The sequence below is a fragment of the Paenibacillus sp. JNUCC32 genome (genome assembly GCF_014863545.1).
In the GTDB taxonomy this organism is placed as follows: domain Bacteria; phylum Bacillota; class Bacilli; order Paenibacillales; family Paenibacillaceae; genus Paenibacillus_AQ; species Paenibacillus_AQ lautus_A.
In genome coordinates this window covers 115,343-576,715 of sequence record NZ_CP062260.1, presented here as the reverse complement: position 1 = coordinate 576,715, position 461,373 = coordinate 115,343, and the positions used below count along the sequence as shown (strand labels likewise).

The 461,373-nt window shown below is 51.6% G+C and carries 402 protein-coding genes, 1 tRNA gene, 7 pseudogenes and 2 other annotated features (2 of these 412 only partly in view); of the genes and pseudogenes, 132 read left to right on the top strand and 278 right to left on the bottom strand.

The window, feature by feature from the left end; all coding sequences use genetic code 11:
• The 21 genes from JNUCC32_RS02565 to JNUCC32_RS02465 form a co-directional block, all read right to left on the bottom strand.
• Positions 1-734, bottom strand: partial view of an alpha-L-fucosidase gene (locus tag JNUCC32_RS02565; protein ID WP_192571007.1) — the 5' portion only. Its footprint begins 691 nt before the window's first position; the window shows 734 of its 1,425 coding nt (coding positions 1-734); its start codon is at positions 732-734; its stop codon lies off the left edge, out of view.
• Positions 735-753: 19 nt separating this feature from the next.
• Positions 754-2,382, bottom strand: a complete 1,629-nt coding sequence (locus tag JNUCC32_RS02560) for an ABC transporter substrate-binding protein (RefSeq protein WP_192571006.1) — start codon at positions 2,380-2,382, stop codon at positions 754-756.
• Between the two features lie 138 nt (positions 2,383-2,520).
• Complete coding sequence (locus JNUCC32_RS02555) at positions 2,521-3,417, bottom strand: carbohydrate ABC transporter permease (RefSeq protein WP_096776089.1); 897 nt, start codon at positions 3,415-3,417, stop codon at positions 2,521-2,523.
• A 10-nt stretch (positions 3,418-3,427) separates the two neighbouring features.
• Positions 3,428-4,399 carry an ABC transporter permease gene (locus JNUCC32_RS02550; protein WP_015736745.1) on the bottom strand — a complete coding sequence of 324 codons (972 nt, stop codon included), beginning with the start codon at positions 4,397-4,399 and terminating at the stop codon, positions 3,428-3,430.
• Between the two features lie 267 nt (positions 4,400-4,666).
• On the bottom strand, positions 4,667-6,913 hold the full coding sequence (locus JNUCC32_RS02545) for a helix-turn-helix domain-containing protein (RefSeq protein WP_192571005.1): 2,247 nt from the start codon (positions 6,911-6,913) through the stop codon (positions 4,667-4,669).
• Positions 6,914-7,139: 226 nt separating this feature from the next.
• Entirely contained in the window at positions 7,140-7,649 is a 510-nt protein-coding gene (locus JNUCC32_RS02540; RefSeq protein ID WP_192571004.1) for a DUF4188 domain-containing protein, read from the bottom strand.
• Between the two features lie 6 nt (positions 7,650-7,655).
• The gene (locus JNUCC32_RS02535; protein WP_192571003.1) at positions 7,656-8,300 is read right to left on the bottom strand and encodes a TetR/AcrR family transcriptional regulator; all 645 of its coding nucleotides are present in this window, start codon (positions 8,298-8,300) and stop codon (positions 7,656-7,658) included.
• Between the two features lie 907 nt (positions 8,301-9,207).
• A complete protein-coding gene (locus JNUCC32_RS02530) occupies positions 9,208-9,462 on the bottom strand; it encodes a hypothetical protein (protein ID WP_192571002.1) in 255 nt (84 codons plus the stop codon).
• Positions 9,463-9,587: 125 nt separating this feature from the next.
• Complete coding sequence (locus JNUCC32_RS02525) at positions 9,588-10,157, bottom strand: helix-turn-helix domain-containing protein (RefSeq protein ID WP_090909377.1); 570 nt, start codon at positions 10,155-10,157, stop codon at positions 9,588-9,590.
• A 33-nt stretch (positions 10,158-10,190) separates the two neighbouring features.
• Positions 10,191-11,159 carry an NAD-dependent epimerase/dehydratase family protein gene (locus JNUCC32_RS02520; RefSeq protein WP_192571001.1) on the bottom strand — a complete coding sequence of 323 codons (969 nt, stop codon included), beginning with the start codon at positions 11,157-11,159 and terminating at the stop codon, positions 10,191-10,193.
• Between the two features lie 17 nt (positions 11,160-11,176).
• Positions 11,177-12,367 carry a glycine C-acetyltransferase gene (locus JNUCC32_RS02515; protein ID WP_192571000.1) on the bottom strand — a complete coding sequence of 397 codons (1,191 nt, stop codon included), beginning with the start codon at positions 12,365-12,367 and terminating at the stop codon, positions 11,177-11,179.
• Between the two features lie 495 nt (positions 12,368-12,862).
• Positions 12,863-15,301 carry a glycoside hydrolase family 38 N-terminal domain-containing protein gene (locus JNUCC32_RS02510; RefSeq protein ID WP_192570999.1) on the bottom strand — a complete coding sequence of 813 codons (2,439 nt, stop codon included), beginning with the start codon at positions 15,299-15,301 and terminating at the stop codon, positions 12,863-12,865.
• Between the two features lie 20 nt (positions 15,302-15,321).
• The gene (locus JNUCC32_RS02505) at positions 15,322-16,206 is read right to left on the bottom strand and encodes a carbohydrate ABC transporter permease (protein WP_096776097.1); all 885 of its coding nucleotides are present in this window, start codon (positions 16,204-16,206) and stop codon (positions 15,322-15,324) included.
• A 20-nt stretch (positions 16,207-16,226) separates the two neighbouring features.
• Positions 16,227-17,126, bottom strand: coding sequence for an ABC transporter permease (locus JNUCC32_RS02500; protein WP_096776098.1), 900 nt, complete (start codon positions 17,124-17,126; stop codon positions 16,227-16,229).
• A gap of 85 nt (positions 17,127-17,211) precedes the next feature.
• Positions 17,212-18,927, bottom strand: a complete 1,716-nt coding sequence (locus JNUCC32_RS02495; RefSeq protein WP_192570998.1) for an extracellular solute-binding protein — start codon at positions 18,925-18,927, stop codon at positions 17,212-17,214.
• A gap of 109 nt (positions 18,928-19,036) precedes the next feature.
• A complete protein-coding gene (locus JNUCC32_RS02490; RefSeq protein WP_192570997.1) occupies positions 19,037-20,671 on the bottom strand; it encodes a response regulator transcription factor in 1,635 nt (544 codons plus the stop codon).
• Positions 20,649-22,283 (bottom strand): sensor histidine kinase, encoded by a 1,635-nt coding sequence (locus tag JNUCC32_RS02485; protein ID WP_192570996.1) that lies wholly within the window; start codon positions 22,281-22,283, stop codon positions 20,649-20,651. The genes JNUCC32_RS02490 and JNUCC32_RS02485 overlap by 23 nt, the downstream gene beginning before the upstream one ends.
• A 274-nt stretch (positions 22,284-22,557) precedes the next feature.
• Positions 22,558-23,319: a basic secretory protein-like protein gene (locus JNUCC32_RS02480; RefSeq protein ID WP_192570995.1), complete on the bottom strand. Its 762-nt coding sequence runs from the start codon at positions 23,317-23,319 to the stop codon at positions 22,558-22,560.
• A gap of 417 nt (positions 23,320-23,736) precedes the next feature.
• Entirely contained in the window at positions 23,737-24,639 is a 903-nt protein-coding gene (locus JNUCC32_RS02475; RefSeq protein ID WP_009593611.1) for a LysR family transcriptional regulator, read from the bottom strand.
• 44 nt (positions 24,640-24,683) lie between these two features.
• On the bottom strand, positions 24,684-25,790 hold the full coding sequence (locus JNUCC32_RS02470) for a HAMP domain-containing sensor histidine kinase (RefSeq protein WP_192570994.1): 1,107 nt from the start codon (positions 25,788-25,790) through the stop codon (positions 24,684-24,686).
• Positions 25,787-26,473, bottom strand: a complete 687-nt coding sequence (locus JNUCC32_RS02465; RefSeq protein WP_096776104.1) for a response regulator — start codon at positions 26,471-26,473, stop codon at positions 25,787-25,789. The genes JNUCC32_RS02470 and JNUCC32_RS02465 overlap by 4 nt, the downstream gene beginning before the upstream one ends.
• Before the next feature lie 146 nt (positions 26,474-26,619).
• On the opposite strand from JNUCC32_RS02465, the gene JNUCC32_RS02460 reads away from it, so the two are divergent.
• The gene (locus JNUCC32_RS02460; protein WP_228468863.1) at positions 26,620-28,734 is read left to right on the top strand and encodes a multicopper oxidase family protein; all 2,115 of its coding nucleotides are present in this window, start codon (positions 26,620-26,622) and stop codon (positions 28,732-28,734) included.
• Between the two features lie 85 nt (positions 28,735-28,819).
• Here the strand turns inward: JNUCC32_RS02460 and JNUCC32_RS02455 are convergent, their stop codons facing one another.
• From JNUCC32_RS02455 to uvrA, 3 genes are all read right to left on the bottom strand, one after another.
• The gene (locus JNUCC32_RS02455) at positions 28,820-29,209 is read right to left on the bottom strand and encodes a tautomerase family protein (protein WP_096776105.1); all 390 of its coding nucleotides are present in this window, start codon (positions 29,207-29,209) and stop codon (positions 28,820-28,822) included.
• A gap of 97 nt (positions 29,210-29,306) precedes the next feature.
• On the bottom strand, positions 29,307-31,070 hold the full coding sequence (locus JNUCC32_RS02450) for an ABC transporter ATP-binding protein (RefSeq protein WP_192570993.1): 1,764 nt from the start codon (positions 31,068-31,070) through the stop codon (positions 29,307-29,309).
• 29 nt (positions 31,071-31,099) lie between these two features.
• Complete coding sequence (gene uvrA / locus JNUCC32_RS02445; RefSeq protein WP_192570992.1) at positions 31,100-33,601, bottom strand: excinuclease ABC subunit UvrA; 2,502 nt, start codon at positions 33,599-33,601, stop codon at positions 31,100-31,102.
• Between the two features lie 232 nt (positions 33,602-33,833).
• On the opposite strand from uvrA, the gene JNUCC32_RS02440 reads away from it, so the two are divergent.
• From JNUCC32_RS02440 to JNUCC32_RS02430, 3 genes are all read left to right on the top strand, one after another.
• Entirely contained in the window at positions 33,834-34,457 is a 624-nt protein-coding gene (locus JNUCC32_RS02440; protein ID WP_192570991.1) for a CGNR zinc finger domain-containing protein, read from the top strand.
• Positions 34,458-34,662: 205 nt separating this feature from the next.
• Positions 34,663-35,529 carry an alpha/beta fold hydrolase gene (locus tag JNUCC32_RS02435; RefSeq protein ID WP_192570990.1) on the top strand — a complete coding sequence of 289 codons (867 nt, stop codon included), beginning with the start codon at positions 34,663-34,665 and terminating at the stop codon, positions 35,527-35,529.
• Between the two features lie 130 nt (positions 35,530-35,659).
• Positions 35,660-36,361, top strand: coding sequence for a MerR family transcriptional regulator (locus JNUCC32_RS02430; RefSeq protein ID WP_192570989.1), 702 nt, complete (start codon positions 35,660-35,662; stop codon positions 36,359-36,361).
• A gap of 87 nt (positions 36,362-36,448) precedes the next feature.
• Here JNUCC32_RS02430 and JNUCC32_RS02425 read toward each other — a convergent pair whose 3' ends face one another.
• Both JNUCC32_RS02425 and JNUCC32_RS02420 read right to left on the bottom strand, forming a co-directional pair.
• The gene (locus JNUCC32_RS02425) at positions 36,449-37,354 is read right to left on the bottom strand and encodes a DUF4097 family beta strand repeat-containing protein (RefSeq protein ID WP_228468862.1); all 906 of its coding nucleotides are present in this window, start codon (positions 37,352-37,354) and stop codon (positions 36,449-36,451) included.
• 278 nt (positions 37,355-37,632) lie between these two features.
• Positions 37,633-38,553, bottom strand: coding sequence for an NADP-dependent oxidoreductase (locus JNUCC32_RS02420; protein WP_192572577.1), 921 nt, complete (start codon positions 38,551-38,553; stop codon positions 37,633-37,635).
• Positions 38,554-38,685: 132 nt separating this feature from the next.
• On the opposite strand from JNUCC32_RS02420, the gene JNUCC32_RS02415 reads away from it, so the two are divergent.
• The 6 genes from JNUCC32_RS02415 (at position 38,686) to JNUCC32_RS02390 (ending at position 46,386) form a co-directional block, all read left to right on the top strand.
• Complete coding sequence (locus JNUCC32_RS02415; RefSeq protein ID WP_192570987.1) at positions 38,686-39,582, top strand: LysR family transcriptional regulator; 897 nt, start codon at positions 38,686-38,688, stop codon at positions 39,580-39,582.
• A 292-nt stretch (positions 39,583-39,874) separates the two neighbouring features.
• Positions 39,875-40,483, top strand: a complete 609-nt coding sequence (locus JNUCC32_RS02410) for a TetR/AcrR family transcriptional regulator (protein WP_192570986.1) — start codon at positions 39,875-39,877, stop codon at positions 40,481-40,483.
• A gap of 155 nt (positions 40,484-40,638) precedes the next feature.
• Positions 40,639-41,193: an HXXEE domain-containing protein gene (locus JNUCC32_RS02405; protein ID WP_096776114.1), complete on the top strand. Its 555-nt coding sequence runs from the start codon at positions 40,639-40,641 to the stop codon at positions 41,191-41,193.
• Positions 41,194-41,383: 190 nt separating this feature from the next.
• On the top strand, positions 41,384-42,580 hold the full coding sequence (locus tag JNUCC32_RS02400; protein WP_192570985.1) for an oxalate decarboxylase family bicupin: 1,197 nt from the start codon (positions 41,384-41,386) through the stop codon (positions 42,578-42,580).
• 189 nt (positions 42,581-42,769) lie between these two features.
• A complete protein-coding gene (locus JNUCC32_RS02395) occupies positions 42,770-43,222 on the top strand; it encodes a MarR family winged helix-turn-helix transcriptional regulator (protein ID WP_090909359.1) in 453 nt (150 codons plus the stop codon).
• Positions 43,219-46,386, top strand: coding sequence for an MMPL family transporter (locus tag JNUCC32_RS02390; protein ID WP_192570984.1), 3,168 nt, complete (start codon positions 43,219-43,221; stop codon positions 46,384-46,386). The genes JNUCC32_RS02395 and JNUCC32_RS02390 overlap by 4 nt, the downstream gene beginning before the upstream one ends.
• A gap of 158 nt (positions 46,387-46,544) precedes the next feature.
• Here JNUCC32_RS02390 and JNUCC32_RS02385 read toward each other — a convergent pair whose 3' ends face one another.
• Positions 46,545-47,225, bottom strand: a complete 681-nt coding sequence (locus JNUCC32_RS02385) for an O-methyltransferase (RefSeq protein ID WP_192570983.1) — start codon at positions 47,223-47,225, stop codon at positions 46,545-46,547.
• A gap of 133 nt (positions 47,226-47,358) precedes the next feature.
• On the opposite strand from JNUCC32_RS02385, the gene JNUCC32_RS02380 reads away from it, so the two are divergent.
• Positions 47,359-48,246 carry a LysR family transcriptional regulator gene (locus JNUCC32_RS02380; protein ID WP_192570982.1) on the top strand — a complete coding sequence of 296 codons (888 nt, stop codon included), beginning with the start codon at positions 47,359-47,361 and terminating at the stop codon, positions 48,244-48,246.
• A gap of 336 nt (positions 48,247-48,582) precedes the next feature.
• Here JNUCC32_RS02380 and JNUCC32_RS02375 read toward each other — a convergent pair whose 3' ends face one another.
• Entirely contained in the window at positions 48,583-49,098 is a 516-nt protein-coding gene (locus tag JNUCC32_RS02375) for a TetR/AcrR family transcriptional regulator (protein ID WP_192570981.1), read from the bottom strand.
• A gap of 196 nt (positions 49,099-49,294) precedes the next feature.
• On the opposite strand from JNUCC32_RS02375, the gene JNUCC32_RS02370 reads away from it, so the two are divergent.
• Positions 49,295-49,651: a VOC family protein gene (locus JNUCC32_RS02370; RefSeq protein WP_192570980.1), complete on the top strand. Its 357-nt coding sequence runs from the start codon at positions 49,295-49,297 to the stop codon at positions 49,649-49,651.
• A 151-nt stretch (positions 49,652-49,802) separates the two neighbouring features.
• Here the strand turns inward: JNUCC32_RS02370 and JNUCC32_RS02365 are convergent, their stop codons facing one another.
• The 5 genes from JNUCC32_RS02365 to JNUCC32_RS02345 all read right to left on the bottom strand — a co-directional run bounded on the left by JNUCC32_RS02365 (position 49,803) and on the right by JNUCC32_RS02345 (position 56,375).
• A complete protein-coding gene (locus JNUCC32_RS02365; protein WP_192570979.1) occupies positions 49,803-50,732 on the bottom strand; it encodes a carbohydrate ABC transporter permease in 930 nt (309 codons plus the stop codon).
• On the bottom strand, positions 50,732-51,643 hold the full coding sequence (locus JNUCC32_RS02360; RefSeq protein WP_009595317.1) for an ABC transporter permease: 912 nt from the start codon (positions 51,641-51,643) through the stop codon (positions 50,732-50,734). Before JNUCC32_RS02360 ends, JNUCC32_RS02365 begins: the two co-directional genes overlap by 1 nt.
• Before the next feature lie 10 nt (positions 51,644-51,653).
• On the bottom strand, positions 51,654-53,270 hold the full coding sequence (locus tag JNUCC32_RS02355; protein WP_096776120.1) for an ABC transporter substrate-binding protein: 1,617 nt from the start codon (positions 53,268-53,270) through the stop codon (positions 51,654-51,656).
• 334 nt (positions 53,271-53,604) lie between these two features.
• The gene (locus tag JNUCC32_RS02350) at positions 53,605-55,878 is read right to left on the bottom strand and encodes a helix-turn-helix domain-containing protein (protein WP_096776121.1); all 2,274 of its coding nucleotides are present in this window, start codon (positions 55,876-55,878) and stop codon (positions 53,605-53,607) included.
• Between the two features lie 152 nt (positions 55,879-56,030).
• Complete coding sequence (locus JNUCC32_RS02345) at positions 56,031-56,375, bottom strand: winged helix-turn-helix transcriptional regulator (protein ID WP_192570978.1); 345 nt, start codon at positions 56,373-56,375, stop codon at positions 56,031-56,033.
• A 199-nt stretch (positions 56,376-56,574) separates the two neighbouring features.
• Here JNUCC32_RS02345 and JNUCC32_RS02340 point away from each other — a divergent pair, with 199 nt between their 5' ends.
• From JNUCC32_RS02340 to JNUCC32_RS02325, 4 genes and pseudogenes are all read left to right on the top strand, one after another.
• Positions 56,575-57,750, top strand: a complete 1,176-nt coding sequence (locus tag JNUCC32_RS02340) for an MFS transporter (RefSeq protein ID WP_192570977.1) — start codon at positions 56,575-56,577, stop codon at positions 57,748-57,750.
• 160 nt (positions 57,751-57,910) lie between these two features.
• Positions 57,911-58,798 (top strand): cupin domain-containing protein, encoded by an 888-nt coding sequence (locus tag JNUCC32_RS02335; RefSeq protein WP_096776124.1) that lies wholly within the window; start codon positions 57,911-57,913, stop codon positions 58,796-58,798.
• A gap of 452 nt (positions 58,799-59,250) precedes the next feature.
• Entirely contained in the window at positions 59,251-60,612 is a 1,362-nt protein-coding gene (locus tag JNUCC32_RS02330; RefSeq protein WP_036660112.1) for a dipeptidase, read from the top strand.
• A gap of 702 nt (positions 60,613-61,314) precedes the next feature.
• Positions 61,315-61,761 (top strand): annotated as a pseudogene (locus tag JNUCC32_RS02325) (glutathione-dependent formaldehyde dehydrogenase); the annotation flags it as partial.
• Between the two features lie 207 nt (positions 61,762-61,968).
• Here the strand turns inward: JNUCC32_RS02325 and JNUCC32_RS02320 are convergent.
• Positions 61,969-62,340, bottom strand: coding sequence for a VOC family protein (locus JNUCC32_RS02320; protein WP_192570976.1), 372 nt, complete (start codon positions 62,338-62,340; stop codon positions 61,969-61,971).
• Positions 62,341-62,413: 73 nt separating this feature from the next.
• Positions 62,414-63,349, bottom strand: a complete 936-nt coding sequence (locus JNUCC32_RS02315; RefSeq protein ID WP_192570975.1) for an aminoglycoside phosphotransferase family protein — start codon at positions 63,347-63,349, stop codon at positions 62,414-62,416.
• Positions 63,350-63,538: 189 nt separating this feature from the next.
• Here JNUCC32_RS02315 and JNUCC32_RS02310 point away from each other — a divergent pair, with 189 nt between their 5' ends.
• The 3 genes from JNUCC32_RS02310 (at position 63,539) to JNUCC32_RS02300 (ending at position 65,385) form a co-directional block, all read left to right on the top strand.
• A complete protein-coding gene (locus JNUCC32_RS02310) occupies positions 63,539-64,036 on the top strand; it encodes a DinB family protein (protein ID WP_192570974.1) in 498 nt (165 codons plus the stop codon).
• Between the two features lie 63 nt (positions 64,037-64,099).
• Positions 64,100-65,092 carry a helix-turn-helix transcriptional regulator gene (locus tag JNUCC32_RS02305; RefSeq protein WP_015736791.1) on the top strand — a complete coding sequence of 331 codons (993 nt, stop codon included), beginning with the start codon at positions 64,100-64,102 and terminating at the stop codon, positions 65,090-65,092.
• Positions 65,093-65,097: 5 nt separating this feature from the next.
• Complete coding sequence (locus tag JNUCC32_RS02300; protein ID WP_192570973.1) at positions 65,098-65,385, top strand: putative quinol monooxygenase; 288 nt, start codon at positions 65,098-65,100, stop codon at positions 65,383-65,385.
• A gap of 70 nt (positions 65,386-65,455) precedes the next feature.
• On the opposite strand, the gene JNUCC32_RS02295 is transcribed toward JNUCC32_RS02300, so the two are convergent.
• Positions 65,456-66,283, bottom strand: coding sequence for an AraC family transcriptional regulator (locus JNUCC32_RS02295; protein ID WP_015736793.1), 828 nt, complete (start codon positions 66,281-66,283; stop codon positions 65,456-65,458).
• A gap of 119 nt (positions 66,284-66,402) precedes the next feature.
• Here JNUCC32_RS02295 and JNUCC32_RS02290 point away from each other — a divergent pair, with 119 nt between their 5' ends.
• The 3 genes from JNUCC32_RS02290 to JNUCC32_RS02280 all read left to right on the top strand — a co-directional run bounded on the left by JNUCC32_RS02290 (position 66,403) and on the right by JNUCC32_RS02280 (position 69,657).
• Positions 66,403-67,752, top strand: coding sequence for an alpha-L-fucosidase (locus JNUCC32_RS02290; protein WP_192570972.1), 1,350 nt, complete (start codon positions 66,403-66,405; stop codon positions 67,750-67,752).
• A 226-nt stretch (positions 67,753-67,978) separates the two neighbouring features.
• Positions 67,979-68,863, top strand: coding sequence for an ATP-binding cassette domain-containing protein (locus JNUCC32_RS02285; RefSeq protein WP_096776129.1), 885 nt, complete (start codon positions 67,979-67,981; stop codon positions 68,861-68,863).
• Positions 68,860-69,657: an ABC transporter permease gene (locus JNUCC32_RS02280; RefSeq protein WP_096776130.1), complete on the top strand. Its 798-nt coding sequence runs from the start codon at positions 68,860-68,862 to the stop codon at positions 69,655-69,657. Before JNUCC32_RS02285 ends, JNUCC32_RS02280 begins: the two co-directional genes overlap by 4 nt.
• Before the next feature lie 281 nt (positions 69,658-69,938).
• Here the strand turns inward: JNUCC32_RS02280 and JNUCC32_RS02275 are convergent, their stop codons facing one another.
• From JNUCC32_RS02275 to JNUCC32_RS02265, 3 genes are all read right to left on the bottom strand, one after another.
• On the bottom strand, positions 69,939-70,739 hold the full coding sequence (locus JNUCC32_RS02275) for a TetR/AcrR family transcriptional regulator (RefSeq protein WP_096776681.1): 801 nt from the start codon (positions 70,737-70,739) through the stop codon (positions 69,939-69,941).
• A gap of 296 nt (positions 70,740-71,035) precedes the next feature.
• Positions 71,036-71,776: an SDR family oxidoreductase gene (locus tag JNUCC32_RS02270; protein ID WP_192570971.1), complete on the bottom strand. Its 741-nt coding sequence runs from the start codon at positions 71,774-71,776 to the stop codon at positions 71,036-71,038.
• A 69-nt stretch (positions 71,777-71,845) separates the two neighbouring features.
• Entirely contained in the window at positions 71,846-72,109 is a 264-nt protein-coding gene (locus tag JNUCC32_RS02265; protein WP_192570970.1) for an Atu4866 domain-containing protein, read from the bottom strand.
• Positions 72,110-72,306: 197 nt separating this feature from the next.
• Here JNUCC32_RS02265 and JNUCC32_RS02260 point away from each other — a divergent pair, with 197 nt between their 5' ends.
• Positions 72,307-73,230 (top strand): AraC family transcriptional regulator, encoded by a 924-nt coding sequence (locus tag JNUCC32_RS02260; protein ID WP_192570969.1) that lies wholly within the window; start codon positions 72,307-72,309, stop codon positions 73,228-73,230.
• A gap of 115 nt (positions 73,231-73,345) precedes the next feature.
• On the opposite strand, the gene JNUCC32_RS02255 is transcribed toward JNUCC32_RS02260, so the two are convergent.
• From JNUCC32_RS02255 to JNUCC32_RS02245, 3 genes are all read right to left on the bottom strand, one after another.
• Positions 73,346-74,179: a carbohydrate ABC transporter permease gene (locus tag JNUCC32_RS02255; RefSeq protein ID WP_009591022.1), complete on the bottom strand. Its 834-nt coding sequence runs from the start codon at positions 74,177-74,179 to the stop codon at positions 73,346-73,348.
• Between the two features lie 16 nt (positions 74,180-74,195).
• Positions 74,196-75,086 carry a carbohydrate ABC transporter permease gene (locus JNUCC32_RS02250; protein WP_009591023.1) on the bottom strand — a complete coding sequence of 297 codons (891 nt, stop codon included), beginning with the start codon at positions 75,084-75,086 and terminating at the stop codon, positions 74,196-74,198.
• A 98-nt stretch (positions 75,087-75,184) separates the two neighbouring features.
• The gene (locus JNUCC32_RS02245) at positions 75,185-76,585 is read right to left on the bottom strand and encodes an ABC transporter substrate-binding protein (RefSeq protein ID WP_192570968.1); all 1,401 of its coding nucleotides are present in this window, start codon (positions 76,583-76,585) and stop codon (positions 75,185-75,187) included.
• A gap of 282 nt (positions 76,586-76,867) precedes the next feature.
• Here JNUCC32_RS02245 and JNUCC32_RS02240 point away from each other — a divergent pair, with 282 nt between their 5' ends.
• A complete protein-coding gene (locus JNUCC32_RS02240; RefSeq protein ID WP_192570967.1) occupies positions 76,868-77,353 on the top strand; it encodes an anthrone oxygenase family protein in 486 nt (161 codons plus the stop codon).
• A gap of 124 nt (positions 77,354-77,477) precedes the next feature.
• On the top strand, positions 77,478-78,164 hold the full coding sequence (locus tag JNUCC32_RS02235; RefSeq protein ID WP_192570966.1) for a G1 family glutamic endopeptidase: 687 nt from the start codon (positions 77,478-77,480) through the stop codon (positions 78,162-78,164).
• An 82-nt stretch (positions 78,165-78,246) separates the two neighbouring features.
• On the opposite strand, the gene JNUCC32_RS02230 is transcribed toward JNUCC32_RS02235, so the two are convergent.
• Positions 78,247-79,473, bottom strand: a complete 1,227-nt coding sequence (locus JNUCC32_RS02230) for an amidohydrolase (RefSeq protein ID WP_192570965.1) — start codon at positions 79,471-79,473, stop codon at positions 78,247-78,249.
• 49 nt (positions 79,474-79,522) lie between these two features.
• Complete coding sequence (locus JNUCC32_RS02225; protein ID WP_192572576.1) at positions 79,523-80,179, bottom strand: ankyrin repeat domain-containing protein; 657 nt, start codon at positions 80,177-80,179, stop codon at positions 79,523-79,525.
• A 142-nt stretch (positions 80,180-80,321) separates the two neighbouring features.
• On the opposite strand from JNUCC32_RS02225, the gene JNUCC32_RS02220 reads away from it, so the two are divergent.
• Positions 80,322-81,191 (top strand): LysR family transcriptional regulator, encoded by an 870-nt coding sequence (locus tag JNUCC32_RS02220; protein ID WP_090909331.1) that lies wholly within the window; start codon positions 80,322-80,324, stop codon positions 81,189-81,191.
• Between the two features lie 78 nt (positions 81,192-81,269).
• Here the strand turns inward: JNUCC32_RS02220 and JNUCC32_RS02215 are convergent, their stop codons facing one another.
• From JNUCC32_RS02215 to JNUCC32_RS02180, 8 genes are all read right to left on the bottom strand, one after another.
• Positions 81,270-83,123 (bottom strand): ABC transporter ATP-binding protein, encoded by a 1,854-nt coding sequence (locus JNUCC32_RS02215; protein ID WP_192570964.1) that lies wholly within the window; start codon positions 83,121-83,123, stop codon positions 81,270-81,272.
• Complete coding sequence (locus JNUCC32_RS02210) at positions 83,107-84,882, bottom strand: ABC transporter ATP-binding protein (protein ID WP_192570963.1); 1,776 nt, start codon at positions 84,880-84,882, stop codon at positions 83,107-83,109. The genes JNUCC32_RS02215 and JNUCC32_RS02210 overlap by 17 nt, the downstream gene beginning before the upstream one ends.
• 264 nt (positions 84,883-85,146) lie before the next feature.
• Positions 85,147-87,213, bottom strand: coding sequence for a HelD family protein (locus JNUCC32_RS02205; RefSeq protein WP_192570962.1), 2,067 nt, complete (start codon positions 87,211-87,213; stop codon positions 85,147-85,149).
• A 201-nt stretch (positions 87,214-87,414) separates the two neighbouring features.
• Positions 87,415-88,254: an ABC transporter permease gene (locus tag JNUCC32_RS02200; protein WP_192570961.1), complete on the bottom strand. Its 840-nt coding sequence runs from the start codon at positions 88,252-88,254 to the stop codon at positions 87,415-87,417.
• Positions 88,251-89,201 (bottom strand): ATP-binding cassette domain-containing protein, encoded by a 951-nt coding sequence (locus JNUCC32_RS02195; RefSeq protein ID WP_192570960.1) that lies wholly within the window; start codon positions 89,199-89,201, stop codon positions 88,251-88,253. Before JNUCC32_RS02195 ends, JNUCC32_RS02200 begins: the two co-directional genes overlap by 4 nt.
• Before the next feature lie 62 nt (positions 89,202-89,263).
• A complete protein-coding gene (locus JNUCC32_RS02190; protein WP_192570959.1) occupies positions 89,264-90,082 on the bottom strand; it encodes an NAD(P)H-binding protein in 819 nt (272 codons plus the stop codon).
• A gap of 50 nt (positions 90,083-90,132) precedes the next feature.
• Positions 90,133-91,026 (bottom strand): helix-turn-helix transcriptional regulator, encoded by an 894-nt coding sequence (locus JNUCC32_RS02185; protein ID WP_192570958.1) that lies wholly within the window; start codon positions 91,024-91,026, stop codon positions 90,133-90,135.
• 278 nt (positions 91,027-91,304) lie between these two features.
• Complete coding sequence (locus tag JNUCC32_RS02180) at positions 91,305-92,063, bottom strand: MBL fold metallo-hydrolase (protein WP_192570957.1); 759 nt, start codon at positions 92,061-92,063, stop codon at positions 91,305-91,307.
• 126 nt (positions 92,064-92,189) lie between these two features.
• Between JNUCC32_RS02180 and JNUCC32_RS02175 the strand changes: the two genes are divergently transcribed.
• A complete protein-coding gene (locus tag JNUCC32_RS02175) occupies positions 92,190-92,621 on the top strand; it encodes an Lrp/AsnC family transcriptional regulator (RefSeq protein ID WP_192570956.1) in 432 nt (143 codons plus the stop codon).
• Between the two features lie 93 nt (positions 92,622-92,714).
• On the opposite strand, the gene JNUCC32_RS02170 is transcribed toward JNUCC32_RS02175, so the two are convergent.
• From JNUCC32_RS02170 to JNUCC32_RS02115, 12 genes are all read right to left on the bottom strand, one after another.
• Complete coding sequence (locus JNUCC32_RS02170) at positions 92,715-93,986, bottom strand: Gfo/Idh/MocA family protein (RefSeq protein ID WP_192570955.1); 1,272 nt, start codon at positions 93,984-93,986, stop codon at positions 92,715-92,717.
• 34 nt (positions 93,987-94,020) lie between these two features.
• The gene (locus JNUCC32_RS02165; RefSeq protein WP_090909321.1) at positions 94,021-95,634 is read right to left on the bottom strand and encodes an extracellular solute-binding protein; all 1,614 of its coding nucleotides are present in this window, start codon (positions 95,632-95,634) and stop codon (positions 94,021-94,023) included.
• 50 nt (positions 95,635-95,684) lie between these two features.
• Positions 95,685-96,569 (bottom strand): carbohydrate ABC transporter permease, encoded by an 885-nt coding sequence (locus JNUCC32_RS02160; protein ID WP_036660074.1) that lies wholly within the window; start codon positions 96,567-96,569, stop codon positions 95,685-95,687.
• 18 nt (positions 96,570-96,587) lie between these two features.
• The gene (locus tag JNUCC32_RS02155) at positions 96,588-97,547 is read right to left on the bottom strand and encodes an ABC transporter permease (RefSeq protein ID WP_192570954.1); all 960 of its coding nucleotides are present in this window, start codon (positions 97,545-97,547) and stop codon (positions 96,588-96,590) included.
• Between the two features lie 731 nt (positions 97,548-98,278).
• Positions 98,279-99,319: a LacI family DNA-binding transcriptional regulator gene (locus tag JNUCC32_RS02150; RefSeq protein WP_192570953.1), complete on the bottom strand. Its 1,041-nt coding sequence runs from the start codon at positions 99,317-99,319 to the stop codon at positions 98,279-98,281.
• A gap of 241 nt (positions 99,320-99,560) precedes the next feature.
• Entirely contained in the window at positions 99,561-100,745 is a 1,185-nt protein-coding gene (locus JNUCC32_RS02145) for an MFS transporter (RefSeq protein WP_192570952.1), read from the bottom strand.
• Between the two features lie 142 nt (positions 100,746-100,887).
• Positions 100,888-101,190: an ArsR/SmtB family transcription factor gene (locus JNUCC32_RS02140; RefSeq protein ID WP_009591021.1), complete on the bottom strand. Its 303-nt coding sequence runs from the start codon at positions 101,188-101,190 to the stop codon at positions 100,888-100,890.
• A gap of 118 nt (positions 101,191-101,308) precedes the next feature.
• On the bottom strand, positions 101,309-102,520 hold the full coding sequence (locus JNUCC32_RS02135) for a glucuronate isomerase (protein WP_192570951.1): 1,212 nt from the start codon (positions 102,518-102,520) through the stop codon (positions 101,309-101,311).
• Positions 102,521-102,549: 29 nt separating this feature from the next.
• On the bottom strand, positions 102,550-104,121 hold the full coding sequence (locus JNUCC32_RS02130; RefSeq protein WP_096776154.1) for an extracellular solute-binding protein: 1,572 nt from the start codon (positions 104,119-104,121) through the stop codon (positions 102,550-102,552).
• Between the two features lie 427 nt (positions 104,122-104,548).
• A complete protein-coding gene (locus JNUCC32_RS02125) occupies positions 104,549-106,117 on the bottom strand; it encodes a 2-isopropylmalate synthase (protein WP_192570950.1) in 1,569 nt (522 codons plus the stop codon).
• Positions 106,118-106,212: 95 nt separating this feature from the next.
• Positions 106,213-106,442: a binding site (T-box leader), on the bottom strand.
• An 81-nt stretch (positions 106,443-106,523) separates the two neighbouring features.
• Entirely contained in the window at positions 106,524-107,594 is a 1,071-nt protein-coding gene (locus tag JNUCC32_RS02120; RefSeq protein ID WP_096776156.1) for a bifunctional 3-deoxy-7-phosphoheptulonate synthase/chorismate mutase, read from the bottom strand.
• A gap of 429 nt (positions 107,595-108,023) precedes the next feature.
• Entirely contained in the window at positions 108,024-109,229 is a 1,206-nt protein-coding gene (locus tag JNUCC32_RS02115; protein WP_192570949.1) for a DUF418 domain-containing protein, read from the bottom strand.
• A gap of 347 nt (positions 109,230-109,576) precedes the next feature.
• Between JNUCC32_RS02115 and JNUCC32_RS02110 the strand changes: the two genes are divergently transcribed.
• Both JNUCC32_RS02110 and JNUCC32_RS02105 read left to right on the top strand, forming a co-directional pair.
• A complete protein-coding gene (locus tag JNUCC32_RS02110) occupies positions 109,577-110,272 on the top strand; it encodes a response regulator transcription factor (protein ID WP_192570948.1) in 696 nt (231 codons plus the stop codon).
• A complete protein-coding gene (locus JNUCC32_RS02105) occupies positions 110,269-111,726 on the top strand; it encodes a sensor histidine kinase (RefSeq protein WP_192570947.1) in 1,458 nt (485 codons plus the stop codon). The genes JNUCC32_RS02110 and JNUCC32_RS02105 overlap by 4 nt, the downstream gene beginning before the upstream one ends.
• Positions 111,727-111,800: 74 nt before the next feature.
• Here JNUCC32_RS02105 and JNUCC32_RS02100 read toward each other — a convergent pair whose 3' ends face one another.
• Positions 111,801-112,757, bottom strand: a complete 957-nt coding sequence (locus JNUCC32_RS02100; protein WP_192570946.1) for a 3'-5' exoribonuclease YhaM family protein — start codon at positions 112,755-112,757, stop codon at positions 111,801-111,803.
• Positions 112,758-112,968: 211 nt separating this feature from the next.
• Positions 112,969-113,889 (bottom strand): aldo/keto reductase, encoded by a 921-nt coding sequence (locus JNUCC32_RS02095; protein ID WP_192570945.1) that lies wholly within the window; start codon positions 113,887-113,889, stop codon positions 112,969-112,971.
• A 211-nt stretch (positions 113,890-114,100) separates the two neighbouring features.
• On the opposite strand from JNUCC32_RS02095, the gene mgtE reads away from it, so the two are divergent.
• The 3 genes from mgtE to JNUCC32_RS02080 all read left to right on the top strand — a co-directional run bounded on the left by mgtE (position 114,101) and on the right by JNUCC32_RS02080 (position 117,590).
• Complete coding sequence (mgtE, locus tag JNUCC32_RS02090; RefSeq protein WP_192570944.1) at positions 114,101-115,456, top strand: magnesium transporter; 1,356 nt, start codon at positions 114,101-114,103, stop codon at positions 115,454-115,456.
• A gap of 189 nt (positions 115,457-115,645) precedes the next feature.
• Complete coding sequence (locus JNUCC32_RS02085; RefSeq protein ID WP_192570943.1) at positions 115,646-116,242, top strand: DUF1349 domain-containing protein; 597 nt, start codon at positions 115,646-115,648, stop codon at positions 116,240-116,242.
• Between the two features lie 271 nt (positions 116,243-116,513).
• The gene (locus JNUCC32_RS02080; RefSeq protein ID WP_192570942.1) at positions 116,514-117,590 is read left to right on the top strand and encodes an SDR family oxidoreductase; all 1,077 of its coding nucleotides are present in this window, start codon (positions 116,514-116,516) and stop codon (positions 117,588-117,590) included.
• 66 nt (positions 117,591-117,656) lie between these two features.
• On the opposite strand, the gene JNUCC32_RS02075 is transcribed toward JNUCC32_RS02080, so the two are convergent.
• The gene (locus JNUCC32_RS02075) at positions 117,657-118,031 is read right to left on the bottom strand and encodes a winged helix-turn-helix transcriptional regulator (protein WP_192570941.1); all 375 of its coding nucleotides are present in this window, start codon (positions 118,029-118,031) and stop codon (positions 117,657-117,659) included.
• A 32-nt stretch (positions 118,032-118,063) separates the two neighbouring features.
• Positions 118,064-119,413, bottom strand: coding sequence for an aminotransferase-like domain-containing protein (locus JNUCC32_RS02070; RefSeq protein WP_192570940.1), 1,350 nt, complete (start codon positions 119,411-119,413; stop codon positions 118,064-118,066).
• A gap of 167 nt (positions 119,414-119,580) precedes the next feature.
• Here JNUCC32_RS02070 and JNUCC32_RS02065 point away from each other — a divergent pair, with 167 nt between their 5' ends.
• Entirely contained in the window at positions 119,581-120,564 is a 984-nt protein-coding gene (locus JNUCC32_RS02065; RefSeq protein WP_192570939.1) for a glycoside hydrolase family 43 protein, read from the top strand.
• Positions 120,565-120,663: 99 nt separating this feature from the next.
• On the opposite strand, the gene JNUCC32_RS02060 is transcribed toward JNUCC32_RS02065, so the two are convergent.
• From JNUCC32_RS02060 to JNUCC32_RS02045, 4 genes are all read right to left on the bottom strand, one after another.
• Positions 120,664-121,302, bottom strand: coding sequence for an SdpI family protein (locus tag JNUCC32_RS02060; RefSeq protein WP_096776169.1), 639 nt, complete (start codon positions 121,300-121,302; stop codon positions 120,664-120,666).
• Positions 121,286-121,570, bottom strand: a complete 285-nt coding sequence (locus JNUCC32_RS02055) for an autorepressor SdpR family transcription factor (protein ID WP_015736836.1) — start codon at positions 121,568-121,570, stop codon at positions 121,286-121,288. Before JNUCC32_RS02055 ends, JNUCC32_RS02060 begins: the two co-directional genes overlap by 17 nt.
• A gap of 227 nt (positions 121,571-121,797) precedes the next feature.
• The gene (locus JNUCC32_RS02050; RefSeq protein ID WP_192570938.1) at positions 121,798-122,307 is read right to left on the bottom strand and encodes a GNAT family N-acetyltransferase; all 510 of its coding nucleotides are present in this window, start codon (positions 122,305-122,307) and stop codon (positions 121,798-121,800) included.
• A gap of 86 nt (positions 122,308-122,393) precedes the next feature.
• Positions 122,394-122,975 (bottom strand): TetR/AcrR family transcriptional regulator, encoded by a 582-nt coding sequence (locus tag JNUCC32_RS02045; RefSeq protein ID WP_036660054.1) that lies wholly within the window; start codon positions 122,973-122,975, stop codon positions 122,394-122,396.
• A gap of 381 nt (positions 122,976-123,356) precedes the next feature.
• Between JNUCC32_RS02045 and JNUCC32_RS02040 the strand changes: the two genes are divergently transcribed.
• Positions 123,357-124,520: an MFS transporter gene (locus JNUCC32_RS02040; RefSeq protein WP_228468969.1), complete on the top strand. Its 1,164-nt coding sequence runs from the start codon at positions 123,357-123,359 to the stop codon at positions 124,518-124,520.
• 202 nt (positions 124,521-124,722) lie between these two features.
• On the opposite strand, the gene JNUCC32_RS02035 is transcribed toward JNUCC32_RS02040, so the two are convergent.
• The 4 genes from JNUCC32_RS02035 to JNUCC32_RS02020 all read right to left on the bottom strand — a co-directional run bounded on the left by JNUCC32_RS02035 (position 124,723) and on the right by JNUCC32_RS02020 (position 129,513).
• Positions 124,723-126,204 (bottom strand): stalk domain-containing protein, encoded by a 1,482-nt coding sequence (locus tag JNUCC32_RS02035; protein WP_192570936.1) that lies wholly within the window; start codon positions 126,202-126,204, stop codon positions 124,723-124,725.
• Positions 126,205-126,328: 124 nt separating this feature from the next.
• Complete coding sequence (locus JNUCC32_RS02030; RefSeq protein ID WP_192570935.1) at positions 126,329-127,630, bottom strand: DUF1963 domain-containing protein; 1,302 nt, start codon at positions 127,628-127,630, stop codon at positions 126,329-126,331.
• A gap of 502 nt (positions 127,631-128,132) precedes the next feature.
• Positions 128,133-128,987 carry an NAD-dependent epimerase/dehydratase family protein gene (locus tag JNUCC32_RS02025; RefSeq protein ID WP_192570934.1) on the bottom strand — a complete coding sequence of 285 codons (855 nt, stop codon included), beginning with the start codon at positions 128,985-128,987 and terminating at the stop codon, positions 128,133-128,135.
• A 343-nt stretch (positions 128,988-129,330) separates the two neighbouring features.
• A complete protein-coding gene (locus JNUCC32_RS02020) occupies positions 129,331-129,513 on the bottom strand; it encodes a GapA-binding peptide SR1P (RefSeq protein ID WP_192570933.1) in 183 nt (60 codons plus the stop codon).
• A gap of 841 nt (positions 129,514-130,354) precedes the next feature.
• Here JNUCC32_RS02020 and JNUCC32_RS02015 point away from each other — a divergent pair.
• The gene (locus tag JNUCC32_RS02015; RefSeq protein ID WP_192570932.1) at positions 130,355-131,002 is read left to right on the top strand and encodes a transcriptional regulator; all 648 of its coding nucleotides are present in this window, start codon (positions 130,355-130,357) and stop codon (positions 131,000-131,002) included.
• Between the two features lie 334 nt (positions 131,003-131,336).
• Here the strand turns inward: JNUCC32_RS02015 and JNUCC32_RS02010 are convergent, their stop codons facing one another.
• The 20 genes from JNUCC32_RS02010 to JNUCC32_RS01915 form a co-directional block, all read right to left on the bottom strand.
• The gene (locus tag JNUCC32_RS02010) at positions 131,337-131,957 is read right to left on the bottom strand and encodes an SRPBCC family protein (protein ID WP_192570931.1); all 621 of its coding nucleotides are present in this window, start codon (positions 131,955-131,957) and stop codon (positions 131,337-131,339) included.
• A 79-nt stretch (positions 131,958-132,036) separates the two neighbouring features.
• Positions 132,037-133,005 carry a helix-turn-helix transcriptional regulator gene (locus JNUCC32_RS02005; RefSeq protein WP_192570930.1) on the bottom strand — a complete coding sequence of 323 codons (969 nt, stop codon included), beginning with the start codon at positions 133,003-133,005 and terminating at the stop codon, positions 132,037-132,039.
• A 546-nt stretch (positions 133,006-133,551) separates the two neighbouring features.
• Positions 133,552-134,472, bottom strand: coding sequence for an NAD(P)-dependent alcohol dehydrogenase (locus JNUCC32_RS02000; protein WP_192570929.1), 921 nt, complete (start codon positions 134,470-134,472; stop codon positions 133,552-133,554).
• A gap of 117 nt (positions 134,473-134,589) precedes the next feature.
• A complete protein-coding gene (locus JNUCC32_RS01995; protein ID WP_192570928.1) occupies positions 134,590-137,298 on the bottom strand; it encodes a winged helix-turn-helix domain-containing protein in 2,709 nt (902 codons plus the stop codon).
• Between the two features lie 421 nt (positions 137,299-137,719).
• Positions 137,720-138,820, bottom strand: coding sequence for an NAD(P)H-dependent flavin oxidoreductase (locus JNUCC32_RS01990; protein ID WP_192570927.1), 1,101 nt, complete (start codon positions 138,818-138,820; stop codon positions 137,720-137,722).
• A 297-nt stretch (positions 138,821-139,117) separates the two neighbouring features.
• A complete protein-coding gene (gene tyrS, locus JNUCC32_RS01985) occupies positions 139,118-140,377 on the bottom strand; it encodes a tyrosine--tRNA ligase (RefSeq protein ID WP_009591882.1) in 1,260 nt (419 codons plus the stop codon).
• A gap of 90 nt (positions 140,378-140,467) precedes the next feature.
• Positions 140,468-140,700: a binding site (T-box leader), on the bottom strand.
• A gap of 117 nt (positions 140,701-140,817) precedes the next feature.
• Positions 140,818-141,633, bottom strand: coding sequence for a tetracycline efflux ABC transporter Tet(58) subunit B (gene tetB(58), locus JNUCC32_RS01980; RefSeq protein ID WP_192570926.1), 816 nt, complete (start codon positions 141,631-141,633; stop codon positions 140,818-140,820).
• A complete protein-coding gene (gene tetA(58), locus JNUCC32_RS01975; protein ID WP_192570925.1) occupies positions 141,630-142,661 on the bottom strand; it encodes a tetracycline efflux ABC transporter Tet(58) subunit A in 1,032 nt (343 codons plus the stop codon). The genes tetB(58) and tetA(58) overlap by 4 nt, the downstream gene beginning before the upstream one ends.
• A gap of 307 nt (positions 142,662-142,968) precedes the next feature.
• Positions 142,969-143,916 carry an ArsR/SmtB family transcription factor gene (locus tag JNUCC32_RS01970; RefSeq protein WP_096776185.1) on the bottom strand — a complete coding sequence of 316 codons (948 nt, stop codon included), beginning with the start codon at positions 143,914-143,916 and terminating at the stop codon, positions 142,969-142,971.
• Between the two features lie 247 nt (positions 143,917-144,163).
• Positions 144,164-145,561 (bottom strand): family 43 glycosylhydrolase, encoded by a 1,398-nt coding sequence (locus tag JNUCC32_RS01965; protein ID WP_192570924.1) that lies wholly within the window; start codon positions 145,559-145,561, stop codon positions 144,164-144,166.
• Positions 145,562-145,648: 87 nt separating this feature from the next.
• Positions 145,649-147,391 (bottom strand): glycoside hydrolase family 2 protein, encoded by a 1,743-nt coding sequence (locus JNUCC32_RS01960; protein ID WP_192570923.1) that lies wholly within the window; start codon positions 147,389-147,391, stop codon positions 145,649-145,651.
• Between the two features lie 33 nt (positions 147,392-147,424).
• Positions 147,425-148,429, bottom strand: a complete 1,005-nt coding sequence (locus tag JNUCC32_RS01955; protein ID WP_192570922.1) for an aldose 1-epimerase — start codon at positions 148,427-148,429, stop codon at positions 147,425-147,427.
• A gap of 12 nt (positions 148,430-148,441) precedes the next feature.
• Entirely contained in the window at positions 148,442-150,220 is a 1,779-nt protein-coding gene (locus JNUCC32_RS01950; protein WP_192570921.1) for a glycoside hydrolase family 2 protein, read from the bottom strand.
• 51 nt (positions 150,221-150,271) lie between these two features.
• On the bottom strand, positions 150,272-151,207 hold the full coding sequence (locus JNUCC32_RS01945) for a carbohydrate ABC transporter permease (RefSeq protein WP_192570920.1): 936 nt from the start codon (positions 151,205-151,207) through the stop codon (positions 150,272-150,274).
• 15 nt (positions 151,208-151,222) lie between these two features.
• The gene (locus tag JNUCC32_RS01940) at positions 151,223-152,194 is read right to left on the bottom strand and encodes an ABC transporter permease (RefSeq protein ID WP_090909282.1); all 972 of its coding nucleotides are present in this window, start codon (positions 152,192-152,194) and stop codon (positions 151,223-151,225) included.
• Between the two features lie 29 nt (positions 152,195-152,223).
• Positions 152,224-153,957: a type 2 periplasmic-binding domain-containing protein gene (locus JNUCC32_RS01935; protein ID WP_192570919.1), complete on the bottom strand. Its 1,734-nt coding sequence runs from the start codon at positions 153,955-153,957 to the stop codon at positions 152,224-152,226.
• A gap of 779 nt (positions 153,958-154,736) precedes the next feature.
• The gene (locus JNUCC32_RS01930; protein WP_192570918.1) at positions 154,737-155,690 is read right to left on the bottom strand and encodes a glycoside hydrolase family 43 protein; all 954 of its coding nucleotides are present in this window, start codon (positions 155,688-155,690) and stop codon (positions 154,737-154,739) included.
• A 318-nt stretch (positions 155,691-156,008) separates the two neighbouring features.
• Positions 156,009-156,665, bottom strand: coding sequence for a formylglycine-generating enzyme family protein (locus tag JNUCC32_RS01925; RefSeq protein WP_192572575.1), 657 nt, complete (start codon positions 156,663-156,665; stop codon positions 156,009-156,011).
• A 60-nt stretch (positions 156,666-156,725) separates the two neighbouring features.
• Complete coding sequence (locus JNUCC32_RS01920) at positions 156,726-157,097, bottom strand: DUF4180 domain-containing protein (RefSeq protein WP_192570917.1); 372 nt, start codon at positions 157,095-157,097, stop codon at positions 156,726-156,728.
• Positions 157,097-157,759, bottom strand: a complete 663-nt coding sequence (locus JNUCC32_RS01915; RefSeq protein WP_192570916.1) for a TetR/AcrR family transcriptional regulator — start codon at positions 157,757-157,759, stop codon at positions 157,097-157,099. The genes JNUCC32_RS01920 and JNUCC32_RS01915 overlap by 1 nt, the downstream gene beginning before the upstream one ends.
• 417 nt (positions 157,760-158,176) lie before the next feature.
• On the opposite strand from JNUCC32_RS01915, the gene JNUCC32_RS01910 reads away from it, so the two are divergent.
• The 5 genes from JNUCC32_RS01910 to JNUCC32_RS01890 all read left to right on the top strand — a co-directional run bounded on the left by JNUCC32_RS01910 (position 158,177) and on the right by JNUCC32_RS01890 (position 168,282).
• A complete protein-coding gene (locus JNUCC32_RS01910) occupies positions 158,177-162,655 on the top strand; it encodes an S-layer homology domain-containing protein (RefSeq protein WP_192570915.1) in 4,479 nt (1,492 codons plus the stop codon).
• 238 nt (positions 162,656-162,893) lie between these two features.
• Entirely contained in the window at positions 162,894-163,601 is a 708-nt protein-coding gene (locus JNUCC32_RS01905) for a response regulator transcription factor (RefSeq protein ID WP_192570914.1), read from the top strand.
• Between the two features lie 7 nt (positions 163,602-163,608).
• Positions 163,609-165,048 carry a HAMP domain-containing sensor histidine kinase gene (locus JNUCC32_RS01900; RefSeq protein ID WP_192570913.1) on the top strand — a complete coding sequence of 480 codons (1,440 nt, stop codon included), beginning with the start codon at positions 163,609-163,611 and terminating at the stop codon, positions 165,046-165,048.
• A 90-nt stretch (positions 165,049-165,138) separates the two neighbouring features.
• Positions 165,139-165,903: an ABC transporter ATP-binding protein gene (locus JNUCC32_RS01895; protein ID WP_192570912.1), complete on the top strand. Its 765-nt coding sequence runs from the start codon at positions 165,139-165,141 to the stop codon at positions 165,901-165,903.
• A 6-nt stretch (positions 165,904-165,909) separates the two neighbouring features.
• Positions 165,910-168,282 (top strand): ABC transporter permease, encoded by a 2,373-nt coding sequence (locus tag JNUCC32_RS01890; RefSeq protein ID WP_192570911.1) that lies wholly within the window; start codon positions 165,910-165,912, stop codon positions 168,280-168,282.
• A gap of 148 nt (positions 168,283-168,430) precedes the next feature.
• Here JNUCC32_RS01890 and JNUCC32_RS01885 read toward each other — a convergent pair whose 3' ends face one another.
• From JNUCC32_RS01885 to JNUCC32_RS01870, 4 genes are all read right to left on the bottom strand, one after another.
• On the bottom strand, positions 168,431-168,913 hold the full coding sequence (locus tag JNUCC32_RS01885) for a hypothetical protein (RefSeq protein ID WP_009593297.1): 483 nt from the start codon (positions 168,911-168,913) through the stop codon (positions 168,431-168,433).
• Positions 168,910-169,707, bottom strand: coding sequence for a DUF3100 domain-containing protein (locus tag JNUCC32_RS01880; RefSeq protein WP_096776199.1), 798 nt, complete (start codon positions 169,705-169,707; stop codon positions 168,910-168,912). The genes JNUCC32_RS01885 and JNUCC32_RS01880 overlap by 4 nt, the downstream gene beginning before the upstream one ends.
• Positions 169,708-169,740: 33 nt before the next feature.
• Positions 169,741-171,003 carry a M20 family metallopeptidase gene (locus tag JNUCC32_RS01875; RefSeq protein WP_192570910.1) on the bottom strand — a complete coding sequence of 421 codons (1,263 nt, stop codon included), beginning with the start codon at positions 171,001-171,003 and terminating at the stop codon, positions 169,741-169,743.
• A 214-nt stretch (positions 171,004-171,217) separates the two neighbouring features.
• Positions 171,218-171,817, bottom strand: coding sequence for a short chain dehydrogenase (locus JNUCC32_RS01870; RefSeq protein WP_096776200.1), 600 nt, complete (start codon positions 171,815-171,817; stop codon positions 171,218-171,220).
• 266 nt (positions 171,818-172,083) lie between these two features.
• On the opposite strand from JNUCC32_RS01870, the gene JNUCC32_RS01865 reads away from it, so the two are divergent.
• From JNUCC32_RS01865 to JNUCC32_RS01840, 6 genes are all read left to right on the top strand, one after another.
• Positions 172,084-173,037, top strand: a complete 954-nt coding sequence (locus JNUCC32_RS01865) for an ABC transporter permease (protein ID WP_096776201.1) — start codon at positions 172,084-172,086, stop codon at positions 173,035-173,037.
• Positions 173,038-173,049: 12 nt separating this feature from the next.
• Positions 173,050-173,979 (top strand): carbohydrate ABC transporter permease, encoded by a 930-nt coding sequence (locus JNUCC32_RS01860; protein ID WP_009593207.1) that lies wholly within the window; start codon positions 173,050-173,052, stop codon positions 173,977-173,979.
• A gap of 88 nt (positions 173,980-174,067) precedes the next feature.
• Positions 174,068-175,564 (top strand): ABC transporter substrate-binding protein, encoded by a 1,497-nt coding sequence (locus tag JNUCC32_RS01855; protein ID WP_015736878.1) that lies wholly within the window; start codon positions 174,068-174,070, stop codon positions 175,562-175,564.
• Between the two features lie 133 nt (positions 175,565-175,697).
• A complete protein-coding gene (locus tag JNUCC32_RS01850) occupies positions 175,698-177,461 on the top strand; it encodes a sensor histidine kinase (protein ID WP_192570909.1) in 1,764 nt (587 codons plus the stop codon).
• On the top strand, positions 177,436-178,197 hold the full coding sequence (locus tag JNUCC32_RS01845; protein WP_192570908.1) for a response regulator transcription factor: 762 nt from the start codon (positions 177,436-177,438) through the stop codon (positions 178,195-178,197). Before JNUCC32_RS01850 ends, JNUCC32_RS01845 begins: the two co-directional genes overlap by 26 nt.
• 28 nt (positions 178,198-178,225) lie before the next feature.
• The gene (locus JNUCC32_RS01840) at positions 178,226-179,746 is read left to right on the top strand and encodes an ABC transporter substrate-binding protein (RefSeq protein WP_192570907.1); all 1,521 of its coding nucleotides are present in this window, start codon (positions 178,226-178,228) and stop codon (positions 179,744-179,746) included.
• 139 nt (positions 179,747-179,885) lie between these two features.
• Here the strand turns inward: JNUCC32_RS01840 and JNUCC32_RS01835 are convergent, their stop codons facing one another.
• The 4 genes from JNUCC32_RS01835 to JNUCC32_RS01820 form a co-directional block, all read right to left on the bottom strand.
• On the bottom strand, positions 179,886-180,317 hold the full coding sequence (locus JNUCC32_RS01835; RefSeq protein ID WP_192570906.1) for a DnaJ family domain-containing protein: 432 nt from the start codon (positions 180,315-180,317) through the stop codon (positions 179,886-179,888).
• A gap of 357 nt (positions 180,318-180,674) precedes the next feature.
• Positions 180,675-181,688 carry a zinc-binding alcohol dehydrogenase family protein gene (locus JNUCC32_RS01830; RefSeq protein ID WP_192570905.1) on the bottom strand — a complete coding sequence of 338 codons (1,014 nt, stop codon included), beginning with the start codon at positions 181,686-181,688 and terminating at the stop codon, positions 180,675-180,677.
• 19 nt (positions 181,689-181,707) lie between these two features.
• Positions 181,708-182,649, bottom strand: a complete 942-nt coding sequence (locus tag JNUCC32_RS01825) for an aldo/keto reductase (RefSeq protein ID WP_192570904.1) — start codon at positions 182,647-182,649, stop codon at positions 181,708-181,710.
• Complete coding sequence (locus JNUCC32_RS01820; protein ID WP_192570903.1) at positions 182,636-183,496, bottom strand: amidohydrolase family protein; 861 nt, start codon at positions 183,494-183,496, stop codon at positions 182,636-182,638. Before JNUCC32_RS01820 ends, JNUCC32_RS01825 begins: the two co-directional genes overlap by 14 nt.
• 140 nt (positions 183,497-183,636) lie before the next feature.
• On the opposite strand from JNUCC32_RS01820, the gene JNUCC32_RS01815 reads away from it, so the two are divergent.
• From JNUCC32_RS01815 to JNUCC32_RS01795, 5 genes are all read left to right on the top strand, one after another.
• Positions 183,637-184,512 carry an AraC family transcriptional regulator gene (locus JNUCC32_RS01815; RefSeq protein ID WP_192570902.1) on the top strand — a complete coding sequence of 292 codons (876 nt, stop codon included), beginning with the start codon at positions 183,637-183,639 and terminating at the stop codon, positions 184,510-184,512.
• Between the two features lie 141 nt (positions 184,513-184,653).
• Positions 184,654-185,109 (top strand): MarR family winged helix-turn-helix transcriptional regulator, encoded by a 456-nt coding sequence (locus tag JNUCC32_RS01810; protein ID WP_192570901.1) that lies wholly within the window; start codon positions 184,654-184,656, stop codon positions 185,107-185,109.
• 59 nt (positions 185,110-185,168) lie between these two features.
• Entirely contained in the window at positions 185,169-185,993 is an 825-nt protein-coding gene (locus JNUCC32_RS01805) for an NmrA family NAD(P)-binding protein (RefSeq protein WP_192570900.1), read from the top strand.
• A gap of 113 nt (positions 185,994-186,106) precedes the next feature.
• Positions 186,107-187,030: a S66 peptidase family protein gene (locus JNUCC32_RS01800; protein WP_192570899.1), complete on the top strand. Its 924-nt coding sequence runs from the start codon at positions 186,107-186,109 to the stop codon at positions 187,028-187,030.
• 79 nt (positions 187,031-187,109) lie between these two features.
• Positions 187,110-188,024: a nucleoside hydrolase gene (locus tag JNUCC32_RS01795; protein WP_192570898.1), complete on the top strand. Its 915-nt coding sequence runs from the start codon at positions 187,110-187,112 to the stop codon at positions 188,022-188,024.
• A gap of 154 nt (positions 188,025-188,178) precedes the next feature.
• On the opposite strand, the gene dgoD is transcribed toward JNUCC32_RS01795, so the two are convergent.
• From dgoD to JNUCC32_RS01710, 17 genes are all read right to left on the bottom strand, one after another.
• A complete protein-coding gene (gene dgoD, locus JNUCC32_RS01790; RefSeq protein WP_009593299.1) occupies positions 188,179-189,327 on the bottom strand; it encodes a galactonate dehydratase in 1,149 nt (382 codons plus the stop codon).
• 14 nt (positions 189,328-189,341) lie between these two features.
• Positions 189,342-189,977 carry a bifunctional 4-hydroxy-2-oxoglutarate aldolase/2-dehydro-3-deoxy-phosphogluconate aldolase gene (locus JNUCC32_RS01785; protein WP_192570897.1) on the bottom strand — a complete coding sequence of 212 codons (636 nt, stop codon included), beginning with the start codon at positions 189,975-189,977 and terminating at the stop codon, positions 189,342-189,344.
• Between the two features lie 161 nt (positions 189,978-190,138).
• Positions 190,139-192,142, bottom strand: coding sequence for an AbfB domain-containing protein (locus JNUCC32_RS01780; protein WP_192570896.1), 2,004 nt, complete (start codon positions 192,140-192,142; stop codon positions 190,139-190,141).
• Between the two features lie 65 nt (positions 192,143-192,207).
• Complete coding sequence (locus JNUCC32_RS01775) at positions 192,208-193,164, bottom strand: glycoside hydrolase family 43 protein (RefSeq protein WP_192570895.1); 957 nt, start codon at positions 193,162-193,164, stop codon at positions 192,208-192,210.
• A gap of 223 nt (positions 193,165-193,387) precedes the next feature.
• Positions 193,388-194,221: a helix-turn-helix domain-containing protein gene (locus JNUCC32_RS01770; RefSeq protein ID WP_192570894.1), complete on the bottom strand. Its 834-nt coding sequence runs from the start codon at positions 194,219-194,221 to the stop codon at positions 193,388-193,390.
• 227 nt (positions 194,222-194,448) lie between these two features.
• On the bottom strand, positions 194,449-196,209 hold the full coding sequence (gene ptsP / locus JNUCC32_RS01765; protein ID WP_192570893.1) for a phosphoenolpyruvate--protein phosphotransferase: 1,761 nt from the start codon (positions 196,207-196,209) through the stop codon (positions 194,449-194,451).
• Positions 196,209-196,478, bottom strand: a complete 270-nt coding sequence (locus JNUCC32_RS01760; protein WP_192570892.1) for an HPr family phosphocarrier protein — start codon at positions 196,476-196,478, stop codon at positions 196,209-196,211. Before JNUCC32_RS01760 ends, ptsP begins: the two co-directional genes overlap by 1 nt.
• Before the next feature lie 105 nt (positions 196,479-196,583).
• Complete coding sequence (locus JNUCC32_RS01755; protein ID WP_036659682.1) at positions 196,584-197,318, bottom strand: SIS domain-containing protein; 735 nt, start codon at positions 197,316-197,318, stop codon at positions 196,584-196,586.
• A gap of 67 nt (positions 197,319-197,385) precedes the next feature.
• Positions 197,386-198,114: a creatininase family protein gene (locus tag JNUCC32_RS01750; RefSeq protein WP_096776225.1), complete on the bottom strand. Its 729-nt coding sequence runs from the start codon at positions 198,112-198,114 to the stop codon at positions 197,386-197,388.
• A 14-nt stretch (positions 198,115-198,128) separates the two neighbouring features.
• Entirely contained in the window at positions 198,129-199,121 is a 993-nt protein-coding gene (locus JNUCC32_RS01745; protein ID WP_015736906.1) for a phosphotriesterase family protein, read from the bottom strand.
• A gap of 141 nt (positions 199,122-199,262) precedes the next feature.
• The gene (locus tag JNUCC32_RS01740; protein ID WP_015736907.1) at positions 199,263-200,558 is read right to left on the bottom strand and encodes a PTS ascorbate transporter subunit IIC; all 1,296 of its coding nucleotides are present in this window, start codon (positions 200,556-200,558) and stop codon (positions 199,263-199,265) included.
• Between the two features lie 23 nt (positions 200,559-200,581).
• A complete protein-coding gene (locus tag JNUCC32_RS01735) occupies positions 200,582-200,845 on the bottom strand; it encodes a PTS sugar transporter subunit IIB (RefSeq protein WP_009593269.1) in 264 nt (87 codons plus the stop codon).
• Positions 200,842-201,285, bottom strand: coding sequence for a PTS sugar transporter subunit IIA (locus JNUCC32_RS01730; protein WP_036659685.1), 444 nt, complete (start codon positions 201,283-201,285; stop codon positions 200,842-200,844). The genes JNUCC32_RS01735 and JNUCC32_RS01730 overlap by 4 nt, the downstream gene beginning before the upstream one ends.
• A gap of 35 nt (positions 201,286-201,320) precedes the next feature.
• The gene (locus JNUCC32_RS01725) at positions 201,321-203,411 is read right to left on the bottom strand and encodes a BglG family transcription antiterminator (protein ID WP_228468861.1); all 2,091 of its coding nucleotides are present in this window, start codon (positions 203,409-203,411) and stop codon (positions 201,321-201,323) included.
• Positions 203,412-203,722: 311 nt separating this feature from the next.
• A complete protein-coding gene (locus JNUCC32_RS01720; protein ID WP_192570891.1) occupies positions 203,723-205,090 on the bottom strand; it encodes a sensor histidine kinase in 1,368 nt (455 codons plus the stop codon).
• Entirely contained in the window at positions 205,087-205,761 is a 675-nt protein-coding gene (locus JNUCC32_RS01715; RefSeq protein WP_192570890.1) for a response regulator transcription factor, read from the bottom strand. The genes JNUCC32_RS01720 and JNUCC32_RS01715 overlap by 4 nt, the downstream gene beginning before the upstream one ends.
• A gap of 427 nt (positions 205,762-206,188) precedes the next feature.
• Positions 206,189-207,214 carry an SGNH/GDSL hydrolase family protein gene (locus tag JNUCC32_RS01710; protein ID WP_192570889.1) on the bottom strand — a complete coding sequence of 342 codons (1,026 nt, stop codon included), beginning with the start codon at positions 207,212-207,214 and terminating at the stop codon, positions 206,189-206,191.
• A gap of 263 nt (positions 207,215-207,477) precedes the next feature.
• Between JNUCC32_RS01710 and JNUCC32_RS01705 the strand changes: the two genes are divergently transcribed.
• Together JNUCC32_RS01705 and JNUCC32_RS01700 are read left to right on the top strand one after the other, a co-directional pair.
• Positions 207,478-208,539, top strand: coding sequence for a GntR family transcriptional regulator (locus JNUCC32_RS01705; RefSeq protein ID WP_192570888.1), 1,062 nt, complete (start codon positions 207,478-207,480; stop codon positions 208,537-208,539).
• A gap of 42 nt (positions 208,540-208,581) precedes the next feature.
• Positions 208,582-209,595, top strand: a complete 1,014-nt coding sequence (locus JNUCC32_RS01700; RefSeq protein ID WP_192570887.1) for an SGNH/GDSL hydrolase family protein — start codon at positions 208,582-208,584, stop codon at positions 209,593-209,595.
• A 72-nt stretch (positions 209,596-209,667) separates the two neighbouring features.
• On the opposite strand, the gene JNUCC32_RS01695 is transcribed toward JNUCC32_RS01700, so the two are convergent.
• From JNUCC32_RS01695 to JNUCC32_RS01685, 3 genes are all read right to left on the bottom strand, one after another.
• Entirely contained in the window at positions 209,668-211,206 is a 1,539-nt protein-coding gene (locus tag JNUCC32_RS01695; RefSeq protein WP_036659689.1) for an extracellular solute-binding protein, read from the bottom strand.
• A gap of 88 nt (positions 211,207-211,294) precedes the next feature.
• Positions 211,295-212,206, bottom strand: a complete 912-nt coding sequence (locus tag JNUCC32_RS01690; protein WP_192570886.1) for a carbohydrate ABC transporter permease — start codon at positions 212,204-212,206, stop codon at positions 211,295-211,297.
• Positions 212,207-212,332: 126 nt separating this feature from the next.
• A complete protein-coding gene (locus JNUCC32_RS01685; RefSeq protein ID WP_228468860.1) occupies positions 212,333-213,244 on the bottom strand; it encodes an ABC transporter permease in 912 nt (303 codons plus the stop codon).
• A gap of 299 nt (positions 213,245-213,543) precedes the next feature.
• Here JNUCC32_RS01685 and JNUCC32_RS01680 point away from each other — a divergent pair, with 299 nt between their 5' ends.
• On the top strand, positions 213,544-215,835 hold the full coding sequence (locus tag JNUCC32_RS01680; protein ID WP_192570885.1) for an AraC family transcriptional regulator: 2,292 nt from the start codon (positions 213,544-213,546) through the stop codon (positions 215,833-215,835).
• A gap of 107 nt (positions 215,836-215,942) precedes the next feature.
• Here the strand turns inward: JNUCC32_RS01680 and JNUCC32_RS01675 are convergent, their stop codons facing one another.
• From JNUCC32_RS01675 to JNUCC32_RS01650, 6 genes are all read right to left on the bottom strand, one after another.
• Positions 215,943-217,568 carry a hypothetical protein gene (locus tag JNUCC32_RS01675; RefSeq protein WP_192570884.1) on the bottom strand — a complete coding sequence of 542 codons (1,626 nt, stop codon included), beginning with the start codon at positions 217,566-217,568 and terminating at the stop codon, positions 215,943-215,945.
• 753 nt (positions 217,569-218,321) lie between these two features.
• Positions 218,322-221,354, bottom strand: a complete 3,033-nt coding sequence (locus JNUCC32_RS01670; protein WP_192570883.1) for an alpha-mannosidase — start codon at positions 221,352-221,354, stop codon at positions 218,322-218,324.
• A gap of 97 nt (positions 221,355-221,451) precedes the next feature.
• Positions 221,452-223,077, bottom strand: coding sequence for an ABC transporter substrate-binding protein (locus JNUCC32_RS01665; protein WP_192570882.1), 1,626 nt, complete (start codon positions 223,075-223,077; stop codon positions 221,452-221,454).
• A 111-nt stretch (positions 223,078-223,188) separates the two neighbouring features.
• Positions 223,189-224,085 carry a carbohydrate ABC transporter permease gene (locus tag JNUCC32_RS01660; protein WP_192572572.1) on the bottom strand — a complete coding sequence of 299 codons (897 nt, stop codon included), beginning with the start codon at positions 224,083-224,085 and terminating at the stop codon, positions 223,189-223,191.
• 11 nt (positions 224,086-224,096) lie between these two features.
• Positions 224,097-225,011, bottom strand: coding sequence for an ABC transporter permease (locus JNUCC32_RS01655; RefSeq protein WP_009593214.1), 915 nt, complete (start codon positions 225,009-225,011; stop codon positions 224,097-224,099).
• 287 nt (positions 225,012-225,298) lie between these two features.
• A complete protein-coding gene (locus JNUCC32_RS01650; RefSeq protein WP_192570881.1) occupies positions 225,299-226,147 on the bottom strand; it encodes a helix-turn-helix domain-containing protein in 849 nt (282 codons plus the stop codon).
• A gap of 146 nt (positions 226,148-226,293) precedes the next feature.
• Here JNUCC32_RS01650 and JNUCC32_RS01645 point away from each other — a divergent pair, with 146 nt between their 5' ends.
• Together JNUCC32_RS01645 and JNUCC32_RS01640 are read left to right on the top strand one after the other, a co-directional pair.
• Positions 226,294-227,235: an MTP-1 family protein gene (locus JNUCC32_RS01645; RefSeq protein WP_096776236.1), complete on the top strand. Its 942-nt coding sequence runs from the start codon at positions 226,294-226,296 to the stop codon at positions 227,233-227,235.
• A 515-nt stretch (positions 227,236-227,750) separates the two neighbouring features.
• A complete protein-coding gene (locus JNUCC32_RS01640) occupies positions 227,751-228,836 on the top strand; it encodes a substrate-binding domain-containing protein (protein WP_192570880.1) in 1,086 nt (361 codons plus the stop codon).
• Positions 228,837-228,995: 159 nt separating this feature from the next.
• Here the strand turns inward: JNUCC32_RS01640 and JNUCC32_RS01635 are convergent, their stop codons facing one another.
• From JNUCC32_RS01635 to JNUCC32_RS01595, 9 genes are all read right to left on the bottom strand, one after another.
• Positions 228,996-230,438: a right-handed parallel beta-helix repeat-containing protein gene (locus tag JNUCC32_RS01635; protein ID WP_192570879.1), complete on the bottom strand. Its 1,443-nt coding sequence runs from the start codon at positions 230,436-230,438 to the stop codon at positions 228,996-228,998.
• Between the two features lie 406 nt (positions 230,439-230,844).
• Positions 230,845-231,972, bottom strand: coding sequence for a Ger(x)C family spore germination protein (locus JNUCC32_RS01630; RefSeq protein ID WP_192570878.1), 1,128 nt, complete (start codon positions 231,970-231,972; stop codon positions 230,845-230,847).
• Positions 231,969-233,063 (bottom strand): GerAB/ArcD/ProY family transporter, encoded by a 1,095-nt coding sequence (locus JNUCC32_RS01625; RefSeq protein WP_192570877.1) that lies wholly within the window; start codon positions 233,061-233,063, stop codon positions 231,969-231,971. The genes JNUCC32_RS01630 and JNUCC32_RS01625 overlap by 4 nt, the downstream gene beginning before the upstream one ends.
• 3 nt (positions 233,064-233,066) lie before the next feature.
• Positions 233,067-234,563, bottom strand: coding sequence for a spore germination protein (locus JNUCC32_RS01620; RefSeq protein ID WP_192570876.1), 1,497 nt, complete (start codon positions 234,561-234,563; stop codon positions 233,067-233,069).
• A 248-nt stretch (positions 234,564-234,811) separates the two neighbouring features.
• Positions 234,812-236,521, bottom strand: a complete 1,710-nt coding sequence (locus JNUCC32_RS01615; RefSeq protein WP_192570875.1) for an ABC transporter permease — start codon at positions 236,519-236,521, stop codon at positions 234,812-234,814.
• Positions 236,518-237,546 (bottom strand): ABC transporter ATP-binding protein, encoded by a 1,029-nt coding sequence (locus tag JNUCC32_RS01610; protein ID WP_009593289.1) that lies wholly within the window; start codon positions 237,544-237,546, stop codon positions 236,518-236,520. The genes JNUCC32_RS01615 and JNUCC32_RS01610 overlap by 4 nt, the downstream gene beginning before the upstream one ends.
• 87 nt (positions 237,547-237,633) lie before the next feature.
• Entirely contained in the window at positions 237,634-238,737 is a 1,104-nt protein-coding gene (locus tag JNUCC32_RS01605) for an extracellular solute-binding protein (RefSeq protein WP_192570874.1), read from the bottom strand.
• A gap of 41 nt (positions 238,738-238,778) precedes the next feature.
• Positions 238,779-239,597 (bottom strand): MBL fold metallo-hydrolase, encoded by an 819-nt coding sequence (locus tag JNUCC32_RS01600; protein WP_192570873.1) that lies wholly within the window; start codon positions 239,595-239,597, stop codon positions 238,779-238,781.
• Positions 239,598-239,636: 39 nt separating this feature from the next.
• Positions 239,637-240,788: a GntR family transcriptional regulator gene (locus JNUCC32_RS01595; RefSeq protein WP_192570872.1), complete on the bottom strand. Its 1,152-nt coding sequence runs from the start codon at positions 240,786-240,788 to the stop codon at positions 239,637-239,639.
• A 711-nt stretch (positions 240,789-241,499) separates the two neighbouring features.
• Between JNUCC32_RS01595 and JNUCC32_RS01590 the strand changes: the two genes are divergently transcribed.
• Positions 241,500-242,924 (top strand): hypothetical protein, encoded by a 1,425-nt coding sequence (locus JNUCC32_RS01590; RefSeq protein WP_192570871.1) that lies wholly within the window; start codon positions 241,500-241,502, stop codon positions 242,922-242,924.
• Positions 242,925-242,974: 50 nt separating this feature from the next.
• On the top strand, positions 242,975-244,195 hold the full coding sequence (locus tag JNUCC32_RS01585) for an MFS transporter (RefSeq protein ID WP_192570870.1): 1,221 nt from the start codon (positions 242,975-242,977) through the stop codon (positions 244,193-244,195).
• 112 nt (positions 244,196-244,307) lie between these two features.
• Here JNUCC32_RS01585 and JNUCC32_RS01580 read toward each other — a convergent pair whose 3' ends face one another.
• Positions 244,308-244,670 carry a winged helix-turn-helix transcriptional regulator gene (locus JNUCC32_RS01580; protein ID WP_192570869.1) on the bottom strand — a complete coding sequence of 121 codons (363 nt, stop codon included), beginning with the start codon at positions 244,668-244,670 and terminating at the stop codon, positions 244,308-244,310.
• A gap of 163 nt (positions 244,671-244,833) precedes the next feature.
• On the opposite strand from JNUCC32_RS01580, the gene JNUCC32_RS01575 reads away from it, so the two are divergent.
• Positions 244,834-245,460: a TetR/AcrR family transcriptional regulator gene (locus JNUCC32_RS01575; protein WP_192570868.1), complete on the top strand. Its 627-nt coding sequence runs from the start codon at positions 244,834-244,836 to the stop codon at positions 245,458-245,460.
• 209 nt (positions 245,461-245,669) lie between these two features.
• On the opposite strand, the pseudogene JNUCC32_RS31505 reads toward JNUCC32_RS01575, so the two are convergent.
• The 4 genes and pseudogenes from JNUCC32_RS31505 to JNUCC32_RS01560 all read right to left on the bottom strand — a co-directional run.
• Positions 245,670-245,798: pseudogene (locus JNUCC32_RS31505) on the bottom strand (SDR family NAD(P)-dependent oxidoreductase); the annotation flags it as partial.
• On the bottom strand, positions 245,789-246,664 hold the full coding sequence (locus JNUCC32_RS01570; RefSeq protein ID WP_192570867.1) for an SDR family NAD(P)-dependent oxidoreductase: 876 nt from the start codon (positions 246,662-246,664) through the stop codon (positions 245,789-245,791). The gene JNUCC32_RS01570 and the pseudogene JNUCC32_RS31505, both read right to left, overlap by 10 nt.
• 45 nt (positions 246,665-246,709) lie before the next feature.
• Entirely contained in the window at positions 246,710-247,660 is a 951-nt protein-coding gene (locus JNUCC32_RS01565; protein WP_192570866.1) for an NADP-dependent oxidoreductase, read from the bottom strand.
• Positions 247,661-247,819: 159 nt separating this feature from the next.
• On the bottom strand, positions 247,820-248,578 hold the full coding sequence (locus JNUCC32_RS01560) for an SDR family oxidoreductase (RefSeq protein ID WP_015736951.1): 759 nt from the start codon (positions 248,576-248,578) through the stop codon (positions 247,820-247,822).
• A 180-nt stretch (positions 248,579-248,758) separates the two neighbouring features.
• Here JNUCC32_RS01560 and JNUCC32_RS01555 point away from each other — a divergent pair, with 180 nt between their 5' ends.
• Positions 248,759-249,397, top strand: a complete 639-nt coding sequence (locus JNUCC32_RS01555; RefSeq protein WP_036659741.1) for a TetR/AcrR family transcriptional regulator — start codon at positions 248,759-248,761, stop codon at positions 249,395-249,397.
• Positions 249,398-249,835: 438 nt separating this feature from the next.
• On the opposite strand, the pseudogene JNUCC32_RS31500 reads toward JNUCC32_RS01555, so the two are convergent.
• A pseudogene (locus JNUCC32_RS31500) lies at positions 249,836-250,039 on the bottom strand (hypothetical protein).
• Between the two features lie 47 nt (positions 250,040-250,086).
• Positions 250,087-251,799 (bottom strand): biosynthetic-type acetolactate synthase large subunit, encoded by a 1,713-nt coding sequence (ilvB, locus tag JNUCC32_RS01550; protein ID WP_192572571.1) that lies wholly within the window; start codon positions 251,797-251,799, stop codon positions 250,087-250,089.
• A 1,249-nt stretch (positions 251,800-253,048) separates the two neighbouring features.
• Here ilvB and JNUCC32_RS01545 point away from each other — a divergent pair.
• On the top strand, positions 253,049-253,897 hold the full coding sequence (locus tag JNUCC32_RS01545) for a helix-turn-helix domain-containing protein (RefSeq protein WP_228468968.1): 849 nt from the start codon (positions 253,049-253,051) through the stop codon (positions 253,895-253,897).
• Between the two features lie 96 nt (positions 253,898-253,993).
• The gene (locus JNUCC32_RS01540; protein WP_015736955.1) at positions 253,994-254,866 is read left to right on the top strand and encodes an SDR family oxidoreductase; all 873 of its coding nucleotides are present in this window, start codon (positions 253,994-253,996) and stop codon (positions 254,864-254,866) included.
• A 212-nt stretch (positions 254,867-255,078) separates the two neighbouring features.
• Here JNUCC32_RS01540 and JNUCC32_RS01535 read toward each other — a convergent pair whose 3' ends face one another.
• Positions 255,079-255,957: a helix-turn-helix transcriptional regulator gene (locus JNUCC32_RS01535; protein ID WP_192570863.1), complete on the bottom strand. Its 879-nt coding sequence runs from the start codon at positions 255,955-255,957 to the stop codon at positions 255,079-255,081.
• A 192-nt stretch (positions 255,958-256,149) separates the two neighbouring features.
• On the opposite strand from JNUCC32_RS01535, the gene JNUCC32_RS01530 reads away from it, so the two are divergent.
• Together JNUCC32_RS01530 and JNUCC32_RS01525 are read left to right on the top strand one after the other, a co-directional pair.
• Complete coding sequence (locus JNUCC32_RS01530; RefSeq protein WP_192572570.1) at positions 256,150-256,719, top strand: NADPH-dependent FMN reductase; 570 nt, start codon at positions 256,150-256,152, stop codon at positions 256,717-256,719.
• Between the two features lie 23 nt (positions 256,720-256,742).
• Entirely contained in the window at positions 256,743-257,045 is a 303-nt protein-coding gene (locus JNUCC32_RS01525; protein WP_192570862.1) for a Dabb family protein, read from the top strand.
• A gap of 219 nt (positions 257,046-257,264) precedes the next feature.
• On the opposite strand, the pseudogene JNUCC32_RS01520 reads toward JNUCC32_RS01525, so the two are convergent.
• A pseudogene (locus JNUCC32_RS01520) lies at positions 257,265-257,624 on the bottom strand (MerR family transcriptional regulator); the annotation flags it as partial.
• A 200-nt stretch (positions 257,625-257,824) separates the two neighbouring features.
• On the opposite strand from JNUCC32_RS01520, the gene JNUCC32_RS01515 reads away from it, so the two are divergent.
• A complete protein-coding gene (locus JNUCC32_RS01515; protein ID WP_192570860.1) occupies positions 257,825-258,757 on the top strand; it encodes an alpha/beta hydrolase family protein in 933 nt (310 codons plus the stop codon).
• A gap of 85 nt (positions 258,758-258,842) precedes the next feature.
• Here the strand turns inward: JNUCC32_RS01515 and JNUCC32_RS31825 are convergent.
• Both JNUCC32_RS31825 and JNUCC32_RS01510 read right to left on the bottom strand, forming a co-directional pair.
• Positions 258,843-258,965 (bottom strand): annotated as a pseudogene (locus tag JNUCC32_RS31825) (SDR family NAD(P)-dependent oxidoreductase); the annotation flags it as partial.
• Positions 258,966-258,986: 21 nt separating this feature from the next.
• The gene (locus JNUCC32_RS01510; RefSeq protein WP_192570859.1) at positions 258,987-259,463 is read right to left on the bottom strand and encodes a MarR family transcriptional regulator; all 477 of its coding nucleotides are present in this window, start codon (positions 259,461-259,463) and stop codon (positions 258,987-258,989) included.
• 130 nt (positions 259,464-259,593) lie between these two features.
• On the opposite strand from JNUCC32_RS01510, the gene JNUCC32_RS01505 reads away from it, so the two are divergent.
• Together JNUCC32_RS01505 and JNUCC32_RS01500 are read left to right on the top strand one after the other, a co-directional pair.
• Positions 259,594-260,148, top strand: a complete 555-nt coding sequence (locus tag JNUCC32_RS01505) for a RidA family protein (RefSeq protein WP_228468859.1) — start codon at positions 259,594-259,596, stop codon at positions 260,146-260,148.
• 24 nt (positions 260,149-260,172) lie between these two features.
• Positions 260,173-261,669 (top strand): monooxygenase, encoded by a 1,497-nt coding sequence (locus JNUCC32_RS01500; RefSeq protein ID WP_192570858.1) that lies wholly within the window; start codon positions 260,173-260,175, stop codon positions 261,667-261,669.
• A 392-nt stretch (positions 261,670-262,061) separates the two neighbouring features.
• On the opposite strand, the gene JNUCC32_RS01495 is transcribed toward JNUCC32_RS01500, so the two are convergent.
• Positions 262,062-262,607 (bottom strand): helix-turn-helix domain-containing protein, encoded by a 546-nt coding sequence (locus JNUCC32_RS01495; protein WP_096776293.1) that lies wholly within the window; start codon positions 262,605-262,607, stop codon positions 262,062-262,064.
• Between the two features lie 321 nt (positions 262,608-262,928).
• Between JNUCC32_RS01495 and JNUCC32_RS01490 the strand changes: the two genes are divergently transcribed.
• The 4 genes from JNUCC32_RS01490 (at position 262,929) to JNUCC32_RS01475 (ending at position 266,324) form a co-directional block, all read left to right on the top strand.
• Positions 262,929-263,825 carry an MBL fold metallo-hydrolase gene (locus JNUCC32_RS01490; protein WP_096776294.1) on the top strand — a complete coding sequence of 299 codons (897 nt, stop codon included), beginning with the start codon at positions 262,929-262,931 and terminating at the stop codon, positions 263,823-263,825.
• 42 nt (positions 263,826-263,867) lie between these two features.
• Positions 263,868-264,866 carry an alpha/beta hydrolase gene (locus tag JNUCC32_RS01485; RefSeq protein ID WP_192570857.1) on the top strand — a complete coding sequence of 333 codons (999 nt, stop codon included), beginning with the start codon at positions 263,868-263,870 and terminating at the stop codon, positions 264,864-264,866.
• Positions 264,867-264,986: 120 nt separating this feature from the next.
• The gene (locus tag JNUCC32_RS01480) at positions 264,987-265,367 is read left to right on the top strand and encodes a RidA family protein (protein ID WP_192570856.1); all 381 of its coding nucleotides are present in this window, start codon (positions 264,987-264,989) and stop codon (positions 265,365-265,367) included.
• A gap of 45 nt (positions 265,368-265,412) precedes the next feature.
• Positions 265,413-266,324, top strand: a complete 912-nt coding sequence (locus tag JNUCC32_RS01475; protein WP_192570855.1) for a DMT family transporter — start codon at positions 265,413-265,415, stop codon at positions 266,322-266,324.
• Between the two features lie 330 nt (positions 266,325-266,654).
• On the opposite strand, the gene JNUCC32_RS01470 is transcribed toward JNUCC32_RS01475, so the two are convergent.
• The 4 genes from JNUCC32_RS01470 to JNUCC32_RS01455 form a co-directional block, all read right to left on the bottom strand.
• Positions 266,655-267,830: an MFS transporter gene (locus JNUCC32_RS01470; RefSeq protein WP_192572568.1), complete on the bottom strand. Its 1,176-nt coding sequence runs from the start codon at positions 267,828-267,830 to the stop codon at positions 266,655-266,657.
• 88 nt (positions 267,831-267,918) lie between these two features.
• Positions 267,919-269,025 (bottom strand): LLM class flavin-dependent oxidoreductase, encoded by a 1,107-nt coding sequence (locus JNUCC32_RS01465; RefSeq protein ID WP_192570854.1) that lies wholly within the window; start codon positions 269,023-269,025, stop codon positions 267,919-267,921.
• A gap of 96 nt (positions 269,026-269,121) precedes the next feature.
• Positions 269,122-269,403, bottom strand: a complete 282-nt coding sequence (locus JNUCC32_RS01460) for an ArsR/SmtB family transcription factor (RefSeq protein ID WP_192570853.1) — start codon at positions 269,401-269,403, stop codon at positions 269,122-269,124.
• Between the two features lie 111 nt (positions 269,404-269,514).
• A complete protein-coding gene (locus tag JNUCC32_RS01455) occupies positions 269,515-270,126 on the bottom strand; it encodes a TetR/AcrR family transcriptional regulator (protein WP_192570852.1) in 612 nt (203 codons plus the stop codon).
• Between the two features lie 194 nt (positions 270,127-270,320).
• Here JNUCC32_RS01455 and JNUCC32_RS01450 point away from each other — a divergent pair, with 194 nt between their 5' ends.
• Together JNUCC32_RS01450 and JNUCC32_RS01445 are read left to right on the top strand one after the other, a co-directional pair.
• Positions 270,321-271,100, top strand: a complete 780-nt coding sequence (locus tag JNUCC32_RS01450; protein ID WP_096776301.1) for a nuclear transport factor 2 family protein — start codon at positions 270,321-270,323, stop codon at positions 271,098-271,100.
• Between the two features lie 252 nt (positions 271,101-271,352).
• A complete protein-coding gene (locus JNUCC32_RS01445; RefSeq protein WP_192570851.1) occupies positions 271,353-272,543 on the top strand; it encodes a YhgE/Pip domain-containing protein in 1,191 nt (396 codons plus the stop codon).
• 122 nt (positions 272,544-272,665) lie between these two features.
• Here the strand turns inward: JNUCC32_RS01445 and JNUCC32_RS01440 are convergent.
• Both JNUCC32_RS01440 and nrdR read right to left on the bottom strand, forming a co-directional pair.
• Positions 272,666-272,738: transfer RNA gene (locus tag JNUCC32_RS01440), tRNA-Ala, on the bottom strand.
• Positions 272,739-272,917: 179 nt separating this feature from the next.
• On the bottom strand, positions 272,918-273,391 hold the full coding sequence (gene nrdR / locus JNUCC32_RS01435; RefSeq protein ID WP_006212015.1) for a transcriptional regulator NrdR: 474 nt from the start codon (positions 273,389-273,391) through the stop codon (positions 272,918-272,920).
• 147 nt (positions 273,392-273,538) lie between these two features.
• Between nrdR and JNUCC32_RS01430 the strand changes: the two genes are divergently transcribed.
• Complete coding sequence (locus tag JNUCC32_RS01430; RefSeq protein ID WP_006212016.1) at positions 273,539-273,766, top strand: alpha/beta-type small acid-soluble spore protein; 228 nt, start codon at positions 273,539-273,541, stop codon at positions 273,764-273,766.
• A gap of 68 nt (positions 273,767-273,834) precedes the next feature.
• Here JNUCC32_RS01430 and JNUCC32_RS01425 read toward each other — a convergent pair whose 3' ends face one another.
• From JNUCC32_RS01425 to JNUCC32_RS01355, 15 genes are all read right to left on the bottom strand, one after another.
• A complete protein-coding gene (locus JNUCC32_RS01425) occupies positions 273,835-274,401 on the bottom strand; it encodes a lytic transglycosylase domain-containing protein (protein ID WP_015736970.1) in 567 nt (188 codons plus the stop codon).
• Entirely contained in the window at positions 274,398-274,997 is a 600-nt protein-coding gene (gene coaE / locus JNUCC32_RS01420; RefSeq protein ID WP_192570850.1) for a dephospho-CoA kinase, read from the bottom strand. The genes JNUCC32_RS01425 and coaE overlap by 4 nt, the downstream gene beginning before the upstream one ends.
• Before the next feature lie 9 nt (positions 274,998-275,006).
• Positions 275,007-275,747, bottom strand: coding sequence for an MntP/YtaF family protein (locus tag JNUCC32_RS01415; RefSeq protein WP_192570849.1), 741 nt, complete (start codon positions 275,745-275,747; stop codon positions 275,007-275,009).
• Between the two features lie 121 nt (positions 275,748-275,868).
• Entirely contained in the window at positions 275,869-276,702 is an 834-nt protein-coding gene (gene mutM / locus JNUCC32_RS01410; protein WP_192570848.1) for a DNA-formamidopyrimidine glycosylase, read from the bottom strand.
• A gap of 146 nt (positions 276,703-276,848) precedes the next feature.
• Entirely contained in the window at positions 276,849-279,509 is a 2,661-nt protein-coding gene (gene polA, locus JNUCC32_RS01405) for a DNA polymerase I (protein WP_192570847.1), read from the bottom strand.
• A 270-nt stretch (positions 279,510-279,779) separates the two neighbouring features.
• Positions 279,780-280,439, bottom strand: a complete 660-nt coding sequence (gene phoU, locus JNUCC32_RS01400; RefSeq protein ID WP_015736975.1) for a phosphate signaling complex protein PhoU — start codon at positions 280,437-280,439, stop codon at positions 279,780-279,782.
• A gap of 54 nt (positions 280,440-280,493) precedes the next feature.
• Positions 280,494-281,249 carry a phosphate ABC transporter ATP-binding protein PstB gene (gene pstB / locus JNUCC32_RS01395; protein ID WP_009594645.1) on the bottom strand — a complete coding sequence of 252 codons (756 nt, stop codon included), beginning with the start codon at positions 281,247-281,249 and terminating at the stop codon, positions 280,494-280,496.
• 47 nt (positions 281,250-281,296) lie between these two features.
• Positions 281,297-282,172 (bottom strand): phosphate ABC transporter permease PstA, encoded by an 876-nt coding sequence (pstA, locus tag JNUCC32_RS01390; protein WP_096776306.1) that lies wholly within the window; start codon positions 282,170-282,172, stop codon positions 281,297-281,299.
• Positions 282,173-283,066, bottom strand: coding sequence for a phosphate ABC transporter permease subunit PstC (gene pstC, locus JNUCC32_RS01385; RefSeq protein ID WP_009594642.1), 894 nt, complete (start codon positions 283,064-283,066; stop codon positions 282,173-282,175). It lies immediately after the preceding gene.
• Between the two features lie 97 nt (positions 283,067-283,163).
• Positions 283,164-284,168: a PstS family phosphate ABC transporter substrate-binding protein gene (locus tag JNUCC32_RS01380; protein ID WP_009594622.1), complete on the bottom strand. Its 1,005-nt coding sequence runs from the start codon at positions 284,166-284,168 to the stop codon at positions 283,164-283,166.
• 129 nt (positions 284,169-284,297) lie between these two features.
• Positions 284,298-285,476, bottom strand: a complete 1,179-nt coding sequence (locus JNUCC32_RS01375; protein ID WP_192570846.1) for a methyl-accepting chemotaxis protein — start codon at positions 285,474-285,476, stop codon at positions 284,298-284,300.
• Positions 285,477-285,653: 177 nt separating this feature from the next.
• Entirely contained in the window at positions 285,654-286,385 is a 732-nt protein-coding gene (locus JNUCC32_RS01370) for a response regulator transcription factor (RefSeq protein WP_015736978.1), read from the bottom strand.
• Between the two features lie 70 nt (positions 286,386-286,455).
• Positions 286,456-288,273, bottom strand: coding sequence for a two-component system histidine kinase PnpS (pnpS, locus tag JNUCC32_RS01365; RefSeq protein ID WP_192570845.1), 1,818 nt, complete (start codon positions 288,271-288,273; stop codon positions 286,456-286,458).
• A gap of 25 nt (positions 288,274-288,298) precedes the next feature.
• Positions 288,299-289,270: a bile acid:sodium symporter family protein gene (locus JNUCC32_RS01360; protein ID WP_192570844.1), complete on the bottom strand. Its 972-nt coding sequence runs from the start codon at positions 289,268-289,270 to the stop codon at positions 288,299-288,301.
• A gap of 162 nt (positions 289,271-289,432) precedes the next feature.
• Entirely contained in the window at positions 289,433-290,986 is a 1,554-nt protein-coding gene (locus tag JNUCC32_RS01355; protein WP_192570843.1) for a fumarate hydratase, read from the bottom strand.
• A gap of 217 nt (positions 290,987-291,203) precedes the next feature.
• On the opposite strand from JNUCC32_RS01355, the gene JNUCC32_RS01350 reads away from it, so the two are divergent.
• A complete protein-coding gene (locus JNUCC32_RS01350) occupies positions 291,204-291,578 on the top strand; it encodes a hypothetical protein (protein ID WP_036673584.1) in 375 nt (124 codons plus the stop codon).
• Between the two features lie 130 nt (positions 291,579-291,708).
• Here the strand turns inward: JNUCC32_RS01350 and JNUCC32_RS01345 are convergent, their stop codons facing one another.
• The 5 genes from JNUCC32_RS01345 to citZ all read right to left on the bottom strand — a co-directional run bounded on the left by JNUCC32_RS01345 (position 291,709) and on the right by citZ (position 296,948).
• On the bottom strand, positions 291,709-292,575 hold the full coding sequence (locus JNUCC32_RS01345; protein ID WP_096776311.1) for an SDR family oxidoreductase: 867 nt from the start codon (positions 292,573-292,575) through the stop codon (positions 291,709-291,711).
• A gap of 286 nt (positions 292,576-292,861) precedes the next feature.
• A complete protein-coding gene (locus JNUCC32_RS01340) occupies positions 292,862-293,287 on the bottom strand; it encodes a hypothetical protein (RefSeq protein WP_009595065.1) in 426 nt (141 codons plus the stop codon).
• 153 nt (positions 293,288-293,440) lie between these two features.
• A complete protein-coding gene (gene mdh / locus JNUCC32_RS01335) occupies positions 293,441-294,382 on the bottom strand; it encodes a malate dehydrogenase (RefSeq protein ID WP_015736984.1) in 942 nt (313 codons plus the stop codon).
• Positions 294,383-294,396: 14 nt separating this feature from the next.
• A complete protein-coding gene (gene icd, locus JNUCC32_RS01330; protein ID WP_009595069.1) occupies positions 294,397-295,689 on the bottom strand; it encodes an NADP-dependent isocitrate dehydrogenase in 1,293 nt (430 codons plus the stop codon).
• 146 nt (positions 295,690-295,835) lie between these two features.
• Positions 295,836-296,948, bottom strand: coding sequence for a citrate synthase (gene citZ / locus JNUCC32_RS01325; protein ID WP_009595070.1), 1,113 nt, complete (start codon positions 296,946-296,948; stop codon positions 295,836-295,838).
• Positions 296,949-297,327: 379 nt separating this feature from the next.
• Here citZ and ytvI (JNUCC32_RS01320) point away from each other — a divergent pair, with 379 nt between their 5' ends.
• The gene (gene ytvI / locus JNUCC32_RS01320; protein ID WP_015736985.1) at positions 297,328-298,446 is read left to right on the top strand and encodes a sporulation integral membrane protein YtvI; all 1,119 of its coding nucleotides are present in this window, start codon (positions 297,328-297,330) and stop codon (positions 298,444-298,446) included.
• Between the two features lie 141 nt (positions 298,447-298,587).
• Here the strand turns inward: ytvI (JNUCC32_RS01320) and JNUCC32_RS01315 are convergent, their stop codons facing one another.
• The 8 genes from JNUCC32_RS01315 to JNUCC32_RS01280 form a co-directional block, all read right to left on the bottom strand.
• Entirely contained in the window at positions 298,588-298,980 is a 393-nt protein-coding gene (locus JNUCC32_RS01315; protein WP_096776312.1) for an FxsA family protein, read from the bottom strand.
• A 4-nt stretch (positions 298,981-298,984) separates the two neighbouring features.
• Entirely contained in the window at positions 298,985-299,494 is a 510-nt protein-coding gene (locus tag JNUCC32_RS01310) for an acyl-CoA thioesterase (RefSeq protein ID WP_036659790.1), read from the bottom strand.
• Positions 299,495-299,600: 106 nt separating this feature from the next.
• On the bottom strand, positions 299,601-301,028 hold the full coding sequence (gene pyk / locus JNUCC32_RS01305; protein WP_009595064.1) for a pyruvate kinase: 1,428 nt from the start codon (positions 301,026-301,028) through the stop codon (positions 299,601-299,603).
• Positions 301,029-301,147: 119 nt separating this feature from the next.
• A complete protein-coding gene (locus JNUCC32_RS01300) occupies positions 301,148-302,131 on the bottom strand; it encodes an acetyl-CoA carboxylase carboxyltransferase subunit alpha (RefSeq protein ID WP_096776314.1) in 984 nt (327 codons plus the stop codon).
• The gene (gene accD, locus JNUCC32_RS01295) at positions 302,131-303,024 is read right to left on the bottom strand and encodes an acetyl-CoA carboxylase, carboxyltransferase subunit beta (protein ID WP_009595062.1); all 894 of its coding nucleotides are present in this window, start codon (positions 303,022-303,024) and stop codon (positions 302,131-302,133) included. The genes JNUCC32_RS01300 and accD overlap by 1 nt, the downstream gene beginning before the upstream one ends.
• Before the next feature lie 92 nt (positions 303,025-303,116).
• The gene (locus tag JNUCC32_RS01290) at positions 303,117-303,305 is read right to left on the bottom strand and encodes a hypothetical protein (RefSeq protein WP_006212044.1); all 189 of its coding nucleotides are present in this window, start codon (positions 303,303-303,305) and stop codon (positions 303,117-303,119) included.
• Between the two features lie 156 nt (positions 303,306-303,461).
• A complete protein-coding gene (locus JNUCC32_RS01285; protein WP_036659792.1) occupies positions 303,462-303,956 on the bottom strand; it encodes a phosphatidylglycerophosphatase A family protein in 495 nt (164 codons plus the stop codon).
• 146 nt (positions 303,957-304,102) lie between these two features.
• The gene (locus JNUCC32_RS01280) at positions 304,103-307,828 is read right to left on the bottom strand and encodes a DNA polymerase III subunit alpha (protein WP_192570842.1); all 3,726 of its coding nucleotides are present in this window, start codon (positions 307,826-307,828) and stop codon (positions 304,103-304,105) included.
• A 178-nt stretch (positions 307,829-308,006) separates the two neighbouring features.
• Between JNUCC32_RS01280 and JNUCC32_RS01275 the strand changes: the two genes are divergently transcribed.
• The 3 genes from JNUCC32_RS01275 (at position 308,007) to JNUCC32_RS01265 (ending at position 309,300) form a co-directional block, all read left to right on the top strand.
• Positions 308,007-308,333, top strand: coding sequence for a YtrH family sporulation protein (locus JNUCC32_RS01275; protein WP_009595060.1), 327 nt, complete (start codon positions 308,007-308,009; stop codon positions 308,331-308,333).
• A gap of 3 nt (positions 308,334-308,336) precedes the next feature.
• The gene (locus JNUCC32_RS01270) at positions 308,337-308,840 is read left to right on the top strand and encodes a sporulation membrane protein YtrI (RefSeq protein WP_009595061.1); all 504 of its coding nucleotides are present in this window, start codon (positions 308,337-308,339) and stop codon (positions 308,838-308,840) included.
• 148 nt (positions 308,841-308,988) lie between these two features.
• Positions 308,989-309,300 (top strand): YtpI family protein, encoded by a 312-nt coding sequence (locus tag JNUCC32_RS01265; RefSeq protein ID WP_009595071.1) that lies wholly within the window; start codon positions 308,989-308,991, stop codon positions 309,298-309,300.
• 84 nt (positions 309,301-309,384) lie between these two features.
• Here the strand turns inward: JNUCC32_RS01265 and JNUCC32_RS01260 are convergent, their stop codons facing one another.
• From JNUCC32_RS01260 to JNUCC32_RS01245, 4 genes are all read right to left on the bottom strand, one after another.
• Complete coding sequence (locus JNUCC32_RS01260) at positions 309,385-310,719, bottom strand: DRTGG domain-containing protein (protein ID WP_036659800.1); 1,335 nt, start codon at positions 310,717-310,719, stop codon at positions 309,385-309,387.
• Between the two features lie 179 nt (positions 310,720-310,898).
• Positions 310,899-311,186, bottom strand: a complete 288-nt coding sequence (locus JNUCC32_RS01255; protein WP_096776316.1) for a hypothetical protein — start codon at positions 311,184-311,186, stop codon at positions 310,899-310,901.
• A 141-nt stretch (positions 311,187-311,327) separates the two neighbouring features.
• Positions 311,328-311,675 (bottom strand): YlbF/YmcA family competence regulator, encoded by a 348-nt coding sequence (locus JNUCC32_RS01250; RefSeq protein ID WP_009595776.1) that lies wholly within the window; start codon positions 311,673-311,675, stop codon positions 311,328-311,330.
• 75 nt (positions 311,676-311,750) lie between these two features.
• Positions 311,751-312,917, bottom strand: a complete 1,167-nt coding sequence (locus tag JNUCC32_RS01245; protein WP_096776317.1) for a DUF445 domain-containing protein — start codon at positions 312,915-312,917, stop codon at positions 311,751-311,753.
• 136 nt (positions 312,918-313,053) lie between these two features.
• Here JNUCC32_RS01245 and JNUCC32_RS01240 point away from each other — a divergent pair, with 136 nt between their 5' ends.
• From JNUCC32_RS01240 to JNUCC32_RS01215, 6 genes are read left to right on the top strand one after another with little or no spacing between them, the layout of a single operon-like run.
• Entirely contained in the window at positions 313,054-314,448 is a 1,395-nt protein-coding gene (locus JNUCC32_RS01240; RefSeq protein ID WP_015736994.1) for a YheC/YheD family endospore coat-associated protein, read from the top strand.
• A gap of 14 nt (positions 314,449-314,462) precedes the next feature.
• Positions 314,463-315,599: a YheC/YheD family endospore coat-associated protein gene (locus JNUCC32_RS01235; protein ID WP_192570841.1), complete on the top strand. Its 1,137-nt coding sequence runs from the start codon at positions 314,463-314,465 to the stop codon at positions 315,597-315,599.
• On the top strand, positions 315,596-316,963 hold the full coding sequence (locus JNUCC32_RS01230; protein WP_192570840.1) for a YheC/YheD family endospore coat-associated protein: 1,368 nt from the start codon (positions 315,596-315,598) through the stop codon (positions 316,961-316,963). The genes JNUCC32_RS01235 and JNUCC32_RS01230 overlap by 4 nt, the downstream gene beginning before the upstream one ends.
• 3 nt (positions 316,964-316,966) lie before the next feature.
• On the top strand, positions 316,967-318,073 hold the full coding sequence (locus tag JNUCC32_RS01225) for a YheC/YheD family endospore coat-associated protein (protein WP_192570839.1): 1,107 nt from the start codon (positions 316,967-316,969) through the stop codon (positions 318,071-318,073).
• A 53-nt stretch (positions 318,074-318,126) separates the two neighbouring features.
• Positions 318,127-318,651: a GNAT family N-acetyltransferase gene (locus JNUCC32_RS01220; protein WP_192570838.1), complete on the top strand. Its 525-nt coding sequence runs from the start codon at positions 318,127-318,129 to the stop codon at positions 318,649-318,651.
• Positions 318,633-319,748 carry a YheC/YheD family endospore coat-associated protein gene (locus JNUCC32_RS01215; RefSeq protein WP_096776321.1) on the top strand — a complete coding sequence of 372 codons (1,116 nt, stop codon included), beginning with the start codon at positions 318,633-318,635 and terminating at the stop codon, positions 319,746-319,748. Before JNUCC32_RS01220 ends, JNUCC32_RS01215 begins: the two co-directional genes overlap by 19 nt.
• A gap of 108 nt (positions 319,749-319,856) precedes the next feature.
• Here the strand turns inward: JNUCC32_RS01215 and JNUCC32_RS01210 are convergent, their stop codons facing one another.
• Positions 319,857-320,543: an HAD family hydrolase gene (locus tag JNUCC32_RS01210; RefSeq protein ID WP_009595725.1), complete on the bottom strand. Its 687-nt coding sequence runs from the start codon at positions 320,541-320,543 to the stop codon at positions 319,857-319,859.
• Positions 320,544-320,726: 183 nt separating this feature from the next.
• On the opposite strand from JNUCC32_RS01210, the gene JNUCC32_RS01205 reads away from it, so the two are divergent.
• Positions 320,727-321,011, top strand: a complete 285-nt coding sequence (locus JNUCC32_RS01205) for a hypothetical protein (RefSeq protein ID WP_228468858.1) — start codon at positions 320,727-320,729, stop codon at positions 321,009-321,011.
• A 15-nt stretch (positions 321,012-321,026) separates the two neighbouring features.
• Here the strand turns inward: JNUCC32_RS01205 and JNUCC32_RS01200 are convergent, their stop codons facing one another.
• Together JNUCC32_RS01200 and JNUCC32_RS01195 are read right to left on the bottom strand one after the other, a co-directional pair.
• Positions 321,027-321,236: a DUF5957 family protein gene (locus JNUCC32_RS01200; RefSeq protein ID WP_192570836.1), complete on the bottom strand. Its 210-nt coding sequence runs from the start codon at positions 321,234-321,236 to the stop codon at positions 321,027-321,029.
• A gap of 7 nt (positions 321,237-321,243) precedes the next feature.
• Complete coding sequence (locus JNUCC32_RS01195) at positions 321,244-321,636, bottom strand: DUF6220 domain-containing protein (RefSeq protein WP_192570835.1); 393 nt, start codon at positions 321,634-321,636, stop codon at positions 321,244-321,246.
• Positions 321,637-321,817: 181 nt separating this feature from the next.
• Here JNUCC32_RS01195 and JNUCC32_RS01190 point away from each other — a divergent pair, with 181 nt between their 5' ends.
• Together JNUCC32_RS01190 and JNUCC32_RS01185 are read left to right on the top strand one after the other, a co-directional pair.
• Complete coding sequence (locus tag JNUCC32_RS01190; RefSeq protein ID WP_096776325.1) at positions 321,818-322,504, top strand: response regulator; 687 nt, start codon at positions 321,818-321,820, stop codon at positions 322,502-322,504.
• On the top strand, positions 322,501-323,871 hold the full coding sequence (locus JNUCC32_RS01185; protein ID WP_192570834.1) for a sensor histidine kinase: 1,371 nt from the start codon (positions 322,501-322,503) through the stop codon (positions 323,869-323,871). The genes JNUCC32_RS01190 and JNUCC32_RS01185 overlap by 4 nt, the downstream gene beginning before the upstream one ends.
• A gap of 101 nt (positions 323,872-323,972) precedes the next feature.
• Here the strand turns inward: JNUCC32_RS01185 and JNUCC32_RS01180 are convergent, their stop codons facing one another.
• The 10 genes from JNUCC32_RS01180 to JNUCC32_RS01135 all read right to left on the bottom strand — a co-directional run bounded on the left by JNUCC32_RS01180 (position 323,973) and on the right by JNUCC32_RS01135 (position 334,794).
• Positions 323,973-324,542, bottom strand: a complete 570-nt coding sequence (locus tag JNUCC32_RS01180; RefSeq protein ID WP_096776327.1) for a manganese catalase family protein — start codon at positions 324,540-324,542, stop codon at positions 323,973-323,975.
• Positions 324,543-324,632: 90 nt separating this feature from the next.
• Positions 324,633-324,908: a spore coat protein CotJB gene (locus JNUCC32_RS01175; protein ID WP_036659829.1), complete on the bottom strand. Its 276-nt coding sequence runs from the start codon at positions 324,906-324,908 to the stop codon at positions 324,633-324,635.
• Between the two features lie 6 nt (positions 324,909-324,914).
• Positions 324,915-325,136 (bottom strand): spore coat associated protein CotJA, encoded by a 222-nt coding sequence (locus JNUCC32_RS01170; protein WP_015737007.1) that lies wholly within the window; start codon positions 325,134-325,136, stop codon positions 324,915-324,917.
• A gap of 149 nt (positions 325,137-325,285) precedes the next feature.
• On the bottom strand, positions 325,286-326,317 hold the full coding sequence (ytvI, locus tag JNUCC32_RS01165) for a sporulation integral membrane protein YtvI (protein WP_009595724.1): 1,032 nt from the start codon (positions 326,315-326,317) through the stop codon (positions 325,286-325,288).
• Between the two features lie 28 nt (positions 326,318-326,345).
• A complete protein-coding gene (locus JNUCC32_RS01160) occupies positions 326,346-327,677 on the bottom strand; it encodes a hemolysin family protein (protein WP_192570833.1) in 1,332 nt (443 codons plus the stop codon).
• 25 nt (positions 327,678-327,702) lie between these two features.
• Positions 327,703-328,842 (bottom strand): radical SAM/CxCxxxxC motif protein YfkAB, encoded by a 1,140-nt coding sequence (gene yfkAB, locus JNUCC32_RS01155; RefSeq protein ID WP_192570832.1) that lies wholly within the window; start codon positions 328,840-328,842, stop codon positions 327,703-327,705.
• Positions 328,843-328,979: 137 nt separating this feature from the next.
• On the bottom strand, positions 328,980-331,241 hold the full coding sequence (locus JNUCC32_RS01150; RefSeq protein ID WP_192570831.1) for an MMPL family transporter: 2,262 nt from the start codon (positions 331,239-331,241) through the stop codon (positions 328,980-328,982).
• A 12-nt stretch (positions 331,242-331,253) separates the two neighbouring features.
• Positions 331,254-332,357, bottom strand: a complete 1,104-nt coding sequence (locus tag JNUCC32_RS01145) for an HD-GYP domain-containing protein (protein ID WP_192570830.1) — start codon at positions 332,355-332,357, stop codon at positions 331,254-331,256.
• 108 nt (positions 332,358-332,465) lie between these two features.
• Positions 332,466-333,290 (bottom strand): undecaprenyl-diphosphate phosphatase, encoded by an 825-nt coding sequence (locus tag JNUCC32_RS01140; protein WP_192570829.1) that lies wholly within the window; start codon positions 333,288-333,290, stop codon positions 332,466-332,468.
• A gap of 70 nt (positions 333,291-333,360) precedes the next feature.
• Positions 333,361-334,794 (bottom strand): bifunctional metallophosphatase/5'-nucleotidase, encoded by a 1,434-nt coding sequence (locus JNUCC32_RS01135; RefSeq protein ID WP_192570828.1) that lies wholly within the window; start codon positions 334,792-334,794, stop codon positions 333,361-333,363.
• Between the two features lie 111 nt (positions 334,795-334,905).
• Here JNUCC32_RS01135 and moaD point away from each other — a divergent pair, with 111 nt between their 5' ends.
• Complete coding sequence (gene moaD / locus JNUCC32_RS01130; protein ID WP_096776335.1) at positions 334,906-335,643, top strand: molybdopterin converting factor subunit 1; 738 nt, start codon at positions 334,906-334,908, stop codon at positions 335,641-335,643.
• An 88-nt stretch (positions 335,644-335,731) separates the two neighbouring features.
• Positions 335,732-336,778, top strand: coding sequence for an HD-GYP domain-containing protein (locus tag JNUCC32_RS01125; protein ID WP_096776336.1), 1,047 nt, complete (start codon positions 335,732-335,734; stop codon positions 336,776-336,778).
• Positions 336,779-337,067: 289 nt separating this feature from the next.
• Here the strand turns inward: JNUCC32_RS01125 and sufB are convergent, their stop codons facing one another.
• The 6 genes from sufB to JNUCC32_RS01095 all read right to left on the bottom strand — a co-directional run bounded on the left by sufB (position 337,068) and on the right by JNUCC32_RS01095 (position 343,152).
• Positions 337,068-338,465 (bottom strand): Fe-S cluster assembly protein SufB, encoded by a 1,398-nt coding sequence (sufB, locus tag JNUCC32_RS01120; RefSeq protein WP_015737014.1) that lies wholly within the window; start codon positions 338,463-338,465, stop codon positions 337,068-337,070.
• Positions 338,466-338,498: 33 nt separating this feature from the next.
• Positions 338,499-338,918 carry a Fe-S cluster assembly sulfur transfer protein SufU gene (sufU, locus tag JNUCC32_RS01115; protein WP_015737015.1) on the bottom strand — a complete coding sequence of 140 codons (420 nt, stop codon included), beginning with the start codon at positions 338,916-338,918 and terminating at the stop codon, positions 338,499-338,501.
• Positions 338,908-340,128, bottom strand: coding sequence for a cysteine desulfurase (locus tag JNUCC32_RS01110; protein WP_009595771.1), 1,221 nt, complete (start codon positions 340,126-340,128; stop codon positions 338,908-338,910). Before JNUCC32_RS01110 ends, sufU begins: the two co-directional genes overlap by 11 nt.
• Complete coding sequence (sufD, locus tag JNUCC32_RS01105) at positions 340,125-341,429, bottom strand: Fe-S cluster assembly protein SufD (RefSeq protein ID WP_192570827.1); 1,305 nt, start codon at positions 341,427-341,429, stop codon at positions 340,125-340,127. The genes JNUCC32_RS01110 and sufD overlap by 4 nt, the downstream gene beginning before the upstream one ends.
• A gap of 22 nt (positions 341,430-341,451) precedes the next feature.
• Entirely contained in the window at positions 341,452-342,234 is a 783-nt protein-coding gene (sufC, locus tag JNUCC32_RS01100; RefSeq protein ID WP_015737018.1) for a Fe-S cluster assembly ATPase SufC, read from the bottom strand.
• 441 nt (positions 342,235-342,675) lie between these two features.
• Positions 342,676-343,152 (bottom strand): Dps family protein, encoded by a 477-nt coding sequence (locus tag JNUCC32_RS01095; RefSeq protein ID WP_009595811.1) that lies wholly within the window; start codon positions 343,150-343,152, stop codon positions 342,676-342,678.
• 310 nt (positions 343,153-343,462) lie between these two features.
• On the opposite strand from JNUCC32_RS01095, the gene mtnK reads away from it, so the two are divergent.
• Positions 343,463-344,686, top strand: a complete 1,224-nt coding sequence (gene mtnK, locus JNUCC32_RS01090) for an S-methyl-5-thioribose kinase (protein WP_192570826.1) — start codon at positions 343,463-343,465, stop codon at positions 344,684-344,686.
• Positions 344,683-345,759, top strand: a complete 1,077-nt coding sequence (mtnA, locus tag JNUCC32_RS01085; RefSeq protein WP_192570825.1) for an S-methyl-5-thioribose-1-phosphate isomerase — start codon at positions 344,683-344,685, stop codon at positions 345,757-345,759. Before mtnK ends, mtnA begins: the two co-directional genes overlap by 4 nt.
• A gap of 192 nt (positions 345,760-345,951) precedes the next feature.
• On the opposite strand, the gene JNUCC32_RS01080 is transcribed toward mtnA, so the two are convergent.
• Positions 345,952-346,254 (bottom strand): YunC family protein, encoded by a 303-nt coding sequence (locus JNUCC32_RS01080; RefSeq protein WP_192570824.1) that lies wholly within the window; start codon positions 346,252-346,254, stop codon positions 345,952-345,954.
• 232 nt (positions 346,255-346,486) lie between these two features.
• Between JNUCC32_RS01080 and JNUCC32_RS01075 the strand changes: the two genes are divergently transcribed.
• On the top strand, positions 346,487-347,026 hold the full coding sequence (locus JNUCC32_RS01075) for a hypothetical protein (protein ID WP_228468857.1): 540 nt from the start codon (positions 346,487-346,489) through the stop codon (positions 347,024-347,026).
• Between the two features lie 82 nt (positions 347,027-347,108).
• Here JNUCC32_RS01075 and JNUCC32_RS01070 read toward each other — a convergent pair whose 3' ends face one another.
• Positions 347,109-347,486 (bottom strand): DUF423 domain-containing protein, encoded by a 378-nt coding sequence (locus tag JNUCC32_RS01070; protein WP_009595784.1) that lies wholly within the window; start codon positions 347,484-347,486, stop codon positions 347,109-347,111.
• A 211-nt stretch (positions 347,487-347,697) separates the two neighbouring features.
• On the opposite strand from JNUCC32_RS01070, the gene JNUCC32_RS01065 reads away from it, so the two are divergent.
• The 4 genes from JNUCC32_RS01065 to JNUCC32_RS01050 all read left to right on the top strand — a co-directional run bounded on the left by JNUCC32_RS01065 (position 347,698) and on the right by JNUCC32_RS01050 (position 353,124).
• On the top strand, positions 347,698-348,120 hold the full coding sequence (locus tag JNUCC32_RS01065; RefSeq protein WP_228468856.1) for a hypothetical protein: 423 nt from the start codon (positions 347,698-347,700) through the stop codon (positions 348,118-348,120).
• Positions 348,121-348,285: 165 nt separating this feature from the next.
• On the top strand, positions 348,286-349,446 hold the full coding sequence (gene yhbH / locus JNUCC32_RS01060) for a sporulation protein YhbH (protein ID WP_096776342.1): 1,161 nt from the start codon (positions 348,286-348,288) through the stop codon (positions 349,444-349,446).
• Positions 349,447-349,901: 455 nt separating this feature from the next.
• A complete protein-coding gene (locus tag JNUCC32_RS01055) occupies positions 349,902-352,109 on the top strand; it encodes an acyltransferase family protein (protein ID WP_192570823.1) in 2,208 nt (735 codons plus the stop codon).
• Positions 352,110-352,278: 169 nt separating this feature from the next.
• Positions 352,279-353,124 (top strand): sulfurtransferase, encoded by an 846-nt coding sequence (locus tag JNUCC32_RS01050; RefSeq protein ID WP_192570822.1) that lies wholly within the window; start codon positions 352,279-352,281, stop codon positions 353,122-353,124.
• Between the two features lie 60 nt (positions 353,125-353,184).
• Here JNUCC32_RS01050 and JNUCC32_RS01045 read toward each other — a convergent pair whose 3' ends face one another.
• Positions 353,185-354,210: a hypothetical protein gene (locus JNUCC32_RS01045; protein WP_192570821.1), complete on the bottom strand. Its 1,026-nt coding sequence runs from the start codon at positions 354,208-354,210 to the stop codon at positions 353,185-353,187.
• 375 nt (positions 354,211-354,585) lie between these two features.
• Between JNUCC32_RS01045 and JNUCC32_RS31495 the strand changes: the two are divergent.
• From JNUCC32_RS31495 to JNUCC32_RS01020, 6 genes and pseudogenes are all read left to right on the top strand, one after another.
• A pseudogene (locus JNUCC32_RS31495) lies at positions 354,586-354,699 on the top strand (IS5/IS1182 family transposase); the annotation flags it as partial.
• Between the two features lie 159 nt (positions 354,700-354,858).
• Positions 354,859-355,046 (top strand): annotated as a pseudogene (locus JNUCC32_RS31820) (response regulator transcription factor); the annotation flags it as partial.
• A 139-nt stretch (positions 355,047-355,185) separates the two neighbouring features.
• Positions 355,186-355,350 (top strand): SDR family NAD(P)-dependent oxidoreductase, encoded by a 165-nt coding sequence (locus JNUCC32_RS31815; RefSeq protein WP_192572566.1) that lies wholly within the window; start codon positions 355,186-355,188, stop codon positions 355,348-355,350.
• Positions 355,351-355,402: 52 nt separating this feature from the next.
• Positions 355,403-355,864, top strand: a complete 462-nt coding sequence (locus JNUCC32_RS01030) for a hypothetical protein (RefSeq protein ID WP_192570820.1) — start codon at positions 355,403-355,405, stop codon at positions 355,862-355,864.
• 75 nt (positions 355,865-355,939) lie between these two features.
• Entirely contained in the window at positions 355,940-356,371 is a 432-nt protein-coding gene (locus JNUCC32_RS31810; protein ID WP_192572565.1) for an IS5 family transposase, read from the top strand.
• Positions 356,372-356,499: 128 nt separating this feature from the next.
• A complete protein-coding gene (locus tag JNUCC32_RS01020; RefSeq protein ID WP_192570819.1) occupies positions 356,500-356,997 on the top strand; it encodes a DinB family protein in 498 nt (165 codons plus the stop codon).
• 90 nt (positions 356,998-357,087) lie between these two features.
• Here JNUCC32_RS01020 and JNUCC32_RS01015 read toward each other — a convergent pair whose 3' ends face one another.
• The 3 genes from JNUCC32_RS01015 to JNUCC32_RS01005 all read right to left on the bottom strand — a co-directional run bounded on the left by JNUCC32_RS01015 (position 357,088) and on the right by JNUCC32_RS01005 (position 360,147).
• Complete coding sequence (locus tag JNUCC32_RS01015) at positions 357,088-358,281, bottom strand: multidrug effflux MFS transporter (protein ID WP_192570818.1); 1,194 nt, start codon at positions 358,279-358,281, stop codon at positions 357,088-357,090.
• A 430-nt stretch (positions 358,282-358,711) separates the two neighbouring features.
• Positions 358,712-359,248 (bottom strand): SMI1/KNR4 family protein, encoded by a 537-nt coding sequence (locus JNUCC32_RS01010; protein ID WP_192570817.1) that lies wholly within the window; start codon positions 359,246-359,248, stop codon positions 358,712-358,714.
• A 134-nt stretch (positions 359,249-359,382) separates the two neighbouring features.
• Entirely contained in the window at positions 359,383-360,147 is a 765-nt protein-coding gene (locus tag JNUCC32_RS01005; protein WP_192570816.1) for an SDR family oxidoreductase, read from the bottom strand.
• A 322-nt stretch (positions 360,148-360,469) separates the two neighbouring features.
• On the opposite strand from JNUCC32_RS01005, the gene JNUCC32_RS01000 reads away from it, so the two are divergent.
• On the top strand, positions 360,470-361,306 hold the full coding sequence (locus JNUCC32_RS01000; RefSeq protein WP_009595825.1) for a YitT family protein: 837 nt from the start codon (positions 360,470-360,472) through the stop codon (positions 361,304-361,306).
• A gap of 91 nt (positions 361,307-361,397) precedes the next feature.
• Here JNUCC32_RS01000 and JNUCC32_RS00995 read toward each other — a convergent pair whose 3' ends face one another.
• On the bottom strand, positions 361,398-362,285 hold the full coding sequence (locus JNUCC32_RS00995) for a hypothetical protein (protein WP_192570815.1): 888 nt from the start codon (positions 362,283-362,285) through the stop codon (positions 361,398-361,400).
• Between the two features lie 388 nt (positions 362,286-362,673).
• Between JNUCC32_RS00995 and gdhA the strand changes: the two genes are divergently transcribed.
• Entirely contained in the window at positions 362,674-364,053 is a 1,380-nt protein-coding gene (gene gdhA / locus JNUCC32_RS00990; protein ID WP_036659860.1) for an NADP-specific glutamate dehydrogenase, read from the top strand.
• A 48-nt stretch (positions 364,054-364,101) separates the two neighbouring features.
• Here the strand turns inward: gdhA and JNUCC32_RS00985 are convergent, their stop codons facing one another.
• Complete coding sequence (locus JNUCC32_RS00985; RefSeq protein ID WP_015737036.1) at positions 364,102-365,085, bottom strand: diaminopimelate dehydrogenase; 984 nt, start codon at positions 365,083-365,085, stop codon at positions 364,102-364,104.
• A 147-nt stretch (positions 365,086-365,232) separates the two neighbouring features.
• Positions 365,233-366,294, bottom strand: coding sequence for a suppressor of fused domain protein (locus JNUCC32_RS00980; RefSeq protein ID WP_192570814.1), 1,062 nt, complete (start codon positions 366,292-366,294; stop codon positions 365,233-365,235).
• A gap of 456 nt (positions 366,295-366,750) precedes the next feature.
• On the opposite strand from JNUCC32_RS00980, the gene JNUCC32_RS00975 reads away from it, so the two are divergent.
• Positions 366,751-367,263: a hypothetical protein gene (locus JNUCC32_RS00975; protein WP_228468854.1), complete on the top strand. Its 513-nt coding sequence runs from the start codon at positions 366,751-366,753 to the stop codon at positions 367,261-367,263.
• Positions 367,264-367,516: 253 nt separating this feature from the next.
• On the opposite strand, the gene JNUCC32_RS00970 is transcribed toward JNUCC32_RS00975, so the two are convergent.
• Positions 367,517-368,278: an SDR family NAD(P)-dependent oxidoreductase gene (locus JNUCC32_RS00970; RefSeq protein ID WP_192570813.1), complete on the bottom strand. Its 762-nt coding sequence runs from the start codon at positions 368,276-368,278 to the stop codon at positions 367,517-367,519.
• 212 nt (positions 368,279-368,490) lie between these two features.
• On the opposite strand from JNUCC32_RS00970, the gene JNUCC32_RS00965 reads away from it, so the two are divergent.
• Together JNUCC32_RS00965 and JNUCC32_RS00960 are read left to right on the top strand one after the other, a co-directional pair.
• Positions 368,491-369,603 (top strand): DUF3626 domain-containing protein, encoded by a 1,113-nt coding sequence (locus JNUCC32_RS00965; protein ID WP_192570812.1) that lies wholly within the window; start codon positions 368,491-368,493, stop codon positions 369,601-369,603.
• A 148-nt stretch (positions 369,604-369,751) separates the two neighbouring features.
• Positions 369,752-370,609, top strand: a complete 858-nt coding sequence (locus tag JNUCC32_RS00960; protein ID WP_192570811.1) for an AraC family transcriptional regulator — start codon at positions 369,752-369,754, stop codon at positions 370,607-370,609.
• Between the two features lie 367 nt (positions 370,610-370,976).
• Here the strand turns inward: JNUCC32_RS00960 and JNUCC32_RS00955 are convergent, their stop codons facing one another.
• Positions 370,977-371,471 (bottom strand): GyrI-like domain-containing protein, encoded by a 495-nt coding sequence (locus JNUCC32_RS00955; RefSeq protein ID WP_096776358.1) that lies wholly within the window; start codon positions 371,469-371,471, stop codon positions 370,977-370,979.
• Positions 371,472-371,566: 95 nt separating this feature from the next.
• On the opposite strand from JNUCC32_RS00955, the gene JNUCC32_RS00950 reads away from it, so the two are divergent.
• A complete protein-coding gene (locus JNUCC32_RS00950; protein ID WP_192570810.1) occupies positions 371,567-372,259 on the top strand; it encodes a GyrI-like domain-containing protein in 693 nt (230 codons plus the stop codon).
• A gap of 115 nt (positions 372,260-372,374) precedes the next feature.
• On the opposite strand, the gene fabV is transcribed toward JNUCC32_RS00950, so the two are convergent.
• Both fabV and JNUCC32_RS00940 read right to left on the bottom strand, forming a co-directional pair.
• The gene (fabV, locus tag JNUCC32_RS00945; RefSeq protein WP_192570809.1) at positions 372,375-373,565 is read right to left on the bottom strand and encodes an enoyl-ACP reductase FabV; all 1,191 of its coding nucleotides are present in this window, start codon (positions 373,563-373,565) and stop codon (positions 372,375-372,377) included.
• Between the two features lie 222 nt (positions 373,566-373,787).
• On the bottom strand, positions 373,788-374,537 hold the full coding sequence (locus tag JNUCC32_RS00940) for an SDR family NAD(P)-dependent oxidoreductase (RefSeq protein WP_015737046.1): 750 nt from the start codon (positions 374,535-374,537) through the stop codon (positions 373,788-373,790).
• Positions 374,538-374,682: 145 nt separating this feature from the next.
• On the opposite strand from JNUCC32_RS00940, the gene JNUCC32_RS00935 reads away from it, so the two are divergent.
• A complete protein-coding gene (locus JNUCC32_RS00935; RefSeq protein WP_145036905.1) occupies positions 374,683-375,582 on the top strand; it encodes a LysR family transcriptional regulator in 900 nt (299 codons plus the stop codon).
• A gap of 114 nt (positions 375,583-375,696) precedes the next feature.
• Here JNUCC32_RS00935 and JNUCC32_RS00930 read toward each other — a convergent pair whose 3' ends face one another.
• Positions 375,697-376,449: an exodeoxyribonuclease III gene (locus JNUCC32_RS00930; RefSeq protein WP_192570808.1), complete on the bottom strand. Its 753-nt coding sequence runs from the start codon at positions 376,447-376,449 to the stop codon at positions 375,697-375,699.
• 251 nt (positions 376,450-376,700) lie between these two features.
• Between JNUCC32_RS00930 and JNUCC32_RS00925 the strand changes: the two genes are divergently transcribed.
• Entirely contained in the window at positions 376,701-376,844 is a 144-nt protein-coding gene (locus JNUCC32_RS00925; RefSeq protein ID WP_009595787.1) for a hypothetical protein, read from the top strand.
• A 150-nt stretch (positions 376,845-376,994) separates the two neighbouring features.
• Here JNUCC32_RS00925 and JNUCC32_RS00920 read toward each other — a convergent pair whose 3' ends face one another.
• The 3 genes from JNUCC32_RS00920 to JNUCC32_RS00910 form a co-directional block, all read right to left on the bottom strand.
• Positions 376,995-377,369 carry a VOC family protein gene (locus JNUCC32_RS00920; RefSeq protein ID WP_192570807.1) on the bottom strand — a complete coding sequence of 125 codons (375 nt, stop codon included), beginning with the start codon at positions 377,367-377,369 and terminating at the stop codon, positions 376,995-376,997.
• An 87-nt stretch (positions 377,370-377,456) separates the two neighbouring features.
• Positions 377,457-378,161, bottom strand: a complete 705-nt coding sequence (locus JNUCC32_RS00915; protein ID WP_192570806.1) for an RNA polymerase sigma factor — start codon at positions 378,159-378,161, stop codon at positions 377,457-377,459.
• A 147-nt stretch (positions 378,162-378,308) separates the two neighbouring features.
• On the bottom strand, positions 378,309-379,325 hold the full coding sequence (locus JNUCC32_RS00910; protein ID WP_096776364.1) for an iron-hydroxamate ABC transporter substrate-binding protein: 1,017 nt from the start codon (positions 379,323-379,325) through the stop codon (positions 378,309-378,311).
• A gap of 151 nt (positions 379,326-379,476) precedes the next feature.
• Between JNUCC32_RS00910 and JNUCC32_RS00905 the strand changes: the two genes are divergently transcribed.
• Both JNUCC32_RS00905 and JNUCC32_RS00900 read left to right on the top strand, forming a co-directional pair.
• Positions 379,477-380,517, top strand: coding sequence for a FecCD family ABC transporter permease (locus JNUCC32_RS00905; RefSeq protein WP_015737052.1), 1,041 nt, complete (start codon positions 379,477-379,479; stop codon positions 380,515-380,517).
• 2 nt (positions 380,518-380,519) lie between these two features.
• Positions 380,520-381,524, top strand: a complete 1,005-nt coding sequence (locus JNUCC32_RS00900) for a FecCD family ABC transporter permease (RefSeq protein ID WP_192570805.1) — start codon at positions 380,520-380,522, stop codon at positions 381,522-381,524.
• A gap of 143 nt (positions 381,525-381,667) precedes the next feature.
• On the opposite strand, the gene JNUCC32_RS00895 is transcribed toward JNUCC32_RS00900, so the two are convergent.
• The 3 genes from JNUCC32_RS00895 to JNUCC32_RS00885 all read right to left on the bottom strand — a co-directional run bounded on the left by JNUCC32_RS00895 (position 381,668) and on the right by JNUCC32_RS00885 (position 386,153).
• Entirely contained in the window at positions 381,668-384,157 is a 2,490-nt protein-coding gene (locus JNUCC32_RS00895; protein WP_192570804.1) for an FtsX-like permease family protein, read from the bottom strand.
• Positions 384,154-384,912 carry an ABC transporter ATP-binding protein gene (locus tag JNUCC32_RS00890; protein WP_096776368.1) on the bottom strand — a complete coding sequence of 253 codons (759 nt, stop codon included), beginning with the start codon at positions 384,910-384,912 and terminating at the stop codon, positions 384,154-384,156. Before JNUCC32_RS00890 ends, JNUCC32_RS00895 begins: the two co-directional genes overlap by 4 nt.
• A 191-nt stretch (positions 384,913-385,103) precedes the next feature.
• Positions 385,104-386,153, bottom strand: a complete 1,050-nt coding sequence (locus JNUCC32_RS00885) for a 2,3-butanediol dehydrogenase (RefSeq protein WP_036659887.1) — start codon at positions 386,151-386,153, stop codon at positions 385,104-385,106.
• A 328-nt stretch (positions 386,154-386,481) separates the two neighbouring features.
• On the opposite strand from JNUCC32_RS00885, the gene JNUCC32_RS00880 reads away from it, so the two are divergent.
• A complete protein-coding gene (locus JNUCC32_RS00880; RefSeq protein WP_192570803.1) occupies positions 386,482-387,510 on the top strand; it encodes a LacI family DNA-binding transcriptional regulator in 1,029 nt (342 codons plus the stop codon).
• A gap of 74 nt (positions 387,511-387,584) precedes the next feature.
• On the opposite strand, the gene JNUCC32_RS00875 is transcribed toward JNUCC32_RS00880, so the two are convergent.
• The 21 genes from JNUCC32_RS00875 to JNUCC32_RS00775 form a co-directional block, all read right to left on the bottom strand.
• The gene (locus tag JNUCC32_RS00875; RefSeq protein ID WP_192570802.1) at positions 387,585-388,103 is read right to left on the bottom strand and encodes a DinB family protein; all 519 of its coding nucleotides are present in this window, start codon (positions 388,101-388,103) and stop codon (positions 387,585-387,587) included.
• Positions 388,104-388,341: 238 nt separating this feature from the next.
• Positions 388,342-389,655 carry a 6-phospho-beta-glucosidase gene (locus tag JNUCC32_RS00870; RefSeq protein ID WP_192570801.1) on the bottom strand — a complete coding sequence of 438 codons (1,314 nt, stop codon included), beginning with the start codon at positions 389,653-389,655 and terminating at the stop codon, positions 388,342-388,344.
• Positions 389,640-390,632, bottom strand: a complete 993-nt coding sequence (locus tag JNUCC32_RS00865) for an N-acetylglucosamine kinase (RefSeq protein ID WP_192570800.1) — start codon at positions 390,630-390,632, stop codon at positions 389,640-389,642. Before JNUCC32_RS00865 ends, JNUCC32_RS00870 begins: the two co-directional genes overlap by 16 nt.
• A 105-nt stretch (positions 390,633-390,737) precedes the next feature.
• Positions 390,738-392,405, bottom strand: a complete 1,668-nt coding sequence (locus tag JNUCC32_RS00860) for an ABC transporter substrate-binding protein (RefSeq protein ID WP_192570799.1) — start codon at positions 392,403-392,405, stop codon at positions 390,738-390,740.
• Positions 392,406-392,478: 73 nt separating this feature from the next.
• The gene (locus JNUCC32_RS00855; RefSeq protein WP_145036887.1) at positions 392,479-393,372 is read right to left on the bottom strand and encodes a carbohydrate ABC transporter permease; all 894 of its coding nucleotides are present in this window, start codon (positions 393,370-393,372) and stop codon (positions 392,479-392,481) included.
• A 25-nt stretch (positions 393,373-393,397) separates the two neighbouring features.
• Complete coding sequence (locus tag JNUCC32_RS00850) at positions 393,398-394,351, bottom strand: ABC transporter permease (RefSeq protein WP_145036885.1); 954 nt, start codon at positions 394,349-394,351, stop codon at positions 393,398-393,400.
• A 133-nt stretch (positions 394,352-394,484) separates the two neighbouring features.
• A complete protein-coding gene (locus JNUCC32_RS00845) occupies positions 394,485-395,363 on the bottom strand; it encodes an AraC family transcriptional regulator (RefSeq protein ID WP_192570798.1) in 879 nt (292 codons plus the stop codon).
• Between the two features lie 225 nt (positions 395,364-395,588).
• Positions 395,589-396,359: a beta-glucanase gene (bglS, locus tag JNUCC32_RS00840; protein WP_192570797.1), complete on the bottom strand. Its 771-nt coding sequence runs from the start codon at positions 396,357-396,359 to the stop codon at positions 395,589-395,591.
• Between the two features lie 286 nt (positions 396,360-396,645).
• Positions 396,646-397,494: an AraC family transcriptional regulator gene (locus JNUCC32_RS00835; protein ID WP_228468966.1), complete on the bottom strand. Its 849-nt coding sequence runs from the start codon at positions 397,492-397,494 to the stop codon at positions 396,646-396,648.
• A gap of 207 nt (positions 397,495-397,701) precedes the next feature.
• Complete coding sequence (locus JNUCC32_RS00830; protein ID WP_192570795.1) at positions 397,702-398,598, bottom strand: phytanoyl-CoA dioxygenase family protein; 897 nt, start codon at positions 398,596-398,598, stop codon at positions 397,702-397,704.
• A 159-nt stretch (positions 398,599-398,757) separates the two neighbouring features.
• Positions 398,758-399,537, bottom strand: a complete 780-nt coding sequence (locus JNUCC32_RS00825; protein ID WP_192572564.1) for a helix-turn-helix domain-containing protein — start codon at positions 399,535-399,537, stop codon at positions 398,758-398,760.
• Positions 399,538-399,675: 138 nt separating this feature from the next.
• Positions 399,676-400,518, bottom strand: coding sequence for a sulfurtransferase (locus tag JNUCC32_RS00820; protein ID WP_192570794.1), 843 nt, complete (start codon positions 400,516-400,518; stop codon positions 399,676-399,678).
• 34 nt (positions 400,519-400,552) lie between these two features.
• Positions 400,553-401,326: an ABC transporter ATP-binding protein gene (locus JNUCC32_RS00815; protein ID WP_192570793.1), complete on the bottom strand. Its 774-nt coding sequence runs from the start codon at positions 401,324-401,326 to the stop codon at positions 400,553-400,555.
• Positions 401,327-401,348: 22 nt separating this feature from the next.
• Complete coding sequence (locus tag JNUCC32_RS00810) at positions 401,349-402,365, bottom strand: ABC transporter substrate-binding protein (protein WP_192570792.1); 1,017 nt, start codon at positions 402,363-402,365, stop codon at positions 401,349-401,351.
• 41 nt (positions 402,366-402,406) lie between these two features.
• Positions 402,407-403,183, bottom strand: a complete 777-nt coding sequence (locus JNUCC32_RS00805) for an ABC transporter permease (RefSeq protein ID WP_192570791.1) — start codon at positions 403,181-403,183, stop codon at positions 402,407-402,409.
• A gap of 5 nt (positions 403,184-403,188) precedes the next feature.
• Positions 403,189-404,529, bottom strand: a complete 1,341-nt coding sequence (locus JNUCC32_RS00800) for an LLM class flavin-dependent oxidoreductase (RefSeq protein WP_015737074.1) — start codon at positions 404,527-404,529, stop codon at positions 403,189-403,191.
• Between the two features lie 77 nt (positions 404,530-404,606).
• Positions 404,607-405,587, bottom strand: coding sequence for an aldo/keto reductase (locus tag JNUCC32_RS00795; RefSeq protein ID WP_192570790.1), 981 nt, complete (start codon positions 405,585-405,587; stop codon positions 404,607-404,609).
• A gap of 256 nt (positions 405,588-405,843) precedes the next feature.
• Complete coding sequence (locus JNUCC32_RS00790) at positions 405,844-407,166, bottom strand: LLM class flavin-dependent oxidoreductase (protein WP_192570789.1); 1,323 nt, start codon at positions 407,164-407,166, stop codon at positions 405,844-405,846.
• A 26-nt stretch (positions 407,167-407,192) separates the two neighbouring features.
• Entirely contained in the window at positions 407,193-407,765 is a 573-nt protein-coding gene (locus tag JNUCC32_RS00785; protein WP_192570788.1) for a DUF4825 domain-containing protein, read from the bottom strand.
• Positions 407,762-408,442, bottom strand: a complete 681-nt coding sequence (locus tag JNUCC32_RS00780) for a permease prefix domain 1-containing protein (protein WP_192570787.1) — start codon at positions 408,440-408,442, stop codon at positions 407,762-407,764. Before JNUCC32_RS00780 ends, JNUCC32_RS00785 begins: the two co-directional genes overlap by 4 nt.
• Positions 408,443-408,444: 2 nt before the next feature.
• Positions 408,445-408,795, bottom strand: coding sequence for a PadR family transcriptional regulator (locus JNUCC32_RS00775; protein WP_090909122.1), 351 nt, complete (start codon positions 408,793-408,795; stop codon positions 408,445-408,447).
• A gap of 234 nt (positions 408,796-409,029) precedes the next feature.
• On the opposite strand from JNUCC32_RS00775, the gene JNUCC32_RS00770 reads away from it, so the two are divergent.
• The 6 genes from JNUCC32_RS00770 (at position 409,030) to JNUCC32_RS31805 (ending at position 414,125) form a co-directional block, all read left to right on the top strand.
• On the top strand, positions 409,030-409,557 hold the full coding sequence (locus tag JNUCC32_RS00770; protein WP_192570786.1) for a DUF2062 domain-containing protein: 528 nt from the start codon (positions 409,030-409,032) through the stop codon (positions 409,555-409,557).
• Positions 409,558-409,762: 205 nt separating this feature from the next.
• Positions 409,763-411,223, top strand: coding sequence for a spore germination protein (locus JNUCC32_RS00765; RefSeq protein ID WP_192570785.1), 1,461 nt, complete (start codon positions 409,763-409,765; stop codon positions 411,221-411,223).
• Entirely contained in the window at positions 411,223-412,386 is a 1,164-nt protein-coding gene (locus JNUCC32_RS00760; protein ID WP_192570784.1) for a Ger(x)C family spore germination protein, read from the top strand. The genes JNUCC32_RS00765 and JNUCC32_RS00760 overlap by 1 nt, the downstream gene beginning before the upstream one ends.
• Positions 412,387-412,398: 12 nt before the next feature.
• Positions 412,399-412,602: a hypothetical protein gene (locus JNUCC32_RS00755; protein ID WP_192570783.1), complete on the top strand. Its 204-nt coding sequence runs from the start codon at positions 412,399-412,401 to the stop codon at positions 412,600-412,602.
• Between the two features lie 34 nt (positions 412,603-412,636).
• Positions 412,637-413,752: a GerAB/ArcD/ProY family transporter gene (locus JNUCC32_RS00750; protein ID WP_192570782.1), complete on the top strand. Its 1,116-nt coding sequence runs from the start codon at positions 412,637-412,639 to the stop codon at positions 413,750-413,752.
• A gap of 289 nt (positions 413,753-414,041) precedes the next feature.
• Positions 414,042-414,125: a putative holin-like toxin gene (locus JNUCC32_RS31805; protein WP_223260591.1), complete on the top strand. Its 84-nt coding sequence runs from the start codon at positions 414,042-414,044 to the stop codon at positions 414,123-414,125.
• A gap of 167 nt (positions 414,126-414,292) precedes the next feature.
• On the opposite strand, the gene JNUCC32_RS00745 is transcribed toward JNUCC32_RS31805, so the two are convergent.
• Positions 414,293-415,153: a DUF421 domain-containing protein gene (locus JNUCC32_RS00745; RefSeq protein ID WP_192570781.1), complete on the bottom strand. Its 861-nt coding sequence runs from the start codon at positions 415,151-415,153 to the stop codon at positions 414,293-414,295.
• Positions 415,154-415,314: 161 nt separating this feature from the next.
• On the opposite strand from JNUCC32_RS00745, the gene JNUCC32_RS00740 reads away from it, so the two are divergent.
• From JNUCC32_RS00740 to JNUCC32_RS00730, 3 genes are all read left to right on the top strand, one after another.
• Positions 415,315-415,521, top strand: a complete 207-nt coding sequence (locus JNUCC32_RS00740) for a DUF1657 domain-containing protein (protein ID WP_009595791.1) — start codon at positions 415,315-415,317, stop codon at positions 415,519-415,521.
• Positions 415,522-415,678: 157 nt separating this feature from the next.
• Entirely contained in the window at positions 415,679-416,641 is a 963-nt protein-coding gene (locus JNUCC32_RS00735; RefSeq protein ID WP_192570780.1) for a sugar kinase, read from the top strand.
• A 65-nt stretch (positions 416,642-416,706) separates the two neighbouring features.
• Entirely contained in the window at positions 416,707-417,378 is a 672-nt protein-coding gene (locus JNUCC32_RS00730) for a bifunctional 2-keto-4-hydroxyglutarate aldolase/2-keto-3-deoxy-6-phosphogluconate aldolase (protein WP_096776389.1), read from the top strand.
• A 107-nt stretch (positions 417,379-417,485) separates the two neighbouring features.
• Here JNUCC32_RS00730 and JNUCC32_RS00725 read toward each other — a convergent pair whose 3' ends face one another.
• From JNUCC32_RS00725 to JNUCC32_RS00705, 5 genes are all read right to left on the bottom strand, one after another.
• Positions 417,486-418,088: a YitT family protein gene (locus JNUCC32_RS00725; RefSeq protein WP_036659917.1), complete on the bottom strand. Its 603-nt coding sequence runs from the start codon at positions 418,086-418,088 to the stop codon at positions 417,486-417,488.
• Positions 418,089-418,200: 112 nt separating this feature from the next.
• On the bottom strand, positions 418,201-419,055 hold the full coding sequence (locus tag JNUCC32_RS00720; RefSeq protein WP_192570779.1) for an MBL fold metallo-hydrolase: 855 nt from the start codon (positions 419,053-419,055) through the stop codon (positions 418,201-418,203).
• A gap of 229 nt (positions 419,056-419,284) precedes the next feature.
• The gene (locus JNUCC32_RS00715) at positions 419,285-421,255 is read right to left on the bottom strand and encodes a PTS fructose transporter subunit IIABC (protein ID WP_192570778.1); all 1,971 of its coding nucleotides are present in this window, start codon (positions 421,253-421,255) and stop codon (positions 419,285-419,287) included.
• 80 nt (positions 421,256-421,335) lie between these two features.
• Positions 421,336-422,247, bottom strand: a complete 912-nt coding sequence (pfkB, locus tag JNUCC32_RS00710) for a 1-phosphofructokinase (RefSeq protein WP_192572563.1) — start codon at positions 422,245-422,247, stop codon at positions 421,336-421,338.
• The gene (locus JNUCC32_RS00705; RefSeq protein WP_192570777.1) at positions 422,247-422,996 is read right to left on the bottom strand and encodes a DeoR/GlpR family DNA-binding transcription regulator; all 750 of its coding nucleotides are present in this window, start codon (positions 422,994-422,996) and stop codon (positions 422,247-422,249) included. The genes pfkB and JNUCC32_RS00705 overlap by 1 nt, the downstream gene beginning before the upstream one ends.
• Before the next feature lie 269 nt (positions 422,997-423,265).
• Between JNUCC32_RS00705 and JNUCC32_RS00700 the strand changes: the two genes are divergently transcribed.
• The gene (locus JNUCC32_RS00700) at positions 423,266-424,177 is read left to right on the top strand and encodes a J domain-containing protein (protein ID WP_192570776.1); all 912 of its coding nucleotides are present in this window, start codon (positions 423,266-423,268) and stop codon (positions 424,175-424,177) included.
• Positions 424,178-424,255: 78 nt separating this feature from the next.
• Here the strand turns inward: JNUCC32_RS00700 and JNUCC32_RS00695 are convergent, their stop codons facing one another.
• Positions 424,256-425,113 carry a hypothetical protein gene (locus tag JNUCC32_RS00695; RefSeq protein ID WP_192570775.1) on the bottom strand — a complete coding sequence of 286 codons (858 nt, stop codon included), beginning with the start codon at positions 425,111-425,113 and terminating at the stop codon, positions 424,256-424,258.
• Between the two features lie 174 nt (positions 425,114-425,287).
• Between JNUCC32_RS00695 and JNUCC32_RS00690 the strand changes: the two genes are divergently transcribed.
• Both JNUCC32_RS00690 and JNUCC32_RS00685 read left to right on the top strand, forming a co-directional pair.
• Complete coding sequence (locus JNUCC32_RS00690) at positions 425,288-426,145, top strand: DegV family protein (RefSeq protein ID WP_192570774.1); 858 nt, start codon at positions 425,288-425,290, stop codon at positions 426,143-426,145.
• Between the two features lie 237 nt (positions 426,146-426,382).
• On the top strand, positions 426,383-426,886 hold the full coding sequence (locus JNUCC32_RS00685; protein WP_009595848.1) for a hypothetical protein: 504 nt from the start codon (positions 426,383-426,385) through the stop codon (positions 426,884-426,886).
• A gap of 97 nt (positions 426,887-426,983) precedes the next feature.
• On the opposite strand, the gene glpX is transcribed toward JNUCC32_RS00685, so the two are convergent.
• From glpX to JNUCC32_RS00665, 4 genes are all read right to left on the bottom strand, one after another.
• Positions 426,984-427,961, bottom strand: coding sequence for a class II fructose-bisphosphatase (glpX, locus tag JNUCC32_RS00680; RefSeq protein WP_009595806.1), 978 nt, complete (start codon positions 427,959-427,961; stop codon positions 426,984-426,986).
• 41 nt (positions 427,962-428,002) lie between these two features.
• Positions 428,003-428,809, bottom strand: a complete 807-nt coding sequence (locus tag JNUCC32_RS00675; protein WP_192570773.1) for a pyruvate, water dikinase regulatory protein — start codon at positions 428,807-428,809, stop codon at positions 428,003-428,005.
• Between the two features lie 13 nt (positions 428,810-428,822).
• The gene (locus JNUCC32_RS00670) at positions 428,823-429,485 is read right to left on the bottom strand and encodes a helix-turn-helix transcriptional regulator (RefSeq protein WP_009595798.1); all 663 of its coding nucleotides are present in this window, start codon (positions 429,483-429,485) and stop codon (positions 428,823-428,825) included.
• A 194-nt stretch (positions 429,486-429,679) separates the two neighbouring features.
• Positions 429,680-429,853 (bottom strand): GapA-binding peptide SR1P, encoded by a 174-nt coding sequence (locus JNUCC32_RS00665; RefSeq protein WP_192570772.1) that lies wholly within the window; start codon positions 429,851-429,853, stop codon positions 429,680-429,682.
• A gap of 329 nt (positions 429,854-430,182) precedes the next feature.
• On the opposite strand from JNUCC32_RS00665, the gene JNUCC32_RS00660 reads away from it, so the two are divergent.
• A complete protein-coding gene (locus JNUCC32_RS00660; protein ID WP_192570771.1) occupies positions 430,183-431,166 on the top strand; it encodes a cation diffusion facilitator family transporter in 984 nt (327 codons plus the stop codon).
• Positions 431,167-431,226: 60 nt separating this feature from the next.
• On the opposite strand, the gene JNUCC32_RS00655 is transcribed toward JNUCC32_RS00660, so the two are convergent.
• Complete coding sequence (locus JNUCC32_RS00655) at positions 431,227-433,023, bottom strand: S9 family peptidase (RefSeq protein ID WP_192570770.1); 1,797 nt, start codon at positions 433,021-433,023, stop codon at positions 431,227-431,229.
• Positions 433,024-433,296: 273 nt separating this feature from the next.
• Here JNUCC32_RS00655 and JNUCC32_RS00650 point away from each other — a divergent pair, with 273 nt between their 5' ends.
• Positions 433,297-434,688 (top strand): SpoVR family protein, encoded by a 1,392-nt coding sequence (locus tag JNUCC32_RS00650; RefSeq protein WP_096776397.1) that lies wholly within the window; start codon positions 433,297-433,299, stop codon positions 434,686-434,688.
• Positions 434,689-434,814: 126 nt separating this feature from the next.
• On the opposite strand, the gene JNUCC32_RS00645 is transcribed toward JNUCC32_RS00650, so the two are convergent.
• Together JNUCC32_RS00645 and JNUCC32_RS00640 are read right to left on the bottom strand one after the other, a co-directional pair.
• Positions 434,815-435,876, bottom strand: a complete 1,062-nt coding sequence (locus JNUCC32_RS00645) for a globin-coupled sensor protein (protein ID WP_192570769.1) — start codon at positions 435,874-435,876, stop codon at positions 434,815-434,817.
• Between the two features lie 218 nt (positions 435,877-436,094).
• Positions 436,095-437,990, bottom strand: coding sequence for a PrkA family serine protein kinase (locus JNUCC32_RS00640; RefSeq protein WP_096776399.1), 1,896 nt, complete (start codon positions 437,988-437,990; stop codon positions 436,095-436,097).
• Between the two features lie 264 nt (positions 437,991-438,254).
• Between JNUCC32_RS00640 and JNUCC32_RS00635 the strand changes: the two genes are divergently transcribed.
• Positions 438,255-439,034: a DUF2161 family putative PD-(D/E)XK-type phosphodiesterase gene (locus tag JNUCC32_RS00635; RefSeq protein ID WP_036659932.1), complete on the top strand. Its 780-nt coding sequence runs from the start codon at positions 438,255-438,257 to the stop codon at positions 439,032-439,034.
• Between the two features lie 135 nt (positions 439,035-439,169).
• Here the strand turns inward: JNUCC32_RS00635 and JNUCC32_RS00630 are convergent, their stop codons facing one another.
• Positions 439,170-440,384, bottom strand: coding sequence for an aminotransferase-like domain-containing protein (locus JNUCC32_RS00630; protein WP_096776401.1), 1,215 nt, complete (start codon positions 440,382-440,384; stop codon positions 439,170-439,172).
• A 111-nt stretch (positions 440,385-440,495) separates the two neighbouring features.
• Positions 440,496-441,152, bottom strand: a complete 657-nt coding sequence (locus JNUCC32_RS00625; protein ID WP_009595829.1) for a DNA-binding response regulator — start codon at positions 441,150-441,152, stop codon at positions 440,496-440,498.
• Between the two features lie 380 nt (positions 441,153-441,532).
• Between JNUCC32_RS00625 and JNUCC32_RS00620 the strand changes: the two genes are divergently transcribed.
• Both JNUCC32_RS00620 and JNUCC32_RS00615 read left to right on the top strand, forming a co-directional pair.
• Positions 441,533-441,940, top strand: coding sequence for a hypothetical protein (locus JNUCC32_RS00620; protein WP_009595774.1), 408 nt, complete (start codon positions 441,533-441,535; stop codon positions 441,938-441,940).
• A complete protein-coding gene (locus JNUCC32_RS00615) occupies positions 441,937-443,022 on the top strand; it encodes a phosphodiester glycosidase family protein (protein ID WP_192570768.1) in 1,086 nt (361 codons plus the stop codon). Before JNUCC32_RS00620 ends, JNUCC32_RS00615 begins: the two co-directional genes overlap by 4 nt.
• Positions 443,023-443,311: 289 nt before the next feature.
• On the opposite strand, the gene JNUCC32_RS00610 is transcribed toward JNUCC32_RS00615, so the two are convergent.
• From JNUCC32_RS00610 to JNUCC32_RS00575, 8 genes are all read right to left on the bottom strand, one after another.
• Positions 443,312-443,566 (bottom strand): AbrB/MazE/SpoVT family DNA-binding domain-containing protein, encoded by a 255-nt coding sequence (locus JNUCC32_RS00610; protein ID WP_009595823.1) that lies wholly within the window; start codon positions 443,564-443,566, stop codon positions 443,312-443,314.
• Between the two features lie 198 nt (positions 443,567-443,764).
• Complete coding sequence (gene trmL / locus JNUCC32_RS00605; protein ID WP_036659940.1) at positions 443,765-444,229, bottom strand: tRNA (uridine(34)/cytosine(34)/5-carboxymethylaminomethyluridine(34)-2'-O)-methyltransferase TrmL; 465 nt, start codon at positions 444,227-444,229, stop codon at positions 443,765-443,767.
• Between the two features lie 131 nt (positions 444,230-444,360).
• Positions 444,361-445,449, bottom strand: a complete 1,089-nt coding sequence (serC, locus tag JNUCC32_RS00600) for a 3-phosphoserine/phosphohydroxythreonine transaminase (RefSeq protein ID WP_192570767.1) — start codon at positions 445,447-445,449, stop codon at positions 444,361-444,363.
• Positions 445,450-445,551: 102 nt separating this feature from the next.
• Positions 445,552-446,436: a hypothetical protein gene (locus JNUCC32_RS00595; RefSeq protein ID WP_192570766.1), complete on the bottom strand. Its 885-nt coding sequence runs from the start codon at positions 446,434-446,436 to the stop codon at positions 445,552-445,554.
• Between the two features lie 78 nt (positions 446,437-446,514).
• Positions 446,515-449,241: a GH36-type glycosyl hydrolase domain-containing protein gene (locus tag JNUCC32_RS00590; RefSeq protein WP_192570765.1), complete on the bottom strand. Its 2,727-nt coding sequence runs from the start codon at positions 449,239-449,241 to the stop codon at positions 446,515-446,517.
• 25 nt (positions 449,242-449,266) lie between these two features.
• Complete coding sequence (locus JNUCC32_RS00585; RefSeq protein ID WP_009595751.1) at positions 449,267-450,103, bottom strand: carbohydrate ABC transporter permease; 837 nt, start codon at positions 450,101-450,103, stop codon at positions 449,267-449,269.
• A complete protein-coding gene (locus JNUCC32_RS00580; RefSeq protein WP_192570764.1) occupies positions 450,103-450,936 on the bottom strand; it encodes a carbohydrate ABC transporter permease in 834 nt (277 codons plus the stop codon). Before JNUCC32_RS00580 ends, JNUCC32_RS00585 begins: the two co-directional genes overlap by 1 nt.
• A gap of 165 nt (positions 450,937-451,101) precedes the next feature.
• Positions 451,102-452,442 carry an ABC transporter substrate-binding protein gene (locus JNUCC32_RS00575; protein WP_009595768.1) on the bottom strand — a complete coding sequence of 447 codons (1,341 nt, stop codon included), beginning with the start codon at positions 452,440-452,442 and terminating at the stop codon, positions 451,102-451,104.
• Between the two features lie 579 nt (positions 452,443-453,021).
• On the opposite strand from JNUCC32_RS00575, the gene JNUCC32_RS00570 reads away from it, so the two are divergent.
• Complete coding sequence (locus JNUCC32_RS00570; protein ID WP_009595772.1) at positions 453,022-454,062, top strand: LacI family DNA-binding transcriptional regulator; 1,041 nt, start codon at positions 453,022-453,024, stop codon at positions 454,060-454,062.
• A gap of 149 nt (positions 454,063-454,211) precedes the next feature.
• On the opposite strand, the gene glnA is transcribed toward JNUCC32_RS00570, so the two are convergent.
• The 5 genes from glnA to JNUCC32_RS00545 form a co-directional block, all read right to left on the bottom strand.
• On the bottom strand, positions 454,212-455,636 hold the full coding sequence (glnA, locus tag JNUCC32_RS00565; RefSeq protein WP_192570763.1) for a type I glutamate--ammonia ligase: 1,425 nt from the start codon (positions 455,634-455,636) through the stop codon (positions 454,212-454,214).
• A 313-nt stretch (positions 455,637-455,949) separates the two neighbouring features.
• On the bottom strand, positions 455,950-457,014 hold the full coding sequence (aroF, locus tag JNUCC32_RS00560) for a 3-deoxy-7-phosphoheptulonate synthase (RefSeq protein ID WP_192570762.1): 1,065 nt from the start codon (positions 457,012-457,014) through the stop codon (positions 455,950-455,952).
• Between the two features lie 185 nt (positions 457,015-457,199).
• Complete coding sequence (locus JNUCC32_RS00555; RefSeq protein ID WP_192570761.1) at positions 457,200-458,990, bottom strand: sensor histidine kinase; 1,791 nt, start codon at positions 458,988-458,990, stop codon at positions 457,200-457,202.
• Between the two features lie 38 nt (positions 458,991-459,028).
• Positions 459,029-460,603 (bottom strand): response regulator, encoded by a 1,575-nt coding sequence (locus JNUCC32_RS00550; RefSeq protein WP_192570760.1) that lies wholly within the window; start codon positions 460,601-460,603, stop codon positions 459,029-459,031.
• A 79-nt stretch (positions 460,604-460,682) separates the two neighbouring features.
• A protein-coding gene (locus tag JNUCC32_RS00545) for an extracellular solute-binding protein (protein WP_015737115.1) crosses the window boundary here: on the bottom strand, positions 460,683-461,373 show its end. 980 nt of this gene lie beyond the right edge of the window; the window shows 691 of its 1,671 coding nt (coding positions 981-1,671); its start codon lies off the right edge, out of view — the gene reads right to left on this strand; its stop codon occupies positions 460,683-460,685.

Here is a 461,373-nt window from a genome sequence, read left to right as displayed (position 1 = left end):
AACTCCCGGTCATCCGTTTGCTGCGACTTTTCCTGGATCGCTTCATTTTGGCGCAGCGACGCCGGAACGACGCTCCACTCCGACTCCCTGCAATGCCCCGCTTCATTCCCGCACCAGCGAATATCCGGCCCGCATACCGAGATGGCGGCATTCGGCTGCAGTTCCCGAATCAGGGCGTAATACGCATCCCAATCGTATTCCTGGCGCTTGCCGTTCGGCCCTTCGCCGCAGGCTCCGTCAAACCAGACGCTGAAAATCTCGCCGTAGCCGGTCAGGAGCTCTCTTAGCTGATTCAGGAAAAATTGATTGTACCGCGGCGAATCCCCATACGACGGTTCATGCCGGTCCCATGGGGACAAGTAGATGCCGAATTTGATCCCCTTTCTCCTACAGGCATCGGCAACCTCCTTCACCACATCCCCATGTCCGTTTCGCCAAGGGCTGCTCTTCACGGAATGCTCCGTATACTGACTCGGCCATAAACAGAAGCCGTCATGATGCTTGCAGGTCAGGATCAGGCCGCGCATCCCGGCGCTGACACAAGCGCTGACCCATTGATCCGCATCCAGCTGCGCCGGATTGAACAGCGCCGGGTCTTCCTTTCCCGTGCCCCATTCCATATCCGTGAACGTATTGATGGTAAAATGAAAGAAGGCGTAAAACTCCATCTCTTGTACGGCTAATTGACGTTCCGAGGGCTCGATGTTGGCAGCGTATTCAATGAAATTGTGCAAACGATAAACCTCCCATACCTCATCCTTGATTGTCTAATGCTTTCTGATGAATCTCCAGATACTTATCCAGCTGAAGCCCCTTAAATCCGCTGACATAGGCATCCCAATCCTTCTCGATGTCTTTGCTGCCGGTTACGAACTGGGCCAGGTTCGATTTCACGTAATCCTGAATCGTCTTCTGAATCTGCGCGATAAAGGTTGCGTCTTTCGGATCGATGAACACATCGGTCGGGTACACTAACTCCGGTTTGGCAAAAGGCTCATATTTCTTGGCAGCCAGCCATAAACGATACTCGTAGGCTCCGTTGCCGAGCGGATCTTCAGGAGCAACAAAGGATTCGCGGAGGGAATTCACCATCAGCATCGTGCCGAGCTGCCACCAGGTTACGTCAAGGGATCCCTCGGGCACATCCCGCTTCAACGCTTCGTATGCGGCCGGCTCGCCGTTATAATCAAGCGCACCGGACTCCGCCTTTCGCCATCCGTCTCCCTCGAACCCCCAGGAAGTCATCACGGTGCCTTCTTCGGAGAACAAGTAATCCGCCAGCTTGATCGCTGCGATCCGCTGCTCCTCCGTCGCTTTGTTCGTAATGACAAACGATCCGTCCCCTGCTCCGACGCTATAACCTGCTAGCTGCACGCCATTCGGTCCTTTCAGCGGGGGAACGACATCGTATTCCTTATGGCGGGGCTTGGCGTCGGTCGGCTCCAGCACGCTGCTGATCAGCGCATAACCGACGGTGCCGACCACATTCTCCGCTTTGTTGCCAAGCTGCTTGACGGCATCGCCGTTCTGCGTAAAGGCTCCTTTATCGATCAGTCCTTCGCTGTAAAGCTTACGCAGATATTTCAGCCCTTCCCTCCATTCGGGCTCAGCCGCCGACAAAATCACCTTGCCATCCTTCACGCTTAGATAAGTCGTGCCATTGTTGTATATAAAAGCATTCATCAAAAAGGCGTCAACTCCTCCTCCCCATACATCGAGCGAAGTGGTCATCGGAATTTCGTCAGCCTTTCCGTTGCCGTTCGGGTCCTGCTCCTTAAAGGCTTTCAGCACTTCATAGAACTCGTCGGTGGTCGTTGGCATTTCAAGCCCTAACTTCTCGAGCCAGGTCGTATTGATCCACATCCGCTGGCCATACGTGCAGTGCAGGCACTCGTTCACCTTCGGAAGCGCGTATATATTGCCGTCCGGGGCCGTCATGGCGGATTTCAAATAGGAAACTTCCTCCAATGCCTTCTTGATGTTCGGCGCATGCTGGTCGATTAAATCATTCAAAGGGATAAAGGCCCCCTGCATTCCGTACTTGATCTGATCCGCCTTGGATATGCCGGCATTCATAATAAGCGCCGGATAATCCCCGCTGGCCAGCATCAGCAGTTTCTTGTCGTTGAATACCGCGTCGGGCGTCGTATTCCATTTGAACGTAATCCCCAGCTTCTCTTCGATATGCTTGGAGAATGGATTGACCTCGAGGCTCTCGATGCCGGCGGACTGAGGAGCGAATACCGATAGTTCAACGGGTGCCCCCGACTCCGGAGGGCTTGCCGGATTTCCAGTTCCTGTTTCGCTCGATTTGCCGCAAGCGGATAAAACCAGCACTGCCGCGAGAATCAGACTTAAACCTAATCCAGTGAACCTTTTCAAATCAATTCCTCCCTAATATGAAATGCTTGCCCGTACTTCATAAACGAAACCTAATTTTGCATATACCCCCTATGTGTCCGATCATCGGAATTACCCATTCTATACTGCCGGCCTCACCTCCTTCACAATAAGCAGGAATCACCCTTTCAAGGACCCGATCATCACGCCTTTGACAAAATACTTCTGCACGAACGGGTAAATGACCAGTACCGGGGCGCTTGCCACCACGATCAGCGAATACTTCAGCAGATCCTTCAGCCCTTCGCGGACCAGCAGCTCATTCACGTTGGTCACCATCTCGGCGCTGACGGAATTCAGGATCAGAATATCCCTCAGGAAGATTTGCAGCGGAAACAGGCTGCTGTCCTTTAAATAAATCAGGGCGTTGAAATAGGAGTTCCAATGGCCGACGGCGTACATCAGCGCGAGCACGGCCAGGATCGGCTTGGATAACGGAAGGACGATTTTCAGAAAAAAGGTAATGTCGCTGCTGCCGTCCATTTCGGCCGCTTCGGCGAGCTCCTCCGGGATCGTGGTTTGAAAAAAGGTTCTGGCGATGATGACCTGAAACACGGCTAACGCACCCGGTATGATCATGGCCCAGCGCGTGTCGAGCATGCCGAGCGACTTCACGAGCAGATAGTTCGGAATGAGCCCGCCGTCAAAAAACATCGTGAACACCAGCAGCATCATGATGAGGTTGCGAACGTAAAACGTCTTTCGGGCTAACGGATATGCAAGCATCACCGTGAATGCGACGTTGACAAGCGTGCCGACAACGGCATAGAACAGCGAGTTGCCAAACCCGATCAGAATATTGGAATTCTGGAATACCGCTTTGTAGCCGATCAGGGTCACGTCCACCGGCCACAGCCACACCTTGCCCGACGACACTGCGCCCGGGGAGCTGAAGGATGCGCTTACAATATGCAGCAGCGGAAACAGGATGACAATCAGGACGACGGATAGAAACAAATACACGATACCAAGGAAAATCCGGTCTGCAGCGGACTCCCGTACGGTTGATCTGCTCATGCGATTCCTCCTACCATAGACTTGTGGATGAGACTTTTCTGGATACGTAATTGACGATGACCAAGAGAATGAAATTGATAACGGAATTGAACAGGCCGATGGCGGCGGAGAAGCTGAAGTTGGCTCCGAGCAGGCCGACCTTGTACACATAGGTGGAGATGACCTCGGACGTGTTCTGATTCAGCGGGTTTTGCATGAGATAGATTTTCTCGAAGCCCAGGCTCATCAGATTGCCCAGATTCAATATGAGCAAAATGACGATGACCGGAAACAAGCTGGGAATATCGATATTGATGATTTTTTGAAACCGGGTCGCCCCGTCCACTCGGGCCGCCTCGTACAAATCGGGATTGACTCCCGCCAAGGCCGCAATATAGATGATGGCGCCGTAACCGGTGAACTGCCATACATCGGACCAGACATAGATCGATTTGAACAGCTCCGGCACGCCGAGAAAATCAACGGTTTCCAGTCCCAGCGCCCGGAACAGGTTGCTCATCAGCCCGGTGTTGGGCGAGAGGTTCACGATCAGAATCGAGACGATGACAACCGTTGAAATAAAGTACGGCGCGTAGGTCACCATCTGGACGGTTTTCTTGAATCGGCCGTTCCTGATCTCATTCAGGGCCAGCGCCAACAGAATGGGTGCAGGGAATCCGACCAGCAGGCCGTACAGGGAAATCTCGAGCGTGTTGCGGACATACTGCCAGAAGAACGGTGCGTCGAATAATTGCCGGAAATAATCGAACCCTACCCAGGGACTGCCGAAGATCCCCTGTACGACGTTGTATTCCTTGAATGCAATCAGTACGCCAAACATCGGAACGTATTTGAAGAGGATGATGTAGACTAACGGGAAGAACACGAGCAGGTAGAACTGCCAGTGCTTCATCAGCTTCTTCCTCGTTCGGTTCATGGGCTTGTTCGATGGTAGATTCGTTGGTGCCTGTGCATCTGCAGGTACTGGGATTGCGCTGCTCATACGAGCCAATGGGGTCACCCTCCTTCGCTTTGTGTTGGTCCCAAGTTTAGAGCGGACGGTTCCATCCGATCAATATACAAGATTCTCCGAATCAACGTATTTCCGCGAGCAGGGGAAAATTTCAGAGCCGGCAGGCCGTAAGAGCGATAAACCTTTTTCCGCCGCTAAACCTCTCTCCGTTGACGGCAAAAAAGCCCGCCGGACAGCATCGTCCGCAGGGCTCTATACTTGGTTCGAGTATGCATGGAAGGGACTCCGAAGGACTCGTTAATTCCCGAATTTCTGCTGCTTGATAGCAGCTTGCTCACGATAATCCCCCGGCGACATTCCCATCAGCTTTTTAAACATCCGGCCAAACGAGATGGCGTTGGAATACCCGACTTCGGTGGCGATATCCTGTACGGGCAGCAGGGTTTCTTCCAGCAGTCTTCGGGCATGGGTCATCCGCAGCTCGATCAAATAATCCACGAATTTCTGGCCGGTCTCCTCCCGGAACAGCTTGCTCAGCGTTTTCCAGTTCATTCCGAAGCGTTCGCTTAAATAATTGAGGGACAGGTCCGGGTTGCTCGAGTTCTGCTCCATAAACAAGCGTACCTTCTGAATCGTGTCCGCATGATTTCGGCCCTCCATGAGAGCGAGGATGCTGTCGTACAGAGCGGATAAAGCCTCCCCGAGTTCCTGTTCCAGCTCCTCCAGCGTATCGGACGACTGAAGCGCGTTCCGTAAGGCAGGCTGCCCCTCCGTAAGCCATAATTCCTGAAATTCCTTCGCCATGCAGGACATTTCGCGTCCCAGCGAGTACATCATGTAATCCGCCAGGTTCACCACGCCGTCCCGGTCCAGCATGTTCTGCTCGATGTTATGGATAAGGGTGCTGTATTTCTCCTGCCAATCCTTGTTGACGAGCCGGAAGGACTGCGCCATCGAGCGGATCAGGTTCAGAAAATCGAATGCATTCCCCCGGTCCTCACCGGATACTTCGGCGTAATGAATGATTCGGTTGTCGCCGAGGATCATTTTGTATTTCAATGCGGCGCGTGCCTGCTCATAGGATTCCGGGATATCCGTATACCGCTGCGCTTTCTCCCCGATGCCAACGGTTATGGTCAGCTTCAGGTGCTCCTCCACCCACTGGCGGGCTTGCTCCAGCAGCGTGGCCACATGCCGATTCGGAACCTGATCTTCCGCTGCCGCGAGAACTCCCAGCTTCGAGGCTGAAATCCATTCCGTCCAAAGCATCGTTTCCTGCCCGGCCGCAATTTCTTGAACGACGCTTTTTAAGGCAAACTTGATCAGATACTGGTCCTGCTGGGGATACTGTTCGCAAAACAGCGGGTATTTATCGATTTCGATGACATTGACGATCTGTGGTTGGGACAGGTCCGGCAGCCCCATGGCTTCGCGCTGCTCGTTCCACTGCTCCAGATGAGAAGGATACTGTCCCTCCATCAGCTGCTGAAACAGGTACGCTTTGCGCAGGAGCAAATCTTCACGGTGCTGCTGCTGAAAGCTGCTCGCCTGTTCCAGCAGGCTCTCCAGCGCCGATTCGATAAAAGCAAACTCATCCTGTTTGCCGCCATGGAGCAGAACGCTCGTTTTGGTCTGCGAATATTTCGAAATCCGGGACACGATGGCTTCGATCGGCTTATAGTTCCGGCGCGTGACGAATACGATCCAGACCACGCCGGCCATGCACATCAGAAGGCCGACGATAAACCAGACATTGTACAATTGGCTGACGATACCCACCACCCTGCCTTGGGTAAGCCCCCCTTCGTAAACCCATCCGGTGTAAGGGGATACCGCTTGGGACACAAGTTCCCCGTGCTCGGCGCCTGAGGTGCCGGCGATCAAGGAACGGCCCCCCGTGTCCATCACATGAATGAAACTAACTTCGGGATTAACCATGCCCTGAATCATGTTATGTATGGCGTCCACCTTGATATTGACGGCAATCACGCCTTTGCCATGGGTAACGAAGGGGGCATCCCGTACCAGGGTGACCACCTGCTGCGTGCTGTTAAAGCTGAATTCCCGGAAACTCCGCAGGGCACTCCATTTTGCTTCGCTATTGACCTGGCTCAGATAAGGCTGGAGAAAGTCATAATCCGCATACTCCTGCAAACGGAAAGTGGACGAAGAGCTTAGGACGAATTCATCCTGGGTTCGAACGAGGACCATGGAATCCACAAGCGGGTTGGAAACCTTGAACTGCTTCATGGCCTTCACGGCCTGCATGTTCAAATAGACGTTGTCCTGATCCTCTTGATTGAAAAATCCCGACATATCAGGGTTGAACAGCAATTCCTGCACCAGCATCTGATCGATGGCCTTCAGCGAATTGTCGACCGAACGCATCGCCTGCTGAATCATCGTCTCATTAGCCTGGATCGCGCCCTGCCGCGACTGTTCCCCGAGCATTTGGAAAAAGACAAAAAACACAAAGGAAATCACGATAAAGAAGACCGGCATATACGATAAAAGCTGACGGTAAAACCACGCTTTCCTTCCCATAGGCATCCCCCTGAGCGATTAATTCCTTATCTCGTCATCGATTGAAAGTAATTTCATCATAGAAGAACGGACGGGGTTTACCAACACTTTTTTGAACCTCGGAAGAAAAACGCGTCTAAAGCATCATTACTTCCATAGCATTGACTTGGTCTTGATCCTATGGTAATCATACTTATCTTTAGCTGAGGGAAACGTAGAGGAACCGTCGCCGAAAATCTATAAGGGTCTAGGGATTGGGAGGAGTCGGCACAGCGGGTTCACCCTCGCGGCCAAGCCGACGGCTTGCCGTTTCCCTGCGGCCTGCCGCGGATACATGGGCTCCGGCTTTGGCCAAACCGAAGCGCGGCATGTTGTTGTACAGGCATTCATACTGGCCTTCCTGGACCAGATAGGTTTCGTGAAAAATCCCCACGTCCCCTCCCGTTCCGACCTTGCGGTTGAAATCCTGCCATGCCGTCAGGTGGTTGGCTCCGTGGCGGGCATAGTGCTCGAGGTGTTCGAAGCTTCTCCAATATTGGATGAGGGTAAGCCCGCGCCCCGAAAAATGATAGGTACCGTCCATGAAGCCGAGCTCCTCCTTGTTCCGGTATAGCTCCTGCAGCATCGGGGACATGGCGCTCATGACCGGCAGCCACTTATGTACCGCCCACCATTTGTTAATTCGAAACCCGATGACGAATACAACGAAAGAACCGTCCATGTGGGCGGTATATCGACCTGGAATTACTTTGCTCATGCTTACTCACTCCCCTTCCTTGATTTCGAGCAGACCTAGGTGCGTTTCGTAAAAGCAGCCGATTTCCGTGGAATTGTACAACTGGGCCGTCAGAAACGCCCCGTAAAAAACGGTGAAACAAATCTGTACGGCTTGCTCCAAGGTTAAGGCTTTATTTAGCCTGCCGGCTTGAGCTTCCTCCTTCATGAACCGCTCGAATAGAGCATGCATGTTGGGCGATTCGCTTCCCGCTTCCTCGTGATCGGGAAAGAGCAGCGATACTTCCGCCCGGCTCAGCTCCGGCATGCAGGGCTGCATGTTCTGCTCCGCGAGAAAAGAGATCAAACTCGGCATCATGCCCGGCCTTACTTGATGCTCCTTAGCGACCTCGGACAGCAGATGGCGGAATGCCTGAAACCCTTTTTTCCCTTCCTGGTCGATCTCGATCATCCGATCGGTCAGCCAAACCCGCATAAAATAAATCAGCAAATCCTCTTTGCGTTGATAGAACTTGAAAAAAGTGACCTTGGATATTTCGGCGCTCCTGCAGATGTCCTCCAGCATGACCTGGCTGAACATCCGATCCTTCATCAAAGATAATCCCGCTTCGTACAGCGCGATTTTGTTCTTGGCTTTTTTTAGCTCCCTTAATGGGATATCCGGATGTTGCAAGGGAATACACCACCTTTTATTAACTCTTGTAAATAAATTAACACAGGTTAATTTATTTTGTCAAAGTAAAGCGCATCGCGCCCACGGTGCGTAGTCCGGGCTTGCTTGGTTGGCTGTCGATCATAGTGTGTTTATTGAGATTGGATACACGGGGGAATGACTTGGAAGGGAAAGAAAGCTCAGAAATGCCCCTCTTTTTTATGAATAGAGACATGGGGGAAAATGCGAAAATGCGGTAACTGGTAACGGTACTTTGAGAAATGTGCGAAATAAGGTACAGAGAGAATAGCTGGGAACAGGAGCGAGGATGACCCACACTGCCGGGAGTTTGCTTTTTCAGGAGGGTAAAACAAAAAGGCAAGTTTCAGGTTACATTCCTGATCTCGCCTCTGTTCATAATGGGTATGCAAAAAACGGTGATGCACTGTCAGACAAATCGATAACTAACTACTTAAAGGAGCATAGGCGGCAAAGGAAACTAGCGTTTGTCGGTCCACACTCGGCTTTGGTGATTCTGCCTAGATTGAAGCTGCGGCGACGGGGGACAAGAAGAACACCCGCCGAACGCCCACGCCGTAGTTAACGGACATCAGATACGTTATTTACTCCGAAAACAGCCATAATACCGCTCTTTTCAGAGAATAACGGATTCCCTGTCCGATAATTTCGCTCAAACCTCTATTTTCTACGAAATAAGGTCTCCTGTGTCCGCTAAACACCGCGTGTACACTGGGCAGAATACCAAGGCATGGCAGGACGGCAATTACCATTGTTCCGCAAGGCCAGGCTTAGCCGCACTACAAGACCAGCTGCATTGCCAGGCTTTGGACGCTCCACACGCCAAAGCCGCATTGACGGACTTTAGCCGCTCCACACGACCGAGCGGCTTTGCCAGGCTTTCGCCGCACTACACGCCAAGCGGCTTTGTCAAGCTTTCGCTGCACCACAAGACCGAGCCGCATTCCCGGACTTTAGCCGCCACACGGCCAAGCGGCTTTGCCAGGCTTTGGCCGCACCACACGGCCGAGCCGCATTCCCGGTCTTTGACCGCGCCACACGGCCAAGCGGCTTTGCCAGGCTTTGACCGCGCCACACGCCCAAGCCGCATTGCCAGGGCTTTGACCGCTCCACGCTGGCAAGCACCCTGAAGGTATCGCTCCATCGCAATGCCTGATACACCTGTATAAGCATCCCCGTCACACCGCCATACAACTCAACTCACAGCACGTTTAACTCGTAAACGGTCGCTAGAGTACCACGATCACTGGCCCGCCAACACGAAGGTTTTCATCCCCTGGCTGCGGCATCCGCGTAGAAAATAATCGTGTAAAATTTCGTCGTTTCGTTACCAGGGTTGACGTACCGATGAGGCCGGTTAGCCGAGAAATGGACGGAGCTTCCGGCAGGCACGGTATAGCTTTCATCTTCGCGCCAAAGCTCAAGCTCTCCCTGATGCACAAAAATATACTCCTCCACGCCGTCATTATGAGCTTCGGACCCATGATCGCAACCCGGATCCATGATGACCATATAAGACTCGAATTTAGTACGCAGGTTGTAGGAGAACAAAGGGTGCACCCGGTACGCGCCTTCCGCCTCGTGAAAAGGCTCCACGTCATCCGGAGAGACCACGGTCACTTCGGTTTCCGCCTCCTCGATGAGTGTGGTGAATGAAATGCCGAGGCCGCTGACGATGCGCCACAATACCGAGATCGTCGGGTTGGAATCCCCACGCTCGATCTGTCCCAGCATGGCTTTGCTGACACCGGTCAACTCGGCTACGTTATCGAGGCTGAGGCCACGTGATTTACGGATGGCTTGCAGATTTCTCCCTACCTTTTTATGAATGGGTTCCAAGTGTAACCATATCCTCCTTCTGAAACTAAGCCGTTAACTGATCTTGCTCTGATCAGCCCGCCGCTTCTCCATAAGCTTTGACACCATATCATCGGTCATATGGTTCAAATCATATTGTACATCAAATCCCCATTCTTCGCGTGCCGCAGTTGCGTCAATCGAGTCCGGCCATTCGCTTGCAATCGCTTGACGGACCGGATCCACGTCATAGTCGAGGCTGAAATCCGGAATATGCCGGCGAATGCTGGCCGCAATTCCTTCAGGATCGACGCTCATTGCCGTAACATTGAAAGCATTGCGATGCTTCAGCTTAGCCGGATCCGCCTCCATCAATGCAATGATGGCGGAGATCGCATCCGGCATGTACATCATATCAAGGTAGGTCCCTTTATCAATAAAAGAAGTATAGCTTCCGCTGCGGATCGCGGCCACATACATCTCAACCGCATAATCCGTCGTTCCCCCGCCCGGAGGCGCGGAATGGGAGATCAGTCCCGGAAAGCGTAATCCGCGGGTATCCACTCCGTATTTATGGTAATAGTAGTCGCACAACAGCTCCCCGGAGACCTTGCTGACTCCATACATGGTTAGCGGACGCTGCAGCGTGTCTTGCGGCGTTGCGTTTTTGGGGGTGTCCGCCCCGAATGCCGCGATGGAGCTCGGCGTAAAGAACTGGCAGGACAAGGCACGCGCCGTCTCCAGCGCACTTAACAGACCGCCCATGTTCAGGTTCCAGGCCAGTGCCGGATTGGATTCTGCCTTGGCCGACAACAGAGCCGCTAGATGAATGATCGTATCTGCCCGAAACTCTTTAGCCGCTTCGTGAAATGCATGGTGATCGGTTACGTCCAGTGTTTTGAACGGTCCCGATAGGACCGTTTCATGATGGATTTGGCGAATGTCCGTTGCAAGAACGGCTTCTTCGCCGTAAATCTGGCGCAATTTCGCCACCAGGTCTGAGCCGATCTGACCGAGTGCACCGGTTACCATAATTCGTTTCATAAACTCGTGCCCCCTTATTAGATCAGACCCAGCTCGCGTCCGATGGTTTCATATGCGGAAAGTGCGCGATCCAGCATCTCCTTCGTATGCATGGCGGTTGGCATATTCCGAACTCTTCCCGTACCTTTTGGTACCGTCGGGAATACGATCGATTTGGCATACACGCCTTCTTCGTACAGTCTCGTGCTGAATGTCTGGGTCGTTGCTTCATCTCCGATGATGCAAGGCGTAATCGGAGTTTCCGTGCGGCCGACGGAATAACCGAGGCGCTTAAGTCCTTCCTGCAGATAACGGGTGTTCTCCCACAGCTTCGTTTGCAGGTCTTTGCTGTTTTGCAGGATGTCGATAGCGGTAATGCAAGCGGCTACGGTACCTGGAGGCAGCGCAGTCGAGAACAGGAACGGACGGCTGCGAACCTTGAGCCAATCCACCAGGTCGCGCGATCCGGCAACATAACCGCCGACAACGCCAACCGCCTTGGACAGGGTTCCGATCTGGATATCCACCCGATCCGACAACCCGAAATGCTTCACGGTGCCTGCACCGCCGCCAAGCACGCCCGATCCATGCGCGTCATCCACGTAAGTGATCAGATCATAGATCTCGGCGATCTCCACGATTTCGGGGAGTTTCGCAATATCGCCATCCATCGAGAATACGCCATCGGTAATCACCATGATCTTGCCGTATAATCCGGACTCTCTCGCTTCTTTCGCTTTCAAACGCAAATCATCCATGTCCGAATGGTTAAACCGAATAACCTTCGCCTTGGTCAACCGGCAGCCGTCAATAATGGACGCATGGTTCAGCTCATCCGACAAAATGGCATCCCCGGCACCCATCACCGCCGAAATCGCCGCCATATTGCAATTGAAACCGGACTGATACGTCAGCACCGCTTCAGTTCCCTTGAACTGCGCAAGCTTCTCCTCAAGCTCTACATGCAGCATAAGCGTTCCGTTAATGGAGCGAACGGCGCCGCTTCCTGTTCCGAAATCGGTCGTAGCCCGGATGGCTGCTTCTTTCAGTCGCTCATCATTTGCCAGTCCGAGATAGTTGTTGGAAGATAAATTCACGAATTCACGACCCTGAATGGCAATGAGCGGACCGTTCGGACTTTCAAGAGGCTGGATGGTATTATAGAGCCCTTGCTGCTTGAGTTCCGTTAGATTATCCTGTAAGAAAGCGCTTAACGATTGACTGGACATATGAAATTCCTCCCGTGGATCCGAAGTATCTTAACGTACATATCATTTACCATTCCATTGTATGCAAAAAGTCACCTGTATGCAATATCATGTACAAAAATATGTTATATTGCATACATAGATATAAAGAAACCCTGCTTCCTCAACTGGGACAGACCCTAACCTTATCCAATAATATTAAAAAGCCATGATTTTCGCGGCGATTAGTGAATTAATGTTCTTGTCACCCGACCGAAGCTGATGTATACAATACATGGCCGATTTCCTTCCTTTTCATTCCCTTCTTTAATCATGATTCTTCAATTCTAAAATCCCATCATAGGATGATGGGATTTTAGAGTTTGAATTTTGATGCGTAATTATAATTTAACGAACGTTCTCCGCGTTTTGGTGGCGGGATCCCTAATTCAGTCAGTGAACTGCTGAACAGCTCGAATATTTTGTTCTGTTCGTTTGCAAATTTCCCGAGCTGTGATGATAAAATCACAGTGAACGCTACCAGGCCCGATAGTTAATTACTCGTTGATTAGATAACCTGCATTGAGCGATGGCCTTCTCTGCGTTGTTTAGGTCATTTCCCCAATAAACCGAATATCGAAACTCATAAAAACCTCCCAACGTCGCTTTGAAATTCGTCTCCCAGAAATTGTTCAATACCCATGAGTATATCGCTCTGACTTCGTTACAGTCCTGCTGACCTTGTAGCAACCGATCCCCAAAAGCAAGCGAGCCGAGCTGGACTAAAGGGGTATCCGGCATGGCGATAGCCAAGCCTTGCTCTTGGCCGATCCATCCCAATCCGTTTTGAATGCAATAGAAGTCGAGTCCTGTACCGGGAATTTGGTCAATCCCCGGCCGCATGAGCGCACCCGCTTTCTCTAGCCAAAGCTGGGCGTTTGGAAGGGAGAACGGCAGCGGAATATACACATTCTCCGGTTCCCAAACACTGTCTTTATGCAAGCGTATCGCCACATCCACTCTTGGCTCATGGGCATACACCGTCAGTCTCACCACGTAATGGCTCATCCCGACCGATTCGTACTCCTGCTCTATTGTGATCCACAGCGGACCGCGTTCCACTTCAAGTGCATGGACAAGCCGGCCTACGTGCCTCTGCACGTTCATGCCTTTCCGATTCCGTCCCATTCTCGTACGTGTCTTGCGGATCAGACCATGGTCTTTCACCGGCGTCACTTCGTAGACAGGAGCAAAAGCGGAGTGCGGAGCCGTGATATCGATTAGATTGATCCCTGACCGTTTATCGATCCATGAGACGATGCCTTTCCCCGCTTCCCAGGAGATCAAGACACGTGCGCTCTCAACGAAGTTTTGGGTCACGCAGAAAGGTTGATCTTCCGAGCGAAAATCGCGAATATCCTTCACTCGATCCGAGCCGGTTAAGGCAAAGCTCGAGGTCGTCTTCCCATTCTCTGCGGAATGGGGAACCAATCGGAACGTTCTTTCTTCCGCTGCCTTCAGCGTGATCAGAATGGACACCTCTGTTCCCCGGCTGACCTGGCTTACTTGATGGACTATCACGGCATCAGTCCGCCCTTCCTCCCTAACCTCAAAGCCGTCCCGAATCAAGGGAAGCTCCCAATAATCCAAGTACATCTTGGCGATGACCCGGATATCGTGCTGGAACGGATTGATTACCTTGTAGCGCATTGACCGCCCGGGTGCGAGCATGGCTTCGCCCTTGGCTTCCAATACGGCGTCAATAGCAGTATGGACAAGCCGGCTGGCATTGGCCGCATAGGCCTCCTTGCGGGCACCGAGCGATTGCACCATAGGATTCCAAGGCTCGGTAATAGAATGAGAATATCCCCAAGTATGCTCTGCGTACAGAGTAAGCTGTTCCTCCATCTCCCTAACAGCTGCTTCGGGAATGATGCTGTTCTCCGGATCAAGTTGAACGAGAAGTTGGAAATTGCGCTGTGCATCCCGGAATAGTTGAGTGTGTGCGGCAGTCGACGCAACACCGTCCGACCACCAATCCGGCCAGTCGCCGCGGTAGACGGGAATTTCTATTTCCGTCTTCTGCCTAAGCTTTGCAAACAGGTCCGACAAAGTCGTCATTTGAATCGTAACCACATCACCGTGGACCTCATTCCACTGATGGAACAAATCCATAATGGAACCGTTAGGGGGAGCGTTGTCTACAATGATTCCGGAAAGGGCAACCGGAGCGAAATCGTAAGGATACCCTTCTACCTCCAGCTGGCTTAAATAGCGCATGATTCGAGTCTCCATCACCTCCCAGTGATTGTTCACGATAGGCGGAGTATGAAACTCGTCACGAATGATATAGGAATGAAGCGCATTCAGGGCTAACCCCAGGTCATTGCCAAGGTTATAATGGTCGCCGTTCCACACAAGCAGCCGCTGGCCAGAAGGGGATTCCCACCAAAACGGCGTCTGCTTTTGTCCAAGCGGAAACATGCCATGATGCGTATGGATGCAGGACAGCAGGTTATGTATGCCTGCATCTAATAAGCATTGCGCGAACCCCCAACTGTATCCATTAATATCGGCCGTCATAGCTGAGTCCAGCGTAACGCCGATAAAATTGGCGTATTTCGTGGAGCGCTTGATCATTCTCGCAAGCAGGTCGGCATCAATAAGTTCGGTCATATTCAAGTAAGTCCCGGACAATGAAATGTCCCCGGCCCGGACGTAAGCTTGAAACGCCTTCGCCTCATCGTCGGTTGCCTGCGCCAAAAACCGTTCCACGGGCCAAAACGTTTCACAAGTCCATTTAAAGCCTTCCCAATTGCTCTTCTCGCCTGACTTGATGCTGCTTAGGATTTGTAGGGCTTGCTTAATAAAATGAACGTGAAACCGTTCGATCTTCTCTTGACGTTCGGTGTAACCGATATCCGTATGGGAGTGATGGATAATGTCTAATGTCCACTTTCGGGTTGGCTTCTTCATATGCGGTTTCGGCTCCCTCCCTATTCCTTCACGCTTCCCATTACCAGGCCGGTCATGAAATATTTTTGCAAAAACGGATAGACAGCCATGATCGGCAATGCGCCTATAAAAATTTGCGCAGCACGTGTGGTCCGATCCGAAATCTCCGACAAGGTTTTCACATCCTCTGCGCGCATGTTAGCGAAATCCTGTTGAATGATAGCAGTCTGCAAATACGTGGCGAGTGGGTAATCGCTTGGCGAATTCACGAGCATGAGACCATCGAACCAGGAATTCCAGTGCCCGACGATTGTAAACAGCGAGACCGTCGCAATAGCAGGCATGGACAGCGGGAGATATATTTTCCACAGCGTTATCCAATGACTTCCTCCATCCATGAAGCTCGATTCCTCTAGCTCCTTGGGCAGTCCCCGAAAAAAATTGAGCAGCAGAATGACGTTAAACACGGTTACCGCCCCCGGAATGACTAGCGCCCAAATTGTATCCATTAAATGGGTGTATTTAATCGTCAAGTACCATGGAATTAAACCGCCGCTGAATAAGATCGTAATTACAAAATACCAGGCATAAAAGGTTCTCATCCGGAAATCCTTCGCTTCTTTGGAAAGCGCGTAACCCAGCGTTACGGTTAAAAACATACTGATACCAGTACCCAATATTACCCGCTGAATGGAAATCAGGAATGACCCCAGAAAATCTTTCTTCTTCAAAATAAATTCATATGATTTCAGTGAGAATTCGACCGGCCATAGCTTGACTAGCCCTGCCGCTGCAGCGCTGCTGGAGCTGAATGAGACGGCAATGACCTGGATGACTGGAAGGATGCAGAGCAGTGAGAGCGCGATCAAAAATATAAGATTGCAAATATTGAATAGGCTCCGGGTTACGGAGGCGTGTTGAATCATTGTGTTCCCCCCTATTCCAGTTAAAAAATTCGGTAATTCGCAAACCGGTACGCCAGCCAATAAGACACCGAGATCAGCAAAAAGGAAACGAACGATTTCAGTAATCCAATAGCGGTTGCCGGACCATATTGGGCATCTGAGACACCGATGCGGTAAATCAATGTATCCAGAATATCTCCACTTTCGTAGACTTGAGGACTGTATAAGTTAAACACTTGGTCGAAGCCCGCATTCAACACGTTGCCTAGGCTTAGCGTGGCCATTAGCACAACAATCGGGATCATCCCCGGCAGCGTAATATTGAGGGTTTGCTTCCAGCGGTTTGCGCCGTCTATGGTGGCCGCTTCATAAAGAGATGGATTAATGCTTGTCAGCGCCGCCAGGTATACGATTGTGTTGAAACCGAATTCTTTCCACGTATCCGTCAGCACGAGCGTGATGGGAAACCATCGGTTATCACCGAGGAAGTATATAGGTTGGATGCCGAACCATCCGAGAACTTGATTGACGATGCCGTGCTGTAGAGAGAGGACATCGATGAGGATGCCGGCAAGAATGACCCACGATAGGAAATAAGGAAAATAGATTAAAGTTTGAATGCTGCGCTTCACAATCGTCTTACGGATTTCATTCAACAGCAGAGCGATGATGATCGGTACGATATTGCCCATTATAATTTTCATCGTAGCAATGTAGACGGTATTCCAGATGATCCGGTATGTGTTCGGCATTTCCAGGACGTATTCCAGATTGGAAAGCCCTGTCCACTCCGAGCCCATAAAACCTTTGATCGGTTTGAAATCCTGAAATGCAATAATGTTCCCAAACATAGGAATATAGCAATAGATCAATACAATAACTAAGCTGGGAAATACCAGTATATGCAAAGGTAACTCGCGGCGCCATTTGCCCGTTTTCATCTGTCATCCCACCGTCCGGTTGTATAATAAAGATAAGGGAAGAGAAGTCGAGGATCATCTTTTCCCTTTCTTTTTTGGTCGTTTATTATTTGGAGGTTGAAGCCCACTCGTTTACTTCTTTCGTAATTTGGTCGCCGCCGGATTTTTTCCAGTTTTCCACGAATTTATCGAATTCGTCCAACGGTGCGCCAACGATAATCTTGGTGATCATTTCTTTCTCCAGATTTAAGAGCGTCAACCATTTCAGCGTCATCGTCTGCGTCTGTAGGCTAGAGCGATATTCATTGGTATACAACAGATCTTTCTCCTTGTAATAATTCAGAACGGCGAACGAGGAGTCTGTCGGACCTGCTTGCCGAACCGTCGACCACTTCGTCTGATCTCCGTTCTTGAACGCTTGATAAGCTTCGTAGTCCGCTTTTTGCTCACCGTTTAATGCTGACGGATCATTGGATGCTACAGCTTTTTTTAATGCCTCGTAACGTCCGGGAACATCCTTATCGGGTGGGAAGCCATAGACGAACGGCCACTTGAACGCTTCCAGCCGTTCGTTCGTGACCGGGTCCTTCGTCACGCTCCATTTGTCCCAATCGCCCGTTTTTCCGTAAAACTTCTCAAAGTTCGCGTTAAACATCTTGACTATAACTTCAGGATGCTTGAAATTTTTATTCACAACATAGTAGGTACCGATAGGGAAGCCTACGGTTGGCCGAGCCGGTTTATTATCGATAGAAGGGATCGGATAAGCTTTCCAATCCATATTCGGATTCAGCTTGCGCGCATCATCGAATGGATAGAAAGGATTGGAGTTCGCCCCGAATGTAATGCCTAATTTATTCTGTCCGAGCAGTTCCGCCTCCTTGGCCGCGTCCTTCGCTCCGAATTCCTTATCGATCAATCCGGATTTGTACAGCTCCTGCAGCTTCGCAAGGGCCGGCTTCATCTCCTTCTGGATGCCCCCGTATGTCAGTTGGCCGGCATCGTCCTTGATCCACATGCCGTTCGGATAAGCGTGATACCCGTTAAAGAAGCTCAGCAGATCGGCGAAGCTGTCATAGATGTTTTTGTTCGCGGCCAATCCGACTACGCCTTCGCCGCCATCGCCATTCGGATCCTTGGTAGCAAAGGCTTCCATGATGGCGAACAGATCCTGCATCGTTTTGGGCTCAGGCAGATTGAGCTTCTTCATCCAGTCCGAACGAATCCATAGTACATTGGCGTTGGTAATGTTTCCGTTAAACCCGGGAATCGCCAGAAGCTTTCCATTGATCGTAGCGGAATTCATCGCCATACCGCCATCCTGCTTGGCCACTTCCTTCAAGTAGGGGGATGCGTAATTCTCGAACACTTCTGTTAGATCGGCTAACTGTCCGTCCTCCGCCAGCTGCTTGAACTGCTTGGAGTTCACGGCCACAATATCCGGCAGCTCTCCGGAAGCGATCATGAGGTTCAACTTCTTATTGTATGCGCTTTCATTACCGCCAGAGCTGTCTGCAACCCAATCATAGATCAGGTTGATGCCGAACTCGTCCTTGTAAGTCCTTGTCCAGAGGTTATTGCCGATATCCTCTCCCTGCGGGAACTTATAGCTTCCGTTTATCCCGCGTACCGCATGGACATCAATAGGAGTCTCGTATTTCCCCAATGGACCACCAGCATCTACCGTCGTCTGTGTGTTCTTGCCGCCGGCAGGGGACGAACTGTTTGCTCCTTGATTGCCTGAATTGCTGCATCCCGTAGTTAGCAGGGCCGCACTCATGAAGCAAGCCATAGCCGTAGATACAACCTTTCGTCTGTTCAAACCAACTTCCCCCTCATCGTATAGTGTTGTATTACTCCCTTCCTCTGTATTATAGGAGGATGGTTTGTGCGCTATCTACTGACGCATCTCTACTTGTTGTGACCAATATTTACTTCTGCAGTTCGCGATATTCCTGCGGAGTCAGGCTAGTGATCGATTTAAAGAAACGGTAAAAGGATCGTTCGGACAAGAACCCGACACGTTCCGAAATATCGCTCATCCGAATGCCGGGATTTCTTAGTAGCTCCTTGGACTTCTGCAGCCTGACTTGTTTGATCGTCTCTGTAAGCGACTCCCCTGTATGATGCTTGTATAATCTCGATAAGTACGATGGGTTGAGCGATACAATATCGCTTAAACGAGTTAAGGAAAGGTCTTCGTTCAAACACTCGTGTATATATTTCTTAATCTTCGTGATGACGTCGTTCTCGGAGTTCGTATGTCCCTCAGATCGATGATTCATAATCAATTCCGCTAATTCTCGCAAATAATCAAACGCCGAGCGCCATGTCTTATGGGCTTGCATCTTCGTCAGCTTATCCAGGTCCATCTGTTCGGCTGCCAGTCGGAGGACAGAGCTGTAATTCAAAATGGACATGTAAATGACGACTAACGTATAGTACCACTCCGTTCTGGCTTTCTCGGTCTGCTCATCCTCTGCAGCAAGCAGCGCGGTTATCCCATCAAATGCAGCCAAGTAGGCTTCACGCCGTCCGGCTTCCAAATCATTTTTTAAATCGATCCACAAATGGGTCTGTAAGGGACTTTTTACAGATTCGAGTCGGCCGTGATCCGTACCATAGGCTTGGTCGGTCAATAATAGCTCTTGACCCAAGCCAAGCCCATATCCGAATAAGCGTTTAATCGCTATAAAGCGGAGAGGCAGTTCCTCCCACTCGCAAGGCTTGCTGGCTACTATAATGGAGAGTTTGATCTTGAGTAATTCCCTGCTCGTATGCTGGACTTGCTCCAATGTACCTTGGACTAACCTAAGGACTTGATCCCACGAATCTTCAGCATCCGATTTCGGTTGAATGAACCAAACCATGCGGAAGCGTTCGTAATCTGTGAAAGCGACACGCGTCGAAACACCTAGCAATTCTTCTGAAATATTTTGCACCGCATAAAGGATCAAGGCCCTGTCGAATGTGCTTAGACCCTCCTGCCATTCATCTACGCGGCCTACAACTAGAAGAACGGGTTTAGAAGAGTGGAGAGAAATGGACAGCTGAGTAAACTGATTGTGAAGGTTGCCGAGCGCATAAGATTCTCCTTGAAGGATATCGCGGAGGTATTCTTTCTGAATATAAGGCAGAGCCCGCTGCAGCAAAATCGTTGTTTTCTGAAGCGTGCTGTGCATGTCCATCTCTTCGTCCAGCTTCGCGATTGCTCTCTTGATGGATTTGATAATGGTTTCGTCGGTCTCCGTTTTAAGCACGTAATCGAACGATCCGTTTCGCATCGCTTCGTGGATATAGGTAAATTCGTTATAGCCTGTCAGGAAAATGATCTTGCAACGTGGCCAAAGCTCTATAATTTGCTGCTGCAGTTGGAGTCCGGTTAATCCAGGCATCTGAATATCAGACAGTACAATGTCAATCTTCCTTCGCTCGAGCCAGTCGATCGCCTCTAACACGTTGTAGGCACAATACACCTCCAGCTCCATGTCTGTTTGCTCTTGAAACAGATCGGCCATCCCGTCCACAATCACATCTTCGTCGTCAATGATCAACAATCGATACATTCGGCACCTCCCTGATCGGAATGCATATCTCGGTTCGCAACCCGCCAAGGGAGCTGCGCTTAACAAGGACGCCGGCATCGGTCCCAAACTTCAATTGCAGACGCCGATGCACATTGATTAATCCCGTCGTTTCCATATGTTCATTATGAGAATTCAGTTTGGCTTCAAGCATACTCAATTGCTCGTCAGTCAATTCTTCTCCGTTGTCCTCAACAGCAATACAAATCAGTTCCATCTTTACTTCAAAAGAAACGCGGATGATTCCGTCCGTAATCTTGTTCTGCAGTCCGTACTGGTAGGCGTTCTCCAGAAGAGGCTGTATGATAAGCCTTGGTACATTCAAAGAAGCATACGTGCACGGCTTACCGAAAAAATCGGTCCGCAGTCTCTTGCGGAAACGGACCATCTGGATTTCCGCATAGTTACGGGCGTGCAGCCACTCCGCTTCCAACGTTACCTCATCATCCGCATTTCTCGTAATATATTGAAAATAATTTCCCAGGTGTTCAACAAAGTTAATTGCGCTTTTATTGTCACCCGCAGCTATCATGCGCTTCAGGACAAAAAAGCTGTTGTATAAGAAGTGCGGGTTGATTTGGGACTGCAACTGCTTCAGCTCCGCGCGCTGGCTATGAATCTTTTGTTCGTACACTTCCTGAATCAACGTATTCAGTCGGCTGATCATAGCATTGAACTGCCGATACAGGTAACCGAATTCAAAGGCCGTCTTGTAGGGGATCGAAATGTCCATATTACCGCTCTCCACACGGCGAAAAGCGGATACGAGGGAACGCAGAGGCTTATGGATCATCCGATAAATCCAATAAGAGAAGAAGATGATTACTGCTATTGATAATACGGACAGCACTAACAGCATCACGAAATAATGACTAAGGGGATCGAGAATTTGTTTCTCGGGCACATACACGAGCAGGGTTGCATCCAGCATCTCGGATGGTTCGTACGTGACAAGGTAGAACCGATTGTCAATCTTGAGACGTTCGCTTCCCGCTTTATGATCGCCCGATTTATTCTCCCATTGTTTCTTCAAGGTTTGAATAAGCGCAGCCTCTCGGGCTTCTTGGGAGGAAGCGATATGCCAATCTTGCTCTCTCGCAAATAATACGGCCCCCCCTTCCGCTGTATTGGGGATTTGCTTAAGTACGTCTCTCAGGCTTTTTAAAGAAATCTCAACCTTAATGACCGATGTCGGCGCTTGCGCAGCGGCAAGTCCTAAGGGGAATAAGCTGCCCATGAAGAGACGGTCGTCCACCATGGTAAAAGGCGACAGTGTTTTATATTGCACAGAGCGAATTTCGCTTATTTCTTTAGCCGTCATGCCCGCCTCGTCATAGCCGCTCCCATGAATCGTAATTCCCATCGAGGGGATGTACAACTTCGAACTTGAAATATACTGGCTAGAATTATTCAAGAGAAAAAGCTTGCTCTCCAACCTATTCAACATATTAAACCGTTCAAAGGTGGGGATGTTCGGGTACAAATTGCTTAAAGTGGATAAGTCGCCGTCATTAATGAAATCCCGCATGGATTTGGTCACCCGGCTTAATTCGGCTTCATACGAGGATAGGTAGAAATGAACCCGGGATTGCATCGAATTCGTAATTTCCTGGCGGACGCTTGCCGCACCTGACATGTTGATGTATAGACTTAAGGTATACATTGGAATAATCGACAATAAAAAGGTTAATACCAAGTTGAGATAAATAGATGATTTCCGCAGCCGCACTTGTTTCCCTACCCCCATATCCCATGAAAGAAATAAAGCAACCGACGGAATACCGTAAGCTGCTTTATTAACCCATTATAAGTCTAACTGACACATCTCCCGCTTATTTCCCATTTTTGATTACTGACAGGTTCTTTCTTTACTCTGTTTTAATTTTATATTTGGTTTTCACATAAGGATTGAGAATGTATTCCGCCCACAAATCTTCAACCGATTGCCCTGTTATTTCTTCAAAATCATGAATATGGAAAGTATTCTGTTGCATTTGTTTGTTCAATATATCTACTACTTTATTATTCTTGTTTTGTTCGATCCATAACAAAAAGCGTGCAGTCTCTCCATAACCGCTATTATAATTATCCGTTTCTTTGGGTTCCCTAAATTTCCAACCTTCATGATGAGGACCGTATTCATATCGAATATAATCTGCTATTCCTTCTGTAATCCACCATGTCTGATCGTCATACCTTGGATACGATTGTACAATGTGAGTTAACTCATGTGTAAATAGCCCTAAATCCCATGGACGATCAAGGATCCATTTAGAGCTTACAACAATCATTCCAGCACCTGCATCAGCATATGCTACCCCATCGTACGTAGGATCAAATTTTAATATCACTTTTTGGGTTGCAGTTTTGGGGTCAGCAGCATACTTTGTTACTAATTTTGGATAGACATCAAAATATAGTTCAACAAATTCACGAATAATAGGATCGATTGCTGGATCATCCACCTCATTAATCACTTCTAGGATATATCCACGTTTTTCATATTGTCCCCCAGAATCAACAACATGAGATTTAATAACGCTTTCATTTTCATTTGCTAAAACATTTTGGGTGCTTAAAGGACTTAAAAGTATACCCACACAGATTACACTGCTCAACAGCCTTTTCATGAAATATCGCTCCTCCTACATCTATTATACAGATTTGATAGATAGAATATATGATTCTAGAAGACTCTATCTTTAAGCAGTATGACCTTTATTCAGCATGGAATCATGTTGATTTGCACAAAAAACGATTTCCCTCCTTTCCTTGTATGTTCATTTCTCATGACTCATCGATCACTTCGTTTCGACAATCCTATCATCCTGTAATAAAGCAACCAACGGATCCTGTAAGCTGCTTTATTACACAGATTATAAGTCTCACCGATACAATCCTCCACTGACTATTCTTGATTTTGTTATGACCAATTTTTACATGAACCGGCTGCCGATTCATGCAGCCGGCAGCCGGTTTTTACAAGCCTTTATCCCGATGATTCCTTTAACTATAGCCAGCTATAGTATGAAGCTATCCCATCAAAATCAGGTGGCAATCGCTTCATGCAGCGCCTCGACATAAGCCGCGGCAAGCTTGGACAGGGTCGCGTTTTTATGGCTGATCCATCCGACGTTGATCGTCTCATCGCAGGCGAGCGGAACCGGAATAATCTCGTTCCCGTTCAGGTCGGCGCTCAGCACCCCGGTCGAAATGGTATACCCGTTCAGACCGATCAGCAGATTGAACAGGGTTGCACGGTCATTGACCCGGATGCTTTTTTTGTGAGACAGCGTGCTGAGGATTTCCTCCGAGAAGTGGAACGAATTGTATTCCCCCTGCTCGAAGGATAAATACGGATAATTCTGAAGCTCGTCAATGGTCACGATCGACTGCTTGGCCAGCGGATTTTTGATGCTGATAAAAATATGCGGCCTCGCCGTAAACAAGCTGGTAAACTGAAGCCCTGCATCCTTCAGCAGCTTGTTGATCACCTTGGCATTGAATTCGTTCAGGTAGAGAATGCCGATCTCGCTGCGCAGGGTTTTGACGTCCTGGATGATTTCGTAGGTCTTCGTTTCTCTCAGCGCCAATTCGTACTCATCCTGCCCGTATTCCTGGACCAGCTTCACGAAGGCATTGACCGCAAAGGCGTAGTGCTGCGTGGATACCGAAAAATGCTGCGGGGAAGGCTTTGCGTTCAGATAACGCCCTTCCAGAAGCTCTGCCTGCTCCACCACCTGCCGCGCATAGCCGAGGAACTCCGCGCCTTCTTTGGACAAGGATATTCCTTTGTTCGTCCGCTCGAATATCGTAATGCGAAGCTCTTCCTCCAGATCCTTGATCGCGTTGGAAAGGCTGGGCTGGGAAATAAATAATCGTTTGGCCGCCTCGTTCATGGAACCACGGTTGGCAACTTCGATGGCGTACTTTAATTGTTGTAAGGTCAATGTGATTCCCCCTTTTTTATACTTTCAAGGATAACATTCGCACGTTAATTTTTACTGCTATCATGGCTCCAGGGAAGGATTACCGTAAATTCCGTCCCCTTGCCAAGCTCGCTTTGTACTTGGATGTATCCACCGTGAGCCGCTGCAATCTGTTTAGCAATCGAAAGCCCCAGACCAGAGCCTCCTGTCGACCTGCCTCTTCCGCTATCCACCCGGTAGAATCGGTCGAACACATGAGGAAGCGCATCAGCAGGTATGCCCGTGCCCGTGTCCGTTATGCTTATCGCAATCTGCCCGGACAGGTCCCTCGCATCGATTCGAACCGAAATGTTTCCACCTTCCGGCGTATGCCGCAGCGCATTGGTCAACAAGTTAAGTAATACCTGCTTCAGCCGTTTCGGATCGACCAGAACCCATGCCGAATCCCGATATTCAGGCCCCTTTAACGTAACCCCGCAAGCAACCGCCTCCGGCTGTAGGAGCTCCATGAGATTGCCCAATAGCAAGTTCAGATCGGTCTTCTCTTTATATAAGACTAACTCCCCCGCTTCCGCCGTATTCAGAAGATGAAGCTCATCCACCAAATGCACCAGACGCAGCACTTCGTCGTGAAGGGGAAGCAAAACTTCCGGCTTCACATCGGTTGGGGACTGCTGAATCAACTCCAGCTTGGATTGAACGATGGATAGCGGCGTCCTTAATTCATGCGCTATATCTTCGACAAGTCTTTTTCGAAGGTCCATGGCCTCTCGTAATTGGTGCGTCATGGAATTGAACGCCTCCCCAACCTGACCATACTCGTCCTTTCGCTTGATCGGCACTTCCGTTGTCAAGTCTCCATCGGCCACTTTTCGCATGACCGCGATCAGTTTATGGAGCGGATGAATGATTAGACCTGAAAGCCAGTAACCCAAAACGACCACAGCGCATGCAACAAACAACGTCACCATTAGAGCTTTCATCTTCATTTCGCCAAGCACATATTTACTTAATCCCTCGAGATGCTCCCCTCCGAGGCCACCCCCGCTTCCCTCGGGAGCATACCGGGCAAACAGGCTTCCCAAGTAGCCTTGCGTTGTGCCGATATACGCGGCCGTTACAAGCATAACCAGGACGCCCATCGCCATGAATATTTTGCCGCGCACCGTCATCTCGGCTCACCGAATCGATATCCAAACCCATACACCGTTTGAATGTATTTCATATGGTCAGGATCAGGCTCAAGCTTCTTGCGCAGTTTACTGACATGAGAGTCCAAGGTGCGTTCATAATTCATGAAATCATCATCCATAGCTGCCTTCATAAGCTGCAATCGACTGAACACAACCCCCGGCCTGTTGGCCAGCGTCAGCAAGATCTTGAACTCGGTCGGAGTCAGCGGGATGAGCTCCCCGTTTCGCGTAACCTGGCATTTGGTTTCCGATATCAACAGATCTCCGCGCTGCAAGGGCGACGCCTCAACCTGGATTGGAGCCGTTCGTCTGAGAACCGAGCGAATGCGGGAGGTCAGCTCCCGCAAACTGAAGGGTTTGGTTATGTAGTCATCCGCACCAAGCTCCAGGCCAATAATTTTGTCCGTTTCCTCTGATTTCGCCGTTACCATGATGATTCCACAAGCACTGGATTGCCTCAGCTCCTTGCACACTTCGATTCCGCTCTTTCCAGGCAGCATCCAATCCAGCACCACAAGCGCGGGTTGCTCTCTTCGGGCGCACTCAAGCGCATCTTGACCATTGGTTACGGCAAGAATCCGGAACCCTTCGCCCTCTAAATAAAGCTTCATCGTTTCCAGCATCGCCACTTCGTCTTCCACAAGCAACAGCGTCGTTTCCATTGCGATAACCTCTCACTTTTTAGAACCATTATAACCCGTTTCCAGCATAAGAAGTGATCCTACACAGAATGAAAAGATCATCTCCAACAGTTCTACACATTTGATCAGTACACTGAATGCAAAACAAATGTAAAGGGGCGTACACAATGGTGAGAAGCTGGCTAATGTTTGACTACGTATTAACGTTTCTAATTTTTTTTATATGGTGGATTGTCTATTACAGAGCAAAAAAGACATGCCTGCCGCAACCGAAGGAAGACCTGCTTAAGCATCTAAACAAACTTCGCTTCTGGTTGTGGCCCGCCAAAATCATGACAGGGCTTAAATTCGCTGCGGGTGCGGTGCTGTGGAATGCCGATTGGGCGTTTGTCGAAGACAAGGTGTTCATCCAGTGGCCGCTCTATGCGCTCTCGATTTCCGCCGTCTTTTTCTTCTCGCTGCCCGTATTAACGAGTCGCAAATTATCGGAGCTTCATGCAAAGTTAAACGACGGTTCAAGCGGATACCTGAACAACCGCATCCTTGCGGCGCCTTTTTCGGCAGCGTTCTACGCAGCAGCATGCTCCTGCTTATACATGTTGTTTCTCTCGCAATCTCCACTCCGATTCAGCAGTTTTATAACCGTCTGGATTGCATTCGGTATCCTGATGGGCATGGCGTGGGTTTCCTGCAGAAGACAATTCAAGGAATTGCAGCATTCATTGAACATGGATCACCGTGTAACCTACAAGCAGAGACTTATCCGATTCTCATGGAAGTGCCTGCTCGTCATTGCCATCACCTCCATAATGGTTTCCGCCGGCTTGATCTCGTCCCGGCTGCCGGACCGAATGAGCATGATGGACCATGGTCGTCATGACAGCAGCGGAAGCCCCGAGAACCATAGCCATCATGGAAGTCACGCGGAAGCATCGAGCATATCTGCAGAGAATATAGAATCGATCAGTGTAGCCAGCTTGCGCGGACCGCAGACCTCAAAGCCTGACCGCACATTCGAATTAAGCGCACAGAAAAAGCTGCTCACCTTGCCCTCAGGCGAAACCGAAGAGGTATGGGCTTTTAACGGCCTCGTACCCGGTCCGGAACTCCGTATTCAGGAAGGCGAGCTGGTCGAGGTTACCCTGGTCAATATCGATGTGGAGGATGGCGTTACGATCCATTGGCATGGACTAAATGTTCCGAACGGGGAAGATGGCGTGGCAGGATTAACGCAGAATGCCGTCATGCCAGGAGAACGGTTTATCTACCGGTTCATCGCGGAACAGACGGGCACATACTGGTATCATTCCCATCAGCAATCCTCGGTGCAGGTTGCCAAAGGGCTGTATGGCACGCTTGTCATCGAACCGGATGACGCTACCGTTTTGGAAGACGTCGATTTAACCGTGATGGCTCATCCGAAAGGAACGAGCAATGGAACAACGATCACCTTAGGAGCCACGGGAAAGCTCCAGCGGCAGACCGTAATGCCGGGCAAAACCGTGAGGTTAAGATTAATCAATGCACATAACATGCCTAAAATGTTTTATTTATCGGGAGCATCCTTTAAAGTAACCTCCATTGACGGCGTGGATCTCAACGGTCCCGAGTGGATACAAAATCAAAAGCTGCTGCTGGCTGCCGGCGGACGCTACGATATTTCCTTTGCCATGCCGGATCATGCGGTATCGTTGACGCATGCTGCCGATGCGATCAACGAACGGAGCGAAGCGATTGTTATGGCCGGCAATGATCGGGACCTGCCGCTTCCTGGCCGGGAGGGCCCGGTATTCAATCCGGCCAAGTACGGCACGCCGTCCTCGGTTCCTTTTGACGCCGATACCGTCTATGACCGTAACTTTACGCTTGTGCTCGACAACCGCGTGGGCTTCTATAACGGCACGATGACCAATGTGCAGACCATCAACGGTTATGTCTTTCCGAATACGCCGTCTCTCATGGTACGTGAAGGGGATATCGTAAAAATGAAGTTTGTGAATCGGGGTTTCATGGATCATCCGATGCATCTGCATGGTCACCATATTCTCGTCTTGAAGCGTAATGGAGAACCCATCGTAGGAAGTCCCTGGTGGACGGATACGCTGAATGTAGCGCCAGGCGAGACGTATGAAGCTGCGTTTGAAGCCGACAACCCGGGACTTTGGATGGATCACTGCCACAATTTGGACCATGCCGCGGCCGGGATGTCGATGCATCTCATGTATGAGGGGGTTTTCACGCCTTACGAAATCGGGAGTGCCACCGTAAATAAACACGAATGAACAAAAAACAAGCGCCGATCACCAGGCTTCCGGAGCCAGCGGTAATCGAGCGCTTGTTTGCAATTGTTATACTAGCTAAGCCTCTCTAAATATTCACCTTATACCCTAAAGCCAGTTCATCCCCGGGAAGCCCACGGATTCCCCAGTTGTGCTGCGGCGTTTCGAAAATCGTAATCTCCACGTCCTGGGAAGAAACATGCAGCGTATGCTGAATCCGCTCGAACAACAATCGAATCAGCTGTTTCTTAGCCTCCACCGTCCGGCCTTCAAATATGCTGATCTCGATCACCGTGTAACGATCCGTTCTCCCGTCAGGGAAGTAGAAATCCTCCCGACTCATGGGAAAAAAACGATGAAATTTCTTATCCGCCGGAAGTTCAAATGCGTCTACCACGCACGAATGTATCACTTCCGACAGCTGCTCCTTCACCGGGTTCAGCCGCTCCCGGACGCCGTAAATTTTGATCTGTGCCATGCTCTGCTCATCTCCTCTAATCTCATCTAAACTAAAGGCTATGTCACCTTGTCGTTATATTCGTTTCAGGCAGTAAATAATCCTTCCTGCCCCGTCCCTATTCCCCCGTCTGGAACTGCTTCTTTGCCCACTCGACATAGGACGGATGGCTTCGGATCAATTCTTCATGCGTGCCGCTTCCCGTAATATGACCCTTCTCAAGCACAATAATCTGGTCCGCCTCGACGACGGTCGATAACCGATGGGCAATGACCACGGTCGTTCGTTCCACCATCAGATTGTTCAGCGCCTTCTGCACTTCGTGCTCGGAGTCGCTGTCCAGGCTTGCCGTCGCTTCATCCAGCAGCAGGATGTCCGGCTTCCGCAGCAAAGCCCTTGCAATCGCCACCCGTTGGCGCTGACCTCCGGATAACTGGATGCCCCGCTCGCCAACCTCCGTGTCGTACCCTCTCGGCAAGGCCTCGATAAACCCTTCCGCGTACGCGAGCCGCGCTGCTTCCGCAACCTCCTCGTCGGAGACCGTCTCCTCTCGCCCATAGACGATATTGTCCCGAATCGTTCCGGTCATGAGCGGGCTGTCCTGGGACACATATCCGAGCTTTCGCCGCCAGGACTCCAGCGTATAATCGCGGATTGCTTCCGAACCGAAGCAAATCTCCCCGCCGGATGGCCCATAGAAACGCTCGATCAAGGAAAAAACCGTGGTTTTGCCGCTGCCGCTGGGCCCGACCAGGGCAGTGACCTTCTTGGCTGGAATGGAAAAGGTTACGTCGGACAGAATGGTTTCACCTTCATGGTAAGCAAACGTAACCTTTTTGAATTCAACGTCCCGATGACCTTCCGGTGCCGGCCGCACCGCACGATGATCGCTCTCCTGTTCGAATTCAAGGATAAGCCGCAATCTCTCGGTTGCCGCCATCACCTTCTGGAGCTGGGAGTAAAACGTGGCGAACTGGCTGAAAGGAAACATGATTTGGAAGAGCAGCAGGATAAACGATACCAGCTCGCCGGCGCTGAGCGCACCGGAAGAAACGCGAACGCCGCCGTATCCGATGATGACCACCAGCAGAACGACCATGACCATCGACATCAACGGAATCAGAACCGAGTTAATCTTGGCTTCCTTCATGCCGAAACGGTACAGGCTGTCCATATCCTCATACCCGCTTTTCTCCTCCCTCCGCTCTGCATTGGAGGCTTTCACCAGCCTGATCTCGCCGATCACCTGGGTCAGCATGGCGGACAGCTGGGCCAGCTGTCCATACATGCTGATGGAGATTTTGTACATTTTTCCGCCGATGGGCATCAAAATGCCGAACCCGACCGGAACGGCAATCAGGATGATGAGGGTCATCCGCCAATCCAGGTAAAACAGGATCGCAACAGCCCCCAAAACGGTCAGCAGATTCGAGCAAAAAGCGATCAGATGATCCGTGATCAGCGTCTTTACTTCATTCGTATCGTTGGTTACACGGCTCATCGTCTCGGCCGAGCGATGCTTGTCGAAGAACGGAACCGGCAGGGCCAGCACCTTCGTCCAGAGCCGTTTCCGAATTTTGTTCACCGTCTGGTTCCCGACATAGGCAAGCATATAATACGAAAGACCGCTGGCCACGGCTTCCAGCAGGAAGAGGACGGCCAGAAAGCCGACCATGCGAATATTAAACGCATCTGCGGCGAAATTATCGATGAGCTGGCCGGTGATGAGCGGGACGATAAGTCCCGTCACCGCCCCGACCAAACTTAATACGATCGCCAGAAAGAGCACCAGCTTCGGAATGCCCGAAGAACGCAGAAGCTTGATAAAATATCGAACCGTGGTTTTTGTTACCTTGCCTTTCTCATCTACGGTTTGCTCCATTCCAACTTCCTCCCTTCTCGTTCAACCCGTCACATATAGATTTCTTTGATAAAGCGGCCGGTAAACGAGGCTTCCACTGCAGCCACTTCTTCGGGTGTTCCTGTCGCCACCAGCGATCCGCCGGCTGCTCCCCCGCCAGGCCCGATATCGATGATCCAATCGGAATTCCAGATCAGGTCCAGATTGTGCTCAACCAAAATCACGGTGTTCCCCGCATCCACCAAACGGTTTAACAGGACGAGAAGCTGCCGGACATCGCCCGGGTGAAGTCCGGTCGAGGGTTCGTCCAGCAAATAGAGCGTGTGGTTTTTCGTTTTTTTACTCAGTTCCTTTGCTAATTTGATCCGCTGTCCCTCGCCGCCCGACAGGGTGCTCACCGATTGTCCCCACTTCAAATATCCAAGTCCGACATCGCAGAGCAGCCGGGTCAATTCCATGATCTTTGGCTTCACTTCCAGCAGGGCAAGACTTTCCTCAATCGTCATATCCAGAATATCGGAAATGGTGTAACCGTTAAAAGTCACCCGGAGAACCTCTTCCTTGAAGCGCTTGCCCTTGCAGTCCGGGCAGCGTACTTCCAGCTCCGGCAGAAAGTGCATATGCACGGACACGACGCCAAGGCCTTGGCATGTCTCACAGCGCCCGCCTTGCGTATTAAAAGAGAAGTGCTTGGCCGTCAGTTGATTCTGTTTAGCTTCCGGCAAGCTGGCGTACCAGTTTCTGATATGAGTGTAAACATCCGTATAGGTAGCAATGTTAGAGCGCTGCATTCGGGATACCGGCGATTGGTTAACCTTGATCGGCTGTCCCACCGATTCCCAGCCCGTGATGGCTTTGCAGCCGATTGGAGTTGATTGATCGCTTCCGGATTCCGCCAGAAGATCAAATAAAAGCGTGGATTTACCAGAACCCGATACGCCTGTCACCGATATGAGACAGCCTAGCGGGAAAGAGGTCGTAATATGTTTCAGATTTCTCAGATGTGCATCCTCGATCGTCAGCAGGCTGCCGTTTCCGGTCCTCCGCCGACTCGGAGCCGCCAGCATCGTGGGATCCCGGAAATACGATCCGGTCACGGACTCGGGATTCCCTATCAATTCCTCCAGCGTTCCTTGACCGACGACCGTGCCGCCCATCGTTCCCGCACCCGGTCCGATATCAATGATATGATCGGCGGCCCGCATCACTTCTTCGTCATGCTCGATGACAAGCACCGTGTTGCCGAGATCCCTCAGTTGCTTCAGAACCTGGATAAGTCCCCTGGTATCTTTGGGATGCAGACCCGTCGTCGGTTCGTCCAAAATGTACAGCACGCCCGTGAGGCCGGAGCCCAGAATCGATGCGAGCCGAAGCCTCTGAGCTTCCCCGCCCGACATCGTGACGACCTGCCTCTCCATCGACATGTAACCTAGCCCGACATCCATGATGCGCTTTAGTCTCACGACGGAATCATAAATGAGCGGTTCCACGATCGTTAATTGGTCCGCCGTCAGCTTCTTCAGCAGCGCCTCCATCCAATTCAGCGCTTCCCCGATCGACCATGCGTTAACTTCGTTAATGGAGACGCCGTCAATCCGGACGCGGCGGCTGTCCTCCTTCAGCTTCGTTCCGCGGCAATCCGGGCAGACATGCTCATGAAACAGGGACGCTTCCCCGGACTCGCTCCCCTTCTCCCGGTACCTTCTCCATATTCCGGTGACTACGCCCTCGTACTTGCCTTGTCCTACGGACTTCGGCGGCTTCACGTCAGGAAAGTGCCGGCTGAACGGCTCACTCTCCACGCCATAATACAGGAGATCGCGCTGAACGTCGCCATAATCCCGAAGCGGCATAAACTCATCGAACACAAACCCGTAATACTTGGCTGCTGCTTTCAGAATGCTGATGTTATAATCGGTAAGAGCGCTGTACCATATTGCCACCCCGCCGTCTCTTAGGCTCAAATCAAGCTGGAACACGGCTTCCATGTTCAGGCTGACCGTTTGGCCGAGTCCGCTGCACGTTTCGCATGCGCCTTCCGGCTTGTTAAAGGAAAAATGCGACATCGTCAATTTGTCGAGACCATGACCGCATCGCCTACAATGAACCGTCTCGTGGGAATCGCTGATTTCTTCCTCGTCAGAAGGACCGTGATAGGCTTCTCCGTCCACACTTGGTATCACCTTGTCGCCGCAGGAAGGACAGCTTCGTTCCCCCAGCTTGGCAAACAGAATCCGGAGCAGCGTATAGATATCCGTCACCGTTCCGATGGTGGATCTCGGGTTCCGGTTCGTAATGTGCTGACCCACGCTGATCGACGGGGAGAGCCCTTCAATCGAATCCACCTTCGGCTTGCTGACCGTGTCCGACACCATGCCCATGGATTCCATGTACTGCCGCTGACATTCCCGCTGCAGCGTATCCATGGCCAGCGTGGACTTGCCCGAGCCGGACGGACCTGTCATGACGACCAGTTTGTATTTGGGAATCTCAAGCGAAACATTTTTCAGATTGTTCTCCCTGGCACCGCGAATCTTAATCGTTCCTTCCATCTTCCCTACCTCCTTCATTTTACAAACCCATCTTACAACATTGATGCAAGTACAAAATTTCAAACCTGCGAAGGTTGCTCCACCACTGTTTTCAACGGCGAAAGCCGTCACGGAGCTTTAAGGTTTATGTACAATGTTTGAAGCCCTGTTGGTTGTCTGTGCACCGCAATTGACTTTATAATAGGCTATGAATATCTACGCTACGTATCGTGTTTTCTGAGGAGAGGTACCCATGCCGAAAAAAATCGCACCCGAATTTTATTTTATTGGCAACCATCCCGTGCTGGATTTCGTGAATACCAAGATCGCTGTCAACGCTCAGCCGCTGGATTTGCTGGATACTTTCGATTCTTTAATGGATTGGATGGTGAAGGCGAACCTGCTGTCGGAGGCGGAACGCAACCTGCGCAAGGCGGTATATAACGGCAACGAGGAGGAAGCCCGGATCGTGGAGTCCGCCAGATTGCTCCGCGACCACATCTTTCACCTGATTCAGCCGGGCAGTGCGAACGAGAGTTCAACCGAAGCAAGCCTGCAGTTCATCAACGGGCTGCTGAAGGAGCAAATCATGCGCACCGTGCTCGTGGCCGAAGGCAGCGCGTACAGCCGCAAAAGCCGGATGCTTTTTCGGAAGCCGCTGGACCTGCTGAGCCCGATCGCCGCATCTGCCGTTGATTTTTTAACTACCCATGACTTGAAGCTGGTGAAAAAATGCGAAAATCCGGCGTGCGTGCTTCGCTTTTACGACAATAGCAAAAACGGCACAAGGCGCTGGTGCAGCCCCAAAACATGCGGAAACCGCATGAAGGTCGCTGCTTATCTGGAGCGTCAGAAACAACAAACGAAGGAATCTTAGATAAACCGTCTAAGATTCCTTTTTTAATACCCAAAATAAAACTTTACAGGTTAATATTCGGGATATATAATACCCTTAAATTAGTTATGATGGTTAATAAGAAGGGAGGGGAAGTGTTCTACAAATAAATGACGACCAGTCAAAAGGATCTACATAGCAATCGCTTCATAAAAAAATCGCAGGTATTCAAGGAGGCGTTTATCCAATGGAACATAAAATCCAGTATCATACGGCTAAAATCAACGGTTTGGACATTTTTTACCGTGAAGCAGGAGCTCCCGGCTCGCCTGTCGTATTACTGCTGCATGGTTTCCCGACTTCCAGCCATATGTATCGTCAATTGATTCCGTCCCTTGCCGATCGGTATCATGTGATCGCACCTGATTATCCGGGATTTGGTTACAGCAGCGCGCCAGACCATGATCAGTTCCGGTACAGCTTTGACCATTTCAGTCAGCTCATCGAAGAATTGCTGGCACAATTAAATATCCAGACCTTCTATATGTACTTGATGGACTATGGTGCACCCGTCGGGTTCCGGATCGCGTCGCGACATCCCGAGCGGATCCGAGGCCTGATCATTCAGAACGGGAACGCCTACGATGAGGGACTCGAAGAATTCTGGAATCCCATTAAAGCTTACTGGGAAGATCCGGCAAACCCGGATAAACGCGAGGCTCTGCGCTGGCTTACCAGCATCGAGGCAACGAAGTGGCAGTATACGCATGGTCTCGATGACGCCTCCCTCATCAGCCCGGACACCTATACCTTGGATCAAGCGCTGCTCGACCGTCCCGGCAATCAGGAAATTCAACTGGATTTGTTCCTGGATTACGGATCGAATCCTCCCTTGTATCCGGCTTGGCAGCAATATTTCCGCAATGCTCAGCCGCCAACCCTGATTGTGTGGGGGCAAGGCGACCACATCTTCCCTGAGAACGGAGCCCATCCGTATCAGCGTGATTTGCCTCATGCCGAGCTGCATCTTCTAAAGGGTGCCGGTCATTTTGCATTGGAATCCCATGGACCGGAAATCGTTCAATACATTCGGGCATTTTTGGAACGGCAATGATTCTGAGCATGATTCACACCCAAGGTGACAGGTTATTTTTTCATCCGTCTTTTCTCGGAAACGCACTTCATGATACAATCCCCCAATAAGTAAGGATTCAGGCAGATCCGGATGAAGTAGGGGGGACATCATGGGCATCCGACCGATTGATATCGCCAAGAAACTCGGGATTACCACAAGTGCGCTCAAGCACTATGAGAAATGGGGAATTGTCCCTCCTGCCGAGCGTGCGCCGAACGGCTACCGGTTATATACCGAGGAGCATGCCGCTTATTTCGAGTGCATCCGCGCCATGTTTCCCGGTTTCGGCGTAGACGTGACGAAGCAAGTCATGAAGAAGCTGCAGGAAAGGGAGCTGGATGATGCGCTCTGGATCGTAAGCGAGGTGCAAGCCCGCCTCCAGCAGGATAAAATCCTTGCGGAGCGGACCATCCGCATTCTGGAAACGGAGCAGCTTGACGCAGTCGATGCCCGAGGCCGCAAGAAAGAGCTGACCATCGGGGAGGTTGCGGCCGAGATCGGCGTTCCCTCCTCGGCCATCCGCCATTGGGAGAAGGAAGGCGTCCTTATTCTGCCGCGGGATCAGGTTAACGGCTACCGGAAATTCGATGGTGCCCAAATCCGGCAGATTATGATCATTCGGATTCTCCGCTCAGCCAATTACCCGCTTGAAGTCATCAAGGACGTCCTGCATGAGCTCGAGCATCATCAGGTTCATAACGCCAGACGGGTGCTCAAGGACACGCTGGTGTACCTCAATCACCTCAATCATAACCAGATACGCGGCGTGCACTACTTATATCAATTGTGCCAAGTATTGAAGTTAATGTAATCCGCTATCCATTCGCACATTGGTTATTGCTGTAACAAAAAAACAAACCCGGAGCCTCATCCGGGTTTGTTTGTGTGTATGTGCCGCTTATGGATTAACCTTGATGGAACCGACCGAGGTCGTCAGGGATATTTTCGCTCCGCCGCCGTTGACGTCGCTCTGTCCCCGGCTTGCTCCTGTAATCTGTCCAAGCTCGGTTTCGGTATTCAGCGTATATTTCATGGACGGCGCGAACGCAGCGGTGATGCTGCCTGCCGATGTGTTGGCCGTCAGCGAGCCGTCCGGGTCGATCTGCCCAATATCCAGCTTGATGCTGCCCGCTTCGGATACGATCCTGGAGCTGCCCGTGATTTCCGTTTGGTTGAGTTGAACTTCCCCGGCTCCCAGCTGCAGCTCGAAAGCCCCCTTCAGCTCGTTCACCCTTACCTTCCCGACATCATTCTTGATACGGATATTCTGCAGGGCTTCCGGTACCTCGATCACATAATCGATCATGAATCCGGAATCGCCGAACTGCTTCTGCGACCAGTCCCACAGGCTAATGCCGGAGTCGTCTCTAGGATGCGTCCTTAATTCCAGCATGCCATCCTGGAGCGCCAAGGAGGTAGCGGCCTGCTCCGTCACCCGGGTGCGAATGTTATCGTTCTTGAAAAAACTTTCGTTGAACCACACGGTTGTTTTCACGTTGACCTCGCTACCGGGTACCGCGATAAGCTCGATATTGCCTACGGCATGGTCGATGACCAGTCCCTCGGCCGTGCCGGCTTCCTGAGCCGTCGTCCATTCGAACTCCTTCCCTTCCCGTTTTACTTGATCGCTGATGGCTATCGCCGATTCGCCGGCTAGGTTCCCGATTTGCGCTAATTTATCAAGCTCCCGGTTTACGGCTTCATCGGCATTTTGGGCAGCATCGCATCCGACCAGCACGGCAAATATCAACAGCGACGAAATTTTCACGGCCAGCATGCTCTGTTTTCTCTTCAAATCCTCCACGTCCATTCCTGTTTATGTATATGTCCATTATATCGCGGAGGAAAAAGTTCACACGCTGCCGCGGACCAGTTTCTTCCTGGACCTTAGTCTGGGACGCCCCCTCCGTCTTTTGTATGACGCTGCACGTACGGATCATTCTTCCAATCGCTGTTGCCCATTCAATCATGGTTTTGTAACGGTAGAAATTCGGGGACAAAGCTAAAAAAAAGAAAAGGGAGTTCCGGCAGTAAAAGATCTACTCTTGGAACAACCCTTTTCTCTGAAATCATGCGCGGATCTCATGGCTGGTCTATCCGCAGCACGACCTTTCCCCGGACATGACCGGATTCCACGGCACGATGCGCCTCAGCAGCTTCGCTCAGCGAGAACGTCTGCGACACATGGATTTTCACCTTCCCTTGTTCATACATTTGGACCAGTTCCGCTAATCGATCCTTGGATCGCTGGCTGCGGATCGGACGCACCCCCAATTCTTCTACCAGATCGAAAGCCACGATCGTTCCGATGCGGCTCCGGTCGCCGACAAGCGCCACCGAGGCCCGCAGCGCTTCTTCGCCGGCGGCATCCAGCGCGGCTGTCACTCCCTCGGGGGCGCAAGCCTTGACCCGGTCTACAAGGCCTGGTCCATAAACAACGGGAACGGCGCCCAGCGAACGAAGATAATCATGATTTCGCTCGCTTGCGGTACCGATGACCCGCGCTCCCCGGGCTCGTGCGATCTGGACGGCAAAAGAGCCGACTCCCCCCGCTGCCGCATGAATCAAAACCGTATCCTTATGGCCAACCCCTAGCATCCCAAGTGCCGTATGGGCGGTTTGCCCCGATGCGGTCAAGGCACCCGCTTCCTCCCATGGCATCGAATCGGGTTTCCGTACAACTTGGTCTGCGCTGACCACGACATATTCAGCGTAGCAGGCAAGTAGTGACCAGCCAATGACGCCATCCCCGACTTCAAAGTCCGTCACTCCCTCTCCTACCTGATCAACCGTTCCGGCGAATTCGTTGCCGAGGATTTGCGGCATCCGCAATGTCACCCCGGGCGGCGCCCAGCCGCTTCCCCTGATTCCGCAGTCGGCCGGCTGCACGCCTGCCGCCTTGACGTTAACCCTGATCTGGCCGTTGCCGGCATGAGGATCTTCGAAGTCCAAAATGCGCAAAACTTCCGGCGGTCCAATCGTACTGAACGCAGCGGCTCTCATATCGATCATCCTTTCATGCATCCCTTGATCTTGTTTCTGAGACCATTCTATAATCATCGATAGATAATAAAAAATACAAAATAATCTATGTATATATATACTGGAGTATATAAGCAGGGACGGTGAACCGTAATGGAAATGTTGCAGCTGAAGTATTTTGTTACCGTAGCAAGGCTTGAACATATGACCAAAGCCGCAGAGGAGCTCCATATTGCTCAGCCGGCGCTCAGCAAGACGATCTCCAGACTCGAAGAGAATCTCGGGGTTCCGTTATTTGAACGCCAAGGCAGGCAAATCCGCCTCAATCCGTACGGCAGAGCATTTTTGGCGAAAGCCACCGCTGCCCTGCAGCTGCTGGAAGAGGGACGGCGGGAAGTGGAAGATCTTGCGGGGCTGGAGCATGGGCGCATTCATTTGGCCTTGTCCAACATGGAGCAGCTCCGCGAGCCTTTACGCTTGTTTCTGCGCGAACATCCGAAGGTCAACTTTCATATTATCCAGTCCTCGATGGAGGATATGGTTCAGACGATTGAGCATAACGAAGTGGACTTCTTTCTGACCTCCATGCCCGTTCGGCATCCGGATATACGCAGCTTGCCATTGCACGTGGAAGAGGTGTTCTTGGCAGTCCCCCCCACCCACCGCTTAGCCGGAAACAATCGCATCCGCTTAAGCGAGGCTGCCGGAGAATCCTTTGTGGGTTATAAAGAGGGCCATCCGTATCAGAAGATGAATAACGAGTTTTGCAAACAAGCCGGTTTTCACCCGAAGGTCGTCTGCGAGGTGGAAGACCCCGGGACCATCGCCGATCTGGTCCGTTCGGGGTTTGGCGTGGCTTTAATCGGGGAATGCAGAAGCAGCGAGGAATTAAAGCTGACGAAGCTCAGCATTCAAGAACCTCTCGCACGCCGGGTATTCCAAATCGCATGGCTGGAATCCAGATACTTGTCCAAGGCCGCGATTTCCTTCCGCGATTACCTCGTCGAATATTACGCGGATCACGGTAAGAGAGACATAACCACGTCGTAAACGACGTGGTTTTTTATGATATCGAAATTTCAAACCCTGCAGCGCCTTTTCACTCTCTGGCTATTCCATTTGGGCACGTTGTCTGTCCGTGCACCTTGGTAGAACATGACCACAATGAACAGTCCCTGCGGTGATACTTCGAGGGTTGACAATATTCGGGGAGTGATTATACTTTTGAGTAAACACTCAGTATTTTGAATTCATCACTCATGACTATTTAGCATCCATGGAAACCGGAAGCTCCACAAGGAAGTTTTGCCTATTTCATTCCAAAGGAGAAAGACATCTGCCTATGCCTACAACAACCCGTCGAAATGCCAAGAAGGAACGGATATTGAACGCCGCTCTGAAGCTGTTCTCCCAGCAGGGATTCCATGCAACGACAACCAAAGAGATTGCGGCCGAAAGCGGCGTGGCCGAAGGGCTGATCTTCTACCACTTTGGAGATAAACGGAAGCTGCTGCTCTTTCTTGTGAACAATTTTTCCTTTGCTGCGCAGCTTCAAGAGGATGCAGGTGAATTGTCGAAGCTTCCTGCGGACGAGGCCCTGTTTCAATACGGCATCGCATATCTCCAGTTCCTCAGGACGAACATGGATTATCTGATGCTCATCTGGTCACCTGAACTCATGAAGGATGCCGAGGTATCAAAAGAGGTTTTGCGGCTGATCGGTGGTCTTGGGACAGCAGGCAGCAGCATGCTCGAACAGGCGGCGGGATCGAGTCGTCAACCGGAACACACGGTTCAGGTTGCCATGATGATGATGACCTCGTCCATCCTGGTCTATGGTATGCTCCATTCCCGTTTCGGAGAGGAAGCGCTCCCGCTCGGGGACGAATCCTATATTCGCGAGCTCGTCCGGCTGCTGCTGCATGGGATGAACGAAGAACCCGGATCATGACGTTTTTTCTCCGTGAAGAACGATGTATAAAAATAGCTGATGGCCGTATAGAACATGCTGCATCGGCTTCTTTTATCCTCTGAATTTGAGTGTTTACTCAGTTTTTTTCTTTAGGCATCGCTAATATGGTTAGATTGAAGGGAGAAATGAGGATTATGCTGTCATTCATGCCGGATTGGAATTTCGTCATGTTGTTGTGGCTGCTGCCGGTTGTATTTTTCATTCACGACGGAGAAGAGATTGCCACGATGGAATGGTGGCTCAGGAAGAACAAGAACAGCCCCTGGATCACGAAATTTTCGCCAGTATCCATTCCGTGGGATAAGAACATCACCCTGCAATTCTCCTTTGCCGTACTGCTGATTGGCTTCGTTCTCACCTGCGTAACGTTTCTAACGGCGTATACCTTCCATATCGGCAGCCCGTTTAACGCCCTGTTCGCGGGCTTCGTTACGGTGTTCCTGCTGGACGGCGTGAAACATGTGGGGGCCTCAATCGCGCTGAAGGCATACACCCCTGGCGTCATTACAGCTGCGGTCCTTGAAATTCCATACGGAATTTATGCGCTCAACCGCCTGCTGTCCACTGGAATCGTGGATGCCACGGCATTCGCGATGGGAACCCTGATCTCCCTGCCTCTCATTCTGTTTCTGGTCTGGTTTGGTTTAACGCTTGGGAAACGAATCGCGCCGCACCGCATAAATACGTAGGCTCCGATAACTGTGCCCTGCAGCGCTTTTCAAATGTCAACACTCTTTTCGATTGAACCTGAGATATGTCATTGCGAATCTCTCCCTGGACGACTTCGTTTTCCTCAACATATTAGCCAAGCGCCGGCTCATAAGCTTAATGGATGGCAGTTAAACCGGATACGTAAACACCATATGGAGGGAGATACCGATGATGGAGGATCAGAACCAGAAACGAGAACATGCTGGCCGTATACCCCAGCCGATTCGCAGCGACGGTGCAGGCGGGCCGGACTATGGTCCGCGGGATGTGATGAGGGATATCGAGAATCCCGACATGCTTGTACCTCCGGTCACGGATGCAGGCTTGATGCCGAATCTGAAAATGTCGTTCTCCGACACGCATATGCAGCTGAATCATGGCGGCTGGTCGCGGGAAATTACGGTACGGGACCTGCCGATTGCGACCACGCTGGCCGGCGTGAACATGAGCCTGACGCCCGGCGGGGTTCGGGAGCTGCATTGGCATCAGCAGGCGGAGTGGTCCTATATGATATGGGGCAGCGCCAGGATTACGGCCATGGATGCAAGCGGCAGGAATTTTATCGCGGATGTGGGACCTGGCGATCTTTGGTATTTTCCGGCCGGCCTCCCCCACTCGATCCAAGGACTCGAGGAAGGCTGTGAATTTCTGCTGGTCTTTGACGACGGCCACTTCTCGGACCTGAACACCTTATCGATCTCCGACTGGTTTGCCCACACGCCTAAGGACGTGTTGTCCGCCAACTTCGGCGTCCCGGAGGATGCGTTTGCCCATATTCCGAAGGAGCAGGTTTATATATTTCAAGACCAGGTACCGGGTTCGCTTGCCAACCAGGAGGTGCAGTCTCCCTACGGAACGGTGCCGCTCAGCTTCAAGCACCGGCTGTTGGCGCAAGAACCGATCATAACCCCTGGCGGAAGCGTAAGAATCGTGGATTCCCGCAATTTTCCGATCTCCAAAACCGTTGCTGCCGCGTTAGTCGAGATCAAACCTGGCGCCATGAGAGAGCTCCATTGGCATCCGAATCAGGACGAATGGCAGTATTACTTGACCGGGCAGGGACGAATGACCGTATTTGCCGGCAATGGAGCGGCTCGGACCTTCGATTACAGAGCCGGCGACGTCGGTTACGTGCCTTTTGCCTTCGGTCACTACATACAGAACACGGGGACGGAATCCTTATGGTTTCTGGAAATGTTCAGAAGCGACCGGTTCGAGGATATATCCTTGAATCAATGGATGGCCTTGACCCCACGGGACCTGGTCCGGGATAACCTGAACGTCGGAAACGAAGTCACCGACGCTTTGCGCAAGGAGAAGTGGCCCGTCGTAAAGTATCCGGGATTTTCGTATTATCCGCGATAACGCTCCTCTACCCTTCTTTGTCTCGTACATTGCCCGTTTTATCAAAAGGCCTTGCGGACCTGCCAAAGGGCTTGATTCCGAGGCGGCCTGCATGTGTTCTCATGCTGAGATTGACTTTTCCTTCCTTCTGCCATATAGTTCATTAATGAAACTATTTCATACGTGAACTATTTGAGAGGAGAACTATCATTGAACGACAAAGCAAGGCAGTGGATCGACCGGTATGTCGATGTCTACCTGCTGGTATCGCGGCGGATCAATGCCCAGATTCGAGAGCAGCTCGGCGAAGACCTGACCAGCGACCAGTTTCAGGTGGTACGCTTGATCAACGGCATGGATCGCTGTACCTCATCCTATCTGGCGGAAGCGCTCGCGGTCGGCAAAAGCTCGGTCACGGCCATCGTAAACCGTCTCGTGGATGCCGGCATTATCGACAGAACCCGGGACGAAGCGGATCGCAGGCTGGTGTATCTGACTTTAACGGAGTACGGACATACGATTTTTGAATCGGCCCAGGAGCAGATGAGGGAGATCATCTCCCCTTACCTGCAGCATTTTGAAGAAAAAGATATCGAAATGTTTATCTCCATGTTCGAGAAACTGGGGCAATTGATGTTTGAATCAGGGGGGAGAAAGAATTGAGAGCTATACTGAAAGCAAGATGGGCCATCATCGTGCTGTGGCTGGTGGCCGCCGTCGCGCTGTTTATGTTTGCGCCTTCCATGGCGGACCTGGTGCGGGAGAAGGGCCAGCTATCCGTGCCGGATGGATATACTTCTTCGCGCGCGGCTGAAATCCTGAAGGAAGCCTCCGGGGGCGAGGGCGGGGAAACCCTGAACCAGGTTGCGCTTGTCTTCAACAAACCCGACGGGTTAAGCGAAGCGGATAAGGAAAGCATCCGGCAGGGCGTTCAAGCTTTAAACGACAATAAAGACAGCCTTCACATCGATTCCATAAATGAACCGTTCACGCAGACGGAGCTGGAAGACACGCTCATCGCCAAAGACGGCAAGACCATCATGGTCGCGCTTCAGGTCAGCGGAGGCGAGGAAGCCGTGAAAGAGCTGCCCGGGAAGGTCGATCAGGTGCTCGAAGGCGTTCAAGCCGATCATTATCTGACCAGCGAAGGTCTCATCAACGAAGATACCATCGTCAGCTCCGAGGAAGGCCTGAAGAAAACGGAATATATTACGGTCATCTTTATTCTGTTGATCCTGTTCGTTGTATTCCGTTCCTTCGTGGCACCGTTCGTGCCGTTGTTGACCGTGGGGCTCAGTTATCTCGTGTCCCAGTCGGTCGTATCCTTTCTCGTGGACCAGTTCAACTTCCCGATATCCACTTTCACCCAGATCTTTATGGTGGCCGTCATGTTCGGGATCGGAACCGACTACTGCATCCTGCTGATCAGCCGGTTTAAGGAAGAACTCACCACGTCCGAAGATACCCAATCGGCCATTATCGAAACTTATCGGAAAGCCGGCGGCACCGTGCTTTATTCCGGTCTTGCCGTATTCGTCGGCTTTGCAGCCATCGGTTTATCCAAGTTCATTCTGTATAAATCCGCGGTTGCGGTCGCGATCGGCATCGCGGTTATGCTTCTTGCGTTAGTCACGGTCGTGCCGTTCTTCATGGCGGTCCTCGGGAAGAAACTCTTCTGGCCGTCACGCGGCAAGCTGGAACACAGCGAAAATAAACTATGGGGAGCGGCCGGTTCCTTCTCCCTCAAGCGTCCTTGGGCCGCCATGCTCGTCGTGGCCGTCATCGTCGGGCCCTTCCTCGCTACGTACAGCGGCAAGCTGTCGTTTAACAGCCTGGAGGAAATCGGTCCGAGTTATGATTCGGTCAAGGGCTTTAATATCATTTCGGACAGCTTCGGTCCCGGGCAGTCGCTGCCTTCCACCATCGTGATCAAGAACGATGACCGGATGGATACGGCGGAGTACATGGGACTCGCGGAAAAAATCAGCCGGGAAGTGGAAAAGGTTGAAGGCGTTTCGAGCGTTCGCGGACTTTCGCGTCCAACCGGCGAGCAAATCAACGATTTCCTCATTCCGACTCAAGTCAAAACGTTAAATGAAGGATTGGGAGAGTCCAAAGACGGGCTGACCCAAATTCAGAACGGACTTTCCGAAGCAGGCAAGCAGCTCAGCGAGAATGCACCGAAGCTGAATGAGGCTGCTGCGGGAGCGCAAGAGCTGACGAAGGGAACGGCCGACCTGAAGGACGGCATCACCGAGCTTGGTCAGGGTCTCAGCGCCATTCAAAAAGGGATTCAAAGCGGAAGCGCCGGTGCCGGCGAGCTGAAAGCCGGACTTGCCAAGGCAGCGCAAAGCGCGAAAGAGTTGGCTGCTGCCCACGACCAGCTGCTTCAAGGCTACAAGCAGCTCGACACCGGATTAGCGGCCCTAAACGGCGGCGTTGCCGGAATCCAGGAACAGCTGGGCGGCGTTGCCGCTGCTCTGAAAGGACTTGAAGGCTCCTTCACGGGATTGGAGAGCAGCCATCCGGAACTCGTTCAGGATACCGATTATCAAACGATTAAAGGCACCGTTACCCAAACGGCAGCAGGCACGGCAGAGCTGGCCGCGGGGTTGGGACAGATCTCCGAGCAGCTTAAGGGCGCATCGGCAGGCTTATCGGAAGCCAACGCCGGCTACGCCAAGGCAGCCGCAGGTCAAACGGCGCTTGCCGACGGTCTTCAGCAGCTTGTGTCCGGAATCGCAGAGCTTCAATCCGGCCTCTCGCAAGCCGCTAACGGGCAGGGCCAAATCGTAAGCCAGATCCCTTCCATTACGGGCGGACTGGACCAGCTGCAAGGCGGCCAGAAGCAGCTTGCAGACGGGTTCGGCGATCTTACCGGACAGATCGGAGAGCTGACGGAAGGACTGAATTCCAGCGCCGACGGGCTGAAACAAATTTCGGACGGACTGCATTCCGCTCAGGATTACCTGCAGCAAATTCAGGACGTTCAGGATGAGGACCTCAGCGGATTCTTCATCCCGCAGGAAGCCCTGGAGAACGAAGAATTCCAGACGGTATTCGATACCTACTTGTCCGATGACCGCAAAGTGATGACGCTGGATGTGGTGCTGTCAACCAATCCGTACAGCGAAGAAGCGCTGGGCAGCGTCGAACAGATTCAGGCAGCCGTCGACCGTGCAGTTAAAGACACGAAGCTGGAGAACGCCGAGGTTGCCATCAGCGGCATTACCAGCACCAACAACGATTTGCAGAGCATCTCGAATGAAGATTACACGCGTACCGTGATTCTCATGCTGAGCGGAATCTTCATTATCCTGGTCGTGCTGCTGCGATCCATCGTGATGCCGATCTACCTGATTATTTCGCTTGTCATCACGTACTTTACCGCCGTCGGCGTTACGGAGATGATCTTCGTCCACGGCTTCGGGTATTCCGGCATTACTTGGGCCACGCCGTTCTTCAGCTTTGTCATGCTGATCGCGCTAGGGGTGGATTACAGTATCTTCCTGATGGCACGCTTCAACGAGAACAAAGCCTGGAACGTTCAGGATGCCATTCTCCATGCCATGCGCAACATGGGCACGGTCATTCTGTCCGCGGTGGTCATTCTTGGCGGCACTTTTGCGGCCATGTATCCATCCGGCGTATTGTCCATGATGCAGATCGCCACGGTCGTCTTGGTTGGACTTGTGCTTTATGCTCTCCTGTTCCTGCCATTCTTCGTGCCCGTGATGGTTCGCATCTTCGGCCGGGCCAACTGGTGGCCGTTCAGCCCTAAGGAACAGGGCGACGCTTCCAGAACGGGTCATGACCTGAAGATGTAATTAGCATGTTGAATACGATAAAAAGGGCTGCACCCTCGTTAGGCATACGGGGGATGCAGCCCTTTTGTCGTTCCCTCCCAAATATCGGAATCTTCATACCATTCTTCCGTAAGGGCAGGGCTATCGCATTCAGAGCATGGTACGGGCCGTTATGTCCTCTACTGCACAATTCCGATATAAAACCCGTCATATCCCTTGCTTCCAACCGTTTGAATGGCCGTGCCGGCAATCGAGGCATCTGCCGACAGCATATCCATGAATTTTCGGATGCCATGCACCCGAGGGTCTGTGCTGTGATAATCGATGACTTCTCCGTTCCGGATGACATTATCGCTAATGATGACGGTTCCGGCCTTGGAGAACTGCAGCGCCCACTTCAAATAATTCGGATTGTTCGGTTTATCGGCATCGATGAAGATCAGATCGAACGGCTCCGCCTTTTCCTTAGCCAGCTGCTCCAGCTGCGCCAATGCATCGCCTACGCGGATGCTGACCCTATCCTCCAGTCCAGCCAACGCTACGTTGGATTTGGCAACCTTCGCATGATGCGGATCGAGCTCCAATGAAATCAGCCGCCCTCCTGCCCCGATCCCCCTAGCCATCCAGATCGTGCTGTAACCGCCAAGCGTACCGATCTCCAAGATTCGTTTCGCTCCCTTGATCTGAACGATCACGTTCAGCAGCTTGCCCTGAGCGGGAGATACATCGATCTCAGGCAAGCCTGCCTCCCGGTTTGCGGCCAACACCTTCTCCAGCACCTCGTCATAAGGAATCAAATGTTCCGTCACATAATCGTCCACTTTACCCCAAGTCGCAGCATCATTCGCATTCGCTTTCATGCCTGTTTCCTCCCTTAAACTTCAAATTGGATTTTACACATTCATTGTATGTGATTTAGTATTATAAAAATAATATATAATTAAATGGGTTATATAAATATAATATATAAATTGGACAGGAGTGCGGCTCCATATGAATTTACATGCCTTACGGCTGTTTCACGTCATTGCCACAACCGGCAGCGTCACCCGGGCTGCCGAATTATTAAATATAAGCCAGCCGGCCATAACGGCACAGGTTAAGAAATTCGAGAAGGAGCTTTCCCTTACCCTGTTCAAGCCGCAGGGCAGAGGCATCGGATTGACGCAGGCTGGCGCCGAGCTGCTCCCGCTTGCCAAAAGGCTCTTCTCGGTTGAGCAGCAGATCGAACAATTCTGCCGGGATTACCGCAGCGGTTCGAGGGGGCATATCCGACTGGCCGCAACCTACCTCCCTTCCCATTTTCTTCTGCCGGCCTGGCTCGCAAAATACAAGCAGCGGTACGAAGACGTGGAAATGAGCATTACCACCACGAATTCCAGCGATGCGCTTAAGCAGCTGCTGAACATGGACGTGGATCTTGCGATATACGGCGGCCTCCCTGAGGAATCGCCGGATACGATACAGACCGAGGAGCTGTTCCGGGATGAGCTGTGGTTTGTCGTCTCCCCCGACCACCGTTATGCCAATCAGCATATCTCCCTGGACGAGATGATGAGAGAGCCCTTTGTCATGCGGGAGGAAGGAAGCTCGACGCGGGAACGGTTATTTGCCTTATGCCGCACCCACAGCGCGCCTTCGCCCCGCATCACGCTGCAATTCAACGGCCTGCACGAAGCGATCACGGCCGTCGTTGCCGGATACGGAGCCAACTTCGTGTCTTCGCTCGTGGTTCGGGAATACGTGGAGCGCGGTGAGCTCAGCCAGGTATACGTCGATGGCATCGAGCTGCAAAATATCATTGCGGTTTGCACCCGCAAGCATGAAGCATTATCCGCTGCCGCCATGAATTTCGTGGAGATGATCCGAGAACGGCCATAAGTTAATCGTATGTCGTTTGGGAAGATGGAGCTGCGCATTTTGGAGCTTGCCTGCATTAGTTCCTTTGGGCCTTATCTGTGAAAACAACCCGTATGCTGCTCCGGCATACGGGTTGTTTTTTGCGTTATTTTCACTTGTATCTACCCTATCGTTTTCATACGATCATTGAACCGTTACATTTCCCTAATACATATTATTGCCTGCCTGGCTTCTCTTTTCTGGCGTGCCGAAACTGGCATAACCCCGATGTCTCCCCTGTTAACGTCAGCACCAAAGCTGCCATCAAGCAATAAGCATCATTACTCTATTCATGTGAAGGATGACCATAACATTCATTTATGACGATAATAATCTGTTTAATACCGACCTCATCGCAGCCTCATCGCCTCCGTGTTCCACGACTTGCGCAAATGCGGCACGCAATGCCTCCGCCAGAATGATGCCCAATTCTTCGCCAGCCTCTTCTCCTGATGCTGCGGCCAGTTCACCGAGATAACGCGCAACGGGATTGTCTCCTTTGCGGGGATCGGGCTCAGACAACAGTCGGCCCACTTTAAGGCGAATCATGCTGTCGTAGGCGGTCAATAGAACCAATTTCAGGCGCAACTCGGGAGGAGCCGCATCGGCAACAGCTTCCATGCGGTCCAATATTCGAAGCGTTATGTCATCCCGAAGCAAGCCGTAAAATTTCTTCTTGGATTTGTAATGATGATAAAGAGCTCCCACGGTCACTCCGGCATCGGCAGCAATGTCGTCAACTTCCGCTTGGTTGTAGCCCATCTCGGCAAAACGCTTTAATCCTGCCTGTATGAGTTTGTGCTGCGTGGTACCCGGTATTGGTATATGACTCATGTAACTCCCTCCGAAAACGTTCATGCATAGATATTTAAATTCTAACATAGCTGCTCTTGAAGAGATATAAATCTTTGATAGCTGCAAATGAGCCATTTTCCAAAAAATAGCTTGAACAAACAACATAACTGAGTTATGTTTAATATAACCTAATTATCTTGCATCACGAAACCATATTTTATTTCGAGGTGAGAACATGGAAGGAAACGTTATTTTTTATTTTGTTCCGGTCAAAGATATCAAGGCAGCCAAATCCCTGTATCGCGACACGCTCGGTTTGGAAGAATCATGGCGCGAAGGAGATTACACGGTTGCTTTTAAGCTCCCGGGAACCAACGTGGAATTGATGGTGGAACAAGTCTCGGAAGGAAGCCAGGATGCTGCCGGACCTGTTTTTCTCGTGCCCTCTGTCCGGGATATATACGAGAACAACCCCGGCAAGCTGCAATTGATCGGCGAACCGGGCGAAACTCCCGACGGCCTCTGGTTGAGTGCCAAGGTTGATTCCGGCAACGGAATCTACTTTACGGATGAAAGCAAGCACGAATCCTGATTTTCATTTATGCATGAGGCACCTCCGGTTTTAAATGCCGGAGGTGCCTTTTCCCGCTATTTGACATAACATAAGGGCTTCCCGCCAGATCCAGGATCAAGCGGGACAGCCCCCTTTTATTGTCTATCATCCAAATGTAAATCGCGGCGCGTCACCCTTTAATGGAGCCGATCATGACGCCTTTCTCGAAATATTTTTGCATAAACGGATAAATGAGCAGAATCGGAAGCGTCGAGACGATAATGACGCCGTACTTGATCTGGTCGGCATATCGCTGCGCGTACCCCCCGGCATCCCCGCCCGTTCCCGCACCGCTCGAGAATACCTGGTTCGACAGCAGGATATCCCGCAATACGATTTGCAGCGGCTGGAGCTTCGTATCCCGAATATAGACCAGCGCCGTAAAGAAATCGTTCCAATGCCCCACCAAATAATAGAGCCCGATGACGGAGACCAGCGCTTTGGACAGCGGCAAAGCCACTTTGAAGAAGAAGGTAAAGTGAGAACAGCCGTCCATGACGGCGGCTTCATGCAGCTCCTGCGGCAGCGAGTTTTCAAAGAACGTCCTCGCAATGATCAAATAAAACACATTCACGGAGAACGGGAGAATAAACACCCAGACCGTGTTGGTCAAGCCAAGACCCTTCATCAATAAATAGGTCGGAATCAGCCCGCCGTTGAAGAACATCGTGATCACGAAAATAAACATGATGATGCGTCTGGCGCGAAATTCCTTTCTGGACAGCACATAAGCTGCCGGGAGCGTGAACAGCATGTTCACCAGGGTGCCGAACACCGTGTAAAACAACGTATTTCGGTACCCGGTCCAAATCCGCATATCCTTGAAAATTTCCTGGTAACCGAAAAAACTAACATTTTTGGGGATAAACATGACCTTCCCCGTAGAGACGAGCGTTGAGTCGCTGAACGAAGCAATGATGATAAAATACAGCGGATACGCAATCAGCAGAAAAATCAAAACGCACAGAAAACCCAAGATGATCTTAAATCCCAGCTCCTTGCCGTTGATGCGCATTCTGGCAGTTTCATGTTCCACAACCGTTTCTCCTTCCCCGATCATTAGAATAAGCTCGTTTCCGACATTCTCTTCGATATCGTGTTCATCGCATACAGAAATACGAAATTGATGAGCGTGTTAAACAAACCGATGGCCGAAGCCAAGCTGAACTGGTTGGAGATGATCCCGATTTTGTAAACATAGGTGGCTATGACCTCCGAGACGGGAAGGTTCAGCGAATTCTGCATCAGGAATATTTTCTCGAAGCCGGTCCCGAGGATATTCCCCATGCTAAGAATGAACAGGATGATAATGGTTGGAACGAGAGCGGGAATGTCGACGTACCGGATCGTCTGCCAGCGGCTGGCCCCATCGATCTTGGCGGCATCGTACAGCTGGGGATCCACGGTGGACAAGGCCGCAAGATAGATAATGCTGTTCCAGCCGCAGTGCTGCCATATGTCGGAGAGCACGTACACCGGAATAAAGGTCGAGGTGGAGGCTAGCAAATTGATATGCCCCAGCCCCACCGCCTTCATGAAGTGACCGACAACCCCGGTTTCGGAGGACAGCAGCACGTTCAGCATCCCGACCAGCACGATGATGGATATGAAATGGGGCAGGTATACGGTGGTCTGCATCACCTGCTTCATTCTTTTTCGGCGAATCTGGTTTAGAATGAGCGCTAAGATGATCGGGGCCGGAAAGCCGAGCACGATCGTGGCCAGACTGATCAGAAACGTGTTTCGCATCAAATCGGTGAACAGGTAACTGTCGATGAATTGCTGAAAGTAGGCGAGCCCGCGCCACTCTCCGCCGGTCAAGCCTTGGCTGAAATCGTAATCCCTAAACGCAAGCTGGATGCCGTACATCGGCACGTAGTTAAACAACAGAATGACGGCAATCGCCGGAAAAATCATAATCCACAGCTGGTAATCACGTCTGAAGGTGTCCAATCTTTTGCGAGGCCCCATATCCTCCCTCCTAGTTTTGATTCATGTAATCGTCGTAATATTTTTGCATAATCTCAAGATTCTGCTTCAGGCCTGCCTTCTCGCTTTCCTTGATATATGCGTCCCATTCGGCTTCCACGCCGCCCTTGGTGACCCATTTCGCAAAGCTGGATTCCGCCAGATTCATTACGTTCGTATTGTTCAGGCTCATGGCGTTATTGTCCATGGTGGAATACTTGATGAACATGCCGGGGAACACGTCTTTATCGGGATCCACGTCCAAGGCCGCCTCCAGCGGCTCCGATTGACCCAGCACCTCCTGCATATCGGTGCCAAGCGTCAGCTTTAAGGTATCGGGAATATAAAATGCGCCGTTGTCCGCCATCGTCGAGGTCCATTTCCACGTGCCCGGATCCATCTTGGCATCGGCCGGAGGCAGAACGGCATATGTACCGTCTCCGTTATCTTTAATGTTCGGTCCGAGGGATCCGAACAGCACCTGCATGCCCACCTCGGGCGCATAAAGCTCGTTGATGAATTTCATGGCCGCTTCTTTGTTCTTGGTCTTGGCGGACATGACGATATGGTTGGTGCCATAATTCAGGGAGTAATGATCATAGCTCCAGGACAGCTTTCCTGCATAATCTGCCGATACCTTCATCGGCGGCATGGAAGCATACTGCGGTGCCAGCTGCTCGCCGAAGCGGTCGGACGCCACCCATCCCCAGGTAAAGCCGACCTTGGCCGTATCCCCTTCCCCGCGCGCGATGGATTGAAATTTCGTATAATCATGCGTGAACACTTCCGGGTTGACCAGACCCGCCTTGTACAATTTATTCAGAAATGCGACCATCGTTTTGTACCGTTCATCCGTCAGGAAGTTCTTCACCTGACCGTCTTCCACGAAATAACCTTGTCCGCTGCCGTCCGTCAGTGTAATCCCCATGCTGCCCAGGAGCACCGCGGGGTTAAAATATCCGCCGATGCCTCCCGGCCAATCCATCGGAATCTCGTCATTCGGATCGCCGTTGCCGTTGGCATCCTTCTCTTTGAAAGCCACCAGGACTTCATACAGCTCATCCCATGTGGTCGGCATGCTCAGACCGAGGTGATCCAGCCACTGCTGGTTAATGAACTGCCTGCTGGCGGTAGCGGGCCAGAACCGCTGATATTTCGGGAGACCGTAGATTTTGCCGTCCGACTGCGTGGCGATTATTTTCGTATCCGGTTTTTCATTAAACATGTTCTGTACGTTGGGCGCCTGCTCCAGCATGCCGGATAGATCCTGGAACAAACCCTGGAATTGCGCAAAGTCTGCATCCGTAATGACGTTCGGCCCGATGAACAGATCCGGAATATCGCCGCTGGCCAGCATCGTCCCTTTCTTCTGTCCCCAATCCGCGGTAATCTCCTGCCATTCGATGTCCACGCCCGCCGTCTCCTCAACCTTTTGCAGCCACTCCATTTCGGCCAGCGGCTTCGTGAGCGGGTGCTTGGTAATGATGGCGGTAAGCTTTACTTTGCTGCCGGTTTGGTCTCCGGGAGTCTCCGCCGAGTCGTTCTGGCCGCCTCCGGCCCCGCTGCAGCCTGTTAACAACATGGCCGTCATGGCGACAAGCGAGATGAAAACGTTTACCCTTTTCTTCATTCCATTACCTCCTGGTTTCGTTTGTTGGTCTGGTCCATGGGGGTATACGGCCTTGAGTCGGCCTTGCCTTGGGACAGTTTTCACTCTAAATGAAGGCGGCGGGCACCGTAAACGGACAGTTTTTCAGGCATCCTCATTTTTTGAAGGCGCCTATCATCCCATAAATGTAAACGCATCCATTACAAACCGGCGCTTGGAATTCAAATTTTGTATATGTTCAAAAATTGAAACATCTTAGCCTGTGAAACAGCTGCCTAGGAATAGCTTCTAAGCAAGCAGGTTTATAAAAGACCGCTGTAATCGGCCTTGTCATCGGCATCAGCGGTCTTTCGTTTTAAGCTTTATGCGTATTTCGATATTGCCCCGGCGTCGTGCCCACCATTTTTTTGAAGGATCGGATAAAACTCGAGGTATTGGTGTACCCGACCTGTTGGGAGATGGCTTCGAGCGTCTCCTCGCTGTCCCGCAGAAGCTGAATGGATTTCTGGATCCGAAGCTGATCGATATGCTCTTTGAAATTTTGCCCCATCGTTTTTTTGAAGTGATGGCTGAAGTTGGAGACCGACATATCAAAATAATCGGCCATCATCTGCAGCGAACAGTTCGGATCCATCCCTTTCTCCGCAATCAGGGACAGGATCTCATCCTGGGTTGCCGCCCGGGAAACGGGGAGGGTTTCCTTGATCATATCGCACAGCTTGGCATAGCTTTCCCTTATGATCCCGATCATCTGTTCCAGCGTATAACGATGGTTAAATGCCGCATCCGTAAGCCGCAGCAGGCTCTGATCGTCATGACGGAACCGCTGGAGGCCGTTGAAGATGACGGTAACGGTATTGAGATACACGCTCTGAATCATATGTGGCGGCAGGCTGTCATTGCTTAGGTAACCGATCATTCTCTCTGCTAGAGAGGCCAGCATGGCTGCATCATTCTTGAGGATCGCAAGCTCGAGGGATTGCAGGATTTCGGCATAATAGGAGACGGCTCCGGTCTGGGGAATCCCGATGTTATCAAAGACCAGCACGGCGTCGGTCTTTCGGATGCGCAGAAACTCCGCCGTTCGGAGTGCCTGCAGATATGAGAGATGGAGATCCTGCGGAGACGGGGCTTCGCCAGGCTTGCCGATGCCGATCACCGTTCGCCGGCCCGTGTGCTCCAATATTTCATCCTGCATCCGTTCCAGGCAGGATGTGAGCGGGACATTCTCCGCATGGGAGCACACCAGAATCAATTCCTGCGGATAGATGCTTTTAAAGAAGTAACCTTGGATATCCTCCGGCAGCCGTCCTTCATAGCGCCGGCAGTAATCCAATATCTTCTCCATCTCTGCTCCATCCGCTTCGCAGCATAGTACGGCAACCGAGAAGCAATCATGCTGAAACCGGAGGCCGACCTTTCTTGCTTCCCGTTCGAAATCATCCCAGCCTGCAAGATGTCCGCTCACCAGTTCAAACAGCAGGTTATCCCGCATAATCGGCAGCGATCCCTTCACATGCTCGTCAAGCTTGCTGTTGGCCATCGAAAGCTCCTCCAGCGTATATTTGATCGTATCGATCTCGTTCATGGGCTTGCGGTCCCGCGGTTCGAAGACTTGAACGGCAAGATCAACCAGACGGCGAATCGGCTGATAGTTGTTCCGGATCGATATATAGATGATAAACACTTCAAGCAGCAGGATCAGGCCGACCAGGATGGCCGTATTCAATTGAATCGTCCGAATGCCCTGAAGGGATGAGGATACCGGCAGCAGGCTCACGTATTTCCATCCATTTTTGTCCGAAACCGAGGATGATACCAGATAATCCGATCCGCTGATCGCATAAATGCCCGAAGAGGAAGATGTCTCATCCCCTATGCCCTGCACAAGCTTCCGGAAGTCATCGGAGGATTGGTATGACGTATCATGGGAAGATACCAATCGCCTTCCCTGGCCGTCAAACACAAAAAAATCGCCGCTATAGGTTTCCGAGACGGACTTCATCATCCGGACGATCGTATCTTCCCGTACCATGATCATGACGGCTCCGGGGGAATTCGTGCCTCCTACCGGCAGCGGCTGCACGAAGGTCAGCATTCGAACCCGGTTATTGCCGGGCACAATCACGTTCTCAACAGGCCTGACGATGGGAGACTCGAGATCATTCAAGGTCTGGATCATATCTTCGCCGGCCCAGTTTTCATAGTAGTAACCGACGCCCGGAATGGACAGGTCGTCCAAACTGTATGCGCTTCCAGTTTTGGAAAACAAATAACCGATGTTCTTTACATACAGCAAGGTGTTGTAAATAAATGCATCGGTTGCATTGTATTTTTTCATCTCATTGGCAATGAGGACACGCTGGTAATCGCTTTCCTCGGCCTTGTACATCTTGAATTCCCGATTCTGCACCAGCTCGAACGGCAAATTGTATACATACCGGGTAAACGTATCCATCGATGTCATGAACTGCTCCGTAATATGCGCATTCCAGTCCATTTCCTTCTCTTTCACAACGTCCGCCGAATAGGGATAGTAATAACACAGGATGACGATCACGGGAAACATCAGCACGAGCAAATAGGAAATCAACAACTTGGTCAGCAGGTTAATCTTATGGATTCGCAAACGGCAACCACCTCCCTATCACTTCATTCCCATTTTGGAAAATGTTATCTATAAGAATACGAAATTTTCAAAAAAAAGAAAACTCATTTCCGCTGTATACGCGTCGGAAATGAGTTTTCTGATATCATACCATTTTGGCGGCAGCGGCAACGTCAGGAGGATTGTTCCACCCCCCATTTTTCGGCCCACTTCTCCATCTCCTTCAAAGAAGCCAGGAAGTCCATCCCCTTCTCGGTCAATGAATATTCCACGGAGACCGGAACGGTAGGGAATACCTCGCGTCTCACGATGCCGCTGCTTTCCAAATGGCGCAGGACATCCGTCAAGGATTGCGTCTTGATGATGGCTGCATCCCGGTGAAGCTGATTAAACCGTTTCGGTCCTTGGGCTAATTGCGCGATGACAAGGAACGCCCATTTGGCTCCAAGAATTTGCAGCACTGAGCAGATATGATTGAACCCTGGCTTTTCCTGAATGTCTTCTTTAACCGGCTCCATTGCCTCACCCCATCACTAACTAATCGTAAGTTAGTCAAAATGACTGGATAATATCCAAATACTTTGCCTTCTTACATCATATATGCGCACTGCTTATAATACAAACACAAAGAGATTTCATGCTTTACTATCCGAAACGGCATGTGCTAGCCATGATCCGATTGAGGGTATCAATCTCCCAACGGAAAGGATAATGGATATGAATCGATATACGATATATTTATTGGCGCTCGGGGTTTTTCTTACCGCTACCTCAGAGCTGGTCGTCTCGGGTATTCTGTACGCGATTGCTGACGATCTTCATATTTCCTTGGCTTTTGCCGGCCAGCTGATTACCGCCTATTCGCTTGCTTTTGCGATCGGAACACCGTTTCTGGTCTCGCTTACCGCTCGAATCAATCGAAAAAAGGTGCTGCTCGGCTCGCTTCTGCTATTCATTGCCGGCAGTCTTGTTTCTTTTTTTAGCACCGGGGTATGGACGCTCATGGCTTCCCGTGTCATTCTGGGCGTAAGCTCAGGCGTCTATCTCGTTGCCGCAATGGGTACCGCAGCCAAAATGGTGCCCCCGGCAACGTTAGGCCGTGCGATCGGCACCATCGTGCTGGGTTTCAGCAGCGCCATGGTGCTGGGCGTTCCGATCGGCATATGGATCACGAATCTGCTGAACTGGCAGTCCATTTTTCTGCTGCTGGCTCTGCTCAGTCTGTTGGTCGCCTTTGTCCTTATCAGGCTCCTGCCGGATGTTCAAGGGGATGCCCCCGTTCCCTTCCGCCAGCAGTTCAAAGTGCTGGGGAGTCTCGTGATCGTCAGCGCCCTGCTGCTTACGTTCTTCCGGGAATCCGGCAATTCGGTTCTGTTCACGTATGTGACGGCGTTTATCCAGGATATCTTTCGCATCGCACCGTCCGGCATCAGCATCATTATGCTCGGCTTTGGCCTATTGGGAGCCATCGGCTCCAGGCTCGGCGGTTATGGCGTCGACCGTTTTGGGGCAGGGAAGGTGATTGTCCTCAGCACGCTCGTTCATATTGCGGTATTTGCGCTGCTTCCGCTGCTCGTCGGTCAATCGGTCATTGGACTTTCGCTGATGGGAGTCATGATGATGTCCATGTTTGCGGCGGGCCCGGCGGTCCAGAGCTATTTTATCCAGCAGGCACCGGGTTCTTCCAATCTGGTTCTCAGCATAAACACCTCCATTGTCCATCTGGGGTTAGCCGCAGGAGCGGGTGCAGGAGGCTTCATGGTCAATACGTCATCCACGCTTCAATACCATCCATGGCTCGGGGGATTCGTGCTCGCGCTTGGCTTGGCGGCAGGATTGGTCAGCTTCTCGGCCGGACGGAAGTCGCCGGTTTCCATCCCGAAATCGGCCTGACCTCTCCTGCTCCACCCTATGAGTGTTTAACGCAAGCCGCCCTGTCAATGGGCGGCTTGCATCCTGCTGATTCTTAAAAATGGGCTCACGGATGTTTGCCCATAGGCATAACGTATGTTATGGGTCAACGCCTACTACATGATGAAGGGCAGGAGTCACAGTGGCAGTCTCTTATATGGATTTCACCTCACCGTCCGTTCGATTTACTTACGATATGAGCAATAACCCTTTTTTCAAAAAAGATAGTCAGAATTACATCAATTCTCTCTCCGTAAAAGAATTGAACACGCTCGGCAACGCTTCCCTGCTGGATATATATCTCAGTACCGGAAACGTAGTGGAGCCGCATATCCATCAAAATGCATCGGAGCTGGTATATGTCGTTTCCGGCTCAGCCATCGTTTCCCTTGTCAATCCGTTTACGAAAGAGCTGCTGAACTTCACGGTAACGCCCGGTCAAGTTGCGCTCGTGCCCCAAGGCTGGTGGCATTATGAAATGGCAACGGTCGACAATACGCATCTGATCGCGGTCTTTGACGCACCGGTGCCTGAATTCATTGGAGGTTCGGATCTCTTGAGATTGACGCCGGCCAGCGTGTTCGCTCACACCTACTGCCTGGATGAAGCCAAAGTCAAAGAGACCTTGGCGCCGATCACCGACACGGTTGTCATCGGGCCGCCAAAAAACTGCCCGCAGCAAGGGCAAGTGCAAGGACAGATGAAACATCAGCCTCACGCATCTCATCTTAATCAGCACTATTATCATCAAGGAGCGCCTGGCCATCGAGATTATGAGCTTCTTCAGCAGCAGCAGCAACAGCAGTTCCAGCAACAGCAGCAGTTGTTCCAGCAGCATTTCAATGCGCAGGATCAAACGCAGCATGGAACGTATGCTGCTGAACCGCAGCGAACCCCAACTCAAGCACAAGAGCAGTTCCGTTCGCAACAGCAATTACATGAACAACAGCGTCAGCAGTTCATCCAACAACAGCAGCAGTTGCCATTCCTGCAGCGCCAGCTAATTGGAAACGGCTGGGATAAATTCTGATTAGCCCTTCGGTGATGGAGGGTCAACCATTGAAATACGCAGCATCATGATTCGTCATGATGCTGCGTATTTCTTTTTAATATGGAATTAAAATATTTTAGGAAGACCGGATGCTCCGGTTATTCTCAGCTTCCGGCTGGGATACGGCATGATTGCGGAAGCCGCGATACAAGAGGAGTGTTGCAGAGGGGAAGCTGCATACACGACCAATTCCGTCCTGGATGCCTGAACGCCGGATTTATGCGGTTCGACACCGCAAAAGCTGATCAGTCCGGCACTGCGCATGTTCTGGAGAACCTTTTGGACAATTTTGCATGACAGCTGCCCGATTAGATTCAAGACAGGTTTCCGATTTGATCCGGCTGTATTTCGTATTCTCCGAAAAACGGTTAGAATAGTAAGATACGGCATCTTTTCGAATGCCAATGTAAATCGAAGGAGGATCCATATTCATGAGCGTTGATTATAAAGCGTATTTCGCTGAACACCGCGAAACCCATCTGAATGAATTGAAGGAATGGTTGTCCATTCCGAGCATTTCCGCCTTGTCCGAGCACAAAGGCGATGTCGCCAAGGCTGCCGAGTGGCTCGCAGGAAAGCTGACCGAAGCCGGACTTGAGCATGTGGAGGTTCACCAGACGGCCGGGCACCCGATTATTACGGCAGACTACCTGCATGCCGAAGGCAAGCCGACCGTGCTCGTTTACGGCCACTATGACGTTCAGCCTGTAGATCCGCTTCATCTGTGGGAGACGCCGCCGTTCGAGCCGGCTGTCCGCAACGGCAAATTGTACGCGCGCGGAGCAACGGACGACAAAGGCCAGCTCTTCCTGCATGTCAAAGCCGTCGAAGCCATTTTGAAACAAGAGAAGGAGCTTCCGGTCAACATCAAATTCTGCATTGAAGGCGAAGAAGAGGTATCCAGCCCCAACCTGCCGCTCTACCTTGACAACAACAAGGACAAGCTGGCGGCCGATGCCATCGTGATCTCGGATACATCCCTGCTCGCGCCTGGCAAACCGGCCATTTCCACGGGCCTTCGCGGGCTGTGCTCGCTGGAATTGTCCCTGGAAACAGCCAACACCGATCTTCATTCCGGTACATACGGCGGCGGCGTGCCGAACGCCCTGCACGCAATGGTGTCCTTGCTCTCCTCGCTCCATGACGAGCAGGGCCGCGTCGCGGTTGAAGGCTTTTATGACGGCGTACTCGAACTGTCGCCCGAAATGCGCGAGGAATTTGCCAAGCAGGAGTTCGACGAGGATAAACTGAAGCGGGACCTCGGCCTTGATTCCTTGTACGGCGAAGAGGGCTTCTCCTTCGTTGAACGCGTGGGAGCGCGGCCGACCCTTGAGCTGAACGGCGTATACGGCGGGTTCCAGGGAGAAGGCAGCAAAACGGTCATTCCGAAGGAAGCCCATGCGAAAATCACCTGCCGCTTGGTCGCCGATCAGGATCCGCAGGCTGTTCTTGACGCGATCGAGAAGCATCTGCATGCGCACACCCCGGTCGGAGCCAAGATCACCTTCCAGCCGAAGGAAAAGGCATTCGCCTTCAATATCGATCCGTCCCATCCGATGCTGCAAAAAGCCGCAGACGCCTTCGAGAACGTGTACGGCACGCGTGCACTGTTCACGAAAGACGGAGGATCGATTCCGATCGTGGAGAAGCTGTCCAGCACGCTGAACGCCCCTGCCGTCATGATGGGCTTCGGCTTGCCGGACGAGAATCTGCATGCGCCGAACGAGCATTTTAATTTGGAGAATTTCGATAAGGGCTTGCTGACGATCGTAGAATATTTGAAGCTGGTATAACGGTGACGCCGACAGTCCGAAAGTAACATAGTAACATCCTAAATAAGAACGCGTATGGCGGGAGAATTGAATCCCTTCCAATACGCGTTCTTTTGTTTTAGTGAGAGTTCCTTGCCATTCTTAAGCCGGCCATTGGCGTGAGAGCCACTTGCCATTCTTAAGCCGCGCGGGAGCCTCGATTTACCGACGAAAAGCGGCCATGGACGTGTCTACACGACTAAACACCTGCAGATCCCCAAATCAGACGGTGCCATATTAAATGGTTGCCGGTCCTATGTATGCGGTGGTTTCCCTACCAACAGACAGCTCTTCACCACACACGTGGTTTCCACACCAACAGGCAGTTTCTTCAACACACTTGTGGCTTCCATTCTAAACAGGTAGCTTCTTCCCATCACATGCGGTTCCCACGCCAAACAAGCGCCGTTATCCCCATACCCATCGGACTACAGATCCGTTATTCACCACAAATCAGGCCATTCTATAAGTGTAACGGACACCAATTCCGTTATTTAACCCTTTCGCCGCCAAAAAACGGACTTTTTATGCAATTAACGGACCTCATGTCCGCAAGTATCAAAGTTTAGCTCTTATCAGAGCAAATAACGTATCCTGTGTCCGCTAAAGCCGAAGTATACAATATGGTGGACAGCCGTTACATGTCTCGGACCACGTACCGTGCGAACAGGGTGCAGGGCGCCTGAAGACTATGACGATATGGGCGAATACATTCGAGAGATTACCAAAGGCGGCACGGATATCGTGATCGACTGCGTCGGCATGGACGGGAAGAAGTCGATGATGGAAGCCATCGGCCAAAAGCTGAAGCTCCAAGGCGGAACGTTGAGCGCGATTGATATCGCCATCCAGGCCGTGCGCAAATTCGGCACCGTCCAGCTGACCGGCGTATACGGTTCGCTGTATAATATGTTCCCGCTCGGCCATATTTTTGAACGGAACATTACCCTTACCATGGGGCAGGCTCCCGTTATTCATTACATGCCGGAGCTGTTCAAGAAGATCACCGCCGGCGTATTTGATCCGACGGAGATTGTCTCCCACCGGCTTCCCCTGGAACAGGCAAGCGATGCCTATCGGATATTCAATGATCACGAGGACGAATGCACCAAGGTCGTTCTAAAGCCGTAGCGTAATTCCACAGAAAAAAGATAAACCAAGCATTCCCTGTCACATCCTTTATCTTGGATAGGAGATGCTTGGTTTTTTGTGTCCCGGTTCATGGAATTTAGGGAGTGAGCCTAAAATTTCGCCGGGTGCGAGTTAGGCGCTTCGACATAACTTCGCACGTCTAAGGGGTGCGTAGTCAACGGCAACCACATTTACCGGGTGGTCTGTCTATTCACTCGCTTTTCTGGGATTCACCCGGATGATCGTCCCGCACGGATCCGATATCCAGTAGCCCCGCGAGTTCTCGTAAACCTCCACCTCATCCCTGCGGTCCACCCGGTGCTCTCTCAAATATCGGGCAGTCTCCTCCGGATCCTCCGTGTTGACCTCGAGCCAAACATCCTGCTGCGAATAGTTGAGCATGCAATCCAGCCATAGTGTATTCGGGCCGTGCTGAAAAGCATGCGACCCGTCCCTGAAGCCCAAATATGGCAGCCTTAAAACCTCTTTGTAAAAATGCACGGTCTCCTCATACTTGTGCTTCGGAATTTTAATGGCAATATTATTTCCGCCGATAAACTGAATATCCGCTGATGTCATGAGTGCAAACCTCCATTGTGGTTTTTTGCCATTGTATCATGCAGCAGCTTGGTTAGATTCTTCCGGATTGCTGTTATTCGCGGCGATTTGCCATAACCTCAGCATTCGTTATATACCAATTGGGCACATGCGTCCGGAATCCATCATACCAATTCAGCACGGTTTGGGCCTGGTTCATCATAACCTCCACTTCCTGCTCTCCGAACGGGATGGCCCAATGAATGGAGGATATCTGATTGCTTGCGATATAAAGCGCCATTAATCTGAAAAATGAATCCGGCACCTCTCGTCCTTGAAAATAACCGTGAATACGTCCCGAAGCGAACCACGGGCTAATCGCGGCATCCCACGTAATCCGGTTAAACTCCTCCCAAGGATCACCGTAGTCCGCCCGGTTGAAATCAATGATGCCGAGTTCCCCTTCAGGCGTAACCACCATGTTGCCGACATGATAATCCCCATGTTGAAAAGCAACGGGACGCTCTTCTAGCAAATACCGGTGCGCCTCCATAAATCGGACGATGTTCTCAGCGCCGGCAAGCCGGATGCCGCAGCTCTCATAATTTTTTATGTACCGATCCATTTTTGAATTATAATATGACGCCCACGTATCCAATCCGCTGTCGGCCGGAACGCCATGCATCCTGTTCAAATATGCGCCGGCCTGAACGCCAAGCCGGTACTGCTCCTCTGAATCCAGCAAAGGAATCGCCTCCCTTGCATCTTCTCCCGGAACCCAGGTGAACAGGGAATACACTTGCCGGCCACCATGACAGACGCCAAAATCTATCGGGCGAGACGTTCGCATTTCGATGGGATCCAGCTTTTTAACCGTTTCAAATTCCCATTTCTTCCTCTCGAACTGAGAGATATCGGATAGCCGGAGGAGCCGCTCCTCGCCTTGCATATCCTGAATATAATATTTACGATCTGCCGACCAGCCCTTGTCAACCGCTTGAATGACAATCCATCCATCAGCCCCCGGGATATCACGAATCGCTTCCTGCATGCCATGCACCTCCTGTATCCAAAATCCTTAACGATCCTTGAGCCTTATTCATTATAAATGAAGATGGATACTTAGAGCATACAATCCCATTTTTTTAATTTGGCCTATAATCACTGACCGTAACTGTCAGGAATGATGTAATATACTCGTTTTGCAGCACACATCCTAAACCAAAGCGAGGGTTAACACATGAACATGAGCAAAGCGCATTTTACGACAGAATGGTTAAAAGAGGCGCATATAACGGAACAAGTCATGAACGCTTTAACCGACGATTCGCTTAAAACCGCCATGACGGAGCAGCATCGCACGCTCGGTCAGCTGGCGTGGCATTTGGTCATGTCGATTCAATACATGACCATGCTCGGTTTGCAATTTGAGGGCCCGTCCCGCGAGCAGAAAATTCCCGATTCGGCTGCCGAAATTACCGACAGCTACCGCCGGATCCGGCATGCCCTTCTGGATGCGGTTCAGTCGCAGTGGAGCGAGGAGGATCTTCGCGCTACCCGTGAATTCGACGGAGAGCCTTGGACCAATGCGGCATTCCTGCATTTTACCCTGGTTCATCAAGCGCATCACCGCGGACAAATGACGGTGCTGATGAGACAAGCCGGCCTGCGGATTCCCGAGCTCTACGGTCCGACCTACGATTCCTGGATCGACAAGGGCATGGACCCGCTCGTATAAAAAAGATACAATCTACTTAAAAGTAAACGGTCGGGATCGTCCCTAAGGAAGGAGCGCGTTTTGATGTCCAAAGCGGATAATATGCTGTCGATCCTGTGGATGCTTCGCTCGGGCAAAAAGATGACCGCGCAGCAAATCGCCGATGAGCTGGAAATCCATGTTCGAACGGTGTACCGCTGCATCGATTCGTTATGCGCCAGCGGCGCGCCCATCATCGCCGATTCCGGGCCGAACGGCGGCTTTCGGATTCTCGGACCGTTCGCCGAGTCCCCGCTGATGTTTGATGCGGAAGAGCAGAAGGCTTTGGTGCATGCCTCGATTTTTGCCAAAGAAACCGGCTATCCGTTCACGGACGCGCTGGAGCGGGCGATCGGCAAGCTGAAGCTTTATACGAACGAGGAGCAGCTTCATCAGATCGAACGGCACAGCAGCGGCATCGCGGTTTTGCAGCCTCCGGTCCATGACGGGCTTCGCCCGCTGCTGCAGACGCTGGAGAATGCCGCGGCACAGGGACAAACCCTGAAGATGACGTATTCGAAGGGCCGGGAAGGCGCCGGAACCGTCCGAGACTTCGATCCCTACGGCATTATCCATTGGAAAGGCCAATGGTATGCTGCGGGCTACTGCCGTCTGCGCCAAGAGATTCGCAATTTTCGCGTGGACCGGATCCTCGGTCTGGAGACGACAGACCTGGTCTTTGAGCGGCCCGTTGATTTTTCTGCCAAGGATGTCTTGCTTGGCAGTCTTCTCCCGGATCCACGCAGCACGGAACCCCTGGTCGATGTTGTCATCCAAGCCCACGAGCATGTTCTGAATGAATTGAGCCAGCATTGGTTGTTTGGGCATACCCTCGTATCGCGTCATGATGGCGAGGCTCGTTTCGGGCTGGACACGTCTTCGCTGACGTCCTATGTGCCCTACTTCCTTCTCCCCTACGGCAAAGCTTTAACCATTCTGGAGCCAGCTTCGCTCGTCCTGAAACTGTCCGAGATCACGACAAGCTTGGCACTCCATTACGAACGCATGTTAATCGGCATGACCAAAAAGGAAGGATGATACCCATGGAGAAATTTGCAATGTACGGGAAACTGATCGCCCATCCGGGCAAACGGGATGAACTTGCGGAGATCCTGCTTGAAGCAGCCGCGATGCTTCGCGATAACGAAGACTGTGAGCTTTATATCGTCAACGTCTCGGACAGCGATCCGAATGCCGTATGGGTCACGGAATTGTGGAGCAGCCAAGACGCGCATGCCTCTTCCTTGCAGGGAGCGGATACGTCCGGGCGGGCGCTGATTGCCGGCGCAGAGCCGCTCAGGCTTAAGCCGCTTGGAGGCAAAGGGTTTTAGGCAATTCAATTCCGGTTAGGAATAAAAGAGGCCGTTCCCGAATCGAAATTCAGGAGCAGCCTCTTTTTTGCTATATATTGTTACGATATTCCGAAGGGCTGTAGCCTACCTCTTTCCGAAAGGTTTTCGAGAAATAGTTCGCCGATTCAAAGCCGGTGGCATCCGCAATTTCCTTGATGCTTAGAGACGTCGTCCTCAGCATGAGTTTGGCCTGCTCCATCCGTTTGAGGCTTAAATATTTTTGCGGCGTGATTCCGAAATGCCGTTTGAAATACTTAATAAAATAATTCGGGTGCAAATGCAGCGTTCCCGCCATCTGCTCCAGCGTAATTTCCTCATGCAGATGATTTTTGATGTACTGCTGCACTTTGTGGAGCCTGCCCATATCCTCCATTTTGTCCGCATGAATCTGCGGCTGCTGGTGTTCGAACACGCGGGAGAGAATGTCCAGCATCACGGACTTTTCCCTCAATCGCGCGGCGAGGGTATCGGAACGATGCGCATCGACGAGCTGCTGGAATAATGCCGGCATCTCCGCGTTCCCCGACAAATCGTAGCAATGGGGCACGTTCAGCCAGGAAAACACATCGGAATCGCCCACGGTCGCCGAGAAGTGAGACCAGTATTTAAGATAGGGACGGCCGCTGATGACAGAGTAGGATTGCCGCGTCCGTGCCGGCATCAGAACCAATTGACCCGGTACGGGATACAGCTCCTCATCGCCGATCTTCACCCACCCTTCCCCATCCAGGATAAAATAGAGCTTGTTGTACGACACGGTGTAGTCGAATTCCTTCCATTCCGGCCAGCACTGCGTTCTTTCGGCCTCCCAGATCTGAACCTGCATGTTCAGGAGCATCTGCTGAATGGCTTCATGTTCATTTCGTTCATTCTTCATCTTCAATTATCCTCTAAAGTTATTATAATACCCGTCGGAGTTAAGTAATTATCTATTCATACTAACACATTCTTGTTAAAATCAAACTCGACAATTCCAAGAATCGGAGGTTTGAATCCATGACAACGACTACCACTCCAACCAATCAAGTCATCCATGATCGAAACCAGCGCGTGCAATGGTTCCAGAACGACCGTTTCGGCATGTTCATTCACTGGGGGCTTTACTCTATCCCGGCCCGAGGCGAATGGCTCCGAAGCACGGAACAAATGAGCATCGAGGACTATCAGGCCTATTTCGATGAATTTGATCCCGTTGACTATAATCCTCGGGAGTGGGCCAAAGCGGCCAAGAAAGCAGGCATGAAATATGCGGTGCTGACGGCCAAGCATCATGACGGATTCTGTTTGTTCGACAGCAAGCTGACGGAATATAAGTCAACGAATACCAAAGCCGGCCGGGATCTCGTGCAGGAATTTCTGGAAGCTTTCCGTGAAGAAGGCCTTAAAGTCGGCCTCTATTTCTCGCTGATCGACTGGTATCATGAGGACTACCCGGCTTATGGAGACCGGATTCACCCGATGCGGGCGAACGAAGCCTTCAAGCGCGATCCGAAAAACTTCGACCGATACCTGGATTACATGCATGGACAAGTGCGTGAGCTGCTCACAGGCTACGGCAAACTCGATATCATGTGGTTTGACTTCTCTTATGATAACATGCGCGGCGAGGTGTGGCGGGCCACCGAGCTGATGAAAATGATCCGCCAGCTTCAGCCGCACATTCTTATCGACAATCGGCTGGAGGGAAGCGGCGAGAGCGGGGGCAGCATCTATACCACCGATCCGTCCGTATACAGCGGCGACTTCGCGTCGCCGGAACAGATCATTCCGCCGCACGGGGTTGTGGACCAGACAGGTGCCCCGATTCCATGGGAAGCCTGTATTACGCTGAACAACAACTGGGGCTATGCCGCAGCTGACCGCAATTACAAATCGGCAACCACCATCATCCGCAAGCTGGTGGAATGCGTCAGCAAGAACGGCAACATGCTGTTGAACGTCGGTCCTGACGCGAAAGGCTCCATCCCGAAGGAAAGCCTCGACGTGCTGGAGGAGATCGGCGACTGGATGAGCAAGAACGGAGACAGCATCTATGGCTGCGCGGCTGCCGATTATCCGAAACCGGAGTGGGGTCGTTATACCCAAAAAGGCAATACACTCTATGCCCACGTCTTTGAGGAGTCCATCGGACCGATCAATCTCATCGGCATGGCCGACAAGGTGAAGAAGGCCCGGCTGCTCGCGGACGGATACGAATTGTTCCTCAGCCGCCCATGGAGCGCCGCCGAATTCGTCGAGGACGCATTCGTGAACTTCGCGCGTCCCGAACACTTTACCTATCCGCTCCCCGACAAACGCAATACCGTCATTGAACTGGAGCTTTATGACGAATCGGATCGTTCGTAACGATAAGATCGCTTATACATGAACTAATCCCTATAAGAGCCTGACTCGATGTTTTGTTACATCGCGTCAGGCTTTTTTATGTACGGACGCCTCGTCCTCCCAAGATCATCATGCCGTTTTCAAAACGCAAAAAAATCGTATTGCACAATAACTGTTTATGCAATATACTAATTATCAATTAAACTGTTTATATAATACACAATTATTTAAAGGAGATGTTCGGTTCATGATTACCTATGCTGTTGAAATTCGTCAGCTTCGCAAAAGCTTTGGGCACCAGACCGTTCTGGACGGGATCGATCTGAGCGTGCCGCAAGGAAACGTATTTGCTCTTCTCGGTCCTAATGGGGCCGGCAAAACAACCTTGATTCACATCCTGTCCACGTTGGTGACGCCCGATGTCGGGAGCGTGAGGATCAACGGGTTCGATCTCCGCGATCACAAGCAGGAGGTTCAGCAGTCCATCAGTCTGACCGGCCAGTTCGCGGCCGTTGACGAAGTGCTGACCGCCGAAGAAAACCTCTGGATGATATGCAGGCTGTCGGGTCTATCCGCGGCGGAAGCCGGGCGGAGAACCGCCGAGCTGTTGGAGCACTTCGATCTGGCGGCCGCGGCGGCCAAGCGCGTGAAGACGTATTCCGGCGGGATGAAGAGACGGCTTGATCTGGCGATCAGCCTTGTCGTACCGCGGCCCGTGTTGTTCCTCGATGAACCGACCACAGGACTTGATACGCGCAGCCGCCGTGCGCTGTGGGATATCATCCTTCAATTGAAAAGCCAAGGCATCACCATCCTGCTGACCACGCAGTATTTGGAGGAAGCCGACCAGCTCGCGGACCGGATTGCGGTTCTGGATGGGGGACGAATCGTGGCTGAAGGTAGTCCGGCCGAGCTGAAGACCCGGGTCGGTGGTGAAATGCTGGAGCTTCGCGACGCACGTGACGAAGTGATCCACAGGATTCCGACAAGCGGCAGCATCGGCGACGTCGCACATACGCTTCAGGAGTTCATACGCTTGCTCCCGAATGAGACGCGCGTAAGTCTTCACAGACCCAATATGGATGATGTATTCCTGTCGCTTACCGACAAGAAAATGGAGGGAATTGTATGATAAGAGCAACGGCAACGGCTACGAAAACAAAAACAACGTCCTTAGCAGTTACCCAGTCTGTCTTTATCGGCCGCAGCCTGCGTCACAGCATCCGCAACGCGGAGGCGATGATAACGGCAATGGTGCTGCCGATCATGCTGATGCTGCTGTTCACCTATGTATTTGGCGGTGCCCTCGATCCCAGCGGACAGTATGTTAACTACGTGGTTCCGGGGATCATCCTGCTATGCGCCGGCTTCGGATCGTCCAGCACGGCCGTCGACGTCTCCCAGGATATGACCAATGGCATCATTGACCGCTTCCGCACGATGCCCATTCAAAGCTTGAGTGTCATCACGGGGCATGTGGTCGCCAGCCTTGCCCGGAACATGCTTGCGACAGGCGTTGTTATCGCAGTGGCTCTGCTCGTTGGATTCAGGCCATCAGCAGGGCTTATGGATTGGATACTCGCCATCGGCTTGATCGCGCTCTTCATCTTTGCCTTCACCTGGCTCTACGCCGCTATCGGTCTCGTTGCAGGCAGTCCGGCAGCGGCCAGCAGTTATGGATTCATCCTGCTCTTTCTCCCTTACCTCTCCAGTGCTTTCGTTCCCACCGAGACGATGCCGGCTTGGCTGCAAGGGATCGCAAGCAACCAGCCGATTACGCCGGTCATCGAATCCATTCGCGGATTACTGACGGGAGGCTCCATCCAGGATCAGATCGGCTGGGCGATCGGATGGTGCCTGTTCATCCTGATCGGCTCGATGGTATGGAGCATGTGGACGTTTAAGAGGAAAGCCGGACGACGCTAAATACGGGTGGCTGCTTTACTAAGGGCGCGCGAAGGATACTCCATCCGATTCCAAAAGGCTGCCGTGTCCTTCCTATCTCATAGTCGGTCATTCCACCAGTACCCCCGTAACTAACGTTAATGAAAGTCCGGCCGGAACGATACCAACCAACCGGGCGCTGAACAAGTCGGGCTTGGGCCGACTCAATCAGCAAAAAAAACGATCCTCATGAGAGGATCGTTTTTTTTGCTCGGCTGTTGCTGCACTTTTTGGATCGACCAAGCCCCGTAACTTGGCCGACATCATGGCTTGTCCGAGGGTTCCTGTTGTTTCTTGGCTTGAAAATATTGCTCGATGCCATCCAAAATGCGTTCTAACCCGAAATCAATGTCATTACCTATCGGATTCACTTCCTCGCTGTCTTCCGTATAGACCCCCGACATCACAACCGGGTACAGGAACGGAAACCGATCCGGCTTCATAAGCTGTTTCAGCGCTTCCGTATAATCGAGTCCACTGAACTGTTCCGGGGTGGAGCCTGCCTGTATGGCGCGGTCCATATCCCGCTGCATCATGCCGCTCGTTCTGGCATAATTGCTTAACAAGAGAATCAAGGACATCCGCTCATAATCATTCAGCGGAAGATCCTTCATGAACCGCAGACCCCAATCGATAAATCGCAGATTGTTCGGCGTAATGGGAATACCCGTAATCGGAATGTCTCCGAACCAGGGGTGATCCCGGAATACCTGCATCGTCGATTTGACGTAGACCCGCATATTCTCGCGCCAGTCAGCAGAATCTTCCGCCGGAATGGGAATATCGCACGCGGCGTTCTGCATCAGCACCAAAAGGTCGTCCTTGCTGGATATGTACCGGTACAGCGACATGGCGGTAAAACCCAAAGTGGACGCAATTCGATTCATGGAGACAGCTGAAAGCCCTTCTTTATCGGCGATGTCGATGGCCGTATCTACAATCTGGGAAAGGCTCATCTCCCGTTTCGGTCCCCGCTGCGGCGGCTTAACCAATCCCCAGCTGAGAGCCGCCCCTCTGGGCAGCTTGGATCCAATATCCGGATCTATCGTCTCATCATTAGACATGATCATGTTTCCTTTCTGCATCCTTGCATCTGATAATAATTGTTTATATTATAAACAGTATAACATATCTCATCATCCATAGGTAAAGAGGGCGAATCAGAGTCTTAGCAGAGAGCTGCCGGCTTCGCCGCCCCCCTCGGAAGCAAAGCTGATCTGAACGATCTTCTCCTGCGAGCCATAAGTAGTGATCCAGCCGTGAGCCATGATCATATCCAGTCCCAACACATCTTGATAAAAAGCATAACAAATCCTTCCATCATAAAAAGCTGTTGAGATTGAACTCAACAGCTGATTCGTTAGCTCCCTGATGCAGTTGGCCTAATGATGATTTCATTCACATCGACTTCCGGCGGCTGCTCGATGGCATACACAATCGCTTGCGCAATCGATATCGCCGGGATCGATATTCTTCGATACTCCTTCATGACTTGTCTGGCCGTATCATCGGAAATGCTGTCGGCCAGCTCCGACTCCGTCACGCCCGGCGATATTTGCGTAACCCGGATACCTTTGCTCCCGACCTCCTGTCGCAGCCCCTCCGAGATTGCGCGAACCGCATGCTTGGTGGCACAATAAACGGCCGCGGTAGGCGATACCTCATACGCACCGATGGAAGCGATATTGATAAATTGACCTAAGCCCTGCTTCTGCATCACCGGCAGCCCTGCCGCAATGCCATGCAGGACGCCGCGGACGTTCACGTCGATCATCCGGTTCCATTCGTCCACCTTCAAGGCTTCCAAGGGCGATAGAGGCATGACGCCTGCATTGTTGAGGATGACATCCACCCGCCCGAACCGGCTCACCGCCAAGTCGATGAAGGATTCCATCTGATCGAGATGAACGACATTCAGCGATTGGTAAACGGCTGAGCCGCCTTCCCCATTCAATGCGGCAGCCAGCTTCTCCAGCCTGTCCGTTCTTCTCGCCCCGAGCACCACATGTGCGCCATGCTGAGCGAGCAGCCGGGCCGCCGCTTCGCCGATCCCGCTGCTCGCGCCTGTAATGGCCACGACTTTTCCTTTTACGCTAGACATGCAACAACGCTCCTCCCGTTCCTGTTCTGTATTTCCAAATCCATTCCGCATTTTTGCCATGACACAATGTTAGATTTCCCGATACAATACCATTCCGGCATGATAGAGAACGCCGTCCCGAAAATCGCCGTCGGCCGTGAACCCGGTATCATCCACATATTCGATGTGATCGCCTTCCATGAAATAGCGGCCTTGATAGGCGCTTTGCCGCGGTCCTCTTGCTTCATCATAACGCCCGTTCGGGAGGAGCTCGTGGCGGATATATCCGTCCTTCGTAACCCACATGCCTGCATAGGGATGCTTCGCCCCATTCGCAACAAGAGCTGGATTCATTCCATTCCCTCCTCTTCGCTCTTATCTAATCCTCTTGAGTTACATTTATAGCTGTCTGCCTTTAACCATTGAGGATATTTCTATTATGCGTTCACACCGCATTCATCCGGTAGCCGAATCCACCATGATTCTTGCCTATTCCTGCATGATTGATTAAGATTGAACCATATACCATCGGAGGAGGATACCGACCCTGAATGATCAACCATGAAGGAAGCCATCCGCACAACGAACTTGCAGGATACATAGAAAAATACACGGGCATGGACGGTACATATAGTACGTCGATACCCGCTCTGCATTTTATACGGGCATCCAGCGAGACGGAATTGGTCCACACGATTCATGAGCCCGCGCTATGCATCGTGGTCCAAGGCCGAAAATTAATCATGCTGGCACAAGAATGCTATGTTTACGACCCGTCCAGCTATCTTGTCGTCTCGCTGCAGCTGCCCATATCCGGCCAAGTAATCCAGGCGGCACCCGAGCGGCCTTATCTGTGTCTCCGGCTGGACTTTGACAAGCATAAGATTTTCGAGCTAATCAAACCCGGCCAAGAGACCCCTCCCAAGAAATCCGACTCCCAAAAAGCCCTGTTTGTCAGCCCGATGAATCAAGCGCTGCTGGATGCCGTCGTCCGCCTCGTGCGCCTTCTGGATACGCCGGAGGATATTCCCGTCCTGGCCCCCCTGTTCACGAAGGAAATTCTTTATCGAATCCTTCAAGCCGAGCAAGGGCAATCCCTGAAGCAGTTTGCCGTCAGCGGCAGTCATGCGCAGCGCATCGCGGCGGCTGCCCAGTTGATCGAGCGTGATTATAATCAGCCCTTGCACATCGCCAAACTGTCCGCAGCCGTCAATATGAGCCCTTCTTCGCTTCATCATCACTTCAAGGAAATCACCGCCATGAGCCCGCTTCAATATCAAAAGCAAATCCGATTGCAAGAGGCCAGGCGGCTCCTTCTCTCGGAAACCTTCGCGGCCGCCGACGCCGGATTTCAGGTCGGCTATGAGAGCCCCACCCAGTTCAACAGGGAATATGCCCGCATGTTCGGATTGCCTCCGATCCGGGATATCAAACGTCTTCGCGACTCATTGGACTTCGGCACGCACGAAACGTAAACCCGATCGGATACGAACAGCAAAACGGAAGGGATTCGCCAGTCAAACATAAAAAAACGGCATTTCTGCCGTTTTTTATGTCGGGCACCAAGCGGCCCTGCCTTTTATTCGCATGCTATCCTTTCGTTCCGCCCTGCAGCCCGAAGCCCTTGGACATGAACTGCTGGGATAGAATATACATGATGATCGCCGGGATGGCGTACAGCACCGAGAAGGCCGCGAGGCTCCCGTAGTCGACCATGCCGTACTGCCCGAAGAACTGGTACAGCTTCAGGGATGCCGGGAACTTCTCGGGCGATTGCAGCAAGATATACGGAACGAAGAAATTGCCCCAGCTGCCCGAGAACGTAAAGATTGCCACCGTGCATATCCCCGGAACCATCAGCGGCGCCACTACCTTGCGGATCCCCGTAAACACCGAGGCCCCGTCCACCCATGCGGCTTCCTCCAGATCGCTCGGCACGGAATCCATGAAATTCTTCATCATCCATATCCCGTACGGCATGGACGACGCTACATAGAACAAGATGACGCCAAAAATGTTGTCATACAGCTTTAACCCCAGGAACAGCTGGTAGACAGGGACCATAACGGCCGTAATCGGCAGCGAGGTCATGAACAGAATGGTCAGCATGAAGGGCTTCTTATATTTCATCTGATAACGGGATAACGGGTAAGCCGCTAGCAGCGCCAGCAGGACAACCAATACGGCTTGGCCAAGCGACATCACCAGGCCGATCAGATAAGCGCGCTGGTTCTCGCTGCTGGTAATCACCTCTACGTAATTGGCCCCGGTAATCTTGCTGGGCACTTTCAGGGATTGCATTGCATTCGGATCGACGGAAGCCACAAGCACCCAGAGCAGCGGCAGCACGAAGCAAATGCCGATCCCCGCAAGAATCGCATACGGCAGAATTCGATAGACTAATTTACGTTGTTTGGCATTCATATGATTTCACCCCTGGTTACTCTTTCATCGACCTGATATACAGGAGGCTTAACACAATCCCGATCAGCAGCAGCAGCAGCGAAATAGCGGTTCCATAGCCTAATTGATAGTTCACAAACGCCTGATTGTACATAAAGATCGGCAGGGTCGTCGTGGAGTTGCCCGGACCGCCTCCGGTCATCGCATAGATGAGCCCGAACACCCCGAGCGTCTGCAAAGTAACCAGCATCATGTTCGTGGTAATGGTGCTTTTGATGTAAGGGATGATGATGCGCGTGAAGATTTTCCACTTGGAGGCTCCATCCACTACCGCCGCTTCCTCGATTTCGTTCGGCACGTCATCCAGCGCGGCTTGAAATACCAGCATCGAGAAGGCCGTGCCGTGCCAAATATTCGCAAGAATGATCGTCAGCATCGGGACGGTAAACAGCCAGGTCACTTCCGAAAATCCGAAAAATGTGATAATCGCATTCAGCGTGCCTTCATCCCCGAAGAAGCTGTACAGACAAAGGGCGCACACGATCTCGGGCGTTACCCAGCCCGCAAGCACAATCGTTCCAATCACGCGCCGAAAGGTCTTGTTCCTCTGCTTCATCAGCAGTGCAATCAGAAATCCCAGCACCTGCTGCCCGATCACCGCCGAACCGATAAGAAAAACCAGCGTGTTCCAAATACTGATCCGAACCGTGGGATCCTGGAACATCCGAGTATAGTTGTCGAGGCCGATAAATTTGAGCTCCCTCGCCGCTTCCCCGGTCAAGGCCAGATTGGTGAAGGAATAGAAGAACGTTAACAGGATGGGATATATAAAAAACACGAGCATAATCGCGATTGAAGGCAGCAAAAAAAAGAGCCAGGTATACGTTTTTCTTCGTTTCGGGTAAACGTCCACGGACAGACTGCTCATGTGTGGTTCTCCTTCCATACGGATGATCTGAAAAACCGCTTGCCCAAGTCTCCGCGATGACGGGAGCGCTTGAGCAAGCCGGTTTTGCTTATAGCAGGTTATTTCTCCACGATATGATCCGCACCAACGATGCGGGTAACATCCTGCGCGTATTTATTCATGGCATCCGCAGGCGATGTTCCGGTTGCTACGGATTCCACCATCGTCTGGATCTGCGTCGACACTTCCGGATACTTCTCCTGAGCCGGTCTAAACTCTGCGTTCTGCAGGTATTCGGTCGCGATTTCGTTAAACGGCATTTTCGTATATTCCGGATCCTTGGCAACATCGGCACGCACCGTAATATTGCCGGAGGACATGACGAGCTTCTGGGTATTTTCCTTGCCCAGCGCATACTTGATAAATTCCCATGCCTCGTCTTTGTTCTTGGAATTGCTTGGAATCGACAGCGCCCAGCCTCCGGCCAGCGTAATCGAGCCGGGCTCCTGTCCTTGGCTGGTCGGCATCGGCGCAAAGCCGAGCACGTCTTTGTATTCTGGCCATGGCGCCGCGCCTGTTTCCATGTAGTTGCCCGTGATCCAGGAGCCGTCCAGCGAAATCGCCAGCTTGCCCTGCGGCAGGTATTCGCGGGAAGCCGTGTTGCCTGCCTGGCCGTTCAATACTTTGGAGAGCGGCGGTCCCAGCTTCTCTTTGTTGACCGTTTCCACAAAAGTCAGCGCGTCCAGAATGCCCTGGCTTTTCGTAATCCATTTGCCGCTGGCATCGTCATACAGCCTTTCGCCCGTTCCGTAGAGCAGCATCTCGTAGGTTTGCATGGAGGTAGCTTCGCCTGTAGCCTTGCCCATGTTCATCCAGATCGGTACAACGTCGGGCGCCTTCTCCTTGATCGTTCGCGCAGCGTTTAAGACCTCCTCCCAATTCTTAGGCTGCCAATCCTCCGGAAGACCCGCTTGTTTGAAAATATCCTTGTTATACCAAAGGCCCCTGGAATCCGTGTTATACGGCACGCCGTATACCTTGCCATCGCTGGCAGTGACCCCCTTCTTCATCGCTTCGATGAAGGAGCCGTTGCCCCAGTCTTCCCATCCCGTCAATTTATCGTCGAGCGGCTCCAGATAGCCGGCGCTGGCATCCGAGTTCAAAATGAAGGTATCTTCCGTCACGATATCGGGCGCCGTATCTTTGGATTTCAGCGCCAGGGCCACCTTGGCAAAATAATCGCCTTCCGATGCCTGAATCGGTGTCGGCTTAATCTCTACGCTTTTGTCAGGGTAACTGGCCGACACTTCCTTAAGCCATTTATAGAACGCTCCGTTCTCGCCGATCCCGTCATCCCGAAACGTAACGGTAATGATTTTCTTCGCCGTCTCTCCGTCCTTTCCCGGCTCCGGATCGCCGGTATCGGCCGGCGTTCCCTTGCCACCGGTACAACCGAACAACAAAGAAACGCTTAATAAAGCCGTCGTTACTAGCCAAATCCCCCTCTTGCCTGACTTCATACGGATCCCTCCTTTTGGCTGAACACATTGAATATATGATCCAAATTTTGGATACGCTTACGAAAGCGTATATTCAACTCTATTTAGTAAATAGCGTAGATATGCTTATTACCATATATAGTAAAAACAAGTATACAGATCCCTCTATATCTTCATTCCTTCAATTTTAGGTCTTTACTTTTGCCGAAAACGCTAATATATTTGTATGTACAAACAATTATTAAGTGGATATACATGGAATCAAATGTCAGAATCACATCTAAAACTGGAGGTAACCTGCCCATGAGTGATCGCTTGATTTTTTTGCTGGCTCTATTTTCAGTGACAGGCTCGGGCCTTATAGCCGGCCTGTTCTTCGCCTTCTCATCCTTCATGATGACCGCTTTATCGCGGATTCCGAACGAACAAGGGATTAACGCCATGCAGTCCATCAATGCAACCATACTCAACCCCACGTTCGGTGCACTGTTTACAGGTACCGCCCTAACCAGTATCGTTCTTGCAGTCCTATCCGTCCTACGCTGGGGAGAACCGGGATCCGTCTACTTGCTGGCCGCCGGTCTGCTGTATCTGACGGGATTCATCGTAACGATGGCCTTCAATGTCCCGCTCAATGACGCGCTGGCTGCCGTTGATCCTGCGAGCAGCGCAGGAAGCGAGGTCTGGAATGCCTACCTAAGTAAATGGACGGCCTGGAACCATGTACGGACGGTCACCTCCATAGGGGCCATGATCCTGTTTGTTTTTGCCTTACGGCATATCCCTTAAGACTCGATTAACCTGAAAAATAGATTTAAGGGCTGCCTGTTCAAACTTTCTAACACATAACCCATACCAACTCTACCGATTCTTCATTAGATATACTATCAATCTAGTAAAGGCGGTGGAGATTATGGGGATTTCCACGACAGGTCAGTGGAATCACACATGCCAACTTGACACTACAGCCAAGCCGCGTCGTAACATCGGATGGATATCAAGCAATTGGAGCGGATACTCTATCACTGGAAAAAAAGGGGCTTTCAAACGGGTCTCCGCCAAATGGAATGTGCCGTTTGTTCGGCCAAGCCGCGGGACGTCCTACTCCTCGGCCTGGATCGGCATTGACGGATTCAGCAACAGCAATTTGATACAGACCGGAACGGGTCATGATTGGATAGACGGCAAGGCTTATTATTATGCTTGGTGGGAGATTCTCCCCGCCTCGCTTACGTTCATTCCGCTGCCCATTCAGCCGGGTGACCGCATGCATGCCAGCATCATCAAGTGCAGCGGGTCGAACTGGCTGATCTGCCTTCGCAACGTATCCCGGAACTGGACCTTTCGAACATTGCAGCGGTATAGCGGTCCGCAGACCTCGGCGGAATGGATCGTCGAAGCGCCGCAAATCAATGGGGCGCTTGCCACGATGGCACGATTGTCCCCCGTTGTCTTCTCCTGCTGCCGCGTCAATGGGAAACGCCCCAAACTCACGGCGGATGATGGGGGCATTATGCTCCAGAATTCAACCGTTACCTCCATTCCCTCCAATCCGAACCGGGCGGGAGACGGTTTCGTTGTCAAAGGCGTTCATCAATAAGGGACCTGGCGCCTTAAAGCCTATAAACCAACAACAGCCGCTGCACGCCGGAAAAGTCCGGCATGCAGCGGCTGCCCCTTTATCATATTCCGTAAACCGGGTTTCCCTTAAACAGCACGGCATGGCGGCGGGACCGCCTGGCAACGGCTTCTGCGGAGCAGCTGGCTTCCACAATCACCGCATCCGCCGCATCCCCGACGTTTGGCCACGCATAGCGGCCGTCCTGGTCTAGCGGCGTCACGCCTCCCGTAATAAACCCGAGGGCCTGTCCGAGCGAACGCTCATCGCTCATATGGAAGCGTTCGGCCAGCGTGCCCGCCTTGTCCAGATTATCCCCTTTGCCGAACGGGGACCAATGGTCCATAATGCTGTCTTGCCCAAGCGAGATGTTCACGCCGCGGCGGTGCAGCTGCGGGATCGGGATGGTTCGGCCAAGCGGTACGGAGGAGGTGACGGAAATACCCAAGTCCGCTAACCGAATCGCCACTTCATCCACCTCGCTTGGTGAGACGTCCGCGAAAGCGAGGGCATGGCTGAGCGTGACTCTTCCGTTCCAACCCGCCTCTTCCGTAAGATCAGCTACCCGTTTAAAGGCATTCAGTCCGATCTGGGACGACTCATGCAGGTGCAGATCAATGCCGGCGTTGGCTTCCACCGCCAGCTCCATCACGGTGTTCAGCGATTTCTCCATATCCTCGTCTACCGTCGTGGGATCCAGCCCGCCTACCAGCGCGGCTCCGTTCCGGAGCGCTTCCCTGACCAGGGATACGGACTGGCTGCGAAGCAAGCCGTGCTGAGGAAAAGCAACGATCTCCACAAAAGCTTTTTCCTTATATCCTTCAACCGCCTGCAAGGTGGCTTCCAAATTTTTCAGACCGACGACGGGATCCACATTGCAGTGGGAGCGGACATGGGTAGAACCGTATCGCAGCAGCAGATCCAGCAGTCCCTCCGCTCGCTCCTTGGCGGTGGGAAGAAGCTCGGGAAGCAGCCTCTCTTCCTCCTCGATCCGGCTGAAGATTCCGTGAGCCGGACGAAGCGGTGCCTTCCATGGTCCTCCATAATAGGTTTTGTCCAGGTGGATATGCATATCTCTAAAAGAGGGCAGCATCAGATTCCCCTTCATATCCCATGTCGGCAGCAGCGAATCCGGCAAAGCCTCCGCGGGACGAATCTCAGAAAAAGCCCCATTCTCTATCCTCACATGAAAAAGTCCCGTTTCGGTTCCGGTCACCACGTCATCCTCGTAGCGGTAACCCGTTTCCAGTCGGACATGCAGCAGCCAGTATGCCTTGCTGTGTTTGTTCATATAACCTTCATCCCCTTCTCGCTTATATCTGCCCTCTTTTCGATATCCCTTAGTTCGCAGCCTCCATTAAGATGCGTTCGATTTCTTGATATCCCCGCTCCCGGGCGTGCTGCAGGGAAGTTACGCCGTTCCCGTCCGGAAGCTCAGGGTCTGCCCCATGATCCAGCAGCAGCTTCACGATACGCTGATAGTTCTCGCTGCCGTCACCGAGAATGACAGCCTCCAGCAGCGCGGTCCAGTTCAAATTATTAATATGGTTCACATCGACGCTGGTCCGGGTCAGCAGCTCCTGCACAATCTCCACATGACCGCGGTCGGAGGCCGGAATAAGAGCCGTACCGCCAAAACGGTTCGTAAGCGTCACATCCGCATCGGCATCAATGGCCAACCTCAGGATGTCCAGCATTCCTTCAGCACCGGCATACAAAAACACATTATTCAGTTGATGATCCCGAATATTGATATCGGCGCCAGCCTGAATCAAGGCGTCTACCGTATCGACATGATTGCGGTAGGTTGCCGCCATCACCGCCGTTCTTCCCTGTTCATCCGTCGCATCGATGTTAGCGCCGGATTGAAGAAGCTGTCGTACTTGCTCCGTATTCCCTTGCTCGGCGGATTCAATGAGTTGACGATCCATATTCTTCTTCACCTCGTGTTTCTCCGAATTTGGTTGACAGGCCGACAGGAAAAGGATCAATAGCATAGCTGTTATACGCAGCACCCGATACTCCCCCTCTTTCTATCGTATATATGGGTATGCTACCATGAGACAGAACCATATGAAAAATACTTAAAAAATTGAATTTATGAAGGTTTTTCATATACAAGGAGGTTTGCATAAGCATATGGATATCAGGCAGCTCCGCTATTTTATTGCCATCGTGGAGGAAGGCACCATCTCGCTCGCCGCCAACCGGCTTCATATATCCCAGCCGCCGCTCAGTCAGCAGCTGAAAGCCATGGAGGAAGAACTCGGATCGGTCTTGGTATATCGAAGAGGGAAGCGGCTGGAAATCACCGAATCGGGGAAAGCGCTGTACAAATACGCGCTCCAAATGACCCAGCTCATGGAAGAGGCTAAAGCCGAAGTGAAAGAGGTCGGGAACGGAGATAAAGGAACGCTGAGCCTTGGCATCAATACCCTGTCTTCGGTAGAGCTGCCGTCATGGCTCCATGAGTTCAGGGCAAGATATCCCCAAGTCTCGTATAAAATTCAGCAAAACGAGTCGTATCAGCTCTGTGAGCTCGTGCGAAACCGGTCGCTCGAAGTAGCGATCGTTCGCCTGCCGCTTGAATTGGACGATTTCTCGATCCTTCATCTGCAGACGGAGCCTTTTTACATGCTCACCTCGGAGCCATCCATCGAACAGGAGACGACCCTCCCCCATATCGCGCAGCATCCGCTTATTCTGCCAAGCACGGAAGGGCTGGGCGTGTATTATACGATCCAGATGGCTTTCTCGGAGCAGAAGCTGCAGCCCAACATCGTAGCCGAATGCTCCGACATTTCGCTGCTGCTGCGCTTGGTCTCTTCGGGGTTCGGCGTGGCGATCGTTCCCGAGACCCTGATCAAACAGCAGCTGCCCGCAGCGGTGCACGCCTTCAAAATCAAGGACACCCCGGCTGCGGCCTCCTCGGCCTTAATCTGGCTGAAGGATCACCATGTCTCCAGAACGGCGCTGAACTTCATTGACCTGTTGGCTAGCACCTTATAGATTTGCGAACCTCATCGGAGGTCCAGCAGCAAAAAGAGGACTGAGCTAATGAAGCTCCGTCCTCCAATCGGGTGCCGTTTATTTCGTGCGATACAACGAGCCTGCGACCCCCTCCCGCTCCTGCTTCTGTCCTTGGGAGTGAAGATACAGCTCTTCGTAATACCCATGGGAATCCAGCAGTTCCTCATGGGTCCCTTGCTCCACGATTCGGCCTCTGCTCATGACCAAGATTCGGTCCGCCCCCATGATGGTGGATAAGCGGTGGGCAATGACAAGGGTCGTCCGCCCCTCGGCAACGAGCTGCAGCGCATTCTGGATGAGCTGCTCCGTGTGCGAATCCAGGTTGGCGGTCGCTTCGTCCAGAATGAGAATTTTGGGCTGGAACACGATGATTCGCGCGAAGGAGATCAGCTGCCGCTCGCCGGCGGACAAGCCGCTGCCCCGCTCCGACAGCCGGGTGTCATATCCCTCCTTCATCCTCCTGATAATTGAATCCGCGCCGATAAAGCGGCAAGCCTCGATCACCCGTTCCCTGGATATGTCCTCATCGAACAGCCGCACATTGTCCAGCACCGTTCCGGAGTAGAGATAGGGCTCCTGCTGCACAAGGCCCACGATCCGATGCAGATCGGACTGCGCCAGCTCCCGGATGTCGATCCCATCAATCCGAATGCTCCCTTCGTTCACGTCGTAAAAACGGCACAGCAGGCTAATGAGCGAGCTTTTTCCCGCGCCGGTGGTTCCGACGATCCCGATCATTTCCCCGGGTTGGATATGAAGGTCCAAATCCCGAATGACCGGAGCCCCGCCTTCGTAACCGAACGTGACCCGGTCAAAGTCGACGCGGCCCTGAACCTTCGACTTCTCCATGGCCTCCGGCATGCGTCGATCCGTAACCTCAGGCTGAATCGCGAGCAGGCTCCATATCCGGTTAATCGCCACCGTCGCCGATTGCAGCGTATTCCACTGCTGGGTGATCGTATTGATCGGCTGGAAGAACAAACGGATATACGTAATAAAAGCATACAGCACGCCGAACTCCAGCGTCGTCCCCAGAACGGCTTGCCCGCCGAGCCACGTCACGAACGCAATCGCCAGGTTGTTCAATATCTCGTAGGAGCGGTTAAACAGCACATTGGTCCGGATCTCCCGGATGTTGGCTTTGAAATAAGAGTCGTTCCGCTCCTCGAACTGCTTCTCCTGCTCCTTCTGCTGATGGAACACTTGGATCAGGTTCATGCCTGAGAGATTCTCCGCCACGAAAGCCACCAGCCGGGATAACCGCGTTCTCGCCATCTGGTAGGTGTGGCGCATATACCGCCGGAACGCAATCGCGATCCCTGCAATGATCGGCAGCAGGATGAGGCAGTATAAGGTCAGCGTGACGTCCAGCTGGAACATCATCACCAGGATGAAGATCAGCGTGAAGCCGTCACGAAACAGGCTGAGCAGCACCTGGTTAAAAAACTGGTTGATCGCTTCGGTATCGCTGGATACATGCGTAATCAAGCTGCCGCTCGGCACCTTGTCGAAATACGACATCGACAGCCTCGAGATATGGGCAAACAGCCGTTTGCGAATGCTCGCTACAATGCTCTGCCCCGCTTTTTGCAGCAAATTATTTTGCAGATAGGTAAACATCATGCTGAGCAGCGATAACGAAAAATAGATGCCGCATATGATCATCAAGCTCTTGTAATCGTTCTTGCCGACCATCAGATTATCGTCGATCGCGATTTTCATCAGGTACGGCTGCAGCAGCTCTGCCGAGATGGCAATCAAGGTGCAGCCGATAAACCCGGCAAAGGTCAGCCGGTGTTCCTTCATATAACCCGATAAAGCCCGGAACGTGGAAATATACTTTGGCTTGGACTGAGGGGCGTTCAAATCCGCCTTCTGATCCAGCTGCCAATTGTTAATGGCCTGTGCCATGATGCTTCATCCCCTCTTCCTGAATGTCATGCAGCGTCCGGTACAGTCCGTCCGTAGACAGCAGTTCTTCATGCGTACCCCGCTGGACAATCTCTCCCTGATCCAGGACGATGATCTCATCGGCATGCTTCAATGCACTAATCCGGTGGGCAATGATGATCGTGGTCTTCCCCTCCCGGATGTCGCGAATCGTCTCCATGATTTCCGTCTCCGTCACCGCATCGACGGCGCTTACGCTGTCATCCAGAATGAGGATGGGCGCATCCTTGATGATTCCCCGCGCCAGGCTTGTCCGCTGCCGCTGTCCGCCGGAAAGGGTAATGCCGCGCTCCCCTAAGCGGGTCTCGAACTTGTCCGGAAACTCCGCAATGTTGTCGTACACCCGTGCCTTTCGTGCCGCTTCCTCAACGACGGCCGGTTTCGTGTCCCTTTTATAGAAGGCAATATTCTCGCGGATGGTCGAGCTGAACAGGAAGCCGTCCTGGGGAACGTAAGCGATTCCTTCGCGCAGGCTTTTTAATGTAAGCTTCCGAATGTCCTCGCCGCCGATCAGCACCTTCCCCGGAGGCGGGTCGTAGGTGCGCAGCAGCAGCTTCATCAGCGTGGTTTTGCCGCTTCCCGTACGGCCGATAATGCCCAGCGTCGCGCCGGGCGGAACGCTCAGCCGAATGCCGCGCAGCACCTGCCTGGAACCTCCTTCATGGCCGTCCAAAGCATCGTAGGAAAAAGATAAATCCCGCACCTCAATCCCTGGATACTCCAGATTCAGCTCCTTGGCGCCAGGCAGTTCCTTAATGTCGGCCTGCTTATCAAGCAGATCGTTCAAGCGGTCAAGCGAGGCCCTCGCTCTCTGGACGACATTAATGACATTCCCGATCTGCTGCAGCGGGTTCATCAGCATGCGAATGTAAAGCGTCAATGCGACAAAGTTACCGACCGAGATGCGTCCCATGATCGTTAAGTAACCGCCGAATGAGAGGGCGATAATAAGAGAGGATGCGCCAAGAAACGGAATGATCGATTGAAAGAGCGACGACACACGCACCAGCCGCAGCTGCTTGTCCCGGATGCTGTCCACCGTCGTCCCGAACCGCCGTTTCATCGTCTCTTCCACCGCAAACTTCTTCGTGACGCGGATCCCGCCAAACTGCTCCTCCGCCGATTCCGTCATCACGCCCAGCGCTTCCTGAACCTGAAGCGATCTTCTCCTGATGATCGGCCCGAGCCAGACAACGATGATCGGTATCAGCAGCAAAGGAACGATGCTTGCGGCCACCAGATACAGCGGAACATTCGTTATCAGCAGCATGACTATCGTGGAGACCAGCAGGATCGAGGCGTTTGCCGTCTGATTGATCCCCATCGAGATCGCTTCCCTTACCGTCGTCACGTCGTTCATGAAATAACTTAGCAGCTTGCCGACGCCGTTCTTGGAATAAAACCGCTCGCTGAGCCCCGTAAAATGGACAAACAGGCGGCGCCGGTTCATAAATTCGAAATAACGTCCCGTGTACATGACCAGAAACTGGCCGATCCCGCCGATGACGGCAAAGCCGACGCCGATACCCAGCAGCGTCCAGCTGTACTGCACAACGCCGCCGACCGACAATAAACCATCCTTCAATTCATCCGTGAAATTGCCCAGCACCCTCGGGAAATTCACGTGGATGATATTGGCTACCAAGTGACAGCAAATCGACAACACATAAAATGGCCACGTCTTCCTGAAAAAGTCTCCAAGTATTCGATGAGAGTCCAATGTCCCATATCACTTCCTGTCCTGTTATTGGATTATTCAGTCCGTTACGTTCCCCCTTCCATACGTTTGCTGTGATGCTCCCATATTAATAGTTTCTAGATATAAAGGAGTCCTCCTTCCTAAACCGCCTGATGTTTTATTTAAATTTAGACATAACGTCAATCAAGGTCATTCGAGTCCAATAATCTAAAGATAGAGCCGCGCCCATGGGGCGCGACTCCGGATAACGATATATTCTTACGCATGGCAAAATCCTGATCCGGTTTACGCCGAGCCGGCCAACCATACCGCGGGCTCGCCGGAATAGGTCAGCAGCAGCTTATGCATGGCCCGGGTACAGGCAATATAGAGCAAGCTTCGATCCATCTCGGTACGATAGTTTGCGGCGCCCGCAAAAGGAACGATAACCTTGTCGAATTCCAGCCCTTTGGCCATATGGGCGAAGGTGATCGTGATTCCCTCCTGAAAGCGGTCGCTGCTAAAATCGAGCAGGCTCACGTTGTCCGTTAACCCCCTGACCGTCTCGTACACCTGCCGGGCTTGCGATGACGTTTTGCATATGATCCCCATCGTCTGCATCCCGGAATTCGGAAAGTTTCGGGTGAGCTCTTGAATGAACGCCAGTTCCTGCGCCGCATCATGACACCGGATCAGCAGCGGTTCTTCACCATGCCGCTCCACGGGAATCATGGTGCTGCGCGGATGGATCCGCTTTGCAAGCTTCATGATTTCCAGCGTGGAACGATAGCTTTTTACCAGTTCGATCGTATCGGCTTGGGGAAACACGCGCTGGATATCGGGCAGCGAGGTTGAAGTATACACGTTGACCGATTGGTTGCTGTCGCCGAGAATCGTCTTTTTGCAAGCAAACCATTTGGAGATGACGGCATACTGAATCGGAGTATAATCCTGCATTTCATCGACCAGCAGATGCTTTACCATATCGAAGGAGGCACTCCCTTCCAGATGCATCTTGAGGTAAATCAGCGGAAAAACGTCAGCGTATTCGATCGTTCTCCTCCCCTTCATGATGAACAGATCCGGTATGTTCCGATATGAGAAGAATGCCTTGTACAGGCTTAACGCATTTTGATATGTGAACATTTTTCGGATCGCGGCTTTGACTTTATTGGCTTCCGCCGAAGTCAGCCTCTCGCCGTCCTCCGTACGGGCCTGCCCCGACAGGACCGAGGCGGTCTTCTCCAATCGCTGCCTGACCGGCAAACTCATGGTGCCAAGGTATTTATCCATAACCTCCGAGGCCGGTATGAGCACCCCCTTCATCTGAATATCCGTAGGCTGGAAAAATTGCTGATCACCATATTCCAGATAAGCATCCAGCTCATGCACAAAATCCAAACCGGCCTTGTACCGGATCCGTTCGATGGCCTGCTCGTCATGGGCGTGTACGATTTCGTCCACCTGTTCGGAGAAGGTCTGGAACTGGCATAATCCTCGGAGCTCTTTGGCAGCAAGCTCCTCCATCGTGACCTCCATGATTTTCTCTTCGCCAAGCTCCGGCAGCACGCTCGATATATAATCCGAGAACACTTTATGGGGGGATATGATTAGCACGTTGCTGGAAGTCAAGGTTTCCTTATGGCGATACAGGAGAAAGGCCACCCTGTGCAGGGCCACCGAGGTTTTGCCCGAGCCTGCCGCTCCCTGAATGATCAGCTCATGCGCTGTTTCGTTTCGGATGATGGCATTTTGCTCCTGCTGGATGGTAGCCACGATATTCTTCATCTTCTCGTCCGAGTTGCTGCTGAGCTCCTTCTGCAGCACGTCGTCATTGATGTTCATGGAGCTCTCGATCATATATTCCATGTGGCCGTCTTTGATTTTATACTGCCTTTTGACGGTAATTTCGCCCTGCAGCCTCCCCATGGGCGCTTCATACGACGCAGGGCCGGCATTGTAATCATAAAACAGGCTGGCCACCGGCGAGCGCCAATCATAGATGAGATGCTCCTGACTCTCCGGGTTCGTGAACGAATGGGTGCCGATATAGTAGGCGCCTTCTTCTTCCTTCGGTTCATTCGTACGAAAATCCACCCTCCCAAAATAAGGCGAGGCAAGCAGCTTGCGCATCCTCTGCAGCCTGGCCGCCTGTTTCTCTCCGGTATCGATCGACAAAGAAATATCAACCCGGTTGGCCGCACGCTCCGCCGCATCCAATTGGGCCATGTTGACCCACAGGTATTTCTTGGCTTCAATGATATCCTTATACGAATCGGACACCTTCCCCTCTAATTCCTCCGATGCCCGTTGAAGCTCCTTTAATACCAATGCAAGATATTCCCGCTCTGCGTTTTCGTTTGGATTCAGCACTCCGATTTCCCCCTCTTCGCTAAAGAATAGCTCTAAGTATAGGGGTTTCCCGAAAAAAATATAGACTTATACTTTCCGTTGTAGTATTGTGTATTTATCGTGGGTCCAAAAATAGCGATACGATGGACATAGACTGCAAATGACGTACCATAGATAAAAACCAGGCTGCATGTTCATGCAGGCCTGGTTTTTTTGTGCTTGTTACCGCTCGTTTTTCGTCTGGTACAGATAAAGCGTAAGCGGGGCAAATATCCCCATAAACAGCGCGCAGACTCCGATTCCGGTCATGATCACGGCCGGGCCTGCCGTACCGCTCATCAGCGCCCTGACGGTGGTTGCCGCCATACTGACGGGATTCAGATCAATGAGGGTCGCTGTCCATTTCGGCATCGTCGACGAATCCACCAGAATGCTGCTGGCGAACAGCAGCGGATATATCGCGATCATGCTGGACCCCGACACCGTCTCCGGCCGCTTGGCCACGACGCCGACCAGCGCAAATATCCAGCTGACGCTGAAGGCAAACAACAGGATGAAGGCTATGGCGCACAACACCTGAACGGCACTGCCTTCGGGGCGGAAACCCAGCGCCACGCCCGTACCGAGGGCAGCAGTAACGCCGGCCGCATAACGCAGCCCATCCGTAAGGATGGAGCCAATCACGGATGCGGGCTGCCAGAAGGGCAGCGTTCGGAAACGATTGTACACCCCTTTGGTAATATCCGAGCATATCGTGGTTCCGCTGTACACTGTCATGGGAACGACCGTCAGGATCAGGATGCCGGGCAAGAGGAATTGAATATAAGCCCCGGTTGACCCGGCCATGGCACCGCCGAACAGGTAACTGAAGATGAGCAGCAGCAGAACCGGCGACAGAACCGCATCCATCACCAGACCAAACCCGTTATGCTTGGTATGCTGCCAGGTTCTCCACATAAAGATTCGGATCGACGTCAGGATAGAAGGAGGATCGATGACCGCTCGCCGAACCGTCGGCAAGCCGTCCTTATTCGCTGTCGCTGTATGCTGGTTTGCACTCATGGAGCGCCTCCTTTCGACTTTGCGTCGGTCAGGGACAGAAAGACCTCATCCAGACTCGGCTCGCTTAAGGCAAAATAGTCAATGGCGAACCCGTTCTCCATCAGCGTATGGATGGCCTTATGGGCAGCAATCGCATCCTTCACCGGGATCTTATGTACCAACGGATGATCGTCCTGCAATACGGTCAGGGCGTGCGCCTCGTATAACCACGTACCCAATTTATCCCGATCGGCCTGCTCGTTGAATTGGACGGTTAACGTCCTGTCGCCAATCGAAGCCTTCAATTGCCGGGGCGTCCCTTCGGCTATCAGGTTCCCTTTATCCATCACGGCAATCCGGTCCGCCAGTTGATCAGCTTCCTCCAAGTATTGGGTTGTGAGCAGCACCGTAGTCCCCCGTTTCAAGAGCGACCTTACAACATCCCACACTTGAACACGGCTTTGCGGGTCCAGTCCCGTCGTCGGCTCATCCAGAAAAATAACATCGGGCTCGGTAACGATACTGGCGGCAATATCCAGCCGCCTCCGCATCCCGCCGGAGTAATGCTGCACCGCGCGATCCTTCGCTTCGCTGAGTCCGAAGGCTTCGATCAGCTCCTCGCTTACGGACCGGGCCGCTTTTGCCGAATGACCGTAAAGCCTGGAGATCAGCTTTAAATTCTGAAGACCGGAGAGTCCTTCATCCAGTGCCGCAAACTGGCCCGTCAAGCTAATCCTTCTCCGAACGTTTCGGGCATGGCCCACGATATCAAATCCGGCTACGCTGGCGCACCCGCCATCCGGCTTTATCAAGGTGGATAACATATGGATGGTGGTTGTTTTTCCGGCGCCGTTCGGACCTAACAAGGCAAAGAGCTCTCCTTGTTCGACTCGCAGATCGATTCCTCGAACGACCTCCGTTCCGTTATAGGATTTACGAAGCCCTTTCGTTTCAATGGCGTAAGACAAGTATCACATTCCCTTCTCTTCCTTTATCATCGCGGTCTCCATCATCTTAAGAAGGCCCGCTCTTAAAAATCGTCCAGATGATCACGGACCCAATCGGCAAGCGTTGCTGCCGGCCGCCCCGTGACCTCCTCCACCGTCGGCAGTACCGTATAACCGATCTCGGGCGGATTTTTTCCCATTTGCACAAAAAACTCAATCGACTCTTCGTCGTAGCCCTGCTCTCTCCATTGCTCTCTCGCCTGTTCCTCGGTCAGTTCGACAAAACGGATCTCCTTGCCTGTTACCTCGCTTATGATCCGAACCGCTTCCGTTCGCGAGAGGGCCTCCGGTCCCGTAAGGAAATATTCTTGGCCATGGTGACCTTCCTCCAGAAGTGCGGCAACGGCCACGCGAGCGATATCGGCTTCATGGATTCTCGCACTCAACGCATGGCCGAACGGCTCGCGGACAACGCCTTCGTCACGGATCGATTCCTGCCAATCGGTCCGTATATTCGCCATAAACTCACCGGGCTTGAGCAGGGTCCATTCCATTCCGCTGTTTCGCAGAGCTGCTTCTACGGGACCTTCTTCATAGCCCACCAATACCGTTACCCGCTTTACGCCCGCCTTCTCGGCCAGCTCGATAATCCGCGGATCCGTCTGAAGGGTTCCGTAAGCCTCATCGCTGGAAATGATCAGATGCATCGCGGTTACGCCTTGCAGGGCGGGGATCAGACTATCCGGGTCATTGAGATTGCCGGCATACATCTGAACGCCCTCGGGCACTTTCGCCTGCTGCGGATGGCGTGAGATCGCTCTCACTTCGTTTCCTTGCAGCACAAGCTGCTGCACGATGTGTTTTCCAACGGTTCCGGTAGCGCCTGTTATTAAAATGGTCATATGGAAATCCTCCTTGTGCGTTGATTAAAGGTATGCGTATATTTGTTGCGTCATGGTTCGTAACGTTTACGGATGTCCTCCAGCTCTTTCAGCAAATCTTCCTTAAGCTCCGGCGGCGAGAGGATCTCCACCTTGGCACCGTAGCTTAGGATCACCGAGACAGCATACGCTTTGGTGTAGAAGATGGTTTGGACATCCAAGCATCCCTCGCTGGAGGCGCATGCATCCGGAAACTGCTCGATCACCCGCGGACCGGCGGACGGATCGAAACGAAGATGCGCCTCAATTCCCTGCACTTCCTCTTGTTCCTCCCGCTCCAAGCCCTCTCTTCGGAGGAACGTGTTCTCGGATATTTCAAGACCGGTTATGCGAGATACCCTGAAAATTCGCTTCGACTGCTGGAGCAAGCAGTAAGCTTCCAAATACCAGACGCCTTGTTCCCAGTACAGCTGCAGCGGCTCCACTTGCCGCTCTGAGCGGCTGCCGGATGCGCTGGTATAATGAAGGGTTATCAGGTTCGAGCCTTCAATGGCTTTCAACATTTGCCGGACCCATGTCCGCTCATGTTCCGACGTGCTCATCTCGACTATGATTTGTTCATGACATCCTCCGTTCAACAGGGCAGGCTGCAGGGTTCCGAGCTTATTCATGATCGCTGTATATCTCCCTTTCACAGTCCCTTCGATGCCCTTTAAGAGATTATAGATAGCCAAAAAGTCATCCACGGAGAAGTGCTGCCTCGTCAGGTAGAACCCGCTCATCAGTTCAAACCCGCCATCCGCACCGGGATAGGAAGCGATTGGAATGCCGGCCTGATTGATGAGGTCCACATCGCGGTAAATCGTGCGAACCGAAACCTCGTACCTAGCAGCCAGCGCCGTGGCGGTCACTCTTCTTTTGGTCAACAATTCCATCGTAATGCCAAGCAGCCGGTCCAGCTTCATCGTTTACACTCCTTGCGTTTTCGTCCTTTTTGACTTCTGAATCGAATGTTAAACCATAAATCCTGACATCTAGCATGTCAGGATTAAATTACGTTCCCGTTGAAATAGGGATTATTTTTATGAAAAGCAGTAGATGAGGCGGGACAACAAAAAAAGCTCCGTATCACGGAGCTTCCTGCATAGATTATATCATATTCAGACGGTCTCACTGCTGCTGAAGCCATCGGATGGCAGCAAGCTTTTCCCGCTGCTATAGCAAACGGCAACGTGTTGCGGTTTTACGCTTTCCACTCGACCCATTGGCCATCCTGCGGAATTTCGATTCGCGAGCCAAGGCCTTCAGCTGCCAGACGACCGGACAGCGCTTCTCTTGTCACAAGGCAGTGGTTGATGGCTTCCATATGGACCGCAACGGCCTTCGTATATGGAGCATACCGCAGCAGTTCGATCACATCGTCCTCATCCATGATGATCGGGTCCCCCGCGAGAAACCGGGCGCCGCCGGCATTGACAACCGTCATATCGGACTTATGTGCATCGAGCGCTTCTTTCACTTCATCGCACCAGATGGTATCGCCCGCTATATAAAGCGTCGGGTGTCCTTCTGCTTTCAGAATAAAGCCGGATACCTGCCCCATCATCTGGCCGATCTCACCGGTTCCATGCCGGCCGCCGGTTCGGATGATCGAGATTCCTTCATATTCCAAGGATTCCGATACTGCCGTCACGGACGCAAAACCCTGTGAAGATAAGGTATCCTCATCTCCCGGTTGGCACAGGATCGGCGTTGACTTCGGCAGTGCGTCGATCGCGTCTTGATCCCAGTGATCCGGGTGCAGGTGCGTGACCAGCACCGCGTTCGGACGGAGCTTGTCAGCCATGGAGAACGGCAGCGGGACAAGCGGATTCCGTCTGTCATTCGCGGAGTTGAAGACGGGCGGGTTCGCCTTGGCATCGCTAAACATCGGATCGACCAGCAGTTCAAGATGGGCGTACTGTATTCTTAACGTAGCATTACGTATAAGCTGAAGTTTCACTTTCATTTCCCCTTTGTTTCAATTAATATGGTTCTTAAACCCATTATAGAGATCGCTATAATTCCTGCCTACGGCTTCGTGAAAGGAATTAGGGGAACTCACTTTCATCGTGAAAGGAACATTCGCATGCCAAGCGCTCATGGATTCGACGAAGTCGATCTTCGCATATTGCAGCACCTGCTCGAGGATGCAAGCCTGTCTCACAAAGCGATCGGACAGCGGGTGCATTTGACGGGACAAGCCGTCGGGGCCCGCGTTCGCAAGCTGCAGGATCTGGGTGTCATTGAAGGCTTTACGCTTCGTTGGAATCCGGACAAAATCGGTCTGACCGTACACGCTTTTGTCACCGTGTTCTTGGCCTTACATACGGCTCATTCTCCTTTCCTGTCCTTTATTCAGTCGCACGACATGGTCGCCGAAACCCACCGCGTCAGCGGTGAGGGTTGTTATTGGCTCAGGGTACGGGCGGGTTCGCCCAAGGATTTGAACGATTTTCTGGAAGAGCTTCTGAAGTACGGGAATTATAAAGTCAGCCTGTCCATTGACCAGGTCAAATAAAAAGAAGAAGCGGGCTGTCCCCAGGATCAGCCCGCTTCTTCTTTTAAAACTATTGTGAATTTTTCATATGATGAAATTTAAATATAATTCCGTTTATTTTACCGCGTTTTCTTCAGCCATCAATTCCCGCGCATATTCGTTCAGATTGATGGACCGGCCTTGATTCAGCCTTGATTTCTCCGCTGCGAACGCGATAAGATGGCTCCGCACGGAGGCGCTTGCCGACGTCAGGCTCTCCTGTCCATTATAGCTCCGAACCTCTCTCAGGAAGCTGGCCACGATCCCGCTGTCGCCCCCGCCATGTCCGCTGGATTGCGAAGGAATCGTAATCTCCGTCTTCTGACCGGTCAGGAAATCGTATACCGTGATCTTGCCTTCCTCTCCCCGAAGCTCGCCGCGGGTACCCATAATTTGGATTCTGCGCTCCTGTTCATGCGTAAATCCGCACATGCTGAACATCGCGGTGGCCCCGCCCTCAAACTCCATATTGACGACCTGATGATCAACGACGTTGTTATCGCTCCGATATACGCAGCGGCCATAGTCCGTCTCGCGAAGCCCCTGAATAATGTTCGGCTTGGTCAGCTCCTGGGTAAAATGCCTTGCCCAGCCCTTGTACTCATCGCTCAAGTAAAACCGGGGAGCGGAATAGGGACAGACGGGTTCCACTTTGCAATCCAGGCATCGGTCCCCCGAGCCTTCGGGCGCCTGGTCCTCACGAAAATGCATCAGCGAGCCAAACGAAGTGACCTGCGTGCAGGGACGGTCCATCAACCAAGACAGCACATCCATGTCATGGCACGATTTGGCCAGAATCATCGGGCTTGCCTTGTCGGAGTTATTCCAATTCCCCCGCACGAAGCTGTGCGCCATATGCCAATATCCCACGTTCTCGTTCAACTGGATCGAAGCCACCTCGCCGATGGTCCCTTCCTGAAGCACGCGTTTAATGGCACTCCAAAAGGGGGTATACCTCAGCACATGGCATATGGTCAAAAGCCTGTTGTTACGGATGGCGGCCTGCTCCATCTCCAGGCATTCCTTCGGTTCCGGGGACATCGGCTTCTCCAAAAGCACGTGATACTGTTTCTCCAAGGCCTGCATGGTTGGGCCATAGTGCATACGGTCCTGCGTACAAATGACGGCGATATCGGCAAGCCGGGCCTCGGCCAGCAGCGGTTCCCAGGTTTCGTAACACCGCTCCGGCGGGATGCCATGCTCCTCGGCAAATCGGGTGCGCCGCGCCGGATCGGCCTCGGCTACGGCCACGAAGGCCAGTTCATGCGGGTAGTCCAGGGCATAGGGGGCATACCCCCCGGCGCCGCGCGCGCCTGCCCCGATCAATATGGCTTTCAATTGTGTCATCTCATGTCGCTCCTTTAATGTTCTGGTAATTGTCTTATTCGGTATATCGGTCGGCCGCGGATTGATAAATGGACAGATAGCGCTCCGACCCCATCTTTTGCAGGTTAGCGACATACTGGTCCCAGTTATCAAAAGACTCGTTGCCGGCTATGAATTTGTCCCGCATCTCGTCCACGTACGTGTGAATGTCGGTCTGGATTCCGGTAAGCTCGGACTGCTCATCGGCCGTAAAGTTAAACGGCGGCCAGACCTTGTCTTGAGGGATGACGTACGGCTCGGCTTTCTTTGCGTTTTCTACGGACGTCGGCAAGCCTTCCGCTCCCTTGAAATATTTCTGCGTCACGAAGCCCGGATAATATCCGCCGGGCCATATCAGATACTGCCCGACCGCTTGGTCCAGGTTGAGACCCTCCGGATTGTTCTTGATTTCGTCCACGTAATCCACATTGCCGGCCGCATCTTCCTTATACGTTTCGTCTTTCCAGCCCATGAAGAACATGCGGATGCCTTCGTCGCTGTAGAAATAATCCATCCAGCGGATCAGCGCGGCCGGATTCTTCGCTTTATCGGTCAGGACAAACATCCCGATGTTCCCCAGCGGGGAGCCTGTAGCGCTGAACATCTGATCGCCGTGCGGCCCCTTCAATACCGGAAGCCCCACATAACCCTCCTGGTTGTAGATGGCGACCGGGTCCACGTTATCGACAACGCCGAGAAGGCCTTCCACGCCTTTAGCGTCCACCTCCGTGCTCTTCACGGACATGATATCCTGCTCCAGCAGGCCGTCCTTATACAGTTTGTTCACGAATTGAAGCAGTTCCTTGTATCTTGGATCCGTCGGAATGAACCGGACCTTCCCGCTCGCCGGGTCGGTATCCACGTTAATGTTCGAGGTTCCGTGATAATTAAGGCCGAAAGAACCCCGCAAATAGTTGACGATGCCGGCGGTTCCTACGCCACCCCAAGCATATTCATCCTTCTGGCCGTTGCCGTTCGGATCCTTCTCCTTGAACGCCTTCAACATATCGTAGAATTCATCCAGCGTCTGCGGCTCTTGAAGCCCAAGCTTGGTCAACCACTCCGTCTTCACCCACGGCGTTCCGTACAGCACGGACCGGAATTCCGGGTCATACAGCGTCGGCAGCCCGTAAATGTTGCCGTCCGGCATCGTAATCCCCTTCTCGATGACCGGATATTTCTCCATCAACGCTTTAAAATTCGGCGCGTATTGATTTATCAGGTCATTCAACGGGATAAAAGCGCCCTGCTTGCCGTACTTCAGCAAATCCGCCCTCGGGAATGCGGAAGCATAGAACATCTCCGGATAATCGCCGCCGGCAAGCAGCAGGTTGCGTTTTTCGGCCAAATTGTCTTTATGCACCGTGTCCCACTGCACCTTGATATTGGTCATTTTCTCATATTCCTGCCACAGTTTGATGTTGTTCCAGTCGGCATTGGCAAAGAACTTTCCGGCAAAGCCGGTCACCGTCATCTTGTCGTCGACAATCGGAAATCCCGTTTCATTTATCGCGGCTTTCCCTTCATCGGCCGAGTCCGTTCCGCCCGAACCCTTCGGGCTGCAGCCCGCCGCCAGCGATACCGACAACATGCAGGTCAACAGAAAACTTCCCCATTGCTTCAGCTTCATCCGTAATCCTCCCCTTTATCGTGTTCCATCCATTTATCCATGCAAGGAATTTATCCTTTGATGGCCCCGATCATCACGCCTTTGACAAAATATCGCTGCAGGAACGGATAGAGCGCCAGCACCGGAATATTGGCCACGACCAACACCGCGTACTTGATGCCCTCCACTTCCCTTTGCTGCTTGATCGCCGATTCGGTCGACATTTTGACCATGTCGTTCGTTTGTCCCTGAATCAGGATTTCGCGCAGGATGAGCTGCAGCGGAAATTTATCTTTGTCCGATAGATACAACAGTGCATTGAAGAACGCATTCCAATGACCGACCGCATAGAAGAGAATGGTCACCGCGATAATCGGCATGGACAACGGCAATATGATCCGGGTCAATATTTTGATGTTCGAGCAGCCGTCGATGGTCGCGGCCTCCTGCAGCTCGCCGGGAATGGACTGCTGAAAAAAGGTGCGCATGATGATGATGTTCCAGATGGATACGGCATTCGGGATAATCATGACCCAGAGCGTGTTCAGCATGCCGAGGTTCTTGATCAGCAAATACGTCGGAATAAGCCCTCCGCTGAAAAACATCGTGAAAACCAATAGTGCCATGATGGCATTTCGCCCGACAAAATCCTTCCGCGACAGCGGATAGGCCGCAAGAATGGTCATCGTGAGGTTGATGAACGTGCCCAGCGATGTGTACACCAGCGTGTTGGTAAAGCCGCTGATGATATCCTGGTTCTGGAATATTTTCGCGTAGGAATTCAGGTTGACTCCCTTTGGCCACAACAGCATCTCGCCCCGCAGAACCGCCTGCGGGTCGCTAAACGATGCGCTGAGCACAAAAAGCAGCGGGTACATGACGATGATGGTGACCAGGATCAGAATCGCATAGTTGATGACATTAAAAATACGGTCCCCTCTGGATTCAATTTGCATGGTTCGATGCTCCCCTCTTTACCAAAGACTTGTTTCGCTAACCCGCTTCGAAATAAAGTTCACCGCAACCAGCAGAATGAAATTGATGACGGAATTGAACAATCCGATCGCCGCGGAGAAGCTGTACTCGGCATTCTGGATCCCCATTCGGTAGACATAGGTGGCTATAATGTCGGAGCTCTCCATATTCAGGTTGTTTTGCATCAGGAGCACCTTCTCGAACCCGATGCCCATAATGCTGCCCATGTTCAGGATCAAGAGGATGATGATCGTTGGCATGATGCCCGGGATGTTAATATGCCATATGCGCTGAAGCCTGGTCGCACCATCGACACGCGCGGCTTCGTGCAGCTGGTTGTCAATGCCGGCAAGGGCAGCCAAATAAATAATGGAGCTCCAGCCCATGGTCTGCCATACATCCGACAGCACGTACAGGGACTTGAACCAGGAGGGCTCCGTCATGAAATTGATCGGCTGGCCTCCAAACATTTCAATGAAATGGTTGATGATGCCGTAACGGGGGGACAGGAAGATCATCATCATCCCGACAACGACCACGGTAGAAAGAAAGTGAGGAGCATAGGTGATGGTCTGCACGAATTTCTTGAAACGTTCGGCCCGTATCTCATTCATGAGCAATGCCAGAATAATCGGGATCGGAAAACCGACGGCCAGGCTGTATAAACCGATGCCCAGCGTGTTCTTGATCAAGCGCCAGAAATAATAGCTGTTGAAAAATCGGTCAAAGTGCTCAAAGCCGACCCACGGACTGCCCCATATCCCTTGCGTTGCAATAAAGTCCTTAAAGGCGATCTGGATGCCGTACATCGGAACGTACTGGAACAGGACGTAATAGGCGATGACCGGTGAAATCAGAGCATAAAGCTGCCAATTACGAAGGATGCGATTCCACATGAAGCGCTTACGCTTCGTATCGGAAACCGCTTTTGCTGCGGGCTGCAGGGTCGTATTTGCCAATGAGCATCACCTCGGTATGTATTGGTTAATCTAGAAACGCCAACAAAACAAACAATTACATTCCATGGTCCCCCTGCTCAACCGGATTCCTTCAGGGGATCGTGTTCTCTTCCTATGGATCTAGCGGGTAAAGCACTCGGTTTACGATTTCCCTCCTTTGCTCCGTTATCGTCATCTGACAAAACGACAACCGCATTAAGGCTCAGTTATTCAATGCGGCATTCCAGGAATTCCATGTCATAAATAATGACACCTTCTGAGTTTATAAATAAAATCCGATGGAGTCGGACGTTATTCTAGTGATTTGGAATTATTTTTGGACAATATCATGTTATATTTGGATTTATTTTGGATAGATATCGATACTTGCATGAGTTTGAACTTGCAAACCGAAGGGTCTTCAACTTCTCTACGGGGAATATTTTGTATCACTAGATTACCTTTATATAAAAGGAATGAAAACGCAATCAAATATATGAATGGCATGATACAGGCGTTGATTACCTAACTCCAAAAAAGGAAGATTCAGCGCCAAACACCTCATTGATTTTCACTCATAATAATATAGGCATTTGGCAAAGTCAAACACTTTTTTGGATCTTTTTGGCGTGAAATGATTTATTTTTTGGTGAGCAACAGCAAAAAACAGCCGCCGCTTTTCAAGCCGACGGCTGTTTGATCATCTTTTCTCTTCTTCAAATGTCAGTTAATTAAACATAGGAAGTTATATTTTACTCATTTCGGGTAAATCTGGAGGATTCCCGCACAATCAATGAGCATGGCAGCAATATCTTGGTTGCCATCGGAAAATGGCCATCCAAATAATCCACAATCGATTTGGCCGCTACCCTGCCGATTTCGTATTTGGGAACGGATACGGAGGACAGCGGCGGCGTTGTATACTGGGCCACATCGATGTTATCCATTCCTACGATCGCGATATCCTCCGGTATGCGGCCGCCGTTCTCGACGACGGCCCGCATGGCTGGAATGGCAAGCATGTCGCTTGCACAAAAAACTGCCGTCGGCCATTGCCCTTTGGGAAGCCCTCCCAATAGCTCGGACAACTTACTGAAGCTTCGATCCACGTTCCATCCGGTGTTCATCTGCCACTCCTCGCGCACCTCCAAGTTGGCCTCGAGCATAGCGAATTTGTATCCGACATACCGTTCCTCGCTTTCCATCTGCTTGGAATATGCTGGGCCTCCGATATAAGCGATCCGCGAATGCCCTTGGTCGATCAGGTGGCGTACGGCTGCCCTCGCCGATAGGATCCGGTCACAGTCTACTATCGGGACGTTCAGCCGGTCATCATTCAAACTCACGCCCATGATGGCAACTCCGGCCTGCTGCATCAGCTCAAACAGCTCCTTGTCGTACCAGCTGATGGCTACAATACCCTGCGCTCCCGTCTCCCTCAGCATGAGCCGTATCCGGTCCGCATCCCCGACCTCTTCGCATGTGCGGACGATAGCCGGGGGCTGGCCCAGCTCCTCCATTTTTTTATGAAAACCGGCTAGAACCGTTGAAAAATACGGGTGATCGTCCATCAGATGTTGGGGGACGACACAGACAACCCGTTTGTCGGCCGTATTGTAAGCATGTACGCTTCGGGGTGGTTCATGTAGTTTATAACCGAGTTCAAGCGCCGCTTCCCGAATTTTCTGCTTGGTTTCTTCATTGACCGGACGGTTAGCATCGTTGCTGATGGCCCGCGAAACCGTGGATATGGATACGCCGACCCTTTCGGCGATGTCTTTAAGCTTAGCCAATCGATCTCCTCCTCCTGCAAAATTTGGAACCAAATTTTCCGCTATCATTGATCATAGCATAAACGTTCCGGTTGGAGGGCGTCAAATGGATGTCCATTTGGCTGTACGAGGAGTCTCGGCCTCAGCCGTAGCTACTGCTTTCTTCCCTTATCGAATTTTAGTAACAAAGCCGGTCTCAGCAGCGATGCTGCCGGAGCATCGCAGGTCCCGGAGCAGCAGGCTGTTACAATCGGTCATGCCTTCAAGCATCGAGAGCCGCGTGATCCGTGCTCTCCTGCTTATTGGATTGAAACAGTACAAGCGACACAACCGCGGCTATTGCAACGCCCGCAGCGCCGATCCAGGCGATGGACGACAACGAAATTCGTTCGATCGCGATTCCTCCGATACCCGCGCCTGCCGCCATGGACAGCTGCATCATGGACTGGTTCAGGCCAAGCATGACCCCCGAGGAATTCGGCTCCAGCTGGACGAGATTATACTGCTGCGTGGGCCCGGATGACCAAGCGGCCAGCGACCAAATCACGAGTACGGCAAACACGAGCATGACGGATGCGCCCGCATCGGTAAAAGTCAGGACGATTAAAGCAATAATATGCAGAAGCATGCCGCCGATTAAGGTAAGCGGTACTCCCCATCTGTCCGTGCTGAACCCTCCGAACTTGGAGCCGATGAGACTGGCAATGCCGAAGGCAAACAGGGCTGAACTGATCCATTGTTCGTTCAAACCGCTCACGTTCAGAAGATAAGGGGACAGGTACGTATAGGCGACGGAATACCCGCCCAGCCAGAAGAACGTAATCGCCAAACCAAGTGCCACTTTGGGTTTCTTGAGCAAGGCGAACTGCTGGAGCAGCGGGACAGGGGCATCGCCTGTTGTTTTGGGAATGGCCTTATGCAGGACAAACATCGAAATAATCCCCAGGACGGCAATCAACCCGAACACCGACTTCCATCCAAAAGCAGCGGCTGCGACTCGTCCGAGCGGAACGCCTATGATGAGCGAAGCCGTGAAGCCCATGACCACCGTGGCGATCGAGCTCGCCTGCTTGCCTGGCGGCGCGATTTTGGCGGCGATTCCAAGCGCCGTGACAACCACCATGCCAGCGCCCATCGCCATAAGTACGCGGGCAATGACAAACGGGATATATCCCGGCAGAGCGAATGACAAAAGATTGGCAACCACAAACACGCCTAACGAATAGACCAGCAGCTTCCGTCTCTCCACCTTAGCCGTCAATGCCATAAGCACGGGAGTCAAGATTGCGTATACCAACGAGAAAATCGTGATTAGCTGGCCGGCAGCGGTGATGGTAATCCCTAACGAATCCGCGATTTTATCCAACACCCCCGATATGATATACTCCGACGTCCCTACTAAAAAACTGACGATTGCCAAAACATAAATTTTCCATGAACCTGTCATGATTCCACTCCTTTATTTTATATTTACATATCGTGAATTGTCGATATGTTAAACCAATGAAAAGACATATCGCAATATATAGATACGTAATGCGGAACAAAACTGAATATTCCTTACTCTAAGGAAACATTCAGTTCCTGTTCTATATCTCCTGCTTCAAATACTCTCCGATTTCCCGGATCACTTCTTCATCCCGCTTATAATACGTAAATTTCCCCAAGCGTTCCGTCTTGATCAGGCCTGCCCGATGCAGAATCGATAAATACTGCGATGCTGTGGACTGCGTCATGTTCAATTTCTCGGTCACCTGGCTTACGCATACCCCGATTTCCCTCATATCAATCCCTTCGTGGGGCGTAAAATGCTGTTCCGGTTCCTTGAGCCACTGCAATATTTCCAGTCTTGATTCATTGGACAACGCTTTAAACACTTCGATTGGTTTCATACGTATCATTATATCGAGATTTATCGATATGTCAATCCTGATTCCTCCGGTTTCTTGTTGAACCAGCAAAAGCCGATCCCGTTAGGATCGACTATTGCATAAAAACTTTCGTTGTCCGTCAAGCTCCTCCGGCGGATATACCGTAGCGTTTCACGGCACTCGCGTAGAACCATTCTTCTGCCGTCTGCAGCGCCGTTTCTTCATCGATCCAGCCTGACGTGACCCGCTCCCACAGAAACTCGGCAGCCAGCTTCTTCACAAGCAGGATCTTGCCGTAGCTCCATTCCATGCAGCGGGCATCCGAAACGATCACCGAGCTTTTACTGGCCGGGAGTGCTTCCAGACGGTACTGCATGCTGTCCCGGTACGTGCTTGCCCGGAAGTTGAACCACCACATCCCCCCGACATGAACGTTCGGAAAATTCCAGGCAGCCTGCACCGCATCCAGATTGTTCAGCTCCGACGCAAGCACAAGCTCAAAAGGACAACGGTATGTCTCGAATAAAGCGGCGAGCTTCAGGATCCGCTCCGTATCGTTCGCAGGGAACGCCGTGCCGCACCATGACCTCTCGACGCCCAGAAACAGCTGGACTAGCAAGCCGTTTCGATCGGCTGCCGCACAGATAAAGTGCAGCAGCTCCATCAAGATGTCGTCACGTCCGCTTGCCGAGCCGATCTCCCGGCGGAGGTTCGCGCTCGATTCATACCGCGGCAGCGTGGTCATAATGCCCGGGCAGCCCGCATCTTTATAACCGTCAAGCTGCCGGTTTATCTCGTCCCGTATCGCGTGAAACGTCCAGGCCGGTTCGTCGGATTGCACGATCTGATCGACCCATCGACCCAGCGCTCCGTCAATCCGGGGAATCCATACCGCAGGATCCCGCATGCCTTGAAATGCAGCGTGCTCCGGATGGTTCACGACAAACCGGCGGATATTCATCCGGTCTGCCGTTTGCTGTGCCCATCCCTCTTCGGCGGCCGAATGCCGCACTGCGGTTATGGCTTCCCTGATCGAATCTTCATCCTTGATCCCGATCCCGTATAACTCGCGCATAAAGGAAGTGAATGTCCAGTTCATCAGCGTGCTTCTCGTCGAGCGGTAGGCATTCAGAAATACAGCTATGCGTTCCTCCTCAGGCAGCTTCTCCGCTCCATCCGGATAGCCTCCGGCTTGGAGCTCCCGATAGAACCAGAAGTAGTGCGCGATTTCCCAGAAATCCCTTGCGCCAAGCCGATCGCCGACAAGGTGGGTATGGGTATCAAAGACCGGCAGTCCCATAATTCGCTCAAAAAACACGGCTTGTTTGCCGCCGTTATCATGCAGGCTCATGCCAACATCTCCTTCGCTTCAAAAATCGCCTACTTTCGATTTTCCGAAACGACGACGCCCTTCCCTTCGTTGTAACGGTCGGTCGCTTCCTTGATGATTTCAAGGCCGCCTTTTTTCTTATATTCCTCGATTACGTTCGGCCAGTCCGAGATCGGTTCCCTGCCATAGATCATTTTGATCATATGATCAAGAACCAGCTTCGGGCCCACGTCATCGCCCTGCGGGGCAGCATCCGGATATTTGGCATACGCGTCCAGTGCAGGCGAGAAGCGTATCGATCCGAGCCCTTCCTTGAAGACCACGGTATCCATATACTTGATCATGTCCCGCCCGTCTTCCGTCAGCTCTTCTCTTGCCTTGTTATAAACCATATCGTGCACAAACCAGAACATGGCGCGGAAGCGGTCCTCATCCATGGCCTCCGGCGTAGTCGGCGCCGTGAACTTTACCGTTCCATTCTCATTCGTATAGGTTTCGCCTTCAATTCCGAACGAGAAGTACGTTTCCGCCTCCGGCGTCAGCATCCAATCGAAAAACTTGATGATGCCGATCGCCTTTTCCTCCGACACCTTGCTGTTAATGTAGTAAGACGTATTAATGCTGGAGTATAGCAGATGGCCTCCGACGTTCTCGGGTCCTTTCGGCGCAGGAATGATGTCCAGTTTAGCCTCTGGCACGGCGTTCTTCAGCTTGCCGCGGTATTCCGCGAGCAGCTGCGCGTTGGCCGACCACATGCCCGACTTGCCGCTCTCGTTGTTTTTGCCGTAGTCACTGGATGTCAAGGTTGCAAAATCCTTCGGAATCAAGCCTTCGTCGTACATGGTCTTATAGGTCTCCAGCGCCTTCGTCATATTCTCCACGTCGAAGAACTTGGGTACGACCTCCCCGTTCTGCAGCTCAAACTGGGACGGCAGCACATCAAAAGCGCCTAATATCGTATCGGCATATTTAAAATTCTCCCGCATCTGATACGGGAATTCCACGCCTTCCTTCTTCATCGCACGCATCACGTCCAGAAACTCGTCCACCGTCTTGGGCGCCGGAAGGCCGGTTTTCTCCAGCAGATCGGTACGGATGAACAACGCCCGCCGGGACGGATTGGACAGCCAGGCCGGGATTCCGTATATTTTGCCGTCATAGCTGGTCTCCTGCCACGCTTCCTTCGGTACGCTCTTCATCAAGTTCGGCGCATGCTCCTTCAGCAAATCGTCAAGCGGCATGAATACGCCGGCCTCTACGGAGCCGGACATCCCCTTGCTCGTGGCCCCTCCCACGTTCTGGACAACGTCAGGAATATCGTTGGAAGCGAACATCAGCGTCATTTTGCTATCGAAATCCTTCAGCGGAAGCATCGTCAGATGAATGTCCGTATTGGTCCGCTTCTCAAGCTCCTTCACCCATCTCTCCTCGTTCACATCCTTCGAACGCTCGGCGTGTTTGTTTCCGCTGGTTGCCATGGACATCGTAAAGGACAGCCTGCCATCAACCGCGGCCCCGGACGAACCGGCTTTCCCTCCATCCGCTTCCTTGGCACCGTTACAGCCGACTGCCGTTAAGGCGATTAGCGCACTCATCACAATAAAACTCCATTTTCTTCTCATCCCCATCGCTTCCTTCCCTATTCTTGCAGATTGCCTATCCAGTTGCTTCTACATGACTGCCCGGATTTCGAGTCTCCCCGGCTTTGGATGAAGCCGGATAGCCCGCTCCCCCCGAAGAGTATCACCCTAGGTTATAAAACGCTTTCATAATATCATTCAAATCCCGTCGGTTGACATGTACTTTTTTCAGCTCGCCTGTGTTTTCCTATGCTGGCCCGTTATATGCCCGGATCGGAACGCTGTCATCAACGCTACTTTACGCAACGCACAAAAAAACCGACTCCGGGGCTACGCGAAGTCGGTTCTTTCATTTATATTACTTACTGTTATTACTTGCCCTTCGGTGAACGCAGCCAACTCATGGGGCGTACAGGCAAACACGGCTTTCGGATGTCCTGCCGCTGCCCAAACCGTTTCATCGGCATTATTATCGTGCACTCACCGGCGCTTGCGCCTGAGCCTGCGAATCGTGGCCGGCATCAAGCAATACCGCGTTGATTCCGTTAAGAAATGCCAGCGCGCTGGCCTTGATAATATCCGTATCCATCGCGCGTCCGGAATAGATTTTGCCCTGGTATTCGATACGAATGTTTACCCGGCCGATGGCTTCTTTTCCCCTCGACAGACTGTTGATTTTGTAATCCTTCAGCTGCACGTCCAAACCGACCAACGCTTTAATGGCACTGTACAGCGCATCGATCGGACCATCCCCCACCATACTGTCCCTGAATGTCTCGCTGCCTTTCTTCAGCTTCACGGTTGCCGTCGGATACAGATCATTGGTGACGACCTGGAAGGAGTCCAGCTCGTACAGATGGCTGCTGACTTCTTCATGGGTGCGGTGCTGGGTCACCAGATAAAAGACGTCATGGTCATATACTTCCTTCTTGGCATCGGCCAGCAGCAGGAATTTCTCAAACAGCGCTTCAAAATCTTCGCCTTCGCCCGTCTCGAAGCCCAGCTTCTCCACCGCGTTCTTGAACGCATGCCTTCCCGAACGCGCCGTCAGGATCAGCTCCATGCTGTCGGCGCCGACTTCCTCCGGCGACATAATTTCATAGACCTGCTTATCCTTCAGCAGACCGTCCTGATGAATACCGGAAGAGTGCGCGAATGCGTTCTCGCCCGTTATCGCTTTGTTCACCTGCACATCCAGGCCCGTCAAATGCGTCAGCAGCCTGGAGGTTCGGATCAGCTCCTTGAGCCGGATATTGGTGGAAGCTTTGAAATGATTCTCCCGGACCTTCAGTCCCATGACCACTTCTTCCAGCGAAGTATTGCCTGCGCGCTCCCCTAAACCATTGATGGTGCATTCCACTTTCTCGGCGCCGTTCCGCACGGCGCTGAGCGTGTTCGCCGTAGCAAGCCCCAGGTCGTTATGACAGTGAACGCTGAGGATCACCTGATCGTTCAGGTTTTTCAAGCGTTCGTTGATTTTGCGGATCAATTCGCCGAATTCGTCCGGCACGGCATAACCGACCGTGTCCGGCACGTTGATCATCGTTGCCCCGGCCTTTACCACGGCCTCGATCGTTTTCCACAGATATTCAAAATCGGACCTGGATGCGTCCTCCGTCGAATACTGAACTTGAGGCAGCAGCGTTTTGGCATACTTCACGGCATCTACGCCCATCTGAAGCACGGCATCCTTGGAGCGGTTGAATTTCTTCTCCACATGGATGTTCGAGGTACCGAGCACGATATGAATCAGCGGGTTTTGCGCAAGCTTAATGCTTTCATATACGGCATCGATATCGCCCTTCACCGCGCGCGCAAGCGCAGTGATCGATACGCTGTCGCCCACGGTGCGGGCGATTTCCTGAACCGCCTGAAAGTCTCCTGCCGAAGACGCGGGAAAGCCCGCCTCGATAATATCGACGTTCAACCGCTTCAGCTGCTGCGCAAACTCGATTTTTTGCTGTACGTTCAATTTGGCGCCGGGAACCTGTTCTCCGTCGCGCAAGGTTGTGTCCAATACGATAATATTTCGTTCCATTCGGAATTCCTCCTTGGTCGCTGATCTTGGTTTATCTATATCAAGCAGGGTTGGTTAAACCCGGAATTTAACCAACAAAAAACCCCGCCTCTACGTATAGAGGCGGGGTTGAACCCGCGGTACCACTCTAATTCATTTTATGCAAAATGATCTTCTTCGATGGCCATCACCATCTATCCCTGTAACGGTGGAACTCCGGCTAACCCTACATGTTCAGGCAGCTGTTCATAGACGAGTTCAAAGGGAACGACGTTACCGTTTCGCACCTGCCAACGGCTCTCTGAAAAGTCATTTCGCTTTTACTATTTCTAATCAAAACATTTCGATATGAATTTTGATAACTATCTTAGGGAATGAACGGCGATTTGTCAACCCTTCATTTTCCAGAAGTTAAAAACGACGCTTCTTACAACAATCCAGACTTCCTTACGTTAGCCAGGAAATCATGGAACTCCGGAATATTCAGCTGCTGCGCCGCATCGGACAACGCCGTGGCCGGATCGGGATGAACCTCGACCATCACGCCGTCTGCACCCGCAGCCAGCGCCGCTCTGGCACATGGGGCCAGAATGTCTTTGCGCCCTGTGGAATGCGTCACGTCCACCAGCACCGGCAGATGCGTTTCTTGTTTCAGGATCGGCACCGCCGAGATGTCCAAGGTGTTTCTCGTTGCCTTCTCGTACGTCCGAATGCCGCGTTCAATCAGCATCACCTGCGTATTGCCGCGGGACACGATGTATTCCGCAGCGTGCACGAACTCATCGATCGTAGCCGCAAGCCCGCGTTTCAGCAGCACCGGCGTTTGGACATCCCCCGCCGCTTTCAACAGCTCGAAGTTCTGCATGTTCCGCGCGCCGATCTGAATGACGTCAATGTATTCGCACGCAAGCTCGATATGGGCAGGATCCACGATTTCGCTGATCGTCTTCAGCCCGAACTCGGACGCCACTTCCTTCAGAATTTTCAGGCCTTCCACGCCCAAGCCCTGAAAATCGTAAGGCGAAGTTCTCGGCTTGAACGCTCCTCCGCGCATGACGGTAATGCCGGCTTCCTTGAGGGCTGCCGCAACCTGGCGCACCTGCTCATAACTCTCAACCGAACAAGGTCCTGCAATCATCACCGGCGTGCCGCCGCCGATCACCGTGCTGCCCAGCTGAATCAGCGTATCCTCCTGCTTCTTCTTCCGGCTCACCAGCAGATGCTTCTTATGATCGACCTGCTGCAGCTTTAAGGATGCCTGAAAAATCTGTTTAAACAAATGACGCACCGTCTCATTATCGAAAGGGCCTTGGTTATGTTCCACCAAGGTGTCCAGCATTTTCTTCTCGCGTACCGGATCGAAATCTGGCACTCCCTGCTTCACTTTCTCCTGACCGATTTCCTTGGCGATCCGCGCCCGCTCCGACAGCAGCTCCAACAGCTGAAGATTGACGGTATCAAGCTCCGATCTCAATTGCTCCAAACGTCCTTGACTCATCTAGAATCTCTCCCTCGCATTTTTTTCTGGTATATATAAACAAAAAGACCCCCCGCCCGGAAAGGGACGAGGAGTCGTGGTACCACCCTTATTAGATATGCGAAAAATATAGCAAGCACATCTCACTTGAACCTCTTAACGCAAGGGTTACGGGTAAACCTAAGGCTTGCACGAAACATGCAAACGATCAGAATACCAGCTCCGGAATGAACTTCGGCGGAGAACCTTCACCGGGGCGCTCTCAGTCGGTGGCTGCCCTTTCCTGTCAGGAACGTTCTTTCGCTTACTCTTTCCATCATCGCTTGTTATAACATATCGTGTTGGTTAATTTAGAAGCATTGTATTACACCCCGGATTGAAATTGCAAGAGTTTTATTTAAAGCTTGGGTGCTTTGATGCAGCGATGATTTAAATGGGCGGCCTGATTCCTCAGGAACGAGCATGCACCCTTTCTCTTTGTTTCACGGGATTTCCCCAATACGTAAACAGGCGCCAAACATATTCGAACGGGCCGATCGGGAGCCGTTTGAACCAGACTTTGCTGCAGGCTGCTTGCACAATAAAAATAATCACGGCCATCAGCATCTGCCAGACCGGCTCGATGGTTCCGTACCACCCCAGACCGTAGCTGTAAAAAATCAATCCGCACAGGATCGATTGAAGCAAATAGTTGGTGAAGGCCATTTTGCCGGGATAGGAAAACCCATGAAGCACCTGTTTCCAGGAATTATTCTGGTATAAAAGTGCAAACACTCCGATGTAGGCCAGCGCCAAGAGCGGTGCCCCCACGAACAAGGCTGCGGCCTCGACCCAGGACGGAAGTCCATCCGCTTGCGTCATCACGAGCTGAAGCGCAAGACCCGCGATTCCGCCCAGAAGGGTCAGTCGGATGATCCCCTGCCGGTGCTTCGGGACCTCGTGCAATATCCGGCGCTTGCAGAAGTAGGCGCCCATCAGGAACATGCCTAAAATTTGCGGGTAAAAAATCACCATGTTGAATATCGAGCTGATATAATCGTTCAGCCGCTGAGCCATGATCTGGGCCATCGACCCTTCCCCGTAAATAGCGGCATCCCGCTCCTGGAAATAGATCCCCATCTGTTGTGCATCCGTCGGGCTAAACGGCTCGAATACCTGGCCGGATGCCGGGTTCAGCAGGCTTGCCCCCGTTAGCAGAACGGGAACGAGCAGCAGCAGGGATACCGACCAGATCAGCAGCGTTTTCGGCTTGCAGCGCTGAAACAGCATCAGGAGGAATCCCATAAGCGCGTAGTGCGTTAGAACGTCCCCGTACCATATCAAGATTCCGTGGATCAGGCCGATCAGAAGCAGAGCCGTTAATCTTCGGGCATAGATGCGGTTAAAACTGCGGCCTTTGGCCTGACTGCTTTCCCGTAACAGCACCATGCCGTAGCCGAACAGGAAGGAAAAAATCAAAATGAATTTGCCGTCAATGACAATCCCGCGCAGCATCATCAGGACTTCATTGTACCAGCCCGACCATAATTCGACCCCGAACGAAATGGTTTGCAGCGATGTCGTAAAAAACGTAATGTTCACCAAAAAGATGCCTAATAGTGCAAATCCCCTCAAGCTATCGATGAGCTGTATTCTGGGCTGTGAATTCGTTGCCATCATCGTACCTCCTTATCATTGTGCCTACAGGTTAAGGTACAATCATAAAGAAAGGATAAAGAAACTCAAATTGGCCTGTAAGTATACAGCAGCTTAAGCATCACTGCGCATGCGGATCATTCTTCCGATCGCTGTTGCCCCCAGATTTCTATCTATCCATTTAAGAATGGTTGAAATCCGGGGGCAAAGGCGACCGCTGCCGCTTCTCCAGAACGATTCCGCCTGCTCCGTTGAAGTAGGGGCATATATAAACTTCAAGTAACAGGCCATTTCTTTATTCTTTCTTTAGAAATGACGTGTACACTTACCAGATAGACCTTTTGAATAGCTATTTCTTGGAGGATGTAATGGATATGGCAAACGAAACGATCCTATTGGTGGATGATGAAGAAGAAATCATCTCTTTTATACAAGATTCATTGGAGCTTGAAGGCTACCGCGTACTCACGGCCGGAAGCGGACAGGAGGCGTTAATCCAGAGCAAGCAGCATCCGTCCCTGATCATACTCGATGTGATGATGCCCGAGATGGACGGCATTGAGGTCTGCAAGCAGCTAAGGGAAACGACGTTGTGCCCCATTGTGTTCCTGAGCGCCTGCCAGAGTGAAATGGACCGAATTAAAGGTCTAGCGGCAGGCGGGGATGATTATCTGCTCAAGCCCTTCAGCCTCGCGGAATTAAAAGCCCGAATCCATGCCCATCTGCGGCGGGAACAGCGAATCCACACGCAAAAAGAACAGGGCATCCTGCGGTTCCAAGCCCTGACGATCGATTGCAGGGGGCATGCCGTTAGCTGCAACGGGCACGACCTCACGCTAACAAATAAGGAATTTCAGATCGTAGAACTGCTGGCGATGCATCAGGGACAGGTCTTTTCCAGGGAGCAGATTTACGAGAAGTTATGGGGATTGGACGCCGATGGGGACGACTCTACCATCACCGAGCATATCAAGAAAATCCGGGCCAAGCTGGCCGCCCACGCACAGAACCGCAGCTTTATTCAAACCGTCTGGGGCATCGGCTACAAGTGGGATCCCCAATGACGAAACAGCGTTCCATCAAAAATACGTTCGCCCGCCATTTCGTCTCGATTCTGCTCTGCAGTTTGCTGGCTACGCTTGTGACCTGGGGACTGCTCGTGATGCTGTTGGGTTACTTGTTCAACCATGACATCGCGCTCCCGGCAAATCATTACGAGGCGCAAATCCCCGTGATTACGGAATACGCCCAGAGCCGGGGCGACTCCATCATGAGCACGGAGGGGCAAGCCGAGCTGGAAAAGGTGATTCCCTCACAGGGCATGTCCTACCTGGTCGTGTCCCTTACCGGCAAACCCTTGTACGGGGATCTTCATATCCATGAATCGCTTAGCCGGCAGAAGATCCTGGCGCGATTAAACCAGACGCGCAGCGGCATGAATGAAATCGTAGTATACAAGCCGGTTGTCTCCCGAGACGGCAATCTGATCGGGGCTCTGTTGGTTGGATACAGCCTGAAGGTAACGGCGGCCAATCCTGCGCTGAATCCCTTGGTGACCTTTGGGTTCCTTGCGTTCTTCCTGACGCCATTTTTGTATATCGTTTTGTTCACCTTGGTATTCGGCAGGCGGTTCAGCCGAAAAATCAGCGCTCCGCTGCAGCAGCTTCTGCAAGGAGCCGAAATGATTAAAGAGCGTAATTTAGGCTTTAGCATGTCCGGGGCTTCGTCCATTACGGAGATAAACCGGCTAACGAAGGCTTTTGAAGACATGCGTCAGGAGCTGGAGCATTCCATCGAGCGGGAGTGGAGAATGGAGCAAGAACGAAGCACCATGTTTGCGGCGCTCGCTCACGACCTTCGGACGCCGCTAACGATTGTTCAAGGCCATGTCGAGGGGCTGGAGCAGATGAACGGGGAGCCTGATGAAGGCAAACGGCTGCAGTACCTGCAGGTCATCAAACGGAACACAACCCGCGCTTCGAAGCTTCTTCAAGACATGAACACCATGGCGGAGATCGAGAAGGTGTCTTTTCGGCTCCAGCCGCTTCCCGTGGATATCGAAGAATTGGCGGACGAAAAAACCGGGGAATATGCCGCTTTATGCAGAGGGAAGAACATCGCCTTCCAATCGAAGGTTTACGATAACCGAACGGCCAAGACTCCGATCATGCTCGATCCCTATCGCATCATCCAGGTTCTGGACAATCTCGTATCCAACAGCCTTCGCTACACCCCTGAAGCCGGGCGGATTCTATGGCACATCGAGATCACCGAGCAGCAGGTAGTGATGGCCGTCACGGATAACGGAACAGGCTTTGGGCAGCAGCGGCATCTGCAGCAGGTGTTTAAGCCTTTTTATCAGGGGCAGGTTCATTCTTCCAGGCAAAAAGGGCATTCCGGTCTGGGACTGTATATCGCCAAACTTCTCGTTCAGCACCATGGAGGACATATTGTTGCCGAGAACAACCCGATTCGCGGGGCAACGGTGCGGTTTACGCTGCCGATCCAGGGAACATGAGCCGTCCTACACCATAATGAAAAGGCATGCCCACAATCCAATGCGGGCCAATGGATCGGGGAATGCCTTTATTGTCATACCTTCAACCGATAAATCGCTTTATTATCCAGGCCGCGGATCATTGGTGTCCACGGCTCCGTTTCAATCGTCGTATCCAGGGCGTCCTCTACCATCTGCATCTTGGCATCCAGCAGATCGATATGATGCAGCGCGACGGCCTCGGCCGTTTGCGGCTGAACCGGGCTGCCCCACTCTCCGAGGTTATGATGGGAAAGCACCAGATGCTGCAAGCCCAGAACCACTTCGGATTCAAGCGCGATGCCGTTCTCGATCGCCGCCTCCACGATCCAGTTGGACGCCAGGGCGATATGCCCTATCAGCTTGCCCTGGTTGCTGTAATCCGTTACGATGCCCATCTGCGCGATCATCTCTTCCGGCTTCGCGATATCATGCAGGATAATGCCCGCCCTGATCAAATCCGGATTCAGAAACGGCCGCTGCTTGCAGATGAAATCGCCAATCTCCAGCATGCGGACGATATGGTAAGCCAGCCCGGCGTAATAGGCATGATGATAGGTTTTGGCAGCCGGATAATGCATCAGCTTCTCTTCCACCTTCGACACGCAATACTGTACGATGCTTCGCACCTGCGGCTCCGTAATCTCGTTCATCGTAAGTTTGATCGTATGTAACAGATCCACGGGGCGAATGGGCGCAGCCCTCACAAAATCCGTTAACGAGACGCCATCCGCATCGGTGGCCTTGCGGATACGGCTGATCTTGACTTGAGGCTGGTCCCTGTAGCTCAGTACGGTCCCCTGGATTTTGACCAATTGCATCGGCAGGAACGTTTCTTTATCCTGTATGGTCACATCCCAGTACTTGGCCGATATTTGACCGCTGGCATCCGCGAGAACAATATCGAAATAGTCTTTCGGCGGCGTGCCGTTGGTCTGTCTCATATTCAATTCTTTTAACAAATAAAAACCGACAAAATCATCTTGTATGCTGAGTTTATTAATAGGTTTCATCTGTTCCTCCCCAAAAAATCCCGTTAGGTTTACTATAACAAAGTCCCGTACAGTGAGTCTATTACCCTATACCAGCTCTGTAAAATCGCAGATTCCTGCCTGCGAAGCGGACGGTTGCCGGTTCGCAGGCAGGATAGGGATGACACAAGAAAAAGCACCCGCGGGTGCTTTTTCTGCTATCGCCCTCTTCGCTATCGATTCGGGGCGGGTATTAAGATTTCCAGGCTCCCGGATGGTCGTCCTGCACCAAATCCAGCTCCACGGCCTTCGCGTTCATCTCCACCTGTTCCACGCTCTTGCAGCCGGGAATGACGCAGCTGACGGCCGGATGCTTCAAGCACCAGGCCAAGGCCCACTCGGCCATATTCACGCCCTCCGGCACTTCATTCTGCTTGATCTCCTCCACAAGCTTCAGCTTGGCGTCGATCTCATCCTGGTCACGGTTCTTGCGCACATTGTCGCTGAACACCGTGCCAGGCTTGTATTTTCCGCTTAAGTAGCCGCTCGCAAGCGGAACTCGCGCCAATACGCCAAGATCCTGCTTCAAACATGAAGGGAGAACCTCTTCCTCCGGCGCCTGATCGAGACGGTTATACACGACCTGGATGGCTCTGGCATTCACCTCCGCCGCCTTGTCGGTTTGATAGATATTTCTGTTGCTTCCGATGGATATGCCCAGATTTCGGATGGTTCCCGCTTGGACCTGCTTGTCCAGCATCGTCCACATCTCATCATTGTTGAACACTTCATCCGAGCCGGAATGGAATTGATACAGGTCGATATAATCGGTACGAAGGGCTTTAAGTGATTCCTCCAGCTGAATTCGGATCTGCTTCGCATCCCAAGCATTCTCCCATTGCTCATGCCATCGATGGCCAAACTTGGAGGCAATGACCCAATCCTCGCGGCGGTCGCGCGCCAAGAAATCACCGATGAAATTCTCGGACATATGATGGGGCCCGTAACATTCGGCTGTATCCAGCAAATTAATGCCCAGCTCCTTGGCATGCGTCAAGATGGCATCGACTTCCTTTTGGTTGAAATCCTTCCCCCAATCACCGCCAAACTGCCAGGTTCCCACTCCGACTACCGATACTTTCAAATTGGTTTTCCCGAGACGTCTGTATTTCATATACTCACCCCTACTCATGAATTTGTGCGCCTATATCTTATTGTAAAATGCAAGCGTTTGCAACTCTTGCCGAGGATTCTTTTTTCGTTCGCCAATCCTTTTTTCATGCACTCGCCGTATCCATGCTGTTTAACAACAAGTCGTTATGGTGAACCCTATAATACGTACATTTCGTTATCATGGGACGGAACAAGAAAGGAGGAGTCATGGCGTGAATTCCCGGACACTTGAGCAATGGATGCCGGACATTACAGAGAGTCTAAAGGCAAAGACGTCAAATGATTTTCAGCGCATCATCGACGAATTTCTCCCTTATGACCTGGCAAAAATACATAGCCACCTGAGCGACACGGAACAAACCCGCTTTCTTCAGTTTCTGAACGAGGAACAACTGGCCGACATGATTCAGGAAATGGAGCATGACCGGCAAATCGAAGTTCTGGGCAGGCTGGGCAAAGAGAGAACGGCCATCATCCTGGACTTGATGGATAACGACGACCTCGCCATTCTGCTGGACGAGCTGTCACCCGAGCAGAAGGACGAATTTCTCAAGGGAATGCGGGACGAGGAATCCCAATTTGTCCTGAACCTGATGAAATACCCGCCGGAAACCGCCGGCCGAATCATGACGAACCGTTATGTGTGGATCCCCCAGCATTACACCGTTTCGGAGGTGGTCCAGAAGCTGAAAACCTACGTCTCCATTTCGGAAACCATCAACTATCTGTACGTCATTGATCATGACAAGAAGCTGATGGGCGTGGTGTCTTACCGGGGACTCATCTTGGCCGAGCCGGAGGAATATATCGTGGACATCATGCACAGCCGGGTGCTGTCCGTGCCCGTGGATGCCGATCAGGAGGAAGTTGCGCACATAATCCAAAAATACGATTTGGTTGCTATCCCCGTCGTTGAGCAGGACAACCGTCTTGTTGGGATCATTACGGTTGACGATATCCTGGACGTCGTCATTAAGGAAGCCGATGAGGACATTCGGAAAATGAACGCCACCGGAGGCAAAACCATCGACTTCAACACCAAAGCAACCGTTGCCGCCTATCGAAGATTGCCGTGGTTGGTCCTGCTCTTATTCATCGGGCTGATCTCGGGAACGATCATTTCCCGATTTGAAGAGACGCTGGCGCAGGTTGTGGCGCTGGCCTTCTTCATGCCCATGATTGCAGGAATGACCGGAAATACCGGAACGCAGTCGCTTGCTGTCATCGTAAGAGGCTTGACCACCAAAGAAATGACCAAATCGCTGGTGTTTCGGCTGTTAGCCAGGGAACTGAAGGTCGGGCTGATGATCGGGGTGACGTGCGGCATTCTGATTTCCCTGATCGCATACTTTTGGCAGGGCAACCTCTACTTGGGGTTTGTGGTCGGAAGCTCGTTGATTGCCACGCTGATCGTGGGCACGATGGCCGGCACCGTCATCCCCCTCATTCTGTTCAAATTCAAGATCGATCCGGCTGTGGCTTCCGGTCCGCTCATTACAACCATTAACGATATTCTCTCGCTTGTTATCTACTTTGGCATCGCTACCCTGTTTCTTACCTATATCTGACCGAGCACTTGGGATTAACCATCCCTCTCGATAAAAAGGCTTCCGGGAAATTACCGGAAGTCTTTTTTGGGATCCGCCAGTTTAAGGATATCTTGATCTCAAATCGTCTGGGTCTTATGGGATAATGAGGAAAAAGTTTGCAATTGATGCTATCCGGGTTATCATATACGTAAAAGAGGAGAAATGGCGATGAGTAAAAATTTATTTCATCCTGAAGCAAGAGAGAAACTAATGTGGCTTAATGAACCTGGACATTGGGAGTTTACGACAGATGACGGGCTCATCATGGATGCTCCATCGAAAGCTGATTTTTTCAAAGACCCTGCAGGAAAACATATTGCTCATTCTGCACCCTATCTTCATCTTCAGGTTGATTCAACATTCCAGCTAATAACGCAGCTTCAGGTAGACATGCATCATCTATATGATTCCGGGTGCTTGATGTTGATGGCAGACGAGAACAATTGGGCAAAGCTATGTTATGAATTCAATGGTGAACATGCAACCATCGTGTCCGTCGTTACTCGGAACGGTGTTTCGGATGACTGTAATTCTGAGCGTGTATTCGTCAGCAATCCTTATTTGAAAATGACGAAGAAAGACAAAACGATTTCCTTTTACTACTCATCCGATGGTGAAGTTTGGAAATTGATTCGATACTTCGGAATGGATGCCCCGATTCCTTTTACTGCAGGTGTGGTCGCTCAATCACCGATGGGAGCAGGCTGTCGAGTCCAATTTCTGTCTTTGCTATTATCAGAATCCGATGAGGAAAGCAGGTTTTAGAAGTTAGCTCATGAGCTGCTTCTTTTTTTGGTTTACGGACGCAAATCGTGCCCTACACTTAGCAGCATTACACGGCTATTGATAAGGATACACGTTGCAAGTTCTTGTCCTCAATAAATGCAGTTCAAATATTTCCTTGGTTAAAAGGGCTGGTACTGTTTAAACGTTACCAAAAAGTAATTACATCACTTCAAAGTGCGTACTTCTCAAGCCGAACCCTAACGTGCAAAATGACATTAATCAAGAACATGACGTTAGGAGATGAACTTATATGAATACAGATCAACGTTCACATCATTCGCAAAAAACGGCTTTGGTTGTAGGAGCCAACGGGGTGATCGGCCGCAACCTCATCGAGTACCTTGCGACGCTTCAAGGCTGGGATATCATCGGCGTATCGCGCCGAGGCGGGGAATCCACGAACCGCGTACGTTATATCTCCGCGGACCTGCTTGATCGGGAGGATACGATCGCCAAATTAAGCTCCTTGACCGAAGTGACGCATATCTTCTACGCAGCCTATCAGGACCGGCCAACATGGGCCGAACTCGTCGCGCCGAATCTGGCCATGCTCGTTCATGTCGTGGAGGCCATCGAGCCCATTGCCGACAATCTGCAGCATGTCAGCCTGATGCAGGGCTATAAGGTATACGGCGCGCATCTCGGTCCGTTCAAGACGCCGGCCCGGGAAACGGATGCGAATCATATGCCGCCGGAGTTCAATGTGGATCAGCAGAACTTCCTGGAGGTACGGCAGCAAGGCAAAGCCTGGACCTGGTCCGCGCTGCGCCCCTCCGTTGTCAGCGGATTCGCCCTTGGAAACCCGATGAATCTGGCGATGGTCATTGCCGTCTATGCCTCGATCTCGAAAGAGCTCGGCATTCCTCTGCGTTTTCCAGGTAAGCCGGGAGCCTATCACAGCCTGCTGGAGATGACCGATGCCGATCTGCTCGCGAAGGCGACCGTTTGGGCGGCGACCGATCAACGCTGCGCCAATCAAGCCTTCAATATTACGAACGGGGACCTGTTCCGCTGGAACGAATTGTGGCCGAAGATCGCATCGTATTTTGAGATGGAAACCGCACCGCCCCTTCAGATGAATCTGGAAACGGTCATGGCGGATAAAGAGCCGGTTTGGAATCGCATGATTGAGAAGCATGGGCTTGCGAAGCACGATTATGAAGAGGTTTCATCCTGGAAGTTCGGTGATTTCGTGTTCTCCTGGGATTATGATTTCTTTGCAGACGGCTCGAAGGCCCGCCGCTTCGGGTTTCATGAGTATGTCGATACGGAGGCCATGTTCATGAACATCTTTGACGAGCTCCGGCGGCGTAAAGTCATTCCATAAGCGAACGCGCAACCTGCATGACGAAGAGCCGACTATAAGAGGAATAGCCGGCTCTTCTCCTGCAGGTTAATGCGTTTCTTCAAGCGCAGGCTTTTCCAGCACGATTGCGGACTCGCCGTATTTTCGCTCGATATGCGCATCTCCCCATCGGCACATCAGATGAAGAATCTCCTTCAGGCTCCAGCCATACTCGCTCAGTTCATACTCCACCTTGGGTGGAACCTGATTGTACGTTTTGCGTACTATAACGCCTTCCTCTTCCAGCTCCCGCAGATGCTGTGTCAGCATTTTCTGGGTGATCTGGGGAATCAGGCTTAAAAATTCGCTATTTCGCCTTTTGCCGAAAGTAAGATGAAAGAGAATGACCGGTTTCCACTTTCCGCCAATGACCTCCAGCGTAGCTTCGACCGCCGTGTTGTACACTTTTTCTTTAGACTCCATGCAAGCCTCGCTCCTTCGTTACACATATGGCATTACCACAGATTTCCGATCTCCCGCTTTACTTCTTCCTCTATAACACGAACACCTTCCTCGATCTGATCCAATCGCGCTCTGGAAATGCTGATACGTATAAACTTCTCGCGCATCAGGTAGTCGGACAGATAAAACAGCTTGCCGGACACCACATGAACGTTCCGTTCCTTCAGCCGCTTGATCAACCGCTCCAGGTTCACGGTCTGGGGCAGCTTAAACAGCTGATATATACCGCCGTCGCCGGGCACGGCTTCAATGAACCCGGTCCCCTCGATCCGCTGCACCGCAGCGTTCAAAGCTTGCATTCGGGTTTCGTACTGGCTGTAAATTTTCTGTTTATGCCGCTCGTACATCCCGTTGCTGATATAAATTTCGAGTGCCGCTTGGGAAAGCAGCGACGTATCCCCGTAACTTTTGTAGGCATGGAACGTTTCGAGCAATCGTTCCGGCAGGACGACGGCCCCTAATCGCAGTCCGGGAAAAACGATCTTTGAGAAGCTCTTCAGATACACCACGTGCGAGGATCTGTTGTACGCATAGATTGGATCGTATCCCCGTTCTTCGCCTAAATCGGCCATATAGTCGTCTTCCACAATATAAACGCGATATCGGGTCGCCAGGTTTGCAATGGCCTTCCTCTGCTCGGCGCCGTAGGAAGTGCCCAGCGGATTATGATATCTCGGCATCGTATAGAAAAATTTAATGCGTCCGGTTCGGAATTGCTCCTCCAAAGCCTGCAGGTCGATGCCAGCTGCCGTGCGCGCGATTCCGATAACGGGGAACCCCTCGCTCTCCAGAAACTTCAGGTAGTTATTGTAGCTGGGCTGTTCCACCAGAATGATGGACTTTCCGCCAGGGAACGGCATTTTCGCCAAGATCTCGAGCGCCTGCTGAGCGCCTGCAGTGACCACGGTTCTCTCGGCGGTAGTGAACACCTGATTTCCGGCCAGGTGAGAGACCAGGGTATGGCGAAGCTTCTCCATCCCTTGCGTATCGCCATACGTAAACAGCTCATATTTATAGGTATCAATCGCCTTGTTCAGGCAATGTTGAAAATCCAAATACGGGAATACATTCACGTCCGGGGAGGCCGAAGAAAAATCGATCATCGCATGAACGCTCCCGTCCTCCTCCGATTTCGGACGGTCAACCACATAATACCCGCTTTGGGATACGGAATAAATCGCATGCCGTTTCTCCAGCTCGGCGTATGCCCGCAGTACGGTGCTGATGCTGCATCCGTACATGGCTGCCGCACGCCGCACGGAAGGCAGCTTCTGCCCCGGACGATACTGTCCTTCCGAAATTTTGGTTTCCAGCTCCGAGAGAATGGACAAGTATTTTTGCATCATGCACCTCCTGTCTTTTCTATGCTTGATTATATCCGACTCCCCTTTATCCCAAAAGATCTAATATTTTTAGGTGAAAAACCTAATTTTATTAGGTTTTTTGAGTGGAAAGCGTCTGATAAAATAAATACAAGCGCTTACAATGCAAGAATCGAGGAGGACATGTGATGACCAAGCCCGTAAAGCCTAACGAACCGATCGTAACCCATATCTATACCGCAGACCCTTCCGCCCACGTATTCGAGGGTAAAATTTATATTTATCCATCCCACGACCTGGATCACGAGAACACGTCCAATGATAACGGCGACCAATATGACATGGAGGACTACCACGTTCTCTCGATGGAGGATGTGAATGCTCCATGCGTGGACCATGGCGAAGCCCTTCATGTGAAGGATGTTCCATGGGCGAAGAAGCAAATGTGGGCACCGGATGCTGCCTTCAAGAACGACACTTACTATTTATATTTTCCTGCCAGGGACCATGACGATATTTTTCGTCTTGGCGTAGCTACAAGCTCTTCGCCTTCCGGTCCATTCAAGCCGGAGCCCCATTACATTCCGGGCAGCTACAGCATCGATCCTGCCGTATTCGTGGACGACGATAACCGGGCCTATATTTATTTCGGCGGTCTCTGGGGCGGACAGTTGGAACAATGGCAGACCGGTTCACACATTCCGGATGCGGAGGGACCTGCAGCAGATGCGCCTGCCATCGGACCGCGGGTCGCTGAGCTGAGCGACGACATGCTTACTTTTAAGGAGTCGCCCCAAGAAATATCCATCGTGGATGAGAAGGGCAACCCGATCGTTGCGGGGGATGAAGAGCGAAGATATTTTGAAGGGCCTTGGGTTCATAAATACAAAGGCATCTACTATCTATCGTACTCCACCGGATCAACGCACAAAATCGTCTATGCCACGAGTGAAAGTCCGACGGGCCCCTTTGAGTTCAAGGGCACGATTCTGACACCCGTTATCGGCTGGACGACCCATCACTCCATCGTTCAGTTCCAGGACAAATGGTATCTCTTCTACCATGACAGTTCCCTGTCCGGCGGAGCAGACAACAAACGCAGCGTCAAATTTACCGAGCTGACCTACAACGAGGACGGCACCATCGAGACGATTAACCCATACGGCAAATAAGCCGTCACAAGCTATGCCGTAAAATAAACAAGCTGACCCACATTATGGAGTCAGCTTGTTGCCGTTCGCAATATTGTTCATCTGTTACAGCCCCGTCCGTTACACGCCCTTTTTAAACAAAGAAAAAGAGTAAATCGCCGGAGCCGCCGCGATCAGAATAATGACAGGGACGATGGCGATGGCAAGGTTCACCTTCAGAAACGCCGTCAGGATCATGAACGCTCCGCCTGCCATCCACAGGTACCCGGCAAAACGATGCGTTTTATTCCAATTATCCTGGCTGTTCAGCGTCCAAGGCAGCTTGATGCCCACCGTATAGTTCTGTTTGCTCTTCGGCAAATAATTGCCGGTGATCACGAGCAGCATGCCCACTAGAGCCGGTGCAATCGTCTGGATCGGCAGCTCGGCCCCCATAGCCTTAAACAGCGTGATTGGCATGAGAATGAGAGACAGTGCGGGGATGAGCCATAGACCCATCGTTCTTAAAACCGGGGCAGCGTTCATTTTCTTAGGATCGTTGTTAAGCCCCACATTGACAATGACGTTAATAACCGCCGTAATCAACGGAAGCACAAACGCCGCAACCGCCTTAGGCACATAATTATCCGGATTGCCCGCCGCATTCCAGTGAACAGCCACCTGCTCAGGCAATTGGCTGTACAGCGTCATCGATAAAATAATTGGCAATAAGCATATCAGCGTTGTTAAAACCAGCATCGAGCTATTCTTTTTCCTCATCTTGTTTCCCCCCGTTAAATTGTGAAAACCACAGCATGATTTCTTCGAAGACGGATACGTTGATCTCATAGTAAATATAATTTTTATATTTTGTTTCAAATATCAGTCCGGCCTTCTTCAGCTGCGACAGATGATACGAGATGGTCGCCCCGGTCATATCGAAATGCTGACCGATCTCTCCGGCTGACATTTTGCCGCGTTTGAGCATAACCAGGATGTCCCGTCTCACCGGATCAGATAACGCCTTGAATGTTTCCGGAAACCCCAATGTGCATCACCCATATTTCTATTTAGAATTTCATCTAAATACATTATGACTTATACCTGCATCCAATTGCAATACCTATTTTGAAAAAAATCTAAATAGAATGCAAAATGGGCATCCGGTCAAGCCCCATCGCCATGGTCGTAATTATTGTTTGCCTATAAACGACGAAAGCCCGCCACGGACCCGCGTTACACGCTGATCCATAGCAGGCTTGCTCCACGGCCTGTTTATCCAAGCACCTTCTCGAATACCGGAAAGCTTGCTGCTCTATCCGGGAAATTCACTTCTCCCCGCAGGTCATAACCTAAGCCTTGATACAGCTTAAGCGCAGCCGTATTCTTGGCATAGGTGTCCAGTCGTAAGCTTCGGTAACCCTGGCGCGCGCCGTACTCTTCGGAGAAAGCTACCAATGTTCGCGCGATGCCCTGCCCGTGTGCTTCCGGATCGACGGCAAGGCGATGCATCATAAGATGCGGTCCCTCGTCCTGCTTCCAGCTAATGGTTTGGTACTGTTCTGCCTGCGATTCGTCGAGAACAACGATCCCTAAAATACGGCCTTCGCCTTCAGCCGCAAACAACGTTCCGCGCTGTAAATCCTCACCGATTACCTCCCGGTTCGGATATTGATCATCCCATTGATCGCTGCCTCCAGCCTGCATAAACGTAACGCAGCGTGCAACCAAAGCCATGATTTCCTGAAGGTCTTCTATCCGTCCCGTCCGTATGTTCATATTCATCGAAACACCTACTATTGTTTTTTTAGAACAGTTTACTATGGTTGGACGGCTGCAACAACTCGTAACGCATGACCCTCGAAAGCATCCTATTTAAGCAATGTAAGAGTCACCTCTATCGTATTGTTTACGAAAGAGCGCTCCGGACGGGATTTCAACATCACGGTCAGCCCAATCAAGGATACGATCAGCGCTTGCGATAAAGCTTTGGCGTCTGTGCCCTTCGCAAGCTCGCCCGATTGTATGCCCCGTTCAATGGTTTCTTGGAATATGACCGCCAGATACATCTGATGCTCCCTTGTCAGAATTTCAAATTTCTCATCATGAGGCGCAAGCTCGACCATCGTGTTAATGCAAAAACATCCGCGGCTGCGGCTTTCGGCGTATTCCTCATCCACTACATTCTCAAAATAGGCTCGAAACGCATCCCTGACCGATCGATGATTTTGCAGCCTGGTTCGCACCTCGGAAGCATGCCCTCTCGTGTATTTGCGCAGCGCGGTTTCGAACAGCTCTTTTTTGTCTCCGAACGCAGAGTAAATACTGGGCCGCTGAATGCCCATTCTGGAGGTCAAATCGCTTAATGAAGTAGCCTCATATCCCTTCTCCCAAAACAGCTGCATCGCGGCATCCAATACCTTCTCTTCATCAAATTCGCGGACTCGTCCCATCGTTAATTACCTCTCGTTACTTTAGATTTAAAGGAAGCTCGATGATCACAGGCGGTAAGCAAATAGTTTAATTTCATTACCAATCAGTAAAGTAATTTTAAGATCTACGAATGCTTTTGTCAAACACCGAACATCCGATTTTTACATCTATATCAACACCCGAAAGTATAATTCTAATCATTTCAATAAACGTATTGACATGAATTGTCATTGTGGGATATATTTATCGATGATTTTATTATACCGATCGGTAAACAAAAAACGAAAGGATTGAATATGAAAATGGAGGGAATGCTGGATAAAAAAGCGGCCCGTAACGAAACGGGGGCTGATACGTCACAGGGGGCGCCAAGTTCGTCTGAAGGCATTTATGCTGCTCCAATGACTCGTTACGTGACGTTATTGTTTGCGATTGCCTGCGGCATGTCGGTTGCTAACATCTACTTTGCACAGCCGCTGCTCGATCAGCTGTCAATCGAATTCAACATGGATTATTCCATCATCGGCATTGTGATTACCGTCACGCAGGTCTTCTATGCAATGGGACTGCTGCTGCTCGTACCTCTGGGAGATTTGCTGAACCAGCGCCGATTGATTATCGGTCAGATAACGATCTCCGCAGCAGCTCTGGTTATCGTTGGTACTGCTTCCTCCGGTGCGATGCTCTTCGCAGGGTTGGCTTTGGTAGGACTGCTTGCCGCTGTGACGCAGACCATCGTAGCATTCGCGGCAACTATGGCTGCCCCTGCCGAAAGAGGGCGTGTCGTCGGCATGGTAACCAGTGGAATCGTGATTGGGATCCTTCTTGCGCGAACCGTTTCGGGAATCCTGAAGGATCTTGCAGGATGGCGCTTCGTTTATTTGGTTTCGGCTGCGTTGATGCTGCTCATGGTTTACGCATTATATAAGGTGCTGCCAAATGCTGCGCGCAAGGTAAAGACTCTTTCTTATGCTCAACTGCTTAAGTCGGTATGGATGTTGTTCCTGCAAGAACGGCTATTACGTATCCGCGCTGTGTTGGCTATGCTGATTTTTACGGCTTTCAGCATGTTGTGGACCCCATTGGTACTGCCTCTGAGCTCGCCGCCGCTATCCCTTTCGCACTCGGCTATCGGGGCGTTCGGCCTCGTGGGCGTCGTCGGGGCAATGGCTGCAGCAAAGGCCGGTAAGCTGGCCGATCGAGGTTATGGACAGCGAACGACGGGAATTGCATTGTTCCTGCTATTGCTGTCATGGCTGCCCATCGGCTACACGGAACGGTCGCTGTTCGCCTTGGTCATTGGCATTATTCTGTTGGACTTGGCTGTACAGGCCGTGCATGTCACGAATCAGAGCATGATTTTTGCATTGCGGCCGAAGGCGCGCAGTCGGATCGTTGGCGGCTACATGATGTTCTACTCCATCGGAAGTGCTGCCGGTTCCGTAACTTCGACCCATGTTTACGCACACTTCGGCTGGCATGGGGTATGCGTGCTCGGGGCCTCCGTCAGCGCTGTTGCTCTTATTTTTTGGGCCGTGACCAAAGGCGCTAAAGGTGCCCACTGATAGTAATTCAAACTACAAAAGATCGCTTCCCTCGGAAACGGGGTGGCGATCTTTTAGAATATCCACGAACAGTGGCGCGCTTCCAGCCCATACGCCAATTATTTTGGAAGCTCTCTATTTATCGTTATGGATACAGTTCCTATGGATGCAGTTCCTCAAAATAACGAAAGACACGCCGTTTGGGCGTGCCTTCATCCTATTCTTATGGCGTTTTCCCCAGGATCACTTCGCCTGTCGTCTTATTCCAGGACATCGGAATGCCAAGCTTTGATGTGATCAACTCCAATGGAAACATGGTCGAATTCGCCAGGAATGGAACGCTTGCATCTTCTCGCGTCACCTTCCCGTTCACCAATACAACGGCGGGATCACTGGATTTAATGGATACGGTATTTCCGCCATAAGAGAAAGACCAAATCGGAAACCGCTGTTTTCCCTGTTTCGGATCCGGATTGGACTGTCCGCGCTTCACTTTGATCCCCAGGGCTTCAAATACGCTATTATACGGTACATACAGCTTGCCTTCCACCATGGCGGAAGAACCGTAGAAGCTAACCGTTTGTCCGTTTACCGTCCAAGATAAAGGAGGCTGCACCATGACCGGATTCCCTTCGTTCTCGTTAGGCGAGCCGCTGCCTTGATATTTCTCTTCTCCCCAAGCCAGGACCTTGCCGTCCTGATTGGTTGCATAACCGGTATATCCCTTGCTTCCCCAAAGTGCCGTTATACCTGTCAGACCTTTCAATCGGAAAGGCTTTGCCGTCGGATCGTTGTAATTCCACTGCCAGACCGTGCCGTCGTTTTTAAGCATAAATAAACGGTTGTTCCCCGTTCTTATCTCTTGGATATCGTTTAATCCCTTCACCGCAGCCGGCGCTTGCTGCTTCGTGTTCACATTCCACCGCAGCACCGTTCCGTTCTCATGCAGCAGAAACACGTCATACCAATGCGCGGCGATTCCGGTAATGGAGGAAGCAACCAGCGGTTTAACTTCGCGAAACTCGCGTTCCAGGCGGAACCGGTCGTAGAAACTATTATATACCGTTAACATATCGACGCTGCCGTCTTTAGCGAGAATCAGGGCCTCATGTCCGGCGACCACTATTGTTTTTGCATTCGTGACTCCCTTGATAGGAAAGTATTTCACCGTCATCTTTAAATGATCATTCGGATCAAACGTCGGACTCCATATCGTTGCAGACCCATCCTTATGCAATGCGACAGAACCATGGTTTGAAATGGCCAGGCTGGCTACATCCTTAAGTCCTTCCAGCTTGATCAGCCCTCCCCTTTTTTGGAAAGGCAACAACGGATCCCCGTTAATATAAGGCGAGTAATAATCGCCCCAAGCCCACACGTCCCCGTTCTTGTCCAAGGCAAATGAAGAATTGTCGCCTGCCGCCACCTGAACAATATCAGTCAGACCCGCGACTTGCTTGGGCACCAATTGATGAATGCTGGTCCCGTCACCTACTTGACCTGACTTGTTATAACCCCAGGCGGTCACGGAGCCGTCGCTCCATGCCGCAACACCATGTCCGCTGCCCCCAGCCACGCTTACCGGTATGGAGCGGGAATCTACATTCGTTGCTTCCGCCGCTCCCGCAGCGCCAAGCACCGTACAATTGACTGCTAATAGTATCGTCACTAACATAAAAGCTACTCTGCCATTCATTTTCTTCATGAATGAGGCCTCCATTCTCAATCTATAATGGTATATAATACCATATCAAAAGATGGTAGGGAAAAAATAGTATACTCGCTTTCTGATAGCAGGAAGCCGTTATTCAAACATGGCAGGATTCAGCCTATGTTTGTTGGAATAGAGTTGCCGTGACCTTGCAGTCCGCGCACAGGAACATATAATAGATGCCTTCCCCGTACTCCTCGATCTGTTCCCAATCCAGCTGCCCGATGAATGTCATGCTTCGGGAACAGCAAGGGCAGGAAGGATAGACGGCGTCCTGGATCCAAGCCGGATAACCGCCGATTTGCGAGACCGCCGGACCGAGCGCCCAATAGGCGGCATAATAGCTGCTGCGAGGCTTGTCCGCAATCCGCAAGGAGCGTCCCGCGGACGTAAAGCTTCGCTCATCCTCCCCGGAATCAGGCCCAGGCACATATTCCGGTTTAATATTAGTCTGGCTCCATTCGGATTTTCCGTGAAAATCCACATCCATGTATATCGTTTCGTAACAACTGCAGTTCACGCTGGTGCTCACACGAAGCCTCTCTCCGGACAACCCCAGGAATCGAAGCTTCGGATGGCTGATGTCCAGATCCGCCAAAATGGTCAGGCTGCTTCCGCACCATGGACAGGAAGCGGAATCCTCCTTCAAAAATTGTGCGGGCTCGGGTTCAACTGCATAGGTGCTTTCTGTTGGCACTTTTTTCGCTATGGCGTAGCTGTCATGGTAGAATAGTCGGCGCTTGCTCCCATTCTCCGTGAGCTCCCAGCCCCCCTCATGCGCATAAGCTTCAGGCGGAACATACAGCTCCTTAGCCCAAGATGGAGGATTGGACCTCCATTCTTGAAATTGGCGCACAACCTGATCATCGCCGATCCAAGCCAAGGCCAACAGCAGATGGTTGCGGTTCTCCCTGTCCTGCTCAACGAATTGAAGCATCCGGTCCCGGCCTCGGGCAGGGGCATCTTTGAACAAAATGCCGGGGTAATAGATCCCCCGCTCCAGCAGTATCGGTATGCAGGATTCAAGCGAGTAGTCCCGATAGCAGATCAGGGACACAAGAATCTCCTGGCAGGTGTCCTCATCGCCCGATTCGAGCAGTTCAAGGGCTGCATTCAGCATGCGGTCGGCGTCACCCTCAGATAAAGCGGAATATACCTCTTCACTTTTCAGATGATAGGGAATATATCGGATTAATGGATCCCGCTTCACCGGGGCATGCATGATCTTAAGGATCTCTACCGGGTCCGTTATCCCCTCGTACAAGTCGATATCTCTCCGGTGCTGTTCTATGTAACGCTGCCGTTCTGCGCGCTCCATCTCCTGCTTGCACGGCATGCAATAACCGCCGGTTTTGGCCGCGGTTGCCGGCAATATCGTTGCCGAACATCCTTCGCTTCGGCATGGCAGCCGTTCTGTCATGCGGTCCCCTCCTTATTCTAGTAAGTCCACTCAGCTGGAGCCCAGCTCCTATTCTATGGTAAGTCTACCTCAGCTGGAGCCCGGCCCCTATTCTATGGTAATTCCACCTCAGCTGGAGCCCGGCCTGTTTTCTCATGGCCATGAATTTCCTCTATTAACTATAGCTTTCTTTTCATTCCCATATCAACAAGGAGCTCTCTCATCTTCGGGATCTATCACCACAAGAAAGGCGAGATCCGTTAACGTCTATGAATACGCATTATTCGACGGAAACGCATATTACCGAAAATAGCGATCCTTCATGAAAGGCATATGGCAACCAGCCATCCAAGCACGCCCCGAACCACGCATCGTGCGCGCAGGGAGCAGTGCGCACGATGTACAAAAACCTGTTACATCAGGGAGTTGTTCATGCAGAAAAATGAACGCGAGAAAGGGGAATAGCATACTCCGAGCGTATCGACTCTTAAACGCCAGCCTGGCGGCGGACAGTTAAGCTCTTTCACCTCAGCGATTGCGCTAGCCCGGTTCGCCACGTGGGATGGAGCGGCTGCCAGCCATACTCCTTCCGGGCTTTGGCGTTGGATGCGCCGCGCTCGCCGCGCTTGCTCCCTGCTTGATAGGCTGGAGCTGGTGCTTCCAGCGCATCGGCATACACCGGCAGCCATGCCGTTCCCGCAGCAGGCTCATCGTCAACGATGTTGACCGGGCCTGACGGCCAGTCCAATGCCAGCAGAGCAGCAAGCGCCGCATCCTCGACATGGAGAAAGGACTGAACGCCATCCGTTGCCCGCAGAGCTCGACTTCGTACTTTTTCCGCCATGATCCCGTTGGCGTCGTACCACGTGCCGGGTCCGTAGAACATTCCGTACCTTAGAATGACGTGGCTCGGCATTTGGGCAACGGCATGCTCCAGCGATACGATACCGTCTATCGTCGACTTGCGAGGTGCAGGCGCTTGGACATCCAGGGGGGCGTCTTCGGTGGCGGGATGCTCTCCCGGCTCGTACGCCCAAGCAATGCTCTGGGCAATCATTCGCTTAACGCCATGGATTTGGGCGGCTTCCACCAAATGACGCGTTCCCTCTATCCGAATCCTGGCATTGTCCTCCAGATTCCATTGGCTTAACGAAGTAAGCTGATGGATAATGACATCCGGCCGGATCTCCCCGATTGCGGCGATCATTCCTTCGCGGTCAAAAGCATCCGCAACGATCCCTCTTGCTCCCCAGGATTCGATCAACCCTTTACCCTGATTATTGCGGGTCATGCCTGTAACCTCATGACCGGCTTGCACCAGCTTGGGAAGCAGCTGCTGGCCGATGACTCCCGTAGAGCCTGCAACAAATATGTTCATATAAACTGACAACCTCCTGTTCGTTAGATATAAAATGAATGGAACCCTTCGAGAGTGAAAGACATGAAGGGGTCCTGGTCCTGTCGGAAATGGGAATTGCAGTTCCATCTTAGCATGATGGATAAGCATCCTTAAGGGCCACTTTTCATCGGGCAGACCGTGCCAATTCATCCCCGGCGCAGATGATCAACACGGTTAACCCGGAAGCAGCCAAAGCGAGTCAAGCGCACTACAAGCTCTTTTTTGCCAAGCCGGGTAGATCCTCGCCGTATTCGCATAACACAAAAACGCACCACATAAAAGTGGCGCGTTCACTTGAGAATAATAGCCGGTTCCTGTCCATTTACTCTTCTTTTGTTACATCACGTATCGACGCATTCGTAGCGCTGCGCTGCTGCCGGCATTCCGGTTGATTGCATACGCCATAAAAGGTCGCGATTCGATTCGTATCCACCGTATCGATTAGAGCGTTGCAATGTCTGCATAGGATGACACCCATATTCACCTTTTTAACGGAATGGTTCATGCTTCACTCATCCTCTCTTGGTATCAGATTTGTGTTCAGAACTTCCCAGCCATGTGCTTCCTGCTTACCTACAGACCGAACCTCCATTTCCGCTTCTTCTCTTTGGGTTCGATTCACCTCCAATTAAGCATGTTAAATATGAATCGGTTGTAATTAATGTACACCATAAATATATAATACACAATATATATTCAAAAAATAGTTATTTTCATTATATATGACGTCATATTAAACAAACTATCGTTCCGTGTCTCCTCAGTGTCCATCATGCCTTGTGGAGGAGATATGTCGCAGTCATTGAGTTTTTAATCGCTTTTGCTGGTTGGGATACTTCATGAAGCTTCCCAGACAAGATCAGATAATCGGTGCCGAAAGATAATTGGCTCAGAGCCTAATTCGGTGAATATCTCAAAGTTATTTGGGTTTTCAATTGCTAGTGCTGGTTGGATACTTCACCTCCCCTCTTATACCAATGAGCTCGTACCAGAGGTACCGAAAGAAACGAGTTTCATCTGATGTCTGCTTGGAGGCTTATAGTGAAACCAATAAAAAAGCCCCATGATTTAGGCAGCATTGCATCGGCTTCTCATCAGGGGCATTTTTTCATGGTCGATATAGACTTCTGTAATTAGGATCCGAATATCGGTATCCATTCAAACATGAGAACAATACCTATTGCTAAACCCGCAAAACACAAGTTATACTAGCCAACACAAGGACGTGAAGAACACGCCGCTTCTATGCAAAGTGCCCCAATGAAGGATTGGGTGCATTGTATGGGGCGGCTTTTTTATTTTCTAGAAAATCGCATTCTGTCTAATACTGAGGAGGGTAACTGATCATGTCACGGTTCGATCAACAATATGAGCTCTGGTTACACACGAATATCCTCAATGAAAAGAATCCCCGCAGGCTCGAAATCCTTAATAAAGGCCTAGGCCATGGCACCGTCGAGTTTCTGCGTTCCGTATGGTTTCCAGCGATCGGTCATTTCAATGACTTGCATCCTGAATGGGAAGTACGCGATTTCAGCAATGGTTATCGTTATTTGGACCTCGCCTATATGCCAGGTGATGCTAGAGGAGGCATCGAAATACAAGGGTACGGGCCGCATGCCCGCGATCTGGACGTCAGAAGGTTTAAGGATTTATGCCGCCGCCATTGTTTATTGGCATTGGATGGCTGGACATTCCTTCCCATAGCCTATCCCTCCATCGTCGAAGAGCCAAAGCAGTGCCAGCAGCTCATCCTATCCTTCGTCGGCAGATTCGTTGCAACCGATGTACCTGCATCATTAAGCTGGCTGGAGGCTGAAGCTGTGCGATTTGCCCGGCGACTTCTACGCCCGATAACCCCCTTGGAGCTTGCCGCCCATCTTAGGGTAAGCGACCGGCATACCCGACGAATATTGCACAAACTGGTGGAGCTCCGGATTCTGGACATCGCAAGCGGAGAACAACGAGTCCGTACCTACAAACTCCGCTTGTAAATGGTAGTAATGATGGGGGGGATACAACAGTTCTTGGAGGAATAAGGGAGACATGCGTTCTTCCAAGTGAGAATATGAGGACAGCAAGGAGGGGGCTTGTGAATTGGGTATCGGCCATATTGCAGATATCCAAGAGAGAATATTAGTTGTACTAAGTGGACACCAGATCCGTTATTTCGAAAAAAACAGCCACTTTATCCGAACTTCCGGACACAGGATCCGCTATTTACTCTAAACACCATGATTATCAGCCATTTTCTAAGCAATAGCGGATCTGCTGTCCTCATATAACCCAAAACTCGCCATTTAAGACCAAATAGCGGAACCTCGGTCCTCAAACCTCACTACTTCTGCCCTCCACCTGATGCTGGATCTCAATCAGCGTCTCATCCCAAAAACGCCTCATGATCTCTCGCACATAAACGTCATCCAACATCTCCTGATGGATCGCGATGGTCGTGTTTCCCGTTTTCGTGGACAGCACATAAATTTGCAGCCGGGACGGGTTGTCCCACTCCTTACGTTTCCAGGTCAGGCGCAGCTTATGGTAAGGGACGACCACCGTAATTTTGCCGGACACGCCTTCCTTCGACTCATATTCCTGCCCGACCCGCAGCTCCAGAGAAGGAAAAGCTCCGATCCATAATGACAGGCCCTCTGGAGACGTGAGGAAATCCCACAGGCTCTCCTTTGTCACGGCCATCGTTTTCCTGACCCCGATCTGAACCCCGGCATCTTTCGTAACGCCGACAGGCACCCGGCCCATCAGCTGTTCGTACATCGTGGCGATCCATTCGCCCCACTCCCCGGATACCTGATGCTGCTCGACAATGTGGTTTCTGATCTGCTCATGGGACCAGAGCGGGTCCACTTCCTGCCCAAGGGCTACGACCCATGCTTCCCACGAACGTTCCGTTGCCTTTATCACTTCTTGTTTAAAAATGGAGCCAACCATCGCGCGCTCTCCTCCTGATACGATCTGATGGAGTTCATTATATAACACAAACACTGACAAAGAAGGTCAGTGTTTATCATCAGCTTTGATAATATTTGAATAACGACTCGGCAATATCGGCCAAACCTGATTTCAGCTCCTCGGGCCCGACGATGCGAATCTTACCGCCGAAGGATAGAAGATAGTAGGCAACTTGCGTATACAACGTAGACTCATCCAGTCTAAACACCGCCTCCTCCGCCGTACGTTCGACGAGCGCGTGGCCGAGCAGCCAATGCCCGCATAAATCGTCCAAAGCTTGGGGGATGCCTTGGATATGCACGGAAACCAAATGGGGATTGGATTCGGAGCCTTGCTCCGTCAACAGGCTGTCCAATAAAAATTCACGCGGGGAAAATGTCGCCGGGCGGTTAAACACGACGTCGGTAGGCCGAATCTGGCCCATGCGGTCGACACGGAAGGAGCGAATTTCACCGCGCAGATGGCAATAGCCAACCGCATACCATTTGCTCTTCCAGTGAACGAGCCCATAAGGATCTAAGGTCCGTGTCTGCTTAACGCCATCATAGCCTGTTGTGTAATCGATCTCGAGACTGGTTTGCCGGTCGATCCCGGCTTCGATCTCATGCAGTATGGAGGTAAGCCCGGAAGCTGCAGGCGGATGGATGGCCTCGATGCTGTTCTCCTGTTGCTCCAAACGCTTCAACTGCTCCGGATTCGTATATCGTTTGATTTTGGATATGGCCCGATTCAGCGGCTCTTCGGATGGATACCCCGCTTCCCGTGCGAATGCTGCTGCATGAAGAAGCGCTTTTTGCTCATCGGCATCAAAAAACAAGGGCTCCAGCTTGATATGATCCGGAATGGAGTACCCTCCGTCGCGTCCCATCTCCGAAATGACAGGCACTCCCGAAATGCATAGGGCATCGATATTCCGGTAAATCGTTCGGATGTGAACGCCCAGTTCCTCCGATAGCTGTTTTGCCGAAATTCTTTTGTGCGATTTCAGCAGCCAAAGAATTGCCAGCATATTATCCGCTTTGGACATCGTGTGCAGCCGTCCTTCCCTTGGAATTCCTTCGTTTGCCGTTTGTTCTATTATATCTCACTTCCTTAGAAGGTTTGGAGATATTCTTCCTGCTGCTGCGCTCTGACGTTGTCCAGCGCTCCCAATGAGAAAAGCCGACCCGCTGCAGGATCGGCCTGATTTTGTACATCGTGCACACTACTCCCACGCCCACGGTACGTGGTCAGTGGCATGCTTGGATGGCTGTCGACTAGATGTAACGGAAAGATGATGCCCTGCTTCATCTGCTGTCACTCTCATGCGCATCGTGAACGACGACGGTCCCTGCTTCATCTGCTGTCACACTCATGCGCATCGTGAATGACAACTGTCCCTGCTTCATCTGCTGTCACTCTCATGCGCACCGTGAACGACGACGGTTCCTGCTTCATCTGCTGTCACACTCAGCACCGTGGCGACTGTTCCTTATTCATCTGCTGTCACACTCATGCGCATCGTGAACGACGACGGTCCCTGCTTCATCTGCTGTCATACTTCATGCGCATCGCGAAGTCATCTTTTCTTTCCTCAATGATCATGCCCCACCGTGATGACAACACTGCCCCTCTTACGCCCTGTATCCGCGTATCGGTGTGCCTCGGCGATTTGCTCCAATGCATACCTTCTATCGATGACCGGTTTGATCTTCCCTTCCCCAAGCAGATTCGTAAGCCGTCGCAAATCCTCCATCAGCACCTTGGCTACTCCCTGCCCTTCTACCGTTACATAACTCCCGCCCGCGGCAAGCAAATGCTTGCAACGGGATTTCGGCAGTTTGCCGACCGCGTCCAGAATGATGTCGTACCGATCCCCGCTTTTCGAAATATCCTCTTGGGTATAATCCACGACTTGATCGGCTCCGAGCGACTTCACCAGCTCTACATTCACGGTGCTGCAAACGCCGGTAACCACGGTTCCCGCATGTTTGGCAAGCTGTACGGCTAAATTCCCCACCGCGCCGGATGCACCATAGATCAGAACCTTGTGCCCCTGCCGGATGTTCGCTTTTCTAAAAAAATGCAGGGCCGTCGTCCCTCCGAAAAAGATCGCGGCCGCATCGTCATAAGTCACGTGCTCCGGCTTCATTACGATCATCCCGTCTTCGTGCATGCAGATGTACTGCGCATACGTGCCAAATCGCATTCCCCTGAATGCCAGAATCTGATCGCCGATCTTGAACCGTGTAACATCCTGGCCTATCGCTTCCACTTCCCCCGCCAGCTCCACCCCGAGAATCGGTTGTCTCGGCTTCCTCAGACCCAGCACCAATCGCATGGGAATTTTATACAATAGAGGACTGCGAAATCCCCGCACGCGGCAATCCCCCGAATTGACGGTAGTGGCATAAATTTTGATCCGAACTTCGTGATCCTTAGGAATAGGCTTCGCTACCTCCTGGAGCTGTAACACCTCCGGTGGTCCGTATGCGGTGCATACCATTGCTTTCATGGGTTTCCTCCAAACCTGCTTTTGCAATCAGTATATCTGCCGAGACGCACCGGGATATAGATACTTTAGTACGGTTTTCGAATAAAATAAAATACGGTATTCAAACCGGGCTGTCACCTACAGCAAGCCCAACTCGCGCGCACGCGCAACAGCTTCGGTACGGCGGGTAGCCTGAAGTTTATCGAATATGATCCGGATATGCCCTTTGACGGTACTAAGCGCAACAAAAAGCTTTTCGCTGATCTGACGATTGGAAAGTCCTTGGGCAATGAGACGCAGCACCTCCAATTCCCGTCGGCTTAGGGGCTCGATCAGAGACTCTGCAAGCTGAAGCTGGCTTGGAGAGGACTTGCCCGGGCTTTCCAGTCCTTCCATCTCAAAAGCATGCAGCAGCTTCTCCAGATAATCATGCATCGGTTGGGTTCCGGTTGCATCTCGTATCGGTTGGCTGGCAGATGCTGCTCTGAGCAGCTCCTGCATCGGCGGCCCTTCATCGATGAATAACCGGATAAAACCGCCGGGCTCGGCCTTCGCCACAGCCTTTGCGGCGATCCGGGCAGCTTTCAGCCTATCACCCTGGGCATGCAGAGCCAGGGCCATCACGACCATGACCTTAAGCTGCTCGTCGGCCCATTCCTTAGCTTCCATCTGCGCCAGCAAGGGTTCCATGATCGCCAGAGCAGCCCCCGCCTGCCCTTTAGCCAACAAAGCTCTAGCCTGGCTGAGAGGGAGCCCATGCTCCTGCGCCAGCTGGGAAGCTTCACTAAAATCTCCTTGTTGAAGCAGGACAAGCACCTGCGCTTCGGCAATGAAGGGTAGCTGACTCATGAACTGCTGCTGACGCCCGAGGCGATCCGCTTTAGCTAACATGGCGGCTGCTTCCCTCACTTCTCCTCGCGATAGCTTCAGCCTCGCGAGAAACACCTCGCAAGCCACGGCTCTGTCGGTTTGATCAAACTGCCCGGCTAATTGAAGGGCCTTCAGCCCATGCCGTTCAGCGGCATCGAGATCGTTCCACTCACGGCAGATTCGGGCCAGGCCCAAATGCGCTTCACATGCTGCCGGCGGCGGAGGGTCACCCGCTAATTCCAGAACGCGTCGATAGGTCACGGCTGCTGCATATATTTGATTATCCGCTTCCTGAAGAAGTCCGAGTCCTAGCGTTGCCATCATGGCAATCATGAAATGTCCGATCTTCTGACTGATGGCAACGGCCTCCTCATAGGCCCGGCCTGCCGCGGCACGATCGCCCCGGAGCTGGTAAGCGTATCCCAGCGTCCACATCGAGGCCGTGCGGACAGGCAGATTATGCGGACTTAAATATTCCAAGGCCCGTCTCGATTCCGTCATGATGACTTCCGGCTGATGCTTGCTAACCGCAAGCGTCGCACGTATGGAGGCAATATGTCCTATGAGATCCCGGGTATTGCCGTTCTCCTCGGCTGGCAAATGAACCTCGGCGGCTTGAAGTTTGCGTTCGACGCCGTTCATTTGGCCGACCATCAGGAGAGCGGAGGCATGCATGACATTAAGCGCCGGCCTTGCGTCCAATTCTGCCTTCGGCAGGGAATCCAGCCAATCGAGCACGGGGTGGATCGCTCCACGGAAGACCAGGGGCATCCCCTCCCCTTCAATCAGACGCGCGGCGCGATCCATGTCCTGGGCAGCAGCCGCATGCTGGAAAGCCTCCAGCCAAAAATCATGACGATCATGCCAGTCGCTGGCACGCCGATGCAGTTCCTCCACGATCCTCTTCCCGTCTTCGGCATTCTTGCTTTTTCGGGATAGGCGTTGCCGCAATGCATCCGAGAACAAGTGATGATACCGGTACCAGCGCCTCTCGTTATCTAACGGAACGATGAACAGATTGGCACGCTCCAGGTACTCCAGGGTTTCTTGTCCGGAAACGGCCGCCATCGGGGAATCACCGCCTTCCCTCTGCAAAACGTATTCGCACAAGGAACCGCTGAGCCGGTCGAGAATGGAAGTGCGCAGCAAAAAATCCTGCACGCTCTCAGGCTGCTGCTGCAGCACTTCTTCAATCAAATAGTCCAGCACGTAGCGGTGGCTGCCGCTGAAGGATCGAATGAAGCCCGCAGCGTCTCGATGGCCTTGTAAGGACAGCGCCGCTAACTGCAGGCCGGCGATCCAGCCTTCCGTACGGGATGCAATAAGCGCTGCATCCTCCCCTGACAGGTCCAGCCCCATCACATGCCGCATGAATTCGGAGGTTTCAATGGAGGTGAACCGCAAATCCGGTGTCCGCACTTCCGTCAGCTGGTTCCTTGCACGGAGCCGGGCCACGGGCAGATCGGGATCCTTGCGGCTGGCAATAACCACATGCATCTGCGGCGGCATGTGCTCAATGAGAAAGCCAAGAGCGCGGTCTATCGGTTTGGAATCAAGCACGTGGTAATCATCAAGCACAAGGATGACGCGGTCCGGTTTGGCCGTGATTTGATTCAGCATGGCCATAACGATGGCTTCGATTGGAAGAGGATGCGGTGACGGGGCGTGGAGTGTGCTCACCACCCTCTCTCCGATATCAACCCCGATGGTTTGCAGGGCAGCCAAGAGGTAAGCGAAAAATCTGGATGGCTCACGGTCCTCCTTTTCCAAGGACAGCCAGGCAACGGGCTGCGGACAACCCCCGATCCATTGGCTGAGCAGCGTGGTTTTGCCGCTCCCGGCAGAGGCGGAAATCGTGGTCAGCTTCCGGTGCAGACGCAGCCCCTCGTTCAAACGTTCGATCAGCCTGGGACGAAGGACAGCCTGGGACCGTGGAGAAGGGATATATAATTTCGTGGACAAAATCGTCGTGGACATCATAACCCCCGTTATGCCGTCATTGCAGCAGTTTTCAACTTATCGTTTGCTATGTTTAAGTGTTCGACGGATGCAGGGTTTTCCCTCTTGTGCGCTACCTCCGCTCGCTGCAGTCGAACCGGAAGCATGATTGGAAGGGTTGGGCATACGATGAAAGATTTTATAATTAGAGCGCTTTAACAGGAGTCCGATTCAAAGGTGAGGTTATAGGCGTAAGAGAGAACAACGCAATGCAGCGATTCCGACTGAACGGTTGAATGTCGAAATTAGTGAGAAGGTTTTATATGATGATCAAGCCATCCTTCAAGTTTGGCGGAGATACTTACGATTTCTGATAAAAGGCTGGCAGGCCATCCAAAGGTTCTTCCTTAGGCGGCCTGCTGCATAAATGAATTTCCTAAGTTTAGACGCATAACCTCTCTCAGCTCTCATCGTCGGAGTTGCGATATGGACAAATCAACAGTGCTTCTTGGATCGTCTCGGCTACGATATCTGCTGCGGATTGGCCCGAAGTGAGCCCTCTTGTGCCTTGCCCTGCCCATAAGGACATATATTCCGGATTGCTTTGGCGATTGGCGGCATTTCGTATGTCGCGGGTTACCGTATTCTGCGTAGGAAAAGGCAGCGGCTCTACGCCGCTTGCATCCCATTGCTTAATGAAGGCATTGCGGATGCCTCTCGCCGGCCGCCCCGAGAACGCTTTGGTAATGACCGTGCTCTCTTCCGTGCTGCGAAGCAGCGCTTGCTGGTAAACCTCATGCGCACCCGATTCGGCCGCCGTCAGAAAGCGCGTCCCCATCTGAACGGCTTGGGCGCCAAGAACAAGCGAGGCCACAAGTCCGCGTCCATCCATGACGCCCCCGGCGGCAATGACGGGAATCTTGACCCGGTCCACGATCTGCGGCACCAAAGCAAACGTTCCGATTTGGGCCCCCATCGGGTGCTCCGAAATATCAAACGTGCCCCGATGCCCCCCTGCTTCGCTGCCTTGGGCAACGACGGCGTCGCAGCCTGCTTGCTCGGCCAGGATAGCTTCGCGCACCGTGGTTGCCATCGCAACCACAAGCAGTTTAGCTTCTTTCGCTTGCCGCATAAGGGGCTCATCCGGAATACCGAATGCCGTGCTGATAACGGGCACCTTCTCTTCGAGCAGAACCGCGAATTGCTGCTCAAACCAATCGGGCGTTGTTACGTGATCCGACTCCGCATGGGGAATGCCAAGGTCGCCGCGCATCCGGTTTAACTCCTGTTGAACATCTTCGATTCGCTCCTGGCGATCCGAGGCCCGGGACGCAAAAAGGTTGACGGCAAAAGGTTGATCCGTCCGCTTGCGGATTTCCTGGATGCTATGGCGAATGGCGGCCGGCTCCATGTAAGCCGCACCCAGCGTACCGAGCCCGCCTGCGTTGGATACGGCGGCGACCAGCTCAACGGTTGTCGGCCCTCCGGCCATTCCAGCCAATATAAGCGGATAACGGATGCCAAACCGATCGCACAGCTCGGTCTGCAGTTGAATGTTCATGATATCATCTACCTCCTTTAACGCTACAGATATTATCCTATTAAAAGAGAGAAACTTTCAAATAAAAGAAAAACGCCAATCGACGTACCCTCTCGAAGACAGACCGCATACAGCATTTTTTTTGGCGAGATCAGGAGAGTAAGCCTTCGAAGTTTTTTCTCATCTCTAATATAAAGGCCAACCAGAAGATTCTGGCTAACCTGAATCATACGAAAGCCGCTAAGCACATGAAAAGTGTTTAGCGGCTTTTGCGGGTGCGTTCGTCCGGGGAGACCTATTTCCCTGATGGTTACCCTTCTAGGACATTTTCACCAAACTGTAGTTTTTCTTGCCCTTGCGAATGATGATAAACCGGCCGCCAATCGCCTGGTCGGCTGTCACCTCGTGGCCCAAATCGCTGACGCGTTCGCCGTTCATCGAGATCGCGCCTTTGGTGATATCCTCGCGCGCTTGCCGCTTGGAAGGCTCGATGCCCAGATCCACGAGCCAGTCCACGATATTCTTCGTTTCCGGCGTTGCTTCGAACGTCGGCATCTCCTTGAAGCCCTGCTCGATCTCATCGGCCGTGAGCGATTTAATATCGCCGCTGAACAGAGCCGCCGTGATGCGCTTGGCCTGCTCCAGCATCTCCTCGCCGTGCACGAATCTCGTCATTTCCTCGGCCAGCGTTTTTTGCGCTTCGCGTTTATGCGGCTCGCTCTGCACCTTTTCGGCCAGCTCGTCAATTTGCTCCTTGGTCAGGAAGGTGAAGTATTTCAAGTATTTGACGACGTCGCGGTCGTCGGTGTTCGCCCAGAACTGGTAGAACTCGAACGGCGTCGTTTTGTTCGGGTCAAGCCAGATCGCGCCGCCGGCCGTTTTGCCGAACTTCGTGCCGTCGGCCTTCAGCATGAGCGGTATGGTCAGGCCGAAGGCTTTGGCTTCGGGTCCTTCCTTCTTCCGGATCAAATCCAGTCCGCTTGTAATGTTGCCCCATTGGTCCGATCCGCCGATTTGCAGCTGCACGTCCTCATGCTGGTACAGATGCAGGTAATCGACCGACTGCAGGATTTGGTATGAGAATTCCGTAAACGAAATCCCGCTGTCAAGCCGGCTCGCAACCACGTCCTTCGCCAGCATCGAGTTAATGCTGAAGTTCTTCCCGTAATCGCGCAGGAATTCGATAATGTTGATCTTATGCGTCCAGTCGTAGTTGTTGACCATGCGGATTTGATTGTCGCCCTCCGTCACGAAGAGCTTTTTCATTTGTCCGGTGAGCGCGTCCACGTTAGCTTGAACCTGCTCCAGCGTCTGGAGGGAGCGCTCGGTTTGACGTCCGCTTGGATCCCCGATGGTGCCGGTCGCGCCCCCGATCAGAATGACCGGACGATGGCCGGCAAGCTGGAAGCGTTTGAGCATGATGAAGGGAATCAGGTGACCGATATGCATGCTGTCGCCCGTAGGATCCACGCCGCAGTACAGCGAAATCGACTTTTCATTCGTAAGCTCCCGGAGGCCTTCGGCATCCGTCTGTTGGTTGATCGCATCGCGCCATTCCAGTTCGTCGATAATATTCACAGCGTTAACACTCCTTCAATACATGATTTTTCCTTATAACGAAGCGCCCATCCGTTGAAAAACAAAAAATCGCCCCTTGTCTGTTACAGACATAGGGACGATTATTAACCGTGTTACCACCCAGATTGCACGAATGGTCTGCAGCGCTTGCCGCGCGCCATTCATGCCGCTCATTAGACGAGGTATCGTTCGCCGTTTCCGCTCGGCATTACCCGAGATACTCCAGAGTGTAATTCGCTGCGTTGGTATGTACCGGGTTCCATCGCCCCCCGGCTTTCTAGAACAGGGACCAAGCTGCTACTGGGCTCTTTCAACGTATGTCGCTTATAAGATTACAGACAGTATAGTGAATTAATAAATCGATGTCAACTCCGTTTTGGACGGACGTCCCGCTTACCCCGGCAGCATGGGTGAATACCGCCGGAGGTGTCCCCAGAATATTAGGTGCGGCGCATATATGCACGAACCGTGATCGGAGCAAAGATCGCCACGATGATCGCGGCGCCGACCAAGGATATCGTCAGATCCCAGCCCACGGTTCCGGAGTTCGTCAGATCCCGGACAGCCGTCACCAGATGCGATATCGGGTTGATGTTCACGAACCACTGCAGCCAGCCCGGCATCGTATCTACCGGCACGAAGGCGTTGGAGAGAAACGTGAGCGGAAACAGCACGATCATCGATATCCCCTGCACGCCGGAGGCGGATCTTGCAATCACGCCGAAGAACGCGAATATCCAGCTGATGGCCCATGAGCATACAATGACGATCAGCGCGGCAAGAGCAACGTAACCCAGGCCCCCGCCCGGGCGGTAACCCATGACGTATCCCATCGAAAAGGTAAGCACCGTTGCAATGGTATAACGAACGGTATCTGCCAGAAGGGCGCCTGCAAGCGGAGAAATTCGCGCAATCGGCAGCGACTTGAATCGGTCGAATACGCCTTTATCCATATCCTCGCGCAGCTGCACGCCCGTGACGACGGAGGTCGTAATCACGGTTTGAACGAGGATGCCGGGAATGATGACAGGCAAATAACTGGCCACGTCGCCGGAGATGGCGCCGCCAAAAATATAGGTGAACATCAGCGTGAAAATAATGGGCTGGAACGTAACGTCAAACAGCTGCTCGGGCGTGCGCCGGAGCTTCAGCAGACCCCGGTAGGCCATCGTCAACGAGTTTCGTACCGTCTGACCGAAACTCGTGCGGTTTTTAAGCCGGCGTTCCGTCCCCGATTTCATGATCGTGCTGCTCATACTCTTGTCACCTCTCTATCGTTGGGTTCATTAGACGATGGGACATCGTCTTCCTTCACGCCGTGGCCGGTGATCGTCAGGAACACCTCATCCAGGGTCGGCTTCTGCACGCTCATCTCGGACAAGCCGATGCCTGCCGTGCGCAGCTCGATCAACAGGTCTGTAACTAGACCCGCATTAGCCATCGGCGCCGTTATCTTTCCGGCTTCCGGCGATATGTTGGCATGAACGCCTAGCACCTGTTCCACGGTGTGGCGGGCGCGGCCCATATCCACTGCATCCTGGACGGTCAAGTGCAGCGAGGAAGTCCCTACCGACATCTTCAGTTCATCCGCCGTCCCCTCGGCCACGACCCGCCCGTAATCAATAACGGCGATCCGGTCTGCCAGTTGGTCCGCCTCCTCCAGATACTGCGTGGTCAGCAGCACCGTTGAGCCGGTCTTCACCAATCGGCGGATCGTATCCCACATCTGGGAACGCGTCCTTGGATCCAGCCCCGTCGTCGGTTCATCCAGGAAGATGAGCGGCGGCTGGGCAATGAGGCTTGCCGCCAGATCCAACCTTCTCCGCATGCCGCCTGAGAAATGTTTGAGCGGCCGTTTGGCGGCTTCCGACAACCCGAATTCTTCAAGCAGCTCACCCGCCTTTTGCCGTGCCTCCGTGCGTCCCAGCCCCAACAAGCGGGAGAAAATGATCAGATTCTCCGTAGCGCTGAGCGATTCATCCACCGAGGCGTACTGGCCGGTGACCCCGATCAACTGACGGACAATCTGCGATTCCGTCAGCACATCGTGCCCGAAGATTCGGGCCGAACCCGCATCCGGCTTTAGCAAGGTGGCCAGCATTCGGATGGTCGTCGTCTTGCCTGCGCCGTTCGGTCCCAACACGCCATAAATCGTACCGGCGCGCACGTTCAAATCCACGCCGTCCACGGCGCGGTTATCGCCGAACGTTTTGACCAGCCCGTAAGCCTCGACAGCCAAGTCGCCAGGGCTGTATTCCATGTTCCTTCTGTTTGCATGCTCCATTATGACTCCTCCTATTCGCTTAACAGATGATGTTTGGATCGTAACACCACTACTTAAACGGAATGTAAACCGGGAGAAGAATAGGCTCGAAAAATAAACCTCCTACCATCAGAGTCGGGGATCGGCAGTACACAACGCCCCTGCTGTCCCTAAACAAAAAAAGTGACAGCGCAGAAAAAATCACTGCACTGCCACCACGGTATGTCTTATCAGAAAAACGAAAATCCCCGTTGCCGAAATGCGTTACGGACGGTTCTTGTGCATCCACTGCAAAGCCTTCTTCACCCACTAGTGAACGTAAAACCTTTTAAAGCTCTTCCTCATCCTGATCCATCGTATATTTCACCTGCATGATGATATTCTGTTCGTGATCGCCAAACTGGCGGCCGAACAGATTCAGCCCTCCCTGGTTCACGGCATCGGGCTTGATGCCGATGCGCAGCCGCAGTTTGGGGCTTGCAGCAATATTCAGCTGATCCAAAGTAACGCTCGATATCTTCTCCATATCCAGCGTCGTTTTCTCATCATCCACGCGCCATATTTTCAGAAACCCGTATTGCGTTGCCCAATCGTACCACCAGTTCGGGTTCAGCTTGCCGCGGCGATCCCCGAAATCGCCGGGGCTTGTCCACATGCCGATCTCCACGCCATTGACCCACACCGAAATATTCGAAGGCCAGTTATGATCATAATTGGGGGCCTCGGAGCACATCTCCATGGACAGTTCCAGCGATTCGATTCGTGCTCCTGCCGGAATATCCATCGGCATCAAGTATTCCAGGTATCCCTTGCGAAGCCAGATGATCTGGGCATTCACGTGCTTGGGATGGTAAAAGCTCGCCGGCTCGTCTTCCTTGATGATGTACCCGTCCGCATTGGCCATTCCGCAGGTAGGCGCCACTTCGCAATCGCTGTAATGGCCGATCGGCATATCGACTTCATAGACATGCGTGACTCCCTTAGGAACCGAATTCTTCAAATTCAACGCAATATGGATATCATCATAATTCCGGCTGCACACTTTCATGGCCCCGCGCGAAGCCGGAAGCAATTCCGTATTGATTAACTCGGCCGCTTCCAGCACTTTGATGTTGCTCGCCACCGTCGAAACGGGAAGTTTGAGTTTCTCGGCGATTTCGATGATATTCAGGTTCTTGGAATTCAAGAGCCTCAGGATATCCACCCGAGAACGCGTTGACAAGGCATGAGCTACCGTGACCAGTCTTTCCGGGTCGTTAAAACCAAGTTCCAGCACAAATCCGCTCTCCTTTAAACATATTCATTACCTTTCATCTTATCTCTTAATGAATTGAAAAACAATCATGCTTGCAAGGGCTTACATCCATGATCTCCCCGCATTTTGCCATAGTGCATGAGCCTGGAAGCAGCGAAGAAAAACAGTCCCTTCCTAGCCAGAAATGGCTTCCGGGAGAACCGGAAGCCATCCATGATCGAGCTTGCTCAGCACTTCATTTTTCGGTTGACTAAGCCATCCGCTGGTCCTAATTCGCCGGCTTGATGTCGAAGAAGTCGATTTCTCCGTATCCTTCGCCTTTTGAAAAACGTATCGTGTTCACGCCGGCCTTTAACTGAACCCGCGCCGTGGACAAGCCCCAGTTCTCCCACCCTTTATTCGTAATATGGAATTTGTCGGCCGTTCCGGCATTCACGCTGAGCATAAGATGGGACCAATTCCCTCCGGCCGTTCCGTTTGCCGTGCGGGCCAGCAAAATGTAGTCGCCTGCGGACGGGGCATGCACCGAAAATTCCACGTAACTCTCCGGCGTATCGATATGCCCTGCTTTCATGCCTCCCGAGCCGTTAGGGCTTTGGGATGCATAGGCGACGCCGCCGAACGTTCCCTCCTCGCCTTCATATCGGGTGTGCGCCGCTTCGCCGGAAGGCAGCGCTATCGGAGCATTCGGATTCGCCGGCACGCCGAGGTTCGGAGTATGGTCGGCGTGCCATGTGAATTTCTGCGCTCGGACCTCACGGTTCCATCCCGCGTTGTTATATTTAGCGACATGGTATAGCATCCAGTCCTCCGTTCCGTCGGGTGACTTGGTAAACGAATGGTGACCCGGGCCGTACAGCCCGTTGCCGGACTTGAATATCGGCTGGCTGCGCTTGGTCCAGGAAGCCGGATTCAGCAAATCGCTGGTTGTGCTTGCCGTGATCAGGCCGAGGCAATAATCATTGGTCCAGCTTCCGCTTGCCGAGTACACCAGGCTGATGACGCCGCCGCGTACAATCACCTGGGGTCCTTCGTTTACATGCGGGGAATGATTCGTTTCCCAGCTGTGCGTAGGCCTCGCAATTTCGACGCGGCTTGAATCAATCGTCCAAGGGTTGCTCATATGGGCGATGTACAGATTCTGCCGCACATTGGTGTCCCCTTCCCAGCCAGACCAGATAAAATACAGCTGTCCGTTAACCTGCAGCACCGTGCCGTCAATCGCCCATTTGTTTGTCGGGTCCGTTATCTGGCCTTTGTACTGCCAGGTTCCCTGCGTCGGGTCCGCCGACGTGTTCTCCATGACATACATACGGTGGTTGACGTTATCCCCGTCATCCTTGGCATAGTAGATGTACCAGGCGCCATTGATGTAATGCAATTCGGGAGCCCAGATCCCGCAGCAGCCCGTTTCCACGACCCTCGTCGGAGCCGCGTCCACCGTGGTAAGCTGGGCGGACTTCCATATCGTCACGTTGCCTCCGGTCGTTTTCGTGAAGTAGTAAAAGCCGTCCGTGTGTTTATACACCCAAGGATCCGCTCCATCCTGCATGACCACGTTGTAAAAGTTGTTCTGAAGCGTGGCCGCATGCGTCGCCTGACCCATCGGAAGAATAAGAAATGCGCATATCGTGAGCAATAATTTATTCCGGTAATTCACCTTCATCCTTTCGTCACGTTCCTTTCGGATAATGTGCAATCATACACCAAACATGGTACAAGCCTACTTCAAGATACCGGTCATAATGGGCGCTTAATCCTCTATCGCGGCTTTGCGGGCGTTAATGCGGCGGATCACTTCAGGATCGAATTTCGATCGTCTGTCATAGGTGTACAACCCGTTCACTTCCTGCTCCACGTCGTACAGCTGGGTATAACAGAACCCGAACATCATGGGATGGTCCAGCAGCACGTTCGTTAACCCCGCATAACGCTCCAGAAACGCTTCTTCGGATGTCGGCCTGTCGCCGTAACCCCAAGACTTCTCGTCTTTCTGATCCGGATTCCACCAGATGCCTCCGTATTCGCTGATAAAATAAGGCTGGCCGCCATACTGCTGCCGATTCGGGAAGCTGTTGTATACCTCTCCACCGTTCTTCATCGGCTCATATCGCTGCTTGAACGTTTCGGGATTTTGGTCATAATCGTGGATATCGAAAATATCGGTCACCACATGGAAGTTGCCGCTCGTATCAATCACGGGGCGCGTCGGGTCCATTTTCTTCGTGACCTCGTATACAATGCGCAGCACATCGTTGTTTTGCTTGGCGCCGTCCCGGTCCCACGTCTCGTTGAACGGGCACCAGCCGATGAGGGCCGGATGATTGAAATCGCGTTCCATGCCGTCGAGCCATTCCGGCAGGAAATGGGACAATCCCTCGGAAGTGGTAATGTCCAGCCCCCAATTCGCATGTTCCCCCCATACCAGATACCCTAACCGGTCCGCCCAATACAGAAAGCGCGGTTCGAATATCTTCTCGTGAAGCCTGGCGCCGTTAAAGCCCAGTCCCATGGAAATTTCGATGTCTTTGCGGAGATCCTCATCGCTTGGAGCCGTATAGACTCCATCCGGATAGAAGCCTTGGTCCAGCACAAGGCGCTGAAATACGGATTTGCCGTTGATGCGGAAAGCCATGCCGTCCAGCATGACGGTTCGGAGGCCGAAATATGATTGGACAGTATCGCTCGCCTGGCCATCTCCTTGCAGTGATAATTCCAGATCGTACAGCCTGGCCTGACCCGTTTCCCACAAATGGACCTCCGACAGTGGAATGGTGAGTTTGACGGACGGCCCGGATACGACAGCACTTGCATTCCCTACCGCATTCCCCTCATACAAGGCGGATGCGGTCAGTTTATGGCCTGCTGCGTTCCCGTCGATTTTAATCTCGAGGTGGGCACAGCCATTATCCGGGTCACCCACCAGCTTCATGTCGGACATATAAACCTGCGGCACTTGCTCCAGCCATACCGTTTGCCAAATCCCCGTCGTGCGGGTGTAATCGCAGCCATGCGAATAGAAGCGTCCGCTTTGCTTTCCGCGCGGCTGGCGTCCGGAACGGACATCGTCTTCCGCGCAGACGGTAACGATATTCTCGCCCGGCTTCACATGCGATGTGATATCAAAACTGAAAGGCGTATATCCCCCGCGATGCGTTCCTACGGATACTCCGTTTACCCAGACTTCGGTTTCATAATCCACCGCCCCGAAGTGAAGCAGAATTCTGCCATTCCAATCCTTGGGGACCTCGAACTCACGCTTATACCAGACCGCTGCCATGAAATCCTTATACTCAACGCCGGACAGCTTGCTTTCGGGACAGAATGGAACGGTGATCGTTCCGGACAGCTCATGTCCCGGTTCATGGAGTCCGCGCTCCTTCCCGCTCCGGCCATGGTCGATTTCGAATTGCCATGAACCGTTCAGATTGATCCATTGCGGCCTTACCCATTGCGGGCGAGGGTATTCGGGACGAGGTAGTGTTAATTGAGTCATGTCGAACTCCTTTTTATTATGTTTAATTGGGCTTTAGCCCCGGCTTTCCTTGACGTACAGCCGGCTGGTCTCTTCCCAGATTTCGTTCGGCTCGAGACTGAAGCACCCGATTTCTTCGGAAGGCATATCCATATTGGGGGCATTGACCAGGTTGATCTGCGGCTCAGGGCAAAAGAATCCCTCGGTCGCTTGGTTGTTCCAGATCATCCATTGCTTGTAGGAAGTGCCCACGTCATAAACCAGAGTGACCTTCCCGGCCTCATCGGTAAGCTCCATCCGGTTCCTTCCGTTCTGGGGCTCGGCGGTATAGTGATTGTCCATGCTTTCGAAGAACGGATAAACGCCTGCGCCTTGCATGGCCCGTTCATTCGCGGACAGTTCCTGATGGGAGCCAGTGGGGAGCATTCGCCCATCCAGCTCCCATCGCTTCCCGACGGTCAGCTTTAAGCGGTAATCCCGGGCGTCGCCCCCCTCGGCAAACGGCGCGTTAACGGATGTATGAAACGCCAGCAAACACGGCATGGCTTCCGTGCCCATATTGGTGATCAATACCCGCTGAGACAATCCCTGATCGCTTAAGCCGTAGCGAAGCTGAATGCGGAACCGGAACGGAAAGTGTTCGAATATCGGATGCTGTTCGTCTACGCGGACGGACACGGTCACATAAGCTTCCTGCCCGGTATGCCCGTATTCGTCCACCTCCCATGGAATGTTGTACAGAAATCCATGCAGGTGATGTCCCGTCGCCTCTTCATTGACCGGAAGCTGAAGAATTTTGCCGTTCCACCGGAACCGGCCATCTTGATACCGGTTCGGGGGAAACAATACCGGAATGCCGTGAATCATCGGCCTTGCTTTGAATGCCGGCATTTCCTCCGGCGTCGGCTCATGCAGAAACCGGTAGCCCTTTTCGATGTCCCGAAACGCTATCAAATTACCGCCGATATCCGGGAGCATGACCGCTTCATAAGCTCCTGCCCGCAGAAACACGGCTTTCTCGTTATGGTATACGCCTTCATAGGCATTCGTCCCGCCCATTTTATGTGCCTCCTATTGTCCCGTCATGATTTTGCGAATGGTTTCGAGCGGCGCCTTCGGCTTACGGTCATACGTAAGCAGGCCGTTGATTTCCTGCTCGACGTCCGTCAGCTGCGTGTAGCAGTATCCCTGGATCACCGGGGAAGAGAACATCGGATCCACCACGGCTTTGAGCCGGATCAGATAATCCTCCTCGTTCTCGGCTCCGGAATACCCCCAGCCCTCCCATTCGCTCTTCTTGAAGGCTATGCCGCCAAACTCCGATACGAGAATGGGTTGGCCGTCATAGGAAGCGCCGCCGACGAATATTCTTCGGTTCGCCGGCATGGCTTCCACCGCGGACGCGGCTGTTGCATACCGTTCTTCCAGCACTTCCTGGCGGCTCTCATAATCGTGAATGGTGACCAAGTCCGTGGTCATATGCTCCCATCCGTCGTTATATACAACCGGTCTGCTATCGTCTAACGACTTCGTTAGATGGTACATGGCGAGCCCATGCTGCTGCTGGCGCTTATCCATCTGCACATTGGGAACACCCCAGCTTTCATTCAGCGGGACCCAGGTGATGATGCAGGGATGGTTATAATCCCGCTCGATGATCTCCTGCCATTCCGCCGTGAAACGGCGAACATACGACTCGGAATATTCGTACGCGTTGGCCGCCTCGCTCCATAACAGCAGGCCGAGCTTGTCGCACCAGTACAGGAATCTGGGGTCCTCCGTTTTCTGGTGCTTTCTCACGCCGTTGAATCCCATTTCCTTCGCCAGCTCCACGTCGCGCTTCAAAGCCTCATCCGACGGCGCCGTCAGGATTCCCTCGGGAAAATAACCTTGATCCAGCACCAGCCGCTGGAAATACGGGCGATTGTTCAGGCACAGTTTGCCGTTCTCGATCGATACCTTCCGCATCCCGAAATAGCTGGATACCTGGTCAACGACGTCTCCATCCTGAACAAGGCGGAATTCGATGGTATATAAATTCGGATGCTCCGGACTCCACAGGCGTCCCAGGCCATGGTCCGTAAAATCGCTGAGGCCGATGGTCCGCAGCTGCTCCGCGCTGCGAATGGCATATTGATCTTCGGCAACACACTCGCCCTGATAGGATACGGTGATCTGCAGCTTGAGATCCTCCGTCGCCTTGTAGCCTTCAAGGAAGGTCCGGATGCGAATTTCGTTGCGGTCGATATCGGGCGTCATCATCGTTTTGCCCAAGTGTACCGGGGATACCGGCTCCAACCACACGCTTTGCCAGATGCCGGTCGTACGGGTGTAGAAGATGCTTGCCGAGTGCTCAAGCCAGTATTGTTTGCCTCGCGGCAGGGTGACGTCGCGGCTGAAATCTTCCGCCCGCAGCACGAGCGTGTTGCTTCCTTTCACGAGCGAAGCCGTAATGTCGGCCTGGAATGGCGTATGCCCGCCTTCATGCATGGCTACCAAGTGCCCGTTTACCCATACTTTGGCCAAATAATCCACGGCGCCGAAATGAAGCACGATCCTCTTTCCGTTCCAGTCCTGCGGAATTTCGAACGTTCTGCGGTACCACACGATATCATGAAAGGAAGGGTCGTCGATGCCGCTCAGCTTGCTTTGAAACGTAAAGGGAACGTTGATCTTCCTCGTAAAGGAAGCCTGCGCTTCCGCATGATACCACCCTGCATCCTCGCCGATGGCTTCATCGTCAAAACTGAAATCCCATTCTCCATTGAGGGTTAACCACTCTTTGCGCTGAAACTGGGGCCTCGGATATTCGCTGCGAACCGTTTGTGCCTTGCTAACTTCTGTCGTCAAGATGCTGCTCACTCCTAATGATTCAGTCTCTCTATCTGCTTGTTTGAACGCCTAGCCTTTGATCGAACCGACATAAACGCCTTTCACGAAATACTTTTGCAGGAACGGATACACCAACAATATAGGCACCGTCGAAACCACGATCGCGCAATATTTAACCAGCTCCCGGAACGCGGTCGAGCTCTGGGCGCTGTTAATGACGACCCCGCCCGCGCTGCCGATCGTGGTGGCCGTTGAATCGTTGGCGACCAGGATTTCCTTCATTAACAGCTGTAACGGGAACAATTCCCTATCCTTCAGCAGGACCATCGCGTTAAACCAGGAGTTCCAATTGCCGACCAAATAGTACAGGAAGATTACGGCCAGCGTCGCCTTCGACAGCGGCAGGATCACCGTGATCAGGATGTTGGCCTGGCTTGCGCCGTCGATCAGTGCCGCTTCTTCCAGCTCTCTCGGAATCGATTGGAATCCGGTCCTTAGAATGATGATGTTCCATGTGCTTAAAGCGGTCGGCAGAATCATGGCCCACAAATTGTTGTATAAGCCGATGTCCTTCATTAACAGGAACCAGGGAATCAGCCCTCCGCCAAAGAACATCGTGATCGTAATCATGACCATGATGTAATTCTTGAAATACAAGTCCCGCCTGGACAGCACGTAAGCGCCCAATATCGTCATGACCATATTGACCAAGGTGCCCAGTCCAACGTAAATGATCGTATTCAGGTATCCCCTGAGCAGGCTGTTGTCCTTAAACACCAGCTTGTAACCGTCGAGCGTGAATCCCAGCGGTTTGAACAATACCCCTCGATGAGCCACCAAAGCGCCGGGATCGCTGACGGAAGCGAACAAGATATGCAATATGGGATAAAAGCACACCAACGTTAAAGCGGTTAACAGCGTATAGTTCGTAAAGTCGAATACGCGGTCCCCGATGCTTTTATACTTCCTGCTTCGTTTCACTTTGAGTTGCTTGATTTCCTCCATAACCTTCCCTCTCTCTTACCATAAGCTGGATTCAGATCTGCGCTTCACGATGGTATTCGTCATCCATAACAGCCCGAAATTGACGATGGAGCTTACTAAGCCGACGGCAGTGGAATAACTCAGGCTCGCTTCCCTCAAGCCCCTTCGGTAAACATAGGAAGCGATGACATCCGCCGTATCGTAGATCAAAGGATTGTAGAGCAGGATGATTTTCTCGTAGCCGGAAGCCATCAATCCGCCGATCGCAAAGATAAACAGTATGATGATGACCGGGCTGATCTGAGGCAGCGTAATGTACCACATTTTTTTCACCCTGCCGACCCCGTCGATATCGGCCGCTTCATATAACGAAGGATCGATGGAGCTCATCGCAGCCAGGTAAATGATGCTGTCCCAGCCGATGCTCTGCCAGATTCCGGAAAAGGTATAAATCGGCCGGAACAAATTGGAGTATCCGAGAAGGGACGAATAGTCTTTTCCCGTTATGAAGGAAAGCAGCTGCGTAACGACTCCCTCATTGGACGTAAAGATGTGAATGATCCCGCACACGACCACCAGGGAAATAAAATGCGGCATGTACGTGATGGTTTGCACGGTCCGCTTGAACTTGGAAGAACGGACTTCATTCAGCAGCAAGGCCAGGATGATCGGTGCCGTAAATCCAAAGACGATTCCCCATACATTCAGCAGGAGCGTATTCTTGACGACCCTCCAAAAATAGGGTCCTGAGAAAAAATCGATGAAATGCTTGAAGCCCACCCAATCGCTGTCCGCGAAGCCCAGCAAAGGCTTGAAATCCTTGAATGCGATCATGACGCCCCACATCGGCCCGTAGCAGAAGATCAAGAACCACGCCACGACGGGAAGGGCCATCAGATAAACGAACCAGTTCTTTTTCAGGTCCTTTTGAATCAAGCGCTTGGTGTTCTTAGGCTCCGAGGGTGTCCGGACATGGTCTATTCCCCTGTTTTTTCGTAAAATCTCCATGAATCAACCACCTGTTCTTATTATGAAAACTATCGTTGGTTATACCGATCCAAGGCTGCCTGATGGAGACTCAAAAATTCGTCCAGCCCCATGCTTTGCGCTTCCTTCAAAAATTTATCGTAAGCATCGACCGGCAATTCGCCCATGATGATCTTCGCGAAATATTCTCCGCGCAGCGTGGACAACTGGTTCCCAAGCTCGGCTTCGCGCGAGGCCTCTTCCTTCGTAAACGTGATCGGCGGCATCGCCATGCTGGTGTCCATGTTCTCCGTCCAGTCCTGGCGAATATCTCCGGAATAGCTGCCTTTCGCCGTGATCAACGGATTGGCATTGTGCTCGTCGCGGATATTCGGCCAACTATGCCAGCGGTATTTCCAAAGCGTGACGTCTACCGGCTGACCGTCCGGATCATTGTACATATAACTGTTTTCCGGATAATAAGGCATTCCTTGCTCATCCACCAAGTGCACGGTGCCGTACTCCCCGAAGTTGATCAGCTCCCAGCCTTTCTTGGAATAGTTGAAATCCAGCCATGCCATAGCGGCTTCGACATTTTTGCTCTGGGTAGTAATGGCTGCACTGGTTCCGGTTCTTTTGAAGTTTTTGTAGGTGGTCGCGGATTTGTCTCCTTCATTCAGAACCGGATTCAGCGCCCCCACGAAATCAATGTCGTTCTGCACTTTCCAATAACTCCACATTGTATCCGGGGAATCCATCATCACGGCCGTATCGTCGGAAATCGCGCTGGCCATCCGTTGATTGAAATCGGCGGTAGCCCAGTCCCGATTCAGCAGGCCTTCCTTGTTCCACTTTTGCATCGTTGCGAGATATTCCTTGGCTTTCGGCTGTGCAGGCCCCCAAGCAGCCTTGCCGTTCTCGTCCACGAAGGTCCAATCCCAGACGCCATATGCGCCATTAATAATGCCGGTAAAAATTTGGCCGTACGTCGAGCCGTAATTCAGCGGCGCCTTATATCCGACTTCTTTGCTTTTTTTCAGGAACTCATACCATTCGTCTATCGTGTTCGGGACTGGAAGTCCCGTCTTATCCAGCGCCTCCTGCTTGATCAGCATGCCGAACCAGGTCCATTCGGAATACGGCGCGATGCCGTAGAAGCCCAGCAGCCTGCCGTCGTCGGTCACGGTCGTTTTTCTTCTCGTTTCGTCCGAGTTCCGCCATGCCGTATAATTCGGAGCGTGCTTTTCCATCAGGTCGGTGAGATCGAGGTAAGCGCCATCGTTGACCCCTGCTTCGAAGCCTCCCGGATAACGGCCCGGGTCAATAATGATGTCCGGCAGCTCGCCGGAGGAGATCATCAAGGTAAATGCATCGGCTTCCTGTCCGACCGGCGGCGTAATGAAGTTTACTTTGATGCCGGTGAGCTTCTCCACCTGCTTCTGAACCAAGTGATTATTCATATCCGGGATGTTGGAGTTGGCAGGCATCCAAACATCCAGCACCACATCGCCCTTGACCGGATATGCGGAATAATCGCTTGGAATGACTTCGTCAAATACATCTCCGAGGTATGTATCATTCAGCGTGCCGTTGACCTCATCGATTTGCTCCTGCGTCGGTGCTTTATTTCCGCGTATATCGCCGCTGATATCCTCGAACGTCACCTCATTCTTCTCTACTTCTTCCTCTTGGGTTACGGTGTTGTCAGGCTTGTCATTTGCCTTGCCGCTGCAAGCGGTTACCGTCGAAATAATCAGGATGGATATGAATAACAAAGTGAAAAAACGCTTCATCGTTCCGTTCATGCTTAACCTCCCATGATATGAATAATTGCGAGCACCCCGCCGCTGCGCTCTAGAGGATCCATATGCCGTCGTTATTCAGGGGGCGTCCGGTTTTAAGGCTTTTATCTGTCTTTTTTAATCCTTCGAAGCTAGTGTCTCCTTGTGTCAAGGCATCTTCATGTCTTTGAAAGCCTTTGTCTCTTCTAATTGGCAAAATCCCGTTTCTGCTCCATCAGCTTCGCTTCATGTTCAACGCTTCATGTCTTTTCAGGCTGATGCATGACAAGGGTCATTCGCGGTCTAAGCACCTCCGCCCTGACACGATCCTCTTCATCATGGCCATTGGATATGGCTCCCCTTTCACATGTGAAATTGATGAAACTGACAGCTGTTGCACATCCATTTAATACAATTATTCTGTATCTTTAACCGAAGTATAAGCATACAACCCCATTCTGTCAACGCTTTCATACACAATTTTCGTAACTAAATTTGTGAATTATCCAAAAAAATATTTTGATAATGAGAATAACGGGAATAATGAGATGCACAAAAACTCCTTTTGAATTAAGGGGTTTTCATGAAATTCCGTTATTTTCATATATTTTCGCGGTTCTCGTCATACAAGTGCATCTCTTCGTAATAAACCCCCATTCATTACAGATATATTGTAATAAATAGGGGTTTATATAGATCAAATACTATGGTTATTCGCTTACACCAGCCTGGTTACCACTCGCTCTCAACCATGTTTACACTGCGATCCCTTGCATGTTCGGGAGGTTGTGAATCCGCATACATTATTCTCCGGACGGTTTGGCCAAGGCATCCGACTCGCCGGCCGGTACGCCGAAATCCGGAGTTCCATCCGGCTTCCAGCCGAATTTCTGGATGCGGGTCGACCGCAAGGCCGTCTCGACGCCAGGCGCGGGCAGCGCATGGTAAACGATCCAATCCTCCTTGCCATCCGGCGATTGCGTGAAGCTATTGTGACCGGTCGCGTACACTCCGTTTTCCACGCTTTTGCAAAATACGGGCTGCATCGATTTGGTCCAGGATTCCGGATCCATCGGATCCCCGTTTTCTTCCATCGTGAGCATGCCCAGCGAATAATCCTCCGACCAAGTGGTGCTGGCCGAGTACACCATAAAGATGCGGCCGTTCCGCCGAAGAATGACCGGTCCTTCGTTAATCGCCATTCCGCCTTGTTTTTCCCAGGACAGGGTCGGAGCCGTGAGCAATACATGGTCCCCCGTCAATGTCCAAGGGTTCGACATGCGCATGATGTAGATCGCGGACCCGTAATCCGGGAAATGGCCATATCCGGCATACAGGAAATAATGCTGGTTGCCTGCGGTCATGACCGTGCCGTCCAAGCCGGGGACGGGGGTCGGCAGCGCGCCTTTCCAAGCCCATTGTCCCTCCATCGGATCAGCCTCGGCGTTCTCCAGCACGCATATTTGGCGGGACTCATCCCCTCCTCCGTCATTCGCCGTGAAATAGATGTACCATTTGTTGTCCAAACGATGAATTTCCGGCGCCCATAGGTTATGGCTGTACCTTCCCCCGGGTTCCGGAGTCCAGATCGTTTTCTTCCGTCCTTCCGCAAGGCCGGTTAAGGTTGCGGATTGCGTCAGTTCCAGATGATCGCGTTTCGTCGACATAAAGTAATAATAGCCGTCCGTATGCTTCCATACCCAAGGATCGGCTGCCTGCTCTACGATCGGATTGTTGAATGTTGGTCCATTCACCATCTTCGAATCCCCCTTATCCCTAGACATTCCTGGTTTTGATCAACACTACGGCAATTCAACCCTTGACTCCTTGAGCTCCCCACACCTCCCGCAAAAAGTTAAACCCAATCTTACTGATGTCTTCCAGCCTTGTCTATACGCAAATTTACGAGATTTATCGCGTTAGATTATGTGACATCGGAAAATGGGAGAACTATGAATGGGGAGCATCTAAGTTTCCATAGCCATCTTGGAAACAGCCGCGGCATTTCGATGTGTTTGATTGGAAATTAAGGAGGTGCTGCACAATCAAAAAAGCTGACCCTAACGGAATCAGCTTTATCTTTTTCTTGATATCGATCTCGCCAAACGAAACCCGAGATCCTCAATCCGAAACGTCGGGTGGCTGCGGCGGCGGCATGTCGCTCCGCAGCCTCTGGCTTCTTCGGCCCAGCTCCCTCCGCGGAATACTCTGTAGGAGCCGTATACGTTCGGATCGTAAAGATCCCAGCACCACTCCCATACGTTTCCGAGCATATCATAAAGCCCCCATGCATTCGGCCGCTTTTTGCCCACCTCATGCAGGACGCCTCCGGAATTCCCTCCATACCAAGCGATGTCGTCAAGCTCTCCGTAACGGTAGCCGAGACTCCCGGCTTTGCAAGCGTATTGCCATTCCGCTTCCGTGGGAAGGCGGTATCCGTCCGCCTCCTTGTCACAAACGACGGATTCACCGTCATCCGTTACCGAATAACATTCGTTCAGGCCTTCGCGCCGAGATAACATATTACAAAAGAGAATCGCTTCATGCCATGATATATTCACGGCTGGGGACTCCATCAAATCATCGCATCCGGATGTCTTTGGCATGATTGAGAAATACAACGCCTTCGTTACAGGGACCGATGCAAGCTGAAATGCAGGCACTTCCACCGTCCACGAGGACTTTATACGGTCGTCCCTTAATTGAACTACGCCTGCTGGAATGTTCACCATCGAAACCCCTTTTGGATCAAACCCAGATACCGGCAACGATCTTCCTCCCGTATTCGCTACTTAGTTATTCCATTTGCTTAAACGTTCGATCCCCTGCTGTTCACTGGGCAAGAAAAAGAAATCATGGCCCTTATTGCATTCGTAAATAAAATCTTGAAGGCTTTGGCTTGGATAAACCGAAAAGTCTCCAATGATCGCAATTTTCACCTGATAATTGATAAACTTCTGGAGAATGTCGCCTGCAAGCCGCGTCTTCAAATCGAAGAAAGACTCGCTTATCAACGATTGATCCATCACAATGCGGCGGCTGTCCGTTTCATATTGCACGGTTGCCATGAGATCCAGGGCCGACTGGACATCCTTAATCAATACCTCGCTGCCGCTAACGACAGCAATCGTTCCTCCATCGGTTTCAACCTTCGCGATATTCATCAAACTCCTCCTCTTTTGATAAGTCTTCTTACATAATCCTCACATATGTACCGGTTATCCTCGTCCTTGTCGGGCGGAACCTTCGCTACTCTAAAGAAGCTCAGGCCAATAACCATCGCCATCAGGCCATAGGCGGCACTGTTGGAATCTTCAACCGACATCTGCCCCGTCCGGTTGCCGTATTCCATAATCTTGGAGATGCCTTGGAGATCGCGCTCGTAGCTCTTGGATGCAACTTCCTGCAAATGACGGTCCAGCATGGCTTTTGAAAAAAACTGCACAAAGAGCTTGCCTTGATCCTCATAGGGGATAAACATCTTATCGACTCCGTCAAGCTGCGAAACATTCAGCTTCTGATCCGTGTCCTCGCTGTACGGAGGAAGCATATGCTGCAGGACAACCTCCATCATTTCCTCCGCTGACATGGCAGGCTCAATGCCTGATTCGATCTTTAGCCCATAGTAGGCCAGGAACGACTTGAAGGTTTCGGTCATCAAATGATCCTTATTCTTGAAATAATAAGTGACCACTCCCTTGGAGCAGTTCGCATACTCGGCAACCTTATCCAGCGTCATCCCTTCAATTCCATGCAAGCTGATGCAGGTTAACGTGGCGTTAATGACGTCTGCCCTGCGCTTTTGTTCCATTCCCAATTTGGGCATCGCTTCTCACCTGACATCTTGATTTTATTTATACTGAACAGTCGGAATAAAAAAAGTGTACACAATGTTGATTCACGCTGTCAATGAACATTTATTTGGCTGGCAGCTGGCTGCATGGGGCAAAACCTGAGCTTCTCCTACGATCTCTCGCCAGCTGCTGTATCAATCAAAGCAATAAGATTCTGGTTGAAGGATATTACGCACGAGGCGGACACACCCCCATCTTTTTAGAGAGGACCATCTGTAGAGAACCTGTATAGCTATTGTAGAGAATTTGTAGAGCATGCTTTGTTATTCTGATATCCGCTTGTCAAAATATGTCCTTCCATGTCAAGAAGGCAGCCTTGGTGCAGGTTCGCTTGAGAAGAAGGTACAGGACATCAACAAAATACAAACAGAAGGAGGATGATCATTTTCATGAAAAAATCCGGAAAATTCGGATCCTTGTTTATGGTGATCTGTATGCTCGTTGCCACGTTTCAGCCTTTGACGGCACCGGCCTCTGCGGCGGCGGCACCCGAGGACAAATGGGTCACCTATAAACTTGATAATTTCAGCAATTCCAAGCAAGTCGATTTATTCTCGCTGAACGGCCAAGCCAAAGTGATGCAAGACAGTAAAGGACGCGATATCCTGCGTCTGACCGAGGCACAAGGAAACCAGTTCGGTACGGCTTTTAACAAAAAGCTGATCGCCGCGGGCAACAATTATTCCTTCAGCACTTTTTTCAAATTCCGCTTGAACGGAGACAATCGTACCAACTCTCCTGCCGACGGCATTACCTTCACCATTCAGGCTCAATCCAACAGTGCGGGCGAAGTCGGTGTGGGCATTGGTTACGGCGGGATCAAACCCAGCTTTGCGGTGAAGTATGATACATACCAAAACGCGAGCCCGGTCAATGATCCATCCGCTAACTACATCGGTCTTGCAAAAAACGGTAGTGTGAACAATACCAATCCGGATTGGTATACAACGAACCTCAATGGCATTACGCTGTCTGGAGGAGAAGATCTATACTCCTGGATCGACTACGATGGACAGACCAAGGTCGTTAAGGTTTACCTCAGCAAAGATGCTACGCGTCCGACAACTCCCGTTCTGGAAACAGGCAACATCGACCTGGACGAAATCTTTGATGGATATCCCGGCGTTTATGCGGGATTCACCTCCGCCACCGGCGGCTCGATGGAAACCCACGATATTCTCGGATGGTATTTCACGAACGAATTCGAACCGATCGATACGAAAAATCCAGACTATGCCTACAAACAAGCGCCAACTCAAGTTAAGCTCCAAGCCATTCCTACGGGTCAACCTGGGCAGTATCAGCTAGTGGGAACAGCGGTCGATTATAACGGCGACCCTGTAGAGGGGGCACCGTTAACTTTCTCTTCGGAAAAAGGGGCTCCCCTTGTTGCCGATCATACAGCCAACCATCAAGGGCAGGCAACAACCATTTTAGACTTCGGTAACGAAACACCATCGGGTACGGTCACAGTAGTCACGGTCGGGGGAGCCTACGCTACCGTACAGATTCCGGACGCCCCTTCCCTCAATCGGGGAACTACCCCGGATCAAGCCAACACGCTGACATGGAATACGGTGACGGGCGCGACCTACTACAATCTGTATAAAGACGGCGTTCTCCTCGACTCAAACATTACGACGCCGAGCTACCTCGTCAGCGGTGTCACGCCGGATCAGCCCGGTCAATTTACGGTGACGGCCGTCATCGTTACTGACGAAGGGATAACCGAATCGATCCCGTCCAATTCCGTACAACTCCCCGTGGATTTGGGGCTTACGCTGGACAAGGACGTTTACGATTTAAAGGCGGGTACGACGCATCAAACCGTGGTTTCTTCGGTATATTCCGACGGAACGAAGCACGATGTTACCCTGGATCCGGGGACCATCATTACGGTTAATGACCCTAAGGTAGCCATCATTGACGAGAACGGTCTCTTGACGGCAGTCGGGGCGGGCTCCACCGTAATCGATGCCGTATATAACGGCAAAACCGTGCAGTCCGTCATTAAAGTAAGCATCGATGCTCCGGCATTAAGGGCCGAACACGTGCATGCAACTGGGGCCGAGTTATTGTGGAACGCCGTCCCTGGCGCTCAAACGTACAATATCTATGATGCCAACGGACAGCTGATCGCCGACGGAGTGACAGGCACTAGCTATGTGTTGTCCGGCCTGAAGCCGGAAACGAAGCAAAGCTATGTCGTCAAAGCCGTCAGCAACGGCATTGAATCCCCTGCTTCGCCGCCCGTGGAAGTAACCACGCCGGCCTCCGGCCTGCGCGATCTGTTGATCGATCCGGCAAGCGTCACGCTGCAAACCGGTGATCAGCACACGCCTAAGGTAACGGCGGTTTCCTTGGATGAAAGCATTCAGGATGTAACAGGCAAAGCCACATATACATCTTCCGATGACAAGGTGGCCACGGTCGATGCCAATGGCGTCATTACCGCCGTAGCACCAGGAACGGCCATCATCACGGCTACGCATGACGGAAAATCCGTCACGCAAACCGTCCATGTGCATGATCAGGCATTATCTTACAACCTGGATGTAACGGTGACCCCTGAAGGCGTATTGGCTGACGGGAAGTCTCCGGTCACGGTTACCGCTAAGGCAACCGATTCCAAGGGCAACCCGGTTCCTGGAGTCCCCGTGGTCATCACATATGATTCCGGAAAAACCAAGACGGTGACCACCAATGAAGAAGGGATTGCCGTATGGACATACGAACCTGCGGTTTTAACGGACACGACGCCGTTATACGACATCGTGGTCGCAGAAATACAAGATCCTGCCACAGGCACAACCGTTCAAGCAAGCAAGGGCGTACATTACTTCCCTGCCGCCATTGACGGCATCGTTGTGGATCAAATCACCGGCAAACCGGTAGCAGGCGCAAAAATTACCGTGGAATCCGATTTCAACAACGACGGAATACCTGATTTCTCGGCTGAGGTTACGACCGGCGAGGACGGCTCGTACCAGATTCCGGTTCCGCGCGGAAACTATACCTACGAGCTGAATATCGAAACTCCGGTTCAAATCGGAGGGCGTGACGTCACGCTGACGCAAACCAAAGAGGTTACGATCGGCACTGTACAACCTGGCCAAACGATCAAACCTTCGAACCTGCTGAGAGGTCAATTATTCGTTGCTTCCGCCAGCGGAGCATCCACCCCTGATACCATCGGGGATGTCCTCGGCAGCGGAAAAGCCGTTGCACTGCTTCAAGGCTTGAACGGCAGCAGCTTTAAGCAGCCGCTCAACGTCGCCAATGACGGAACGTTCTCGCTGGATCAAGTCCCGCCGGGGAAATACCAAATATCCTACCAGCTTGAACTGGCGGACGGTACGGTATTGGCAGGTCCCGCTTCCATCTTGGACGTGGATATGACCCAAGACGGACAGACCGCGATCGTATATTCCCTGATAGATCCTTACGGCATCATCACGGATGCATCGACTGGAAAAGTGATTAGCGGCGCAGACGTTCAATTGTATTGGGCTGACACTGAGCTGAACCGTCAGAAAGGACGGGTGCCGAATACACTCGTATCCTTGCCTGCACTGGCTGGGTTTGCGCCTAACCAAAATGCCAATCCGCAAATTTCCGACGCGGCTGGCGAATATGCATGGATGGTACATCCGGAAGGCGATTATTACATCGTCGCGAAACGAAGCGGCTATTACACTTATGACACTCGGGTTTCCAAACCGAATGCCCCGGCCGTTAACGGTTCCGACAGTTATATCAAAGACGGGATCATCCATGTGGGACAGAGCATTATCGCATTTGACTTTGCTATGCAGCCAGTGCCGTCATCAGGTAATGGCGGGGATTCTTCTGGGTCTTCTTCCCCATCACCTCAGCCGCAGGGCGATGTGACATTGAACCTGTCCACGGACAAGAAGCAAGTCCAAGAAGGCACGCAGTCGACCATTACCGTCGATTACGCTAACCGTACCAACGCGGCATTACGTGATGCATCGGTTCAAGTCACCCTTCCTGAAGGCGCCGAAGTCGTGAATGCTCACGGCGGAAAGGTTGATGGCAGAACCGTAACCTGGAATGTGGCTCATCTCCCTGCCGGAAGCACCGGCAGCTTCAAACTGGACATCAAGTGGGGATTGATTGCAGCCAAAGAGATTCAATATGAAATCATCGGACAGCTTACGGCAGGTAGCAGCAAAAAATCCAATAGCGTCCATGTTCAAGTATTCTCTGACCGGTTCGGCGATCTCCAGCATCAGCGTTATATTCTCGGGTTCCCTAACGGTAAATTCCAACCGTCCAATACCTTGACCCGGGCCGAGCTCGCTGCAATCGTTGCTCGTCTTTCGGAGAAAACCACAGGCAACGCGAACTCAAGCTTTAACGATATTCGAAAAGGACATTGGGCGACTGATTACATTCGAATCGCGGTATCCCAAGGATACTTCAACGGTTACGCAGACCATACGTTCCGTCCGGATGCACCAGTCACTCGCGGAGAACTGGCTGCGGTGCTGGCCCGTTTCCTGGACTTGGACACATCGGCTTCCGTAAATCGCCATTTTACGGACATCGAAGGAAGCTGGGCTGCCGAATCCATTGAGGCATTATATCGCAACAATTTGCTGTCCGGTTATCCTGGAAACACGTTCCGGCCTAACAACCGCATAACGCGTGTCGAAGCCGTCACGTTGATCAACAAAGCGTTATACCGTGGACCTTTGACGGGATTGGAGCCGCTCTTCCCTGATGTAGCAGAAACCCACTGGGGCTTCGGCGATGTTCAGGAAGCAACGGTTTCTCACCAGTCCACTCGTAATTCAGACGGCGTTGAGGTTTGGGTTTCCACGCTTAAGGATAACGTGAAGTAATACTCTCCCTCATAGGGAGGATGCTGTCGATCATCGAAGCATCCAACCGCTCACCCCCGGTCTTATTCCAGACCGGGGGTTTTCCTTGTTCCAGATACATGTAGGCATGCATTCAGCCAACTTAAAAATAGCGACAGGGTTATCCAGGGGGATTTTCCTTATCTTCCCTATGCTTAAATCCGACCCGTGCTATAATGGATTCACTATTTAAAGCATATGGAACAGGGGCGACTTTTTCATGCAATCTCCTAAAACGGTACTGATTATTGAAGATGAGCGGGATATCTCGCGCATTGTGAACGATTATTTGCGTGTCCTGGGATTCAGCACGTTCATCACGGAGAATGCGAGGGACGGATTGCAGGGAGTCCGTAACCGGCAGCCGGATTTTATCATTCTTGATTTGACGCTGCCAGACGCTGACGGAATTGAAGTATGCCGTGAGCTTCGTACATTGACTTCTGCGCCCATACTTATTTTAAGCGCTCGCAGCAGCGACACGGACAAAGTGCTTGCCTTGGGTTTCGGCGCCGATGATTATATGACCAAGCCCTTCTCGCTCAGTGAGCTGGTCGCCCGGGTTCAGGCGCATTTGCGCAGAATGGCCGACCCGAAACTCCAGGCAACAACACAGCTGCTGTTGCGATACGGCACGTTATCGATTGATAAAGGCGCCCGCAAGGTCATGGCCGGACAGCGGGAAATTGCTTTATCCGCGAAGGAATTCGACCTGCTCTATTTTCTCGCATCCAACCCGAACCAAGTGTTTACCAAAACGCAGCTGCTGGATCAGGTGTGGGGGTACTCCGCCTATGTCGAGGATAATACGATCACGGTCTACGTTCGGCGGCTCCGCGAGAAGCTGGAACGCAGCGGAATCAAATCCGCTTATATCACGACGGTTTGGGGCGTCGGTTATAAATTCGACCCCGATGAAACGGAGTAGCATTTTTATGCACTGGAAACCATGGTATGCAAGAAGGCTCTGGACGGCTTGCCTGTCTCTTCTTGTAATTTTGCTGTCCGTCATTTGGCTCGCTTGGCCCTCGAACCAGCCTGCTTCGTCCTCTATCGTCAACCACATTCGCTTGCAGACCAATACGATCGTCCATACGTTGGAGAACGAGTTTGCCGAACTGCTCCCTCCCGATGCTCCGATTCGCGAGAAATTAACCGGCTGGAGTCAAGAAACACGGATCGGCCTTAAGGTCGTGCTCCCTGACGGAACGATGATATATGACAGCGATGATTCATCGGTACGCCGTATTCATCCTCGCTTTGAACTGGACTATACGCTGCGTATGTCCGACGGCGACCCGCCCGACTACCACCTGGCATTTCCGCTGCTGGATGCCGGAACCAACGCCTTCGCAGGCTATGCGCAGTTTACGGTCCCTGCATCTGCAGCGACCGCGGCCATCCCTTCTTCCGGCTTGCTTCTCGTTGTGCCATGGACCTTGCTTTCCTTGGCACTCCTGACGCTGCTTTATGTACTCTTCGCCACCGGACGCCGGGTGCAGCGGGATCTGGTTGAGCCTGTTGCCGGGCTCAAGCCCTATGCGGAAGCCATCCTGAAGGGCGATTACGAGCAGCGCGCCGAATGGACAAGCAATAACGAGGTCGGCGAACTCTATGCCGTATTTGATCTCATGCGTGAAGAAATTCGCAATTTACATATGCAGCAAGCCTCGCACAGCCAGTCGCACAAGGAACTCATTTCCAATCTGTCCCATGATTTAAAAACCCCGCTGGCGACCATCAAAGCCTACATCGATGCGATTCGTGAAGGCATCTGCCCCGATCTGCCGAGTGTGATGGCTTACCTGGAGGTGGTGCATGCCAATACAAGCAAGATGGCTGTGCTTGTAGACGATTTGCTGCTGCACGCGCTGCGTGATCTGGACCAAATTGCGGTGCGTCCGCTGGAACAGTACAGTTCTTCGACGATTGAACCTGTGTTGCGAACCATGGCGCACTACATACGTACGATGGGGGTGCGCTGCGTGGAGCCTTCTTCCATTCCGAACGTGCTTGTTATCATCGATGCTGTGCGTTTCGAGCAGGTCATCGCCAATCTCGTCACGAATGCCCTGAAGCATACCCAACCCGGGGATACGATTACGCTCGCCGTTGAGGAGTTGGCCGAATCATCCAGTTTGCGGATCATAATTTCCGATACGGGCAGCGGTATTTCCCCGCAGGACATGCCCTTTATTTTTGAACGGTATTACCAAGGCAGTGTCCCGGACCGCAAGAAACTGGCCGAGCGGCACGGGGTTGGACTCGGTTTGTCGATTTGCAAATATATTATGGAAGCGCATGGCGGCACGATCACGTTTCACAGCAAACAGCAGCAGGGAACGACCTTCTGCTTGACTCTGCCGCTAAGCTGACCCCTGTCATACTTTATTAATAATTTGATAAGGAATGCGCAAGAATCGTCCTCTATAATTTGGAAGCATGAGAAGAGAGGAGACCCTGTCATGCCTACAAACAAAACCATCATGCTGCAAGCTTCCAATTTATGCAAAACCTATACCACCGGCAAAGAGCAGTACCATGCCGTGCGCAATGTCGATCTGTCGATATATGCCGGCGACTTTACTGTAATCATGGGAGATTCCGGGTCCGGAAAGTCGACCTTGCTTTACTTGCTTAGCGGACTTGACGCCGTGACTGCCGGTGAAGTCCACCTTCAGGGACAGCGCCTCGATCAGCTTTCGGCTAAGGAGCTTGCGCGTTTTCGAGCAGATCAGATCGGTTTTATCTATCAAAACAGCAACCTCGTGCCGGATTTGACGCTGTTCGATAACGTCGCTCTTCCTGGTTATATCGCCAATCGGGACAAAGAAGCCGTAAAACACAGGGCCAACGACCTGATGACAAGCCTGCATCTCGAAAAACAAGGCACCCGGCTGCCTTCCCAGGTGTCCGGAGGCCAGCAGCAGCGGGCCGCCATCGCCAGGGCACTCATCAACAATCCGGATATGATTTTTGCCGATGAACCTACCGGCAGCCTCAACTACGAACAAGGTGTTACGGTGCTCGATATCCTGAGCCGGATGAATGCGGAGGGCCAATCGATTGTCATGGTCACGCACGATATGAAGGCGGCCTGCCGCGGCAATCGCCTGATCTACATTCGCGATGGCAAGATCGGCGGCACGCTGGATATGGGACCCTACGTCCCGGAGTTAGCTTCCGAGCGGGAAGCAATGATCTTTGCTTATGTCACCGGGAGGAGGTAGTCCAAGATGCGTGCCATATTGACGCTGTGCTGGGGGAACATTCGCAAACGAAAATTGCAAAACGCGCTGATCGCATTGCTCATTGCGCTATCTGCTCTATTAGTCGGCACCGCTTTCACGGTCTTGATGAATACGGAAAATGTATTCGAAGAGCGCCATACGGCTGCTCAAGGTGCCCATGAAATCATAAATATGACCCGCGGGCTGCATGATGAACGCATGGTTGCCGATTGGTGGTCAACCCAGGAGGGGGTGACCGCCTCCAGCCTTATTCCTTACAAGCCTTGGACCGGCTTGGTCTATAACGGGCAAGAACTGCCCAATCTTTATCTGTATATGATCGATACGCCTCCGATGCCGCATGGGGTCAATCATCCGCTCCCCGGCGCCGGACCGGCTCAACTGACCGTTCCGGAAGCCGGAACCGTCTGGGTGCCCACCTCGCTCGCCTACAAATACGACATGGAAGTCGGCGATGAATTGGTGTTCACCGCCGGGGCTGCCCCGGTACAATTCACGATCGGCGCTATCGTTATTGACCTGTCACATGGCGGCCCCTTCACCACCACTGCCCGCATCTGGATGAACGAAGCGGACTACCTTTCGACCATGGGCGGCTTGTCCACGCCGGAGCAGTACCTGGTGTCGCTTCGCTATGCGCATCCCGAACAAAGCGGGGAGTACTGGCAGCGCTTTGAGGAGGCGCTCGGATCGCCGTTTTTGGAAGAACGCGTTTCGTTTGCCGAGCTGTCCGCCTTTTACTTTATCATGAACAAAGTGATCGGCTTCGTCATGAGTTTCCTCGGATTGGTCATGATTGCTGTCGCCTTGCTTACGATCGGCTTTACGATCACGGACACGATCCTGGCCAATTACCGCACGATCGGCATTCTCAAATCCATCGGCATGACCTCCGAACGCATCATCGTCACCTATATGCTGCAGTACGGCTTGATTACCGTTATCGCCTTGATCCCTGCCCTGATCGGCAGTCGACTGCTGTCGGATATCATCATTAAGAATTCCTTATCCTTCCTCAAATCCGAGGCGGCGCCAGTGTCCGTGCAGGCGCTGGGGGTCGCAATCTGGACCGGCATCGGCATGCTGATCATCATCCTCTTGTGCGTTGTCCTCTATGCAGCCAAAACGCGCCATATCGAGCCGATTCAGGCGATCCGCTACGGCATGTCGGAGTCTTCGCATACCCATGCCCATGGACATGGAACCGGCACAAGGCTGCTGGACCGATGGTCCGTACCCGCCGTCATCGGATGGAAGCATGTGACCGGCAACAAAAAAGGGGCGGCGCTGGTCTTTCTGTTGATGAGCATTACCGCGGCGGTGCTCGTCTTTGGCACCCTGCTGGTAACGAGCGTCTATCGCATCAGCGAAACCTCGGCCCAGTGGGGCTACGACGATGCGGATATCGCCATCATGGTGATCAACGCTGACGGAATGGATCGTACAGAATTGCAATCTTATATCGAGAAGGATCCCCGGGTCCTCAGCCTGAACTGGTCCGGCTCGGCTATTGGAGTTGTTGCGCAAGCAGATGGCACTCAACCGACGTTCAGCCTCCCGCTGACCGTGGTGGAAGGCAGCATGGACGAGATGGGATTGGCCTCGCTGACAGGCCGGAACCCCGTGCTGCCTAACGAAATCACGATCGGAGTCAACATTGCACGCAAATTGAATAAAGATATTGGCGATGCCGTTACGATCTACATCGAAGGAAAACCGCATCAGCTGCTGATCACCGGCACGTTTCAGTCCATTTCCAACCTGTCGAATATCGCTCGGATCACATCGGACCTTGTCGGGCACATCAATCCGGACGCCGGGTTTGTTCAACTTCGGAACCAAGCGGATAGCGATGAGTTCGTGCGACAGCTGAATCAACGCTATGGTCCGGTGATCCAGGCCCTCAAGCAGGAAGTGCTCCTGGATTCCGTATTCAAGGAGGCCACGGCCGTGCTGCTCATTCCGATGAGTTTGCTGGCCCTTCTGTTCCTCACCGTCACTTGCCTGATCGTCTATAGTACTTGCCGCCTGCATATTCGCAAGGAAACGAAAACCTACGGCATTTACGCTTCGCTCGGCCTGACGGCATCAGACATCCGCCGCGCGTTGACAAGCGGCATTGCCGGAGTGGCTGCCCTCGGTACGCTGGTTGGCATGGTATGCGGAGTCTACGCGCTGCCAGCCGTACTGCGCGGCTTGCTGTCTGCCTACGGCATCGTCAAGGTGCCGCTGGTCATGGAGTGGCCGCTGGCGATTGTCCTGACGCTGATCGCTCTTGCCATTGCCGTCAGCGGCTGCTGGTTGGCTTCGCGAGCCCTTGACCGCACCTCCTTGCGAGTGCTGGTAACGGATTCTTGAGGAAAGTCAACGAGAACGGGGCTGCGGCAGACTAATGAGCCATTTACCAAACGAGGCGAAAGCTATCTGTTTCGCTGTTGAACGAGAAAAAGATGGCCTCCGTTTTTCGGAGGTCATCTTTTTTAGCTTCTTGGCTTTGTTCCATATTTTACTTACCGGACAAATAGAGGCCGAGCTCTGACAACAGCGCGCTTCCCACGTACGTGCCCGTGAACACGAACACCGCAACGATCGCCACGCGCCAGGAGGTTTTGCGAAGATCAACCAGCCTGTCGGCTACGGAAATGCCGGCGAACGCCAAAATCGGAGTGGTGATGGACAAAAAGTTGACGTTGGCAATGGCGTCCACAAACACATCCGAAATCAGGCAGCAGATCAGCGAAACGATCGATACCCAGCCGAGAACCGGGAATTCCTGCAGGAATTTCAGCGGAACCTTTTTCATCAGCGTCGAGATCAGAACGCCGATGAAGGAAAAAAGCCAAAGCACGGATAAGCCGGCTATCGTCCCTATCGTAATATGGCCTTCGCCGTTTTTGATGAACTTCATTTGCTCCGTAAATAAAATAAGACCGACGCTAAGCAGCAGGACGAGGGCATATTTTGCGTATTTATTCAAACCGGTGCTCATTTCTTTTCACCTCTGACCATTAATTTGTACATAAACCGCTGCAGCGGAACCGCGAGAAATACCATCGTATACGTTCCGAGAAAGCTGGTAAGCAGCTGGCTCGCAGCAGCGTATCCGTTAATGGTCTCCGTCATCTCAGGAGAATGGGCGATTAACGCGGAAGAAGAGCCTGTCATCATGCTGGCGGAACCGACCCCGGAGGACATCGCCAGCGCTTCGATCGAGAAGCCGGCGGCAACCATGACCGGCGCCAGAATGCTGAAGAACAGCGTGCCGAATAGGGTACCGATAATATAGAGGGACAGTACCCCGCGGCCTTCGTCGGAGTCGAGCGTATACTTCTCGGAGATGTAAGCGAGTTCCCCTTCCCTTCCAAGTCCAAGCGTAGCGCCGATGGCTTCCCTTCTCAGGCCGAGCAGGATGGCGATGGGAAGTCCGAGCAGAATCGTCCCCAGGTTGCCGATTTCCTGTATGATGAATACCCAGCCTACTTTTAAGATTTCTTCTAATCTAGGAGCAACGTCGGCGCCGTATCTCGCCATGAGCGGCAGCATAATAAAGATCAGATACTTGCTGGAGAAACCGACGTTTTCCTTACTGTAAATTTTCTTCATCAAGCCTTTCCGGAATATCGACAAGCCGAGCACCATCGTGATCAAAATGGCGAATACGAGTGGAAGCAGGCTTATTTTCACGGAGCCGACCCGGATGGACTGAATGCCGATAAATTCGGCAACCGCTATAACAATGAGCACGAATGCAAGCAAATAGAGATACTGTAGTTTTAACTTCATGCCATGATGTCCTCTTTTCTGTTTTTCTGTTTCTTAATGGGAGCCAACGATCGAAGCAAGGAGCTGCTCGTATTCGGCGAATGTGCGGCGGTACAGCTTCGAACGGTCGATGCGTCCGCTCATGCGCTCCAGCACCTGCGTTATAAATCTCGGGAACACTTCATAAATAAATTCCGGATCGATATCCTTGAAATCGTCGCCGTGGATCGTTCCAGTAAAGCCGCTGTAGCCGATTTGAATGCAGGGCATCATGAAGGCTAAATCCCCAATGTCTCCTGCAGCGCTGATGGCGTTGTTGTTCCAAATACGCGAGATCTCCTCGTTATCCTGGAACGCCTCCAGCACGAACTCGGACAAATACCGGTCCTGAACGAACGGCAAATATCCCATCTGCGTCTTAATCTCGACCTCGCCTTGAAGGGCCAGCGCGCTGCCCCTGGCCGCATCGTCCATCTTGGAGGCCGCTTCCTTCATGTAGTCCACCGACTGGGTGCGCAGATCGCTGCCAACCGTAATCCGATTGGGAATGACGTTTGTCGACATGTCGGACTCCAGGACGATCGGGTTCATGCGGACCTTCTCGCTGTCCTTCATCTGCTGCCTGCTGAGGCCTAACGCCACATTGAACAGGGTCGACATGCTGTAGGCATTTTTGGCGGAGAAGGGATCGAAACCGGCGTGGGTTGCTTTTCCGGTAAACGTGTAATGCTTATATAAGAATCCGGCCAGGTCGCAGTTGATTTCGATCGTGCGCTCGGCAAACTCTCCTCCCATGGCGTGTACGCACAGCCCGATGTCGATATCGTCGAACACGCCGAGTTTCATCGCTTCGGGTTTTCCTCCGTAATAGGAGATCTTGCCGCTTCCGAGCAGCTCGTCCCTGTAAGCGAGATCCAAATACTCCTCGGCGGGAATAAAAATAAACGTTAGACTATAATCCAAAGCGTCGTACGCCTTGGACTCGAAATAATGCTTGTATAAAGCTAGGGCAATCGCCACCTGCGTATAATGACCGCAATTGTGTGCCGCACCCGTTGCCTCGTCCGATCGCCAATGGGTTGGAGCATATACCGCATCAAGCTCCGCGATAAACGCGATGTTCAGCGGCTTGCCGCCGCCAAGCGTTGTCCGAAGGCCGGTTGTGCTGAATGATTGCAGCTCGATATCCGGATTAACCTTTTTCAGAAAATCCACTACCGTTTGATTGGTTTTAAATTCCTTGTAGCCAAGCTCAGGGTTATCGAATATGGTCTGTCCTACACCTGCAATTTCTTCGTACTGTTCTTTAAAACTCATAGCTGCCTCCCTCTTGATGAAAATAATCCTAATGTTAGTTTAGTTTTCTTAATTGTGTCAATAAAAATCACGTTATATTATTTTCCTATAGAAGTGATTATATTTACATATAACGCTCTAGTTTTCCCTTTGTTTTATAGCTGCAGATGAACGAAATAAAAAAGAATCCGGATTAAGCCCGGATTCTTTTTTCTAGTTTTGTGCACTTTTCTCATTAATAAACTTCATAGTTTTGCCCGGTTTGAGCCCCTTCCACACTCTTTTTATACGCAAGCGCTACACGTGCGGCCGGCACGGCTTCAAAGCCCGGGAAAAACTCGCCGTATTTATCTAAGGACTCCACTAAAACATTAGGGCTTACGCTGTTTATGCGAATTCCCCTTGGCATTTCAATGGCTGCGGATTTAACGAAAGCCTTGACACCGCCGTTTGCCATGGCCGCCGATGCGCCCTGAGGAATGGGATCATCCATCATAATTCCGGTTGTTAAGGTAAAGCTTCCTCCGTCATTCATATAATCCAGTCCTAGAAGGACTAGATTAATTTGACCCTTAAGTTTGCTTTCAATGCCAATCTCATTTAGCTCCGGCGTCAATTCTGCAATAGGACCAAAATGCGCACCGCCTGTTGCGCTGATGACCGCATCCACTTTTCCGATTTTTTTATACATGTCTTTAATGCTGTTGACGGAAGTAATATCCACTTGGGCATCGAAGCCGTTTCGTCCAGCATGTACGATTTCGTGATTTTTTTCTAATTCTTTAGCGACTGCTCGTCCGATCGTGCCGCTTGCGCCAATGATTACTACCTTCATGTGCAGCCTCCTTATTCCTATGAGATTTCAATTATATTATACCCCTGGTTTTGCTTGAAGACATTGAAAGATCTCTTGGAGAACGGACTTGAAATATTATAATAAAAAACCATGTTCTGTAATTGTCCGTCCTAACAAGTCTTTCGAACCTAACGTTTGTTGACTATAGTATCAAGTTTGTTATCTGGAAGCAGCGTTTCCTCCTCTTATACAATAAAACCAACAAGTGAACGACAAGCGAGATTACACCGTAAGGAGTGACAGACATGAGCTCTCAAGCCGAACCCAAAAAACGAAAGCGCTTACGAATGCGCTGGCACAAGCAGGATACGGAATTGACCCTCTTGGCGCTGCCAACCACGATCTGGTACATCCTGTTTAGTTTCTTACCGATGTTCGGGATCATTATCGCCTTCAAAAATTTCAAGATTAGCGGCGGGTTCTTGAGCAACGTGTTCAACAGCCCTTGGATCGGGCTCAAAAACTTCGAATTTCTGTTCAAGTCGAATGACGCCTGGATCATTATTCGAAACACGATAGGATACAATATTGTGTTTATTGTGCTGGGGATCGTTCTGCCCGTCCTGTTCGCGATCATGATCGGCCTCCTCCACAGCCGCAAAGCCAGCAAAGTTTATCAGACGATGATGTTCCTCCCCTATTTCCTATCGTGGGTCGTCGTATCCGCCGTAGGCTGGGCGTTCCTGAGCTTCGATAAAGGGATCGTCAATCAAATGCTCGTCTCGATGGGCAGCGATCCCATTAACTGGTATATGGAGCCGAAGTATTGGCCGTTTTTTCTGATTCTCTTGAATGTCTGGAAGGGCCTGGGCTATGGCATGGTCATCTATCTGGCGACCATCACGAGCATAGACAGCACCTATTATGAAGCAGCCGTCATCGATGGCGCGTCCATTTGGCAGCAGACAAGATTCATTACGCTGCCCATGCTCAAGCTGGTGATCGTCATGATGTTCATACTGGCGGTAGGGCGCATATTTTACACCGATTTCGGTTTGTTCTTTCAGGTCACGCGAGACTCCAATTCGCTGTTCAACGTGGCGACAACGATCGATGTCATGGTGTATAAACAACTGAAAACGGCCACCGTGGGCATGGCATCCGCAGCCGCTTTCGTACAGTCTGTTCTGGGATGCGCTACGATTCTGGCCGCTAACTGGATCGTTCGCCGAATCGATCCCGATAGCGCGATGATGTAAGGAGGCAAGAAGATGACATCGAAATCTACTTATCAGACAGGCCTTGAGAAGTTTAACCGCACGAACAAAGCCGTCAATCTTTTGTTCAACCTGATCTTCATTCTGTTGGCGCTGCTCTGCGTCATACCTGTAATCGTTGTCCTGTCCATCTCCTTCTCCAGCGAGGAGTCCATCCGTGAGACCGGATATCATCTGCTGCCGGTTGCCATGTCGGCCGAGGCTTACGTCTACATCATCAAGCAGGGAACGATGATTCTGCGGGCCCTCGGCGTATCCGCCCTCGTGACCGTGGTCGGTACCGTGCTCGGGGTGCTGCTGACCGCCTCCATGGGTTACGTTCTCTCTCGCCCCAACTATAAGCTGCGGGGATTTCTGACCTGGGTGGTATTCATTCCGATGGTATTCAACGGCGGCTTGGTATCCAGCTACTTCATCAACACGAATTTGCTGGGACTGAAAGATAGCATCTGGGCGCTGATTCTCCCGCTCGCCGTTTCATCGTTCAACGTCATCATATGCAAAACCTTTTTCAAAAGCACGATTCCCGACGGGCTGATCGAATCAGCCGAAATCGACGGCGCGAGCCAGCTGCGAATCTTCTTCTCCATCATCATGCCGATCTCGCTGCCGGTCATCGCCACCATCGGACTGTTTCTCTGCTTTGCTTACTGGAACGACTGGTTCCAATCGATGCTGTATATCGACAACCAGAACCTGTATTCCCTGCAAGCGCTGCTCAACAGCCTAATGAGCAATGTGGACGCACTCGCGAAGAATGCAGCGAGTATGGGCGTAAGCTACGCCATGCTCGTCGCAACGATGCCGAAGGAATCCGCCCGCATGGCGGTCGCCATTCTCATCGTGCTGCCTGTAGCATTCGCCTACCCTTTCTTCCAGAAGTATTTTATTTCCGGATTGACGGTCGGCGCCGTGAAGGGCTAATGACGAAATAAACCAAGACAAGCTTGGTTTATGATAAATATCCGCTGTACACACTTAGGTAATTCAACTTCAAAAAGGGGGAAATGAAATGAAAAGAGCATTAAAGTTCATCTCTACGCTGTGCGTGCTGACGCTTATGTTGACTGCTTTGGCAGCCTGCGGCGGCTCGAAGCCTGCACCTGCGACAGACGGATCCCAAGCGACGCCGGACACATCCAATGACACCGAAACGGCAAGCAAGGATGTACCGACGTTGACCTGGTGGACCATCGGCGGCCAAGTGCCTAACAATTTCAGCAAAGCGGTGGATGCCATGAATGCCTACACGGCCGAGAAGATTGGCGTGAAGGTCGACATCAAGGTAGCCAGCTGGGGCGAATGGGACACCAAAATGAATACCATCGTGAATACCGGCGAGCCATTCGACATCATGTTCACGAACAGCGGTAAATACAGCAAGCAAGTGGCTATGGGCGCGTTTGCCGATATTACGGATCTGGTTCAGAGCGAAACGCCGGACTTATACAAATTGATTCCCGAGAAGGTATGGGAAGGCACAAAGATCGGCGGCAAATATTATTCCGTTCCGACTTACAAGGATTCCGCGCTGACGCAGTACTGGGTATTCGATGATAAGTACGTGCAAAAGTACAATATCGACATCAACAATATCAAAACATTGCAGGACCTGGATAAGCCGCTTCATGACATGAAGGCCGGCGAAGGCAAAAGCTTCTATCCGCTGCCAATGACGCAAGGCGAAGGCTTGAACGGCTTCTTTAACGACTATGACGATTTAACCCTGGGCTTCCCTCCGATCGGCGTCAAAGCGGACGACGCATCGCGCACGGTTGTCTCCGTGCTGGAACAGCCTGATGTTGTGGCTAATCTGAAGCTGCTGCATCAATGGTACCAGGATGGCATCATCAACCCGGATGCGCCGACGAAGACGGAGAACGACAAAGGCAGACCGTTCTTTGCGGCCCAGGCATTCCCGGGAGCCGAGATCAGCTGGCAGATCAATGACGCCATCGAGAAGTACGATATGGTTCAGCATTACGGGCCGATCTATACCACCAGTACGATTCAAGGCTCGCTGAACGCGATTTCGGCGAATTCCAAGTATAAGAAGGAAGCCTTGAAATACCTCGAGTTGGTGAATACGGATCCTAAACTTCGCAATATGCTGGCATTCGGCGAGTTGGGCGTGGATTACAACAACGTCGATGGCGAAAAAGTGATTGAGCGTACATCCGATACTTGGCCGCTTGCGGCTTACACGCAAGGCACGTTCTTTAATCTGGCGGTTACGAAAGGCGCTCCTGAAGATCAATGGGAGCAGGTTAAAAAGCTGAACGATGCAGCGACCTCCTCCACCGTCCTCGGCTTTGCGCTGGACATCACCGATCTTCAGACCGAAGTGGCCAACTGCCAGGCCGTGTGGGATAAATACAAATATGAAATCATTACAGGAGCATCCGATCCGGAGAAAGTGATACCGAAGGTCACCGCTGAATTAAAGTCGGCCGGCATGGATACGATCATGCAAGCCGCCCAAGAGCAGATCAATAATTACTTCAAGTAAATTCCTGCATCCCTTATTAGGACACTTTTAAGGGATGCTTTTTCCATCCTATCTATGAAGCTTGGCGTGAATCGTGTTACATTGAGATTAAGCTGCGCATATTTAAAGCGACCTGCTGCAATTGAGGTGTCGTATGGGCTCATTTTTACAAATCAAAATCTATCGCCACAAGTTTATTGCCTATGTCATCTTCGTCGTGGTCATCGGTCTGACGCTTGGTACGCTGACCAGTGCCATGCTGCTGAATCAATGGGTGGGCAATGCCCGCATCGAGGCGGCTAATGCCTTTGCGCGCGTGGAGAATGAGCTGCAGTATGATGCTGACCGAATCGAGGCTTACATGCAGCGCATCTACTCCAATCCCGGACTGATGGACGACGCTCGCAGCTTTCTAAGCAGCAGCGCGGAAGGCTATTTAACCAGCAGGCTGCAGAACAGCCATTTCTCCCAGCCGCTGGTTTCGTTTCCCGAGGATGTGAAGACCTATCTGTACAGCTGGGCGCAGGGCGAAATCACGCAGATTAGCCTGCATACCGGCCAATACGGCAATGTCGTACGTTTTAATGAGCATGGGATAACAAGCTTTACCTTCGGGCTGCCGAATACGGACGAGGCGTTCCGCGATACGATTATGAAGGGCTTCGTCTATCGCAAGAAACTGTCGAATCCGACGGCGGGCGCTCAGGAGTTCGGGGAAATGCGCTTTTTGGTCAGCAGCGAACAAATCTTTAAATCCATTCGAAATTTCCGGTTTGGCAATGCCGCCGCGGTCAGTGCTACCGGCGAAACCTACCTCATCGGCAATGGGCAGGACCAGGACTTGGAGGAGCTGTCCCGACTGGCCGAGGCAGACGGCCGCAGCCATGGTTTTATATCGAGGGGTGTACGGAAGCATGTCTTGTTCGTTTCCTTTCCGTCCACCAAGTTTAATTTCAAATTTATTAGCATCATTGATTTATCCATGCTGATTCGTCAGCATGCCGGGATGCTGGTCGCCATCTTTCTGATCGTATTGACGGCCATGGTCAGCGTGCTTCTTCTCATCGCATACAATATGCGGGACGATGCCCTCTTCCTCCGCCGCATCATTCAATCGATCGGACGGGTGAAAATGGCCAATTTTACGCCGAACCGCCCCGCCCGGTACCGTCGCAACGAATACGGCATGATCGCCCGGGAATTGGACGATATGATTCAGCAGCTGGACAAGCATATCCGCAATGAGTATCTGCTCAAGATCAAGCAGCAGGAAACCGAAATGAAAGCGCTTCAACACCAAATCAACCCTCATTTTTTATACAATACGCTGGAGGTTATCCGTTCCACGGCGTTAGTGAATCAGGACCGAGACACCGCCGACGCCATTGCTACGTTAGGCACGCTCTATCGTGAAATCGTCAAAAAGGAAAATATCATCTCGATTGCTAGCGAGCTGGAATTGCTGCAGAAGTACTTGGAGATTATGGAGTTCAAGTATCCCGAGCGTTTTTATTATCAAATCAATGTCGAGCCGGCGCTGCACTCGATCCCTACCGTGAAATTCTGGATGCAGCCCCTGGCTGAGAATTTTTTCATTCATGGCTTTAACGCGAATCATGAGTTTAATCTGTACGTCGTCAACGGCTTTGAAGCGGATGATGGTTATGTGCTGGAATTCGTGGACAACGGAAGCGGGATTCCGCCGGAACGTTTGGATATCGTTCGCAGCACGCTGTCCAACCATGATGAAACTTCTTCCCATAGTATCGGACTGCGTAACGTATATACGCGCCTTCATTTCTTTTATGGAAACGGCCTTTCGATCGATATTGAGAATAATGAGGAAGCTGGAGTCAAGATTTCCGTGCGGATTTCAAAAGAGGTGATTGAACATGTACAAACTGATGATTGTGGATGACGAACCTCAGATTTTGGAGGGAATGAAGCGAATCCTGGATTGGAAGCAATACGGATTTGGACGGATCGAAACCTGTGAATCCACGGGTGAAGCGATGTCCAAGGTGGTGGACCTGCTGCCGGACGTCGCCATTTTCGATGTCTGCATCGGCAAGGAGCTTGGATATGAAGCGATCCAGAGACTCAACGAATTTCAAATCCCTACGAAATACATCATCATGAGCGGCTACAGCGAATTCAAGTATGCTCAGGAAGCCATTCGGTGCGGCGTCAAAGACTATCTGCTCAAGCCGGTCGAACGTACCAAGCTGCAGCAAGTGATCGAGAAGATCATCGTCGAGGATCTGGGCGGTTCGATAGGTGACCGAAACGGCGAAAGCTTGAACCAGGATCCGGTGCTTGGCGTTAGCTATGACAGCTTATCCAAGCTGGTGAACCGGATTCTGCTGATGATCAGGACGGAGTATGCTCAGAACATCACCTTGAAATCCGTGGCGGAGCGCTTCCAGATGAACAGCACCTACCTCGGACAATTGTTTCTCAAAGAAACCGCGATGAAGTTTTCCGAATACCTGATGGCTTACCGCATGCTTCTGGCACAGGAGAGAATTCAATCGACGGATGAGAAAATTTCCTATATCGCGTTTTCCGTGGGTTATAACAATCTCAATTATTTTTATACGCATTTTCACAGCTTTTTCGGGAAATCTCCTTCTGAACTGCGGGGAAAAGGGTAACGCATACGTGGCGGAAAGGAGGACATCGATGGTTAAATACGCTAGACGCTTACGGTCTTTAATGATGATCAGCATGCTGCTGCTGTTCACATTCTATACAATCGGCTGCTTCGGACAGCCTGGCTTTGACGACGAACCGCATGTCGGCGACACGGTCAACCTGATCTATTATACGATCGGTGAGCCCGACAAGGATCTTCGCCTCGTCAATGATAAAATCAATGAAATCATGGCTCGCAAGATCGGCGTGACGATCACCTATATCAAGGTAAGCTGGCAGGAATATGAAGATCGGCTGAACACGCTGATATCCGCCGGAAGCCCGTTCGACATTGCTTTTGCGCCCGACTATGCAACCACCGCGATGCGTGGAGCCTGGCTGAGGCTTGATGACCATCTGGCCGGCCTGGGCAAGGATATGTACGAGGCCATCGATCCCACCTTTTGGCAGGGGGTCCGCATGAACGATGGCAGCATTTACGGCGTCCCTACCAATAAGGAGTTAGCCGTACGCGATCAGTGGATGTACCCCGCCTCGATCGTGGACAAACACCATATCGACATCACCAAGTACAATACGCTGGAATCGCTTGAGCCTCTCCTCCGGATGATTCAGCAGAAAGAGCCGGATTACATCCCTATGGAGTTGGATCGGGATTCCCATAATTTCTTCGCTCTCTACGGATACGAATACATCATGAACCATAAAGTGCCCTTGATGATCAAATCGCTCGACCCGGACGCACCGGTGGTGAATATCTTCGAAACCAAGGAGGCCCGGCAGGTTCTCGATACGCTGCGGCATTATTATAAGCAAGGCTTCATCAATAAGGACGCGGCGCTGCGCGAGCCGGGAGGGCTCAAACGAGGCGCCAAGGTGTTCTGGAAGTCCTCCGGCGGGGGGCCGCTCTCGGAGACGACTTGGAGCAAGGATCGCGGTTATAAGATTGTAGCGAATCCCGTAACCCCCAGCACCGTTACTACGGAATCCGTCCGGGGAGGCATCATGACCGTTAATGCCAATACCAAGCATCCCGTAGAATGCATTAAGTTTCTAAATTTGCTTAATACGGACCCCGAAGTACGGAATTTATTCAATTATGGGATCGAAGGCATCCACTACACATTGGACGAACAGGGGCAGGTCGTTCCGAAAACAGACAAAGACAGTCATGGCGTACCGATCCCGGATGCGCCCGCAAGCAGCTATTCAGGCGTGCAGTACACCCAGGGGAATTGGTTTATCCTAAAAACCATGGGCGGCGATAACCCGGACCCCCTCGACAAATGGGAGCAATTCCGTCAATACAACGCCGGAGTCGTCAATTCCACCGTGCTCGGATTTACGCCGGATCTATCCGCGCTGACCGCTCAAACCGATAACATCGAGATGGTTTGGCATAAATATTATCCAAGCCTCATGACGGGCTCCGTGGATGTCGATGCGATCCTTCCCAAGTTTAACGAGGAGCTGAAGCAAGCAGGCATGGATGACGTGATACGAGAGGTGCAGAAGCAGCTGGATGCTTGGCGCAGCGGCAGGAAGTAACTGCTTGCCCCGGGCTTCCCTGATTGGCTCGGCCTTGGCCCAATGAACCCCATTCAAAAGAGACCCTAAAGCGGATAGCTTCAGAGTCTCTTTCGCTTGTTCATTTGGCCCGTAACGGGGAGCACATTTAAGATATTCTCTACTCCCACTTTTCATAGGCTGCGTGCAAATGGACCCCGGACAGGAGGCCTTTTTGCAGCTGCGGATTCGGAACGATCCGGTTATACTTCATAATTTTCTGGTTGATGGCCTCCACCTCGGCCTCGGGAACCGCATTCGGTTCCGGACGGTCCAAAAGACGCTTGATGTCGGCGGCGATCTCTTTTCTCAGCTCCACCCATGCCGGCTGGTAATTCGCGTTCTTCATGATACTGGTTAGCACATCGCCGTCTTCGATCTTGATCGGCTTTCCCTTCAACGGCAAATCGTCAAAGCCGCCTTCTCTGGCAAACTTGTCGATGGCCGATTCCAGGAGCCCGCTGCTGGTCGACATCGGGCGTTGTTCTTTTTCTTTTTGCTGATTTTCTTCAGCAGCAGAAGCCATTTCTTTAGCGTCATTGTTCAAATCCATATCGGACACCTCCGGTTTTACATATCAGGGAAATAAATCCGTTTCTCAAATGACATGTCAAAGAATTTGTACTTCCCGTTCTCGTCCTGCTTAATATGCAGCGCAAAGTCCTTCTTCATCGAACGTCAACCGAAATTATCCAAAATATAACATACATCACATGGTTTTAACAGTCGCTTTCGGTATCAAATTCGATGATGCGGGACGAGGCATATGGCGGATTCATACCACGGTTGTGCTGATCATGCTTACAACGAAGGCATGAAACAACGCTCGGCCCATCCATATTGGTGAGCCGAGCGTTGTTTGGCATTCTACTATTTCATGAACCATGTTCAACCAATTCAAGAGAATGGTTCAAAGTTCCACCATCGCCTTAATGACCTTGGCGGAAGGACGGAGCCAGCCCTGAAATTCTTGGATCAAATCGTCAAACCGGCATCGATGGGTGATGTACGGATCTACATCAATGCCGCCTTCCGAGATCCGCTGCATCACATCATGGAAATCATCCCTGGTCGCGTTACGGCTGCCCATCAGTGTCAATTCCCGCTTATGGAACTCGGGATCCCGAAATGAAATATCCCCTTGAATCAAGCCTACATATACCAAGGTCCCCCCGTGTGCAACCATGTTAAAAGCGTTGGTCATGGAGGGTTGGTTTCCCGTTGCGTCCAAAACGATGGAAGGAAATTCTCCATCCGTTAGCGCCGAAAGATCGGACAATTCATCTCCAACCTGGATGGCATGATCCACCTTCGCCCAGGTTTTGCAGAAGGCCAACCGATCGGCGTTCATATCCATGGCGATAACGGTTGCCCCCAGCGCTTTGGCAAAAACCATGATCCCGAGTCCTATCGGACCGGCTCCGATGACTAAAACCGTATCCTTCGGGGTCACATTCGCTCGTTTAACGCCATGCGCGCCAATGGCAAGCGGTTCTACCAAGGCAGCCTGATCCAAGGTCAGCCCTTCCGCCCGCATCAAATGGCGAGTCGGGACGGAGATGCGCTCGCGCATGCCGCCGTCGATATGCACCCCCATCACCTTCAACGATCTGCAACAGTTTGTTTTGCCTCTAAGGCAAGGCATACATTCCCCGCAGTGAATGTAAGGAATGACGCAGACGGTGTCTCCGGCCTTCAATCCCTCTTCGTTAGCTCCGACTTTTTCAATGATACCGGATAGCTCATGGCCGAGAATACGCGGGTACGTAAAAAAGGGCTGATTCCCGCGAAAGGCATGCAGATCCGTACCGCAAATCCCGATCCGCTTGATGTTGACGATGGCTTCTCCTTCGAGCAATGGAGGCTCGGGCAAATCCTCCCGGTATTGAAATTTTCCGATCTCTTGACATACGATACCCTTCATCCCAGCTGCCTCCTCTTCATCATCGGATGCCCTCATTGTATTCCGGGCGTCCACTTGTCCAAGTCCGCCCTTGCACGGGCTCCAATATCTTCAATACTTCCGCCAAGAGTGTCTGATCCAGCGGCTCTTCGCTCCAAGCGGCATTACGTTGTATATTATCGGGATTGGCCGTACTGACCAGCGTCGTCGGGATCTGTTCATTCGAAGTCGAGAATTGCACGGCTAGCTTCGCGATATCCGTTCCGGCTTTAGCGCAATACTCGGCCGCACGTCTGCAGGCTTCCCTGATTTCAGTTGAAGCCGGGTGCCAAGACGGCGCTCCTCGGGAACCGAGAAGGCCCATGGATAAGGGAGAGGCGTTAATAAGCCCAATTCCCTCCTCGTCAAGCAGCGGCAGCAAACCGGTAAGCGTCTGATCGTTCAAAGAATAATGGCAGTAAGAAATGATGGCGTCCACTTCGATTTGGGGCAGCAATTTTTCGAACAGCTGCAGAAGCAGACCGCAAATCCCTCCAAAACGAATTTTCCCCTTTTCCTTTAAAAGCTGGAGTGCAGGAAGGGCTTCCTCCATTACAACGGATGCGGGAACGAACTCAATATCATGCAAAAAGAGAATGTCCACATAATCGGTTTGGAGTCGCTTCAAGCTCTCATCGATACTGGCGATAATCCGCTTGGACGTGAAATCAAAATCATTCTCGCCATAGCGGCCTGCTTTCGTAGACAGGATGAATTGGTCCCGGGGTAATTGTCGGATCGCTTCGCCCAGCACGGTTTCCGCCTTCGTCAATCCGTAATAAGGGGATACATCGATCAAATTGATGCCCGCATCCATGGCTGCGTGCACGGTACGGATTCCCTCGCTGTCGTCGGTTTCCCGAAAAACGGAGCCTAGTGAAGACGCTCCGAAGCCTAATACCGAAACATCCAGACCGGTTCGGCCTAACTTACGGTATTTCATGATGAACACCATCCTTATCCAACTTATAGAACGCCTTGGCGTTCAGACCGAACAAACGCGCATGTTCCCGTTCTCCCCAATGCTTCGGCAGCGCTTCTGCCAATACGTCAACCACTTGGTCATATTCTGCCGATAGCAGGCACACGGGCCAATCGCTGCCGAACATGATCCGATCGGGACCGAACATCGCGACCACTTTATGTACATACCCATTAAAGTCTTCCTGGCTCCACCGGCGATGCTCCGCCTCGGTGACCATACCGGATAGCTTGCAGTAGATGCGCGGGAAACGGGCGATTCGCTTCATGATGCTCTCCCAAGGTTCCATCTGTCCGCTTCGGATTGGCGGCTTGCCCAGATGATCGATGACGCCGCGGATGCCGGGGACCATCTCAATCAGCTTCAACAGCGTCTCCAGCTGATGACTCCGGACAAGAAGATCGATCGGAACGTCTTCCTTGACATATTCATTCAATGCTTGGATAAAAGAGGGCTCCAGGATCACATTGGCATCCGGCATATCCTGAATCATGATGCGAAAGCCGATAAATTTCGGATGTTTCCGAAATCGCTCATAATGCCGGCGGTGCTCCGGATCGAACAGGTCGATCCATCCTACCACTCCGACAATGGAAGCATCGGGATCCGCCAACGATAACAGATAGTCCGTCTCTTCCAAGGTCGGTGCCGCCTGAACCGTTATGCTGCCGTCCAATTGATGCGAATCCAAATGCGGCTTAAGATCGGAGGGCAGGAAATTTCGGTGAAGCTCCGGAACCTCCGGCGTGATCCATTCATAGTCCCCTCGCTCAATCAACCAATAATGCTGGTGGGCATCCAATCTCATATACATCCCTGCCTTTTAGGTGTTATGTTCGCTATCTTTATTGTACGTTCATAATCTGTGCACAAAAATAGCCAAGGATTGCATTTTTATAACCTATTTTGATATTGTTGTCCTTAATAGAGGATAAGGAGTGGTGAATCATGACTCCCCTGCGTAAACCCTTTCAAGGGGACCCCCTGTTTCCGATGGAAATGGTCTATCGGACTATAAAAAGCCCCCAATTGGAGCTGCCTCATCACTTGCATGATCTTTACGAATTGGTTTATGTGTACCAGGGAAAAGGCACTTTTTTTATTGAGAACAAGCTGATGGAGAAAAAAGAAGGCGACCTTTTCATCATACCCGGTAACACGATTCACAGCTCTTTCCCTGACCCGGACCAGCCCATTGTTTCGAGTGCTTTATTCTTTGCGCCTTCGCTTGTACTCGGCGCGAACGGAAGCGATTTGCAATACTCCGTCCTCAGCTGTTTTGAATATGCTCAAAAAACAGGCTCCTATCGTCATCAATTACCCGAGTCGAACCAAGCCTATATCGAGGACATGCTGAAAGGAATCTCGGAAGAAATCCGGCTTGCCCAGCTAGGATTCCGCGAGGCGCTCGTGCTTCAGCTGCGCTCCTTGCTGCTGCATATCAATCGCTATATCAGCACCCTGTCCGCAGAACAGACGGCCCACTCCCAGATCGGCCCGGCCTGGCTGATGGATTCCATCCAATGGATTCACGAACACCTGGATCAGCCTATCGGACTAGCTGCTCTGTCGGCACAAGCTGCGGTGGACCCCGCCCATTTCTCCCGCATGTTCAAGAAATACACCGGTTTGCACGTGACGGGTTACATGCATGCTAAACGGATTGCCCGTGCCAAAGAGCTCCTGCGAAACCATGAGGAGTCTGTCGGGCAAATCGCTGAAATCTGCGGGTATGCCACGCTGACGCACTTTCATCGCAATTTCAAAAAATTGACGGGCATGACCCCGGGAGCATACAGGAAGCAGGCTGCTTCCCATCGTTAAGACACGCCAGCAAGCACTTGCGATCATCGCAAGTGCTTGCTGCTTTACCTGAAACGAACGAATTCAAGAATTTCGACCGTTGACAATGGCTCCCTCTACGATTACATTGAATATAATTAAGGACTTAACTATATAGGAGGCATGATCACTTTGAATGACCTTCAGCAATACGTGCTGGATTTGCCGCTGCCTGCCCTTGCTTTTTTCTCATTGGTGGAGACAACGGCAAAGCTGGTCGACGTATCCGAAAGTTATTGGAAGTCGCAAGGGCTGAACGGAGCCAGAATACGGATTCTAGTTGAGCTTATGAAAGAAGGAGGTACGATGCTTCCTTCCAAGCTGGCACAAAAAATCGGTGTAACCAAACCCAATATCAGTCTGCTGCTTACCCCCTTGGAGCAAGAAGGCTTGATTCGCCGGGATTCCCATCCCGGGGACGGTCGAAAGTCGGTCATCACCATTACAAGCGAAGGTCAGCGTCTATTGATTCACAACCTGCCCGCGAACAGGCAGCGGATATCCGAAAAAATGAAAGCGCTGACTGAACATGAATTAAAACAGCTCCTGGGCCTTCTGCAAAAATTAAAGGAAGCGTAACCGTGTTCTTACGTCGACTTAGTTAAGCACTTAACCAAATAAGGAGAGGATGACATTCGTTGTCTACCATTATTACTGGAGCCAGCGGCCGGCTCGGCCGGCTCATTATCCAAGAGCTTCTACATCATGTTCAGCCTGATCAAATCGTTGCTTGCGTTCGCCAGATGGACTCTGCGGCAGCATTGGAGGAGCAGGGAATTGCGGTCCGCTTCTGCGACTACGACGACCCCGCCTCCCTGAAGGAGGCATTCGCCGGCGCTTCGCGCCTGTTGTTCATTTCTAGCCCCCACCCCGATGACACCGTTCGTTTGCGGCAGCATGCCCATGTGGTTGAAGCTGCAAAAAAAGCGAACGTCAGCCATATTTTATACACCGGTTTCGCCTTTCCTGAACATAGCGATATGTCGATGACCCACTTGCATTTGGCTACCGAGCATGCCATTCGCACAACCGGAATTCCTTATACTTTTCTTCGCAGCGGATTGTATATGGACTTTATTGAAGCGCTGGATTTGCAAGCAGCCATGTCGACAGGCAATCTTCGCGTCCATCCGGGATCGTGGCAGTTCAACGCGGTTACGCGCACCGATCTGGCGGCCGCCATAGCGGGGGTATTATCCGGTGAGGGCCATTGGAACAAGACATATGAGCTTGTTGCGCCATCCGTTTGGACCTTCAATGATTTGGTCTCCGCTCTTTCCGAGCTAACGGGCACACCGATATCCCTATGTCCTACCAATGAGGTGCAGCATTGGATATTTAGCTTTTTAAGAAAAATCGATACGGCTTCCACTTCTGGCGATCTGGAGAATTTAATATGCCGCCCGGTAACAGCGCTGAAAGAAAGCCTCCAAACTTATATCGGAGCAAGCAGATCCAACTAACGATTCACTATTCCTGCTTCATTTCAGTACTGTGCAGATGGCGTATTCAATATAATCTAGAAAGAGACACGGGAATACGAGGCTTCTTCTATTTCAAGGCAGGAGGCAGGAATATGCCGATACGTCCGCCAATACTACAGAGAGGCGATACCGTTGGAATCGTTACCTTGGGCAGCCCGCTCGCTGCCAGCATCATTGATGCACGGATCGAATATTTGAGAGCAATGGGGTTCAATATCGTATTGGGTCAATATGTATATGCGCAAAACGGGTTTCTGGCCGGCACGGACGAACAGCGGGCATCCGATTTAATGATGATGTTCCAAAACGAGCAGGTTAAAATGATACTGCCTACCAGAGGCGGCACAGGCGTAGCCGGAATCCTCCCGTACCTGGATTATCAGGTTATCCGGAATCACCCGAAAATCTTGACGGGCTACAGCGATATCACGGTTTTATTAAACGCCCTGCATCAACTGGTCGATTTAATTACATTCCATAGTCTATTGCTTATTGACTTCAAACCCGAAACGCCAGCCTATAATTTCGATCAGTTTTTTGCGGCAACGTCCCTGTATTCATTAACGCGCCCCATCCTGAACCCGCCTGGTATGCCCCTGATCGGCCGGGTTCCGGGCAACGTTACGGGGCCGCTTGTAGGCGGTAATTTAACGTCATTCGTTGATACGCTGGGGACTCCCTTCGAAATCGATACACGGGGGAAAATCATCGTTCTTGAAGAAACGCATGAACCTACCAATACCGTCTACAGATACTTCAACGATTTGAAGCTCGCCGGAAAATTTCGTGACTGCATCGGCATCATCATGGGGGAATGTACAGGCTGTCAGACGGCTTACGGCAAAGCCTATGAGGATGTCATCAACGAGTTCATCGTGCCTCTCGGCAAGCCGTTGATCACGAACCTTGCCACGGGCCATGGTGTGTATAAAGCAGCTCTGCCGATTGGCGCAACCGTTAATCTCGATTCCATCCGTAATGCCATAACGGTGGTCGAACCCACGGTCAGCGTATAAAGTTCGTTTCCTAATGCCAGATGAATCAGCTGGAGCGGCTCCTGACGGCCTAGCCTAAACATGATTGGAGGATATGGCGATGACTACTTTTCCAACGATCCCGGCAAGCCAATTGGTGCAGCGTCTGGAGCATCCGGGACGTAAAATCCGCCTGGTGCTGGATACCGACGCATTCAATGAAATCGACGATCAGTTTGCGATCGCTTACGCGCTGAAATCCGCGGACAACATGACCATAGAGGCATTATATGCAGCGCCTTTCTTCAATGAGCTATCTTCAGGTCCTGCGGACGGAATGGAAAAAAGCTACCAGGAAATATGGAACATCCGCCGCATTCTGGGACGTGAAGACATCCCTGTCTATCGCGGCTCCACGGGTTACCTTCCTGCTTCCGACCAGCCGGTCGAAAGCGAAGCCGCGCGCAATCTCGTTGAGCGGGCCATGGCAAGCGATCCTGCCGACCCTTTGTATGTCGTTGCGATCGGTGCCATCACGAATGTTGCATCCGCCCTGCTCATGGAACCCCGGATCCTCGAACGGATCGTGCTGGTATGGTTAGGCGGGCATGCCCTGCATTGGAGCGATACGAAGGAGTTTAACCTTTTTCAGGATTTGCACGCATCCAGGCTGGTCTTGGACTGCGGCGTCCCGCTCATTCTCGTTCCTTGCCTCGGCGTGGCATCTCATTTGCAGACCTCGTTATCCGAACTGCGGGACTTCGTCAAAAGCCAAGGCGAGATCGGGGATTATTTATTCGAAACATATTTAAGTTGTTCCGACGATCATTTTGCTTATTCCCGGGTCATCTGGGACATTGGCGTCATTGCCTGGCTCAACAACCCGGAATGGTGTCCGAGCGCTCTGGTTCACAGTCCGCGCATATCCGAGGATTTCCGATGGATGCATGATCCGTTCCGGCACATGATTCGCTCCGTTCATTTCATTCGGCGTGACGAGGTGTTCCGGGATCTTTTCTTGAGGATTGCCCGATAGACATGGATAACTTATAAAAACGCCCTCATAAAGGATACATCCCAAAAAAACAGCCCCTTCTACTTGATATAGAAGGGGCTGCCGGCGCTCTTAGGAAGCTATATGCAAAACACATACAAATACCGATGATTTGGATTGACATCCGTTTGGGTTATCACCACTCCGCGATGCTTCCATCCGTATGCCGCCAAACGGGGTTTCTCCAATTGTGTCCGATATCGGCCATTTTTCGCACATGATCTTCGTTGATTTCAATTCCCAAGCCAGGACCCTCCGGTATTTTCACGTAACCGTTCTCATACTCGAACACAAGATTATCCACAATGTAATCGAGTAAATCGCTCCCCTGATTATAATGAATGCCAAGGCTCTGTTCTTGAATAAATGCATTGTGGCAAGTCGCATCGACTTGAAGGCAAGAAGCCAACGCAATCGGTCCTAATGGACAATGCGGAGCTGCCGCCACATCAAACGCTTCAGCCATGGAGATGATTTTTTTGCATTCCGTAATACCGCCTGCATGGGATAGATCCGGCTGAATAATATCAACATATCCATCCATCAATATACGTTTAAACTCCCATTTGGAGAACATTCGTTCACCGGTTGCAATAGGGATGGCTACATGATTAGCGATGTCGCGCAGCGCTTCATTATTTTCGGGCAAAACCGGTTCTTCAATAAACATCGGGCGAAAAGGCTCCAGCTCTTTGGCTAAGATTTTGGCCATTGGCTTATGCACGCGACCGTGAAAATCAATGCCGATTCCAACATACGGACCCACCGCGTCCCTGACAGCTGCAATGCGTTCAATGACCTGGTCTATTTTCTCATAGGAATCGACATATTGAAGTTCTTCCGTACCGTTCATTTTTACGGCTGTAAATCCTCGGGAGACCACTTCTTTCGCCGATTTCCCGACATCTGAAGGACGATCTCCCCCAATCCATGAATAGACCTTGATGGACTCCCTTGCTTTTCCCCCAAGCAATTGATGGACGGGCGCGTTATAATATTTCCCTTTGATGTCCCATAAGGCTTGATCAATGCCCGAAATCGCACTCATTAAGATGGGGCCGCCCCGATAAAAGCCTGATCGATACATGAGATTCCAATGGTCCTCTATTCTTAATGGGTCTTTCCCTATTAAATTCTCCATTAACTCTTCTACTGCGGTTCCTACCGTTCTCGCCTTTCCTTCTATGACAGGTTCGCCCCAGCCGATAATGCCTTCATCCGTCTCCATCTTTAAAAACAACCAGCGGGGCGGTACCAGGAATAATTCGTAACCCGTAATTTTCATTATGAATCCACTCCTTAATCCTCGTTAGATTGTACAGCTGAAGCAAATTGTCTCGCTTTTTCTGTTAATTGCACGAAATACTCATCTGTTATCTCCAGCTGCGTATTCACGAGTGCGCTTCCAATGCCACAACCAATAGCGCCCGCCTTCATAAATTCCTGAATATTGTTTAAACCTATGCCGCCAGTTGGCAGCAACGGAATTTGCGGAAGCGGTCCGCGTATATCTTTAATGAAGCTTGGTCCCAACGTCGCAGGAAACACTTTGATAATATCGCCGCCATTTTCATAGGCTGATAGAATTTCAGTCGGAGTAAAGGCACCCGGGATGCTTACTGCTCCGTATCGTTTTGCCATTTGTATCGTTTCTATGTCAACCGTAGGAGACAGAATGAATTTGGCGCCTGCTAAGATAGCGGCTCGCGCAGTTTCAGAGTCCAGAACGGTACCCGCCCCCACCACCACTCGATCTCCAAGTTCAACGGTTATCTCTTCAATGGCAGACAATGCGTTTGGTGAATTCATGGTGATTTCTAGAATGTTCACCCCGCCTTCGTGCAGCGCCTTTGCCATGTTCAAAACGTCTTTTGAATTGGCGCCGCGGATAATCGCTATTATTTTGTTATCCAGAATGCTGGACATGGTATTCATGAAGTTTATGCTCCCTCCTTACATTTAAAAGTATTTCGTATTCGCAATAAAAGAACTGATAGTGGAATGTTGTATTTTGCAAGAAAAGAAGGCAGCCGATCGCCTGATCAGCTGTCTTCTCTTGTTAATTATGTTGCAGAAGGCTTATTCCCTCATATGATTCACTTCACGTAAAATGTCGCATCCTTCTGATCCAATGTAGTCGTGATCGGCGAGATCTCCAACACGCCGTCCCGGTGCCTGATAAATGTTCCGGATATGTTATAAGACTCGAAGGAGGCCGCCCATGGACTTGAAAATCCGGTACGCAACTTCCATGTCGCATCCTGTTTAAACAGAGCGGTATCATTATTGGACTCCAGCCAAATCTTGCCGTCACGATGTCTGAGATATTGACCTGGAAAGGACACCGATTCGATGGAGACGGCGGATGGATCGGCCAATCCCGGAACCATTCTCCACTGCGATTCAGCGCTGTACTGCCCCCCGTCAATCTTCCCTCGGCCATCATGATAACGAACAAAACTGTTTGCGATGTTATAGCTTTCCAGCTGGTTGACCGGAATTTCCGCATCCACTCGCACCGCTTTCCAATTCTGCGTATCCAAACCATTGGCCGTCCATTGAATGACCTTGGTACCTGCCGGAGAACCGGCACCCGCATTGTCCAGCATCAATCCGCTGCGCTCGTTCATGCTGGTGTAATATCCGTTGCCCTTGTGCGTAAATTTCCACCTCTGAGTATCCAATTCATTATTCGTCCACATGATCACGTTTGTACCCGGTGTCGTGGCTCCGTTGGGATTATCCAGGATCAGGCTGTTGTTTACATTCATTGCCCGGAAGAAGCCGCCGTTTCTGTAATCCAACCGCCACCACTGGGTATCTGCCCCGAGATCGTTCCACTGGATGACGTTTGTCCCGGCCGGCGAACCGCCGCCGGCATTATCCAGCAGAAGCTGGTTATTCTGATTGACCAGCTTATAGGTCCCCCCGGATACAATGGAGAATTCCTTATCCACCTGGGCTACATTGGCACGGATTTCATTTCGGCTCCCCACTTTTACGGTGTTGACCTCCAGGAGCAATGACGGGCCCAGCGGCAGCAGCGTTCCGCTCCAGGCTGCCGGCGTGCTCTGATTTGACCCTTTTACGGTCAGCGGCGCGTCCATTTGCGTCCAGGTCGCTCCGTAATCGGCGCTCGTAAACATTTTGTTAGCGGAAGAAACCACATCCGTCATGCCCCGAACGTAAAAGCGGCCATTCGCGGTTCCATCATCGATGTAAGCAACCTCCGGTGTCTGGGATGCGCGATATATTCCTGTTCCTACAACCTCGCCAAGATCCGTCGGACTTCCCCAATTGATGCCATCAGGTGAGGTTTTGAACCGGACCGCAAAGTTAGGGGCTGCCCCCAGCATCTCGAAAAACATGAAATAGCTTCCGTTCTTCGCTTGTATTACCCGCGGCATCCCCGGACGCCAATTCCAATCTGCCTGATTACCCACAATGATGCTGTAATTTCCCCAGGTCAGTCCACCGTCACTGGAAATCTCCTGCGCGATTGCCTGGTTATACCCCGGTTTCCGCTCATCCGAGTAATAGCAGATCAACCGGCCATCGGCCGTGATCGCAAACTCCGGCTCCCATGTACGCTTTGTCCCCTCGGTTCCCCTTGCAGCCAGGTTGCTGTGAAACTGCCAAGTGGCGCCGTTGTCCGTGCTTCTCCAGATATGAATCGTATACGGTGCCGAGTTGTCCCAATCCGTGGATGCAAACAATAAGGTTCCTGCCGGATAATCCCCAACCTGCTGAGGCAGTACATACAGCGTTGTCATGCCTTGCTGATTCCGGTTCAGTTCGTAATCATTCGGATCAATTTCACTGAATAAGGACCAGGTTGCCCCGTTGTCCGTGCTCTTGTAAAAGGGAAAGGGCTGCATGCCGCTCCATCCTGCGTTGCCGGGAAACCGCGGGGTGAAGGTGGTCAGAATATCTCCATTATCAAGCTTGACCGCCCTTACATAATAAGGCTCCGGTTCAGCCGGATTACTATAAACAACCGTTCCGATAGCAGCCGCCTGCGCCGTTGGCACGGCTAAGGTTGACATGAACAGCATAACGATGACTGCAAGCAGCCCAAAAGGTTTCAGCCTAGTATTCATCTCGATCCCTCCATAATAGATAATGGATCATTTCATATGCAAACCTGTTTAAAGGCGTTCATTGATTACTCCCCCGATGGCACGGGCAGATGATGCGCATCGCTCCAAGGAACCCCGAAATCAGGCGTACCATCAAGTTTCCAGCCGAATTTCTGTATGCGCGTCGAGCGGATGCTCGCATCGGCGTCGGCTGAAGGAAGCGCATGGAAGACGATCCAGTCCTCTTGATCATCCGGAGACCTCGTAAAGCTGTTGTGGCCGGTCGCATAGACTCCGTTCTCTATACTTTTGCGAAATACAGGCTCCAACGACTTTTGCCATGAAGCCGGATCCATCGGATCGGCATCTTCATCCATCGTCAACATTCCCAGGGCATAATCCTCGGACCAGGTCGTGCTGGCGGAATAAACCAGAAAAATGCGGCCGTTCCTATGCAGCGTGACGGGACCTTCATTAATGGCCATTCCGCCTTGTTTTTCCCACGTAAGCGTTGGAGCCGTTAGCAAGCGGTGTTCCCCGGTCAATGTCCAAGGATTAGCCATTTGCGCAATATAAATAGCAGATCCGTATTCGGGAAAATGTCCGTATCCGGCATATAGAAAATAAAGCCGATTCCGTACCGTCATCACGGTGCCGTCCAAGCCCGGAACGGGAGTCTTCATCGCCCCTTTCCAAACCCATTCGCCTTCGAGCGGATCGCTATGTTCGTTCTCCAGCACGCATAGCCCCCGCGATTCGTCTCCTCCGCCATCGTTAGCCGTATAGTAGATGTACCATTTGTCATTCAGATCGTGTATTTCCGGTGCCCACAAGTTATAGCTGTAGGGACCTCCCGGTTCCGGAGACCATATGGTCTTCCTTCGGCCCTCTGCAAGTCCGGTCAAGGTGGAGGATCGGGTAAGTTCCAGGCGACCCGGCTGCGTGGACATAAAGTAATAATAGCCATCCGTGTGCTTCAGCACCCAAGGATCGGCTGCGTTTGCTACGATTGGATTGCTAAACGTCGTTGTGCGATTTGACATGCTCTCTCTCCTTTTATCCCTTCATTCCAGTCAAGGTAAAGCCTTCAGCGAAGTCCCCCCTTCGGTTTATTTCTTACTTCCATTAATTATCAGGGACGAATTCTGGGCAAACAATTATGAAAACGCTTTAGTATATATGCAAAATAAAGCAATACCGAATCGTTTTCGACGGTCGAAAAAGAAAAGGGCCGCCCTGACGGACGGTCCTCATAAACGATTCGATTCATGGATTCTGCTTACGCCATTCAAGCGGTGTGGCTCCATTCGATTTCGTAAAGAACTCATAAAACCGACTGGAAGAGGTAAAGCCCACCTCGGCGGAGATCGATTCGATCGCCTTATCGGTTTGTCGCAACAGCCGTTTAGCCTCCATCAAACGAAGGTTGATGATATACTGCTTTGGCGAGACGCCGAAGGATTCCGAGAACTTCCTGCGGAGATTGCTTTCGGAAATAAAATGGCGAGCTGCGAGCTCGTTAACCGTAATTTGTGTATGATATCTGCTATGAATTTCTTTTAATATCGCTTCCAATACGACTTGATCGGTACCTGCCGTCGGCATCGACGTTTCCCTGTTACGCTGGAATATCAGCAAGGTTGTCTCAAAGGCAATCCGCATCATGTTGTAGGCATCGATGTCTTGCCTCTTGGAATTCCATTCTTTCTCCAGCTGAAAAAAACTGATTTCCGCCCACCGCATATCATCTTCGTGAAGATGGGCGCTCCGGATCCGATGTGGTTTGGACTCTATTTCATGAAAGAGGTATTGGCAATGGACCGGAAGCCTATCGTGGAAGAAATGAACGGATATCCCCTGCCAAGGCCTCGTACAAACGAAGCCGTGATGAAGCCGGGCAGGTATCAGGATAAGATCGCCGGCAGCTACCTTGATATTCTGTTCAGAAGAGCTGTAGTACCCTTCCCCATCCAATACCAGCGTCAGCTCATCGTATTCATGGGCATGTGACTGGAAGAGGCCCTCTCCCTGCTCGGCCTGAAAGGTGTGGGGCTTAAAGCGCTCCATACTGATCACAAAGCTCTTTTCACTGTTTTCCATGTTCCATCCTCTTTCTATGAGGCTTCTAATAGGCAGTCCTTCTCTATTCATTCTATGAAGTCCTCCGAACCTGGTCAATACATATCGAGGTACCCTGGTTGTTCTGACATGGCTTGGTGTGAAACATTGAAATGAATAAGACTAAAAACCCTTGATGATTCATCAAGGGTTTTCTTCTTGCGGAGCCGCGAACGAAATCGCTTCGCTATGAAATTCTCGAAGACGAATCAGCAGGGAATCTTAGCGCTGCAAAATGCCTCCAGCTCCTGACGAACGGCTTGGGGCGTGTCCAGGCGAAGAATGCGTTCCGCCAGATCGCGGCATTCCGCTCGCTCCAATCCTTCGAGCCTTTCCTTGATCGGGCTGAGTCTGCCAGCCTCCATGCTCCATTCGTCAAGTCCCAGACCGAGCAAGAGCGGCGCGGCCAACGGGTCGCCCGCCATGCTGCCGCACATGCCGGTCCATTTACCGGCCTTATGGGAAGCATCGATCACCGTGCGGATGAGCTGAAGCACGGCGGGATGGAAATAATCGTACAGGTGCGCTACGTGTTCGTTCATGCGATCCGCGGCAACCGTGTACTGAACGAGATCATTCGTACCGATGCTGAAGAAATCGACTTCGTCCGCGAAAAGTCCTGCCAACACGGCCGTGGAGGGAATCTCGACCATAATGCCGACTTCCATCTTCTCGTCGAACGGTACGCCCTCCTCCCTCAATTCACCCTGCACTTCCGCCAGGATGGATCTCGCCTGCCTCCATTCTTGCAAACCGGAGATCATCGGGAACATGACCTTCACGGTACCGAAGGCGCTGGCCCGCAGCACGGCCCGCAGCTGCGTGCGCAGCAGCTCCTGGCGGACAAGCCCTACCCGTATTGCACGGTAACCCAGGAAGGGATTCGTTTCCTTTGGCAGCTGCAGGTACGGAAGCTCCTTATCTCCGCCGATGTCCATCGTGCGGATGATCACGGGGCGGCCCTCCATCTGCCGGGCCGCTTCCTGGTACGCACGGAACTGCTCCTCCTCGCCCGGCATGGCCGCGGCGTTCATGAACAGGAACTCCGTGCGGAACAGACCCACGCCGTCCGCGCCCTGCCGGACGGCGGCCTCGGCTTCCGCGGCGCTGCCGATGTTCGCCGCGAGCTCCACGCGCGTACCGTCGGCGGTCACCGCCGGACGCGCGGTGTATTCCTCGAGCGACTGCCTGCGCTCGAGGTCCTGCTGCATGCGGAGCCGATGCTGCTCCGCCTCCGCCGCTTCCGGCCGGGCGAGGCACAGCCCGGCTGATCCGTCGAGGACGAGCAGATCGCCGTCCTCGATGCCGTCGATCCCGTCTCCCGCGCCGACGACAGCGGCAATGCCGAGCGACCGCGCGAGAATCGCAGTATGCGAGGTTGCTCCTCCGGTACGGGTGATAAAGCCGACCACCAAGGCAGGGTCCAGCTGCACCGTATCCGAAGGCGTCAAATCGTCGGCAACGAGAATCACCGGCTCGGTGATTCCGGCAAGTCCCTGCGATTGCCCAGGCGACAGACAGGCGAGAAGACGGCCGCCGATATCGCGGATGTCGGTCGCGCGCTCTTTCATATAATCATTGCTCATGCCTTCAAACATGGAAGCGACTTGGTTGACAACCTCGGCAACGGCCCTTGGGGCCGTCTCCAATTTCTCCCGGATCCGCGCCTCCATCTTCGGGTAGAAAGCCGGATCGTCCAGCAGCTTTCGGTGTCCCGCAAGAATGCCGGCTTGCTCTTCGCCTACCGCTTCCTTCGCTTTCTCAATCAGCTTCTCCATTTGCTCGGTGCAGCCCGCTTTGGCTTCGCGAAGCTTATGAAGCTCGTCTTGGATCGCAGCCGAGGTATCGGGAATATAATTCCCTTCGGGGCTGCTTTGGCCGCTGGCCCCCGCCGAAGATTTGTAGATATAGGCCTTTGCAATCCGGATACCCTCCGATACGCCGATTCCTTGAATATCCAGCCTATTCATCAGGCTTCACCAAACTTGCTTTCGACGAGCTGTATCAGGGCTTCGACGACTTCTTGCTCACAGTCTCCGTTGGCTTCGATGGTCACGACGGCTCCTTGTTCAACGCCGAGCGTCATCAGCTCCAGCATGCTCTTGCCGTCCGCCGAGCGTCCTTCGTTTGTCTTCAGACGAACCTCTGCTCCAAATTGTCCTGCTTTTTCCGAGAATAGCTGAGCCGGACGTACATGAAAGCCCTGCTCATTCTGTATGGTTACCGTTTGTGCGAACATGTCTTTCCTCCTCATCCTGTAACCGCCAGCCCGGGGCTGTTACTTACTGAAACGTAAAGTTGCGGTTTCTCTGTTGTTTCCTGCCGTTCATCCGTTCGACCCTTGTCAGGCCAGTAAGGTTATCCGGCCTTTATACGCCTCGACCAGCGCTTGGTTGTGCTCATCGGAGCCGTCGATATTTCCGCTAAGAAATACAGGGGGGTTAAAGCCTTGCTCAATCATAATCTCAATGGATTCGGCGAACAGGGCGTTCAAAATCAAGGCTCCGATCACTGTCGAGCTCGGGGTAAAGGGGACCTGAAGGCCGGGATGGCTCAATACCGCATCGCCCTTGACCGAGAAATTGTCGATCACCAGATCCACGGCATCCGCCAGATGCTTGCCGCTGCTGTGCCGGGACGGCATGCTTTTGGAATATTCCAGTGAGGTAATGCCTACGGTGAAGGCCCCCTTCTCCTTCGCCATCAAAGCGACATCCACGGGAACCGGATTGCGGCCCGAGGTGGACAGGACGAATACGACCTCTCCCTTGCGGATGTCCTGCTTGCTCATGAATTCGACGGCAAGATCGTTTTGTCTTTCCAGCTCGGACGAACGTACCGCGCCTTCATGCAGCATCAGCTTCTCTATGAGAATCGGACGGATCGGTACGAGTCCGCCTGCCCGGTAGAAGACTTCCTCGGTCAATATATGCGAATGCCCGCAGCCGAACAGATGAATAATGCCGCCCTGCTGAATACAGGCCGCCACCTTTTCCGCCGCTTCACGTATCGACTTGGCCTGCTCCGCTCGTACTTTGTCAAACAACCCGCCAATCACATCAAAATAGGTGTCCATCATCATCGCTTTCACCTCGTGGTTCCTGTATTTGTATAGATTTCTGTTATTCTTCCGCGAGTGAACGGGTTCATATCGCTTTTTTCGCCCGGAGTACCATGTCGGCCATGACTTCCAGGCTTCGCTCGATAATCCGCTCTCCCTTCTCCCTCGTTGCCAACGTTGCATCTCCAAGCACCGCGGAAGCCGTCATTTCCTCCCAGGGTGTAGGCGTGAAGTCCGCTTCAATCGGGATCTGCGGAGCGCCGTCGATCGCCTTGCTCATGTCCACGTATTCGCCCGCAAGATACAGCATGTAGGAGGTCTCGATTTCATCGGCATGCATGTAGCTGCCGTGAGCGGCCGAAGCCTCGCGTACCTCCGCCGTGATTTCCTTCGTGCCTGGATAAAAGAAGTAGAACACCTTCAATTCGGGTACCCGTTCGTATAAAATTCTCGCCGCTTCCTTCAGCGCAACCGCATTGCCGAGATGGCCGTTGACCATGATGAAGATGCGGAATCCCTGATGATATATACTCTCGCCGATATCGGCAAGCAGCCGGATGAGCGCTTCGTTCGACACGTTGATGCTTCCCGGAAAATTGCGCAGACTCCACACTTGACCATAAGGAAGGGTCGGCAGAACGAAGCTGTCCGTCCGTTCCGCCAATTTGTCCGCGAGCCTGGACGCAAGCAGGTTATCCGTGCCCAGGGGCAGATGGGGACCATGCGCTTCAACGGCCCCGATTGGAAGTATGGCCGCGCCGAGTTTGCGGATTTTCTCCTCCACCTCAACCGAATTCTCGAGTTCGAATTTCATGACGCTAAGCCCCCTTACTTTTTGAATGAGAAGCAGTCAGCCGGATTGCTTACGAAAAATTTCTCCACCAGCTTCCGGCCGTCAAAGCCGCTGCGATTCGCTTCGTCTACAAAGCGCGGCACCCATTTGGAAATAATGTACTCCAGCCCGAGACCGTAATCGTAATGCTTGTAGTAGGTTTTACGGGCGGTATCTCCGCTGATGAGAATCTGATCCTCATAGCCTTTTCGGACAAGCTCCAGAATCAGCGAGATGCGGGTGCTTTCCGGCGCATACTTGATTTTGCCGATACCGTCAAAGCTCATGTAGGCTCCGGTTGCGGCGATTTGCTCATGGTAATACGGGTCGGGGTTCCGGTCCATATGCCCTAAACTCAAGTAGGATAGATCCACGCCTTCGCTTTTTAGGAGTTCGATTTGCTCCAGCGCCATGGTGCCGACTTCCGTATGGGAGTGGATAGGGGCTTTTGTTTCGTGATGAGCGCGGGCTACAGCGCGCAGCGTCTTCTCCTCCAGCGGCGTGATGCGGTTATAGCCTGTCCCGAACTTAACCTGGCCTGCTTTGAATGGCGTGCCTTCCAGCCCTTCTTCCACCTCCCGGATGACGAAATCCGCCAGCTCGTTGATGCTTTTGGCCTCGATCCACTGCGCATAACTCTCATAATCGCCGATCAGCGGCTTCAGCTCCTCTTTGATTTTGGCATCCCACAGGAAGCTTTTATTGAAGCCCGCCGTTCCTACAATGCGAATGCCGGTTTCAAGCGCGATTTCCTGCACCGCTTGAACATCCCGTCCATAATCGACGGCTGTAGCATCCACGATGGAGCATCCGCCGTGTTGTTTGAAATCCAGAACGTCGCGCTTGGACTTCTCTTTATCATCCAGCAGCAAATCGTCCACTCCCCGTTCCTGCCAGTAGGCCGGACGGCATACGATATGTTCATGGGAATACGTAAAGCCCAATTCCTCTTTGCTGATATCTCCATGCAAGGTACGGATAAAGCCCATATCGTTTCTCCTCCACTCTCTATAAATTAAGAACCTGACCATTTCATAAAAGTGCATGTTCAAAAAAGCCGGCTTCTCTCAACGCCTTAGACCGCTTTCTGATCTATCTCGTGATCCAAAGCCGACTTTTTTGTTTAACCTCTAAAAGAACAGTTTCGCCAGGAAGTGCAGAATCGGTCCGATGATGAACATGTCGGAATCGGCAGCCCACATGGCCGTATCCGGCACCGTCGAGGCGATAAAGAAGCGGACCATCAGGAACTGACCCCAAGCGACTACGGTTGACGTGATGAAGCCGCCGATCACGGCACCGCGGACACCGCCTGTCGAGTTCCCGAACACCCCTGCCGTAGCGCCGTGGAAGAATAGAACGATCATCGTCGGCACAAAGATGTAAGAAACGGTGTTGCCCAGTACGAGCAGCCAGATAATCGCGCCACCGAAAGCTCCCAGGAAGCCAAGCACCACCGCATTCGGCGCGTAAGGGTATACGACTGGCGCATCCAGAGCCGGTTTGGCGCCTGGCACGAGTTTGGTAGCAATCCCGTTGAAGGCCGGCACCAGCTCGCCGACAAACATCCGGACCCCCATCAGAACGATGGCGATTCCGCCTGCGAACGTGAACGATTGGATAATGGAATAGATGATAAAGTTCTGGTCACCCGATTGTTTCATCAGTTCTGCCGCAGCCGGCGTGCCCTTCGTCGAGAGAATAATGGCCCCGATCAGGAATAACACGCCCATGCTGAGCGCCGTGATGACGTTGGAATCGCGAAGAAATTCGAAGCCTTTCGGTACTTTGATTTTCTCGGAATCGTTGTTTTTGTTGCCGAGCAATTTGCCGAACAAGGCAGCCAATAGCGCAACCGAAGCCGACGTGTGTCCAAGCGCAATGTTATCGTTGCCCGTGATTTTACGCAGGAACGGCTGAACCAGCGCCGGCTGGAACGTCCAGTACACCCCAAGAACCACGGCGATCATCAGTACCAGCTTCCAGATCGGAATTCCGCTGGACGCATGGACGATGACGCCCGCAAAAACGGTCGACGTCCAGAACATCATGTGCCCGGTCAGATAAATAAATTTAAACCGGGTAAAGCGTGCCAGCAGAACGTTGATCAGAAAGCCGATGAGCATGGCAAGCGTAACGGCGCTGCCGAATTTGGAATTGAATGCCTCCTGCCCCATAAAGGTACCGAGGGATCCGCTTTCCAATCCGAAGACTTCTTTCCACATCGGCTCGAATACGTTCAAGGCTTTTACGATAACGTCAGAGCCTGCGCCGATGATGAGGAAGCCGATGATCGCTTTAAAGGTGCCGCTTACGAGCTGACTCGTTGATTTCTTCTGCAGCAGCAGGCCGATCAGAACGATAAACCCGAGCAGAATGGCCGGCGTTCCAAAAATGTTGGTAGCGATCCAAAAAAGTACGTCCATAAGCCCTCTTCCTTTCTAATGGTTTACAGCACTTCTTCCAGCTTCTGTTTGATCTCGTCGTTGTCAAAATAGTTGTTGACGATAACGACCTTGGCTTCATGCCCTTGCAGGCTTTGTGCCAGCTCGTTGCTTGTAATGATATAATCGGCTGCGGTTCCCGATGCCGTCGAAACGTCCGTGTGCTCCACGTCGGCGTTTACTCCCATGCCGTTCAGCACATTCTCCACATTCATTCTCAGAATCAAGCTGGTTCCTTGTCCTAAACCGCATACGCATAAAATTTTCATTGTTCGTTCCCCCTAATTAGTTGTTGGATTGACTCTACATCAGATGCCTGCTTGAATAGCTCCACGTTGTCCGGATTGCTGAGCAATGTCGTCAGCTTGCGCAGCATGGCGATGTGCTCCGAGCTTGAGGAGCCGCCGAGCGCGAATACAAGCTGGACCGGGTCATTGGCGGCATGGCCAAAAACGACGGGTGTCTTCAATCGAAGCAGCGAGACGGAGGCTTCCCTCACCCCGTCCTCCGCACGGGCATGCGGTAGGGCGATGTGCGGCGCAAGAACAAAGTACGGCCCTTTGTCACGATACGATTCCACCATGGCATCGGCATAACGTTCTTCCGCCGCTCCGGCATTCGCCAGCAGCGCCCCTGCCAAACGGATCGCTTCTTCCGCCGTCTCGGCCTCAACATCCAAGGCAATTAGTGACGGTTCCAAAAATTTCATTCTCATCTCTCCCAAATCCGGTATTCTGTTCGGTGCTAAGGACCGGTTTGTAATTGTTGAAGTATCTGTTCTTTCGTCCTGGCCTCTTTCAGTCGGATCAGGTTTTCCTTATCTCTCAGCAGGAGCGTCAGCTCCGACAGTGCTTTCAGGTGGGATTCGCCGTCAATCGCCGCCAGGACCAGAATGATCTGCACCTGGTGGCGCGCTTCCTCCGAGAAGGCGACGGGCTGCTCCAGCCGGAGCAGACTGATCCCAAGCTGCCGGACTCCATCCTGCGGCTTGCCGTGCGCGATGGCGATGCCAGGTGCTACGACAATGTAAGGGCCGAGCGCTTCCACTTTGGAGATCATCGCATCAATGTAAGCCTCTTCGATGCGTCCATCCTTCAGCAGCGGTTCGGAGGCTTCGCGTATGGCGCTCCGCCAATCTGCCGCTTCTCTGTTCATCCGAATCATTTGCCCGGTGAGCAGATCCGTCAGAGATGGCTTCCGAGCCTCGCTGAGCCAAGTTTTCCCTAAGGACATGTAGCGGTTAAGCTCCTCCGCAAGTCCGGCTTCATCCCTTACCGCCGCGTATTTATGGACGATGTCCAGCAGCGCTTGTACCGTGTTGGCCTGGGTTCTTGATTTGCGTCCGGAAACCATGTTGATTTGGTTCAGCAAATGCTCCTTATCCTTATCGCTTAGAATCGGATTCACCAGGAGAACGGGCACTTTGCTGTCCGGGAGCGGTACCGTCGAGAATATAAAATCGACATCTTCTTCGCGAAACGACTCATAATCGCGGAGCGACAATACGGCTGTGATGTCCACTGCCGAGAACAGGTTCTCCAGCTGCGATTTCAGCATCCGCGATGCGGAAATGCCGTTCACGCAGACGATGGCGGCCTGCCGCCTTACGGCCGGCTTCGTATTCTCTCTGCGCAGCCAACCGCCGAAGTGCATGGCGAGGTATCCGATCTCGTGATCGTCAAGTTTACGTCCAACCAACTGCTCGAACGGTGCGGCGGAACGGCGGGTAAGCTCGAATACTTCCCCGTACTTGGAACGGATATTTTCGAGCAGCGGATTTTCCAGGCTGAGACCATACAAGATCCGGTAATAAGCCGGTTTCAAGTGGACCAGCAGATTCTCCTCCATGGCTTCCCGGTTCGGCAGAAATACGCAGGCATACCGTTGAAAATGGTCGGTCATCTCCGTCGTCACGTTCCGAAGCTGCTTCAGCACTTCTTCGGAACCCGTCATCTGTTCCATCCGATTGACTCTCGCCCCCAGCAGATGCATCGCGAAGTAGCAGACTTCATCATCCGGAACGGAAACGCCGAACATTTGCCCGAGACCTTCCGCAATACGCGCGGCAGCTTCATACTCTGGCGTCCTCCGCAGAACGCTTCGTTCATCATCGTCGATCGAGACCCATTGCGCGGTTTGAATCCGTCTTACATACAACAGGAAGCGGGCGGTCAGATGAAACAGCATCTCATCCGTCAAATCTACGCCCAGCGTGATCTCGCTATCCGAGATCAGGCGATAGACTTGCTCCAAACCTCCCTCTTCCATAGGCGGAAACAGGAGTGGGGCGAGATCGGGAATTCCCGATTCCGGGTTCAGGTTGAATGCCTGTTCCCAGCCCGCATGACCGAAAATCTGCCCGAAGTAATGGCTCAGTGTCTTCCGCTTGTCCCGCTCCTCCCCGTGTACGCCGTACCCCCGCTTACGGTCGTAGGTTACCTTGAGTTTTACGGACTTCATCTCCGAGCGGACCATGTTCAAATCCTTGAGCACGGTGCCGCGGCTAACCTGGAGAAGTTCGGTCAGATGGTGAACGAAGAGCGGACTCTCCGCCGACAGCAGGTAGAGCGACATCCAGGCCAGCCTTTCGCGCGGAGACAAATAATACTGCTGTGCATGGGGCTTTTCATTCAACTGCGGAAGCCCCGCCCGGCTTTCTTCAGGCAAATAGTAGCCTGCTGTCCTGACATATTGGACCGATGGAAGTTGAACCGCTTTCAACCAGTCGTTTATTTTGTCCATATCATAGTAAACGGTTCGTCTGGAGATGCCGAGCTTCTGCATCAGTTCTTCCAGCGATACATAATCGGCTGCCTCATGGAGCAGCGTCAACATCTTGGTACTGCGTTCATCCAGAATACGGCATCAACTCCTTTGCCGTTAGTTTCGTGCTTTTTGCAATTTGATTATACCTATAGGCAATTGTTCAAGGACAGTTCAATTCATGGAGCCCGATTTGTGCAAAAATGTACTCTAGTGAAATGGACAAAAAAAACAGGCCCCATGGCCTGTATAAGATATGGTTCAACTTTGCGACTGCCCTGGTCATCGTGACTTGGCAAAAATCGCATCCTTTCATTCGGCACGGTCAGTTTTCACGAACCGGTCATCATCGGTGTTTGCGGATCGATCCCCACAGAATCTAACTAATTCGCCGGCGTCATGATTGGCAAGGTGACGATGAAGGTCGTTCCTTGGCCAGGTTCGCTTTCCACTCGGATATCGGCTTGATGAAGCGATACGATCTGCTTAACAATGGCGAGTCCCATGCCGCTGCCCTCATATTTACGACTGCGGGAACGGTCGGTTTTAAAGAAACGTTCGAATATGCGCTTCTGATCCTCCGGGGAAATCCCTATGCCCGTATCGGATATTCGGACGGTCACGTTATTCATGTCTTGTTTGATGCTGACGTTAATCACGCCGCCATCCTTTGAGAATTTGATGCTGTTGCCAATGATGTTCGTCCATACCTGGTTTAATTGATCATGATCGGCCGTAACTTTAACGGGCTGCAAATCAAGCTCAAACTGAATGCTGCGGGCAGCCCATTGCGGCTGGAGCGCCACGATGACCCGTCTGATCTGTTCATCCAGGCTGAGCGTGCTGAGCCCCAGCTGCTGTGACTGGGATTCAAGCAAACTCAGCTTGAGCAGGTTGTCGCTCATTTTGGACATTCGCTTCGCTTCAGCGATGATAATATCCAGATAACGTCTTCGCTCGTCATCCGAGAGATTTACCTGCTTCAGCGCTTGAGCATACCCGGAAATCGAGGTGAGCGGCGATTGCACCTCGTGCGACACGTTCGTTACGAATTCCCTGCGCAGCTGCTCCAACTGCTGGAGCTCGTGCATCATGTCTTCAAAGCTGCGAGCCAGTGTACCCAGCTCGCTTGTTTGCTTAATATTCAGCTTGACGCTGAAATCTCCGGCTGCAATGCGTCGGGTCGCTTTTGTCAGCTTTTTGATCGGCCTTACCAAGTAGATGGAGGCAATCAGGATCAATAAACTCCCTGTAATCAACGAACTGGTAGCAAAGATCGATCCCCATTTGACGACAAAAGAGGCAGAAGGAGGGGCGAGCATTTCCAGGAACATCGCTTTCGTTCCCGTTTCCGTTTTCAACGGCAGCCCTAAAAGCACCGTAGCAATGCCTTTCTGCGTGTCTTGAACAACGCCTCCTTCGATTACTTGCTGTAGTTTATCCATCGTTACTTCAGCAGGCTTGTGTCCGTTAAGCTTGCCGTAAGCCTGGAACTGGCCCGCCGCTTCGTAGATGCGGATATAATAGGAATCGAGCTGCTTCATTTCACTAACGAACAAGTCGGCTTCGCGTAACGGCAGTGTCTTGTATATCCGGACGACGTCTTGACCGAAGTTGCGTAAGTTGATTTGCGCGTTCTCGTTCAATTGTTCCTTGAACATCCAAGTAGACATAAAAAACGAAAGGATCGTGCCCCCGATGACGGACACTAGAAACGTCAGGACTACTCGAATATATAAGGATCTGATCATTCATAGACCTCGAGCCGGTACCCCAGCCCGCGCACCGTTTCGATCCGGAAATCCGTCGTCGTTGCGAACCTTTCGCGAAGACGTTTAATATGCACATCCACCGTTCGATCATCTCCTGCGTAGTCGATTCCCCAAATCTGATCGATCAGCTGCTCGCGTGTATAGACTTGTCCGGGTGTCCCAGCGAGCTTGTACAGCAATTCGAACTCTTTGAGCGGCAGCGTGAACGTCTCCGCCCCGCTGCTCACCTTATAGGTCTGCCTGTCGAGAATGACGTTGCCGAACTGGATCGTCTGCGTGGAGCCGATCCGATATCGTTTCAGCAATGCCTTAACGCGGACCGTCAACTCCAACGGATCGAATGGTTTCGTTAAATAGTCGTCCGTCCCAAGCTCGAAACCCTTTACTTTTTCCCAGGTTTCTCCTCTCGCCGTCAGCATAAGCAGCGGCAAATCCGGATTGGCTCTTCGAAGCTCCTTGCATAACGTCCAGCCATCCATCATCGGCATCATAATATCAAGCACGACAAGATCGACGGGCGTCGAGCCATAGACGCTGAGCGCTTCCTTGCCGTCAGCCGCCTCGACTGTGGTGAATCCGTCATTGCGTAGAAATAAACAGACGAGTTCGCGAATGTTCGCGTCGTCGTCAGCAACCAGTATAGTAGGCATAGATTCCCTCTTTCTTTCATTTCCATCCCATATTGTGTAATAACTATATACTATTCTATATACAAGGGTTATGGGGATTGGTTCAAATGGTGCGGCAATTGTGCGTCTAATTTGCATTCTAGCCTACGCTAAAAAAGGCCGCGCATTCCGCGGCTTTTTTTCGTCCAATCCCTTGACTCCAGCCCTTATTCTTAGCCAGCAAATGAAATCTCGAGCCTCGAAATGGGAAAGCTATCGAGTGATGCTTAACCAAGTTTAATCAAGGAAGATGAACTGCCAGTGACATCAATATGAACGGAACATGAACAAACCATGTGCATAGCCCCCTCTACGGCATACCAAAAAAGTCGGCCAATTCAGGCCGACTTTTTCTACCAATTCGTTTTGCGATGTTTTTGGTTGGCATCCGATCCGCTGCAGGACGATTTCAAAACACGCATTCCGTGGCGATCAACGGACGCTTAAGCAATTCCCAACCAGTCTTGGCGGATATAAAAGAGGCAAGCTCCAAGCCCATTCGGTAATGCGTCTGATAGCCGGGATGATATCGGCCGCCCCATCCTTCCACCTCCGGATGAATCAACCCCAGATCAACCACGAATACCTTCCCGTTTCCGCTTTGACTGAAATAGGAGACGACCTTATTCACGCTGGCAAGATAGTTGTTATTCATGGTTCCAACACAACAAAAGACGTAGGGATCGTTATACTTTTCCAGGATAACCTGGATGAATTCAATATAAGCGGCAATATACGCCTCATCATCAATTGGCGTCGAATAATCGTTCTGGCCCAAATTAATGACGACTCCATCAGGAGTATACCGAGAAAAGTCCCATGGCGCCGTCCCTTTGCCGAGGGTCCCCGAAAAATGTTCCGGCAATCCTTGCTTGTTCCCTACCGCATCCTGCCAAACGCCGATCCCGCAAATGGCCATCGTATGATATTCCGCATTCAACATTCTGCCGCTGATTCCGACATAGGACATGTATCCGTCGTCAAGATGCGGAGCTTCAGCGAGCACATGCGGATGGCCGATCCCTGCCCCATCCGTGATGGAATCCCCGAAGTACTCAAGCCGGAGTGGTTTTGCCGCGGGCGGGGCAAGGAAGCTTCCGCCGTCGGGCAGCGAAAACTGATGAAATGCTATACTTCCGGTCAGGATTCCCGTTCGCTTGTGGATCTCTAAAGTGTGTTCACCCTCCGGCAGTCCCTGTTCGATTATGTATTGATGAACCCCCTTCTTCAAGTTGATCCAATTACGGGCGACACCGTCCACTACGATTTCAACGTAATCCTGGCCGTCGGAATCCTCAGCCGTCATCGAGACGGCCGTACCTCGGAAGGCAAGAAAAACCGCGCTGTTGACCCAGGCGCATCTCGGCTTCTCTCTCTCGGTCAGATCAAATCTCCCCATCAGCCTGGCAAATTCGGCAAAGCTAAACTCCAACATAATTCCTCCTTTCAGCTTTTGTATTGACTATCAAAATTGAACTAGCGAATAATAAAGTATACTTTATTTAATCAATAAATCTATATTTATATTATCAATCCATAGGCATAGAGTCAATTAAAAGCAATTTCCCTATTATAATATATATATTAAAGGGAACGCCAGTTTATAAGCTTGATTTCAATAGATTAATAAAGTATACTTTTATACAATCATTTAACATGCCAAACTTATCATCAGTTTGTAAAAAGAGGAGAATGATTGTGAACGAGCCGAAGTACATGACGGTTAAACAAGCGCTGCTGCATCAGATTCAAGTCGGCAAGCTTCGACCTGGCGATAAACTGCCGAATGAAGAAGACCTGATGAAACAATTTCATGTAAGCGGAATAACGATTCGAAAAGCGATGACGGAGCTGGCAAACGAAGGCGCAATCACCCGAATCAAAAGAAAAGGCTCTTTTGTAAACGGAGCTCAAGCCGCGGACCATTCGAGTCACTTGATCGCGTTTATCTTATCGGCAGAGGACAATTACGATGTATCGTATATGAAAATCATCAAAGGCGCGCAGCAAGTGGCAGCCGAATTCAATTACTCCTTAATCGTGGAATGGAGCAATGAAAATTTGGCCGTTGAACAATCATCCATTCAGAAAATGCTGGACCGGAAAGTCGACGGCTTCTTGATTTATCCGTTCGATCCGATCCAGAGCAAGGATAACTACCTAATCATCGAACAAAACAACATCCCCTATCTGTTGGTAGACCGGTACAATGTGGATCATCCCAGCTATTTTTCCGGAAGCAACAACTACGACGGGGCGATCCTGGCCACCCGGGAGCTGATGCGTCTGAAGCACACCAAAATAAAGTTTGCAAGCTATCACTTCTTTCTTCACTCCGAGCAGGAGCGGTTCGCCGGCTACTGCAGTGCCATGCGTCAGGCAGGATTTTCGGTAACCGACGATAACTTGCTGACCCGCGTGGACTATGACGCACTAGCCGACAGTATTTTGAAGCGGGATGTTACCGCTTTGTTTTGCTGCAATGACAAACTTGCCATAGAAATGATCGAGAAGCTGACCGACCGCCGCGTTAGAATTCCGCAGGATGTTTCCATTATGGGATTCGACGATTGGGACCATTCCAGCAACCTATCGATCGGACTGTCTACCGTCCGGCAAGATTTCGAGGAAATCGGCAGAAACGCTGCGAATTTACTTCACCAGGTTATTCTAGGCAAAACTCATGGACGCAACACGAAAATATTGTCGGGTGTTTCTTTGGTGATCCGGGAGTCTACTTGCGAGAACCCTTATGCCTAACGTTGTCAGCTCAAATAGATCAATGAAAGGAAGGAATGCGTTATGAAATTCGACTTTTCGATTTCCAGTCTGAGACACGGGCTCTTTCATCAAGAGCCGGATGGCATCTCTTGTTTTCTTCCCGGCAGTGCGATAACCGTGCGCTTTCATGGACGGGAAATAACGGCCGAGATCGAGGATGTCAACAGAGAGGGGAAAAGCTGGCTTAACGTCTATATCGACGATCTTCCGGTAAGGGTGATGAGAATCGATCCGGATAACCGGCTGTACCAGCTTGCGGATGACCTTGAAGACGCGCCCCATACCTTAACGCTGCAGAAGCGTACGGAAGCGGCATTCGGCAGCATTAAATTTACCGATTTGACGACGGAGAACGGAGCTTTTCTGAGCCCGCCAGCCCCTCTTCCCCATCGTCTGCTCGTCATCGGCGATTCGATCACCTGCGGCTTCGGCAACGAAGCGCAGATTCCCTGCGACTGCGATGCTTCTCGCGAAAATATCGCGCTTGCTTACAGCTCGCTGACCGGTCAACTTCTGAATGCCGAAACATTGATTGTGGGCGCGTCCGGTACGGGATGCTATCAGAATTTCGGCGGTGGCAAGGAAGGCCGCATGTCGGATTATTTCATGAAAACCATCTGTCCTGATCTCGATCAAGAAGCCATGGACCCGTTTCATCCTGAGTTCGTTGTCGTAAATCTCGGGACCAATGATTGGTCCGCGCCCATCGAGCCTGCGGATTACCTTGAACAATATCGCAAAATGACGGGTTTTATTCGCAATAGATATCCGTCCGTCCCATTGTTCTGCGCAATCGGTCCGATGACCCTCGGCCCCGCCCCCCATTTGAAGGCTCTCGTCAAAAGCCTTAACGAAGAAGGCGACGACAATATTCATTTCGTCGAATTCCCGCTCATTAAACGGCCGGAAGACGGCATGGGAGGCTGTGGACACCCCTCCGTCAAGAAGCATCGGCAAATGGCCGAACACTTGGCTGCGACGATCCGTCAGGTTTGTTCCCTGTCCCCTCCTTCCCCGGCAGCTGCTAGAACATAACGAAAAGGACCGCTCCGTATAGGAAGCGGTCCTTTTTTTCGTATCGCCGTTCTCAATGGACAGGGAACCCTTTTATTTTGCCAAGAAGGCGTCTACCTGATTCTGTAGTTCAGTCTGGATTTGCTTCAGCACCGCTTCGCCTTCCGTTTTGAATCTGGCGAAGTATTCGTCCGGATCAAGCGCGCCGTTAAATAATCCGCTATAATATTTGGCCTGAATGGTCGCGAACTGGGCCACTTCGTTCTTCACCGGCGTCGGATCGAAAGTGAAGCCGGTCATGATATCCTTCGTGAAGTTGTCGGCTTGCGTAATGAATTGACTATACTCTCGGGTCTCTTCGTCGATACCGGCCCACTCCCGCTCTAACGTTGGATTCAACATGAGCTGGAACGAGACAATGCCGCCATCGTTGTTCAACGTGTCGTATTGATGCTCGCCGACCGCTTTCCAGTTCACGCCTTCGATGCCGTGCTCCAACAAATCATAATTCTCCTGCCGGTTGGCCCAATCGAGGAACATCATCGCACGGTCTTTATGTTTGCTCGTCTTCACAATACAGATGAAATTATCCATTTTGTAATTGGATAGGTTCTTTCCAGGCGTCAGATCGAATAGACGGACGGCTTCCAGCTCTCCATCGGGCACGACCTGCTTCAACTGGTCGTTGTACGTTTTGGGAATGCCAAAGGCCATTTGGGGCGTGGCCGCAACTTTGTTCTGGAGCTGCATGTCTCCCGGGCTGCTTTTATTCGTCAAAACGTCCTGCGACATGACTTTGTCAACGAACAGCTGGCGGACATCCTGGATGCCGGACCAGATCTTTGGTTCCTGGGTTTCAAAAAAGTTATAGACCTTTCCATCGTTGCCCTTGTAATACAGCATCAAGCTGGCGCCAGCAAAATTCGTTGGACGAATGTTGACGCCGGTATCGTCCCGGATCAGCCAGTTGACCCAGCTGTAGGTGACGTCGTCGGCGCCCGCGAGGAGCGGCGTGATGCCGGAGTTACTGTCACGAACGGCGTAGAGATAAGCTTTTAGATCTTCATACGTCTTTACGGGCGGCAAGTTTAACTGCTCCCTCAGGTCCTTTCGTATGAAAATCGATCTCTGTTGGGTATAGGCGCTTCCCAAGGGAACACCGTAGATGTTACCGTTAATTTTGTTCGCGTCCCACATTTGTTGCGGCCTCGTCTTTTTCACATTAGGGCCGTATTGGTCCAGCAGTTCGCTTAATTCTTCGTAATAGCCCTGGGAAGCCATCGTGTCCAAATGCAGCCACGGGGCATCAAACATCAAATCCACGCTCTCTCCCGAAGCCAGCATGACGTTGGTCTTCTGATTTAGATCGGCAAAGTCGACAAATGTAAATTTAACCTGCGTATTGATTTCGGCTTTTAATCGCTTGTTGACTTCGGTCAGCACCTCGTCATAGTTAGCTCCCTTTGCCCCCGGAATGACAACCTCCAAAGTGACCGGTTCAAGGGACGGATCGCCGGTTTCCCCTGCATCGCCCGGCGCGGAGGCATCCCCGCCGGATCCGGAGCATCCGGACAAAGCGATGGCTAGTCCGAGCAGCGCCGTCACCAAGAATTTGCGTTTTGATTTGGCCATGTAAATGACTCCCTTCAACTAATCAACTTATGTATAAGCGGCTGGGCCAATCTATAACGCGCTCAGCCATTTGCGTAGAGCCCCAATCTTAACCTTTCACCGAGCCGAGGGTCAGACCTTTGGCGAAATATTTCTGAACCATCGGATAGACGAGTATAATCGGGCCGATCGTCAGGCAAACCGTTGCCAACTTGACCCCTTCCGCCGGCGGCAGCGTCAGCACATTCCCGTGATTGAGCGACGTGAGCTGCATCTGCGACATGAGCTGCCGAAGAAGCAGCTGCAGCGGGTACATATCGCTGTTGTCGATAAACAGAAGCGACAGCCACCAATCGTTCCAATATTGCAGCGCGTAGAACAAGCTGATCGTCGCAATAACCGGCGTTGAGATCGGCCGGATAATTTTGAAGAAGATCGTCCACTCTCCGGCGCCGTCCATGTTAGCCGATTCGTTCAGCTCATAAGGCAACGAGCGATAGAACGAGACTAAGATAAACGCAAAGAACGGATTCATGACGTAAGGGAGCACAAGCGCCCACAACGTATCTTTCAGATGCAGCCATTGAACGACCAGAAGATAGAAGCCGACGAGCCCCGAGCCGAAGACCATCGGCACGTAGGTCATGAACGAGAGGAAGCCGCCGTACCGGTTCTTCGGATGGGCCAGCACGTATGCAAACAACGCGGTGACAACGAGGCCGATTACGGTTCCGATGGCTGTTACCGCAATGGTGACGCCATAGCTGGTAAACATTTGCTTGCCCTGGAGGAGGAAACGATACGACTCCAGCGTAAATTCATCCGGCCATACGGAGTATCCGTTCACCGCCAAGCTTCGGGTGCTGGAGAACGAATTGATGACCATCAGCCAAAAAGGAAACAAACAAACCAGCGCAAATAGAATCAAAAACAGCCCGAACAAGAACACCGCCATTTTATCGGAGAATCTGTTTGTCCGTCGGACTCGTGGGGGCGGGATCAGAGCAACCGGACGATTCATATGGAATTCATCTCCCTTGGATTTCGCAAAATTAAAGTGCGTGATCAAAAAATCAGTTCAAGATTCGATGTCGAGTCCACTTCATGATTCGCTTCGTCTTGGAAAGATAACCTTTTGAGCAACCTCTTAAAATAATCTGGAGTCTTTATCGATTCTCCGAACCAGCGCATTAAACGAAACGACGGCGATAAGCCCCATAATGGACTGATAGAACACGATAGCCGATGACATGCTGAAATTACCAAGCTGCCTTAACGCCCGATAGGAATATGTATCGATGACATCGGTCGTCGGAAATAGAATCCCGTTGTCCCCGATAATTCCGTAGATCATGCCGAAATCCCCGTAGAAAATCCGTCCGACTCCCAAGAGGACGAGAATGATGATTTGCGGCTTCAGCAAAGGCAGCGTAATGTATTTCATCTGCTGCAGCCTCGTGGCTCCGTCCAGGCGGGCGCTCTCATAATAGTCGGAGGAGAAACCGGTTATGGCAGCGAGCAGAATAATCGAGTAGTAACCGGCACTCTTCCAGATTCGCGTTATGGTTAGAATAATCGGCCACACCCACGGGGTCTGGTACCAATCGACGGCTTGAAGTCCGCTCATGCTCAGCACACGGTTAATCAGACCGTCCGTATTGTTGAATAGAATGAATGTCATATACCCAACGACGACCCAGGAAATGAAATAAGGAAGGAAGACGACGGATTGGATCGTACGTTTAAACCATTTCAAGCGAATCTCGTTCAAGAACAGCGCAATGAGAAGCGCAAAGGCCATTTCGAAAATAATGAACAGCGCATTTAAATAAACCGTATTGACCGTAACTTGAATCCAATCCCGATTGGAGAAAAAGAAGCGGAAGTTGTCCAGCCCCACCCAATCACTGCCCCATATGCCTTTGCTGATCTGAAAGTCCTTGAACGCTAGCAGATGTCCGGACAGAGGAATATAGGAGAAGACAACGAGAAAGATGATTCCCGGTATCGCCATCGTATACAAGCCCCGGTTCTTTACAAGATCCCTGAACATTCTCAAATTATAGTATCCCTCCATTCGAGCTGGTCTGTCCGATGTGGCCATATCCTGACAGTGTTTATTATGTACGGAAGGAGGCATTCGGAATAGTCCTCATTGTGTCACAAAGGGTACTCAACCTAAGGATTGTGCGACAATCGGACGTCCGGTATCATCTTAATTTCTACTTTGTCAAAATGAGGACTTCACACAAGGGTCAGGATATGATTGAGTAAGGAGGTCCCGGTTCGTTTCTTCTATAGAACCGTTACGTTATGCCCTTAAACCGTCAATCCATCAGCAAGGGGTGCTGGCATTATATGAAGATCAAACCCATTTTACAGAAGACCTATTTTCGAACCTTTCTTTTACTGACCACCGTTCTGATCTGTTCCATTATTCCTTTCGTCTATTTACTTTCTGCGGAATTCGCAAAATATACCATGCTGGAGGTTCGCAGCAATTCGCAGAACGAAGTCAACAACCTGGCTTCGAAGGCCGAAATGATTCTCGGCAATTTGAAAGCCAACGGGCTCAGCATGTACGCCGATCAGAATATTCAGAACTGGTTCTTCAATACAAGCAACGATCCGCTCATCAACCATGCTGCGCTCGTCGCCCAATCCAATTTCATGTCCACCGAACCGCTCATCCAGCGATCCTATCTGATTAATTTGAAGCACGATCTTGTCGTCGATTCCAAAGCCGGAATCGTCCGCAATGAATCCTTCGCCGACCAGCGCATGCTGGAGCGCGTGGAGTCATTCCACCCCCAATATTTGCGCTTCTTTAATCATTCGCTGGATGGCTCGGACTCCCTGGCTCTTATTCTGCCTGCAACCCCCGAGAAGCCGTCCGACTACTATCTCGTGCTGCTCGTTGATAAACCGCTGCTGTCGAAGCTTCTGTTCGGCCAAACAGTCTCTTCGGAGCAAGACATTCGGATACTCGACGAGCAAGGGCAACTTCTATTGGGCGCGTCCAATCCCGCGCTGAGCGGACTGCTTTATCAAGCGAGCCGAGAGCAGCAGGTTAGCGATTTCCAAGTTCGGCTCCCCCATCAGAGATGGTTCGTCAATACAGCCAAGCTGACTACTGAAAATTGGTCGGTATACTATTCGAACGAGTATCATATTTTGACACGCCATATCTCCTTATTCCAACAAAAATTGATAACGTATACATTGCTGCTACTGGCACTCCTCTCCTTGTTGTTCTTCTGGAGTTCTCGCCGTTCCTTGCGCTCCATCACCTTCTTGTCGGAAAAGCTGAAGGGAAAGGTTGCGTTCGCAAACTCCACGTCTGATGCCAAGCCGGATATCCAATGGATCCACGACGGCATCGATATGCTGCTGAACAATGTGGAACAGCTTCATGAATCCATGAGAAACCAATCCGAGCTCGTTCGAACGGAGCTTCTCGCCCAGTGGATGCTCCACGGGACGCCGGGTACCAAGAGCTACGAATATATTCAGACCAAGACCAAACTGGCCTCCTGTGAATCTCTGTTTTTGGCCGTCCTTCGGATCGAAGCCTATACCGTCTTTTGCGAACGTTACGATTTCCCCTCCCGGAAATTGATCAAGTACGCCATACGCAATATTAGCGAAGAAGTGATTGGAGCAGGTTCTTATGCGGCCGAAGGCTTGGATATGGGCGGCGACCATATCATTCTGGTCATTGGGGGCCATGCATCCGGCGAGCTTCAACTACAACGTCTTCTGGAGGAGACCCAGAATCAGGTAGCATGCATCCTAAACGTTGATACAACCGCCGCAGTCAGCAATGCCTATGACTTTGGCGCCAATATCCGAAATATCTATGACCATATCTACGAATTGACGAAGCTGCGATTTCTTAACGGAGAGAAGCAAATTTTTCTGGAGAGCGATTATGAAGAGTTCATGGCAGGGTATCCTTCTGCATCTGAGGCGCTGGAGACAGCCGAGATCATTAAGGCGATTCGCCGCGGCCGCCCGGAGACCGCGCTCGTTCTGCTGCGTCAGCAGATGAAGCATGTCCATGAGATGCCTTATCGCGACTGTAAGCTTAACCTGACCTACTTTACCTACGATCTGCTCAAGAACTTCAACAAGTCCAGCGTCCTGCACGAAATCAGCAGCATCCAACAATTGCTGGAGCGGTACAGCACGCTGTCCGAGTTTCAAGCATGGCTGGAGAGCATCGTCACGATGCTCGCATCCGAGACCGAAGTTCCGAAATCCTCGAGCCGCAAGGAAGAGATCGTCTTGGAGATCAAAGAGTATGTGGACAACCACTTGCAGGATGCGCAATTGTCGATCGAACAGGTAGCCGACAATTTTTCCTTCTCCGTCAGCTATATCCGGCAGCTATTCAAGGAAATCATGAACGTATCATTGTCCGAGTACATCCTTCAGGAACGAATCGGGAGAGTCAAGGAAAAACTGACATCCAGCCAGCTCTCGGTGCTGGAGATCGCTGATCAATGCGGCTTCATATCCAAAGGGCATTTTTTCTCCGCATTCAAGAAGTTCACAAATCTCACTCCGAAACAGTATCGGGAAATCCACGGAGACTCCGCCGGTAAAGATGTCGCTTCTCCCAGCTTATCATGGAGAAGCGGCAGCTAGGTACGCTTGTTCCGCAGAAACAAGCTCAATTCGAAAAGGACCTCTCCGGTAGAGCTCCACGGCGCATACGGAAAGGTCCTTATTCGTTTATCCAAAAAGCTCCGGCGCTATTTACCGGTCGTTTCTTGAACCGGCTCCAGTCCTAGCCTCGGATTCGCCAAGTCCAGTTTATACATGACTTGATTGTAGTTATACCGCGGCGTTGGGACATGATTCGTGAATGTATTCGTGTAGGTTCCTTCAAAGTAGATGATTCGGCCGCCGTCCTTGTTGAATTGTTTATGCTGGGCTACGTTATAAAAAGTATAGTCGTTATGCGTAACGATATGCTTGGCATTGGTCCAAGGACCTTGAGGCGATGGCGCTTCCGCGTACCAGACTTCCCCAAGTACCGATGTCTTGCCTAGTACCTGCTGCGCGATCATCACGTAACGCTGCCGATATTCATTCCATTCAATGGAGCTTTGGGCGATTTGAACGTCTTCACCAGTATCGATATCCTTCAATTGATAATAACGCGGGTCGTCAGCTTTGATCAGGCCTAATTGGATCAGCTCTTTCTCTTGTTCTTGGTTGAGCGGCTGAGTGTCCTTTTTCCAGCCCCATACGAGCTTGCCGTCCGCGTCGCGTTCCAGCGACGTTTGAGCCCCGTTGTATGTCGTTCCCGGCGTCAGGCAAGTAAACGATTCGTACTCGGTATAGTCGATGATGGCGTCATAGCTGGCAGCAACGCGCAAATTGGGAATTCGGTGTTCGGTAAAGAGCCAATATCCCTCCCCGCCCTCCTCGTAGTAGGTCGCCTGTCCGCCCGGATGGCGCCAATCGTCTTTGGAAGGGAACTGGACCACCTGCTCAAACTCCTTCGTGGTGTCGTTAAAGACGAGAATACCGAAGGCGGTGGGTTCAGGATTGTGCGTGCTGTAGCCGGCGAGCAGACGCTCCTGTCCGGTGCTATCTTTGGCAGTCATCAGACCGAATACCCAGGCTATGCCTGCACCGTCAGGCAGTGGCGGCACCAAACTTTTGACGAAACCGTCTTGATTCGTAAAATAGTCCAGATTCACGCCGACATCCGGGTCCAGCCCCCCTTTACTCGGAAGCTTGGAAGTCGCACCCGTCACGCGGAAGTTCCCCAGTGGATAGGCCGGTCTGTCGGTATCGCCCCAAAACCAGTACAGCTTATTGTTGTACTCAATCGTCTGAACGGAATCCTGTCCCATGACCAGACCGTTGATCAGCGGCTCCTTAATGGGCGGCTTCTGGCCAACGAGTAAGCTGTCGCGATAAATGCCTTGGCCTGTCAGCCGGTACAGCCGCTCTGCAATGTTGATCCGATTCATCTCGAGCGTTACACTGCCGTTGGGCTTAACCTCTACAGCCTGCCCCCGGTTGCCAAACATATCGGCAGGAATGTCGTAGCCGTCGCTCGACATATGGAAGAAGACCGTCTGATCCATCAGACCCGGCTCGTCGAATGCCACAATTCCGGCACTGTCCGTATAATACAGCACACTGTTCGTCGTCTTCAGTTGGACATGAGGAATGCCCCTGCCCGTCTCGGCATCCACGACCTTGATCATGAATGGAACCTGGACTTTCATCTTCTCACTGCTCACATTCTGCTCGGCGCTGCTTCCGGCCGCCTGCGCTGCGATCGCGGCGCCCGGCGCCGTCGTGGCCATCAGCAGGATGCAAGTCCATATCCCCGCACGTTTCCACTGTTTCAGTTTCATTTCTCTTACCTCCAGGTCTTTGTCGTTTTAATAGAAAAAATCATTGCACTGTCCCGATACCGTCTGTTCAAACCCTATTTCTACAGCCATGGTTACGAAATACCTCTGGATGCGATTGATCTATCGCGGCCAAGCGATCGAAGCGACGCTGAGTCTCATCGCTTCTCCGTTGTTGGACTCCTCACTAACCACCTCCTTTCGCAGTAAGGAGAGCAATACAAAAACGTAGGGAATCGAGCAATAAAAAGCGTCTATCGACGTGCTTATTCAATGAAGCCAGATTATATAGCACCGGAACTTTTCTTGCGGTATGAGGAAGCCTCGTCTCGAAGCCTATAATGTAAGCGAATACATAATTCTTTATGTGTAACAGCCGCTCAAGCTGCGCGGCTGTTCTCTGTGAAGAAACGTCTTTTGAACCCATAAATCTGCTTATGAATATCGCGCGAAGCGGCTCAGGCGAATAGGGCAGGTCCGCCTCGAAGAACTTCGCAGAACTTTGCATAGATCTCGGAATGCATATTGCGGATAACCTGCCCCATGCTGATGAAGGAAGCACCGGTTCCCTTTTCCCCCAATATTATAGTAGAAACTCTACCAGCTAAGGACAGTTGACGTGAGGATCCCATTCGCATGCGCGACCAATCGAACCCGATCGCCTCCCGTATGGATACTTACGCTCACAGACCGTGATCGAGTCGCCGATCATGACCAGGGGCTGCCCTTCGTTCAGCCTCATCCCCTATTCCTCCCCTACGGCCGGAGCCTGATCGTCTTCACCTCGAACGGACGGAACTGAAGCGATACCTCTTCGCCCTCGTGCGGCAAATCAGCCAACTTCGCCTCCAGCATATCGGTCTCATAAACCGCCGCAACGGACAGCCCGAAGTGAAGCCCGCACGCTACGGAAGCTCCCTTGCTCTCGTACAGACGCACGATCCAATCGCCCGATCCGTCTTCGGCAAGCTTGACCGTCTCCGCGATCACATTGGCTTGATCGATGGAGAGCAACGATTGCGCCTCCCGGCCTCCTCCGGACACGAGGCTGACAGGATAGTTCAGCTCGTAAGCTTCCCGCACGACAGGACTATCCAGGAACGCGTCGTTCCAGAACGTAAATCCATATGTAAAATGGTGCTTCCCTTGATCGGACGTCTCATCCGGCCACGTCGGAGCCCGAAGCAGCGTTAGGCTCATCGTGTTGTCGTTGACGGAAATCCCGTATTTGCAATCGTTCAGCAGCGCAAAGCCGCGGTTCGCCTCCGTAAGCGCCGACCATTTATGCTGAACCACTTCGTAACGATCCGCATCATGCGGACGCGAAGCATGATTCGGCCGCTTGACGTAACCGAACTGAATTTCCTGCAGCGACTCGTTTGTGTGAACGCGAACAGGGAAATCGACTTTTAGCAGCTTATTCTTCTCGCGCCAGTGAATCGTCGTATGGAATTCCACGCGGCGGCTGCCGGCACTTAGCCGGATATCCTGGATTAGGGTCGATTGGTTCAGTTCGCGCTCGACCCGAATATTCGCGAAGAGCGGGCCGTTCGCGGTAACGGATACTTTGGCGCTCGCATTCAGCTCGACGGGTGCCAAGCGGTAGCGTCGATCGATCTCCCAAGCATCGAAATCCGAATTTTGATCCCGATACATCCGCATGACGTTACAGCGATCCGCGGCCCATTCCGTGCCGGTCTCCTTGTCAAAAATAGTCGTTAACTCGCCCCGTTCGTTTATTTCGAGCGCAATCCATTCGTTCTCCAGACGCGATTCCGTCGCAAGGACCGCCGACGCTGCTGGAGCACCCGTCGTTTCCGCTTCTTCAGCCCTGTACGTCGACCAGCCCATGGAAGGCACCTCTACCTCGGCATAGCGAACGCCTTCGTGCAGTTGCACCGGCAGAATCGCTCCGTTCTCCTCCGCAATGCCATGAATGCCGACAGGCAACGCGACCAGTTCCTTTCTCGGCCAGGACAGCGAATTAAAGACGGTAACCCGGGAGGCATCGCCGTCCGTGAGCGCATCCAATGTATCCGAAGCCAAGTCGTACACGTTCTCATTCAATTTCTTCAGCTCCATCTGTGCCTCTTCATGGACGCGATGGATGGAGGAGCCAGGCAGGATATCGTGGAACTGATGCAGCAGCAGGGTCTTCCACAACCGTTCCAAGTCCTCGTAAGGGTAAGCCCGGTTATTAAGCAGCTCCGCCGCAGCCCCCCATAGCTCCGCCTCGCGGAAACCGATTTCCGCCCTCCGGTTCAGCTTTTTGATGATCGCTTGCGTCGTATACGTCCCGCGGTGAGCGGGATAATAGAGCTCTCCTACATATTTGGCTTCAGGAATACCTCTTTCGATCTGATCCTCAAAAAATTCGATCGGCGAGCCATGTTTCGTCTTGGGGACGCCTTCCAAATTGCTAAGCCTGCGCATAAATTCGAGATCATCCCGATTGGAGCCGCCGCCTCCGTCGCCGTGTCCGAACTGCGTGAGCCGCGTGGAAATTCCTTCAAGCTGGACGCGATCGCTCCACTGATGGATCAAGAACGACGGGTTGATCCGAATTGGATAGTAATCGCCGTAGTTCATCAGATGCGTCAAAATTTGCGAACCGTCGATCCCTTCCCACAGGAACGTATTATGCGGGAACGGGTCCGCTACATTATCATAAGTACCGAACAATTTTGTAGACGCGAAATAATGGATCCCGCAGCCCTTCATAATTTGCGGCAGGTTCCCGGAATAGCCGAATACGTCAGGCAGCCACAGCATCTCGTTGTCCACGCCGAATTCGTCCTTGAAGAACCGCTTGCCGTGCAGCGCCTGACGGATCAGGCTCTCGCCGCTGGGCAGATTCGTATCGGGCTCCACCCACATGGAGCCTTCGGGAATGATCCTCCCTTCCTTTACCGCCTGTTTGATGCGCGCATAAAGCTCCGGATACAGCGTCTTGACCACTTGGAACAAATACGGCTGGCTCTGGGTGTACATGTATTCCGGATATTCGTCCATGAGCGCCAGCTGATTGGACATGGTCCGCGCAATCTTCCGCTTTGTCTCCGCGATCGGCCACAGCCAGGCGACATCCAGGTGGGACTGTCCCATCAGGTACAGGGTCGGCGCCGTCGAACCGTTCACGCAGGCCAAGAGGGGCTCCATCAACTTCCGACACTGCTTAGCGTTCTCACCGAGCGATTCCTGCCGGAGGGTCAGGTCGATCGTCGCGAACACCTGAGTCAGGCAACGATCAATCTCCGCCACGCGGAGGGATTTGGAATCCAGATGATTGCGAAGATCGTACAAGCATTCCAAGTCGATGAAAAACTGATAGACTTCCTCTTCAAAAACGCAGAGCTGCGACTCTCCGAACGTCGGCCTGGAATCCGAATGTCCGGCGTACGCTTCCGCGACGATTTCAAATGACTCGCCGGCTTTTGCCGAACGGGTTAAAGTTACGTGATGATGGTTAAGGTCCTTTGCGCCGCTCACGCTACCGTTAATGTATACGGTCGCTTCGGATCCGAAATCAAGCATCGCCACAAGCCGTTTGCCATCGGCCTCTTTGGGAACGATGATGTTGGAGCGGAACCAGCCGTACCCCCATTTTTCTCCCCACCGCTGACCCGGAGCGAAACTCTCAAACGGTTGTCCATCCATTTCATGAATGAACAGTTGTTCCATTGTCGTAAAACCGGAAAAATTTATAGAAGTAAGCTTCGTTATCATAAATGGATCTCTTTTGTTTAGCAGCTTTTCCACATGGAATAAAATCTCTTTTTTTTCACTCAAGGTTTCTCACATCCTATGATTTCGTTATCTTTGTTTTGATCCTATCGTTTTGCAACATAACCGCCCCTCCGCGGTAGGCAGCGGAGGGACGCTCTCTCTATTCGTTTCCTAGCGCTCTTTGTGCAGCATCATTATAGATTTTCAGCGCTTCATCAATGTTGCCCATTTTTTTGACATTATCGATGAATGCCTGCCAATTGTCGAAGCTGTTCTTCCCTGCTACGAATTTGGCTTGTTCTTCCGTAACGAACGTCTTGATCGGGTTCATAATCTCCGAAACCCGCTGGCTTTCGCTGCCCGTGAGTTGAATCGACGGCTCGCTCAACCAGGAAGGAACATAGTCGTTCTCGGGCATGGGCAGACTCGTCAGGAATTCCGCCTTCTCAATCGGCACCTCTTCATATTTGCCGTTGAATACCGTATAGTCCGTCGCGGCAAAATCCACGAACGCTCTTGCGTCGCTTACCATCTGCAGACCGGGGTTATGGTTTCGGCTTGCGCGCATGCCGTATTTATCCCCCTCCAACCAGGGATCCTTAGCCGTTTTCAGCGAGTCGACAAAGGTCGGAACGCCGTCTTCTCCGATCGTATAGGTCGTGCCCTCGATTCCCCAAGTGATGAGCTGGATCATTTCATCCGAATATTGATAATCGATGAATTTGATCAATTCTTCAGGATTTTTGACTTTCGAGCTTACGCCGTAGACTCCCCAGCCCAAGTCAGGGGTATTGCCGTTCACAACCTCCTGCCAGGCTTTTCCGTACTTCGGATTGTCGGGATACAACGAAACCGCGAAAATCTTCCCGTCGTCGGCCGTTCTCGTATACTCGGCCGGCGTCGTAAACCACTGCGTCAGCCACATGAGGTTGTCGCCGTTCAGCGCTTTTCTTTTCAGCGTATCGTCTGTATCTATGGTATACTCCGGATCTAACAGCTTCTCCGCATACAGCTTATTCGCAAATTGGAGCGCATCTTTATATCCTTCATCCAGAACTCCGTATACGTATTTCTCGCCGTCCCAGAAAATTTCATCCCGGATATGGTTCGCGGAGAACAGCGATCTCAAGCTGTTCCATTTAGTCGCAACGGGATATTTGTCGGGGTAGAGCTCTTTAAGTTTTTTGGCAGCCCCATAAAATTCATCGAGCGTTTCCGGAATTTTGATGTTATTGGCCTCGAACACGTCATAGCGGTAAGCAGACGTATTCTGGATGAGCATGCCGCGATCCTCGGGGAATCTGGGCGTGGAGGTTTCTTTAAAGGTGAACATGTTGCCTTCGGCATCCGTTACCCGCTTCATCCCGTTTTTTACCTTGCCAATGTAGTTCATATAGTTCGGCATTAGATCTTTATACTGGCCTAACTCGAGAAGCTGGCCTTGTTCGGCCATTTCGGTCGTATCATAGAATAAAGGCGTCACGAAGAAATCCGTCAGATCGTCGCTTGCGATCATAAGTTTGACCTTCTCGTCATATTCGGAAGACGGAATATAGTTATATTCAATCTCTACCTTCTTGCCCATATAAGCTTCCATGCGTTTATGCCATTCCTTGCCTACCAGGCTGTTCGGATTATCCACACCGTTCGCAGGCAGCGTGACCGAAAAGCGCATGACTTCTTGATTCTCTTCATGGGTATCGGTTTTTTTGGAATTATTCGAACATCCGGAAAAAACCATCAGTAGGGCCAGTCCGAGGACAAGCATTTTTGCCAATTTGTTCATTCCATTTCCCCCTAATTTGCACAATGAACCGCTTCTTCTTCAAATCCGCTATTCGTTACTGGTCATGAATGACTGCACACTCAGCTGACTTGCACCGCCGCATCCGCTTCTCTAGCCTTTGATGGAGCCGACGAATATCCCTTTGGTGAAATGCTTCTGGAAGATCGGATAAATACACATGATCGGAAACATGGTAATAATGATGACGCTCATTCGTACCGCCTTGGGATCAAGCGCTTCCCCCGGAGCATTGATGGCGACCGCGCCGCCTCCTACCCGCCCTTGAATCGCAGTCGTATCCAAGGTAAACAGGTAGTTTCGAAGCACCATCTGCAAGGGATACTTGTCCTGATCTCGCAAATAAATCAAAGCCTCGAACCAACTATTCCAGCTTCCGACAAGACCAAATAGAGCAAAGGTTGCAAACAGCGCTTTGGACAACGGCAGTATGATCCTGAAGAGAACCACCAAGTCACTCGCCCCATCGATATAGGCGGAGTCCTTCAGCTCAGAAGGAATATTCAGAAAGAAGGTCCGAAACAGAAACACATTATAAGCACTGATCGCACCGGGGAGAATCATGACCCAGACCGTATCCAACAGGTTCAAACCGCGCATAAGCAGATAGGTCGGAATTAATCCGCCTCCGAAAAACATCGTAATCATGAGAAAAATGGTCAGAAATTTCTTGCCCGCAAATCCCGGAATCGTGAGCGGATACGCCATCAGTGCCGTAAACAGCAGCATGATGCCCGTAGAGCCGGCCGCATAAATGATCGAGTTCAGATATCCTTTGAAAATGTAAGGATCCTGAAACACCGTCGTGTACGCTTCCAGATTAAATCCCTTGGGCCAAATCGTTACGCTCCCCGAGGAGATGTAACGCGTTCCGCTAAGCGATGTCGCGATAATGTTCAGAATCGGATACAGCACGACAATCAGGATGAATAGCATGATAACAACATTGAATACATCGAAAGCTCTGGAACCCAAACTAGCCTTTTTCAACATCCCACCACCTAGAACAAACTCGTCTCTGATACTTTCCGGCTTAACCAATTGGTCAAGTAAAGGATCGTAAAGGAAATAACCGACATGAATAATCCGATGGCCGTCGTGTACTCGTATTGTGCGCCCAGTATACCTTGACGATAAACATAGGATCCGATGACATCCGCTACTTCGTAAGTCTCAGGCGAATAGAGCAGAATGATCTTCTGGAAATCGCTCCCGAGGATTCCTCCGACGGCAAAAATCAGCAAAATAATGGTGGTCGGCTTGAGCGACGGCCATGTGATGTGCAAGACTTTTTTCCACCGGCCTGCGCCGTCTACATCGGCCACGTCATACAGCGTAGGATCAATTCCGCTTAATGCAGCAAGGTAGATGATGGTGCCGAACCCGACGCCCTGCCATATGCCGGAAGAAATGAAGATGGTCCGGAAATAGTCAGGTTCGAGAAGAAACATGATCGGGTCTCCGCCGAAGAATCCGACAATATGGTTAAACAAACCGTCTCTTGCCGTAAATTCCTTAAGCATACCCGCAACAATGACGACCGAAATAAAATGCGGAAAATAGGAAACCGTCTGCACAAGCTTCTTGAAGCCCTTGTTTTTCAATTCATTAAACAACAGAGCCAATATAATCGGTGCCGGAAATGACCAAAATAAAGTATACAAACCAAGAAGCAAAGTATTCTTTAATACCCTGAACGCCATCGGATCGTTAAAAAAAGAAGTGAAGTATTTTATACCTACCCACTCGCTTCCCCAAATCCCCTTGGAAGCATTGAAATCTTTGAAAGCGATTAATATTCCGTACATCGGAAAATAGTGAAAGATTAACAGCGTCAGAAAGCCGGGAAGCACCATAAGATAGAGATAGCGGTGCTTGATGATCCTGGCCACCAGCCTGTTATTGGTTGTTTTCAAAGGAACACCTCCTGACTGTTAACACGTTGTAATCGGATACAGCTGGTGTTATTGGTCCAGGTCGTATGAGCCTGGCCATTTGGTTCGTTCTATATGTAAGCGCATTCATTTTCACCCCCAGACTGTATCCTAACGTTCGCCGAAAACGCATTTGCTTTCGTCTACCGTCCCCTATAGATATGATTATCATGTTGTCTCACAACTTGTTATGCTAAGTAGAAAATAACACATACTATTTAAGGCGTCAACAGATAAAAATGTTTATGTACCCCTCGTTAATTGGCATACTATCTTCGAATCGTGCCGAACTGACGATACCGATGGGGCGTTACATTATGCCTCCGCTTAAATAAGTCATAGAAGTAGCTGACATTGTCAAGTCCGATTTCAAGGCTGATGTCCACGATATCCATATCCGTGTTCATCAGCAAATTCTCGGCGTAGGACATTCTCAATTCGTTAATGTACTGGGTCGGGGACATTCCGAGGTGCTTCCTGAACATTCTGCATACGTAGGCATGCGATTTGCCCGACAGCTGGACAAGCGCAGCCGTTCCCCGCGTGAAGTGCTCTTTCTTTTTTGCCTCTCTGCATAGGGACTTAAACCATTCCGGTTGACCGGTAAGTTCAATCGGATCCGCGTCAGCCTTGATATACCTAGAGAACAGGTCGGTCATGACGGCTCTTACCTCCGCTTTGACGGCCAGCTTCTTCTCCTGCGGGATCAGACTGAGCTGGTCCAGCCGGTACCGCACATATTCCTTTTCCATTTTGGACAGCAAGGTCGACGGCGGCATGGCCGGTGCAAGCAGTCTTTCGCTTGGAAACCCTTCCCCCAAGAAAGCCATGAGGTCTTCCAGGACCTCGCGATGGAAAGACAAATTGATGAACTGGCAATCGCTGTCCGTCGTTTGCTCATAATAATGAACGTCCCGGTCCCGTATGAATACGAGTGTATTTTCCTGCAGCAGCTGCCTTGTGCCGTTAATGACATGTACAACGCTTCCTTTCAGGATAAGAAACAATTCAAAGAAGTCGTGCGTATGCATGCCGATCGTGTCGCGCACCGAAGCGATCAGCCGATAGTGCGCCTGAATTTCAGAATCAATGCCGTCTGCCGCATAAAGCTTCAACATGGGCGTTATTCCTCCTAGTTCGTATATTGACTAGATTCCTCCGATGTCAAAACACCATAAAGCATTCCAAAATAGAGCAAGATCGAGAGCAGTACTTTCGATTAGGATAGAGATGATATTAAAGCCTGAAAGGAGATTTGCCGCGAATGAACTTACTGGAACAGCGTCAGCAATTCGATGCAAACAAACGCATTTATGAAAGCACCAAGCTTGTCTTCCGCGGAGTCGAAGGTTTCGATGTCTACAATCCTTCCATTCCGTTCGCATGGAACGGCAAGCGCTACATTTACGGACGCGTGGAGAAACGACATGAGTGGGCAAGGTCCTGGGTTCGCTTGTTCGAGCAGAGCGGTCCGGACGAGTGGACTGCCGTGCCGAATACGATGATTTATCAGCTTGAAGACCCTTACATTAGCGTGATCGACGAACAGCTTGTATTAGGCGGCACGCATGTCCGTTACAAGCAGGGACGGCTTGATACGTTCTACGGTTATTTCTACAAAGGCAGCGATCTTCACGATCTCTTCTACTTCACGACCGGTCCGGATTATATGAAGGACATTCGGCTCGTAGAGCTCCGGGACGGGAGAATCGGCGTCTTCTCCAGGCCGCGCGGCGAAGGGATCCGCAAGGAATTCGGCAGCGAGTCCTTGGTGGGATTCACCATCATCGACAGCCTTGACGATCTGTCACCGGAAATCATCGAGAACGCCCCTTATATCCGAGGATTATTCAGCAAGGATGAGTGGGGCGGCTGCAACCAGGCTTACTTGCTCGAAAGCGGGAAGATCGGCGTCATCGGCCATATCTGCTATGCACAGGGAGATACGTCGACTTACATGAACATGGCTTTCGTACTGGACCCGCGGACGAATCAATTTTCGGATTTGAAAATCATCGGCACCCGGCCTTGTTATCCGGATGGCCCCGCCAAGAAGGCACATCTGACCGACTGCGCGTTCACAGCCGGCATCGAAATGCGTCCCGACGGCAAGGTCAATCTTTACAGCGGCATCGGCGATACCGAAGCGGCTCGCATCGTCATCGACTACCCGTTCGAGAAGGAAGGTGCCATTGTAACCTTATAATGCATGTTCAAAAAATCGGGTTTACAGGACCGAGAAGGTTGGATAAAGCTAGGGACTGAGTAGCGGAGCGTACATAGCGGGTACGTGAGCAACGGAAGGCCCGGCTAAATTCAAGAATCGATGTCGAACCCGCTTCCTGATCTGCTTCGTCCTGGAAAGACGACTTTTTGAACAACCTCTTATAGTTGTAATTCCATGATCGAGCTGCTGGATTACCCGGCGGCTCATTTTTGTATCTGGTTGCGGTTTGGTATAGAACCATTCATTTTATGCAAGGTGTCCCTTAAAAAGTTATTATTATAAGTTAATCAAAACACATACTTTATTCGACCATATCGTAATACAGAGCTTCACATAATTCAAACTTTTTATATCATTTCGCTTCTTTTTTGCTTGATTCCTGAAAATTCTTCATCTATTCGACAAAATCTTTTCCGATTCACACTCCAACTACGTATACTTTTTAAACTGATGTGCGCTATAATTGAGGAAATGTTTATACGAGGTGAACTTACTTGAACAAGAAGGACTTGGCTCTGCCAAAGTACCAGATGGTAAAAGACTATGTCTTATCCCAGATCGAGAATCGGGAATTTACGAAAGACGATCGGATTCCTAGCGAGTCGGAGTTCTCCAAGCTGCTGGATGTCAGCTCCATCACGGTACGTAAAGCGCTGTCCGAGCTGGTGAACGAGGGCGTGATCTACCGCGTCCGAGGTAAAGGAAGCTTTGTCGCCAGCCAAGCTGACGCCTCGGAGAAGACCTCCACCTCCAATCTGGTGGCCTTCGTCATCTCCGGCGTCGACCTGTACGACAGTTCGTATATGCAGATCATGAGAGGCATTCAGTCCTTTCTAGGCCAGCATGGCTGCAAGCTCATCATCGAATTCGTGGAGAACGACTTCGAACAGGAGCGCGAGCTCATTCTGGGACTCATTCAAACGGAGCTAAGAGGCTTACTCATCTATTCCTCCGATCCCGAAGCTGCAAAGGGCTATCTCGGAGAGATTCGAAAAAAATCGATTCCGTTCGTGATGTTGGATCGCTCCCCTTCCGGCTATCCGGTTAACGTTGTCACCTGTAACAATCATGACGGTGCTTATGAAGCAGTAGAATACTTGATCCAGCAAGGACATCGGCGAATCGGATTCGCCGCTTACGACTATCATCTAAGCCCGGAGGTCGACCGATATAACGGTTATTGCAACGCCATGTCGAATGCTTCCATTCCAATACCCGATTCGCTCTTGTTCCTGGATAAGGAACTGGACTATGCTGCACTTGTGAGCCTTATCCAAAACGGAGAGCTGACCGCGCTGTTCTGCGCGAACGACAAGCGGGCCCTGGAGATAATCGAACAGCTCACCGCACTTGACATACGTATACCCGAACAAGTATCCCTCATGGGCTTTGACGATTTCGAGAGCTCCAAGTTCGCCAAGGTGGCCTTGAGCACCGTGAAGCAATATTTCGACGTCCTCGGCTATGAAAGTGCCAAACTGCTGTTCGAAATTACCGAGGGCTCATCTTACGGCAATAAGAAAGTCATGTTGCCTACAAGCTTGGTCATACGCGACACGATCAAGCCGTTCCAAGGTTAGAGCAACGCCAAAAAGGCAATGGATTCCGGATTGTACTCTGGAATCCATTGCCTTTCATAATGCTGCCTATCTGCTTGTACTATTCGGCGCGCTGACGGATACGATACCGCCGTTTACTTGCCTTAACATTCTGCATGTACCCTAAAACGACGAAGTAATCTACTCTAAGTTCAAATCCGAATGCAAATCATTCCCTGTCTGTGTCCGATAAGCGCTGAAGTCATCATATTCTTCGCCTTTCCAGATCCAAAGTGATTGATTTTTGCTGCTGTAGTGATTAAAGTCCACTATGTTCCCTTCATTTTGGGTGAACTCGTTGGTGATCATCAGCCCATCCTCATTCGCTTTGATGGAGTTATAGCGCATTTCATTGTTCCTTGTATCGAAGGCTATATTGATTTCACCGTAACCAAGATGCTTGGTGTTGTTATCAGTGAACTCATTCTCTTTAATGATACAATTTTCCGTCCTTCCGCGATCTTCGTCATAGCCGCCAAGCGTGATGCCTGCCGCGCTATTGTTATATATGCGGTTAAGTGACACCTCTATATTTGAAGTTGAACCTCCGGCATGCTCACTTGCCAATTCAATCCCAAAATCATTGTCGTGAATGTCATTGTCGATGATTGCGATATCTTTGCCACCGTCAACATAGATACCAGCGGCGGAATAGTCGTTTCCATATGCGGGATTGCCATAAGAGGAGTTGCTGTATACCTGATTCTCCTGAATAACGCCGTTTCGCGCCCGATCTAGAACGGGGTTCGGTCCGGTACCTTCAAACCCGATGATGTCGACCCCGATATTGTTGTTATGATGCACGAGGTTCTTCGTAACACGAAACCCGTCTACGTTTCCATTAATCGCCATGGCCTCGCTGGCTCCCAGCTTCAGGTTGTACAGCTCATTTTGAGTAATAGCAATCTGCTTGAGCGGAGCCTCCGAGTTACCGTAAACTGCAATGCCATGGGCATTACCGCCGCCTGCCTTCTGACCCGCATGGGTCCCCATATCATGAACGCGATTCCCTATGATTTCGATATTTCTGCCGCTGCCGCTCACATGAATGCCGATGGGAGTGACATCAGCGGAACTTGTATCGTAATGGCGTATTTCCAGCCCTTCCACGCGTACATAGCTGGCATTGTCAATATGGATGACGCCATTTTCAACGGGTTGAACGCCTTTGCCGTCCATGACTGCCGTATGTCCCTTTGCACTGCGCAATGATATGTAGCCCTGGTCTGACGATCCTGATTTTTCGATGCTCACCGTTTGGCGATATACTCCTTCAAGAAGGATGACGGAACCGCCCGGCTTGACTAATTCGATTGCTTTCTGGATGCTGTCTAGCGGCGCATTCATCGTCCCCGGATTAGCGTCTTTACCTTGCGGCGAGACATAATAATCCCTTGCCGATGCTTCACCCGCCGCTCCCGCAGTCATGATCCCTGTTGAATCAGTTCCCGATTGTTCGGTGACAGAACTAATTGCATCACTAGGAAATATCTTAGCAATGAAGTAAGTTGTACTTACCAACAACAGAATGAGGAAACTGGCACCAAGAATAATCGAGATATTTTTTTTACGAATGATACCCACATCCTTAAAACCGAATAGTTAGTAATATTTTATCTAGGCCGGGGTATTACGGCCAGCACGAGCTCATTCTTGTCCTCCGTGAGAACGATTGTTGAGCGGCTTTTTATTCAAGGAACCTGCCAGATTGAATCTATGGGAAAAGGGAAAAAGACTAGCATGATCAGCGATTCTGATCATACCAGCCTTTTTTAGTTCGTCTCTTTTATATGAGTTAGGGTACACCATGTGTTCCTACTGCGTCCTACTCCTTCTTGTTATTGCTTACATAAAGATAAGTTGCGATACTCATTCATTCCCTCCCTAACGCTGCACCAACTGGATAGCCAAATCCCTCGTAAACGGGTGATCACTAATGCTGCTATTACACCCCATATCCAAAAAGATGTCCTAAAAAACAGCTCGTCGTTTATTCCACAGCCCCCGTCGCGCCGATCCGAAGGTCAACCTCTACGTGAAATTGAGCTCTGGCAAGCTCTTCGCCCCAGTTATCCTGGGCGGCCTTGTACACCGGATACTGATATGCTCTTGCATACAGGCCGAATCCTGCCGGATCTATTTTGTGCTTCTGAAATTTATCAATGAGCTTCTCAATGCTTTTCTTCATTTCCTTGCTTAAATTGCTTGCCATTTCCTCGGAATTCTCCAGAAGCTCATATTCAAGAAACTTTTCCGTAATGCTGATAAACGAGTTTATCTTAATGTTGTATTGGAACCTGCCATCTTCATGAGAAGTTTTAATCTTCACCGAAATGTCCCCTATGCTAAAACTCACCAAATCGGTGTTAAAAGGCAATCGTTCTCGCATTCCCTCAACAGGAAAAGTGAGGCTGACTCCTGGTTTAGCTTCTTTTTTTAAAATTTGCATAAGCGTAGTTTCTTGATAGCTAAGCGAATCCCGGTACTGTCCTTCTTGAGATAGCAGCGTCGTGCCCTTGAGCAAAATCTTTCCATTCTCGATCATGATCTCCGAGATAGCAGGGGTTATTGCACGGTCATGAAATTGTCTATGCATCTCTTGAGCCGTCGTTTTTACCGTTGTTGACCTCCTGCTTCCCGAATCGATCAGCGCTCTTAAAAACACGGAGGTTGTTGGCTGATCCATTGCTTGAAAATTAATGATATCGGCAACGGGACCGTCATAAGCTATGATGCGGTTGGTAGTCGTATTGCGAGGGTCGCGGAACGTAACATCGAGCACTTTAAACCAATCCTTATATTGAAGCAGCTTCTTCCCCACAACGATCACCTGAAAATTACGGCCGGCAACCGCTCCTGGAAACTGGGCGTCTTCCTGATTTCTTGCCTGTCTTAAACCTTCTGCTATTCCTTCCCCTTCACGGCTTTTCTTCTTAATATCTTTGCTAAATACCGGCGCTGACAAATAATAACGAAGCCTTCCGTCTTTGACATCCAGACCGAGGGCTAAAGGTACGGTTGCATCTTCAAGATTGGTTTTGTCATTACTGCAGCCTATCAGGGCAAGCAGCAGCATGCAGCCCATCACCGCAGCAGAGAATGTTTTAACCCATCTCATGATCGCCTCCCCCCTCTTACCTTGTTGATGATTGCCACATATAGAAGAAGGCATACAGGCAAAGCAAATTCCATCACAAAACCAGTGAGGTTTAGGAAGTTATTAAATCGAGCGACATCGATAAAACTTGGCCTATAGATGAAAAAACTAACCGCCACTGCGAAACACCACACGGCTAGGTGGCCCCTTTCTTTGTCTTTCCCCAATAGCCATGCCGAATTCATGGAAACAAGATGCATGGAAGGGATCCATATGCAAGAAAATATAAACAGATAAAAGGCAATAAACGGAACTTCTATCCGCTCAATAAAGCGAAGTTCGATCGACTTCATGATGCTGATGACCGGTTCATTGAATTCGCCGATTTCATCAGGACTAAAATACACATAACAGACAAGGGTGATGCCAAGGTAAACCAGACAAGTGAGCGTGTTCGATATCACCATGGCCGTCAAAGCTTTTTCTTTTTTAACGAGATGGGGGTAAATAAAGAACGCGAGCCCGATACCCAACATCGGATAGAACATGATTTTTACGGTTGAAAGTACCGGAAGCCAGCCCTCTTTTAAGACAGGCAGCAAATAGAGCCAGTGGGCATGGCGCAATGTTGTTAAATAAACGAACGGAATCCATATGGAGAGGAGCGTTACGATTTCACTGTATCTTCCGATTGCCTGGAACCCATGCTGCGCAATTTGAAACGTAGGAATGAGCAGCAACAGGACTAGAACATAGATATACGTGCTGGGCAATAACCAAAGTTTGATAACAAGTGAAGCAATCATAAAACCGTCATAAGCCAGTAACAAATAATAGGCCATAAATATGAAAGCAGCGATTTTAGATGCCCACACCCCCATGTAACGCTGCATCAAATCTAGTATCGTACCGTCGGGATTGTTTTTCATCACTTTAACGAGTGCTGCGGATGCCAATGTTGCCATTCCCCAGCCAAAAAAAATCGCGATCCATCCATCCGTTCCAGCTTGCCTGGCCAGTTCTCTTGGAAGGGACAAAAAGGCAACACTGATTTGAAAAGCCGAAACCATCAATGTGAATTGAAGCATGGATACCTGACGAATGGTCTTCATCTGTTATTGTTTCTCCTTCCAGCCCCGATTCCTTCCTTGCCGTTTTGCTTGTATTGCTCTTGTGCTTAGTGGCCGGTTGTTCATCAGCCATAGCGGAACCCGCAGAAGGGTATCCTTCCAGTCCGCAGCTTTAAACGGAGCAATCGGCGTACTGTAGGAGGTATTAAGCGAGTTCAGCGTGATGAGTCTCCCCATGATGGTCATCATGCCCACAATCAGGCCAATGAAGCCGAACCAAGTCGCAAGAACCATGATCATGAATCGCATGAGACGGACGGCAGCCAACATATCTTGATTAGGAATAATGAAAGAGGAGATAGCCGTGAAAGCAACAACGATCACCATGACATTGCTGATCAGTCCTGCTTGCACCACAGCCTGTCCGATCACGATACCGCCAACGATCCCCACCGTCTGCCCAATAGGTGCAGGAAGCCGAACCCCCGCTTCCCTCAACATCTCAAGCGTGATTTCCATTATGATCGCTTCCACGAATGGAGGAAACGGAACTTGCCCCCGTGATTCGCCAAGTGTTAGCAGCAGTTTCATGGGGATGATTTCAAAGTGATAAGAGATGACCGAAATGAAAAAACCAGGTAAAAAAATAGCGATAAAAAATGCAAAGATTCGCAAAATTCGAAGGAACGACGATATGGACCAACGAGAGCTGTAATCATCCACCGTCTGAAAAAAAGACATAAAGGTTGCAGGCGCCACCAAAACACTGGGCGAACCGTCCACAACAACGACGCAGCGCCCTTGCAAAATATGCGAAGCGGCCGTATCCGGCCTTTCGGTCGTAAGGATCTGCGGAAGCAGCGCAAGAGGCTGGTCTTCAATGAATTCGGCCAGCTCGCCGGTATTAATAATGGCATCGACATCGATGGATTGAATGCGTTCCTCAAACACCTTAATAATGTCCGGTTGAGCGACATCTTCCAAATAAATTAACGAAACCGCCGTTTGTCCCCTTCTTCCAACGATGTAGCGCCTAAGCTTCAACTCCTTGTCCGGGATATAACGACGGATCATGGCAATATTTTGTGAGCCGATTTCAATGAATCCTTGATGTGCCCCTTTGAGTGAAGGCTCCTGCTGCGGATCTTCGATCGCGCGTGTAGGCAGTCCTTTGCTGTCCAGTATATACGCGGTGCCGCGACCTTCAATGAACAACACGCTGTTACCGAGCATAAGGTTCAGCCTGAGTTTAGTCCATAAGGATTCAGGCTTTACATACCCTACATTTATAATAAAGTCATCGGACGGATTCCCGGACTCAAGCTGAAGCGGAGCAAGAATATCGTGGTTGAGGCATGTCTTATCGGTCAATTCCTCCATATACACGATTGCCGCTTTTTCTCCGGTTTGTTTAATGGTTAGTTTTCGTACGATCAGGTCGGGAGTATCCGTGAACATGTCTTGGATTCTGCTTATTGACTCGTTTAGACACGGAGTAATTTGTTCCTCTTGCTCATGGTTGGCAGAATGTTCCTTCATCATGTCAGGCTCCCTTCCTCACTGGATGTTTTTCCTTATTATGTTGATTTTGGACGCAGTTATGCATTCCCTCCAGGTTCATAACCCGTTACGATACGGGTATACTTCGAACTTGGCCAGGAATAAGCAATTAGGCATCGCTTGGAGTCAAATCAAAAAGGCGGATGGGACAAAAGTCATCCCGATCCGCCTTAAGTTTTTCTTTGTATTTGAATTTTTCACCTAAGCCGGTGTTCAGGGAATGAAAACCTTCAGGATCTGCTGTTTCTTCCGTAAACGAAATATAACGTAACGGAGGACATGATCATCAATATCACCGAATAAACCAAGGTCAACGCTTTGGTATCCGCGAGGGCCTGCGCATCCGTGCTGTTCTTGATGACGATTCCTAACGGCTGGTACAAAGGATGATAGAGGAACACGGTAACGTCATAATCGGCCAAAATCCCGTTGAAATTCAAGGCAAGAACAGCTAGCGTCGACGGTAGAATGATCGGCAGCAATACTTTTCTGAACGTATAGAACGGCTTGGCACCCAAATTCCTTGCAGCATCTTCCAGATTGCTGTCCAAGCTGAAGAAGGAGGCCTTGACCATTCGCAGGGTGAAAGGAATATGGATGATGACATAAGCAATTAGAAGCATCCAGATCGTGCCAACCAATACCGTATTCCCGATCATCAGCTTCGACGTGTTAAAGGTTACGATCAGTCCGATCGCAATCAGCGTCGACGGCAGAATCCACGGAATCAGCAATGCGTATTCCAGGGCAAGCGCCCACTTATTCTTATATTTATGCAATATCCTTGACGCGGCCAGCGCCAATGCGACGACAATGACCGAGGCTGCCGCGGCGTATAGAATACTCACAAGATAAGGCTTGAATGCCGACATGGATGAAAACACTTGAATGTAATTATCCAACGTGAAGCTGTTCAAATTCAACGTGGCGGTAGAGATACTGGCCGCATCGGTGAACGAAAAGATGATGATCAGCACAACCGGAACGATGTAGAGGACAAACAGGCCGTAAGCCAGAATATGAGCGGCTATGTTACCGGATTTGCTGCGGATTTTTTGTTTGACCAGCTCCGATTTGACTTTGGAGACCGACATGAAGTTGCCTTTACGTTCGAACCGGATCATCACGGTCAACAACACCAGTGTGGCTACTCCGAGAATAAGCGCCAGCAGCGCAGCCAAATCTCTTGACGTCATGCTTTTCGAGAACGTCAGAATCATCGGCGTAATCGTCTGGAATTCCTTCCCCCCGAGAATAAGCGGCGCGGACGTCGCAGCCAGGCCGGTAAGAAAAGTCAGGATCGTCAACGCATAGATCGTAGGCTTCAGGACCGGAAGTACGACCCGCCTTAGGATATACCAAGTAGACGCCCCCATATTTCTCGCGGCTTCCACCGTTTGGAAGTCGATTTTGCGAATCGCATTGCTCAGGAACAGGAAGTGGTTGGACGTGCAGGCGAACGTCATGACGAATAGAACCGCCCAGTAGCCATGAAACCATGTCGTATTAAAAGAAGGGAACCATTGAACCAGGAGCTTGGTCATAAATCCTTCTTCGCCATAAACGAATTTATAGCCGGACACCAGCACGACTCCGCTGTAAATCAAGGTCGTAAAATAACCCAACCGCAAAAATTTCGCGCCTTTGATATGGAAATATTCCGAAATCAAAACCAGCGTTATACCCACCACATTTACCGTAATGACAAGGGAAAAGGCGAGAATGAAGCTGTTATATAAACTTCTCATCGCGCGCTCGGAAGAAAACAGCTTCTCTGCCGCTTGGAGCGTAAATTTGCCGTCCTTAAAGAAAATTTCGCCGTAAATATTCAAGTTCGGATAAATCAGAAAGGCAATGACAAACCAGGCAATCAACCCGTATAAAAGGATCGAAAGAGGATTTACGGAAGCCAGCCGGGCGCTCAGGTTCCGGGCATTCATGCTTCCCCCTCCTTCATCGGGTATTGCAAAATATCGCGGACCGGGAGGTAGATGTCCACATCGTCTCCGACCTCATGATGGACGAGCCGGCTTTCGATTTCGATGGTCTTTAGCCGTCCGCCGCCGGCAATCTCCAATACGTACTTGCTGTATAAACCGTAAAATTCCCGGTCCGCGATCTTGCCTTTCAGTTCGACCGTATCGATTCCCTGCAGGGGCAGCAGGCTTACCTTCTCATTGCGGATATAGGCGATATTCCCTGGCTGAACAACATCGTTCAACCGGCTGTTCTCCACCATCCGCGGATCGATCCGATTAATATCTCCTATGAAATTGCACACAAACTCCGTTTGCGATTGATTGTAAACTTCCAAGGGCGTTCCCACTTGCTCCAGGACCCCATGATTGAATACTCCAATCCGGTCGGACAGCGTTAACGCTTCTTCCTGGTCGTGCGTGACATAAATCGTGGTGATCCCGAATTTCTTCTGCAGTTGTTTCAGCTCATTGCGCAGCTGCACCCGCAGCTTGGCGTCCAAGTTGGATAAAGGTTCGTCCAGTACCAAGATGCTCGGCTTCAAAACCAGCGCCCTGGCAATCGCGACGCGCTGCTGCTGGCCTCCGGATAGTTCCGATACCTTCTTGAACAGCTGATCATCTTTCAAATCAACCTTTCGGGCAATGTCCTTTACCTTCTGGTCCACTTCCGCCTTGGAAAACTTCTTGACTCGCAAGCCGAAAGCAATATTCTCATACACATTCATCGTTGGAAACAGCGCATAGCTTTGAAATACCATTCCGATCTCTCTTTTTTCGATCGGCAAACGGGTAATGTCGGCGTCTTTCAGCAGGATCTGTCCGCTCGTAGGCATAATAAACCCGACCAGACTGCGGAGGGTCGTCGTCTTCCCACAACCCGAGGGACCGAGGAACGTGAAGAATTCCCCTTCCCGAATATGCAAATTAAGGTTTTTGACCGCATGAAATTCTCCGAATTTAATGTCAACGTTCTGGAATGTAATCATATTATTCTCTTCCTTTTTGTTGTACTTGAATGAACGGCTGCATATTGGCGTTCCCAATATGCAGCCGGCTTGACTCCATTCCGTTATTTATTGCATAATCTCCAACTCGATTTTCTCCGCCCACAGATCCATGTTTTCGGCAATAAAGGCCCAATCGAAATCTTGTGGTTTTAACGAAGTAAACAGCTCCTTGACGGACTCATTGGCTTGCTCAACCGCCTTCGTATTTGCCGGCATGGCATTGAACTCAGCCGCAAATTCCCCTTGGACTTCGCTGGATCCGAGCCATTCCACGAACCGCTCCGCCGTTGCCTGCTTCTTCGTTCCGTTCACGATCGCCGCATGCTCCACGACCATCGGTACGCCGATTTCCGGACTGACAATGCCTGCTTTCACGTTATATTGCTCTTCCTTCTGCTGCAGGGTTCCGGAGACGAGCGCTCCCAGCGGCGTTTTACCGCTGGCCAAATTGGCATAGAAGTCTTCGCCCTCGACTGCGCTGACACCGTTGTCATACAATTGCTGAATTTCATTCCAGCCTTCCTCGGATACGCCGAGATCGCCGTTCGGATCCTGGAAACGGGTCAGAATGCCGGCTACAACAAGGCGAGGCGTATTTTGTCCTAGGAGCGTAGGAGCTTCGTACTTACCTTTATACGCATCGTTCTTATAAAGGTCCGTCCAGTCCTTTGGCGCGGTATCGGCCGTGAATTCGTTCGGGTTATAACCAAGCAGAATCGCTTGCTTCACAAGGCCATGATAGTAGCCTTCCGGATCGTTCAAGCCCTGCTCAACATCTCCGGCCCAGCTTGGTACAAACTTAGCCAGAGCGTCTTCTTTTTTCAAATTCTCATAGAGCATATTGTTCAAGCCGTATACAACGTCCGCGATCGGGTTGTTCTTCTCGGCAATCAACCGGTTCGTCAGATCGGCGCCCCCCGCTCCGACAATTTCGATGTCAAAGCCGGCACCTTTCGCTTTCTCCACCAGCCATTCGCCGCGGCCATCCGAGTTCGCATTGGTGTACACGATCAGCTTTTCATTCTGGGCTGGTTCATTTGATGACGATTCCGACGGAGCCGGTGTCCCCTCCGAAGTGCCCGTGTTAGCATTGCCGGCATTGTTGCCGCCTCCGCAAGCTGAAACAATCACACACATAATGAGAAGTAGCGCCATTGAAAGTTTTCTCATGATTTCCTTAACTCTCCTTTGATCGTGTCATTTTGTTTGGTTTAAATGTTGATGATCAACCCGTCATATGCCGGCAAAATACCGACGGGGCTGAAGATGCGGACAAAATCCTCATGTAGCAGCTTGGAATTATGGCTAAAATGTGTGACGACGATTTGGCCTTCAGGCTTCAGGATATTTTCTTTTTGGAACTCGCGCTGGGCTTCCAGCACCGTTTCCACGCACATATGATTGCGGTCGCGGGAGTTCCCCGTATATCCATGCGTGCAGTCGAGGATGGCGCAATCCAGGCTTTTGCCCTTTAACCATGCCCATGTCGCATCCGGGAACCAGCCCGAATCATGCCCGTACAGCAGTTTTTTTCCTTCCTTTTCAATCACGTATAATAGACAGGTTTCCATCCGGTCATGATCGGCCAACAATGGCGTTACCTTTGCATCGCCCATAGCGAAGGTCTCATACGGGCGCAACAGATGAAATTGATACCTTTGTCCTTCAAAGCGGCCGATGGCGGCACGCGTGTGGTGCATCACGGTACCATTCCCATAAATGTGCATCGGATGCTGGAGGCCGTGTGCAATCCCTTCCCTGCGGCATTCCAGATCAGCGGCATTGAAATGGTCCATATGCGAATGCGTGACCAACAGGTGCTCGATTGCTCCCAGATCGATATTGTCCCGCAGCGCCTGCATATAGGAATCCGGGGAATAGTCAAACTTGATGACATCGTCCAGGATGGCGGAAGTTCGTGTGCGGATATTTTTTCCCCCAAGCTCCCGCGCTTTGTTGCAATGCTCGCAGCGGCAAAATGCATTGGGGAAGCCCTCTGCGGCTGCGGTTCCTAGAAAGTGAATTTTCAAAGTCATGTCTCCTTGCCATGCAAACGATAGTGATCCATTTTACGTACAGGACTGAACGGATTGCCGTTCTACTATCGATGTTTGAATTTTAATGGTGATGGGATTCTCGTTGGAGTTGCCAACGCGCTTCATCAGCAAATCAACGGCCGATCGCGCAAGCTTCTCGGTGTCTTGTCGAACCGTCGTAAGCGGTGTCGGAATATATGCCGCTAACTGGATATCGGAGAACCCGACGATGGACAGCTTTTCAGGAACCGGAATCCCCATTTGCAATGCGGTGTGAATTGTCGAGATGGCGACGTGGTCGTCCCCGCACATGATGGCCGTCATCCGGGGGTTGTCCTGAATAAACCGCTCCTGTTCCGGATCGAGCTGATTAATGCGGCTGGTATCGCAAGTGACGCTTCGAAAATGAATGTTCTGGATCTTCACCGGAATTTTATGATCGAGCAGCGCTTGGATATAGCCTTGATACCGCTCCTTCCGGCTGGTGATATTGTCGATCGGGTTCGAAGTGTATCCGACCTCCCGGTGCCCCTTCTCGATCAAATACTTGGTCATTTGATAAGAGCCCATATAGTGGTCGTGATACACGCAATCGATCTCCACTTCATGGAAAATACGATCGATGATCACCAGCGGCAGTTTGCAAAGCTTTAGTCGCAGCACCTGATCGCTGCAGGTCTTCCGCCCCTGAGGAAACAGAATGATGCCGGTGATCCCTCCTTCGGCCAGCCTTTCCAGACAAAGATCCTCATCGTCGCGGTCCTTCGTCATTTTTAAAATGAGGTCGCACCCGTGCTTTCGCACTTCAGCCTCGGCGGCGGCGATGATTCTGGAAGTGTAATCGGATAGATGAGGCATAATGAGCGCGATCTGTCCGAACGGCCTCTCCACGTTCGGTGCCGCCTCGGTGACCTGGGGTGAAGTTCCTCCATGGACCATCAATCCATCTTGCGGCTGGGCAAGGAAGGTCCCTCTGCGGGGGAGGCGGTACACCAGTCCCTGCTCTGCCAGCTTTTGAAGCGCCAGCTTGCTCGTCATTCGACTCACGCCAAATAACTTGGCAAGCTCTCCTTCGGATGGAACAGGATCATGCGGCCGCAGCCGACGACTCTGAATAATCTCGATTACCTGATCAGCCACCCGGTGATATAATTGATTCTGTTTCATCAAACGTGCATCTTTCATCAAATTATCCCTCTAATCGTTGAGTCGACTCGTATCCGCAAGGGATCTAATTTGAAGTTAATTTATGTCACTGACATATTCAATGATATATATGTAAAAGTCTCGTAAATTCTATGTTAAATCGTAAATCCGATCTCCTGAACCCCACATTACATATCAGTGATTTATTCTGGCACAGGTTAAAAAAAGCGTCCAGCAAGCCTTGAAAAAAGACTTGTGGGACGCTTTTGCTTTACATTGCCGGGTAAATCCTGCCCGGTCCAAATTTCCGATAAAAAACTAAAAGCCTTGCTTTCTCTAGGGTTTTTCTTCGTATGAAGCCTTAGGGGATCGAACCCCTGACCTCATCGCTGCCAGCGATGGAAATGTAGGCCGAATTTTACGATAGGCGTACACAGTATGGGGTTAAACCGCTGCAGAATGAGCAATAGGGTCATGATCGCGTTCGCCGGCTGCCTTCAAAAGGCTATATGACCCATCCTCTCCCGTTAGTTCAATGATGGTTCCTTGATTTGATTTATTACGGTCTTTGTATCTAATCCATTTCTAAGTATCAAAATGTATCCTACCCCACAAAAATGTTCCGTTCACACAAAAAAGTGCGTACTTTTCACCAATTAGTAAGGGTGATAACCTTACATACAGAACGATCGATCCATAATTGATTGAGCGACACACGGTCGTTAAAAAACATAGGTGAGGTGCTAAGAAATGAAGGAATATCAACTTATTTTGAAAGAGAAGAAAATCGTTTGGGGAGAAACCATAGATATCGAGCGGCTTATTGACAACAAACCAGTCAACTCCATCAGGCAGGGCGAAAACTCGAACATGGATTGGAATTTGCCTGCAGGCGTATATCGGGCCAAAGAGATTGTTATCGAACTCGATAAAATGCTTGAGGCCATGCTGGTTCAGCTGGGCGAACCCGTGAATAGCGATCCGACAGTACTCTTAGATAGCCTATTAGCCAATTTGGCGATTTCCGGACGCTTGTCTTCTTTGCCCTTACAATCATTGGAACTTGAAGATCGTGCCGGTATAGAGATTAGATCTCAAGCGGTACGTATCGGAGAACAATTGGTAAGCTGGGCCAGAGAGATCAATGCTGAGAAAAAGACATTGGCTGAGTATGGGTCGGAAACGCTTAGTGAACTGGAATTTCGAAGCCACTGTTATGGTCATCCGCTGACCCCGGAAGCTACTGCTCAGGTTTGGGGACCATTCGGCGGACCAAGGATTATGCAGATTTATAATGAATACTTACACCAATTCGTTTTACTTCGGGATGCCTTGTTGCCATTTGCCAATTGGGAAGAGGTTCCGTTTGAGGTCAAAGAATATAGAGAATTCAAAGGATTGCGCTTTTTGGAGCCATCCCGAGAAGTATTCTTAACGCAACTGTTCAAGAAAAAGTTGACACATAAATCGATCATCCAATATGCACAAAGTGTAGTTAGCTCAGGGCTCGAAAAGGCCGGTTACGGCTTCCAATATCGTTTAGGTACCGTTTTGCCGGCTGGTTTGGGTGAGTCTGCCCGCACGGCATCCCGCTATCTCCTGAGATGGCATCCCGTACAAACGATACAGGTAGAAGATGCAGAAGGTTTGGCTGCGGTCTCCTTTGATTATGAATATGAAGATTATTATTCCGCGCCCCGTACGGAGGCTGGAAAAGGAACACCCGCAGACGATAAATTGCTTCCTGAGTATGGGGAGGATTACGATGAACCATCGATTGCCCGGTTGCTGCCAAATACCAGTACAGATCGAACGACCCTACAGTTCAGTTTCGAGATGAAAGGCAGCAAGTTTACAGTAGATCTCGGTCAGCTTTTTAGGGGGCAGCGCTTTTTATATCGGCCACAAAGAAGCAGCGATGCCGGGAGCGGACTTATAAAACGAGAATACATCCACTGGCACTCTGCTGAAGACATTCTCTCGCACTCCGGATTGGTCACCAATGTAGATGGCATCCATTTCATTCCGACTGCCAAAAATGAACTTGTCCTATGGGCTTTACTAGGCAAACTCTATCCCGAAAATGTAGTTTTATTGGATAAAGGAGATCAGGAGGAACTGGAAGCGGCTTATGTTTCCGGCAAAGGCTTCGGTACGCAATTTCTAGTGCTGTAAATCGTGGAATGAAATCCAAATTCCATTTGGATAGAAAGGGAGACTCTATATTGACCAGACAACAAAAGTTTTTGACAATGAATTTATTTTTATTGACCTTTATTCTGGGGACCAGTGAGTTTTTGATGGTCGGATTATTGTCTGAAGTTGCCGCTGATATGAAAATCGCCATATCGACTGCAGGCTTTCTGGTGACGGCTTTTGCGCTTACCTTTGCTATATGTACCCCGATCTTCACGGCATTATTCAGCCGTTTTTCCAAATTCCCGCTCATCCTTGTCTTGCTCAGCATATTTATAGTTGGGAATATCGTCACGGCTTTATCAGGATCGTATGGCCTGCTTCTGGTGTCCAGAATAATCACGGCCGTGGTTACCGGCGTCTTAATTGCACTCGCGATGTCAGTAGCAAGCGAAGTCATGCCTCCGGAAAAAAGAGGGCCGGTGATCTCCATCATCTTTACTGGTTTCACTGTGGCGAGCGTCCTTGGCGTTCCCCTTGGCACTTTTATCGGACAATGGGGCGGATGGCATTTGGCCTACTGGTTTACCACATTGTTGGGAATCATTTCTTTGATAGCAAGCATCGCAACCATTCCTAGAGGACTAAAAGGAAGACACAGTTCACTCACAAAACAACTCAGATTACTCGCTTATCCCAGAATTGTGCTTGCTTTTGCCATTATGATGTTAAGTATAGCAGCTACTTACAGCATCTATACGTATTTAGCTCCTTTGCTTCAGGATGTACTTTTTGTTCCGGCTCGTTATATTAGTCTCATCTTTTTACTGTATGGTGTTGTGTCTATTTTCAGCACGCTAGTCGGAGGAAAGCTGGCTGTCGGCGACGGGATGAAAAAAATGCGCTATGTGCTTCTGGCTCAAGCCGTCATCTTAGCGTCGCTTTATTTCACTTCCGATTCTCTTGTTGGGGGACTCGTCAGCATCTCATTCATGGCTCTCGTTGTTTATCTTATGAACTCGACGATGCAGTTGTACTTCATTGATTTTGCTGGTGAGCATGTTCCGGAGGCAAAAGACTTAGCCTCGTCCTTAACCTCCGTTGCCAACAATGTTGGCATTGCGATCGGATCCGCTTTAGGCGGCTTTGTCACTACAAACATGAAGCTTATTGATCTATCCTGGTCTGGTGGGATTGTGGCCATACTTGCGGCAGTGTTGGCATGGGTCAACTATCGTTTGAAGCAAGGAGCTGTCAGTACGACTAAAGAGAAAAACGTACTGCGTGAGCAATACGAAGGAAATAGATAATTAAGACATATAAAGCAGGAGGTACTTTGGAAAATGTACCTCCTGCTTTTCGAATATCAAGAGCAGCCCGATCAAGGCAAGGTTAATGGTAAATGGACAGATTGTAGCTTTTTTATGCATTCTTGTGATTTGTGTACAATACTTCATCGGGATAGTTTTCAATATAGTTGGTTCCAAAATCGCATAACATCATGAGCATAGGGGCAAGTTGTTCACCTAGCTGAGATAAGCAATATTCCACTTTTGGCGGTGAAACCGGATAAACCTTGCGAATAATAAGTCCGTCGCTTTCTAGCATTCTTAGCTGCATCGTAAGCATACGTTGGGTTGCTTCAGGAAGTTCCCGTCGCAGCTCATTATACCGTACTGGACCTTTTGCTAAGCGGTTTAAAATGGATATCTTCCATTTTCCACTGATTAAGCCGAGTACAATTTCCGAGGTACAGCGATATTCTTTGTCTCTAAAGTTTATCATCTGTCGACACATCCTTTTGAGAAAAGATTGTGTAAAAGTAAGTTGTCTCTCTTCAGCCAACTCAAATTATAGATCATTCATTCCATATATTATGTTCAAACACTCATTTCTTGTCAATGACTTCTGGATCGATTAGTATAAAATTAATAAAGGAGGTCATCTTATGCCGCGAACAGGACGTCCACGTACATTTAATCGTGACGAGGCGGTTGCCGCCGCCATGATTCTTTTCTGGGAATATGGCTTTGAATCCACTTCACTGGCTCAGTTAAAGACCGCAATGGGAGATATATCATCTGCAAGTTTTTACGCAGCGTTTAAGTCAAAAGAAGATCTGTTCCGTGAAGTGATTGATCGCTACATATCGATGTATGGACATGCTTCGGAAACTTTCAAAAATACAAACATAACGTCGAGAGCAGCCATGGAAATGGGATTGCTAGATGCAGCTCGGTTCCAGACAGAGAACACTCACCCTTTAGGTTGTCTGTTGGTTTTGTCCACAGTTAACTGTTCTCCTGAGCAACAACATATCCAAGACCTTCTGTCAAAGGAAAGAAAGAGAGTCCGGGGGTGGATCAAAGATTGTATAGAACGAGCCATAGCCAACGGGGAGTTGCCAGGATCCACGGATATCTCCATGGTGACTACGTTATTTGAAACCTTCTTACGAGGGATTTCTACACAAGCCCGAGACGGTGTTCCATACGAGGAAATTGCAGCTGCCATAACTCATTTGATGAGCGTATGGGATTCGTTATCTGTTGAACACGATATTCGGGAGGATTGATTGAGCATACAAATTACTCAATAAGTGGCATCGATCATACGACGACCAATCTAAAAAACAATAAATTGAATTAAAAGAACTCACTCTCTTTTTCTGATCAGCACGTTGATGTCACATATATTGAGCTATGCTGTCCAATTGTTTAACGAGGTTGCCCGATCTATTCCACGGCAACCTCGTTGTGTTTTAATGAAATTAACGTTTCCCGGCATGGATATGGTCATACCGTATTGAGGCATCTGTCCGGAGGTCATGACGGCTTCCTCGCTCGCGATGAAGATAATACGGCCGTATTCGCGACTCAGCATGGAAGACAAATAAAACTTGGTTACGTCGTTCCATTAACTTGAACATTCCCTCCAAGATATTCAAGGCTATATATATCGGATATTTTTTCCAGCACACGCTGCGCATGTTCTGTAAATTTCAAGTCCGCAATCCGATCTTTGAACAGAAACACGCCGGTCTCATTGCGGTTTTTGCCGAGAGCTCCCTCATATAATAGGTTGGCTCCATGAGTAGGCGGAGAGGAAAAAAACTTCATAAACAGTTCAAACCCTGCGGTCAGTCCGGAATCTTTTCCTTTTCTTAGCGTATTGTTAATGCCTGGGTCAACGCTGCGGATCTTAATGCCTTCCTTTGCAAGCTGCGGTGCGACGGCTTGGGTCCACAACGAAAGAGCCAGCTTTGAAGTCGCATAGGGTCCATACATTTTGCGGAAGGTTTTGGGATGCTCCAATTTTTCGATCGTAAACTCCTTCGTAAATCTAAACACCTGCGACGAAGTGTTAATCACGGTTTTTAAGCTGCCGTTCTTCAACAGCTCCTTCAATTCCATCAGAACAATAAAAGGAACGACCGTCAACAATTCATAATGCAATTCGCGGCCTTGTTTCGAATAGCGCAGCTCACTTAAGCCTCCTCCGGCGTTGTTAAACAAAATATCGAGCCGCTGTTCCTTGCTTTTGATTTCTTCCAAAGAGTGCCTCAAGCCGTCATAATCGGTGAGATCCTTCACTTTATAGGCTCGGAGCCGTCCGTCCTTGAGATGATTTTGAAGGAATCTATCGTCCGCCGGAAAATCCGACCGGTTCAAAGCAACCACCTGCCAGTTCTCCGACAGCATTTTCCGGGTCAACGCCAATCCGATCCCGTTACTTGCGCCTGTAATCAGTGCAATATGTTCTCGTTGGTTCTTACTCAATGCATGTCCTCCTTCATTCAGAATTTCATCGGTTATATGTGCTCATCAGTCGGAGTCGGGCAGGAGGATCAGTTTGCCGTGGGCACTCCCGCTCTGGCTGATTTGAACAGCTGAACGCCATTCATCGAGTTCGAAAGTCTTCGCGACCGGAATCGTGAACTTGCCGTCCGCTGCGTACCCGGCAAAGTCGCCGACAACGTCATAACGTGCGGTATGTAGTTCTCCATAGCTGGTGCGAACGCCAAGTTCAGCGGCTGCGGCGAAATCGCTGACGGTTAGGACATGCTGGGGATGCCCATTGACGATTTGGACCAGATCTTTCAATGAACCGCTGATTGGCGCGGTATCCAGGGCGAGGTCAACCGGCTGTTTCGCCCGTTCGGTCACTCGTTCGACCATTCCATCACCGTACGAGGTCACCAACGCCCCCATTGAGCGGAGCTTGTGGGCGTAGGTGGGCCCAGCGGTTGCGATCACACGGGCACCGCGCATGAGGGCAATTTGAACGGCGGCGAACCCTACCGTGGTGCCGGCTCCGTGCACGAGTACGGTCTGACCCGATTTCACCCCAAGAGTATCAATGCCACGGTAAGCGGTTTCGACTGCCATTGGCAACGCTGCTGCTTGAACAAAGTCGAGTCCGGCCGGCATTCGGAACCAGTAGTACATAATCGCTTGATCCGACGCACCGGCGCTCGATCCATTCATGAAATCTGCCCCACCCAGAACGGAATCGCCGATGGCAACATCGGTTACGCCCTCTCCGATTGCGTCTACAATACCGGCCACGTCCAGCCCGATTCCGCGAGGCAAGGGCAATTGAGCGGCAAAATGGCCTTGGCACGTCACCCAGTCAACCGGATTTAAGCCGCAAGCGCGTACTCTCACGCGAATGCGTCCCGGCCCTGGCTCTGGGATCGCCACCTCATCCAAGCATAAGACATCAGTTGGTTCTCCGTATTCGTGGAACCGGATTGTCCGAATGGTATTCTCCATTGTGATCTCCCCTCCATTTTGCTCTGATAAATTCGCGTTCTGTGATTTCGAACGGTCTTCCAAGGAAAACAACGAACTCCTAAACTATAAAATTCACTAGAAGCCAGGGGGGCATGAGGAGAACCTATGCCCCATAGTCAGGTGTGCGAACAGAGGAGCTTAAATCTGGGAGCCGCCTCCATCGACAGGGAACTCAGCCCCGGTGGTATAGGTGGCCTCAAATGCTAGAAATGCAACAGCCTTGGCTACCTCGACTGGATCGCCTAAACGCAGCATTGGAATCTGCTGTCTCATCTGTGCCTTTGTCTGTTCGGCAGCTTCTTCAGGCATTGACTTTTCCATGATGCCTGTGTCAATAACGCCGGGACTGACTGCGTTGACGCGAATATTTCGTGGTAATAACTCGCGCGCCAGACCTCGAGTCATGGAGCGCAGCGCTGCCTTACTAGCTGCGTAAGCACTGAGCATTGGGAGACCCACTACGTTCACGATTGAGGTGGTAAGGACTACCCCGCTACCTGAGCCTAACAGCGGAGCGAGTTTCTGCACGGTAAAGTACGGTCCTTTGGCATTGATTGTAAGTATCTCGTCGTACTTTTCTTCTGTCATTGCTTCGAAAGGGACAAACCCCGTGACACCGGCGTTAACGAACAGGGCATCTACGGTTCCAAATTCAGCCTCCACTCGATCGGCTAATGCGGCGATATCCTTCAATGAGGCGGCATCGCTTAAGACCGCGATCGCGTGGCTTCCGAGTTGTTCACGAGCCGCATCCAGCGTCGCCTGAGTACGTCCGGTAATCAGAACGTGTGCGCCTTCATCCACTAGCAATTTCGCCGTCGCAAGGCCGATTCCGCTGCTGCCTCCCGTGATCACGACCTTTTTTCCAGAAAATTTGCCCTTACTGAATGATTCCATTTAAATCGTCCTCCCTTTGATAATCCGTAATCGGATGATTAGGTACAGGAGCGATTATACATCAGTAAATTTAATAAGTAAACAAAATTAATTAAATTAGTTCATTTAATTAATTTCATACATAAAGGGCAGCAAATTTGTTATAATATGTTTATAGGCATCAAAGGGAGGTACTTATCCGTGAGAAAAGCTGTGAGTGTAGATACATATGTGGAAAAAATAAAACCCATTATAAGAAAAACAAAATTCAGCCAACTGAAAGTCGACGATCTCGCAAAATATATGGATATCAGCAAAGTGACGCTCTATAAGCATTTTTCCTCCAAAGACGACATCATCGAACAAGTCGTGGATTATTACATTGATTATTCGAAGAAGGCTGACACCGTTGTGAAAGACGATTCCGTCTCTTTTTTGGATCGTTTTCAATTAACATTTTTACAATCTTTGATGTGTGCCGCGTATATCTCTGATTTGTTCTTGCAAGATCTGAAGGAATTTTATCCACACCATTTTGAGAATCTGTCCGTTGCCCTGCAAAATCGGAATAAAAGCTTACAAACTTTTTTTGAATCCGGTATGGAGCAACAGGTTTTCAACAGATTGAATGCCGTGTTGTTTATGGTTCAAGATGACGCTGTTCTGCGACGCTTTATCGAGCCGTCATTTTCGATTCAGTATGATATCACTGTGAAACAAGCGATTATGGATTTCTATTACATGAAGCAGTATCAATTGCTCAAACCTGAATATCTGAAGATGATTGACGACTCCGATATGGAAAGGAAGATCGTTCATATTTTGCAAGCCATTTCGTAAGTGAAGCATCCATATCCGATTCCGTTGTGGACTACATTGCTAGACGTCTTCCCATAAGAGTTGAGTGTTACGCTGAACGTGAACAGACGAAGTATAAGCACCTTAACGAATGTAAACTTCCATGATAGATGTGGGGCGGATGCTAAAACTAAACAACGAATAAAAGTTTCAGTTCATAATCAGTATTGCCTACAGACAATCACGCCGCTCCGCGGCACCTTGACCTTATACCCAGCGATAGTATTAAAATGGCTGTAAATTTCCATATCGTAACCTTCGTAAATAAAGCATTAGTTGACCCTTGAAATCGAAAAAGCGACAGCCCTGGACGAGAAAATAATGTCCTAGACTTTCGCTTTTTCATTGAACGCTAACCATTAAATTAATCCCACAAAAGTATTAAGCAATCGGTGTACCATTTCTTACTGGTTCGTCTGGCTACAAAAGAACAACATCACCCTCCTCTGGAATGCCTCCAATTACCAGCACTTCAGATTCAAAGCCATCAACGCTTAAGACCCATTTCACCAAAACCTATCTCCAACTTCATTGCAGGATTTGAAAATTTATGGAAAAGGATCCGCTTTAAGCACAGTACCGATACGGATATCTAATTTATAAAAAATCATCGGGTGTTGCCATGAGTATGCTTTGCTCCTTTTAAACGATTTTTTATCTCTTCAGCGCAATTATTCGTCGTACCCTAGAATCATTTGGTCCAGCGGCGTGCCGGCAAGCACCATTGGGTACACATTCTCGTTGGTCGGGATGACGAACTCGACGAGCACAGGTCCTGTCGTCTGCAGCGCTTCTAACCAGACCTTGGAGGCTTCGTCCTTGTTCGTTGCCCTTAATCCCTTGATCCCGTATGCTTCCGCTAGCTTGACGAAGTCCGGACTGCCGGACAGATCAATCTGGCTGTAGCGTCGTTCGTACATCAATTCCTGCTGCTGCTTAACCATGCCGAGCACCTGGTTGTTCAAGACCACGATCTTGACCGGAATCTGATGAATCGCGCAGATCGCCATCTCCTGCGCGCACATCTGCATGCCCCCGTCGCCGTTGATCGAGACCACGAGACGATCTGGATTTCCGACTTTAGCGCCGATCGCGGCCGGGAAGCCAAAGCCCATCGTGCCAAGACCGCCCGACGTGATGAGCGAGCGAGGATGCTTGAAGCGGTAAAACTGCGCGGTCCACATTTGGTGCTGGCCTACATCGGTGGTGATGATTGCCTCTCCTTGCGTCGTCTCGCTAATCATCTCGAGCACATATTGCGGCTTAATGACTGTATCCGAATCGGTATACCGAAGCGGATGCTGCACCTTATACTCTTGAAGCTGCTCAAGCCAGGTGCCCGTCTGGGCTGCTTGCGCTTTCGTGTTCGCATAAGCCAGCACGTTTTTAATATCGCCGATGCATGCGAGATCTGTCTTGACGTTCTTGCCGATTTCCGCAGGATCGATATCGATATGGGCGATACGTTTGGCCAGAGGCGCAAACCCGTCCAGCCTCATCGTGACCCGGTCATCGAAACGCGAGCCGATCGAAATAATGAGATCCGCATTCTGCACCGCCATGTTCGCCGCATATACGCCATGATGTCCGAGCATGCCCAGCCACATCTCGTCATCGCTTGGAAACCCGCCGAGGCCGAGCAGAGTGGTCGCGACCGGAATCCGCGTAGTGTGGACGAATTTGATCAGCTCCTGGGAGGAGTTCGCATAGACAACGCCGCCGCCTGCGATAATAACCGGCTTGCGCGCTTCCGCAATCGCCTGAAGCAGCGCATCCATTTCCGCCGGATTCGGTTCCGGGGCTCCATGGTATCCGCGCAACCGAACCGTGTCCGCTGGACGATATCCCATCCGCTGGTTGGTCACGTCTTTTGGAATATCGATCAAGACAGGACCTTTGCGGCCCGTGTTCGCGATGTAGAACGATTCATGAATGATGCGAGGAAGGTCGTGTACATCGCGAACCATGTAGCTGTGCTTCGTAATCGGCATCGTGATGCTAATGATGTCCGCTTCCTGAAAAGCATCCGTGCCCATGACATTCGTAGATACGTTCCCCGTTATGATCACCAGCGGTACCGAATCCATATAGGCGGTTGCAATCCCGGTCACCAGATTTGTTGCGCCTGGACCGGATGTCGCGATGCATACCCCAACCTTCCCCGTTGACCTGGCGTAGCCGTCCGCCGCGTGGATCGCGCCTTGTTCGTGTCGGGTCAAGATATGCTTGAAATCTGGCTGATGTACCATCGCGTCATAGATATAGAGCACATTTCCCCCAGGATAACCGAATACGCACTCTACGCCTTCCTGCAGCAAGCCGCGCAAAAGCACCTCCGAACCGGTGATATATTCCTCTGATGGCGTCGTTGTTTCATTCGTCATTCCTAATTGCTGTTCCACTTGGGCAGCCTCCTTTGCAAAATAAAACCCCCTCTCCTCCTGAGCAAACTGACAGCGGTCAGCTCATACAGGGACGAAAGGGGATTTTTTCGCGGTACCACCCAAGTTCGCTGCACCCTCGCGAATGCAGCCTCATGAGGTAAGGCCGATGCCTTACCTGCGGCGCGTTAACGAGCACCATTTCGGTTAAGCCTACTTGCGGGACAGAAAAAGACCAGCCGCGCTTTCGGTTAACAGCTCCGAGACGACACCATACAAAGGGTTAAGGCAAAGGTTTCAGCGTTTCCTCTGCTCTCTGGGCATAACCGCCCTTGCCGGCTTTCTCTTCATCGCCTGTTGGTATTAAACAAATAACCCCTTCCTTCCCAAGGCTCATAGAAATGCTAGAAGCCTTGGGACGAAAGGGGAATCGCGGTACCACCCAGGTTTACTGCAACCTCGCAATTGCAGTCTCATGAGGTAAAGCCGATGCTTTACCTGCAGCATGTTAACGGATGCCAGGCCGGTTGATCCTACTTGCGGGCGTGTTATCACGCCTTCCGCGTTCGGTCAACAGCTCCGAGACGACACTATACATGCGTTACGACGGAGGTTTCAGCAAACCCTCCGCTCTCTGGACATAAACGCTATTGCATAGCCTTCTCTTCTTCGCTATGTTTGGATTTTTCTGATAATAGCACAGACTCGACTTTTTTTCAAACCGAATGAATACTATGCTGCTTTATAATTATTGAGCTCTTGTACCCGTTAAGTTTAACCCATTCATGCTCCAGATGAGAATTCACGGTTTCGAAAAATATAAAAATGCCGGCAACACCACATGATCAACAATCGTTAGGCATTGAAATAAAATCCGTTTACTTGGACCAAGAGACGCCCCTGTTTTCTCCGGAGACGACCGTTATGTTCAAGTTGGTTTACGATCCAACAACTTTAGAGATTATAGGTAAATACACCATGGAATGTAATAAATACGGCAGGATTAATAGCATTACTACAAGAGAATTAATGTAACAGACTTTCATTTCGCATTCACGAGGATGTAGAAAGGGCTTTTCCTATCTAAGGAAAAGCCCTGAATCTCACGAGACAATTGCATCTCGTTGGTTCTCTTTTGTAGAAACGGCATTCAACAGAGACTATAATAATCATGTATAGAGTGCTTTTGGTCTATTTGGTTAATAGCGATATGTATCTTCCATATGAGTAAATAGAGGTGACCCACTTGAAAATGAATCGTTCCTCATCCGCATTGGGTGACTTCCTTAAATCGCGCAGAGAACGGTTGCAGCCTTCAAAGGCCGGGATTCAGCCGCTGCCCGGACGAAGACGCACTCCGGGACTTCGAAGAGAAGAAGTCTCTTATCTTGCCAATATAAGCGTGACTTACTATGCCTGGCTGGAGCAAGGCAAGGAGGTTAATCCCTCGCCGGAAGTGCTGCTAAGTATCAGCAAAGCGCTTCAGCTTGACGAAGACGAGCAGAAGCATCTATTCGATCTGGCCAATGTAGATGTGGCGAGCGTCGTCACAGTGCCAAATAACGGTGGGCCGGACACGGGAGTTCTGCAGAAAATCGTAAATCAACTGCATTATCCTTCTTTTATCACAGACGAAGGTACGGATGTTATCGCCTGGAATCGGGCGGCTGAACTCATCGTAGCCGATTTCGGCAGTCTGCCGGACAACGAACGGAATATGATGGACATTATGTTTTTAAAGCCGGATTACCGCAACAGACTGGTGAATTGGGAAGGCGCTGCCCGTTACTCTGTAGCCGTTCTGCGGGCAGGCTTCGATCTTTACAAGAACAACCCGTTATATATGGAACGGTTTGAACGCTTGATGCGGGAAAGCGTGGAGTTCGTACATTTCTGGGAACTATATGAAATCAAACAAAAACGCGTAGCCACCGCTTTATTCCGTGTTCCTGACGCACAGGAGATGGAGTTCGAGCTCCATTCCGCGGCTGTAATCGATAATGACCCGGGACTGCACTGGTGTTTCTTTGTTCCGGTGCCCGGTTCAGGCACGGAGGAGAGATTATTGCGTTTACTTGAGCAGGACAGGCAGCTACCGTAGACTGTTACTCCCGTTAATAGAATAGACGTGCTGTGGCTAGCACCCTCCAGTTGCTTGTATGATTCAGTGGAAGACAACGACTGGAGGGTATTTAGTATGCAAACATGGTTCATTACAGGAGCGTCAGGAGGCTTGGCTTCACGTATAACTCGCCGGTTGCTTGATAGGGGGGACCGTGTAGCTGCAACGGTACGCAAGCCGGGGGTGCTGGATGATCTGCAGGCACAGTATGGCTCTGGGCTTTGGCAGGCTAATTTAGATCTGACTAACTCTCAGCAAATTGCTGAAGTGGTGGAACGTGCATTTTTAGAACTGGGCACGATCGATGTGTTTGTCAATAATGCAGCCTATGGCTTGTATGGCGCAGTGGAAGAAGCAAGCGACAGGCAAATTGAGCATCAGTTTATGACCAATGTGCTTGGCTCCCTGCGTGCAGCGCGTGCAGTCCTGCCCTTTTTCCGTAAGCAGGGCGGCGGTCACATGGTACAGATTTCGAGTATGGCGGGTCATTATTCTATTCCGGGTATGGGACTGTATTGCTCTTCGAAATGGGCGGTCGAAGGCGCCTTTGAAGCGCTAGCTAAGGAAGTGGCTCCGTTCAATATTAAGACCACTATGGTGGAGCCCGGCGGAATCCGAACGAATTTCATTACAAGCAACGCCGTATTCGGCGAGCGGATGGACGAATACCGGGATACGGAGGCGGGCCAATTCGTTAGCCTGATGAAGGGAGAACTGCCTGGTATAGATATGAGCATGTTCAATCAAATGGTTGTCGGCGATCCGGATAAAATGGCGCAGCAGATTATCCGCCGAGTCGACCAGGGAGAGGGTCCGATACGTATGGCGTTGGGCAGTGACGCCTATGAGCAAATCCGGGCAGCCCTGCTGGACAGACTCGCCGCTCTGGAAGCACAGAAAGAGCTGGCTTACTCCACTGATTCAGATGATGTGGTAAAACCATTTTAAAGGATACCAAAGAATTCGACATCCACGGCAACTGATATGCTCCTCTGAAGTAGCCGGTTTATTTATTAAACCGGCTTACTTAAAGGGGAGCATATTTATTACTTGCCGTTATTTGCGATACAGTTCTCCGTTTCACCATAGAGCGAAATGATTAGACATCCGCTCGGATGTCTTGATTCATGCCGAATAAGACTTCTGATTGCCTTCCTATACTAAACTCTTGAAGAAGATTCGAGCTGATCTGAATGCTGGCTCTGATAATCGATTAGCAGTCGCTGCATCTTATCCACCGTGCCATCTGGATGAGGAACATGAATGGAAACGGTCAAATTAGAATCGTTCAAGTAATGAAATGAAACCAGATCAAAATTCAAGATCCCGAGATTCGGACAATGCAGCGTCTTAGGAGCATCCATAGCATCGAGAACCTCGTGGGAATCCCAAAATGCTCGAAACTCCCTGCTAGCCTGTGAAAGCGCCTCGAACTGCTCGGACCACCAAGGATCGTCGACGTGACGAGCATACCCGGCATGAAAATTAGCAACGATTCGCCTGGCATGCAGTTCCCATTGGTCTCCCTTTAGATAGCGGAAACGGGGAGAAGTAAAGGTCATCCATACCAAATTCCGCTCCCTTTCCGACATAACCGCGAGATTCCCATTTATTGCGCAGTAGGCATCATTCCAGGCAATGATGTTCATGCGCGCATCCATGACATTCGCAGGGGAAAGGTTCTGGCTATCCAAAAAACGTTGAAGCTCCGGCGTTACCTTAGAGGGTTGCTTCGTACCGGTCAAGGGAAATTGTTTACGGGCAAGATGGTACAGATGCCTGCGTTCCGACTCATCTAACCGAAGCACCTTCGCTATTCGATCAAGGACCTCAGCGGATACATTGATATGACGCCCTTGTTCCAAATAGGTGTACCAATCCAATCCCACGTCTGCCAGCAGAGCTACCTCGCTGCGGCGAAGTCCGGGTGTTCGTCTGCGTCCGGAATCCGGCACCCCTGCTTGCTCTGGGGTTATTCGTTCACGGCGTGAACGCAAAAAACGGGACAATTCCTCATAACGGTCCAATCTGTTGGCCATGTTCTCCATACCTCCTACCTATTATGAACGTAGGATTCCTAATCCTACGATAACTAGATCTCTTCCTGGGCTCTTCGAGTCCATTTAGACTAGTTTATGTCCTCCTTAGGAGGAATAGCAAGAATGGATAGACAGTGATGATCGGCCCCACCTGCTCAACTCCATTCAGACCCTATCATTGAGGTGATGAAAATGAAAATAGCCGCCATAGTCGGAAGCATTCGCAAAGATTCATACAACCAGAAGTTAGCCCGTTATATTCAAAACCGTTATCAGCATCTTTTTCAATTGGATGTGCTGAGCATTCGGGGTCTCCCCTTTTACGATCAGGATATCGAGTCTATTCCGCCGCTGCCGGTTATCGATTTTAAGGCGCAAGTCGCTGCTGCCGACGCGGTGTTGTGGATCACTCCGGAATATAATTCGACCATTCCCGGCGTCATGGTGAACGCGATCGACTGGTTATCCCGCGTGGATCGAGTCATGATCGGGAAGCCCTCATGGATCGCCGGATCTTCCATGGGATTGTTGGGATCGGTCAAAGCGCAGGGCCATCTGCGTGACATTCTGTTCGCATCCGGTATTTCCTCGCCGCTGTTGCCTGGAAATGAAGTGTACATTGGTCTTGTTCATGAGAAGTTTAACGAGAAGGGTGAGCTGACTGATGAACCTACCATTCAGTACCTTGATCTTGTAACCGACAATTTCGTGAAATGGATGAAGGAGCTCTCCCAATTGAAGCAGCTCCAAAGTCAAAAATAAACGGAAACCTTGGAGGGAGTAAGATGTTTGAGCATATCGTGCTATTGAAATTCAAGCCCGATGTTTCTATAGAAGTAAAAGAAAGTGCAATAAAGCGCGCACATGACTTTAAAGGGAACATTCCGGGGATCGTGGAACTTAGCGCAGGGATTAACGTTACGGAGGAAATAGAGCATATGCAGGGGTTTACGCTGGGAATCAGAGTCACTTTCGAGAATCAACAGGCTTGCCGGGAGTATATTCGGCACCCCCTGCATCAAGGATTATTGCAATCCATTGGCCCGTTTGTTGAAGGAATCGTCGTTATGGATTACCCGTTTGCTTAATGTTCCCGATACTTGTCATGCTGAAGCATGGCATCTCCGGGAGCACCACAGGTATCCAGGACATCATCCGCCACCTCGAAAAGTCGCATACCGCTCGAATGTCGGGAACGCTCTTCCGATTTACCTCCAATATTTGATTTGTTGTAACCGCCACAGTTGTAACTTCGCTGATTACAACTCGTGTATAAAAAAGCCCGCATCGAGCTTTAATTATTGGGGCCTACCTTCTTTCAGCTTTATGTCAATAAAATCAACGATCTGCTGAAGCGAGGAAATTTGAATCATAATATGTTCACGTTGACTTCTTAATTGATCCACCAGTTCAGGATAATTAACGGAATCGGAGTCGACTGAGGCAGCCAAAAATGGCCGCATAGCCTCGAGCGACATTCCCGTTTTTTTGAGGCAGGTTATTTGCTTGATCCTATAAATGTCCTCTCTTCGATAAAAGCGATGCCTGTTTTCCTTCCGTTCTGCCTGAGGCAGCAGCATGATCTTTTCGTAATAGCGGATTGTATCCTCGGAAATACCGGTTTGCTCGGCGGCTTGCTTGATCGTAAAAGTTTGTTCTTCCATTATGTCTCCTCCCTAAATTGCCGTTTTGAGCATTATACATCTTGGTGCATACTCCAAGTCAAACTTATTTCCATCATTTATCCTTAATCAACTTTCTTGTTTTCGCGCCTTGACTTGGATTCGACTCCAACTTTTATTATGGGATCTGACAGGGAGAAAACTCCCGGCAAAAATCTATCTTAAGAAGGGCAGGAACATTAATTATGGAACTAAAGATTACCGCACCCTCTCCAGTCGTCTCGGTAAAGCCGATAGTGCTTTCAGCCCCGGGCCGTGGCGAGAATCTGCAAGTGAGAGTCTCCGCGCCGACGACCGGTCGTAACTTACCTATCATTGTTTTCTCACACGGTTCTGGCTCATCGTTGGAGGGTTACGGACCCTTGGTTGACTTCTGGGCTGCACACGGCTTCGTAGTCATTCAACCTACCCATCTAGACTCAAGGACATTGGGTCTCCCTCAGGCCGATCCCCGCACACCACGGATATGGCGTTTCCGAGTGGAAGACATGAAGCGCATCCTTGATCAGCTTGATTTCCTGGAATCTGCCGTTCCCGGCCTCAGCGGGCGCCTTGACCGAAGCCGCATCGCCACAGCCGGACACTCCTTCGGCGGCCAAACGGCGGGCAACCTGTTAGGATTGCGAGTCCTCAACCCCGAGACTAAGAAGGAAGAGGACCTGTCCGACTCGCGCATCAAAGCAGGCGTGCTATTCGCCACCGCTGGACAAGGCGGGGACAGCCTGACACCGTTCGCGGCCGAGAAGATGCCGCATCTGAACGTGAGCTTCGAGCACATGACCAAGCCCACCCTGGTGGTCGTCGGGGATCAGGACGACACTCCTAACAAATATCAGCTGACCGTTCGCGGGCCGGATTGGATGACCGACCCTTACTTCCTCAGCCCGGGAGCCGAGAGCCTGCTCACCCTTTTTGGTGCAGAACACTCACTTGGAGGGATCGCTGGTTACGAGGTTAAAGAAACAACAGACGAAAACCCAGAACGAGTTGCCCTGATCCAGAAGGTTACATGGGCTTACCTTCGACATGTACTCGATATTGAGCAGACCAACTGGTCGGCAGTGAAACAGACTTTGTCCGAGACGATCCATTCAATGGGTCGAATTGAATCCAAATAAAGCTCTAGAGAAAGACAGCGAGCTCCCCCGCCGGCCCAATGCCTGTGAGGGAGCTCACTCTCTTTTTCTGATCAGCAGCAAAAAATCAAAAGATTGTCGGTACCATACCCCCATCTATTCGGATCGGAGATCCTTTGAAGGCGGAGGCCCCATCTCCCGCCTCGTTTGGCCGGATCGCTTCTTGCCTTCTAAAAGGCGGCGTATTCATGTACGGTTTGTTGAGGTACGTTTAGCGATAGAAGTCAACCATATCTCCAAACAGCCGTTTAATAAATTCGATCTCGCTTTCGTTATATCTTTCCAAAAATTCGTACATTCTTTGCTTTTCCTTCGCATGAAGCTCATCATGAGCGGCAAACAGCTTTTTGCCGACAGGCGTTAGCCGAAAATACACTTCCTTTTTGTTGTCGTTGAACTGGGCTTTTCGCACCCAACCTGCCTTTAGTAGTTTATTTGCGATCTTGGAGGTATTTCCTTTACTTAAATTTATTCTCTCCGCGATGGAAGTGAGATTGATCGGCTCCTGCTCTCCGATGCACGCAATGGTGTGCAGTTCCGTCATATTCAAGCTGAATTCCGATTCAATGTGCTTCCGGATATCCTCCAGGTATGTGGCAGTTATTCGGGTTTCATATTGCTCTTTTTGCTCAAGAAACTGAACGAAAAATTCATGAATGGCGGTTTTGTTCTTACTGGCAGTATCCATGATTATGCTGGCTCCTCGACTTATTTGTTTTATTATATCATAGATTGTTCTCTGGGAAACAAACGGGCATACTTATATTGATATGAGTTGACAGTATAATGAGCAAACAATTACAATAAGATTGTTTCATATGAAACAAAAATTATATATAATTTTTATCACACTTGTTTTAACAAGCAATAAAAAAGGTTCTAACGAAACAATAATGGATGAAGGAGGTTGCTGGAAACACTCCACTTTTCAAGAGAAGATGTATAAATATGGAAATGGAGCATACCTGCCTATGGAAATCGTGAATCCGAAGACATTGACGGATAAGGTTACATCTGTCATTTCTCATGTCGTGGTAACTACTGCCTCCAAACTGGCCTTCATCTCAGGTCAGGTTTTTGTAGATGAAACAGGAGCATTGGTCGGTTCAGGGGACTATTACGCGCAAGCGATTCAAGTGTTCACCAATCTTAAGTATGCATTGGAAGCCGTGCGAGCGGATCCATTGTACATTGTAAAAATGAATATTTTTGTGGTAAACCACAACCCGGAATTGATTTCGATTATTTTTGACGCAGGATTCTATGTGTTTGGCCCTAACTGGCCGAAGACAGCAAGTACCTATATAAGCGTTCAAGCACTAGCCGATCCTGAATGGCTTATCGAAATAGACGCTATCGTGATCTTCCCATAATGTTTAAGAAAAGAGGTTATTGATATGAAATATGAAGTCATCCTGATCGGTGGCGGTCCTGTCGGCATGATGTTGGCTGGGGAATTGGCATTAGCCGGCGTAAAGGTCTGCGTCATTGAGCGATTAAAAGAGACAACTCCATATTCACGTGCGCTTACCGTACATCCGCGAACCCTTGAAATATTAGATATGCGTGGATTGAAATCACAATTAATCAGTCTAGGCCGTTTACTTTCGAGAGGACATTTTGCCGGATTAGATACCCCTTTGGATTTCTCGGTGTTGGATTCCTCTTCCAATCACACCCTCTTTTTACCGCAGAGTGAGACGGAGAAGGTGCTGGAGGAATGGGCGCTTAGCCTTGGCGCAGAGGTCTGGAGAGAGGTTGAGGCTCTATCTGTGCACCAGGATGAGGATGGGGTCGACGTTAAGATCGCGGGACCTCGTGGCGAAACAACGTTAAGATCAGCTTATGTGGTAGGCACGGATGGAGCCAGAAGTTTGGTTCGCAGACATGCAAATATATCATTTGAAGGTACAGACGCGACCTTCACGGCTATTCTGGGGGATGCCGTTCTGTCTGATTTGGCTCCTATGAGTGTCATATCCCGGATTACAGAAAAAGGATTGGTCAGCATCATGCCAATCAATGATCATATCTATCGAGTCTTGATGATCGATATGGAGAGACGTAACATCTCTAAGGATGAGACCGTTACATTGGAAGAGTTTCGTTCATCGCTCATCCGTACGACCGGAAGCGACTTGGGATTGAACGATGTGAAATGGATGTCCCGTTTCGGAAATGCTACGCGGCAAGCGGGACGCTATCGGAATGGTCGATTGTTCTTGGCCGGAGATTCGGCGCACATTCATTTTCCCGCTGGTGGACAGGGAATGAACGTCGGCTTACAAGAAGCGATGAACTTAGGTTGGAAGCTTGCAGGAGCAATCAAAGGCTGGGCTCCGGACTGGCTATTGGACAGTTATCATGCCGAACGTTTCCCATGGAATACGGCCTTGCTCCGGAATACCGAGGTCCAAACCCTGCTTCTGGACGTGACTCCTCCCATCACGGAACTGCGAAGCATGCTGTCTGATCTGATTCAAATACCGGAGGCTAATTATCAAATCGCTGCACAGATTTCCGCCATGGATGTACATTATGCACCCGACGCCGAAGCGCCTTCCCATCCTTTAAACGGGAAACGGTTCAAGGATCTCAGCTTAAAGCTGAAAGATGGACGATTGATGAACGCCTATCCGTTCCTGCACAAAGGTACTTTTCTTCTGTTGCATTTCCATTCTAATGAGCAGCATAGCGGTCAATGGGAAACGTATAGCAACCTTCAAGTTGTACATGCCTCTTTGGCTGAGGCTGACGCGGATTGGAACGACGTCCACACGGCGCTGATTCGACCGGATGGACATATTGCCTGGGCGATTCCTCTATCCGATCCGAATCCAATGCAAACCATAAATGAAGGAATCACTCGCTGGTGCGGAAACATTACGGATTAGTAATTCGTTTGAGGTGTGTAATGGCTACGGCAAGGTCTGTTTATGATTGAAAACAAGTACCGTCCATTATATCAATGGAATCAAGTTCTTATTCTCAGGCTGAGATAAAACTTGATTCCATAATTCCTCTACGTTATGGCTATCTTGGTTTTGAGGACAGCTCTAGTGGAAAGGCACCGCCAGTTCATTTTCGATGCCGTATCCCATTGCAGGAATGTCAGTATAAAGAAAGATGACGGTTCAGTCGGCTGGATATTCGAATCTTCAAGGCCAGCGCATGATACGGCTCAGCTTAACGTGGCCATCGGCGAAAAATACTAAAGGGGGTCCCTTCCGCTGTTCTATAAATGATCCTCTGCGGTTCGTACAGATGTACCTCCAATTCCGTTCCGTCAAAAAGTAGGCGGAGTAGCAACCGCTATTAGCAGCGTTTCGCCTTCCCAAATATTCTTATAACTATGGGGGATTCTGGCATCATAATAGATGCTGTCCCCTTCTTCGAGCGTGTAACGTTCATTGCCCAGCATAAACTCCAAACGCCCGGAGTGGACAAATAGAAATTCCTCGCCATCGCTATGGCCGACGCCAATGTCGCCGTAAGCCGCTCCTTCTTCCAACACTCCCCATATCGGTCCCATTCGGTTGCTGCTTCCTTGACTGAGCGCGTACCAGGTAATACGGGAACCTTCGGAATGCACCAAAGGTTTGCGCTCGTTTTTCCTAACGACAATGCTTCGTTTCTCCTCGCCGAACAAATCGGTAAAATTCACGTTTAATGCATTCGCTATGCGCTTCAGAACACTGATGGACGGATTCGCCTTATCGCGTTCAATTTCACTGAGAAAAGATAAGGATACAGAGGCCGCTTGAGCTACCTTCTTGAGCGTTAATTTCTGTTTTTTTCGAGTGCTTCGAATGGCTTCGCCGATCGAATTCATATGCAAGCCTCCTAAAGTTTCGATGCGATTTCGCTGTCGGCGAAATTTATAACTTTATAATAGGCGTAAACATGAGCAATATCAAGCCCTTTCACTAGTGCGAAATTACGGTGTAAAAACGTTGATTTGGCGCCATTATTGGACTAACATTTAATCAAGGTTGGCGAACGAATCTTACCCGGGTATCTGAGCATCGTTCATTTCAACAGAATCATTTTCATTTACAGCGAAATTCTCATGGATAATAAGAAACGAAACACATTGATGCACCTTGTTATCCGGATTAAAGAGATATGCAGAAGGACGAAAGGAGTTAATAGAATGACCGCTAATATTCCCAAGGTCTATCGAGTCGGTGATGTTACCGTGACGCGTGTCACGGAGATGATGCTTGACGGTATTCCGCCGGAAGTATATTTTCCGGGATCGTGGAACCCGCTGTTCCTGGAGGAGAATCGGAACTCTCTTCCGGCTGGCCTGATCGATGGCAATTCTCAGCTTATCGTCAGCATTGGAACGTGGGTGGTGAAAACCCCGAAGCATACGATCCTTATCGATACGGCTACAGGAAACGATAAAAACTTGCCTTTAAATCCCGATCTCGCCAATCTCCAGCTCCCCTATCTCGAGCGGCTAAAAGAGGCTGGGGTTACACCGGAGGAAGTGGACTACGTTCTGCTGACGCATCTGCATGTGGACCACGTCGGCTGGAATACAAAGCTTGTGGATGGAAAATGGGTACCGACCTTCCCCAATGCCAAATACGTATTTCCCCTCGCAGAGCAGCAATATTACTCCAGCGAGGCCAGCCACAATGAGGCAAACGAAGCAAACTTTAACGTTTACGAAGAAAGCGTATTGCCTGTTGTTGAAGCCGGCTTAACGCAGACCATTGGCCCTGAGGGCGGGGAATTCCTTGATCTATTCACATTCATTCCGACACCCGGCCACAGCATCGGCCAAATGTCTATCCGTCTTAAATCCGGCGAAGAAGAAGCTTTATTCGGCGCCGATGTGATGCATCATCCGTTTCAGGTCTATAATCCGGAATGGAATTCCATGTACTGCGAATTTTCCGATCAAGCGCGTGTTTCACGGCTCCGGGTGCTGGAGCTCATCACGGATCGCCCGGTCATTTATTTCAGTACGCATTTCCCCGGAAGTGCGGCGGGGTACGTTACTCGCAGCGGGGGCAAGTATAAGTGGAACTTTATTTAATACAGCCTGATAACAAAATCCAATACGGAAGGCGCTGAGCTTATGACAACCCATGATTTTCTTGAAAATAACCCTATCGTGACCGAAGACCTGCATATCCCGAGCGATACGCCGGGAATCGAGCTTTATGTACGAAATAAACGTCCCGCTTCCATGACTACCTTCTCTAACGAAAAAACAATCGTAATGGTTCATGGCGCTACCTATTCAATTGGCAGTCTGTACGATGTGGAGCTGGACGGCTTCACTTTTCTGGACTACCTTGCCAGCCATGGCTATGACGTTTACGCCGTGGACGTTCGCGGCTACGGCGGCTCGACAAGACCGCCCGAGATGGAGCAGCCTGCCGACCTTAATCCGCCGCTTGTCCGCACGGAGACAGGGGTCCGGGATTTTGGTACAGCCGTGGACTACGTTCTGAAACGCCGGAATTTGACGAAGGTCAACATACTGGGAATGTCTTGGGGGGGAACCGTTGCGGGAGCTTATACCAGCCAAAACAACGAGAAAGTAAACAAGCTTACGCTTGTTGCACCGCAATGGCTAAGCTCCAAACCGGTTCCGATCGATACCGGAGGCCCGCTCGGTTCGTATCGCCTTGTTGCTGCCGGCAACACGAAGGAACGCTGGCTTAGCGCGGCGCCAGAGCATAAACGCGGTGATCTGATTCCGGACGGCTGGTTTGAACAATGGGTCGAAGCCACTCTTGCTTCGGATCCGGGGAGCTTAACCGATCATCCCGAGCATATCCGGGCGACCAACGGCCCTATCCTGGATATCCGCGAATACTGGACGGCTGGCAAAGCTTTCTATGATCCTAAGGATGTCACGGTTCCCGTCCTTCTTGTCCATGCCGAGTGGGATATCGATGTCCCTCTTGAATTGGCGCAGAATTTCTTCACTTCCCTGACAGGAGCCGCCTACCGCCGCTGGGTGGAAATCGGTGAAGGGACGCACATGGTATTGCTGGAGAAAAACAGACTTCAGGCTTTTCAAGCCATTCGCGGTTTCTTGGATGAAGCATACGCGCCGGCGAAGTAAAGCTGCCGCTGCACAGTCGGACTCTAAGATTATATTGCTTGCCTAATGAGAGGCCCGGGCTGTCGCCTCGGGCCTTTTTCTTCACCCATTTATCCAAGAGACGGAGAGGAATTAAATACGATGAGCCATATCGCTATTACAACAACACAAGCACCCGCAGCTATCGGCCCATATTCGCAGGCCATCGCTTTAGGAAATGCCGTCTATACGTCGGGCATGCTTCCGATTGATGCCGAAGGAAATCTGAAAGAAGGCATCGTTGACCAAACCCATCAAATAGTAAAGAACCTGCAAGCCGTCTTAGCTGAAGCTGGATTATCTTTAGCAGACGTTGTAAAAACATCCGTTTTCATGACGGATTCAGAGCATTTTCAGCAGATGAATGAAGTGTACAGCCAATATTTCAGCGATCATCACCCTGCCAGAACAACCGTAGAAGTGTCTAAACTTCCAAAAGGCGCCAAGATTGAAATAGAGCTTATCGCAGTCAAACGCAATTAAATCCGCTCCATTATCCTTTATTTCTGTGAAAGAAGGCGCATCTGCTTGCGAACTTATTTGCTTCTCTTGTTTTGCGCAGCCCTTTACGGGAGCAACTTCGTCTTAGGCTCGCTGCTGCTGGAAGCATTCCCCGCCTTGCATCTGTCGGCATACCGGCTTCTGGTTTCATCGGCGTTCCTGCTTATTTATTTGATTGCAACTCGTGGCTTGGCGAAGATTACGTTCCGCGACTTCGTTTATTTGGTCCCCTTCGTTCTAATCGGGATGCTGCTTCACCAAGTTTCTTTCTTTACAGGTCTCCGGACAACGGACGCAACCACAGCTTCGCTCATCTTATCGTTAGCTCCAATTTTTACGGCGCTATTTGCCCGCTTATTTTTGAAAGAGCCGTTAACGAAACGCATGGTTGCAGGCTCGATTGTCGCCCTCACCGGTGTCTTCTTCGTGGTTGGAACTGGCGGAAGGATGAGCACAGCCATTACCGAAGGCGTCTGGATCATGTTTATCTGTATGTTGGCATTGTCGGGATCTATGATCCTCATGAAAAAGCTGACGGAACGTATGGATGCGTTTGTCGCAACGGTGTATACCACCGTACTCGGCTGCATCTCGGTATACCCGGTGGCGGTCTGGAGCGACCCTAACGTACAATTACAGCCTCACTTTTGGTGGTGGGTTCTCTTGGTCGGTTCGGCGCTGCTTATTCAGGGCTTATGCGCCGTAATCTGGAATGCGCAGATTCGCAAGGTAGGGGCGGCTAAAGCCTCCCTGTTTCTGAATTTACAACCGTTTGTCGCCATGATTTTAGGTTATATCACGCTCGGCACCCCGATTTCCTTAACGCAAGTGGCAGGATCTGTTCTCATTATTTCCGGCGTAGTTCTAGCCACTATGCAGGGACAGAGAACAAGGAAAACAGAAGGCGATACACTGAAAATATCCTCTGCCAAGAGGTAAAAAGCCTGCGCTGTAATCGAGGCCCACAAGAAAAAGATGGAGGACTTACGATTAGCCAAAGGGAGCGCTTTATATCACGGCTCCCTTTGGCTTTAGATTTAGGGCCATCCTTTTGCGGGATGGCCCTTTCTTTGATTCGCTTGATCACGCCTTTTAGGTTCTTACTTAGATTCGATGCGACCTAATGGATTGGCACCCTCCTCCAGATCTTTCCGGGCTGCCAACCAGCTTGAATCGTCGAGATTGAGCGCATCGCGAAGCTCCCTCCTTCTCTGATATCATTTGTTCAACTTAAATAGAAGCCTTGTTTTCAAACTTCCGCATTGCCGGTTACGCTTCGTTTCGTTCCGCTATTGCAGATCGGCGACGCATGGATAAAGAAATAATAGCCGGGATGAGTGCCATTGCGACGCCAACGCCGCCAAACCAACCAACTGCTGCAAGAGAGATGCTTTCTACAACGATACCCCCAATTACAGCCCCTACGGCCATTCCCAACTGCACGATAGAATTGTTCAAACTTAGGACGATCCCCGAAGCCTGAGGAGCCATGCCGATTAAATAAACCTGTTGAACCGGCCCCATCGACCAAGCAAAAAAGGACCATAACATAAGCAAAGGCAACACGAACATGGACGAGTGGGAGAACGCAGTCAGTAACAATAATATTCCGGAGTGAAAGAGCAGGCCCCCAATCATCGTACGGGGGATACCCCATTTATCTGCACCGTAGCCGCCAACTTGGGAGCCTATGAGACTGGCCAGCCCAAACGCAAACAACCCGACGTTTATCATCCCTTCGCTCATCCCCGTAATGTCCAGAAGAAACGGCGTTATATAGGTGTACAGCATCGTATAGCCCAATATCCAGAAAAAACTGATGGAAAGCGAGACAGCGATTCGGGGGTTTTTTAATAAGGCGAGCTGTTCCCGAATAGGAACGGGAGCCTCTCCTTCCGATTTCGGAATCGTCAGCAAAAGGACCACCATCGCGACCAAGCTTAGGGCCCCGACTCCCGTAAAGATGATTTTCCAGTCATGTGAGCCCGCAATGATCCTCCCAAGCGGGACCCCTAGAATAAGTGCGAGGTTAAAGCCCACTAGAACCGTGGCGATCGCGCTGCCCTGTTTTCCAGGACGAGATATTTTGGCGGCAACCGTCAGGGCGACGACCATAAATACCCCCGTGCTGATCGCCAAAATAATTCTTGCTCCAAGCAGCATGCCGTAGCCTGTAGTTGTGACAGTGATCAAGTTCCCTACGAAAAACAATCCCAAAGCCGACAGCATAAGCTTTCTCCGATCCATTTTTGCCGTGAGTGCAATAAGAATCGGGGTACCAATGGCATAAGCAAGCGAGTAGACCGTAATCAACTGCCCGGCCGCTACTACCGACACTCCAATATCGCTTGCAAGCATATCCAAAATGCCAGTAATCACAAACTCCGAAGTTCCGACTAAAAAGCTGACAATAGCCAGAATATAAATTTTCCATGAATTTCTCATCTGTTTTCCCCTTTTCATTTCATCAGTTCTAAATCTATAGAAGTCATAGTTAAAAATAATGCTCAATTCGCCGACTTCATTTCTCGGCTCAATCAAGCCTCCTCGTTCCAAGTGTTCGGCCTCTACTTAAAGCATTGTGGCCGGATGTCTGACGTGCCAGCTCCTTACGGACAATCGGCGCTACTTTGGTGCCGAGAAGCTCAATCGTCCGCAGCAAGTCGCGATGCGGCAATGAACTGAAATCGTTATACATCATGAATCGAGTCAAGCCTAGGTTCTTATGCAGCAGCACGATCTTCTCTGCGACATATTCGGGATCTCCAACATAAAGAGCGCCTTGAAGGCTGCGGGCTGCATCGTACGAGTCTTGTGTATAAGGAGGCCAGCCTCGTTCCCGTCCAAGCTGGTTCATTTGGGCGGCCATGACAGGGTAATACCGCTTAGCTGCCTCTTGTGTCGTATCCGAAATAAAGCCATGCGAATGCGTAGCAATTTGCAGCTTATTCGGATCGTGACCGGCTTTCACGGCGGCTTCTTTATAAAGCTCCACCAAGGGTGCGAATCTCTCCGGCGCACCGCCCAGGATAGAGAAGACAACCGGAAGTCCCAGCAAACCAGCGCGAACAGCCGATTCCGGGCTCCCCCCCGTACCGATCCAGACAGGTAAAGGTTCCTGCTGTGCACGCGGGTAGACGCCCATGTTGTCAATCGCGGGGCGATGACCGCCGCGCCAGGTCACCTTTTCGGATTCACGAATCTTCAGCAGCAGTTCCAGTTTCTCTTCATACAATTCCTCGTAATGTTTCAGGTCATAGCCGAATAGCGGGAACGATTCGATGAACGAACCCCGTCCGGCCATGATTTCTGCTCGCCCGTTCGATAGCCCGTCCAGCGTTGCAAAGTCCTGGTACACCCGCACCGGATCATCCGAAGATAGCACCGTCACTGCGCTCGAGAGCCGGATCCGCTTCGTTGTAGCGGCAGCTGCTGCCAGAATGACGGCTGGCGACGAGCTAGTGTATTCGATGCGATGATGCTCGCCGATGGCATAAACATCAAGGCCGACCTGATCTGCCAATTGGATTTCTTCGATCGCTTGGCGCAGCCTCTCGGCATGCGAGACACCGCCATTTCCGGGATTAGCATGGAGGAAGGTGCTCATTCCAATCTCCATCGTATTCGTTTGACCGCTCATAGTTATTCTCTCCTTCTTAATATGGAATAGGGATGATTAGCAAAGAGTCCCACCATTTCTACTGTTCTAAATATATAGAAATGACTTCGAAAAAAATTACGCCAACAAAAAGGGCGCAAATTTTCCCGCTACTTCTCGATTGACGTTATAGTGAATAAACGATCCATTCTTGCGAGAATCAATCAAGCCAGAGTCCGTCAATTGCTTTAAATGATGCGATAGCGTCGAGCCTGCAACCGATTCAAGCCTTTCACCGACCGCGGTGAAGCATAAATTGCTCTCTTTCGCGAGCAGTAAAGCGATCTTCAGCCGGGTTGGTTCCCCCAAAGCTTTATACACTTTAACCGCTTGCCCCATAGCTTCTTGATTTTCTCCCACTGTACCCACCTCCCCGTATATCTTCTGCAGTTCTATAACTATCGAAATCAAGTTTAGCACCATGTCATTCAAATGTAAAGGGCATATCTGAATCCTGCTCCTTCTACTTCGCTAATTATAATCCTCGACGGCGATGCCGGCAGCCCTTAAATGCCCGTAGGCAACGATTCTGCTAAACTGAGATGAAACTTCATCTGCAGGAAGGGGTTTATCGTTTTTAATCCACCAAATTACAATCCCCATGAAAGACGATCCGAGGTATTCGATCAGCAATTCCTTGGATATCGCTAATGGGGAGTTTCCCTGAGCAGGTTTCCACCCCTCAATTAATTTATCTTTGATGATATTTTCCATTTTCGCTTGAAACTGATAGATTCTATTCTCATCTATTAACATGGAATGATAAAAGGTCAAATTTAGAGAAATATGCTCCAGTACAGTTTGCATGACTGTCTCGAGTAGAGAAATACTGAAAGGATTCATGCTGATGGGACAAAGAACAACCGCATCCTTTAATTCGCTCAACAATTCATTCATACATGTATCTAATAAATCAGGCTTGTTTTGGTAGTGGAGATAAAATGTGTTCCGATTGATCATAGCCCGATCGGCAATATCCTGGATCGTTATCGATTCATATCCCTTTTCCTGAATAAGCTCATAAAACGCCTTTCGAATCGATTGTTTCGTGCGCAGTATTCTTAGGTCGGTTTTCTTGTTCATTGTTTTCGTCCTCCTAAATTTATTTAGGTCGTTAAGCGACAAAGTTTTATGAGCTGTCTGTTATCCATCATAACTAAAAATATTGAATATTGAGCGTTATATTAGCCTCTATTATAATGAGCAACAGATAAATAAACAACGCATTGTTCATTATTTATCTAATGACCAAAAAAATTCCCAAGGAGGATATTCCAATGACATCCAACCATCAAAATGAGCTTGTTCGTAAGGCAGTCGCCGTACTGGAAAGTTTTGAGAGCGGCAACCCCGAAGCGATTACGGCTTACGTTCATCCAGATCAATATATTCAGCATAACCAGGCCTTACTCGATGGTCGTGAATCCATGCTTGGCGCACTTGATCATTTAAAGGAAATGGGTACTAAGGTAAGCATTAAGCGTACTTTAGTCGACGGAAATTATGTGGCTCTTCATTCTGTATATCATTTTCACGGCCCTAAAATCGTATTTGATCTCTTCCGTTTTGAGAATGGACTAATCGTCGAGCATTGGGACAATTTGCAAGAGATGGTGGAGAAGACACCAAGCAATCATACGATGATTGACGGACCGGTTACGATTAAGGATATCGACAAGACGGATGCCAACAAAGCATTTGTCAAAAGCTATGTTGAGAACATCTTGCTCGGGAAGAACCCTGACCTGCTGGCCTCTTACTTTGATGGAGATCACTACATTCAGCATAGTCCGCATATTGCAGACGGCCTTTCCGGTCTTCACGCTGCTTTGCAGGCTCTGAAGGAGAGAAATATTGAGTTTCAATATACTCATGTCCACCAAGTAATCGGACAAGGCGATTTTGTCCTTACAATGAGTGAAGGTCTGTTTGATGGTCAACATACCGCTTTCTACGATCTGTTCCGCGTAGAGGATGGAAAGATCGCTGAGCATTGGGACGTAATCGAGGCCATACTGCCGGCAGAAAAACGAAAAAATTCGAACAGTAGATTTTGAAATTTGTGTGGCTAAATCGCAAGGCATCGCCGAAATGTAAGTGCGGTGATGTCTTGCGCTTCCGAATGTACTTGAGCAATCAATTTTGTAATCAAAAAGATACAGAAGCGTTGCTGCAGCAACGCTCTTTTTGTTCATTGCCATGAAGTGATCGTGTGATGCAGCCATATTATATGGTTGCCCTTCACAAATGAAAATTGCCGTTGATAACCAACCATATGTTCATTATAAAGAGACAAGGAGTAGTGGATCGTGAAAATGCTGACACAAAAAATGATGTGGCTGGGCATGTTGCTCGTCCTGATCGTGTTGACCGTATTCGGGTTAGCGATGATGGGATCGGTGCTTGGATCGAAGCCAAAGGAGGTCCCGGCGGCCCTCGTTATCCTTGACCAGCCGATGGAGCTGCCGACTGGAGAAACGTTTGCGGTAGGGGAAATGATCCGGGAAAAGTTGCTGTCGAGCCCGGCAATGCCGTTTGTCTGGCATGTCGTGGATTCCGAGGAAAAGGCTCGGGATGGACTGGATAAACGCGAATATTACGGAGCGATGGTGATTCCTGCGAATCTGAGCAGCGGTTTACTCTCGTTAGCGACTCACTCGCCGATTCACCCTAATGTGAGAATCATCTCCAACGAGGGTATGAACACCCAAGCCTCGATGGTCGTAAGACAGGCAATGGGGCAAGCGATGAACATGATCAATGGGGAACTGTTGCAGCAGCTGCTTGGGCAGATCGGACAGCAAACGGGACAAATTCCCATTGAGACGGCTAAAGCTTTAATGACACCGGTGAACGTTCAGGAGGAAGTCGTACATCCACCGGGAGTGAATAATGCGGCGGGAAATGCGCCGGGTTTGTTTACCCAGATTATATGGATCGGCAGCATGGTGACCGGCGTCGTCTTGCTCCTGGCTAGCCAGAAGGCGGTCGCCGCGGGTTCAAGGAGATGGACAGTCAGCGCCCTGCAAGCTATCGGGGGGCTTGGGATCGTCGGCATAGCCTCATGCTTCACCATATGGATGGCTTCGTCGTGGTACGGCATGGAACTGGCGAACGCGGGGGAGACGTGGTTGTTCTTATGGTTGGCTGGATCGGCGTTCTTCTTGTTGCAATCTTCCTTGCTGAATTGGATCGGATTCCGTGCAATACCGCTGCTCGTACTGCTGATGTTCTTCTCGGTGCCGCTCCTGAACATGGCTCCGGAGTTCTTGTCGCAGACGACGCGAGATTGGATCTATTCGTGGACGCCACTGCGCTTCGCGGCAGGAGGGCTACGGGAAGTCATGTACTTCGGCGGACTGGACGCAGCTCACTCAAACGCCTTGATTTTGTGGGGCGTCGCCGGTGGATTTTTGGTCTTGCTGCTCTCTTCCGGATTTAAGGCAAATCGAGCGACAGATGCCGGCCCTACTTCTGTTACAGGCGATACAATAAAGTAAGAACAATCAACGATGCGTTGTACTTCCTTTTTTACGCTCATGTAATAATTTAATTTTCTGGGAAGTATTAAAAAGTTATAAAAACAAAAAAACCCTTGATTTCTCAAGGGTTTCTCTTCGTATGGAGCCTAGGGGGATCGAACCCCTGACCTCATCGCTGCCAGCGATGCGCTCTCCCAGCTGAGCTAAGGCCCCGTAAGCGACTTCTATATCATATAAAAAATCAGCAGGCATGTCAACACTTTTTCAGAACTTTTTTGATAATGCGCAGTGCCTTTTTTCCTTCTCTATATAATGTCACTTATCGATGTTGAGAATTTGGCGCCATGAGAGCGCCGGAAGAGCACCAGGGTCGTTTAAGAACCGTGGCGCTCTTACAGCTCCTGCACGTCCGTATCCTTGGACAGCAGGCTTTTCAGTTCCTTCATGAACATATTGATATCCTTGAACTGCCGGTATACGGACGCAAACCGAACGTAAGCTACCTCGTCGACCGGATATAACCGCTCCATCAGAAGCTCCCCTATCTGGCGGCTCTCCACTTCCGCCGCCGCGGTATTGCGCAGCGCCTTCTCGACATCCGATACGATCATATCAAGCTGGTCCACGGATACCGGACGCTTCTCGCATGCCCTTATCAAACCGCGGAGCACCTTCTCCCGGCTGAACTCTTCGCGGCTTCCGTCCTTTTTCACGACGATCAGCGGCGTTTCCTCCACCATTTCAAAGGTTGTGAATCTCTTGCTGCACTGCTCGCATTCCCTGCGGCGGCGGATGGATTTATTCTCGTTGGCAGGCCTGGAATCCAGCACTTTCGTTCCGGCATAACTGCAATATGGACACTTCATAAGTTGTCTTCACTTCCTTTGTATTCAGCGTGATTCGCCCTTAATGGGCATCAGAAAAATTTACCAGCGAAACTTTTGTCTTTTATGTTATGAAAATGCGAGACCCGAGACATAATACTTTTACCAACCCAAGGAGGTGAACTTAACATGGCACAAAGCAACAACAACTCTAACAACCTGGTTGTTCCTCGCGCAAACGCTGCTCTTGAGCAACTGAAGTACGAGGTAGCTCAAGAACTTGGTATCTCCATTCCACAAGACGGATACCAAGGTAACATGACTTCCTATGAGAACGGTTCGATCGGGGGATACATCACAAAGCGTCTTGTAACCCTGGCCGAGCAACAATTGGCTGGTCAATACTCCGGTCAATAATTGATTCTTCCTTAAAAAAGGAGTGTTGGCGGCTCGATGTAAGAGCCTGTCCAGCGCTCTTTTTTTCTTTAGAAGCCGCCCTTATACACATCCGTATATTGATTATAATAATAAATCACGCGCTGTACATAATGCCGGGTTTCCCCGATGGGTATACTCTTCACGTTCTCATAGGTTCCGTCCCACATGCCCTTGTTGATCCAATTCTTGACGTTCCCCGGGCCCGCGTTATAAGCGGCGATGGCGGCAATCGGATTGCCGTCCATTTCCTTGTGCAGATTCTGAATGTACCAGGTGCCCAGCTGGATGTTCGCATCCACTTCATTCTTTACGCTCAGCAGGTTCACCGACGGGAGCTTGGCCATTTCCATCGCCCAGTTCGCCGTATCCGGCATCAGCTGCATAATGCCCAGCGCCCCCTTCTTGGATTCCTTGCCCGGCTTGAAATTCGTTTCCACCCGGATGATCGAGGCCACCAGAAACGGATCGACCTCATAATAAGCGGCATGTTTGCGGATCTCATCCTTATAATGAATCGGATACAGCAGGGTCATCCAATTGGAACTTAGGAACAGCAGCGCTACAAAAGAAACGAACAGCAGGAGCAGCACCCTTTTTTTACGAAGCCACTTCATAACTGAACCAACCTGTTCCACAGGTTGTCCACCTGCTGCTGCGTTTCGGCCAACGTGCCGCTGTTATCGATCAGGATATCCGCTCGAAGCTTCTTCTCCTCAATGTCCATCTGGCTGCTAAGACGCGCCTCTGCCGCTTCCCGGGTAAGAGCGTCCCGCTCCATCAAACGCGCAAGCTGCAGCTCGCGCGGGACATAGACAACAGCGATCTGCTTCAGATAAGGATAGGCTTCCCTTGCCTCCAGCAGCAATGGAATATCCGCTACCACGAGCCGGTCGGGATGCTGCCGTTCATACGCCTCCGTCCGTTCCCGTAATTCCTGCCGGATTGCCGGATGCGTAATCTCATTCAATGCCGCTCTCTGCTCCGGATGATGGAAAATCATCTCCCCGAGCTTCTTTCGATTCAACGTACCGTCTTCAAACAGGATCGCTTGTCCAAAATGTTCGGTCACTTTACCCAGCACCGGATGACCCGGGAGCATCACTTCCCGGGCGATGATATCCGCATCGACGAGAAGCGCTCCCTTCATGGCCAACATGGAGGACACGGTGCTTTTGCCTGTTGCAATTCCTCCGGTTAAACCGATATTCATGACTTCACCTCATAACAGCTTCATTATACCCATGACAACTAATAAAAAAGCAGGCAAATACGAGATAAAACGCATGCCTCCCTTGGCCGCAAAACGGAGGCCGACCCGCATGCCCAGCACCAGAAATATCCCGCTGAACAAGGAAACCACGGCTGCGGTGCCTAGCGGCGAGAAACCCAGCATCGCTGCGCCGAGCCCGGCTCCGAACGCATCGAGCGACAGCGCAATCCCCAGCCACATCGCCTCCCATGGTGAGATGCTGCCGGAGTCGTCCATATCCGCTTTCGTCGGGCTGCGGAGAATTTGAATGACGACGCCGATCTTCGGTATTTCAAGGGAGAATACCGCTCGCTGAAGCTGCTCTTGGCCTGCCGTGGTAACTTCACGACGCGGTGTCCCTTGATGAATGGCTCCCGGCGTTTCCGTAAGCGATGCGGAAGAATCCACGGCGGATGCCGGCTGCACTTCAGGCTCGCTGCTTCTCCGAACCTGCTGATATAAAGACCATAGGCCCAGCAGTATCAAAATGGCAGCTCCGATCACGGATGCCGCAGACGGGGATAAGAACCGCTGCAGCAGCGCGCCTGCCTGCATGGAGACGCCAAGCACCAAACCGGAACACAGCGAGATGATCAATACAGACAGCAGCGGTATCCTTGTTTTGCGCAGACCGTATGTAACCCCTGCCCCAAATCCGTCCAGGCTTAACGCCATGGCCAGCAGGGCAGACGAGAAAATATGACTGAGCACCCTTTTCCCTCCTCCAAAGCTCCACATCAAGCTGCTCATTCATGAAGAAGAGCTGCCGATGCGCTCCACATATGTTCCACATTATATGTGGGGGAGCAGGAATGGGTGCACGCCTATTCAATTACTTCTTGACCGGCTGACACTTCGGGCAGTAATGGGTCCCCCGTCCGCCGACCACGATCTTATGAATCGGGCCGCCGCACGCATGGCATGGCTTGTCCTTCCGACCGTAAATCTGATGGCTGTTCTGGAACATCCCCATCTCGCCCTGCCCGTTGACATAGGACTTGATGGAAGATCCGCCCGCGTCGACGGCTTCGGACAACGTATCCACGATAGCATGATACAATCGCTTAAGCTCGGCATCCTTCAGGCTGTTCGCGTTCCGCTCCGGATGAATCTTGGCCCGGAACAAGGCCTCATCAACATATATATTGCCGATGCCGACCACATATGCCTGATTCAGCAGCACCGCCTTGATCTTCGTTTTCTTGGTGCCGATGACTGTCTTGAAGGTTCCGAACGTAAACGTGTCATCCAGCGGCTCATAACCAAGCTTGGCAAGGGGAGCATGCTGGAACTCATCCCCCGGCGCAAATAGATGCATCGTTCCGAATTGGCGCACGTCCTTGTACCGCAGCTCCGTCCCGTCCGAGAAATGGAAGATGACATGGGTATGCTTCTCCACCGGCTCCTCGGCTCGGTACACCCCGTAACGCCCCTCCATCCGAAGATGCGAAACGAGCACCAGCCCGTCCAGCAAGATCCGCAAAAACTTACCGCGTCGCTCCACGCCTTCCACGGTATGGCCCTTTAACATAAAAGCAAATGCCTCGATATCGTCAGGACGCTGGATAATCCGCGGCAGGTTCACGGATACATGATCTATATGCTTACCTTTAATCAATTGGTTCAGTGTTCGTTTCACGGTTTCTACTTCCGGCAATTCCGGCATAATGACTTCACCTCATCCCCCATTATACCGGAAGTTGGGACAGAGCGGGACCATGGTTTTGTGGAAAGGTATGGTGCATAACCGCCTCCCTCTTCACCCCATGATCCCCCTTAATGAACCCTATCCGCCAGCACGCCGTGCAGCTTTTACTTTGCCTCGTACCAGTTCTCGCCATAGCTGACTTCCGATTTCAGCGGCACGGACAGCTTCAGCGCCTGACTCATCACGTCCGGCACCAATTCCTTCATGACCTCCAGCTCATCCTCCGGTACCTCGAACACCAATTCATCGTGCACCTGGAGCAGCATGCGGCTCTTCAATTGGCGCTCATGGAGCGCCTGGTCCATATGGACCATGGCCAGCTTGATGATGTCCGCGGCCGTTCCCTGAATCGGCGTATTCATCGCCGTCCGCTCTGCAAAAGAGCGCAGGTTGAAGTTGCTGGCGTTAATCTCCGGCAGATACCGTCTGCGTTCGAGCAAGGTCTTCACATACCCGTCTTGCTTCGCCTGCTTGACGATCACGTCCATATAGCGCCGCACGCCCTGGAACACCTCGAAATACTGGTCGATAAACGCTGCCGCTTCCTTCCGCGTAATGTTCAGGTTCTGGGACAGGCCATAGTCGCTGATCCCATACACGATGCCGAAGTTAACCGCCTTGGCGGACCGGCGCATATTGGAGTCCACCTCATCCATGCCGACTCCAAACACGTCCATCGCCGTCTTGGTGTGGATGTCCATGTCGTGGACGAAGGCTTCCTTCAGCCGTTCGTCGTCCGAGATATGCGCAAGCACGCGAAGCTCGATTTGGGAGTAGTCCGCTGCCAGAATGCTCCAGCCCGGTTCCGACGGAACGAAAACCTTGCGCAGCTTGCGCCCTTCCTCCAGACGGATCGGAATGTTCTGCAAATTCGGGTATTGGCTGCTCAGACGGCCGGTAGCGGCAATGGTCTGACGATAGTAGGTATGCACTTTGCCGGTTACGGATGAAATCTCCTTCAGCAGTCCTTCCACGTAAGTGGATTGCAGCTTGGCCAATGTACGGTACTGCAAAATCAAGCGGACGATATCGTGATAAGGCGCCAGCTTTTCGAGCACCTCGGCATCGGTGGAATAACCGGTTTTGGTCTTCTTGATGACCGGCAGCTCCAGCTTCACAAACAGGATTTCGCCGAGCTGTTTAGGCGAATTGAGATTGAATTCCGTTCCGGCGATCTCGTAAATCTCCTGAACGAGCTTCGCGATCTGCCCTTCGAACTCGCGTCCCAGCTCCTTCAAATCCTCCGCATTCACGGCGATTCCCTGCTTCTCCATATCGGCCAGAATGCGGGAAAGCGGCATCTCCAGATCATGGAACAGCGGGAGCATTTCATTCGCAGCCAGCTCCTTCTCCTGAATGGGAACCAGTTCGGATACGGCCAGGCATTTTCTGGCCATGTGCTCGCTGAGCTTCTCCACATCGGGAACCTTGTACTTGGCCCCTTTACCGAACACGTCCTCATCGGCTTGAAGATAGGCCAGACCGTACTTGGAGGCCAGACCGCTAAGGGTTTGATTCGATTCCGTAGGATCCAGCAGGTAAGCTGCCAGGTGAACGTCGAATGCCGCGCCGGCAAAAGCGATGCCCTGCCAATGCAGCGCCAGGTCAATACGGTGCAGGTCATACCCGCGTTTTTGGATCTCGCTATCGGCAAGCCAAGCACGGACAGGCTCCGCCTCTTCCGACTTCAGCACGTCAAACGGAATGAAGTACTGCCGCTCCTCCGTCGCGAGTGCCAGCCCGATCACGTCCGCATGATGGGGGTTGTCCCCATGCGTTTCCACATGGAGCACGGTCACTTGTGCCAGATGATCCGCAACCTCGGCAATGCCCTTCTCGTCCACAAGGGTCACGTCGATCTTCGCTTCAGGCTTCGACTCCGCCGCATCACCAGCGGCACCGCTTGTGCTCAGGTTCAACCGTTCGATAAGCGATTTAAACTCGAGCTTCGCCAGTGCGGGACCAGCCGTCTCTTCATTCAGGCCCGTAAATGCCATTTCATCCAGCGACTGTTCCAGCGGCACTTCGCGGAAGATCGTAGCCAGCTTCTTGCTGAGTATGGCGGAATCCGCATGCTCCTCGATCTTCTCTTTCATCTTGCCCTTCAGCTCATCGGTCCGGGACACCACCGCTTCAACGGATCCGAATTCATGAAGCAGCTTCAGCGCGGTCTTCTCCCCTACTCCCGGAACGCCGGGAATGTTATCGGAAGCATCGCCCATCAATCCCTTAAGGTCGATAATCTGATCAGGCGTCAGGTTATACCGCTCCTTAATCTGTTCCGGTCCGTAATACTCGATTTCGGTGACGCCTTTGCGGACCATCGCGATCGTGGTATGCTCCGAAGCCAACTGCAGCATGTCCTTGTCCCCGGAGACGACCATCACCTTGCGGCCGGCTTCGTCAGCCTGGCGGGTAATCGTACCGATAATGTCGTCGGCCTCATAACCGCCGATTTCGAATTGGGAGACGCCCAGGCCTTTCAGCAGCTCCTTCAGCAGCGGGAATTGTCCTGAGAGCTCCGGCGGGGTCTTCTGTCGCCCGCCCTTGTACTCCTGAAAATCCGCATGGCGGAACGTTTCCTTGCCGGCATCGAATGCCACCATCATATGCGTCGGTTTATGCTCCTCGATCAAGCGAAGCAGCATCGTCGTAAAGCCGTAAACCGCATTCGTCTGTTGTCCGCTGGCATTGGTCAGCGGCGGCATTGCAAAGAATGCCCGGTAAATGATATTATTTCCATCAATCAGAATCAGCTTGTCCATAGAACACCTCGCACCAATATTACTTCCTTTCCACATGATAACATAGGTTAACGCCAAATCCGAACAATCCGTTCGATTAACGGTGAATTCCTGTTTTCCCGCACAATAACCCCACAAAGTGGAGCGTGTGCTTCGATGCTTATTCCAAATACTTTGCGGGGGCCCCAAAACATATAAATGCGATGAAAGAATGGCCTCGCTTCGCTGGAGATTTCTAAATGCTCGCAAAAAAAAAACGCCGGCTTTCGCCAGCGTTTGACTAACATTTTTCTATTGATTGAGGTCGGGACGATGACCCGTTACGAGGTACACCGTGCTCTCGCCGATGTTGGTTGCATGGTCGGCGATCCGTTCGATGTAGCGTCCCACCATGATCAGCAGCATCGCTTGATTGGCCGAATCCGGATCGGATGTCAGATGCGAATACAGGTCCTGCAGAATGACGCTGTACAAGTGATCGACCTGATCATCATCCTGTGCCATTTTATAAGCCAGATCCGTATTTTCCGTCAGATAGGATTCGATGGATTCCGAAACCATCGCACGCACCATATCCGACATCCGCGGAAGATCCACCAAAGGCTTGATCAGTTTCTGGCCTTGCAGACGGATCGTAACTTTAGCGACATCCCGCGCCAAGTCTCCCATACGCTCCAAATCGCTTGCAATCCGGAAAGCAACCAATATTCGGCGCAAATCCTTTGCCACAGGCTGCTGGGTCACGATCAGGCGGGAGCCGATGTCCATGATTTGCTCTTCCATGTTGTTTAACTGCACATCGTTCTTGATAACCGCCTGCGCTTTCTCCGCATCCAAGGTCTGGAGGGACTCCACGCTGTTTGCCAGCGCCTCCTCCATATGCTTGCCCATATCCTGCAGCAAACTTCTCAGCTCATCAAGCTGCTGATCAAACTCAATTCTCCGGATCATGTATGATGCTCCTCCTATCTACTTTTAAGAAAGATCATTGTCGTAATAACGGCCTTAACCGAAACGGCCTGAGATATAATCCTCGGTACGTGCATCCGACGGCGTCGAGAACAGCGTATCCGTGTTTGCGGATTCAACCACTTCGCCATTCAGGAAAAATACCGTCTGCCCGGATACGCGTGCAGCCTGATGCATATTGTGCGTAACCATAACGATGGTGTATTTGCTCTTCAGCTCCTGCACCAGCTCTTCGATCTTCAGCGTCGAGATCGGGTCCAGCGCGGACGTGGCTTCATCCATGAGCAGGATATCCGGCTGTACGGCAAGGGCCCGGGCAATGCACAGGCGCTGCTGCTGACCGCCGGACAGGCTCAGCGCAGAACGCTTAAGATAATCTTTGACTTCGTCCCACAGCACAGCCTGCTTCAAGCTTTGCTCCACGATTTGGTCAAGCTCCGCTTTATTGCGGATGCCGTGCAGGCGCGGCCCGTAAGCGATGTTGTCATAGATCGATTTAGGGAACGGATTCGGCTGCTGGAACACCATCCCTACCTGCTTGCGCAAGGCCTCGACGTGGACCTCCTCGCTGTAGATTTCCGTCCCGCCGATTTGCACGCTGCCTTCGATTCGGGTGGAAGGGATCATGTCGTTCATCCGATTCAGCGTACGCAGCAGCGTTGACTTACCGCAGCCCGACGGTCCGATGAATGCCGTCACCGTTTTCTCCGGAATGTCCAGATCGACGTTTTTAAGCGCATGGTACGTATCGTAGTATAAATTCAATTTTTTTATCTGTATGATGGATTCCATATCTTATTCATGTCTCCTTTTTCACGATTAGATCTGCTATGCGTCTCTTAGATGTTCTTCGAATACTTGTTCCGAATCCACACGGCTGCGATGTTCATGATGAACAGCATGATGAGCAGCAGGATGATACCCGAAGCTGCCAGCTCGTGGAATGCCTCACTTGGTCTGGATACCCAGTTAAAGATCTGGATCGGCATGACAGTAAACGAATCGAGCAGATTTTCCGGCAAGAAGGCCACGTACGTTAAAGCACCAATCATGATAAGCGGTGCGGTTTCGCCGATCGCACGAGACAAGGCCAGGATAACCCCGGTCATAATTCCAGGAATCGCTGACGGCAGCACGGCGCTGGATACCGTTTGCCACTTCGTTGCGCCCAGCGCGTATGAAGCGTCACGCCGGTTCTTAGGCACGGCGCGAAGCGCCTCCTGCGCCGCAACGATGATAATCGGCAGCACGAGCAGCGTCATCGTTAATACCCCGGACAACAGGCTGCGGCCAAGATTCATGCCGCGCACGAAAATCGCCAGCCCCAGGATACCGTATATAATAGAAGGAACCCCTGCAAGCGTACTGATATTCAGCTGAATGAGCCGAACCCAGCGGCTGCGGCCCGCATACTCTTCGAGAAAGATGGCCGCGCCCACGCCCAGTACGAAGGACAGTGGAGCCATGAGCAAAAGCAAATAAATCGTGCCGACAATCGGCGATTTCAGTCCTGCTTTATCCGCGATGCGCGACGGAAAGTTGGTGAACAGATCAGGCGAGAGCCGATGAACGCCATCCATCACGATCGTCACGATCAAAGCCATCAAAACAAGAATACCGATGCTGGTACAAGCCAGGAAAATCATATGCAGCGTCTGGTCACTACGGCGTCTCCGGTTGATTCCTTTGCTGTCCCCCAGATTCAATTGTTCCATCTAGTATTCCTCCCTGAAGCGGCGAGCGACCCACTGCGCCAATATATTAAGCAAGAAGGTGATGACAAACAAGGTCAAACCTACTGCAAAAATCGTGCCGTATTCAATCGTTCCTCGCGGAACGTCTCCCATGCTTACCTGAACGATATACGAAGTCATCGTCTGAATGCTTTCCAGCGGATTCAGCGTCAGCTGCGGCGTGGCGCCTGCAGCCACCGTCACGATCATCGTTTCGCCGATCGCGCGCGAGAATGCCAATACGAATGAGGACACGACCCCGGACAGAGCGGCTGGAAGCACGATCTTCAGCGCAACCTCGAATCGGGTAGCACCCAGCGCGTATGCCCCATGACGAAGACTCTTGGGAACAGCACGCATCGCGTCTTCGCTTAAAGACGAAATCATCGGCAGGACCATGATGCCGACCACGAGCCCCGCGCTAAGCGCATTGAATATCCCCATATCGGGAAAAATCTTTTGAAGGAATGGCGTTACGGTTTCAAGCGCAAAATATCCGTAAACAATCGTTGGTACACCAGCCAACACTTCAAGCACTGGCTTTACAACCCCCCGAACCCGGGCAGGAGCGTATTCATTGAGATAAATAGCGCATGCCAAGCCGATAGGCACTGCGAAAATGATCGCAATGCCTGTAATCAGCAATGTGCCGCCCAGCAGGGGCAGCACGCCGAATTCTTTTGGAGGGAGAATCGGACTCCATGTCGTTCCGGTCAAGAAGGACCATACCGGCACTTCCTTGAAGAAGATCACGGATTCCTGTAGAAGCGTATATACGATACCGATGGTGGTAAACACCGAAAGCATGGCACACAAGCCGAGCAGGATTGGAATGATTTTGTCTGAGATGCGCGTTTTGCTTCGACGGAATGTCATGCTTTTAGTGTTTGCCGCCACGGGTGAAGTTTTGTTCATTCTCCTCTTCCCTTTCTATGGGTTGCCCGAAGGATCCCCTTCGGGCATGAAATCTTTATTATTTTGCCAACTTGTCTTTTTCTTCTTGATACTGTTCGTCTTGAAGCGGTACGAAACCGACTTCGCCAGCAAGACTAGCGGCATTATCAAGGTAGAAGGTCATGAATGCACTCACTTCCGGGCGCTCAAGCTCTTTATCGTTTACGTAGAGCAGCAGCGGACGGGACAATGGAGCATAACTGTTATCCTTGATCGTTTCCATGCTTGGTGCTACGGTAGCTGTACCGTTATCGATCGGAACCAGCTTCAACTTGTCTTGGTTCTCTTCATAGAAGGAGAATCCGAAGTATCCGATGGAGTTTTTGTCGCCGGCAACTCCTTGTACGACTGCGTTGGTATCGGCACTGAACGTGATTTGGCTGTCGTTTCTGCTTGCTTGTGCTTCACCGTTAATCGCTTCTGTGAAGTAGTCGAATGTACCGTGGTCTGTACCAGGAGAGTAAATTTTGATTTCCTCAGCCGGCCATCCTTCGCGAACGTCAGCCCATGTTTTTACGGTGCTGTTCGGCTCGTAAATTTTCTTCAGCTCATCTACTGTCAATTTATCTACGAATTCATTGCTCGGGTTAACAACAACGGATAGTCCGTCATAAGCTACCAGAACCTCATGATAGGAAATGCCCTTGGATTTTGCTTCTTCAGCTTCACTGTCTTTAATTGGACGGGATGCATTGGAGATTGGAATCTCCCCATTGTTAAAGCGTTTGAAACCGCCACCTGTTCCGCCTGTTCCGATCGGAATGCGGACATCCGGGTTAGCTGCGCCGAACTCTTCGGCAATGGCTTCGGTCAATGGATGCAATGTACTGGAACCGTCAATTTCAATCGTTCCCGACAAAGCTGTTGTTGTACTTCCTTCATTTTGCTGTGCTGAACCGTTGTCTGTATTTTCTCCGGAAGCACCGCCGGAAGTTGTTCCTCCGCCGCATGCCGCCAAAAGCGTGCTCAGCATCAATACCAGTACGAGAATACCTGCTGGTTTACGACCCCTTCTTTTAAACAAACGAATCCACTCCTTCAAAATGGTTGTTGTCTCTAACTTCCTACTTACAATATTGATAATAATCCCGTAATGTAATAACAGTTTCTGAGAAATGTAAACGCAGTGTAAAATATTTTGATAAAACTAGATTCATAGGCTCGGCTTTTCTTCTAACGATCCGTTTAATCCTGCGAGCTCATCCTTCACCCGCTCCACGCGCCTAACGGTTTCCTCCGCCAGTTGATAAACCTGATTCCCCGACTTCTGAACCTTCTCGACGGCGGTCTCCATTTCGTTAAACATATCGGCGCCTTCCGTTACATACCCCTCACAGGACTGGATTTCCTTCAGCGAAGATACTGCGCCAACGGCTGTATCTCCCGCCAGCCGCTGGATGTGCTCCAGCAGCTGGGCGATATCCCCTGACAGCTTACGCGTTTGTTTGGCCAGCGACTGCACCTCTGCCGCAACCACTTGAAATCCCCGCCCATGCTCTCCGGCATGCGCAGCTTCAATCGAAGCATTCATTGCCAGCAAACTGCTTTGATTGGCCAGCTCGGTAATCATGCCGGTTATCGAGGAAATGCAGCTGGCATCCGCAGCGAGCTCGGCGGCCTGCCCTTCACGCTTCGTCATATCCTCCACAAGGCCAAGATAAGAGGTTCGGACATGGTCAAGCTTCTTCTTACCCGTCTGGGACCATTCCCTCATCCGTATACATTCCGCATTCGTTCTGGCTGCCGCCGCTCGAACCTCGGTCAACGAGGATTGGATGTTCCCGGTATGCCGGAAGCTTTCCTGAAGAATCAGCTCCCGCTTCTCTTCCGCTTCCGTTTGGAGACCGCTTGACAGACTCATTAAATCCCGTACGGTAAGCACGCCCAGCAGGCGGTCAGCCTCCGTCATCAGGACGCAATCATAAAATTTCGAATCCGGGCGCTGCAGGGCCAATTGCAGCAGTGTTCCTACCTTCTCGGTCACATCGACCTTCATCGGTTGATGGTCCCCAAACTGGAAGGCCGGCCTGGAATAATACAGGTCAACGGCAAACCGGCCCATCATTCGCCGGTAAAAAACATCCCGCATGATCAGCCCCGACGGCCTGTCTGCCTCATCGCAATAAATAACGCAAGGGATGTGCTGATCCTTCGTAAAAACATTCAGCACGTCGAGGCAGGTTTCGGATTTTCGGATAATAGGGACCTTTCTTATGTACCGCCGATATAATGCGCCTGCTTCAGGTTTGCTTGCTGATTGGCCATCCATTGCCGCCTCTACTTCCGCTTCGGTTCTCTCTGTCTGATTCGGTTGGCATTGAAGCAGTGTCATGCGCCCTCACCCCTTGATTGATCTGGTCCTTTAGACGCATCTTAACGGACAAGTGTTATGGGAATATTCTGGAATGATTAAGAGAGTGTAAACGAAGGAGGGATGTTGGCAAGAATATGAGACATTGGACATGCTTAGGTCCTGCCCAAAGACCCAAAAAAAATACTCCGCATCATTTCAAATCGAATGATGGGAGCCTTTAATGGGATTTACCACAAGTTTATAACCAACTCCGCGGATGGAGTCGATGTGTACGGACTCAGGATCAAGTTCAAGCTTCTTGCGCAGGGAGCTCACGTGAACGTCGACGGTTCGCTGTCCGCCGATATAATCGAAGCCCCAGACCACGTTCATCAGATCGTCCCTTGTTAACACCACGCCCGGTTTCTTGGCCAGATAGAGAAGCACCTCGAATTCTTTCGGACGGAGATTAATGCTCTGACCGCCAAGCCGCACCTCGTATTTCTCAGGATAGATTTCCAGCTGTCCAAGCGAAATGACGTTGCCTTGATTGTCCGTCGTCTTTACCTCGTCAGCATGGCCGGACACCCGACGCATGACGGCCGATACGCGAGCCAGCAGCTCGGACACGCCAAACGGCTTGGTAATATAGTCATCCGCCCCCATCTTCAAACCTTGAACAACTTCCTCTTCGGCGTTCTTCGCGGTCAAAATGATGATCGGCGTCGTAATTCCGTTACTGCGTAGTTTCTCTAAGATCTGAAAGCCGTTCATGCCAGGCAGCATAACATCCAGCAGGATCAAATCGTATTCATGTTGTGACGCTTTCTCGTAACCTGCCGTACCGTGTTCCTCTACTTCGACTTGAAAGCCTTCCTGCGTCAAATTGTAAGACAACAGCCGCGAAAGTGTCGGCTCATCTTCGATGACAAGCATGCGTTGCGTCAATGGTACCCCCGCCCTTATCTTGTTAATTGGACTGCTCATGCAAGTATATCAACAGAATGTTAACGGAGTGTTAACTCCCTGTATCGTGGGTTTCCTGCAGGATCGGAAGCTCGATGATGAAGGAGCTTCCGATGCCCAGCTCGCTTTCCACCTTGATGGTTCCGTGGTGAAGATCCACCAGATGCTTAACGATCGATAGGCCGAGCCCCGTTCCGCCGGATCCGCGCGAACGCGCTTTATCCACCCGGTAAAATCGTTCAAAAATGCGGGGTAGATCCTTCTTCGGAATGCCAATCCCGGAATCCTTGACCACGAATTCCACGAAATCATCGGCACTCCCGTTATTATGCTTTTCACGCGCCGTTAATTTTACTCGTCCGCCTTCCTGCGTGTAACTGATGGCATTCGAAAGAAGATTCATAAATATCTGGCGAAGCTTATCCTCATCGCCTTCCATAAACAACTCCTCCGGAACGTCGAGCTCCAAGCCGATCCGCTTCTTCTCCGCTACCGTGCGCATCATTTCGGATATCGTATCGAAGAACGCCGACAGATGAATCGGCGAGTAATCCATCTGAATCCGCTTCGATTCGATCTTGGACAGCTCCAGAATGTCACCGATCAGACGGTTCAGCCGTTCGGATTCGTCATAGATGATCTGGAGGAAGGAACGTGACGTCTTCTCGTCGGTAACTCCGCCGCCGAGCAGCGTTTCGGCAAACCCTTTCACCGCAGCCAGCGGGGTCTTCAGCTCATGAGACACATTGGCAACGAATTCGCTTCGCATGCGTTCGAGCCTGCGGATATCGCTAACGTCCTGCAGCAGGAAGAGCATGCCGCGCCGATAAGGCTCCTGCTCTTCCTCTTGCATCATCGTCACTCCGTCAATGCGGATAATCGATTCCACCGGATAATACACGTTGCGTTCCTCATGGAAGTCCGCTTGGCTTCCAAGGCCTTCCTCCATCAGTTTGGTCAATTCATAATGCTGCTTCAGCTCGCGGTACGATTTCCCGGTAATCACCTCGGCGTTAATGCCGAGCATTTTCTCAGCGGCCCGGTTTACAAGGATGATTTGGCCGGCTCCGCTAACCAAGACGATGCCACCTGTCATATTGTTGAGGACGCTTTGCAGCAAGTCTTCGTTATCCCGTATCGTCCGCAGCTGGGTTTGAAGGCTGTCTGCCATTCCATTGATGGCTTGCGCCAATTGACCGATCTCGTCCTTACGGTGAATCTTCACTCTCGCATCGTATTCCAGACGCGAGATCCGTCTAGCTACGCGCGTAATCTTCTCAAGCGGCGACGTCAACCCTTGAGCGACGCGGTAGCTCACCAAGGCAGCAATCAGAAATAACACCAGCAGGCCGATCCCCATGACGGTCCAGCCTTGCTTGACTCCCTGATCGACTTCCTTCAGGCTGACGGACAACCGAACGAATCCATCGAAATTCTCCCCGGCCTTGACCGGGAGAGCGACATACAGCATATCCTGCTGAAGCGTATCGCTGCGGCGAATGGTACTCCCGCGGCCTTCTTTGACCGCTTGAAGCATCTCCTCGCGATAAGCATGATTATCCATGGTCAACGGGTCGCTTTCCGAATCCCCGATCACCCTGCCGTCCTTCAGTATGAACGTCACTCTCGCATCGGACAGCTCCTCCAGCTGCAAGGACCTGTCGGTATAATACGAAACGGCTTCCGCGCCGTCCGTATCCGGGAACTCCATCATGGTCTGCAGGAGCCGAATCTCCCGGACCATATTATCCTCCAGCAGCTGGATATGGGACTGTTTGAACACCGTCACCATAGCCAGGCCTGCCGCAAGCATGGATAACCCGATTAAAGTAAGCATAATCAGAGTCAAACGGTTGCGATACTGCTTCATGGTCTCTCCTCTTTCTGCTTCATGATCATTTTGGATAACTTATCGCCCGTGTCCGTCTTCGGTGGAACAGTGCGTGAATGACCGTTGCGGCCGGCTGTTGAAACATAATGCCCAGCACGACCGGAATGGACGCCTGGGGCGAAAAATACGATGTCGCAAGCACCATCCCGAGGGATATATTCCTCATGCCGGACGCGTAGGTAAATGTAATTTGCATGTCCTGTGTCCGTCCCGGCATCGCATAGGAACCAAAGTAGCCGAGTAAATAACAGATCACGATCAGGGCAACGACAACCGGGATGACCACCAGCATTTCCTCCTTCATGCCTGCGGCATGGGGAGCGATAGCAGCCGCGTTCAGCATCACCACAAGCATGAAAAACAGCTTCGATATCGGCTGCGTCACGGGAGCCGACCACTCCTTGATCCGTCCTTTGGATACCTCATACAGCATCACCCCGATCAGAGTGGGCAATACCACCATAGTCAGCAAATCAAGTATCAGCGCGGACGCATTCCATGCAACCAGTGCATCTCCGATAAACATATCCATCAGAGCCGGCACGACCAAGGGACTGAGTATGGTGTCCAGCACCACCACCGCCAAGATGAACGGAACGCTGCCGCCGGAGCTTCCGACCCACATCACCGAGGATATCCCGAGCGGAATGATCGCGAACAGCAGCAAGCCTATCGTATAGTCCGAGTCCGCGCCGAATACGGCCGAGCCCAATCCATAGGCGAGCACCGGTGCGGCCGCATGGGCGAGAAACAGCGTCAGCATGACGGCAAACGGGCGTTTCAGCACCCCTTGCAGATGGCGGATGCCGCAGCCAAGCGCCATGACCAGCGTAATATAACCGAATAGATAAGGAATCCAGTGAACAAAGTCCAGCAGCACGTCCGAGAGCAGCCAGCCTAGCACCAGCGACCCGGGAATCAAGAGAAAGGTGTACTTTTCAAACCAAGATGCAAAGGCCAGTCCAAAACTTCTCAACAGTTTCCTCCTATGACTGAATTGACGTATTTGACTTTCATCATAAACCGGGGCGATCCGAACCGCAACGAAAATTCGAAATAAGGCTCCCTGCTTGCGCTCAACAAAAAAGCACCGACCGGCACGTGATGGCCAATCGATGCTTACTCATCGTGATTTGAATCAGGAGAACACCGGCTCTTTAAACATCGCCAGCTTCTGTGCGGAATCCTTGCTCACATCGGCATGCAGACTGTTTCCGTGCGAATCCATGGTAACGATGGCTGCAAAGCCGTCGACCTCCAAATGCCACATCGCTTCCGGAATGCCGAACTCCATGAAATCCACGCCGTTTACTTTTTTGATGCATCTCGCATAATACTGGGCAGCCCCGCCGATGGCATTCAGATACACGCCGCCATGCTCCTGCAAGGCTTGAAGCGTCTTCGGCCCCATGCCGCCTTTTCCGATAACCGCGCGAATGCCGAATTTTTTCAAAATATCGCCTTGGTACGGTTCTTCCCGAATGCTGGTCGTCGGGCCTGCCGCCTTGACATGCCATCCCTCTTCATCCTGCATCATAACCGGACCGCAGTGATAAATCACGGCTCCGTTCAGATCGAGAGGGGCATCGTGATCCATCAGGTATTTATGAAGCGCATCCCGTCCGGTATGCATCTCGCCTCGGATCACCACCACATCCCCGACGCGCAGGGAACGGATCTGCTCCTCGCTGATCGGCGTATGAAGCACTACTTCACGTCCTTGGGAATCACTTGGCGCTGATTCTTCGACTCGGGACGCTGCCGTTTCGGAGTTTGCATTCATCTGCACCTCGCTGCCTGCTTCATACAGCCAATCCGCGATCTCCCCGGTTTCCGGCTCAATCAGTACGCCCTGACGGCGGAACGCCCAGCAGTTATAGGCCACCGATACAAAAAAGCTTGCCGGCAAGCGGTTCATCGCACCGACCTTGCAGCCGAGCAGCGTGACTTCTCCGCCAAAGCCCATCGTGCCGATCCCCAGCTTGTTTGCATTTTCCAATATGTAATCTTCGAGCTTCGCCAGATCCTCATTCGGATTCACATCCTCCACATGCCGGAACAGCTGATGCTTCGCAAGCTCGTACCCGGTCGTACGGTCGCCTCCGATACCTACGCCGATAAATCCGGCGCTGCAGCCCTGCCCCTGGGCTTGATACACGGCATGCATGATGCACTTGCGGATTCCGTCCAGGTCACGTCCCGCTTTTCCCAATCCTTCAAGCTCTGCGGGAAGGCTGTACTGGATGTTTTTGTTCTCGCAGCCGCCCCCTTTCAGGATGAGACGGACGTCCACCTTATCCTGCTCCCATTGCTCGAAATGGATGACGGGCGAACCAGGTCCGAGATTATCCCCGCTGTTGGCGCCTGTCAACGAATCCACCGAGTTGGGACGCAGCTTGCCATCCTTCGTGGCGCGAACCACCGCCGCATAGATCGCCTTCTTCATTTCGATGTGATTCGCACCCACGGGTGTATGCACGATAAACGTCGGCATGCCCGTATCCTGGCAGATCGGCGATACTTCCTGCTCGGCCATCTCGATATTTTGAGCGATCGTTGCCAGTGCCAGCCCCGCTCGCGTTGCCGCATCCTCGGACGCTCGTCCACGGTTGACTGCTCTTCGCACGTCTCCGGGCAAATTCGTGGAGGTTTCTACAATCAGTCGATACATGCTCTCTTCAAATAACTTCATAGCGTCAGTAAACTCCTCTCTTTCATGACCCAATCCTCATAGCAAAAAAGAATCATTATAAACTGCCAATATTGTTATCATATCATATCATTCCGCACATGAAAGGGTTTACTTAAAAAAATGAAAGAGACGAGAAAATGTGTTGAATTGCCGGTCATAATGACCATACCAATCTATGAATCTCTCATATATTGGTTAAGGAAAGGAGGTGATTGCTATGATGAGAAAAGTTACAGTCTCCCAGGTTGTTTTTCCAAGACTTGCCCTGTTCAGAAATGAGTTTTACAGAGGACGGCGATTTGTGGTGCGTGGAAATGTAGGGATCCGGAATCTCGAGAGAGCTTTTGGCGACATTGAAAGCTTAAGATTCTTCTCCCCCAACGCTAACGCAACCCTGGTCCTGTTCTCGGAGCCGAATTTCAGGGGCAGATTCAGAGTATTCCGCGGCAGCACCAACATCGGCGATCTTGACGATATCATCGGCGGTGAAGAGCCAGAGTCCATTATTAGTTCGAACCGCCGTTTGACGCTGGCTCAAATCCGGGCGATCCGCGATACCGGACGGCTTCCAAACGGGTTTAGAACCATCTGATTCTCCGTATGCCTGTAATCTCACCTAACCCTCTCCCATGATAAAAGAGCGGACATCCGGGCTGAAGCCCATGATGTCCGCTCTATTCTGTCATCGAGTATGTTTATTAGGCGCAAAAGGAATCAACGCTTTAACCGTTAATCACTTCGCCGCCGTTCACATGAATCACTTGACCGCTCACGTAGGAGGAGTCCGTTGATGCCAGATATACATAAGCAGGAGCCAATTCTTCCGGTTGACCCGGACGTTTCATCGGCTGGGTCGCCCCAAACTCGGCTACCTGATCCGCCGGGAACGTCGAAGGAATCAGCGGCGTCCAGATGGGTCCCGGCGCAACGGCATTTACCCGGATTCCTTGACCGACCACGTTCATCGACAAGGAACGCGTAAAGGCCACGATGGCACCCTTGGTTGATGCATAATCCAGCAGCTGCGGGCTTCCCCGGTAAGCCGTGATGGAGGTCGTGTTAATAATGGAGCTTCCCTTGGACAGATGCGGCATCGCCGCCTGCGTCAAATAGAACATCCCGAAAATATTCGTGCGGAATGTCCGCTCCAGTTGTTCTTTTGTAATGTCCTCGATTTTCTTCTGCGGATGCTGTTCAGCTGCGTTGTTGACAAGAATATCGAGCTTCCCAAGCTTCTCTACGGTTTCGGTGACTGCATCGCGGCAAAACGCATCGTCGCCGATATCGCCGGCGATCAGCAGGCATTTACGCCCTTCCTGCTCTACCTGTCGCTTGGTCTCTTCCGCGTCCTTGTGCTCGTTCAGATACACAATGGATACATCCGCGCCCTCCTTGGCATAGTAGACCGCAACCGCACGGCCGATCCCGCTGTCGCCCCCGGTAATCAGCGCTACCTTTCCTTTTAGCTTACCGGCTGCTTTATACTCGTTACTTTCAAACTCCGGCTTCGGGTGCATCTCCGATTCGGTTCCGGGTCTGTGATCCTGATGCTGGGGCGGCAATGTCTGCTTCTGTTGATCTTGTGGCATATGAACATTTCTCCTTTCAGGTCAGTATCTCAAACTACCTCTCATAGGATGCGTTCGACGCGGCTTCTTATTCTCATAAAAAGCCCTTCGCTATTGTTTTTACCCATAATGAACGGGATCAAACGTAAGCACGGTGCTTTTCCCGTAACAAAATCCCCCTCTTGACGGGGCCTTGCGCTCAAAGTCCAGTCCGCTGTTTTGCGGGAACCCCCGGAATATCAATTTGCCGTAATATCAAAAAAACCGCCCGAATCAACGGACGGCTTCTCTTCGTATGTAGCTGTTCTTAGATGATATGATTGAATACCATGAAGAAGATCATAACCAGAAGCAGCAAGGCGAGCAATGCGCTAAGCGTGCCGAGCTTGCTTGTTTCTTCCTTCACTTCACGCTTCTCGCGGATGCCTGCAAGCGCATTCTTGAGCGGCTTGCTCATAATGCCTCCAATCGCAAACATCGCCAGCAGCAACACCGTTACAATGATCATCCAAGGAACCGAATACTCGCCCTGGGACATCATGTATCCGCCAGTCAACAGCTGAATGACCAAGCCGTACTGCGCAAAACGGTTCGCAACCCGAATCGTATTCACGGCTCCTTCTTGAGCGCCCAGAGACAGCTTCTGAATACCGCCGACAACAAACGGCAGGATCAAGTAAAACCCTAGCGCCGCCGTACCGACCATATGCAGAAAAAATGTCACGTTCCACATAAACAATTCCTCCAAAGTCGTTAGTGTGATTTATGTTACATCGAATTCATCGTCTCCTATTATACTGGACAGATCATCCAAAGAAAAGCAATCCCGCCCCGAATCACGGGACGGGATTGCATTATTAGACGATTTTGTGAATCCTGATTCAAATTACAGGTTCACGACCGAAGTCACGTTGCGCACGGATTCCGCCGACTTATCCAGCGCCGCCTTCTCTTCGGCGGTCAGCTCAAGCTCGAAAATGCGCTCGATGCCGTCTCCGCCGAGAATGGCCGGTACGCCCATGAACAGGTTGTCATAACCGTACTCGCCTTCCAGAAGGGCAATAACCGGAATAATCCGTTTCTTGTCCTTCAGAATCGCTTCCGTCATTTGGACCAAGGAAGCAGCAGGTGCGTAGTAGGCGCTGCCGTTCCCCAGCAAATTGACGATTTCGCCGCCGCCGACCCGGGTGCGCTGCACGATCGCTTCAATGCGTTCAGCCGGAATCAGCGTGTCGATCGGAATGCCGCCCACACTGGAGTAACGAACGAGAGGAACCATGTCATCGCCATGGCCGCCCAGAACGAAACCGCGGACATCCTCAACGGATACGTTCAGCTCTTGCGCGATAAAGGTGCAATAGCGTGCCGTATCCAATACGCCGGATTGACCGATGACGCGGTTCTTGGGAAATCCGAGCGTGTTGTACGCCACATAGGTCATGGCATCCACCGGGTTGCTCAGGATGATGACCGTGGAGTTCGGTGCATGAGTCTTCACGTTCTCGCATACGGACTTCACGATTCCTGCATTGGTGTTGACGAGGTCATCGCGGCTCATGCCCGGCTTGCGGGCTACGCCTGCTGTAATGATTACGATATCGGAATCAGCTGCATCTTCATAGTTGGATGTACCGACTATGTTGCTGTCAAATCCCTGGACGGGACTTGCTTCGAGCATATCCAGCGCTTTACCTTTGGTAGGGTTCTCGAGCTGCGGGATATCCAGCAGCACCACATCACCCAGTTCTTTTTGAGCCAGCATCAGGGCGGTAGTCGCACCTGTGAAGCCAGCACCTACTACCGTAATCTTTTTACGAGTAATTGCCACGATGAATCTCCTCCTTACAGGTTTTTAATGATTTCGTCTGCGAACTCGGAGCATTTCACTTCAGTAGCGCCTTCCATCAGGCGGGCGAAGTCGTAAGTCACGGTTTTGTTGTTGATGGACGTTTCCATGCCTTTGTAGATCAGGTCAGCCGCTTCCTGCCATCCGAGGTGCTCAAGCAGCATAACGCCGGAGAGTATAACGGAACCAGGGTTAACTACGTCCTTGTCTGCATATTTCGGAGCCGTACCATGAGTCGCTTCGAAAATCGCATGTCCTGTTACGTAGTTGATGTTAGCGCCCGGAGCGATACCGATACCGCCAACTTGCGCAGCCAGAGCGTCAGACAGGTAGTCGCCGTTCAGGTTCAATGTCGCAATGACGTCAAAGTCGGTTGGGCGAGTCAGAACCTGCTGCAGCGCGATGTCGGCAATCGCATCCTTAACGATGATTTTGCCGGCTTCTTCAGCCGCTTTTTGAGCAGCGTTAGCTGCATCTACGCCGTCCTTGTCCTTGATGATATCGTACTGGGCCCAAGTGAACACTTTATCGCCGAATTCAGCTTCAGCCACTTCGTAACCCCAGTTTTTGAAGGCACCTTCCGTAAATTTCATGATGTTGCCTTTGTGAACGAGCGTTACGGATTTGCGGCCATGCTTGATCGCATATTCAACCGCTGCGCGTACAAGACGCTTGGAACCTTCGGAGGACACCGGTTTGATGCCGATACCGGAAGTTTCCGGGAAGCGGATTTTGTTTGCTCCCATTTCGTCTTGAAGGAACTTGATCACTTTCTTCACTTCGTCGGAGCCTTCTTTGTATTCGATGCCTGCATAGATGTCTTCCGTGTTCTCGCGGAAAATAACCATGTCGACCAGCTCAGGACGTTTTACCGGAGACGGTACGCCGTTGAAATAACGGACAGGACGCAAGCAGGTATACAGATCCAGCTCTTGGCGAAGGGCAACGTTCAGGGAACGGATACCGCCGCCGATTGGCGTTGTAAGAGGTCCTTTAATTGCAACGATGTACTCGCGAATCGCTTCAAGCGTATCGTTCGGGAGCCACTCACCGTATGTATTGTATGCCTTCTCACCGGCAAATACTTCATACCAGGCAATTTTCTTGGAACCGTTGTACGCTTTTTCTACAGCTGCATCCAGGACGCGCTTGGAAGCTTTCCAGATGTCACGGCCTGTGCCGTCGCCTTCAATAAAAGGAATAACAGGGTTGTTAGGCACCTGCAGGGTTCCGTTATCAATCGTGATTTTCTCGCCTTCAGTCGGCAATGCGAATTTTTCCAATTTCATGAGTATGAGTTCCTCCTTCGAATATGGTTCTTTTCTCTAGCCATTTCAATGCGATACTGTGTGCAATAGGCATAGAGAAATCCGCCACCCGCGATTCACTCGCGTTTAAGCGGTCCTCTAGCCTATTGTACATGATTGCTAGCCACTTAGCGAAGTTCTATCGGCACATATTTTTGATCGGTCATCCCCGTATACTCTGCGCGCGGGCGGATAATACGGTTGCCTTCATACTGCTCAAGAATATGCGCGGTCCATCCGGATACGCGGCTGATCGCGAAAATCGGCGTGAACAATTCGTGCTCAATGCCAAGCTGCGTATAGACGGAGGCGGAATAGAAATCGACGTTCGGCTTCAGGCCTTTTTGGTTGGTAACCGTTTCGTCGATCAGCACCGACATATCGTACAGCGTGGTATCGCCTTTCATTTCGCCAAGCTCGCGGGACATTTTTTGGAGATGTTTCGCGCGCGGATCGCCGTTTTTGTATACGCGGTGTCCAAAGCCCATAATTTTTTCACGGTTGTCCAGCTTCTCTTGAATGTACGCCTGAGCCCGATCAATCGAACCGACTTCGTTCAGCATCTTCATGACGGCTTCGTTCGCGCCGCCGTGCAGAGGGCCTTTCAGCGCGCCAATGGCGGAAGTAACACCGGAATAAATGTCGGACAGCGTGGCTACGGTCACGCGGGCCGCAAACGTGGATGCGTTAAGCTCGTGGTCCGCATGCAATACGAGCGCCTGATCCAGTGCCTTAATGGAAGTCTGGTCAGGATCCTCGCCTCTGAGCATATACAGGAAGTTTTCCGCGATGGAGGCGCCTGCTTTCGGAGCCACCGGCTCTTTGCCCTGACGAACGCGGGCAATGGCAGCGATGATCGTCGGAAGCTGAGCTTGAAGTTTAACCGCTTTCTTCTCGTTCGCTTCACGGCTCATATCGTCGCCTTCGGCGTCGTACAGAGCGAGCGCGGATACAGCCGAACGAAGCGCAGCCATCGTATTGCCGTCCTTCGGATACAGTTTGATCTGCTGGATAAGCTCATCCGGAATGGCGGCATAGTTGCTCAAATCTTGTTGAAGCGCCTTTAACTCTTCTACATTCGGAAGCTTTCCGAACCAGAGCAGGTAGGCTACTTCTTCAAAACTTGCATGTTCTGCGAGATCGTCAATATCATATCCACGGTAAGTCAGAACGCCATCGACGATCGAACTAATCGCGGAGGTGGTAGCTACAATGCCTTCCAAACCCTTGGTAGCTGTCATGCAACATCTCTCCTTTATGATCGGGATAAACTGAACTATTTTGACAATCATGAAAACATTTTCATGAAGTCAGATGAAAAAGAAAAACGCGCAAAAAAATTGCTATGGTCCTAGTCGCAAACCTTCTCATATCATACTGGATTTTGTCTGATATGTGAACATGAGGAGCGACATTCGCCGCATCAAATTGTTTTATCGATACCATAAACATTTTTTTGAAATCACTTACAATTCCATTATACCTGTGATAATTCTCATTGTCGAATCATGAAGACGACCATTTTTGAACTCTTTATCCTTATATTGAAACTCCCTGCATACGTATAGAATGAGCCTTTCTGCTCGTCCCTCCAAGTCAGCTGCAAAGGAGTGTGATTCATTGGAACGATTGATGCTTAAACGTTTGGGCCGGGGAGTGTGGGTGCTGTCTTCCATCTTCGTGATCGCCTATTTGATATATGTACTGCTGCCGCTGCTTTATCCCTTCCTTCTGGCCTGGATCATCGCCTATGCGATGAACCCTTGCGTCAACCTGCTCCAGCGGAGTCTGAGAATGCCGCGCTGGATCGCCGTCACGTTGTCCCTGCTCCTGTATTTCGGCGCAGCCCTGTTGATTCTCACCGCGGCCGTCAGCAGGCTGGTCAAGGAACTGATTGCCCTGTCCCAGTCCTTTAATCTCCACATTGACGCCTGGGTGGAATGGCTGACGGCCTGGACGCAGAATGAGAGCTTCCAGAATATCGTCAATGAGATCAGCCGTTTCTATCAGAACAACCCGAATTATCACGATACCATCAACCAAAACATCACCCGTACGACGCAGACGATCGGCACGGCCGTGACCGACCTCGTTACCGGTATTTTTAACGGTATCCTGCAAATTATTTATTATTTGCCGAATTTGGGGACGATTTTCATTGTCGTGCTGCTGTCCACGTTCTTTCTCAGCAACAGCTGGGAACGTCATAACCGCGCGCTGCTCCGTCTCCTGCCCGACGTCATTCGTAAACCGATGAACTATATCTTCTCGGATCTGAAAAAAGCGCTGTTCGGATTTGCCAGAGCCCAGCTGATTCTCATATCCATTACGGCCGTCATCGTCACGATCACGCTCTATGCGCTCGGCGTGGATTCCGCCTTCTCCATCGGGCTTCTGATCGGCTTGGTGGATCTACTCCCGTACCTGGGTGTGGGCATCGTCCTGATTCCGTGGTCGCTGTATGCTTTTATGTCCGACGACCTGACACTCGGCATCGGGCTGACGGTCCTGTACAGCATCATTCTGGTCGTCCGTCAGATCATGGAGCCCAAGGTGCTGGCCAGCAGCGTCGGGCTGGATCCGCTTGCCGCCCTGCTGGGCATGTTCGTCGGGCTTAAGCTGTTCGGGATTTTGGGACTGATCATCGGTCCCGTGTCGCTTGTCATCCTGGACGCTTTTCATCGGGCCCATGTGTTCAAGGACCTGAGGAATTACATTATCGGGGGCAGGTTCAGGTAGCTCGCGTTAAGAGACGGCTTGATTTATCTTATCATTGGGCTAATGTGAACATCGTATTTGGAAAGATTCAAATAGGCTGCTCCCTTGCATAAAATAGACCGGCCCCTTGCGGGACCGGTCTTATGGTAATGTCTGCTTGTATTATCTGCGAAAGATCGTAATCTTGCCGTTTTTCATATTTTTCTTCATCCATTTCAACAGCAAAATCCGATACAGCGGGCGGGTCAACGGAAATATCAACGTAAAGCCGATCATGTCAGTTACAAAGCCCGGCAGAATGAGAAGTACTCCACCCGCAAATATACATAGGCCGTCCGCCATGGAAGCACCCGGTACCATGCCTGTATTCATTCTCTGCTTGGCGTCTTCCATCGCTTTGCGGCCTTCGAATCTCATCATGGCCACGCCGACGGCAGAGGTCAGCAGTGTCAAAAGCAATGTATTCATGCCGCCTACGCGGTCCGCAACAAACTGAAAGCCGAATATCTCAATAGTAGGCACAAAAATAATCGCTGCCAGCATCCATTTGAACATGAAGCTACTCCTTCCTCCCCAAAAGGGTATCCTTCAATGCATCATACAGCTTTGGCGCGCATTTATCCAGTCGGGCCGGCTTCCACTCCCGGTTCAGCCATACATGCCGGGTCGCTCCTGCCGTTAACAAGGCACCGGGGAGCTCGGACTCGGTATGCCAACCCCTCGCTCCCAAATCCGCCTGCTCCTGCTCACTCAGCAGACGGACCTCGTATTCATAGTGTATTCGCAGCGGGGAGAAAGCAGTCATTCTTGTAAATATTGTCACGAGATCATCATATCGCGCCGGCCGGCGATACTTGATGTCTAGATCCACTACAGGGAGCAGGACGCCTTCTTCTTCCATTCCCCGATACGTAAATCCCATTTCACGGATCATTTCGGTACGCCCGATCTCAAACCAGTTTAAATAGTTCGCATGATACACGACACCCATTTGATCGCTTTCCTGGTAACGCACCCGAAAGGATGTCCAGAACCAGCGGCTTCGCGTCGGTACGGATGGACTAGCCAACGTCTTCTTCCCCCTCATGTATGCAAAAAGCAATGGCCGACAAGAAACGTCGTCCATTGCTTATATGCAGCTATATTCAGAATCCAGCGGATTCTTGATGATGAATCTACTTCTGCTGTGGAATTTGGTCCACTTTCAGCAGGTTCGTGGAACCGGAACGTCCCAGCGGCACGCCCGCCGTAATCACAACAAGGTCGCCTTCTTTCACGAGTCCGGATTTCACGCCGCCTTGCAGCGCATAATCAAACATCTCGTCCGTAGAAGAAGCCTGCTCGCCTTTAACCGGCGTTACGCCCCAAGTCAGTGCCAAACGTCTCAGCGTTCTTTCTTGGGTCGTTACGGCGACGATAGGAGCCTGTGGACGGTATTTGGATACCATGCGAGCTGTTTGACCAGATTCGGTAGACGAAATGATCGCTTTGGCATTCAGGTCGAGTGCCGAAATCGCAACCGATTGGCTGATCGCTTCGGTTACGCTGGTTTCTTGTGCAATGCGCTGCTTCAAGAACAATTCACGATAGTTCAGTGCGGATTCCGCTTTTTCCGCGATGCGGGACATCGTCAATACGGATTCCACCGGGTATTTACCTGCAGCCGTTTCGCCGGAGAGCATGATGGCATCGGTTCCGTCGAAAATCGCATTGGCAACGTCACTTGCTTCCGCACGGGTAGGACGCGGGTTGCGCTGCATGGAATCCAGCATTTGCGTAGCCGTAATGACCGGTTTGCCGGCCAGGTTACATTTTTCGATCATGCGTTTTTGAACCAACGGAACTTCCTCAGCCGGAATTTCAACGCCGAGGTCGCCACGGGCTACCATCAAGCCGTCGGATACTTCCAGGATTTCATCCAGATTGTCAACGCCCTGCTGGTTCTCGATTTTGGAGATGATTTGGATGTGCTCGCCATTGTGTTTCTTCAGCAATTCGCGAATTTCCAGCACGTCACTTGCTTTACGAACGAAGGAAGCGGCAATAAAATCGATGCCCTGCTCGATCCCGAAAATGATATCGTTGGCGTCTTTTTCCGTAATACCTGGGAGGGAAATCGCGACTCCCGGCACGTTAACACCTTTTTTGCTCTTAATGGTTCCGCCATTAACGATGCGGCATCTGATTTCGGTGCCTTGAATCTCCACCACGGTCAGACCGATCAGGCCGTCGTCGATCAGGATCGTCGATCCGACTTGAACGTCTTGAGGCAACTCTTTATAAGTAATGGACAAACGATTCTTATCACCAAGGATTTCCTCGGTAGTAAGGGTGATATATTCATCTTGTACAAGCTCAATCGGTTCCACTTCAAGTTTGCCTGTACGGATCTCCGGTCCTTTGGTATCAAGCAGGATCGCTACCGTTTTGTTCAACTCTTCGCAAGCTTGGCGGATGTTCTTGATCCGGTTGCCATGCTCCTCGAAGTCGCCGTGGGAGAAGTTCAGACGAGCCACGTTCATGCCGGCCATAATGAGCTTCTTGGTGTTTTCCAACGATTCACTGGAAGGACCGATGGTACATACAATTTTTGTTTTGCGCATTTGGGTTTCCTCCGTTTATTAAAGGGTTCTCTATATCTCTTTTTCCAACAACTAAATCTACTACAAAAAGTCTCATTTGTATAGGAACTTTGTCATATCGTCACATACTCATCAGACTTTTAGAGGATAACGTCTTCCGGTTCCGCCTTCGCAAAGTCGAATTCGCCGATCTTGCGGAATTTGCGGTACCGGTCTTCCTTCAGCTCGCAGGCATCCATCACGGACAGCTCCTTCAGCTGGCTGATCAGGGCGCTCCGAATGGCAGCGGCCGTCTCCTCGTAGTTACGGTGCGCACCGCCCTTAGGCTCAGGAATGATCTCCTCGATGACTTCCATTTCAAGCAGGTCCTTGGCGGTGATCTTCATCGCTTCCGCGGCCTGGTCCGCCTTGGACGCATCCTTCCATAGAATGGATGCCGCGCCGTTCGGCGAGATGGCGGAATAGATGGCGTGCTCCAGCATCAGCACGCGATTGCCTACAGCCATCGCAAGAGCACCGCCGCTTCCACCTTCGCCGATGACCACACAAACAACAGGCACCCCAAGAGACGACATATCCCGCAAATTGCGGGCGATCGCCTCGGACTGACCTCTTTCTTCTGCTGTATTACCCGGATATGCGCCTTTTGTATCAATAAACGTGATAATGGGACGCTTGAACTTGTTCGCCTGCTGCATAAGCCGCAGGGCTTTTCGGAAGCCTTCCGGATGCGGACTTCCGAAGAAACGGGCGATGTTGTCCTTCGTGTCTTTGCCGCGCTGCTGGCCGACCACCGTGACCGGAACGCCGTCAAGTTTGGCCAAGCCGCCGACGACGGCAAGGTCGTCCCCGTAGAGACGGTCTCCATGCAGCTCGATGAAATCCGTAAAGATCAGCTGGATCAGATCAAGCGACGTCGGCCGCTGCTGATGACGGGCCAGATGCATTTTCTGGGAAGGCGAAATCGAGGAATAAATTTCTTCCTCCAAACGACTATATCGTTCTTCCAGGCGGGCGATTTCATCCGTGAAATCGATCCCTTTTTCCTGTCCGAATTGTTTCAGTTCGTCTATCTTCTTGCGCATTTCGGCAAGTGGCATTTCAAAAGGCAATTCGCCTGACATCAGAATCCCCCTTTCACGGTATGCATCTCCAGCAGCTTACCAAGCATGGAGCGCATATCTTTCCGATGAATAACCATGTCAAGCTGACCATGCGCCAAATTGAACTCCGCTGTCTGGAAATCGTCCGGCAGCTTCTGGCGAATGGTCTGTTCAATAACGATACGGCCCGCAAAGCCGAATACGGCTCCCGGCTCGGCGATGTTGATATCGCCAAGCGTCGCGAAGCTGGCGGACACGCCGCCGGTCGTCGGATCCGTGATCACTGAAATGTAGAGCCCGCCGAGTTCATTGAACCTGGACAGGGCCGCGCTTGTTTTGGCCATCTGCATCAAACTGAGAATGCTCTCCTGCATCCGGGCGCCGCCGGAAGTGGAGAAAATAATGAGCGGTAAACGCTTGTCCGTCGCAAACTCGATCGCACGGGTGATTTTTTCCCCAACGACGGAGCCCATGCTTCCCGTGAAGAAGTCAAAACTCATCACGGCCACCACAACGGGCTGGCCCAGAATGGAGCCTTGGCCGGTAATCACCGCATCATGCAGTCCGGATTTCATCTTCTGCTGCTCCAGCTTGGCCGCATATCCCGGAAACTTGAGCGGGTCCACCGAGATCATCTCCGCGTCAAACTCTTCAAAGCCTGTCTCATCCAGCGTCATGGCAATCCGCTCAACCGCGTTCAAGCGCATATGATGCCCGCACTCCTGACACACCTTCAGATTCTTCTCAAGCTCTTTGCTGTATTGAATGGTGCCGCACTTGGCACACTTATTCATCAGACCTTCCGGAATTTCCCGTTTCGGGCGTTCGCCTTCCTGAGGCTGCCCTGCCGTCCCAAGTCGTTCCGATGGGATCGTTGCGTATTTTCTTTTTTTCTGAAACAAGTCTTTAAACACAACTACACCTCTCCAGCCGTAAATTTGAATGGCCGCCGCAATAGCACATCGCCGATCCGTACGCTAAGCTTCGCTATGTAACCCAGATGAAACTAGGGGTGCAATATCGAATTCAACACTTCCTGTACTTCCTCAAGCTCTCCGGAGGGTACCAAAATCTCAAACTGCTGTTTGGAAAGATTCACAGGACGGCTTTGAACCAAAAACCCTTCTTCCGTTAGCCTGGTCTTGATCATTTCCGCCACCTTTGCAGTTGGCGCAATATAGATAACCGTCCACATGCCTTTCAGATCCCCCTAATCTCGTCCCACAGGCATATCCTGAGCCGATATAATGGATAATGATAACATACTTCAGTTTTTACCTCAACAAAGAGAGCAGGGGGCTGAAAGCCAAATCCTTACCCTTATGCAGCGATTCGACAACACTCGCGCAAATCAGTCAGATCCCGCGGTATAATGGGCCGCATCGGGATTGTTATGCGCGATTCGCGAGGAAGCGGCGGCGGCAATGCCTGCAACGAGATCATCCAGAAACACATGAATCCCGTCCGTTTTTTCATTTAATATCTCAATCACGCCAATTTTTTCTTTATCCAGGTAGCCGAAGCTCGTCAGTCCAATCATGCCGTATATGCTCGTGACACCGAGCGCCATGGTCTCATCCACACCGTACAACGGTTCGTCCTGCTCCATAATTGATTGCAGCGGCTCCGGCAGCAGTTTCTTCTCCGCCAGCTCATCCAGCGCAATGCCCGTATACAGGGTATACTGCACTTCGCGCTTCCCGAGCACGGCCCGCACGCTTTCCTCGCACTGCTCGATGGTTAGCGTCGGATGGTAGCGCTGTTGAAGCTTCAACACAATATCCGCGATGGAGTTTACGCTGACTCCTCTGCGGCTGAGCATGCTCTCTGCCAAGTCGATTGACACCACAAATCCCCCCCGCGTCTTTGGCCGTTGCTCTGTCACTACGGTCATCGCCGTGAAGTGCTTTCTTCAGGCGAATACTCGGCCAACATTCCTGTAGTGTCCTAATTGTATGCGGGAGGGATGGGAAACGTTCTTAAATTTTCATGTCACTTCACTTTAACGGTGTCTTTGCCCAGCATGCTCTCCATTTCGGCAATGAGCTCTTGCGAAGGCTCGATCCGATAGGCATCGCTGAGCGCAAGCACCTTCTGGCTTCGTTCATAAAACAACACCGTTGCGACAGGCCCCGGATGCCGCTGCAGAAGCTCTTTCAGCTTGACCAGCATCTCCGATCGCTCCGCATCGGCCGTTATTTTCACAAACACGCGCTGCTCTGCTTTAGGATTCGATGCGCCTGCTCGAGATTCCTTCCCGGACGTTCGGTTCATGCCCGAAACTTCCTTTCCGAGCGGAGGCAGGTCTTGGCCTTTCGTGGCGGCAAGCGGCTGCGCTGCATTCAGAACGGCCTTTGGTTCGCCGGCCGAAGCCGCCTGCTTGCCGGTTGCGCCCGACGCGGCGCTCCGGCCTGCTCCCTCGGCCCTGCCTCTGCCGCCCTGCGTTCCCCGGACCTTGCCCCGCCGAACGAGCTGGCCCAGGGTCTGCGCTTCAAGCGGAGCGATTTCTTCGGCCAGCAGCTTGAAGCCTTCGTCCTGCAGCTGGACCTTCGCCCGGATCGCGAGCAGGGCGCCTTTTTCAATCAGATGCGCGCTGCGCTTCCACACTTCCGGAAAGAGAACGACCTCGCAGCGCTCGATTTGATCCTCGCACTCCATGAAGGCCATCGCTTTTCCCTGTTTCGTCGTAATGGTCTTCAGCGAGACCACCATGCCGGCAACCGTAGCCATCGACTCATCCTCCGCTTCATGCAGATCCATGAGCCGATCCGCTCCGGACTCCGTCAGCGTCTCTTCAAAGCCGTCCAGCGGATGACCGGACAAATACATGCCCAGCAGCTCGCGTTCGAATTCGAGCTGCTGACTTGCGGTATAAGGCGGGATGTCCGGATATTCAATGTCCCAATTCGCGGTTTCCACGAAGTCGAAGAGCTGAATCTGAAGATCATCCCGCTCCTTTCTCCACTTCACGGCCGCTTCCACCGTTTCGTCCAGCATGGCGACCAGCTGGGAGCGGTGCCCCTGCAAGGAATCGAAGGCGCCCGCCTGGATCAGGGACTCGATCACGCGCTTGTTGCATACGCGGAGGTCGACGCGGCGGCAGAAATCAAGCAGGCTTTCAAACGGCTTTTCGCGCCGGATCTCGACGATATTCTCCACCGCTTGCGTGCCGACGTTCTTGATGGCGGCAAGCCCGAATCGGATCCCGCCGCCGGCCGGAGAATCGGCCTGTTTATCGCTGCCCTCGGCAGCAGAACGGCTCATGACCGGCGTAAAATACGTCCCGCTTTCGTTGACGTCCGGCGGCATGACCTCGATATCGATGCGCCGCGCCTCCAGCACGTATTCGGCTACCTTCCGATGGCTGCCCATGACGGCTGTCAGCATGGAAGCCATGAACGGAACCGGATAGTGCGCCTTAAGATAAGCCGTCTGGAAGGCCAGCACGCCGTAAGCGGCAGCATGCGCGCGCGGGAATCCGTAGTTGGCAAACCGGACGATCATGTCGTACACGCGGTTGGCCTCATCCTCGGTATAGCCCAGCTTCAGGCTCCCTGAAACGAAGTGGCTGCGCTCGCGGTCCAGCACCTCGCGTTTCTTCTTCGATACCGCTCTGCGCAGCAGATCCGCTTCCCCGAGCGAGAAACCCGCCATTGTCGAAGCGATCTGCATAATCTGCTCCTGGTAAACGATAATGCCGTACGTATCGCCCAGAATCGGGATCAGGTCCGGATGGGGGTATTCCGGCTCGATCCGGCCGTGCTTGGCCTGAATGAACTTCGGAATAAATTCCATGGGACCCGGGCGGTACAGGGCATTCACCGATACGATATCCTCAAACACCGAAGGTTTCAGATCCTTTAGCACCCGCCGTATCCCGGCGGATTCGAGCTGAAATACGCCCGCGGTCTCCCCTCGGCCCAGCATTTCGTAAGTCGTTTGGTCGTCATCCGGCACTTGTTCGAAATCAAGCTTACTGCCGGTCAATTCTTGAATCCATTTCAGCGTACGCTCAATGATCGACAGCGTCCGCAGGCCCAAAAAATCCATCTTGAGGAGCCCCACGCTCTCCAAATTCTCCATGGAATACTGCGTCAGCGCCGTCTTCTCGCTGCCTTCCTGCAGCGGCACCGCATCCGTCAAGGGCTCCCTGGAAATGACGATGCCGGCCGCATGCGTCGATGCATGGCGCGGCATGCCCTCGACCTTCATCGCCATGTCGATCAGCTCGCGTACCTTCGGCTTTGTTTCGTACTGCTCCTTCAGCTGCGGGCTTTGCTCCATCGCTCTTTCAATGCTGATGCCCAGGTGGTTAGGGATCAGCTTGGCCGCCTTGTCCACATCCCCGAACGGCACATTCAGCGCACGCCCGACGTCGCGGACGGCTGCCCTTGCGGCCATCGTACCGAACGTAATGATCTGGGCCACATGCTCTTTCCCGTATTTGTCCACCACGTAATCGATGACCTCGTCCCGGCGCTCATCGCTGAAATCGATATCGATATCCGGCATCGTGATCCGTTCCGGATTCAGGAAGCGCTCAAACAACAGCTTGTATTTCATCGGATCCACATTGGTAATCTGCAGGGTATAAGCCACTAGGCTTCCTGCCGAGGAACCCCTTCCGGGTCCGACCGCGATGCCTTTCCGGTGGGCATAGGCGATGAAATCCCATACGATCAGGAAATAATCGCTGAAGCCCATGCTCTCGATAACGCCGAGCTCATAATCAAGGCGCTGCTCCAGCTCGCTGCGTTGCACTTCATCCTGCCACCGTTCCGTTTCTTCGTAGCGTTCCCGCAATCCGCTCAGGCAGAGATCCCGCAGATATTCCGCAGCATTCTTCCCTTCCGGAAGCGAGCTGTATTCCGGCAAGATGGATTTGCCGAACTCCAGCTCCAAATGGCACTGGTCCGCAATCTTAGCCGTATTCAATATAGCTTCAGGCACATGGGGATACAGACGCTCCATGTCGCTGCCGCTCTTCAAATAAAGCTGATTCGTCTGAATCTGCAGCCTGTCTTCATCTTCGACCGTCTTTCCCGTGCCGATGCAGATCAGGACGTCCTGAACCTCGGCATCGCTCTCGGTCAGATAATGCACATCGTTGGTCGCTACCAGCGGAATGCCGGTCTCGCGGCTTAGCTGAATCAGCTGGGGATTCACGCGCTTCTGCTCCGGAATTCCGTGATCCTGCAGCTCCAGATAGTAGTCTTCTCCAAAAATCGCCTGATAACGAAGCGCGGCAGCTTTCGCTTCCGCTTCGCGTCCATGAAGCAGATGCTGGGGAACCTCGCCTCCCAAGCAGGCGCTGAGGCATATGATGCCTTCATGATGGGCGGCCAGCGCCTCCATGTCGATTCGGGGTCTGTAATGATACCCCTCCAAATGCCCGATCGAGCACAGCTTCATTAAATTGCGATAGCCGGTCTCATTCTTGGCAAGCAAAATCAAATGATAGATCGGCTGGTCCTTGCGGCTTCCCCGCTCCTTGCGGGAGCCTGCCGTGATATAGGCCTCGCAGCCGATAATCGGTTTGATGCCCTGCGCCAGGCAGGCTTTATAGAACGGAACGGCACCATACATCACGCCATGATCCGTCAGCGCCAGCGATTTCATGCCAAGCGCCGCCGCTTCCCGCACCAGGTCACCGATACGTGCCGCTCCATCGAGCAAACTGTATTCACTATGCACGTGCAAATGCACGAAAGAGCTCATCGTAACGCCTTCCTTTCGCCGGTACATGTATATTTAAAATCAATTCAGAAATATCTTGAAAAGTCTTTATACCATTTTATCATAATCCCGCTAGGCCCGCCCATAGAATGAAACTAGGGAATACGTGGACAGGCGGTTGCCTTGACATCCACCGAGAGAAGAAAGGAGACATGAGGGCATGAGCGTTTTTTTATCCAAAGCGATCCTGGATTTTTTTATAGCCTTCGGCATCGTGCTGGGGGGGGCCATGGTGGGAGGCGTGGGCGCCGTGCTGTCCCTGCAGCCCCCGACCCTGACCATGATAGAAGTGGCCGACCGGATTAAGATATGGGCGCTTGCCGCCGCCATCGGAGGCACCATTGATCCGATGCGGGTCATTGAAAGCAACATGGTAGTCGGCAATCTGTCCCCTGCCATCAAGCAGGTTTTATATCTGGGTTTTGCATTTCTTGGAGCACATATGGGCAGCGAGCTGGTCAAATGGGTGTGCTCCAGCCGGAGCTGATCCATGCGCGTACCTCCGGCCCACCGATTCCGCCCCTTCTATCAGGTCGCATCCATCTTCGTGCTGGGGATGGTCGTCGGCAGCATCCTCTACAATTCGGTTTATCATGCAGCCTACAATAAATTATGGGAAACGAATCAGGAACAGCAGCTCAAAATAACGCAGTATGAAAAAGATATCGATTCGTTAAAAAAATACAATAAACAATCCACGGTCATCAAGGAAATCAAGATCCGCAGCGAACAAAACGACAGGGAGCCTCTTGATCCCGTCATCATCAAAGAGCTCGTCAGGCTTATGAGCGACGATCTGGCTGCCCTTCGCGGCCGCAACGTGTTTGATATCGATACGGACAGCAAGCTGACCCGTTCGCTCCTCAGCGACAAAATCTATACGGTCCGGGAAAAAGATTACAAGGTCCAGATCAAGACCATGCTCGTCATGGAAGGCGTGCTGCAAATCTGGGTCGGCGTCGATCATCTGGATGCAAAGTCAACGGGATCATGATACAATACATACTATTGTAAATGATCGAATCTAACATGCTTTTAGAGGTTGTTCAAAAAGTCATCTTTTGATCACGAAGCAGCACATGAACATACACTTTCTGCCACATCGCGAGCATGTTACCGAATATAAAGGAGCCTTCCATTCCATGATAACCGTCATCCACTATATCCTGTACATTATCCTTGTCCTGTCCGTCGTAGCTGCCGCGCTGTATAGCATTCGCGCACGGCGAGTAGCGGATCCGGTCGACCGCGGAATCCATATGTCCATGATGAACCTCTGCATGGGCATTATGCTGGTTTCCCTTTCGCTGGTGTGCATGTTCCTGTTCAGCGGCTCCACGCCCGCTGTCATAGTAGAAGCAGCGTTTTTGGTGCTTGGCGCGTTCAATATATTTGCCGGCATTCGAAGCCGCACCTATTACAGCAGACTGAAGAATTCGCGGACGGCCGGCTGAATGAAGCTAAGTTGAAAAAAGGCATCCCGCATGGTCTACAAGACCAGCGGGGTGCCCTTTTTTATTAGTCGGGAGAGTTTCCCGTTAGCCGTGATCGATCGCCTGCATCGTCATGACCGCTTTGGCAATCAGGCTCGTCTGATGCTGGATTTCAATCTCCATCTTGCAGGTACGCCGGCTGAGCTCCAGCAATTTCGGCATAATGACAATCGGATCCTCGATCTGCACAGGCCGGATGAAATACGTCGACAGATGATCGAGGACATGATCCCAGCCGCTGATATCCTTGGCGGCCTTCACGGCCGCCTGGCTCATCACGGTGGTGAGCACCCCTTGCGAAATCGTTCCGAGTTCCGAGGCCATCTGGGGCGTGATAAAGCCGTGGAAGAACAATCGCCCTTCCTCATCCCGATCCTCCGCTATCCCGTTCCAGATCAGCTGATCGAACGTCTCGCCGAGCTGAGGCTGGTTTCGCGCATCCCGCAGTGCGCCAAGCACCTCTTTCCGGGTGACGGTGGCAAGCAGCTTGCGGTTCCGATCCACGATCGGCAGAAAATCGATCCCTTCCCACATCATGATCTGCGCGGCTGACGCAAGGGAGGTCTTCATGCTGGCCGTCACCGGATTGCGGGTCATCGCTTTCTCGATCGGCTGGGTTTCGGCCAGCCCTTCCACGTCGCGAACCCCGACAATGCCGATGACCCGGTTCCATTCGTCCGTGACGGGGTACCGGTTTTCCCCCGTTTCCTGCGAAATCCGTTTGAATTCCTGAACGGTGACGGAGTTTTTCAACTGGTGATTCTTGGGCTTATCATGGGCGATATCCTCCACCAGCATAATTTTCTTCTTAATTAAACGGTCGAAAATGGCACGGTTGATCATGGAGGCGACCGTAAACGTGTCATGTCGGGACGAGATGATAGGCAGATCCAGCTGATCCGCCAGCAGCTTCACTTCCCGGCTCGTGCCGAAACCGCCGGTAATCAGCACGCCTGCCCCCTGCTCTAACGCCAGGGAATGGGCATCTTCGCGGTTACCGACAATCATGAGGCTTCCGGCGTCGATATAGCGGATCATGGCTTCCACCTTCATCGCGCCGATCACATACTTGTGCAGGCTTTTATTCAGCCCTTCGGCACCGCCAAGCACATGTCCTTCCACGATCTCAACGACATCGGCAAACGTAAGCTGCTCGGATATGTTCCGCGGCTTCCGTTCCACGCGAACCGTACCGATCCGTTCCTTCGTGACAACGATGCCTAGGCTTTCCGCTTCCTTCACCGCCCGGTAAGCGGTACCCTCGCTGACGCCCATCTCCTTGGCCAGCCGCCGCACCGATATTTTGCTTCCCACCTTCAAACTTTCAATATACTGAACCAACTGCTCGTGTTTTGTAATCGTATCATCCCGAACGTCCAACTGTTACACCCCCATAACACTATCTGTACTATACTGTATCTATTATATCACGTCCGCTGACGCTCCCATACCCGTCAAATCCAAAAAAACCTCCCCTCAAGGATGGCGGATGGATAATCCAGCCGCATCGGCTTCAAGGGAGGTTTTTGTTTATCGCAGCTCTCGCTGTGATCCGGCACTTAATTGGCTTCCTGGCTCTTCTGTTCCTCAGGCCATTTCAGTTCCCACTGGCTCAATTTCTCCTTGCGGATTGCGTCCAGCGCTTTCTGCTTCGCCTCATCTACTCCGATAAGATAATAGAGATGCGAACCGATCACGAGCAGGGCAAAGCCTGCCCAGACAGCACCGAACAGCGAAACCCAAGAGAACCCGCCGGCGAAAGAAATGCTCGGAAGGGCGTATATCAGCATGCCGAGTGCAACCAATAAATATGCGGTGTGTTTAAACTTGTTCTTCTTTTTTTTCATTGTAAACGCAGCTCCTCTACTCTCTGAAATCTATATTTCTACTCTATGAGGAGCTTGCGCAATTTATGAGACAAGTTTTTAAAAATTTGTTCGAATTGTCTTCGAAGTTAACCGCCGCACCATGGTTACAAACGAGACCGCTTAGGATTGGGCCGGTCCGTACAGATGCTGCAGGCTGTCCGATATAATCTTGTTGACGTCTTCGATAATGACGCTCAGACGCCGCTCGGCGTCAAACAGACGGCGGATGTTCAGGTTCAGGCTCAGCACCTCGAACTGCTTCTCCATCTTCTCCATTTCCTCTTGGGCCGGCATGTCTCCGGACATCATGCGCTGTTGAAGCTCCATCTGACGCTGACGGAAATCGTCCAGCATGCGTCTGCTCTCCGGATCCGCATCCACGAGTTTCATCGCGGATGTAATCTCTTCTACCTCCTGGCTCTCCTTCATTGCTTTTGCCAAATCATGCGCTTTGTCATAAATGTTCATTCTTGGTTCCTCCCCTATATTCGGCTAAGAAGCCGTTTTGTTCGTTCGCTTTGCCACATCTTAACTCTTAACATCTCATCTCCACAGTATCGTCAGCAGCGATTGGAGTAATCCAATGATTCCGCCCAGCAGAACCCCGAGCCAGGTAATAGCCCTGAACTCGCGGCCGGATACGCTCAGTATGACCTCTTCCAGCCGCTCGATCGGAAATTTCTCCACCTGCTCCTGAACGAGCTGCGGCAAGTTAACGGCCTTCATCGCCCCCGGGATGCTTCGCTCCAAAAAGCCCAGCCCCTTATCGAGCATTCCTGGCAGGGCTGCCTCGATAGCCGGCATGCGCGGGCCGATCGCTTCGCCAACGCGAAGAAGCTCGATCCGCTGAATCCATGTGGACCAAGGAAGCTTGTCATCCAATGTCCGGGTCAGCCACGCAAGCCCCGGCTCATCCGATGCATGTTCGATGATATCCCCGATCGGCATTTCCCCGTAATGGGACAGCTTTCCGGAGATGATGTCCGTGATGGTCTTGCGGACCTTCTCTCCCTCCAGCTGCTGGATCAGCACAGGGGTCATCTTCTGTACCAGTTTATCCTCATCCACAAAGATTGAAGCCATCGTTCCGAGAAACCCGCCCGCCTTATCGATAAGGGAAGAAGCTACGTCCGACAGCATGAGCTGCCCCTTTGCCGACAAGAGCGTATGCTTCAGCTCCTTCAGCACGGTATCGGCTGCGGCCGCGCTCCAGCCCTGGATCGTTTCCTCCGACCAGCCGGGAACGAGCTCCTTCAGCGGTTTCGACTCAAGCCCATACCCGTGCCATATGGCAGCGGCACCTCGGGCCGTAAGCTCGCGCGCCAATTGTTCCGCCCGGACTTTCATCTGCTCCCACTGTTCGGGACTCCATACTTTCAGCGCCAAATCGCCGAAGCTCAGCTCCGATTCGCTCCATTCCTCCAGCTTCCGCCGGAGGCTTTCCTCCATCTTGCTGCGGAACACCGGCCTGCGAATCAGATCCTGCAGGCCCTCGCTTGTCACCAGGTAATCCGAAACCACATGCCCCAGCGACTCGGCAATCTCGTCCTTGCGCTTGGGGATGAGCCCCGGGGTAAAGGGTACGCGGCGGCCCAGGATGATTTTTTCTTCGCGGGGATGAAACAGCATTTTTATCGCAAAGTGGTTCGTTACGCCGCCAACAAAAGCAGCGACGCACACGTTCACCAAAATAAACAGCCAGTTCTGCATTTTCAGCACTCCTTTTTCCCGAGCAGTACAATCACCAAGGGATATATGTCCTCATATGATGCATTACATGCAATGATCAGATGAAGTCTTCGTCTGTTCACTTAAGTATCCAGTTGTTGTCGGAAGGAGATCCATCATGCGCAAATCCAAGATCAAATCCAACACCAAATCCAAGATATCGGTTCAATTAATCCGCTCAGCCCAGCTTCCGGATAACGATATCAAGCTTGGTGACCGGCTCATAAGACAGCTCCGTATCCCGACAGATTCACCGATACAGCTTGCCTTTGGCTCCTTCAAGCAGGAAATCCGCGTTACTTCAGGAGGAAAATCGAACACGCTGGCCCTAAGCCCCACCATATTCAGCAGTTCGGAACTGCTTCCTCGCACCACGATGAATGTCAGATATTATCCAACGGAAAAAATGCTGAAGCTCGGTCCGCTCATCGGTGTCATGGTCAGCCGCTTTTTACCGGATGAACCTGATAAACCTTTCGGGTCGATTTCGGCTTTCTGTTTGGAAATGGTAAACGCGGCCAAGAAACAAGGCGCATATGTGTACTTTTTCACCCCTGACATGATCGGTTCGAACCCGTCAACACTTGAAGCAATTATCTATGACGCGGGTTGGAAAAAGCGCAGCGTTCCAGCTCCGGACGTCATTAATAACCGGCTGTCTACCCGCAAACTGGAGAATAGTCCTAGCGTACAGCATTTTATGAGAGAAGTAAAATCACGATTCGGCACCCACATCTTTAACGAGAAATTCCTCGATAAATCCGATGTCTTCGAGGCGCTCGGACCCGATGCGAAGCTCCAAAAATATTTGCCGGAATCCTATTTGCTCAGCGGTTATCCGACTCTCAAAAAAATGTGCACCACGTATCGGACGGTCTTCCTGAAACCGGTGCGGGGAAGTCTGGGAAAGGGAATCATCCGGATATCCCGGCAAGAGAACGGCCATTACCAAACGATGACGACATCTCTTGAAGGATCCAAGAAGAGCACCTACTCCTCGCTTCCAAAGCTGTTCAGCAGCTTATCCGGAAAAATAAAAAAAACGCGTTATCAAATTCAGCAAGGATTGGATTTAATCCGCATCAACCGGCGAAACGTCGATTTTCGCGCGCTTGTTCATAAAGACAAAAACGGCAAATGGGCAGTGACCTCGGTCGTGGCCCGAATTGCCGGCGGAAACCACTTTGTCTCCAATCTCGCCAGAGGCGGTACGCTATCTTCCGTCAAGGACGCGCTGGCCATGAGCAGCATTCCGTTATCCTCCAAGCAAACGGCTCCCGCCCGAATGAATCAAGCGGCGCTCGATATCGCTCATGGATTGGAGGCTGCCATTCCTTATCACTTCGGAGAGCTGGGCATCGACTTGGCGATTGATACCTCGGGACGCATTTGGCTTCTGGAGGTCAACTCCAAGCCTTCCAAAGGCGAAAATGCGCCATTGAATGCCGACTCCAAAGTAAGGCCGTCTGCCGTACGACTCGTTCAATACTGTCAATACTTGACGGGTTTGTAAAAAAGGAGAACCTTATGTCCTCAAAGATAATAGGCACCCTGGGTGTCATGGCATGCCGCAAACCGGGCTTCCCACCGTTCGCCGAGAAGCAATTTCTCCGCGAGCTAAGCTTGAAGTCCGAGGGACTCGGCATGCAGGTATTTGTTTTTTGTCCGGATGATGCCTCACCTGCTTCAGGTGCGGACAGCGCCGCGGACAGGATAAAAGGATATCGCTTCAATCCGGAAGAGGGCTGGAGCACCGGCACCTTCCCGCTTCCTGACATCGTCTATGACCGTTGCCTGCACCGAAGCGGCGAGGAAACGGTCGCAGCCGGTGAACTTCTGAACCGAATGTCGCAGCTTGGCGTTAAGCTGTGGTCGCGCGGTCTGCCGGGCAAGCAGAAGGTTCATCAGCTGTTAAAGCGCTCCTCAGCCATCAAGCCTTATTTGCCGGCAACCTTAAGTTATACGGGAGCCGAATCCCTCAGCCGGGCTTTGCTCGCCTTTGGCGGACGTCTCTTCATGAAGCCAAGCGGAGGCTCTCAGGGCCGTCACACCTTGTACCTCGCGTTGACAGATCAACAGCGTGTCAGACTGCAAGGAAGGGATCGGAGCAACCGCATGTTCCTGCATACCATTCCCGTGCAAGAGATGAACGAATGGGTGGGAAGTTTTACCGGCCGCCGCCGGTTTATCATTCAGCCCTTCCTGAAGCTTCGCAACGGTAACGGGCACCCGTACGATATCAGGTCATTGGTTCAAAAGAATGATCGCGGCATATGGTCCGTCACAGGAATCGCTGTTAGGCAAGGAGACGACCAAGGATTAACCTCAAACCTTCATGGCGGAGGCACGGCATTTCCCGCCCTCCCCTATCTAACGACCGATTTCGGAGAAGAAAAGGCCACGGGGATCATGCGGACCATCCGGGATTTGTCCGCTCAGCTTCCAGCTCTGCTGGAGGAAGGATTCGGCCGGCTCGGCGAGCTGGGAATCGATTTTGGCGTGGATACCAGCGGACGGGTCTGGATCCTGGAGGTCAACTCCAAACCTGGCCGACGCGCATTTACACTAACGGGAGATGGTCACGCAGCCCGGCTGTCCGTCGAACATCCGATTCAATACGCCCGTTATTTATTGCTTCGACAACTTAGGAGGGTAAATACATGAGTTTGAATTTCGGAAATATTCATTTCTCGCAGCAGCCCGAAAAAGTCGTCTTTTTATCCGGTTCGCTTCTCAAGAGCCTGGGGCTATCAAGCAAGAAATCGATAAAGCTTCGCATTGGCACCAATACCGTGTCCGCTGCCCTGAAACCGATCGAACGGTCGGGAAAGCACATCTATTTAAGCAGCGGAGTCCGAAACAGCGTCAACGTTCCCAGACAGGGTCCTGTGTATATCCATTCCCCCCGGGAAGGAGAACTTGAACTCGGGCCGGTGGTCGGGGTTCTGTCCGACGGCCCCCCGAATCCGTCCAGTCCTTTTGGAGCCCGCACTTCATATATCAGGCAGCTGCTTCGCGAAGGCAACAAAAAAATGTTCGTATATGCCTTTGCCCCACGGGATATCAATTGGCAGCGCGAAACCGTTCATGCCTATATGCTTGGTTCCGGCGGCGGCTTCATTCGCAAGACCGTTCCGCTTCCTGATGTCGTTTATAACCGCCTACCGAGCCGGAAAACCGACTTCTCCCCTTTTACCAACCAACTGAGGGACCGGTTCGGCAAACGCAACATCAAATTCTTCAATTGGGCGTTCTTCAATAAATCGGATGTCTACTCGCAGCTGGACGGTGACCTGCAGGCGGGCAAATATTTGCCGGAAACCTACAACAATCCTAGTCCCGAGCGGATTAAGGATATGATGGAACGCCATCATTTCGTATATTATAAGCCTTCTGCCGGAAGTTTAGGCCTGGGCATCTACCGGTTAACCTATCTTCCCAAAAAAGGATACTATGCCCGCTATCACGGAAACGGCGGCAACACGCTGCTCAAATTCCCGAACTTTAACAGTCTGATGCGGATGCTTCAGGCAAAGCACGGTGCCAAACTGAAGAGCTACGTCATCCAGCAAGGAATCCGTCTCATTGAAATCGACGGATGTCCCATCGACTTCAGGTTCCATATGCATAAGAACAGCAAAAACCGTTGGGCCGTGGTCGGCATCGGCGCCAAAAAAGCCGGACGCGGCAGCGTCACCACGCATATCAAGAACGGCGGCTCGCTGATGACGCCGGAAGTGGCGCTCTCCCGCGCTTTTGGAACCAGATCGCGTGATGTGCTGGAGCGCGCCAAGGAAGCCGCCATTGCGATGTCGGAAGCGATCGAGAATCACCACCCGCATCTGTTAGGGGAAATCGGGTTCGATATCGGCATAGACGATAACGAGAGAATCTGGATGTTTGAAGCGAATTCGAAGCCGGGCAGATCGATTTTCAGCCACCCTTCACTTAAAGCGGAAGGAAGAGCATCAGTCGAGCATATTTTTGATCACAGTTTGTATCTGAGCGGCTTCCACAGGGGGGAATGATTCGTGATCAGCCGAGTGGAGAGTGATGGAAGACCGGTTGTAGCAATCTTGACCATGCACGATACTCAAACCATGTTCAGAGGCAACCGGCAAAACTTTCAGGAAATCATCAAGACAGGAAAAGATATGGGGTTTCTGGTCTATGTGGTCACGGTACGCGATCTGAAGCTTGATACGGATACTGTCAAAGGTTATATGCTGTTGAGCGACCATTCCTGGGAGCAGAGGTTATGTCCTCTGCCCCAGGTTATCTATAACCGGATTCCATACCGTGAGGATGAAGCGCTGCCGTGGGTTCGCCGCAAAATCAAGGAATGCCAAAGGCATCCCCATATCGACCTCTACAACCCACATTTCTTTAATAAGTGGAGACTGTTCGCTTGGCTGAACAAATCGCGGTTAACCAAGCAATGGACTCCTCTGACTAAGCGCTTGAAGGGGTATCCGACTTTATATGAGATGATGAAGCGGAAGCCCTACCTGTATCTAAAACCGGAGGATGGCAAAGCCGGTCAAGGAATTATGAGGATTCGGTACCAGAAAAACAAATCGCTCCCCTACCGCATCCAGATTCAGAACAACAAAAACAGTACCACGTACAAAGCGGCTTCCTTGGAAAGGCTCTGGAGCCGGGTTTATCAGGAAACCAAAGGAAGCTCATACCTTATTCAGCAGGGAATCGAGCTGGCTCAGGTCCATGGCCGCTCCTTTGATCTCCGCATTCTTGTGCAAAAGAACGATTCGGGTTCCTGGGCGGTCACGGGAATCGGAGCACGCATGGCAGGGGCCAAGAGCATAACCACGCATGTTCCCCGCGGGGGAACGATTGAGGACCCGGAGAAGCTGCTGCCGATCGTATTCGGTCCGGAACGTTCCGATGCCATCCTGGGCGAGGTTAGAAAGGCAGCCGTGCATATGGCAAGGCAGATTGAGAAATGCTCCGGGCAGATCCATGGGGAAATGTCCATGGACCTCGGAATCGATAACGAAGGCATCCTCTGGTTCTTCGAGGCGAATTCAAGACCGATGAAATTTGACGAACCGGCGATCCGCAAAAAATCACTGGAGCGGATTTTTCAATATTCCGACTATCTGATCAAGCAAAAGTAAATCTTGCTCGGTCTCAAGCACCGGTCAAAGATGTACGGAAAGGAGGGGATCATGTGGAAATCTCATGTCTCTCTCTCGCAAGCCCGGAAGAATGGCCGCATGCCAGACAGCAATGCAGCGAGTTCTTCCGGCGTTACAGCAACAAGCGTCTAACCCGCGAAGGTTATCAGCGTCTGGCATCGTTATCCTACGACGAGCTGCTGCAGCCCGGCACTTCGATCGTGGCGGCAACGGTTCGGGGCGATATCGGGCGCATACCGGTGGGGATTTGCTTTGCGGCGGATTATGGAGAAAGTGCCTGTATGATTGCTGTACACCCTCTATACCGCAACCGGCAAATCGGTTCTTCCCTGATCCGCTCGCAATTATCCAGGTTCGGGCGGCTGCGATGCAAAGTGGCTGCAGATCATACGGCAAGTTTGCAAATGTGCTTTCATGCAGGGATGCAGGCCATTGCTCTTGAGCAGGGTCCGACAGGAAAACCTACGCTCATTATGAGCGGAAGCCTGCCCCTGCACCAACCATTTAATGCTGACTCTATTCAAGAAGGTGAACCTCTGTGTCGAAACCCGTCTTAGGTATTATGACGCTTTACTTGGATGAACGGAAAAAGCTGGAGGAACGGCATATCTACGAGCATATGATCAAGGAAGGAAAGGCAATGGGGCTGGACGTCTATGTCTTCACCCCCGCCGAGGTCAACAGCGCCCAAGGGCTGATCAACGCCATGGAATACGACCCTGACCACCAAAGATGGAGCCGGAGGTGGCGGTCGTTTCCCGACATGATCTTTGACCGCTGCCGCATTCAAAAGAGCCCGCGCTTTCAACAGCTGCTGCGCTTTCGTTCCCGCTACCGGTACTTGCTGTTTCTGAACCGGCCGCTGCGCAACAAATGGACGATTCATCAAATACTGTCCACCAAAAAACGCTTCCGGCCCCATCTGCCGGACACCCGGATCGTTACGAGCACCAGTGACATTCACCGGATGCTCCATGTTCACCCTGTCGTTTATTTTAAGCCGATCAACGGAACGGGCGGACGCGGAATCCTGCGGATTGCGAAGGTGCCGGGCGTTACCGGCACGTATGAAATCCGGGGACGCAATTCCAATCGGAGCATCATTAAACCGAAACGGATGCCATCGGGCCATTTGGCGCAATATTTATCGGGCTGGGGCAATAAAGACCGATATCTCGTCCAAGAGGGAATACAGCTGGAGCTGCCGGACGGAAGGGTGCATGACTACCGAATGCTCGTGCAGAAAGACGGAGCCGGTCAATGGCAGGTGACCGGCTGCGTGGGACGCGTCGGGGCGCCGAAGAGCGTAACCTCCAACCTGCATGGCGGCGGAAGCGCGACGATGATGGAAGAATTGTTAAGCAAATGGATCGCAGATCCGGCAAAGCGCGCCAGCATTCGCGAGGAAGCCGATTCCCTCGGCGTGGCCATAGCCCAATTTCTCGACGGACAATATGGAGGCTTGTGCGAGCTTGCGCTGGATCTGGCAGTGGATAAAACCGGAAGGGTTCTTCTCCTGGAGGTGAATCCTAAGCCATCAAGGGAAGTATTCTCGCAGATCGGCGATATGGCTGCCTACCGCGAATCCATGGTGAAGCCCTTAGAATATGCCATGTGGGTATACAGTCAAAAAAAATCCGCGAAGAATGCTTAAGGCCGAACCCTGGAAAATCGAATACTAGAATCCGAAAACACGCACAAAGGCTGTTTCCAAGGGGGTGCATGCTACCCTTGGAAACAGCCTTTGTGACTCCTATCCAATCTACTCGGCTTGGTCATGAAGCTTCAGCAGCTGTGAAAAAGAATGGATGACAACGTCCGATCCCTTCAGCTCCTGATCCTCGCCAAAACCTGCATAGCGGCAGCCAATGACGGTTTGTCCGTTCTCTTTGCCTGCCTCCACATCCGATGACCGGTCTCCTACCATCCAGGCATCCTTGATTTCATGCTGATCCAGCAGCAATCTGACCAAATCCACCTTCGAAGCCGTTCCGTGCTCTCCGGCACTGTAGACCCCTTCAAAAAGCGGCATAAGCCCCCTCGCTTGGGAGATGCCCTTCACGTAATCCTCCAGTCCGTTGCTGGCAACAAACAATCGGACGCCGCGCCGATGAAGCTCCTCCAGCGTCTCCTTCACCTCAGGATACAAAACGGCTGCTTCATCGCTTAAACCTTCGAGCTCCAGCTGCAGCAGCAGCTCGTTTGCACGGTTATGGGCTGCCGGCGTCGCATCCGGTATGACCTTCTTCCAAATGTCTTCGAGCAGCATCCCCAGACATCCAAGCATGAGCTCCTCATCCGGCGTTTCTCCCTCGTAGTGCCCCTCTTCGCGCAGAATGTCGAACAATTTGTGATAGGCGGGCAGCAGCAGGGTCTCCGTCTGAAACAGCGTTCCATCCATGTCAAATATCATCGCTTCCGGCTTGATTAACGTAGCTGTTTTTTCCAATTTTGTCCTTCCCTTCGCTCCATATAATCTGATTCTAGTCTAATCTCCCCTCATCATATAGGAACCATATCACATCTGCAAATCCCATTCCCCCATAACTGCTGCTTTTTGTCTATGTCATCATGCGTAACCAAGGAGGCTTTAACGTTGTTATATATACGATAAGTGCGAAGAAAGGAGAGGATGAACTTGCCGGAAACAAGGGAGTCTGGTGAAGCATCGGCCATCGGGCTGCTGGAAGCCGAACTGCTGGCAGAGCTGGAACGGTATGATCCCCTAGAGCAAGCCGCCATTCTCAAGAGGATGGTTAACCGGCTTAAGAAGGGCCGATATGTCCGAAGCCCGATCGCCCTGGTGAAGGAGATGGTTCGGACACCGCTCGTATGGTGCCTGTTGTCCCTGGGGTTTGCGATACCGATCCTGTTCTATATCTTGTTCGTTTGGATCTCGCTGGCGGTTGAAGGGTAACGCCGGAACGAAGCGTTATTGTTCAAATTCCGGGCGCGGCCGCCAGATCATTAACGTAGCGGCGTACCATGCCGAGGTAACAAACGGCAGATATTTGAGACCCTTCAACCCGTCCTCGTCTCCTCCAAATACCATGTGCGACGTAACGGCGATCACTGCATTCAGAACGATCCCGCCTGCAAAACCTCCGATTAAAGCCATAACCAGCACGGCAAGGCTTCTCATGTTCGCATTACCCCTTCTGTTCCTGTCGATAGGACGGGAGTACACCACGTGCCGTATCCACGGCAAGCCAGAACAATCCGATGGCGATGACCGGATGCCATGCCCCTGCGCCAGGCAGGTTCGCCGTGAGGTATTGGCTGATGACCAATAACAACAGAGCCAGTGATCTCCGTTTATACGGGGCGGGCAGTTTGCCTGCAAAACCAAATATCAGCATGAGCAGCGGCACGATTTCAAAAAAATGGACAAACACGGTATGGCTTCTCCACATCGATCCGTCGTGAAACAGCGCCATGCCGGCAATAAACGTCTGAACGGCAATACAAACAACAAATAACCATGTCAGCCCTAACGAAATCCATACGGCCAGCGGTGTTTTTCTTTCAGCTTGTTGCGTCATGTCGATATCCCTCTCTCGATTCAAAAATTTTTTACGAGATCATCCTATCATCGAAATGTTGCGATCTTGTGATGATGGCTTGCGGATTCCGTGAAATTTTCCAATTGCGGCTGGAAACCGTATATAATGGGGTGGATTTACCGCTGAACCTAACGAATCAATGGAAAGGCAGGATGGTTGCATGGCACATACCTTGCTTCTTGTGGACGATGAACGGAAAGTCATTGAATTTATGGAGCCGTTCCTCCGGCAGGAGGGATTTCACATCATTACCGCTTCGACCGGCACGGAGGCTTTGGCCAAAGCGAGAGACGCCAAGCCGTCGCTGGTCGTATTGGATTGGATGCTGCCGGAATTAAGCGGCATTGAAGTATGCCGGGAGCTCAGAAAATCAAGCCGTGTCGGCATTATTATGGTTACCGCCCGGATTGAGGAAACCGATAAGCTGATCGGGCTGGAGGTAGGCGCTGACGATTACATGACCAAGCCTTTCTCCCTGCGGGAGCTGGCTGCGCGTATCCGGTCGGTCCTTCGCAGAATAGAAGGCGAATCGGTTACTGAAGAAATGCTTAAGCGCGGCGATTTAACGATCTCGGAAACCCAATGCCGGGTATGGAAACACGACCGGGAGATCCTGCTTACGCCTACCGAATTCAAGCTGCTCCTGACCCTTGCTTCCAGGCCTGGCGTGGTATACAGCCGTCTGCAGCTGCTTCAGGCGGCCATGGAGGATGATATCCACAATGATGAACGGACCGCGGACGCCCATATCAGCCGGATTCGCAAAAAAATCGAAGATGACCCGGCCGAGCCCGTTTTTATCAAAACGGTGTATGGATTCGGTTACCGGTTTGAGCAGCAGCCATGAGCGTGGGCCGCAAAATCTTCATCGTCCTCTCGTCGTTCATTATCGGTTTCAGCACCGTCTTCGTCCTTCTTACTTATATCGTGATCCGCGATTCCATGGATGTCATGCTGCAAACCTCGCGCGAAGAAGAGCTGGATCAGCTCCAGGACCGGCTGGTCGGCTACTACGTAAAGAATGGGCATACTTTTCGTGCCGTTCAGGATCAGGCATGGTTAGCGGACAGTCCCCGTTCGGCTGACCGCCAGGAGAGCATCCTGCTGGTATCAGGGGAACAAACGACCCTCTTGCATGAGGGGGAGGCTGTAGAGCAGCTGATCAAACGTCTGGGGGTAAAGCGGACGTTGCATGTTGAAGGCGACGCGGTCGCGGAGCTGTATTATTATGATACGGACGTGGCAAACCTGACCAAGCTTCGGATCGGCACGCCCACATCCATCATCATTCTGCTGGGCGGAGGCACCATCCTCTTCGTCCTGCTATCCCTCGGGGCGGCATACTGGATATCGCGAAGGCTCACGGCGCCCCTGCGCAAACTCGTCCCGGCCATCGAACGCCTCGGTCAAGGCGAGTACGGCATTCAGGCCCCCGTCACCTCGGAGGACGAATACGGGAGGGTCGCCGTCGCTTTTAACGGAATGTCTTCCAAGCTCAAACAATCGGAAATGGTCCGCCGCAATTTGGTGGCTGACGTCGCCCATGAGCTTCGCACACCGCTGACCATCGTGAGGGGAAAGCTGGATCTGCTTCAACAGAATCGGCAGCCGATCGAACCCGAACTGCTGCTTCCCATCCAGGACGAATTGATTCGCTTAACCCGGCTCGTGGGTGACCTCCATCAATTATCTTTAGCCGAAGCGAAGCAGCTGCCGCTGGTTCGAAAACCAACCGATATGCTGGTTCTGCTGAGTCAAATCCGGGAACGGGTAGAGCCTGAGGCGGAGGCCAAAAACTTGGCCCTGCGACTGACGAGCGCTACGGAACGCACCTCCGTACCCGTTGATCCTAGTCGAATCACCCAGGTGTTCCTGAATCTGTTCGTCAACGCGATCCGGTATACGCCCCATGGCGGGCTTGTCCATGTTTCGCTGTTAGAGGAGTCCCCATCCGGCATGCTTCGGATCGATATTCGGGATACGGGCCCAGGGATTGAAGAAGAGCATCTTCCTTATCTCTTTAACCGCTTCTACCGCACGGATGAAGCGCGTGCGCGGCATCAAGGCGGCATGGGACTAGGTCTTGCGATTGCCAGGGAATTCATCGTATCTCATGGAGGCACGATTCAGGCAGAGAGCAAGCCGGGGCAGGGTACCACTTTTACGGTCCGGCTGCCGTATCATGATTCGGACCAGGAGCTGCGCGGGACCTAATGGCCGCGATATCTTCCTTCCACCATAAACAGGCCCGGCCGCTATCGGCCGGGCCTGTCATGAACGATTCACTTGCAGGTGGGGCTAACGATGTACGCACCCTAGAATATTTTCTTCGTTTCCCGATCTTCCTTGATAATCTCAACGGCCTCCCGGAAGCGGAGGGAATGAATGATTTCCCGTTCCCGCAAAAATTTGAGACTGTCCTGCAAATCCACGTCGTCGGTCATGTCGATGAGCCATTGATATGTAGCGCGCGCTTTCTCTTCTGCCGCAATGTCCTCGTACAAATCCGCAATCGGATCGCCTTTTGCCTGAATGTAAGTTGCCGTGAACGGAACCCCAGCGGCATTCTCGTAATACAGCGCATGATCGTGATTGGCATAGTGCGCGCCCAATCCGGCTGCCTCCAGCTCCGCCACGCTTGCATCCTTCGTCAATTTGTACACCATCGCGGCAATCATCTCGAGATGTGCGAATTCCTCGGTTCCGATATCGTTGAGCAATCCGATCACTTTGTCTGGAATCGTATAACGCTGGTTCAGATAACGCAGCGCTGCGGCCAGCTCGCCGTCAGCGCCTCCATATTGCTCCATCAAAAATTTTGCCATTCTCGGATCACATTTACTTACGCGCACCGGATACTGAAGCTTTTTTTCATATACCCACATGGGCTCTTCCGCCTCCTTGTTCTCGCTTTTCCTCTTCGTGAGGGCTGCATGCAGGTGGTGAAGCAAGCAGCAGCCCGCTGGCCAACGCCGTCAAACCTGCCAAGGCCACGGGCCTTGGGCCCATTCGAACGGATATTTGGAATAAGCACGGCCAAAATTTTGCAGGGGCCCATACAACTCCTGGAATTGCTTCGCGAGCACCGTCCTTTCCTGCGTCAGCTTGTTGAATTGCTCGATGCTCTTGAGATCATCCGGATGGGTGTCCAAATACAGGTTCAGCTCGACGAGGACAAAATCCAATGCCTGAAGCTGCTCCAGCATTTCGTAATACTTCCGATCTCCAACCTGGGGTCTGGCTTCGTTCACGGCCGATCACTCTCCTTTAAATTTTCGCGAGGTATACGGGCTATACAAGGACGGCCATAACGTTCCGTGTCTCAATGCCTCGGCAGGGCTAAACTGCGGCAGGCCGGGCGGTTGAAACACGACATACTGGTTAACCGGCACCACATACGTTCTGTAGAGCTTGGGCGGGCAAGGATCAAATGGCGAATGAAATACCGGGTATACGCGCACCTCAGGGTTTTCCTTCAAGGGTATTCCTCCTTATCGTTACTATCCGTCGTTATCAAGGACTCTTCGTATTTAACATATGTCTTCCGCCCAGAAAATGAACTCTAAAATGACAAAAAAACCCTCTTCCCTGGAATATTCCCGGGAAAAGGGTTCGCATCAAGTTGTCCTCAGAATTTGATCTTGATTTGGAACAAGCCCGCTTTACGCATGGCGGAATAGATAATGACGACCAAGGGGCCGATAAAAAATCCGATCACGCCAACCAGCTTAAATCCGACATACATGCTGACCAGTGCCGGTAGTGCGCCGATGCCGACGGCATCCCCAATGACCTTCGGCTCCAGCACGCGGCGGATCACCGTAATCAGGATGAACAGGAAAATCAAGCCGATCCCAGTAAAAATATCGCCTACCGCGAGCAGGTAAATGGACCATGGGATCAGTACGGAGCCTACGCCAAGGATCGGCAGGATGTCGACAATCGTGACAAGCAGGGCGATGGCAAGCGGGTAATTGATACCTAATACCAGCAAGCCGAGCAGCGTGATCACGTACGTGAACAAACTGAGGATCAGCTGGGCCCGTAAAAAGCCGAATATCGATTTTTTCAGGCTGAGCAGCACTTCATTCACCTGCGACTGGGAAGACTCGTCGAACAGCGACAAGACCTTCTCGCGCATCGTATCGAGGCTGAACGCAAACAAGTAAACCGCCACGCAGAATACGATGAACGTGACAAACAGGTTAGGCAGCGTTTTGGCAAAGGACAGGAAGGTTGAAGATACCGAATTGACCAGCGACTGCACATAGGAAGAAATATTCGACATAAATTCGGTAAGACTGTCGGCAAGGCCCGGCGAAACGCCGTTCAGCATGTCCTGAGCCTGAATAATCGTATGCTGAAGGAATTCATTGGCCCCCGCAAAATATTGCGGAGCTCTGCTCCAGTATTCGACCAGCTGGTTAAACACCTGAAGCCCGATCAGATAAGCCAGAAGCAGCATCAAGAGAAGAAATAGCGTGCTGGTCACGGTTGCGGCCGCAATGCGGTTCAGCCGGAGCCTTTTCATCAAGAGCCGATTTAACGGCTCCAGTGCAATAGCAATCACGATAGCCAACAGGAACGGAGCTCCGACCGTAAACATTCCGTACAGCAACAGGAGCCCCAGACCGATAAAGATCAGCTGCTTAATCGACATAATCCACTTCCTAACCAATAGAGTCTTGCTAGTTCTGGGTGAGGCTGCTTTCCAGCTTCTGATGAATCATGACGCGGGTTACGCGCAACCGGGTAGATTCCTCAACTTCAAATACCACCCCGTCAAAGGTGGTTTTCTTCCCGACTGCCGGGTTCCCTTCCAGCTCCTTGAACAACCAACCGCCAATGGAATCGACGTCATGCTCATCAATCATCAAGCCGGTCAAATCATTCACTTCCTCGATGAGCATTCGCCCGTCTACCGAAAAGGACTCATCATAGACTTCGATTTCCGGCCGCTCGTCTTCGAACTCATCGTACAGGTCTCCGACAATCTCTTCCAGAATCTTCTCAGCCGTGAGAATGCCGGCGGTCCCTCCGTATTCGTCCACCACGAGCGCAAGCTGCTCATGTCTCGCCTGCATCTTCCGCAGCACCTGGCTGATCTCCATAGATTCCGATACGTCCATAATCGGTCTCACCAAGGATGTCAGATCACGCTGTTTCTCCGGCTCTGCCAGAAGGAGATCCGTAATGTGGACAAATCCGATGATGCGGTCCTTGTTGTCCGTGGCAACCGGGTAACGGGAATGCTTCGTCTCGTTGACGATCCGAAGGTTCTCCTCCAAGGTAAAATTGGTGAATAATACGTCCATATCCGTCCTCGGCAGCATAATTTCCCTGGCTCTCAAATCGGAAAAATCGAACAGGTTGTCCATCAATTTCATCTCGTTCTCGTCGATGACACCGCTCCGTGCGCTCTCGGTCATCAGAATCCGAATCTCTTCCTCGGAGTGGGCTGCCTCGGCCTCGCTTGCTGGCTCGATGCCGACCATCTTCAGAATACGGTTAGCGGAAGCATTGAGCACCCAGATCACCGGCAGAAAAATGCGGTAAAACCAGAGAAGCGGGGCTGACAGAAGCAGTGCCGTGCCCTCCGTCCGCTGAATAGCCAAAGATTTCGGTGCAAGCTCCCCTAACACAATATGCAAAAAGGTGATAATACAGAAGCCCACCGCGACCGATATCGTGCTGATCAATCGCTCATCCGCAAAGCCAATGCTGTGCATGATGGGAGCTACCAGCAATTCGGAAATGGCGGGCTCCCCGATCCAGCCGAGTCCCAGGGAAGTCAGGGTAATCCCGAGTTGGGTGGCGGATAAATAAGCATCCAGCTTTTGGTTTACTTTCAGCGCAATGCCGGCAAGCCGGTTCCCTTCGCTAACGAGCTGGGTCAGCCTGGATTGGCGCATTTTCACGAGTGAAAATTCGGCGGCTACAAACACGCCGTTCAACAAAACGAGCAGGAAAACCAAGAGTAAATTCAAAATCAGTTTCCCGACCTCAAATTCCTCTGCCATGATGACACGCCTTCTTTCTAGGGTTCTAGTTTGTCTTTGCTTTTCTCGACTTGAAATCCACACCCCGATAGTACATGTCGGCTACCAACAGGTTCGGGCCGCAGCAGCTCACTGCATCGCAGTGACAGTTGACCGTTTGATTCAACGGATGCCCTGTAGACCATGCGTCAAAAATATCGTCCAGCTTCTGTTCCTTAATATTACCAAAAGCCGGGATATCAGCAAAATCCGTTACGTACACGTCGCCCGAGAATAAATTCACATTCACCCGGTTACGGCCATCCGGATCGTTCCGCACCGTTACGTTCGGTTCTTGCCGCAAGCGGCGAATGATCTCCTGGTCATGATCGTCCGAGCTGCAGGCATAGAACGGCAGCGTTCCGAACAGCATCCACATGTCCCTGTCTCGGACATCCAGCAAATGATGGATGGCGGCTTTCGTATCGGCCAAAGACAAGACGGGCAGCGCGGATGCAAAGTTCGAAGCATACATCGGGTGAACCTCGTGCCGCTTGCAGCCCATGTCCTTGATCAGCTCATGAATGCCGCCCAGTTTCGTATGCGTTCTGTAGTTAATCATTGATTCGGCGGATATGTACATGCCGGCCGCGCTCAGCTTCTCGGAATTGACCAGCATCGTGTCGTACATCTTGTATGCCGTTTCCTTGGAGACAGGGCGAGCGCTATTCGCAAATCCGACCTCATAAAAGTCGTCCCCGTTCAAGTAATTGAACGAAATATGCATAACGTCCAGATAGGGCAGCATCTTCTCGTACCTGCCGATATCCAGCGTCAGATTGGAGTTGATCTGAGTCCGGATTCCCCGTTCCTTGGCGTACTTGAGCAGGGGAACAATCACGTTATCCACCGTTTTGCCCAAAAACGCCGGTTCACCGCCCGTCAAGCTGATCGTCTGCAGATGCTCTACCTCATCCAGCCGCTTCAGCATCGTATCCAGGGGCAGCATCGGGGCTTCCTTCATGACGAGCATATCACCGACAGCGCAATGCTCGCAGCGCATATTGCACAGATGCGTCACTGTCATTTCCACGCTGGTCAGCACGTGGCGGCCATGCTCGCGCAGGGAAGTTATCGGATCCCACGGATCATAACTCGGCGAAATAGGCCTTACGGCTGATGGAAACGGCTGTGCTGTATTACTCATGGTTCACTCACCTTATTTCTTTGAATTACCGATTCAGTCAGTACAACTTGCTTGGATGTACTCTACGGTTCTGATAATGTCCATTATATGATTATAACATACCCAAACAGAAGGCTTCTGCTTGGTTCGGCTGGAAATCATCCGGCTTCCCCCCGTTTGTCTGAACGTTCCTTGGAAGCAAGCTTAGATGCCGGAAACATCCATGCGGGACTCCACCAATTCGCTCTGCCCAGCATCTTCATGAATGCAGGCACAAGCAGCACCCGAATCACGGTCGCGTCCAGCAGAATGGCTGCTGTCAGGCCTAAACCGATCGCTTTCATCACTTCATTGTCCGTAAATACGAAGGCACCCACAACGACGGCCAGAATCAAAGCCGCGCTGGTAATCAGGCCGCCCGTACTCTCCAAGCCCTCAGCCGTGCTGAATTCGTTATCCCCCGTCCGTTCATAGTTCTCCATGATCCGCGAGAGCATCATGACTTCATAGTCCATCGATATGCCGAACACCACGCAGAATATCAGGACCGGCAAAAGCGCGAAGATGGACCCTGTAGAGGAAACGCCCAGCCACTCCGCACCAATGCCCTCCTGAAATACCCACACCACGATACCGAGTCCGGCGCCCAGGCTGAGCATGTTCATGACGCTGGCCTTTAAGGGGAGCACGATCGACCGGAATGCGAAGAGGAGGATGATATAAGTCACCGCAAATACAAATACCAGGACGTAGGAAATGTTCTGCTGGATGGCTTCCATGATATCCAGTTTATACGCGGGGCTGCCGGTGACATAGGTCTTCAGTTCATTCGTATCCATGGTCCGCAGCGCTTGGACAAGCTGCATCGTGAGTGCATGGGATTCCTCATGCTCCTGAGTCACGGCAACGGCTGCCATAGTTCCTCTGACAAAACGATGCTGCTCCAGCTGCTGGCGGATCTCTTGGCGGGACAGAACGTTTGATACTTCCTCAACCGAACCCCTGCCAACGCTCAGATAACTCTCTACCCGCTTCACGCCTGGCATGAGCCTGATTTCATCCGTGTACGCCTTCATCAGCTCGATGCTGTGCGGATCCGCATAGGAGGACGGAAGCTCCACCGCCACAACGATCGAATTCAATTCGCGTTCGTCATAAGCCTGCGTAAGCAGGTCATGGCCATAACGGGATTCATAGGCGGGGGGCAGCACTTCGGCAGCGGGGATGGCAATGCTCATGTTTCGGACCGGATAGATCGCTACCAGCAGCAAACCGATCGCCGCTACAGAGATGGTCACGGGATGGGCCATAACAAAACCGGAGATCCTTCTCCACATGCCCGAGGTCTGCCGGCCCCGAAGCGACCGGAGTTTGGCCGGAAAGAGAGGGAGCGCATCGATGCGGGGGCCCAGCATCCCCAATAAAGCCGGAAGAAGCGTGTTGCCGGCCAGCACCGAGAACAGCACGACGGTAATGCCGCCTATGCTGAAAGAGCGGAAGATCGGCAGGTCGATGAAACTCATCGCCACAAAACCGATCAACACGGCAGCACCCGAGAACATCACTGCTTTGCCGGCGGTTGCGCAAGTGATAGCCAGGGCGGATCCCACATCCCCGCTCCGTGTCCGCAATTCTTCTTTGAAGCGGCTAACGATCAGCAAGGCATAATCAATGCCTACGGCCAGACCCAGCATCGTGACGACATTCGGAAGAAAATTGCTGATCGAGCCGTCGGCCAAAGCGACAAAATACAGAATGCCCATCGTGACCACCACGCTGACAATTCCGGCGATTAAAGGAAGAAGCGCGGCAGTCAATGTGCCGAATACGACCGCCAGGATGAGCAAGGCTGCAGGAATGCCTATCATTTCCGCATGGATAATATCGCTCTTAACGGCTTGATTCATATCGGCGAAGATGGCGGTATTTCCCGTTATGTACGTATCCGCTCCCGTGATGTCGGGAACTGAGTCTCTGATCTCTTCAAACTGCTGCAGGGCTTTCGAGGAATCCAGATCCAGCAGCACCGTCACGGATACGATATGATCCTGGCCTGCCTGATGAGCTGCGATATTCATATACATATCCCTGACATATGGGCGGTCACGCAAAGGCGCAAGCTCCGTCAGTATCCGCCTCTGCGCCGTCCCTGCCGTCAGGTTCTCATCGTGTCGACTGACAACGACGATATCCAGCGAGGCTGCCGACAACCCCAGACCCTCCTCCAGCTTCTCGATTCCGATCTGGGCCGGGCTATCCTTCGGCGTAAACCCGTTATGCTGCAATATGGACGGCAGCTTGAACGCAAACGGAAGCAGCACGCAAAACAAAATAAGCCAGGTTACAACAATGGCTTTACGGTAGCGGTAAATCAGTCGCCCCCATGTATGCAGCAATGTTGCATGGCCGTTACGTCTCACGAGTCAACCTCCTTATGCTCCAGTTTGATCTATGGTGCTCTGTCCGATGCCGGCGATCATAACGGCCAGCGTCTCGGATAAATCCACTTCGTAAGGCGCGGATAACGGGGTGCCCTCGGCATCCGTCAATACGCGGACAACGGGTCGATGCGGCACATGCGCGTGGATCCTGGATACCACTCCATTCTCACCCGTATGCAATTTCACGGTGATCCCGGGAGGATATATCGCTACCCGATCCCGAAACATGGCCAAGAATGATTGTTCATACAGCGTTCCCGATCCGGCGTACATGACCTCCACCGCTTCGTGCGGCAGCAATGCAGGCTTGTACACCCGCTGCGTGGTCATCGCGTCGTAAGAATCCGTAATCGCGATCCATTTGGCGTATTCATGGATGTCAGGTCCCTTCAAAGCCCGGGGATAACCGCTGCCATCCAGGCGCTCATGATGTGACAGGGCGCAATGCGCCGATAACAGCGGAATGTTGGGCTCGTCCTTCAATATTTTGAAGCCGATCTCGGTGTGCTTCTGGACCTCGCGAAATTCCTCCTCGCTAAGCCGTCCTGGATGGTTCAGCAGCTTCTGGCTTATCCGCGTTTTCCCGATATCGTGCAGCAGGGCCCCCAGGCCGAGCACCCTCAGCTCTTCCCGGTTATACCCGTAAGACACGCCAAGAACCGTCGAGTAGACGCATACGTTCAGAGAATGACGGTACAGGTTGTAATCGTTCGTATTCATATCGGTCAGCAGCACCATGCCCTCATCATGCTCCGAAATTTCATCCATAATGGACTCCATCATCCCGGAGAACGTTTTGCCCAAATGAAGGAAGCTGCCTTTCAGAGCAGCCTGGCTCTCCAGGTTCTTGAAGCTGGTCCGAATCGATTGGATCGCCTGCAGCCGCGTCTCTTCGGTCAACAGCTCCGGAACCACGATATCCTCCGTCATCGGATCCTCGATGTATACATACCCGAGTTCCAGCGTGCCCAGACGGCGGATCAGCCCGGCTGTCAGTTCCACGCCCTCGGCAAGCAGGATTAAACCGTCACTATTGTATATTTTCTTACCAAGAACCATGCCCGGCCTCAACGCGTTGATAGGTATAAGACGCAAAATCCGTCACTTCCTCTGCTATTCTGAAACTTGTGTGGGATATAGCGTCTAGTCTTCAGTGGATCACGATACGAAGAAGCCGGATCTCCTTCTTGTGTCTACTCCTGCTTAATGCATGATGAACAGCCAAAAAACGGCGGCGAGACCAAAACGGTAGATCGCAAAATGAGTAAGCCTTATCTTCTGTATGAGTTTCATGAAGGCCAAGACGACAAAATAAGCGACAACAAACGAAACGATAAAACCGGCTAGAAATACACCGATCGTATCTAAAGTAAAATATCGGTAAGAATCCAGCAATTCATATCCCGATGCGGCACACATGATTGGAATTGCGATAATAAACGAGAAATCGGCCGATGCCTTATAACTCACACCGCTAAGCATGCCCCCGGAGATCGTGGACCCCGAACGGGAAAAGCCCGGCCATAAGACGGATATGATCTGGTAGATCCCAATCAGAAAGGCCTGCTTATATGTCAAATCATCCATATCATGCGTGGTCACTTGGACTTTATGCTTATTGTACCATTCCGCAAAAATCATAAAAATGCCGCCGGCAACAAGCGCAAACAGCACCGTCTGCGCATGGAACAGGCTTTTGATGAAATCCCTCGCAAAAAACGCAACCAGCAGGGCCGGAGCAATCCCCAAAAATATATGCATCAGATTCAATCGCCTCCGAGGCACTTTCCGGGTCAACGGCTCGCTTCGGCTCCACCCGAGCAGATTCAAAATCCGATTCCAATAAACAATCGCGATCGCCAAAATGGCTCCCAGCTGAATGACAACCTCAAACGTCTTCATGATCGGTGTTTGGTCATCGTAACCGAGCACCTTGGCCGTCAAAATCATGTGGCCCGTGGAAGACACCGGAATGAATTCGGTTAGTCCTTCCACGATCCCCAGTATGATGGATGTGATAAAATCCATGTCCTATCCCTCCCCTTACCTTTGTCCTCCTCATATGTATGCTCGGCCAAAGGAAGTTAGTCGGGGGTTGTCAGGATATCCAGCGTGAAATCATGGACGCTTCAAGCGATCCGGGACGCGAAAGCTCGCTCCGCAGCAGGTCTCGAATAAACTCGGGCAGCATATAAACCGTATCCGTTCCAAGCGCCAGGGTCTCGTATCCGATTTTAAAAGTAAACATGTCGAGCGTTCCCACATGATATTCCCGCTGCCATTCCAGCGGTTGTCCCTTGAAGGAGATTTGCGTGATCTTCCGGTAAGGCTCTCCATCCTTGTCATATCGGATCTTTAATCCATCGACGGCCAGGCCCCCTAACAGATACCCGCGGAAGCCGAAGCCCATGATCTTCTTCCCGCTAAACTCCGGAAGCAGACTCTCTTCAAGCGCCTGATAGATGTGTTCTCCCCGCAATTTTACGACACAGGGATTAATCGGTGACGGGCACAAACCATGCAGCATCCCGGTGCTGATTTCGCCCTCCGGCAGCGGTCCCAGCAGCTGCCCGGAATTGACGATCGCAATTTCGGCACCCGTGTGCTGCAGCACGGCCTGAGCCAACAGGTTCGCAAACGGCGATTCCTCCTCATAATGGATCGGCAGGCTGCGGTCGATTACGGCCACGGCTTCGGTTAACTTCTCCTTGGCCAGCTCACGATGTTTCAGGATGGCCTGCTCCACGATGGGCTCCATCAAGCTTTTATCCACAGGCAGCAAGGTTCCCTCTACGCAGGCAAACCGTTCACCAACGTCATTCCGCTCCATAACGAGGCGACCTACGTATTGTCCGAATTTGCCCGCGCCGCATACGGCTGTCTTCCCGATCATTAGCGGCTCCTCAAGGATGTGATGGGTATGGCCGCCAAGTATGACATCAATGCCTTCTACATGTTCTGCTAATCTTTTATCAATCGTTAGTCCTAAATGGGATAAAACGATAACGATATCACACTGGCCCTGAAGCGCTCGAACCTGTTCGGCGATGGCCTCCACCGGGTCTCCTGCTTCCCAGCCTAACAATTGATAAAATCCTGCAAAAGCTGCCGTCGCGCCGGTGAGCCCGATCGAAATGCCATCCCGCTCCAGGATCACATGCCGTTTCATCCATGATGGAGGACTGCCGCTCTCCGTCTCCCTGATGTTGCAGCAAACTACGGGGCACTGCAGTCCGGCATATACATGCTCCAGAACATCGTACGAAATGGTCAGGCCTTCGTTATTGCCGATCGTAATCGCGTCGTATCCTGTCAAATTAATGACATCCACATTTGCTTGCCCCATCGAGCCTTCGGTTTCCACCGATGCGCGATCCATATGGTCTCCGATATCCAGCACGATCGACTTATCGCCGGCAGCCGTCTTTTCCCGGGAAATAAGTGCCGCCACATTGCTCATCATCTCGAAATGGCTGTGTATATCGTTGGTATATAATATGGTCAGCTTTTGTTTATTGCTTTTAAGCCCCATCTGGCGGCCCCCTCCCAAGTTACTTTTACGATAATTTCCGGTCTTACAAGCATAACATTTTAGCGAAGAATATGGTATATTGTAGCCCATAAGAATTACGAGGTGATCAAAATGTCGACAACCATTTCCATACTGCTATTCGCCGGATTAGCCGATCGCATCGGCACGGCTTCACTTGCATTCAGCGTACCCGCCCTCCCCCTTACGACCGGGGATTTGAAGCTGCTTCTTAGCGAGGCTTATCCTGATGCCCAGTCCCAGATTGCCACGGCCTTCGTTGCGGTCAATCAAGAATATGCGCTGCCGGATCAGCTTATTCAGAGCGGGGACGAGGTGGCTCTGATTCCGCCTGTGTCCGGCGGGGACGGAACCAACCTGCAGGACACAGGCTCCAGTTCCTCGTCAGACGGAACGTGCACCATCACCTGCCACCGGCTGTCCGTGGAAGAAACCATCGCCAAAGTGCATGATGATAACCATGGCGCAACGCTTTCCTTTGTAGGCACGACGCGGGAGATAACCGGTCAGATGCGAACAGTAACGCTGGAGTATGAAGCTTACATTCCGATGGCCCTGAAAGAAATGCAGCAAATCTGCATGGACATCCACGGCCGATGGCCCGGCACGAAATGCGCGATTTCCCACCGTATCGGTACGGTCGGAATCGGGGAAACCAGCGTCGTTATCGCCGTATCTTCACCGCATCGGGAAACATGTTACGAAGCAAGCCGATATGCCATCGAGCAGTTGAAGCGATCCGTTCCGATCTGGAAGAAGGAGATATGGGACGATGGATCCGAGTGGAAAGGGGCGCAGACCGGACCCTGGGACCCAATGGCTAGGCAATAAGTCGCGATTATATCATTGTAAAACCATAATTTTCTTGCTAAGATAGTTTTGATCTTTTTACTTATATAAGGGCAAGAGGTGCAATGATTTGAGAGTACATGTCACGGACCTGAAACCCGGTGATCAAATACAGCAGGATGCTTACAACACTAACGGCGTTCATGTTCTGCAAAAAGGAGCTTTGCTACGTTCAGAGGATATATCCAAGCTATTGCAGCACGGCATCGATTACATAGAAATACAGCCGCGCGCGCTGTCCGTATCCCTCGATCCGTTATCTGAAATTTCGGACTCGTTCAACAAGGTTAAACCTCACTTTAACCTTGCGTTTGACGGATGCTCCGCCTTATTTACGGAAGCATCCCAATCCGGAAAGTTCAATGAATCCCTTGTAGACGATGTTTTCCAGCCACTGGTCGGCTCGCTGAACGAGCATACGGATGTGGTATCCCTGCTTCTGCTGTTTAATGGAACAGACGATTATACCTACAGGCATTCCATTCAAGTAGGGATGCTATCCTACTACATCGCGGATTGGATGGGTTACTCCGGCAAGGAAGCCTATGAAATCGGCAAGGCAGGTTATCTCCATGATATCGGCAAGAGTAAGATTTCAAGGGATATCCTGGACAAGCCCGGCAAGCTGACCCCCGAGGAATTCGAGGAAGTGAAGCTGCACACCATCTATGGTTACGAGATGATCGCCGAATCCATGGATGACAAGGTGACCGCCATGGTCGCGCTTCAGCACCATGAACGGGATGACCGTTCGGGCTATCCGCGAGCGCTCCATGCAGACCAGATTCATCCGTACTCTCATATTTGCGCGGTAGCCGATGTCTACAGCGCCATGACAACGAACCGTGTCTATCAGTCCAAGCAGCAGCTGCTAACCGTTCTGCGCGAGCTGTACAGTCTCAGCTTCGGGAAGCTGAACGGCAAGCCGACGCACGCTTTCATTCAGCAGATGCTGCCGAATTTCATCGGCAAAAAGGTTCTGCTGACGACGGGCGAATCCGGCATCATCGTCATGAACCATCCTTCGGATTACTTCCGTCCGCTTGTAAAGACCGATGATCGTTTCATCGACCTCTCCAAGGAATATCATACCGAGATTCAAGAGATTCTGTTGTGACCTGTGTTCCTAAAGATAATCCGGAAGCTGCTAAATCGCTTGCTTCCCTGCTCGAATAACCAGTATTGCCGTCAGCCTTGAGGCTGGCGTTTTTAGCGTCTGCCTTGTGACGTTTTTCACATCAAATCTTATTGGATTTTGGCACAATCGAAGACGTATCCAACCGGCCTGTGCAATCTATAAATCTCTTCGTCCGCGTCTCGGTGCCATTCCCATAAACGTTCAAGCACAAAAAAAAGAGCGAATCACCCATCCCTGAGTGATTCGCTCCTGTCTTCATATGAACTACTTAGCCGATGGAACCTTCCATCTCGAACTTGATCAGGCGGTTCATTTCAACGGCATACTCCATCGGAAGTTCTTTGGTGAACGGCTCGATGAAGCCCATAACGATCATCTGCGTAGCTTCGTCTTCCGTAAGTCCGCGGCTCATGAGGTAGAACAACTGATCCTCGGATACCTTGGAGACGGTCGCCTCATGCTCCAGCGTAATGTTGTCGTTCTTGATTTCGTTGTAAGGAATCGTATCGGACGTCGACTCATTATCGAGAATGAGCGTATCGCACTTAATGTTCGCTTTCGCGCCTTCCGCATTGCGGCCGAACGAGGCGAGACCGCGGTATGTTACTTTACCGCCATGCTTACTGATCGATTTCGATACGATCGTGGACGTCGTATCCGGCGCCAGGTGGAGCATTTTCGCCCCAGCGTCCTGATGCTGGCCTTTGCCCGCAACCGCGATGGAAAGCACCATCCCTTTGGCACCGCGTCCTTTCAGGACGACAGCAGGGTATTTCATCGTCAGCTTGGAGCCGATGTTACCATCCACCCATTCCATCGTTGCGTTCTCTTCCGCAACCGCGCGCTTCGTTACGAGGTTGTAGATGTTCGGTGCCCAGTTCTGAATCGTCGTGTAGCGAACACGCGCGTTCTTTTTGCAGATGATCTCAACCACGGCACTGTGAAGCGAGTTCGTGCTGTAGATCGGAGCCGTACAGCCTTCAACGTAATGCACGAAGCTGTCCTCGTCGGCAATGATCAGAGTGCGTTCGAACTGACCCATGTTCTCGGAGTTGATCCGGAAGTAGGCTTGCAGCGGAATTTCGCACTGTACGCCTTTCGGCACATAGATGAAGCTTCCGCCGGACCATACCGCGCTGTTCAAAGCCGCGAATTTGTTATCCGTCGGAGGTACGACCGTTGCAAAGTACTCTTTCAGAATCTCCGGATGCTCTCTAAGAGCCGTGTCGGTATCCATGAAGATAACGCCTTGATCCTCTAGATCCTTTTGCATATTATGGTAGACCACTTCGGATTCGTACTGCGCGGATACGCCCGCCAGGAACTTCTGCTCTGCTTCGGGAATACCCAACTTATCGAAGGTTTCCTTGATCTCGGCCGGTACTTCCTCCCACGTCTTGCCTTGCTTCTCGGAAGGTCTTACATAATACTGGATATCGTTGAAATCCAGCTCGTCGAGATCGCCGCCCCAACGAGGCATCGGCATTTTCTCGAACTGCTCCAGAGCCTTCAAACGGAATTCCAGCATCCATTCCGGCTCGTTCTTGATTTTGGATATTTCCGTAACGACTTCACGCGTCAAACCTTTACCGGTTTGGAAAATAGCCTTGTGCTCGTCACGGAAACCATATTTATACTCTTCCATTTCTGGCGCTTTTTTAGCCATTTAACTTACCTCCCTATCGATCTGTTCATTCGCTTACTTCGCGTCAATTCCTTTTCGGAGTGCGTTCCACGCAAGTGTTGCGCATTTAATGCGTGCAGGAAACTTGTTAACACCGGATAGGGCTTCAATATCCTCGTACTCGTCAAAATCCACTTCATCGCCTTTCATAAGGGAAGAAAAGCGGTCCGCCAAACTGATGGCTTCGTCCAGCGTTCTTCCTTTTACGGCGTCCGTCATCATCGAAGCGGAAGACATGCTGATGGAGCAGCCTTCCCCCGTATATTTGGCATCGGCGACCACGCCGTTCTCTACCTTAAGCTGCAAGGAAATGCGATCTCCGCAAGTCGGATTGTTCAAATCGATGGTTACCGCATCTTCTTCAAACTTGCCGCGATTGCGGGGGTTCTTATAATGATCCATGATGACACGTCTGTACAAATCGTCAAGTTGCATCGCCAAAATACTCCTTTGTCTGGATTAAGGCGCTAACTAATCGATCAACGTCCTCTTCTGTATTATACAGATAAAAGCTCGCGCGTGCCGTGGAAGATACTTTTAACCAACGCATAAGCGGTTGACAGCAATGATGTCCTGCACGAATCGCAATCCCCTGGGCATCCAGAACGGTTGCCACGTCATGCGGATGAACGTCTCCAAGATTGAATGTGATAAGGCCCACTTTACGCTTACGGGGACCGTAAATGGAGATGCCTTCGATCTCGGAGATCCGGTCCATGGCGTAGTTCGCAAGCTGAGCCTCATGCCGTTCGATGGCGTCCATTCCGATTTCCTCCAGGAAATCGATCGCGGCGCCAAGTCCGACAGCTCCTGCAATGATGGGCGTGCCGCCCTCAAACTTCCAAGGGAGCTCCTTCCAGTTCGATTCGTACAACCCGACGTCATTGATCATCTCTCCGCCGAATTCGATCGGCTCCATTGATTCCAGCAGCGCCTTCTTGCCGTATAATGCGCCGATACCTGTTGGAGCACACATCTTGTGTCCGGACAAAGCGTAGAAATCGCAGTCCAGGTCCTGAACGTCCACTTTCATGTGCGGCGTGCTTTGCGCCCCGTCCACCACGATAACGGCACCGTGCCGATGCGCGATTTCCGCGATTTGTTTAACGGGATGCACGACGCCCATGACGTTGGACACGTATGCGATGGCTACGACTTTGGTCCGTTCGGTAACCAGTTCCTCTACATCTTCGACACGGATCGTGCCGTCAGGCTGCAGAGGAATATATTTCAGCGTAGCGCCGACGGCGATGGCCGCCTGCTGCCACGGAATGAGATTGCTGTGATGCTCCATTTCCGTCAGGACGATTTCATCCCCAGGACCGCAAACGGAGCGTGCGTAGGATGAAGCCACCAGATTCAGGGCCGTCGTCGTTCCGCGGGTGAATATAATCTGCTCCGAACTCTCGGCATTTATGAAACGGGCAACCTTCTCCCTGGCTCCTTCATAAGCATCGGTAGCACGGCTGCCGAGCGTATGAACTCCGCGGTGCACATTGGAGTTCTCCCATTCGTAGTACCGCTTGACGGCATCTATGACCACCTGCGGCTTTTGCGATGTCGCGGCATTGTCGAGATATACCAGCGGATGTCCGTTGATCTCCTGGTGAAGAATGGGAAATTGCTCACGGACGGAGGCGATCATTGTCCCAGCTTCCTTTCAACGAGCCCCTGCAGCTGGTCGCGAAGTCCCTCGAGCGGAATTTCGCTGACAACCGGAGCCAAGAAGCCGTAAATAATCAGGGATTCTGCAACGGAACGAGAGATGCCGCGGGACATCAGGTAGTAAATTTGCTCCCGGTTCACTTGTCCTACGGACGCTGCGTGACCGGCCGTTACGTCGTCCTCGTCGATCAACAGAATCGGGTTCGCGTCGCCGCGGGCTTTCGGGCTGAGCATCAGAACGCGTTCGGTCTGCTGTCCATCCGCCTTCGTTGCTCCCTTCTCGATCTTGGTAATGCCGTTGATGATGGCTTGTGCTTCTTCGCGCATGACCGCACGGGTGATCATCTGGGATGCGGAGCTCTTGCCGAAATGCTTCGCTTGCGTGGTGTAGTTGATCTTCTGGGATCCGGAACCTACCGCAATGATTTTAGCATCGGATGTCGAGCCGTTGCCCTTCAGAATGCTCATGGTGTCGCTGGCTGTATCGCCATCGTTCATCTCGCCGACGATCCACTCGATCGAAGCGTCGTTGTCAAGCACCGCGCGGCGGAACGTGACATCCGTTGCTTCTCCGGCCAATTGGTGAACGGATGCGTAACGCACCTTCGCGCCGTTCTTAGCAAACACTTCCACCACGCCGTTATGGGTTACCGGCGCAGTCAGGGAATCCGATACGTAGTTGTCTACATAAGTAATCTGACTGTTCGCTTCGGCTACGACCAGCACATGCGGAGCAAACGTGGCTTCAGCATCGTCGGTCAGCATGACCGCTTGCAGCGGAACATCGACCTCCACATTCTTGGGAACGTAGAGGAATACTCCGCCGTTCCATACGGCAGCGTGCAGAGCGGCCATGGCGTGCTCATCGCTCTTAAGCGCTTGGTGCAGATAAGGTTTAACCAAATCCGCGTGTTCTTTAACCGCTGTTTCCAAATCGGTGAAAATCACGCCTTTGGCTGCGAGTTCCGGTGCCAGGCTTGCATATACGGTTCCGGAATTGCGTTGAATAACCAAACCGCCTTCTCTCGAGCCTTCGACAAGTTTGGCCACATGCTCAGGCAATTCGTCAAGGGACGCGAGTTTATTGCTCTCTTTATATTCACCGTAGCTGTGGATGTTCCAACGCTCGATGCGTTGTTTCTCCAGCTTGGGCAGTTCCAACTGGCCGGCCAGTTCCAGGGCTGCCAGACGGCTGTCTGTAAGCCAGGCCGGCTCCTGTTTACTTTCGGACAATGCCTTCAGAGCCTCAGCGTTGACCGGAAGAATGGTTTGTGTAGTCATATCGTTTCCTCCTCCCGTCTATTTACGCGTCTTGACCTACAGTTTCATCGGTAATACCCAGCTCTTCCTTGATCCAGTCGTAACCTTCCGCTTCCAGACGCTCAGCCAGCTCAGGGCCGCCGGATTTCACGATGCGCCCTTGCATCATAACGTGAACGTAATCTGGCGTGATATAGTTAAGCAAACGCTGGTAGTGGGTAATGATCAAGAAACCGCGCTCTTCGGACTTCATGGCATTTACGCCGTTCGCCACGATTCTCAAAGCATCGATATCCAGACCGGAGTCGATTTCGTCAAGCACGACGATTTTCGGATCCAGCATCATCATTTGCAGAATTTCATTACGCTTCTTCTCACCGCCGGAGAAGCCTTCGTTCAGGTAACGGTGAGCAAACTCGGGATTCATCTCGAGCTCTTTCATTTTGCCTTCCATTTGACGAATGAACTTGATCAGGGAAATCTCGTTGCCTTCGCCGCGGCGTGCATTGATGGAGCTGCGCAGGAAATCGGAGTTCGTCACGCCGGCGATTTCGCTCGGATATTGCATGGCCAGGAACAGGCCTGCGCGTGCGCGCTCGTCTACTTCCATCTCCAGCACGTCTTCATCGTCTAGGAATACTTTACCTTCGGTTACTTCATATTTAGGATGACCCATCAACGCGGAAGCCAACGTACTTTTACCCGTTCCGTTTGGTCCCATGATGGCATGAACTTCTCCGCCCTTCATCTCAAGGTTGATCCCCTTCAGGATCTCCTTGCCTTCGATCGTTGCTTTCAATCCTTCAATGACAAACTTGGTTGACATATTAGATTCCCTCCGTTGAATAGGTAGTGTATTTGTTGTCCCATATGATAACAGGATTGTACGCCCTGATTTCATAAAACAAAAAGTGATTCTTTATTTATAATCATTCTAAACTGATTATCAATGATTCTCAAGCCATTTTATAATAAAAAATGACGTATTTCAACCGGACAAGCCTTTTGGAGACAACATTCGGACAACTGTAACCATTAAAAACAGGCTTGGCCGATTAACCGGCCAAGCCTGTTTCATTCTGCCCTTTTCATCCGCCGTATATGCTGATGCTCCCCGTGTCGCCACAGCATCTAGGCAACGGCGTAAGCCGCGCGTCGTCAGACGGTGTTGGGGGACACATAAGCTATGAGGACTCGTTAACAAGCTGCCTCAAGCTGCAGCGAATATACGGAATGAATGGGGATATCATTCTATAGGAATCACGCTTTATCCAAGGTATGAGCGCAGCATCCACATATGCTTCTCGAGATCGGCCTTGAACCCGGTGAACATGTCCGCTGTCGGCGCATCTCCGGCTTCCTCGGCCATTTCGATGCCTTCCGCCAATTCCTCGGACACGGTAGCAAAGTCCTCGACCAAGGCCTGTACCATGCCGCGGGTATCCTCGTTGCCGGAGGCCTCCTGAACGGTCGCAAGCTCCAGATATTCTTTCATCGTTGCAGCCGGCTTGCCTTTGATCGAAAGCAGGCGTTCCGCAACCTCATCCATTTTAAGCGTGATTTCGTCATAAAGCTCTTCGAATTTAACATGAAGGGAGTAGAACTGCTCTCCGGTTACATACCAGTGATAGTTGTGAAGTTTGACGTAGAGCACGTTGAAGTTCGCAACCTGCTGATTGAGCAATTGCTCCAGACTTGCGTTTTTCGTTTTTCCTGCAGCTTTGCCAGATGTAGTTTTTGCCATGGTTTATCCCTTCCTTTTCTATATGAAATGCACCCTGTACTGCGTCAAAGGAACATTCGGCAGATCGGTGTATCCCCATTGTAACTGGAACCATCTGCTAATGCTATTCCTTCATTAATATATGAGTACATCCTGTGCTTGGGCGTCTATTTGTAGTTTACCCTCAGGACTGCGAAGCGAATCAGGTTCGGCTAACCTTGAGACTTGCCAAAAAATTATACAAAATTCGCGAAAAAACGTTATACTAGGTAATACCAAGCAAAAAAGTTGGCTTTGTTTTTTCTTCTATTATATTTGGGGGTGACCATCCATGTCTGCATATCATCCGCTGAACGCGGACGAAGCGATACAATTAGCTAAAAGTATACCGGGCCGGTTCCCGGACCATGCCGAACTCGAATGCCGCGAAATCGGCGACGGCAATCTCAATCTGGTGTTTCATGTCACCGCCAAAAATACGGCTGATAGTATCATTATCAAGCAAGCTGTTCCTTATGCAAAAGTCGTAGGCGAATCCTGGCCGCTGTCTCTCGACCGCGCGCGCATCGAGCGTCTCGCCCTGGAGACGGAGTACTCCCTGTGCCCTGACCTCGTGCCAAAAGTATACGGCTATTCGGATGAGCTCGCCTACACCGTGATGGAAGACTTAAGCGAATACACCATCATGCGCAAAGGCCTTATCGAAGGCATCGCCTATCCGAACTTCGCGGAGCATATCGGCCGGTTTTTGGCCAGAACCCTGTTCTATACGTCGGATCTGGGCATGAACCAGCAGAAGAAGAAGGAACTTGCCGGCCGTTTCGTTAATCCGGATCTATGCAAAATTACCGAGGACTTAATCTTTGAGGATCCATACCGCGAATCCGCCAACAATAACTATGAACAGAGCATTGCCGATGAAGCGGAAGCCCTTCGCGCCGACCTGCCGCTTCACTTCGAAGTCGCGCTGCTGCGCCATAAGTTTCTGACCCATGCGCAAGCTCTGCTCCACGGGGATCTGCATACGGGCAGCATCTTCGTCACGCCGGAATCCACCAAGGTGATCGACCCGGAATTCGCTTATTTCGGCCCGATGGGATTCGATATCGGCGCGGTGATCGGCAACCTCCTGCTCAACTACGCGGCACAGCCGGGCTGGAGCGGGGACGAGCAGACGCTGGCCGCCCGGGAAGCCCGACTCCTCGAGATGGCGAGCAGCGTTTGGAACCACTTCGAGAACAACTTCCGCTCGCTGTGGAACGATGATCTCTTGGACGAGATGTCCCGCACGCCAGGCTATCAGGACCATTATGTGTCGCAGATTTTGAAGGATGCCGCAGGATTCGCTGGCTGCAAAATGATTCGGCGCATCGTCGGATTGTCCCATGTTGCGGACATCGACACCATAGCGGACGATAAGGCCAGAGAAGCTGCACAGCGCAAAGCGCTCGCCATCGGCAAAAATCTCGTGCGCCATCACCGCAGCATCAAGTCCTTCGAGGACATACTGACCTTGATCACGCAAGCATCCAAAGGAAATGAGGTATCGATATGAGCGGTATGACTACCGGCAATACCAGCACCTATGAACCGCTAAGCTCGGTTTACTGGGGAGGAGACCATCTGGTCCTTCTGGATCAGCGCTTGCTCCCGGAAGAGATCGTCTATCTTAAGCTCTATACGCCAGAGGAAGTCTGGGAAGGGATTCACTCCATGAAAGTCCGCGGCGCACCGGCGATCGGCATCGCGGCAGCATTCGGCGCCGTTCTCGGGGGAATGCAGGTGGAAGCCGATGGTCGCGAGGATTGGCTTCAGCAAGTCGCAAAAACCTGCGCTTATCTCGCAACGTCCAGACCGACGGCCGTCAATCTGTTCTGGGCGCTGGACCGCATCAAGCTTGCAGCCGAGAAGCTGGCGGCTTCGGATCTCGACACGGCTGGTCTGAACGCGGCGCTGCTCGCCGAAGCCGAGGCCATCCGGTCCGAGGACGAGGATGTATGCCGCCGCATCGGCGAGAACGCGCTGCCGTTCTTCCGGGACGGCATGGGCGTGCTCACCCACTGCAATGCGGGGGGATTGGCGACCGCCAAATACGGGACCGCCCTGGCGCCAATGTATCTGGCCCATGAGCAGGGCCTGAACATCAAGGTGTTCGCGGATGAAACGAGACCCGTTCTGCAAGGTGCCCGCCTAACCGCCTTTGAACTCCAGCAGGCCGGCATCGACGTCACGCTGCTGGCAGACAACATGGCCGCCATGGTCATGTCCAAAGGTTGGATACAAGCGGTTATCGTCGGTACGGATCGCGTAGCCGCAAACGGCGATGTCGCCAACAAAATCGGTACGTATGGGGTCGCGGTCCTGGCGAAAGCCCATGGCATTCCTTTTTATGTGGCGTGCCCGTTGTCCACGATCGACCTGAATACGAAGACGGGTGCCGATATTCCGATTGAGGAGCGGCCGGCGGAAGAAATCACGGAAGGTTTCGGCAAGCGCACCGCACCACAAGGCGTCAAAGTGTACAACCCTGCCTTCGACATTACGCCGAACGAATACGTGACGGCGATCATAACGGAAAAAGGCGTCGTGCAAGCACCTTACGAAGAGAGCTTGAAAAACTTATTCTAATAAGCCGCTGCAAGATTTCACGCCATCAACGAACAAACGGACAAAAGGCCCCCGCCGATTGTCCGTTTGTTCTCTTTGATGGCGTTTCGGCGCATTTTTTTCCCTGTGAAGCTGACAAAAGCATCGCTTATCTCATTAAAAAAAGAGCGATCCGCACCGGAATCACTCTTGTACCGCTTAAGCCTGCTGGGCTCAGATCATCCGCAGGATCGCATCCTTGCAGGCGAGGCCGGGATGGATGCCCCACTTCTCCGCCTCCAAGGTTACCGATTCCAGCGGTGCCTCCAGCAGCTGCTCCAATGTGCGAACCCCAACGGCTCTCCCGGCAATAATCTTGCGGTCTGCAAGCTGTTCGTTCAGAAGGCCCACATCGAGGGCACCGCACATAATATAACCGCGGGAAGTGTATACAGCCAGCAGCGTAGTTTTCGGAAGTTTGACCTCGACGCCCATAACGGTATGTCCTTCAATCTCGATCGGCAGTAAAGTCACCAATATAAACAATCCTCCCCTCACATCGGCTTAGAATTATGTTTATTCTCTTTGAACCGACATGGTGCGAATGTCTCTGATATTGCGCAAGGGCGCCTTATGTATATGGTGCGAACGTCTCTCGATTTAATAGAATAAAAATGAAATATCCGTGACATTAGGACTATGAAAATTCGAAAATTATGGTATATTTGATTCAGAAGAAAACCTTGAAAGCTGGTGAATGATAAAAGCTATGAACACAATTCCTGTCACCGATGATAACGGCTTTTTATTCAACGTTGATATTCTGGTCAAGAGTCCCTCCAACGCACTGGCTTTGCAATATTTGCTGGAAATGCTGAACGACAAGGCCGAAGTCGTCGATTTCCGGATTAAGTCCGGAATGGAGCTTGGAGAAATCATCAACACCTTGGTCCAAGCCAAGAAAGATTCCGTTATTAGCAAGGCCTCCCGGAAGATGGCTTCTTCCACGACTCAGCATGAGAAACCTGCTCCGCCTGCGATATCCTCGCCGGAAAAAAAGATCGCTGCAAGCGCACCTCCTGTCCAAACTCCACTCGCCGGAAATGATCCCTTTGAATGGATTAAAGTATACAGTAAGGACAATCGCCTTGTTCGCCTGACAACCAACCGCCATGGTAAGCAGACAAGTCTCCCCTGCCGCATACTCAACTATGACGAAAGCAATTTCCTGGTCAACGTCTATCATGTCGATGAGAAGCAGGTATATACCTTCAAACTCAATGAAATCGACGAGTTCAGCGTGAGCTGAGTCGGCAGTATATTATAGGTATGTAAAAACGGCATCGCCGCCCTTTATCAGGGATCGGTGAAGCCGTTCTTTTTTTTGAGTGCTAGTTTTTACGGGACAGCGCCGAGGACATCAGGATCAGCCAGCCTGCGATAAAGGATACGCCGCCGATCGGCGTAATCGCCCCTAGCCATTTGATGCCGGATATACTTAACACGTAGAGACTGCCGGAAAAAATAACGGTTCCCGCGATGAATAAAGCCCCCGCCCAAAACAGCTTCCGGGATTCGCCCAGCACCTTGGCCACAATCCCCGTAATCAGGACCGCCAATCCGTGTATCATATGATAGTGGACGCCCGTCTCATAGGTGGCAAGCTCGTCCGGCGTAATGATATCCTCCAGCATATGGGCGCCGAATGCCCCAATGGCGACGGATAATGCCATCAGGATCGAGCCCCATGCGATGAAAGCACGACTCATGTTCTTTTCAACCCCTTTTGTCAGCGGACACCCGTGTCCATATGTAATCATGTTAAGTTTAACGGATTCGCGTACGCTTTTCCACCGGCGTGTAAGCGCTTTGGACTTGATTTCAGGGCCATTTTGTGAAAGATTAATAAGGATGTCTTTTATTTGGAAACCCTGCATGGACCCATTAAGAATGAATCTCAAGTTAGGAGCGATTATGTACATGGATCAACAATCACCTTCCTCCCCATCCGAGGGGCAAGATTCGCCCAAGCGACCAAAAACCACCTTCATTCCTCCCGAGGACAGAAAGAACTCCCGATTCGGCATTGCATCATTCATTCTGTCGATCGTGACGCTGCTTGGTTATATTCTGCTCGGCGCGCTCGGCACCACGATGATTGAACCTTACATGACGGAAAACGGGCCGATCCTGGAGCCGACGCAGGAAACGCTTGAAGCGATGACCACGCTGGCGGCCGTTTTCATTCTCGTGATGATCATCAATATCGTCGGCCTGGCGCTTGGCATTGTCGGCTGCTTCTCTAAGACACGCAAGCGTGCCGTCGCCGTCATTGCCACCATCGTGAACGGCGTAGTCATCGTCACCATCGGCGCCCTTTTCCTATTCGTATTAAGCGCATAAGGATTACGTACCAGGACACTTGCCTGATCCATTTCAGGTTAAGTGTCTTTTTCATGGCAAACACGGATTCACACTCACATATCGCTCTTTCTCCCGAATATAATGAGATACTACAGCCGAAAAGACGGCAACCGTGTCAAGGCTACACTTGGGAGGTGACTGTCCGTGCAAAATGAAGACGCTCTGTCGTTTGTCGTATCCCGTGAAGACTGGTCGCTGCACCGCAAAGGCTATCAGGATCAGGTACGTCACCAGCATAAAATTCGCGAAGTGATCAAACGCAACCTGCCCGACCTTATTACTGAGGAAAACATTATTTTGTCCGACGGAAAGCAGATCATTAAAGTTCCGATCCGAAGCCTTGACGAATACCGTTTCATCTACAATTACCAGAAGCAAAAGCATGTCGGTCAAGGCGACGGTGACAGTCAGGTTGGGGACGTCCTTGGACGCGACCCTTCAGCGGCCCAGCCCGGAAAAGGAGAATCGGCCGGTGACCAGGCGGGACAGGATATTGTGGAAACCGAGGTCAGCCTGGAAGAGCTGGAGAATATGCTGTTTGAGGAGCTGGAACTCCCGCTGCTGCAGCCCAAGGATAAAGAGCAGATCGAGACGGAGTCCATCGTGTTCAACGACATCCGCAAAAAAGGCATCATGTCCAACATCGATAAAAAACGCACCATCCTCGAGAATCTGCGCCGCAATGCGAGGGACGGCAAGCCCGGCATCCACGGCATCAGTCCGGACGACCTGCGCTACAAAACCTGGGACGACACCGTCATACCGGAATCCAATGCGGTCATCATCGCCATGATGGACACTTCCGGCTCCATGGGTTCCTTCGAGAAATACTGCGCGCGCAGCTTTTTCTTCTGGATGACCCGTTTCCTCCGCAAGCAGTACGAGAAGGTGGAAATCGTGTTTATCGCCCACCATACCGAAGCGAAGGAAGTGACCGAAGAGGAGTTCTTCACGCGCGGCGAAAGCGGGGGTACGATATGTTCATCGGCGTATCAGAAGGCGCTGGATATCATTCATCACCGGTACCCTCCTTCCAAATACAACATCTATCCCTTCCATTTCTCGGACGGCGATAATCTCACATCCGATAATGAACGCTGCGTCAAACTCATCGGGGAGCTGCTGAAGGTGAGCAACATGTTCGGTTACGGCGAGGTCAATCAATACAATCGCAGCAGCACGCTGATGTCGGCGTATAAAAATATCAAGCTGGACCAATTCATGTACCATGTCATAAAGGACAAAGGGGAAGTGTACGAGGCGCTCAAGACCTTTTTTCGGAAACGGCAGGCAGCCGCTACCTGATTCTAAAGTCGATAAGTGAAAGAAAAAAATAAATATCGGATGATCTGGACACTGGAGGAGGCAGGGACCTCCTCTTTCTTATGGCCTCCTGCGATACGGCTAACAGCCCGTTGCCGAATAATGGATATGTCAAGCATAACGGCTTGTCATTTCAAATGAAAAATCTGTCTTATTATTGACATCACAATGTAGCCGTAGGTTCATTTTTTTGTCACCTTCTGTTTTTCCAAGGATGGTAGTATTAGCTATGACATCTTGTTGCAGGATATTACAGGATTCGATAACGTCTCCTGCATATGAAATATCCTCCTATAAAGGAAAGGGAAGGTTTACCATGTTCCAAATGACACATCGACTATCCAGCACCCAGACGTTTGAGAATATGTCCTACATATTATCGCAGCGGCTGTTACAGGGCGGCATGAGCGCAGATCCCTCGAGAGGAGTGATCTTCCGTGCCGATATCCGATAAACCACATTCACGTTACATGCCCGGTCTTGACGGATTGCGGGCCCTCGCATTAATCGGTGTGATGGGATACCACTGGAATTTTGGTTTTGCAGGCGGCGGGTTTCTGGGGGTAAGTTTATTCTTCGTATTGTCCGGTTACCTCATTACGGATATTTTGGCTTCGCAATGGCATCATCATAGACGGATTGATCTCAAAGATTTTTGGATACGGAGATTCCGGCGTCTCCTGCCGGCGATGCTGCTCATGCTGTTCATCCTTGTGGTATGGGTAACGCTGTTCGACCGGTCAAGATTGGCTACGCTTCGAAGCGAAGTGCTCGGAGCGGTTACGTACATAAGCAACTGGCAGTTTATTTTTCAGCAGCAATCCTATTTTGAATCATTTGGCCCGCCTTCTCCGCTGGGGCATTTCTGGTCGCTAGCGGTGGAAGAACAGTTCTACCTGCTGTGGCCGGTTATCATGCTGGCGGCGCTCAAGCTGTTTCCCCGCCGAGGGCAGCTCTTTGCGTTCATTGCCGCCGGTGCCGCGATTTCCGCGCTCCTCATGGCCGTGATCTATCAGCCGGGCGACGATCCGAGCCGGGTTTACTACGGCACGGATACCCGGGCGTTCGGCCTGCTGATCGGAGCGGGGCTGGCCATCGTATGGCCCAGCTGGAAGCTGTCCTCCCGCGCTTCAAGAAGCATCCGCTATAAACTCAACATGACTGGCGCCGCGGCAATGCTTATCCTTCTCTACATGATGTGGCAGGTGGACCGTTACGACGCATTCCTGTATCAAGGAGGCATGTTCCTCTTTTCCTTGGCTGCTGCCGTGCTCATAGCGGTGCTGGCCCACCCTGCGGCTTCCATCAGCCGCTTGTTAAGCTGGAAGCCGCTGCTGTGGATCGGCGTTCGTTCCTATGGCATCTACTTATGGCATTACCCGGTCATGATCCTGACCTCGCCTGATTCCGGCGCTAGCGATCTCAGTTTGCTTCAGACTGCGCTGCAAATCACCGCAAGCGTTCTGCTGGCCGCGCTATCCTGGAAGTATGTCGAAGAACCGATACGGCATGGCGGGCTTAAAAAATTATGGCTTAAAGCCCGCTCGCTTCGCCGCCGCCCCGCTTCGATTTCGTTAAGAGGCTGGATCGTGTCCCTGAGCTCTCTTATGCTGATCGGCATATTCTGTTCGGGGATGATGAGCAGCGTGTCCTCTGCAAGAACGGTGGGCGATATCGCTGCCATGCTGAACATCGATGACCCTGCTCCGGAGGAAGCGGTTCAGACTCCAAGCACCGAGTCTGCTATGGCCGAACCGCCTCAACCGGTTGGCACGAACGGAGACAACGCAGCCCCTCCTGCCGTAGAGCCATCGAAACAACCGGATACGGTGAAGGAGCCGAATTCTAGGGATGAAGGGGCTAAGGCTCCGCTTTCGGATGGAGCAACGGACTCTGGAAATAACGACGCCGGTGCTGATGAGAACGAAGTGCCGGACCCAGCGGCAGAGAACAACCAAGACGTCCAAGACAAGCAAACCGGCGGAGAAAGCGATCCTATGGATAAAGCCGACTCCGGGAAACCGATTCCGGATCAACCGGATGACGATAAGACTGGCGAGCCGAATGGGGATCAGGTCGATAAGCCGGATACATCCAAGGACCCGGGAAGCGGAACTCCCGGCGGCAAGAACGATCCTGCCAAGCCGACGACGAAGCCGGAGCAGCCACCGGTAACCAAGTCCGCCATCACGGCCATCGGGGATTCGGTTATGCTCGGGGTCTCCCCTTATCTCGAAAAATCGCTGCCCGGCATTCACATTGATGCGGTGATTGGCCGCCAAATGCGCCAGGCCGATGAGCTGATTCCGGCCCTGAAATCCCAAAATCGGATTGACGGCGGCATTGTCATCATCGGGCTCGGAACCAACGGGGCCTTCTCGCAAAAGGATCTCGATTCCCTGCTGGGCCCTCTGAATTCGGCCAAACAGATTCTGCTTATCAATACGCGCGTTCCGCGCGATTGGGAACAGAACGTTAACGGCATGCTCGCCAAAGCAGCCGAACGGAACCCGAAAGTTACGCTGGTGGATTGGTATTCGGCCAGTAAGGATCATCCGGAATACTTCCGGTCCGACGGCGTCCATCTGGAGCCGGAAGGTGCCGAGGCCTACACATCCATGCTGCTTCAAGCCATCAAGAAATAAACGGATTGTCCTGATTCTTGCCATCATTCATTCTCATATCGTCGACCTGATCTCATCATTTGATGAGACAGGTCGACTTTTTAGTTATATACGTATTCGCAAGCAGCAATATGATATAATTCGGTTACTTAATCTCATCATTTCTTAATAGAAGGCGGTGTCCTGGCATATGAACAATATCGTGACAATGAAATGGCTGCTGGCTAGACTCTATGAACCGGATCTGGTCATCGTCGACTGCCGTTTTGCCCTCGGCAAACCGGAAAGCGGCCGAGCCACATACGAGGAATCGCATATTCCGCGGGCGGTTTACCTCGACCTGGAGAAGGACCTCTCCTCCCCCATTACCGAGCATGGCGGTCGCCATCCCCTGCCCGACCTGGATCACCTTGCACAACGTCTTGGCCAGTCCGGCATTCAAAGCAGCAGCCGCGTCGTGATCTACGACGACCAGGGCGGAGCCATGGCCAGCCGACTATGGTGGCTGCTGAAATATACCGGCCACGAGCAAGCTTATGTATTGGATGAAGGGTTTACGGCTTGGAAGAACGCTTCGTATCCGGTAACGGACGAACAGCCGGTCGTCATTCCGGTTACATATGGCATCAACCTTAAGCCGGATAAACTGGTCCGCGTCGATGAAGTACGCAAGGCTTCGCAGCAGGGTAGCAAAACGCTCATCGATTCCCGAGAGCCGCGCAGATATGCCGGATTGGAGGAGCCCATGGACACCAAAGCCGGGCATATTCCGGGTGCTGTGAACTATTTCTGGAAAGGCGTCCTGGATGATTCCGGACATTGGAAGGATGCGGAAGCGATCCGCGAGCATTTCTCGGACATCCCGCAAGATGCCGAGATCATTGTATACTGCGGCTCCGGCGTCACCGCTTGTCCGAACGTGCTAGCCCTGGAGGAAGCCGGGTACGGCAACGTAAAGCTGTACGCGGGCAGCTGGAGCGATTGGATCAGTTATGAGGAGAACCCGGTGGCGACGGGGGAAGAATCACTAGGTTGAAATCGGGAAAAGCCCGCTATGGTAGCGGGCTTTTAATTTTTTGATCATCTGCATTCTTTCCTACATCAGAATTCCTGACAGATGCTCAAGAGCCATCGAGCGTATCCGCTTCTCCTCAGGGATATTCTCGTAAAGAAGCGACTCTTTGCCCGCTTCCGCCATCCGCTTGCGGAGAGCAGCAATTCGGCCCTTGCCGGAATCGATAAACCGGAAGTCGAGCTGGCGCAAGCACTCCATTGTTGTTAAGCCGCCCAAGGCTTCCGCCTTGATCCTTGTAGAAATCTCCTTCAGCATTAGAACCTCCAACCGGTCCGCCGTCCACAGATTCCCGATCTCCTGCAAGGATTTCATATAATCCAGTTCAAGCTGCCGAAGATTTCGCATATGCGAGAAATCGCACAAGCGCTCGACTTTCGGCAGCGACAAGTGCAGAAAGGCCAGACGATCCAATGGCGCCAGGTCATCAATATTCACCAGATTGCGGACGGAAGACAACCTCAGCATGCTTATATTCGAATCGGCCAACACGTTAAGCGAACCGTTCACGGTACAGCTGTCTAGGGCCAAATACTTCATCAAGGGCAAATCCACGACAAAATCCAGTTGATCGATGGAGCAGTTCAGGACCAGCGCATCCAGGCGAATGCAGTCGGCAATCGGCGCTAGATCATCGAATTTACCGCTGAGTTCCAGGTATTTTAGAAACTTGTAGCTCCGGATAAAATCGATGCATTGCGTTTTGGGCGAGCGTAACTTAAGAAATTCCATTCGATCCATCGCACCCAACCTGGTTAAATCCTGCCTCTGTTTCAGATCCAGATGCAAAGCAGCAACAAACTTCAATCCCGCGAGCGTCTTCAGAAATTCATCGGTATATCTTCCGTTCGCTTCTGCATGATAAATATGCAGTATCAAGTCCGGACGCTTGGAAAACACCTGCTCGTCCAGCTTCAGCAGATCTTCCGCATCGTCTGCCCCGACAACAAAACCGATGGTTGCACGGCTTCTCAGCTGTTTAACAGCACTATGCATTTTGTCCGTGCTCCAGGGAGCACCGCTCATCGATGCAGCCCACGGCTCGCTCATTTCTTTCGCCTCCATTCTTTGAACTGATCCGGGAGCCTCCACTCCGCCTTAAATCTAGTTAACATAGTACCAAAATATGGGCAAATCTTCCACTTCAACAGAAGAGAAGAAGCCGTCCTTCTTCGTGTCGGCGAAGAGGACAGCTTCTATGCAATTCTAAAAACTCTATTAGGGCGTGTATGCAAACTGTGACGCCATAATTCGGGTAAATAATAAGTATGATGAGACGATATGAAATACGTGATGACCAATGGGAAAAGATTAAGGACCTGGTCAAGTGTTTACAGCCGATTTCGCCGTTGGAAAATCGCCGGCATTTGGGACAAAATCTTAGAGCATGTCTCCACGGAACCTGATTGGAAAGCGTCATGATTTGACGCGACGATCGTCCGTGTTCACCAACATGCAGCGGAAGCAAAGGGGGGCCTCAAGCAAGCAATAGGGCGTTCCCGTGGCGGGCTAACCACCAAAATTCACGCCGTGGTGGATGAGCCACATCTGATTTGCCTTATCCCGGTAGGGACTCGGGCCATGCACCGGGGGGCAACCCTGTTCAATAGCAGCACGGCCAAACGCGCTCTAGACCAAATGTTGACTTCGGGCATGGAGGAGCTAGATTCGTCCGGAAAAGAACGGCTGCTTGGCGTCTTGACGGAGCGTGAAACGGAAGTATTGCAGCTGCTTGTTTACGGAAAGAAAACCACGAAATATCTGCGATTTTATGCATTTCTGAAGGCACAACAAAAACGCACATCCACCATATCATAGAAAAACTTGGGGCGCAGGACCGCACACAGGCAGTGGTCACTACCATTCGAATGAAGCTTGTAAAATAAAAAAGAATCAATTGGAAAGGCTTGCTCGGGGTATCGAGCTTGATATCGGAATACTTCCGTTCGATAATGGCGTTTCACGAGCCTTTACATTTCTTAAAGGAGGATTTGTATCTTTAACAAGTAGGCATATAGAAACAAGCTGGCTGTAGTCACCGGTGCTTCATGCGGAATCGGTAAAGCGTATGCCAAAGAACTGGCGGTACGAGACTGTCTTGTCGTTCTGGCAACGCGTCAAACTATTCAATCTTTTATCGCTGAGTATCACATCGTTGTTGAGCGTAGATTGCAACATTTGGGAAGTTAATGGCGTTATTTATTATAGAATGAAAATCGATAAAAATGAGAGAGGAAAAGGAATGAAATGGCTTGGAGGTTTCATCATTTTAATTGTACTATTGTTAATTATTCTGGTGTCTTGTAAATCTTCATCCAACCAGAATGTGGTTGAATATCGTCAAGAAGTAAGCCAATCAGAAATACCTGCTTTCAGTATATCGGCCAATGAAGTTGTAAGTGTGACAACGCACATGTTGGATTCAGATGATATTGCCGGAGAAACACATGAGGAAAATAATATTAATAAAATAATGAATATTTTAAACCACAATCATGCAATGGATCCCGATGATTCTCCACCGGCGGACTTTTACAGAGAAGTACGCATAAAAAAAATAGATGGATCCTATATAGCACTAAATTTCGGAGGAGGGGGGGCCTTTTTTAAAGAAGAAGATTCAGGATTTTTTTATGTTCTTTCACCAAAAGAAAATTATAAATCCTTAAATTCATTAATTGATTATATTGAAGGTGAAGACTAAATTAACATCATTTATCTTAGAGCATGTCTCTACGGAACCTGATTGGGAAAGCGTTATGATTAACGCGACGAGCATCTGTGTTCACCAACATGCAGCGGGAGCAAAAAGGGGGGCCTCAAGCAAGCAATAGGGCGTTCCCGTGGCGGACTAACCACCAAAATTCACGCCGTGGTGGATGCGCTAGGTAATCCTTTGCGCTTTAAGTTAACGGGAGGCCAATGCCACGATTCGGTAACCGGCTATGAAATGTTAAAGCAAATGGATCTAACGAAAAAACAGGTGTTAGCTGATCAAGCGTACGACACCAATCAAATTCTTCAGCTAATAGAGCAGCAATCCGCCGCACCTGTGATACCCAGTAAGAAAAGTCGCCGCAAACCAAGGAAATGGGATAAAGAAACTTACAAGGAGCGGCATATCATTGAATGTTTCTTCAATAAAGTTAAACATTATCGTCGGTTGGCGACTCGCTTTGATAAGTTAGCAAGCTCATTCAGGGCTTTTTAACGCTGGCATCCATTATGGTTTGGCTCGCTTAGGTTTGCATACACGCCCTAGAAAGTAAGCGTCAAAGAGAGCTTTCCTCCCAACCGGAAAATATAGTATGCTAATCCATATGAGGGGAGAGGATTATTATGGTAAAACAACTGATCATCGGCGATGCAGCGCAGGAGCTGGCTCATACGCGCCGCGTTCTGGAACGCTTGCCCGAGGAGCATATGTCGTGGAAGCCGCACGAGAAATCGATGACGCTCGGCGGGTTGGCCACGCACCTGATTAACCTGCTCAACTGGCAAATCGCGATTTTTCAGTATCCGGAGTTCGATCTTTCGAGTGTGCCGCTGCGGCGGGAGGCTTTGGAAAAACGCGCCGACGTTCTGGAGGAATTCGACGCGAACGTGGGCAAGTTGGAGCAGCTGCTCGCCGAATGCGACGAGAAAACGCTCGGCGAGGAATGGACGCTGCGCCACGGCGACCATATCATCCTCCGCGCGCCGCGGGCGATTGCGCTCCGCACCTTCGGCTTCAGCCACATGGTTCATCATCGGGCTCAGTTAGGGGTATATCTGCGGCTTCTCGATATTCCGGTGCCGGGCATCTACGGTCCATCTGCCGATGAGGCAGCGCAATGAACTAAAACTTCCCGATCGGACAACGTCAAACAGTCGCAGGGTACCGGCATAACCGCCGGCACTCTGCGACTTGTTTAGTTTAATGCTTTTCTATGAGCTGCTTCGTGCTTGACGGGCGAGCATTCCGCTCACGAAGACCATGACCGCGGCCAGCCCAAGAAAATACAAAGGCATGGCGACTAACGAGCCGTCGTGAAGAAAGCTCATGCCGCTCGTTATCAGGCTGACGACAACGTAATAACCCAATCCGAAGATGGCCCCTGCCGTCCCGAGCACGTCCCCGTAATGGATCAGCGCCAGGCTGAGGCAGTTGGGAATGGCCATTCCGATGCCGAGCAGAATAATAAAAATACAGGATACCATTAACACTAAATCCATCACGGTGGCTTTGATCCCGCTAAGGGCAAAACCCGTGAAGCAAAGGGCCCCCACCGACGTAATGAACGTGCCGAGCAAGATAATGCGCTCTGCCTTGAGCATGGTCAGCAGCCTTTTCGACAGCAGCGCGCCGAAAATCGAGGACATCGCCACAAAAATTCCGAAGAAGCCGAACGCAGTAGGTCTCATCTGAAAAAATTCAATAAAAATAAAGGGCGCTTCCGCATAATAACTGAACAAAATGCCGTTGGTCGCTCCAATAAGAAAACCGAATCCCCATACCCTGCGATCGAAGAGCAGACGCTTGACCACCGAGAACGTGTTAATCCTCGAGGCGGCCTGTACTCTGGTCTCGGGCAGGGAGATCCAGGTGTAGGTCAATACGGTTGCGCTCAATATTACCAGCGTGAAGAAAACCGCTCGGAAGCCGAGCGATTGATCTACCCATCCGCCAATCAGCGGCCCTATCGCAGGAGTAAACGCCAGCGCCGCCGAAATCTGGGCAAACACCGCATGGCGTTTGGCTCCAACTACGGTCTCGCGCAAAATCGTTTGCGTGACGACAGAGCCCGTGCTGGCACCAAAAGCCTGTATGAACCGGCTGACCAATAACCATTCGGCCGAACCGGACAGATAGCAGCCCAGGCTGCCCAACCCATAAACCAGGATGCCCCACAGCATCGCGGGGCGCCGTCCGATGGAATCGGACAGCCTCCCCCAGCAATACACGCCAAAGGCAAAGCCCAGAAAGTAAATGCTGAGCGTAAGCTGGATCACATTATTGCCCGCCCCTAAATGATGGGCGATATCCGGTAATGAAGGCGTATATATCGTTTCGCTTATTTGCGGGAAACCCACAAGAACAATAAACAACAGCAGTGACGGTTTTGAGATTTTTCTTTGCACAGCCAAACTCCCCCTTATCGTTTCAGAAAATCTCTAGTTTGCCGGCAAAGGAATTACGGGATCGGGGGTTTGCATTTGGTTAGTCTAGTAAATGAAAGCATTGATAGTTCACCTTTTGTTTGAAAATAAGGGGGGAGTAATCTCTAACGAGCATTATAACAGAATCGCAGGCAAATGGGCTCCTGACTCTCCTCCCGGGGATGCGCTCTGCTATGCATCATTTCCACTTGGAGAGCCATTCCGCCAATTCTTCCGCTTCAGATTTGCATTTAGCGCGGGGCGTTGTACTGTCTAAGCTTTTGCCTTTTGCTCCCTCGTCCGCACGAGATCCGATACGTCGTCGGCCGAACGCTAAATGCAAGAGCCCACGCGTCACGCGTGGGCTCTTGCTCCAAGGCTATACAATCCCCTGCCAGCTCTCATGATACGCTCAATACAGCTCCCAAGTCTCCGTGCATAACGCCGGCAAAGAATCCGCAACACGCTCGCAGTCTTCATACCCCAGGTTGCCGGAATGCGCGAACAAAATCGCATATTCGTCGTTTGTCGGCGCTTCCCTCATATCGAACATATAATGGTTTCCGCTTCCATCCATCGCAAACGACACCGCACCAGGCATATACTCCGGCAGCTCGTAGGCCAGGTTCATCTCCCTCAGGTCATCCGTGTTAAAGAACTGGAAAAGACGTGCTCCCTGTTGAAATTCCCCGCCGTTGGAATACTTCAATAAATCCAAATAGCTTGCGGGAAAGTTTCGCCGAGGCAGCTTCCAGCCCGCAGGATCCAGCGGAACATACTGATCGTAAAATGGGGAGCTTTTGTGAAAAGGATTCACTTGCCTCCCCTTGATTTCATCCATCTCCTGCACGGAAAGCCCTGCATTCCACTCCATAACAAAACGGGCAATTTGTTCTTCGGCGACACCCGCGCGTATGTCGTACGCATGCTCAAAATCGATATTCCACATCTTCGCCGGCCTCCGTTCCAATACTTCCTTCCTCGCAACTTCTTCAAACATTATAAAGGAAATACTGGAAAAAGAAATCATGCCGCGGGAATCAGGTGCTTTCTATGTTCATGGATTTGCGGCAACGGCGGCGGTCACAGATGGGTTCCTCCGCTGGCATCGATGCACTGACCGGTGATCCAGCGGCTGTCCGGCGAAGCCAGAAACGCCGCGATATCCGCGATATCCCCCGGCTCCCCCCACCTTCCGAACATCGAATAGTCGGCCCCGAACCGATACGAGTCAGGATCCTGCAGCATTCCGGCATTCATGTCGGTAGCTACGAATCCGGGCAGTATCGCATTGATCGTGATTCCGCGGGATGCCAGCTGGCTCGACAAGGAGAGCGTCAGCGCATTAATGGCTCCCTTCGTCATCGTGTACGCCGGAATATTGGGCAGGGAAATCCGGGTGACCGCAGACGATAAATTGATGATGCGCCCATTGTCCCGAAGGCGGGGAAGAGCTTGCTGTATCAGGAAGAACGGCGTTTTCACGTTAAGATGCATCACTTCGTCAAAGCTCTGCTCCGTGGTTTCCTCGATGGTCTCCACCAAGCCGATCCCTGCGTTGTTAACCAGGATGTCCATATGCGTGCTGCCCGTCCGGTCGTTCAACGCCTCATCCAGCGACTCGAACAGGGCATTTACCCCCTCCAAGGAGCGGAGGTCCGCCCCAACCGCAAAAGCCTCCCCTCCCGCCTGTGCAATCTCGCGGACGACCTCTTCCGCAGCCTCCCTATTCTTGCCGTAGTGAACGGCGACCATGGCTCCTTCCTTCGCCAATCGGTTCGCGATGGCACGTCCGATGCCCCGGCTGGAGCCCGTAACCAAAGCCGTTGTTCCATTCCATGTTTTCATGTTCTCATCATCTCCTCTTCTTCTTTCACTTTCAGTTTTATCACAGCCCCCATTTTGAAATGTTGCGCTCCTATTCCCGTCTCCGCTCGATTTCAAACATCATAAAAAAGCCCCTCCTTGATAGGGGGGCTGGAATGCAGGCATTAGCGCCGACCTGCAAGCTTATGAAAATTAAAAATCATTTACATTCCATGTGAAGATTATTATAATGAGTATATCAAAAGAGCTGCGCAACCTATGTTTGCATAAAGCGATTAAAGGATGAGTTTTTCCTTTAATCGCTTTTTTTGTGAGCTTGTTGAAAGTCATGGAGGTATATCGTATGAAAAAAAGAGCGTTTGATATGATCATGCTGCTCATCGGGGCATTTATTTTTGCGCTGGCGGTCAATTTATTCGTCATTCCCAACGATTTTGGCGAAGGCGGCGTTACCGGGATATCGATCATCCTGTTTTATGTGCTGAAATGGTCGCCGGCGCTGGTCGGCATTGTGATTAACGGGATATTGCTGATGATCGGATACAAGCTGTTGGATAAAAAAACGACGGTTTACACCATCATCGCCGTTGCCTTTCATTCCCTGTTCCTGCACTTGACGGAGAACTGGCGCATCGCGTCGGATGAGCCGGTGATCAACGCCATTTTCGCCGGACTGTTCGCCGGCGTCGGGATCGGACTCATCGTCCGGGTGGGCGGAACGACGGCAGGCACGGTGATACTGGCTCGTCTGGCCAATAAATATTGGGATTGGAACATCAGTTATGCCCTGCTGTTCTTTGACCTGATCGTGGCCGGACTGTCCGTTTTCGTGATCGGAATCGAGAAGGTGATGTTCACCGTGGTCATCCTCTACATCGGCACCAAGGCAATGGAATTCATCATTGAGGGCTTGAACCCCAAAAAAGCCGTTACCATCATCTCGACACATCATGACCGCATTGCCATCCGGGTGACGGAGATTATGGACCGCGGGGTGACCGTGCTCCGGGGGTACGGATATTACACCGGTCAGACCAAAGACGTGCTATACATCGTCATCAGCAAACAGGAAGTTTCCATGCTCAAAAAAATCGTCCGTGCCGAGGATAAAAACGCCTTTGTCACCATCCACGACGTACGTGACGTGTTCGGGGAAGGATTTATTGATATTTCGAAGTAAAGCCGGACTTATCGTTAGATAAAAAAAGATCGAAACCATCGCTGAGGCGGGCTTCGATCTTTTTTCGTAATAACTCGGCTCCATCGAAGGATCAGGGGGACATATATCTTCCATATTCCAGCCCGAGATCCGTAATCGCATCGTCCGATACGGACAGAAGCGAAACATTCTCACCTTCCGCGCCCATCCACTGCACGCCCAGCACAAGACCAAGCTCCGATTCTGCCGCAAACAGAAAGGAAAACATGTCCGGACGCACCTCTCCTTGGTCATCCACTCTCCACGTCGAGCTCGGATCGTACTTCGCCGGATAATCGTAAAACAGACAGCCGCTCTCGCGTTTCAGCGCCAAGCTGGCCAGCATATCGTCACCTTCTCTGACGAACTGCACCAGATAGAGGGACTCTCCGTCCGGAAGCTGAATAAGCGGCCATGCCTGCTCTAGCGCTCTCCCCTTGCTGTTCTTGATCTCCTGCAGCACTTGTCCATCGGCCTGCTCCGGCTTGGCCGGCTGGATGGTCAGCAGCGCCTCTTTCGGAACATGGTGCTTTGGAATGATGAAGTACGTTGCATTCGGGGCGGCCGTCCCCTCCGTCACCTCGTACAGCTGCCCGGCCTGATGGCTGAAATTCTGCGAAGTTTGCCTGCCGTTATCTTCTTCCGTCGCTTGCTGTTCACCCGCATATTGGACCGGAAGCGGCTCGCCGCCCTGGCCGATGGCAATCAGCGAGGCTTCTTCATCCTGAATCGCGGCATCCGGATTAACGAGCAGCCTATGCCCCGTTTCGTCGGAAAATGCAAAGGTCCCTTCCTGTAAGGCAGCCACATTCCGGATCACCAAGGGTTGGTCCTCCTTTACGTCAGGGGCCGGCTCCACGCTCGAAACGGGCGGGGGTTCGACTTTCCCATTCTCCGAATCGGCGCATGCGGTCAAGGTACAAATGGCTGTCATGAACAGCGCTGCCCATATCTTTTTCATGCCTTCAGCTCCTGTAATAAGATTCCAACTCTTCCATAACCTCAGACGAAAAAATGGCCGAAAAAGTTGATGTCAAAGTTCCTTTTATTTGTATTTTTCCATGACAAAATCGGATGTTTTTTTGCATTTTCGCTACATAAAACACGGGATAATGGCTGATTAACTTACACCTAATGACAGGTTCATAGAAATATTTAATGAGTTTGCAAAAAACATTTTATTGGTAATACGAGGCAAGATTCTATAAAATTCTTTTTAACTTAAAAATGCTGAGTGCAAACTTTTAATGGTTTTGTACAAATGGTTCAAGACGGACGTCCCTTTCCTGCAACACCAACGATTTTTCTCGCAATTCTACTTTAACGATTTGAAGGAGTGCATCGCAAAAGTGACTACGAATATTTCTGTAACTTCACCCCTTACTGCCGCGCAAGAATATGTGGAATCCATCTATAACCAAGTTGTAGCCCGCGATCCGCATGAGTCCGAGTTTCACCAAGCCGTCCGGGAATTTGTGGATTCCCTCGTCCCAGTGTTAGCCCAGCACCCGAAATATCGTGAACATGGCATTCTGGAGCGCCTTGTCGAGCCGGAGCGCATGGTCACCTTCCGCGTACCTTGGGTGGATGATCAAGGCAAAACGCAAGTCAACCGCGGATTCCGCGTTCAGTTTAACAGCGCACTGGGCCCGTACAAAGGCGGCATCCGGTTCCATCCGTCGGTTTATGCCGGCATCGTCAAGTTCCTCGGTTTTGAGCAAATCTTCAAAAACTCGCTCACCGGCCAGCCCATCGGCGGCGGCAAAGGCGGTTCGGACTTCGATCCGAAAGGCAAATCCGATCAGGAAGTCATGCGTTTTACCCAGAGCTTCATGACCGAGCTGTACCGTCATATCGGACCTGATTCCGATGTGCCTGCCGGCGATATCGGCGTGGGCGCTCGCGAGATCGGTTATATGTTCGGCCAATACAAACGCATCCGCGGAGGACATGAGGCCGGCGTGCTGACAGGCAAAGGCGTCATTTATGGCGGAAGCCTGGCACGTACGGAAGCAACCGGTTACGGCTGCGTCTACTTCGTACAGGAGATGCTGGCTGCGAAGGGCCTTAGCTTCCAGGACAGCCGCGTCGTGGTGTCCGGTTCGGGCAACGTCTCCATCTACGCCATCGAAAAGGCACAGCAGCTCGGTGCGCACGTCATCGCATGCAGCGACTCTAACGGATATCTGTATGATCCGGAAGGAATTAACCTTGAAACCGTCAAGCTGCTCAAGGAGCGGGATCGTCTGCGGATCAGCGAATACGTGAAGATTCATCCGCATGCCGTATACACCGAAGGCTGCACGGGAATCTGGACGCTTCCATGCGATATCGCACTCCCTTGCGCCACGCAGAATGAGCTCGACGCCGACGCTGCCAAAACCCTCATCTCGAATGGAGTGAAGGCCATCGGCGAGGGCGCGAACATGCCTTCCACGTTGGAGGCGATTGAGCTGTTCATCAGCAAGGGCGTATTGTTTGGACCGGCTAAAGCCGCCAATGCAGGCGGAGTTGCCGTATCGGCTCTCGAGATGAGCCAAAACAGCATGAGAATGTCATGGACGTTTGAAGAGGTGGATGCGAAGCTCCATCAAATCATGAAGAATATTTACAACAGTGCGGTAGATGCTGCCGAAGAGTATGGCGTAGCCGGCAATCTTGTGGCCGGTGCCAACATCGCAGGCTTTATCAAAGTGGCCGATGCCATGATCGCGCAAGGAATCGTATAAATCACACAAAAAAAGCCCTGCCGCATATGCGGCAGGGCTTTTTGCAGCTTATAGGAGCTCGCTGCGGAGCTGTTCGGCCGATTTTGGCGACAGGTACCCGAGCGGAATGTCAAACACCGTTTTGGCGCCCTGCTGTCCCTCTCTGCTCAAGCGATGCGCAGCTCTTGCATAAGACACGAGCACGCTTGCCGTAAATTCAGGGTTGCTGTCCAGCTTCAGGCCAAATTCAACAATTTGCTTGCTTCCGTTTCCGGTAACCCCGCTGCGGATGACAAATCCGCCGTGAGGCATCCCGGCATGCTCAGCCTCAAGCTCTTCCTGCGTAATGAAGGTAACGGTTGTATCGTAATCGGAGAAATAGTTCGGCATCGACACAATCGTCTGACGGATTTGCTCTTGGTCCGCGCCCTCTTCCGCAACGACGAAACAATCTCTCCGGTGCTTCTCGCGAGTGGCAAGCTCCGGTGTCTCGCCGGAACGGATCTGGTTAATAACCTCTTCTACAGGAACCGTGTATTGAACGCCTGCTTTCACTCCGGGTACGCGACGGATCGCATCGGAGTGGCCTTGGCTTACGCCTTTGCCCCAGAACGTATAATCTTTGCCTTCCGGCAAAATCGCTTCGGCAAGCAGACGGTTCATGGAGAACAAGCCCGGATCCCAGCCTGTCGAGATGACGCTGATATGGCCGCCGCCCATCGCCGCTTTGTTAACCTCCTGGAAAAACTCAGGAATTTTAGCGTGCGTGTCAAAGCTGTCTACCGTATTGAACATGCTGGCAAGCTGTGGCGTTTGCTCCGGCAAATCGGTAGCCGAACCGCCGCACAGAATCATCACGTCAATCTTCCCGATATATTGCTCTGCCACTGAAATATGCTCGAAACGCGCACCGGAATTGGCCGGCATTTGCTGCGGGTCTCTGCGCGTGAAGATGGCTACCAGCTCCAAATCCGGATTTTGCCCAATAGCTTTCTGCACGCCCTTGCCCAAGTTTCCATAACCTACGATCCCTACTTTAATAGTTGCGTTCAATGTTATCCTCCCTTTGTCAGTCCATTTGCTTTGACATGATGTTTATGTACTGCTTTAAAGTATAAGTATATAGACATCACACTAATTGTAAACTATTTTATATGAAGAGGAAATTGTTTCTAGCTGCGTCATTCATATTTTCACCTGCTACCCGATAACTTGAACAACGTTTCCTTCCTGATCCTTGATTTCCGTCTTCACGATGTCAATTCGGATTCCAGGTAAACCGGAAAGCTCGAAGGTGCTGACCTGCGGAACCAAACGGCTTGAGAATTCACCCGCCGTCCGATCGTCCAGGATCAACGTAACATCTCCATCCTCCGCGGTCCAGCGGCTCTCGTTCCCCGGCTCAAATACGACCCGAACCTCCGGACCTACAAGGCTCAAGCTCTTCTCCTTCAGAATTCGCCCCTGCAGCAGCTTGCCGATGATGCCCGCCTGCTTGGCGCCGATTTGGAGCGCAGCCGGGGTTTTGCTTAACCAGCCCTTTTTTCCCGGTTCAAAAGCCAGCTGGCTCACATATAGAAATCCGGTGTTCGAGCCTTCCTCCTTCATTCCTCTAGCCACGGTTTCCGAGATCGAAGGTACCTTAAGAAACGAATCCCGATTCAAATCCGTTATGTAAAGCGGCATATGTTCTGCACAAGCTTGCAGCACGCCAAGCGTATTCCAGGTCTGCATCGCCTCAAGCTCTTCCCGGGTAATGCCGATCATCTGCAGGAATTCGACCCGCCCATTCGGTGTATCCATGGCCGGCAGCTCGGGATCCTCGACAAAGGCGAGTGCGGTCAGCTGCGTATCGGCACCCAGGCAGATCGGTCCATTGGCATCCAAATAATCGCCCGAGCGAAAAATATTCCCGCTATTAAACACGTATCTCCCCATATTCTGAAGCAGATTTAGCGCCCATGCCGGCGGCTCTTCCTCATCCTCCGGCTTAGCCAGCCTCAACGTCAATTCGAATCCGTAACCGCTCTCCTCCAGATGATCCGATTCTCTATCATACAGCTCGCTAAAACCATAGGTAACCATATGCCAATGCGGCATTGGCGTATCCAAGACATAAGCGCTGATTCCATTCAGCGGATCAGGTCCTCCAAGCGCATACGGAATCAGCGCTCCGTAATGCTTCGGCTCCTGCTCTCCATATAACTTCAGCAGCGCCTCGTCAATCGCGTCCCAGCCGGGTGCGTTATCTTCATATGTCATATCCTGTTCCCTCCCATTATCGTTTCCATCCTAAACTTCACCCTATCCGCCCCCGTTAAATCATATACCCTTCCATTAGGCGGCGCATTCAACAATTATCGATAATACAAGCAAGGCAGCTTCAGGACGATAGCCCATCATCCTCCTTCACTTCATTATATAGGACATATTGGGGAATGAAGAAGTTTCCAGAGAAGTGTATAATAGTACCATATCAACAAAGGAGCCTACATGTTCATGAAATAACGAACGGCATTATCAGTAACCTTAACGCTCACCGCTTCGCTTACAGTCTCTTCTCTGGCCCTGCAGCCGGCATCTGCCGACGCGGCCTCCGCCAAGGAATGGATACAAATTTCCGAACGGACGTCCTATTACGGCGAAGCGGCTAACGGCCAGCCTAACGGACGCGGCACCATCAAGTGGGGCAACGGCAAACAATATTCCGGCGATTTCATGGACGGGAAGCGTGCCGGGAGCGGTAAATACATTAACGAATACCAATTGGACGGCGAAACGCATAAGGTGGTGTACAGCGGCCGCTGGAACCATGACAAAATGGATGGCGAAGGCATCCTGACCCATAAGGTGACATTGCCGGACGGGTCCGTCCGATGGAACCAGATCCAGAAAGGGATATTCAAGGCAGGCGTCTTCCAAAGCGGATACGATGTCATTCATGCCGTGGCCGATCCCGACTACAGCTTTACCTACAAGAAGGGCAAGGAACTGCTCGTGATTATGGGCACCAATCAGAACATGAAGAAAAACTGGGCGAGCGGAACGATGTTCAGCGCTCAATACAAGAATGGTTCCGTCAACCATCGTTACTCGATCTTCCCGGCCAATTCGGCGGCCGAGCAGCGTCAGAACGACGCCGCGCTCCGATACTTCAAGAGCATTCAAACCAAAATGGCTCCGCATCTGCAGCAATTCGAAGCCTTGTCCAAGCAGGTTCCGTTAAAATAACCCGCCATAAAAAGAACCCGGTATTGCCAAGGCAGAACCGGGTTCTTTGATTTGACCGGAAGGAATTCACCGTCTTTCTGCGCACGTCCCCCGTTCAGAAGCGTGACCGATTTATCGATTCGCCGCTAACGCGTCTCCATCGTCTTGGCTCCTTCAATCGACAGCGCCAAGCGGCGCTGGTTGGCTGTAGGGCAAACGATCAAAGAATTGTCGGGCCGCCGGATTCAGCTCACTCAGGCTTATTCCGTCATCCCTATTGTGCCGTCCAGCCGCCATCCACAAGCAGCAAGGTGCCCGTAACGAGGTCGGATGCCGGCGATGCCAAATAGATAACGGCGCCGGCCACATCACCTATGGTGCCGATCCGGCCTGCCGGGATCCGTGCCAATACGCCGTCCCGGAACTCGGGGGAGTCCAATCTTTCGGCCGTTCCCGGCGTATGGATGAAGGTGGGACCGACCGCATTGATGTTGACGCCCCGGCTGGACCACTCCAGCGCCAGCACCTTCGTCAGCTGGTTAACGCCGCCCTTGGAGGCGCAATAGGCAGCGCCTTCGGTAATCCCGACGATGCTGACCTGCGAGCTGACGTTGATGATTTTTCCATAGCCCTGCTCCAGCATGAGGCGGCCGGCAGCCTGACAGCAGAAAAATACGCCCTTCAAATTAACGTCCATCATCTCGTCCCAGTAATCTTCCGTGATGTCTTCCGCGAGCATGCCCTCTCCCAAACCCGCGTTATTGACCACGATATCCAGACGGCCAAAGTCCTTGGCTACCTGTCCAAATACGAATCGGATCTGCTCCACATTGCGCACATCCAGCTCATAGGCCTTGGCCTGGCCTCCCGCCATGAAGATTTCCTCAACCAATCGATCCAGCGACGCTTTGCTACGTGCCATAACGGCAACCTTGGCTCCTGCCGCTGCGAGCGCTTGGGCTAGTCCGTAACCGATGCCTTTGCTGGCACCCGTCACGATTGCGATTTTATCCTGAATGCTGAAATTGGGCTGCATGGTAACCTCCATCACCTTGGATTCGTTTGTGTAGTTACATTAAAGCATGACGTCTTGGCCTCGGGCAATCATTTCGGATGTTCTGAGAGCAAAGGCTGTCCAACACTCCTGAAACACGAAATCCGCATCCATAGAGGAATCTACGCATCAGGGATAGAAGTGAGGAATATCGTATCGTTGTATTTTAGTATGAAGGTATGGAGGATCCAAAAATGAGCGAACGGTTAACCGAAGCGCAGCAACAAGCGATTCTTCATGTCGAATCGTTAGCGGCGAACGCACGGAAGAGCACCTCGGCCATGACGGAGCATATTTTACGAAAACATGGAAAAGAATCCGTGACGATGCGCCGACAGTTAAAGCTCATCGAAAAGCATGCCCGGGTCACGTTGAATTTCCATCCGGATCGGATACTGCCTACAGGCCGCTCCGTTATCGAATCTCTCCTGACGGAAGGCGTATATCATAACCAGTTCATCACGAGCGTGACCAACGGAAGCCGTACGGCCTACCCGGGCGGCGACCGCGACCAATGGGAACGGCTCCTGTTTGGCGGAGCCTACCAGCAGCCCGGCGTTCGCCATGACGAGCGGCCGAAGTACGGCGCACTCAATCTCATGAATTATGCTGACGGGGGGTCTCCCCGCTTCGGTTCTTGTTTTCTGGTGCTGTCCCCGGGCATATTGAAGCGCAGCACCTTTACATTCGGTGACAGTCACGCAGGTCCCGAGTTTGTAGGCACCATACGTCAGTGGGATTCGATTCTCGCTGCGCTCTTGCAGCAAGTGGAATCCACCGGCTCGGCCCTGGGTTCTCCGAATGTAAATATTCCAGCTATGCTGGAGCGGCTGATTCATCTTCCTTCATCGCATACCGGTCCCACCGGACCGGTCGGCCGCTCCTTGGACGATTATATTGAAGCACAGATCCATGGTCCCATCGACTTATCCAGCGATGCGGAGGCCCTGGTTGCCGATCCGTCCTACAAGCATACCCCGATCGGCCGCCTGCTCCACGCGCTGTGTGAGCGATATCATCTTGCCCTGTCCTGGCATCCGGGGTTCTCTCTTGCCGTGCAGGATGTCCCCAATAACTTCCGGGGACCCGCCATGCCGCCGCTCGCCAAGCGGATCGACCAGAGCTACGCAGGCTCGAAAGGCGTCCTGGATGCGGCCATCATCGGCAAAGCGGCTGCTCACCTGGAGGATGATCCAAGCTCTTGGAGCGATTGGGGAACCTATGAAGAAACTTTTCAGCATCTCAAACAGCTGTGGCATGTGCTCGTAAAATATGGACATCCGAATCCGAATGCCGCAGACCGCTAAGCGGCATTTGCAGCTTGCGTTTCCAACGGAATCTCAGCTCGCGGATACAGGGACATAGCATAGCATGGCTAGCGAAATCCGTGCAGAAACGGCTAGGCCTACCTGCTATGACTTCTTATATATTGATCTTAGAAAGGATGATGACCGGATGGATTGGGTCCAGCGGATGAATGAAGCCATCGGCTATATAGAAGCGCACATAACCGAGGAGATCGATTACGCTGAAGCGGCGAAGATCGCCTGCTGCTCTGTATACCATTTTCAACGCATGTTTCCGTTCGTTACGGATGTCACGCTCTCCGAATACATACGGAGACGGAGATTGACGCTGGCCGCTTACGAGCTGCAAAACAGCGACATCAAGGTCATCGACCTTGCACTTAAATACGGCTATGATTCCCCGGAGGCGTTCGCGCGTGCATTCCAGAACATGCACGGCACAACGCCGACGGCCGCCCGCCAAGCCGGTACCAAGCTGAAGGCCTATCCCCGCATCTCCTTTCAATTCTCCATGCGAGGGGCTGCCGAAATGAATTACAGAATCGAAGAAATGAAGGCATTTTCCGTTGTCGGTTTCAAGAAGCAAGTAAGCACGCAGCGCGCCTATGAAGAGGTTCCTTTTCTCTGGAAAGGCGCCCATGCGGAAGGCATCTTCGACAAGCTGTGGAACTACCGTGCGCAAGACCATCCCATCCGGGGAATTCTCGGGGTTTGTGCAGACGGCGACTACGGAAAGAACGAGTATTTCGACTACATCATGTCCGTCGTATCGACGCATAATCCTCCGGAACCGATGGTGTTGCGGCATTTCCCTGCCGCTGCATGGGCGGTATTCGAGCTGGAAGGAGATCCGAGCCGTATTGCGGAGATGTGGAAGCGTCTTTATACCGAGTGGATCCCGTCCCATGCCTACGATCTAGCGCCGCTGCCTGCAATCGAATGCTATCTTCCCCCGGACGAGTATAAGAACGAATTATGGATTCCTGTCATTCGAAAGGCGCAATAAGTATTGCTGCTGAAGACATGTTTAGGGGCTCACCGCATCAAAAGTCATAAATCACGGCCGACTATGGTGCAGTGATTCCCCATCATGTTTTCCTGCCGAAATGAAACAGCCCCAGCGCCAACCATCCCGCCGTTAACAATGCCGCCGTGCCGATGAGCACCGGATAGGGCCCAAAATGATCAATCGTTTACTCTATACTGATTAACGCGTCGGCAGGCGGATAAACTAGATATCCTCCATGCGCATCAAGATGGAAATATAAAAAAAACCGCTCTTCATCAGAGCGGTTTGCGGCTTTTCGCATAAGTTTGTATATAAGGCTAGAAAGTCCGTCCTTTGATGCCTGCGGTGTTCCTGTCAGATCCGGCTATTCCGTTTGAACGGGAATCATGATCATAAACTCAGGGTCATCCGTATACGGGTCTTGACTCATCGGATATTGTTCAAAATGCGTTAAATGATCCGGGTTGTATTCCGAGTAGCCTTGTTCCGCAATCCAGGCATAGATATTGTTGTAAGATTGGTCGATGCTCTGCCCTTTGCGATGGGAACAAGCGGCATAGGTTAATGCGGGAACGGATATCGTAACCATCCCTTCCGGTACTTCCTCAATCCGCTCCACTTCGACGACGGCATAATGGATGAATCCGTCACCCCCGGGAGCCGCGTGGTAAGATAACCCCAGCAGGGTGTCCGCATGGATTGCGTGAGGAATCTCCGCGAGCCGCTCTTGCAGCGTCCGCTGCACCGCCCGGATTCCGCCCGCGCCTGCCTCGGCAAATGTGCCCTCCCATTTCAATCCAACCGCCTGAAATGCCGGCTTTCTTGTAACCGCTGCTTCATTTCGTTGATCAATGTTCATCGGTAAATACTCCTTTATCCTCTTTTTAGTTTCATTATATACTTGAACTATGCCAGAAACTGTCACAGTATATAAAATACTCAAGGAGCAGATTTATGCCCAAAACCGAACGGATCCTTAACGTCATGCAGCGAGTGTATGAACGGCAGAACTTCACCGTCGGCGAGTTAGCCGAGGAATTCTCGGTCTCGTATCGTACGATGCTCCGCTATCTTCATGAACTGTCTCGGCTAGGCGTTCCCTTATACGCCAATGAAGGAAAGAATGGCGGCTATTCCATCCTGACTTCTCGGCAGAAGCGGGAACGATCCGAGCAGACGAACGAGACCATTCAGCGGATCATCAAACCGCGGACGCTGATCGTCGGCCTGGAGATGAAGCTCCCCTTCACGGCCTATTACATGTCTCAGGCCCTCAAGCCCAGGCTGTGGCAGGAGCTTCAAAACCGGATGGAGGAGATTCCCTATATCCGCCATAAAACGCCGAACCCCTTGTTTATTGCTGCTGTTTTGAATCGGCAGCCGATCTATCATTATGTAGCAGGGTTCGAGGTCAGCACGATCCGGGATATGCCGGAGCGGATGGTGGGTTTAACCCTGCCGACGCAGGAGTATGCGATGTACACCCATGAGGGCCATTCCGAGCGGGAGGATACCGACCAGTCCTACTCCTATGTTCTTCAGCTGCTGAAACAACGCGGACTTATGCCGAACCCCGAACACTACAGCTTGGAGCTGAGAACCTCGGTGCATGCCTCGAAGACCCAGATCTACATCCCTATAACCTGAATCAGGGAATTTCACTTTCGGGAAATGGTACGCTGCGGATGCGCATATTCAGGTTTACCCCTTGGCGATATAAAAAAGCGAGCCCGGATCCTTTCCGGAGCTCGCCTTTGCTCGATTAAATGGCTTTCGGATTGTCGACCACGGGATTTACATCCGCATCATAATCCACGCCGTCGGTTTCAAAGCCGAACAACTGGAAGAACTCGCGGCGGTAACCGGCAAGGTCGGTCAAGTCTTCGATATTTTCACTGGTCACTTTGCTCCACAATTCGGCTACTTCGGCCTGAACGTCCTCGCGAAGCTCCCAATCGTCGATACGGATACGGCCCTTCTCGTCCACCGGGGTTTCTTGCCCGTTATAGAGACGATCGGAGAACAGACGGTAAATCTGCTCGATGCAGCCCTCGTGCAGCCCCTTTTCCTTCATGACTTTGTACAGCGCCGATACGTACAGCGGCACGACCGGAATCGCCGAGCTGGATTGAGTCACTAACGCTTTGCTCACCGTAACGTATGCGCGTCCGCCTCCGGTGGCAAGCTTCTCGCTCAGTTTCAGCGCGGTGGCCTCCAAGTGATCCTTGGCTTGTCCAATAGATCCGTCCCGGTAAATGGCCTTGGTAATCTCGGAGCCGATATAAGAGAACGCAATGGTCGTCACGTCAGGAGCCAATACGCCGCCTTCCGCCAGCTCGTTCATCCACAATTCCCAATCGTCGCCGCCCATGACCTCAACGGTGTTCCTCACTTCCTCTTCCGTTGCCGGTTCAATCGTAACCTCCGTCACTTCACCGGTGTGGAAGTTAACCGTTTTGTTGGTATACGCTGGTCCGATCGGCTTCAATACCGAGCTGACCGTCTCGCCTGTTTCAGGGAGCGTGCGGCGAGCCGATGCAACGCTGTAGACCACGAGATCGACCTGGCCCAGCTCTTTGCGGATCAGTTCAACCGTTTTGGCTTTGGTCTCCTGCGTGAAGGCATCTCCCGTCACGCTGTACGATTTCAAGCCGGCGGCATCCGCTGCCTTCTCGAAAGCGGCCGAATTGTACCAGCCCGCGGATGCGGTCCGTTTCTCGGTGGCCTGGCTTGGACGATACACGCCTACGGTATTCGCCCGGGCGCCGAATGCGGCAGCTATTCTGGCCGACAAGCCATACCCCGTGGAGGCGCCGATGACCAGCACATTGCGCGGCCCTTCGATTCCAGGCTGCTTCAGTACATAATCGATCTGCTCCTGCACTTGGGCTTCGCAGCCTACAGGATGGGATGTCGTGCAAATAAATCCGCGTGTTCTAGGTTTAATGATCATATTTATATACCTCTCTTCTCGTATCCGTCGTTTCATACCTTATGTATGGTCTGCCAAGTTCCCCTCTATTTTAACTGTTTTTAGCGGAGAGAGGAAATGTTTTGACGGGAAAATCAAGAAAACCTCCCTTTGGTGTGACGGAGGCTTCAGCCTGCATTCCTTCCAAAGAGAGGTTCTTTATGTTTAATGCGCTATATCTGCTACCATAAAATACCGAACGGATTATTTGAATGAAGCATAGCCCTGGTCGGCCATGACCACGCTGCCCGTAATCGCAGCCGCTTCATCCAGCGACACGAGATACACGGTATCGGCGACCACCTCGGGCTGCGTCAATTCTCCGCCCATGACTTTGGCTCTCATGGAATCCAGCATGCCGGAATCTTTATAGCCCTGGATGATCGGTGTATCGACGGCTCCAGGAGCAACAGCCACGACACGAATGCCGTATGGCGCCAGTTCAAGCGCGGCGGATTTGCTCATCATGATGACGGCACCCTTTGTCGCATGGTAAGCAAATGTTCCCGGCGAAGCCAAGAAGCCGAATACGGAAGCCGTGTTGATGATAACGCCTTTAATGCCCAGTTCTTTCATTTTTCTGCCTGCCGCGATGATACCGTAGGCAACCCCGTGCTGATTCACGTTAATCGTGCGATGGTAAAGATCCATATTTTGTTCAAGGACCGGCCCGGCGCCGCCAATGCCGGCATTGTTGTGCATGACGTCGATGCGGCCGTAGAGCTCAACCGCTTTATCCACAAGCGCCTCGACGCTTTCTTGCTTGGAAACGTCGACTTGAACGAATGAAGCTTCGCCGCCTTCTGCTTTGATCATATCGACGGTCTCTTGCCCGGCAGTTTCATTAAAATCGGCAACGACGACGCGATCGCCTTTTCTTGCGAATTTAAGGGAGACCTGGCGACCGATTCCGCTCGCTCCGCCGGTAATTACCGCTACACGTTGTTCTGACATTATCAATGACCTCCTAGGGTAAAATAGCGTTATGATTTGAACATTGTGTGTCCATGTCCTTGTGTTCATTGTAATCCCGGGTTATATTTAAGTAAATTTAAACATAATTAATGTTACTTAACTTTTATTTAAGGATGAAAGCCATATGAATCTTGAACAATTGGAATATATCGTGGAGACGGCCAAGACAGGATCGTTAACCAAGGCAGCCCAGAATTGCAACGTCACCCTTTCCGCGGTGAGCCAAGCCGTGTCCAGCCTGGAAGCCGAGTTCGGTTTTTCTTTGTTCACCCGTTCCCGGCTTGGTGCCGTACCTACGGCCGAAGGTCAGCGGATCCTGCAGAAGGCTTATGCCATTTTGGAGCAATTTCAGGAGCTGAGGGCAGAGGCCGAAGGCTATTCTAATTTGCTTGGCGGGTCATTGCGGATTGCTACCGTACCGGTGCCTTTAACGCTGTCCATCGATGCCATTATCCGGTTCAAAAAAGACTTTCCGCAAATCAAACTCGACATCACGGAGAAAGCGACGCTCGATATTATTGAGGATATTAAGCAGAATCACGCGGATATCGGTCTGATCTTCGTTGATGAATCCATCATTCATCAGCATCGCGGCCTGCATTTCGGGAAGCTCCTCGAGAGCAAATTCGTGGTGGGGGTCAGTCGCCAATCCCCTCTCGCCATGCGGCAATCGATCACGCCCGAAGAGCTCCGCGAGTATCCCTTGGTACTGTATAAGGATGACAATCTGTTCAAGCTGATGGATGTATTCCAGGAGCAGTACGGGGACATGGATGTGTTATTCTCCACCAACCAGACGAGGGTCATACAGAAGCTCGTCGAAGAGAATGTGGCGGTTACGGTAGGGGTCGACTTGTCCTTCACCAGCTTCGCCTCCGTTCCTTCGGGAAACATCGTGACGCTGGAGCTGGAGATGCCTCCCGGCCTCGCCGCTTCCTCCTTCGGGTGGGTACAGCCCGGAACCCACCACCTGTCGAAGCCGGCGTCGATCTTTCTGGACAAGCTGAAGCATCAGATTGGATAAGGGGCTTAGGTTCGCCGAATGAAAAGCCAACCGGCAAATAGGGTCGTGGCATTATACCAGTCTCCCCGTTCGCCGGTTGGCTTTTTTAACAAGCTCCGTAATTATGTTAATGAATTACTCAAGCGTCAAACTCACCGGGCAATGATCGCTTCCGAGCACATGGCAGTCGATCTCGGCATCCTTCAGCTTCTCGGCTAAACGGGCAGACGTCAGGAAATAATCGATGCGCCAGCCGATATTCCGCTCCCTCACCTTGGCCATATAGGACCACCAGCTGTATACGTCCGTACGGTCGGGGTAGAAGTGGCGGAAGGAATCGATAAAGCCCGCAGCCAGCAGATCGGTCATTTTGCCCCGCTCCTCCTGCGTGAAGCCGGAATTCCCATGATTGGATTTGGCATTTTTCAGGTCGATTTCCTGGTGCGCCACATTCAAGTCCCCGCATACGATCACGGGTTTGCGTTCGTCGAGCTGAAGCAGGTAAGTGCGGAACCGTTCCTCCCACTCCAGCCGATAATCCAGCCGGCTCAGGTCGCGCTTCGCGTTCGGCGTGTATACGTTCACGAGATAGAAGTCCTCAAACTCCAGCGTGATCACTCTGCCCTCGGGCTCGCTGTCTTCCTCCAGGCCATAGCGAACGGACAATGGGGCGATTCTTGTAAATACCGCCGTTCCCGAGTATCCTTTCTTCTCCGCATAGTTCCAATACTGCTGATATTCCGGACCCAGATCGAGCTCGATCTGTCCCGCTTGCAGTTTCGTTTCCTGCACGCAAAATATATCGGCATCCGCCTCATTAAAATAATCCATAAAGCCTTTCGTAACGCAGGCCCGCAATCCGTTGACGTTCCATGATACTAGCTTCATATCGTAACCTCCGTGGTATCCATATCGTTTTGCGCGTTGAATCTATGAATCTTCTAAATTCTATAATGGTATCATGTCACGGGTGTAACGAACAAGAAGCTTCGCCCCCTTTCATCATAACTTCATGAAACGATAAGATGAGGCCTTGCGTGCATAATCCCGCCCCAAATCAGGAACAACATAAACGTAAACGGAGTGCGGTCATTTCGCACCCAATCGATGAGAATCCCACGAAAGGAGGAGTGCAGCAAATGACTGGCAGAAACAGCAAGCCTAAGAACGACGGCCCTTCCAGCAGCCCTGAACGTTTGGATCAATACGGGGACAAGCTGGCTTCCGAGAACGAAGAGGAGTTCACCTCCGCGGCCGAAGAGCATTGTCGGGATCAGGAATAATGGAATTGATGCGGCTGTCGATGCCCATTCGATAATCACCGCAGCAAAAACACCCATCCATGCCAAGGCAATGAGATGGGTGTTTTTCCTAACGATCATCTGGACGAACAAAATGCTCGTCGATTATAACCATTCTGCTCCTCGCCGTCGCTACTCTGTCACCCCGAAGCGGTTGCCGTCCGGATCTGTCAGGGAAAATCCTTTGAACCCGCCAAAATCCTCAATTTCAGTCACGTCGGCTCCCTTGGCAACCAGTCGTTGATGGATTTCACTCACATTCGTGGTATGCAGGTTGAAATATTGCCCCACACCATAATCGTTCTTGGGAAATTCCGGCTGCTTCACCTGATAGGAACGCACGAGGCAAAAGGATACCTTCTCATCGTTCATTCGCATGACAACCGCATTCGGTTCATCCGTGTGAATCACTTCAAATCCGAGCATTTCCGTATACCAGGCCGTCGAACGCTTTAGATCACTCACCGGTACGAAAATGCCAACGCCGTACAATAGGGATTTTTTCAACCAACCTTCCTCCTCTTTGATTTGCTTAAATAGCTTCCAACACATAAGAAACGATATTTCGGGCTAAAACCAAACAGGGTCCAAATTTTATTCCGTAAATTTCCACACGTTTCCATCCGGATCTTCCATATAAAATGCAAGGACTCCGCCAACCCGGCTCAATTTGCTTATTCTGATGCGCAGCTTGGTCAGTTGAAGGTACGAAGTACAAATCGCTTGGGGATCTCTTCTTCGAAAAGCTATCACAAGCGCATCCATATCCAGTGCTGCGGATGTACCCGCTGGGTCTCTCTCCTGCGGCTTAGGTTCATCGCCTGTTTGCTGCATGCGATGCAGCTTCTTCAGCCTGGCTCGCGCACGTCCGAGCGACACCTGAACCGTCCCTTCGGACATGGAGAGAAATTCGGCCGTCTCCCTGGCCGTGAAATCCAATACGTCCATAAGCAGCAAAATCACCATCGCACGTGGCGATAACCGGTCCGCTAAGGCCTCCAAAAGCTCCCTGGTGGATAAGCCGTCATCTACGGCCGCCCTATCTCCTAACACATTCTCGGAAACCCTCATCCCGGGCTTATCCTTCCTCAGTCGGTCCTTCCACGCGTTGCTTGCGATGCGAAACAAATAGGCATTGGACAGATGTTTTCCAGGGTCGGTTTCAACGGCCCGCATCACCTTCATCATGACATCCTGCAGCAGATCCTCCGCTTCCCATGGATCCCCCGAGATTCGCATGCAGTATCGGTGCAGCTTGGTCTGGATGTTGGATAAGTCCGGCATATACTTCGGCATCATGATTCCCACCTCGCTAACTAGTTCTGTGAGTGCCCGTGTTTTCCTGCTCAAGGTTTGCATGTTATCTTAGCCCATATCCATATCCATACCAAAAAGCCGCCTCCCGACAATATCGGACGGCGGCTGCTTTGTTCACTCTGACAGCGTTTATTTCACCAAACTTTCCAGCACGTCATCAATGATCTGGCTGTTGGCAATCGTGCCGGTATAGAGCCAGCTTGTATCTTTTCCATATTCATAGATGTTGCCGTTCTTGACGGCCGGAATATTCGCCCAGAGCGGATCCTGAAGCACTTCGGCGCCTTCGCCGTCGCTGTTAATAAAGAACAGATGATCCGCGTCGAGCTCGGCCAATTTCTCCAGGGAAATGGAGGACCAGTTGCCGGTAGCCGATGCCGAGATTTCCTTCACCACGCCCGGTACGGTAAGTCCCAAATCGCCGTACATAACGGCGCCGCTGGACAGCGTCTCGCTGACAACGAACAATTTGCCGCCGACAAGCCATATAGCCGCAGCGGATTCACCGCCGATCGCCTGTTGGATTTGATCCCTGGCATCCTTGGCCTTCTGCTCGTAACGATCAAGCGCCGCTTGAGCTTCCTCCTCCATGCCAAAGATTTCGCCCACTTTCTTCAGCTCTTCGCGCCAATCGTTATTGACTTCGTTGCCGATGACGTAGGTAGGAGCAATCTTGCTGTACTGGCTGTATTTATTGCCTTCTACCATAGAAGCGGAGTCCATGATCAACAGGTCCGGCTGAAAGCTTGCTACCGCTTCAAAAGGAAGATCATGCTCAATGGTCGGCACGTCTTTTAACGCATCCTGCAGGTAATCCTGGACGCTTCCGCCCTTGACCGACCACTGCGCGATCGGGGTAATGCCCAATGCCACCAGGTTATCCTCCAAGTAAGAAGCGATCACCCGTTTCGGCTCAGCCGGAATTTTCACTTCATGGCCCATGGCGTCCGTCAACGTTCGTTCCGTCTTCGCTTCCGTGCTTCCTTCCTCCGGCTTGGCTTCGGTGCCCCCGTTCTGCTCGCTTGGCGTTGGCGTCCCCGTCGGCTCGTTACCGGCTGCGTCCTTGCTGTTACCGCAAGCTGCAAGCAGCGTTAAAGCCGCCAGCAGTCCTGCGATAATCCATATTTTTTTCTTGAAAAGACTCATCTTTTCTTTCCCCCTATGTATATTTTTTTGGCGCAATCACTAGCATTCTACGCATGAAGTGATATAATAACACTAACCATGATAATGAAATTCATTCTCATTTACAATACGTTATTTCAATATTTTTATCAACATAAAGGTTTAGGTGAACATGCAGGCAAATCATCCCAATCACAAAACAACCGCAAAATCCATTTACCGTCCCAAAACAGCGGCGGCCGTCATTCTCCTGGGGCTTGGTCTGCTGGCTGCCGCAATGGCATCTTCGATTATCTATGGCGCGTCGAACATTAAACTGTCCACCATATGGGAGGCGTTTGTCCGCTTCGATGCCGATTCCACCCCGCATCAGATTATCCAGAGACTGCGAATGCCAAGGGCCTTGGCAGCTGCGCTGATCGGCGGTTCCTTGGCCGTATCGGGAGCCATCATGCAGGGCATGACAAGGAATGCGCTCGCCTCCCCTTCCATTATGGGCGTCACCGCCGGTGCCTCCTTCATGATGTCGATCGGGTTTGCCTTTATGGAGTCGCCATCCATTACTGCGCTCATGCTGTTATCTTTTGCAGGCGCCGGCCTGGGGGCCGGGCTTGTGCTGCTGATCGGCTCGTTATCCAAACGGGGATTGACGCCTGTCAAGCTGGCCTTGGCCGGGTCAGCCGTTACCGCGCTGCTGAGCTCGATATCCTCGGCCATTGCCATCCGCTTTAACGTTGCCAAGGATATCAGCTTCTGGTATGCCGGTGGCGTGTCGGGCGTGCAATGGGTGAACGTGAAACTTCTGATCCCCGTCGCCATCGTCGGGCTGCTGATTGCGCTGGCGCTCAGCCGATCCATTACCGTCATGAGCCTGGGCGAGGAAGTCGCTACCGGGCTTGGCCAAAAAACGGGAACCGTCAAGTTCCTGGGCACGCTCGTTGTGCTGCTGCTGACAGGCGCAGCGGTGGCTGTAGGCGGAACGATCGGATTCGTGGGGCTCGTCATCCCGCATATCGTCCGCTTCATCGTCGGACCCGACTATCGGCTGATCATCCCTTGCTCCGCCGTCATGGGAGCACTTCTGCTGGTGTTTGCCGATGTGGGTGCGCGGATGATCAATCCTCCGTTCGAGACGCCGGTCGGCGCAATTACGGCGATGATCGGCGTTCCCTTCTTCCTCTATCTTGCACGGCGCGAAGGGAGAGGGCTGTAACGATGAATACAACGAGAAAAATCATCTCCGTATCCATGATCCTGCTGCTGGCTATCATTGCCGTATTCCTGGTCAGCCTGAATATGGGAACGATGAAAATCCCGCTGGCCGAAGTGGTCAAAGCGTTCAACGGGACAGGTTCCGAACAGAATTATACCGTCCTGATGCACTTTCGCCTGCCCCGCATGGTCATTGCCATCCTGATCGGCGCGGGAATCGCCGTCTCCGGCGCCATACTGCAAAGCGTTTCGCGAAACGCGCTGGCAGACCCGGGCATTCTGGGCATCAACTCCGGGGCAGGATTGGCCGTCGTGCTGTATATTTTTTATTTTCAAGGAAGCTCGTTCAGTTCCGGCATATGGTCCGTTTATATCATGCCTTTTGCTGCGCTAGTCGGTGCATTTCTTGCCGCCTTCCTCATCTATTCGCTGGCCTGGAAGCAAGGCGTCACGCCGATCCGGCTGGTGCTTGTGGGGATCGGCATCAACGCGGCCTTCGGGGCGCTGATTATCGTATTCCAGCTGATGATGGACCCTAACAATTTCATGCAGGCCACCATCTGGCTGTCCGGCAGCATCTGGGGGGCAAGCTGGGAGTATGTCGTTGCGATCCTTCCGTGGATCCTGTTCTTGGTTCCTTGGGCGGTATTTAAATCGCAAAATTTGAATGTGCTTAACCTGGGAGACCATACGGCAGCGGGGCTTGGGGTTACGGTCGAGCGCGAGCGAAGAACGCTGCTGTTCATCTCCGTTGCCCTGGCGGGCGCCTGCGTCGCCGTTGGCGGCGGCATCGCGTTCCTCGGACTCGTAGCTCCGCATTTGGCACGCAAGCTGGTGGGTCCCCGTCATCAAGGAATGCTGCCTGTCTCCGCGCTTCTCGGCTCGCTGGTGCTGCTTGTGGCCGATATGATCGGCAAGAACCTGATGGCCCCTTCCGAAATCCCGGTCGGCTTGGTCGTTTCCTGTCTCGGAGCACCCTACTTTATTTATTTGTTGATCAAGGATTAAGGTGGAATGGGTTTAACAAAAAAAGACGGCGATCGCCTCCCGGTCTATGCAGGAGGAAATCGCCGTTGTTTTGTATCATGCGTCTGAGCTTGAATATTAAATTGCCTGTGTGACCTACTCCCAGCCAATTGCTGGTACAACCGCTATACGTGGCTATGATTCAGCTCGGACGCAACCTTTTTGTTCGCAAGGCTCCTGGCATATGGAATGAATACGGCTAACGTCAGAGTCAGCATGATTCCCATGATCGCAGTTACGAATGTTGCATGAATATGGACAGGTGCCGGGTCAATCAGCCTAAATGCATACAGCAGAACGATCCCGAGCGAAATCCCCACAATCATGCCGATACATAGGTACAGCAGCACCTGCGTTAGAATGATCTGAACAAGCCCCTTTTTGTCCACGGAAATGGCCCGTAATACCGCAAATTCTTTACGCTTACTATAGATGTTGTTAATCAGGGAATTAAATACGCCGATGGTCACGCTTAGCATAATCACAATGATAGCACTTAGGAAAAAAGACCATACCCGCGTGTACATATTGCTTGAATTCTCCAGAGCTTGGGCATAACTGCTGATATCCACCGTTGGGAACTGCCCCTTGATGCCTTCCAGCTGATTTAATGCCGCAATCTCGTTCACTGGTGTTATATAAGCTGTACCAAAAACCGTAAACTTCGTATGGAAAGCTGCATTCGACCAATCGATATACATATCCGCCTGTTGGAATGGCTCCGTAATGGCCGCTACCGTCAATGTTCCCGCATTCTTGAAGTTCTCTGGATCTTCTTCTTGGTATACCGACAAAGCAATCGAGTCGCCGATGCTTAACGCATGTTCGTCAGCGTAACGGTTGGATACGATAACGGCATTCCCTACATCCGAAATTTTCGGCAGCAGCCGCTGAGCCGCCAACGAGTCCAAATCAGCCAACGCATAGTCGATAACCCTACCGTCTTGTCCCTGTTTGGCAGGGCTTAATCTGCTGACGGTGCTGACTTCCTGTATCCCCTCCAATTCAGAAATCCGCTGCTTTAATTGCTCAGGGTCAATCGATGACGAGTTCTCCAGCCGGTCGACTACCTGAATATCCGTGGCATACTGCGTCTTGATATAATTCCGTTCGTTATGCTGTATCGTGTTCAGAAGAGACGAGCCGATGACGGCAATCATCATGGCAAGGCTGATCGTCAGAATAACGAAGGTGTTTTTCTTGACCTGCGGCACAAGATTTTTGACAGCAACATAAGAAACTCGCCCCCCTAGCAGCTTTAACACAGGCGACACCTTAGCCAACACACCGGGAAGGTATACGGGAACCATCGTAAACACGGACCATACGAACAATAGAAATCCCATTAAAAAGCTTAACTCCGCGTTAGCTGACGGCGTGCCCGAGAATGCGATCCCAAAGAGGATGAAAAACAGGCAGGCAGCCATCAGCACTTTCCCTAATATTTTTCGTCCCTTCCGCCCTTTAAAATCGGTATTCTGGTTCATCTCCAGCATCTTAAGCGGCAGTATCTTGGTGCTTCTGTAAGCAGGAATCAACATAAATAACTCCAGGATGATAAAGCTTGCCACCGCTACCATCGTCGCAACTCCAACATCAAAACGGCTATCCGTCAGCGGAACCAGAAACAGTCCGGATATCCATGGGATAATGTAAGTGTAACCTAGTAGGGATACCAGCAAGCCGCTCAGAACACCGAGCCCATTCGTAACCGTGCATTGGATGAACACCATCTTAAACAACTGTTCGGTTTGCGCGCCCATAGACCTGAGAACGGCGAATTGGAAGCGGTATTTATGCAGCATGCCTTCGAAATTGGTCACGATCAACAGGGAGATGACCATAACAATCAGGACCGAGATGACCAGGATGTAATTGCCCAAGATAGACAAGCCCGCCTTCAATGTTGAATTCTGCGCGGCAATCTCGATCGTTAGCCCGGGCTCCAGCTCTTGTAATTGCTCACTCAGAACCAGCAGGTCGGTATCATCCGCCGCCTGCACCATCACATAACTTGACACCGCATCATGCTGGGCTCCTGCAGCCTTAATCTGCCTGACTTCCTCCCGGTTCATAAGCAGCAGATCCGATGTGGTACCTGCAGCGGCAACCGGATCGCCAATGATCTCCTTGACGATGTATGCCTTCCCTTCGACCTTCATCCGACTGCCCGTCTGGAGCTGCAGCTCTTCAGCCAGCGACTGGTTTAGAATCAACTCCCCGCGTCCCGGATGAACTTGGATATGATATCGGCTCTTCGACAATGCGTCATCCTCAATACCGGCAACAGCTACAGGTGCGGCAAGATTATTAACGAACATCCGGGACAGCATGACCGGAGAGACCTGTCGTACCACGCCTGTGGACTGCATCAAATCCATAATGCGTTGATCTGATGTCTCATGGTCCACTTCGTTAGTGTATCCCACCAGCATATCGACATCGCCATACTGCAACTTCACTTCGTGGTCTATGGAACGGTTGGCATTCGCCATGAATGAAGACATCGTGATCATCAGAAACACGGCCAAACTTATGCTAATCACGGAAAAGGACAGAATCGACTTGTTACGGGCCAGTATACGAAAAGCTATGCCTCGTAGGGAATGAATCATGCGGATAACTCCATCATCTTCTTGAATATGTTCAATATCGGATCCATCTTTCGCTCTCCGCTGCTCTCATACTGATCCACGATTTGACCGTCATGGAAAAATAACACCCGATCGGCATAAACCGCTACATTCGGATCATGCGTTACTATAATCATGCTTTGATTGAAGGCGCTTCTCATCTCCACCAAAGCTTCAAGAATTTCCTTTGAGGTATTGTAATCCAGATTGCCGGTCGGCTCGTCTGCCAGCAGCAGCGGCGGATTCGTAATCAGCGCCCGCCCGATGGCTACCCGCTGCTGCTGTCCCCCTGACAGCTGAACAGGCCGTTTCTTCCTCCAGCTCGCAAGTCCAAGCAGAGTGAGCATGTCCTGGACTTTGTGCTGAATCTCCGCCTCCGATGCCCCTTGCAAGATCAAGGGAATCGCCATGTTCTCTTCTACGCTTAAATCATTCAATAAATGAAAAGATTGAAATACAAAACCGATATTTTCTCGTCGGTAGCGGGTTGCATGAGGTTCCACGAAGATATGGTCCATGACCTCTCCCTTTAACTCGATGCTGCCTGAGCTAGGGGTGTCCAAGGAGCTGATAATGTTAAGCAGGGTGCTTTTTCCGGAGCCGCTGGTTCCCATAATCGCCACCAATTCGCCCTCCGCCAGCCCAAACGAAACATTCTTTAGCGCTTGAACTTTAAATCCGTCTCCATCATAGGTTTTGTGGATATTGCGAACCGATAACAAACTCTTCTGATTCATCCAATCCCTCCACTCGATTTATTTGTCTATACCTGGATAAAATACTCTATGAGTATATCAGATTTGGTTATATATGTAATCTCATGGAATCCATGGAATGCAATTGACTAGTTTGATATCTTATTGGCATAAACATCCAAAGAAAAAAAGACCGCGTTACGCGGTCTTTCATAAGCCATGCAGCTTCGATATTAGTGAGCGCTCACCAGGATCTTCACTTGGTTCTTCTCTTTAAGCAGGGCTTCAAAGCCCCGGTCGATAACCTCATCCAGTTTGATCCGCTGGGTGACCAGCTTATCCGCCGGGAAGAAGCCTTTTTCCATCAGGCTGATAACAGCCGGGAATACGTCGCGATAGCCGATGATTCCGGTAATGTTACGTTCCTTCATCACGATGTCATTCGGCACGATCGGAGCGGAGGTTTCGAAGATGCTGACAATCATAATCTGTCCGCCGATCTTCGTCGAGTTGATCGCTTGGGTGAGAACCGGCGGAACTCCGGTCACCTCGAATGCCACATCGACTCCGGCACCGGTACGGCGATGAAGCTCTTCTACCACATCGCAGGCCTTCGGATCAATGACGATTGCCCCCAATTCCTCGGCTTTCTGTTTGCGTTCCGGGGACAGCTCCACGGCGTAAATCTCGGATGCTCCCGCCGCCTTCAATGCTTCGATGACAAGCAGGCCGATCGGCCCGGCACCGAATACGACCGCCCGATCCCCAGCCTTCAGCTGGCTTTGGCGCACGGCGTACAGCGCGACTGCCGAAGGTTCCACCAGAGCTCCCTGTTCATAAGAAACGCTGTCCGGGATTTTATGAACCATGTGCTCATCCGCAGCGACATATTCGGAGAAACCGCCACCGCCGCCGGCGAGCCCGAGAAAGCCCATTTTGTCGCACAGATTGTATTTCCCTTGTCTGCAAGCTTCGCATGATCCGCATGCAAAGACAGGCTCTACAACCACGCGGTCGCCAGCCTTGAATTTCGTAACGCCTTCGCCAACCTCTACAACCTGGCCGGAAAACTCATGTCCCATAACCACCGGAGCCTGTTCTCCGGTAAGGGCGTGAGGCGTATTCTCAGGTATAAATATAGGCCCGGCCACGTATTCGTGCAGATCACTGCCACAAATCCCGCACCACTCGACCTTGATTTTCACTTTTCCGTTCGTAGCTTGCGGCTCCGCGATCGTCTCCAAACGCAGGTCCTTTACTCCATGCCAGCGCAATGCTTGCATCGTCTTCATCTCCTTATAGGTTCGAAAAAATAAAAATGAAATAGGAAACGTTTCCGAAATCAAATATGTCACAGTTTTGACAATCTGTCAAACCCGTTCCACGAAAATGTATGAAATGTCATGGACAACTACAGACTGCCGTTCCCCTGCCTTTGCCATGGAAATGCAGCGATTGATGCAGCATCGCTTGCTTGTTCCAGTTGTTCCCCTGCGAATCCCGTGATGGAGAGACGAGCTTAATGTTATAATATAGTTAATGGCTCCAATCCCATCTTGTATTCGCACATACACAGGAAACGTTTCCGATATAGAGAGGAATTTATCGAATATGGTGAACCCCAAAAAAGTAACGATCGAAGATGTCGCCAAACAAGCGGGCGTCGGTATCGCAACCGTGTCCCGAGCCATCAACGACAGCAAGGGCATCAGTCCGAAAACGAAAGCGCGGATCATGCAGGTGATCGAGGAAATCGGCTTCAGTCCGGATACCTCCGCTCAAAGCCTGAAGGTCCGCCAGACGAATCAAATCGCTCTCGCCGTGCCCGACATCCGGAATGCGATCATCCCGGAAATCGCCTGGTCGGTCGAACAGACCGCCAAACAGCACGGCTATCGGGTCGTTCAGATCAATACGGCCGGGAACGCACGGAACGAGCTGGAAATCGTGAGGGATATCAAAAAACTGCACGTGGACGGCCTGATTATCATGCCGCTGGCCTATCCCAAAACGCTTGGCGACCTCATTAACAAATCGAGCCTCCCCGTCTCCATCATTAATTACGGAAAACGACTGGGTGAAGAGTATAGAGCCGATATCGTCGGCCTCGCACGCCAGGAGGGCAGGCTTGTCATGGAGCATCTGCTGAAAATCGGGCGAAGCCGAATCGCCTATGCCGGTGCGCCCAAGGATAAAATCGAAGAGCGTTATTGGGCTTATGAACAGTCGCTGCAGAAAGTCGATCCGTCCCTTGTCTATTTCGGGGAGGACTTCTCGTTTGAGACAGGGGTTCGCGCGGCGGACTATTTCTATGGCCTGAGGCATATGCCGGACGCCATCTACGCGGTTAACGATATGGTTGCCATCGGCATCGTCAACCGTTTTAAGGAGCTGAAGGTTCGGGTTCCCGACGATGTGGCGGTCGTCGGCATCGATAACAATGCATGGACCACCGTCACGACGCCGCAGATCAGTTCGGTGTCCATCATGGGCGATGAAGTGGCCCGGCTTGCGACGGAATTGCTGCTGAAGCGGCTTCGCGAGCAAAAGACCGGGCAATACGAGCGCGTGCAATTCGAGCCGAGGCTTATTGTCAGGGAATCGAGCGTGTCCGTGATCCGAACCGCAACAATCGACTAAGCGTGATTCGGACCCATAAAGAAGAGCCCGGAACGCGATGTTCCGGGCTCTTTCCCATTATGAATCATGAACGCTTAATGGCTTAACGTATACAAATAATAGCCATAGTCGGTAGGCGTGCCGGGATGTCCGATTTGCCGGAGCATGGCGGTTACGTTCCCCCGATGATAGGTCCCGTGATTGACCATATGCTGGATATAATCCAGGCAGCTGGCTCTAAAATCTCCGGACGGATAGATGGTGTCCAGATTCTCGTGCTGTTCGGTAAACAACCGGAAGCGCGCCGCCAGATCGTCCATTAACCGGCCCAATTCTTCGATTCGCTTGCCTTCCGTTTCCGCAACCAGCCGAGCAATCGAATCCTTCAGACTCTCCAAGTACGCAGGCGACATCTCCGTGACTCCGCCCGCGTTAAAGAACGATAGCCAGCCGGAATCAATGACATAGATGTGCACCATCGTGTCATAAATGGATGGAAAAACGCTGACAATCTCCTTGCGGTATACCTCTTCCGAAAGCCCCTGCAAATATTCGCAAACCTTCCGGTTTGCCCATACGTGGTAATCGTACTGCTGTAAGATCCATGTTTTCAAATCGTTGTTCCCCTTTTCATAGGCGGGGAAGCACGCAGTTTAAGGGCAATTATGCGATAATCCCCATATAAGTTTGCCCGTGAACGATTGTTGTTTTCATCTCAAACGCCTCCTGAAATTAACCTAATCCCATTCTAGCATATATGACATTTCCCAGATGGAACAAAATCACGGCAGGCTGCATGGACGCTTGAAAAACGATATGCGTTACAATAACTTGTCGGCTTCATTTGGCTTCCTAAGCTTTGTCCTTTTGGAAAAATCGCGGCAAAAACGAACGGTTCCTCTCCAGCATCTCATCGAGCATGGCTTCAGCGGCACTGACGGAATCGGTGAGCGGATGCGCGCTAAGAGCAAGCAGCGCCTTCTCCCTGCTGCCCGTAACCGCCGCCTCGATGGCCAGGCTCTCGTAGGTCTTCACGGCTTGGATCAGGCCGATCGCCGCAACCGGCACTCGCTCGACAGGTACCGGCACCGCGCCATTCTTCGTCACGACGCAGTTCACTTCGATACTGGCTTCCGCCGGCAGGAAGTCCAGCGCGTCGCCGTTCATCACGTTCAATGTTTGAATCTCCCCACTATCCATATGAATGGCCTTCATCAAATTGACAGCCGCCTCGGAGTAATAAGCGCCGCCGCGCTGCTCAAGCTGCTTCGGCTTTTCCGCAAGTTCCGGCCGCTTGTAAATCTCAAACAGCTCGTCCTCAAGACGCTGGACCGTTTCGGCCCTTGTCTCGCCTCTGGCCGCGGCAGCCTGCTGCTCCTCCAGCATCTCCCGGTGGAGATAATAATATTTTAAATAATAGGACGGAATCGCGCCCATCGCCCGAATCAGCGTATCGTTCCAGGCAAGCTGCGGCACGTTGCGAGCTGAGTAGCTCCCTCCCGTTGCCAGCAGCTCCTCCAGCTTCGACACTCCATCGACCTCGATCCGGCTGATCCAGTACAGATGATTCAATCCGGCAAACTCGCAGTAGATTCGCTCGACCGGCACCTCGTAAAGCCCGGACAACCACTTGTAAGCGGCGATGGGGGAGTTGCACAAGCCGATGGAGCGGATGTTGGAGTGCTTCCTGATGGCTTCCGTTACCATCCCGGCAGGATTGGTGAAATTCAGCAGCCAAGCATCCGGACATAATGCCTCCATGTCCTTGCATATATCCAATAGCACAGGTATCGTCCGCAGAGCCTTCATCATGCCGCCTGCTCCTGTCGTTTCCTGCCCGAGCATCCCGTATTTCAGGGGGATCGTTTCGTCCCAGCCTCTGGCCTCCAGCAGTCCGACTCGCATCTGAGTCGATACATAATGGGCATTCCTCAGTGCTTCCTGGCGGTCCAAGGTCAACGTAATGCGGATCGGCAATCCGCTTCGCTCAATCATCCGCTGGGCCAGACCGCCTACAATTTCGAGCTTGCGGCGGCCTTCCGGGATATCCACGAGGACGATGTCCGTCACCGGAAACGACTCATAATGACGGATGAAACCTTCAATCAGCTCGGGGGTATACGAGGATCCGCCCCCGATAACAGCAACCTTCAATCCAGTGCCCATTCCAAATTCCTCTCCTTCACGGCAAGCTCATGCTGCAGTTGTTCATACACGGCCGTGCCAGGAACCACGCCGTTCTCATCCATTGCGAGCAGGACGGCACCCGCTGCGGGCTCAAGGGCTAATATGCGCACCCGGCTATTCGGGGCTGCCGCAAGAACCTGAGACTCAATATACGGAACGACGTAATCCCTTTCTCCCCGGGTCAGGACGCTGCCGGCCAGCACGACATCGAAGGCGTCATTGTCCATGCCGAGCTTACGAATTACCGCGCTGGCGACCTTCCCCAGCTCCATGCCTTGCCTTTCCAATATCTCTCTTGCAGCTTCATCGGCGGGTGCGGCTTGAAACAGCAATTTCGCCAGTGTATGCGGCGCCCTTCTGCCCTCGTCCAAAAATCGGTGAAACATCTCTTCCACGCTGCCGAACCTAAGCGCATCCAGCGTTAGCGACGTTAATGAAGTCGGCTTCTCACGGCCTTCCCAGGAACGAACGACCGTCCGAAACACCTCGACGGCCAGGTCGGCGCCTCCGCCGAAATCGCCGAACGCATAACCGAATCCTCCGATCTGAACCTCCTCGCCTGCCGCGTTGACCCCATAACCGTTCGTCCCGCTTCCGCATATAAGGACGACGCCGTCCCTCTGTCTTGTGCCGGCTCTCATGGCAATGACGGTATCGCAAGCGATATGGTGTTTCTTGAAGCCCATGGCGTCGATCATGGGCCGCAAGATGCGGAAGTCCGCCTCGCGGTCGGCTCCCGCCAGCCCGAACGACGCGCAGGCGATGTCTTCTCGCCCGAGTCCCGCCTGTCCAAGCGCCTCTTCAACGGCCTGCCTGATGCTTGCTTCCGCACGCGCTGCGCCAAGCTGATGGTTGCCGCAGCCGCCCATTCCCTTTCCAGCGATTCGTCCTGTCCCGTCCGCGACGACGGCCAGCGTCTTGCTTCCTCCGCCGTCGACTCCCAAGTAGTAATTCAAGTATGATCTCTCCTATGATGTCCGGCTCATGAAGCCGTCCTGCCCAGCGAATGCCAGCGCATATTCCGCAAGCCCCTGAAGGAATGGACGGCTTCGCCGTGACGTTTATTTCGATGCTTCCAGCTTCTGCTTATTCTCCTGCCATTTTGCTGTTTTGTACTGTAATAGTTTGTCGTAACCCGCTTTTTGCGCATCTGCCTCTGCCTTATCCAGAAGCGAGAGCACTTCCTGATCCGAAGAGGCCGAACTGATCGCCTTGGCTCTGGCCTGCTCATAAATTTCGAACACGCGCTGCGCAATTATGCCCTCCTCGGAATCGCCCGCCGGATCGAGGTTGACGTACTCCGTCGTGTTCATCTGCGTCTTCCAGGTTATCTCCGATTGCCAATACGTTTCAAAGTTCCGCTTCTCCGGCGGCAGCGTGGATTCGAATTTCATCTTGGAATTGTCAACATACACCGTGTTGCCGTTCCACTGAAAGTTCACCGTGGCGTTCATCAACTCATCGCGCCCCTTCGCATCGCTGGTGAATTTATCGGTGAACAGCGGCATGTCCTCTTCGTCCGTCCCGTCCCAGTACAAGCCTTCAGGGCCCCACATGATCGTCCGCTGGCCCTCGGGACCGGTGAACCAATCCAGGAATGCAAAGATAGCTTCCGGATCTTTCGCCGCTTGCGTGATGACGCTGACATTCCAGCCTAGCTGCTTGTAATCGCCCGGGAAAATCTTGTCGCGATCCAATCCTTCCTTGTGTACCGGCCATATCATGATGTAACCGGCATCAGGGTCCTGCGCCTTCAGCAGATTGTTGCCCTTGGAACCGAACTCGGTCGGGCTGGAGGCTACATAAACCGCCACGTTGCCGCTCAGAATCTTCTGCTCGACTTGCTCTAGCTTCTGCGTGAAGGCATCCTGCGTAATGAGTTTCTCGCGGTACAATCGGCTCATGTATTGAAGCAGCTCGCGATAGACGGGATCCGTGAACAGCGATACAAGTTGATCCCCCTGGGGTACGGCGATCATACTGTTGAACGTATACGGGCGGTTTTCGGCAAAAGCAGACACCATGATGTCCACGCCCGCTGCCGATTGGCCAACCTCCAGAGGAACGACATCCGGATACTTTGCCTTCACTTGCTTCAAATAGGCGTACAGATCATCCGGCGTTTCCAGTTTTGGCGATCCAAGCTCCTCGTATATCTTTTTATTGACGAGATAGCCGGCATTGCCGTTTGGCTGCGTTGTATACCAGTTCGGGAATTGATACAGCTTTCCATCCGGCGAGCGAAGCAGATCGAGCGTGGACTCCCCGGCCCATTTTTTCAGATTTGGGTATTTATCCAGATAATCGTCGAACGGCACCAGCATGCCCTCGGCACGCAGCTTCTCGACCTCCGCGCCCCGTTCCATCCATATGACATCCGGCAGCTCCCCGGACACGATCATCGTACTGAGCTTGTTCTTGGCAACGCCGCCGGAGCTGACCGGAACCACGTTGACCTTCTTGTTCTCCTGGATCCACTTGGTTGCAAGATCCGCGCCCCAATCCGGCATCGTATACCAGTCATAGTGGCCATAGAACGAGAATTCCAGCGGCTTCTCTCCCAGCACAAAGTTATCCTCTCCGGCTGGTTTCTCATTGTTTTGCGAGCTTGGCCCTTCCTTCTCCGGGCTTGCGGCATTCCCTCCCGAACCCGAACATCCCGTTAAAGCCATGACGATGACAAGCGTGACTGACCATGCAGATAGAAGCCTTTTTCCCCTTTTTTTCATTCCAAGTGCTCCCTTCATGATTCATCTATGGTCAAAGCTGCCGCTTCAAACCCTTGGCAAGATGGCTGATGAATTACTCCTTCAAAGAACCGATTAATACGCCCTTCACAAAATACTTCTGAACGAACGGGTATACGCACAGGATCGGGACGGTTGCCACCATCATGGTCGCCATGGACAAGGACTTGGTCGTTACGGCCTTCATCGCGCTCATCCGGCCCTGCGCCGCGGCATCCATGTTCTGCATCTGTTCCATCATGATGTTGGCATTGAGGATCTGCTGAAGCTTCGTCTGTATCGGCAGCAGATCCGTGTTGGATATGTAAATGCTTGGCGCAAACCAATCATTCCAATGATACACGGCCGTGAACAACGACAGCGTCGCAATGACCGGTCCCGATAGCGGAAGCACGATTCGGAAGAATACGCCCCAGTTCGAGGAACCGTCGATATGGGCCGACTCCTCAAGGCCGGGCGGGATGCCCTTAAAGAACGTCCGGAATATGATCATATTCCACACGCTGATGATGCCTGGTACGACCATAACCCAAAACGAGTTCATCAGGCCCAGCTCCCGAATAAGCAAATAATTCGGAATGAGTCCGCCGCTGAAGTACATCGTCACGATGCAGGTGACCATATAAAAATTCCGGCCCATCAACTCGCGTTTGGATATGCCATAAGCGAATATGGCGGTTGCTACAATGGAGAGAAAAGTACCGGTCACCGTACGGAGCACCGAGATGACGAACCCGTCAATGAGGCGCTCGTCCTTGAACACTACGCGGTAATTCTCCAGCGTGAATTCGCGCGGCCAGAACGTAATGCCGCCCTGCATCGTGTCGGTCCCCGAGTTAAACGAGATGACGGCAGCGTTCCAGAATGGGTACAGCGCGATAAATGCCAGCAATGCCAAAGAGCCGTAGATGAACCCAACGAATACCCGATCTCCGTTTGACAGCCTCATATGAATCTTCTCTCCCCCTTCCGCCCTACCATAGGCTGTTCCCCGACCGTCGGGCCCAGTAGTTGGCTCCGGCCAACAACAATACGCTGATGATCGCCTTGAATAGACCCGCCGCCGTAGCGTAGGAGAATCGGCTGTTCTGAATGCCAATCCGGTAGACGTACGTGTCCAGCACGTCGCTGACATCCCGCAATACCGGATTGCCAGCCAGCAGCAAAATGTCCTCAAAACCGGCATTCAGGAAGTTGCCGATCGCCAAAATCGAGAACACAACGATAATCGGCATAATAGACGGAATAGTGATGGAGATGATCTGCTTCAGACGGCTCGCACCATCAATTGAAGCCGCTTCATACAGTTGGGGATTAATGCCTGCAATGGCCGCCAAATACACAATGGAGGAAAAACCGATCTCCTTCCACACATTCGTTACCGTCAGGATGCTCCAGAAGTACTTCGGCTCCGATAGAAAATTGATCGGTTCATCGATCAGGCTCAGCTTCTGCAGCAGAATGTTCAGACTGCCGTTGTCCGTGGACAGAATGGAGATCGCAAAGCCCGAGACGATGACCCACGACAAGAAGTGAGGCAGATAACTGATCGTCTGGACGATCCGTTTGAAGGAATGCCTCCCAACCTCATTGAGCATCAGTGCAAGCAGGATCGGCGCAGGAAACCCGATGCACAGCTTCAGCAGGCTGATGACCAAGGTGTTCCGCATAATGGTCCAGAACTCCGGCGCCCCAAAAAACATCTCAAAATGCTTGAAGCCGACCCACGGGCTGTTCAGAAAGCCCTTGAACAGACTGTAGTCCTGGAACGCCATGAGTACCCCGTACATGGGAATGTAGCTGAAAACCAGAATGAACATCATGGCCGGAAGCACCATCAGCTGTATATCCCATTGCTTCAGAAAGCGGCGCAAGCGCCCTTTCTTCACATGTGTCTCCGCCCTGCTATCGATCCCGATTTGCGGCATTGGCATCTCCCCCTTTTTATTTTGTGTTAGGTTTATTGACACATTCTTGAGATGCTTGCCACTTTATTGTATCGCCTGACCAGGCTCATTTCTCTGCTAAAACAAGCAAAAACCAGCACTATTTCACTGGTTTTTAGGAATGTTGCCTTTGTGAAGCCTTCGGCGTCATGCCGATGTGCTTTTTGAACAGACGATTAAAATTGGTCAGCGTGCGAAAGCCGCATTCCAGGGCGACGTCCATCACTTTCATATGGCCTCCTTCCAGCATCGTGACCGCCTGCTCCAGCCGAATGTGGATCAGGTACAAGAGGGGCGGCATGCCGACCGCGCGCTTGAATATTTCGCTGAACCTGGAAGGACTGAGATAGACCAGGGAAGCCAATTCCTCCAGCGTCCAGGGGTGGGCGAAATTTTGCTCCATCACCATGATGACTTGACGCATTTTCTCCAGCTGCCGTTCGCTGATGCTGGGTTCGCTTCCGCCTTCCCCTTCCATCCGGCACTCCCGGTTTACGATGGCCAGGAATTGGAGCAGAAGCGAGTATACTACCGTAGCGTAAGACCGCTGTTCCCCCACATGCTCCTCCTGCAGCTCAAACAGCAGCGAACGCAGCTTCCCCATGGCCGGATGGTCGCGGGGGATCAGGTTCAAGTAATGCTTGCCCATCTCGCGGAACGGGCTGAACAGTTCCGGATCGAACCGGAGGTTATGGATAAACCAAGTCGAATCAAATGAAATGACAGTCATGACCAGATCCTTCGTCTCGTAAGCGCAGTGAAGATCATTCGAGTTGATGAGAAGTACATCCCCTTGCTGGAATTCAAATTTTTGCCCGTTGATGATGTAGTAACCCATACCGGATTTAATGTAATTTATCTCCAGCACGTTGTGCCAATGAAGCTTCTGATAGGGGCTGGTCACGCCAATCGTATCGGCGACAAAAATCGGATAATTCTTGGCTAATATTACTTTTTCCTTCGGTATCGCTTCTTCCCGCATGATCGATGGCATGATAAATCCCTCCATAACCAATATTTTCTTGTAAGCGTTGTATCCATACATTTGTTGTAAAAAACTCTATCATCTATATTCCATAGTTGTAAATAAAAAGCTGCCCCAAATGTCATTTCTGACCTGGGGCAGCTTGTTGGTGCGATGATTCCAGAGCAATGAGCGGATGCTCATCAAAGAAACTTCAACATACCTGATAAAATCATCGGGTAAATACCCGATAAACTAGTTGGCCGGCGTGAATTTGATCCAGTCATAGTACGCGCGTATCGGCGAACCCGGGTAATTGAATGTTCCGGTCCATATCTCGGCCGGTCCTGATCCTGACCACAGATTAACCATGATATGGCCCGGACTTGTCGGAAGCGCCCCGCGGGAGCCATTCTCCGTATGAACCAGTTGGCCGTCTACGTACCACTTGATGGATGATGGTGACCATTCGAACGCATAAGTATGGAAATCGAGCGACGCATCAAACCCTAAATTGATGATGGTGCTGTGCTGGCCTACGCCATTCGTAAAATAATTCGTTTCCATCTTCGTAGTGTCCTTTCCCAGGATTTCGATATCGATTTCGTCATTGGACGTGCCTGTGGCTTGACCGGAATACGTAAAGAGGCTCGTCACCAAGCCCGTTCCCTTAGCCGCTTTGATCCGCGCTTCAACCCGGCCGTAGCCGTACTTCAGATGTGTCGCATATTCACCGGAAGCATAGGATTTGCCCGAGCAGCTCGCAGGACATCCCGCATTGTCAAGCCGTAAAGCCATAACTCCGTTAGAGAACTCCTGGTTTGCCGCCTTCCAGCCCACCCCGAAATCCGGGCCATTCGCCCATCCATCGGAAGTATAAAACAGATTAGGGTTCTTGCCGTTCAGCGGCTCATTAAATGCAACGTCGGCAGCCGACGCTTGAATCGGTACCAACAATCCGCATAACAAACTGCCAGCCATAAGCATTGTCGTCATTTTCTTTCTGAACACACTTAGCTTTTTCATGAATAACACCTCTTTCTTGAAATGTAATAAACGGAAAAAAGCTCGAAGATCCCGCGCTGCTCATCCCCCTGACCGCTCAATTCCTCCCTTCATCTCATAGCCGTGTGACCACCAAGAATCGTTGATCCATTCTATCCTACATGCAAATCACTTGGAAATCTTAGCCATTTTAAGGATAAAACGACACTATTTAACGGATCTTGCTGCCTTGCCAAGCAAAAAAAGACTGCAACGGGCCTTATGCTCTACCCTGTCACAGTCTTGTTATCCCTACCCGCCTGGTTCACTATATGGGTACCGGCGCATGCTGCAGCCGATACGAAGTAGGCGATATGCGATAATACTTAGCGAATGCTCTCGAAAACGTATGGAGATTGGAATATCCCAGCGAGAACGCCACCTCCGTCACGGACACGTCGGTTTCGGTCAGCAGAACCGCTGCCCGCTCCATCCGCAGCTTCATCAAATAATGGCTCGGACTGATGCCATGCACCCGAATGAATTCGCAGTACAGATGCGTCCGGTGCACGCCGGCTTGATGGACCACATCCGTCACCGTAATCCCTTCCATGTAGTGGGAATCCATGTAGTGCACGCTTTGTTCGAGCCAATTCGCTTTCGTTTCTCTTTTGGCCGGAGCGGCAGCCAAAAGTTCAAACAGCTGATACAACCGCTTCTGCCGTCCAAACTCGTGACCGATGGTATCGTCATCCACGCACCCGTAAATTTGATCCAGCACCGCCTGCAGCCCGCCCTTCATCACGTTATGCAGAAAGGGCGTGGAGGGGTGCAGCCCGATTCGGGTCAATGCGCTCTCCGCTGCTTCTCCGTCCAAGACGATCCACTGCATGCGCAGCGTCGGTTCGGGATCGCCGTTCGGTTCCCAATAACTGTACCTCGTATGAGGAAACAGGCAAAAGGCATCTCCTGCCGACAACGTAACCACCTTATCCCCGAATGCCAGCGAGATTTTCCCGTTCAAGACAAAATGCAGCGCATAGTTCTCGGATATTTTGGGGCCGACGCTGTAGTTGGGCCTGGCCAAACTCCGGCCTGCACGGAGAATCCAGATTCCGCCCTTTCTTTCCATGTCCGAAGGTATGCCGTACTTCATATTGGCATGCTCGAAGACCATCTCCTTCACATGAAATCCCTCCCGCCTCAAATAAAATGCTTCCTGCCAAATGCAACATGCGGAGCATGATACGCCTGCCTTCACCGCATAAAAATAACAAAGAGGCACGGCTTCATGGCCATGCCTCCAGTGATCTGGTCGACGAGCTTTGTGTTCTTTTTTGCGATGTACTCTACTTGCAAATCTGAGCTTAAGCCATTAGAACTCTTATACTCCCCATTCCTTGCGGGCTTCGGCTACGGACTTCTGCGGTGTGCGTCCCCAAGCATAATGACCTTTGGGTTTGCGGCCGATCCATCGCTCATCCACCGGTTCGGATGCAAGCTGATAACGGGTATCCGCGCTGATTCGGTAACGGTTGGTGCTGTTGTTCAGCGAGGTGTGCATCATATACATTCCGAAAATAATGGCGTCTCCGGCTTCAAAAGCGGTCGTCGCCCATTGCCCGCCGTAACGGTTCACAATCTCGACGGGATCCTCGGAGAACCAGCCCGTGGCAACATTGTCACGATCAACGTCCATTTCCCCGTAGGTCATCTTGATTTTCGTAAAATGCTGGGACCCGAGACACATCGCCAACGTTCCCATTTCAAGAGGGATATCCCCAAACGGCGTCCACATAGTGTACAAATCCTTCGTGCCTCTACCCATATACACAACATCGTAATGAGCGCCGGTATTGCCTCCGCGAGCGACGGCGCGCGGCCACTTGTAGTCGTATGTCATCGCGGCTCCGCCCAGCAATCGTCCAAAGAAGTCCAGCACCGCTGGCGAATTGACAACGTCCAAAAACTGGGAGAAATCCGGCAGCAATTCCTCGGTACTGCCGCCCCACATTCCGCCCTTGTTCTCCGATCCGATGATCCCGTCTTCGACAAGGGCATGGGGATCCAGCCTGCCCATGGCCCCGAGTTTATTCAAGAACTCCATTCTTGCGTTCAAGACCTCTTCCCGCTTATGGAAACCGCGAATCAGGAGATATCCATCCTCCTGCAGCCGGTTTCGCAGCGCGACCGTATCCTCCAGCATGTCATTGCAGTCTCTTAATTCCGTGAGGTATTTACCTCCCCACTCCAATTCCCGTTGTCCGATGGTCACCTTCATAACAAACCTCCCTTTCTGTCCGTCAGGATAACCTGAAGCGAAACATCCACGCTTCAAGTATCCTTATCCTATTGGATCCGAAAGAGGAAGTCGTTACCGAAAACCGAACCAAATTTACGCAAAACCCGTTTGCATCCGCGGTAGGCCATCGTAAGCGCGTTAGTGATGATATAGGCGCTGCCGGTTTCTCCACTCCGATGGGGGGCAGCCCTCCATTTTTTTGAACCAGAGCGAGAACGAGTGAAGCTGGGAGAAGCCAACCGATTCGGCAAGCGACTGGAGGTCTTTATCGGAGGAGCTTAAGAGCCACTTCGCTTCCGCAAGCCGGCATTGCTGCTGGTACTGCTTCGGGGTCATGCCGTATATTTTGGCGAACTGCTTGCGGAAGCCATCCTCGGACAGTCCCGCCATTTCCGCCAGGGTAGAGACATGCATTGGATCCCGGATATGCTGACGGATGTAGTCGCCGATAAACGAGATGGACAGCGCCTGATGATCGGAATGGGCGTGTTCGTTAAGAAACAATAAAAGCAGCTCCACCCAGACCCCATAATTCCGTATCGGGTCTTTCAACGGACTAGAACGGATTCTCAGCCATTCGCGGAACAAGCGTTCATAACGGTCCCGATCCAGACGGGACAGGGCGATGATACGAGTGCCGCCATCCTGAATAAGCCTGTCGAACAGCTCCTTCACCTCAGACGGAATGCGGTCTGCCAAAAGCACGCCGAAGCGTATAGGAGACAACGCGTGGAACGAATGGGGAACCTCGGACGGAATGAGAACCACGTTCCCGGATTCCACTCTCGCTTCCCTGCCGTGCGCGCAAAAGCGGCCGCTACCTTCCATTATCAACGTAATCTCAAGTTCCTGGTGGCTTCTTAAGCCGTCATCTTCCCAATGTTCATCATGCGCGCCAATAAAACTTTTACATTCCATCAAGGTTGTTAATCCCCCTTGCCGCATGTCGATTTCGAACGGTTATGATTTCAACTATACCGTCGATAAACCTTACGTCAAGTCGGGATAACCTGCGAGAAGCACCTTAACTTGCTGCAGTCTCAGCATGATCCATGATCAATCTTCACCTGCGGCAATCTCATGGTCCTTGTAGCTGATCCAATCGCTCCAGCTGCCTGCGTACAGCTTCACCTTGCGGTACCCGGCTTCCCGCAAAGCCAGCACGTTCGGGCAAGCCGACAACCCAGATCCGCAATACACAATCACTTCATCATCGAAGGACAACCCGGCAAAACGCTCCCGCTGCCGCTCGGCTCCCTTTAGCGTCCCGTCTTCATCGATCCCGTCCTTCCAATAGGCATGCGCCGCTCCCGGTATATGTCCGGCCACCGGATCCAGTGGTGCCGTTTCTCCCGTGAACTGCTTCCAATCCCTTGAATCGAGCAGGGTCACGCCGGTTTTGCCGATCTTTGCCCTCACCTCATTCACATCAGCCAGCCATTCCTCCCGCACATTCGCTTGGAATACTCGCGGAGCCGCCTCGCTTCTCTTCGAGGTGAGCGGATATCCGGCCGACTTCCAGCCGGCGAATCCTCCATCCAATATATATGCCGAACCGTGGCCCAGGTATTTCAAAATCCACCATAACCGCGCACCTTCCGGGCGAAGGTCATCGTCATAGACAACGACGGGCGTACTCGCATCGATCCCGAGCTTGCCGAGCCGCCGGGCCAGCTCCTCCGTATGCGGCAAGGGGCTCCGGCCGCCGTGCTCGCCTGGAGAATCCGTCAAATCCTTTTTCAAATCAACGAATACGGCACCGGGCACATGCTCGCGCTGATAAGCCTCGTAGCCGTAATTCGCATCGCCCGGGCTGAATCGGACGTCCGCAACGACAAGCTGACCCGGATTCGACTGCAGCTGTTCCAGCACCCATTCCTTGCTTACGATATTTGACATAGGCTCCTCGTCCCTTCTGATATCAAGCTGCCGTTTAAATCGTAAATTCCAAATCCTCTTCCGTCTTGACGTCATAAATCGCAGCGTAGATGTCGTTCTGAATCTTCAGGAGGCTGGCATCCTCCCGCTTGCGCGGACGCTCATGGGGAACGTCGAAAATATGGTGAATGCGCCCGGGGCGCGGGGACAGCAGGACGACCCGGTCTGCGAGAAAGACGGCTTCGGATACGTCATGGGTCACAAACACCACCGTTTTCTGCTCCTCCTGCCATATGCGGAGCAGATCCTGCTGAAGCTGAAGCCGGGTAAGATGGTCCACCGCGCCGAACGGCTCGTCCATCAGGAGGATGCTCGGACTGCTCACGAGCGCTCTTGCGATCCCTGCTCGCTGCCGCATGCCTCCCGATAAATGATGTGGATATTTCGAGCCGAATCCCTCCAAGCCGACCATGCTCAGATATTTGTCCACGAGCGTTTGCCGCTCCGCTTTTTTCATGCCGGCAAGCTCCAGCCCAAGGCCGACGTTCTGCGAAATGGTGCGCCACGGGTACAGGGATGCATCCTGGAATACGACCCCAGAGCTCCGCGTAGGCCCCTGAACCTTCTTGCCATCCAGCAAAATGTCGCCCTCCGTCGGAAGCTGCAATCCCGCCAGCAGCTCCAGCAGCGTGCTTTTTCCGCAGCCGCTCGGCCCGAGGATGCACAGAAATTCGCCGTCCCTCACCTGCAGGTTTATATTTTGAAGCGAGATTGTTGGAAGATCGCCGCCATAGACCTTCGAGACATTTTCAACCGTAAAGCCGGACATAGGAACGCCTCCTGCCATAACTTTATTTTTTCGGAATAAACCTGAGGTCCAGAATATCCTCCACCTTGTAGATCTCATCCTGGAAGCCCAGCTCCTTCTGAATCTGCTGGGTATCATTCAACGCGTTGATGTCCACGTCCGGATTGTTCTCCCACAGCACCTCTTCGCGCTTCAGCGCCAGATCCAGCACCTCGGGATCGATCTCGATGTTGTTCAGATAGTAAGTCTTAAACTCGTCCGGATGGCTCTTCGCATACTCCTGCGATTTGAAGTAAGCTCGCAGCAGCTTCTCGACCAATTCCGGTTTCTCTTCCAGAATACCGTCGCGGGCCGCCAGCACCCCGGTGTGGAAGGTCGGCAGGTAATCCCAGCCTGTAGCGATGATATGGCCCTTTCCCTGCTTTTCAGCCAGAGAAGCGAACGGTTCATGAATGATGGTGGCGTCGACCTGTCCGGTTTCCAGACTCGCGTAAGCCGCCTGATGCGTGCTGTTGGCAATGAAGGTCACATCGTCCGGACTCAATCCGTGCTCCTTCAGGATGACCTGCGTATATACCTCCAGGCCGCTGCCGAACACGGCGATGCCCACCTTCTTGCCCTTCAGGTCTTCCACCTTCTGGATCTCCGGCGAGGCGATCAGGTAGAACGGCCCCTTGGTCCGGAACATGGAGGAGACGATTTTGACGGGAGCGCCCTTGCCCGCAGCCACGATCGCCGTCGTCGTGGCCACGTCGACCACGTCAATGTCCTTGCTGGTCAGACCGGCTATCGGGTCCTTGGTGGTGATAAATTCGACGTCGAGTCCTTCCTCCTCAAAGAAACCCTTCTCCGCCCCGAAGGACACCGCCAGTCCGCTGACCCCGCTAAGCGGCGCATACCGGATCTTCTCCAGCTTGGCGCCTGCCGCGCTCTCTCCGTCACCGGCGGACGGTGCCGCGCTCTTGCCGTTATCTTGACCGCTAGCGCAGCCGGCCGTTATGGCGATCAGCCATAGCGCCGCAAGTGCTATTAGGTATGGACGTATTCCTCTTCTGTTCATATGGTTCTCTCCCCCTGGTAGTGGTGCTTTTGCCCGATGGTCTATGATGATTTCCATTTCAAAAAAACGCTGCGTTCCAATAAATCGATCAATGAAATGATAAGTACGGATACGACGGTAACCAGCGCTACAATGGCAAAAGCCTGCGCGGTATTGTACAGCGATGTCGCCTTCACGAGAATATTGCCAAGGCCATCCTTCGAGGCCAGCATCTCCCCGAACAGAGCCCCGACCAGTCCTGTAGCAGCCGAAATTCGGAGAGCGGCAAAAATGGTGGGCGCAGCCGATGGCAATATCACCTTCATGATGGTCTGATAGCGCGTCGCCTCGAATACTTTGGCGACCTTCAGATGGTTGTCCGCCGTCTGTTTGATTCCGGTCATCGTATTGACCGTGATCGTAAAGAAACAGAACAGGAACACAATCGATATTTTATGCGTGATCCCGATCCCGAGCCAGAGCGCCAGCAGCGGGACGATCGTTACCTTCGGAATCGCCATCAGCGCCGAAAGGTACGGCCGGAAGAACCGCTCCGCCCATGGGATCAGCACCAGAGCCATGCCGACGACGAGCCCGCCAATGGCGGCAATGCCGTAGCCCGCAACGAACTCGGCCAATGTGACGTACAGGTGCTTCCAGATCTCCCCGTCACCGAACAGCTTGAACAGTTCGCGGAATACTTGGGAAGGCGCAGGCAGATACAAGCTGCTGACGGTCTCCGTGCGAACCAGAACCTCGCAGATCCCCAGTATGACCAGCAGCAATGCCCCCTGACCTGCCCAGATGCCGGGGAATTTCTTGGCATTCCTCGTTCCCATCCGGCTCACCCCTTCGCAATCAGGTCATAACGGTTCCTTGGGCGGCTCAGTCCCAAATGCTCCCGGAAGGTGCTGCCTTCATACTCGGTGCGGAACAAGCCTCTGCGCTGAAGCTCCGGCACAACCAGCTCCAGGAACAGATCCAGACCGCCAGGCATATAGGGAGGGCAAACATTGAACCCGTCGGCCGCTTCATCCCGGAACCACTCTTCGATGATATCCGCTACCTGCTGCGCGCTGCCGACCACGAGCAGATGCCCGCGGACCGTGACGGTGAAGAAATAGAACAGGTCCCTGATCGTAATATCCTCGCGTCCGTTCGCCCCTCTGGCCAAGTCGGCCCAGTGCAGCGCGGCTTCCGAAGCGGATAGGTCAGGCAGCGGATCCTCCAGCGAATATCCCCTCAGGTCGATTCCGATCTTATCCGAAAGGGGACCCAGATCGAAATCGGTCACCACCAGTTCGTTCAACTCCGCATATTTGGCCCGTGCTTCTTCCTCCGTCCGGCCCACGATCGGAACCAGCCCGGGAAGGACCTTCAAATCCGAAGCTTCCCTTCCATACGCCGGCAGGCGCCCTTTCACTTCCTTGTAAAATTTCACGGCGACTTCTTTGACGTTCGTTCCGGTGAAGACCATGTCGGAATATTGGGCCGCCAGCATTTGGCTGCGCAGGGAGGTTCCTGCCGTGATCAGCGGAAGCTGTCCCTGTATCGGACGCAGAATGTTCAGCGGCCCGGCGACGGAGAAGTGCTCGCCGACATGGTCCAGGGCATGCACCTTGCTGCCGTCGGCGAACACGCCGCTTGCCTTGTCCCGCGGAAGGGAGTCATCCTCCCAGGTGTCCCACAACCCGCTGACGATTTCGATGAATTCCTCGGCATAGTCGTACCGCTTGGCGTTATCCCAATGCTTCTCCCGGCTGAAATTCAGCGCAGCCCGCGTATCGGAGCCTGTCACGACATTCCATGAGGCCCGGCCCCGGCTGAGATGATCCAGCGATGCCGTGAAGCGTGCGATGTTGTAAGGCTCGGCATAGGTGGTGTTCACCGTGCCGATCAAACCGATTTTATCCGTTGCCGCTGCCAGGTAGGACAGCATGGTGAACGGCTCCAGCCGCGTCATTTGGGAAGGAAATAAATGCTGCATATCCGCGCTCGTGGCCAGTCGGTCCCCCAGGAAAAAGAAATCGAACTTGGCCTTCTCAAGCTTCTGGGCGACCTCCTTCAGGAACTGGGGATCGTAAGCCCCGTCCGTTTTGCCTTCGGGCAGCCTCCAGCCCGCGGGATGATAGCCCGTTCCGAATAAGAACAATCCAAGATGCAATTGACGACGTTTTGAACTCATGGTTGTGTCACCTTCCTGATCCATATTGGTTATGGTTGATCATGATCATGCCGTAAAGGTATGGCGTTATATCTGCTTTATCCGCGGAATTCCTCCGTCAAGCGGTCGATCTCCTGCAATTCTTCCTCTGTCAGCCGTTCATCCGAATGCTTCAGCGTATCCGCGATGTGCTCAGGCTTCGATGCCCCGACAATGGCTGACGTGATGCCAGGGCGGCTGAGCACCCAATTCAGGGCAAACTGCGGAAGCGTCCATCCCCGCTGCTCGGCCAGCGGCCGGATCCCCTCCACGATGGAAAGCGCATGCCGCTGGTTCAGCAGCAATCGTAACCGCTGCTCGCCTGCAGCTAGGCGCGAGTCCGTTGGAGGAGCTTCGCCCGCCCGATATTTGCCGGACAATATGCCCCGGCCGAGCGGACTATACACGATAACCCCGACCTGCTCGGACTGGGCAAAGGGAATCAGCTCGCGTTCAATCTCTCTAGTAATGAGACTGTATTCCGGCTGTACGCTTTCGAACCGGCGAAGGCCATGCAGCGCACTGATGCCGTGGGCTTTGGCGAGCTGCCAAGCCGCATAGTTCGAGCAGCCGATGTAACGCACTTTCCCCTGCCGTACAAGATCCGTAAGCGCATCAAGCGTCTCGTCCAGCGGGGTTAACTCATCAAACCGATGTACTTGATAGAGATCGATATAATCCGTTTGGAGCCGGGCAAGACTGTTCTCCAGCGCACGGTAAATATGATAGCGGCTTTGGCCCTGGTCATTGATGCCGGGTCCGATGCGATTATGCAGCTTGGTTGCCAGGAGAATGTCCTGTCTTCGCTCCTTCAGCAGCCTGCCCAGAATTTCTTCCGATTCCCCGAGCTGCTTGACGTTTCCGTTATCCATGCCCGTGCCGTACACGTCAGCCGTATCGATCAGATTGATGCCGGAACCAAGCGCTTGATCCAATACGGCGGCCGAAGCCCTCTCATCGATCCAGCGCCCGAAAGACATCGTCCCGAGACTTACCTCCGACACTTGAACCCCGGTTCTGCCCAGTGTTCTATACTGCATAATGACAACCCCTCACTTTGCTAGATTCATAAAAAAACAACCGGAGACACCCCTCGGATCACAACTTGATCCAAGGATGCATCTCCGGTTGTCCGGTAGAATATGCATCAATCATATTAGCGTTATAAATATCATGAAGCCCTTAGAATCGAACGTCTCGTTCATCTCCGTTGGTTAGGTAGATAAACAAAGTATCTAATTCTATCATTTCCGATATGTTAAGTAGGATTATAACACCGTCTAATTTTGTCGTCAATTATTTTTCATGTTGGGTTTGCGGCCGGATCAGCCCGAGGTGATCTCGTAACGTCCTGCCCGCATATTCCTCGCGAAACAGCCCCCGCTGCTGAAGCAGCGGGACTACGCGCTCCACAAACTGTTCGAGCCCGCTCGGGAGCAGAGGGGCCATAATGTTGAATCCATCGCAGGCCAAGCTGCGGAACCAATCCTCCATCATATCGGCAACTTGCCGCGCAGTGCCAACCATCGTCATATGTCCCCTCGACACCGCGTAATGCCGGCCGAGCTCCAGAATGCTCATGCCCGATTTCGCAGCCATATCCATAATCATGATCGCCCGGCTGCTGTTTCCTTCCCGCGGCAGATCAGGCAGCGGACCGTCTACCGGATATCCGGTCAGATCCGCATTCAGCAGCTGGGACACATACTTCACCCCTGCCTCCGGCAGAATGAGCTCGCTGAATGTTCGGTGATACGCCAAAGCTTCGGCTTCGCTCTCTCCGAGGAAGATCAACAATCCCGGGAGAACCTTCACTTCTTCCTCTACCCGTCCATACTCCTTAAGCAAATCCTTAAACTCGCGGTAATACCTTATCGCATCTTCTTTACTTTCGCAGGCCGTGAACACTACATCAGCCGTTTGGGCCGCAAGCCTTCTTCCCGCTGCGGAGGTTCCCGCTTCAATGATGACAGGCCTCCCCTGCGGAGATCTCGGCATGTTCAAGGGCCCTTCCACCCTGAAGTACTCACCTTCATGATGCGCCCGATGAATCCGTGCCGTATCGGCAAAGACCGCCTTTTGCCGATCCAATACAAGGGCATCGTCCTCCCAGCCGTCCCATAATCCGGTCACGACTCGTAGAAATTCCTCCGCCCTTTCATACCGTTTTTCGTGCTCCATTAATTCCGCCGATCCAAAATTGCGTGCCTCCGCATCCTTCGTGGAGGTCACCACATTCCAGGCGGCCCTGCCGCCGCTGATATGATCCAGCGTTGACAGACGCCTGGCCAATCCGTACGGCTCGTTGAAGGTTGTAGATGCCGTTCCGGCTAATCCAATACGTTCCGTCACCCCGGCGAGGCCGCTCAGCATGGTGAGCGCTTCAGGCTGCAGAAAGCTGACATTCGTCCGTAAATCCTCGATCAACGGGATCGAGTTGTTGTCCGCAAGGAATACCATATCGAATTTTCCGCGTTCGGCTGCTTGGGCGCAGCGTTTATAGAAATCGTAGTCCATCGCCCCGACCCCTGCCGAATCGGCATGACGCCATGCAGCGATATGATGGCCGTAATTCATCAGAAAAGCGCCTAGGATGATTTGGCGTTGATCTGAACCCATCACGTTCACTCCCCTCCGGTTTATCTCTATAGATTCTTGATCTCGATGAGATTATCTACGTATTCACTGACATACTTGTTATCGTGAAGACGGACTTGAACTTCCTTCTCCCATGTCACGGGTTCCTGCAAGGACGCAAGACCCGTCCCGATGCCATACCATGCCTCCACCTCATCCCGACGGATGGTGAAAGACCGGTCTTCAAACTTGAAGATCAGTGTATCCAAATTATCAATCATGGCAAAATTCGCAGTGGAATTATAGACCAGCGTCCGCTTCAGCATGTCCTCTTTCAGATCGCCGACCCTGGACTTGAACCGAAGCTCGGCCGTCAATTCCTCCGGATACAGCTGAAATGTGCGCTCAATGTCACGCATGGGAAGCGAAGCATTCAAATTGATCAGGTTCCCGGCATTGCCCATATATGGGCTGGCGAAGTTCAGCGAATTCCGTATATCGTGCGTCAGCGGATCATTTTGCTCCGCTTCATACTGAACCGCTTGTTCATCTGCCTTGGGCTTAATGTATCCCTCCAGCGCCACCATGCCCCCGATGCCGATAAGCAGCAGGACAACGATCAGCCAATTCTTTCTGCTCATGGTTCATTCACCTCAAGTTGAAACGTTAGTTTATAAGCTTTCTGGACCAGCAGCGGAATGATGACCGACGTCATCGGGATAACATACCGCATGACGGTCACGTAGAACGAATAAGGCCCATCGACCGACAGTTCTCGCCCAAACCATAAATCGCTTCCGTATTGAATCACGAAGGTATACATGGATATAACCACGATAAATATCGACCACAGCCACCATGCCCACTTGCTCCATTGGTTCAATTTGCCTGCATTGATGACGGCTGTCTGCTTTTCATACCGTTTCAGATGCCGTGACATGGAAAGATACGCCGCACCGGTTAATGCAGCCAAACACAGGAGGAACGTGTTCACCCATATCCCGTTTGGCAAAAACCGGGCCGGAATGGTAGCGATCCAGGCCAGCATGGAATAAATAAGGGCGCTCTGAAGGAGGTCATGACGGAAACGGTAGCTGTAAATTTTCTGGTTGTCGTCAATCAGAGATTCGATGTCTTCCATATTTTCGATCGCCAGACTGATCGCCGACTGATATGCTATGCCGTTCTCCATATAATCCGTGACCCGCGCCTCCAAATTGCTGAGAACCTCGTTCTTCAGATCGACAACTTCCTTGGTTTTGCGTTGATTCGCGAATAGGCGATCCACAAAAATCTCGAGATCATGCCTGTTGGTCATTGCTACTTCAGCTCCTTTCCGTTTCCGATCAGAACATCGATAATCTCGCGTGCCGCCTTCCATTCTTCTTGGTTGCGCAGCAAGCGCTTCATTCCCTCCTGGCTGAGATTGTAATATTTACGTCTCCCGCCCTGAGTTTCTTCTCCCCAATAGGAGCGTATCAATCCCTGCTTCTCCAGCCTCCTCAGACTTGAATACAATGTAGGCTCCTTCAGTTCAAATCGATTCCCGCTTCGAATCGCGATCTCCTTAATGATCTGATAGCCGTAATTGTCTCCGTCTGATAGCACATGCAAAATAAAGGTATCAATATTGCCGCGTATCAAGTCACTGTTATGTAAGGGTTCAATCAAATCCCCGAACCTCCTAACGGATGGAATGGGTATAATATAACGCACATTACTATGTATGTCAAAGTAATATTCCACGCATATATTCCTTTGCGATCTTCTTTGGATTGACGGTTTGCGAGCGTCTACTATATAATTCTTGAAAGTTCTTCCTATTATAAATAGGATCCCATAGAATGCTGCGCAAGAGACCCCAGTATATCTATATCCCATCAGTACCCGCAGGAGGAAACGGTTTTGCTTCATAAATACATTCGACGTCTGAAATACTATATTCTCCGGACCCTTCGCATGCAAAATAGCGACCATCGGATCGCTCTCGGCTTTGCCGTCGGCTTCTTCCCTTGCTGGTATCCGACCTTTGGCATCGATCTGCTGCTGGCTCCGCTGCTGGCTCGCATGGTAAGGGGGAACATCCCCTCCGCCTTCCTTGCGGCCTCCGCAGGCTCCGTCTTGTGGCCGATTCTGTTCTACCTAAACTATAGAATCGGCGTGTTTGTGCACCTGTTCACTACGTTTCCGGCGACCTTCGAAATCGAAGATGCGCTCACGGTTCCCGTTCCGGAGACGGATTATATCGTTGAAACGGACCATTTCGGCAGGTTGGGCGACATGGGCGTTAACTTTCTCGTCGGCGCCTTGATCAACAGCGTTCTGTCTACGCTGATCCTTTACATTTTGCTGCGAATCATGCTCTCCGTCTACCGCAAACCTTTGCTCCACAAGATCAAAGCATCCATTCGTAGAGGAAAATCGAAGCATTAGCCCGAAGCTCCCCCTGTAAAAGCGCCCGGAATTCTATTCCGGGCGCTTTTTTTTATACCGTTCAAGCTCAATAGTCTCGGTCTATTCGTGATTTCCCCTTCAGCTATGAGCCGTTTTCTCTGGAAAAATCGGTATAAGTTGCTAAAAGTACGGCATTCTAAAGAGGATGAGCCTTACTATATACCGGCAAAGGAGGGTAGTTTCAATGAAATCGAAGGCACGGCCCGCGCTGCTCGATCCTGTTAAAATGCGGCTGGAACATTGCGAAGATGTCATCTACCAATCCTTGCGTCTCCATGGATCGACGTGCACCGTCATCTACATCGAACCTATCGTGGATATCAGCACCCTGCACGAATACATCGTCAAACCGTTGATTAAGGAAGCTGCGAAGGTTCAGCATGATTTCCATGATTTCATTGACCGCATGGATCGCGGAGATATGCTGTCGGTTCCATTCGAGCGCTCTTCCTCGGCCGAGTATATTGCCGATATGATCGTTGAAGGCAGAGCCGTCGTGATTGTGGAGAAACTGGCCGAGGCTTATTTATTCGACATCGTCTCGTATCAGAAGCGGGCGGTTTCGGAATCCCAGAACGAGCTGGTCGTGAACGGACCGCAGGAAGCGTTTATCGAAGACATCGGCACGAATCTATCGCTGCTCCGGCACAAAATCAAGCATACGGATCTCAAAACCGTACGCTATCAGATCGGCGACTATTCTAAAACCGCCGTTTATATGGTGTACGTTGACGGTTTGTGCAAACCCGAAATCGTCGCTCAAGTGGACCGGCAGCTGAGCAGCATGTCCATCGACGGGACATTCGGGATCAGCACCTTGTCCGAACAAATGAAGGAAGGCATAAAATCCCCCTTTCCTCAGTTTCAGTACACGGAACGCCCCGATTCCGTTGCCGCATCCCTGCTTGAAGGCCGGGTCGGCATCATGCAGGACGGAACGCCGTCGGCGCTGATCGTGCCCGTTACCCTATTTTCCCTGCTGCAGTCGTCCGAGGATTATTACCACAGCTTCTTCTCCTCCAGCTGGATTCGGATCGTCCGCTTCATGTTCGCGATTATTTCATTATTGATGCCTGCCCTGTATGTCGCTATCACAACATTTCAGCCATCCATCATACCAACCGATTTGCTGATCACCTTAGCCGCATCGCGTGAAAACATACCGTTCTCCGCTTTGGCGGAGGCGCTGATCATGGAGCTGACCTTCGAAGCGCTGCGGGAAGCCGGAACGCGTATCCCGAAGCCCGTCGGGCAGACGATATCCATCATCGGCGCCATTGTCATCGGACAAGCCGCGGTGGAAGCGGGGATCGTCTCAAACCCCATGGTCATCGTGGTGTCGATAACGGGCATCGCTTCTTACATCATACCGCACTTTGAACTGGGGCTTGCATTCCGCTTGTTGCGTTTTCCCATCCTCATTCTCGGAGGAACGCTCGGTCTGATCGGCGTCTTTACGGCCGCCTTCCTGGTGTATGGCCATATGGCTTCCCTGAAATCATTCAATACGCCGTATCTGCAGCCCGTTGCACCGCTTGTCTTATCGGAATGGAAGGATACCTTCGTGCGGGCACCGTCCATGCTGATGAAGAACAGGCCGAAAACCTATGCATCATCCAACAATTTAAGGAGACGAAAACGATAATGCAACTAATCAAATGGTTGAAAATTCTGCTGCCATTATCGTTGTTGACAGGCTGCGGCTTCAATATGACCAAGGTTGAGATCAATGAGCAAACCTTCGTTTTTGCCATGTACGTGAATAAGGGCCCGCAAGACGAAAGCGTGGAGGTGACGATCAGCGCTCCCTTGCCGAACCGGCTTACATCCGGACGTCAAGCAGGCGGCAAGGGCGGCGGAGATCCGTATGCCATGGTGACCAAATCATCCACCACCGTGCAGGATGCCCTCCACCTGATCCAACGGGATCTTTCACGGCGTTTCGACTTCAGCCACACCAAGGTTGTTGTCGTTGGCAAGAGCTACGCAGAAGCCGGATTAGCGGATCTGATGGATTGGCTCCAGCGGGAACCGACCACGAATATGAGCATTTACATCATGGTTGCGCCCGGAGACGCGAAAAAAGTCGCCGAGCTGACGCCGGTCTTTGAACAGATGCCTTCGGAAGTGCTCACCCGCTTTGCGGACCAGCACAACATGATCACCACGAACCTGAAGGATTGCCTTTATGCCGAATCGGCCAATCAAGGGTATGCCCTGACCTATTTGTCGGCAGGCATGAAGCCTATGGTCGCCGATCAGGAGAAGCTGGAGCCATGGGCAGGAATTCAAGGCACAGCGCTGTTCCGCAAGCATAAGCTGGTTGCCACCCTACCTATGAAGGAGTCGCTGGCCGTCAGTTGGGGAGTGAATGAATTAAAAGCCCCCCTGTATACCGTTTCATGGAATGATGGAAAAGCCAGCGTTTTCCTGATTTCAACCAGTTCTAGCAAATCCGTGCGCATGGTTTCTGGCCATCCAGTGTTCACAATAAAGTTAAAAGGAACGGGAGATGTCGTATACAAAAAAAATCAAAAGCAGTTGGATACCCTCCAGGCGAAAGAGATCATAGAACATGAGCTCAATGATCAAATAGCAAGTTATCTAAGAAAGGCCCTTCATACTTCGCAACGAGTAGGCGCAGACATTCTGCAGTTGGGAATGCTGGTGGACTGGAACTATCCGGATCATTGGCAGCAGGTTCGCTCCAACTGGCCCGACTATTATAAAAACGAAGTTGAGATCCAGGTGGATGCCGACATCAAGGTACGGAACTTCGGAGCCATACTCAAATCGAAACTGAAATAAGGAGGCAGACCGATGCTCGCTCTTCTGTTTCTCGTATACGCCTTGGCGGAATGGTATGTCGCGAAGAAAAAGGCAAAGGGATCCCGCGAAAAGTGGACGATGCTCATCCTGATCCTTGCATTTACCGTTTGGAATGTATTCGCCTTGTTCTCTCGCGAGTGGCTGACCCCCAACCATCTGATTATGCTGCTGTTCGGTTGGCTGGATAAGTTATAAGAACTTAAAAACGGAAAGGATGTACGAACCCAACATGCGAAATACTCCCTGGCAGCTGTTTCGTTTCGGATTTGTCTATCTAAACGCCATACCTACGGGATTTCTAGTCACTCCTCTCTTGTGGAACTCGGCATATTTGGGATGGGCTGCGATTTTGGGTGGTTATGCGATGAGTTTGGTCTTCTTGTGGTTTATGATGAAACTCGGGCTGTGGGATCCTCGGAAACCCTGGATCAATTTTGGCAGTGCCCTGGTCAGCAAATGGATTCACTTCCCGATCGTCGCTTTGGTATTCTTCTGGTCTATCAATTACATAGGGATGGATATCGAAGGCTTCACGTTATTCTTCGATACCAATTACATGCGGGAATCTCCCCAGTGGTTCATCCTCCTGATTGTGGGCCTGGTCGTTATGGTTACGGCCAGGTGGGGAATGGAGACGATGATTTATATTTCCGACGGGCTGTTTCTTGTCATTGTTGTTGCCATTGTGGCCATGAATATGTTTTTCTTCAAGGAAGCGCATTGGGATATGATGATCGCGATGGTCAGGCATCACAATTATGAGTCGGCGATCAAGGACAGTTTGTTCTGCCTTTCATTCTTCGCTGAATGGATCGTGTTCCTCTTTCTCGCTCCCTATATCCAATTCAACAAGAAATCCTTTCGTAACCTTGCTGCGGCAGGACTGTTGGTCACGATAGGCGTAATGCTCCAATGGGCATCGGCATTGCTGAATTTCGGCCCCTATCTAGGGCGCGAGATGCAGTATCCGCTCGTCGAATTGATGCGTGCAGCCAGCGGGTTTCTCGGCAATTCCGATCCGCTGATCATTGGGTTATGGAGCAGCTCGATGTTCTTCCACAGTGCCTTTCTTATCCACGTAAGCGTAAGGTGTATGGCGAAACTCCTTAACCTGAAGCAAATGGATGGTCCCCTGATCGCGATCATTGGGGGAACCGCTATCGTAATTGCGTACCAGTATTCGCAAAATCCGATCCTTTTTCAGCAAGACTTCAATTCCTTCGGGATGGCGGTATTCTTCATTCTCATGGAGTTCATCCCTATTTTCTATTGGATTGCCTCCCTGTTCCGTAAACGCAAGCGTAAACCAAAATCAAGACCAAAGCCTGACCAAAAAACCGCTTGAGAGTCTTGAAATTTGTAATGAATCGCCCTCCCACCCTTTTCATATTTCGAAACTCAACATAAAAAAAGAGCGGCCGTCAACCGCTCTGATCTTATAGATAAACATGAGTAAGAAGAAATTTTCTCGGTGAGTATGATAAACCTCTTTTGTTTATACTTTCTGATCTCGTCAAAAAACCAACATTTTATGTAAGCGCTTCCTACAAAAAGGTTCTTTTATTGTAAGCAATTGGCATATTATATAGTACAGTAGACCAGCTAAGCAAGGGTGGCAGCAGGAGGTGATCGGCATGGGCGTGAATGAAGCTTTGGCTTTAATGATTTCGTTCGCCACTCTGGTCGTTTCGATCCTTGCCTTCCATAATAAGAAATAGACCCGTCCTGGAACAGATGAATCTATTTCTTACGTCTGGTTGCAAGCAAATATCCACCTTGCGGGCGAAGATCTGCTGTACGAGGAGTCGGCGGCAACCGGCTCCTTTTGTGATACACAAAAATATCCTATTCCGATTTTTGCGGATTTATGACTCGGCGACATCCATTACGTCTTCAGAATCGCCTGTACATCGGCTAAAATTTTCTCCATCCGTTTGGAGCTCTCCTCATACATTTTCTTAGCTTTCTTACTTTTCGTGCTGAGACTGAACAATTCCAAATCCGCCTGGCATTTCTTTAAATTTGCATACAAGAGCTTCCGTCCCTCGTTTTGGGGCACCTGGATCTGATCGTTATACAAATCGACGGTTAATTGTCCATAGGTATCGACTTGAGCAAGGAATACGTCCTTGATTCTGGCGCCCTGCTTGTCCAGCTCTTCCACCAGCCATCCATGATTGAAGCCCGAGACGCGCAGCGGTTCATCCATGACCTCGCCATCCATGATCACAACCTGCCCAGGTTTTTCCGGCGCTACCTGTATACCTAGATCCTTGGGAGTCAAAGGCAAACTTTCACGCTTCTGCAGGACATTGATCTCACCGCTGGATTCCATGATGGCAAATTCCACGTCGGCGACCTGAAACACGTCTTTTTTGCGGAGCTGCTGCATCAGCTCGTCTGTCGACAGCCTTTCCTTCTTTAAATTATCTTCTAATATCTTGCCGCCTTGAATGAGCACGGTTGATTTAAAATCGATAAAATCCCTTGCCTTTTTGCTCTTGATTTGCAGAAATTCGATGAGAAGCGAGCAGGCAACCCAGACGCCCAGAGCCACGAGCCCTAAATACCAGTTTGCTTCCAGATCCAAGGATATATAGGCAGCTATGCTACCGATCGTGATCCCTGTTAAATATTCAAAAAAAGATAGCTGCGTCACCTGGCGCTTGCCAAGCAGTTTCGTCATCAGGAACAGCACGACCACGGCACATACGGTTCTAAGTACGATTTCCAACCATTGAGGCACAACAACGACCTTCCTTTCGATGTAATGACATAGCAATCACTATATAGATTATTGTCAAATATCCTAATTGAAATCACACCATTATTTTCCTTGCCATGCTTCATGCATGTTCTTCTCCAAAATGCGTACATTATTACGCATGAAAGGAGTGATAAAAACCAATGACCGTAGCTTCCGATGTGAAAACATGCCTCTCATCCTTAAAAAGCGCTCAGGCCAGCCTTGAGCAATTTGCGCTGTCTACGCAAGATCAAAATGCCAAGGATCTGTTCACTACCGCGGCACAACAAACGCAGCAAGTCGTAGACCAAGTAGCCCAGCGGGTTCAGCAGCTTGAACAGGAAGAGCCTCAGTATAAAGGTTTCTAAGCATTGTTTTTTTGCTTTCTCCTATGCTGAAAGCCCATGCATACCTCCTATCTTTCCCGGATAGGAGGTTATTTACATTGTGTTATTTTTTATTGAGTTATCATCACCATCAGGGTAAAGTGTTAATAACGGAGACTGAATATAAGGGGGTAATTCTATGAATAATGGTATGCGTCCTATCGATGTCATCACGTTCGGCGAATCGATGGGATTATTATATCCCGAAGGCACACGGGGCATTGGCCAGGGAGGAACCATGGCCCAGTCCTTCGGCGGCGCCGAAAGCAACCTCGCCATCGGGCTTTCCAGGCTTGGCTGCAGCAGCGGATGGTTCGGCCAGCTCGGCAACGATCCGATCGGAACCGGCATTTTGAAAACGCTTCGAGGTGAAGGGGTCGATGTTTCCAGCGCCAGACAAACGGATGCTGCACCGACCGGTCTTATGCTGAGACAGAACGTTCGCGGTCAATCCTCCGTCTATTACTACCGCAAAGGCTCTGCCGCCAGCCAAATGACGCCGGACCATGTAGACTCCGAATACATAGCCAAGGCCCGCATCCTTCATTTCACGGGCATCACAGCCGCCTTAAGCAGCAACTGCCTGGAGACGATACGGCATGTCATTTCCGTATGCAAAACGCATGGCGTCCAGATCAGCTTTGATCCGAACCTCAGGCTGAAGCTGTGGAACATTGAGGAGGCTCGCCCCGTATTGCTGGAGCTTGCCGAAAGCTGTGATTATTTCCTCCCTGGCTATGATGAATGCAAGCTGTTGTTCGAAACGGAGGACGAGCAGGTGATCCTGGACCGTCTGCGTCAGCTCCCCGGCATGTCCGTAATCAAGAGTTTCGACGGAAACAACGTTATTGTTCGGGAAACCGGGACCTACTCCCTTCCTTTTGAGCGTGTGGATAACGTAGTGGATACCGTTGGCGCGGGAGACGGCTTCTGCGCAGGCTTCCTGGCAGGCATTGCCAAAGGCTGGACACCGGAAGAGGCCTTGTCCCTAGGCGGATTAACCGGATCCCTGGTCATCCAAGCCCCAGGTGACTGGGAAGCGCTTCCGACCTGGGAGGAAGTTCAACAGCGGCGAGGAAATGCCGCCCATATCGAACGTTGACCCGCTATGATTGGATATCAAGCCATCATCTAATAGAATGCATAGATTAAGAAGGAGTGTATAACATGAAAAAATTGAAACTGATCGAACAGATCCATCAGGCTGGCGTTGTCGCGGTCCTGCGCGGCGATTCTCCCGATGAGGTTGTAGAGATTGCCAAACGCGCGATTGAAGGCGGGATCAAGGTCATCGAGGTGACCATGACCGTACCGTTCGCTACGGAAGCCATTACGACGTTATCCAAAATGTACTCTTCCAAAGACCCGCAAGCGGACAACTATGCCATCATCGGAGCCGGTACGGTTCTGGATGCAGAAACGGCCAGAATCACGATCCTGGCCGGTGCCGAGTTCGTGGTCTCCCCAGGGTTCGACCGCGATACGATTATGCTCTGCAACCGATATCGCATTCCGGTCATGCCGGGTGCCGTTACCGTCCATGATATCGTGGCCTCGCTTGAGCTTGGCGTCGATGTCGTTAAGCTCTTCCCGGGTAATCTGTACTCTCCGTCCGTCATACCGTCTCTGAAGGGCCCGCTGCCGCAGGCCAATATCATGCCGACCGGAGGCGTGAATCTGGACAATCTGCATGAATGGATCAAGGCCGGGGCATTCGCGGTCGGAATCGGGTCCGATCTGACCAAAGACGCGCTTAAGAGCGGAGACTTCAATTTGATTACGGAGAAGGCCCGTGCTTATATCCACGCCTTTAAGGAAGCTCAAACCTCCCATAAATAATCTTTAAGCACATGCCGTAGTAGTTCATAGATGGCGTTCGCTGCATGTTTCATCTTCATAAATAACAGACAAGCCTATCAAGTCGATCTTGATAGGCTTGTCTGTTATTAGATCCTTCTCTTTCCGAACCATCGTTTCTGTGTAATCATGCCCGTTGTAAAACCGCCTGCAACAATCGTCAGAATGGAGTACACAAAGGTGCTTCCCGAGAGCAGAACGCCTCCGAATCCGATGATGACGGCATCCATCAGCAAAATAATGACGCCTACATTCAATGGCAAATACCTTGCCAGAAAATGAGCCAACAGATCCGTTCCGCCCGTGCTTGCATCATTCCTCAGCATCAATCCTAGCCCGGCTCCGATCAACGCACCGCCTATGGGCGCGCTGATAATCACATGGGGAGCAAAAAAACGCAAAAAATCCGTTTGCAACGGGGAGAGCAAATCGATGACAAACGAAGATATCAGCATGCCTGACAGACTATTGTAAAAGATTTCGCGATTTAACATCCAGGCGGCGATAAACATGGGGATGCTGCACAAAATGATTACGAATCCGATATGTAGGTCAAACACGTAGTTGGCGATCAGAGCAATCCCGATAACTCCGCCATCCAGAACTTTATGCGGGACAAGAAAAAAATTGGTCCCCATCGCGATCAGAAAGCTTCCGATCACGATAATGACATGTTTTCGAAATGACAGCATATCCCACATCTCCATTTATAAAGGCATGTCTTATTCATATGCTTGTCATTTCGAAAAATTGCGAACTCGCTGTCCCGCATTTGAAAAAAAATTCCATCGGAATGTCTATCGCTTATTCGGATTTTACATAAAGCAAACGCTCGGTGCGCGCCATCACTTTGGTTTTCATATACGGATGATTCTCATAGCAATAATCCACGAAGTACCCCGGCTTCTCTCCATTCCATGGAAAAATATCGTAATGCATCGGAATGGTCAAATCGAATGCCGACGCTGCAGCAAGTTCTGCGGCTTCCCGGAAGCCCATGTTCCCGACGATGCCGTCCTTCCGGCGGAAGGCATCTCCCCCATTGATCGGCACCATCCCGATATCAATGGAGTGCGCCTGCAGCCTTTCCACCAATCCGGGATAGACTACGGTATCTCCCGCATGGTAGATCAACACGCCCTGGATGTCCACCAGGTAACCGACAAATCGGTGTCCAAACTCTTCATGCTCATCCAAGGTCTCGTGGGCAGCCGGAATCGCCATCAGACGAAAGCCGTCAAACTGCTGCCATTCATCGCATACGGCCGCAAACAGCCGCTCCGGCGCCACGCCGGCACCGCGCATCGCTTCATGGCAGCATGCCGGCGCAACAAACGCTGTTTCCGGATTCTGTTTGGCGATGACCGCAATCGTTCCGAGATCCATATGATCATCGTGCTCATGGGTGATCAGGACCATGTTTGCATTCGTAATATGCTCCGGCTGCAGCGGAGCCGGAAACGCGCGCTGAAATCCCGCTTTGCGTTCCAGGTCGGCTGACATATAAGGGTCGATATAGATGACGACCTCCCCGCCCTTCAGGACAACACTCTCCTGACCCAAAAACCATACGGCCGCCATCCCATCAGTTGTAGACGTCCGGTTGATTTCATCGATCAGCTGCTCCGGCCCCCGGCTGCTGCCGTTCTGTTCTCTCATCTCTGTCCTCTCTCCTTCCTGTTCCTAACATGACTAGATTATACCATGACGTACCCAGTATAAATCCGGATGTTCATAGATTCTGTTCCCCAAGAGAATCGCAGATCCTCCCTTCATTCCGGCTCGGCACACCCTAGCGTTCTTATTCTGCAAATCAGGGCAGACCGTCAAAAGAAAAAAAGGGTTGAAGGTAAGCTGAATGGCTTACCCTCAACCCGTGTGATTGAGTCTATTTTCGTTCAAGCGGCTTCTTCCAAACTCCAAGCAGCACACCCGAGATTACCGAACCAATGAGAACCGAGAGCAGGAACAGGAGCGCATGATTGGCGAGAGCCGCGACAAAGATTCCCCCGTGCGGGGCAGGAACGTTGATGCTCCACAGCTGCGTCAGCCCGCCTGCCACCGCGGAACCGAGAATACAGGATGTCAACACGCGCAGCGGATCGGCTGCGGCGAACGGGATCGCCCCCTCCGTTATGAAGGAAAGGCCCATCACATAGTTGGTCACGCCCGATTTGCGTTCCTGCTCCGTGAACTTATGCTTGAAGAACGTCGTGGCCAGAGCAATGGCCAGCGGAGGCACCATCCCGCCGGCCATGACCGCAGCCATCATGGCTCCGTTCGTGTTGCCGCTGGATGTGAATACGCCGATCGCAAATGCATACGCCGCTTTATTGAAGGGACCGCCCATATCAATCGACATCATCCCGCCCAGAATCAGACCGAGAATCACCGCGTTGCCGGTACCCAAATTGTTAAGAATATCAATCAGGCCGAGATTGATCCAGCTGAAGAACGGATCGAACAAGTAGAACATGATCGTTCCGGTAACAAGCAGGCCGACGACCGGGTACAACAGAATCGGCTTTAAGCCGTCAAGCGCTCGGGGCAGCCCCGCAAACGCTTTGCGCAGCAGGATAACCACATAACCGGCCAAGAAACCTGCCGCAAGACCGCCAAGGAACCCCGAATTGGAATTGAGGGCCATCAGGCCTCCGACCATGCCGGGCATCAATGCCGGACGATCGCCTATGCTGAGCGCTATGAAGCCCGCCAGAACCGGAATCAGGAAGTGGAAGGCACCGTCTCCTCCGCCGATCGTTTGCAGCAGCTGGAAGAGCGGATGATCCTCGCCGGCAAGCTGCTCGATCAGGAAAGAGATGGCGAGAAGAATGCCGCCGCCCACGACAAACGGCAGCATGTGCGAAATACCATTCATCAGGTCCTTGTATACTTTCGTGCCTATGCTGCCCTTCTCCGCGTCCTTCACCGTCGGCTCACCGCCGCCTTCGCTGCGGTAGATCGGCGCCTCGCCGCCCATCGCCTTGCGGATCAGCTCCTCCGATTTGCGGATGCCGTCGCTGACAGGACGCTGGAGAACGGGTTTTCCGTTAAAGCGGGCCATCTCCACGTTTTTGTCGGCGGCAATGATGACGCCTGAGGCCCTGCGGATTTCCTCTTCCGTCAATACGTTCTGCGCGCCCTCCGAGCCGTTCGTCTCTACCCGGATTTCGACGCCCAACTCCTGGGCTTTCTTCTTAAGGGCGTCTTCGGCCATAAACGTATGGGCAATGCCGGTCGGGCAAGCTGTTACGGCAACCACAAACGGAGTCGAGGCCACGGCAGATACATCCCGTTGGTCAGCTGGGGCAGCAATGTCGGATTCCCGATGCTTGTTCTCCGCTTCTTCTTGTACGGCTTCCCTTTTTTTGGCCGCTTCCCTCTCAGCTTTGGCGGCTTCTTCAACCGCCTGCTTGGAGTCGAATAAAGCCGTTACCTCCGCCGGCGTCTCCGCCTTCATCAACTGCGCGATGAATTCCGCATCGATCAACAGCCTCGATAACGCTGCAAGGGTACGCAGATGCGTATTCCCCGCTCCTTCGGGAGCAGCGATCATGAAAAAAACATGCGCCGCCTCACCGTCCAGCGCTTCGAAATCCACGCCACCGCTGCTCTTGGCAAACACGACGGTCGGCTCGTTAACCGCTTTCGTCTTGGCGTGGGGCATCGCAATGCCGCCGCCGATCCCCGTACTGGATTCGGCTTCACGCTTCAGGATCATCTCTTTAAACAAAACCGGATCGTTGATCCGCCCGCTGGCGGCCAGACTCCCGATCAGTTCATCGATGGCAGCCTCCTTCGTGACCGCCTTCAGATCCATGATCATCGTTTCTTGTATCATTAAATCCGTAATTCTCATGTGATTCACACTCCCTTGAAATCTTCGTGGTGATAACCGCGCCATAACCGCCCATTACCGGTTATTCGATGTGAAGCGGCTCACCACTCCATGATCCTAACCAGAGGAAGCAGCTCATCAATCGCTTCCCTTGCCGCCAAGTCGTCCGAGAACGCCGTAGCGCTTCCAGAGGCGACCCCCGTCCGGAATGCCTCGATCGGGCCCTGTCCCTTCGCAAGCGTGCCGACGAATCCGGCAATCATCGAATCGCCGGCACCGACCGAATTACGGACGGTACCCGGCGGAACATGGGCGTGATAAACCCGATCGGCCGTGATGAACAGCGCCCCTTCTCCGGCCATGGAAATTAGGACATGCTGCGCGCCCTTCTCAAGCAGTCTCCGTCCGTACTCCACAAGCTGCTCTCTTGAGTCAATGACAACGCCGAACAACTCGGCCAACTCGTGGTGGTTCGGTTTCACAAGGAGCGGCTTATAGGCCAATGCCCTCATTAGAGCCTCACCCGTGGTATCCATGACGAATTCGGCGTCGCCCTTTCGGCACGCTTCGATCAGACGGCCATAAAAGTCCGAATCCAGCGAAGGCGGCACGCTGCCTGACAGCACAACGATATCGCCGGCTTCAAGCTGTGACAGCTTATGGAGCAGCTCATTGGTTTCGTCTTCCCGGATATCGGGTCCCAAGCCGTTGATCTCGGTCTCTCCGCCATGCTTCAGCTTAACGTTGATGCGGGTATCGTCCGCGATGTTCACGAAATCCGTGCGGATTCCTTCCTTGCCGAGCATCTCGTCGATATAACGGCCGGTGAAACCGCCAAGAAAACCGATAGCCGTATTATCGGCTCCCAGCTGGTTCAGCACACGCGATACGTTAATTCCTTTCCCGCCCGGAAACTTCATGTCCCGGGTCATTCTGTTCAATCCGCCAAGCTCGATATGCTCAACTTCCACGATGTAATCAATGGAAGGATTCAGTGTAACCGTATATATCATCATGATCCCTCAATTATTTTGGTTTTCTGTGAAATGACCTTCTTCCATGATTCCGGCAAGGACTCCGTAATCAGCGTCGCTTCGCTCAGGTCCAGCAATTTGGCGAAGGAAACCTCTCCGATTTTGCTGGAATCCGCAAGGACGTAACTGGAAGCGGACAGCTGGTGGGCCCGCCGCTTGATCAAGGCTTCTTCCGGATCGGGGGTGGTGTAGCCCATCTCCGCATCCACGCCGTTCGTGCCCAGAAAGCACCGGTCAAAACGGAAGTTGTCCATATTTTGCAGCGCGATGCTTCCGATGACGGCTTTGGTATGAATCTTCATCATGCCGCCCAGCAGATAGCTTTTGATCCGCTTGCTGACCAACGCTTCGATATGGGATAAACCGTTCGTGACAACCGTGACGTCTTTGGCGTCGATGAACGGAATCATGGCCAGCGTGGTCGTACCCGCATCCAGGTAAATGCTTTCTCCATCCTCAACCTGTGCAGCAGCCAACCGAGCAACCGCATTTTTTTGTTGAATGTTTCTGAACGTTTTCTCCTCAATTCCAGGTTCTTGTATCTTTGGGCTCGGCAGAGCGGCTCCGCCATGAATACGCTTTAGCAATTGACGTTCTTCAAGGTCGATCAAATCCCGCCTTACCGTTGATTCCGAAGCTTCAAGGAGTTCTACCAATTCCTGCAGCTTCACGACACCGCGCTGTTGTAAGCGCTCTAATATGATTCGGTATCTTTCTTCCGTCAGCATAATGAATCCCCCTCTACAGCATATAGTATCATATTTGCCTCGAAAAACAATCTAAAACTTCCAAAAACATTCATAATCATTCAGGAAATCGATGAATGATTTACCATCCTGGCAAGCTGCCAAGTTGGAGAGTTTCCTCTTATGGAGGACAGTTTGCCCCATAGCAAGCCGAGAAGCGTCGAAACATCTCATAAACGTTTGTAACCTGCTGCCTCTACGCTATATACTGGTAACTAGGAAACTCTCACAGTATAGAAGAGGTGACATGAATGGACCAACTGAAAGAAGCCTATGAGCAGCTCGGTCTGCCGGAGGATGCAACCAAGGAACAGCTTGACGACCGGTATACGCTGCTCATGCGCCAAACCCGTTCGCATCAAAGGCGGGAGCCGGACCGGGCGGAAGAGATCGAAGCCGAGTTTGCCGAAATCACCAAAGCCTATAAATTCATCCTTGAAGAAGAGAACCGCAAAGCTTTGGAAGAGATGAATCAGAAACGGTACGGCAAATACAAGAGGTTTGCCGGGACAGCGGAGAAAACCGACCATTTCTTCCGTTATTATAAATTCCACGTGCTCGGCGGCATTGCCCTGGTGGGCGTTCTCATTTATATCGTGATCAGCATTTTCAACCATCAGGCAGAGAAGGATCGGCTGGCCAGCCTGCCCCCGGTTGACCTGGAAGTCATGTTCCTCGGTTCTTATATGAGCCAGGATGGCGGACAGGACCTTAAACCGATCGAAGACGCGATTTTGGCCCAATTTCCCGATTGGAAACGCGTAACCGTTAACATTAACTACGTGCCTCCCCTGGATTCCAACAATCCGCAGGATGCCGCCATGCTGCAAAAGGCACTGCTGGTGCTGTCCACCGAACGTCCTGATCTGTATATCATGGATCAAACCGCCTTTGATTGGATTGGCAATCAAGGCATGGTACGCCCGCTCGAAGCGGAAGTCGAAGGCGAGCTGAAGGAACTGCTTACGCCGGAGATGCTGGTAAAGGGTACAAATGAGGAAGACGGCGCGGAGCATGTGTATGCCGTGGATATTATGGGCAGCCCGCTTGGCGAAGAACTGCCCGTCCTGAAGAAAGAAATGTTTGCGGGGATTCGTGAAGGCACGGAACGCGATGCGAATGCACTGCGATTCATTAAGCAATACTTGGAGACGTCCAAGTAACGTCGGACCCCCTCGAATATCGATACAGCCCCTGCTGCTTGGCCTTATGGCCAAACGACAGGGGCTGTTTGCATGACATTATCGATTAACAATCGAGCTCAAGGATGTAAAAGCATGTGTAGCAAATCCTTCGGAAGGTTCGCGGTGAGGGTTATTTACGCGGAATATATAACCCTGTCCGTCAAACTCATCCACAATGTACATCTTCGTGAGGCCCTCGCCTTCGCCTATCATATACACGGATGCATCCTTCATGACGTTGTGCCTTTCACTGCCCTCAGCTTCATGGACTTTGCCAACCTCCGCAAGCTCCTTCTCCGCCTCAAGCTTGAGTATGTCCGCGTCGTAATCCGAAGGCAGCTTCGTAATCTCGACGTAATAATCCTGGTCCACATTCATGGTCAGCCTGTTGGTTTTTGCATCAAAGGAAAAAATATCGAATATATACAGCGCGTAGCCGTCACCCTCGGCCAGTTTGGCTGTTTTGGTTTCTTTCATGCCCTCCAGCTCCAGCTCGAAATCCTTGGTTTCCGGAAGCTGCGCGTTCTCGGAACTCGAGCCGCCGACTTCGTTGTCCACCGTCAATTTGATGAGGATCAACTGCTTCAAATCTTCCTCGCCTTCAACCGGCTGTTCCCTGTACTCATAGGAGACGGACTCTTCTCCCTGAAGTTTGGATATGATCTGATCCATCCCCTCGCCCAGCCGGAATGCGGTCGGACCATCGGCCGTCTCGATTTCGATCGAATTGTTATCGATTTGACCTACGTAAGTACCGGTTCCTTGCTTAATCTCGTACTTGGGCTCCTCGACCGGATTCGGATCCGCCGGCGGCTGAGAAGTCGGGCCTTCGCCGCTGCATGCCGTCATTGCCATGAGCAGCATAGCTGCGGCAGCTGCTGTGATTATTTTGCTCCAACGCTTTCGCTTTGCCATATAACCACCTCCATTATGATTAACGGGAATCCTGGGGTTAATGTTGCACATTTCCCGCTTTTTGGGCGATTCCTTCGCATTCGCGTTCAAAACGACAAGAGCATTTCCTTTTCTGATCAAACAAGGTATTCTAGTAGTAATACAGACTCAAATAGTTGATAAAGGGAGATGTTCATGCCTGGTAAAATTAGAATTTTTGCTGACAGCACCTGCGACTTACCACCTTCGTGGATAGACGAATATAATATCGGCATCGTTCCGCTCTACGTCGTATTCGGAGAACAATCCTTACGGGATGGAGTCGACATTACACCGGAACAGTTGTATGCCAAAGTCGACCAGATCGGCAGCCTGCCCAAAACAGCGGCACCTTCTCCGTCCGACTTCATTGCGGCCTTCTCGCCTTCGATTGAACAGGGGGAGGATATCCTGTTCCTCAGCATTTCGTCAGAGCTTTCTTCCACCTACCAAAATGCGTTGATAGCTGCAGGCGAGCTGCCCGAAGGGCGGGTTACCGTGTTTGATTCGCGCAATCTTTCCTCCGGCATCGGACTGCTTGTTATGAAGGCTGTTCACGCGGCCAATGAAGGCTCGTCCATACCGCAAATTGTGGAGCTATTAAGCCGTACCGTAAACGAAGTGGAGTGCGAATTCGTTGTCGATACGCTGGATTATTTGTATAAAGGCGGACGCTGCTCCGGCATGCAAAACATCATCGGCAGCCTGCTCAAAATCCGTCCGGTGATCAAAGTCGTGGACGGCGGCATGATCCCGGCTTACAAGGTACGCGGCAAAAAAGAAAAGGCGCTGGATCAAATGATCCAGAATGCACTGGCTCAATTGGATAAGATGGACAATGATCTGATCGTTGTTGTACATACCATGGCCGAGGAGGAAGCCCGTTTCCTGCAGAAGGAACTGCAGGAAAAGACAGGCGCACGACAGGTCAGCATTTCTACGGCCGGCTGCGTCATTTGCAGCCACTGCGGTCCTCAAACCGTCGGACTGATGTATACCAAGAAGCCATCATAATTTGTTTATATCCGAAGACAGTTCTGCTTTGTTGTTCTCTGCTGCAGGACTGTCTTTTCTGTCCTTCGTCTAAGCAGAACGTTTAGGAACTTATTAAACGAGCCGCCAATAGGTTAAACTTGTCCATCCTAGACTAAAGTCCAGGTGAAACATTCCCCGAAGGACCGAGGACACCCCCATCCTTTGCATGGTATTCTTGGAATAATCAATCTATATAAGGAAAGGAACGAAGTTTGTATGACGAAACGTACAATCTTAGCACCTCTGCTCATCCTGCTTGGCGCATACTTGCTCTTGAACCAAGGCGGTACCGTAGGCGCCGGTTCTATCTTTGCCACGTTCTGGCCTACCCTGTTCGTGATCCCGTTAGGCCTGTTTTTTCATTGGATGTACTTCTCGCTGGTCGGACGTCAGGGAATCGGGCTGTTGATACCGGGCGGCATTCTGCTCACAGCCGGTATTGTCAGCCAAATCGCTTCCTTGTTCGACTCTTGGGGGTCGATGTGGCCCGGCTTTATTCTTGCCGTTGCGGCCGGATTGTTCGAGTTCTACTGGTTCGGTTCGCGTAACAAGTGGCTGCTCATCCCGATTAACATTCTGACCGTCCTGTCGCTGCTGTTCTTCGTGGTATTCTCGATCGGACCCGTACTCAATTACCTCTCGGTCGTTCAGCCTGTCATCGCTGTGTTGCTTGTGCTTGGAGGAGCTTGGCTGATGCTCGGGCGTAAGAGGCACGGGTGAGCGCACGATTTGCCAAACCGTTAACAACGCATAAAGGCACTCCGAAGGTCGACTAACCTTGGAGTGCCTTTTATTTAGCGGATGCCGCCCATATCCATCAAGAAGATGCAGCGGCGGCTAAGGTTTCATTGCTTTGGAACAGATGATGGACGCTACGGATATAACGGACGGTTCTAGTGCCGGAGTACATCATGACCGAATGCGTTTCGGCCCGCTGACCCGGCATATATTTAACCCCGCGCAGGAAATCTCCAGCCGTCACACCGGTGGCTACGAACAGCACGCCTTCCCGTCCCACCATATCCTCCATCGTCAGCAGCTGCTCGGGATGCTTCAATCCCATGCCCTGGCATCGGACGAAATCCTCCGGCGTCTCCGGTATGAGCCGTCCCTGGATTTCTCCGCCCAGGCATTTCAAGGCGGCTGCGGCCAGAACGCCTTCCGGTGCCCCTCCGGAGCCCACGTAGAGATCGACCTCACTGTCCGTGCAGGTCTCGATCGCTCCCATGACATCGCCGTGGCTCAGCAGCTTGATCCTTACCCCGGATTCTCGCAAAGCCCTGATCATCGTGCTGTGACGCTCGCGGTCGAGAATGGACACGGTCATCTCCGACAGCGGCTTGGATAAGATCTCCGATGCTTTTCGAAGGGTAACCTCAATCGGGTCATTCAAACTCAGCTTGCCCGCAAGCTCGGGGCCGACCGCAAGTTTATGCATATAAATATCGGGCGCGTGCAGCAGGGTTCCCCGTGGAGCCGCGGCAATCACGGACAACGCATTGTTCAGCCCGTTCGCCACCGTTTCCGTTCCTTCGAGCGGATCCACCGCCACGTCCATCTTCGGACCTTTGCGATTCCCTACGCGCTCTCCGATATACAGCATCGGCGCTTCATCCATCTCGCCTTCCCCTATGACCACGACCCCATCCATCGCTGCGGAATCAAAATGCTTGCGCATCGCTACCGTTGCGGCTTCATCAGCACTGTTCTTGTCACCTCTTCCTGTCCAGCGGGCGGATTGCAGCGCTGCTTCCTCCGTCACTCTTACAAGCTCCAATGCTAATGAACTCTCCATGATTGAATCCCTCCTTTTGCTATTTTCCTAACCGATGCTGCTTATTTCAGATAATTCATAATCAGTCCAGCGGATTCCTCAATCGCCTTATCCGTGACGTCGATGACGGGACACCCGAGCTCCTCGTACAGCGACAAGGCGTAATCCAGCTCCTCCTGGATCCGCTCCAGGGCTGCATACTGCACCTGATGCGGCAGTCCCATGACCTTTAAGCGCTCGCTGCGGATTTTGAGAAGATGCTCCGGCTCGATCGTAAGCCCGATGATCGTACCGTTCGTGACCTCTCTGAGCTGGGAAGGCGGCGACATCTCCGGCACGATCGGGAAATTGACCGTTTTGTAGCCTTTATGTGCGAGAAACATCGACAGCGGCGTCTTCGAGATCCTGGATACGCCCAGCAGGATGATGTCCGCCTTCAAAATGGCGCTGACATCCTTGCCATCGTCATACTGGACGGCGAATTCCATCGCGTCCACCCGCCGGAAATAGCTGTCGTCCAAGCGGTGCAGCAGGCCCGGCAGCCGCTTGGGATAGTCGTTGAACGTGTCGGCAAAGGCCTGCATCATCGGCCCCATGATATCCACGGTGCGAATGTTGAGCCGGACGGCTTCTTCCCGGATGACCTCGCGAAGCTCCGGCTGAACGAGCGTATAAGCCACAAATCCTCCGCGCCTTGCAACCTCCTCCATCAATTCGGTCAATTCTTCCTCGTCGCGAACGTTCATATAACGTTTAACCTCTGTATTCGGAAGCTCGAATTGGCGCAGGGTAGCTTGAACAACCGCTTCAGCCGTCTCCCCGATGGAGTCCGAACAGATTGCTATGAAATGAGTTAATGCCTGATTCATCCGATTCCTCCCATTATTCCTCGGCTACCATGTCGAGCAGCATTTTGATAATATTCGTTTTTGTGATCCGACCGACAACCTTCCAGTGCTCCCCCGGATTTCCCGTGGTGGATGGAACGACCACTGGCAGACTATCGATTTGATGATTAATAATTTTTCGTGCGGCATCCAGCACCGTGTCTTCCGGCTGCACCGTTGTTACGTTGGCCCGGCGGGTCATGATCAGGCTTACCGGCATGGAGGAGGCCGTCGGGTTGCCAAGCGTTACCTTGAGCAGATCCTTACGGGACACGATACCGGCCAGATGGCCGTCGGCATCGGTAACGATCAGATTTCCCACGTTCTCCAAAAACAAGGATACAACGGCTTCGTGAATCGTCGTCGTCTCACGCACAATCACCGGAACGCCGTGCAGATCGCCAACCTTCATTTTGAGAAGGCGAAACTTTTCCTCCCGGTCGCGCGTTCCCCGCTTTCCCAGAAAGTACCCGACCTTGGGCTTGGCATCAATATAATCCAGAACCACAAGCTTGGATAAATCGGTGCGAAGGGTGGCTCGGCTGACATTCAGCATCTCCGCAATCTGATCTCCTGTAATGGGTGCATGTTTTTTTACGATATCGACGATATCCTGCTGCCTTGTCGTCAGTTCGATAGTGATCCCTCCTGCGTGCATTTCCTCTACTTGCCGATATAATACGTCATATATAATATATATGCAACATATTTTCGTCTAAAAATGCATAATAAAGTATCAATAATTTTTGTTATACCCATCAAAAAAGGTTATAAATCCAAAAAAAAGCATGCTTTCAGGAAATCCCTCCCTTAAGCATGCTCGTTATTCATTCCGCTAATCGCCACGATCATTCAGTTCTGAAAGTCCGTGCCCTTGCATTCCCCTTTTCCGCAAAATCCATAAATGATTTTCACTCCGTCGGTTGGAATCGTGTCCACCATCTCATCGCATCTGGAGCATATGATCAGGCCCCATTCCTCGTTCGCCTTGCCTTTGGCTGTCTCCGGACTTGTTAACGCTTTCATAACATTTCCTCCTCATGTTTATTCACTTTGCTGCAAGGCAGTTCCCGCTTGGATATCAAGGGGTTACAAACGATTCTCCACTTCATGCCAAAGACCGCTAACCAACCTCCTACGCTTCACCCATCCTTTATTTTCCACTATATTCTTAATGTATTGGGCAAGAAATAAAGATATGAGTAAATCATGTTTAATGTAACAAAAAACATGTTAAGTAATTTTTGTGTAATCTTATCTCATCTAAAAGAGAGGGATATCCTTAATTTGGCATGATATGATAATATATACTTCGGATTCCACTAAAAATCGACATTATAGACGGAGGGTTTGGATTGAATAACACATGGCAGCTCATTAAGAAAGGAAATACCTCATCCGCCATTGCCGCACTGGGCAATACGGGATTGGCCATCATCAAGGGGATTGCCGCTTCCATCAGCGGCAGCGGGACGATGTTTGCCTCCGCCATGCATTCGGTGGCCGATGCCGTGAATCAGGGATTCGTATTCGTAGGCAGCGTCCTGGCCGAGCGGAAGCCGACCAAGAAGTTCCCCACCGGCTTCGGCAGGGTCATTAACCTGGTCTGCATGGTCGCGGTGATCGTGGTCACCATCATGGCCTATGAAACGATACTGAAGGGCTTCAAGCTGTTAAAACATCCGGAAGAAGCCACGAATTTCTGGCTCAATTTCATTGTGCTGGCCATTGCTGTTATCATTGACGGTTCCATCCTGGTTAAAGCCATGAAAGAAATTATGAAGGAAACCCGCGCTCAAGCATCGGGATTCTCCTTGCTGCCAGCCGCTTTCAAAAATGCCGGCCGCGCTGCCCCGCCGACACGGCTGGTGTTCTATGAAGATATTGTTGCAACGCTTGGGGCCCTCTTCGCGCTGATTGCCATCGTGTTCGCGCATTTCTTCCATTTCCTCATCCTGGACGGAATCGCCACGATCCTGATCGGCTGTCTGATGGTGGGCGTAGCCTTTAAGGTCGGATATGACAACATGGTCGGTTTAATCGGGGTGGCCGCTCCGAAGGACGTGGAAGAGAAAATCTCCGGAATCATTCTTGCCGATCCGGATGTTCGTGACATCAATCGTCTGCGTATTCTGCAGGAAGGCCGTAATTATCATGTGGAAGCCTACATCGAGCTGAAAAAGGGGATGACCCTGGCCGAGGCCGGGCAATCCAAAATGAGAATCAACGCCCTGTTGACCCAGGATCCGAACATCTCGGACGTGACCTTGGGGATACTGGAGGACGACGGAATCAAACTCTGGAATCCAAGAGAGGATCTGGATCATCCGGGTCAATAAGGAAGAGGCATGCTTCAGGGTCCCTTTGGACCTCGGGCATGCCTCTTTTTTATGCGACGCTTAATGATTGCGCTTCAGGAATTCGACTATCCGTGCATAAGCGATCTTTTCATTGGCCTTCTTCGTAATCCCATGCCCCTCGTCTTCGAACACAAGATACTCCACGTCACGGCCCTTGGCTCTCAAGGCCTCGACGATTTGGTCTGACTCCTCTTTAACGACGCGCGGATCGTTGGCTCCCTGGATGATGAGCATCGGGTTCACCATATCATCCAGATACGTAATCGGCGAATCCTTGATGAAGCGTTCTTTATCCCGCTCGGGATCGCCTATCCATCGCTCCATAATCGGTTTCCAGTGTTCCGGCACCGAATCGTAGAAGGTAAACAGGTTGCTGACGCCGACGATGTCGATGGCCGCCTTGAAATACTCCGGATTCCGGCCCGCCAGCAGCAGGGTCATATAACCGCCGTAGCTTCCGCCCATCACGAAGAGCTTCTCGCGGCTCGAAATCCCTTGCTCGAACAGCCAATCCATGCCTGCCAAGCAGTCCTTGCGCGGTCCCTCGCCCCAATCCTGCTCCACCAATTTCACGAAGGAGCTGCCGTAACCGGTGCTTCCCCGGAAGTTCGGGCAGAAGATGTGATACCCTTTGGCCAGGATATACTGGAACATGGAGCGGAACTGCTTGCGCTCCGAGGCTTGCGGGCCGCCATGTGGCCAAAACACCGTATAACCGTTGGCCACGTTGTCTTTGGCGCGGAACAGGAGGGCCTCGATCTCCATCCCGTCAAAAGATGGATACGTCACGACATCCGGCGTCACCAAGTCCTCATCGGTCAACCCTGTCAGCACGTTCTTTGTGATCGTGCTCCATGAGCCGCCTGCATAACGGTAAATGTTAAGCGGCTTCACCGCACCCCGGGCGAGCAGGTACAGATTGCCGGACTTCGTGACGTTCAGCTGCTCCACGATGTCTGATGGAAGAGGAATGGGGGTTAACTCACCGCTGTCGAGCGAATAGGCATACAGTCGGTCCTCTACCCCTTTTTCCGTAACGATGTACAGGGTTCGTGAATCCTTATGGAAGCGCAAGAGCTGGATGCTCTCCCGGTCGATGCGGCACAGGGGTTCAAACTTCCGCTGCGGGATGTCGTAACGGGCCACGTAAGAAAATTCGGATTCATAGTCTGTTGCAAAAATGACCTGGTCATTGCTGACAAACAGCACATCCCCCGAAATATGCACCTGTTCAGGCGTAGGCGTCAAGCACAGCGGCTCTTCGCCCTCTCGCTTCACGTAACTAACATAGTAGGTGTTGGCATACATTTTCGTATACGCGATGGTTTTCTCGTCGGGGCTCACGGCACACATTTCGGTCGATGTCGCCTCGCCCTCATGCAGCAAATGATCCTCCTTGGTGTCCAGATGATAAACGCGCGAATTTAGGAAGGACGGATTCCCCTTCGACGTGACATAATACAGTCGCTTGCCGTCCTCTGACAGATGCACGAAATAATGTTTGTCCTCCGCATCCGCCCCTTCGAACAAAGGCATCGGCTCGCCGCCGTTCCAGCGCAGCGCATGAAACTGATAATTCTCATTCCCGTCGCGGTCAAACGCCGTCAAGATATGCCGCCCTTCCGGGTCCAGCTTAATGAAGCTTGCGATCTGGTCATTGTATGTAAGCGGATAAGGGTAGGACGTCTCCCCTTCTAACTCCATGGCCCATAAATTGAACTTTCCGTTTAGACTGCTGCTGAATACAAGCCGTGACTCGTCTGCACTGATTCCGAAGGTACGAATACCATACGTTTGAAAAAATTGCTCCACATCGGGCTTAGGAAAATCGATCATTCATTTGCCTCCCTGACCTCATCTTATTATCCATAGGTTAATAAATGGGTAACTCTTCCAAACCGCTGGATTATTCCCATTATAACGCAAAGCATTCTGGGGGTCACCGTTACATAGTCGGGCAGGTTACTAAGTCTGCAGACCGAGATGATGCACAAATTTTGACAGAGGCCTGTATATATTCCCGGCGCCCCCTCTTCTGCCCGCATATCTGCTGCAGGATTCCATATAAATGATAAGAACCATGTTTTTAATGACGAAGGGGGGATTCTCGTGCACCAAGACGAGATCGCGGAACTGGAACGTTCCATTGCGGAGATTACCGAGATCGCTACAGGCTTCGGCCTTGATTTTTACCCTATGCGATATGAGATCTGCCCGGCAGACATCATATACACCTTCGGCGCCTACGGCATGCCTACCCGGTTCAGCCACTGGAGCTTCGGTAAAACCTTCAATAAAATGAAGATGCAGTACGACTTCGGCCTAAGCAAAATCTACGAGCTCGTGATCAACTCCAATCCGTGTTATGCGTTTCTCCTGGACGGCAACTCCCTGATCCAGAATAAACTCATTGTCGCCCATGTCCTTGCACACTGCGATTTTTTCAAAAACAACGCCCGCTTCTCCGTCTCCAACCGCAATATGGTCGAGAGCATGTCCGCCACGGCGGAGCGCATCTCCCGCTATGAGATCGAACACGGCACGGAGGCGGTTGAGCAGTTCATCGACGCCGTGCTGGCGATTCAGGAGCATGTGGATCCCCATATCGTGAGGCCCGATAAACTCGATAAACAGCGCTACACGGCACGGCGGATGCAGGAGCAGAAGGAGGAAGCCAAGCGGCAGAAGCCTCCCGGCCGGTATGACGATTTATGGGAAATGGACGAAGACGGCGACAAACAAACCGATAAATCGCCGGCGGCGCCCAAGCGCTTCCCGCCCGAGCCGGAAAAAGACATCATGTGGTTCATTCAGGAGCACTCCGACATTCTGGAGGATTGGCAGCGGGACATTATGAGCATGCTGCGCGAGGAGATGCTGTACTTCTGGCCGCAGATGGAAACCAAAATCATGAACGAGGGCTGGGCTTCGTATTGGCATCAGCGCATCCTGCGGGAAATGGACCTGACCAGCGAGGAAACGGTGGAGTTCGCCAAGCTCAACGCCTCAGTCGTGCAGCCGTCGCGCCACAGCCTGAATCCCTACTACCTCGGACTGAAAATCTTCGAGGATATCGAGCGCCGCTGGGATCGGGAGAAGATGTTTGATGTACGCGAATACGATTCCGATATTTCCTTCCTGCGCAATTATTTAACAAAGGAACTCGTGGAGGACCTGGACCTCTATGTCTTCGAGAAAAAAGGCCCGGAGTGGAAAATCACCGACAAGGCATGGGAGAACATCCGCGATCAGCTGGTCGTCTCCCGCGTAAACGGCGGCTCGCCGTTTCTCGTCGTGACCGACGGCGATCATCTCCGTTCCGGCGAGCTGATGATCAAGCATCTGTACGAGGGCATTGAGCTCGACCTGAAGTATATGGAGCGCACCATCCCTTATGTTTACCGGCTCTGGGGCAAACCTGTGCATCTGCACAGCATCATCGAAGGCAAACCGATTCTGTTCTCCTATGACGGCAAGAAGCTGCATCGACGGTTTATTTAACGGCGGTTGAAGCAGCAAAATAACGTATAATCACAGCAGCACCCGCGATGAGTAGGATTGCTCCATTCGCGGGTGCTGCTGTTCGTTTACATATAGCCACATCATCCGTTCGCTTCTTGACCCCTGTTATACGCTGACCTTCTCGGATGAGGTTTCGATCTCGATATCGTGCTTCCGAATATCATATTCGTGTTGAAGCGATTCCAAATCATCGGCCAGCTTCTCCATCATTTTCACGAAGGCGGCCAATTCCTGCGAGCTTGCTGCCTGATTACGCGCGTTCATGGACGTTTTCTCCGATTCCTGCTCCACGAGCCCCAGCTTGCGAATAATGCCGCTGACCTTGTCCTGAATCTCATCCATCGCCTTCTTGGAGTTGGTGGCCAGCTTCCGCACTTCGCCGGCAACCACCTCGAAACCTCTGCCTAACTCCCCGGCATGGGCAGCCTCGATCGCCGCGTTCAGGCCAAGCAGGTGGCTCTGATCCGAAATTTCCCGTATCAAACTTCCCATCTGCTCGATATGCAAAATTTCTTCGCCCAGCTCGGAAGTCAGCGTATGCGCCTTATCCTGCGCCTCCGCCGTTTTCATGGCGTTGTCGGCCATCAGCGCCGCGCTCTGATCCAGTTCCACGATCATGGCCGTCAATTCTTGAACCGCGGTTGTAATCGCTTCCAACATTTTTTGCTGATCCGAAGCCAGGTTGCTGATTTTCTCTTTCTCTTTCATTTCGTAAGCTTCCAATACGAGCTGGGAGTCCAGGTTAAACATTTTGCTCAGGGCATGCACCACTTGAATCCATTGATCCGGTACGAGCTTCTTCAATAAATCGGCGGCAATATCCAAATAAACCATGTAGCTTCCAAGGTAATAGTCCGTGGTCAGGCCGATTCTGGAGTGAACTTGTCCGATCTTAATCCGTTCGGCAATATAAGCATCGTCCACTCTTCCTGAAGCAAGCGACATCCAATACACCCGCTGGGTCTCCTTAAGCCGTTCCACGGTCGAGGTGCGTCCGATAATCTGCATCAGCTGCGGCTGCGTTCCGATCTGCGCGTAAAACCGGTCCACGACCTCTTCAACCACCTTCGCAAATACCTCACGATGATTTGCGAGAAGCTCCAATCCTTGCTCGTCCAATCCGATATACTCCAACTGCTGGCGTCTTTTCGGGGAAACATCAATCATTTCGAAAAATCCACTCCTAAATAGGTGATCCATATCACAGGTTCAAGTACTTAGGGTCCATTATAGCCTATATTTACCACCTCGGCATAATCCCAAAGTCCTAATTGTGTGTAGATTTGCACATACAATCGGGCAATCCCCTCCAAACGAGGAGAAGCCACCCGATTCCACGGGCGGCTTCTCCAGACATTCCGCTTATCCTATTTTCGTATTCGGTCTTACCGGTTTAACAGGCTGCCCACGTAACGCAGCAGCTCATTGGCGCATACCGGGCAGTACCCGTGCTCCTCGATCAGCCTGGAGCTTACCTCGTTGATCCGTTTCAGCTGCACGGCATCCGGCGTTTTGGTCGAGGTCGTAATTTTGACGATGTCCTTGAGGTCCGTGAACAGCTTCTTCTCAATCGCTTCCCGAAGGCGCTCATGATTATGGTACTCGAACTTTTTGCCCTTGCGGGAATAAGCCGAGATACGAATCATGATTTCCTCCCGGAACGCCTTCTTTGCGTTCTCCGAGACGCCGATCTGCTCCTCGATCGAGCGCATTAATCTTTCGTCCGGATCCATCTCCTCGTCGGTCAACGGATCACGGATTTTCGTCCAGTTGCAGAACGCTTCGATGTTATCCAAATAATTCTCGAACAGCGTCTTGGCGGACTCCTCGAAGGAATACACAAAAGCCTTCTGGACTTCCTTCTTGGCCAGATCGTCATACTCCTTGCGAGCGGCGGCAATGAAATTCAGATAGCGTTCCCGCTCCTCCTTCGCAATGGACGCATGCTGATCCAGCCCATCCTTGATCGCCCGCAGCATATCCAGCGCGTTAATGCACTGAAGATCCTGCTTAATCAAAGCACTGGATATCCGGTTGATGACATAACGCGGATCGATGCCGGACATGCCTTCCTCCAGATATTCGTTCTGCATCTCCTTCAGGTCCGCTTCCTTATACCCTTCAACCTCCACCCCGTCGTACATGCGCATCTTCTTGATCAGATCCATGCCCTGCTTCTTCGTTTCCTTCAGGCGCGTCAAGACGGAGAATATCGCGGCAGATCGAAGCGCGTGCGGCGCGATGTGGATATGCTTCATGTCGCTTTGGCCTATCAGCTTCGAGTAAATCTTCTCCTCGTCGCTGACTCGCAGATTATACGGGATCGGCATGACGATCATCCGGGATTGCAGAGCCTCGTTTTTCTTATTGGCAATGAACGCCTTATACTCGGATTCGTTGGTATGGGCCACGATCAGCTCATCCGCGCTTATCAGCGCGAACCGGCCCGCTTTAAAGTTCCCTTCTTGGGTGAGGGAGAGCAAGTTCCATAGAAATTTTTCGTCGCATTTCAGCATCTCCTGGAATTCCATCAAACCGCGGTTCGCTTTGTTTAACTCGCCGTCGAACCGGTAGGCGCGCGGATCCGATTCGGAGCCGTATTCCGTGATGGTGGAGAAATCGATGCTGCCGGTCAAATCGGCAATATCCTGCGACTTGGGATCCGACGGACTGAACGTGCCGATGCCGACCCGGTTCTCCTCGGAGATTAATATCCGCTCGACTTCAACCTTTTCGATATCGCCGCCGTACTCGGTTTTAAGACGAAGCTGGCAGGCCGGGCACAAATTCCCCTCGATTCGGACGCCGAGCTCCTTCTCGATCTCCGGTCTTAGCTCCATCGGAATCAAATGCAGCGGCTCTTCCTGCATCGGGCAGCCGGCGATCGCGTATACCGCTCCCCGGTCGGTACGGGAATGCTTCTCGAGGCCGCGCTTCAGCATCGTGACCAGCGTGGATTTGCCGCCGCTGACAGGTCCCATAAGCAGCAGTATGCGTTTGCGCACATCGAGCCTGCGGGCTGCAGAATGGAAGTACTCCTCCACAAGTTTCTCGACAGCCCGGTCGAGGCCGAAGATTTCCTGTTCAAAAAACTTATATTTTTTCTGGCCCCCGCTCTCTTCGAAACCGTAGGATTCGATCATGTCATATACACGGGCATGGGCCGTCATGGCTGGAGAGGGATCCTTCTTAAGTATTTCAATGTATTCCCTGAATGTGCCGCTCCACGCCAAACGGTCGCCTTCTGCCCGATACGATGCTATGCGTTCGAAAATATCCATATCGCTACCTCCTATGAGTCTGTTTATGGGGATTGGCTTCCATTCCACAGCGTCATTAGAAAACATTCCATTATCGAAAAAGTGTATTACATACCTATGCGGCTTGCTTGGAATAGTTGACCTTATTTTCGAAGTCACGCGTATGCTTTTTTATCTAACCACCGGTTCATTCTACACTCGGGTACGCCGCGAAAGCAGTCCCCATGCTATACTGAAATTACATTGACGTAACATTAGCAACTTTCGATTAAAAGGAGAGTCATCATGGCGATAAAGCATGAAGCCGAGCTGTACGCTCCCCTGAAGGCCTTTTTTGAATTAAACGGATATGAAGTCAAAGGCGAGGTACGAAATTGCGATCTGGTCGGCATGAAAGACGGCGCCGATGAACCGCTGATCGTGGAGCTGAAAAAAACGTTCAACCTGGCCCTTCTGCTCCAGGGCATTGAGCGGCTGAAGCTGACCCCGTACGTATACCTGGCCGTCGAGAAGAGCCGGGCGAAGAAAGGAGCGGTCAACCAGCGCTGGTCCGAGCTGACGGGGCTTTGCGGACGACTGGGATTGGGGCTCATCACGGTCACCTTCTACAAAACCAAGGCGCCCTTCGTCGAAGTGCTCTGCGAGCCGGAGATGGCCGTGCAGAAGGGCCGCACCGCCATTAGGCGCAAGGAACGCCTGCTGTACGAGTTTCGGGAGCGCAGCGGCGATTACAACACGGGCGGAGTGACGAGGGCCAAGCTGGTCACGGCTTACCGCGAGAAAACGCTGCGCGTTGCTGCTGCCATGAATGCAGCGGAAGCGGAGCAGCGCAGCATGCACGAAGCGGCCCCCGATGGGCGTGAGCTCCAAGAAAAAGCTGTCCCTGCAGTGCCGCCCGGCATTTCTCCCGCGGCTGTGCGGGATCGGAGCGGCGTGGGTTCGGCGGCAGACATTCTGCAGCGCAACTACTACGGCTGGTTCCGCCGGGTGAGCCGCGGACGCTACGTGCTGACGCCGGCAGGCGTGCAGGCCTTGGCAGACTATGCCACCGTATTGAAATCATAATGACTGAATATAGACCGGATCTTGAAACCCATACAAATCCGCTCATGAAAAAAAGCTGCGGATTGAGCCTATCAGCCTGGCTCGATCCGCAGCTTTGCTATGTTCAACGCGTTCGTAAAAGGAACTCTTCCATGTCTAATTCCGGGCCGTAAATTCCATCACGGCTTCGCTGATAAGATTCATGCCGAGCAGCAGCTCATCCCGCCCGGGATGCGTAAAATTCAGCCGGATGCACTCCCTGGTTCGATCTGCCGCCGAGCACATCGAGCCCGGAAGGAATGCCGCTCCCTTCAGCAAGGCCGCCCTTAGGAGCGCATCCCCGTCCAATCCTGGGGGCAGCTGCACCCAGAGAAACATCCCGCCGGGCGGTACCGCGTACCTCGAATCCTTCCATGCGCTGCGTTTCAGCAGCTCCACCATCAGCTTGAGCCTCGTTGCGTACTCCCGGTTGAGCATGTCGATATGATCCTCCAGCTTAAAATGCTTCGATTCCAGCAGATGGTGCAGCATCCGCTGGTTGAGCATGCTGGATTGCCAGTCGGCCATCTGCTTCACGGCCGTCATCATCTCGATCAATCGCCGGCTCCCGGCGGCCCATCCCGTTCGAAGCGCGGGGGCTACGGTTTTGCTGAAAGAGCCTACATACAGAACATGTCCTCCCTGCGGCTCTTCGAGCGAGAAGATGGAAGGAATGCGGGGCTTCGCATTCTTGGCATCCGCGAAATGAAGGTCGCCGTATGAATCATCCTCCACGACAAGAAGCCCATGCGAGACGCATAGCTTCAGCACCTGCTGACGCCGTTCCAAACTCCACATGACGCCGGTCGGATTGGTAAAATTAGGCGCGGCCATAAGCAGCTTCGGCTTATGCTGCCGGATCATGGCCTCCAGATGCTCGGGCAGCATCCCGTCATGATCTCCCTCCACAGGAACGATGACGGCACCTTGAAGACGCAGCACCTGAAGCAGTCCGGGGGAGGTCGGGTTCTCCACCAGCACCGGATCCCCAGGGTCCACGTACACCCTGACCAGCAAATCGATCGCCTGCTGGGTGCCTGTCGTCAGCAAAATATGCTGGGGCTGGACGCTCAGGCCTTTCCGCCGGGAGAAGTCCTCGCTCAGCCACTCGCGGAGCGGCCCATAGCCTTCCGCCTCACCGTACTGCAGGGCCAGCGGGTCCTCGGACAGCACCGATGTCGCCGCCTCCGCCAGAGAATGCAAAGGGAATAACTCTTCGGCCGGCAGCTCTTCCGCCAAGGAAATAAAAGAATCCCGCTTCGCAAGTTCCCTGATATCGCGCAGCGGGGATGACAAAAGGGTCTGTGCACGGGAAGCAAAGGAATACTGCATGGAAGTCCCCCCTCTAACCGTTATCAAAACCTCGGTTTTGTATTCAGGAGCCTCTTATATAACCTCTAAAAGGTATTCCTGATATTTATATATTATAACCTTAATCCTGCATTAGGCATAAATTTGCCTGCCTTGGCGGGTGTACAGGGCATACTTCTCGATGGCCTGCGCACGGGTGGAAACCCCGAGCTTCACGTATATTTTGCGAAGGTAGTTGTCGATCGAGCGGCGGCTTACCTGAATTTCCATGGCGATTTTGTCGTACGTAATGCCCTGGACGATCCGTTCCATTATAAAAGCCTCCGTCTCGGAGAGCTGGAGCCCGCCTTCGTTCATCGCAGAGGCCGTCAGCGGCCAGATGCCTTGCCTTACCCAGTCGAGCGGCAGCGAGGCAACGCCCTCCCGTAGTCCGGTAATCATATGTATGAGCTGGAAAGTGGATGCCTGCTTGGACAACAGGCCGCTCGCGCCGCGACTGATCAAAGACTGGAGCAAGGGAAGCCCGTCATTATCGGTCATAATGACGACATGGGTCTTCGGTGACAGCAGCTTCATCTGCTCCAACACCGCTTCGGACGTATGATCCGACAAATGATAATCCAATAGTACCAAGTCAGGAAGCAAATCCTCGACCATTCGAAGCCCTTCCGAACCCGAGGATGTCATTCCCTCTACGAGCAGATCCTGCTGCTCTTCCAAAATCAATTTCGTTCCCAGCATGCTTGTAGGTTGACTTCCGACGATAACTACCCGCCAAACCTGATTCATTTTCTAATAGACCTCCTGTATCAACAAACTTGGCTCTCTAGCATCTCTATTAAGTAAGCGCCGTCAATTCCTTGCGTTACCGTCATGCGAATTCCCGTTGTTTGCAGATATGGACAGACGCAAATTCCAGCCGTTATTCGCATAGAAAAAAGGTTAATTAATCCTATAGGCGCAGGGATTATGACGGCATGCATGGCGAATGTCTTATATGTATCCTAATTGATAATCAAATCTATACAGATTGTATCCCACTCTAACTTTCTAAGCAATCTCTTTTTCATAAAAACAAGTGCTATTGGTTCGTCTTTGCGAAAGTAATCCTGACATGATAGAATGATACCTGGAAAAAATGATAGATTTTGAGGGGTGATGAAATGCCAATGTTGGAGCCGGAAAACAATACCCCCTATAAATCCCGTGAGGAAGTGCATCAAAAGGGGCCATCCGCCAAATGGTTCTGGGTATTTTGGATTGTGCTGATCGGGCTGGGTACCACCGCAGCCTACCTATATAGCAATCATTTGAAAGAGCAAGTCGTGGTGCAGCTGCAGCAGGATACGCGCCAGGAGATGGCGGCATTCAAAGCGGAGTACGATCAAAGGTTTAACGAGCTGGTTCAGGAAATGGACGAGATGCAGAGCAAGGTTCAGTCGTTTAATGAGCTTCTGACCTTTACCAAGGATCAGGCTAGCGGCAAGACGGACAACAGCAACAAGCTGTACAGCCAATTAAGCCAAGTCGAGAAACAGCTGAAAGAGCTGGAACGCAAGATGGAGCTGCTGAAGTGAGAAAACTGAAGTATATCCGTCCTAAACAGTTAAACCGCACGTTTATGCTTGCCATTGCACCATTTATCGGGATGCTGCTGTGCATTTGGTTAATTACCGAGCCGCCGCGCCTGTCGCACGAAACCGCGGAGTACATACCGTCGGGCAGCATATCGGAACAATCCGCCATGATCAAGCAGGATCTGGATCAAGCTGCAGTCTCTGCAGAACAGACGATATCCTCCATTGAAAAAACGGCCAAGCTCTATCGGCAGACGACCGCTACGGTAGGAACCATTCTGCAAACAGCGGAATCACAGGCCGCGCGGCCGGAGCAAATCTATAATCGCCGGATTACAGCCAAACTGGGTGTCCCGATCGAGACGGTCAACAGCGACCGGATTCGAATCGAATTGTACAAGATCAATCCGGGCACCTATCATGGCTATGCGATGAAGGTCAAACTGAAGGATCCTTCCGCAATGAAGATGTCGCTCGGCAGCGAAAGCGGCAGACCCGGATCCGTCGAAACCACGATGCGCGCCGTAAGCCGGCATGGCGCCGTTGCGGGGATTAATGCCGGCGGATACGCTGACGGGAACGGGGGCAGACATCCGCTGAGCACGACCTTTTACGACGGCAAATACGTCTCGGGATTTCAACCGAGCTTTAAGGATCTGGCCTTTGTCGGCCTAAGCAAATCCGGCAAGCTGATCGGCGGCAAGTTCTACAGCCAGAGCGACCTTGACCGGCTCGATCCGATGTTCGGGGCCACCTTTGTGCCGGTGCTGCTCCAAAACGGCAGAAAAACGACGATCCCGGACAAATGGAAAACGACTCCCGGCCGGGCACCACGCACGGTCATCGGCAATTACAAGGACGATCAGCTGCTCATCCTCGTTACCGAAGGATATGATGAGAAGGGGAAATCGGGAGCCACGCTGCAAGAGCTGCAAACCAAACTGAAAAAAATGGGCGTGATCGACGCCTATAACCTGGATGGCGGCGGTTCCGCATCCCTTGTTCTGAACGGACGCGTCGTGAACAAGCCGTCGGACGGCAGTCTGCGGCCGGTACCCACGCACTTCTTGTTTTTCAAATGATAGAGTCGGCACTCATATTCTCGTTTATTTTTTGGCCTAAGGTGTTATAATAAAGTTAGCTTAGCAGGAGGTGGCATGAATGTCGTTCTCATTAACATTTTGGATCGTCATGCTCGTATTCGCCCTTTATATGGTTGGCATTTGGACCGCGGCATACAACGATGACAAAACCAAAGGCCTGTAAGGCGACTCCCTCGTATATCGGGGGAGTTTTATTTTTTTTCGGACAAAAAAGGCACCGCTCATCAGCGATGCTCAAAAGGAATTTCATCGTTCACATATAAGGACATTAGGCATGTTTAGGAAGCTGCTGCATTTCAGACATGCATTGCGAACAGATATAGCGCTCCTTAAACTCGCTTACGCCGTCCATGGAGCCACAGAAGACGCATTTCGGGCGATAGCGCTCCAATATAATATGGTCCCCCTGTACAAGGATTTCTACGGGATCCCCCTCGTTCATTTGATATCTCTTGCGCAGAGACTTAGGCAGAACGATTCTTCCCAGCTGATCAACTTTACGGACAACACCAGCAGGTTTCATAACGATTGTACACCTCTTTCATTTTCAACAAGTGATTTCTGACACCACAGTTCCAGAACTGATAACAAGGGCCTAGTATAATAGTTCGATAAAAAGTTGTCGAATCCTGCTGGATGTTAAGAATTTCTTAGTTTTTTTCAACATCAACTAGGTATACTGGATGATTTTCCCCAAAAATGCGCGATTTTTCAGCTGTTCTTATTCCATACCCGGGAAATCCAGCTGGCGTAGTGCCTCATATACCATAATCGCCGCGGAGTTGGACAGATTCAACGATCGGACCTTATCCGTCATCGGCATGCGGATGCAATGCTCGGCATTTGCGGCCAGCAGTTCCGGAGGCAATCCCTTGGTTTCTTTGCCGAACACCAAAAAATCCCCATCCTGATATTCGATGTCCATGTAACGCTTGGTAGCCTTCGTCGTAGCGTAGAAATAACGCCCTTCCGGATAGAGCGCCTGCAATTCCTCAAAGGAATCGTGATATTCAATATGTACGGCGTACCAGTAATCCAGTCCGGCCCGTTTCAATGTCTTGTCGTCTGTATTAAAGCCGAGCGGACGGACCAGGTGCAGATGCGTGCCCGTGGCGGCACAGGTTCTGGCGATATTGCCCGTATTGGCTGGAATTTCCGGTTCGACTAGTACGATGTGTAATGCCATGTTGATAAGTCACCTTTTCTTCTGTTTATTTTTATTCTTATTATAACCGATTCCCTTCCGAATTCCCGGGATATCCAGAAATAACCTTCCGCCAGCTTGGCGGAAGGTTATCGTCGTCTGATCTCATGAAATTAGCTGTGGCTGTTCTTGAACTCCTGCATGAATTCCACGAGGGCCTGAGCACTCTCGTAAGGAACGGCATTATACGCGGAAGCCCGCAAACCGCCGACGCTGCGGTGGCCCTTGAGGCCGACAAAGCCTGCTTGCTCCGAAGCCTTCACGAATTCCTTCTCCAACTCCTCGGAGGCAAGACGGAACGTAATGTTCATATCGGAACGCACCTCTGCGTCCACGCAGCCGCGGTAGAAGCCTTCGCTGCTGTCGATGGCATCATAGATCAGAGCCGCTTTCTTGCGATTCAACTGTTGAACACCTTGGAGGCCGCCCTTCTCCTCAATCCACTTCAGCACTTCGTTGATCATGTAAATGCCGAAAGAAGGCGGCGTGTTGTACAGCGAGTTATTTTTCAAATACGTATTGTAGCGAAGCATAGTCGGCAGATGTTTAGGAGAATCTGTAATCATGTCCTCTCTGACGATCACGACCGCCACGCCGGATGGTCCAAGGTTCTTCTGCGCACCCGCATACACCATCGCGAACTGGTTCATATCGAATGGACGGCTGAGAATATCGCTTGACATATCACCGATGAGCGGAACGGAACCGGTATCCGGGAATTCCTTAAACTGGGTGCCTTCAATGGTTTCATTGGAAGTCAGATGGAGATAAGCTGCATTGTCCGACAGCTTAATGTCTTGAATGCGGGGCAGAGTCATGTATTTGCTCTCTTCGGAAGATGCCGCCACATGGGTATCGCCGATCAGCTTGGCTTCTTTAATAGCCTTGTCCGCCCAGCTTCCCGTCATCACGTAGTTCGCAACCTGGCCTTGACCTAGGAAGTTCATCGGAATCATGGCGAATTGCGTGCTTGCGCCGCCCTGGATGAACAATACCTTGTAACCGGATGGATTCCCCAGCAGGGACAGCAGGCGCTCCTGCGCTTCGTTATGAACGGCTTCATAAACGGCGCCGCGATGAGACATTTCCATAATCGACATGCCGGTATTTCCGTAATTGACGAATTCGGCCTGGGCGCGCTCCAACACTTCAAGCGGCAATGCAGCAGGTCCTGCGTTAAAATTGTATGCTCTCTTGCTCAAAAGACTCTCCACCCTTTCTCTACTATGAATGCTAATTAACGCTAATCATAGCAACAATCCCATAGACCTTCAAGTGTAATTATTCACATTAAATTGTTCCGGTTACCAGTAGAAGAATTGGTACTTTCTGCTCCAAGATCTCTTTTCTCCGGGGGCCAGGCTTAATCGAACAAACACTTCCGGCGAAATAACGTGTCCGGTCCCCCACAGGGCCATATGCGCAACCGGAAAATCGCTGATCTCCCTTACCCCCGCCCTGCGTGCACTGTGCGTCAGCTCCCATGAATACGGATAATCGCCGCCATTGAAGCCTTTCATTCTTCCATAGAAGGGCTTATGCGGTCTGGCGGTCCAGCCTATCTCGTTATCCTGGACAGACAGCAAGTCCGAGGTATAGTCAGATTCGACCTCCGTAAACCGGACAGGAACCGGCAGCTTCAGCTTATACTGGGGTCCTACCGCTTCCTCGTTGATCCCTATGAAATTATGGACATACTCCTCCGTATCGATCCTTCGGCTTCCTTCGTTAATAAGCTCGTAATCTATCGTTAATACGGTATCTTTAATCGAGATCTTCTTCACCAATCTTGCTGCATAGCCGTTTATGCTCCTGGAACGAACCGTATAGGAGATGTTCGAGTCACCCGAAATGACATCCACATCGAAAGGCTCCGCCGGATACGCATACTGAAAGTTATACGGGGCCTCGCTGACCCGTTTAAGAAGGCCCACCCCTAATTTAGGAAACCAATCTCCAACTTCGGCCTCCGCGTACCCCATCCCTTCATGGAGTCCGAACTCGTTGCATAACCCGGACCCGGCCTGCGGGTTAAACCCTTCCGCAAACTCATGAACACAGAAGGTATGGCCGCTCTCGCTCAATTTCACCTGGGTGATGAAACCCGTGCGGTCAAAACGCGTGCCTTGATAACGTCCTACTTTCGCTATTTCGACTTCCAATCGTCCGTTCGCTAGTTGATGTCCCACAAAGCATCGCTCCATTCATGATGAAGAAGCCCCGGCCGACTTGTCTGCCAGGGCTTCCGAAATTTTTATAAGCGCGAATCAGGCAAGCTTGACGTGTATCAAAGCCCGTTCGCTGCCGGATAACGAGGACAGCATGCTGCGATCCAGGTCGACTGCCCCGGGATCTTGACTGCGCAGCTGTATCTTTTCACCGTTCAGCGTAACCGATTGAATCGCATAGCTTCCATAATCCAACCGGTTTGGATTGCCGTATACGATTTGAAGCTGTTTTCCGGCAAACCCGGTAGTGACCGTGGCGTGGCCGCCGGCATCGAATTGAGCAGACCTTAGTTTCGGTTCCAGGCGAAGATGTCCACGGTTCCCTTTCACTCCAAACACCTCGGTCAGCATGGTGAGCAGCAGCCAGCTTGCCGACCCGGTAAGGTAGGGATACATCCCCCTTCCCTTCTCGTTAATGTACTCGGGAATGCCCGGATACATGCGGCTGCGTTCAAAATCCTGGCTCAGATCATAAATCGAACGCAATACCTCGTGGCCCTCTTGGACAAAACCTCTCTTATAAAGCGCATTGGCGTACATGACGCTCATATGGCTAAACATGGCCCCATTCTCTTTATGTCCGAACGCGAAGCCGAATGCCCGCCCGAGGTTTTGTTGGATCTCGCCAAAGTTCGAATTGAGGCGGTAACCGATGCTAGGGTCTTTTAAGTAACGGTCAACCGATTTCGTGATGTGCCCTACCTGTTCATCGTCCGCAATTCCGCCCATGACGGCAAAGACCTGGCCTGTTAGCGTCATGCGCACGCCCAGGGGATGATCGCCTTCCACGCGGGCGCCGTCATTATTGTAATACCCGTTAAACCAGGAGTACCCTTCTTGGCTCGTGATCCATTCGTTGCAGCGCAAATGCTGAATGAGCCAATCCGCCTTCAGCTTCAAATCCTGCACAACGTCCGCAATGCTGAATTTCCGTTTGTTCCCGGTCACGGACGCCTTGACGGCCTCATAATAGCTATCCAGCAAATTCAGCTTGCCCTGCACATCCTCGTACGAGACGGGAGCCGTCACCGAATCGAGAAGCACCGCCATTTCCTCCGCTATTTCCACATGCTCGACGCCTTCCGTATCCTGCCACGCCAGCAGCAGATCGCCAAGCTGCATCAAATTGCTGGCATAAAACGCCGTGAAGGCCACGCTCTCCCCTCTGCCCGGAGCAAGGTCCAGACCGTCGTTCCAGTCGGCTCCCTCGAGTTTGATGTTGTTGTGTTCGCCGACGTTAAAGAACGGCACCAGATTTTGAAGCAGCATATGCTCCAGGACCGTACCTTCGTATACCTCGCCGCTGACGGTCAAGAGTCGATTCCCGTGCTCAGGCAGCCATCCGGCGTCCTTCTCCTGGCAGCGTTTTACGAATACGTCGCGGAAATAGGTCTGCGGCTGCTTCAGAAAATCCATATCCCCGCTCTGATCGATGTAAAGCAGCGTGGTCATGAAAGGCCAAGCGCCGTGATCCATCCATACGCGCGGAATGTTGTTCCGATCAGCAACGAATTCGCCCGGCTTCGTGCCGATGATCGTAGCATTGCTTCCGTCAATCCGGACGCCCGCATAGTTATTGAGCAGCAGATACCGAACCTCGGCAGGCTCCATAATCATCAAGGCCAGGCAATCCTGCCACAGGTCGCGCCATCCGCGGCCACCTCGGCCGTAATCATGATAAGGAAGAAAGGAATTCCCGTATAAACGGCGCAGGATCGGCTGCAGGGTAACCCATTTCATCCATAGATCCTGCTGCGGATCACCGGTCTGGAAGAATACCGTATTCAGTTTCTCATTCCAATAGGCTTCGTTCTGCGCAAGCAGCTCATCAAACCGCTTCTCCGATAAATACGTTTCGGACAGCCTTTCGATGTCTGCGCGATCCTTCGCTATGACCATTGCCATGACATAGGCTTTGGATTCACCGGGCCGCAGCTCCGCCTCCGCGAACCGCAGACCTCCAAGGGCCTCGTACCCTTCCATGGAGTCTCCAGCCTGCGCGTATGCCGGCTTATTGGCAATTACGGCCTCAGGCCAATCGAGTGCTCCGCCCTCCCCGATGTATTCCTCGAGCACCGGGAAATAACCGACTGGGGCTGAGCCGTCCCCCTCCGCACCCAGCACGCTGTAGGATACGCGATTGATACGGTGACCCCGCTCGTCAAACGAGAGCACGGGCTGCACTTCAACCCCTTCCCGATGGACATAAATCCGATGCAGCAGGGATGTCACATGACGATGGTCCCGCAGATCATCCGCCGAACGTCCATACAGCGGAACAGCCGCGGTAGGGGTCAGTTTTAGCGTTTGCTGGCCTACATTGGTCAGCGTTACTTTCATTAACTCGATCTGGTCATCCGTCACCGGCACGAAGCTGGTAACTTCCGTTTGCAGCCCGGCCTCCCCGTTCATCCGCTTCAGCTTGTGCCATAGGAACCCGGCTTCCAATTGACCCTCTTCTTCCTGATGCATGAACCGGTTCGCATTCTGCTTGGCGGAGTTTCCGGATACGGACCATGCGCCCTGCCCGTCGATGTGCACCCAAAAGTTGCGCGCGGACTTGGAATTATGAAGATCCTCCACCGATACCGGCGACATCAAAAACGTATTGTGGCTGCTGGTCATTTCGCCGTGAAGATTCGGCGTGATGGCCGACATCATGCCCGCCTCGTTGACCAAAGGAAAATATAAATAGTTATGTAGTTCAGGATGACGCAGCGTAAAGACGCCCTGATCCCCCTCGAACTTCCATCCCGTTGATTTCATATCGCTTTTTCTTCCCCTCTATGCCTTAGGATTTGACGGCTCCCGCCAGGGCACCGTCCACCAGATACTTCTGTATGAACGTATACAGAATGATCAATGGTGCGGCAACGATCGTAATTCCGCATGCAAGCAGCGGCCAGTTATTCCCGTACTGCCCTCTGAATTCTTTCAGGCCGAACGTAATGGGATAGTTGGACGGACTCGGCAGGTACATGATCGGCCCGACAAAATCGTTCCAGATTCCGATCGCTGTCAGAATGACGCCCGTTGCGATCACCGGCTTCATCAGCGGCAGAATGATCTGGAACAAGTAACGGATATAGCCGGATCCATCCATGCCTGCCGCCTCATCCAAATCGCGGCTGATCGACTTGATGTAACCGACGAACATCATGAACACCACGCCCGTCCCCGTCGTTTTCAGCAGGATATAGCCGAGCTTGGTATCATACCCGAAGAACGAAACGCTTTCCTTGAAGGACAGCATCAATTTATACTGCGCAACCATCGGGTTCGGAAGGAACTGGGACAGCAAAAAGAACATGTAGATAAAGCCGCTCCACATCACGTAACCGCGTGCGACCGGAAACGCCGCAAACAACGATACGATGATGGTCAGCACCGTCGCCGTCACCGTATAGATCAGGCTGTTCGCAAAATAACCCGCGAAATTGCCTTCGGACCATGCCTGGGAATAGTTGCCCCATTCGATGTTCTTCACGATTCCGATCGGGTTGAGCAAGTATTCGTTGAAGGATTTGAGCGATACATTGAAGACGAGCAGAAGCGGAACGACGTACAGAATCAGCAGCAAACCTATGACGGCATAAGAGAGAATTTGCGTGGTTTTGGAATTTCGCATCAATATTCCACCTCTCTCTTACGCGTCTGCCTGACGGCTACGACGACAAACAGGAGAATAATCAGGAACTGGATCACGGACAGTGCCGAAGGAAGGCCCATTTCCAAGCTACCCCGGAACGTTTCCTTGTACACGTCGTAAGCCATCGTCCTAGTATTGAAACGACCGTCCGTTGTCGCCAATATGATATCGAACGTCGACATGGCGCCGATAATGGATAACAGCATATTCACCGTGAAGGACGGAGCGATCAGGGGGAAGGTGATATGGCGGAAAGACTGCCACTTGTTGGTGCCGTCAATATGACCCGCTTCGTATAAATCCTTCGGAACCGATTGGAGGCCAGCCAGAAAGATCAGCATGGAGTAGCCCATGTACATCCAGATCTGAACGAAAATAATATAACCGAACGCATGGGTAAAGCTGCCGAAGAACATGTCCTGATAGCCGAAAAGAGCGTCATAAAGGCGGTTGACCGGTCCGTTCAACGGATCGAACATCATGCCCCAGATCAGCGCAACCACGGCTACGCCGAGTACGACCGGCAGGAAGAATACCGCGCGGTAGAAGTAATCGCCTTTCAGCCGCTGGTTAATGATAACGGCGATAAACAGGGCGACCCCGTTTTGCACAATCGTCACGACGAACATGAAGATCAGGGTATTTACGATCGAGCGCCACCGCTCGCCCGAGTTCCCTGAGAAGAAGAGTTCCCTGTAATTATCAAGCCCGACGAATTGATAGGTGCTGCCCGGCAGGTTCTTCACATCGGTAAAGGAATAGATGACCGTCAGGATCGAAGGTCCGAAATAAAAAACGATGTATAACGCCATCGGTATCAATAGCAGCAATAACGGTATGAAGCGTTAAACCCTTTTCCAAATGGATACATCTCTCTCACCTCGCAAATCCATTTCAATGCATGTCGGGGCCTGCTGCACAGACCCCGATTACAGTATGGTTCTTTCTATACAAGTCTCTTTATAATAGAAGAAGTTTTATTTCGGAGCGGCTGCTTCCCATTCTTTTTGCTGAATGTCAGCCAGCTCTTTTGCCGTTTTATAAGGTCCGCCCGGTGCCAGGAATTCCGTGTGAACGCCTTCTGCAGCCAGATGCTCGCCGATATTCTGGCGGTTGATCATCATGATTTCGTACGCCAATTCGAACTCGCCGAGATAAGGAGTCAGTTCATTGTCAATGAAGTCGCTTTCCGTCTGAATGTTGTCCTGCGTCGGAATGAATCCGGCTGCCTTCACGAATGTCGTGTAATTTTCCGGCTCCGAGAAGAATTCAAGCCACTTCAGGGCTCCTTCTTTGTTCGGACCTTTCTCGGCCGCGTACCATGTTACGTCATACTTGCCGACAAAGGAGGCGTTCTTCGCTGCATCCTCGGTGGCCGGAAGCGGGAAGTAACCGAATTTCAACTCTGGATTAGCTGCCGCAACGGTTGGGGCATCCCAAGAGCCGTCAGCCAGCATCGCAGCTTTTCCTGTTGCAAAATAGGAAGGCGCCGTTGCATAATCGATCCCCATGAAGCCGTCGATCATGTAATTGTCTTGAAGCGTCTTCATTTTTTCCAAAACCTCGATGGCTTCTTCATCGTTATAAGCCGTCTCGCCCTTCCACACGCCCTCGATCCATTTCTGCTGGTCTCCGCCGCCCAGGATTTTGGCCTGCAGGGCGAACACCGGAAGTTTCAAAGGCCATACGTCTTTACCTGCTACAACAATCGGTGTGATGCCTTTGGCTTTCAAGTCATCGTTCAGCTTCATAAACTCCGACCACGTTTTCGGAACGCTTAAGCCGTTCTGCTCGAAGATTTCTTTATTGTAGAAGAGACCGGACATCGCAACCTTGCCTGTAGGAACGGCATATACTTTATCGTTATAAGTTCCGGCTTTTTCGATATCGTTTGCGTTATAATTCTTAATGAAGGCTTGGTCGGATAAATCCGCAATCAATCCGGTATCGATCCATTGCTGCCAATCGGGTACTTTAGCGCCCGGCGTCCATTCCTGCGGGGAGAGTCTCATTCCCGACAAATCGGCCAGGACGTCCACGTCATTGGCGGTGATTCTTGCTCTCTGCGCCTGCTTGTATTCGTCATCCGGACCCGTAGTGGTATACTCTACCGTATACTCGGGATACTTCTCTTCAAATTTCTTATTGATCTCTTCAATCGCTTTATTGATGTTATCTTGTTTCCAGTGTAAAATTTTGATGACCTTTTTATCGCCTTTGGCAGGTGCGCCTTGATCGGCTGAATCGCTGCTTCCGCAAGCTGCCAGCGAGAAGGTTAGAGCGCCAGCCAAAAGTAATGCTGATAACTTCTTAATCATTTGTTCGTTACCCCCTGAAATTAAATTGCAATTCATTATGAAACCGGATTCATGTTTCCGCTTTTTCTTGGCCTGTACAATCTTGATGCTACGAAACTATAATTATTAATTTTCGTAATTGAGCGAATTATACCGAAAGCGGTTTCGTAAGGCCTATTATTACGCATAATATTTTGTTTGTCAAAGCTTTTTTTATCGTTCCCGATACTTTTTTCTCACCGAACAGAGACAACCCTTTTTTCTTGATATGACAAGCCTTATGCCTGTTCTCTTTCATTGACTTACCTCGCTAAAGCAGATACACTGATTTACGAAACTGTTTCGAATCCGTGTGGTATAACATAGCAGTCGGATGGTACACCTTGGCTTGGATAAGCCCTTATGCATAGGTGAACCGTCATCATTTCATTGGATCATGGGAAATTCGTTCAAAACACACTCCTTAGTTAGACAGAAAACACGTATCTCATAACTTTTCTGTCCCTAAACATTACGCATAAAAGGAATTCATAATAAACATTAGCGAAAATTAACGAAAATAATGAAATGACATTATAAACAGAATAAGGGGCGTTTCGCATGGCGTTAAACATCAAAACAATCGCTAAAATGGCAGGGGTCTCCGTATCGACCGTCTCCAAAATTATCAACAACTACAGTGATGTATCCGATGAGACCAAAGCTCGCGTGTTGGAAATTATGAGAGAAACGGGATATACCCCTTCCAATTCCGCAAAAACGTTAGCAACCAAAAAGTCCAATCTAATCGGCGTCATCTTTGCGGGAAAGCTGAACGTTGATTTTACCCACCCGTTTTTTGTTGAGGTGCTGAATTCTTTTAAGAAGCAGATGGGCGTTCTCGGCTATGATCTGCTGTTTTTTTCGAACGAGAAATTCCAAGGGGAGGATGCCGACTATCTCGGACGGTGCCGCCATTATCAGGTAGACGGCTGCGTCATTATATCCGGCGAGGAAATCGAGCCCTCGATTAAGGAGCTGGATGAGAGCGATATTCCCTGCATCGGGGTGGATATTGAGCTGTTCGGCGAAATGTCGGGTCATATCATGTCCGACAATTACAAGATGTCCTCGAAGGTCGTGGAGCATTTCTATCTCCAGGGCTTCCGAGACTTGGGCTTCATTGGAGGCAGCAAGGAGTCCGAAATCTCCAACATGCGAGAGGCGGGTTATCGCAACGCCATGGAAAGCTTCGGCCTTCCGGCCCGCGCGGAGTGGTTCCTGAACGGGGATGATTTCTATGAGGCCAGCGGATATAAAGCGATGACCCGGCTGATTAAGGCAGGATCCCTGCCCCGCGCCATTTTTGCAGCCTCGGATCAGATTGCCATCGGCGCCATCCAAGCGCTTCAAGAACATGGTCTGAATGTCCCTGACGACATGTCGATCATCGGCTGCGACGATATCGAGGCATGCAAGTACACAACGCCTAAACTAACGACGATTCGGCAAAACAAAGAGAAAATCGGCCGCTTGGCGGCACTCATGCTCTACGACCTCATCCATAAACAGTCCCCCGTCAGTTCCTTTGTCGTCGAGCCCGAACTCATCGTCCGCGAATCTTGCGGGAGCAACACGCATCACTATGGGTATTTCGGATAAACATCCGGGCAAAGGGTCAGCCAGGGCTTTAGGCTCTTAATGAGCCCATTGTCTTTCAGAGCCATCTTCGGATTGGTTCCAGTCACGAATGTATACCGCCAAAAAGAGCCTGGGGCATGATGCCCCAGGCTCTTTTATAATCCTGTTGATTAGATATCGTAGTACAGGGAGTACTCGTGCGGATGAACGCGGATGTTAACCGCTTTGGCTTCGGCACGCTTGAAGTCGATGAAGTTCTCGAGGAATTCTTGCGTGAATACGCCGCCCTCTGTCAAGAACTCATAGTCTGCTTGAAGTGCATCCAATGCCTCGTCCAGGGAACCCGGTACGCTTCGGATTTCCTTCTTCTCGGCGTCGGACAGTTCGTAAATGTTTTTATCGAATGGTCCGTAACCGAGCGCGGTAGGATCGACTTTGCGCTTGATCCCGTCCAGACCGGCCATCAGCATAGCAGAGAACGCAAGATAAGGGTTCGCAGTGGAGTCCGGTGTGCGGAACTCGATGCGGCAGCCTTTAGGCGTTACGGCAGCAACCGGAATCCGTACTGCGGCAGAACGGTTGCCCTTGGAGAATACGAGGTTAACCGGTGCTTCATAGCCTGGTACCAGACGTTTGAACGAGTTGGTGCTCGGATTCGTCAAAGCGATCAAGGCAGGCGCATGGTACAGAATACCGCCGATGTAGTGCAGCGCCGTTTCACTCAGGTTCGCATAAGCGCCTTTTTCGTAGAACAGCGGAGTGTCGCCGTCGAAAATGGATTGGTGAACGTGCATGCCGCTACCGTTATCCCCGAACAATGGCTTCGGCATGAACGTAGCCGTTTTGCCGTATTGGCGGGCTGTGTTATGCACGATATATTTATAGATCAACAAATTGTCAGCTGTTTTCTTCAATGTATCGAAACGGAAATTGATTTCGGCCTGGCCGGCAGTTGCCACCTCATGGTGATGACGCTCAACGCGAAGACCTGCTTCGTCGAGGAGACGGCACATTTCGCTTCGGATATCCTGTTGAGTATCCACTGGCGCTACAGGAACATATCCGCCCTTAACCCCTACTTTGAATCCCAGGTTGCCGCCTTCTTCCTTGCGGTTCGTATTCCACTGTGCTTCCTCGGAGTCTACGAAGTAGCTGGAGCTGTTCATGGAGCTTTCATAGCGGACTTCATCGAATAGAAAGAACTCGGATTCCGGTGCGAAGAAGGCTGCCGTTCCGATGCCGGCTTCTTGAAGGTATTGCTCGGCACGAGCCGCGATTCCGCGCGGGTCACGCTCATAAGCATCGCCTTCCGGAGTATAGATGTTGCTCATAATGTTAAGTGTAGGGTGTGCAGTAAACGGATCAATATAGCAAGACTCCGGATCAGGCATCATGACCATATCCGATTCTTCAATGCCGCGGAATCCTGGAATAGAAGATCCATCAAACGCTACCCCGTTCACGAAAGTTTCTTCGTCTACTTCTGAAGCCGGCAAGCTAATGTGATGCACCCGTCCCGACAAGTCTACAAAACGAAAATCGACCCACTCAATATTGTTCTCTTTAATGGTTTGCAATACTTTCTCTACCGACATGTCTCTTCCTCCCAATTTCCGAACATTAAGACTTAAACAGCTTAACAATGTTCATAATCTTTCGATTTCTTTTCGTCATTATATGCCGGGAGATAACCTGACGTCAATACCTATGTAAGGTATTTTTTAAAACGGTGTCATGTTATGTGACATCAAAAACCAATTAAAGTAAATGCAGCAAAAAGACACCTGCGGTTAAGATGCAGGTGCCTTCTACTATAAATTAGGGGATGGCGAAGCCATTCATTGTGTTCTTACCGCTACGCTCGAATATATCATTATAGCATGTAACACGTGTTATACGCGCGCGAATTCAGAAGCAGGCGCTTTGGCCGTGGCAAAGCTCTTCCGCTTTGGCCGTGGCAAAGCTCTTCCCTACCAATGGAGCCAGCTTCTCCAAGTCTTTAAGCAGTGCGGCGAATTGGTCCGGGAACAGGGATTGGACCCCGTCGCCTGTCATCGAGTTGTCCGGATCCGTATGCATTTCAATGATAAGACCGTCGGCTCCGGCCGCGACGGATGCCTTGGACATCGGTTCGACCAGCTCGCGCCGGCCCGTTCCGTGACTCGGGTCAGAGATGACCGGAAGGTGGCTCAATCCTTGCAAAACAGGAATGGCAGATAAATCCAGCGTATTCCGGGTATAAGTTTCGAATGTTCGGATTCCGCGTTCGCAGAGCATGACATTCGGATTGCCGCCGGCCAGGATGTATTCCGCTGCGTTCAGGAATTCGTCATAAGTTGCACTGAAACCTCTTTTCAGCAAAACCGGTTTGCCGCAGGTGCCAAGTTTCCGAAGCAGATCGAAATTTTGCATGTTGCGGGTGCCCACTTGCAGAATATCGGCGTACTCCGCGCAGATATCGACGTATTCGGGCGTCATCACCTCTGTAATGGTCAACAGGCCATGCTTTTGCCCGGCTTCCGCCATCATGATCAGACCTTCGACGCCAACGCCCTGAAAGCTGTATGGACCCGTACGAGGCTTAAATGCGCCCCCTCTTAGCACTTGCCCGCCTGCTGCTTTCACCAGCTGCGCAATTTCATCAATCTGCTGCGCGGATTCGACGGCACATGGGCCGCCCATGACAACCAGATTGCCGCCGCCAATCTTGGTTCCCTTAATATCGATCACCGTATCATCCGGATGGAAATCACGGCTGGCAAGCTTGTAGGACTTGGAGATCTTAACTACATTCTCTACGCCCTTCATTTGGCGAAGATGCTCCGCAAGCTTCGGGTTCACGCTGCCAATCAGGCCGATCACCGTGCGATCCGCCCCCTTCGATACGTGAGCCTGGAGCCCTTCCTTCTCAATTTCGGTAACGATATGCTGAACTTGTTCCTCTGATATTTGATTGGATGTAATGACGATCATAAATAAACCTTCTTTCTGAATGAATTCCAATTTCGATGTTGATTTCAATCCATGGATAATCACTTTCGCACTTGTTCGCTTTTAAGCTTTTATGCTTTTAATCGATAAAGTAAATATACAGAAAAAATCTCCCCTCGTCAAGCCCATTCTTCAGGCCATCACGATCGGGAGATATTCCTCGCCTGTTACATCAGCGTTTTGTTGCGTCCTTCCGCTACGGTTCGCTTCACCAGCGGTATGACAATTCTTACCGTTGTCCCGATGCCGGCGCGGCTGAATAACGTGACCCCATACTCGCTGCCGTAGTGAAGCTTGATCCGTTGATCTACGTTTCGTATGCCGTAACCCGCATTGGTCAGATCCTGTCCCCCTGTATTATCCAGCACGCGGCCGGGCGGGAAACCGACGCCATTATCGATGATTTTGAATTCCAAAGCATCTTCCAGCAATTTGGCCGTGATCCGGATATGAATATAGTCTCCGGTCCACGCATGCTCGAGCACATTCTCGATAAACGGCTGCAAAATCAATTTCACGGTTTCATACCGGACCACCTCGGGCTCAAAATCATAAGTAACCTGCATCCGGTCGTCGTATTTAATCTTTTGAATGTCCACGTAAGCTTGGGCCTGTTCCAATTCATTCTTCACGGATATGATGTTCCGGCCGTCGTTGAGCGACAAACGATAAAACTTCGCCAGGTCCATTACCATGCGCTGCAGTTTATCCAGCATCCCGAACCGCGCGAGGCGGCTGATGGAGGATAGGGTATTGTATAAGAAATGCGGATTAATCTGCGCGTGCAGCGACTCCAGCTCTGCTTCCTTTTTCTGCAGGTCGGCCAGATACACCTCATTGATCAGTTTGCCGATGTTGCTGCCCATATCGTTCAAGGCTGAGGAAATATGCGTAAATTCATCATTCCCCTTAAAGGATACCCGTTTATGGAATTCGCCTTCCTGGAACGAGTCCAGCACGGATACGATTTTGGACACCCGGCGGCTGAAATATCTGGAGACCACGATGCTGACCACGAAGAAGATACCGATGCAGATCAGACAGATCAGATAGGTTAGATTACGTATTTTGACCGTGTCTTTTTCCACGATTTGAGCAGGCACGACGGCAATCAAATCCCAGCCGAGCTGGGGAATGGGCTTCCGAATCAGAAGGTCCCCGTTCTTGCGAAGTTCCTTCTCCTTGAAAACGTTGGTGGATTTTCCCCCTGATGAAAGAACGACCCGGCCCTGTGCATCCGATAAATACAATGCGGTCCCGTCACCGATCTTCTTGTAATCCATGCTTTCAAACAGGTCCGTCATACTGACGTTCATCCGCATGAACCCGATCTCCTGCGGTTTGATGGTCGAACTGATATCCACAAGCCGCCGCAGCAAGGATATGCGTCCGTTGCTCACATCGTCCTCAATCTGCTTCCACTGCAGGGTTACGCCGTAATTTTCTTCCTTCGGATATAATTTATACCAGGACCGTTCCTCCAGCCTGTCATATTGATAAATATCAAACAGACGTTTGTTGGAGTCCAGCGGGTCCGTATACGTATAACTGTCATAGATCTCCCTAAGGTCGTCGTTGCGCAGGTAGATCGATAACCAGATCCTTCGGTTCGCGGTGCTTACCGCGGTCTCCAGCTTCGGAATCAGCACGTTGATCGTGGTGTCATAGCTTATCCAAGCGCTTTCGGTAAAACGCAGACGGCTGTTAAAGGTCGTATCAAAATAAAGCATATCCGATATCCGGATCATGTCCTCCATCTTATACGATATGTTCTCGCTCATCTGATGAAGCGTGCCCTGAATGTTGTTATACGTCTGCTCTCGGGTGGACTTCACGAAGACCTGATTCGCAATCTGACCGACAAGCAGCACCGGTATAATGATAAATACGCAGTACGAAAACATTAACTTGTATCCGAAAGGTATCTTGACCCGTATTCGTTCGAATTTCCCCGCCATAGCCTGTTTGACCCCATATCTAATCTGAATTTTGCTAGTTACGAGTGCTTGCGCCGATATTCCAGAGGCGTCATTCCATACATTTCCTTAAACTGCCTGCTGAAATAAGGCAGATACTGATAACCTGTCTGTGATGCAATTTCATATATTTTGAGCTTGGTCGTCTTGAGGAGATCCCTGGCGCGCTCCATCCGGAGCTTGATTGCATAATCGCTAAAGTTGTGCCCGGTTTCTTCCTTGAAGAGCACCCCGAGATAATTCGGTGAAAAAGAAAACCGGTTCGCCATATCCCGCAGCGTAATATTCTCGTGCATGCGAGCCTGGATATTCTCTATAATCTCTTCGACCAGCCTGCCATTCTTGGTTGATTTGCGGTTCTTGAGCATTTCCGAAATTTCCATTGCCTTCATGCGGAGCCATGAGAAAATATCATCCATCGTTTCGAATTGAAGCAGAATATCCAGGTTTTTGAGCTCCAGTCCTGCCATACGATATAACTCTTCGTTCATCGCTTGCAGATGTCCTTCCAGCTTCACCATGATATACACGGCCAAATTGCGTATGGTGAACTTGGATCGGATGCTGGATGCCAGCAGTTGAATCGCTTCCAGTTCGTCATAGATACGAACGATATCATACTCCGTCATGGCTGTAAATAAAGCATCCAGACGGATGTCGAGGCTTTTTACGTCTTCCCGGTCCTCGGTCGGCACCTCGCTGTACAGGATCCATTTGCCCTTGCCCCGGAACATCTTATAATCCAGCGCGTCCAAAGCCTCCATGTACGACGTGTGAAGCTGCTCCAGCTGATGGACGGCCCTGCCTTCCCCGACCGTCATCGAATAGTTATATTCCCGTTTTAATTCCTCCAGCAGGGCTTGAATCTCTTCCTTTCCCCGGCCCCCGTTAAGGAGTACGGCCGTTCGCTGATCGGTTACCTTGCATATATATTCAAAGCCGCGCTGTTCAAGCCGTTTATGCAGTCTCGTGAAATACTCCTCTATGGCACTCAGCTTTTCCTCGGAATCGAGCGAGCCGGTTCGCCAGGTGCTCACATTATCAAGCTCCAGCAGAATGACGCAGACCGGCCAATGAAGCTCTGTCAGCCGGTACTCCCGCTTGATAATGTCCAGGATGGCTCCGTCATAGGGCCGCTGAAGGATTTGCAGGAGATACTGATTTTTGAGGATGGGGATCATCTGCTGGTAAGCTTCCTCCGTCTCCTTGCGTTCATGAAGACGATCCAGCTCCATTCTAACCTTCGTTAATGCATCGATCAGCTCCTGGTCCTCCATCGGCTTTAACACATAACTGCATGCGTTCAAAGCAATCGCCTGCTTCACGTAACCAAAGTCCTGGTAACCGCTTACGAAGATAATCCGGAGCTCCTCCTGCAATTTCAGTGCCCGCTGAGCTAGCTCAAGCCCGGTCATGTTCGGCATGCGTACATCGGTAACGAGGATGTCGACCTTCTCACTTTCGAGCACCTCACAAGCAGCAAAGCCGTTATTGACCGAATCGATCACTTTCATTCCGAGATCTTCCCATGGAATAAAGCTTTTCATGCCCTCTAGGTCCAGTATTTCGTCGTCTGCCAGCAGCACTTTATACACGGGTATCATCTCCCCCATAAATTCCGATAAGGGTATACTGCATAAGCAGCATACCCTTCTTGGTTTAAGCAAAAATTAATTATTGGCCCTTCATTTTAGCAACGTTCTCTTGCCATTTCGTTGTTTTGAATGCAAGCAGCTTATCGTATCCTGCAGCTTGAGCATCGGCTTCAGCCTTGTCGAGGATTGCCAATACTTCGGCATCATCCTTCGCATACAGGGCTTTCGCTCTGGATTCCGTAAAAATATCTTCTACGCGTTGACGAATAATTCCTTCCTCGCTGTCCGGAGCCGGATCGAGGTTAATGTACTCCGTAGCATTGGCTTGAGTTTTCCAAGTGACTTCATATTGCCAGCGAGTGGACCAGTTGCGCTGCTCTTCCGGCAACGTGCTCTCGTATTTCGCTTTCGCTGTATCAACAAACACGGTGTTACCATTCCAGTGAAGATTCGTTGTGATGGCTTGCAGCTTGCCGAGACCGGCAGCATCCGTTACATATTTCTCGGTAAACTTCGGTGTTACGCCATCCTCTTCAAATCCGTCCCAATATCCTCCTGGAGGCCCCCACATGAGAACGCTTTGGCCTTCAGGACCAGTGTACCAATCCAAGAATGCGAAAATCGCTTCGGGATCTTTAGCGGATTTCGTAATGACACTTACGTTCCAACCCAATTGCGTATAAGTACCAGGGAAGATCTTGTTCTTGTCCAGGCCTTCCTTGTGAATCGGCCAGATCATGAAGTAACCGGCTTCCGGATCCTTCGCCGTC

Coding starts and splice junctions, on each gene's coding strand:
- JNUCC32_RS02555 (WP_096776089.1), bottom strand. CDS start 3,417: ATGAGCAGATCAACCGTACGGGAGTCCGCTGCAGACCGGATTTTCCTT.
- JNUCC32_RS02550 (WP_015736745.1), bottom strand. CDS start 4,399: ATGAGCAGCGCAATCCCAGTACCTGCAGATGCACAGGCACCAACGAAT.
- JNUCC32_RS02545 (WP_192571005.1), bottom strand. CDS start 6,913: ATGGGAAGGAAAGCGTGGTTTTACCGTCAGCTTTTATCGTATATGCCG.
- JNUCC32_RS02540 (WP_192571004.1), bottom strand. CDS start 7,649: ATGAGCAAAGTAATTCCAGGTCGATATACCGCCCACATGGACGGTTCT.
- JNUCC32_RS02530 (WP_192571002.1), bottom strand. CDS start 9,462: ATGGAGCGATACCTTCAGGGTGCTTGCCAGCGTGGAGCGGTCAAAGCC.
- JNUCC32_RS02520 (WP_192571001.1), bottom strand. CDS start 11,159: ATGAAACGAATTATGGTAACCGGTGCACTCGGTCAGATCGGCTCAGAC.
- JNUCC32_RS02515 (WP_192571000.1), bottom strand. CDS start 12,367: ATGTCCAGTCAATCGTTAAGCGCTTTCTTACAGGATAATCTAACGGAA.
- JNUCC32_RS02510 (WP_192570999.1), bottom strand. CDS start 15,301: ATGAAGAAGCCAACCCGAAAGTGGACATTAGACATTATCCATCACTCC.
- JNUCC32_RS02505 (WP_096776097.1), bottom strand. CDS start 16,206: ATGATTCAACACGCCTCCGTAACCCGGAGCCTATTCAATATTTGCAAT.
- JNUCC32_RS02500 (WP_096776098.1), bottom strand. CDS start 17,126: ATGAAAACGGGCAAATGGCGCCGCGAGTTACCTTTGCATATACTGGTA.
- JNUCC32_RS02490 (WP_192570997.1), bottom strand. CDS start 20,671: ATGTATCGATTGTTGATCATTGACGACGAAGATGTGATTGTGGACGGG.
- JNUCC32_RS02485 (WP_192570996.1), bottom strand. CDS start 22,283: ATGCAATCCCGGGTTCATTTCTACCTATCCTCGTATGAAGCCGAATTA.
- JNUCC32_RS02480 (WP_192570995.1), bottom strand. CDS start 23,319: ATGAAAAGGCTGTTGAGCAGTGTAATCTGTGTGGGTATACTTTTAAGT.
- JNUCC32_RS02470 (WP_192570994.1), bottom strand. CDS start 25,790: ATGACGGTGCGCGGCAAAATATTCATGGCGATGGGCGTCCTGGTTATG.
- JNUCC32_RS02465 (WP_096776104.1), bottom strand. CDS start 26,473: ATGGAAACGACGCTGTTGCTTGTGGAAGACGAAGTGGCGATGCTGGAA.
- JNUCC32_RS02460 (WP_228468863.1), top strand. CDS start 26,620: ATGGTGAGAAGCTGGCTAATGTTTGACTACGTATTAACGTTTCTAATT.
- JNUCC32_RS02455 (WP_096776105.1), bottom strand. CDS start 29,209: ATGGCACAGATCAAAATTTACGGCGTCCGGGAGCGGCTGAACCCGGTG.
- JNUCC32_RS02450 (WP_192570993.1), bottom strand. CDS start 31,070: ATGGAGCAAACCGTAGATGAGAAAGGCAAGGTAACAAAAACCACGGTT.
- uvrA (WP_192570992.1), bottom strand. CDS start 33,601: ATGGAAGGAACGATTAAGATTCGCGGTGCCAGGGAGAACAATCTGAAA.
- JNUCC32_RS02440 (WP_192570991.1), top strand. CDS start 33,834: ATGCCGAAAAAAATCGCACCCGAATTTTATTTTATTGGCAACCATCCC.
- JNUCC32_RS02435 (WP_192570990.1), top strand. CDS start 34,663: ATGGAACATAAAATCCAGTATCATACGGCTAAAATCAACGGTTTGGAC.
- JNUCC32_RS02430 (WP_192570989.1), top strand. CDS start 35,660: ATGGGCATCCGACCGATTGATATCGCCAAGAAACTCGGGATTACCACA.
- JNUCC32_RS02420 (WP_192572577.1), bottom strand. CDS start 38,553: ATGAGAGCCGCTGCGTTCAGTACGATTGGACCGCCGGAAGTTTTGCGC.
- JNUCC32_RS02415 (WP_192570987.1), top strand. CDS start 38,686: ATGGAAATGTTGCAGCTGAAGTATTTTGTTACCGTAGCAAGGCTTGAA.
- JNUCC32_RS02410 (WP_192570986.1), top strand. CDS start 39,875: ATGCCTACAACAACCCGTCGAAATGCCAAGAAGGAACGGATATTGAAC.
- JNUCC32_RS02405 (WP_096776114.1), top strand. CDS start 40,639: ATGCTGTCATTCATGCCGGATTGGAATTTCGTCATGTTGTTGTGGCTG.
- JNUCC32_RS02400 (WP_192570985.1), top strand. CDS start 41,384: ATGATGGAGGATCAGAACCAGAAACGAGAACATGCTGGCCGTATACCC.
- JNUCC32_RS02385 (WP_192570983.1), bottom strand. CDS start 47,225: ATGAAAGCGAATGCGAATGATGCTGCGACTTGGGGTAAAGTGGACGAT.
- JNUCC32_RS02380 (WP_192570982.1), top strand. CDS start 47,359: ATGAATTTACATGCCTTACGGCTGTTTCACGTCATTGCCACAACCGGC.
- JNUCC32_RS02375 (WP_192570981.1), bottom strand. CDS start 49,098: ATGAGTCATATACCAATACCGGGTACCACGCAGCACAAACTCATACAG.
- JNUCC32_RS02370 (WP_192570980.1), top strand. CDS start 49,295: ATGGAAGGAAACGTTATTTTTTATTTTGTTCCGGTCAAAGATATCAAG.
- JNUCC32_RS02365 (WP_192570979.1), bottom strand. CDS start 50,732: ATGATCGGGGAAGGAGAAACGGTTGTGGAACATGAAACTGCCAGAATG.
- JNUCC32_RS02360 (WP_009595317.1), bottom strand. CDS start 51,643: ATGGGGCCTCGCAAAAGATTGGACACCTTCAGACGTGATTACCAGCTG.
- JNUCC32_RS02355 (WP_096776120.1), bottom strand. CDS start 53,270: ATGAAGAAAAGGGTAAACGTTTTCATCTCGCTTGTCGCCATGACGGCC.
- JNUCC32_RS02345 (WP_192570978.1), bottom strand. CDS start 56,375: ATGGAGCCGGTTAAAGAAGACATTCAGGAAAAGCCAGGGTTCAATCAT.
- JNUCC32_RS02340 (WP_192570977.1), top strand. CDS start 56,575: ATGAATCGATATACGATATATTTATTGGCGCTCGGGGTTTTTCTTACC.
- JNUCC32_RS02330 (WP_036660112.1), top strand. CDS start 59,251: ATGAGCGTTGATTATAAAGCGTATTTCGCTGAACACCGCGAAACCCAT.
- JNUCC32_RS02320 (WP_192570976.1), bottom strand. CDS start 62,340: ATGACATCAGCGGATATTCAGTTTATCGGCGGAAATAATATTGCCATT.
- JNUCC32_RS02315 (WP_192570975.1), bottom strand. CDS start 63,349: ATGCAGGAAGCGATTCGTGATATCCCGGGGGCTGATGGATGGATTGTC.
- JNUCC32_RS02310 (WP_192570974.1), top strand. CDS start 63,539: ATGAACATGAGCAAAGCGCATTTTACGACAGAATGGTTAAAAGAGGCG.
- JNUCC32_RS02305 (WP_015736791.1), top strand. CDS start 64,100: ATGTCCAAAGCGGATAATATGCTGTCGATCCTGTGGATGCTTCGCTCG.
- JNUCC32_RS02300 (WP_192570973.1), top strand. CDS start 65,098: ATGGAGAAATTTGCAATGTACGGGAAACTGATCGCCCATCCGGGCAAA.
- JNUCC32_RS02295 (WP_015736793.1), bottom strand. CDS start 66,283: ATGAAGAATGAACGAAATGAACATGAAGCCATTCAGCAGATGCTCCTG.
- JNUCC32_RS02290 (WP_192570972.1), top strand. CDS start 66,403: ATGACAACGACTACCACTCCAACCAATCAAGTCATCCATGATCGAAAC.
- JNUCC32_RS02285 (WP_096776129.1), top strand. CDS start 67,979: ATGATTACCTATGCTGTTGAAATTCGTCAGCTTCGCAAAAGCTTTGGG.
- JNUCC32_RS02280 (WP_096776130.1), top strand. CDS start 68,860: ATGATAAGAGCAACGGCAACGGCTACGAAAACAAAAACAACGTCCTTA.
- JNUCC32_RS02275 (WP_096776681.1), bottom strand. CDS start 70,739: ATGTCTAATGATGAGACGATAGATCCGGATATTGGATCCAAGCTGCCC.
- JNUCC32_RS02270 (WP_192570971.1), bottom strand. CDS start 71,776: ATGTCTAGCGTAAAAGGAAAAGTCGTGGCCATTACAGGCGCGAGCAGC.
- JNUCC32_RS02265 (WP_192570970.1), bottom strand. CDS start 72,109: ATGAATCCAGCTCTTGTTGCGAATGGGGCGAAGCATCCCTATGCAGGC.
- JNUCC32_RS02260 (WP_192570969.1), top strand. CDS start 72,307: ATGATCAACCATGAAGGAAGCCATCCGCACAACGAACTTGCAGGATAC.
- JNUCC32_RS02255 (WP_009591022.1), bottom strand. CDS start 74,179: ATGAATGCCAAACAACGTAAATTAGTCTATCGAATTCTGCCGTATGCG.
- JNUCC32_RS02250 (WP_009591023.1), bottom strand. CDS start 75,086: ATGAGCAGTCTGTCCGTGGACGTTTACCCGAAACGAAGAAAAACGTAT.
- JNUCC32_RS02245 (WP_192570968.1), bottom strand. CDS start 76,585: ATGAAGTCAGGCAAGAGGGGGATTTGGCTAGTAACGACGGCTTTATTA.
- JNUCC32_RS02240 (WP_192570967.1), top strand. CDS start 76,868: ATGAGTGATCGCTTGATTTTTTTGCTGGCTCTATTTTCAGTGACAGGC.
- JNUCC32_RS02235 (WP_192570966.1), top strand. CDS start 77,478: ATGGGGATTTCCACGACAGGTCAGTGGAATCACACATGCCAACTTGAC.
- JNUCC32_RS02230 (WP_192570965.1), bottom strand. CDS start 79,473: ATGAACAAACACAGCAAGGCATACTGGCTGCTGCATGTCCGACTGGAA.
- JNUCC32_RS02225 (WP_192572576.1), bottom strand. CDS start 80,179: ATGCTATTGATCCTTTTCCTGTCGGCCTGTCAACCAAATTCGGAGAAA.
- JNUCC32_RS02220 (WP_090909331.1), top strand. CDS start 80,322: ATGGATATCAGGCAGCTCCGCTATTTTATTGCCATCGTGGAGGAAGGC.
- JNUCC32_RS02215 (WP_192570964.1), bottom strand. CDS start 83,123: ATGGCACAGGCCATTAACAATTGGCAGCTGGATCAGAAGGCGGATTTG.
- JNUCC32_RS02200 (WP_192570961.1), bottom strand. CDS start 88,254: ATGAGTGCAAACCAGCATACAGCGACAGCGAATAAGGACGGCTTGCCG.
- JNUCC32_RS02190 (WP_192570959.1), bottom strand. CDS start 90,082: ATGACCATTTTAATAACAGGCGCTACCGGAACCGTTGGAAAACACATC.
- JNUCC32_RS02185 (WP_192570958.1), bottom strand. CDS start 91,026: ATGAAGCTGGACCGGCTGCTTGGCATTACGATGGAATTGTTGACCAAA.
- JNUCC32_RS02175 (WP_192570956.1), top strand. CDS start 92,190: ATGCCAAGCGCTCATGGATTCGACGAAGTCGATCTTCGCATATTGCAG.
- JNUCC32_RS02170 (WP_192570955.1), bottom strand. CDS start 93,986: ATGACACAATTGAAAGCCATATTGATCGGGGCAGGCGCGCGCGGCGCC.
- JNUCC32_RS02165 (WP_090909321.1), bottom strand. CDS start 95,634: ATGAAGCTGAAGCAATGGGGAAGTTTTCTGTTGACCTGCATGTTGTCG.
- JNUCC32_RS02160 (WP_036660074.1), bottom strand. CDS start 96,569: ATGCAAATTGAATCCAGAGGGGACCGTATTTTTAATGTCATCAACTAT.
- JNUCC32_RS02145 (WP_192570952.1), bottom strand. CDS start 100,745: ATGACAGGTTCATGGAAAATTTATGTTTTGGCAATCGTCAGTTTTTTA.
- JNUCC32_RS02140 (WP_009591021.1), bottom strand. CDS start 101,190: ATGAAACCAATCGAAGTGTTTAAAGCGTTGTCCAATGAATCAAGACTG.
- JNUCC32_RS02135 (WP_192570951.1), bottom strand. CDS start 102,520: ATGAGCCTGCATGATAACGGCGGCAAACAAGCCGTGTTTTTTGAGCGA.
- JNUCC32_RS02130 (WP_096776154.1), bottom strand. CDS start 104,121: ATGAGAAGAAAATGGAGTTTTATTGTGATGAGTGCGCTAATCGCCTTA.
- JNUCC32_RS02125 (WP_192570950.1), bottom strand. CDS start 106,117: ATGGAACGAAATATTATCGTATTGGACACAACCTTGCGCGACGGAGAA.
- JNUCC32_RS02120 (WP_096776156.1), bottom strand. CDS start 107,594: ATGAGTCAAGGACGTTTGGAGCAATTGAGATCGGAGCTTGATACCGTC.
- JNUCC32_RS02115 (WP_192570949.1), bottom strand. CDS start 109,229: ATGGCAACGAATTCACAGCCCAGAATACAGCTCATCGATAGCTTGAGG.
- JNUCC32_RS02110 (WP_192570948.1), top strand. CDS start 109,577: ATGGATATGGCAAACGAAACGATCCTATTGGTGGATGATGAAGAAGAA.
- JNUCC32_RS02105 (WP_192570947.1), top strand. CDS start 110,269: ATGACGAAACAGCGTTCCATCAAAAATACGTTCGCCCGCCATTTCGTC.
- JNUCC32_RS02100 (WP_192570946.1), bottom strand. CDS start 112,757: ATGAAACCTATTAATAAACTCAGCATACAAGATGATTTTGTCGGTTTT.
- JNUCC32_RS02095 (WP_192570945.1), bottom strand. CDS start 113,889: ATGAAATACAGACGTCTCGGGAAAACCAATTTGAAAGTATCGGTAGTC.
- JNUCC32_RS02085 (WP_192570943.1), top strand. CDS start 115,646: ATGAGTAAAAATTTATTTCATCCTGAAGCAAGAGAGAAACTAATGTGG.
- JNUCC32_RS02080 (WP_192570942.1), top strand. CDS start 116,514: ATGAATACAGATCAACGTTCACATCATTCGCAAAAAACGGCTTTGGTT.
- JNUCC32_RS02075 (WP_192570941.1), bottom strand. CDS start 118,031: ATGGAGTCTAAAGAAAAAGTGTACAACACGGCGGTCGAAGCTACGCTG.
- JNUCC32_RS02070 (WP_192570940.1), bottom strand. CDS start 119,413: ATGCAAAAATACTTGTCCATTCTCTCGGAGCTGGAAACCAAAATTTCG.
- JNUCC32_RS02065 (WP_192570939.1), top strand. CDS start 119,581: ATGACCAAGCCCGTAAAGCCTAACGAACCGATCGTAACCCATATCTAT.
- JNUCC32_RS02060 (WP_096776169.1), bottom strand. CDS start 121,302: ATGAGGAAAAAGAATAGCTCGATGCTGGTTTTAACAACGCTGATATGC.
- JNUCC32_RS02050 (WP_192570938.1), bottom strand. CDS start 122,307: ATGAATATGAACATACGGACGGGACGGATAGAAGACCTTCAGGAAATC.
- JNUCC32_RS02045 (WP_036660054.1), bottom strand. CDS start 122,975: ATGGGACGAGTCCGCGAATTTGATGAAGAGAAGGTATTGGATGCCGCG.
- JNUCC32_RS02040 (WP_228468969.1), top strand. CDS start 123,357: ATGACTCGTTACGTGACGTTATTGTTTGCGATTGCCTGCGGCATGTCG.
- JNUCC32_RS02035 (WP_192570936.1), bottom strand. CDS start 126,204: ATGAAGAAAATGAATGGCAGAGTAGCTTTTATGTTAGTGACGATACTA.
- JNUCC32_RS02030 (WP_192570935.1), bottom strand. CDS start 127,630: ATGACAGAACGGCTGCCATGCCGAAGCGAAGGATGTTCGGCAACGATA.
- JNUCC32_RS02025 (WP_192570934.1), bottom strand. CDS start 128,987: ATGAACATATTTGTTGCAGGCTCTACGGGAGTCATCGGCCAGCAGCTG.
- JNUCC32_RS02020 (WP_192570933.1), bottom strand. CDS start 129,513: ATGAACCATTCCGTTAAAAAGGTGAATATGGGTGTCATCCTATGCAGA.
- JNUCC32_RS02015 (WP_192570932.1), top strand. CDS start 130,355: ATGTCACGGTTCGATCAACAATATGAGCTCTGGTTACACACGAATATC.
- JNUCC32_RS02010 (WP_192570931.1), bottom strand. CDS start 131,957: ATGGTTGGCTCCATTTTTAAACAAGAAGTGATAAAGGCAACGGAACGT.
- JNUCC32_RS02005 (WP_192570930.1), bottom strand. CDS start 133,005: ATGTCCAAAGCGGATAATATGCTGGCAATTCTTTGGCTGCTGAAATCG.
- JNUCC32_RS02000 (WP_192570929.1), bottom strand. CDS start 134,472: ATGAAAGCAATGGTATGCACCGCATACGGACCACCGGAGGTGTTACAG.
- JNUCC32_RS01995 (WP_192570928.1), bottom strand. CDS start 137,298: ATGTCCACGACGATTTTGTCCACGAAATTATATATCCCTTCTCCACGG.
- JNUCC32_RS01990 (WP_192570927.1), bottom strand. CDS start 138,820: ATGAACATTCAACTGCAGACCGAGCTGTGCGATCGGTTTGGCATCCGT.
- JNUCC32_RS01965 (WP_192570924.1), bottom strand. CDS start 145,561: ATGAAGGTGAATTACCGGAATAAATTATTGCTCACGATATGCGCATTT.
- JNUCC32_RS01960 (WP_192570923.1), bottom strand. CDS start 147,391: ATGACTCAATTAACACTACCTCGTCCCGAATACCCTCGCCCGCAATGG.
- JNUCC32_RS01955 (WP_192570922.1), bottom strand. CDS start 148,429: ATGGGCGGGACGAATGCCTATGAAGGCGTATACCATAACGAGAAAGCC.
- JNUCC32_RS01945 (WP_192570920.1), bottom strand. CDS start 151,207: ATGGAGGAAATCAAGCAACTCAAAGTGAAACGAAGCAGGAAGTATAAA.
- JNUCC32_RS01940 (WP_090909282.1), bottom strand. CDS start 152,194: ATGGAGATTTTACGAAAAAACAGGGGAATAGACCATGTCCGGACACCC.
- JNUCC32_RS01935 (WP_192570919.1), bottom strand. CDS start 153,957: ATGAACGGAACGATGAAGCGTTTTTTCACTTTGTTATTCATATCCATC.
- JNUCC32_RS01930 (WP_192570918.1), bottom strand. CDS start 155,690: ATGGTGAATGGACCAACATTCAACAATCCGATCGTAGAGCAGGCAGCC.
- JNUCC32_RS01925 (WP_192572575.1), bottom strand. CDS start 156,665: ATGGTGAACATTCCAGCAGGCGTAGTTCAATTAAGGGACGACCGTATA.
- JNUCC32_RS01920 (WP_192570917.1), bottom strand. CDS start 157,097: ATGAATATCGCGAAGGTTGAAACCGATGGAGGAACGATTGCTGTCGTT.
- JNUCC32_RS01915 (WP_192570916.1), bottom strand. CDS start 157,759: ATGCCCAAATTGGGAATGGAACAAAAGCGCAGGGCAGACGTCATTAAC.
- JNUCC32_RS01910 (WP_192570915.1), top strand. CDS start 158,177: ATGAAAAAATCCGGAAAATTCGGATCCTTGTTTATGGTGATCTGTATG.
- JNUCC32_RS01905 (WP_192570914.1), top strand. CDS start 162,894: ATGCAATCTCCTAAAACGGTACTGATTATTGAAGATGAGCGGGATATC.
- JNUCC32_RS01900 (WP_192570913.1), top strand. CDS start 163,609: ATGCACTGGAAACCATGGTATGCAAGAAGGCTCTGGACGGCTTGCCTG.
- JNUCC32_RS01895 (WP_192570912.1), top strand. CDS start 165,139: ATGCCTACAAACAAAACCATCATGCTGCAAGCTTCCAATTTATGCAAA.
- JNUCC32_RS01890 (WP_192570911.1), top strand. CDS start 165,910: ATGCGTGCCATATTGACGCTGTGCTGGGGGAACATTCGCAAACGAAAA.
- JNUCC32_RS01885 (WP_009593297.1), bottom strand. CDS start 168,913: ATGAGCACCGGTTTGAATAAATACGCAAAATATGCCCTCGTCCTGCTG.
- JNUCC32_RS01880 (WP_096776199.1), bottom strand. CDS start 169,707: ATGAAGTTAAAACTACAGTATCTCTATTTGCTTGCATTCGTGCTCATT.
- JNUCC32_RS01875 (WP_192570910.1), bottom strand. CDS start 171,003: ATGAGTTTTAAAGAACAGTACGAAGAAATTGCAGGTGTAGGACAGACC.
- JNUCC32_RS01870 (WP_096776200.1), bottom strand. CDS start 171,817: ATGAAGGTAGTAATCATTGGCGCAAGCGGCACGATCGGACGAGCAGTC.
- JNUCC32_RS01865 (WP_096776201.1), top strand. CDS start 172,084: ATGAGCTCTCAAGCCGAACCCAAAAAACGAAAGCGCTTACGAATGCGC.
- JNUCC32_RS01860 (WP_009593207.1), top strand. CDS start 173,050: ATGACATCGAAATCTACTTATCAGACAGGCCTTGAGAAGTTTAACCGC.
- JNUCC32_RS01855 (WP_015736878.1), top strand. CDS start 174,068: ATGAAAAGAGCATTAAAGTTCATCTCTACGCTGTGCGTGCTGACGCTT.
- JNUCC32_RS01850 (WP_192570909.1), top strand. CDS start 175,698: ATGGGCTCATTTTTACAAATCAAAATCTATCGCCACAAGTTTATTGCC.
- JNUCC32_RS01845 (WP_192570908.1), top strand. CDS start 177,436: ATGTACAAACTGATGATTGTGGATGACGAACCTCAGATTTTGGAGGGA.
- JNUCC32_RS01840 (WP_192570907.1), top strand. CDS start 178,226: ATGGTTAAATACGCTAGACGCTTACGGTCTTTAATGATGATCAGCATG.
- JNUCC32_RS01835 (WP_192570906.1), bottom strand. CDS start 180,317: ATGGATTTGAACAATGACGCTAAAGAAATGGCTTCTGCTGCTGAAGAA.
- JNUCC32_RS01830 (WP_192570905.1), bottom strand. CDS start 181,688: ATGAAGGGTATCGTATGTCAAGAGATCGGAAAATTTCAATACCGGGAG.
- JNUCC32_RS01825 (WP_192570904.1), bottom strand. CDS start 182,649: ATGAAATACCGTAAGTTAGGCCGAACCGGTCTGGATGTTTCGGTATTA.
- JNUCC32_RS01820 (WP_192570903.1), bottom strand. CDS start 183,496: ATGAGATTGGATGCCCACCAGCATTATTGGTTGATTGAGCGAGGGGAC.
- JNUCC32_RS01815 (WP_192570902.1), top strand. CDS start 183,637: ATGACTCCCCTGCGTAAACCCTTTCAAGGGGACCCCCTGTTTCCGATG.
- JNUCC32_RS01810 (WP_192570901.1), top strand. CDS start 184,654: ATGATCACTTTGAATGACCTTCAGCAATACGTGCTGGATTTGCCGCTG.
- JNUCC32_RS01800 (WP_192570899.1), top strand. CDS start 186,107: ATGCCGATACGTCCGCCAATACTACAGAGAGGCGATACCGTTGGAATC.
- JNUCC32_RS01795 (WP_192570898.1), top strand. CDS start 187,110: ATGACTACTTTTCCAACGATCCCGGCAAGCCAATTGGTGCAGCGTCTG.
- dgoD (WP_009593299.1), bottom strand. CDS start 189,327: ATGAAAATTACGGGTTACGAATTATTCCTGGTACCGCCCCGCTGGTTG.
- JNUCC32_RS01785 (WP_192570897.1), bottom strand. CDS start 189,977: ATGAATACCATGTCCAGCATTCTGGATAACAAAATAATAGCGATTATC.
- JNUCC32_RS01780 (WP_192570896.1), bottom strand. CDS start 192,142: ATGAATACTAGGCTGAAACCTTTTGGGCTGCTTGCAGTCATCGTTATG.
- JNUCC32_RS01775 (WP_192570895.1), bottom strand. CDS start 193,164: ATGTCAAATCGCACAACGACGTTTAGCAATCCAATCGTAGCAAACGCA.
- JNUCC32_RS01770 (WP_192570894.1), bottom strand. CDS start 194,221: ATGGAAAACAGTGAAAAGAGCTTTGTGATCAGTATGGAGCGCTTTAAG.
- ptsP (WP_192570893.1), bottom strand. CDS start 196,209: ATGAATAGGCTGGATATTCAAGGAATCGGCGTATCGGAGGGTATCCGG.
- JNUCC32_RS01760 (WP_192570892.1), bottom strand. CDS start 196,478: ATGTTCGCACAAACGGTAACCATACAGAATGAGCAGGGCTTTCATGTA.
- JNUCC32_RS01755 (WP_036659682.1), bottom strand. CDS start 197,318: ATGATGGACACCTATTTTGATGTGATTGGCGGGTTGTTTGACAAAGTA.
- JNUCC32_RS01750 (WP_096776225.1), bottom strand. CDS start 198,114: ATGAAATTCGAACTCGAGAATTCGGTTGAGGTGGAGGAGAAAATCCGC.
- JNUCC32_RS01745 (WP_015736906.1), bottom strand. CDS start 199,121: ATGGGCTTTATCCGTACCTTGCATGGAGATATCAGCAAAGAGGAATTG.
- JNUCC32_RS01740 (WP_015736907.1), bottom strand. CDS start 200,558: ATGGACGTACTTTTTTGGATCGCTACCAACATTTTTGGAACGCCGGCC.
- JNUCC32_RS01735 (WP_009593269.1), bottom strand. CDS start 200,845: ATGAAAATTTTATGCGTATGCGGTTTAGGACAAGGAACCAGCTTGATT.
- JNUCC32_RS01730 (WP_036659685.1), bottom strand. CDS start 201,285: ATGAAATTTTTGGAACCGTCACTAATTGCCTTGGATGTTGAGGCCGAG.
- JNUCC32_RS01725 (WP_228468861.1), bottom strand. CDS start 203,411: ATGTTGACGCTGCTCCATGAGGCAGCCGATTATGTATCGCTGGAAGAA.
- JNUCC32_RS01720 (WP_192570891.1), bottom strand. CDS start 205,090: ATGATCAGATCCTTATATATTCGAGTAGTCCTGACGTTTCTAGTGTCC.
- JNUCC32_RS01715 (WP_192570890.1), bottom strand. CDS start 205,761: ATGCCTACTATACTGGTTGCTGACGACGACGCGAACATTCGCGAACTC.
- JNUCC32_RS01710 (WP_192570889.1), bottom strand. CDS start 207,214: ATGTTGGAGTTTAGCTTTGCCGAATTTGCCAGGCTGATGGGGAGATTT.
- JNUCC32_RS01700 (WP_192570887.1), top strand. CDS start 208,582: ATGAAATTCGACTTTTCGATTTCCAGTCTGAGACACGGGCTCTTTCAT.
- JNUCC32_RS01695 (WP_036659689.1), bottom strand. CDS start 211,206: ATGGCCAAATCAAAACGCAAATTCTTGGTGACGGCGCTGCTCGGACTA.
- JNUCC32_RS01690 (WP_192570886.1), bottom strand. CDS start 212,206: ATGAATCGTCCGGTTGCTCTGATCCCGCCCCCACGAGTCCGACGGACA.
- JNUCC32_RS01680 (WP_192570885.1), top strand. CDS start 213,544: ATGAAGATCAAACCCATTTTACAGAAGACCTATTTTCGAACCTTTCTT.
- JNUCC32_RS01675 (WP_192570884.1), bottom strand. CDS start 217,568: ATGAAACTGAAACAGTGGAAACGTGCGGGGATATGGACTTGCATCCTG.
- JNUCC32_RS01665 (WP_192570882.1), bottom strand. CDS start 223,077: ATGAACAAATTGGCAAAAATGCTTGTCCTCGGACTGGCCCTACTGATG.
- JNUCC32_RS01650 (WP_192570881.1), bottom strand. CDS start 226,147: ATGTTGAAGCTTTATGCGGCAGACGGCATTGATTCTGAAATTCAGGCG.
- JNUCC32_RS01645 (WP_096776236.1), top strand. CDS start 226,294: ATGAACTTACTGGAACAGCGTCAGCAATTCGATGCAAACAAACGCATT.
- JNUCC32_RS01630 (WP_192570878.1), bottom strand. CDS start 231,972: ATGAGATGGGTTAAAACATTCTCTGCTGCGGTGATGGGCTGCATGCTG.
- JNUCC32_RS01625 (WP_192570877.1), bottom strand. CDS start 233,063: ATGAAGACCATTCGTCAGGTATCCATGCTTCAATTCACATTGATGGTT.
- JNUCC32_RS01620 (WP_192570876.1), bottom strand. CDS start 234,563: ATGATGAAGGAACATTCTGCCAACCATGAGCAAGAGGAACAAATTACT.
- JNUCC32_RS01615 (WP_192570875.1), bottom strand. CDS start 236,521: ATGAATGCCCGGAACCTGAGCGCCCGGCTGGCTTCCGTAAATCCTCTT.
- JNUCC32_RS01610 (WP_009593289.1), bottom strand. CDS start 237,546: ATGATTACATTCCAGAACGTTGACATTAAATTCGGAGAATTTCATGCG.
- JNUCC32_RS01605 (WP_192570874.1), bottom strand. CDS start 238,737: ATGAGAAAACTTTCAATGGCGCTACTTCTCATTATGTGTGTGATTGTT.
- JNUCC32_RS01595 (WP_192570872.1), bottom strand. CDS start 240,788: ATGAAAGATGCACGTTTGATGAAACAGAATCAATTATATCACCGGGTG.
- JNUCC32_RS01590 (WP_192570871.1), top strand. CDS start 241,500: ATGAAGGAATATCAACTTATTTTGAAAGAGAAGAAAATCGTTTGGGGA.
- JNUCC32_RS01580 (WP_192570869.1), bottom strand. CDS start 244,670: ATGATAAACTTTAGAGACAAAGAATATCGCTGTACCTCGGAAATTGTA.
- JNUCC32_RS01575 (WP_192570868.1), top strand. CDS start 244,834: ATGCCGCGAACAGGACGTCCACGTACATTTAATCGTGACGAGGCGGTT.
- JNUCC32_RS01565 (WP_192570866.1), bottom strand. CDS start 247,660: ATGGAGAATACCATTCGGACAATCCGGTTCCACGAATACGGAGAACCA.
- JNUCC32_RS01560 (WP_015736951.1), bottom strand. CDS start 248,578: ATGGAATCATTCAGTAAGGGCAAATTTTCTGGAAAAAAGGTCGTGATC.
- ilvB (WP_192572571.1), bottom strand. CDS start 251,799: ATGACGAATGAAACAACGACGCCATCAGAGGAATATATCACCGGTTCG.
- JNUCC32_RS01545 (WP_228468968.1), top strand. CDS start 253,049: ATGAATCGTTCCTCATCCGCATTGGGTGACTTCCTTAAATCGCGCAGA.
- JNUCC32_RS01540 (WP_015736955.1), top strand. CDS start 253,994: ATGCAAACATGGTTCATTACAGGAGCGTCAGGAGGCTTGGCTTCACGT.
- JNUCC32_RS01535 (WP_192570863.1), bottom strand. CDS start 255,957: ATGGCCAACAGATTGGACCGTTATGAGGAATTGTCCCGTTTTTTGCGT.
- JNUCC32_RS01530 (WP_192572570.1), top strand. CDS start 256,150: ATGAAAATAGCCGCCATAGTCGGAAGCATTCGCAAAGATTCATACAAC.
- JNUCC32_RS01525 (WP_192570862.1), top strand. CDS start 256,743: ATGTTTGAGCATATCGTGCTATTGAAATTCAAGCCCGATGTTTCTATA.
- JNUCC32_RS01515 (WP_192570860.1), top strand. CDS start 257,825: ATGGAACTAAAGATTACCGCACCCTCTCCAGTCGTCTCGGTAAAGCCG.
- JNUCC32_RS01510 (WP_192570859.1), bottom strand. CDS start 259,463: ATGGATACTGCCAGTAAGAACAAAACCGCCATTCATGAATTTTTCGTT.
- JNUCC32_RS01505 (WP_228468859.1), top strand. CDS start 259,594: ATGAAACAAAAATTATATATAATTTTTATCACACTTGTTTTAACAAGC.
- JNUCC32_RS01500 (WP_192570858.1), top strand. CDS start 260,173: ATGAAATATGAAGTCATCCTGATCGGTGGCGGTCCTGTCGGCATGATG.
- JNUCC32_RS01495 (WP_096776293.1), bottom strand. CDS start 262,607: ATGAATTCGATCGGCGAAGCCATTCGAAGCACTCGAAAAAAACAGAAA.
- JNUCC32_RS01490 (WP_096776294.1), top strand. CDS start 262,929: ATGACCGCTAATATTCCCAAGGTCTATCGAGTCGGTGATGTTACCGTG.
- JNUCC32_RS01485 (WP_192570857.1), top strand. CDS start 263,868: ATGACAACCCATGATTTTCTTGAAAATAACCCTATCGTGACCGAAGAC.
- JNUCC32_RS01480 (WP_192570856.1), top strand. CDS start 264,987: ATGAGCCATATCGCTATTACAACAACACAAGCACCCGCAGCTATCGGC.
- JNUCC32_RS01470 (WP_192572568.1), bottom strand. CDS start 267,830: ATGAGAAATTCATGGAAAATTTATATTCTGGCTATTGTCAGCTTTTTA.
- JNUCC32_RS01465 (WP_192570854.1), bottom strand. CDS start 269,025: ATGAGCGGTCAAACGAATACGATGGAGATTGGAATGAGCACCTTCCTC.
- JNUCC32_RS01455 (WP_192570852.1), bottom strand. CDS start 270,126: ATGAACAAGAAAACCGACCTAAGAATACTGCGCACGAAACAATCGATT.
- JNUCC32_RS01450 (WP_096776301.1), top strand. CDS start 270,321: ATGACATCCAACCATCAAAATGAGCTTGTTCGTAAGGCAGTCGCCGTA.
- nrdR (WP_006212015.1), bottom strand. CDS start 273,391: ATGAAGTGTCCATATTGCAGTTATGCCGGAACGAAAGTGCTGGATTCC.
- JNUCC32_RS01430 (WP_006212016.1), top strand. CDS start 273,539: ATGGCACAAAGCAACAACAACTCTAACAACCTGGTTGTTCCTCGCGCA.
- JNUCC32_RS01425 (WP_015736970.1), bottom strand. CDS start 274,401: ATGAAGTGGCTTCGTAAAAAAAGGGTGCTGCTCCTGCTGTTCGTTTCT.
- coaE (WP_192570850.1), bottom strand. CDS start 274,997: ATGAATATCGGTTTAACCGGAGGAATTGCAACAGGCAAAAGCACCGTG.
- mutM (WP_192570848.1), bottom strand. CDS start 276,702: ATGCCGGAATTGCCGGAAGTAGAAACCGTGAAACGAACACTGAACCAA.
- polA (WP_192570847.1), bottom strand. CDS start 279,509: ATGGACAAGCTGATTCTGATTGATGGAAATAATATCATTTACCGGGCA.
- phoU (WP_015736975.1), bottom strand. CDS start 280,439: ATGATCCGGAGAATTGAGTTTGATCAGCAGCTTGATGAGCTGAGAAGT.
- pstB (WP_009594645.1), bottom strand. CDS start 281,249: ATGGAATCCATCATACAGATAAAAAAATTGAATTTATACTACGATACG.
- pstA (WP_096776306.1), bottom strand. CDS start 282,172: ATGGAACAATTGAATCTGGGGGACAGCAAAGGAATCAACCGGAGACGC.
- pstC (WP_009594642.1), bottom strand. CDS start 283,066: ATGACATTCCGTCGAAGCAAAACGCGCATCTCAGACAAAATCATTCCA.
- JNUCC32_RS01375 (WP_192570846.1), bottom strand. CDS start 285,476: ATGACACTGCTTCAATGCCAACCGAATCAGACAGAGAGAACCGAAGCG.
- pnpS (WP_192570845.1), bottom strand. CDS start 288,273: ATGAAGCAGTATCGCAACCGTTTGACTCTGATTATGCTTACTTTAATC.
- JNUCC32_RS01355 (WP_192570843.1), bottom strand. CDS start 290,986: ATGAAGTTATTTGAAGAGAGCATGTATCGACTGATTGTAGAAACCTCC.
- JNUCC32_RS01350 (WP_036673584.1), top strand. CDS start 291,204: ATGATGAGAAAAGTTACAGTCTCCCAGGTTGTTTTTCCAAGACTTGCC.
- JNUCC32_RS01345 (WP_096776311.1), bottom strand. CDS start 292,575: ATGCCACAAGATCAACAGAAGCAGACATTGCCGCCCCAGCATCAGGAT.
- JNUCC32_RS01340 (WP_009595065.1), bottom strand. CDS start 293,287: ATGTGGAACGTGACATTTTTTCTGCATATGGTCGGTACGGCGGCGCTA.
- icd (WP_009595069.1), bottom strand. CDS start 295,689: ATGAAATTGGAAAAATTCGCATTGCCGACTGAAGGCGAGAAAATCACG.
- citZ (WP_009595070.1), bottom strand. CDS start 296,948: ATGACAGCTACCAAGGGTTTGGAAGGCATTGTAGCTACCACCTCCGCG.
- JNUCC32_RS01315 (WP_096776312.1), bottom strand. CDS start 298,980: ATGTTCAAATGGATGCTGGCAGCGATTATTTTTGTGCCTACTATTGAG.
- pyk (WP_009595064.1), bottom strand. CDS start 301,028: ATGCGCAAAACAAAAATTGTATGTACCATCGGTCCTTCCAGTGAATCG.
- JNUCC32_RS01300 (WP_096776314.1), bottom strand. CDS start 302,131: ATGTCAGGCGAATTGCCTTTTGAAATGCCACTTGCCGAAATGCGCAAG.
- JNUCC32_RS01290 (WP_006212044.1), bottom strand. CDS start 303,305: ATGTGGACGGTTATCTATATTGCGCCAACTGCAAAGGTGGCGGAAATG.
- JNUCC32_RS01280 (WP_192570842.1), bottom strand. CDS start 307,828: ATGAGCTCTTTCGTGCATTTGCACGTGCATAGTGAATACAGTTTGCTC.
- JNUCC32_RS01275 (WP_009595060.1), top strand. CDS start 308,007: ATGAGCGTTTTTTTATCCAAAGCGATCCTGGATTTTTTTATAGCCTTC.
- JNUCC32_RS01270 (WP_009595061.1), top strand. CDS start 308,337: ATGCGCGTACCTCCGGCCCACCGATTCCGCCCCTTCTATCAGGTCGCA.
- JNUCC32_RS01265 (WP_009595071.1), top strand. CDS start 308,989: ATGATAACCGTCATCCACTATATCCTGTACATTATCCTTGTCCTGTCC.
- JNUCC32_RS01255 (WP_096776316.1), bottom strand. CDS start 311,186: ATGAAAAAAAAGAAGAACAAGTTTAAACACACCGCATATTTATTGGTT.
- JNUCC32_RS01250 (WP_009595776.1), bottom strand. CDS start 311,675: ATGAACATTTATGACAAAGCGCATGATTTGGCAAAAGCAATGAAGGAG.
- JNUCC32_RS01245 (WP_096776317.1), bottom strand. CDS start 312,917: ATGCAGAACTGGCTGTTTATTTTGGTGAACGTGTGCGTCGCTGCTTTT.
- JNUCC32_RS01240 (WP_015736994.1), top strand. CDS start 313,054: ATGCGCAAATCCAAGATCAAATCCAACACCAAATCCAAGATATCGGTT.
- JNUCC32_RS01235 (WP_192570841.1), top strand. CDS start 314,463: ATGTCCTCAAAGATAATAGGCACCCTGGGTGTCATGGCATGCCGCAAA.
- JNUCC32_RS01230 (WP_192570840.1), top strand. CDS start 315,596: ATGAGTTTGAATTTCGGAAATATTCATTTCTCGCAGCAGCCCGAAAAA.
- JNUCC32_RS01205 (WP_228468858.1), top strand. CDS start 320,727: ATGAACTTGCCGGAAACAAGGGAGTCTGGTGAAGCATCGGCCATCGGG.
- JNUCC32_RS01200 (WP_192570836.1), bottom strand. CDS start 321,236: ATGAGAAGCCTTGCCGTGCTGGTTATGGCTTTAATCGGAGGTTTTGCA.
- JNUCC32_RS01195 (WP_192570835.1), bottom strand. CDS start 321,636: ATGACGCAACAAGCTGAAAGAAAAACACCGCTGGCCGTATGGATTTCG.
- JNUCC32_RS01190 (WP_096776325.1), top strand. CDS start 321,818: ATGGCACATACCTTGCTTCTTGTGGACGATGAACGGAAAGTCATTGAA.
- JNUCC32_RS01185 (WP_192570834.1), top strand. CDS start 322,501: ATGAGCGTGGGCCGCAAAATCTTCATCGTCCTCTCGTCGTTCATTATC.
- JNUCC32_RS01180 (WP_096776327.1), bottom strand. CDS start 324,542: ATGTGGGTATATGAAAAAAAGCTTCAGTATCCGGTGCGCGTAAGTAAA.
- ytvI (WP_009595724.1), bottom strand. CDS start 326,317: ATGTCGATTAAGCAGCTGATCTTTATCGGTCTGGGGCTCCTGTTGCTG.
- JNUCC32_RS01160 (WP_192570833.1), bottom strand. CDS start 327,677: ATGGCAGAGGAATTTGAGGTCGGGAAACTGATTTTGAATTTACTCTTG.
- yfkAB (WP_192570832.1), bottom strand. CDS start 328,842: ATGAGTAATACAGCACAGCCGTTTCCATCAGCCGTAAGGCCTATTTCG.
- JNUCC32_RS01140 (WP_192570829.1), bottom strand. CDS start 333,290: ATGGATTTTATCACATCCATCATACTGGGGATCGTGGAAGGACTAACC.
- JNUCC32_RS01135 (WP_192570828.1), bottom strand. CDS start 334,794: ATGGGGCTTAAAAGCAATAAACAAAAGCTGACCATATTATATACCAAC.
- moaD (WP_096776335.1), top strand. CDS start 334,906: ATGTCGACAACCATTTCCATACTGCTATTCGCCGGATTAGCCGATCGC.
- sufB (WP_015737014.1), bottom strand. CDS start 338,465: ATGGCTAAAAAAGCGCCAGAAATGGAAGAGTATAAATATGGTTTCCGT.
- sufU (WP_015737015.1), bottom strand. CDS start 338,918: ATGCAACTTGACGATTTGTACAGACGTGTCATCATGGATCATTATAAG.
- JNUCC32_RS01110 (WP_009595771.1), bottom strand. CDS start 340,128: ATGATCGCCTCCGTCCGTGAGCAATTTCCCATTCTTCACCAGGAGATC.
- sufD (WP_192570827.1), bottom strand. CDS start 341,429: ATGACTACACAAACCATTCTTCCGGTCAACGCTGAGGCTCTGAAGGCA.
- sufC (WP_015737018.1), bottom strand. CDS start 342,234: ATGTCAACCAAGTTTGTCATTGAAGGATTGAAAGCAACGATCGAAGGC.
- JNUCC32_RS01095 (WP_009595811.1), bottom strand. CDS start 343,152: ATGGCAAAAACTACATCTGGCAAAGCTGCAGGAAAAACGAAAAACGCA.
- mtnK (WP_192570826.1), top strand. CDS start 343,463: ATGTCTGCATATCATCCGCTGAACGCGGACGAAGCGATACAATTAGCT.
- mtnA (WP_192570825.1), top strand. CDS start 344,683: ATGAGCGGTATGACTACCGGCAATACCAGCACCTATGAACCGCTAAGC.
- JNUCC32_RS01075 (WP_228468857.1), top strand. CDS start 346,487: ATGAACACAATTCCTGTCACCGATGATAACGGCTTTTTATTCAACGTT.
- JNUCC32_RS01070 (WP_009595784.1), bottom strand. CDS start 347,486: ATGAGTCGTGCTTTCATCGCATGGGGCTCGATCCTGATGGCATTATCC.
- JNUCC32_RS01065 (WP_228468856.1), top strand. CDS start 347,698: ATGGATCAACAATCACCTTCCTCCCCATCCGAGGGGCAAGATTCGCCC.
- JNUCC32_RS01050 (WP_192570822.1), top strand. CDS start 352,279: ATGAACAATATCGTGACAATGAAATGGCTGCTGGCTAGACTCTATGAA.
- JNUCC32_RS01045 (WP_192570821.1), bottom strand. CDS start 354,210: ATGAGCGAGCCGTGGGCTGCATCGATGAGCGGTGCTCCCTGGAGCACG.
- JNUCC32_RS01030 (WP_192570820.1), top strand. CDS start 355,403: ATGAAATGGCTTGGAGGTTTCATCATTTTAATTGTACTATTGTTAATT.
- JNUCC32_RS01020 (WP_192570819.1), top strand. CDS start 356,500: ATGGTAAAACAACTGATCATCGGCGATGCAGCGCAGGAGCTGGCTCAT.
- JNUCC32_RS01010 (WP_192570817.1), bottom strand. CDS start 359,248: ATGTGGAATATCGATTTTGAGCATGCGTACGACATACGCGCGGGTGTC.
- JNUCC32_RS01005 (WP_192570816.1), bottom strand. CDS start 360,147: ATGAAAACATGGAATGGAACAACGGCTTTGGTTACGGGCTCCAGCCGG.
- JNUCC32_RS01000 (WP_009595825.1), top strand. CDS start 360,470: ATGAAAAAAAGAGCGTTTGATATGATCATGCTGCTCATCGGGGCATTT.
- JNUCC32_RS00995 (WP_192570815.1), bottom strand. CDS start 362,285: ATGAAAAAGATATGGGCAGCGCTGTTCATGACAGCCATTTGTACCTTG.
- JNUCC32_RS00980 (WP_192570814.1), bottom strand. CDS start 366,294: ATGACATATGAAGATAACGCACCCGGCTGGGACGCGATTGACGAGGCG.
- JNUCC32_RS00975 (WP_228468854.1), top strand. CDS start 366,751: ATGGACGGGAAGCGTGCCGGGAGCGGTAAATACATTAACGAATACCAA.
- JNUCC32_RS00970 (WP_192570813.1), bottom strand. CDS start 368,278: ATGCAGCCCAATTTCAGCATTCAGGATAAAATCGCAATCGTGACGGGT.
- JNUCC32_RS00965 (WP_192570812.1), top strand. CDS start 368,491: ATGAGCGAACGGTTAACCGAAGCGCAGCAACAAGCGATTCTTCATGTC.
- JNUCC32_RS00960 (WP_192570811.1), top strand. CDS start 369,752: ATGGATTGGGTCCAGCGGATGAATGAAGCCATCGGCTATATAGAAGCG.
- JNUCC32_RS00955 (WP_096776358.1), bottom strand. CDS start 371,471: ATGAACATTGATCAACGAAATGAAGCAGCGGTTACAAGAAAGCCGGCA.
- JNUCC32_RS00950 (WP_192570810.1), top strand. CDS start 371,567: ATGCCCAAAACCGAACGGATCCTTAACGTCATGCAGCGAGTGTATGAA.
- fabV (WP_192570809.1), bottom strand. CDS start 373,565: ATGATCATTAAACCTAGAACACGCGGATTTATTTGCACGACATCCCAT.
- JNUCC32_RS00940 (WP_015737046.1), bottom strand. CDS start 374,537: ATGTCAGAACAACGTGTAGCGGTAATTACCGGCGGAGCGAGCGGAATC.
- JNUCC32_RS00935 (WP_145036905.1), top strand. CDS start 374,683: ATGAATCTTGAACAATTGGAATATATCGTGGAGACGGCCAAGACAGGA.
- JNUCC32_RS00930 (WP_192570808.1), bottom strand. CDS start 376,449: ATGAAGCTAGTATCATGGAACGTCAACGGATTGCGGGCCTGCGTTACG.
- JNUCC32_RS00925 (WP_009595787.1), top strand. CDS start 376,701: ATGACTGGCAGAAACAGCAAGCCTAAGAACGACGGCCCTTCCAGCAGC.
- JNUCC32_RS00915 (WP_192570806.1), bottom strand. CDS start 378,161: ATGATGCCGAAGTATATGCCGGACTTATCCAACATCCAGACCAAGCTG.
- JNUCC32_RS00910 (WP_096776364.1), bottom strand. CDS start 379,325: ATGAGTCTTTTCAAGAAAAAAATATGGATTATCGCAGGACTGCTGGCG.
- JNUCC32_RS00905 (WP_015737052.1), top strand. CDS start 379,477: ATGCAGGCAAATCATCCCAATCACAAAACAACCGCAAAATCCATTTAC.
- JNUCC32_RS00900 (WP_192570805.1), top strand. CDS start 380,520: ATGAATACAACGAGAAAAATCATCTCCGTATCCATGATCCTGCTGCTG.
- JNUCC32_RS00895 (WP_192570804.1), bottom strand. CDS start 384,157: ATGATTCATTCCCTACGAGGCATAGCTTTTCGTATACTGGCCCGTAAC.
- JNUCC32_RS00890 (WP_096776368.1), bottom strand. CDS start 384,912: ATGAATCAGAAGAGTTTGTTATCGGTTCGCAATATCCACAAAACCTAT.
- JNUCC32_RS00885 (WP_036659887.1), bottom strand. CDS start 386,153: ATGCAAGCATTGCGCTGGCATGGAGTAAAGGACCTGCGTTTGGAGACG.
- JNUCC32_RS00880 (WP_192570803.1), top strand. CDS start 386,482: ATGGTGAACCCCAAAAAAGTAACGATCGAAGATGTCGCCAAACAAGCG.
- JNUCC32_RS00870 (WP_192570801.1), bottom strand. CDS start 389,655: ATGGGCACTGGATTGAAGGTTGCTGTTATCGGGGGCGGATCCTCGTAT.
- JNUCC32_RS00860 (WP_192570799.1), bottom strand. CDS start 392,405: ATGAAAAAAAGGGGAAAAAGGCTTCTATCTGCATGGTCAGTCACGCTT.
- JNUCC32_RS00855 (WP_145036887.1), bottom strand. CDS start 393,372: ATGAGGCTGTCAAACGGAGATCGGGTATTCGTTGGGTTCATCTACGGC.
- JNUCC32_RS00850 (WP_145036885.1), bottom strand. CDS start 394,351: ATGCCGCAAATCGGGATCGATAGCAGGGCGGAGACACATGTGAAGAAA.
- JNUCC32_RS00845 (WP_192570798.1), bottom strand. CDS start 395,363: ATGCCATCGATCATGCGGGAAGAAGCGATACCGAAGGAAAAAGTAATA.
- bglS (WP_192570797.1), bottom strand. CDS start 396,359: ATGAAAAAGCTAAGTGTGTTCAGAAAGAAAATGACGACAATGCTTATG.
- JNUCC32_RS00835 (WP_228468966.1), bottom strand. CDS start 397,494: ATGGTCTTCGAGCATGCCAATATGAAGTACGGCATACCTTCGGACATG.
- JNUCC32_RS00830 (WP_192570795.1), bottom strand. CDS start 398,598: ATGAAGGTGACCATCGGACAACGGGAATTGGAGTGGGGAGGTAAATAC.
- JNUCC32_RS00825 (WP_192572564.1), bottom strand. CDS start 399,537: ATGGAATGTAAAAGTTTTATTGGCGCGCATGATGAACATTGGGAAGAT.
- JNUCC32_RS00820 (WP_192570794.1), bottom strand. CDS start 400,518: ATGTCAAATATCGTAAGCAAGGAATGGGTGCTGGAACAGCTGCAGTCG.
- JNUCC32_RS00815 (WP_192570793.1), bottom strand. CDS start 401,326: ATGTCCGGCTTTACGGTTGAAAATGTCTCGAAGGTCTATGGCGGCGAT.
- JNUCC32_RS00810 (WP_192570792.1), bottom strand. CDS start 402,365: ATGAACAGAAGAGGAATACGTCCATACCTAATAGCACTTGCGGCGCTA.
- JNUCC32_RS00805 (WP_192570791.1), bottom strand. CDS start 403,183: ATGGGAACGAGGAATGCCAAGAAATTCCCCGGCATCTGGGCAGGTCAG.
- JNUCC32_RS00800 (WP_015737074.1), bottom strand. CDS start 404,529: ATGAGTTCAAAACGTCGTCAATTGCATCTTGGATTGTTCTTATTCGGA.
- JNUCC32_RS00795 (WP_192570790.1), bottom strand. CDS start 405,587: ATGCAGTATAGAACACTGGGCAGAACCGGGGTTCAAGTGTCGGAGGTA.
- JNUCC32_RS00790 (WP_192570789.1), bottom strand. CDS start 407,166: ATGGGTTCAGATCAACGCCAAATCATCCTAGGCGCTTTTCTGATGAAT.
- JNUCC32_RS00785 (WP_192570788.1), bottom strand. CDS start 407,765: ATGAGCAGAAAGAATTGGCTGATCGTTGTCCTGCTGCTTATCGGCATC.
- JNUCC32_RS00780 (WP_192570787.1), bottom strand. CDS start 408,442: ATGACCAACAGGCATGATCTCGAGATTTTTGTGGATCGCCTATTCGCG.
- JNUCC32_RS00765 (WP_192570785.1), top strand. CDS start 409,763: ATGAAATCGAAGGCACGGCCCGCGCTGCTCGATCCTGTTAAAATGCGG.
- JNUCC32_RS00760 (WP_192570784.1), top strand. CDS start 411,223: ATGCAACTAATCAAATGGTTGAAAATTCTGCTGCCATTATCGTTGTTG.
- JNUCC32_RS00755 (WP_192570783.1), top strand. CDS start 412,399: ATGCTCGCTCTTCTGTTTCTCGTATACGCCTTGGCGGAATGGTATGTC.
- JNUCC32_RS00750 (WP_192570782.1), top strand. CDS start 412,637: ATGCGAAATACTCCCTGGCAGCTGTTTCGTTTCGGATTTGTCTATCTA.
- JNUCC32_RS31805 (WP_223260591.1), top strand. CDS start 414,042: ATGGGCGTGAATGAAGCTTTGGCTTTAATGATTTCGTTCGCCACTCTG.
- JNUCC32_RS00740 (WP_009595791.1), top strand. CDS start 415,315: ATGACCGTAGCTTCCGATGTGAAAACATGCCTCTCATCCTTAAAAAGC.
- JNUCC32_RS00735 (WP_192570780.1), top strand. CDS start 415,679: ATGAATAATGGTATGCGTCCTATCGATGTCATCACGTTCGGCGAATCG.
- JNUCC32_RS00730 (WP_096776389.1), top strand. CDS start 416,707: ATGAAAAAATTGAAACTGATCGAACAGATCCATCAGGCTGGCGTTGTC.
- JNUCC32_RS00725 (WP_036659917.1), bottom strand. CDS start 418,088: ATGCTGTCATTTCGAAAACATGTCATTATCGTGATCGGAAGCTTTCTG.
- JNUCC32_RS00720 (WP_192570779.1), bottom strand. CDS start 419,055: ATGAGAGAACAGAACGGCAGCAGCCGGGGGCCGGAGCAGCTGATCGAT.
- JNUCC32_RS00715 (WP_192570778.1), bottom strand. CDS start 421,255: ATGAGAATTACGGATTTAATGATACAAGAAACGATGATCATGGATCTG.
- pfkB (WP_192572563.1), bottom strand. CDS start 422,247: ATGATATATACGGTTACACTGAATCCTTCCATTGATTACATCGTGGAA.
- JNUCC32_RS00705 (WP_192570777.1), bottom strand. CDS start 422,996: ATGCTGACGGAAGAAAGATACCGAATCATATTAGAGCGCTTACAACAG.
- JNUCC32_RS00700 (WP_192570776.1), top strand. CDS start 423,266: ATGGACCAACTGAAAGAAGCCTATGAGCAGCTCGGTCTGCCGGAGGAT.
- JNUCC32_RS00695 (WP_192570775.1), bottom strand. CDS start 425,113: ATGGCAAAGCGAAAGCGTTGGAGCAAAATAATCACAGCAGCTGCCGCA.
- JNUCC32_RS00690 (WP_192570774.1), top strand. CDS start 425,288: ATGCCTGGTAAAATTAGAATTTTTGCTGACAGCACCTGCGACTTACCA.
- JNUCC32_RS00685 (WP_009595848.1), top strand. CDS start 426,383: ATGACGAAACGTACAATCTTAGCACCTCTGCTCATCCTGCTTGGCGCA.
- glpX (WP_009595806.1), bottom strand. CDS start 427,961: ATGGAGAGTTCATTAGCATTGGAGCTTGTAAGAGTGACGGAGGAAGCA.
- JNUCC32_RS00675 (WP_192570773.1), bottom strand. CDS start 428,809: ATGAATCAGGCATTAACTCATTTCATAGCAATCTGTTCGGACTCCATC.
- JNUCC32_RS00670 (WP_009595798.1), bottom strand. CDS start 429,485: ATGCACGCAGGAGGGATCACTATCGAACTGACGACAAGGCAGCAGGAT.
- JNUCC32_RS00665 (WP_192570772.1), bottom strand. CDS start 429,853: ATGAAAGCGTTAACAAGTCCGGAGACAGCCAAAGGCAAGGCGAACGAG.
- JNUCC32_RS00655 (WP_192570770.1), bottom strand. CDS start 433,023: ATGATCGATTTTCCTAAGCCCGATGTGGAGCAATTTTTTCAAACGTAT.
- JNUCC32_RS00645 (WP_192570769.1), bottom strand. CDS start 435,876: ATGATTGATGTTTCCCCGAAAAGACGCCAGCAGTTGGAGTATATCGGA.
- JNUCC32_RS00640 (WP_096776399.1), bottom strand. CDS start 437,990: ATGGATATTTTCGAACGCATAGCATCGTATCGGGCAGAAGGCGACCGT.
- JNUCC32_RS00635 (WP_036659932.1), top strand. CDS start 438,255: ATGGCGATAAAGCATGAAGCCGAGCTGTACGCTCCCCTGAAGGCCTTT.
- JNUCC32_RS00630 (WP_096776401.1), bottom strand. CDS start 440,384: ATGCAGTATTCCTTTGCTTCCCGTGCACAGACCCTTTTGTCATCCCCG.
- JNUCC32_RS00625 (WP_009595829.1), bottom strand. CDS start 441,152: ATGAATCAGGTTTGGCGGGTAGTTATCGTCGGAAGTCAACCTACAAGC.
- JNUCC32_RS00620 (WP_009595774.1), top strand. CDS start 441,533: ATGTTGGAGCCGGAAAACAATACCCCCTATAAATCCCGTGAGGAAGTG.
- JNUCC32_RS00610 (WP_009595823.1), bottom strand. CDS start 443,566: ATGAAACCTGCTGGTGTTGTCCGTAAAGTTGATCAGCTGGGAAGAATC.
- trmL (WP_036659940.1), bottom strand. CDS start 444,229: ATGGCATTACACATCGTACTAGTCGAACCGGAAATTCCAGCCAATACG.
- JNUCC32_RS00590 (WP_192570765.1), bottom strand. CDS start 449,241: ATGAAATCAACGGGATGGAAGTTCGAGGGGGATCAGGGCGTCTTTACG.
- JNUCC32_RS00585 (WP_009595751.1), bottom strand. CDS start 450,103: ATGCGAAATTCCAAAACCACGCAAATTCTCTCTTATGCCGTCATAGGT.
- JNUCC32_RS00580 (WP_192570764.1), bottom strand. CDS start 450,936: ATGGCGTTATACATCGTTTTTTATTTCGGACCTTCGATCCTGACGGTC.
- JNUCC32_RS00575 (WP_009595768.1), bottom strand. CDS start 452,442: ATGATTAAGAAGTTATCAGCATTACTTTTGGCTGGCGCTCTAACCTTC.
- JNUCC32_RS00570 (WP_009595772.1), top strand. CDS start 453,022: ATGGCGTTAAACATCAAAACAATCGCTAAAATGGCAGGGGTCTCCGTA.
- glnA (WP_192570763.1), bottom strand. CDS start 455,636: ATGTCGGTAGAGAAAGTATTGCAAACCATTAAAGAGAACAATATTGAG.
- aroF (WP_192570762.1), bottom strand. CDS start 457,014: ATGATCGTCATTACATCCAATCAAATATCAGAGGAACAAGTTCAGCAT.
- JNUCC32_RS00555 (WP_192570761.1), bottom strand. CDS start 458,990: ATGGCGGGGAAATTCGAACGAATACGGGTCAAGATACCTTTCGGATAC.